We start from the raw sequence: 461,373 nt of genomic DNA, 5'->3' as shown, positions 1-461,373 counted from the left end.
CGCCGCATAATCGATCTGTTCCTTGGTAAGCTCGGCGGCCCCCCAGTCGGAACTTTGCTGCTGCTTGGAAATCTCGACCCCGACCAGTTCGCGCAAAAGGTCTTTCAGACCATGGCGGTCGGTATAGGTACGGATCAGTTTGGAGGCGATTTTGGTGCAATAGACCGGCGCGCACCGCACACCGAGATATTTGTCCATGACCGCAATGTCGAAACGCCCGAAATGAAACAGTTTCAGGACCGACGGATCGGCCAGCAGTTTTTTCAGGTTCGGGGCGCTGTAATCTTCTCCATCGAACTTGACCAGATGGGCATTGCCATCCCCGCTTGAAAGCTGCACGACACACAGACGGTCGCGGTGCGGGTTCAGGCCCATGGTTTCGCTGTCGATCGCCACCACCTTGCCAAGGTCAAGATCGTCCGGCAGATCTCCGAGATGGAGGAAATTGGTCATCGCGGTTCTCCAAATGTCAGAATTTGCCTGTTCTTAACACAGCGAACCGCGTGTGGCATCGCAAAAGTCATGCCATTTGTGGGGTTTTTCACGCATTTCCCCGCGTTTTCTGAGCCCGAACAGCGCAAATTCGGCCCAAAACGACAATACCCCAGCACATCAGAAATGTGCTGGGGTATGGTGCCCAGGAGAAGACTCGAACTTCCACGACCTAATGGCCACTGGCACCTGAAGCCAGCGCGTCTACCAATTCCGCCACCTGGGCATAGGGGCATCTGGTTTGTTCGGGCGGTGTCCGCCGGAACGGGGCGGAATATACGCGGTCAGCTTAAAGTGTCAACCAACTTTTTGATGGTTTGGTGAAACTAAATCGCGCAAAGCCGCGTTGGGCCGAAAACACACGGATTTTCCTTGGTTTTCGCGGATTTTCGCATCACGCCGAATGGTCGAACAAATAGCCCAGAACCCCATTCAGCCGGTTTCTGCCCTGCTGGGTAGCCCGAAGCCCCGCAGAATCACAGATCAGATCACCCGACGCGATCAGGGTTTCGAGCCGTTCCGAATCCAGCACATCACGTGGTGCCTTGCCAATGATCCGATCAAACCGCGATACCGGAATGGTTTCATTAAGCCGCAGGCCCATCATCACCATTTCAAGCAGGCGCTCATCCGCATCCAGCACGGTTTCTTCCTGCGTGCCATGGCCATGCTTTTCCACCCGATCCAGCCAGATTTCCGGCGCACGGTGGCGGCGCACCGCCATCGGGATGGTGCTGCCATCGGGTTGAATCACCGCTTCGCGGCCATGTGCACCCGGGCCAATGCCCAGATAATCGCCATAGCGCCAGTAAACGAGGTTATGGCGGCTTTCCTGACCGGGCTTGGCATGGTTGGAAACCTCATAACAGCGATAACCGGCCGCTTCGGTTTCTTCCTGGGTGATTTCGTAAAGTTCGGTGGCAAGGTCTTCGTCGGGCACCACCAGTTCGCCGCGCTGATGCAGGGTATAGAATTGCGTGCCGGGCTCGATGGTCAGCTGATAAAGCGAGATATGACCATTGGCGATATCAAGCCCTTCGCGCAGCTCCTGACGCCAGGCCTTGGGATCATGTTCCGGACGGGCATAGATCAGATCGAATGAAAAGCGATCAAACACCGTGGTTGCCACATCAAGGGCGCGCAGCGCCTCCTTGGCGGAATGCACACGCCCCAGGAATTTAAGGTCACGGTCATTGAGCGCCTGGATACCGATCGATACCCGGTTGATGCCATTCGCCGCAAAGGCCGAAAAACGGTCAATTTCGACCGTGCCCGGATTGGCTTCCAGCGTGATTTCAAGATCGTCCGTGACCTGCCAGAAGGTCTTGATATCGGCAATCAACGCGCCCGCGGTTTCCGGATCCATCAGCGACGGCGTACCACCGCCAAAGAAAACCGACCCGACAACGCGTCCCGGATGACGTGCGGCACCCGCAGCAAGCTCTGCGCGCAGCGCCTTGCGCCAACGGGCATGATCAACACTGTTCGCCACATGGCTGTTGAAATCGCAATAGGGGCATTTCGACAGACAGAACGGCCAGTGGATATAGATGCCAAACGGCACGGTTTCGACAAGGGGTGCGGACACGCGGAACTCTTTTAAATGCGGGAAGCAGGGCCATAAACTAACACGCACCGCCGATCATGACATCAGCGATGCGTGCATATGTTCAATGCAGGCTTTGGATCTTTGAAAGGCTTATTCGAAGCAGGCCTTGACCAGTTGGGCAAAGGCATCGGCACGGTGGCTCATTTCATGCTTTTTGGCCGGGTCCATTTCGCCAAAGGTTTCGTCATATCCCTTGGGCTGGAAGATCGGGTCATAGCCAAATCCGTGACGACCGCGCTTCGGCCAGACGATTTCGCCATCGATCTTGCCTTCGAAATTCTCGACATGCCCATCGGGCCAGGCCAATGACAACGCACAGATAAAGGACGCCCGGCGATCCGGATGGTTGCCGATCCCGTTCTGGACCTTTTCCATTGCCATGTCGAAATCCTTGTCCGGACCGGCCCAGCGCGCCGAATATATCCCCGGTGCACCATCAAGGGCGGAAACCGCAAGGCCGCTGTCATCGGCCAGTGCCGGAAGATTGGCCCCCTTTGCCGCGGCCATCGATTTCAGCTGCGCATTGCCGATAAAGGTCTTTTCGGTTTCTTCGGGCTCTGGCAAATCAAGTTCGCCGGCTGAAAATACCTCGATCCCGAACGGGGCCAGCAATTCGCCAATTTCCTTGATCTTGCCTTTGTTATGGCTGGCAATCACCAGTTTCTTTTCCGTAAAACGACGCGCCATTTTTCTGCCTGAGATACAATAAGGGTCAGATACGAAAAGCGGCAGGTGGGATGCCTGCCGCAAATTTCATTTTCAAATTAAAGGCCAAGGGCCTCGCGCTGTTTGGCAAACAGCTCTTTGCAGCCTTTTTCGGCCAGCGCGAACATCTTGTCATAAGACTCGCGATCAAACGGTACGTCTTCGGCAGTTGCCTGCACCTCGACGATGCCACCATTGCCCGCCAGCACAAAGTTGGCATCAGCACCCGCATTGCTGTCTTCAGCATAATCCAGATCAAGCACGGCCTCGCCTTCATAAATACCGCATGAAATGGCGGCAACCGGCTGGGTCAGCGGGATTTCCTTGATCAGGCCAAGGCGGCGCACGCCCTGAAATGCCAGATGGGCCGCGACATAGGCACCGGTGATCGATGCGGTACGGGTACCGCCATCTGCCTGGATGACATCACAATCCAGACGCATCTGCATTTCGCCCATGGCTTTCATATCGGCCACCGCACGGATCGAACGACCGATCAGGCGCTGAATTTCCTGGGTACGGCCCGATTGGCCGCCACGCGCAGCTTCACGCTGCATACGCGAATCGGTGGCACGCGGCAGCATGCCGTATTCTGCGGTTATCCAGCCTTTGCCGGAATTGCGCATCCAGCCAGGCACCTTGTCTTCGACCGTGGCGGTACAAATAACGTGGGTGTCGCCGAATTTGATCAGGCAGGACCCTTCGGCATATTTCGAAACACCGGTTTCAATGGTTACGTCACGAAGCTGATCGGGGGTACGGCCGGATGGGCGCATGAGTGGGAACCTCTTGTTTGTAAGGTCAGGCCCTTGTGACAAAGCAACAAAGGCGAACTGTCTGAAAATTTGGCCCAAAGTACGGCGCCACCCGCCAAAGGTCCAGCAGTTTCCCCGTCAAAATTGCGTCCGATTCGCACATCAATACCCCGGTCGGCAAACAACGTTTTCAAACCAAGGGCTTGAAGCAATGCAGCTTTCACCATGTGCGGCCCCGCGGTGTGATTGACGCCATCGCCTTGCCTGACTAAATTCTCAAAAGCATTGAGACAGCTTTGTCTGAACCGGTTGGCACAGAACAAATGGCGCATTTTGACGATACATTGCTGGGCGATATGAATGCGCGGTCACGTGAAGTGTTCCGCCAGATTGTCGATGCCTATGTCGAAACCGGCGAACCGATCGGGTCGCGGTCCATTGCCCGGCGCATGTCCGAAAATCTTTCGGCTGCAACCATTCGCAACGTCATGTCCGATCTTGAAGACATGGGTCTTCTGGTTGCACCGCATGTTTCAGCCGGCCGCCTTCCCAGTGAAAAGGGTTTGCGGCTGTTTGTGAATGCCCTGATGGAAGTCGGCGATCTTCCCAATGCCGAACGCGACCAGTTGACCAAGAATTGCGAACAGGCGGGCTATTCGCTTGATCAGATGCTGGGCGAGGCCACCACAATGCTTTCCGGCCTGTCGCGCTGCGCAGGCCTGGTGGTTGCACCGAAAACCGACGGCATCCGCCTTAAACAGATTGAATTTGTTGCGCTTTCACCCGGAAAAGTGCTTGCGGTTCTGGTGTCGCAGAACGGCACGGTTGAAAACCGAATCCTGGATGTACCGGTCGATTTGCCCGCCTCGGCATTGACAGAGGCGGCGAATTATCTAAATACCCGGTTGGCTGGAAAGACACTTGATGATGCAAGAGTACTGATCACAAAGGAACGTGATCAGCTCAAGCAGGAGCTTGATGATCTTTCAGCCAATCTGATTGATGCGGGCCTTGCGACATGGGCCGGCGGGGTCAAGGGATCGTCTCTGATCGTTAAGGGACAGTCCCAGCTGCTTGAAAATATCGATACGATAGAACAGCTTGAGACCGTTCGCCGCTTGTTTAACGTGCTTGAGGCCCGTGATCAGATGATTGAATTGCTCGATGTGACGACGGATGCCCAGGGCGTTCAGATTTTCATCGGGTCAGAAAATAAACTGTTTGGCGGATCGGGTCTGTCGATGGTGATTTCGCCCTATCAGAATGCAGAAGGCAGCATTGTGGGCGCAATCGGGGTTGTCGGACCGACCCGGATCAATTATGCCCGGATCATTCCGCTGGTCGATTATACCGCCAAGCTGGTCGGTCGACTGATTGGATAAATCGCGGCGCTGCGTGTCAGGCCGCACAACGTGAAAGTAGTAAGGTTAGCCATGTCGGAAACCGCAAAAAACAATCCGGAAGATCTGCAGGATGTGAATGCCGCAGAGGAAACCGCAGCTGAAGACGTCGCAGCAGAGGCGACCGAGGCAGAAAGCGAAGAAGTTGTTATCGAAGATCCGGTCGCAGCCCTCGAAGCCGAAGTCGCAGAACTGAAAGACCGTCTGTTGCGTCAGGCCGCCGAGGTGGAAAATACCCGCCGTCGTGCAAAAAAAGACGTCGAGGATGCCGGCAACTACGCCATCACGAAATTTGCCCGTGACCTTCTGGATGTGGGCGACAACCTGCGCCGTGCACTCGAAGCAGCCGGTGATACCTCTGATGCTGACCCGGCGATGAAAACGCTGGTTGACGGTGTCGAGATGACCGAAAAGGCGCTGCTCAAGGCGATGGAACAGAACGGCATCGAAAAGCTTGAACCACTTGGTGAAAAGCTTGATCCGAACAAACATCAGGCCGTGTTTGAAATGCCGAACCCGGAATATCCGGACGGTCATGTCGCACAGGTCATGCAGGCCGGTTACGTGCTTAAGGGCCGCTTGCTGCGCCCGGCAATGGTCGGTGTGACCAAAAATCCGGCCGGCGAAGCCCCGGCCAAGGAAGACGGCCCGGGCAGCAATGTCGATACTTCGGCCTGATCGCCACAATATTCAGATAAACCGGTTTTAGCGGATCGGGTTTAGCAACCACCCCTGCCAGACATACTTGGCGGGGGTGTTTTGTTTGCATTAGGCTGTCGGGCAAAAGTTCCCTGCCAATCAAGGATCACTAAGATGCCGCTCCGCCCCGATCTGATTGAAATCCTGCGTGACGAAGCCGCCCCGATTGTCATTCTGACCGGTGCGGGCATTTCCAAGGAAAGCGGCCTGCATACATTTCGCGATCCTGACGGTATCTGGGCGAAATACGACATTTCCGAAGTCGCAACACCCGAGGCCTTCGTTAACAACCCTGATCTGGTGCATTATTTCTATAATGACCGCCGATCCGGACTGCTTGATCCCGCGGTTCAACCCAATGCCGCCCACATTGCCCTTGCCCGGCTTGAGGCCGAGTGGCCGGGGCCTGTGCTGCTGGTGACGCAGAATATCGACGATCTTCATGACCGGGCCGGATCGAAAAACCTGATCCATATGCATGGCGAGCTTTTGAAAATCCGCTGCAACCATTGTGATCTTCTTGCCCACTGGTCTGATGATCTTGCCAAGGAAACCCCTTGCCCGTCCTGTGGCAAGGCTGGCGGGCTTCGTCCGCATGTCGTGTGGTTTGGCGAAATGCCCCTTGAGATGGAACGCATATACGCCGCCTTGGGCGAATGCGGGCTTTTTATCTCGATCGGGACATCGGGAAATGTCTATCCGGCTGCCGGATTTGTTCAAGTCGCCCATGAAGAAGCCGGGGCGGAAACGGTCGAGCTCAATCTTGAACCAAGTTCGGGCGCGACGCTGTTTGAACACAGTGCGTATGGGTCGGCGACCGATCTGGTGCCAGCCTTTGTCGCACGCTTGCTCGGCGATTAGAAATTCACAAGATCACGGAACTGGCGTTCGCCATCGCGTTCAAACTGCACAATGCGCGACTCCGCAACCCGCCTGGCCCAACCCAGCTCGTAAAATCGGTCCAACATTGCCGCCCCAAATGAACCGGCCAAATGCGATTGCCGTGCACTCCAATCCAGACATTCCCGGCAAAGCGGACGGCGTTTGCGACGCAAGGCTTCAAGATCAATGCCGAATTTGTCAGCAAATGCCACGCCGGCATCGGTCAGCCCCACGCCATTTACGGTATTTTCGATCAGCTTTCCTTTGATCAATCCGTCAAACAGGGCAACCCCCATGTCCCCCGCCAGATGGTCATAGCAAACGCGTGCCTTGCGCAGTTCCGGGTCCTTCGGCCCGGTCCGCACCCGGTTATGTCCAACCCGGTTCGCAATCCCCATCAGGACCTCAAGCGCTTCGACAATATCGGGACCCGACAACGTGAAATAACGATGTCGCCCCTGTTTGCGCGGTACAACAATCTGCCCGGCTTCTAGTTTCGCCAGATGGGAACTTGCGGTTTGCGGGGTAACACCGGCTTCCTGCGCCAGTTCGGCGGCCGTCAATGCCCGACCGCCCATAAGCGCGGTCAGCATATTTGCGCGCGCCGGATCACCAAGCAATGCGGCCACACGGGCAATATCGGGTCCTTCTTTCATCCTTCGATAGTAATCGAAATGTGATCACCAAACAACAACCAGCAAAGCGAAAGGCGGACAGATACCTGTCCGCCTTTGCCTTAATCACTGGAATTGGTTCTTGTCGCTGATCAGTGGGACAGGCCCGAACCACCCAACGCAACAATATTGAATGGCAGCCCGTCGACCGGGATTTCACCTTTGCTTGCAAAAGTCTCGGCATCAACGAGTCGGACAAGATGTTCGCGCGGGTCGGTCACGCTAATCACGTCACCGGCAACAGCAATGCGCGGACGCGGATCACGCCAGTGGCCATCCTTGCTATAGGGTTTGGTGATTTGGGCAGACCGGACAATCTTGCCATCCAGCAAATCCACCGCATGAAGATAGCCATCCTCGGTGAAGACATAGGCAATGGTCACGCGTGCCGGATCAAGGATGAAGTGCACGTATCGGACCGGCAAGTTAATCAGATGAAACGGGTTCTGTTCGGTGCGATCAATAAAGACCAGCTTGTCGGAACCGTAATCGCCAAGGAAGAACTGCATCGCCTTGCCACCGGTCAGATGCCCTACACGACCTTCCGACATGTCCTTGCCATAGGGCAGAATTTCAACTGCCGGCGCATCATCACCATTCTGATAGGCGATGATCACCCCTTCCTCGCAGCCAAAGGCCGTCACACCGGCAGACGATGCTTCGCCATGCAGGCCGGTGCAGGTATGAACAGGACCAATCTGTTTTCCATCCTGATCAAGAACCTTAAGGCCCAGCCGCGGCGGCAGACTGCCCGGCTTGGTTTCAACAGCAAGATTTGGCTCGGAGATCAGATGATAGTTCCACGTTGGCACAACAACACCGTGATGGGGCGCACTGCCTACAACTGTTTTATGCACGGATTTTCCGGCAATCAGATCTCCCTCATCAAAGACCTTTGCCGCACCCTCACCATCAAAGAATATATAGAATGCGCCATGATCGGGCACGGCGTGGACCGGGCGTTTGCCCGCAATGGTTATGGGCAGCAATGCCGGATCATGGATTTCAAGGTCGCTGTGATCCCCGTGCGAGGACAACTCAATACCGCTATCGATCATGTGGACGACATCATGATCCATCTGAACAGCGGCCAGGGTTCTGCCGCTTTGGCTTGGGACAAGATGCGTGACATAGCCCGTGGTGGCAAACCGGTCGATCACCGATTTCTGTTCCAGATCAAGGACCGTTACCCCGCCCTCTTGCTGGTCGGTAACAAAAAGACGCCATGCCTGTTTGGTTTCATCATCGGCCCGGGCAACAGAGATACCCAAGACCGGCATCAGAACCGCACCACTTATGATCGCGGCCTGAACCAAATGTTTGAACAACGAACGCTCCTATTAAATGTTATGTTATAACGTAACATTTAATAGCGTCCTTTTTCACACCTGTCCATGCCCCGTCACGTTCTTTGCTGTCGCTTCTTGTAATTGCCCATAGTTCGATCCGTATCGAAGCAACAGGACGATCATTTGCGCTATCTCCGACAAATACCGGGACCTTCACCGGTTTCGTCACCATTTACATAAGGAAGACCGCCATGATCACCTGCTTCATCCGCTATGAAATCGATCCCTATAAAAAGGATGCCTTCATCCAGTATGCCCGAAACTGGGGGCAGGCCATTCCGCGTTGCGGGGCCGATCTTGTCGGGTATTTCGCCCCGCATGAAGGATCGGTATCGACCGCCTATGGTATCTATCATTTGCCCGATCTGGCATCTTATGAAGCCTATCGCGCCCGGTTAAAGGACGATCCGCTGGGCCGGGAAAACTACGCGTTTTCCAAACGTGAAAAATTCATCCTGCGCGAAGAACGCCAGTTTCTCAAACTGGCGTCCACCCCGCATGCGGAGCTGATCAAACCATGATCGCGGTCATTTTCGAAGTCACACCTCACACGGCGCGCTATGACGATTATCTTGCCATTGCGGGGGATCTCAAACCGGTGCTTGAAACCATGGATGGCTTCATTTCGATCGAACGGTTTCAAAGTCTGAGCACACCGGGGAAAATCCTGTCACTATCATTCTGGCGTGACGAGGATGCCGTGAAAGCCTGGCGCAATCTGGCGGAACACCGTTCTGCGCAGACCCAAGGCCGAACCGGAATTTTTAAAGATTACCGTTTGCGGGTTGCCGGTGTTATACGGGATTATGGCATGTTTGAACGCCATCAGGCACCCGACGATTCCCGATCACGCCATGACCGCGACTAGATCGGCATGTGTGGATCAATCATGCTTCTGCCGGTTTCGGGGATGTTTCATCATCCCCGATCTCCTCGGTATCTGTTGCCTGCTGCGGCTTCGCACCACCTTTGTAATCCAGAAGCATCACCGCAAGAATAACAATTCCCGCCCCGATGAAAATGACCGGCACCGGCAACATATCAAAGAAAATCAGGTCCATCGCGACTGAAAATGGCAGGGCGGTATAGGCTGCTGGTGACACGACACTGGCATCTGCAACCCGTACGGCACGCAAAACCATATAGTTCGTCATCATGGCAAAGAACCCTGCCCCCGCCGAATAGGCCCAATCGGCAAATGACGCAGGCTGCCAGGAGATCAGGGCAATCGGCACCCAGATCACGACTGCAATGATTTGCGGCCAGAACAGCATGGAAAAATTGGTCTCGGTGCGCGTCATCACCTTGGCAAACAGGGTTTGCGCCGAAAAACAGAAGGCACCGATCAGGGCAGCAGCCACACCAAGCGGCACACCGAACCCGTCCATGCGTGGCGCACACATCACCCAAACCCCGATCAAACCCAGAACGGTTGCGATCATTTTGCGTGCTGTCAGCTTTTCACCAAGGATCACAACCGCCAGCAACACGGTCAGCAATGCCTCGATAAACAAATAGGCATTGACCTCGGCGATGCTCATCTGACGAAGCGCAAAGAACACGAAAAACAGCGACCCGTACCACAAAACACCACGCGCAATATGGGCCACCGGACGGCGAGTGCGGATTGAACGGGTACCGACAAACATCAGGATGATCAGGAACACCGCAACCGTCGTTATTGCCCGCATGGCAAGGATTTGAGCCGTCGGAACGTCATGGGATACCAGCTTGGCACAGACATCGACAAAAACGCCCGATGCCATTGCAGCCGTCATCCATAAAACGCCGCGGACATTTCCGCTTAGAGCACTCAACATCAAATCCAATCCATTTTGTTTGTCATTGGCGCGTTGTCTGGCAAGGAACGCTGCGCTGGGGCGATGCGGGGCATCGTTCACGTAATGTGACGCTGTGAAAAACGTCCGCACCCAACCCTTCGGGCCGGGCACCCGTTCTTTCCGCAACGTCAACGACCGTGCCCTTTGCGCCGCCAAACTCTGCGACCACCTTATTGCGGAACATCTGGTTGCTTTGGGCAAAACGGGTTGGACTTGATGCTCTTGCCGCATCAGCGTCCGGTCATGATCGTTTCCATGTTCTGAAGTTGTTTGGGGGTTTCCGGCAGTCAGGGAGACTGGCTTACGAGGTGGCGCAAGGAGACATCGGAAAATCTACGGCCGGAAACCCTTTATGCCGATGATATTGCCCGCTTGTTTGGAAAAATACGAATGAAGAGTTTTCAGCCATTGTTGAGTTTTTTTTGCCCCATTTTCCGATCACTCCTGATAGACAGGTATGACGAAGGAAACAGCTGGTATGGAAATACAAAATGCGCCGGAAACTGCCCCCTTTACGCGCACTTGTCGCCTTTGAAGCCACCGCCCGCCATCAGAGCGTCAAGGGTGCGGCCGAAGAACTGCATGTCACACAAAGTGCCATCAGCCATCAGTTGCGCCAGCTTGAGGAAAATCTTGGTGTTGTCCTGTTCACCCGCAAAGGCCGCGGACTAAGCCCGACCAAATCGGCCGAACTTTTGTTGCCGCGCCTGACCGAGGCCCTGGACGGCATTGCCGACATCACCGGCGAAGTCGGTCCCGACAAGGGCAAGGCGATCCGTATTGGTGCGCTTGCAACACCGGCTCTGACCGTGTTGCTTTATGAACTTGATAACCTGCGTGACCGGCTGCCGGGTGATATTCCTGTCCAGTTCCGCAAGATCGAATTTGATGACGGGCTTGATCCGCTTGAAATTGATCTTGCCCTGCAAATCGCCCCCAAGGACCTGCCCGGTCCGGAAGATTGGGTAACTGAACTTCTGACTCCCGAAGTCTATACCGCCTTTGCCGCCCCCGAATGGCTGGCAAAACGCGGCTTTGATGCCCGCAACATCAATGTTGCCGAGCTCGGCCCGCGGGATATCTTGCTGATCGACAGTGACAGTGAACAGTTTTCCCAGATCGAGCAATGGTTCAAGGCTGGCAAGTTCTCCCTCGCTGATTGCTGGACCTTCAGCCATCATATCTGGGCACTCGAAGCGGCACGTGCCGGTCAGGGGATCGTTGCCAGCACCGACGTTGTTGCCCGCAACTATGTCGAACGTGGTGAACTGGTACCGCTGAATTTCCCGGATTTCATTTCGCATTGGTGGTACCGCCTTCTGATCCGCCCGGCGCGTCAGAAGGACCCGGTCGTGATCGAAGCCGCCAACTGGATCCGCGAACTGATCAATCCGAAAACCGCATCACTCGCACGCAAGAAATTCATGTAAGCGAATTGTCAATTGCCCTTAAGGATTCGTAAGGGTAGGCTCGGTTAACAATAGCGGGCAATGCTGCGAAAAAGACGGGGTAATTTGGGGAAGATGACATCTTTGGTGTCGGTCGTTGTCACGACCTATAACTGGCCGGAAGCACTGTCACTGGTGCTCAACTCGCTCGCCGATCAGAAGGACCGCAATTTCGAAATCATCATTGCCGATGACGGATCTGCCGGTGCGACGACGCGTGTCATTGAAAATTTCGCAGCCACCTGCCCTGTTCCGGTGAAACATTACTGGCATGAAGATAGCGGCTTTCGGGTCGCAAAGGCACGAAACGGGGCAATTGCGATGGCCAAAGGCGATCTTGTTGTCTTCATTGACGGCGATTGCTGTGTCATGCCCGACTTCGTCAGCCGCCACCGCAAAGCGGCAGAAGGCGGATGTTTTGTGTCGGGCAAACGCGTATTCATCAAGGAACGCCTGACCAATATGCTTTTGAAGCGCAAATGGGCCTTCCACAAATGGCCCCGCGCAGCCCTGTTTGGCGTTTCGCTTTTTGGTTTCTGCAACCGCCCGTTCCAGTTTATCCGTCTGCCGCATAAGGGCCCCTGGCTTTGGGAACATGAAAACTGCTGGCGCAAGGCCCAGACATGCAATCTTGCCGTGTTCAAAGCGGATATCGACCGTATTCATGGCTTTGACGAAGCATATGAAGGTCACGGTTTCGAAGATTCAGACTTTGTGCTGCGACTGCTTCGGACGGGCCTGAAGCGAAAGAATGTTGAATATTGTTCGCCTGTTTTACACCTGTACCATCCTCGCTTGACCGGTTCTCCCAACCCACAAAGTGACGCGAACCACCAACGCTTCCTGCAACTACTCAATGAACAGCCAAATCGAACTTTGCCAAGCCAACGTCCCGAACAAATTGCGATAATACCTGTGTCGGCGTGATTTTCGACCAAGGATGCATGTGCACCCCCTTGGAAGCGGCGACAATTCGCGATAAAAGGGCGGCATCATTCTCCTTCGGGTGCGTTTTCGCATCTTCGAAGCCGATTACAGCCGTCCCGGCATGCCGGGGCATGCCTTTATAGAAGCGAAAGGGATTTTCCCAGATGGATCTCAGCAAGATTGCCGTCGGCAAAGATGTTCCGTGGGACGTAAATGTCGTCATCGAAATTCCGCAGGGCGGACCGATAAAGTACGAAGTAGACAAAGACTCCGGTGCTGTCTTTGTTGACCGTTTCCTGCATACCTCGATGTATTATCCGGTCAATTACGGCTTCATCCCCAACACGCTTGGCGAAGATGGTGATCCGGTTGATGCGATGGTCATGTTCCGTGAGCCGGTTGTTGCCGGTTCGGTTATCCGGGCACGTCCGATCGGCGTTCTGATGATGGAAGACGAAGCCGGCCAGGACGAAAAACTGATCTGCGTTCCCCATGACAAGATCGACCCGTACTACACCGACATCAAGTCGCATGAAGATCTGCCGCAGATCCTGCGTGACCAGATCCAGCACTTCTTCGAGCGCTACAAAGACCTCGAAAAAGGCAAATGGGTAAAGGTCACCGGCTGGGAAGGTGCTGAAAAAGCAGCAAGCCTGGTCGAAGAAGGTGTCGCACGTCTGGCCAAGTAACTGGCATAACGGACGAAATCAATTTTCAAGCAACGCTCTGCCCTTGGCAGGGCGTTGTTTTTTTTGACTTTTTTGCAAAAAACGCGACAATGGAACTGTCGGGGGCTCAGCACACATTTTGGGAGTGGATCTGTGCCCGTCAAAAAAGAAGATGATCAAAAAACCACCAGCGTCATAAAAATCATAGAAGGTGACATCACCGCGCTGGACACCGATGCCATTGTCAACGCTGCCAATACGGCCTTGCTGCCGGGCGGCGGGGTTTGTGGTGCCATCCATTCTGCGGCCGGGCCGGAACTGGCCGCCGCATGTCGGTCGCTTGCACCCTGCCCGACCGGCGAAGCCCGAATAACACCGGGATTTGAGCTTATGGCGCGCCACGTCATCCATACAGTCGGTCCTGTATGGCACGGTGGACAAAACGGCGAAGCAGCATTGCTTGCCGCCTGCTATCGCAATTCACTTGTTATTGCCGCGCAGCACAGTCTGCATTCGATCGCCTTTCCGGCCATTTCAACCGGAATATTTGGCTATCCGGAAGACCAGGCAGCCAAAATCGCCGTATCAACCATTTGTGAATGGGCTGGCGAAACCGCCGCGATGCCACAAATTTACCTTTGTTGTTTTTCACACTCCATGCGCGGGCATCTCGAACATGCCCTGCACCAGTTCCAAGAAGGCACCTGCTGAATGCAAAGCGACGCAACTGCACATTCCGTTCCCCAACCGCTTGAGATTACGGCCTCGGCAACGGGAAAATTGCGCGTCGGCGATCGGGAATTCCGGTGCGCATTCGGCGTCAATGGCATCACTGATGCCGACAGCAAAACCGAAGGTGATGGCAAGACACCCGCCGGAAGATGGAAACTGCGATATGTCATGTATCGCGCCGATCGCAGGTCGTGCCCGAAAACCAGACTGCCTGTAACGACCATTTCGTTTTCCGATGGCTGGTGTGACGATCCGGCACATCCGTCCTATAACTGTCCGGTCAGGCTGCCCTTCAAGGGCAGTCATGAAAAACTGTGGCGTGATGACGGGCTCTACAACATTGTTGTCGTACTTGGGCACAATGATAGCCCGCCCGTCCCGGGAAAAGGTTCGGCGATCTTCATGCATATCGCCAAACCGGACTATAGTGGCACCGAAGGATGCATTGCCTTGGCCGAACAGGATCTGGAAACCCTGCTGGGTCTGGCGCAATATGATACCTATATCTCTATCGAGCAGTGAAATCATGCACTTGCCGTTTGGGCACCGACGTCCTAGGTTCTATTGCCGGATCAATTCACAGGACAAGTCATGATTGAAGACGATTATCTGTACAAAAAAGGCGGAATTTCAGGTTTCGGATCGCGTCTGAAAGCCGTTTTCGGATCGCGGAAATTCTGGATTCGTGGTTTTGGCATAATCGTTCTGATTGCACTGATCTATTATCCGGCGGGCATGGCGCTGGTTCACCGTATTGACGACAATCCGGACTTTGTCGGCAATTATCAGGGTGGCAGTCACGCCGTAAGCACCGCAGCAGGGCTGATTGATCGCGAGGTCAATCAGAACCGCTGGACGGCAAATGATCCCTTCTTCCTGCCCGGGGCAGCGCTTGACAATATGCCGAACTTCCAGACCGGCATCATCTATGCCCTGTCGCGTTTTTCAATCGAGCTGTCCGACCAGATCGGCCGAACCCGCGGATCAAGCCAGGTCGACCCTGATCTTGACGATGCGGCCGGCCTTTTGAAATTCCGCGGCGACAAATGGGTGTTTGATCCAAGCGTTTCGTTGCTGCCCGGTGTGACGTCCGAACAGCAATATCGCCAGGCCATTCGTGCTCTTGAAAATTACAACACGCGCCTGACCACCGGGAATGCAGTGTTTGAACGCCGGGCCGACAACCTTCAGGAAACGCTCAACCGCTTTGCCAATGATCTTGGATCGGCATCCGCCCTGATTGATGACAAGGTCGATGATCCATCCCTGTTTGATCGCACCGCAGACGATGTGTTCTATGCCACCAAGGGGCGTCTTTATGCCTATAGCCTGATCCTGCGTGATCTTGGCACCGATTTCGAGCAGATCATCAATGAACGGCAAATTGCCCCGGCATGGGCCGAAATGATCGGGTCCCTGCAATCGGCAGCCGCACTGGACCCGCTGGTGGTGGTCAACGGATCGGCAGACGGGATCATTTTCCCCAACCATCTGGCCGGATTGGGCTTCTATCTTCTGCGTGCCCGCACCCAGATGCGCGAGATCAGCAGTATCCTGCAACGTTAATCGTGATTTCCGTCATATATACGCTTGGGCGGAATACCTGACTTGCGCGCTGCGACTTGATCTTTTCTGTTTTTTGCCCCATTTAGGGCCTAACCAAATGAAATGCGGATTGCCGAGCGGGCAGCATAAGCCCCGGCAATCAGAGTGAGAGGACAAGCCGACCATGTTCATTCAGACCGAACCAACCCCAAATCCGGCCACACTTAAATTCCTGCCGGGCGAGGAAGTCATGGGCCGTCTGGGCACTGCGAACTTCGTCAAGGGTGACGAAACCGTCAAATCGCCGCTGGCGCGCAAGCTGTTTGAAGTTGATGGCATCGCAGGTGTCTTTCTTGGTGGTGATTTCATCACCATCACCAAGGACGATTCCAAGGACTGGCAGACATTAAAGCCGCAGATTCTTGGCGGCATCATGGAACATTACACGTCCGGCCAGCCGGTTCTGGACCAGAATTCCGGTGCCGCAACCGGCGCCAGCACCGCCGCAGAAGGCGATGACGAACTGGTCAGCCAGATCAAGGAACTGCTTGATACCCGCGTTCGCCCGGCCGTGGCCCAGGATGGCGGCGATATCGTTTTTCACAAGTTTGAAGACGGTGTCGTCTATCTTGAGATGCATGGCGCATGTTCGGGTTGCCCGAGCAGCACCGCGACCCTGAAAATGGGGATCGAGAACATGCTGCGTTACTACGTGCCGGAAGTTCAGGCCGTCGAACCGGTCATGGCCGACTGATTTCCCGAGTCGTTAAGAAAATCTTTAGCCCGGCGCAAACTTTTGCCTGCGCCGGGCGTTATTATTTTGCGCAAACGAGAAGGTTTACGCGGCGTTTTCAACTTGTGGAAATATTGTCCGTTGCGATCCGCGGCGCTGACAGGCATAGATATCTTCCACTTGGGATGGACAGTGAATCAACAATGATACTGATCCTGGAGAGACAAGAATGACTAGCGCAAAGACAGGAAATTACCGGAAAATTGCGCTTGCTTCGGTCACCGGAGCAATCGGTTTATTGTATATCGGTATATTTGCCGGAGTTGATGTGTCACCAACCCCCGCCGGGTTTGGCACCGACATCCCTGCAATGACCCCGAAAGAGATCGCTGCGACAAAGAAAAAGCCGGTCTATCGGCGCGGCCCCGAAGTCGTCGCATTGAACCAGTATTTCAAAAGCATCGGTTACAGCTTTGGCAGCATGACCGAAGTTCCGCGCGTCTATATCAAGCGCGTTCCAAAGGGACTTGGCGAGCTGGCATCGGTCGAAGAGCGCAAGGAACTGTTCCTGCGCATCATGTTGCCGCTGGCCATGCGGGTGAACGAAGAAATCGGTGCACGTCGCGAACGTCTGATGGCCATTCAGGCCAAAGGTATTTCCGGCACCCCGGTCAGTGCAGCCGATCAGCAATGGGTTGATCAGCTGATGAAGCGTTACCGCGTTACCGATGGCGGTATTACTGCCCTGCTCGAACGTATCGACATCATCCCGCCGTCACTGATCCTGGCCCAGTCGGCCGAGGAAAGCGGATGGGGCACGTCGCGCTTTGTCCGGACGGGCAATGCCCTGTTCGGGCAGTGGGCCTGGGGCGATGACGAAGGCATCGTTCCGAAAGACCGCGAAGAAGGCAAAACCCACGTCATCAAATCATTTGGCAGCCTGATGGACAGCGTGCGTGCCTATGCGCGTAACATCAATTCCCATCCGGCCTATCAGACCCTGCGTGAACGCCGTTCGGTCCTGCGGGCCGAAGGTCATCTGATCAATGGCTGGGATCTTGCCGAAACCCTGACCAAATATTCCGAACGCGGTGAGGAATATGTCGACAGCCTGCATACGATCATGCGGGCCAACGGTCTGAACGAGCTTGATGGCCTGACATTCGCGGCCGGTGAAATTCCGCCGCCGCCCAAAGTTCTGGCATCCCTCGAAGACTAGGCATGAACATCGGGCATCTTTGCCCGGCACAAATATGCAAAAGGGACCCGATCGGGTCCCTTTTTTCATGATGTCGCAGCAGTAGCGCCCAAACGGTCAAAGCCGTTATCGGTCGCCGCGATAGATCCAGCCTTTTTCAGATTTCAGCAGGCGGATTTCATTTTCAACCGTGCGACGGTCACCAGCCTTGAACTCGCCTTCCTTCATGGCAAGCATCTTGGTTTTCACCAGATCAATCGCATCACTGACCGTATTGCCGACATCATCCATAGTGCCAGCAGCCTTGCCCTTTTCGGTTACGTCATCTGCGAAATCGGCGATTGAGCGATCAAACACCAGATCATAGCGCACCATGACAATGATCTCGTCATCGCCTTTGGGGATGCTGTTGGTCTTGGTGACATTTTCGACATGCCCGACCTTGGCATAGGGATCGGCACGGAAACGCTCGATGACTGCGGTGGTGATTTCATCGGCAGTCGGGCCGCTGATTTGTTCATCTTCACAGGCCGCAAGCATCGGGAAAAACATGAAAACAGCGAGAAATCGGGTCAACTGGCCCATCGAGAAGTTCCTATTTTTGTACAATTTCGCAGACATATCAGCCATATGCCCAAACCATGTGGCGAAAATCGGGTCGTGATCATCCCATGACATTTCATGACATCAAGCCTAACACATCAGCCATGCATCCATTACGCCGGAATGTCTGGTCGCAAACCTGATACTGCCGCTTGCCAACAGGGTGCTGCATGGCCTGAACACACCGACGACTATATTCTGGACATAAACGGATGTTTCATCGCTTATAAATCAATGCGCTACGAATAACCGCCCTGGAATGACACCGTGACTTTCGATCTGATCATTGCCCTGGCAACCGCATGTGTTGCCTTTGTTCTTTCAAAACGTTCTGTTGCGCATTTTCCATTGTGGCGGGCCGTTGTTACACCGCTTGCGTCGATCATTGGCAGTGGATTTTTGCTGCTGGGTCCGATTCTCAATATCGGATATGGCGGCTATGCACCGCTGATCATGATTGCACTGTGTTTTGTCGCCTTCCTGTTTGGCAGTGTGATCCGTTTCAATATGGCTGCCGGCGAACAGGCCATTCAGAACGGTGATTACGGGGCACTGGCAATCCGCATCGAAACGCTATCATCCTGGGCGCTGGCCTTTGCCTATATCATTTCGGTGTCCTATTACCTCAATCTTCTGGGTGCTTTCGCCCTTAGCCTGACGCCATTCAATTCCGATCTTGATGCCAAACTTCTGACCACCGGGGTCTTCATCATCATTGTGTTTGTCGGATGGTCGCGCGGGTTCAAAAGCCTTGAGAAAATGGAATATGTTTCCGTCAGTCTGAAACTGGCGATCATTGCCGGACTGCTGATCGGGCTGATGGCGCATTTCGGTCATCGGGCGATTGATGACGCCCTGATCTTCAATCCGCCGAAACTTGGCGGCTGGTCTGCACTTACCCTGGCATTCGGTCTTTTGATTACCGTGCAGGGGTTTGAGACATCGCGCTATCTCGGATCGGAATATGACGCGCAAACCCGCATCAAATCCATGCGTCTTGCCCAGTGGTTATCTGCCGCGATCTATCTGGTTTATATTCTTCTGATTTCCTATGTGTTTCGACCCGACCAGATGTCGTCATCAGAAACCGGCATCATCAACATGATGCAGATTGTCGCGCCTATTTTGCCCTTTTTGCTGGTCGCAGCAGCACTGGCATCGCAATTCAGTGCCGCGGTTGCCGATACCAGCGGATCAGGGGGACTGTTTGCCCAGCTGTCACGCGATCGCATCACCGAACGGCAGGCCTATCTTCTGTTGGCGGTAATCGGCGTTGCCCTGACCTGGTCGGCAAATATCTATGCCATTGTAAATTACGCGTCGCGCGGCTTTGCCATCTATTACGGATTGCAGGCCGCCCTTGGCGCGGTGATCGCGGCCCGGCAGAATACCGGGTGGCAACGGGTCGGGTTTTACGGGCTGTTGGCAACATTGGGTGCGGTGATTGCACTCTTTGGTCAGCCGGTCGAATAACCTCACATTGCTGGTCACCTGCAATGCTCGGCGACCACATCATGGCCAAATTAGAATTGGCGGAGACTGAATAATCAGCTCCGCCATTTTTTTTGATATTCAGCTCGAGACGGCGATTAGCCGTGCTCTGCCTCGTGCGCGGCAAGTGCCGCCAGGTTGACCAGATCGTTCACGGTCGAGCCCATCTGTGCGATCTGGGCCGGTTTTTCCAGACCGATCATCACCGGACCAACCACCGTGCCGCCGCCAAGCTTGTCAAGCAGCTTGGATGCGGTGGTTGCCGCATGAAGGGCCGGCATCACCAAAACGTTGGCCGGACCGGACAGACGGCAGAACGGATAAAGCTTCAGCAGTTCCGTATCGAGTGCGACATCAACCGCGATATCACCATCGAATTCGAAATCGACATCGCTGCGTTCAAGAATGCCAACTGCTTCGCGAATACGATCGGTATCGTCGCTATAGGGGTTCCCGAAGGTCGAATGCGAGACCATTGCAACGCGCGGCTCATGACCAAGCTGACGGGCTTTTTCAGCCGCCTGAATGGCGATTTCAGCCAGTTCTTCGGCATTGGGCAGGTTATGCACACGGGTATCGGCAATGAACACCGTACGGCCCTTGGCGATGGCAATCGACAGACCCATCGGAATTTCACCCGGTTTGGCATCAATCACACCGGCAACATCGGTGAAGCTGCGATTGAAGTTACGGGTAAGGCCGGTGATCAGGCCATCTGCATGTCCCTTGGCCACCATGACAGAGGCAAAGACGTTACGCTTCTGATTGACCATGCGCTGGCAATCACGCCACAGATATCCTTTGCGCTGCAGGCGCGCATACAGGAATTCCGCATATTCGGCATTGTGCTTTGAAAGTGCGGCATTGTTGATTTCAACACCTTCAAGGCTTTCGATACCAAGCTTTTTGGCACTTTCATGGATGCGGTCTTCGCGCCCGATCAGGATCGGCGTGCCATAGCCCGAATTGCGATAGGCAACAGCCGCGCGAATGACGGTTTCTTCTTCGCCCTCGGCAAAGGCGATGCGTTTGGGATGTGCGCGCACATAATCGGAAATCAGCTGCAAATGCGCTGCCGTCGGGTCCAGACGACCGCGCAGCTGATTTTCGTATTCTTCCATGTCAATGATCGGACGGCGGGCAACACCGCTGTCCATGGCGGCCTGTGCAACCGCCTTGGGCACAGCCATGATCAAACGCGGATCAAACGGGGCCGGGATGATGTATTCCGGACCATATTGCAGACGACGGCCAGAATAGGCAGCCGCCACTTCGTCCGGAACATCTTCACGGGCAAGCGATGCCACCGCATGGGCGGCCGCGATTTTCATGTCCTCGTTGATGGTTGATGCCTGGACATCAAGGGCACCACGGAAAATATAGGGGAAGCCAAGCACGTTGTTGATCTGGTTCGGATAATCCGAACGACCGGTCGCGCAAATTGCATCACTGCGGATTTCGGCCACTTCTTCCGGGCTGATTTCCGGATCCGGGTTGGCCATCGCAAAGATGATCGGCTGTTTGGCCATCGATTTGACCATCTTGGCGGTCACCGCACCTTTGACCGACAGGCCAAAGAATGCATCGGCACCATCCATGGCTTCTTCAAGGGTTCTGGCATCGGTATCGGCAGCATGGGCTGATTTCCACTGGTTCATGCCATCTTCGCGGCCCTTGTAGATGACCCCGCGCGAGTCACACATGATGACATTGTCAGGCGACACACCCATGCTTTTGACCAGTTCGGAGCAGGCAATTGCCGCAGCACCCGCACCATTGATCACAAGTTTGATGTCTTCGAGTTTGCGACCGGTCAGATCACAGGCATTGATCAGACCCGATGCCGCGATGATGGCGGTGCCGTGCTGGTCATCATGGAAGACCGGAATATCCATCACTTCGCGCAGACGCTGTTCAATGATGAAGCATTCCGGTGCCTTGATGTCTTCAAGGTTGATGCCGCCAAACGATGCGCCAAGGAAGCGCACGCAATTGACAAACTCGTCAACGTCTTCGGTCGATACTTCAAGATCGAACCCGTCAACATCGGCAAAGCGTTTGAACAGAACCGCCTTGCCTTCCATCACCGGCTTGGACGCCAGCGCACCAAGATTGCCAAGCCCCAGAACGGCAGTACCGTTGGAAATCACCGCAACGATGTTGCCCTTGGAGGTGTAATCATACGCGGTGGCAGGATTCTTGGCGATTTCAAGACAGGGCACCGCAACGCCCGGCGAATATGCCAGGGACAGATCGCGCTGTGTGGTCAGCGGCTTGGATGCGGTGATTTCGATTTTGCCCGGGCGGCCGCTGGAATGAAACAGCAGCGCTTCGCGGTCACGAACCTTGATTTCTTTATCTGACATTATGTTTTCACTGACGCTTGCGTGGTGGGTTGGAAAGCAAAGTGTGTAGTTTATCCTGTTCGACATAAAATCGGTGTGGGACCGTCATGTCGGACCGCCCAATAAATCAGGCTTCTTGCCCCGGGTCAAAGGCGACGTTAACGGCAACCGCAAAATTACGTAGCGTTTTCCGTATGTTGCGACGCAACAATGCACCTGCGGTTGCACCGTTCCAGCACCGGTTTTTCCATCCGGAAATGGGTCATTTTTTGCGATGATGAAGATTGAAAACAGGAATAGACGTGATTTTTCAGTAACGTAAATGCCGATCCGTCTGCCAGACCAGCCAACAGCAATCAGTTTGCAGCGCGCAAAAAACCATCGGATTTCGCATCAAAAGCACCTTTTCCACGATCCGAAAAAACCGAAAGTCCCCACAACAGCAGCACTTTTGACAGATCACCAAGCCCGATGCCGGTCTGATCCAGCCTGCCCAATCAGGCAGATGGCGGTCGCCGATCCAATCCGGCCACCGCCAGGTCATTGCTGCAAGCAACCAGATGCATTTGCACATCTAGCTTTTGCCGGACGGGTTGATTGACGACACCGTTCGGCGGTCGGCCCTATTTGCCAACATGCAGGTGAATGTTGGTCGCGCCGTTCTTTTCAAGGATCGCTTTTGCCTTGGCCTCTGCGCCGGCATTTGCCGGATCAATACGCACCCACAAAATAACCGAGCCGGCATCAACCGCACGGGCGAAATCCTCGGTATGGGGGGTGGATGTGACTTCGTCGATAAATTCACGCAGGGCCACAGCACCAACCCCGGCACCAATCGCAATTGCAGCCGGTGCCGTTGCCGCCCCGCCAAACAGGGCGATGGCACCCGATGCCACCAACGGCACTTCATATTTCACTTCACCCACCAATGCTGTCAGCACATCGGACCAGGACCGGCCGTCAGATCCGGCAACATCGATTGATTCATGTGAACTCAGCACCGAAAGGTCCGTCCGCGAAAAGCCGCTTTCCCGCAATTCACGCACAGCGGCATCGAAACTGTCTTTTGTGTCGAACAACCCGACCAGTTCGGGGGCCTGCGAGGTGGTCTGTTCTGCTGCCATTTTGCGCTCTCCTTGGGGGATGTTTTCCGGTACAAGATTCTGCGATGACCATCGCAGGTCCTGACCGGCCATATGGTTATATATTTTACGGAAATTCAGGCGTTGCAATGGCATAGGTCAAAAACTATGACTTCGCACTTTGCCACCTCTCGTCAATGCCTTCAGGGTTTGCTATCACAGTCGTCATGAACAAGATCGCTGATACATCCGACACCACACCGACCGCGCCTTCCTTTTCCAAAGAGGGCGCAACACCCATGATGATGCAGTTCCTTGAAATCAAGGAACAGTATCAGGACTGCTTGCTGTTTTACCGGATGGGCGATTTCTACGAGCTGTTCTTTGACGATGCCGTCAAAGCAGCCGAAGCCCTTGATATCGCCCTGACAAAACGCGGCAAGCATCAGGGTAACGAAATTCCCATGGCCGGTGTTCCCGTCCATAGTCACGAAACATATCTTCAGCGTCTTATTCGCAAGGGGTTCCGGGTCGCAGTCTGCGAACAGATGGAAGACCCGGCCGAGGCCAAGAAACGCGGTGCCAAATCCGTGGTCAAACGCGGCGTTGTCCGCCTGATCACGCCAGGCACTCTGACCGAAGACAGCCTTCTGGATGCACGGCGCCATAACTATCTGGCAGCCGTATCGGAAGTGCGCGGCAAGGTTGGCCTGGCCTGGCTTGATATGTCGACCGGCGACTTTTTTGTTCAGCCTTGTGATATGGCCGGCCTGCCTGCGGCCCTGGCCCGGCTTGATCCGGGTGAAATCCTGTTTTCGGAAAAGATGCTGAACCGTGCGGACGTGTTTGACATATATGCCGAATACAAAAACATCATCACCCCGCAGCCGACCGCACGTTTTGATCCCGAAAACGCGCAGCTGCGCCTGAAAAAGCTTTATCAGGTCGAAGCCCTTGATGCCTTTGGCGGGTTTGAGGTTGCCGAACTTTCCGCGGCCGGCGCACTGATTGATTATGTCGATCTGACCCAGAAAGGCCAGATGCCCCGCCTGTCGCCCCCGACCCGTGTGGCCGAAGGGGCCGCAATGGAAATCGATGCCGCCACCAGACGATCACTGGAACTGATCCAGACCCAGTCGGGTGAGCGCAAGGGATCGCTTCTTTCGGTTATTGATCGCACCAAGACCGGTGCCGGGGCACGATTGCTGGCCGCACGCCTGTCGGCCCCGCTGACCAATGCCGATGAAGTCAACAAACGCCTTGATCTGGTCGAATATTTCCATGATCGCGATGCGTTGCGATCCGATCTGCGCGCAGCCCTTGGCGAATGTCCCGATATTGAACGCGCGCTTTCGCGTTTGTCGGTCGGGCGTGGTGGTCCGCGTGATCTGGCGGCAATGCGTGACGGTTTGTCCTGTGCCTTTGCGATCGGCAATTTGTTGGCCAAACCCGATGGCGGCAATGATGGTCTGACCACACAGCCAGAAGCCCTCGGCGATCACTTGACGGCAATGGGGCATCATGGCGACCTGATTGACCTTTTGCGCCGGGCGCTTTCGGAAAATCTGCCGCTTCTGGCCCGTGACGGCGGCTTTATTGCCGGGGGATATCACCCGCCGCTTGATGAATTGCGCATGCTTTCAAGCGAAAGCAAAAAGCTGATCGCCAATCTTCAGGCCCGCTATACCGAACAGACCGGGATCAGCAATCTCAAGGTCAAGCACAACAACGTTCTGGGCTATTTCATCGAAGTATCGGCCAAATCCGCCGACAAGATGATGGAAGAAGACGAATTCATCCACCGTCAGACCATGGCAAATGCCGTGCGCTTTACGACCGTGGAATTGTCCGAACTTGAGAGCAAGGTTTCCAAGGCCGGTGATCAGGCGCTTGCCCTTGAACTTGAACTGTTCGATGATCTGGTAGCAGCCGTTCTTGCCAAGGCAGACGAGATTGCAAGATGCGCACAAGCCCTGGCGGGACTTGATGTATCAGCCGCCCTTTCGGAACTTGCCCGTGATCAGGGCTGTGTCCGCCCGACCATTGACAACAGCCTTGCCTTTGACATCCGTGGCGGCCGCCATCCGGTGGTTGAAGCGGCCCTGCGCGAAAATGGCGATGCACCATTTGTTGCCAATGACTGCCGCCTTGAAGATGCGCAAAGCCTGTGGCTGATTACCGGTCCGAATATGGCCGGTAAATCGACCTTCCTGCGCCAGAATGCCCTGATTGCGGTATTGGCCCAGATCGGTGCCTTTGTTCCGGCCGCCAAGGCCCATATCGGGGTGATTGACCGGCTGTTTTCGCGTGTGGGTGCGGCTGATGATCTGGCCCGTGGCCGATCGACCTTCATGGTCGAAATGGTTGAAACCGCATCGATCCTTAATCAGGCAACCGACCGGTCGCTGGTGATTCTTGATGAAATCGGACGTGGTACGGCAACCTTTGACGGGCTTTCCATTGCCTGGGCGGTTGTTGAAAACCTGCATGAAATCAACAAATGCCGCGGCCTGTTTGCCACCCACTATCATGAACTGACCGCCCTTGCCGCCAAGCTTGACCATTTGTCCTGCCACACCATGCTGATCAAGGAATGGCAGGGCGAGGTCGTGTTCCTTCACGAAGTCGGGGCCGGCAGTGCAGACCGGTCATACGGTATTCATGTTGCCCAGCTGGCTGGCCTGCCCAAACCGGTCATCAAGCGCGCCGAGCAGGTTCTCAAGACCCTTGAAAAAGGGGAACAAGGCGGGGCTGTTTCGAAACTTGCCGATGACTTGCCGCTATTTGCCGTTGCCATCGAACAGGCCGCCAAGGAAGAACGCGCAAGCACCCCTGCCCTGTCTGATGATCAGAAAGCGGTTCTGGACGCCGTAGCAGAACTTGATCCCGACAATATGACACCGCGCGAAGCACTGGACGCGTTGTATCGTCTGCGATCAATCAACAGCTGATCGAATATAAACGCATGAAAAACAGGCACCTTGCCCCTATATGAGGCAGGTGCCTGTTTTCATTTGGGCCTGATGGTGCGGATTTTTCGGCGTTTGGGCAAAACCTGCGTTCCGGCATGGCACATGCATATGATGCGGACGCAAAACTTTGTCGTTATTGTATTTGGATAACGGCCCCGAATACGGCACTCAGACCGCAGACCAGCGCCAAGGAAACCGACCAACGTGACCTACAAGATCAAGAAGCAGCGCGAAATCATTGACCGGAAAAAAGTCTTTGCCGAGCTTGAAGCCATCGCAAAGGACCCGGAGCTGAAAAGTTTCAAACAGCGCACCGCTGTCCTGAACAAGCTGAAATCGGTCATGGAAGACGGTCGCACTGTCATTCGCGCCCGTTTCGAAGCCAGCAATTCCGGCCAGGAAACGGTGTTTTCCAACAGCTTCCTGATGGATCAGGTCGTCCGATTGATCCATGATTTTGCCGTCAGCTTCGTCTATCCCCTGCATAACCCGACCAATGAACAGCGCATGTCGGTGGTTGCGGTTGGCGGATATGGTCGCGGCGATATGGCACCGCATTCGGATGTCGATATCCTGTTTCTGTTCCCCTACAAGCAAACCGCCCATGGCGAACAGGTCGTCGAATTCATTCTTTATATGTTGTGGGATCTTGGCCTTAAGGTCGGTCATGCCACCCGTTCGGTTGATGATTGCCTGCGTATGGGCAAACAGGACATCACCATCCGCACAAACCTGCTTGAAAGCCGGTTCGTCTGGGGGGATGAGGATACCTATAATGTTTTTCGCGCCCGGTTCATGGACGAACTGGTCAAGGGCAGCGGTCTTGAATTTATCGAAAAGAAACTGAACGAACGCGATGAACGCCATGTTCGCATGGGCGATTCACGCTATGTGGTCGAACCCAATGTAAAGGACGGCAAAGGCGGCCTGCGCGATCTTCATACCCTGTTCTGGATTGGCAAATATCTGTATCGCGTCAATTCCCCGATGGAACTGGTCGACCTTAAGGTTCTGACCCGCAAGGAAGCGCAAGGCTTCCTCAAGGCCCAGAACTTCCTGTGGGCGGTGCGTTGCTGGCTGCATTATCTTTCGGATCGCGAAGAAGACCGCCTGACCTTTGACATGCAGCGCGAAATCGCATCGCGCCTTGGCTATACCGATCATGCCGGGGCATCGGGTGTCGAACGCTTCATGAAGCATTACTACCTGATGGTCAAACATGTCGGGAACCTGACACGGATCTTCTGTGCCGCCCTGGAAGAACGCCATCAGCGCCGCCCGCTGATCCGGTTCCCGGGCAAGCTTTTCGGCACCAAGGAAATCGACGGGTTCGAGTTGCGCAATGATCGCCTGACGGTCGAAAACCTTAATGTCTTCAAAAAAGACCCGATCAAGATCTTGCGCCTGTTTCTGGTTGCGCATCAGAACGGTGTCGGCATTCATCCCGAAACCCTGCGCTGGGTGACGCAAAGCCTGAAATTCGTTGATCACAAACTGCAAAATGATCCGGTCGCCAACGAGGTCTTTCTTGAAATCCTGACCCAGCGCAACAGCCCGGATGTCGCGCTTCGCAAAATGAACGAAGCCGGTGTTCTTGGCCGGTTTATCCCCGATTTCGGGCGTGTGGTTGCCCAGATGCAATATGACATGTACCACACCTATACCGTGGACGAGCACACCATCCGCGCGATCGGCATTCTCAATCAGATCGAATGTGGCGAACTGGCCGAAGATGCACCGGTCGCGACCCGGATCATGGGCAAGGTGATTTCGCGCCGGGTACTTTATGTCGCCGTCCTGCTTCATGACATTGCCAAGGGACGTGGCGGCGACCATTCCGAACTCGGTGCCGAAGTCGCCGAAAAGCTCTGTCCGCGTCTGGGCCTGTCGCCCGCCGATACCGAAACTGTTGCCTGGCTGGTAAAGGCCCATCTCTGGATGAGCCTGACCGCATTCAAACGCGATCTTAATGACCCGACGACGATCAAGGCGTTCGGGGATCTGGTGCAATCACAGGAACGTTTGCGTCTTTTGCTCTGTCTGACCGTGGCCGATATTCGTGCGGTCGGGCCCAATGTCTGGAACGGTTGGAAAGCAACGCTTTTGCGTGAACTTTACTTTGCCACCGATGATTTGCTGTCGGGTGGCCTGAATGCCGACAGCCGCGATTCGCGCGTTGCCAATGCCCAGATGGCGCTCCGCGAAGCGCTGGTTGACTGGCCCACTGACGATATCGAAGATTTCATCGATCGCGGTTATCCGTCCTATTGGCTCAGTTTCGATACCGATGTTCATGTCCATCATGCCCATCTGACCCGCGAGGCCAAGAAAACCGGTGCTGAAATCACGGTCGATGTCCGCATCGATACCGAAATTGACGCCACCGAAATCACCGTTCACACCACCGACCATCCCGGCCTGTTTTCCCAGATTGCCGGTTCGATGGCGCTGTGCGGTGCCAACGTTGTCGATGCAAAGATCCTGACCCTTGCCGACGGCATGGCGCTTGACACCTTTTTTGTCCAAGACACCAATGGCGAGGCATTTAACGATACGGCCAAACTCGAAAAGCTGCGTGAAACTCTTGAACAGGTGATTTCCGGGCGTCTGCGCCCCAGCCATGAAATCGAACGTCGCCAGACCAAGGACAACAAACACCGCACTGCGGTGTTCAAGGTCGAACCGAACGTCATCATCGACAACAAGGCCAGCCGCACCCATACGGTGATTGAAATTACCGCGCGTGATCGGCTTGGTCTGCTTTATGACATTACCCGTGCCTTGCGTGACCTGTCCTTGCAGATCGCATCAGCCCGTATTTCCACCTTTGGCGAACGTGCGGTTGACGTATTTTACGTGAAGGACGTGTTTGGCCTTAAAATCGACAGCCGCACCAAATTTGTCCAGGTCAAGGAAACCCTGACCCAGGCCATCCAGAACAATTGACGGGCCGCCTCCGGGCGTTTTTTGGCGGGGCATTTGGGTTTGGCGCATAAAGACAAACCGGATCGATCCAATACCCATGTGGCATCATCAATACCACCACGGTACGGATCAATCCGGTAGTTCCAATCTCCGCGATCAGAACGGTATTTTTGTCTTTTTGGAAAATTGTGACGGACGAGGAAGGGTAAAAACCAAACCCGACATCGAGACCTGTTATTCGCGATGTCGTTGTCCTCGGAGTGCAGCAGGTTGAGGTGGATTCCCTTGTTTCCCCGCCCGTCCAATAATGAGGCTCGCGTCCCAACGAATCCTCAGCGAGATGGAATTTATGCCCGTTACAATCCATTTTCTGTGACGGCTGTCACAATCATCGAAAAAAATCACCTGATTCAACGACTTTCATATTTTTGTGATATAGCCCAGCCCGTTTTTAAGGTGTCATTACGACTTCTTCACCTTCAGCTGTCAGTTTTGTCGCTCCGGCCTGATCATTGCCGCAATTGGCGATCATCACACAAAGCCTGATGCCTCCTTGATACGGAACGCTATTGAATGTCGCTTGTTCGCTCCATCGCTACGGTTAGTGGTTTCACCTTGTTGTCCCGTCTGCTGGGATTTTGCCGCGACATTCTGATTGCCGGGATGCTGGGTGCCGGGGGCATGGCCGATGCATTCTTTGTCGCGTTCAAATTCCCCAACCTGTTTCGTCGACTGTTCGGCGAAGGCGCCTTTTCCGCGGCCTTCATTCCGCTTCTGGCTGGTGACATTGAAAAACGCGGTATGGATGCCGCCCGCGAATTTGCCGCGCGCGCCATGTCGATGCTGGTTCTGATCACCGGTTTTCTGGTGGCCATCATCGAAATCCTGATGCCCTGGGCGATGTATGTTTTTGCGCCGGGCTTTGCGGAAAATCCCGAAAAGTTCAATCTTGCGATCGAATTGTCGCGGATCACTTTCCCCTATCTTGCTTTCATTTCCGCCGTTGCGCTGATGTCGGGGGTTCTCAATACCCTTCACCGTTATGCCGCGGCGGCCGGGGTTCCCATCATCCTTAATATCTGTCTGATTGCCGCCCTGCTTGGCCTGACACCGATGACCGAAACCCCGGCCCATGCACTTGCATGGGGGGTTGCCGCAGCCGGGGTTGCGCAATTTGTCTGTCTGGTCATTGCCTGCAAACGCGCCGGTTTTGCCATCAAATGGCAACTGCCAAAGGTTGATGACCGGGTCAAACTTCTTGGCAAACGCATGATCCCGGGCATGATCGGGGCCGGTGTTTATCAGCTTAACCTGCTGATCGATACCATGCTGGCATCACTGGTATCCGATGGTGCGGTATCCTGGCTTTATTATGCCGACCGGGTGCAACAGCTGCCGCTTGGGGTAATCGGCATTGCGATTGGCACGGCTCTTTTGCCAACGCTTTCACGCCAGTTGCAGGGCGATGACCCGAAAACGGCGATGTATAGCCAGAATCGCGGCATTGAAATTGCCCTTTTGCTGACGCTTCCGGCTGCGGTTGCGCTGGGTGTCATGGGGCTTCCGGTGATCAATGTCCTGTTTGAACGCGGGGCGTTCGGGGCCGAAGAAACCCGCATGACCGGTCTTGCTCTGATCGTATTTGCCTTTGGCCTTCCGGCATCGGTTCTGGTCAAGGTGCTGGCACCGGGCTTCTTTGCACGTGAAGATACCAAAACCCCGATCCGGATCGGCATTTCGTGCATGATCCTTAATATCGCGCTGATTGTTGCGTTGATGCCGCTGTTCGGGCATCTCGGCATTGCAGCTGCGACATCGGTTTCCGTCTGGGTCAATGCCGGATCGCTTTGCTTCCTGCTCCATCGCAGGGGCGATCTTGTATTTGATGACCGGCTTGTCAAACGGTTACCGCGCATTCTGTTGGCGTCTGTTCTGATGGGGGCGGCTCTTTGGGTGGCGACCGATATTTTCTGGCAGAATGACGCCCTTTCAGTCACGCGAATAACCATCATGAGTTTCTGTGTCATTGGGGGATTGGCGGTCTATGGCATCGCTGCCCAACTGCTTGGGGCGACCAGCCTTTCCGAGCTCAAGGCCACTTTCAAACGCGGAAAAGCCGCCTAGCGGCAATAAATCCGGTCATATGCCGACAAGCTGCTTGACCTGACCTGTCAGGGCGGCTTAACTCCGCGCTGCTTGCTTGCATGCTCGTCCGCCGGCGGGTGTCCAAAACCTGGCGGAGTATGCAGGCTCTATTGATCATCATTTGAAATGGACGACACCAATGGAACGTGTGTTTTCGGGCGCCCAGCCCACCGGTAACCTTCATCTTGGCAATTATCTCGGCGCGATCCGCAACTGGGTCGAATTGCAGAAGCAATACGAATGCATCTTCTGTGTTGTTGATATGCATGCCATCACGGTCTGGCAGGACCCGCACGAACTGCGTTCCAACATTCGCGAACTTGCTGCCAGCATGATTGCATCGGGCATCGATCCGGAAAAACATGTTCTGTTCAATCAGAGCCAGGTTTCCGCCCATGCCGAACTGGCCTGGATTTTTAACTGTGTTGCGCGCATCGGCTGGATGAACCGCATGACCCAGTTCAAGGAAAAAGCCGGCAAGCATCGCGAAAACGCGTCCCTTGGCCTTTATGCCTATCCGAGCCTGATGGCGGCGGACATTCTGACCTATAAGGCGACCCATGTTCCGGTCGGCGAAGATCAGAAACAGCATCTTGAACTGGCACGTGATATTGCGTTGAAATTCAACAATGATTACGGCGTCGAAGACTTCTTCCCGCAGCCCGAGCCGCTTATTCTTGGCCCGGCAACGCGTGTGATGTCATTGCGTGACGGTGCGAAAAAGATGTCCAAGTCCGATGCGTCGGATATGGCGCGCATCAATATGACCGACGATGCCGATACGCTGTCGAAAAAAATCCGCAAGGCCAAAACCGATCCGGAACCGCTGCCAAGCGAAGCCGCCGGTCTTGAAGGCCGCCCGGAAGCCAAGAACCTGATCACCATCTATGCTGCGCTGACCGACAGCACAGTCGATGCGGTTCTTGCTGAACATGGCGGCACCCAGTTCTCGGGCTTCAAACAGGCGCTGACCGACGTGGTTGTTGATAAACTGGCACCGATCACCGAAGAAATGGCAAAGCTCAATGCCGATCACGCCTATATTGACAGCGTTCTGGCCAAAGGAGCCGAGCGGGCAAATGCCATTGCCCAGCCGATCCTGCGCGAGGTCAAGGAAATCGTCGGTTTCCTTAACAGCTGATCAGACCCGAAGTTAAAAACAAAAAGCCCGCCAGTGATAAACAGGCGGGCTTTTTTGATGAGTATCATGCTGTGATCAGATGGCATTGCCCGATGGCCGGGCCTGGTTTTGCTGTTGCATCGCCTGATACTTTTTCAAACCATCCATCATTGTCTGACTAAACCACGCCCCGACAGGTTCGTCCCCGCCAAGATGGCTTGACGCACGCTGCATCAAGGGATGGGATTCAGCGACAGAATTCGGTGCAACATCTCCTGCCGTGTTAGCGCTAACATCGCCGGAATTTCTGGCATTCTGACTGACAAATCGGTCCTGATCCGCAACGGCATTGGTACTGGCAACTGCGTCAGCGGCCATGGTCTGAGCCTTGTCACGGCCAAGGGCTGCGTTAAACCGCGCGGCCATTTCAGCAGCCGAAAGCGGTGTATTCCCATCATGGAATGCATTTTCCGATTTTGATGCCGATACGTTTTCTTTGGCTGCGTTCAGTTTTGCCGTGCGCGCTTCATGGGCCACCATTTCAGGTGAAATGGCAAAGCTTGATCCCTGACGGCTGACACGACCGCTGCTTTGCGCCCGGGCCCAAACCGTGTTCCCGCCGTCACTGGTCAATGTCGGCCGGCGCATGGTTTCATGTGATGCGGAGTTGGCCGCTACGGTCTGGGCAAGACCCGATGATGCCGGATTGCTGGTTTGGGCCGATGCCATGGCAACGGTCAGTTCCGCCGGATCGGTTGCCGGTGCTGCTGGTGTTCCTGTATCGCTTGTCCTGGCTTGGCCAGTCATGTTGGCAGTCATCTGGGCTTGCAACTGAGCGTTCATCGACTGCGCCGGTCTATTGCTTTGCGCCCACGGAACGTTCAGATCACTTGCCTTGATACCATCGCGAACCGGGTTCACGGTCGCGTTGGACGCCAGAACAGTTTGATCCACCGGTGCAACAGGCGCGTTTTGCACGATGGTTTCCTGCTCGGCCTGTGGTGCTGCCTGTCGTGAGGGTTGCGTGGACTGCGAACCGGTCATCCATGGCAGAACAAGATCACCCTGATAGCTGCTGTCCGCCGCAGCAAGGCTCATTTCGGAATCGGAACTATTTTTGGATGCATCGGCGATCGCAGTACCGTTCTCGTCACCACCGCCAAAGCTGTCTTCGACAAAGGCCATGACATGGGTGCCGGTATCTTCACCGGTCACGGCATCGACAACTGCATCGATTGCGGCCCCGGCCAGACCGAATACCCCGCCAAACAATCCGCCACCAACAACCCGGGCCCCGTTGCCGAGTTCGTCCCCGGTAAGTGACCGATAGATCATGCCAACGCCGGGTATGTGCTGCAAAGGATTGATAACATCAAGCACATCGGAGAACTCGAAGCCGTCCTGGCCGAACATATATTCGGAAAAACTGCGGCCTTCCGATGTTTCGGAAAGCTGGTCAGCCGCGTTCGACTGGGCAAACTTGCTTCCTGCCCCGTCTCCTGCGACGCCCGGCACGTTACCGGGCGAAATTTGCCGCCAATTTGCTCCAATCGACATATCTGTCCTCCTCTTGCCTGATAATTTGCAAAAGGAGTGCCAGTTTGGAGATCAAATAACCTATTGAGAAATAATGATATTATTCAGGAACGGTTTTGGGCAAAGCTGCCTGTCGGAATCTTCTGCCGGGTTATGGGATCCCATCCTGGCACAATCAGAACAGATGCCCTGCCCGATCTTTCTTGGTTTGCAGATAAAATTCGTTGTGACCGTTCGAAGGGAATTTGTGGGGAACGCGTTCGGACACCTGAATGCCCCAGCTTTCAAGTCCGGTCAGCTTTTCAGGGTTGTTGGTCAAAAGACGCACTGTCTCAAAACCCATCTGTCTGAGCATCTCGGCGGCTGGCCGGTAAACGCGTTCATCGGCGTCAAATCCAAGTTCTTCGTTGGCGTCAAGCGTATCAAAGCCGCGATCCTGAAGTGCATAAGCGCGCAATTTGTTGACCAGGCCGATCCCGCGCCCTTCCTGGCGCAAATATAGAACGATGCCACCCTCTCCGCTGCGCGAAATTTCGGAAATTGCGCCGCGCAATTGCGGGCCGCAATCACAACGCAACGATCCGATCAGATCACCGGTAAAGCATTCCGAATGCAAGCGGATCAGCACCGGTTTGTCCTTTGCCGGTTCGTCAATGACGATGGCCAGATGTTCCTGTCCACCGTCTTCGGGACGGAAGGCAATGACAGTCGCATTTTCGGCATCTTCAAGCGGCACACGGGCTTCACTCACCTGGCGCAGACTTGCGGCAGAGGCATTTTCATATCCATTGATGCTGTCTGATTGCAGCACCAGAAGATTTTGCGCCCGTGCCAGATTTTCCAGCTGATCGGCGCCAACCCGAACCGTCACAACGGCCGGCAACAGTCTTGCCAGTTTTGCCAGTCGAATGGCGGCACTTTCGGCCATTGAAACCGGGCGCCAGTCACCTGTTGGCAATTTTTCAAGATCAAGCAACGGGTTGGCGATCTCGGCCAGCCGATCTGCATTGATTGCGGTTCGGTCCGCGCTGACAAAGGCGATAAACGGATCATCCTTGCACGCCTGTCCCAGTGATTTGGCGCGCACACGCGGAATAACGATTGCCGGGGCTGCGTTGCCATTTGCGATATCACACAAACGATCAAAACCAAGTTGCGACAACGGTTCTGCGGCAATGACAGCCACATTGTGGGCTTCGCCGTCCTGATGGCCTTGCACTAGAACGATTTCGCCACGGCGCAAATCGGCCACAGCGCGTGATACAGTCACAAGATCAGTGGCCGGGATCAGATTGCTGTCATTTTGGGCCGGGGCAACAGAACTTTGGGTCATCGTTATCTTGTCTTTATGATCACAACATCGCGATCTGGTGGGTATGGGGCTGGATAAGGACCCGAATTACTTAATATAACCGCATTGGTCAGTCAGGTTTCATTCCAAGCGCTGCGCAAAATCGCAGGAAGATAGACATCTTTCAAGATTTTACAGCAATGCACACCGGATAAAACCGACCGGGTGACTGTATTAAGTAATCCGCATCCTGCACAGGATTAATGCGAAAACAGTTTGTTCTTGAAAATGCACTTTAAGGCGCTGATCCTAGATTGAGTACTTTATATATGGCGGGCCGGACCGGAAGTTCCAGAAAACAAGGTAACACCCGGTTCCTGATACGCCCCAATATATAGACCGGATCGCGCAAGCAGCAAGGGATGGTGAATGTCGACAGGTAAACAGGTTCTTGTGGTCGAAGATGATGCAGCTTTGAGCCAGTCGCTGACTGAACAGCTTCGCCTGCATGAAGAGTTTGAATGCGTGGTCGCGAAAAGCGGTGCAGATGCACTTGATGCTGCCAAGGAATCCTATTTTGATGTGATCCTGCTTGATGTCGGGCTTCCCGATATGGACGGACGTGACGTGTGCAAACTCATGCGTCGGGCGGGCGTCAAGTCACCGATCATCATGCTCACTGGTGCCAATAGTGATTCAGACACCATTCTTGGCCTTGAATCCGGTGCCAATGACTATGTTACCAAGCCCTTCCGGCTCAATGTCCTGCTGGCGCGCATTCGCGCCCATATCCGCCAGCATGAAAAAAGCGAGGATGCCGTTTTTGTCATTGGTCCATACAGCTTTCAGCCAAGTGCCAAGATATTGATTGAAACCGCGACCGAGAAAAAAGTCCGCCTGACAGAAAAGGAAACTTCGATTCTGAAGTTCCTGTTCCGTGCCGGCGACAAGCCGGTTACCCGGGAAACCCTGCTTGATGAGGTATGGGGCTATAATGCCGGGGTCACGACCCATACGCTTGAAACCCATGTTTACCGGTTGCGTCAGAAAATCGAAAAAGACCCGTCAAATGCCGCGATCCTGATCACCGAGCCCGGCGGATACAAACTGATTCCGTAGTCAGGTTTTCGGCACGAATAAAAAAAATCCCGCTTCTGGCGGGATTTTTTGTCACAAAGAACGGATGAAACCGTCATTGTCTTTCGGCTGGTTATCCACAAAAATGCGCCTTACCCGAAAATCCGTCCAAAACACATGATTTCGGCAAAAAAATCGGTGAAATGACAAAGATTACCCCTTAAATCGGCATTTTCTGGTAAAAAATCACCGTATTTTGGGAATCAATAGCCTCGTGACCCGAAAATAGCTGTCCCAACCCGCACATGAGTAGCCCCAATGGCGATTGCAGCCTCGTAATCACCACTCATTCCCATGCTTTTGATTTTCAGTCCATGTTTCTGCGCAATCTTGCCAAGCAGGGCAAAATGCGGGGCCGGTTCCTCATCAACAGGAGGAATGCACATCAGCCCCTTGATCGGCAGCTCAAGCTCCTCGCGACACATCCTGATGAATGCATCAGCATCCTTTGGCGCGATCCCGGCTTTTTGCTCTTCCTCGCCAGTATTGATCTGAATGAACAAATCAGGGCACTCACCGGTTTTATCACGGTGCTTTGCCAATGCATTTGCAAGTTTCGGACGGTCAACGGTTTCAATCACATCAAACAGTGCGACCGCATCTTTCAGCTTATTGGTTTGAAGCGGCCCGATAAGATGAAGTTCGATATCGGGAAACTCTTCACGCAGCCCCGGCCATTTCCCTGCTGCTTCCTGGACCCGGTTTTCACCAAAAACCCGCCTTCCTTCAAGCAGGGCCTTGCGCACATGATCGGCTTCGTGATTTTTGCTGACACAGACAAGGGTGACTTCAGCCGGATCACGCTTTGCGGCAATACAGGCCGCATTGATATTTCTCTGAATTTCGGCAAGGTTTTCAGCAACATCGCTCTTGTCGGATGACAGATCAGACTGGCTCATGGATGATAGGCCCTTAATCGGTGGCAGACGAAGATCAGGATCATAACAATGGATGACACCCTGTTAAAGCAGGCTCGCCAACTCAATTTGTGCAATAGCCGCCCGGGGTCTGTTTTTCCGCCGGTCTTACTTTTGACCGACGATCACCGTTTGCCCGATCCGCGGTCAGCGATCAAGCAATTGCCGCGTAACAGCATGGTGATTTTTCGTCATTACAACCATCCCGACCGACCAAAACTGGCAGCATCACTCCGACAGCTTTGCCGCCTGCACCAAATCCGGTTTCTGGTTGCGGATGACCTTGGGCTTGCGCTTGAAATTTCTGCTGACGGAATTCATCTTCCGGAATATCGCATTCTCCAAACGCCTGGAATTTATCATCAAATTCCGACAGGGATGATTACGACATCCGCCTGCCACGGGATCAAAACCCTGCGCCACATGGCACTCCTTCCATCACGCAATCGACCAAGCGGAGCGTTGATTTCACCGGTATTTTCCACCCAAAGTCACCCCGATACTCCAGGCCTTTCACTTCAGGAAGCGCAACAGATGGCAATGCTGTGTCACACGCTTGGCATCACGCCGGTCGGACTGGGTGGAATTAACCGGAAAACATGCAGAAACCTGCGGTCTTCCGCCCTTGCTTCTTTGGCCGGGATAGGGTTTTCTTCTGAGTGAACCGCACCTTTCGGTGATTGGAGAATAAGCCCCGCAATGCCCCGCCACCTGCATCCATCGCGCAAGACTTTTGCGCGTTTCGCCTCCAGACAACCCTTTCAGTTCGGCCTGCCCAATGTCAGCCCGGGACTTACTCAAGCATCTGACAACAGTCCTGTTTATTTCACGCGTACGAATTCGCTTTTGCGTCAACAGGTTCTTGGCAATGCCAAGGGAGTTGCCATCAAATCCGATGCCTTCCGGTTTCAGGTGCTGCCGCGTGATCGCTGGGGAAAAACCGACTTTTCCAAAAGTTCTGTTCTGTTTTTAATCCCCGACGACGCGCTTGGCGATTGTGTTGGCATGACTCTGTTTCTCAGGGCATTTCTTCAACGCTATCCGCATGCGAAAACAGCCGTTCTTAACAGTGCCGCGGCTTCTGATATCTTTGGCCTGATCCCCGATCTTGCGATTTTTCAGTTGTTCATTTCTGCGCGGAACCTCGCACAGTTTGAATATGTGATTGATCTGAGCGAGATGGAAGGATGGAAAGATATCGCCACCATGCCGGTCAACCCGGAAGAAGCCCTTTGCGAAGCCTTTGAATTGGCGCCGATTCCGCTTGAAAAACGCGATGTCAGTTTTAGACCCGGGATCAATATCGGCATTGTCCCGATGGCCTCTTCCCCTCTTCGGACATTACCACCGGATCTTGTCGGGAAAGTCAGCACACTTTTTGCCCGTCATGATGCCAATGTCACGATTGTTCTGAATGCCTATCAAGGGGTGATGAAGGCCTATAAAGCGGTACTTGGCGATCTGGGCGCGCCCAATATACGGGTCGTCGACGGATTTAAGACGATCGGCGATCTTGTGCAGTTTGTCTCAAGGCAGGATTACATGGTAGTCGCTGATAGCGGCCCGGCGCATATTACCAAGCTTTTTCAGACACCGGGGCTCGGGATCTACAGTTCGGCTTCTGCCAAAACACTTCAGGGACGCCATCAAAATTTGCGCAGCTGGCAAAGCGGCTTTGTCGGCCCCTATTGTCAGGCGCCATGCGGACTTGCGAAGTTACGTGCGACGCCCGATGGCAAAATCGGCTGTATGGGAAGCCTGAATGTTGCGGCCAGTGCGTTAAGCGAACTACCCCAGAAAAGCGATCCGGCCCTTGCCCGTGCTTTGGTAACCGAAAGCCCCGTGCCCTGCGTTGCCGAACTTGGCCAAAAAAGCGATGCGATTTTATCGCTGCTCAAAACGGAGCTATTGCTGGACAGCTGATGCTTCTCGGCATCTGAAAATCTCGGCAAGCTGTGCAAAAAAGAAAGGGTGGCATAAGCCACCCTTTCCACGTCTGTATCCAATTCCGAAGAATTAGAAGTTCAGAACCAGACCGGTAACAGCGCCGTAGCCGTCATTGTCAGCAGTCAGGTCGGTTACGCCAGTGTTGGTGCTGTCAGCTTTCTGGTCAAACCAGAAGATCGAGGATTTCCAGGTCACGCCAGCACCAAGGCTGTAAGCAAGACCAAGGTCAACTGCGCTGATATCACCTTCGCGGTCAACTTCTTCGTAACCATAGCTCAACGAGATGGTTGCAGCGTCCATCGCATAGGAAACACCGATGTCATATGCGTCGAGTTCACGACCATCAGCAAGGGCGTAGTCATCTTCGGTATGGCCGTAAGAACCACCGACGGTGAAGTTGCCGAAGCCTACGTTTGCACCAGCGCCGTACCAAGCGCCTTCGCCTGCATCTTCACCAGTTGCTGAGAGGCCGAGCGACCAGCCATTGAAATCGGCATTGTATTCAACGCCAGCAGAAACGATGTTATCGCCGCCACCATTTTTGTCGTTGTAGCTGCTTGCGCCGTTGCGCTGGCTATCGTCAGCGAAGGACGCGCCTGCACGGAAGCCACCAAGCGACGGAGTGTAGTAGGTTACACGGTTCTGGTCACCGCTCGAGCGAACGGTGTCAATCAGATATGCGTCAACCCAGTTGCTCATATCGCCATCGTTTACCCCAACCGGGCCAACAGACGGTGCGGTGATGCCCATTGCATCGGCAGCACTGTCGTTTTTGCCCATTTCAATGCGACCGAAGCCACCATTGATGTAAAGGTACTGTTCGTCGACCTGATCGCCGGAGGTTTCACCTTCGAGCTCAATCACTGCGCCAACTTCGATGCCGTTATCAAGGGTAGTGTTACCTTTGAAGTGAACTTCGGTATCGGACTGGAAAGCGTTGTAACGGCCACCGGAAGCGGTGTTATCTGCGTCAGACATACCGATCCACTGTTCCATGTAACCACCAACCTGGAGCTGGATTTTTTCAGAAGCCTGTGCGGAACCTGCAACAGCTACAGCGACGAGCGCGCTGGAAGCAAAAAGAATCTTTTTCATCTTTACCCTCAAAGAATGACGTTTCGGGAATGAAGGGGTTGAACCGAGCGGCCCTTCAATCTGTCGAGGGACATAAAAGCCAGTTAATGACCATTGGTCAACAAAGATAACCGACTATAGGTCATTTAAATATCGCAGTGTTGCATTTTAACCACACTTTTAAGCTTTATATTGCTGATAATTCGTACTAGTTAATTGATTAATAGTCATTTTTAGATAACTTACGTATCGTCTGAATATTAATTCACTAATAAATATCACATGGTCAGTTATTTCAGGAAATTAATGACGCAAAAATGATCAAATGACATGCAAGCCCATGATGACTCGTACCCGCTCGCCCCAATCCTAGGTTTAGATCAGAACATATCGGTTCAAAAATGATATTGATCTGGACGAGTCGGCTTATGGCTTCACGATAAAGCCGAACTGCAAATGTCTGACAGACACTGTCATTGCCAAATTTAAGCCGTCGATCGGAATTCTAAAGCGCAAGCCTCGACTCAAAGAATTAAGACTTCGGCATTCAGTAAGTCAGCCAAAAAAAGAAGGAGGCGGAAAATCCGCCTCCTTCAATTCTTCAGCTAATCCGGTATGGATTAGAAGGAGAGAGCAAGACCAGTAACAGCGCCGAAACCGTCGTTGTCGTTGGTGTTGTTGTCTGCATCGTCTTCGAACCAGAAGATCGAGGACTTCCAGGTCACGCCAGCACCGAGGGTGTAAGCAAGACCGAGGTCAGCAGCAGCAACTTCGCCGTTACCATAGTCAGAGAAAGCATAGGTTGCGGAAACGGTTGCTGCGTCCATTGCATAGGAAACACCAACATCGAAACCATCAACATCATAAGTACCGGTGGTGGTGCCGAACTCTTTGTCTTTCTCACCGTAAGAAGCGCCAACTACGAAGTTCGCGAAACCAACATTTGCACCAATGTTGTACCACTCACCTTCGTTTTTGCTTTCGCCGGTTGCAGCAACAGAAACAGAAACGGCATCGAAGTCACCGTTATATTCTACGCCACCGGAAACAACTTCACGACCGTTGGTGGTCTGGTCATTAGCTTCTGCATCAGCAGAGTCGGTGTAGGAAACACCAGCGCGGAAACCGCCAAATACCGGGGTGTAATAGGTGAGTTTGTTGTCGTCACCATCGTCCCAGCTGTTGTTCGGCATGTTCGAGGTGCTGATCCACTTGGTCAGGTCACCGTCATTTGCGCCAACCGGACCAACTGCCGGAGCAGAAATGGTCATGTCGCCAGCTGCGCCATCTTCGGCACCAAGCTTAACCTGACCGAAACCGCCATTGACATACAGGTACTGTTCGTCAGTTGCGTTGTCACCGCCTTCGATACCGAATTCGATTGCTACGCCAACTTCGATGCCGTTATCAAGGGTGGTTGCACCTTTGAAGTGAACTTCGGTATCGGACTGGAACTTGTTTTTGCCTTCAGCGTTGTTGTCTTCATCAGCAACACCGACCCACTGTTCCATGAAACCACCGAGCGACAGGCTGATTTTCTCAGAAGCCTGTGCCTGGCCTGCGAAAGCAACAGCGACGAGTGCGCTGGAAGCTACCAGAATCTTTTTCATCTTTTCCCTCAACGTCTTTGCAAATGCGCTTGAGCGCATAACAAAATTAGGTGAGCAGCTTTTTTGTTATTGCCGCTCGGTTCGACGTTATGGAGCCAGTATTTTTTGCTGTCGTCAACGATACTGTGATCAAAATGCGACATTTTTCACATCATGTTGCACAAAAACCACACATGTTTTTATTTGCCCGGCGCGCCATCCGCCTTATAGTGCGGGCAACTGCTGAACGACACTCGATATTAAGGGCTACACCGTGAACAGTTCTTTCGCCAAATTCGCGACTATTGCTGCACTTTCTGCCTTTTTGGCAAGCTGTGCTGGATCACAAGCTGACTATGACAGTTTTCCTGGGTCTGCTCCTGGAGATCAGAAAGTGAATGGCCGCAAAGCAACGCGCGCCGACCTGAAAGAACAAGGATCTCTGTTCGGTGGTGATGGCCTGAACATTTTCGGTGGCGAAGAGGCCAAGCCGGGCGCAGGTGGATCCGGCATCGGTGTCAACAGCTTCTTGTGGCGTGCCACACTTGATACGCTGTCATTCATGCCCCTTAATTCTGCCGACCCGTTTGGCGGTGTGATCATTACCGACTGGTATTCTCCGGCAGAGACCCCGAATGAACGCTTCAAACTGACCGCGTATATTCTCGGTACAGCATTGCGATCCGATGCCATCAAGGTTTCGGTATTCCGTCAGGTCAATGTCGGTCCGAATCAGTGGCAGGATGCGGTGGTCGAAGCGGGGACGGTTACCTCTCTTGAAGATGCGATCCTGACCCGTGCCCGCCAGCTGCGCATCGACAGTGCAAATGCCCAATAGGGTTAATGGCACAGGACGCCTTATATATATCGCCCGAATTCAACCCCCACTCGCTTGAACGCGACTGGGGGTTCGTCATGCGCAGCCAGTACCCAGCGCTGTACGCCGCCCTGTCAAAAGACCTTTCAGCGTTGCGTCGTGCAATGTTTGATCATGTCATCGCGCAAGCAACGGTCACCCAAAGCCAGGGTGACCAGATAAAGAAGCCCGTTTTGCAAAAAGATGCCAAGGTCACGACGGAGTCGGTGAGCCCCGATGCGCAGCAGCTATATCGCGAAGTTGGCCTCGATACCCTATCACTGGCTTTGCTGGCGGATGTTCCCATTCACCGTCCATTGCAAATAAGTCACAACAGTCTGGTTGGTCATTGGCGCTGGCTGCGTCAGGTTTGGCGAACATGTACGAATTTTTCCGAAAGAATGCCGCACGGCGGCATCAAAGAATCCTCAACCTCGGAAATCATCACAGCCATTGATGAAGGCCGAAACAATCTGGCAATTGCCCTGTTGCGTCAAAGCTTCCGCGACCTCGAGTCGGAGGATAATTCCACGTCGGCACGATCAAACCGGACGCACCATTCTTTTCTTGCCAATCTAACTCTGTTTTGCCCTTTTATCGGAACCGAACTATTGTGGCGGCAAGGCCTGATCGCTGGCCCGAAAGACAGAAGGCTTGATTGAATGAAAATGCGCGCGATTCTACCGGTTTTGGCACTTGTTGCCCTGACGACCCTGAGTGCCTGCGGCTTCCGGCCGCTTTACGCAACAGGGGGCGACAATTACAACACCGCTGCAAACATGGCACTTGTCAAAGTTGCCCTGATTAATGACCGTGTCGGTCAGGTCACGCGCAATGCCTTGGTCGAGACCCTGACCCCGCGGGGGCAAAGCAAGACCCCCTTGTATGACCTTAAAGTCACACTGAGCGAATCGACCAGTGAACAGGGCTTTACCAAAGACAACGAAGCGACAATCGCCGATTACCTGATCACGGCAACATATGAACTGACGCGCCGGCAGGATTCAAAGGTCCTGCGCAAGGGCAATGTCAGAACCCGTACCAGTTACAATATTGTCGATTCCGATTTCGCAACCATCGAAGCCGAAAGCGCCGCACAGGCCGATGCCGCACGGACTTTGGCCAATCAGCTTGCCAACCAGGTCGCAATCGGCCTGAGATCGCAATAAATCCCGTTCTGTAATTTCTGCACCCGATACCAGGATAACCAAGACGCTTCATGAAGCTCAAGGCAGCCCAAGTCGAAACCTTTTTACGCAGTCCCGATGCCAAGGCACAGCTGATCCTGATCTATGGCGAGGATGAAGGCCTTGTGCGCGAACGCGCCGTGCGCCTGGCTAAAACCGTTGTCGAGGATCTCAAGGATCCGTTTCGGGTGATCGAACTTGGCATCCCGCAGCTTAAGGAAGATGCCGGACGCCTTCGTGATGAGGCCGCCGCGATCAGCTTTGGCGGTGGACGGCGGGTGATCCGCATCCGCGACATTGGCGAAGCACAAGCCCCGATTATCGCAGACTTTCTGGCCGATCCGGCTGGCGACGCCCTGATTGTTATTGAAGCCGGCAGCCTTGCATCGAAATCCAAACTGCGTCAGGCGGTCGAAAAAGCCGGCAATGGCATGGCCCTGCCCTGTTATGCCGATAGCGGTCGTGACATCGAAACCCTGATCCAGTCGATCATGGAAGAACACAAGTTGCGGATCGATCGTGATGCCACGCGCTATCTGGTGGCAAATCTCGGATCCGACCGCATGATTTCACGAAGCGAGCTTGAAAAGCTTGCACTTTATGCGCTCAAAGACGGCCAGGTCACATTGGCCGACGCGATGGCCTGTGTCGGCGACAGTTCCGCCCGCCATTATGACGATGTCATTCAGGCCGTTTCACAGGGCAATGTCGTCAATCTTGATGCAGCACTGACCCGACTGGTGGAAGAAGGTCTCAACCCGGTCGGCGCATTGCGCATGATGATCAGCTATTTCCAGAAATTGCATCTGGTAAAGGGCCTGGTTGCCCAAGGTACCAATGCCGATCAGGCAATGAAGTCCCTGCGCCCACCCTTGTTTTTCAAGGCAGCTGACCAGTTTCGTGCCAATCTGAACAATTGGGCGGTAAATAACCTGCAACGTGCCCTGCAAATTCTGCTTGAGGCCGAAAAGGACTGTAAAAGCGGTCTGGCCATCCCGGAAACCATTGCCCATCGCGCCATGATCAAGGTTGCCGTCGCCCGCCAGAAACAGGCACGGCGGTAACTGCTTTCATTGAATATTTTATTGATACCAATTAAAAACGGGCCACCGATCGGATGGCCCGTTTTTTTGTGGCGAGATGATCTTTGTCGCCGAATAACCGACAACACCCGTCATGCCTTGTCGGTTATAATCAACTCATCAAGCTCGTCTTCATCGATCGCATCGGATTCGATTGGCGTGTCGCCTTCCGGTCCATCGACGACGGCATCAAGATCAATCCCGTCATCCTCGCCATCGCTTTCCGGCAAAGTAGCATCGGCGATGCTTTCAAGTTCCGCGGTCAGCTTCTCTTCCGGATCTTCGTCGTCTGCGGCCGGGTCATCGTCTTCGATAAACATCGAATCGAATTCATTCTCGTCCGAGTCGGATATTGATGAACTGTCTTCATCTCCGGTCAGATCATGGGCCTTCCCATGTGTAAGCCGTTGCAAAATGTCATCAAGCTGCTCAAGCGTTTCATAGCGAATAGAGATTTTTCCAGCCGCGCCATCAAAATCAATATTTACCGCCAACCCCAACATGTTGCTAAGGTCACGTTCAAGGGCCACAGTATCTGGGTCTTTGTGCGCAGAAGCCCCACCAGATGCTTTTTTGGGGCGGGATGCCTTGCCACCGTCGGTTTTCACCAACTTTTCTGTCTGGCGAACATTCAATCCCTTTTTGACAATCTGGGCTGCAAGCTCGACAGCATTTTCCGCCCCCAACAATGCCCGGGCATGGCCGGAGCTCAGAACCTTGTCAGACAGCATTTGCTTGATCGGCGCTGGCAGTCCCAGCAAGCGCAAGCTGTTGGCAATGTGACTACGGCTTTTGCCAAGCGCCTGACCCAGTGCTTCCTGGGTGTGCGAGAACTCGTTCATCAGGCGGTTATAGCCTTCGGCCTCTTCAAGCGGCGACAGATCCTGACGCTGAAGGTTCTCGATAAGGGCAATTTCGGCTGTTTCGCGATCATCGAAATCACGCACCAGCACAGGAACTTCATGTAATTGTGCCCGCTGTGCCGCGCGCCAGCGACGCTCACCCGCGATGATTTCATAGGTGGTTTCGCCCGTAGAAGACGCACGCACCAGAATCGGCTGAATGATCCCCTTTTCGCGGATCGAGGCAGCCAGATCATCAATGGCTTCGTCATCAAAATTGCTGCGCGGCTGGAATGGTGACGGCTTCAAATCCGTAATGGCAATCAGCTGTGTGGTGCCGCCCGGCCCCGGATGACCACCAGCCGATGCTTCACCGCCTGCGGCAACCGCAACGCCGACATCTTCGTCATCTTCACCCAGAAGTGCAGACAGTCCTCTCCCCAAGCCGCGTTTTTTTGCTTCGCTCATGCTTTAACCCCTTCGCGTTTCAGGACTTCGCTTGCCAGATTAAGATAGGCCCGTGATCCCGGGCATTTCATGTCGTAAACCAGAACCGGCGTCCCGTGACTGGGGGCCTCGGAGACACGAACATTGCGCGGAATGACAGTGCGATACACCACGTCACCGAAATAGTCGCGTACGTCATTGGCAACCTGTGCCGACAGGTTGTTGCGCTTGTCATACATGGTCAGAACAATGCCCTGGATTTCCAGATCCGGGTTAAATGCCTTTTTGACACGTTTGATGGTGCGAACCAGATGACTGACCCCTTCAAGGGCAAAGAATTCGCACTGCAACGGCACAAGAACCGCATCAGACGCCACCAGCGCATTCAAGGTCAAAAGGCCAAGCGACGGCGGGCAGTCGATCAGCACGTAATCAACATCCTGCGGCAACTTGCCCAGGGATTCTTTCAGCTGCATCTCGCGACGTTCAAAATCAACCAGTTCGATCTCGGCACCGGACAAGTCCATGCCGGACGGCACAATCGTCAAACGCGGGATCGCGGTTTCCTGACGCGCTTCTTCCACCGAATTGCCATTGATCAGGACGTCATAGGAACTGATCTGACGATCCGACGGACGCAACCCCAAACCGGTGCTGGCATTGCCCTGCGGATCAAGGTCAACAATCAGAACACGTTGATTAACCGCAGCAAGCGCCGTCGCCAGATTGATGGTGGTGGTTGTTTTACCAACGCCCCCCTTCTGGTTAGCAACCGCAATGATACGCGGACGATGCCCTGCCCCTTGTGACTGGGCGGAAAGCGGCAAGTCAATTACATCAGTCACCGGCCAACTCCTTTTAAGATCATCACGACTCCATCCGGATCCACCAGACTGGCATGCGTGGTTACATCAAACGACCAACCAGCGTTTCGTGCATCCGCCAGCTCATCCTCAAAGGCACGTCCCTTCAGCAGCACATAATGGCCACCGGCTTTCAAATGTCTTTGTCCCAATTCCAGCAATTTTGGCAGCGGTGCAAAGGCGCGCGCCGTAATCACATCGGCCGCGCGCGGTGCTGCGGCTTCGATCCGTTCGCGGGCAATTTCCGTCTGTGCCAAAACATTACAAACCCGGGCTGCTTCCATCAGGAACACCGTTTTTTTGGTATTGGATTCCATCATGGTGACGTTGCCCGCCCCAAGAATGGCCAAAACGATGCCCGGGAATCCGGCACCAGAGCCGAAATCAACGATTTTACCCTCTGCAGCAACATCCTGCAGATATGGCCAAAGCTGCGCAGAATCCTGTAAATGACGTCCCCAAACGTCTTCAGCCGTACTGGCGCCAACGATGTTAATACGTGGCTGCCATTTGACGACAAGGTCTGCGTATTGGTTCAAACGGTCCAATGTTTCACGTGAAACATTCAAATCGCGTTCGAACCACGTTTTTACGGGTGCGGAAATGGATTGCATAAATGATTTATACGTCCAGTTTGAAAGACACACCAGACTTGATTTTTGACGTTTTGCGTTTTTCATCGCGTCGCGACGCAAAAAATCGATAAAAGTCGGCTCGAATGTTTCACGTGAAACATCAATTATCAGAAATCGAGAAGCCAGATGGTCAAAAGATAGACTTGGTGTCGTAGCCATCGCCTGTCGCCGCGTCCGACAATAGTTCCCTGCCCAGCCATGGATTAGTAGATGCACCAAAGAATGTTCCACGTGAAACATTACTATACGCATGCCGCTTTCCAGCTTGTGCACCTACCCAAGCCAACGCAGTGTAAGCCAACAATATCCCGACATTCACGAGATCTGCCCTGATCACCGCAAGCGCCCTGCCCGCACTTTACCCCAAAGAACCACCCACAAAGTTGCCCGGCCCCGGTCGTGTATCGCTCCCATCTCACGGCACAGATACCTGCCAATCTGTTAGGTCAGCGGCGGCGGATTTTCGGTAAACCAACTGTCCCGCATGCACGCCCGGCCCGATAAGGAGGCGTTGCCAATTAAGCTGCTAATAAAATGTCCTGATGCGGCTCCCAAGAAAGAACCTGGTGCAGTTGTTCTGGCGGTCATTCAGAACGAAGAACGCAAAAAGGCCCGGATGATTGCTCAACCGGGCCCTTGCAGATGAATTTGATCAGGTGTTACTAGGCGCTTTTGGCCGCCTTGTCATCGCTGCCACGATGCTTGTGGCTTTTGATATGGCCAAGCAATGCTGTTACCGCTGCCGGTGTTACGCCCGGAATACGTGACGCGGCCCCAATCGTTTCAGGTTGAATTTCCTTGAGCTTCAACCGGATTTCAGCAGACAGACTTCCGACAGAATCAAAATCAAGGCCACGCGGCAAACGCAATTCTTCGTCTCGCCGGAACGCGGCGATGTCTGCGGCCTGCCGGTCAAGATATCCTTTATATTGCGCATCGATCGCCACCTGTTCCTTGATCGCCGGAGCAAGCTCGCCAAGCTGCGGCCACACGCGGGTCAAGGTATCAAAATCGATATCGGGATAGGCCAGAAGGTCATATGCAGATCGCCGCACACCGTCCTGATTGATCCTGATATCAAACTTGGCCAGACCATTGGGCGTTTCCGTCAGGGCCGAAACTTCATCCTTTGCGGATTGCAAGGCAGCTTTCTTTGCCCCCCACACCTGTTCGCGGGTTGACGCAATACAGCCAATATCAAGACCGCGATCCGTCAGACGCTGATCGGCGTTATCGGCGCGCAACATCAGTCGATATTCCGCACGCGATGTAAACATGCGATACGGTTCGCGGGTCCCCAAGGTCACCAGGTCATCGATCATCACACCAATATAGGCATCCGCCCGATCGAGCACGAATTCACGTTCGCCACCATCGGCGACCAGTGCCGCATTGACCCCGGCAATCAGGCCCTGTCCGGCTGCTTCTTCATAGCCGGTCGTGCCATTGATCTGTCCGGCAAAGAACAGACCGGCGACTTTTTTGGTTTCCAGCGTATGACGCAATTCGCGCGGATCAACGAAGTCATATTCGACAGCATAACCGGGGCGGAAAATCTCGACCTTTTCCAGACCCGGAATGGTGGCAAGCATGGCCAGCTGCACTTCTTCGGGGAGTGAGGTCGAAATGCCGTTCGGATAGACGGTCGGATCGTCGAGCCCTTCAGGTTCGAGGAAAATCTGATGCTGGTTCTTCTCGGCAAAGCGCACGACCTTGTCTTCGATCGACGGGCAATAACGCGGACCGCTGCTTTTGATCTGGCCGCTATACATCGGGGCGCGATGCAGGTTGGCACGAATGATTTCGTGGGTGGCCTCGGTCGTCCAGGTCATATGACACGGGATCTGGGGCACCGTAATTTCCTTGGTCAGGAAGGAAAACGGATCCGGCGGATTGTCGCCAAGCTGTTCCTGCAAACTTGCCCAATCGATGGTGCGGCCATCCAGACGTGCCGGCGTACCGGTCTTTAATCGGCCCAGTTTGAAATCATATTTTTCCAGCGTCTCGGAAAGACCCATTGCCGGGGCATCACCAATACGCCCGGCCGGCGTGGTCTTTTCGCCAATATGAATAAGACCGCGCAGGAAGGTACCCGTGGTCAGCACCACCGCACCGGCACGATATTCAATGCCGTCGCCGGTGATGACACCGGCCACGCGATTGTTCGCGTCAATGATCAGGTCTTCAACCCCGCCTTCAAGGATCGTGAGGTTTTCCTGATTGGCGAGGATATCCTGAACCGCTTCGCGATAAAGCTTGCGATCGGCCTGTGCGCGCGGACCCCGTACGGCCGGCCCCTTGGACCGGTTGAGCATACGGAACTGAATACCGGCACGGTCAATGGCGCGCCCCATCACACCGTCAAGCGCATCAACTTCGCGCACCATATGTCCCTTGCCCAAACCACCGATGGCCGGGTTGCAGGACATTTCACCGATGCGATCAGCGCGATGGGTCACCAGCGCCGTTGCTGCCCCCATGCGCGCAGCAGCAGCCGCAGCCTCACATCCGGCATGGCCACCGCCAACAACAATCACATCAAAACGGTTGTGCGACACATTCTGTGACATCGAATTCCTCACTCAATCCCCACACCGATATGTGGCGGGTTTGAACCTTTGCAGTTCGAATAGGCTTATCAGGTCCGGTCAATGGACCAATGTTTCACGTGAAACAATCGCAGGGCTCGATCTATAGCGACTCTTCCCTGATCTTATTTTCCGATACAGAAGTCCCCGAAGATAATATCGAGCAAGTCTTCCACATCGACACGTCCGGTAATCTTGCCGATCTCGCGTACTGCCAGGCGAACATCCTCGGCAGCAAGTTCTGCGATTTCGGTCTGCAATCCGCGATCAAGATGATCGCTGGCACTTTCAAGTGCACGCCGGTGTCGCAGCCTTGTCAAAGGCACGGGCCCGGCAAAATCGAGCCCCTCTTTTACGCGAGTTTCCAGCAGTTGCAAGAGGCTTTCGACCCCCTGCCCGGTCATGGCCGATATGGCCAAAACGGGAAGCTCCAGGCGATCCCCTTCAACCGAAGCACCCTGCCAGACGGACGGGATATCATCCGCATCGCTGCCATCAACCTTGTTGATCAGGATGATGGTCTTTGCATCAATCAGCCGGGCGGCTTCGGGATCGATATGGGGCCAGTCGGCACGATCGACAACAACGAGTCTGAGATCGGCATTCTCTGCCCGCTCGGTCGCACGACGCACCCCTTCGCTTTCGATCACATCACCGCTTTCGCGCAGGCCCGCAGTATCGACCATGGTCACCGGGAAACCGCCAAGATCAAGATGAACCTCGATCATGTCGCGCGTGGTCCCGGCAATCTCGGAAACAATTGCCGCATCGCGCTGTGCCAGACGGTTAAGAAGGCTCGATTTCCCGGCATTGGGCGCGCCAAGAATGACGATCTGGAACCCTTCGCGCAGGCGTTCGCCCCGGCGGTTATCAGCCAGATGGCGTTTGACCTCGTCATTCACCGCACGCAGATCGCCATGCACCACCGGTACAATCCCGTCGGGAAGATCTTCATCAGGGAAATCAATATCGGCCTCGATATGGGCCAATGCCTTCATCAGGCGTGCGCGCCAGCCTTCATAAAGCGTACCAAGCTCACCGGCCATCTGACGCACGGCCTGGCGACGCTGTGCCGCGGTTTCCGCATCAATCAGATCAGCGATCCCTTCGGCCGATGTCAGGTCCATCTTGCCGTTTTCAAAGGCCCGTCTGGTATATTCGCCCGGTTCGGCAATGCGCAGCCCGTCTTGACGCGACAGGCAATCAAGAACGCCTTCGATCACGGCACGTCCGCCATGAACATGCAGCTCAACCACATCTTCACCGGTAAAGCTTGCCGGGCCGGCAAAATAGATCGCCACCGCATCATCAAGACGCTCGCCCGATTGCGGATCACGGATCGGGGCGTAAACCGCATGGCGTGGCTTGGGCAGCGCATCACGTCCCAAAAGCGCACAAAGCGTCTGCCCGGATAACGGCCCCGAAAGGCGGATCACGGCCACACCGGCACGCCCGGCCCCGGATGACAGGGCAAAGATGGTTTCTCGGCTTGCAATCATGATGGATCGTTCAATCTTGTGGTTTCGGTTCGTGCTGTCGATATCGTTCAGTCGCGCGCAAAGGTCAACATAGCGCAGTCTTCACCAACAGGGTTTTAACAGTGCAAAAGAAAACGGCCCCGACAAAGGGACCGTTTGAATTCTTATTGATCCGGCGAAAGCTGCAATCTTTCGACCACCTGACCACCGACCAGGTGATCATCAAGAATGGCGTCAATATCTTCTATCGTCTCGTACCGATACCAGGTCCCTTCCGGATAAATCACCATCACCGGGCCCAGCTCGCACCGGTCCAGACATCCGGCCGTGTTGATCCGGGTCATCGGAATGCCGAGTTCCTTGGCGCGGACTTTCATGTAATTGCGAAGCTTGGTCGCGCCCTTGGAATTGCAACAGCCCCGCTCATGGCCAGCCGGGCGTTCGTTCTGGCACACAAAAACATGCGCCTGATAGTAGTGGTCAGTCACTTGGTTCAGTCCTTGTCACCGCTTCCGCCCGTTGATCCGTTGAACTGTCCCCAGAACGCTTTCTGAAGCTGTTCCCAATTCTGGATACCCTGCGGGAGCCAGGTATTAAGCATCGTTTCGGGATCCATTGCCGCCAAATTGGCCTTCATGCGGTCTTCGACCTCTTTCATCATGGCCTTCTGCATCGGCTGAACATCAGGAAGCCCAAAGAAGGTGCGGGCCTCTTCGGGGGTGCAATCAATGTTCACGGTTACTTTCATCGCCCTGATCTCCTTTTATTTTCTGATTTTTGTCCGCATCATTATGGCGCGCCTGCCTGCCATCTCAATCACAATAACCATATTGGCAGCATATTGGATCATTTCCCGGCAATATCACGAATTTGAGACAAAGATTACTGCCAATTGCCTTTATGAATGATGCCATAGGCCTTAGAGTCCCTCTTAACAGCATTGTCCGTCGTGATCTGTTCATCATTCGATCACCATCGGACACGCCACAACGATAATGCCGCCCCGCCAATATTGAGCCAACCGGTGGCACAGGACACGACATGGAACTTACACGGAACAATCTTGGGTCGGAAACCAGCCCCTATCTTCTGCAACACCGTGACAATCCGGTGCATTGGCAACCCTGGAGTGCCGAAGTTCTGGCCGCAGCCAAGGCAGCCAACAAGCCGATCCTGCTGTCGATCGGCTATGCCGCCTGTCACTGGTGCCATGTCATGGCCCATGAAAGTTTCGAAGATGATGACATGGCTGCCCTGATGAATGACCTGTTCATCAATATCAAGCTCGACCGGGAAGAACGCCCGGACCTTGATGCGATTTATCAGAATGCGCTGGCCCTTCTGGGCCAACAGGGCGGCTGGCCATTGACCATGTTCCTGACGCCCGATGGTGAACCGTTCTGGGGCGGGACCTATTTCCCGAAAGAAGCCCGCTATGGTCGACCCGGATTTGATGATGTGCTCAAGACAGTGTCAAAGATTTATACCGACAAGCCCGATGATGTGCGCCACAACGTCACCCAGATATCAAACGCCCTGATCAAAATGAACAGCGGTGCGACCGGATCTGTTCCCGGTCTTGAAATGATTGATCGCTGCGGGCGTGGCTGCTTGCAAATTATGGACGGGGAAAATGGCGGTACCGGCGGTGCGCCAAAATTCCCGCAGCCAAGCCTGTTGTCGCTGATCTGGCGAACCGGGGTCCGAACCGGCGACGCCGATCTTGGACGGATCGTCAAACACAGCCTTGATCGCATGTGCCAGGGCGGCATTTATGATCATCTGGGCGGCGGGTTTGCCCGCTATGCGGTTGATGATCAATGGCTGGTGCCGCATTTCGAAAAGATGCTTTATGACAACGCCCAGCTGATTGATCTGTTGTGCGATGTCTGGCGCGTCGATGGCAATCCGCTTTATGCCCGCCGCATCGAGGAAACCATCACTTGGATCTTGCGCGAAATGCGCATTCCCGGCGGGGCCTTTACTGCAAGCCTTGATGCCGACAGCGAAGGGGTCGAAGGCAAGTTCTATGTCTGGTCAGAGGCCGAGATCGATGACCTTCTTGGCGATGATGCCGCACTTTTCAAAAAATTCTATGATGTTTCTGCCCGTGGCAACTGGGAACATCACAATATCCTGAACCGCACCAAATCGGGGCTTTCGCTTGCCGATGACGCAACCGAGGCAAAGCTTGCGCAATTGCGTGAAAAGCTTCTTGCCGCACGGGCCTACCGCGTTCGTCCGGGCTGGGATGACAAGGCGCTGACCGACTGGAACGCCATGACAATTGCCGCCCTCGCCGAGGCGGCCATGACCTTCCACCGTGCCGACTGGCTTGATTACGCCAAGCTTGCCTTCAATTTCGTCACCAACAGCCTGATGAAGGATGGTCGCTTCCTGCACAGCTACCGCGAAGGCCGTGCCCAGCATGCCGGGATGCTCGAAGATTATGCCCATATGATCCGCGCAGCCCTGCGTCTGTTTGAATGCTTTGGCGAGGATGCCTATCTGCGCGATGCGATTGCCTGGTCGGAAACGGTCGAAGACCTGTTTGCCGATGCCAAGGGCGGCTATTTCCAGTCGGCCTCAGATGCCAGCGATCTGGTGGTCCGTCAAAAACCGTTCATGGATAATGCCGTGCCGTCGGGCAATGCGATCATGGCCCAAAACCTGGCGAAGCTATATGCGCTGACCGGCGACACCAAATACCGTGATCGTGCCGAAATCACCCTTTCGGCCTTTGGCGGGCGCATTGCCGAACAGTTCCCCAACATGCCCGGATTGCTTCTGGCCGCCGAAATGTTGCAAAACCCGGTTCAGATTGTGCTGATCGCCAAGGAACGCAGCCAAACATATCTTGATATGCGCCGGGCGATTTTTGGCCAATATCTGCCCAACCGGGCGATTACCATCCTTGGTAATGGTGATCCCCTGCCCGCCGGACATCCGGCCGAGGGAAAAACCGCGATCGGTGGCAGGGAAACCGCCTATGTCTGTCAGGGTCCGGTTTGTTCCGAACCTGTAACGAACGCAGAAGATCTTGCCAAACTGCTTGCCGGACTGCCTGCCAACCCGGCATAAGTCGCCATCATAATCACAGTCTGCACTTGGCGCCGCGCCAGTACGACCGATAAGTACGAGCAACAAGTGCCACCAATATCTGAAAGTATGTTCCATGCCCCAGATTTCGATGAACAGCCCGGTTGGCGCGATCACGATTTTCGAATTTGATGGTCAGATCGTCGCCCTTGACTGGGGATTTGTCGACGAGATGGAAACCAGTCCGGTCCTCGAAGAAGCCAAGAAGCAGCTCAATGCCTATTTTTCCGGGCAGCTGGATGCCTTTGACCTGCCTTTGGCACCCGATGGTACCGACTTCCAGAAGGCCGTCTGGGACGCCATGTGCAAGATCCCTAGGGGCAAAACCGCAACCTACAAGGACTTGGCGACCGCGGCCGGATCGCCCAAGGCCTTCCAGTCGGTCGGAACGGCATGCGGAATGAACCCGATCCCGATTATCATCCCCTGCCACCGTGTTCTTGCCAGCGGTGACAAGCCGGGTGGCTATTCCGGCCAGGGCGGATTGGAAACCAAACGTGATTTGCTCAAGATCGAAGGGGTCGAACTTGTCATCGGCGATGATCAGGGAAGCTTTGATCTTTAGACCGACCGATGGCTTTTGCAGGCGAATTTGACCCGGCAATTTCACCCAGCGAAATACATAACTCCCCTGCTGCAAATCCCGATTTTCTGACCTACACTCAACCCATTGATGAAACAGACGTTCAAAAGAACGGAACAATGGGAGGTCATCCATGACCAAAGCATTCCGCTTTTACGAAACAGGCGGCAGCGATGTGCTGCGCTTTGAAGATGTGGAAGTTGGCGCACCGGGTGCCGGTGAAGTACGCCTGGCACAAAAGGCTATCGGTCTGAACTATATCGATATCTATTTCCGTTCCGGTGTTTACCCGGCCCCCGCCATGCCATCAGGTCTTGGGCTTGAAGGGGCCGGCGTGATCGAGGCGGTTGGCGAAGGTGTCACCGATCTTGCGGTCGGCGACCGGGTTGCCTATGCCGCCCAGCCGCTTGGTGCCTATGCCGAATCCCGCGTGATGCCGGCCAAGGGACTGGTCAAAATCCCTGATGATGTCAGTTTTGAACTGGCTGCCGCTGCGATGCTTCAGGGCATGACCGCGCAATATCTTTTGCGCCGGACCTATAAGGTGCAAAAGGGCGATACCATCCTGATCCATGCAGCGGCCGGCGGTGTTGGCCAGATTGTCTGCCAGTGGGCAAAGCATCTTGGCGCAACCGTGATCGGGACGGTCGGATCAAAGGAAAAGGCCGAAATCGCCAAGGCCAAGGGCTGCGACTATCCGATCCTTTATCGTGACGAGGTGGTTTCCGAACGGGTGATGGAAATCACCAACGGTCAGGGCGTTGAAGTTGTTTATGATTCTGTCGGCAAAGACACGTTCGAAGATTCGCTCAAATGCCTGAAACGTCTGGGCATGATGGTCAGTTTCGGCCAGTCATCGGGCAAGGTTCCGCCGGTTACGCTGGCACAGCTTGCGCCGGGCGCCTATTTCCTGACCCGACCAAGCATCTTCACCTATAACGCCACCCGTGAAGAGCTTCTGGCATCGGCCGGTGAGCTGTTCGACGTCCTGAAATCGGGCATCGTCAAGATCGACATCACCGCGACCTATCCGCTTGCCGATGCCGCCAAGGCCCATGACGATCTTGAAGGCCGCAAAACCAACGGATCGATTGTCTTTACGGTCTGATTGATCGGATAAATCCGATTGTGGTTTGATATTAAATGATTTTCTGACAAAGGCAGGGTGCATTCCCTGCCTTTGTTCATTTCAGTCCGCCGATCAAACCGGGCGGGTTATTTGCCGACCAATTCCTGGCGATCCTGATGAAATGCGCGCACATCACGCGCAATGGCATCAAAGCGATCCGAAAGCCCGTAACTGACTTCGCGGCACGGGGCGACCACGGCCTCGGCCCAATCGACATAGGCCAGGATCTGCTCTTCGTCCCAGCCAATCGGGGTATCGGTCAGCATCGCCCCGACATTGGCGACCTTGTCAGCCAGACGCACCAGTTTGGCACCTTCTGTCAGGTTGGGCGCGTTTTCGACCTGTTTTGCCTTGCGCTCGTCACGCGGCAATGCCTTGTCATCGCTGACTTCCAGTACGATGTCAGCAATGGCGTCGTTAAAACAGGACGCAATTTCGTCGCGGGTTGCACCGCAATCCTCGATCACATCATGGAGCACTGCGGCACACAGAATGTCTTCGTCGGTATGCGGTTCACATTCGACAATCAGACGGGAAACCTCGATCGGGTGATTGATATAGGGTTCCTCGGCCGGGCCTTTGCGGCGCTGATCCCGATGGGCGCGGGCGGCAAAATCAACGGATTTGAGTAAAAGCTGCATCAAGCGCGATCTGGTAGTGAACGACGATCCCCAGATTCACACGGCTTTTGCATGGTTTCAAGCCTTCATCCCCTGTCGGGACCGAAAAACCGTCCCCACATAGAAATCAGCAATGAAATTGGCGCAGGAGGACACAGGATTTGTCACAGGACATGCAATTGAAACTGACCTTGCGAAATGAAAGCAGCCAAAATCCCCTTCATTTGACCAGTCTTGCCCCGCGCGATGGCTGGAAATCCGATCCACCCCATCATCTTGATGCCAATGAGGCCAGAACCTGCGAGATTGAAACAACAAGCGAACTGGCGATTACCATGCGTTATGGCACCCATCATATCGGCATTCATTTGGGCCATGGCACTTTCAGCGTCGAACCCGGCGATGCGGTGATCGAAAGTCAGAAACTTGACGGTGCGCTTGCTGAAATTACGCTTGTTTTGCACTGATGACGGCCCGGATCTCGTTTACGATGGTTCGGGCAAGGGCCGATAACGGCCATTCGGCGCGCGATATGACATAAAGGGTGTCGAAAACTTTCGGATCATGATCATACACCGTGATTTTCGACTGATCGCGAAACGCCTTGCGGGCAAAGGTCGGCAGAATGGTAAATCCAAGCCCGCGGGCAACCGGCTCAAGAATCAGGGTAATCTGGTTGGAAAATCCGTGGCACGGAATTGATTTTACACCGGAAAACTCGCGAAACACCTGACCAAGCAACCGGGTCGCCATTGATGGGCCATCGGGATGGTCAATGAACCCGATTTCAACAAGATCCTGGTATTCCCTGATCTTCACCCCGGCAGGTAAAATCAGTTCAAGCGGCTCAATCCCGATTTTCTCGGCGCGAAGCCTGGGATCATCGGGACGCTGGGTGACGACGCCAAGCTCCACCTTGTTATCAAGAACCGCATCAATGATATCATCTGTCGGGGCAAAGCGATGATGTATGGCGATGTCACGATGTCGGTCCTGCAGATCAAGAAGGGCTGCATAAATGCCAAGTCCGGAACTGCCCGGTGTGGCGATTTTGACTGCCCCGGCATGACTTTGATCCGGTGATACCCGACGGGCCAGCCGGTGGGCGGCCGCATCGATCTCGGCGGCATAGTGCAAAAGCGCCCTGCCCGCGGGCATCAGTTCGATTTTGCGCCCCTGACGCAGGAAAACCGGGCCGACAACATGTTCGATATGCTTGATATGCTGACTGACTGCGGCCTGGGTCAGGCCAAGGCGATCGGCGGCGCGGGTAAAGGACCCCGATTCACACACCGTGCAAAATGTTTTCAACCAGATTGGCGATATATTCATAACAATATTTTATTGAATAAATAAGTTCTCGTCTATTTTACTTATATCATAACCGATCAAAGCTGTGCCCAACCTTTCACATTTCAGGAGCACAGCAATGTCATCGCATTATCCGCGCACCTTTTCCCATATCGGCATCTCGGTCCCCGATCTTGAGGCTGCTGTAAAATTCTATGCCGAAGTTCTTGGCTGGTACGTCATCATGGAACCGACCACCATCACCGAAGATGACAGTGATATCGGTCAGATGTGCACCGATGTCTTTGGCGCAAACTGGAAATCGTTCCGCATTGCCCATCTGTCGACCGGTGATCGTGTTGGCATCGAACTGTTTGAATTTCCCGATAACCAACGTCCGGACAACAATCTGGAATACTGGAAAACCGGAACATTCCATTTCTGTGTCCAGGATCCCGATGTCGAAGGTCTGGTGGAAAAGATCAAGGCCCATGGCGGCAAACAACGCATGCCGATCCGCCACTATTATCCCGACGAAAAACCCTATCGCATGGTTTATGTCGAAGACCCGTTTGGCAATGTCTTTGAAATCTATAGCCACAGCTACGAGCTGACCTATTCAGCAGGCGCATATTGAACCGCTTGATCGCCAATCATCAGACAATAAAAAACGGGGCCAATCCGGCCCCGTTTAATCATCAGACAATTATCTGTATCCGGCCATTTGCGCCGGATTTCGATTATCCATTCATGGAATCGAAGAAATCGTCGTTGTTCTTGGTCGATTTGAGTTTGCCCAGAAGGAACTCCATCGCGTCCTGCGGCCCCATCGGGTTGAGGATACGGCGCAGCACCCACATCTTGGACAGAACGCCCTTGTCGACAAGCAGCTCTTCCTTACGGGTACCCGATTTAAGGATATCAATCGCCGGGAAGATACGTTTGTCGGACAGTTTGCGATCCAGAACCAGTTCGGAGTTACCGGTCCCTTTGAATTCTTCAAAGATGACCTCGTCCATGCGTGAACCGGTATCGATCAGGGCAGTTGCGATGATGGTCAGCGACCCGCCTTCTTCGATGTTACGGGCCGCACCAAAGAACCGTTTCGGACGTTGCAGGGCGTTGGCATCAACACCACCGGTCAGAACCTTGCCCGAGCTTGGCACGACCGTGTTATAGGCACGGGCCAGACGGGTAATGGAATCAAGCAGAATGACAACATCATGCTTGTGTTCGACCAGACGTTTGGCCTTTTCCAGAACCATTTCGGTGACCTGAACGTGACGCTGGGCCGGTTCGTCAAAGGTGGAGCTGATGACTTCACCCTTCACCGAACGGTCCATGTCGGTCACTTCTTCCGGGCGTTCGTCAATCAGAAGAACGATCAGATAGGCTTCCGGATGGTTTTCCTCGATCGCGTGCGCAATATTTTGCAGCATCACGGTCTTACCGGTACGCGGCGGTGCGACGATCAGGGCACGCTGACCTTTACCAAGCGGTGATACCAGTTCGATCACGCGGTTGGTGGTGTCCTTGTTGCCTTCCTGATCGGATTCACGTTCCATGCGCAACGGCTGATCAGGATAAAGCGGGGTCAGGTTGTCAAAGTTGATGCGATGACGGACTTTTTCCGGTGCATCAAAGTTGACCTTGTCGACCTTGAGCAACGCGAAATAGCGTTCCCCTTCCTTGGGCGAACGGATCTGGCCTTCGACCGTATCACCGGTCCGCAGACCAAAACGGCGAACCTGGCTTGGGCTGACATAAATGTCATCGGGCCCGGCAAGATAGTTTGCCTCGGGGCTACGCAAGAAGCCGAAACCATCGGGCAGCACTTCGAGAACCCCCTCGCCAAAAATGGCATGGTCGTTCTCGGCCAACTGTTTGAGAATGGCAAACATCAGCTCCTGTTTGCGGAGCGTGCTGGCATTTTCGATTTCGAGTTCCTCAGACAGGGCAAGCAGCTCGGTCGGAGATTTCTTTTTGAGTTCCTGAAGATGCATATGTGCGTTTAATGATCTGTGGTTGCCGGAAGGGCGAAGATTTTATGGGATAAGAAGAAGATATGCGGTTGACCGTCAGGCAAGGCACTCAGTCAAATGCTGGGGCGTGCGGACGGTTCCAAACCTTGTAGTTGCAAGAAAGGCAGGGCTTTTCATGTTTCTGGATCGAAACACCCCCGATTGATAACCTCGAAAACGGGAATAGTCAAACCGTGTTTCACGCAATGCAGCTATTTTGCCCGCAGCGTTGTGTAAAAAACACGATTCTGCCGCCAGACTTCGGATATATGGGCACAAAACCTGCAATTAACAGGTTCAACAACCGGTTTGACCCCGCAAATTTCCGATCCCAATATTAGAAATGACTGTATTTGACCCGTTTTTCGATCCCGGGCGGGTCTTATGGATGGCGTTCACGAAGAATTTCAAGCATCCGCCCAAGCTGATCATCACTCAGCCCGGCAATCCGTTCGGATAAAAGATTGGCAAGCTCGGTTGCTTCGGGCTCAAGCCCGGCGGTATCGACGGTGATTTTGGGATGCGACAGCTGGGCCAGACGTTTGATATCGTCAACTTCATCCCACACCAGATTGAAATAACCACAAATCTGCTGCACCAAACCGGGGCTTGGGCGACCGCGATGGCCATGTTCAAGTGCGGAAAGATAGGCCGGCGACAACTGCAACGCCGTTGCCATATCGGTCAGTGTCACATTATTGCGGGCCCGCAATTCCCTGATGCGATTGCCAAAAGGTGTCACGGGCGTCTCCGTTTCAACAAAACATAAAAGGCCCCTGCTCCACCGTGCTGGATCTGGGCCTGATTGATGGCAAGAATGCGATTGCGCAGGCGCGGCGCACTTAGCCATTGCGGGGTGCGGCTGCGCAGAAGGCCGGTGCGTCCATATTCGTCGGCGCGCGATCCTTTGCCGGTAATCACCAAAACGCAACGTTTCCCGGCCCGCCAGCTTTCTTCAATAAAGGCATTAAGCGCATTATGGGCGACATCCTGGGTCATGCCATGCAGGTCGATGCGCCCGTCGATTGTCATTTTGCCTTTCTGGAATTTGTTGGCGGTTGACCGGTCAATCCCGTCCGTCACACCCGGTTTCAAATCGGCAAGGCTCTGTTTTTTGACCTGAGGTCCGCGATCGGCATTGCGCGCCGAAGGCAAATTGCGCGCAGCACGGTTTTCTTCAGACCGTTCCAGACTTTCACCAAGCGTATCCGGCAGAGGAATGGCAGTGTCACTGGTGTGGATGTCGCCGTCAGGATCAAATACCACTTCATCGCCTTTGCGCTTTTTACTGCGCAAGGGTTTGACGTCACGGGTAAAAACCTCCCACAGGGTCTTTTCCTCGTCACTGACGGTACGGCGTCGTTTATTTGTTTTTTTCTGTGTCATTGGGAACTAGATCGACCAATTAAACGCGTTCTGCCGCACTCGATTAATATGTGGATAGGAGGATTTCCGCCAAAGCCCCCTGGGTTCCAGGGGAAAGGGAACACCCGCCACCGATTAATCGAACGCAGCCCGTTGGGTTTGCCATAAAACATCGCCCAAGACCCGGTATCAATTTCAAAAGGCATAAAGCCTTTCCTTTATCGATACCACGTCTGTTTAAACATTTTATTCAAACAGAATGCGATGAATTAGTCGATCCAATCCCCGCCCGGCATCCAAACATCGCCCAAGGCCTAATCGTCGCTTCCGGCAAGATCAATGCATCTGACCCCGTTATTGGAAAGATCAAGCATCGCCTTAAGGAAACTGCCATCAAGGTTGGTCGACAAGCCGTGCGTCTGGCGGTTTTTCACAAAAAATCCGTTACGTTTGAACGCGTCAAGCTGGGCCTGAAGACGTAAAATATCCTCATCCGGTACATCGCCACTGATCGCTATATAAAGATAGCAACTTCGATATGACACGGCCCCGTCGATTTTCGGAACGTTTGCGCCGGTTTCCTTTTGTTCGATCTCGTCAATATAGTGACGCAGCACATTGCCACCGATTGCAATCAGATCAATCCGGTCTGCCAGAAGCATCGGCAATAAAAGTTCTTCGCGCGGGACAATTACGATCTGTTTGGCACCGCGTTCGCGCAAATAGGCTTCGCGGGCCGATCCCATCAGGGTGCCTATACGCGCGCTTTCAAGAATGTCTTCAAAACCGGTATCCGACCAATTGCGGTCTTCAAACCCGTAAAGGTTCCAGATGGTGCGACTGACCGGCCCGACCCATTTGAATTTGTCTTCGCGGTCATCGGATCGGGTCGTTGGATAAATCACATGGCCAGCTTCGCGCTCGGCCAGTTCCATCTGCCGTTTCCAGGGCATTTGCGGCACGATTTCCGCATAAATGCCAGCCTGGGTGAACAGTTCGATGGCAAGACTGTCAAAATAGCCCGGTTCAGGCCGGTCTGACGACCGGACCCGCGGATTTTCCGAAAGATGGATGATATAGCGCCCGTCAAATTCCGCAGAAACCTCATCCGACTGTACCGTTCCCGCCACGTCATCGGCAAAAGACGCTGTGGGAAACAAAATCGGGATGCAAGGCAAAACAAAAAGCAGAAACAGCAAATAGAAGCGGGTCGCAAGGCGCCGGTGTGGCGAACGGAATTTCAGGCAATTCCGTTTTTTCATGTCACGCCTCTTGCTTCTTTAACCAGATGGCGTCTTTGACCTTGCTTTCGATATAGGCCTGATGGGCGGCCAGTTCTTCTTCGCTGATCACATGGGGGCGCGGTTCCAGCCTGTTGGATTTCGGCCCCAGAACCCGCCGGCCGACATTCCCGCCAGAGCTGTCTGCATCCTGGGCATTGGGATCAAGCGACAGACCATGCTGACGTCCACCGAGAAGTTCCAGGTAAACCTGCGCAAGAAGATCGGAGTCAAGCAGTGCCCCGTGCAGGGTACGGTTGGAGTTGTCGATCTTGAACCGACGACACAGCGCATCAAGGCTTACCGGCGATCCCGGAAACTTTTTGCGCGCCATCTGAACCGTATCAAGCGCACGTTCCATGGCAATACGCGGCTTGTTAAGCCATTCAAGTTCCGCATTCAGGAACTTCATATCAAAGGCGGCATTGTGAATGACCAGGACCGAATCATCACCGATAAATTCAAGGAAATCATCGGCAACTTCGGCAAAGACCGGCTGGTCTTTCAGGAAGTCATCACCCAAACCGTGAACGTCAAACGCCTCTTTGGGCATCGGGCGTTCCGGGTTGATATATTGGTGATATTGGCGACCGGTCGGCATGTGATTGACCAGTTCGATACACCCGATTTCTACCAGACGGTGGTCAGCATAGGGATCAAGGCCTGTGGTCTCGGTATCGAGGACGATTTCACGCATGTATTCTTGGATCCGGTGGTCAACTCAGATGATCAACAATGCCCTGAATATATTGAAAAGTTACAGCCCGACCCAACCCTGTTGGGATGACGTAATCGGCCCGTTTCCGTTTCTCCATATCCGGCATCTGTTTGGACAGAATGGCGGAAAATTTTTCATCCGTCATCCCCTGTCGCGCAAGAACACGCTGGCGTTGAATAAACCCTGGCGCTGAAACAACTGCAACGATATCGCAGCGCTTTTCACCGCCCGTTTCATATAAAAGCGGGATGTCGAGTACTACCAGTTTACGTCCGAGCATCCGCTGACTGCGCAAAAAGCGAATCTCTGCGGCGCGGATCAGTGGATGCAATATCGCCTCAAGCTTTTTAAGCGCGCGTCCATCGGCAAAAACAATCTTGCCCAGCATTTGCCGGTCAATCCGTCCATCGCGCAAAACTTCTGGAAAAGCTGAAATCACCTGATCAAAGGCCGGACCGCCAGGTGCCATCAAAAGATGGTTGGTGGCATCCGCATCATGGACCGGCACGCCAAGATATCGAAACATCGCCGCCGCGGTCGATTTGCCCATGCCGATCGAACCTGTTAACCCCAAAATCACCATGATAAGATCACCTTTGCATGCTTAATCAGGTGAAAGAACAAAATCGCGCAGTTCCTGGGTTACTTCGGGATCAATGCCAAACCAGCGATGAAAACCCGGGCGCGCCTGATGAAGCAACATGCCAAGCCCGTCAACAATCGGATTTCCACGGTCTTTTGCCTGCTGCAAAAGGCCCGTTATCAGCGGCGCATAAACAATGTCGGTAACCAGTGCCGATGTCGGCAAACCGTCCAGACCAATATCAAGCTTCGGCTGACCAACCATGCCAAGGCTTGTGGTATTTACCAAAAGGGAAACATCAGACAAGGCATCTGGCGATACCGGCCAATCAATTACCGTCAGGCGCGGATCATTGAATTCCCGCACAAGGTCTTCTGCCCGGGCACGGGTCCGGTTGGCGATACGGATTTCCGGGCTGCCTTCATCAAGCAAGGCAACCAAAATGGCCCGCGATGCGCCCCCGGCCCCAAGAACCACCGCCGGACCAGACGTAAAATCAATGTCCGGGGCTTCCTGACGCAGATTTTCAATAAAGCCGAACCCGTCGGTATTATCGCCAAGCAACCGGCCATCCTTGGCAAAGGTAACGGTATTGACTGCCCCGATACGGCGCGCACGATCTGAGAGCTCATCACATTCCGGCATGGCCATTTCCTTTTGCGGAATGGTGACATTGACCCCGGAAAAACCAAGATTGCGCAATGAAATCAAAGCCGCCTGAAAGTTTTCCGGTTCGACCGGAAGCGGCATATAGCTGCCATCGATCCCGTATTTGGCCAGCCAGTAGCCATGCAGACGCGGTGATTTGGAATGCGATACCGGCCACCCCATCACACCGGCCAGGCGCGAGGTTCCAGAAAGTGTCCGATAAGGTTTGCGGGCTGTCATTGTGCGGTGTTTCCTGCCTGACGGAGTTTTGTCTTTATACTTCTTTGATTTCAAATATCGCGCAAATAGCAAGTAGCATTACCCGGATGATGCATAACAAAAATCGGGTAATGTTGTCTTTCTATGCCTTCAGCACGCCATGATCACGCAAGAAACCGATCAACGGCAATAACGGCAAACCAAGAACCGTGAAATAGTCACCGCGCACTTCGGTAAACAGCTGCGCACCAATACCTTCAAGCTGATAACCGCCAACGCAATTGAAAATCTCGTCGCCGGCGGCATCAAGATACTCATCAAGCCATTCTTCGGTAAAGTTGCGCATGGTCAGATGGGCCGTATCAATGGTGCCCCAAATGCGCGATCCCTCTTTATATATAACAGCGGCCGAAACCAGCTGATGGGTCTTGCCGCGCAGGGCCATAAGCTGGGCCCTGGTATTGTCACGGTCGCGTGGCTTGTCAAACCAGATACCATTGCATTCAAGCATCTGATCAGCCGCAATCACAATCGCATCGGGTTGCTGACGATACATGCGCAATGCCTTCATTTCCGCCAAGGTTTCGGCGGCTTCGGCGGCACTGGCACCTTCAGCCTTCATCGATTGCTTATAGCCTTCCTCATCAATCATCGAGGCCACGGCTTCGCAATCGACACCGGCATTTTTCAACATGGTGTGACGGGCTTTGCTGCTGGATGCCAAAATAAGCCGATGGTTCATGCGTCTTTATATCCTGTTTGAAATTTCATCAGTGACCGCGGCGGTCATACATGGTTGCCAGGATCATGGCAGCGGTTTCTTCGATCGATCTGCGGGTAACATTGATAATCTTCCATCCGCGATCGGTAAAATAGCGTCTTGCCTGATGCACTTCATCACGCACAGCAACCGGATCGACATAATCCCCGCCCTCACCGCGTTCGATCTGGCGCAGACGGTTTTTGCGGATCGATACCAGCTGATCGACATCCTTGATCAATCCGACCACCAGCGGCTTTTTAAGTTTATCAAGCTCGGGCGGTAACGGGCATCCCGGGACAAAGGGAATATTGGCGGTCTTGATACCGCGATTGGCCAGATAGACCGAAGTCGGGGTTTTGGACGTGCGCGACACCCCGACAATCACCACATCGGCTTCTTCAAGATCCCAGCCAGATTGCCCGTCATCATGGGAAAGCGTGTAATCGATCGCTTCGATCCGGCTGAAATATTCCTCGTCCATTTTATGAAGCGCGCCGGTTCGGCCGCGCGACTGCTGGCCAAGGTAACCGGCCATCATGGTGACGGTATTATCAAGAACGTGGCTGTGGGGTACCTGAAGCCGGCGGCATCCTTCTTCGAGTTTGCGGCGAATGTCACTGTCAAACACGGTGTAAAGCACGATACCGGGATTGCGTTCGATATCGGCAAGCACGCGGGCAAGCTGGGCCTCGGTCCGGATCAGTGACCAGACATGTTCATGGGCACGGACATCAGGAAACTGGGCAATGCAGGCACGCGCGACACCGTCAACGGTTTCCCCCGTTGAGTCCGAAACCAGATGAAGATGAAAAATATTGTCTGTGTCGACCATCAGCGATCCGTGTTTCCGATCAAATTCCGGCGATGCAAGCCTGCTTTTTCCACTTTTTGCGCACCAAGCGATTTTTCAAACTTTTTAAAAACCCGGATTTTGGTGTTCAAAATTTCGATCACTACCCGGATGGATAAGGCCCATTCGCCCAACCCGGAGTTAGAGGGGTGGAGTCGGGCCTGTGGACAATTGTGGATAACGGGAGCGACTCCGGCCCGATTTTTTCCACAGGAATTATCCTCCCCCTCATACAAACTTTCTCAAACCAGATGTCCCGTGCGGGATAAGTGATCATTTTTTCCCGTAATAGCAGGGATAAGACGGCAAAAACCAGCCTTATTCACCTTATCCCCATTATTCAAAATCGGCTTTTCCCAAGCTCAGGTCTGGGAGTCGTTCGGAGTCGTACACAGTTTTCCCCAAACCGGTTTGAGATGAATCATTTTTCCCGAGTCGGAATGTGAATAAACTGTGCACTAAATTTAATCCCTGTTATCCACAGGGAACCACCTACAAACAACATCCTTTTTTATTAAATAAGGTTTTGTTAGGCAGAACGTGGAAAACGTCCTGGCACAGGTCTCAGGACAAAATTCACGTGAACGAAACTGGCCTCCAGGTCCTCGGGTCAAAGACCGGAACCAGATAAAAAAGCGATCGGGACAGACGAACAGGAAACCAGATGCCCAACATGACGAAGACTTTCTTGCGCGCCCTGAACGGTGAAACCCTTCCGGTGCCACCAATCTGGTTGATGCGCCAGGCAGGTCGATATCTTCCGGAATATCGTGCAACCCGCGGCGAAGCAGGGTCATTTCTTGATCTTTGCTATAATCCCGATCTTGCCTGCGAAGTCACTTTGCAGCCGCTCAGGCGCTATGATTTCGATGCGGCAATTCTGTTCTCCGATATCCTCGTTATACCGCAGGCACTTGGACAGCATTTGGCATTCAAGCAGGGTGAAGGCCCACAGCTTGAGGCCATCCGCGATGCTTCAGGCCTTGGCAAGCTTTCGGTCGATGGCATTCATAAGACGCTTGGACCGGTCTATGAGACGGTTTCAAAGCTGTCAGAAGCCATTCCGTCCCATACGGCCCTGATCGGCTTTGCTGGTGCACCATGGACTGTGGCGACCTATATGGTCGAAGGCAAAGGGTCCAAGGATTTTGCCAATATCCGTCGCTTTGCCTATGGCGATCCGGACGGCTTTGGCCAGCTGATCGACATTCTGGTCGAGGCAACCACGCAATATCTGCTCAAACAGGTTGAAGCCGGTGCAGAATGCATTCAGTTGTTTGAAACCTGGGGCGGGGTTTTGTCCGAAACCGGTTTCAAACGCTGGGTGATCGAGCCGACCAAACAGATCGTTGCCAATTTGCGTGCTGTTCATCCAGATTTGCCGATTATCGGCTTCCCGCGCGGTGCCGGATTGCATCTGATTGATTTCAAAAAACAGACCGGTGTGACCGGTGTTGGCCTTGATAGTGGTGTCCCACTTGATTGGGTTGCCCAAAATCTTCAGAAACTGGGGCCGGTGCAGGGCAATCTTGATCCGATGTATCTGATCACCGGTGGCGATGCCATGCTCGATGAAACCAAGCGCATTCTTGATACGCTGGGCAACGGGCCATTCATCTTTAACCTGGGCCACGGCATCACACCGGAAACGCCGCCGGAAAATGTCGAGAAGCTGGTAAATTTCATCCGCGGTTACAAAGGATAAATGTCGGCAATTGCTGCATTTTATTTTGTGATTTTTGAAATCAATCAAATCGATTGAAAAATTCAATGCGTATAGTGGGCTAAGTTTGTTGCGCTTCGGACCTGTTTGACCAAAATAGGCCCCGGAGCGCGATGGATTTATAAAATTTCCGGTTTGTCGGGAACCGGTTGAAACACGCTGTGCCATGAAGGATAGCCAAATGTCCGAAACGACGCGCAAGAAACGCGCCATTGTTCTTTTCAATCTTGGCGGACCGGACAGCCCCGAAGCTGTCGAACCGTTTCTGTTCAATCTGTTCAATGATCCGGCGATCATCAGTCTGCCCAATCCGTTCCGGTTTTTGCTGGCAAAACTGATTTCGCGCCGTCGTGCACCGATTGCCCGCGAGATCTATGATCATATCGGCGGCAAATCGCCGTTGCTGGAACTGACCCAGGAACAGTCAGATGCGCTTGAGGCGGCATTGAATGCCGAAGATGACGGCTATGAAAACCGCTGTTTCATCGCCATGCGCTATTGGAAACCGTTTGCCGATGATACTGCCCAGGCCGTCAAGGCATGGGGGGCGGATGAACAGATATTGCTGCCGCTTTATCCGCAATTCTCCACGACAACCAGCGGATCGTCGGTCAAGGACTGGAAACGCGCCTGCCACAAGGTCGGGCTGAGTGCGCCGATCAAGACGGCCTGCTGTTATCCGACCAATCCGGGCTTTGTTGATGCATCGGCCGAGATGATCCGTGAAGGATATGATCGTGCCCTGGCCAAAACGGTCGAGCTTGGCATTGACAAGCCGCGTATCCTGTTTTCTGCCCATGGTGTACCCAAGGCGGTGATCACCAAGCGCGGTGACCCCTATCAGTCGCAGATTGAAAAAACGTCGGCCGCGGTCGTCGAAAAGATGGCGATCGACGGCCTTGACTGGAATGTGTGTTATCAAAGCCGGGTCGGGCCGATGGAATGGATCGGGCCGTCAACCGAAGACGAAATTGAACGTGCCGGCAAAGAAAACAAGGCGATTGTCGTTGTTCCGATTGCCTTTGTGACCGAGCACTCGGAAACCCTGGTCGAGCTTGATATAGAATATGGTGAACTGGCGCATGAAAAACATGTCCCGGTTTACGAACGGGTCCGCACCGTTTGCTCGCATCCGAAATTCATCAATGGTCTTGTTTCGGTTGTGAAACAAACACAGGATGAACTCGATCAAAAAGGCCCGGATGATTACAAGGTCGAAAGCCGCGGCTGGTGGTGCCCGGATGAACATTCCTGTGCGACGGCCAAGCAACCCGGTCTCAAGCCGGCTGGCATCTAGGTTAAAAGATCAATGATTTCAGGCCGGTTTCCTTTCGAAACTGGCCTGATTGCTGTTATGGTTTGAAAAATTTTCCGGACGATCTAACGGCAAGGAATCCCGCAAACCCGAAGCTTTGCCGATCCGGATCCACCCGCCAAATCAGAGAAAAGAGAGAGATGGATACATACAGCATTATCAAGTCCCTGCATGTCATCAGCGTGATCGCCTGGATGGCGGGCCTTCTCTATTTGCCGCGGCTTTATGTTTATCACTGCGAAGTGGCACCGGGCTCGGAAGCCAGTGAAAAGTTCAAGATCATGGAGCGCCGCCTGTTGCGGGCAATCATGAACCCGGCAATGATCGCAACCTGGCTGTTTGGTGGATATCTGGTGCATGCAGCTGGTGTGATGTCGGACGGCTGGTTCCACGTAAAACTGTTATGCGTTGTTCTGATGACCGCATCACATATGATGATGGCGCGTTATCGCCGTGCGTTTGAAGCGGACGCCAACGAGAAATCGCAGAAATTTTTCCGTATTCTCAATGAAGTACCGACGATCCTGATGATCATTGTCGTCTTTATGGTGATCGTCCGCCCGTTCTGATTGACAGGCCGGCGGCCCGTTAGTTCAAAAACGTTTCGATTTTAAAATAAAAAGGCCGCCAAACCGGCGGCCTTTGTTTTGGTATCGAACCAAATAGATGTTTACAGGGTCAATCAGGCATTTCCAGCCGGCTGACCTTCCATCTGTTTGGCGAATTTCTTGCGGAAAAGATCAGCAAAATCAATCTGCTGCATCATCAGCGGCGGGAAGCCACCATCAGCAGTCAGGTCAGCGACGATTTTGCGAACATAGGGGAACAGCAGGCGCGGAACTTCGATCATCAGAACCGGCAGGCGATGTTCGTCAGACACATTCAGGGTGACGACACAGCCATACTGCAGTTCGGCAATGAAGGCGACCTTGTCACCAACGTCAGCTTTGACATTGATCTTGATGGTGACTTCATGAAGTTTCTGATCCTGGGTGGTGCGTGCCTCGACATCGACATCGATGTTGATTTTCGGCTGCTGCTGCAGGGCAACGCTTTCCGGTGCATTCGGATTTTCAAACGAAAGATCCTTGATGTACTGGGTATGGATCGTGATCGGATTTGCGGCCGGCTGCTGCTGTTGTGCGCCGCCTTCTGCACCGGTGGTATTCTCGGCCATTAAAGTCTAGCTCCCTTGAGTCTTGTAATCCTAGTCAGAAAAAAGCGTTCAGCCGGATCGCTTATGATGGCGCCCCGGTCAAATCCATGATGAATGTCGGGGCGCGAACCGGCCAAAATGCTTGTTTCTGACGCCGCCTAACTGCGGCAGATGAATTGGCCTAGCACGGATAACAGACATGGGCAAGCCAATCACAACCGGCCCAAAACCCATATTTCTGCGGGTTTGGATGATTGCCATGACAAAGCATTTTCAAATCCTCTGCCGAAATGTTGGTGTTATCCGTGCCTACAGACAAAAAGGTTGGCCCGATAACAAAGCCAACCTTTTGAAAATGTGATTTTCCCGTGAATTTCAGGCGGAGTTCAGATCAGTCGCGTGGCGGCAAATTGCGCGGGTTTTGGGGATCTGAGGTGCCGGTATCTGATCGATTTGCCGGATCATCCGCGCCATTGCCACTGACATCTTCGAAATCGCCATCAATGATCGGACCGCGACCACGGGGATGTTGGCCACCCATGCCAGCGGAACCGCCTGCCCCGGTCTGGCCACCCGGACGGCTTGAAAAGCCGCCACTGAAACTTGTGCGGATATTGCCCGACTGGACCAGCTTCATGATCACTTTTGCCCCGACCAGCTGACGCAGCGGTGGCACCAGAAGTAAAAAGCCCACGGTGTCGGTGACAAAGCCCGGCGTGAGCAACAGCACACCGGCAACAAGGATGCAGATCCCGTCAAACATTGCCCCAATGGGCATTTCACCCTGATCCATCTGGCTTTGGGCCTTGGCAAGGGTTTGTAATCCCTGTGCCCGCATCAGCGTCGTTCCAAGAATTGCCGTCAAAATGACAACGCCGATGGTGGGCCAAAGGCCAATCAGTTCGCCGGCCTGGATAAAGACCGCGATTTCAATGATCGGCATTGCGACGAATATCGCGAGGAAATAAAAACCCATTTTTACTCCGTTCCTTGGTCAGTCTGACCGCAGATTTCATCAATGATTGCGCTGCATTTTAACGTCATTCCTGACAATGTGCTTAAACATTTGCAGAAAACAACTTGGATTTCAGTGATTTCCCATTAATCTGCAACAGGTATTGGTCGGGAAACTAGTATCCCAAGACGACAAAAATGCGGCAGAATGCCTTCTTCGTCGCCATATGATGGTGAAGACGATCACATGAAGGAATGTGATCATTGGTTGCCCTTGCATTTGGTTGGGTTCATACCATCTCTCGACCACGGTTGTGATGCAAATCCTGCCTGTTTGAAACCATTAGGATCAAGAGATCGGTCTTGCAGTATTTCGATATCTTTCTATTCGCACTGATTGCTGTTTTTCTTGTGCTGCGTTTGCGCGGCGTACTTGGCCGTCGCACCGGCAACGAAAAACAGGGGCCATCCGACATCTTTGGCCGTCAGACCCATGACCAGGACGCCAATGGCGCCCAGAACGAGCCGGCATCAAAGACGGACAATGTCTATCGCCTGCCGGACTCTGCTAACGGTCAGGATGCGGCAAATGTTCCGTCGGGCACCTTTGCGACCCTGCAGAAGATTCAGAAATCCGATCCGAACTTTACCCAGCAGGATTTCCTGAATGGCGCCCGCATGGCGTTCGAGATGATCGTCGAATATTTCGCCAAGGGCGACAAGGACGGGCTCAATCCCCTGCTTTCGGCCGAAGTTTACAAAAACTTTGCTGCCGCCATTGATGCGCGCGCCGAAAAAGGCGAGCACGAGGAAACCACCCTGGTCGGGATCAAAAGTGCAACCATCCATGATGCCAGCCTCGAAGGTCGCACCGCCTATGTCACGGTGAAATTCGTATCCGAAGAAGTATCGGTAATCCGCAATGCGGATGGCGAAGTGGTTTCCGGCGATCCCAACAAGGTGATCGAGGCCGAAGACCTTTGGACCTTTGCGCGCAATATCGAAAGCCGCGACCCGAACTGGCAACTGGTCGCGACCGAGACCCCGGAAGAAGAAGAAGCACAGTAAGCCACCTTCGTCAGGCAATGATATCAACCGGTTCGGGCTTATTTCCGTGCCGGTTTCACATCAGGGAAGTTTCCGTCTATCGGAAGCTTCCCTTTGTTTTTGGGCTGTATTCTTTGGGCGTACATTCCGATTGCAATGTCAAGGTTGCTTGACATTCTGGTGCCAAGCTTCTTATGTAAAACATGTTTTACATTTGGGGTTTAGAAATGCGCAATCTTGTCTTGCTATGTGCCGGTTTGGCGGCCTATGTCGCGCTTTTGGTCTTTTCCCAAATCGTGTTGTCCAACGGGATTGAACGGACAATGATCGCGGCGATAATTTCGCTATTACCAATGCTGCCGGCGATTTTTATCTGTGCCGTGATTGTTCGGACCATTCGCCAGATGGATGAAATGCAGCGTAAATTGCAATTCGAAGCACTTGCGATGGCCTTTGCCGGAACGGCGTTGATCACATTTGGTTACGGCTTTCTGGAAGGGTCGGGATTGCCGAAAGTTTCGATGTTTGTTGTCTGGCCGATCATGGCGGCACTTTGGTTTATCGGGGTGATGATCGGACGGATACGGTTCAGATGAAAAACCGTATCCAGGAACTGCGTCGGGACAGGGACTGGTCACAGGCCGATCTTGCGGCCTTGCTGAAGGTATCGCGCCAGACGGTTAATGCGCTTGAACGCGGTCGATATGATCCCAGCCTTCCCTTGGCATTCAGCATTGCGCGTCTGTTTTCAGTATCAATCGAAGAGATTTTCCAACCTGACGGCGACTAGGACCCGCGACAAGGATCTGCGAGGCCAATTTGGCAATTGCCGCGATTGAATTATCGGCTTGTTAAGCATGTGGCGGGCAAAATCGCGATCTGGATTCTACGGGGCCCAAGTGGCCTTTTGCCTTGTCAAATAACGGGTTTTATCTTGAAACGACGTCTGGTTTTATCGCGTAGCCTTTCGATTATTTCCATTTTGGTTGGTGCCGGTGCTGCCTTGATCTGGATGTATTGGCCACAAATCACCGGTCAGATCGAAACACCGCCAGAAGCCGAAGACAAACTGACATTGCGACCGACGTCATTTTCCGAGCTTGATGGCTGGCAACAGGATGATATGCGCCCGGTGATTCGGGCCTTTGCCCGGTCATGTGCCGCGATGCTTCGACGCGATGATGACAAGCCCGTCGGTCTGGACCCGCGAATGGGCACGATTGGTCAATGGCGGGCTGTCTGCGAAAAGGCGGTATCAATCAATATCGATGCCCTGCGCAAGGAAGATGCGCGTGCCTTTTTCGAAAGCGGCTTCAAACCGTATCTCAGCGGCAACAGGGACAATCCCGAAGGCCTGTTTACCGGCTATTACGAGCCCGAACTGCGTGGCAGCCTGACCCGTGAAGGACCGTTCCAGACACCGATTTATCTGAAACCCGACGACATGATTTCGGTCGATCTTGGTGATTTCAGCGACGAATTCAAAGGCAAGAAGCTGGTTGGGCGTCTGACCGGAAGCAATCTTAAACCCTATTATGATCGTGCCGAGATTGAAAAAGGGGCGCTTGCGGGCCGTGATCTTGAAATGGTCTGGGTTGATGATGCGGTTGACGCGTTTTTCCTGCAAATCCAGGGGTCCGGGCGGGTTGTCCTGCCCGATGGTAGTGTGTTGCGGATCGGTTATGCCGCGACAAACGGCCATCCCTATTTTGCCATCGGGCGTGAACTGATTGATCGCGGGGTCCTGACGCGCGAAACCGTGTCGCTTCAGACCATTCGCAAATGGCTGCATGACAATCCCGATCAGGCCGATGAGGTGATGAACACCAACGCATCCTTTGTGTTTTTCCGCCCGCTTAAAACCGATCCGGATGATCCGACGGCTGGTCCGCTAGGATCCCAGGGGGTTGCACTTGAAACCGGTCGCTCGCTTGCGGTTGATCGTCGTTTCCATGCGATGGGGGTTCCGGTCTGGCTTGAAACAACGGACCCGATGAATGCCGATCGCCAGTTTCACCGGTTGATGATCGCCCAGGATACAGGTGGTGCCATTCGCGGTCCGGTTCGCGGCGACATCTTTTTTGGCCCCGGGGATGACGCGGCCCTGTTTGCAGGACATATGAATAGAAAGGGCCAGAAATACATTCTGTTGCCCGATGTGATAGACCCTGCAAATTGGGTGAAAGAAACCACGCCATGATACGCCATGTCGTATTGCTGCAGATTTCAGGATCTGTGGATCGGACGGAATGCCGCAATGTTCTTGATGCGATTGCAAAAATTGCGTCGAACACGCCTGGCATGTTGTCCTTTGCCGGCGGGGCGAACATGCCCGGAAGTGGCCTTAATCAGGGTTTTACCCACTGCTTTACGATTGATTTCGTCGATACAAAAGCCCGCGATGATTATCTTGATCGACTTGATCAGGATGAAACCTGCTGGCGGCTAACCGATATTACCGTTGGCGGATTGGGGGGAATTTTATCGATGAATCTTGATCTTGGAGATCAGAAACCCTGATCATCACGGACCTTTGTCAAAGGGGTCCGTACCCTGTCGGAATTGTGCCAATTTGATCTTGGCCGTCAAAAAGGAATAGCGCCTTCATGCTGCGTCATATTGTACTTTTGCAGGTTGCCGATCATGTCAATCCCGACCAGGTCGAAACACTGATTGATCAATTGGCAAAGGCGGCCATGTCTGTACCCGGTATGATCGCGTTCTGCGGTGGCAAAAAGAAGGCCGGAAGCGGACTGAGCCAAGGCTTCACCCATGGTTTCAACATCGATTTTGTCGATGAACAGGCCCGCGATGCCTATCTTGCGGAACTTGACGGCGACCGTGTGGGCAGCAGATTGTCGGAAATCACGGTTGGCGGACTGGGCGGTATTCTGGTGATGAATATCGATATCGACGATATCCGCACCCCGGATAAAAACCCCGACAAGAAGCCCCAGCTGCGCTGGGTTTAATATATAGGACTATCAAATAGTCCTTATTTTTATATTTTCCCGGCATCAGGGCGGGAAAATACGGACATAAGCTTCCCGCCAAACACATTAATCATCAGCCCGGTCATCACAAGGATTGCCGAGATGATTTTGATTGGTCCGAAATCCTCACCCAGAACAAGCGCAGATGTCGCCATTCCGACAATCGGAACAAGCAGCGTAAAGGGGGCGACCAGCCCGACCGGAAGGGTCGCGAGCAACCGACCCCAGATGGCAAAGCCCAGCAACGTCACCGGATAGGCCAGATACAGGATTGACCCGATACCGATCCAGCTGATCTGGTCGCCAAGGCTTGCCAGATTTGCCCGGTCTTCGGTCAGGAAGGACAGAATGGCAAGCGGGATTGGCGGAACAAGGCTGGCCCAGACCACAAAGGACAGCATCTGTACCGACCCTGCGCACTTCATGATGATATTGGCGACCCCCCAGGCCGCGGCGGCGGCAATCACAAGCGCCAGCCCGATGACGGTGATGGAGCCATCCGAAACAAACAGAAGCAACCCGACGCCGCAAAACGCCACCAGCATGGCGATGATACGATGCGGTCCGATCTTTTCGCCAAGCAAAAACACGCCTAAAATCAGTGTGAAGAAGGCCTGCAATTGCAGGACAAGCGATGAAATCCCCGCCGATAATCCAAGATCCATGCCCAGAAACAGCAGGGAAAACTTGATACAGCCAAGCACCACGCCAAAGCCGACCACATATTTCCAGGGACATTTGGGCCGCGGCAGGAAGAACACAGCCGGCAGGGCCGCAAAGGCAAACCGCAATGATGACAGCAGGATCGGTGGCATTTCACCCAAGCCCAGCTTGATCACGGTAAAATTCGCACCCCAGATGGTGACGACCAGCAAAATTGCGAAAAACTGACCAACAGACATGCGGCTTGTGACCTTGCGATAATTTCGTGGGGAAAAATCACGCTATGCCTGTCACAGCGGTTCGACAATCAAAACAATGTCATGGCGACAATTTTGCGCAAGAACATGAAAACATGCCGGAAATGACAACCACCGGACAGCTGGGCCATCCGGTGTTGTCAAAATCGTTTCGGGCTTGCCCAAATGGGCGGGACCGAAAAGTCAGGCAGGGTTACTTTGGATTACTGTGCCGCAACAACGCCTTCGTCACTGGCGCCGGCACCCGATTTGCCACAGCCCGAGACGCGCGATTTGCGCTGGCGCTGGCTTTCGGATTTGAGCTGACCACAGGCGGCCAGAATATCGCGGCCGCGCGGCCAACGGATCGGGGCTTCGTAGCCGCAATCAAGCAGGATCTGGGCAAATTTTTTGATGTCATTGGTCGGCGTGCATTCGTAATCCGAGCCCGGCCATTTATTGAACGGGATCAGGTTGAATTTGCAGTGAACACCTTTGACAAGCTTGGCCAATGCGCGCGCATGTTCGGGTTTGTCATTCACGCCCTTGAGCATCACATATTCCATGGTGATCGGACGGGAATTGGACATGCCCGGATAATGACGGCAGGCATCCATCAGTTCCTTGAGCGGGTATTTCTTGTTGATCGGCATGATTTCATTGCGCAGATCATCATCAGGCGCATGCAACGAAATCGCCAGACCCACACCGAGATCCTCGCCACAGCGGACGATTTCCGGCACGACACCGGATGTCGACAGTGTGACACGGCGGCGCGAGATCGAAATGCCTTCGCCATCCATGGCAATGCGCAGCGCATCGCGCACGTTTTCATAGTTAAACAGCGGTTCACCCATACCCATCATGACGATGTTTGACAGGCGACGGATGCCATTGGCCGGGGTCGGCCATTCGCCATAGCTGTCACGTGCAACCATGAACTGACTGACAATTTCACCCGGTGTCAGGTTGCGCACCAGAAGCTGGGTACCGGTATGGCAGAATTTGCAGGTCAGCGTGCAGCCAACCTGCGATGAAATGCAGACAGCACCACGGTCTTCGTTGCGATCCGGGATATAGACCGTCTCGGCTTCGTTGCCGTCATGGAACTTCATCAGCCATTTGTGGGTGTCGTCCGAGCTTTTCTGATCGGCGGTCAGAACCGGACGGCCGATATAGAAATCCTGGGACAGGCGATCACGCAGTTTTTTGGAAATGTTGGTCATATCCTCAATGTCGGTGACACCGCGGTTATAGATCCAGTTCCAAAGCTGTTTGACGCGGAACTTGCTTTCACCCATGCCAGCCATAAGCTCGGTCAGTTCTTCGCGGGTGATCCCGACCAGGTCGCGCCGACCGTCGGCAGCCTGCCCATTGGCGGCGCGCGTGACGAAATCGGACAGCGACGGCCCGTCCTGACGGACGGATGCGTTGGTCTGGGGTGCGTTTTCGGTCAGGACGTCGGTCATCCCGGGCTCTCTCTTTTTGGGTTCTGGTGGTATTGCCGATCGGTTCTGGCGCAATATGCGTTTCTGGTGACAGCGGGACTATACCAGAAAATGCGCCGGAATGCGTCGGGCACATAAAACTGTTGGCCCCGCATATAGCGGGGCCGGACAAAATTAGAAACGATAAATTTCACATTGCTGCTATCGCACCTATGCAATCAGGGTTGCAGATGGCGCAAACGCAGCATCACCTATCGGTTCGAAACAGCCGCGATCAGTTGACCGGCGTCGTGTTGCAAGCCTTTGAAATCGCGTTATAGGCGGCGGTAAAGCCCGACAGTGAATAGGTGTCGGTGGTTTTGGTGCCACGCGAAGAATAGCCAACAACAACCATGGTCGATCCGGACTTCATTGCACTGACCAGCTTGCGGTCGGTTTCGGCATCGACGGCCCACGCGGAATCCGCATGGGTAAACAGGCTGAACTTCTTGGAATCGATTCGAAGATCGACCGTGCTTTTGTCCTTATAGGTGTAACCGGTAATGAAGCTGACTTCATTGACCAGTTTCAGGCTCGGCCGATGGGTGACCATCACGTAAATTTTGCCGCGCTGGGTGTAATCGCCTTTGGCCGAAGTCGGCTGGCTGCCCATATAGCAGACTTTCTGGCCTTCTTCGGAATAGGTGTAAGCTTCCCATTTGCCATAGACGTCAATCAGCTTGGGCGCATTTTGCGCCTGTGCACTGGTGGCAGGAATGCTGATCGCAATCACATAGACAAATGCTGACAGAGCAGCGGCGATCGAAGTTCTGACGAGACGATGGGCGTGTTTTTTCATGAGGTCGCGTATCGTGTCTGAAGTTTCGGGACAGGCCCGTTGAGGGCCGGGAAAAGGTAATAAAGCCATCGGATATGGCAAATTTATGAGGTCGCTTATCGGAGCCTGCCAATAAAAGGTAAAGATTAAACCAAGGAAATCTGTCCGATCCGGCAAAAATTGCGTTTTTACCGTGCCTTCCGCGACTTTTCGGGCGGTTAAGCCCCCTTGTTCGGGGAAATTGGCGGGGCTTTGCCGCCGACAGGTCGCTGGTGGAATGTGATCGGGTTAACAGCGTCACGTGCCTGCCAGGGGATGGCGGGTTAATCGGGGGGCTGTGGTCCAGAGGCGAGGTTGCTGCGGTCGCTGCGATCGGTGCAGTTCTGGGGGCCGATGTCGGGAGCCAGGCATTAGCATCATGCTTCGGGTTCCGGGCTCCGGGCACTTGGGCCTTAGCCTTGGGCAAGCTTTTGTTTGACGACCTGATCAAGACAGTCCTGAACCGTGATTGCCGTATTGCCACGGCGCATCCGCGCAAGCATGTGGCGCAATTCACGCGCACCACCTTCGGCCTTGGGGACAAAGAACGCATCGAACGAACATTGTTCGGACCGGTATTGCCAGACGCGAATTTCGCCTTCGCCGCGGATCATTTCCGGGGCGCCAATCCGGGATTCGAAGGCTTCTTCCGACAGGCCCTTAAGGGTGTCTGTTGGAATTGGCTTGAACGGAATGGCGGCAACCTTGGGCGACTTTGCGCTTTCGGGTTTTTTGCGGGTGACCGGGCGGGTGGTCTTGATCGCACCGCTGTTGCTCAGTTCACCGTAATTGGCATTTGTGCTGCCCGGGGGAACGGCATTCCCGCCACAGGCACTCAGCCCCATGGCAATCATGGCCATAATGAACAACACCCCGAACAGACGGGTCGTGTCCGTTCGGGGTGTTTGTATGGTCAAACCGGGTGCGCGCACGGTAATCAGGAATCGTCTGATTTGCGCGGGATGGTGATTGCCGCGGTATTGCCGCCGCGCGCCAGTCCGTCGTCGCTGCCTTCGACATAATCAAGTTCACCCTTGATGCGCGCACCGTTTTCCACATGCAGCGCGCCATAGGTGATCTTGCCGCTGATTTCGGCCGAATGGATGACGGTCACGCGACGGGCATTCAGATCGCCCTCGAACTTGCCGCTGATTTCGGCTTCATCAACCTGTGCCGATCCGATGAAGGAACCGCCTTCGGAAACTTCAAGACGGGTGCATTCCTTGATCTGGGCTTCAACAACGCCCTCGACGACCAGAATATCGCAGGAACCGATTTCACCTTTCAGGGTGATATCACGGCCAACCGTCAGCTTTTTGCCCTCGGCATTGTTGCCGGCACTTGCAGGACGGCCCGAATTGCCACGGGTCGGAATTTCAAGCGGGCGTTTCGGGATTTCCGGGCGGAAGCTGGTGGAATGCGGTTTACTGGACATTTGCGGTTCATCCTTTGTGCGCGGCCGGGTGAAGAGCTGCGGCTCACTTCGTTTTTCTGTTTTTTCGGCAATGCCGGTGGCGTGATCAGCTGCAATCGCGGTGGCCTTGGTCGTGGTCCCGGAAAGTGTGCCTGATCCATCTTTGACAGATGTATCTGACGAAGCCGCACTGCTGTCGACTGTTTTATTGGCTTTTTTCTTTCCAAACATTGGATGACCAGATCCTTGTATTGCAGTTTCGGTTCAGGGGTCCGTTGTCCGTATGTCTTTAAACCGGTTTATGCGGTTTGCGGCACAAAGGTGCCAAGACGCACGGAGTAATGGACCATAAAGGCTGTGGCGATGATCGGCGCAACCAGATTGACCACCGGAATGGTCATCAGGAAGGTCAGGCCGATCCCGGCAACCCAAAGCTTTTTCTGGCGGCTTTTGCGAATGGATTCGACGGTACGCGCATCATAGCGGCGTGCAGCAACCAGTTCAAAATATTCACGCGAAAGAAGATACCCGTTCATCGTGTAGAAGGCGATGACATAAAGCGGCCCCGCCAGAAGCAGCGGCAAAATCAGAATGTTAAGCGCAAGCGCGGTCAGCGCGAATTTAAGACCGCTGATCAGGGCCTCGTGGATCGGTTGCGGGCGGGTATCGGGCAAGGTCGGGTAATGCTTGTCTTCGACCGCATCGGCAATCTGATCAAGCAGCAGGCTTGAAATCAGAACCGTGGCTGCGGGAAACAGCAAAATGACCAGAAGCGTCAGACCAATGCCAAGCACCCAGTCAACCGCACTTTCAAGCCAGCCGCCATCGGTGAAAAAGGTGATGGAATTCAGACCGAACCAGATCAATACCCAAAGCGCGACAATGGTGGCCAATGCACCGGCAACCCCGATCAGAACGACCTTGCGAAAACGCGGGTCGGAAAACTGTGCAATGGATTTCAAAAAGTCGTTGATCATCGAACGTGTCGATCCTGTCCTGTCAGTGGGTGATCCTGATCCATAAGGGAATCATGCCTGAGAGTCGTACGCAATTAAAATTAACAGCCCGTGAAATCATCAAACATGCAGGGCAGCTTTCATAAATCCGCCACGGGCGATACCGTGGATGATGCCATTGATGATGCCATGAGTGATGCCAAAGGTGACGTAGGTCTTAGCCGAGCGTTTGGGCAAAAAAAAGGCGTCCGGCCAGGGGGGAGAACCGGACGCCAGCGCTCCGATGATCTGGAGCGTGAGGAAAGGTAGGGGAGACCTTTTCCTCACACCGGGTTCCCATCATTTTAGGGAACCTTGTGACAGACTCTCATATAGGAAGCAGACGGGGTCTCCGCCATAGCATCCGGTCCGAAATTTCGGCCATTTCACGAAGGTTTGAGGGATTCCGAACAATGGGAATTTTCATTACGAAACCCCAATGTCGACAAGGGCTTGAATCACAAAATAATTAGTCGCAGGCGACCATCGCCATGCACTTTCACATCCGGTACGACGAATGAAAAAATTTTGTGATCAGTTGCCCTTTTGCGGCCAGATGCGGTCGAACTTGAACAGCTCGGGATCAAGGGTGACTCCTTCTTCGGTGTTGAAAAGGGTCACTGTGGTTTCAATTCCGGTCGGATCTGTGACGATCCACTGGCGCAACTGCATCGGCTTTTCACCAAAGACCAGCGTGACACTGCCCGCGCCCGGATCGGATTTGCGCACCATTTCAACGCGGATGGTTTCCGCCGTACGGCGATAATCGACGATTTTGACCTTGTCGGTCAGTGAAATGTCCTTGGCCAGGATGATGCCGGCCGGGGTTTCGTCAATATCGAAATAGGTCGGGGCGTTGATTTCCTTGTCATAATAGATGAAATCATGCCCGGTCGAGACCAGAAGGATCTGGGCCGGCGGGTTATATTCGAACCGCATCTTGCCCGGACGTTCCATGAAAAGTTCGCCCTCGGCTGCACCGCCATCCGATGAAATCTGCACAAAGTCGGCCTTGAGCGTGGTGATATTGGCAAGATAGTTTTCAATCTTGCTGATCATTTCCGGGCTGATCTGCGACGATGATGACTGGGCGTGGGCTGCTTGGGGCAGAAACGCCATGCTGCTTACCGCACCAAGACCGATGGCAGTGGCCAGAATGCCCGCGGCAATCGCCGAACGGGATTTCTTGCCAACTTGTTTCAAGGATGCCTTCGTATTTTTGCGGGTAAACGTCATGTGCTTGCCTGGTCGTCAAAACAAATAATTGATCGCGATTGCGGAAGTTGAATGGCGGATGATAAAAATCCTGCCAAATGTAATCGCAACATCTTACATATCGCATCATTTGGCCGGGAAGGCCAGCCGGGTCAAGCAATGCCCGCAAATGATCACAATTGGCCGTTTTGGGCCACAATTGTCGACTTGCAGGTCAGGGCAGACCGCCCCGGTGAACAGGAGAACGCGTTTAATGAGCCGTATCGTCGCCATCCAGATGGATCCGATTGAATCAATCGATATCAAGGGGGATTCCACCTTTGTCATGGGCCTCGAAGCCCAGGCGCGCGGATATGAACTTCTGCATTATCATCCGGACGACATGTTCTATGACCGCGGTCATATCAAGGCGGAAGTCCGCCCGATGACTCTGCGCTATGAACAGGGCAATCATTATGATCTGGGTGCACCCAAAATCATTGATCTGGCAAAGGAAACCGATGTGATCCTGATGCGTCAGGACCCGCCCTTTGACATGAATTACATCACGGCCACCCACCTTCTGGAAGCCGTCCATCCGGAAACATTTGTTGTCAATCATCCGGGCCATGTCCGCAATGCGCCCGAAAAGATCTTTGTCACCGAATTCCCCGATCTGATGCCCCCGACCCTGATCACCCGGTCGGCAGCCCGCATTCGCGATTTCCGCGAAGAATACAAGGACATCATCGTCAAGCCGCTGTTTGGCAATGGCGGGGCCGGTGTTTTCCATCTCAAGCCCGGGGATGAAAACATCAATTCCCTGCTTGAACTGTTTGCGGCCCAGTCGCGTGAACCATTGATGGTGCAGGCCTATTTGCCTGACGTGCGCAAAGGGGACAAACGCATCATTCTGGTCGATGGCAAACCGGTGGGCGCGATCAACCGCGTTCCGGCCGAAGGCGAAGCACGGTCGAACATGCATGTTGGCGGTGTTGCCGAAAAATCGATGCTGACCGAACGTGAACTGGAAATCTGTGAACGCATCGGGCCGGAGCTTAAAAAGCGCGATCTGATCTTTGTCGGAATCGATGTGATCGGCGATTATATGACCGAAATCAACGTCACCTCGCCCACCGGCCTTCAGGAAGTGAACCGTTTTGACGGATCGAAACTTGAAAGCCTGATCTGGGATGCGATTGAAACCCGGCTTTCCTGATCGGATCATCGTGTGATGATAAAATGACAAAAGGGCAAGTGATCAGGGTCGCTTGCCCTTTTTTGTGCCGATTGATTTGCTGAACTGCCGGTGCGGGGAACCAAAACCCGCACCAGACGTATCAAGGACATATCATTTCCACAGCAGGAACATCGCCCGTATGACCGATCGCAAGGCCAAGATAATCAAAGGCAACGACCTGTTCGGGCCGTTTTTGTTTGCCCGCGGCGGGGATGACCGGGTTTCAAAGTTGGCTGCGCTTGTGGTTGCGCCCGAGGGGATGGAAATTCCCGAATTGCGCCCGATGGGGACCGCGGCAGTATCACCGGTCGAACTTGCGACCCTGTTTGGTCGGACATATTGGCGGTTTGATTTTGACCTGCCGGCGAAACCCGATGCCTATTATCATTTCGATGGTGAAACATTCACGGTTTTTAGTGATTTCAGTTCGGACATACGGATCGGTTTTGTGTCCTGCAATGGTCAGGAAGAAGGCGATCTTGACCGGCCGCTTGAAGACCGCAACGCATTATGGACCGATCTTGGCCGTGAACATCAAAACCGGCCCTTTGCACTGTTGTTGCATGGCGGGGATCAGATTTACGCCGATGGTGTCTGGGAATGCCATCCCGACATCGTGCGATGGACCAAGGCGCGCCGCCGCACCAAACAGTCGAGCGCATTTTCCGAGGACATGCGCGATGCGGTTCTGAAATTCTATCTTGATCATTATCTGGCGATTTACGGACAGCCACAGATCAGCCACATGCTGGCGCGTGTGCCGTCACTTATGATGTGGGATGACCACGACATTTTTGATGGCTGGGGCAGTCACAAGAAATGGTTCCAGGGATCGGAAGTGGCGCGCGGCATGTTTGCCTGCGCGCGTGCGGCCTTCTGTTTGATGCAGCTTGCGGCAAGTCCCGATGGCAGTGACAAGACCCTGCCCGACATGGTTCTTGATCGTGCGGGTAAAAGTCTTGCCTGGAAGGTCGAATATCCCGGTATCAGTCTTGTCGCGCCGGATCTGCGATCCGAGCGCACCCCGAATGATATTATGGGTGACCATGGCTGGCGTGATCTTCCCGTGGCACTTGAAACGGTATCAAAGGGCAATCGCATTCTTTTGATGTCGAGCGTGCCGGTTATCGGTCCGCGCCTGTCACTGGTGGAGATGTTTTTGCATATGCTGCCGCGGGCGCAAAAATACGAAGATGACCTGCGCGACCAATGGCAAAGCCGCTGGCACCGCCGCGAATGGTGCCGGTTCCTTGAATTGCTTGAACGGATTGCCAACGACCATGATCACGATATCACGATCCTGTCTGGCGAAATTCATGTCGCCACGCGCGGCACCTTTGAAACACAGGGAAAAACCATCCATCAGCTGGTGGCATCGGGGATCTCGCATACCGCACCGCCGGTGGCCTTTGCCCGTTGTCTTGGGTTGCTGGCCTGGATTGGAGACAACCCGCTTCCGGATCGCCCGACCAAGCTAAAACCGCTGCCCGGGCGTATTGGGACCTATTGTGCGGCGCGAAATTACCTTACACTGGACCGCAAAGGACAAAACTGGGATGCGAACTGGCATCTTGAAGGGATCGGCTGGACAGCGGATTTGACGATATAGGGCGTTGCAGAGTGAAAAACGCCTGAAACCGGCAAGGGGCTTTGGACCATGATGCAACTTTACTATTCGCCAACATCACCTTTTTCACGCAAGGTGCGGGTCGTTTTGCGCGAACTCGGTCTGGAAAAGCAGGTCAGTGAAATCCTGATTGATCCCTGGACCGATGCAGCCTTGCGCGAACATAACCCGCTGGCAAAGGTCCCGACCCTGATCCTTGAAGACGGGATGGCGGTTTTTGAATCAGCTGTGATTTGTGACTATCTCGACCAGTTGGCCCGATCGACCGGACAATCGGACGGGGTTATTCCCCAGGACGGGATTGATCGCCTTAATGCCCTGAAATGGCAAGGTTTGGCCGATGGTATGATGACGGCAACCGGCCGACTGTTTGCCGATTCAAAGCGGGCAGAAACTGATCGTTCGGATTTCGTAATGAACCGGCAGGCAACCGCGGTCCAAAGTGCGATTGATGCCATCCTTGAAGGATTGCCGCAATTGCGGACCGAGGAACCCAATCTTGGGACCTGGTCGGTTCTGGTCGGGCTTTATTATATCGATTTCCGCTGGCCGGACCGGCGATTTGATATTCCGGTGCGGGTGCGCGACTGGATGGCGATCATGTCCGAACGTGAATCCCTGACCGAAACCGTCTTCCACCTGCCCCACGACAATGATCAAAAGTCGATTGCCTGATATCCGGGCATGGGGTAATGCCATCGCAAACTGCACGTGCTTGCCCGAAATTGCGCTATAGTGCGGTATTGTTGCATTTCTAGAAAAAAGAGTCCCGATGCCAGAACCGAAAATCACCAAAGCCATGCGCGAACGCGCCTGGGCCCGTGCCGCCAAGATTGATGGTGAAGATGCAAGTGTGGTGCGCAAACACGAAGCCAGCGGCATCACCATGAAAAAGGAAAGCTTTGGTAAGTTTCGCAATTTCGGCTGGACCGTGGTTGATGAAGAAGCCGTTCCGTGCCGCAAGGAATTCCTTCCGCCGCGCGAGGCAACCGGTACAAACGAAGATTGATTGACTGACTGACTGAACGCGGCCCGCAAGGTCGGACTTGGGCAGATGTGATCGGTTGTGATCTGCCTTGATTTGACAATTGATCGGCCAGACGGCGCAATGGGTGCGATACCTTTGCGCCTTTTTCTTTTTCGAGCTGGCAAAACAGAATGTCACATGATGCGATGCATCCGGCCAAAGGACCCGAGATCGATTTTGTCGATCTGCGCGATATCGATCCGGCCATGGTCATTGCGCATATGTCTGATTGGCGTCTGCGTGTGCATATGCCGTTACTGTCCGGCCCTTGGGACCGAGCGGCCTATGACCGGTTTATCATGGTCAAAACCCGATATTGGGCACGTGACGGGCTCGGCCATTGGGCAATTTTGTGTGATGGTGTCTATGTTGGTTGGGGCGGATTCCAGAAGGAAGGAAATGACTGGGATTACGGGCTGGTATTGAAGGCCGACTGTTTTGGCCTGGGTATGGCAATCACCCGAAAGGCACTGGAATTTGCGCGCGCGGATCCGCGCATTCCCCATGTTACCTTCCTGTTGCCGCCGACCCGGACCAGACTTGGCGCGTTAAAACGCATCGGGGCAGTGTTTGACGGCCCGGTTATGCATGACGGCGGCCAGTTTTTGCGATATCGGCTGGAAACCGGTGGAAATGATGCGCCTATTTTTCCGGATCCTGCGACAGGCTGATCAGATCGGCCAGAAGTTGTCGGGCATTGGAGTCGGCGACCAGACTTTCGAGCTGATTTTGTGTTTCCTTCCAGATCGGGAAGGCACGCGCCAGAAGCGCCATGCCATCCTTGGTCAGGCTGAGCAAACGGCCGCGCTTGTCCTTGGGATCCGGGGTGATTTCCACAAGCCCGCGCCGTTCCAGCGGTTTGAGATTGGCGGTAAGTGTGGTGCGATCCATCGCCAGAAGATCGGCGACATCCTTCATATGCGGTGGCGAAGGACGGTTGAGCGACATCAGCAATGAGTATTGCCCGCTGGTCAGATCAAGCGGACGAAATGCATCATCAAACCGCCGGGCAATTGTTCTGGCCGCCCGCCTGACATGCAGGCAAAGACACGAGTCCCGAACCATAAGGGTATTGGCAAACGGAACCGTCTGATCGTTATGGTTGAATTCTTTTTTTGACATGACTTAATTATGTTGATATCAACGTATTTGTCAAACGGGAAAAGCGTAAAACGCTGATCTGTTTCCCGGTTTTCGGCAACCAGTCGCGACCATTGAATATCAATGGTTTGTGTTGCAACCGATCGACCGAGCGAGCATCCGACCGTGTTTATGACCCTGCCCCGACGATAGGCCGGGGCACTGTGCATCATCAAAGGATCCGTCTGATGACCAATCCGCAATCTAACGACCAAAAGGCCATTCTGGATCTTCTTGACCGCTGGATCACATTTGCCAGCAACAAAGATGTTGATGCCGTGATGGCACTTTATAGCGACGATATCTGTTCCTTTGACGCGATCGGGCCGCTGCAAGTGCGTGGTCATGCGCAATATCGCGCCCATTGGCATCGCTGCATGCCCGAAAAGGGCACGGTCTTTTTCCAGCCGCTTGACCCTTCCATCCGGGTGTCGGGTGATCTTGCGGTGGTGCATTTCCTGATCCGGTGCGGGTTGCGCTACGATGATGGCAGTGAACAGGCCAGCTGGATGCGGGCGACAAAGCAACTTGAAGAACAGGGCGGGCACTGGCGCATCGTGCATGAACATTTCTCGGTACCGTTTGACTATGAAAATTGTGCTGCCCAGTTCGATCTGGCGCCATAAGCCAGGATATCTGCGTCATCCACCCCTTTGATTTGAGGATCACCGCGATGAAATTGATCACGTATCTGAACTTTGACGGCAATTGCCGTCCGGCATTCGAATTTTATCAGACTATTCTGGGCGGCGAACTGATCATGATGGCCTATGGCGATACGCCGATGGCCGGTGACATGCCCGAACATAACGACAAGATCGCCCATGCCTGCCTGATCGGTGATGGCTGGCAGGTGATGGGATCTGATTGTCCGCCCGACTATTTCAACAAAATGCAGGGCATGACAGCATCCCTTCACTTTGATACCGCCGCACAGGCAAAAGCCATCTTTGACCGCTTATCCGTTGATGGTGTGGTTACCATGCCGTTTGACAAAACCTTCTGGTCACCCGGCTATGGCATGTTTGTCGACAAGTTCGGAACACCGTGGATGATCAATACCGAAATGTCGTCGGACGACATGGCAAGCTGTGCGTGATGGCGGTCCTAATTCCCTGTTGATAAACGATTTGTTGCCCTGATCCCCATTTCCCGTCAAAGTATTGCAACTTGGGGTTATGGGGATCAGCCAACATGACAGCACGGGTCACGACAGTCGCCTTTGCCGGGATTGAAACCATCCCAGTTGACGTTCAGGTGCAAATGGCAAGTGGCCTTCCGGCTTTTACCGTGGTTGGCCTGCCTGACAAGGCGGTGTCCGAGGCCCGCGAACGGGTGCGTTCGGCACTTTCTGCCATGGGGCTTGCCCTGCCACCCAAACGGATCACGATTAATCTCGCGCCGGCCGATTTGCTTAAGGAAGGATCGCATTTCGATCTGCCGATCGCACTTGGTCTTTTGGCCGAAATGGATGTGATCGGGCATGAAGATATCGCGCAGTTTCTGGTACTTGGCGAACTTGGTCTTGATGGCGGGATCACCGCGGTTGGCGGGGTTCTGCCCGCAGCAATGGAGGCCGGGACACGTGATTGCGGGATCATTTGCCCGCATGACAACGGGGCCGAGGCCCTTTGGGCCGGTGATCTGGAAATTCTGGCGCCCAAAACACTGATTAGCCTGATCAACCATTTCAAGGGCACCCAGATCCTTGCCCGCCCGACCCGGCGTGATGACGGGGAAATCAATGAATTTCACGGTGACCTGCGCGATATCAAGGGGCAGGAAAGTGCCAAGCGCGCGCTTGAGATCGCCGCAGCCGGCGGCCATAACCTTTTGATGTCGGGGCCACCCGGATCGGGAAAGTCGATGCTGGCGGCCCGGTTGCCGGGTATCCTGCCCGATCTTGATGCCAGACAGGCGCTTGAAACCACGGTCATCCATTCGGTATCGGGGATGTTGCCGGCCGGCGGGCTTATCCGCAGCCGTCCCTACAGAACTCCGCACCATTCAGCATCGATGCCGGCCCTTGTGGGTGGCGGGCATCGTGTACGGCCGGGTGAAATTTCACTGGCCCATAACGGTGTGCTGTTTCTCGATGAATTGCCGGAATTTCAACGCAATGTGCTTGATGCGCTGCGTCAGCCGCTTGAAACCGGGCAGGTTTCGGTCGCACGGGCCAATGCACATGTGACCTATCCGGCACGGGTGCAGCTGGTGGCGGCGATGAACCCATGCCGTTGTGGCTATCTGGGGGATAATGATCTGGCCTGTAGCCGCGCACCAAGATGTGGCGAGGATTATCAGGCAAGACTGTCAGGACCGCTTCTTGACCGGTTTGATATTCAGATCGAAGTCCCGGCGGTCAAGCCCGAAGAACTTGATCTGCCAGCCAGCGGGGAAACAAGTGCGGTGATCCGTGACCGGGTGCTCAGGGCGCGCGAAGTACAAATGTTGCGATATAAAAACGAACCGATATCAACCAATGCACTGGCCGATGGCGACGTTTTGCAACAGGCGGCATCGCTTGATGAGGACGGGCGTGGTCTGCTTCAGGATGCCGCCCGTCAGATGAAGCTTTCGGCCCGCGGATATCACCGTATCCTGCGCGTTGCGCGCACGATTGCCGATCTTGCCGACAGCAAAGCCGTCAAACGCCCCCATATTGCCGAGGCCCTGAACTATCGGCAGATGGTTTATCGCCGTTAGTTCAGGGCCCTGGTCGGTATTCTGGTGGCAATGATCAAACCATCGCCATTCAATCATGTTCAGTAAGTCGCGCGGTTACGGCGCAGCTGATCAATGATTTCGGCTTTGTTCGGGTCGGCGTGAAAGGCATCGGCGACAATCATCACACCTTTGGTGCCGTCCTTGGCCTCGATCATGAAAATCGTCGCATCATCGCCGGGATCAGTACCGTGGTCGGTGCTGCTGGAATGTACCAGGCGCAGCTCATCCGCATTATACAAGTGACCCGTACCGTCACTGCGCACGCCACCGTCTTCACACATGAAGTGATGGGTGAAACCATGTTCTTTTGCATTTGCCTGAAGATCTGCGAGGGTCATTGGAATCTCCGTGATCGAAATTTTCCTGATATCGACAGAACGTCATACCCCACAGGAATGTTCCGGACCGGAATCACCGACCCTTTTTTCAGGCCCTTTTTTCAGGATTGATTGCGGCGCAAATGATCGACCAGATCTGCCTTGTCCGGATCGGTGTGGAAGCTGTCAGGCACAATCAGCATGCCGCGCAGGCCGTCCTTGGCCTCGATCATGTAAAGGGTGGCATCATCGCCCGGGTCGGTACCGTTATCGACACTTCGGAAATCGACAATGGTCAGATCATCGGCATGGTATCTGACTTCCTGGCCGTCGCAGATTACATGATTGTCACGGGCACTGAAAATGTGGGTAAAGCCGCGTTCGCGGGCCATATCCTGCAATTCGATCAAGTTCATGATATTGCTCCGATCAAGTGCTGACTGGAATAGAAATAGTCTAGCAGAGATCGTTGGCAATGTGATTGCGCAAGCTCAATTCAGCACATGAATTCCCGGGCCGGGGATCAATCCAGGGTCATTTTCATGCCTTCGTGGCTGGCGACAAAGCCAAGCCGTTCGTAGAAACGATGGGCATCCTTGCGGGTCTTGTCCGTGGTGAATTGCACAAGATGCGCGCCAAGTGATTTCGAAATCGAAATCGATTGTTCGATCAGCTTTTCACCGATCTTCTGTCCGCGCACCTTGCTTGATACCCGAACACCCTCGATCTGGGCACGCAACTGGCCGCGGCGCGACAGCCCGGCAATCAGGGTCAATTGCAAACAGCCGACAACATCATCGCCAGACATCGCCAAAAGATACTTGTTCGGAAGTGCCTCTGTTGACTGGGATTCCATGGCATCAAAGGCGGCGTAATAGGCATCGGGCAACGGATCGGTGAATTCTTCGCGGGTTTTGCCTTTTTCATCATCGGCCAAAAGGGCGACAATGGCGGGCAGATCCGCACGATTGGCATAGCGGAAAGTAATGTCTGATTGGGCGGTCATGGCATTCCCCGATGGTGACTGGCGATGTGATCCTGGCGGGACTTAAAGACCGAGCGTCCAGGTTTGTCCAATCAAATCATGGCCAAAGCTGTGATGGGGTTCTTCGGCAACCATGACAAATCCGGCCTTCTCATAGATCTTGCGCGCCGCATGCAGATTGCCATTGGTCCAAAGCGTGATCTGGGCGTAACCGGCCCGTCTGGCAAAGGAAATGCAGTGATCAACCAGATGTTTGCCGATGCCAAGACCACGTGCGTCGGGTTCGACAAACAGGACACGCAATTTGGCGACCGTATCGCTTTCGCCAACCAGCATGACGGCGCCAACCGGCCTGCCGTCATGTTCGGCAATCCAGCATCCTTCCTTGCGCGGGTCATGATGGGCCAGGAATTTGGCGGCGATTTCTGCTACCAGCCCTTCAAACGTGCTGTCCCATTGATATTCGGCGGTATAAAGCGCCCCGTGACGTTGCACGATCCAGCCAAGATCACCCGGGCGGTGGTCACGAATCAGAACCGGCTTGTTATGGTCCGCGGCCTTGAAGTCATCATCGGATCCCAAAAGAGACTGGATGGTTTTCATCGCAGCGATCAGCTGGTCACGCTGGCTGTCTGAAAGCGGCGTCATCAGTGATGCGATGTCATTGCGCGAGGCCGCCTGAAGCCCGGCATAGGTTTCCTGACCCTGCTTGGTCAATTCCGCGACCCGCACCCGACGATCCTTGCTGTCGGTCGAAAGCGTGATCACACCGGCCTTTTTAAAGCGTGTCAGTATCCGGCTGAGATAGGCCGGATCAAGCGCCAGTGTGGTGGCAAGCTTGCCCACCACCTGCGCACCACCGGCATGAAGTTCAAACAGCACCCTGGCCTCGGTCAGGGAAAAGGCGCTTTTATGCAGCCCTTTGCTTAGCAGTCCGATCTGTCGGGTATAGAACCGGTTGAATGCCCGTATCTCGTCAATCTGTCTGACATCCATATCCCGTGCTCCTGCCATCTGTGCTGATATTTGACTTTGTCCAATAAATAATAGACTGAGTCAAATATATTGATATGGAAACGGCGTGCGATGTTGCCATCGCACGCCGAAACTGGCAGCTGGATCAGTGACGGGATCACGATCAGGGGGAGACCCGGGGGACCAGAAAGCCGTCGGGTCAGGCCAAGCCGCCATTTGCGCGGATGGTTTGACCATCCACCCAGCCAGAGTCGGTCCCGGCCAGGAAGGACACCACACCGGCGATATCTTCGGGCTGACCCAAACGTTCAAGCGGCGGCATTTTGGCAAACTGGGCGATCTGTTCGTCGGTTTTGCCATTCAGGAACAGTTCGGTTGCAACCGGACCCGGTGCAACCGCATTGACGGTGATGTGACGGCCGCGCAGTTCCTTGGCATAAACCGCTGTCATGGCTTCGACCGCGGCCTTGGTGGCGTTATAGACCGCGTAACCCGGCAATTTCAGATGCAGGGCGGTGGTCGAAAAATTGATCACCCGACCATGATCGCGCAGATGCTTTGCCCCTTCGCGCAGCATGTTGAAGGTGCCGCGCACATTGATATCCATCATCGCGTCATAGGTGGCGTCATCCATTTCGGCAATCGGCTGGGTCGTCATGACACCGGCATTGTTGACGATGACATCCACCCCGCCAAATTCGGAAATGGTTTTGTCAAACAAGGCGGTGACCGCATCGGGCCGCGAAATATCGGCCCGGATCGCGATTGCCTTATGCCCGTCGGCCTTAAGGCTTTCGGCCAGTTCTTCGGCCGGTTGGGCCGAACTTGCATAATTGATGACAACGGCAAAACCGTCCTTAGCAAGCCGTTTGGCAAGGGCAACGCCGATCCCGCGCGACGCGCCGGTGATGATTGCGGTTCTGTTTTCAGTGGCAGACATCGAAAGTCTCCTTGGTTAACTGTGATGTCCGCACTATGCCTTGGATGACTTTTCGGATAATTGCGCTATATTCGAATTGACTGTTCGAAAATTATTAACAATTAGGGGTATGGATGGACCGGTTCGAAGACATGCGCAATTTTGTCCGCGTGGTGGAACGCAAAAGCTTTACCAAGGCAGCCGGTGATCTTTTGATTCCGCGCGCAACCATGTCCAATTCCATCCAGCGTCTTGAAGACCGGCTGGGCACCCGGTTGCTTGAACGTACCACGCGAACGGTCAAACCGACCCGCGATGGCGAAGCCTATTATCAGCGCTGTGTGCGGATTCTGGCCGATCTTGAAGATGCCGATACCAGCTTTACCAATCCCGATCCCAAGGGGCTTTTACGGGTCAATCTTCAGGGGACGCTGGCGCGTACCTTTGTCATTCCGGCCATTTCGGGCTTTCGGGAACGCTATCGGGGGATTGATCTGGTGATTGCCGATGGTGATCGGTATGTCGATCTGATCCACGAAGGATATGACTGCGTTTTGCGCAGTGGCGATCTGGCCAGTTCATCCATGATCGCGCGGCGACTGGCGCTTTTGCATGAAGTAACGATCGCAAGCCCCGATTATCTGGCGCGTTTCGGGACACCGCGTACCATCGATGATTTGCAAAGCCAGGGTCATGAAATGGTCAGTTTCCTGTCGGGTGCGGATGACAAACCGATCCCGCTTGATTTCGTGGTGGACGGCAAAGTGCGTGAAATCACCCTGCCCGCAAGCATTTCGGTCACCGGGGCGGACAGTTATGCGGCCTGTGCCAGTGCCGGGCTTGGCCTGATTCAGGTGCCGCGCTATCGGGTGGCGGATGATTTGCGGGCGGGTCGGCTGGTGGAAGTTTTGCCCGATTTCCCACCCGATCCGATGCCGGTTTCAGTACTTTATCCGCAAAACCGCCAGCTTTCGACACGTGTACGGGTTTTTGTCGACTGGCTGGCGGATTTGTTCGCCAAAACCGATCTTTGAAAGCGGCAATCAGGACGACGTGCCGGAAGACCCATAAATATTTTTGATCCGGTTTCGTAATGAAACCATATGGGCCTGCCAGTAATGGGTCATCATTGGTTTGAACCGGTTGTCATTGAGCCCGTTGCGGCCCGGATGCCCGGCCGAAAGGCGTTCAAGCCCAAGATGTTCAAGGGTAATGCGGCATTGCTGGCCAGCCGGGGCAAAACCGATATCGACAATCGTCACCGGCTCGTTTCTGTCGGCCATCGGCCAGCGCCATTCGAACCGTAACCGTCTGCCTGGCTCGAAACTGATGACTTTGCCTGCTTCAACCACGAAATCCGGGCGGCGCTTGTCCGCTTCCTGAAGGAAAATCGTCTCGTTCTTTTCGGCAAACTGCATGATGCCCGGCCGATTGCCAATCAGCCGGTTGCGTGGTCCCTGTTTCCACCAGTGATCAATATCTTTGGTAAAAACGTCAAAGGCCGTTTGGGGATCGCAGTCAACGCGAAGGGCGACAAAGGTCTTGGCCGACATTGAAATTCCTGTCTGAACGGGGGCCTTGCGGGCGGAAACCCTTCTTTTCAGAATTTGCGCCCGCCGACAAGAAAAACCGCCGATTGCGATGCGGTCAAAGGGGGTGAAGTGCCCGAAATGCTGCGATCATGCCGCGCAAAGGCGTGCGAGATACAGATCCCGTATAGCTGTTTGATGGGCTGCGCGTTCCTGCGCGGGGGCTTAGTAACCGGTTTCCCGGTTGACCAGGCCGCGCGGGGTTTCACCACGATTGATCCGATCGATATTTTCCGCGATTTGTTCGACAGATTCCTCAATCCGGGTTTCTGCGGCAATATGCGGGGTGATGCGGATTTTCGGATGGTCCCAGAACGGGTGGCTTTCGGGAAGCGGTTCGGTCACCGCCACATCAAGAAACGCCCCGCGCAGATGCCCGGTATCAAGTGCACGCAGCAGGTCGGCCTCATTGATCATGGCCCCGCGTGCGGCATTGATGATCGCAGCCCCCTTGGGCAAAAAGGACAGCGTCGTGCTGTTCAGGACATTTTCCGTTTCAGACGTGCGCGGCAGCAGACAAATCAGAATGTCGGACTGACCCAGAAATTCGCCCAGCGTTTCCTTGTCGGCAAAGGTGGTAATGCCGTCAATCGCCTTCATCGAGCGGCTCCAGCCCGATACGCCAAATCCAAGAGAGGAAAGCGCGGTGGCAACTGCTGCGCCCAGTGCGCCAAGACCCATCACCCCGATCCGGCATTTGGAAATGCGGGCAACCGGGTGCTGGGTCCAGTCGGCCTTGGCCTGCTGGTCGCTGTAAATGTCGAAATCACGCATGAAATGCAGGGCGGCATAAAGGTGATATTGCACCATCTGATCCGCCATACCGGCATCTTCAAGACGAATGACCGGCAGATCGGCCGGAAGACTTGGCGAAGACACCACATGGTCAACCCCGGCACCGAGCGAGAAAATGGCCTTGAGATTGGAAAGCGTCTTGATCAGTCCCTGTGGCTGTTTCCAGAACAGGGCATAGTCAATCGTTTCAGGATCGTAATTTTCGTCGCCGGTGACGATCTTGGCACCGGGAAGCCGCGCGACCATTGCCTCTTTCCAAGCGGCGTCTTCGCCGGCGGCGGAAATAAGGATATTGGGGGCATTATTGGCGGCTGACATGGTGTTCTCCTGATTTTCCGGTGCCCGATAGCTGGGGGACAAACGGGTCTGGTGGCGGGATACGCAAAGGTTTCTGTATGTAAAACGCGCCAGATCGCAAAGCGTTCCTTTGCAAAGTCTGACGCGTCTATTGATGGCAGCTATTGCCATCTCCGGTCAATCAATTGGCGTGTGAGTGACCGGGCATTTATTCGGGCATTTGCCGGTCGTCACCGGGTGCATTTCCGGTATCAGGGCATCTGACCCGTCTGTGTGCCGAACCCGGATGAACTGATTGGCAGGTGTTTGATCACCCGTTTCGGGATCGACCGGTCCGGTTTAGTGGGCGAAAATCATCGCCGGATCACGGAATGTCTTGAATTCAAGACCATTGCCAGCCGGATCTTCGACAAAGAACGTGCCCTGTTCACCCGGTTCGCCCTTAAAGCGGATTTTCGGTTCGAGAAGGAACGGCACATTGGCGGCTTTCAGGCGATCGGCAAGGTCATGCCAGATGTCCCATTCCAGAACCGCACCGAAATGCGGGATCGGAACCGCATCACCATCGACAGTGCCAGCACCCTTGTTCTGACCGGCTTCGGGGCGGACATGGGCAGACAGCTGATGACCAAAGAAATCAAAATCAATCCATGCCTCGGTCGAACGTCCTTCGGCACAGCCAAGAATGTCGATGTAAAAGGCACGGGTATCGGCAATCGATTTGATCGGGAAGGCCAGATGGAACGGGGGCAGCGACATGGGAATCTCCTAGATAATCTAATGCTTGGTTGTTAGAAACAGTTTAAATCAGCATAATATTGCGGTCAAAATCAGAAGTTCTGTCCTTATCATAAGGAAATCTATTGATATGGCGCTGCGCCCGACCACCCCGCCGCTTAATGCGCTTCGCGCGTTTGAGGCCGCCGCCCGTCTGGGCAGTTTTGCCCGTGCCGCAAACGAACTTTCGGTCACACCGGGCGCGATCAGCCAACAGGTCGCCAATCTGGAAGCCAGCCTTGGCATGGTGCTGTTTGATCGCAATGGCCCGAAACTGGCTTTGCGCGAAGCCGGACGGGCCTATTTACCCAGTTTGCGCCGTGCCCTGGACGAGATCGAGGCCGCCACCCTTGATCTGGTCACACACGGAGTTGGTGAACGCCGTCTGGTGATCGGGGCATTGCATACGCTGGCCAGCTCCTGGCTGATTCCAAGATTGAAACGATTTCAAAACGAACACCCTGATATCCGCCCGGTGATCGAGACATTGGCGCTTAATTTCGCAACCCCGGAACGCAGTCCCGATCTTGCAACACGCCAGATGGATGTCGGGCTTTATTTTGGCGACGGGACCTGGCAAGACGCGCGTGCCGATAAACTTTTTGATGAAATTCAGGTGGTTGTCGCCAAACCCGGAACCATCGCATCCGATCCCTCAGATGATCTGACGGCCCTGATTTCGGGGCAGACCCGCCTGATCCACACCACCCGGCCCAAGGCCTGGCATGATTGGGGACAGGCACATGGGGTGACCATATCGGGGGCCCCCGGACCGGGGTTCGAACATTTCTTCATGCTGATCGAGGCCGCAAAGGCCGGGATGGGTATTGCCCTTTTACCGCGTGTTCTGATCGAAGGGCCGCTTGCCGACGGGACGCTTGAGGTCGTCTGTGATGCAACCTTGCAAAATCCCGGCGCCTATTACCTGATCACACCGCACAACCGGATCGACGCCCCCGAAGTCGGTGCATTTCGCGACTGGCTGCTGCGCGAAGTCGCGGACAACAATGCGGCCTGATCTGGCGAAAATTCCCGGTTTCTGGGGATTTTTGACGGCTTACGCGCCTTGCCTGCGACGATAGATGCTGTGAAGCAGATGGTCTTTCTTGGGGCCGGTGATTTTTATTTTTGTTTCGAAATGATCATCATCCTGCCAGATCATGCAGTGATGATAAAAATCGTCGCCGCATGGATGAATGTCACGCGCACACAATCCATCCGTCGCATCCTCGCCAAAGTGCAGCATCACATAGCGATTGCCAAAACTTAAGGGATCCCGAAACAGAAGCTCGATCGCGGCCGGGTCTTCGTGCAACACAAAGTCGTATTCGCGATAACCGTCAAAGCGTTTGCCGTCGGTGCGCGTCAGAAAGCCTTCTTCGCGATAGCGCAGGACGTTTGGTTTATCGGGATCGGCGGCGTGAAATGTCACCTCGCCCGTAAACTGTCCGGCATCGCCCAGATCGCGCACCAGTGACCAGTTCCCGGCCAGGGCAGCAAAGATATCGGATGCATTGGGCGTGGCTGTATTCATCGGCATTTGGATTAATCTTGATCGGGATAAAAAAGGCAGGGTCGCGATACGGTCACCCTGCCTTTTATGTTGCGTGTCAGTATATTGCGTATCAGAGGGGCTTATGCCTTTGGCAACATCAGGCCAAGCTTGGTGCCGCCAATGATATGGACATGGAGATGCGGCACGTCCTGGCGACCATGGTCGCGGGTATTGGCGATCAGGCGATAGCCGTCTTCAAGCACACCGGCTTCCTTGGCGATTTTGCCGATCGCGCGGGTATAGGCAACGATTTCAGCATCCGACGCATTCAGGGCAAAGTCGTCATAGGATGTATAGGCGCCCTTGGGGATGACCAGAATATGGGTCGGGGCCTGTGGGGCGATATCGTTGAAGGCCAGCACATGGTCGTCTTCATAGACCTTGGTGCACGGGATTTCGCCGCGCAGGATTTTGGCAAAGATGTTTTCCGGATCGTAAGGCTGAACGGCCATCTTGGGGCTCCTGATCGATATAATCTGACGATGGCTGCCATATTGGACAGGCTTGGCGTCAGGTGCAATTTCGATTTTCGAATTTCTGCCGGTTTTGCATCTTTGTCATTCCGGGCCGAGATCGACAATCGAGCCCAGACCATAATGCCCGTCCGAACCTTCGCGGGTACAGGCCATGTTCGGGCGTGGCGGGGCGGAATGCGGGGATCAGGGCAATATGTTTTACGGCAAGGACAAAGGATTAATCAGCCTTGCGCGATGCCTTTTCTGCAATGCCTGAAATGCCCTGACGCTCGGCCAGAATTTGCCAGACATCTTCAGGTTTTACCCCCTGGTCGGCCCAAAGAACCGTCAGGTGATAAAGAAGATCGGCACTTTCCGATGCGACCTTATCGGGGGTTTCAGCCAGTGCTGCAATCACGGTTTCAACGCCTTCTTCGCCGACTTTCTGGGCGATTTTGGCTGTGCCCTTGGCAAACAGCTTGGCGGTATAGCTGGTGTCCGGATCGGCCCCCTTGCGGGCGGCGACGGTTGCGAAAAGTGCATCCAGAATGTGTTGGCTTTGTTGATCTGCCATGTAATTACTCCTCACGCACCGGAATGCCAGCGGCTTTCATGTGGTCTTTGACCTCGCGGATGCGATAGGTGCCGAAATGGAAGATCGACGCGGCCAGAACGGCTGATGCGTGACCCTCGGTCACGCCTTCGACCATATGGTCCAGCGTGCCCACCCCGCCTGATGCAATCACCGGAACATGGACGGAATCGGCGATCGTGCGGGTCAGCGGGATGTTAAAGCCCGACTTGGTGCCATCGCGATCCATCGAGGTGACAAGAAGTTCACCCGCACCATATTCGGTCATTTGTTTTGCAAACGAAACGGCATCGATTCCGGTCGGTTCGCGGCCACCATGGGTAAAGATTTCAAACTTGTCCGGGCCGGTCGATTTGGCGTCGATTGAAACCACGATGCATTGCGATCCGAACTTGCGCGCGGCTTCGCGCACGAAATCGGGGTTTTTGACCGCAGCAGTATTGATCGAAACCTTGTCGGCACCAGCCAGCAACAGCTTGCGGATATCTTCAAGCGATCGCACACCGCCGCCAACCGTAACCGGCATAAAGCAGGCCTCGGCCGTGCGGGCAACCACGTCAAAGATGGTGTCGCGGTTATCAGATGATGCGGTGATGTCCAAAAAGCACAGTTCGTCCGCGCCCTCGGCATCGTAAATCCGCGCCTGTTCGACCGGATCACCGGCATCAATCAGGTCAACGAAATTGACCCCTTTGACAACACGTCCGTCCTTGACGTCAAGACAGGGAATGACACGGGTTTTTAACATGGTCGGTTTCCTGTTTTGCTCGATTACGCAAGGGCTGCGATGGCTTCGGCCAGGTCAATACGCCCGTCATAAAGCGCACGGCCCGAAATCGCACCGTCAATGCCGGCACTTGTATGCTTTTTCACCGCAATCAGATCATCAAGCGACGATACCCCGCCCGACACGATCACCGGGGTCGAGATTTCAGATGCCAGTGCGACGGTGGACTCAATGTTCGGTCCACCCATCGCGCCATCGCGGTCGATATCGGTAAAGATGATGGCGGCAACCCCGCAATCCTCGAACTTTTTGGCCAGTTCAAGGGCGGTAACTTCCGACGTTTCTGCCCAGCCTTCAACCGCGACATAGCCGTCACGGGCATCAATGCCAACCGCAACCCGACCCGGCCATTTCGCACAGGCTTCCTTGACAAAATCCGGATTGCGAAGGGCAACGGTGCCAAGGATCACACGCGTGATGCCCTTGTTCAGCCAGTAATCAACGGTTTCCATGGTGCGGATGCCGCCACCAAGCTGGGTCTGGGCTTTGCCATCAACGGCTGCCAGGATCGAATCAACCGCCGCACCGTTAACCGGTTCGCCGGCAAAGGCCCCGTTCAGATCAACAATATGGACCCAGTGACAGCCCGCCTGAACAAATTCACCGGCCTGTGCGCCGGGGTCATTGTTGAATACCGTTGCCTTGTCCATGTCGCCGCGCAAAAGGCGCACACATGCGCCGTCTTTAAGGTCGATTGCGGGATAAAGATTCACTGATCAGAGTCCTGTAATTTCTTGGTGTAATAGTAACCTTCGACCATTTTGTCGTCGATCATCGCATAATAGGGATTGATGCCCCAACGGACATAGCCAAGCCCGTTATAAAGCGCGATGGCGGCCTTCTGGGTTTCGCGAAGGTCCAGTTTCAAAACGTTATAGCCCGCCTGACGGGCGAAATATTCAATCGAACGCACGATCGCCTTGCCATTGCCGCGCCCGCGCGCCCAGGGGGCCACGAAATGACCGGTGATCTGGGCGGAATGGCGCTGCGCTTCAAGGTTGGCCGGTGTTTCAATCAGCTGTGCCGCACCGGAAATCACGCCATCAACGCGCGATACAAACAAATGCCGCCCGGGCATAAGCAACACGCCACGCCAGTATTTTTCCATATCCGGGCGATCGGGCGGGGTCAGCCAGCCAAATCCACCACCCTCGACAATCGCCTGGGTGCAGGCATCGACGATGTCGGAAAGCTCGCCTGCTGACAGTTCGGTCACGCATTCGGCAACAACGCCGGGCTGAATGGTATCGGATGGTGCGATCATGGCTTCCATCCCAGGAAGTTACCAATGATGGTAAGCCCCGTTTTCTGGCTTTTTTCCGGGTGGAACTGGGTGCCGATCATGTTGTCACGCCCGATCATCGCCGTCAGTTCCCCGCCATAGGAGACCGATGCCAGTCGCTGATCCGGATTGGCTACATGCATGTGATAGCTGTGCACGAAATAGGCGTGATCCCCGTCCGAAATACCGCGAAGGACCGGATGGGATTTGCCAGCGGGATCCAGCACCAGCTCGTTCCAGCCCATATGCGGGATTTTCAGGGTCGGGTCGCTGGGTTCGATCGCAACCACCTCGCCCGCGATCCAGTCAAGGCCGGGGGTATCGGCAAATTCACGGCCAACCGATGACATCAGCTGCATGCCGACACAGATGCCAAAGAACGGCTTGCCGCCTTTGATCACCTGTTCGTTCAGAACATCGACCATGCCGGTCACGGCATCAAGTCCGGCCCGGCAATCGGCATAGGCACCAACACCCGGAAGCACGATATGGCTGGCGTTGCGGACCTTTTCCGGGTCATCGGTGACAATGATCGCATCGGAAAAGCCGGTTTCGCGGGCGGCACGCTCGAACGCCTTGGCAGCAGAGCGCAGATTGCCTGAACCGTAATCAATAATCGCAACACTCATGGGTAGGATGGGCTCCCGGTTGAGGGGGTTGATATGGTGGTTTGCTGCATCTGTGGGACGCGCAGTTTCGATATGGTCAAACGCTCAAAACAGCGATGTTCGGCATCGCTTTGGGTTTTACCAGCAACGATATCGGTCATTTTCCAGCCCTGTGCCGCCAGTTTGCGCCGACGCAGATCATTGGCAATCAGGCCAAAGCCGATCCCAGTAACAAGCGCCAGGGCGAAATCCATTTCCGGCCCGCCATCAAAGAACATGACCGCAAGACTGCACAGAATGGAAACAACGACCAGACCAAAGAATCCCAGCCAGAGGCGATGATACAACGCCCAAAGACCCGACAGCAGAAAGGCCCAGAAATTGAACCCTTCGCGGATCAGGATGGCGTTTTCCATCGGTTCGGCATCGCCGGGATGGATATGTACTGTGTAAACCTTCATCGAAAACCGATTTTCTGGTCCCGGTGTTCTCGCAACAGCACCGGTAAATTTTCGATCAGATCAAGCTGACCCGCTTAAAGCGAACCGCCAAGGGTCCCCTTGGTCGACGGAATGGCATCGGATTTGCGCGGATCGATTTCGATCGCATCGCGCAAGGACCGTGCAAGCGCCTTAAAGGCACTTTCGATGATATGGTGATTGTTCTCGCCATACAGGTTCTCGACATGCAGCGTGATGCCGGCCGCCTGGGCAAAGCCCTGGAACCATTCGCGGAACAATTCGGTATCCATATCGCCCAGCTTGTCGCGGGTAAAATTGACATTCCAGATCAGATAGGGACGGCTTGAAATATCAAGGGCGACACGGGTCAATGCTTCGTCCATCGGCAGCAGGCAGCTGCCATAACGCGTAATGCCCTTTTTATCGTCAAGCGCCTGTGCAAAGGCCTGGCCAATCGCGATGCCGCTATCTTCTGTCGTGTGATGGAAATCAATATGCAGGTCGCCCTTGGCTCGGACCTTAAGGTCCATCAGGCTGTGACGCGAAAGCTGTTCGAGCATGTGATCAAGGAAACCGACCCCGGTCTCGACATCATAGATGCCGGTTCCGTCAAGGTTCAGTTCAACCATGATCTGGGTTTCGTTTGTGTTACGCTCAACGCGGGCCTTGCGCATGCAAAGCTCCTTTCCTGCAGATATTGATGCATATGATGGACCGTATGTAGCAACAAACCCGTGGAAAAGCCAGTTTTAGGTGGCTACGTAATGGCCGCAAAATATGCGCCTAGTCCGGAACGGAGCTATCAATGAGCCGATAACTGGTGCTGCGGCCACCAGACGAGTTTTTTTGCAGGATGCCTGCATCAAGCAATGACTGGATATCACGCAGTGCGGTGTCATTTGAGCATTTGGCGATTTTTGCATATTTCGACGTGTTCATGTGCCCTTTGAACCCTTCGAGCATACGGTTAAGCACAAGGGTCTGTCGGGCATTCAGCCCGGCCTTGTTGGCGATATCCCATATGCGTGCTTTTTTCAGGACGGACTCAAGTGTTTCATCTGCCGCTTCAATCGCACGGCCAAGGCATGTGACGAACCAGCTGATCCATTCGGTTATATCGGGCGTGGCGCGTTGTTGACCTTCAAGTTGAGCGTAATAATCGCGCCGTTCTGCTTCGATCCGGGTCGACATGCTGTAAAAACGGGTAGAATTGTTATCGGCACGGGCCAGCGCCAGATCGGCAATCGCGCGTGCGATGCGCCCATTGCCATCATCAAAAGGATGAATTGTGACAAACCAGAAATGGGCAATAGCAGCGCGGATGACCGGGTCTATTGTTGACGGGCCTTCAAACCAGTCGATGAAAGCCGATATTTCGTCGTCAATCCGGGTGGCGCCCGGTGCTTCGAAATGAACAGTTTCACGACCGAAAGGGCCTGAAACAACCTGCATAGGGCCACCTTGATCATCTCGCCATATCCCGGTTCTGATTTTATGCATGCCACTTCGCCCGGTGGGGAACAGGGCAGCATGCCAGGCAAGAAGACGGTCTTTTGTCAGCGTTTCATGATAATTCTGAGTGGCGTCGAGCATCATTTCCACCACCCCGTCGACATGGCGATTGGTTGGAACCATTCCCGCCATATCCATGCCTAAACGTCGCGCAACCGAAGACCGAACTTCATCCCTGTCGAGCTGTTCGCCTTCGATGGCGGATGATTTGATGATGTCGTTTGTCAGGGTGTTCAGGCTTGCTTCGCGTTGTAAATCAAAGCCCAGAGCTGTCATTTTACCAATGAGTTTGCCTTGCCGAAAACGACAGTCAGCCAAGGCGACGATAAGGGCATTATCGTCCCAGAAGAAATTCGGCCAATCTGTGTGTTCATGAATCCAGGGCATAATCACCGCTCCGTTTGCGGTGATTATGCCGGGAATTTGCGGTGAATAGCAAGTTTATTTACCGCAAAATATGCGGTGAATATGGGGGTATTCACCGCATCCCCTAGACAAAGTCGAATTTATCGACATCAAACAGACCGCGATCGGTCATTTTAAGATGCGGAATGACCGGAAGTGCCAGGAAGGCGACCTGAAGAAACGGTTCGGGCAAAACGCATCCCAGATCCTTGGCGGCTGCGCGGAGTTTGATCAGGTCTTTTTCAACAATCTCGAACGGCTCAAGGCTCATCAATCCGGCGACCGGCAATGGCAGTTCGGCGGTCACCTTGCCGCCATCGGCAACGGCAAAGCCGCCGCCCATCTCGATCAGGCGATTGACGGCCGCGGCCATGTCGCCATCATTGGCCCCGACCACGGTGATATTGTGGCTGTCATGCCCGACGGATGATGCAATCGCCCCACGTTTCAGGCCAAAGCCACGCACGAAGCTGCGTCCGATATTGCCATTGATCCCGTGGCGTTCCACGACCGCGACCTTGATCACGTCATTGGCAAGATCGGGTTTCAGGCCATTGTCGCCAATCTCAAGGGTGGCTTCATCGCGGAAAGTCAGGATAAGCCCCGGCTTGACCTTGATCACCGGCGTCTGATTTTGACCCGGTTTCGGATCACAGGCGAATGCCTCGGCCGATACGGGTTTGGCCTTCATCGAGCTTAGTCCGACAGGCGCGATGGTTTTGCGCCCGGCAAACAGATCCTCACTGACCACGCGGCCACCGGCGATGACAGCGCTAACATCGCAGGTTTCAAGATCATCCAGAATGGCGATATCGGCCCGCCAGCCCGGCCCGATCAATCCGCGATCACGCAGGTCGAAAATACGGGCTGCGGAATGCGATGCCGCGCGATAGGCATGATGGATCGGACAATTGCGTGCCTTGAGATGCCCGATCAGGCGGCGCACGAGGCTATCAAGATGGCCTTCCTCGCCGATATCAAGCGGGTTGCGGTCATCGGTACAAAGGGCCACAAAGCTTGAACTGTTTTCATCGAGAATTTCGGCCAGGGCTTCGAGATCCTTGGAAACAGACCCTTCGCGGATCAGGATCGCCATGCCCTTGGCAAGTTTTTCGCGGGCTTCTTCGGCCGATGTGGCTTCGTGGTCGGTGCGGATGCCCGCCGCCATATAGCCATTCAGGTCCATGCCGCGCACCAGCGGCGCATGACCATCAATATGGCCATCCTGAAACGCTTCAAGTTTGGCCATGATGCCCGGATCAAGATTGAGCACACCGGGATAGTTCATCATTTCGGCAAGGCCGACGACCTTTTCATGATCGCGGAACGGCAACAGGTCTTCGATTTCAAGCCGCGCGCCGGCGGTCTCGAACGCGGTGGCCGGCACGCAGGATGACAGATTGACCCGTACATCCATGATTGTCTGTTCGGCGCAATCAAGGAAATATTTGATGCCCTCGGCCCCCAGCACATTGGCGATTTCATGCGGATCACACAAAACCGTGGTCACGCCATGCGGCAAGACACAGCGATCAAATTCAAGCGGGGTGACCAGCGAGCTTTCAATATGAAGGTGGGTATCGATAAAGCCGGGGACTGCGAATTTGCCAGTGCAATCGATATCGTCCCGGCCTTCATAGTTATCATGGGTGCCGACAATGCGGTCGCCGACAATGGCAATGTCGGTTTGTGTCACCGATCCTGTGATGACGTCCAATAACCCGATATTGCGCAAAACCAGATCGGCCTTGATCTTGCCCTGACCGGCAAGGATGCATTTGCCAAGATGGGTTTGGGAAAGATCGGTGCTGCTCATGATGTTTGGTCCTGTATTCTTGAAATTCTTTTCTGACGATCAAGCCTAAAGCATGTGGGGCCGGTGTGCTTTGAATTTTTATGCATATGGGCGTTGAAACTGTGTTTGCATCACAGCAAAGGTTCGATGCGGTCTGTCTGGTGGCTTCTGCCCTTGACCGGGGCGTCTGCCGTGCTAACTCTTGGGCGAAGCAATCGACGAGATTCAAGGATAATTCATGAGCGAACAACAAAGCTGGCATGGCACGACAATTCTGTCGGTGCGCAAGGGCAATGAAGTCGTGGTGGCGGGTGATGGTCAGGTATCGCTTGGCCCGACCGTGATCAAGGGCAATGCCCGCAAGGTCCGCCGGATCGGCCAGAAAGGCGAGATCATGGTCGGTTTCGCCGGTGCAACGGCGGATGCCTTTACCCTGCTTGAGCGGCTCGAAGCAAAGCTTGACCGCCATCCGGGGCAGACCATGCGTGCCTGTGTTGAACTTGCCAAGGATTGGCGTACTGACCGTTATCTGCGCAAGCTCGAAGCCATGATGGCGGTTGCCGACAAGGATGTGTCGCTGGTGCTGACCGGTCAGGGTGATGTTCTTGAACCCGAAGACGGCATCATTGCCATCGGATCGGGCGGGAACTATGCGCTGGCCGCGGCGCGTGCCCTGATTGACCAGGACCTCAGCGCCGAGGAAATCGCCCGCAAGGCCATGGCAATTGCCGGCGAGATTTGTGTCTATACCAACGGCAATGTCCTTTTGGAAAAGATTGAAATCGAGGATGCGAAATAAGCAGGGCGCCAATCCGGGCCCTGTCGCTGCATCTGTCGCAATAAGATACGGAATAAATCATGACCCAACATTTCAGCCCGCGCGAAATTGTTTCTGAACTCGATCGTCATATCATCGGGCAGAAAGACGCCAAGCGCGCGGTCGCCATTGCGTTGCGCAACCGGTGGCGCCGTCAGCAGCTTGACGACACCATGCGCAATGAAGTTCTGCCCAAAAATATCCTGATGATCGGCCCGACCGGTGTCGGTAAAACCGAAATTGCGCGCCGTCTGGCAAAGCTTGCCGATGCGCCGTTCATCAAGATTGAGGCAACCAAATTTACCGAAGTCGGCTATGTCGGGCGTGATGTCGAACAGATCGTGCGTGATCTTGTCGAAGTTTCGATTGATCTGACGCGCGAAAGCATGCGCAAAAAAGTCCGCGCCAAGGCCGAAATGCAGGCCGAAGAACGCATTCTTGACGGGCTTGTCGGTGAAAATGCGTCTTCTGACACCCGTCAGAAATTCCGCAAGATGCTGCGCGAAGGCGAACTTCAGCAAAAAGAAATCGAAATCAACGTTCAGGAAAGCAGCTCGGCCTCGATGCCGACCATCGATATCCCGGGCATGCCCGGTGCACAGATGGGGATGCTGAACCTGAATGACATGTTCGGCAAGGCATTTGGCGGCAATACCAAGCCAAAACGCATGACCGTCGAAGAAGCGTTCGAGCGCCTGATCGATGAAGAAGGCGACAAGCTTCTGGATATGGACAAGGTCACCGCCGAGGCGATCGAGAATGTCGAACAGAACGGTATTGTGTTCCTCGACGAGATCGACAAGATCACCGCACGGTCCGAGCGCGGTGGCGATGTATCGCGCGAAGGTGTTCAGCGTGATCTGTTGCCGCTGATTGAAGGAACCAGCGTTTCGACCAAGCATGGCACGGTCAAGACCGACCATATCCTGTTTATCTGTTCGGGCGCGTTCCATCTGGCCAAGCCATCGGATCTGCTGCCGGAATTGCAGGGCCGCTTGCCGATCCGGGTTGAATTGAAAGCCCTGACCGAAGGGGACTTCCGCCGTATCCTGATGGAACCGGAAGCCTCCCTGATCAAGCAGTATATCGCGCTGATGAAGACCGAGGATGTCACTCTGGACTTTACCGATGATGCGATTGATGAAATCGCCCGCATTTCGGCCAATGTGAACGAAACGGTCGAAAATATCGGGGCGCGTCGTCTGCATACGGTTCTTGAAAAGCTGCTTGATGATATCAGCTTTACCGCGACCGATCGTGGTGGCGAAACGTTCAAGGTCGACGCCAATTATGTCCGCGAACAGGTCGAAGATCTGTCAAAGGATGCCGATCTTTCGAAGTTTATTCTGTAAGCGAAACGTTCTAGCGAATCAGATTCAGATCAGAGACGCAAAAGGCCAGCACGATGTTGCTGGCCTTTTTGTTTGTCTAATGTAGAAAAAAGATCATACTTTCATGCGATTCAACCAACGGTGGTGTCTTGCATGTATCTTATGTACGTGGATGAAAGTGGTGATACTGGAATAGGTGCTTCTCAAACGTCGCACTTCATATTGTCAGGAATTGTCGTCCATGAGTCTCATTGGCGAGAATGGATCGGGCACCTAAAATCTTTGAGAAGTAATCTTCGTGATTTTTACGGTCTACCGGTTCGCAATGAGATACATGCTTCTGAGTACCTACGGAAACCGTTAGTAGGGATCCAAAAGCATCAGCGCTTAGCAATTTTGCGCAATGTCTTAGATGAGATTGCTCAGCGAGACTATTTGTCGGTGACAAATGTTGTAGTGGATAAGACGAATAAGCTCGCTAGCTATGATGTTTTCGAAAACGCTTGGAAAGTGCTTTTCCAGAGGTTTGAAAACACCTTGCAGTTTGGTAACTTTCCCGGGAAGCACCGTAATGATCACGGCTTAATTTTTACAGATGCTACGTCCGGCGAAAAACTGACGAGCTTGATGCGGAAAATGGCAGTGTATAATCATGTGCCATTTGGAGGTGGGAAAGGTAGTCGAAACCTCAAGGTAACTAAAATTATTGAAGATCCGCATGAAAAGGACTCCGCGCATTCTCTACCGATACAAATGTGCGATGTATGCGCTTACTTTTTGCAGCAATACTACTCGCCGAACGGTTATGTACGCAAAAAGAGAGCTCGTACTTACTTTGAGCGGCTAAAGCCAGTCTTGAACCTCAAGGCGAGCAACCAACATGTTTTGGGGATTGTAGAAATATAAAGGGCGGAGGTGTTACCCTCCGCCGGAAAGATCCTACTACACGACTATGGCCGCATTCAGATCTTGAATATAAGATATCAAAAAATACGATAAGAATCAACGATTTGTTTTTGACTCTTTATCAATGACTTACGAAGAAGTCACTGATTATGCCGAATGCAATTTTCGCACATTATCGCCGGTTTTGGCCGGCAGATAGACGGTAAAGACCGAACCGACGCCCTGTTCGCTTTCGATCTGCATGGTGCCGCGGTGGCGCTGGACAAGGTGTTTGACGATGGCAAGACCAAGACCGGTACCGCCAACTGCGCGCGATCGTGCGGTATCAACCCGATAGAACCGTTCGGTCAGACGCGGCAGATGTTCGCGCGCAATGCCGTCGGAATGATCACGGATGGCAACGGCCATGATCCGGTCATGGCGGAACCGCGCCAGCGCGCCGGGCGGGTTTTTGACCAGGCTGATCGAAACTTCGACATCGGTATTGGCATGGCCATATTTGATGGCGTTTTCGACCAGATTGACAAAGACCTGGGTCAGTTCCTTTTCCTCGCCGACCATTTCGGTGTTGTCGAGTGCGCTGGTCACACGGATGTTCATGCCCTTTGCCTGCGCCTTCATGGTCAGACTTTCGGCAACCTTGCCGATGATCTTGCCAACGTCGCATTCTTCGGATGGCGGGGTATGTTCATTCAGTTCGATCCGCGCCAGCGACAGCAAATCTTCGATCAGATGCTGCATGCGCTGGGCCTGATCGCGCATGACTGGCAGGAACTGGTTCAGCGCATCGGGGTCATCCTTGGCCGGGCCTTCAAGCGTTTCGATAAAGCCCAGCAACACCGACAGCGGGGTGCGCAGTTCATGACCGGCATCGGTGGCGAAATCGGCCCGCATCTGTTCCAGTTTGCGCAGCTCGGTCAGGTCCGAGAAACTCAGCACAAAGTTCCGGTCCCCGGTTGCGGCGGGCAGTCGTGCGGTGAGCACGTCGTAATGACGGTGCGCGTCGCTGGCCAGAACAAATTCGGCATGCTTCATGGTTTCGCGGGCATTGGCGACGTCATCAAATGCGTCCAGAAGGATCGGGTCACGGATAAACCGTGTCAGATCGCGCCCGGTTTCAAGATTGTGAAACAGCCCCTTGGCCGCCTGGTTGAAGCCGGTCACAACCCGGTGCCGGTTGACCATCACCACCGGGTTTGGCAGGTGATCAAGGATTTCGGCATCGGTGCTGGTTTGTGCTTCAAGAAGGGCGATACGATCGCGAAAGGCCGCAGCAATCTGGGTATAAAGCGATGAAAGTTCAGCCGCGGCACCAAACGAAATATGTTGCGGCGGGGTACCCTTGAACCGGTCGCGCAAATCCGTGGCATAGCGCGCCACCCGGCGCAGATCGCCGAAATAGATGCGCAGCATTGCGGTGATGCCAAGCCAGGACAGCGTGGCAGACAGGATCGCCGTGCCCCAGCCAAGCAGCTCCATCGCCGCAAGGACGACAAAGACAATGCCCGCCGGAAAGGCGATGGCCAAAGCTGTAAGTATCAATTGGCGGAAGCCCAATTAACGCTCCTGTTTACGGGGGTTACGGTGATCCGGTGCACGCGTTTGTAAAAGTGGACCTAAAATGGTTATGGGCCAGTAAAGATCAAATAAAAGTTTGATGACAGTTTTCAAGTTGCTCAGCCGATTGAAAAAATCCGTCGAAGCATGGCCCGGCCGTGCCTTATCAGAAAATCACAACCCTGAAATATAAAAAAGGCCCCCGACTGTCGGAGGCCTTCTGGAAGATCGAGGACGGGTTTTGCGAAATCAGATGATTTCAGCCCCCTGGTCAAAGGCAAGCCGCGGGCTGCGCGGTGGCAATTTGTCGCGATCGCCATAACCGATATTGATCAGAAGGTTGGTCTTAAGCGGTGTTCCGGCAAAAAATTCGCCATCCAGTCCCGCCGCATCAAATCCCGACATCGGACCGCAATCAAGCCCAAGACCACGCAAGGCAAGAATGAAATAACCGGCCTGAAGCGAACTGTTGCGAAAAGCGGTAGCTTTGATCGCGTCATCCTTGCCGGCAAACCATGACCGTGCATCGGTATGGGGAAACAGATCAGGAAGCTTTTCGTAAAATTCCATGTCCTGGGCCACGATCGCGGTCACCGGGGCGTTCATTGTCTTGTCGACATTGCCTTCGGAAAGGAACGGTTTGAGGCGCTTTTTGGCGGCATCGGATTTGACAAAGGTAATGCGCATCGGTTCGCAATTGGCGCTGGTCGGGCCCAGCACCGTCAGATCCCATGCCTGTTTGAGCAAACCGGTATCGACATCACGGTCCTGCCAGTTATTGAAGGTGCGCGCATTGTGGAACAGAAGACCAAAAGCATCAGAATCAAGCATGGGGCCTCATCAGTTTGGGTTATACGTCTGTTTCAAAGGTAACCCTGATGAACCAATTCGCAACCATCTATATGAAATATGGAAAAACAATTGGTTCGCTGGTATTTTTGCTTTTGCAAAACGATCCCGGCAAACGGGACGCTGCACCCGGACGACGGCGAAAACAGCATGTCCGGTGCACAGGGCCGACCCCCATATGTCGCCCTGTTTGGAGTGGTTGGTAGAAGACTGGAAACAATTATGAAATTCGAGACCAAAGGGCAAAGGTCATCATCGGTAACCGATCTGCTTTCCCCCGGCTCCATGCTGCGCGGTATGGTTTTCGGGATGTCGTTTGCTGTTGGGTTAACATTCGGTGTCGGTCAGGGCAGCGCCCAGTCGGTTGAAACCGAAACCACTGCACCGGCCACCATGCCGGTTGCCGAGCCGTCTGCGCAAAGCGACAGTGCGACTGGTCCCGATATGTCGGCACAATCAGCAGCACCCGGGGCGACAGCATCCGAAACAGCGGCTCCTGACGTGCCGCAACCCGAAGCAACGGCCGTTGATAAGGCTGTTGATCCGACCGTTGATCCCATTGTTGCCGAAAAGCCGGCAGCAGCACCGGCACCGGCGGGTGATGCCACCTCGGCGGTTGTTTTCATGTATCATCGGTTTGGCGAAGATGAATACCCGTCGACCAACATCAAGATCGACCAGTTCAAGGAACATATCGCCGAACTGACCAGTGGCGGATACACGGTTATGGGGCTGCCACAGATCGTCACGGCGATTGAAAATGGTGGCGGTTTGCCCGATCGTACCATCGGCATCACCATCGATGATGCCTATCGTTCTGTGTATGAACAGGCCTGGCCGATCTTCAAGGCCCACAATATGCCCTTTACGGTCTTTGTTTCGACCCAACAGATCGATGACGGCTTTTCCAATTACATGACCTGGGACATGGTGCGTGATCTGGTAAAGGCCGGGGTCACCATTGGGGGTCACAGCCAGCATCATTCCCACCTGCCTGATCTTGATATCGCCGCCGTCAAGGCCGAGCTGGATCATTCGGCCAAACGGTTCAAGGAAGAGCTTGGCTTTGTGCCTGATATCTTTGCCTATCCCTATGGCGAGGCAAATGCAGACGTCATCAGTGCGGTCAAGGAGGCCGGATACAAGGCCGCATTTGGTCAGCAAAGCGGTGCCATGAGCACGGAATCCGATTTCATGTATCTGCCGCGCTTTGCGCTGAACGAGCATTATGGCGCAATGGACCGCTTCAAATTGGCGGCAAATTCGTTGCCATTGCGGGTCAGCGACGTGACCCCGGGGGATTATACCCTGACACGCAATCCGCCTGCATTCGGCTTTACCCTTAAGGAGCCGACAGCCAATATTGCCTGTTATCCGTCCGATGGTGACGCAACCATGAGCCGCCTTGGCGATGAGCGCGTTGAAATTCGCCTTGATGGGCCGGTCGCATCGGGACGCTGGCGCATCAATTGCACGGCGATGGGCCCGGATTCCCGTTGGCAATGGTTCGGGATGCTTTACACCGTTCCGTGAAGCCTTTGATGCCGTTGCTTTTTGGGATTTCAAAGCACACAAAACACTACGCCGCGATCCTTTCCGGACCGCGGCGTTTGCCATTTCGGTTATGGGCGCTTGCGTCCCATAATGAGACAATGTAGGTTAACCACACTTTTAAACCGTAATTAATTGGTAATCACAGTGTCGGCAGGCAAGAATATCCTTCTGATCATTTCGGGCGGCATTGCGGCCTATAAGGTTCTTGAGGTGATCCGTCGGCTCAGAGACCGCGAAATCAATATCCGCGCCATCCTGACCAAGGGTGGCGAACAGTTCGTGACACCGTTGTCTGTGGCGGCATTGACGGAAAACAAGGTCTATCAGGATCTGTTTTCCCTGACCGACGAAGCCGAGATGGGCCATATCCGTCTGTCGCGTGAGGCCGACCTTGTTCTGGTCGCCCCGGCAAGTGCCGATATCCTTGCAAAAATGGCAACCGGACAGGCCGGTGATCTGGCGACAACCGCGCTGTTGGCAACCAACAAGCCGGTGATGATTGCGCCTGCCATGAATGTGGAAATGTGGAACCATCCGGCGACACAGGCCAATATCGCAACGCTTGAAAGCCGCGGTGTGATCCGGGTGGGGCCATCTGCCGGTGATCTTGCCTGTGGCGAAACCGGTTCGGGGCGTCTGGCCGAACCGGCCGAGATTATCGCAAGCGTGCTTGATTTCCTTGAAGACCAGTCTGCGCCCAAGCCGCTTGCCGGCAAAAAGGCGGTCGTGACCAGCGGCCCGACCCACGAGCCGATTGATCCGGTGCGCTACATCGCCAACCGGTCATCGGGCAAACAGGGCCATGCAATTGCCCAGGCACTTGCCAATGCCGGTGCGGATGTGACGCTGGTGTCCGGTCCTGTGACCCTGCCCGATCCGGTCGGGGTGACGGTTGTACGGGTTGAAACAGCGCGCGATATGCTTGCTGCGGTTCAAAATGCCCTGCCGGCGGATATTGCGGTTTGTGCCGCTGCTGTTGCTGACTGGCGTACTGCTGATGAAGCCGGTCAAAAGCTTAAAAAGGATGGCTCGGGGATTATTCCCGATCTTAAACTTGCGGAAAATCCCGACATCTTGGCAACCATCAGCCAGTCCGGGGCATCGCGCCCGGGGCTTGTGATCGGCTTTGCCGCAGAAACCGAAAAAGTCACCGAACATGCCCGTGCCAAGCGCGCGCGCAAGGGATGCGACTGGATTCTTGCCAATGATGTGGCGCCCGATACCGGGACCTTTGGCGGGGATCTGAACGAGGTCTTCCTGATTTCAGGGGATGATGCGGGCGCTGACGAACATTGGTCGCGCCAAAGCAAAACCGGCATCGCCGGGGCACTTTGTGCCCGGATCATCAAACATTTTTCCTGATGTGTCGCGGACACACGGATTGCAAGAACAAACCCGGTCTGATGACCGGGAAGAAGACAAGGATGGAATATGTCGGCTCTGAGTGTTGATTTGAAACAGCTTCCGCATGGGGCGGATTTGCCGTTGCCTGAATATGCCACTGCCCAGTCGGCGGCGGTCGATTTGCAGGCGGCAATTGACGGCAAGCTGGTTCTTGAACCTGGCAAGCGTGCGCTGGTTGAAACCGGTATTGCCATTGCCCTGCCCGCCGGGTTCGAAGCCCAGGTACGCCCGCGTTCGGGTTTGGCTGCCAAGAACGGTGTCACGGTTCTGAACAGCCCGGGCACGATCGATGCCGATTATCGCGGCGAGATCAAAGTTATCCTGATCAATCACGGCGACGTGGCGTTTGAAATTGAACGCGGCATGCGCATTGCCCAGCTTGTGGTTGCCCCGGTAACCCAGGTTTCCTGGCGTGCGGTGGATGATCTGGACGAGACTGCGCGCGGTGCGGGCGGGTTCGGATCGACCGGGACAGCAAGCCCGGTCAAATAAGTTTTTGCCATCAGATCGCAACGCGATCTGATGGTCACATGACGGTTATGGCGGGTGGTTGCCGTGACGGTCATGATTTTGGTTACGAGATTTGATTGCTCTGGCGAAACCAGGTTTGCATGCCGTCTGGGGGGATGGCCGAACCAAGAGGGGAGTAAGATGAAACGATGTTAAAGCTTTCAAAAAAGATGCTGTTTGCGATCGAGGCGGTCGTCGATATTGCCTATAACGCAGCAGGCGAACCGGTCCAAAGCCGCGATATCACCGCGCGTCAGGGAATCCCGAAGCGGTACCTTGAACAAACCCTTCAGCAGCTGGTGCGTGCCGATATTCTGGTTGGTGTGCGCGGCCCGCGGGGCGGGTATCGCCTGGCGCGTGAACGCCGTCGCATCACGCTTGCCGATATTGTTTCGGTCATCCGGTCGATGGAAACATCCGATGATCCGATCGAAGATCCGGCCGGATCGCCGCTGGGCAAGGAAGTCGTGCGTCCCCTTTGGCGGGAATTGCAGGACGAAATGATGAAACAGCTTGAAAAGATCACGGTCGAAGACCTGTGCAACCGGGCGCGCGATGCGGGCCTGCGCAGTGGCATCGAAGAGTCCCCGGATTTCATTATTTAGTCTTCTGGGCTGGTGGCGGAGTGATGTATCCTTATTCAACATGATTCCGCTGCAATTTGAATTAAACTACAGGCATCACGAATGCCGCAGGCACCATTGCTTGTAAAAATTTGCGCTATCCATTTGACCTTGTGGGATCGCAGGATAAATACAGGTAGATCATGTGCTTGATGGCAAAAATACAGAAACGTGCGAGGAAAACATGACTGAGTTTCGCGGCAAGATTTACGACAGCATCATCGACACCATTGGCGCAACGCCGCTGGTGCGCCTTTCGCGTCTGGCCGAAGCCGAAGGTGTCAAAGCCGACCTGATTGGCAAGCTTGAATTCTTCAACCCGCTGGCCTCGGTCAAGGACCGTATTGGTCTGGCGATGATTGAAACCGCCGAAAAAGCCGGCAAGATCAAGCCGGGCGCAACCCTGGTCGAGCCGACATCGGGCAATACCGGCATTGCGCTGGCCTTTGTTGCTGCTGCCAAGGGCTACAAGCTGATTTTGACCATGCCTGAAAGCATGTCGCTTGAACGTCGCAAGATGCTGATGCTTCTGGGCGCGCAGATCGACCTGACCCCGGCCGCCAAGGGCATGAAAGGCGCAGTTGCCCGCGCAGAGGAGCTGGTTGCCGAAATCGACGGCGCAATCATGCTTCAGCAGTTTGACAACCCGGCCAACCCGGAAGTTCACCGCAACACCACGGCTGAGGAAATCCTCAAGGATACCGCCGGTCAGGTTGATATCTTTGTTGCCGGCGTCGGTACGGGCGGGACGCTGACCGGTGTGGGTGAAGTGCTTAAAAAGCATAACCCCAACATCCAGATCGTTGCGGTCGAACCCGAAGACAGCCCGGTCATTTCCGGTGGCGCACCGGGCCCGCACAAAATTCAGGGTATCGGTGCCGGTTTCATTCCAGGCAACCTCAATACCGATGTGATTGATACCGTCATGACCATTGGCAACGAAACTGCGTTTGCGACTGCGCGCAAGCTTGCGGCCATCGAAGGCCTTCCGACCGGTATTTCGTCGGGTGCGGCGGTTGCCGCAGGTATCGAGCTTGGTCAGAAGCCGGAAAATGCCGGTAAACGCATCGTTGTGATCGTACCGAGCTTTGCGGAACGTTATCTGTCGACCGCGCTGTTCGAAGGCCTGCAATAAGCCTTGGTCAACAGTCCGGATATTCCGACGATCCGAGCAAAAGGTCCGGTGCATTGCGCCGGGCCTTTTTATGTGGCCCGATTTTATTGCGATATCGAAACTTATAAGGAGTGCGGCGGGCAAGATCAGCATTCCGATCGCATTTCGGTCCGGATTTCTCTTTGCCCGAACGGTGCATCACCCGGACAATTCGGTGGAAAATCAAATCTTTTCCTTGAGAGATCAGACCCGCAAGCTATATCCAGAAACCAGCACCCTTGTTCCGTTCTGACAGGAAACCCGCCCGCGTGAGTGATTTCGATTTCAGCGAAAATGAAGTACAGCGCTATGCCCGCCATATCGTCCTTAAGGATGTTGGCGGTACCGGCCAGATGAAGCTTAAGCGCGGGCGTGTCTTGATTGTCGGTGCCGGCGGGCTTGGCTCGCCACTTGCGATGTATCTGGCCGCCGCCGGGGTTGGGACCATCGGGATTGTTGATGCCGATACGGTGGAATTGTCCAATCTTCAACGCCAGATTGCGCATGGCATGAAGGATCTCGGAACCGCCAAGGTCGATAGTGCAAAATCGACCATGCTTGATATGAACCCGGAAATTACGGTTCATGCCCATAATGACCGCCTTGATGCATCCAATGTCATGGATCTGATTGCCGGTTATGACGTGATTGCCGACGGTTCGGACAATTTCGAGACGCGCTTTTTGCTTAACGATGCCTGCTATCTGGCGGGCAAGACGCTGGTATCGGGGGCGGCACTTCGTTTTGATGGTCAGGTATCGACCTTCAAGGCCCATCTGGGTGCGCCCAATCCGTGCTATCGCTGTATTTATCATGCCCCGCCGCCCGAAGATGCCATCCCGTCCTGTGCACAGGGGGGAGTTCTGGGATCGGTGGTTGGCATGATTGGCGGCATCCAGGCGACCGAGGTGCTCAAGGAATTGATGGGCATTGGTGACGGTCTTTCCGGGCAACTTTTAATCATCGATGCCCTGTCGGCATCGTTCCGCAAAATCCGGGTGCCGCGCGACCCCGGCTGCCCGACCTGTTCCGAAAATGCGACCATAAAGGATCTTTCAATCCATGAGTACTGAGACGGAAAGCCCGAAAAAACTGTCGCTGGTGATCTTTTCCGGCAGCTTTGAAAAGGTTCATTACGCACTCGTAATGGCGTCGGCGGCTTTGGCGACCGGGCGCGAAGTCACCCTGTTCTTTACCATGGATGCCAGTCGGGCGCTTTTGGCGCCATCGGGCTGGCGGCATTTGCGCACCGAGGCCGAAGGTGCGACGGCAACGTCGATCGATCTGAGCTTTTCCACCCGCGGTATTGGCAGTTTTGAAGAGCTTCTGTCGGCCTGTGCGTCGCTTGGCGCGAAATTCATGGTCTGCGAAATGGGGCTGCGCGCACTTGGTTTGGAAAACGAAGCCACCCGCGATGAGCTTTCCATCGAAACCGGCGGTGTTGTGACGTTCCTGAACGATGCCAAACAGAATGGCGAGATGCTGTTTATCTGATCTGCCATCCCGGTTGCCTGTTCGTTCCATTGCCGGGCCATGCAGCCCTAACTTGCCAGAAGTTTGATGCCAAGACCGGCAAGGCACAGCCCGACAGCCCGTTCGATCCAGGCCTTGATCGCGGCAATCCGGGCCTGCACGGCCGGAAGCGTAAGGGCAACCGCAACCAGCCCAAACCAGCCCATATGGCAGGCCGCAATATAGATGCCGTATCCGATTTCCTGAAGGATCGGGGTGCCAGGTGAAATCACCTGACTGAACAGCGATACGATAAACAGCATTGTTTTCGGATTAAGCGCATTGCAGGCAAAGCCGATCCAGAATGCATTGCGATCAGGGGCGTTCCTGTTTTGATCCGCGCCCGAAGCGGTGCTGACCATGTTAGCGCTAACACCCATTGCTTTCAGATGTTTACGCCGGGTCATCATGGCACGGATATCCGGCCACAGGGCCGACATGCCAAGCCAGATAAGATACGCCGCCCCAAGATAACGCAACGCTGTCAGCACCCAGACATTGCTGGCAAACAGCACGCCCAGACCGATCAGGGTATAGGTCAGGTGGACTGAAACTCCGCTTCCGATACCGATTGCACATAAAATGCCGGCCCGTCTGCCCCGTGACAGGGCGATGCGCGTGACCATGGCAAAGTCCGGCCCCGGGCTGATAACTGCCAGAATGGTGATGATGGCAACGGCAATGATTTCCATTGATGGCAGATGGGGGGAAATTTCCGGCATGGTCTGTGATCCTGAAAGCTGAAAGAAACCGATTGATCTGTGAGCTGATTGAGTATCAAACTGGACCCGTTGCCAGAAAATCGAAAAATTCCGGGAAATATTGTGAGTAATATTCACAAAAAACGCAGCCTGCCCCCATTGGCAGCCCTTCCGGCCTTTGAAGCCGCTGCCCGCCATCAAAGCTTTTCACGCGCAGCCGAAGAATTGCACCTGACCCACGGGGCCATCAGCCGGGCGGTGGCCCAGATCGAAGACCGCCTGGGCGTTGATCTGTTTGTGCGGCGTAACCGCCGGGTCTGGCTGACATCGGCGGGCGAGCGGTTGCTGAAGGCAACGACCGGGGCGCTGGACGGTCTTGATCAGGCGATCGAGGATATCCACCGCCACGCCGGAACGTCGCCGATCCTGACGGTGTCGTGCGAGCCAAGTCTTGCCATGCGCTGGCTGATGCCGCGTCTTGGTGATTTCCGGCAAGCCAATCCTGATTTGAATATCGATCTGCGCCTTGCCGGCGGGCCGGTTGATTTGCTTTCCGATGGCTGTGATGTGGCCATTCGCCGGGCCGATTACGGCATTTCCGAAGATTACGTCACCACCCGTCTTTGGGCCGAACTTGCGGGACCGGTATGTGATCCGGATTGCTGGGAAAACATCCTTGATCGCAATTTGTCAAAGGCACGCTGGCTGCATAGTCGCACCCGACCCGAGGCATGGGATGACTGGAAACGGGCCAGCGGGCTGGATGTGAGCCCGGCAAGCGAACAATATTTCGACCATTTCTTTTTTGCTCTTCAGGCAGCAGTCAACCGGCTGGGCACAGCGATTGGTCCGTTGCCGCTGGTTTGTGATGATCTGGCCGCCGGGCGGCTGATTGCCCCGCACGGGATGGCACCGACCGGATGCGATTATGTTCTGATCACGCTTGATCGGCCGGATCGTGACCCGCGCATTGCCCTGTTTTTTGACTGGCTGATGATGATGGCACAGGGGATGGAAAGCCATCTTGGTTCCGGGTCTGGGGTGCGAGAACCGGAACATTGATCGAATGTCGGGCGTTCTGGGAGTCCCTGAAACCTTAAAGGCGCCCAGCATGCTGACCGATCTGCCCTATTTCGCGACGGCCGAAAAATATTTCGATATCGGAATTATCGATATGGTGGCGCGTCTGTGTGCGGCCACGGTCATTGGCATGATGATCGGGCTTAACCGGGATGTGAATGGCAAGCCGACCGGGATGCGGACCCTGGCCCTTGTTGCATTGGGGGCGGCTGTGGTTTCAGTGGTGGCGGTTCATTTTCAGGACATGATTGATCATCCCGATGCCCTGTCACGTGTGGTTCAGGGCATTTTGCAGGGCGTCTTGACCGGGATCGGCTTTATCGGTGCCGGGGTAATCTTGCGTCAGCCCAAAAGCATGTCGGTTTCGGGCCTGACAACGGCGGCGACGGTCTGGATAACAGCCGCACTTGGTATTGCCTGCGCACTTGCGGCCTGGCATATCGTGGTGATTGCCACGGTGTTGACCTTTATCGTTCTGATCGTGCTTAAGCCGATCGAGGTGCTTCTGGTCCGGTTGATCGGGGCCGGGGATGCCGAAAACGGTGACAATCCCGAACATCGCAAGGCGCAGGGTTAAGGATCGGTGCCGGGCGTGATCGATCCCGGATTTGTATTGCAGGGGTTGTGGGTGGGCTAAAAGTCCTCACCCTCGCGGAAGGCAGCCAAATCATCAATCCGCCGATAGGGCAGCAAGGTTTGCAGCTGTTCGACGTCTGATCCGTTCATCAGATCGTGCAGATGGCGGGCAAGGACTTCGCCGACGTGACGCTGGGGCTGGTAATAATAGGCCAGCTTCTGTTTGGACAGCATGCGAAACGGCATCCCGCCAAACCCGACAACCCCGATGCCGTCGCGGATGGTATCCATACCAAGTTCCATCAAGGCTTCGAGTGCGCCGATCATGGTCATCTGACTGGCGCACACAATGGCGGTCGCATCATGCTGATCGCCAAAAAGCCGGTTGGTTGCGTCACGCGCAGCCCGCACCGAAACGTCCGAGGGCATCAGAACAAGGCTGTCGGGATCAAGCCCGGCATCGACCATGGCGCGGCGTGCGCCGCGTTTGCGATAACCAAAAAAGGTCAGGTTTTCGGGCGGATCGATCATGGCGATCTTGCGATGGCCGTCTTCGATCAGGCGCGTAATCGCATCATAAGCGGCCTGTTCATCATCGTGATCGACAAAGGCATGTGGCGTCAAAAGTTCTGTCCGGCCAAAACTGACGAATGGAAAATCATGCTGAAGGCAGTATTTGGCACGCTTGTCCTGAAGCGTGGTGCGTGAAAACACCACCGCATCGGCCATGCGCTGGGTATGGACCTTGCGCACTGGTTCAAGCGGATCTTCGGCACTGGTCTGGGCCAGCACCACTAGCGAATAATGATCGGCTTCAAGCCCCTGTGCCAGGCTTTCGACCTGGGCAAGGAAGCCCGGATCACCGTAATCGCCGACTTCGGGGGAATACAGGATCGAACAGACCTGCATGGTTTTGCCGGTGCGCAGCATGACGCCCCGTGCATCCGGGCGATAGCCGATTTCCGCTGCTGCTGCCTTGACCTTGGCGACCGTGTCGGGTTTGACCTCGGGTCCGTCTTTAAGGGCGCGCGACACAGTTGTAACCGACAGGCCAAGCCGGTCGGCAATCGTGCGCAAGTTGGGGCGAGAAGCAGGCATGTCAGGTCCGTTCTTATGTTCTTTCGGACAATGTAAGCGTCCGCAGCGTCCTATGGCAATGCGTTCTGTGCAATCACCTTGCGCATGAATTCATAGGATGCCTTCGGGGTGCGTTTTTGGGTGGTGTAATCGACATGGACAAGCCCGAACCGCTTTTCATAGCCATAAGCCCATTCGAAATTGTCCAGAAGCGACCAGGGCATGTATCCCTGCACATTGGCACCTTCGGAAACGGCACGCAAAAGCGCACCAAGATATTCGCGGTAATAGGAAATGCGATCCTGATCATCAATATAGCCGTTATGGCCCGGAATATCGGTAAAGGCACCCCCGTTTTCAGTGACGAAAACCGGCGGATTGCCGTAATTGTCCTGAAGGATTTTCATGGTGCGATAGAAGCAATCCCCGTCAATGGCCCAACCCATTTCCGTCCTGCGGAAATATTTTGGCGGTTCGGCATGCTGGAACGGCCATGCCTTGCCTTCGGCGGCCTGGATATAGCTTGGGAAATACTGGTTCAGCCCCTGAAAATCGACATCGGTTCGGATTGCTTCAAGGTCGCCTGCCCGGATATGGGGTTCCATCCGGTCCATGATCAGTTCCGGATAGTGCCCGTAATAAACCGGATCGAGAAACGCGCCATTCCACTTGGCTTCGAAAAGATCGATCAGATGGGCGTCCTGTTCGCGGCGATGGGGCAATGTGTATCCCTTGTGCATCGGCAAAACGAATCCGACCGGGGCCTTTGGATGGTGCTGTTTGATGATGCGGGTGGCGCGCGCATGACAAAGATTAAGATGATGGGTCACCCGCATGGCGGCACGCGGGTCGGTAATGCCCGGCGCATGGCGGCCTTCTTCGTGGCCGACCCAGGCCACCACATTGGGTTCATTGAATGTGACCCAGGCCTTGACCCGGTCACCCAGACGGCTGACCAGAAGGTCGGTATAGTCGCCAAACCAGTCGACAATATCGCGATTGGTCCAGCCGCCGCGATCCTGAAGCGCCTGCGGAAGGTCCCAGTGATACAGGCACAGCCACGGATCAATTCCGCGTTCAAGCATGCCATCAATCAGGCGGCTGTAAAAATCAATTCCGGCCTCGTTAACCCGGCCGGTACCATCGGGCAAAACCCGCGGCCACATGACAGAAAAGCGGTAATGTTGCGCGCCCAGCCCCTTGATCAGGTCAAGGTCTTCGGCCCAGCGATGATAATGGTCACAGGCAACACGACCATTGTCGCCATTGGCGACACGCCCCGGTGTGGCACAATAGGTGTCCCAGATGCTGTCGCCGCGTCCGTCATCATCTGCGCCGCCTTCGATCTGATAGCTTGAGGTGGAGACACCCCATCGAAACCCGTCGGGGAATGATTTCGTCATGTTTGCTTCCTTACCCTGATCGGATGTTCTTGTTGAATGCATCCAAAATCGTAACGTTTCGAAAATTTTGGCAAAAAAATATATTCGCCACCTGTTTTCCCTATTATCATTGGGTTTTGTTGATTGACAAGGGTGAATAAAGCGCTTATCAAAAAAATCGTAACGTTACGATTTTCCATTCAAGAAGAAGTCGGGCGTGAAGGTATCCATTAGGGAGGAACATCGGTTATGACGAAATTTTCCAAAGTCGCAGCCCTTGCGGCGTTTCTGAGCGCAGGTGTCTCTGCCGGTGCGCTTCATGCCCAGACCGCAGAGGTTCTGCATTGGTGGACATCGGGCAGCGAACAGGCCGCCCTTGCCGAGGTTCGCAAGGTGTTCGAGGCAAGCGGTGGCGAATGGGTTGATACCCCGATTGCCGGGGGTGGCAATGCCCGTGCGGCTGCGGTGAACCGGATGCTTGGTGGTGATCCGGCGGCTGTTTTCCAGTTCTCGATCGGTCAGCAATTGCGTGAATTGGCAGATCAGGGACTGCTTGCCAATGTCGATAAGGTCGCAAGCGAAGAAAACTGGGACCAAAAGCTGCCGCCGCTGATCGTCAAGGCAGCGAAATATGATGGTGACTACATCGCCGCCCCGATCAACATCCATGGCGAAAACTGGATGTTCTATAACAAGGCAGCCCTTGAAAAGGCCGGTGTGGACGTGCCTAAAAGCTGGGATGACTTTGTGGTCGCAGCCCAGAAGCTTAAAGATGCCGGTATTATTCCGATCGGTCTGGGCGGGCAACCCTGGCAGGAACGCATCATGTTCAACAGTGTGCTTCTGGGTGTTGCCGGTCGCGAGTTTTATGCCAAGCTTTACAGCACGCTTGATGATGATTTGCTGGATTCCGATACCATGCGCAAAGTGTTCGAAACCTTTGCCGCGCTTAAGCCCTTTGTCGATGAAGGAAGCCCGGGCCGCAACTGGAACGAGGCCACCAGCATGGTGATAAAGGGCGATGCTGCGTTCCAGTTCATGGGGGACTGGGCCAAGGGTGAAATCATTGCCGCCGGGATCGAGCCGGGAACCACGGTCGGATGCGCCTTCGCCCCGGCGATCGATACCGCCTATATCATGACCGTTGATGCCTTTGCCTTTTCGGCAATGGATGGCGAGGAAGCCACGCCTGCACAGGCCAAAATGGCGCATGTGATGCTTGAACCTGATGTGCAGATTGCCTTTAACAAGAAAAAGGGATCCATCCCGGCCCGTCTCGACGTGCCTGCCGACAGTTTTGACAGCTGTGCGCAGACTGCGATCAGGACCCTTCAGGACGAAAAGACCCACCTTGTCAGCACCGGACTTTTCGGTGTGCCAAGTGCGGTTTCGGGGGCAATTGATGACAGCATCTCGAATTTCTGGAACAGTACGGATATGAGCCCGGCAGAGGGCCAGGCGCAGTTCCATCAAGCGATCTCCAACGCCAAATAAGGCGATATTCCAGAGACTTTGCAGGGATGCGCCGCTGCGGGCCGCTTTGTGCGGTGGCAGCGGCGCCTTTACAAAGAAGCGAGTATGTTCATGCCCGATCCGGCACAAGACGTGTTGCATTATTCCGCGACACCGCAAGATGCGCATCAAAAAGGCAGGCGGCGCTGGCGTCCGCAATGGACCGCCAGAATGGCGCTGATCCCTGCCATGGCGATCACGATTTTCTGTTTTTACGGCTTTATCATCTGGACCTTTGTGATTTCGCTGACCCGGTCGCGATTGTTGCCGGTCTATAAATTCACCGGGTTTGATCAATATGGCCGGCTGTTTGCCAATGAACGCTGGTGGACAGCGATGCAGAATCTGGCGATTCACGGATTTCTGTTTATCGGCGGCTGTATCGTTTTTGGCTATTTGCTGGCGATTTTGATTGATCGCGGTGTGAAGGCAGAAGGCCTGTTTCGTACGGTTTTCATGCTGCCGCTTTCGATGTCATTCATTGTGACCGGTGTCATCTGGCAATGGGTGATGAATCCGGGGCTTGGTCTTCAGGAAGCGGTGCGTGCGCTGGGATGGGCCGGGTTTGAATTTAACTGGATCGTGCGCCCCGATCGGTCGATTTACACGCTTGCCATTGCCGGGATCTGGCAACAGGTCGGGTTGTGTATGGCGCTGTTTCTGGCCGGTCTGCGCAATATTGATCCCAATATCTGGAAGGCCGCGCGTGTCGACGGCATTCCGGTCTGGCGGGTCTATTTGCACATCATCACCCCGATGATGCGCACCGTGTTCTTCACGGTTTTCATCCTGATGAGTGCGATTGTCATGAAGGCTTTTGACCTTGTGGTCGCCCTGACCGGCGGTGGGCCGGGCTTTTCATCGGATCTTCCGGCCCGTTTCGTGGTCGACCATATCCTGAACCGGCAGGAATTGGGACTGGGGGCGGCGGGCGCATTTGTCCTGCTTTGCACGGTGATTGCCGTAATCGCGCCCTATATCTATTTCGAGCTGCAAAAAGAACGCAGCGGTCGGGGGCATTGAGGATGCGCTATAATCGTCTTGCCCTTTACGGATTGCTTTGCATCGCCGCAATCATGATCCTGTCGCCGGTTTTCATCATGATTTCGACATCGCTGAAATCGATGGATGAAATCCGCAATGGCAGCATCTTTACCCTGCCCGCCGATCCGGGTTTTGCCGCGTGGGGAAAGGCATGGTTTGGCGATTGTGCCAAGACGCTGGGGGACACTTGTGGTGGTCTGTCATTGTCATTCATGACGTCGGTCAAAATCGTTATTCCCGCGCTGTTTTTGTCAGTCGGGCTTGGGGCGATTACCGGTTATGCCCTTGCGGCCTGGAAGATGAAGGGTGCCAATGTGATGTTTGCGGCCCTTCTGGTCGGCATGTTCATTCCGCCACAGGTGACACTTTATCCCCTGATCATCATGATCCGGGAATTGGGGATATTTGGCACCATCCCGGGATTGATCCTTGTGCATGTGATCTGGGGTGTTGCCTTTACCACTATGATGTTTCGCAACTTTTTCAAAACCGTTCCCGAGGATTTGTTAAAGGCTGCCCGGATCGACGGGGCGGGATTCTGGCCGCTGTTCTGGCATGTGATGTTGCCCTTGTCGCTGCCGATCCTTGGTGTCGCGATGATTTTGCAATTTACCTATATCTGGAACGATTTCCTGCTGGGTCTGACATTTGGCGGGCGTGCGGGGCAGCCGATGACGGTTGCGCTTAACAACCTTGTCGGATCGCAATTCGGCGAGAAGGAATACAATGTTGATATGGCTGCAACCATGCTGACGGCTTTGCCGACACTTGCGGTTTATCTGCTTTCGGGGCGGATGTTTGTGCGCGGGATTGCTGCTGGTGCGGTGAAAGGGTAACGGGAATGAACGGCGTTGAACTTCGTAATGTAACCAAGGCCTATGCCGGTTTGACGGTGATGGAGAATATCAATCTTCAGATCGCCGACGGTGATTTCCTTGTTCTTCTGGGGCCGTCGGGATGTGGCAAATCGACCTTGCTGAACATGATTGCCGGGCTGGAGCCGACCACGGGTGGCAGCATTCATATCAATGGCCGGGATGTCACCGGGCTGGAACCTGATGAACGCGATATCGCGATGGTGTTTCAGTCCTATGCCCTGTATCCGACCATGTCGGTGCGCCGCAATATCGGCTTTGGATTGAAAATGCGGGGCATGGCCAAGGGCGAGATCGAAAAGCGGGTTGCCGAGGTTGGCGAGCTGTTGCAGATCACCCCGCTTCTGGATCGCAAGCCATCGCAGCTTTCCGGCGGGCAGCAACAGCGTGTGGCGATTGGGCGTGCGCTGGTGCGTGAGCCCTCTGTCTTCCTGTTTGACGAGCCGCTTTCAAACCTTGATGCCAAATTGCGTGCTGACATGCGGATTGAACTCAAACGTCTGCATGAACGGCTGGGCCGCACGATTGTTTATGTCACCCATGACCAGATCGAAGCCATGACACTGGCGACCAAGGTCGTGGTGCTTGATAAGGGCAGCATCCAGCAGGTTGATACCCCGGAAAACGTGTATCGGCGTCCGGCAAACCGCTTTGTCGCAAGTTTTGTCGGCGCGCCGACGATGAATTTCATTGATGGAAAGCTGACGCACGATGGCGATGATATCGTCTTTGACAGCGGTTCGGGGTGCCTGCCGCTGATCAATGTTCCGGCCGAAATTCGCGACCTGATCGGGCGCCCGATGACCCTGGGCGCGCGTCCCGAACATATGGTGTTTGATGATGCGGGTATTTCATCGCGCGTGCTTTTGGCCGAACCGACCGGGCCGGACCAATATGTCCGTCTTGCGGTTGCCGGGTCGGAACTGACAGCCCGCAGCGGGCCGGAACAGATTTTCAAATCGGGAAGTGATGCCCGAATTCTGGTCGACGGGGCGCGCATGACCCTGTTTGATCCGCAAAGCGGTCAGGCGCTTCTTGGGTCCTGACCGGGCCCGATGGGCCGGGGTTTTCCCGGAAATGCCACAGAATCCCTGGGCTGTTTCACGATTGCATCACGTGATGACAGCTTGCAGCGGCGGGGCAGAAATGCTCCGCCGTTTTGCATTGCCGGTTATAGTCATCAGCGGCGCATCATTGGCTGTGCCAGTGCGCTATCGGAAAATAGCGGGTATTTGCGCGCCGCATCGGGCAGCTGATAATGCCACCATTCATGATCGTAATATTCGAACCCGGCACTGACCATGATGCCCAGCAGCAGCAAACGGTTGGCTTCGGCTTGTTTGGAGATCAGTTCCGAGCCGTGATAGGAGCGGCTATGCATTTCGTCAAACCCTGCCCCCATATCCAGTTCCTTGCCGTTTTGATCAATCAGGGTTAGATCAATGGCCACACCACGACCATGTGGCGATCCGAAATCCGGATTGGCGACGAAATCGGGGTTTGGCGAATGGTTCCAAAGCGCGCGTTGGGCTTCCTGGGGCCGGAACGCATCAAGAATGCGCAGCTTTACCCCCTGACGTTTTGCCATGGCAGCGGCTTTTTTCAGGCAGGCGGCCGCATCCGCGTGAAGATAGCAGGCAGGTCGTGTATAGATTGGTGCCCCGGTGATATTCCGATCCGTGGCATAGACGATATCAATTTCGACATCATATTCTTGTGGCGTAATTTCGACCAGCGCCATCGCCGGAGGCTCCCTGTTCTTGTCGTTCACCGATTACATAAAGAAGATGCTGACTGGACAGTCGCGCTCATCAGATAGCGCAGAAAATGACGCATCGCAAACTTCCTCGCCAGATGCGCAAAAGTCCGGACCGACGATTCTGGCCATTGATACGGCCTCGACATCGCTTTCGACCGCGGTTCTGATCAATGGTGTGGTCAAGGGCGAGCTTTATGAAGATATGGAACGCGGTCAGGCCGAACATCTGATCGGATTCATTGGCGAAACCCTTGATAAGGCCGGTGTCACCTTTGACGATATTGATGGTATTGCGGTCACGGTCGGACCGGGTGCCTTTACCGGAATGCGGATCGGTCTTTCAACGGCACGCGCCCTTGGTCTGGCGCGCAAGATCCCGGTTGTTGGTGTCAGCTCGCTGGAAGCGGTGGCCTATGGCGTGTCCGAACGCGATCAGCAGGGGCGCAACATTCTGGTCGCCCTTGATAGCAAACGAAACGAGATTTTTGCCCAGGCATTTGATGGCAAGAAACGTCCATTGAGTTCACCGGAATGTGTCGCACCGCGCCAGGCGCTTATGATGGCGCCCCCGGGCGATACGCTTCTTGCCGGGGATGCGACCCCGCGTCTTCTGACGGCTGCGGCCCATGCGCCCGATGCGTTTTACGATTGTACCGCGCCCGGTTTGCCGCGCGCAGGCAATGTCGCCAGAATTGCTGCCGAACGATGGGAACGCGGTGAAAATCTGGCACCGGTTCCGATGTATCTGCGTGCGCCCGATGCGCGCCGCATCGAAGATCAGGGGCCGCGCAAAAAATAATGGCCCGGCAATCGTCCCATATCCCGGCAACGCAAATTGAGCTGGTCGCGCTGACGGCGGCCTTTGCGCCGGTTGCAGCAGCCCTGCATGCCGAAGGGTTCGAGGATTGCTGGGATGCCGATTCCATCATCCGGTTGCTTGATGTGCCCGGTGCCTTTGGCATTTTGGCCTATGCCCCCGGGGACGAGGCGGAAAACCGCGATGATGTGCCGCTGGGGTTTGTTCTGATCCAGTCAGTGCTTGATGAGGCCGAGATCAACACCATTGTTGTCGCCAAACAGGCCCGCAAATGCGGTGTCGCCCGTAAATTGCTGGCAGCGGTCAGCGACCGGTTGCGTCAAAACGGCATCGGGCGGCTGCTGCTTGAGGTCGCAGAAGACAATGCCCCGGCCATTGCCCTTTATCAGCAAACCGGATTTACCGAGATCGGTCGCCGCAAGAATTACTATCGCCGCAAATCGGGGCGGACATGTGATGCGCTGGTGATGGAACGCAGTCTTGGATATTGCGCGCTGGGCTGGGGCGAATAGACAAAATTGTTTTGGACGGCAAATCTATTTTGCCGTCATGCAGTTACGCAAGTTGGACGCATTTTAATCTGGTATATCCACATAAATAGTGTGGTTTTGCGCATCAACCTGTTGTAGTGTAAGCCTGCATTGGAACTGGCGGTTATGCTATGCCTTGCGGATGGTTAACCGGAAAGTACCAGGTGCATCGGCGATTTCGACCAGATCGATGACTTCGTCACCCATCTCGGTGACCGAGCGCGGAACGTTTTTAAGCGGTTCGCCCGCACCCAGGACGACTTCGAGAACCTGACCCGATGTCATGGTTTCAAGTTTCAGCCGGGTACGAACAAATGTCATCGGGCAGACATCGGATGTGATGTCGATTTTCTGGTCGGGGGTGCTGGTGGCCATGTCTGTCTCCGGGCTTGGTGCGCAAGTGTGAAGTAGCGCCCTTGTACGGTGGTGGCAAGTGGTCACGACCAGAAGCCGGTTTTTGGCGATTTCCGGTGCTTTGGCATTGAGGATCGCGGATTGACGAATTTATCGCGAATTGAACCTTGCGATATGTGGCGGATTTTTCAATATTTAGCCACAGAGAGTAGAGAGCCTAGGGGTAAGTCCTGGCTGGGGACAGGCGGAACCGGAAACGGAAACGAGATAAGACAATGCTTGCAGAATCAACCATCGAGCAGAAATGCGTCGACGCGGGCCTTAAAATGACGGGCCAACGCCGGGTTATCGCCCGTGTGCTGTCAGAGTCCGAAGATCACCCGGACGTAGAACTGGTCTATCGTCGGGCAACCGATATCGATCCCAAGATTTCGATCGCAACCGTGTATCGTACGGTTCGCCTTTTTGAAGAGGCGGATATTCTCGAGAAACATGATTTTGGCGACGGTCGCGCCCGTTACGAGGAGCTGACCGAGGAGCATCACGATCACCTGATCGATATGCGTTCAGGCAATGTGATCGAGTTTTCGAACGAGAAAATCGAAAAGCTTCAGGAAGAGATCGCCAAGGAACTCGGGTACAAACTGGTTGGTCATCGTCTTGAGCTTTATGGTGTTCCTTTGAAAGACGAAAAATAAGTCCGGTTTTCAACCGCACTGCTGATCGACGAAAATCAGGGCCACTTGCTCATTCGGGCAAGTGGCCTTCATATTTTTGTTACGCGTTCTTCACAAACCCTTCACTCGCCCTTCACGCAATTCACGCGCAAAATCCGGGCAGATGAACAAAAGGGTGTTGTCATGCGCGACGAAAGACAGCTTCAACGGCTTGAGGTCCGCCTTGCGGAAACCGAGGACGAGATTCTCGCCAGCCAGAAACTCCGCTACAAGGTATTTTACGAAGAACGCGGTGCGAAGCCGACCGCCGAAATGGCCGCGGCAAAACGCGACTTCGATCATTATGACCCGCTATGCGACCATCTTCTGGTGCTTGATCACAATCGCGGTGCCGGGGCGGATGCGGTTGTCGGGACCTATCGCCTGCTGCGCCAGTCGGTTGCCAACGAGCATGGCGGTTTTTACAGTGCCGATGAATATCATATCGAAAGCATGCTCAATGCGGTCAAGGAAACCGGTGAAATCATGGAACTTGGCCGTTCCTGCGTCGAAGCCGATTACCGCACGATGCCGACCCTTCAGCTTTTGTGGCAGGGTATTGCTGCCTATGTCTTCAAATACGACATCAAACTGATGTTTGGCTGCGCATCGTTCCATGGCACCGACCCGGATGCCTTCAAGGATGTTCTGACCTATCTGCATCACAACCACCTTGCCCCCGAAGACATGCGCCCGCGCGCGATCGAGGAACGTTACGAGCCGATGCTGCGTGCCGAGATCGACGGCATTGACCAGCGTCAGGCGCTGCGTGATCTTCCGCCACTGATCAAGGGATATCTGCGTCTTGGCGGTTTTGTCGGGGACGGGGCTGTGGTTGACCATCAGTTCAATACCACGGACATCTGCATTGTGTTACCGACGGAAAAGGTAACCGATCGCTATTACAAGCATTACGAACGGACCGCGAGGGTATCGTGAACTGCTATGTCTGCGCCGCAATCCGGCTGATTGCCTATGTGCTTCTGACTGTTGTGCTGCTGCCTGTTCAGGTGGTGGCGATTGCATGCCGGTTGCGTCTGGCAGATGAATTGCCGCGTTTCTATCACGCGCTTTGCCTGCGCATCCTTCATATCGAGGTTCGGGTATCGGGTGTTGATCTGATGGATGGGCCGGGCGTGATTGTGGCCAATCATGCGTCCTATCTTGATATTCCGGTTCTGGGTGCGCTGACCCATGGCAGTTTCATTGCCAAGACCGAAGTCGCCAGCTGGCCGGTTTTCGGCGTGCTGGCCAAGCTTTCACGCACGACATTTGTCGAACGTCGTGCGGTCCGCTCACGCGAACAGAACGAACAGCTGAGCGAACGTCTGCAAAACGGTGACAAGCTGATCCTGTTCCCGGAAGGCACAAGCAATGACGGCAACCGGGTGTTGCCGTTCAAGTCGACGCTTTTTGCATCGGCTGAACGGGCGATGCCCGATGGATCGCCGGTGAAATTCCAGCCGGTTTCAATTGCCGCGACCCGTCTTGATGGTGCCCCGATTGGCCGCGATTTGCGGGCATTCTATTCCTGGTACGGGGATATGGACTTGGCCCCGCATTTGTGGCAGTTTCTCGCGCTCGGCAAGGTGACGGTCGAGATCGTTGTCCATGCGCCGGTCACGCTGGCGGATGCAGCCGGATCGCGCAAGGAACTTGCCCGGATTTGCGAAGCCCGTGTTGCCGAAGGACATCAGGCAGCGTTGCGTGGCTTGCATCAGGGGGTTCCGGTCCAGTTGATCGACAGCGGTCTGTCCGGGGAACTGATCGGGCGGTCGCCTCTGGCAATCATTTCCGAGGATTTTCGACTGTTTGGTCCCGATCGACAGTTCGGCTCCTGATCGTTTTGCCGTATAATGCACCGGTTGATGTGAAATTGGGTTTCACCTGACCGGAAATTCAGATAACGAGATGTCCGAAAGTTCCGGTCTGGCGATTATGCGGAACTCAAGCGCGGTGTGACTTATTCACACCGCTTTTCGGCGTTTTGAGAGAGCGAAACGGATCTTACGTGACTGAACCGAAGAAACTTTTTGTAAAAACCTACGGCTGTCAGATGAATGTCTATGACAGCCAGCGCATGCAGGACGTCTTGGCGCCGCTGGGGTACCAGTCGGTCGACAGCGCCGAGGGCGCGGATATGGTGATCCTCAATACCTGTCATATTCGTGAAAAAGCCGCAGAAAAGGTGTTTTCCGATCTTGGACGCGTGCGCAAGCACAAGGAAGCCAAAGAAGCCAATGGCGGTGACAAGATGATTGTTGCTGTTGCCGGTTGCGTTGCCCAGGCCGAAGGGGCCGAGTTGATGCGGCGCGAACCGATGGTCGATATGGTGTTTGGCCCGCAGACCTATCATCGCTTGCCGGAAATGGTGGCACGTGCCAACCGTGCGATTGGCCGCAACCGGATCATTGATACCGATTTCCCGGCCGAGGAAAAATTCGACCACCTGCCCGCACAGGTTTCAAGTCAGGGATATTCGGCGTTTCTGGCCATTCAGGAAGGCTGTGACAAATTCTGTACGTTTTGTGTCGTGCCCTATACCCGCGGGGCGGAATATTCACGCCCGGCCATGGATGTGATCAACGAAGCCCGCCAGCTTGTTGCGCATGGCACGCGTGAACTGACTCTGCTTGGCCAGAATGTGAACGCCTATCACGGCGAAGCGCCGAATGGCGGTGAATGGACACTTGGACGTCTGTTGCGCGAGCTGGCCGAAATTGATGGGCTTGATCGCATTCGTTACACCACATCCCATCCGCGTGATGTGGATGATGATCTGATTTCGGCGCACCGGGACATCAAAAAGCTGATGCCGTTCCTGCATTTGCCGGTTCAGGCGGGCGGAGATCGCGTTTTGCAGGCTATGAACCGCAAACATACAAACGCCGATTACCGCGAAATTGCCAAACGGCTCAAGGATGCCTGCCCGGATCTGGCATTGTCATCGGACTTCATTGTCGGTTTCCCCGGTGAATCGGACAAGGATTTCGAAGACACGATGGATATCGTGCGCGATGTCACCTTCATTCAGGCTTTCAGCTTCAAATACAGCCCGCGCCCGGGTACCCCGGCATCGGCAATGGAATTGCAGGTGCCCGAAAAAGTCAAAACCGAACGGATCATGCGCCTTCAGGCGCTATTGGCCGAGCAACAGCTTGAGTTCAACCGCAATTCTGTCGGCAAGGAAATGGATGTGCTGCTTGAACGGCGTGGCAAATATGAAGGCCAGCTGGTCGGGAAAAGCCCCTATATGCAGCCGGTCCATGTTTCCGGCCTGCCGGAATCGGCACTTGGTCAGATCGTTCGGTTGAAAATCACGGAAGCGCTGCCTAATTCCCTGGGCGGCGAACTGGTCGATGCCACCACAAACGGCCAGAAATCGGAAAGGAACGTTGCGTGAGCGGCACCCCGACAAAGAACAAACCCACCACCAAAGTTAAACACGCCCCCAAGGATTCCGATAAGATCGAGTTTCAGGACAATGCGCTGGCCCAGCTTTTATACGGGCCGCAGGCAGAAAACCTGACGCGATTGTCCGAACGCACCGGCGTGCAGGTTTCAAGCCGCGGCCTTGTCGTGATGCTTAATGGTGAACCTGTCAAGGTTGCCCAGGCCAAAAAGGTGCTGTCGCAGCTTTATGCGCGTCTGCGTGACAAGGAAATAGAACATATCGATGTCGAAACAGTCGACGGTGCCATTCGTCTTTCCGAACCTGATGATGCCGATCCCTGGAATGGACAGACCAAGGATATGTTTGGCGGATCGCGCCTGACCATCCAGACCAAGAAGCGTCGTATTTCGCCGCGTTCCAAGCGCCAGAAGGATTATGTCGAGGCGATCCTTGATAACGAACTGATCTTTGGTATCGGGCCGGCCGGTACCGGCAAGACCTATTTGGCGGTGGCGATGGCGGTTCAGGCCTTCATCCTGGGTCAGGTTGATCGCATCATCCTGTCGCGTCCGGCGGTCGAGGCCGGCGAACGGCTTGGCTTCTTGCCCGGTGATCTGAAAGACAAGGTCGATCCGTATCTGCGCCCGCTTTATGACGCGTTGCATGACACGCTTCCGGGGGATGTCGTGATCAAGCGCATGGAAAGCGGCGAGATCGAAGTTGCCCCGCTGGCCTTCATGCGTGGCCGGACGCTTTCGCATGCTTTTGTCATTCTGGACGAAGCCCAGAACACCACCCCGATGCAGATGAAGATGTTCCTTACCCGTCTTGGGGAAGGATCACGCATGGTGGTGACCGGGGACATGACCCAGATCGACTTGCCCGATGGCACCAAATCGGGGCTGCGTGACGCGCTTGAGACCATTGGCGATGTCAAAGGGGTGGCGACGGTCAAATTTGATCAGCGCGATGTTGTCCGCCATCATCTGGTGACCAAGATCGTTCAGGCCTATGACGCGGCCGATGCGCTGCGCGATCGCCTGAAAAAGGGCTATCGCGGCGAAAAGGATAGCGCAAACAAGGAAACCGATCATGACGGCACCGCTTGATCTTGATCTTGAGGTCGAAGCAGGCGACTGGCAGCAAGAAGAAATCGCCGCGATCGAGGCTGCGATTATTGCGGCTCTTGATGGTGCGCTTGACGATGGTGCGCTTTGGGATGATGACGCACATCCGACCGACGGAACCCCTGATGAAGGGGACGGGGCGTCGCTTTTGTCTGTGGCCCCGGTGATCGAGGTCGGGGTGCGTTTGTCTGATGATGCGTCGGTGCGCATCCTTAATCGCGACTATCGTGACAAGGACAAACCGACCAATGTTCTGTCCTTTGCCGCCCTTGAAAGTGCCGATGATGCGGATGCTTTCATGATGGCACCGGATATGCCGCTGATGCTTGGTGATATTGTGATTGCACGGGAAACCTGTGCGCGCGAAGCGGTCGAGCAGAACAAGTCGCTGAAAAATCATCTTGTTCATCTTGCCGTTCATGGCACGCTGCATCTTGTCGGTTACGATCATATGGTTGATGATGAAGCCGAAGAGATGGAAGAACTTGAACGTCAAATTCTTGCCGGACTCGGGATTGATGATCCCTATGAACCGATTGAAGACGAGCCGGTTTAGCCGTAAGGCTTTTTTTGAATCAAAGGATGTCGAAACCGACCCATGAACGACATAAGTCAACGCGACGACGACCACGACAGTACGCGCCCTCGCAACGGCGAGGATGCAAATCAGGAGACCGAGAACGGCTCCTTATGGGATAATGTGGCCTCTGCCCTCGGGCTCCGGCGTGGCAAGCCGCGCAATGGCGAGGCTTCTCTCTCCGATACGCTTGAAGAACTGGCTGAGCGGACCGAAGAAGACGACGAACCGGTCTCGCTGCACGAACGTTCCTTGTTTGAAAATATCATTGCTCTGCGTGACATGACGGCAGAAGACGTCATGATTCCGCGTGCCGATATTGTGGCTGTTCCCAAAACTATCGAACTTGAAGCGCTGGTCGAGGTGATGGTCAAAAAGGCCCATTCGCGCCTTCCGGTCTATGGGGATACGCTCGACGATATTGCCGGCATGGTTCATATCAAGGATGTTCTGGGCTGTGTTGCAGCGGGTCGTGAATTCAGCCTTCAGGCGCTTTTGCGCCGGGTTCTGTTTGTGTCGCCCGCGATCCGCGTTCTTGATCTTTTGTCGGAAATGCGGTTGTCGCGCACGCATATGGCGCTGGTGGTTGATGAATTTGGCGGGATTGATGGCCTGATCACCATTGAGGATCTGGTTGAGGAAATCGTTGGCGAAATCGATGATGAACACGATATCGACCAGACGCCGAAACTGATCCGGCTTTCGGACGGTTGTTACATCGCCGATGCACGGTTTGAGGTCGAAGACCTGGAAGAAAAACTGTCTTTCAGTCTGCTGGACGAGGATGAAGACGAAGATATCGATACGCTTGGCGGGCTTGTCTTTTCGCTGGCCGGGCGGGTTCCCGCGCGTGGTGAGCTGATCGAACATCCAAGCGGCATTCAGTTCGAAGTCCTTGATGCAGACCCGCGCAGAATTCGCCGGTTGCGAATCCATATGGTGCGTCGGGAAGTTCAAGCCCCGGCCGAAGACACCAAAAATCAGGAAAAAACGGATGATTAAGACGATGGCGACGCGCCTGGCCGGACTTTCAGGCTGGCGCAGGCGTTTTGTCTGGTTGCTTTCCGGGGCGGTTGCGGTTTTGGCGCTGCCGCCCTTCTTTTTTATTCCGGTTTTGCCGGTCAGTTTTGCCATTCTGCTCTGGAGCCTGGAAGGGGTCCGTTGCAACAAAGGTGCGCTTTCGGCGGGCTGGTGGTTCGGGACCGGGCATTTTGCCGCCGGGTTTTATTGGGTCAGTCACGCGTTTCTGGTGCAGCCGGAAATTTACGGCTGGATGATCCCCTTTGCACTTGCGGGACTTGGTGGCGGACTGGCGATCTTTCCGATGGTTGCGGTCTGGGCTTCGTGGCGCCTGACAGACGGGCTGGTGCGTCGTGCGGTATTGCTTGCCGTGTTCTGGTCGGTGGCGGAGTATTTGCGCGGGCATCTTTTGACCGGATTTCCCTGGAATCTTCTGGGTCACATCTGGACAATTGATGCCGCGCCGATGCAATTTGCATCGGTTGTCGGGGTCTATGGCCTTTCGTTTGTGACGGCGCTATTTGCGACCCTGCCTGCCGCAGTGGTTGGCGGGCGCCTTAGCAAAATGGCCGCTTTTGGTGGTGTTTTGATTGCTGTTTTGCTGTGGGGCGGCGGTGCTGTGCGCCTGTCACTTGCGGGGCCGGACAGCTCGACCCTGCCATTGTCGGAATTGCCGTCAGACGTGCCGGTTGTTCAGATCGTGCAACCAAACATCCCGCAAAAAGACAAATGGCGTCCGGAATTGCAGCGTCAGCATTTCACCAAGCTGGTTGAAATGTCGCGCCGTCCCGCCGGTTTGGATCCGGCGCGCAAACGCATTGTGATCTGGCCGGAAACAGCGGCGACGTTTTTTGTCGAAACCCAGGATGTCGCGCGCATGCAGATGGCCGAGACACTTGGTCCTGATGATATCCTGATTACAGGTGCCCCGCGCACCTATCCGCGCGATACCGATGAATACAAGGTCTGGAATTCCATTCAGGTGATTGATGCATCGGCGCGCATCATTGCAAGTTTTGATAAATTCCATCTTGTGCCGTTTGGCGAATATGTCCCGTTCCGATCGATCCTGCCATTTTCCAAGCTGACAGCCGGGCGGACGGATTTTTCGGCCGGACCCGGTCCGCAGACCTTGTCCGTGCATGACCTGCCGGGATTTTCACCGCTGATTTGCTATGAGGTGATTTTCCCCGGTGCGGTGACCGATCCTGATAATCGTCCCGACTGGTTGTTGAATGTTACCAATGACGGTTGGTTTGGCAAAAGCGCGGGCCCATATCAGCATATGGCAGCCGCACGTTTTCGTGCGGTTGAAGAAGGGCTTCCTTTGGTGCGTGCGGCCTATACCGGAGTATCGGTTTTCTTCGACTCCTACGGGCGTAAACTGGCCGACCTGCCCTTAAGTGCAAGTAATATCATGGTTCACCCACTTTTGAGTGATAAAAACCATACTACAGTATATTATTTGTGGCGTGATATTCTATTTTACGGTATTGTTACCTTCTTTGCCGTTCTCGTTATGGGATATAATCGTCGATTAAAATCCCTCTAGGCGGCTGTTAAAGGCACCGAACCGTCCACAAATTGTCCCAGTTAATAAGGACGGGTAGGTCGGAGTGAGAGAAGGAAAAAACAATGTCGCCCAAGGATGATAGCGCGATGGTGAAAAACACCCGTGGTCGCGGTCGTGGCCGGACTGCAAGTGGTAAACCGAATCCTGTTGATATTCACGTTGGCGCACGCGTCCGTCTGCGTCGTACCCTGCTTGGCATGAGCCAGGAAAAGCTGGGTGAGGCAATCGGCCTTACATTCCAGCAGGTTCAGAAATATGAACGCGGTGCAAACCGTGTTGGCGCATCGCGCCTGTATGATTTGTCGCGTGTTCTTGAAGTACCGGTTTCGTTCTTCTTTGACGATATGCCTGATGAAATTTCATCGAAATCGGTCCATGAACGTCGCGAAATGTCCGAAAGCCCGGATCCGTTCGACAATGATCCGATGAACCGTCGCGAGACCCTTGAACTGGTTCGTGCCTATTACCGGATCACCGACCCCAACCAGCGCAAGAAAATCTTCGAGCTGGTCAAGTCGATGGGGGCCTTGCAGGCCGGCGATGCTGACCAGAAATAATCGCGCTTTGACAAGCCGTTAAAGAAGGCGCATTTCGTGGATGACGGGATGCGCCTTTTCTTTCTGCGCAATCGGGTGGCCAGACTATGCAATTTTCCGGTTACCATTTTGCGTCAATGATGCTTGACCTGTAAAAACCGATCAGGCAAAAGCGTCATGCAGCCGTCATAACGGCAGAGATATGTGGACGGATTTGGACCGCTTGCCACCACACAAAAAAAGGCTAAGTGGGCGCTATCGACACCAACCCGGTGTTGAGAGCCCTCCGGTCCAGTTTTGGAAACCCATTACCGGAGAAGGTCTTAATGTCTCTTTCCGAATATCTTTTTACCAGTGAATCCGTCTCGGAAGGTCATCCGGACAAGGTTTGTGACCGCATTTCCGATTCCATCGTTGATGCGTTCCTTGCTGCTGACGAAGATTCGCGCGTTGCCGTTGAAACGCTTGCGACCACCAACCGTGTGGTTCTTGCCGGTGAGGTTCGCGGTCCTGAAAGCGTGACCAAAGACGTCATGATCGAAAAAGCGCGCGAAGCCATCCGCGCGATCGGTTATGAGCAGGACGGTTTCCATTGGGAAACTGCCGAAATCGAATGCCACGTGCATGAACAGTCTGCAGACATCGCACAGGGTGTGGATTCCGCTGGTGAAAAGGACCTTGGCGCCGGTGACCAGGGCATCATGTTCGGTTACGCATGTAACGAAACCGATGAACTGATGCCGGCACCGATCCAGTTCTCGCACCGTATTCTGCGCGCAATGGCCGAAGATCGTCATTCCGGCAAAGCAGCCCAGTTCGGCCCGGATGCGAAAAGCCAGGTAACCCTGCGTTACGTCGATGGCAAACCGGTTGGCGCAACGTCGGTTGTGGTTTCGACCCAGCATGCCGAAGGCCTGTCGCAGGAAGATGTCCGCGGTCTGGTTCTGCCCTATATCGAAGCTGCCCTGCCGGAAGGCTGGATGCCGGCTGCTGATGAAATCTATATCAACCCGACGGGTCGTTTCGTCATTGGTGGTCCCGATGGGGATGCCGGCCTGACCGGACGTAAAATCATTGTCGACACCTATGGCGGTGCCGCACCGCATGGTGGTGGCGCGTTTTCGGGGAAAGACCCGACCAAGGTTGACCGTTCGGCAGCCTATGCTGCGCGTTACCTGGCCAAAAACGTGGTTGCTGCCGGTCTGGCAGAACGTTGCACCATTCAGCTTGCCTATGCGATTGGCGTGTCCAAGCCGCTGGCACTGTATGTCAACAACCACGATACCGGCAATGTTGACGAGCTTAAGCTTGGCGCGACCTTGCGTCAGCTGATGGATCTCAGCCCGCGCGGCATTCGTGAACATCTTTCGCTGTGCCGTCCGATTTACACCCCGTCCTCTGCTTATGGTCACTTTGGCCGTCAGCCGACCGCAGATGGTGGCTTCTCCTGGGAGCGTACCGATCTTGTGGGTGAACTGAAATCGGCATTCGGCGCCTGATCATCAGGCAGCAGCATTGCAAAAGTGCGATTTGCCAAATGCGCACGACATGATATGAGGCGGGCGACCCGGATGTTCGGGCCGCCCGTTTTGATTTACGTGATGTGTTTCGCCTTGCGGATCTGTCACTTTGACCGAGTTTGTCCCGACCCTGATCAACTGATACGACCATGCGCAACAAAGAACGCCCGATTCCGACACCTGATCGCCCGAATTTCTATGGCCGCCGCGGAAGCCGACCGCTCAAGGATTCCCGCAAGGCGCTGGTTGACACCATGCTGCCGAAAATCGGGATCAGCTATCCGGACGTCGCAGGGGTCGATCCCAAAAGCTATTTTGATGGTGATCCGGATCAGCTGTGGCTTGAAATCGGATTTGGCGGCGGGGAACATCTTGCCGGTCAGGCCGAAGCCAATCCGAATATCGGGATCATCGGGGCGGAACCCTTCATGGATGGGGTTGGCAGCCTGCTGCGCCATCTTGATGAGCGCGGCCTTGGAAATGTGCGTGTGGTGGCCGATGATTCGCGCCCGCTTCTTTATAAGCTGGTTGATGCCTGCTTTGATCGCGCGTTTCTGTTGTTCCCTGATCCCTGGCCAAAGAAACGTCACGCCGAACGTCGCTTTATCGGGCCGAAGAACCTGGCACTTTTGGCACGGTTGTTAAAAGACGGGGCAGAATTTCGGGTGGCCAGTGACGATATGCAATATATCTCCTGGACCTTGCAGCATATGCACAACCATCCCGACTTTGAATGGTTGGCCGAAGGCCCGGATGACTGGCGCAGCCCGCCCGTGGACTGGGTCAAAACCCGATACGAACAAAAAGCCCTTCGCCAGGGCAAGAAATGCAACTATCTGCGGTTCCGTCGCAAGCCGCGTCAGGCCTGAGACGTTGGTTTGCCTGCTGATCCGGTTCGGATTTGATCAATGCCCGGCGTTCGTAATCGATGCGTCGGGCATTTCCGTATCCAAAGGCCGGACGCCGATGATGATCGGAAAAGCGGCAATCTTAAATTGCAGTTTTGACTTATACTCACGTACAGAAATATAACAAAATATTGAGAATGATTGTCATGTGCGATAAAACAAGTGCGTTAATGACTTGAAGTCACAACAATGCCGCGCCAAACGCCCCACTTTTCCGGCGCATATACAGGCGAAAACAGCCAGAGGTCCAAGCCGTGACACACTGGGATGTCAATACATTGTTCAGAACCTATCGGCGCCGGTTGCTTCAATTTGTCCAGCGCCGAAAATTGTCGTGGCATCTTGCCGATGACATTGTTCAGGACACCTTTTTACGCGTCGTGGCAACGCCATCTTTGCCCGAACAGCGTTTTGCGCAGTCTTACCTGTATCGGACTGCGAACAATCTGGTAATCGATCATTTCCGCCGTGAACGGATCCTGTCATTTGTGTCGGATCCGGATATGGCGTTTGAACTGATTGCAGATGACGCCCCAAACCCGGAACAAATCGCCTGGTCAAGGCAGGAGCTCCGCCGGTTGCAGACCGCTCTTGATGCTTTGCCGCGCCATTTGCGTGACGTTTTCATACTGGCGCGTGTGGGCGGGGAAACCTATGTCGATATCGGCAAAAAACTCGGCATTCCAAGCCAGACAGCCTTCAGCCGCATGGTCAAGGCGCTTACCATCGTAAAGGAAGCGATGGAGCAGGACGAAAAAAACAGATCTGCAATCAGATAAATCCAAATCCCGTTCGTCCTATGATTGAGCCCGTCTGTTTGCCAAGGGATTCTGGACGGGATCATCCGCATTCATGTAATTGACAGACATGCTGATATGACCCGTTTTCCAAACCCGGACAGTGGCTTCCAGACGCCGACAGAACAGGCTGCGTACTGGTTTGCGTTGCTTCTTGACGGCAGTGAAACCGAAGAAGACCGCCGTGCATTTGCGTCCTGGATTGAAAAAGACCCACGCAACATGACGGCCTTTAACGAGGTGGAGCGGCTGTGGAGCGGCAGTTCAAGTCTGCATCTGGCGGCCAATAACAAGGTCGGACGGCGCGCCTTTTTGGGCGGCACTGTCGTGGCCGGTATTCTGGCGACCGGTTGGGGTGTGCAGCGTTATCACCCGACAGCCGATTTCCGAACGGCAACCGGTGAACGGCGGGAACTCACTTTGCCTGGCGGTATGAGGGCACTTTTGGCAAGCGGGACAACCATGTCGCTTGTATCGGGACAGGGTCTTGCAGGTGTTGAACTGCATGAAGGCGAAGTCTGGTTTGATCACAGCAAAGGCAATCGTGATTTCTTTGTTGCTGCGTCCGGTGCAAGAAGCTGGTCGCGTGGCGGCAGTTTTGATGTGGCCCGATACGATGATCAGACGACTGTCACGGTTGAACAAGGCAGCGTTGCGGTGAAACTCGCCGATCAGGCCCGACTGGTATCGGGGGGACAGGCGGTCACTTATCATGATGGAAAAATGGGCGCGGTTCATGATGTCAATATCGCCAATGCCCTTGCCTGGCGTGATGGCCGGCTTGTCTTTGTTGGCGACAAGCTGGGGGATGTGGCGCGCATTCTTGAACGCTGGCAATCAGGAAAGATCATCGTCATCGGAGACCACGTCGCCAGTCGCAAGGTAACCATGAGTGTTGATCTTGATCGCACCCGCGACGTGTTGCCAACCCTTGCAGGTGCCTTGTCGCTAAAGATTGACCAGTTTACCGATTATCTGACGGTTATTCGCGCCGCCTGACGTCGTGGTGTGTCTCTTTGCGTGCCTCTTGGCACAGGCTATTTAATGCGAATAAAAATTATTTTCATAAAAAACCATTTATTTTCAGATAAATGAATTTTCACTTCGTCTCAGAAAGTAACGAAAAACGAATGCGAGGCATTTGCATTTCGTGAAATCAGGAGAAGAATGAAATGCTGTCTAACGGGGGCGGTCGCACGATGTTCGCGGCCAACAAAAAACTGCCTGCTGCTACTTCCTTGGGGGGAGTACGTTTTGTCACTGCCACTGCAATCGGCAGTGCCATGATTGCGATGATGCCGGTCGGAGCAATGGCGCAAATGCAGGATAATGCGACAGTTGTGCAGACCGAGGAAGTCGCACAGGTCAAGCTGTCTTCCGAAATCTATGACTTCGATATTGCAGCCCAGCCGATTGGTGGGGCACTGGTTGCCTTTTCGCGTATTTCCGGGATTGATGTTGTTGTTGATGGCGTATTGCCCGAAAGCACAATCAGCCCGGCCGTAAAAGGCGCCATGTCGCCATCTGCTGCGCTTGATATCCTGACATCGCAGACCCCGTTTCAGTGGGTCGTGCTTAACGGTACAACCATCTCGGTAATTATCCCGGCATCGGACATATCGGGGGAAAATGGCGCGCAAACCTTGCCGGTGATCGTCACTGCCACAAATCGTGCATTGGGGCCAAACGGGGTTCCCGATGAAGTGTATTCCACCCCGGGTTCGGTATCGGTCATCACGCAGCAAAGCATGCGCAAGGCGCCGGTACGTGAAGCACGTGAGATTTTCAACAATGTTGCCGGTGTGGATGTTGCAAACGATGCGCAAGATCCTGGTCTGACGGTCAATGTGCGTGGTCAGCAGGAAATGGGCCGGGTAAACGTCAATATTGATGGTGCGCGTCAGAACTACAATCAGCTGACCCATGGCACGGCATCACGTGTTTATGTCGATCCGGCACTTCTGGCCCAGGTTGAGGTCGAGAAGTCTGATTTGGCCAAGAATGGTGGTGCGGGTACATCTGCCGGTATCGTTACCATGCGAACGCTCAATACGCAGGATATTGTCGATCCAGACGAGGAATGGGGCGGCAAAGTCAATCTTAGCCGCGGTACAAACCAGTATGACTTTGCAGGTGACGTTGCCGTTGGTGCACGTGTTTCGCCAAAGTTTGATCTATCTGCCGCAGTTAGCCGAAAAGTCGTCGGAGACTATCGCCCGGGGACGCATAACCCGGGCCTTTATCAGGAAATCGATAGCACACCAAAGTATGTCGATGTTTACAGTTCGCGTCCGGAATACAGTTATGTCCGGCAAACATCGGGTCTGGTGAAGGCGAACCTTTTTCTGACGGAAGATCAGGAGATAAATCTTGGTTACGTCGGAAGCAGCACTTCATACACAAAGTCGAGTGATTCGACGAACAACTATCAGGACCACAATAAAACTGACGTTCATACCCTAACCGCTAAGCATGTCTGGAACCCGGAATCAGACCTGATTGCCATGAATAGCGGCGTCTACTGGACAAGGACACAGAACCACCAGTTCCGACCGGCGCGATACAATGCCGGCGGCGCGGTGACGACGGACTCCTTTGATAACCAATATACGCTCGATACGTTGGGTGGTGAGGTGTCAAACAGCAGCAGCTTTGACTTTGACCTGAGCAGCGATGTCTCCAGTCATCTCGGTCTTGATTACGGTGTCGAGTATTTTCAGGACAAGGCCAAAACAAGTGCCGAGCTTGGCGGTCTTGGCGGCGCGGGTGCTGCATATGAAATTGAAGGTGGCACGCCAGCTGGCGAACGCGACGTTTCCGGGGGCTTTGTCGCCGCCACTTATGACTTTAACAACATGTTCGAGCTCCGGGGCGGCCTTCGCTATGACAGGTACTCACTGACCGGCGATTCCTATTGGTGTGAGGAACAGAACTCCGCCAACCTCTGTGAGGATGGTGGCACACCACTGAACATTGATCTCAGCGAAGATGCGTTTTCGCCATCGGTTGGCGCCAGTTTCAATGTGACTTCGGGAATTCAGCTATTTGCAAATTATCGCCGGAACATGCGTGCCCCAACCATCATGGAATCAATGATCAAGGGCGATCATATCGGTGACAATGCCGGGTTGCCGTTTTACTCCAACGCAAACCTGAAGCCCGAAGAAAGCGAGACGAAAGAAGTTGGTGTCAACTTCAGCTTTGACAATGTCCTTCGCCAAGGCGACGGGTTCAGGGCAAAGGTTGCTTACTATCGGACCGCAATTGATAACTACATCACATTGGCCAATGTCCCGCAGCCAACTCCAAAAAGGACGAACCTTGGGGTTATCACGAATACTTCTGTCGAGGCCGAGGCAATCGTCAATTTGACTGACCCGGTATATATCAATGGTACTGAAGCCGAGCTGTCTTACGATGCTGGAGAATTCTATCTCGGTGGTACGATTTCGATCTCCGATACCGATCTGTCAGGCAACCACAACCCATATGTTCTCGACACAGCATATGATCCCTTTGCTGCGGTAAACTATACGCAATTGGGTGCCACCTATCTTTCCTACAGCGATGTAAATTACGGGACAGCTGATCGGCTTTTCGGGATTTATGCAATTCCAAAGCGAAAATACACGGTTGATGGCGGGTTCAGACTGTTTGATCAGGACCTGGTTCTTGGAATGCGAGCTTCATTTGTTTATCCGCAGGATAACTTTGGCAGCAGCAACTCGTCCTCGATCGTCTCGAAGTATTTCAAGTACCGGGTGTTTGATTTCTACAGCTCATATGAAATCAACGAAAATCTCACACTGAGATTAGCGGTGAACAACATGCTTGATGAAGCCTATGTGCAGGGGACAGGCGGAACATTCGCCCCGGCACCAGGACGAACCGCCATACTGACTTTTAGCGGCAATTTCTAGCGTAACGCCGCATCGGCTAGATGTTGAACCCAACCAGGCATACGCCTGGTTGGGCTTTCGCGCTGTTCAAATTAACATATTGATAATAAACAATTTTTCCATTGACTCGTAAAGATAATAAGAGTCATTCTCATGATGTTACTCGCTAAATGGGTAGCTTAATGACAGGAGAAACTGACATGACTATTACGATTGATCTCAACGCGGCATCTTCGGGTGCTGGTGTGGACCTGCATGGTGTTATTGAAGACTTCAACAACAACTTTTCGCTTGGTTCGGGCAACCACGGTACTTTCTATGATGGCTTTGCACCGTCGAGCTATTACGGTGGTTCGCAGTTCCTGGCGACCGACCAGGATAGCAGCAGCAGCTACACCGGTTCTGTGCTTGCGACTGCGGGAAGCTCTGACTTTGCCTACGACATCAACACGCACACGATCACGGGCAATCTCGACAAACTGTCCTTTGGCACCACCCTTGGTGTTGCGGACAACGGAACTGAATTTGATTTCACCGATTCGCCTGTTGATATCTCGGGACTGAACCTGTCGAACAGTGACACCAATGGCGTCCTTGTTGACATCTATTCGGGCAGCACCAACACGCTGGAATCTGTCCTTGATTCCGGTGTCGAAATCAACGGCAGCGCCGGCGCTGACGTCATTGGCGGCTGGGCTGGTGATGATGTTCTTACCGGCAATGGCGGTGCTGATGTCTTTGAATTCGACAGCGCGTCGGACTTTGGCGATGACACTGTTACCGATTTCACCGATGGCACGGATCTGATTGATCTTGATTACAGCGAAGTGACCGTCTCTGACGACGGTGCAGGCAATGCTCTGATCACCCATGCCAATGGCACTGTGACGCTGACCGGTGTCGATTACGCCGACATTGACCAGAACGACTTCGTTTAACGAAGACGGCCCATCCCGCAAGGTGCGGAACGGGCACAAGGTCTTTGATCCAGGGTGCTGCGCAACAGCAGCACCCACCTCACCCTACCCGATTTTTCTGGAATATAAAAAGCGTGTTTGGACAGGCATCTTCGAAATCAGATATGCGAACCGGCAAATCCCGGCCGCTCTCTGAGGCAATTTCATCCTTGCGCCGTGCGTTTGTTGCAGTCGCAGCGCTTAGTGGTGTATCCAATATCCTGATGCTCACAGGCCCGCTTTTCATGCTTCAGGTTTATGACCGGGTCCTGGCCAGTCAGAATGTCCCCACACTGGTCGCATTGAGCGGGCTTGTGGTTTTTCTGTATCTGTTTCTGGGCAGTGTCGACGCCCTTCGTGCCCGCATGCTGATCCGGATTGGCTGGCGGGTTGATGAAAAAATAGGTCCGGATGCATTGATGCAGACCTTTGACCTTGGACTGCGCAATGCCCGCGCCAATAATCAGCCATTGCATGATCTTGATCAGATCCGGCAATTTCTGGGGGGGGCCGGCCCGGTGGCAATCTGCGATTTGCCGTGGATGCCGGTATTTCTGGCCATTGTTTTTGTTTTCCATCCCTGGCTTGGTGTTCTTGCACTTGTCGGCGGGGCGTTGCTGGTTGTCCTGACCCTGATCAGCGAAGTCGTAACCCGCAAAAAGGTCGCCACCATGAACAGTCAGACCGTCCAGCGCGATCGTCTGGTCGAAGCCGGTCGGCGCAACGCCGAAGCCTTGCGGGCCATGGGTATGGAAAAGGCCTTTTCCCAAAGCTGGGCAAAACTCAATAATCGCTATTTGCGCGACAACACTGCGGTTGGCGACGTCAATTCTACCTTTTCGGCCTATATCAAGGTCATCCGTCTGGCCTTGCAGTCCGGGGTGCTGGCGCTGGGGGCGTATCTGGCAATCCATCAGGAAGTCACACCGGGCACAATGATTGCGGCCTCGATCCTGACTGCACGTGCCTTGTCGCCGGTAGAACAGGCGATTGGCAACTGGCGCGGTTTTGTTGCCGCCCGACAGGCCCGGCGGCGTCTTGATGAAATGCTGGTCACACAAGGACAAAGCGAAGATACGCGTACCCGTCTTCCTGCGCCGTCGCGAAATCTGACGGTATCCAATCTTGTGGTCGGAACGCAGGACGGAAATGCACCGGGCCAAAGCAAGGTGTTGTTGCGGATCAATGCCCTGACGCTCAGTGCCGGGGACGGATTGGGTGTTATCGGGCCAAGCGGATCGGGGAAATCGACCCTGGGCCGTGCACTGGTCGGGATTGGCAAGATGCGTGGCGGCAAAATCCGTCTCGACGGGGCGGAATTGTCTCATTGGGGTCGCGACGAACTGGGCAAGCATATCGGCTATTTGCCACAGGATGTCGAACTGTTTGACGATACGGTGGCACGCAACATTGCGCGATTGCAGAACGGTGCATCGTCGAGTGACATCGTTCAGGCCGCAAAGTCGGCCGGTGTTCACGATATGATTCTGTCGCTGCCCAACGGGTATGACACGCGTATCGGGGTGGGTGGTGTTGTCTTGTCGGGCGGCCAACGCCAGCGGATCGGCCTGGCGCGGGCATTGTTCGGGAATCCTTTCCTGATCGTGCTTGATGAACCGAATGCCAGCCTTGATAGCGATGGCGAACAGGCATTGTTGCAGTCCGTTCAATCCGCACGTGCGCGCGGGGCGATTGTTGTGCTGATCGCCCACCGTCCCAGCGCCCTTGCCACGGTCAATCTGGCCACCGTGATTCAGGATGGCCATCAGGTTGCCTTTGGCAAACGTGACGACATTTTGCGCCGAACCGTTCGCCAGGTAGGAGAATCCGCATGACCAGCTTGCAACTCCTGTCGCGCGGGCGCATGGCACAATCCATCAGACCCGGTCGCAGTGCACGTTTATCCGCCGCACAGGCAACCTTGCGCCGCCATATCATCATTGGTTGCGGTGTGGTGGTGGCCCTGTTTGCCGGATTGATGCTTTGGCTGACATTTGCCGAGCTGTCCGGTGCAGTGGTCGCATCGGGCAAGCTGGTTGTCGAAAGCAACGTCAAGGATGTCCAGCATTCGGACGGCGGTATCGTCGGCGAAATCCATGTCCGTGACGGTGATCGGGTGTCGGCCGGTGATCTTTTGATCCGGCTTGATGACACCATGGCACGGGCCAGTCTTGGGATTGTCGAGACGCAATTGTCATCTTTGACAGCACGGCGCATGCGCCTGACCGGGGAAAGGGACAATCTGACGGAGCTTCGCATTCCGGATGCCTTTACGGATCGTCTTGATGATCCGGCGATTGCCGAACTGATTGCCGCGGAACGCAATTTGTTCAATGCGCGCCGCGAAAGTCTTGAAGGTGAAAAGCAGCAGCTTGTTCAGAAGCGCGCCCAGCTTTCAGAAACCATTACCGGCTTGACCGCCCAGAAAACAGCCAACGAAGAAGAACGTCGCCATATCGTAGATGAATTGACCGGGCTGGAAGGTTTGTTTGCCAAGCAACTGGTTCCGATTACCCGTGTGGCGGCCCTGCGCCGTGAACGGGCAAGCCTTGACGGGACGCATGGGGAACTGACGGCCGAGATTGCCGCGACCCGGATGCAAATGTCGGAAACAGAAATGCAGATATTGCAGCTTGATCGTGTGCGCCAAACCGAAGTTCTTGGCGAACTGACCGATATTGACCAGCAGATCGCCCAGTTGATGCAGCAACAGATTGCCCTGCGCGACCAGCTGCGTCGCATAGACATTCGCGCACCTTATGACGGAACGGTCTATCAGCTTGCCGTGCATACGGTCGGGGGTGTGATTGGTGCGGGCGATCGCATTATGGGCATTGTGCCTGATCAGGATGAGCTGGTGATCGAAGCCCATATCAATCCGCGCGACATCGAACAGGTCGTTCCCGGTCAGGAAGCGGTATTGCGATTCACCGCCTTCAATCAGCGAACCACCCCTGAGCTGTTCGGTCAGGTTTCATTCGTGGCGGCCGATCTTGAACGCGACGAGTTGACTGGTGATACATATTATATCGTGCGCATCAGAATCGGGTCTGGCGAAGTTGCCAAGCTTGATGGCCGCGACCTGGTGCCGGGAATGCCGGTGGAAACCTTCCTTGCGACCGGCGAGCGCACGGCGCTCAGTTACCTTCTTAAGCCGCTTTCCGATCAGTTTGCCCGTGCGTTTCGCGAAGATTGATCAAATTGAAATCCGGACATTTTCGGATATCGGGCGGTGTTGATCGTTTCAGACTTAATGAGTCGTGTCCGATATCGGCACGAACTGACCAGGAACGAGGTAGCAATGAACGCAATTCACGGGGCAGACACCGCCACTGTGACCCGGATGGAAGACCTCCGGCAATCTACACGCAGTGCGCATCAGTCGGTTGACGATATGGTCATGGAAATGGCGCCGTTCGATAACCGCGACAATTATATGCGCTTTTTGACCCTGCAATATGTCTTTCACGCCCGGATGAAACCGCTATATGACGCCCAGGATCTTAACCGTGTCATTCCGGGTCTGGCCGCGCGCAGCCGGTATAAGGCCGTTTGTGACGATCTTGCAGATCTGGAATGCGCACGCCCCGAAATCGGGAGTCGCTTCGAGATTTCCGCACAGGATGCCGAACGGATCGGCTGGCTTTATGTCTGCGAGGGGTCGTCGCTTGGCGCGGCATTCCTGTTGAAGGCTGCTGCCAATATCGGGCTTGGGGATGCATTCGGGGCCCGTCATCTGGCCGGTCATCCGGATGGCCGGGGCAAGCATTGGCGCGAATTTGTAGAACAGGTCAATGACTTGGAGCTGAGCGACGACAAAGAGATCGCTGTGCGCAATGGTGCGGTGGCGGCCTTTGCCTATTTCCGGAATCTGATGGGCAATCTGCCATTGCAGTAAGGTCTTTGTGAATCCTTGGGTTGAATGGCGCGGGAGCCCTGTATCCTCACTTGATTTCTGCGCAAACCGGCTGTATAAAGCCGCCAAGCTTTTTGTAAATTCTGACAAAGAGTGGGCCTCGCGCCCGCTCTTTTGTGCTTTTTGGGGTATGGCATCGCTTTATGGCTGAGCTGATTGGACAACAGTTGAAAGACCCGTTGATGGCGAAAATCACGGCAATTATCGAGCCGTCGATCAATGCGCTGGGGTTCGAGCTGGTCCGTGTTTCCATGACGGGACAGGACCACAATATCCTGCAGATCATGGCAGATCGCCCGGACGCGAAAGGCAGCATCAATGTTGAAGATTGCGCCGAAATCAGCCGTACGGTTTCTGCCCTTCTGGATGTCGAAGATCCGATTTCGGGTGCCTATCACCTTGAAGTCAGTTCTCCGGGGATCGACCGCCCGCTGACCCGTGCCACGCATTTTGAAGTGTGGAAAGGTTTCGAGGCAAAGGTCGAACTGGTGATGGCCATCAATGGTCGTCGCCGTTTCAGCGGTTTGCTGGATGGGATTGAAGATAATGCGGTCGCCCTGATTGTCGATGGCGAACGTGTCTTGTTGCCGTTGGCCGATATCGCAAAGTCGAAATTGGTTCTGACGGATGAATTGATCGCGCATGTCACCGGCAATCGCCGCTCTGACGACAACGCAGAATAGAGGTTGGATATGGAAGCAACTTCGGGAATGCCGCGGCCGGAACTCTTGCAGGTCGCTGATGCCGTTGCCCGTGAAAAGGGCATTGATCGTGACGAGGTTCTCGGCGCAATGGAACAGGCCATCCAGAAGGCTGGTCGTTCCAGATATGGCCATGAGCACGACATTCGTGCCCATATCGACCGCAAAACCGGCGAAATCAAACTTGCACGTTTCATCGAAGTAACCGATGAGATCGAGAACGATTTCACCCAGATGTCGCTCGAACAGGCGCGTATTCGTGATGAAAACATCAATCTGGGCGAATTCCTGATTGATCCGCTGCCGCCGATCGACTTTGGCCGTATTGCTGCACAGACCGCAAAACAGGTTATCGTTCAGAAGGTCCGCGACGCCGAGCGCGAACGTCAGTTCGAAGAATACAAAGACCGCACCGACGAAGTCATCAACGGCGTCGTCAAGCGTGTCGAATTTGGCAACGTTCTTGTTGATATCGGCCGTGCCGAAGCAATCTTGCGCCGTGAAGAGCTGATCCCGCGTGAAACCGTCCGCCAGGGCGATCGCGTTCGTGCGCTGATCCTTGATGTGCGTCGCGAACAGCGTGGTCCGCAGATCTTCCTGTCGCGTACCCATCCGACCTTCATGGCAAAACTGTTTGCCCAGGAAGTTCCGGAAATCTATGACGGCATCATCGAAATCAAATCGGTTGCCCGTGATCCGGGTTCGCGCGCCAAGATTTCGGTTCTGTCGTCAGACAGCTCGATCGATCCGGTCGGTGCCTGTGTCGGTATGCGCGGTTCGCGTGTTCAGGCCGTTGTTGCCGAACTGCAGGGCGAAAAAATCGACATCATCCAGTGGTCGGAAGACCCGGCAACCTTTGTTGTGAACGCACTGGCCCCGGCCGAAGTCACCAAGGTTGTTCTGGACGAAGAAACCAACCGTATCGAAGTCGTCGTTCCGGACGATCAGCTTAGCCTCGCCATCGGCCGTCGTGGTCAGAATGTGCGTCTGGCATCGCAGCTGACCGGTTGGGATATCGACATTCTGACCGAGGAAGACGAAAGCGAACGTCGTCAGGAAGAAGCACGCAAGCGTGCGGAAATGTTCATCAAGGCCCTTGATGTTGACGAAGTTATCGCCCATCTCCTGGTCGCCGAAGGCTTTACCTCGATCGAGGAAGTCGGTTACGTGCCGCTGGCAGAACTGGCCGAGATCGAAGGTTTCGAGGAAGAAATCGCCGAAGAACTGCGCAACCGCGCACGTACCTTCCTTTCCGAAGAAGCCGAACGTCTTCAGAAGCGTCGTGAAGAGCTCAAGGTTGCCGATGATCTGGTCGAATTCAATGGCCTGTCGCTGGCAGTTGTTGTTCGCCTTGGTGAAAACGACGTCAAAAACCTTGAAGATTTCGCCGATCTGGCAAGTGACGAGCTGATCGAATATATCGGTGATGCCGACAACATGACCATGGATCAGGCCAATGATCTGATCATGGAAGCGCGTCGCAAGCTGGGCTGGTTCGATGGTCTTGAAGAAGAGACCGAAGAAGCAGCCGAAGGCGAAGAGGCTTAAGGCCGATCGGAGGACACCATGTCGCATCGCAAAGGCGGCAAGGTAGCCGAGGTTCCGGAACGCCGGTGCATTGTCACCGGCGAGACCCGGAACAAGGAAGATCTTCTCAGGGTTGTGATCGGGCCGGATGGTTCGGTTGTACCCGATCTTGAGGAACGGCTACCGGGACGGGGATTATGGTTGTGCCCGTCGCGGGATGTGATAAATACCGCCTGTGCAAAAAACGCTTTTGCCAAGGCGGCGCGGCAAAAAGTCGTGGTCGACGCCGCGCTTGCAGACCGGATCGAACAGCTGCTGACGCAGAAATGTCTTGATCTGTTGTCGCTTGCGCGCCGTGCCGGTCAGGCGGTTGCCGGATTTGAAAAGGCCCGCGCCCAGATTGCCGAGGGTGCGGCTCTGATATTGGCAGCACGCGATGGTGCTGCGGACGGAAAATCCAAGATCGAGGCCAAGGCCCGGGATCTGCCGATTTATTCCGTTCTGGATGCTGCTGAAATCGGCGCGGCCTTTGGCCGTGAAAAAGCAGTACATGTGGCTGTTGCGCCAGGTGGTCTGGCCAAACGGCTGGGCCGTTCCCTGAAACGGCTGCAAGGATTTCGCGCAGTCTGACATCAGACAGGCGCCGGACGGACAGGACAGGGTCGGCATTGGAAGTCGATCCCGCAGGAAATGAGGAAGTTGGACGGATTATGAGTGATCGCGATCAGGAGAAGAAACCGCTGAGCCTCAACAGATCGAAGCTTGAATTGAGCAAGACGGTCGAGGCAGGGCAGGTTCGCCAAAACTTCTCGCATGGACGGTCCAAATCTGTGACCGTCGAAGTGCGTAAGAAGCGTACATTCGAAAAGAACGAATCCGGTCGCTTCCGTGAAGTGAAGAAGGATATCGTTGCTGAACAGGCACCGGCTGAAACGCCGGCACCGGAAGCCAAGAAGGAACCGGTCGAAGAGCCGAAATCGCGCCCGGCTGCCGAAGATCACGGCAACCTGACCGATAGCGAGCGTGCTGCCCGTATGGCTGCTTTGAAGGCTGCTGAAGAGCGCCGCAAGCAGGAAGAGGCCGACGCCGAAATCCGTGCGCGTGAAGAAGCTGCCCGCAAGGCCGCCGAGGAAGAAGCCCGCAAGGCCGAGGAAGCCAAGGCTGCAGAAGTAGCCAAAGCCGCAGAAGCAGAAGCCAAGGACAAGGACGAAGTTTCTGTTGAAGATGTTGAAAAACAGCTTGCTGCCTCGACTGCCAAAGGCAAGACCTCGAAGCCGAAACCGGCTGCTACGCCGAAAGCCAAGGAAGACGATGTGATCATGGGCGAACCGGCAGAACCGCTGGTTCCCGAAGAACGTCGTCGCGCTGCCCCTGCGACTGCCAAGCCGAAAAGCCGCAAGGAGCAGGACGAGGAAGATGCACGCAAGGCCGCGCGCAAGCGCGCCGAAGAAGAAGCCCAGGGCCGTGCAAACCGTGGCAAGGCTGATGATGGTCGCCGTCGTGGCAAGCTGTCGATTGCCAATGCAATGACCGGTGACGAAGGTGGCCGTCGTCGTTCCATGGCATCGATCAAGCGCCAGCAGGCCAAAGCCAAAGCCCGTGCCATGGGCCCGCAGAAACCGAAAGAGAAAATCGTGCGTGACGTGACCATCCCGGACGTTATCACCGTTCAGGAACTGGCCAACCGTATGGCTGAACGTGCAGCCGACGTGATCAAGACTCTGATGAGCATGGGCGTCATGGCGACCATCAACCAGAGCCTGGATCCCGATACTGCACAGCTCGTGGTCGAAGAATTCGGTCACAATGTAAAACGTGTTTCCGATGCAGACGTCGAGGAAGCGCTGGTCGTTGCAGATGACAGCGAAGAGCAGCTGGTCGGTCGCCCGCCGGTCGTGACCGTCATGGGCCACGTTGACCATGGTAAAACCTCGTTGCTTGATGCGCTGCGTTCAACCGACGTTGCCGGCGGCGAAGCCGGTGGCATTACCCAGCATATCGGTGCCTATCAGGTCACCATGGCAACGGGTTCGAAGATCACCTTCATCGATACCCCGGGCCACGCCGCATTTACCGAAATGCGTTCGCGCGGTGCGAAGGTTACCGATATCGTGGTTCTGGTTGTTGCTGCCGATGACTCCGTCATGCCGCAGACGATTGAGGCCATCAGCCATGCCAAGGCGGCTGGTGTTCCGATGATTGTCGCGATCAACAAAATCGACAAGCCGGGTGCCAACCCGTCCAAGGTCAAGACCGAACTGCTTCAGCACGAAGTCGTGGTCGAGGAAATGGGTGGTGACGTTCAGGCCGTTGAAGTTTCGGCCAAACAGCGCACCGGTCTGACCGAGCTGGAAGAAGCAATCCTTCTTCAGGCAGAGGTTCTTGACCTTAAGGCCAACCCGCAGCGTGTTGCCGACGGTGTTGTTGTCGAAGCCCGCATGGAAAAAGGCCGTGGTTCAGTCGCAACCGTTCTGGTTCAGCGCGGTACCCTGCGCACGGGTGACATCTTTGTCACCGGTCCGGAATGGGGTCGTGTCCGTGCGCTGGTTGACGATCACGGTACCCGTGTCCAGGAAGCAATTCCGGGCATGCCGGTCGAGGTAACCGGTCTGAACGGTGTTCCGTCTGCCGGTGATGACTTTGTGGTCGTTGAAAACGAAGCCAAGGCCCGCGAAGTTTCCGACTTCCGTCAGCGCCGTATTCGTGAAACCCAGGCTGCCGCGATGAAGAAATCCGCGCTCGAGAACATGTTCTCGCAGAGCGGTGACGTCAAAGAACTGCCGATCGTCATCAAGGGTGACGTGCAGGGTTCTGTCGAAGCCCTTATCGGGACGCTTCAGAAACTCGGTAACGAGGAAGTATCGGTTCGCGTCCTGCATAGCGGTGTTGGCGGTATCAACGAATCCGACGTGACGCTGGCCCGTGCATCCAATGCACTGATCATCGGCTTTAACGTTCGTGCAAACCAGCAGGCCCGTGAACAGGCCCGCCGCGACAACGTTGATATTCGTTACTATTCGATCATCTATGATGTTGCTGATGACATCAAAAAGATGCTGTCGGGCATGCTGTCTCCGGAAGTTCGCGAGAAGTTCCTGGGCTATGCGGAAATCCGCGACATCTTCACCATCTCTGGCAACAAGATCGCCGGTTGTATGGTCACCGAGGGTATTGTCAAACGCGGCGCGGGTGTCCGTCTGCTGCGCGACGATGTCGTTATTCACTCTGGCGAGCTGTCCACGCTCCGTCGCTTCAAGGACGAAGTCAAGGAAGTCCGCGAAGGCTATGAATGTGGCATGTCGTTCGCCAAATATAACGATCTCCAGGTTGGCGATATGATCGAGTGCTTCGAGAACGAGGAAATTGCCGTCGAACTGTAAGACGGTGAGGAACTGAAATGGCGAAGCAACCAGCCAAAGCACCAAGTCAGCGACAGCTCCGAGTGGCGGAAGAAATCCGTCAGGCGCTGTCGCAGGCGCTGGAGCGTGGAGATATTTACGATCCGGACCTGACCCGTCGCCCGGTAACCATTACCGGCGTCAATCTTTCACCGGATATGCGCAATGCTATGGTATCCTTTACCCCGCTTGGCGGCGGTGAGGCCGAAACGTCGCTTAAGGCGTTGACGCGTCAGAAAGGACACCTGCGCAACCATGTGGCCCATACGGTGCACATGAAATACGTGCCGGCATTGCGTTTTGTCGAAGACAAAAGTTTTGATGTCGCCGACCATATTGGCGCCCTGCTGCGTGATCCGCATGTCGCGCAGGATCTGGTGGATGGCCGGTCTGGTGACCAGGAAGATGAGGACGACTGATGGCGCGTCGCCGTCGCGGTAAAAGCATTAATGGCTGGCTGGCGGTCGACAAGCCCCTGGAGATCACCTCGTCAACGGTGGTCAATCAGGTGCGTCGCCTGCTGGATGCCAACAAGGCCGGACATGGCGGAACGCTTGATCCGCTGGCATCGGGCGTTCTGCCAATTGCCTTTGGCGAAGCAACCAAAACGGTTGCATATGTCATGGATGGCAGCAAAAGTTATCGTGTGACGCTGAAATTCGGCGAGGCACGCAGCACGGACGATGCAGAGGGCGAGGTTATCGAAACCTCCGACCACCGTCCGACTGAAGACGAAATCAAGGCTGTGCTGGGTGAATTTATCGGTGAAATCCAGCAGGTGCCGCCAAAGTTTTCGGCGATCAAGGTCAATGGCAAGCGTGCCTATGATCTTGCGCGTCGCGATGAAGACGTGGTGTTGAAGCCGCGTCCGATTCTGATCAAGGATCTTCGACTGGTCGAAATGCCGGATCGCGATCATGCCGTGTTCGATGTTGTATCGGGCAAAGGCGCATATATGCGATCACTGGCGCGCGATATTGCGCTGCGCCTTGGCACTGTCGGCTATATCGCCGCGCTTCGCCGGACATCGGCGGGGCCGTTTTCGGAGGAAAACGCCATCCCCCTGCAGGAATTGCTGGAGATGGACCCCGAAGAGGTGATGAAGAAAATGCTTCCGGTTGAGACCGCGCTGGACGACATCCCGGCGCTGGCCTTGACCGAAGTCGAGGCGCAACGCCTTTCGTCTGGCCAGCCTGTCGGGCTGTTGCCGGTCGCAAAGCGCAATGCTCTCGAAAACCCCGTCGTGCAGGACGAAATCGTCTGTGCCATGCTCCATGACCGCGCGGTTGCGTTGGCGGAGATCAATGGTGGCGAAATACGGCCTGTGCGTGTTTTTAATCTCTAAAGGCGAAAGGATGCCTGATGTCGATTACTGCTGAACGCAAAGCTGAGCTGATCAAAGAATACGCTCAGAAAGACGGTGACACCGGTTCCCCCGAAGTCCAGGTTGCAATCCTGAGCGAGCGGATCAAGAACCTCACCGAGCACATGAAAGAACATAACCACGACTTCCATAGCCGTCGTGGTCTTCTCATGATGGTTGGTCAGCGTCGCCGCCTGCTGAAGTATCTGCAGCGCAAAGACCAGTCGCGTTACGAGAGCGTTATCGAACGCCTCGGTATTCGCCGCTGATTTCAAACTGCGGCGGAGGGTGACCTCCGCCGTCGTTTTTTATTGTTCCGGTGGATCGGGACACGAGAAGCAGGGTCGGATGGGCCGACCCGATGCTTACGCCGGACCCATTAATTATGACGCTGTTATGAAAGCCTCATAATTAATGTGTTCGGAACTCGTGTAGTATTCCGGGTCCGCCAGAGGTTTGTAAGAGGAAGAGAAAATAATGTTTAATGTCGTCCGTAAGGAAATGCAGTGGGGCAATGCCAAACTGGTTCTCGAAACCGGTAAGATTGCCCGTCAGGCCGATGGTGCCGTCAAGGTAACCTATGGTGAAACCGTCGTTCTTTGTACTGCTGTTGGCGCCAAGCAGCCGCGCCCGGATGTCGACTTTTTCCCGCTGACCGTCAACTATCAGGAAAAAGCATTTGCCGCTGGCAAAATCCCGGGTGGTTTCTTCAAGCGTGAAGGCCGTCCGTCGGAAAAGGAAACCCTGGTTTCGCGTCTGATCGACCGTCCGATCCGTCCGCTGTTCCACCCGCAATATCGCAACGACACCCAGATCGTTTGTACCGTTCTGTCGCACGACATGGAAAACGATCCGGACGTGGTCGCCATGATCGGTACCTCGGCAGCGCTGACCATTTCCGGTCTGCCGTTCCTCGGCCCGATCGGTGCTGCGCGCGTTGGTTACAAGGATGGTGAATACCTTCTGAACCCGTCGACCGAAGCCATCAAGGAAAGCGACCTTGATCTTGTTGTTGCCGGTACCCGCGACGGCGTGATGATGGTTGAGTCCGAAGCATCCGAACTGTCCGAAGAAATCATGCTTGGCGCTGTCAAGTTTGGTCACGACCAGTTCCAGGGCGTTCTTGACCTGATCATCGAACTGGCAGAAGAAGCTGCCAAGGAACCGCGCGAAGTTGCAGAACTTCCGGACGGTTACGATGCGCTGGTCGAAAAAATCGCTGCCCTTGGCACTGAGAGCCTGACCGCTGCCTATGCCAATGTCGTCAAACAGGAACGCTCGGCCGCTGTTGCCGCTGCCAAGGCAGAAATCGTCGAGAAACTTGGCGATGAAGTTCCTGACGAACTCAAAGGCAAGGTTTCCTCGATCATCAAGGATCTGGAAAAAGACATCGTTCGCGGTGCGATCCTGAAAACCGGCAAACGTATTGATGGCCGTACCGGTGCTGACGTTCGTCCGATCATGGGCGAAGTTTCGGTTCTGCCGCGCTCGCACGGTTCGTCGATTTTCACCCGTGGTGAAACCCAGGCACTGGCTGTTGTTACCCTTGGTACCGGTCAGGACGAGCAGATCGTTGATGCGCTTGACGGTGAATATCGTGAAAGCTTCATGCTGCATTACAACTTCCCGCCCTACTCGGTCGGTGAAGCTGGTCGTATGGGTTCGCCTGGCCGTCGTGAAATCGGTCACGGTAAACTGGCATGGCGTGCCCTGCATCCGCTGATGCCGAGCAAGGATGTCTTCCCCTACACCACCCGTATCGTTTCCGAAGTCACCGAATCGAACGGTTCCTCGTCGATGGCAACCGTTTGCGCAAGCTCGCTTGCCATGATGGATGCCGGTGTTCCGCTGGCACGTCCGGTTGCCGGTATCGCCATGGGCCTGATCAAGGAAGCTGACGACTTTGCCGTTCTGTCCGACATCATGGGTGACGAAGATCACCTTGGCGACATGGACTTCAAGGTTGCCGGTACCGAAAACGGCATCACCTCGCTTCAGATGGACATCAAGATCACCTCGGTGACCGCAGACATCATGCAGATCGCGCTGAAACAGGCCCGTGACGGTCGTCTGCATATTCTTGGCGAAATGGCCAAGGCCCTTCCGGAAGCACGCGGTGAAGTTTCGGGCAATGCGCCGACCATCACCCAGTTCTCGATCCCGAAAGACAAAATTCGTGACGTCATCGGTTCGGGCGGCAAGGTCATTCGTGAAATCTGCGAAGAAACCGGTGCAAAAGTCGACATCGAAGACGATGGTTCGATCACTGTCGCACATACCGACGGTGCAAAAGGCAAGCAGGCTGTGGATTGGATCAAATCCATCGTTGCAGAACCTGAACTGAATCATATCTATGACGGTAAGGTCGTTAAGGCTGTTGATTTCGGTGCGTTCGTTAACTTCTTCGGCGCCCGCGACGGTCTTGTTCACATCTCCGAACTGGCACCTGAGCGTGTCAAACAGGTTTCGGATATCGTGAAAGAAGGCGACCAGGTTAAAGTCAAGGTCATCGGTTTCGATGATCGCGGCAAAATCAAGCTGTCGATGAAGCGTGTCGATCAGGAAACCGGTGCCGACCTCGAAGCAGGCGACGCCGAATAAGCTGAACGGTATGCCGGGCGACGATAAAAACAAGACGTCGCCCGGCACTCTGAGCGATACCGTGGTGTCGCTGGCAAATGCCGAATGGGAGAGACGAAGTTGAAAGCCCTTAATCCGCTCGTCATGTCGGGTAAAGAAGTCTTGCCGGTTATCGAAGGTGGCAAAGGCGTTGCTGTATCGACGGGTAAAAGTTCCGGCGCATGGGCTGCTGCCGGCGGTATCGGGACTTTTTCCGCTGTGAATGCCGACTCGTATGACGAGAACGGCAATCTGGTTCCGATCGAATATGCAGGAAAAACCCGCGGTGACCGCCATCAGGAACTGATTGCCTATGGTATCCGCGGCGGTATTGCCCAGGCCCAGATCGCACATGAAATGCGCAATGGCGAAGGCCGTTTGCATATGAACGTGCTGTGGGAAATGGGTGGTGCCGAACCGATCCTTCATGGTGTTCTTGAAGGTGCAAAAGGCCTGATTCACGGGGTAACCTGTGGGGCGGGCATGCCATACAAGATTGCCCAGATTTCGGCCCAGTATGGTGTCCATTACTATCCGATCGTGTCATCGGCCCGTGCCTTCCGTGCATTGTGGCTGCGGTCATACAAGAAGACCCCGGAATGGCTGGGCGGCGTGGTCTATGAAGATCCGTGGCGTGCCGGTGGCCATAACGGCCTGTCGAATTCCGAAGACCCGCTGGTGCCCGAAGATCCGTTCCCGCGTGTCGCGGCACTGCGTGAATTCATGAATTCTGTTGGTCTGAATGATGTTCCGATCATCATGGCCGGCGGGGTCTGGTTCCTGCGTGATTTCGAAGACTGGATCGACAATCCGGAAGTTGCCCCGGTGGCCTTCCAGTTCGGGACCCGTCCGCTTCTGACCCAGGAAAGCGAGATTTCCGACGAATGGAAACAGCGCCTGACCCGTCTTCAGAACGGTGATGTGTCGCTGCATAAATTCAGCCCGACGGGCTTCTACAGCTCGGCTGTGCGCAACGACTTCCTTGAAGATCTGCATCAGCGTTCCGATCGTCAGGTCCGCTATTCCCGTACGGCTGAGGCCGACCTGCATGTCGGTATTCCGCTGGGTCGTCGTGGTCGTCCGATTTATGTGCGCGAAGACGATGCGGATAAGGTCCGGGCATGGCTTGACGCCGGTTACACCGAAGGCATGCCGACCCCGGATGACACCATGGTCTTTGTCACGCCCGAAAGCGCATTGACGATTAAAAAAGACCAGATCGATTGCATGGGGTGCCTGTCACAGTGCCAGTTCTCCAACTGGGAACAGCATGAAGGCACGACCGGCAAGCGCGCTGATCCGCGGTCCTTCTGTATTCAGAAGACGCTTCAGAACATCGCCCATGGCGCAGCGGTTGAAAACGAACTGATGTTTGCAGGTCACAATGCCTACAAGTTCGGCGAAGACCCGTTCTATGCCAATGGTCACATCCCGACCGTCAAGGAACTGGTCGATCGGATCATGACAGGCGACTGATTTTCCTGACTGCAAAACAAACCAAAAAGGGGCCGGATTTCCGGCCCCTTTTTGCTATTTGTGCGAAAAATCACATGCCTGACTTGCAATCCTGGGTAATATGCAAACTGAAGCTGCATTAACCGGGGATATTGCAGCGTTCTGTTTGGGAGATATGTATGATTTGGCTCGTTCTTGGTCTGATTTTTCTGCTTGTAGCAGTCGTTATATTTGTTAAAGGGCTTCCGCCAAGCCGTCCGGTGATCGGTAAAGTGGCATCAGTGACGTTGCTTTTTATTGCTCTTATTTGTTTTGCATCGACGTCTTATGTGTATGTCGGGGGTAATCAGGTTGCCCATTTAAAACGCATTTATGGTGGCAGTTCCCTTCCAGCAGGCCGTTTGATTGCACTTTCGGGAGAAAACGGCTTTCAGTCCAGAATTCTGTCTCCGGGCTTCCATTTTGAGCCGCTCCTGACTGTTATCAACGATGTCAGTGTTCTTCCGATGGTTGAGGTTCCGCCGGGATTTTACGGGTTGATAGAAGCGCGCGACGGGAACCCGTTGCCGTCCGGTGCGGCCTTTGCTGAACCTTGGCCTGAAGATGAAGTCAAGGACATGCTTGATGCGTCATACTTTCTGCAAAATGGCGGGCAGAAAGGTCTCCAGACGACTGTCCTGAAACCGGGTGTTTATCCGCTTAATCTTTATCTTTTCAGGGTGAAAATAGGTGAAGGAAATGTCGAGGTTACTTATGATCTTGAAGGTCGTACCGATGCAGACGGGTCAACCGACACCCTGATTACTGAAATCCCTGCCGGGTTTGTTGGTGTGGTCAAATCAAACGTCCAGGAACGTCCCGGATCTGAATGCAAGGAGATCACAAATAGCGATGTAAGTGCTTTGAGCGTCGCGTTGGTACCTCGCGGATGCAAGGGAATCTGGGAGTCCGTTCTCAACCCTGATGCTTATTACATCAACCGCGAGGCCTATGACGTGACCCTCGTCGATACGAGGGTTCAGACATGGAAATATCGTGGCGGTTACGTCAAGCGTTCCATCAAGCTGAATGTCGATCAACAAGGCAAGATCGGTCAGACTGAAACTACAGACAAGGTTGTATTTAACCCAAACGATGACGCTGACCGTGCAATTGTGGTCAAGGTCGAAGGTTGGGAAATACCGCAGGAAGTTCGCGTGCTTGTTCAGGTAACACGTGAAAACGCGCCTTATGTTGTCGCGTCTGTTGGCAGCTTGCGCGAAATAGAAGATCGGGTCCTTACCCCGACAATTCGTTCGATTGTACGCGATGTTGCTGGTGGCTCGATCCAGTTGCCAAGGGTCGATGGCGGCAGCGGATATGCCGTTCGAAAAACACGAGTTCTTGATCTGATTGAAAATCGAGAGGCTTTGCAAAATACCATTGAGCGGAAGGTCCGTGTCGAAGGCGACAAGGCAGGCATCAACATCAAGGAAGTAAGGCTTGGCGAACCGGTTATCCCGCCCGAGCTTCTGGTCGCACGTCAGCGAGAGCAGCTGGCAAGCCAGCTTGCCGCTGCCTACCAGCAGGAAAAACTGTCGCAGGATGAACGGATCAAGACAGAAAAATCCCGTGCTACAGCCAATCAGCAGTCAGAGCTGGTCAAAGCAGAGATTGATGTTGAGATTTCAGAAAAGCGAAAGCTTGAGCGCAAAAACCTTGGCGAAGCAGAAAAAAGCTATCTGACGGCTTTGGCTGATGGGCAGATGGCCCAAGCACAGGTTTTGGGCGAGGATCGCGTGGTTATGTTGCAGGCTCTCGAGAAGTTCCTGGCGACACTGGAACGAAAACCTCAGCTAGTTGAGCTGGTATCAAAGCTTGTCCCCGAAGTGTACGTTTCGGGTGATGGCGCTGACGGTTTGGGTGGTGCAGCCGCGATTTTGCGGGGGACAGGTATGTTCAGCGGTTCTGAAAAATCTCCGAATTGATTTCGCGATAACATCTGAAAAGGGCCGGTTTTCCGGCCCTTTTTTTGTTTGGGAAGGGCTGATTTCTCGATCTTATTGGAGTTGATCAAAATCAAGGAATCGTGCGCCCGGGTTCTCTAGTCTGATCGTGGGAATTAACGGAACAGGTGTGGACCTGTTCCCGGGAAACTATAGGGGCAGACTATGAGAACCACATCGCGTCCATTCACCGACGCCCTGAACCGGCTTAAAGATGCCAATTTGCGTCCGACGCGTCAGCGTCTGGCACTTGCGCGGCTTTTGTTTGAAAACGGGCATCGCCATGTCACGGCCGAACAGCTGCATTCCGAAGCCATGAGCAACAGCATCAAGGTGTCGCTGGCAACCGTTTACAATACATTGCATCAATTTACCGATGCCGGATTGCTGACCGAAATCGTGATTGATCCGGGCCGGTCCTATTTCGATACCAATACCGCGCCGCATTACCATTTCTATTGCGAGGAAGACGGGCTTTTGTCCGACATCCCGGCGGAAACGGTGCAGATTGAAGGCATTCCGAACATGCCAAACGGCACCGAGCTGGCATCGGTTGATCTGGTTTTCCGGTTGCGGCGCAATTGTTCTGCACAGGATGCGGCATAGGCCGGCTGATACCGGATTCTGATCTGTTGGCAGGCACAATCCGGTGCGTAACAGACAGATGAAATCCGCATTCTGACCGGTGCAAATTGCCCCTGTAGCGGTTGACGATGTCGAATTTCAAGACACATAAGAAGGCGGCGGGATGCCATGTCCCGCCGCCTTATTTTTACGCCTTTCGCGTGGTTAGTTCACAACCGATCGCCAACAATAAAAAAGGACAGCGCACATGGCGCTCAAGGGTACACGGACCGAGAAAAATCTGCGTGCGGCCTTTGCCGCAGAAGCCCAGACAAACCGTCGTTATCTGTATTTCGCCCAGCAGGCCGATATCGAAGGCCAGAGCGACGCGGCAGAACTTTTCAGAACTGCGGCCGAGGCCGAAACAGGTCACGCTTTCGGCCATCTGGAATTTCTTGAAACCTGTGGGGACCCGCTGACAGGCAAGGAGCTCGGGACGACCAAACTCAATCTTGAGGCCGCCCTGATGCAGGAAAAGGACGAAGCCGAAAAACACTATCCCGAAATGGCCCGGATTGCCCGCGAGGAAGGGCTTGAAGACATTGCAGCCTGGTTTGAAAGTGTGGCACGTGGCGAGGCCGCCCATGCCGAACGCATTGAACGCATGCTCGAACGGATGTCGGGTTCGGGGACATGATCGTCTAGGTTTGCCGTGCCGGTCAGCTTATCCGTCGATCAACGCCGGATTGGATGAATTATCCTTAAGCGCCACACCGGAAAGGCCGAGTTTGCGGGCCTCAAGCATCAGATAGGCGATCTTTTCAGCGGCCTTTTTCGGGCCCAGTCCGGCCGGGCGAATATTGGACACACAATTGCGATCCGCGTTGGATTTACCACGCTTTGGGCCCCAGGTCAGATAGGCGCCAAGCGAATCCGCACTTGATAATCCCGGCCGTTCCCCGATCAGCATCACGGTCAGTCTGGCGCCCAGTGCCGCGCCGATTTCATCGCCCAGCCCGACCCGGGACTGGGTTGCCAGGGTTATCGGGGCAATCGACCAGCTGTCCCCCAATCGATCAAGGATCAGCGACAGGGTGTCGGCACCATGATCATGGGTTGCGCGTGCCGAAAGACCGTCTGCCAGAATGAAGGCAACATCATACGTACCCTTGTGGCCTGACAGGGTGTCGTGCGACGCATCATCAAGCAACCGGCCAAGGTCGGGGCGCTGCAAATAGGTTGCCCGATCCGGGGCCGCGGAATGGACATCAAGAACGGGAAGGGCCAGCGATCCAAGCTTACTGCGTACGCGGTCTGGCTCAAACGCCATGTGGACGGAATCACGGGCCCGCGCATGAGCCATCTGGAATTCAAGCAACCGGGCTGTTGGCAACCCATCACCGACCCGGCCAAGACCGATCCGGGCATCGGTATGAACCCGCAAGGCGTTCCAGGGGTCGAGGCCGCTTGGAATTTTTTTGTTGGCAAGCTTGCTCATCACGCGGCCCCCGACCATGCCAGAAGATTCTGGGCGGCCTGCCCGTCAAGCTGCGGGCGCGTACGGCCATTCTGATCAAGAATTTCCATCTTGCGCAGCCATGCGGCAAATTCCGGTGCCGGTTCCAGTCCAAGAACCGAACGCAGATACATCGCGTCATGGAAGCTGGTGCTTTGATAATTCAGCATGATGTCATCGGCCCCGGGAACCCCGATGACAAAATTGCACCCGGCAACGCCAAGCAAGGTCAGAAGGTTATCCATATCATCCTGATCGGCTTCGGCATGGTTGGTATAGCAAACATCGCACCCCATCGGCACGCCAAGCAATTTGCCACAGAAATGGTCCTCAAGACCGGCGCGCGTGATCTGTTTGCCATCAAACAGATATTCCGGCCCGATGAAACCGACGACGGTATTGACCAGAAGGGGGGAATATTTGCGCGCAACTGCATAAGCGCGGGTTTCCACGGTTTGCTGATCAACCCCTTCGTGGGCATCGGCGGACAAAGCCGCACCCTGCCCGGTTTCGAAATACATCACATTATTGCCCACCGTGCCGCGTTTCAGTCCCTTGGCGGCATCTTCGGCCTCGGTCAGCATGGATTGGGTAATGCCAAAACTTTCATTGGCTTTCTGGGTTCCGGCAATCGATTGAAACACCAGATCGACCGGGGCATTGCGGGCCATGACGTCAATGGCTGTCGTGACATGGGCCAGAACGCAGGACTGGGTGGGAATATCGATGCGTTCGCGGACTTCATCGATCAGTTTCAAAAGATCGATCATGGCTTCGGGGCTGTCCGTTGCCGGATTGATACCGATCACCGCATCGCCACTGCCATGCATCAGACCATCAAGGATCGATGCCGCCACACCGGCCGGATCATCGGTCGGGTGGTTGGGCTGCAAACGGACGGCCAGATGGCCGGGAAGCCCGATTGTATTGCGAAAGGCCGTCACCACATGGCATTTCCGGGCAACGGCGATCAGGTCCTGATTGCGCATCAGTTTGGAAACAGCCGCCACCATTTCGGGCGTCAGACCGGGCGCAAGGTTTTTGAGAACTTCGGGGGTTGCGTCATCGCCCAGAAGCCAGTCGCGAAATTCCCCGACTGTCAGGGATGCGACCGGCGCAAAAGCATCTGCATCATGATCATCGATGATCATGCGCGTGACATCATCATCCTCGTAGGGAACCAGTGCTTCTGACAGGAAGCGTTTTAACGGTACATCCGCCAGTGCAAAGCGCGCTGCAACCCGTTCTTCATCCGACCCGGCCGCAAGCCCGGCAAGCACATCGCCGGATCTAAGCGGGCTTGCCTTTGCCAACAGGGTCTTGAGATCGGGAAATGTAAAGCGTTCGAAACTGAATGGCGCGCCGGTCTGCAAGTTCTGTCTCCTGAAGCATCGATCGCATCACATGATATTTTTATGCTTGTTATCATGTGGTTACGGCATCATCCCAATGGATGCCGTAACGGGTGATCATGATGCTTCTATGGAAACAGAAAATTCCCCAAATGCAAAGTTTTTAATCACAAAGAAACAGCGCCCGTCTATTGGGCAGCAAGCGGTGTTTCATTTCCCGGACCGTGAAGGATTGCCGTGCTGTGGCGGCTTTGGGCTTGGTCACTGGGGCCACGTAAAACGATATGGCGATGGCCAAGCGAATTAAGCTCGACATGGCCGTCAACCTGATAGACATCACGCAGAAGATCACTGTCGATCACATCGGCACAGGGGCCATAGGCAACCATCCTGCCATCACAGATGGCCATGGCCTGATCGCAATATTGCAATGCGTGGTTCAGATCGTGAATGGCAATCAGAACAATGATGTTCTGCCCCTTGGCAACGTCGCGCATGAAAGACAGGACTTCCATCTGGCGATGAAGATCAAGGGCAGATGTCGGTTCATCCATCAACAGGATCTTGGGATCACGCACCAGTGTCTGGGCAATCGCGACCAGCTGACGCTGCCCGCCGCTGAGTTCCCCAAGGTTGCGACCCGCCAGATTGGAAATGCGCAAGGCTGCCAGAATTTCATCAATCCGTGCCAGTTCATCGGCCTTTACCCGCAGGCTGGAACCCTGCTTGGCGGCCAGAATGATGGACTCGTAAACCGACAGCACAGCTGTTGATCCGGTGTCTTGCGGCATATAGCAGATCGTGTTGCGTTCTTTGGCAATCGTGCCAAGATCAACCGATCCCGTCCCCTTTGCCAGACCGGCAATGCGTTTGAACAGGCTTGATTTGCCTGCCGCATTCGGGCCGATCACGGCGGTAACGGTTCCTGGCTGAATGACCGGCGTGGTGATCCCTGATACCACCTGCACCTTGCCATATCGGGTGCCGATGTCATTAAGGCGAAGCGTTACCATGATTTCCTCCGACTTGCGAAAATCAGCGAGAAGAAGAAGGGCACACCAACAAGGGCGGTAATCACCCCGATCGGCAGGATTGCACCCGGGATCAGAAGTTTTGACAAAACCGACGTCGCCGACAGAATCAGGGCCCCGCACAGAACCGATGCCGGCAGGAAGAAGCGTTGATCTTCGCCCACCAGCATGCGGGCAATATGCGGACCGACAAGGCCGATAAAGCCGATGGTGCCGACAAAGGAAACCGGAATTGCGGCCAGCATGCTGACAATCAGCATGGTGCGCAGACGAAGCCCCTGCACATTCACGCCAAAGCTTTCTGCCTTGGCATCACCAAGTCGAAGGGCGGTCAGGGCCCATGCCTGGCGCACGAATAGCGGCAGTGCAATCGCAACTGCAATCGCGGTGACCGCAACCTTGGTCCAGGTTGCCTTGACCAGACTGCCCATGGTCCAGAACACCACAGCAGCCAGTGCCTGTTCACTGGCAAGATATTGCAGCAATGCCAGAAGCGCGTTGAAGGTAAAGACCAGCGCAATACCCAAAAGCACGATGGTTTCAACCGTAACCCCGCGCAGGCGGCTGAAGAAATGAATGCTCAGTGCGGTTGCCATGGCCATGACAAAGGCATTGATCGGAATAATTAAATCAACAAATGCCGGCAGCAAAGCCACGCCAAGCACCAGCGCCAGGGCCGCACCAAATCCGGCAGCAGCCGAAATGCCCAGCGTAAACGGGCTGGCCAGCGGGTTGGCAAGAATGGTCTGCATCTGGGCACCGGCAGTGGAAAGGGCCGCCCCCACGGTCAAGGCCATCAGTGCGATCGGCATGCGGATATCCCAGATCACAACACGCAGCTGATCACTGGCCGACCATGGATCAATCAGGGTGGCAATCACATCCGATAACGGATAATTCGCGGGCCCGGTTGCCAGATCAATCGCAAAGGACAGAAACAGCGCGCAGCCCATGGCAACCAGGATCAAAAAACGACGCAAGGAGCGCGCTTTGTAATGCGCGCTCCCGGCTTCAATAGAAATCTGTTTGGTGGTCATCAGTTTGTCGCGGAATCCGTAACCGAGATGAAATAGCCCGGCTGGTAATCAAGCGGCAGGAAGCGGTCATGCAATTCCTTGAAGGTCGCTTCGGCATCAAGATCGGCAAACAGGTCCGGGTGGAACCATTTGGCCATCTTTTCGATGACAACGAACTGATACGGGCTGTTGTAGAACTGGTGCCAAACAGCGTGAATCTGACCGTTTTCAACAGCCTTGATGCCGGTGAATGCCGGACGTTCCATCAGGCCAACGAGTTTGCGGCGTGCTTCGACCATATCGGCATCCGGGCCAAGACCGACCCATGCACCGCCCGGGGAATAGGCTTCCCAGCTGGCACCGGTGCCAACGAACTGATCGGGATTGGATGCCACAACCTGTTCTGGGTTGATGGTGCCAAAGGTGCCCGGAATGATCGCGGCCGCGATATTTACGCCACCGGCCATTTCAACCATGGTGCCGAAATTCTCGTTGCCAAAGGACATGCAGCATTCTTCGGAATAGCCAGCCGCGCGTTCGATAAAGACCTGCGGCTTTTCCGGATTTGCCTTGGCAATGCGATCAAGCACATTCTGGATGTGATCGGCACGGAACTTGATGAATTCCGCAGCACGGTCTTCCTTGCCGGTCAGCTGACCAAGGATCTTCATGCTGGTTTCGGTGTTTTTCATCGGGGCTTCGCGGAAGTCGATATAGACCAGCGGAATACCGACAGCAGCCAGTTTGTCGTCATAGCCGCCATCTTCGGTCGCGCCCTTGGCTTCAAGGTTCATGATGACGACATCGGGTTTGAGCGCGATGGCCTGTTCGACATCAAACGTGCCGTCTTTCATGCCGCCAAAGGTCGGGATGTCATCAATGCGCGGATATTTCGCAGCATAGATGTCATAGGTTTGCGGGTCGGCTTTTTTCAGATCGTCTTTCCAGCCGACAACACGTGCAAAGGGATCTTCGCTATCAAGCGTTGCCAGACCATAAATCAGGCGACCTTCCCCCAGAATGACGCGTTCGACCGGCAGTTCGACGGTCACTTCACGGCCGGCAACATCCGTTACCTTGACCGAGTCTGCTGCCTGTGCGGTTCCCGCGACCATCATGGCCAAGGCAGCAATAGCACCATAAAATTTCATTCCCGTTCCCTCAAATTAGGATTGCCCGAAGCACGGATTATCAGTTATTGAGAATGCAAATCAATATTTTTCGCAAAAATAAAATCATTGATTTATCAGAAAGGTGTCATATTCACCTTTTAATTAGATAAAAACCGCAGAAAACTGCCATTCTTCGACAGAGAAGACCCAGAGAGAACCACAAATCATGAGCCAGGCCAGCAATTACAATTTGCGTGACGAGATCAAGGAATATTGGTCGATGCGGGCGGCAACATTTGATGAACAGCCCGGCCACGAAATCTTTTCCGATGCTGAACGCAGTGCCTGGCACGCGCTGTTTGAAAGGCATTTCGGGGTTGCCGATGGCCGCAAGGCACTTGATCTGGCAAGCGGTACCGGCGTGATCAGCCATCTGATGCATGATCTTGGCTTTGCCGTGACCGGTATGGACTGGTCCGAGGCGATGCTTGAAAAGGCGCGGGCGAAATCGCGGCTTCGGGGATCGAACATCCGGTTTTTATTGGGGGATGCGGAACATACCCTCGAAGAGGATGACAGTTACGATGTGATTGTCACCCGTCATCTCGTCTGGACGCTGGTTGATCCGGCGGCGGCCTTTGCGGAATGGTTCCGGGTTTTGAAGCCGGGTGGAAAGCTTCTTGTTGTCGATGGTGATTTTGTATCGCCGACATGGGCAACAAAACTGAACAAGGCGATGTCGGGTTTTCTCGAATCGATCGGGTTGCGCAAGCCGACCGAACCGGTGGCACATATGCAAACCCATCGCGACATTCTTGCCCGTGTGCATTTTTCCGAAGGTGCGCGCGCCAATGATGTTTCGGCCATGCTTGCCCGAACCGGTTTTGATCCGGTTGTTGTCGATTTCGATCTGCGCCAGATCCATGCTGCCCAGAAAAAACATATCAGTTTTGCCAAGGGGCTGGAACGCGGGGCGCAGCATCGCTATGCGATTTGCGCGCAAAAACCGGTTGCCGGTTAACGATCGCGCTTATGTGTGACGCACCGGTTCGGTGACGACATCTGTTATCACCGAATTTGCAATGAAACAGGCTTCATGGGCGCGGTGATGCAGATCGTCCTCGGTTCCGGTGTCGGGGCGCGGTCCGGCATAGGTCACGTCAGGGCGCAGAACGACCCTGGTGATCATGGTTTTGCCATCACGGGTTTCCATGATGCCGACAGCATCATCGGCATAACGATCAATTACCAGTCCGGCATCGGATGCGAAATGAAGGAAAAACAGCATGTGGCAACTTGAAAGGGTTGCGACAAAGGCTTCTTCCGGATCGACATTTTCCGCAACCGAATAGGGCAAAGGCACCACATGCGGTGATGAAGATGCCGGGATTTCAACCCCGCCATCAAACCGCCAGACATGGCCGCGTGAGTAGCGCCGGTCAGTGAATTTTTCGGTTTCTGCGCGTTGCCAGACAACATTTGCACCAAAGCTGCTCATGACGGGGTCCTGTCCGATGTCGGATGCGGATTTTGCCCCGATGTACCATCGATCGGGATCAATGTGCCGGCCGTAATTCCGATATGAGTTGAAAGAACGTCACAGGCAGCCGCGATATCATCGGCTGCGAGTGCGGAAAGTATGCGGTTGTGTTCTTCGTAAAAGACGCGGCGTGGCTGTGACCCGATCGGTTGCAGGGCATAGGCACGCCTTGCTTCGTTGCGAAGATCGGCAATCATTTTCAAAAGCCTTTCATTGCCGCATCCACCATACAGGGTTTGGTGGAAATCACGGTCCAGCTCGGCAAGGGTTTCGGGGTCTTCTTCTTCGAAAAGGTCTTCGTTCAGGCGGCGCGCCTTGCGCAGATTGCTTGCCGTCAGGTTCGGTGCCGACAGCATCAGCGCATTTTGTTCAAGCGCAATGCGGATCTGGCTGAGTTCACGGACGTCTTTCGCCCGAAGCCCGACCACGGCAAGGCTTCTGTCAGGGCGCTTTTCAAGCAGGCCGGATGTCCGCAACCGTTCAAGTGCATGGCGCACTGGCTGGCGGCTGACGCCAAATCGGGCGGCCAGTTCTTCCTGTTTCAGGATCGTTCCGGGGCCAAGGTGGCCGGACTGAATTTCGTTTTCCAGGGTCTGGGCGATAATGTTTGTATCCATGGATCCAAACTGTGTGGATTTTACTGCAAAGTCAAGCCACAACCGCGGTTGCGCCCTGAAAACGGGGTCGCCGTCGCAGGGGAAACGTGCGGCGCTTGTCGGATGTTTGTTCCGTTATCCGATTTATCCCTGATCCCGACGCGCCATGCGGGTGGGCTCTTGTCCGAATGCGGGGTTGGTACGATTTGATCAGGTCGCGTTTATTCTGCGGGGATGGCGCACGCTTCGTCATTGCGGATGGCGCAATGATCGGTGATGAAATCAATGATCCGGTTCTGGGTGTTGTCGATATCTTCGGTCACGATACCGTGGCGTCCGGATGTGACCATCTGAACATCGATTTCCGTTGCCTTGGCGGCAAGGCGACGGATCATGCTTGCGCTGGCCGGGTCGACGACCTGATCGCCATCGCCCTGAAGAACAAGCGTCGGGCATTCAAGGTCTGGCAAACGGCGCTGCATTTCAGCAACGGCTTGCCGCAACTGGTGCAGGCCGCCGATCGGAATGTTGCGGTAATTGATGTCGGGATGTTCGGAATCGTTCGGCCGGAAACTCAGCAATTCCTGTGCTGATGGCATCCATCCCATCAATTTGTTTGCCCCGTATAGCAACGGCACAAACATCAGATTGCGATTGCGGAATTTAAGCGGTGTTGCGGCCAGAACCAACCCGGCAAGCTTTTCGGGGTGGCTTGCTGCGTGAATGGCCGAAAGCGCCCCACCAGTTGAAAAACCGACAATGATCACCTGTTCGCAAAATGGTGACAGAATCTCGTATCCGCGTCGCACCGATGCCAGCCAATCCGACCAGGTGCGTTTTTGCAATTCATGGGGGGATGTTCCATGCCCGGACAGCCGTACCCCCATCACCGCATAGCCAAGGGCGGACAGTTTATCACCCAGTTCGCGCAGTTCAGCCGGGGATGCCAGGAACCCGTGGACAAGCAGCACCCCGCAGGCAAATCGTGTCTGCCCGTTGGGCAGAAGCAAATAGGGACGGCTGTCCGCTGTTGCGGTTTCCTGCTGATTGATTGCGTCGTATTTCGGATCCTTGAACTTGGCCCGATTCCAGGACCATGCCCGGACTTCATCATCAAAACGGCGATGGGCGATGTCGACCGGGCTTAGATGATCGACTTCGACCCGGGCGCGTTCCAGTGCCTGCCAGGCGGCATGAATCGGGGCCATTTCATTGGCATAGACCATGATCGGATTGTCCATGCGGATCTGGTCGAAATGGGCCTGTTCCTGCAATTTTGGCAGGAAACAGTATTTCTGATCACGGCGTTCGATCAGGCCAAGCTGGACAGCACTATCGATAAAGAACCGGATTTGCGGACAATTCAGTTCAAAGATACCGACATAATCAGCAGGGTTTTTCATGCCGCGATGCAGATGGACATTTTCGGCCTGCTGGATGTTCTTGATTGCCAGATACAGGGTTCTGTCAAAATGACCGATATCGATTTCGGTCACCCCGTCTTCAAGCCACATCATGATCAGGCGTGATGCCAGATGGCTGACATTGAGTGTCAGGTTGGAATACATCACCGCCATGCAATGATCGCGCAGCGGCTTGATGTGGCGGGTCAGGGCATATTGCGTCACCCGATCCGTCACCTTTTCAAGTGTCCGTGCCGGTTTGAACAGATCATCAATCGCGCCGGCCTGTGCCACCCGTCTTGCCAGCATGCGCCGGTCCAGCCAGTTAAAATGCATGCGCGGATCAACCGGATCGCCAAGGCGGATGTCCATATCGGTCTTCTTGAACATCAGATTGCCTTCAATAATCAGTTCTTCGGCCATCTTGGGGCTTAAGCCACCGGTAAACATGTCGGCTGCCCGTGCCAGAAGGTTCTGATCCACGCGAAGCGGATGAAACGTGATATTGGCCGGGAACATCAGTGTCGGTTTGGCAATGGTTGCGCGAAGATCATCTTCACTGCAGTCAAGAATGTCGGCCCAGCGCGACAATTCATCGCGCTTGCCCTTTTCAATCAGCGTCGACAGCCCGATTTTGAACCCGTCAGTACAAAGACCAAGCAACGCCGCCCCGGTATGATGGGCGCGTCTTGTATCGGCCGACCGGGAATAGACGCTGTAATCCGGGCGCTTTGGGTGCGGGCGTTCTTCCGAAAGGACACGCCGGTCCTTGACCATGCCGCCTTCGGGAAAGACAACCACCTTGCCACCGCGAAGGATTTCCTCGGCCAGAAACGGCAACAGGCGTTCATAGTCATTGGGAACACCGCCAAGTGCGCGCAAATAGCGCGAAAACGTATTGTCCTGCACGAAAAACTCGCCCGATGCGATCGACCGGCAATAGACCCCGGTTTCAAGCGCGATCAGAAATTGCGGGATAAAGGTTTCAAACCGGGCAAAATGGTTGAACATGAAAATGTCGCCTTGCGCGAGATGGTCGCGCGGGCCGTGCATCTTGATATTGATGTCGATATTGGCCCTAAGGGCGGTCATCGCACGAATGGTCCATTCGCACGTTTTGGCATTGATCGCGAACTTTTCACGTTCGATATCGCGGAAATCATGTGGCATGTGATGCGATACCCGGTTTGCCTAAGGCAATGGTTTCAAGGACGTTTTATCGGTTCTGTGCCGATTGTTTTGTCATTTTGATATGTGTCTTTGTGCGTGCCTTTGGAAGGTATGCTACAAGTAATTTGCGAAGAATTAATGTGCTGCGCGTAACTCTGTCGTGACGGTCGTGGCCTTGATGACTTTCGTCCGGCCACGCGCTTGCCAATGTCTGCCATCACGGCTTTCTGCCGTTCCAACCTGTATTTCCCGACAGGCCGATGGCCGGATTCCTGTTCTGACTCTCTGACTCATCGCCGGAGCTCCCGTGTCGACAACCGCCCCAGATCCGCAAATACCGAAACGGCCCGAAAATCCCGCACCATCGCAGGAAAAGGCGCGCTCGATCTTTTCGGATCGCAATTTCATCCTGTTTCTGGTCGGACAATGCATCACGACACAAGGCCTGTGGATTCAGAAAATCGCCATGTCCTGGCTGGCTTGGTCGTTAACGGGATCGGCATTCTGGACCGGTTTGATTGCCGCACTGAATTTTGCACCGGCCTTTTTTCTGGGGCCGATTTTCGGGGTCATGGCCGACCGGGTTGATTTGCGCCGGACGGCGATGTTGCTCAATCTTGGGCAAGCCACTGTGTCTTTTGTACTGATGGGTTTGTCCTATGCCGGGATGATGACTTTGCCCTGGATGATCATGCTTGCGGCGTCGATGGGGATATTGGGCAGTGCAATGACCCCGATCCGCTTGTCGCTGGTGCCGGTGATTGTCCCGCGTGAATTTATGAGTCGTGCGGTGGCCTATGCCGCGATGAATTTCAATATTTCGCGCCTTGTCGGTCCGGCGGTTGGCGGGGCGGTGATTGCGACCTGGGGGACAGGGATGGCCTTTATGCTGAATGCCATCAGCTATTTGCCGATGGTGTTTGTCATTTCGGTTGTGACCATTCATCAGGACCGCGCCCCCGATGCCAAAAGCCGGCGAATCCTGGCCGCCCTTGTTGATGGCGCCAGTTATGCGATCCATCACCCGATGATCCGTTCGGTGTTGGCGCTATCATGCTTTGTGTCACTGGTTGGTACGGGCATGATCGAACTGATGCCGGTTTTCGCCGAAGCAGTTTATGAACGCGGGGTGACCGGACTTGGCATGATGGCCTCGGCGGGCGGGATCGGGGCGGTGGCATCGACCTTTATGTTGTCGCGGGTCAAATCAAATGCTGCTGATTTTCAACGCATTACCATTGTCGGGGCCTTTGCAGCCGCGATTGGCATGTTCGGACTTGGATGGTCGCCCTGGTACGAGCTTGCGGTGGGGTTGATTGCGCTGACCGGGTTCGGGTTGACGGCGGTTGGTGTGGGGTCGCAAACCGCCTTGCAGCTTACGGTCGATAATAAATTGCGCGGCCGTGTGATGAGCTTCTGGAGTGCGACGAGTTTTGGTGGTATGGCGCTAGGAGGGACCATGCTTGGTGCCATATCCGAAGCCGGAAACATCCAGTACACCGCGCGCGGTTCGGGCATTCTGATCCTGTGTGCGGCTTGCGCCGGACTGTGGCGGCTTTACCGGATTGGTGCATCTGGTCGCCGGTCTGCGCCATCTTCGGATGCGGTGCAGTAAAGGATTATTAAGGCATGGCCCCCTATGGTGGGCGAACGCGAGTCATTTGGGGAAAATTTCAGATGCGGTTTCTGGGGATTGTAGGTCTATGTTTGGTGCTTTCCGCGTGTTTCAGCACGGGCAATTCCGCAACCCAGTCAACCGGCCCCATGCCAAGCGATACGGTCAAAGTGCTTGCCAGCGTCGATGTGCCAAGCTCGCGGCTTAATTCTTTTGCGCCGACCAACAAATTCCTGCAATGCGTACCCTATGCCCGCGAAGTTTCCGGGATCGAGATTTATGGTGATGCATGGACATGGTGGGCACAGGCCGGCAAACAGAATTTCCAGCGTGGCAATCGCCCGCAAGTCAGTGCTGTTCTGGCCCTGCGCAAGACGTCGCGTTTGAAGCTTGGCCATGTTGCGGTGGTTTCGGCAATTCTTGATAACCGCAAGATTCTGGTCAATCACGCCAACTGGGGCAGTGATTCGCGCACCCGCGGCAAGGTCCATTACCGTCAGCCGGTGGTCGATGTTTCGCCCAACAATGACTGGTCGGAAGTGCGCATGATGAATACGCTCGGTACATTCGGCAGTGTCTATCCCGCGCATGGCTTTATCTATCAGCCGCAAGAAACTGCGCAGGCGAATTAGCTCTCTTTCAGTGTTAGACCTCCGCCAATAAATGCCATAGCACATTCGTACTGCCAATTGGTTCTGGTTGCGGTGTGGTATCGCTGAAGAATGCAGTTCGGTACCCGTGGCGGTACTTTACTATTATAGAAGGCGATCCTCTTTCCTTGGTATGAGTGGGTGAGCGTAAGAAACATCGGCATATAATCCTTACCACCGAAAAATACGACTGGTTCATTTGACGTTGGTAATTGGCAAAGGTCACTCCAGTTGGTTTCATTACTCCGAAATTTATATGGTTGACCTTTACGTTTCACCGACAGACTGAAAGTGATGTCGTAATAAGGGGTAAGAAAGGCCGCATTAATCAGGCCCCATCCTGCAGAAAGGATAAAGACTTTATCAAGCCCGAACTTATCCACAAGTTGTTTGTAAATCGGGTTTTTATAAAGTTCGAACGCCCGAACGAGATTTAGAGGGTTATCTGGTGATTTGCTATAAGAGAGAAGAGTTTGACGCCACGTTAGTTTGCTATCAGCTTGATCATCTGGGTGTGCGTACAGGTAAGCGTCATCTTTCGGTGCCAATGCAGGGTCAGCGACAAAAAATATTTCTTTCCCATTTTCTGTCTTGAAAAATTGGCCGTTTTTTCTTCCGGCACATTGAATAACGATATTCATAGTTTAATTTCTCCAACAAGCTTCTCAAATACTTGAAGAAATTGAGGTTCATACTGTTCGGTGACGTGGTTTTGGTTCCAGAGGCCAGAAGTCTTTACTCTTTCCCTGTCGCATGAGTAACCCAGCCAGTTCTTTGATGGAGGGTTGATCGGTGTTCGTTGATGGTTACTCAAGAGTGCAATGCTGTTTCGTTCGATTAATCCGCGTAAGCTGTCCGGTCCTGGTTTGTCCTCAATCGGGAGCCAAAGAAATGGCATTTCGGCAATTACTGCGCTAACTTTCTTTTCATGCAGAAGCTCTGCCCTACGGATATCGTGATTTGAAGTTTGACCCTTTCCCCAGTTGTTTGGAGCACTTTCTTGCTCCTTATGGGCTAAGGCTATCCCTACAATTAGTCTAAAGATAGATGCCCGGTGATTGCCGCCGCCTGTTCGCGAGCTGCCCCGATGTTGGGATAATCTGTTCCAGAGAGTTGTTTTTGATCCTGCTTTGAGGGCGTGTGTGCCAACACGGACAACTCTAAGGTCTTGGTTGCTGGTGTCTGAACGATATTCGCCATCCTCGAAGAAAAAATATACACCACGTTGTGGCCAGCCTGTTCGGCCTGAGCACCTACTTAGCATGCGCTTGCCGCCAAGTGTGTTCTCAAGTTGACTCAGAATGGAGTAAAAACGGCTTATGTCTGACTCACGGCTCACGGTGTGCACCTAAGTGATTGGGTTTAAATTTATATTCTTTTTCAACTATAAGTATTTTTCAAGGTTGCAAAGAAAGAAAATGGCGAAGCTCCCGCAGATAGAGAGCTTCGCCAGTTGGAAGCGTGCGCCTGGCACGCTCTGAATCCGTGCGGGCGGCACGGATTCGGGGGTTGAACTTGTGTTTTGTCGCTCAGGCTGCGATGGGGCCAAGGGCGGCAAACAATGCGCTGTCGCTGTTTTCTTCCGGGTTTGGCGTGGTCAGAAGCTTTTCGCCGTAAAACACCGAATTGGCCCCGGCCATCAGACACATGATCTGGGCCTCGCGGTTCAGTTCCGTGCGTCCGGCCGACAGCCGCACCATTGATGTCGGCATGGTAATGCGGGCCGTTGCCACCATGCGCACCAGCTCCAGCGGATCAATCGGATCACGCCCGGCAAGCGGTGTTCCGGCCACCGGCACCAGCGCATTGATCGGCACGCTTTCCGGATGGGGATCAAATCCAGCCAGAACCGCAAGCATTGATGCCCGATCACGAATGGTTTCACCCATGCCAATGATCCCGCCACAGCAAAGATCAATACCGTGCGACCGCACCGCAGAAAGCGTATCAAGCCGATCCTGATAGGTCCGGGTGGTGATGATTTTTCCGTAAAATTCCGGGCTGGTATCAAGATTATGGTTATAGGCCGTCAGTCCGGCGTCCTTCAGTTGCTTGGCGTGATGGGGGTCAAGCATGCCAAGGGTAACGCAGGCCTCCAGCCCCAGTGCATCAACGCCGCGCACCATTTCAAGCACCGCGTCAAACGCCGCACCGTCGCGCACCCGACGCCATGCTGCCCCCATGCAGAACCGATCAGCCCCGGCATCCTTGGCGCGCTTGGCCATGTCAATGACCGATGCCGGATCAAGAAGCTGTTCCTTGCCCAGTTTGACCTCGCGATGGTGGGCCGATTGCGGGCAATAGGCGCAATCTTCGGGGCAACCACCGGTCTTGATTGAAAGCAGGCTGGCCTTTTGCACATGTGACGGATCGTGATGGGCGCGGTGCACGGCATTGGCCTGTCCGACCAGATCCAGAAGCGGACTGCGATAGATCGCCTCGATCTCCTCGACGGTCCAGTCATGACGAATGGTGCCCGTGGCGGGCGAAAGCATATCGGGTTGGGGCATGTCGGATTGCGCGACCGTCATCGGATCAGCCTGCCACATTGCGGTTTTTCAGGCGGCTTGCCGCCGCAAAGCCCAGTGCAACCAGCGCGATCTTGATCGTGTCACCCAAAATGAACGGGGTAAAACCAAGTGCCAGAACCTTTTCTGATGGAACAAAGGCCGAAAGTCCCGCCAGTCCCAGCAGGTAAACCGGCACCATGCCCCCCATCATGACAACAAAGCGCCCAAATGCCCCGCGGCCGCGCGCCAGCGCCCCGACCAACCCGGCCGCAACAAGGTAACCGGCCAGATATCCACCCGTCGGCCCCATCATATAGGCAATGCCGATGCCGCGTTCGGGTGTCCCGGCAAAAACCGGAAGCCCCACGGCCCCGGCGGCAAGATAGGTCAGCATGATGGCAACTGCCATGCGGGGGCCCGTGGCAAGGGCGATAGCCATGATCGCCATGGTTTGCAGCGTCATCGGGACCGGCCAGAACGGAACCGTGGTCTTGGCGCTTGCCGTGATCAGGGCCACACCGGCCAAAACCGCAACGCTGTTTTTGACGGCTTTGAAAACCGGATTGTCGATCGCAGCAGGGCTGTCGGGGGTAACAGGATGGACCATGATGACGGGTTCCTTCGGCGGTTGTTTTATAATTATCTATAAAATTGAATCTGATCTATTAATTACGACGTCATCCGGGATCAAAATCAATCCAAAAATCATCAAATCGCGGGATTTGAGCAAGAATTCGAATAAACTGTGATTAAGTATCTGTAATTGCTATCTAATAATTATCTATAAAAATCGGAATTATAGACGCGCAAACGCGACATCTGGGCGCAGCAGCACCCGATTGCCAATCATCAGACCAGAAATTTTGGATTTTTGATCAGATCGCCGACAATTTCCGGCTGTTTTTGCCGGGCTTGGTGCCGATCCATTTCACGTGCCGGGCAAGGGTCGCGGCCGCAACATCAAATTGATGTTCGCGCAGGGCCCGCAAGATGGCGCGGTGATCCTGATCGGTCGGGGCTTCCCATTCCATCCGGAAGCCCGAAAACAGGAATCGCGCACTGGCGGCATGAAGATCATCGATGCTGGCCATCAGGCGCGGCATGTTGCACGGCGCAAGAATGATGCGATGGAAAGCCTTGTTGGCGTCTTCCCACTCGCGGACGTCCCTGGCGTTTTCACCGGCCCGGTTGATGTCTTCGGCGGTATCCAGGATCGCACTGGTCAGGTTCGGGGCGGCATGGCGCAAGGCCAGAACTTCAAGTGACGCCCGCATTTCCGCGACTTCGCGAACCTCGGCAATATCAAAACTTGCCACCCGGACACCGCGCCTGGGTTCACTGACAACAAGACCCTGTGCCTCAAGCCTGCGGAATGCTTCGCGCACGGGGACGTGGCTTGCGCCAAATTCCTCGGCAAAGTGATCCTGCCGCAACTTTGTGCCCGGTGCAATTTCACCGGCAATGATGCGATCGGCCAAGGCGCGGGTGATCCGCCCGGTAACGGTGGTGTCGGTCTTTTGGGTCATGATTTTATAGATAATTTGACCGGCGGGATTTGTCACTGGAAAGTTCGTGGCCGGGCCAAACAATCCAAACCGCAAACACGGCAAACCCGGTCGCGAAAAAGCCGGGCCATAAACGTGGGCCCGGCTTCGGGTTTGGCGGTATAAGCGGACCGACTATTCGGCCACCAGGTCGCAATGCTCGTCTGGCATATCGGCAAAGGCATCGCGCAATGCATTCGACCATGCATCGGAAAGTGCACGAAATCCCTGATCATCGGCTTCGATCCGGCGCAGTTCGGAAAATGCACAGGTGTCATCGGGCAGGACGGCGAGATCAAGCGGCATGCCGACTGACAGGTTGGATCGCAACGTCGAATCCATCGACAGCAACACAGCCTTGACCCCGTCCTGAATCGGGGTTTCCGGGGTAATCACCCGATCAAGGATCGGCTTGCCGTATTTATGTTCGCCGATTTGCAAATAGGGCGTATCGGTGGTGGCTTCGATGAAGTTGCCCGCCGCATAGACCAGAAACAGACGCTGTTCCCCGCCCTTGCGCTGTCCGCCCACCATGATGGATGCGGCGCTGCTTTCGTGATGTTGCTCAAGCGTGTCGTGGTATTTGTTCTGAACCTTTTGCATTGCTTCGCCAAACAGTTCGGCAACACGGAACATGCTGGGCGCACTCAGGATGCAGTTTCCCGGTTCGGTATTCGGGTCGTCGATCGCCTCAAAAAGGGTGCTCATCACCGCTTGTGTGATCGCAAGGTTCCCGGCTGACAAGGCAACAATGGCGCGATCACCGGGCACTTCCCAGGTGAACATCTTGCGATAGCGCGAAATGTTATCAAGCCCCGCATTGGTCCGCGTATCGGAAAGGAAAACCATCCCTTCGTTCAGCATCAAACCGACACAATAGGTCATTTTCGTTTTGGCCCGGCTATTGTTGTGATTGCGCGATGATGACTGTTACATCCAAATTTTCGTTCGCGCCACCAGTATGTACACCCCGTATAGGTGTTGCCACCTGGCCATCAAGTCCAGCCCCGAGACGAATATAATAATCGGTCGGGCAGCACCGGTTTGCCGGGTCAAACCCGACCCATCCGAAGTCAGGAAGATACAATTCCGCCCAGGCATGGGATGCCTCGTGAGGGTTGCCATCCTGATCGGCAAACAGATATCCCGACACATAACGTGCGGGAATGCCCAGATGCCGGGCAGCCGAAATCAGAACATGGGCGTGGTCCTGACAAACCCCCTTGCCGTCGGCCAATGCATCGGCGGCGGTTGTATGCACATGGGTTGAGCCCGGTGCATATTCGATGGCATCCGATATTGCCCCGGCCAGGGCATGCGCGCGATCAAGAAGCGGCACATCCTTGGTCTTTTTGGCGACCTTGTCGGCCAGTTTGCGGATGGCCGCACTGGATTTGGTCATTGGTGTGGTGCGCAGGAATACCCCCGGAAAGGCACGCTCCTTGTGACCGCGCAAAACACCGGCGGTGTCGGTTGTTTCCACTTCGCCGCGAACCACAATCTCGATTGCATCGACCGGGCCGCCAGCGGTAAGCGTGCTGATGACATCGCCATTGCCATCGGTGAATTCCGATCCGATCACGCATCCCTCGGCGGTGATTGACCAGTTCAGGATCTTTTGCCCGTCAAACTGCGCCGGGGTGAGTTTCAGGCTTTGCACGACGTGACGTGCGGGCATTTCATAGCGGTAATTGGTTCTGTGTTCGACCGTCAGGCGCATCTTATTGCCCCCCGAAATAATAGGCGTCGGCAATGGCGTTGGACAGCGCACCATTGCGGGCCTGAAAATCATTGAGGAATTCATGCAGCCCGGTCGAAAAGATTTCGTCCATTTCGCTTTGGGTCAGAAGCGAATACATCTCGACAGCCTGCCCGTGCACCGGGTGGCGTTGGCCATAATGGCGCGCCAGCCGTTCCAGATGCTGGGTGATCTGTTCCGCACAATGGGCAAGGGACCGCGGACTGAACGGATTAAGGATCAAAAAATGCGCGATCCGGTGCGGTGAATAATCATCGCGATAAACCCAGTGGAACGCACGCAGCGACGATGCTGCCCGCAAAACGGTCGTCCATTGATAGTTATCCACACCATCGCCGACCATGCTGGTTTCGGGTAGAAGCACGTAATATTTCACGTCCAGAAGGCGGGCAGTGTTATCGGCGCGTTCGATGAAAGTGCCCAGACGGATAAAATCATAGCCGTCATTACGCAAAATGGTCGAATCCGTCGCCCCGCGAAACAGCGCGCCCTGCTTTTTGACCCAGTCGATGAATTCCGGCAGTTCATTCTTGGCCAGATTATGCATCGACGGACGGCGAAGCTCCATCAGCGCGTTGTTCAGTGCTTCCCACATTTCTGCGGTAATCGCGGTACGCATGGCGCGTGCATTGGCGCGCGCATATTCAAAACAATTGATGATTGACGACGGGTTATCCCGGTTGAAAATCAGGTAATTGGCGACTTCTTCCTGGCGCAACGGCGCATCGGGATCATATCCCGCCATGCAGCCGGACGCCGAAAGAACCGATTCCCATTCGGACCGGTTGCCATCGCCAACAGCAGGCATCAGCGCCATGCGATAGCCCATCTCCATCAGGCGGGCCATGTTTTCGGCCCGTTCAACATATCTCGACAGCCAGAAAAGGTTGTCTGCGGTACGGCTAAGCATCTTTCAACCCTTTCCCTTGTTAATCGCTCATGATCCAGGTGTCCTTGACCCCGCCACCCTGTGACGAGTTCACGACAAGCGACCCTTCGCGCAGCGCCACACGGGTCAAGCCGCCGGGTGTGAGGCGGATGTCATCACCGACAAGACAGAACGGTCGGAAATCGACATGGCGCGGCGCAATGCCGCTTTCAACAAAGGTCGGGCAGGCCGAAAGTGCCAATGTCGGCTGGGCGATGAAATCGCCCGGATCGGCCTTGATACGTTCGGCATAGGCGGCCTGTTCTGCCTTGGTCGATGCGGGTCCGACCAGCATGCCATATCCGCCCGAACCGTGGACTTCCTTGACCACCAGTTCGCCGAGATGCTCAAGCACATATTTCAGGTCATCGGATTTTCCGCATTTCCAGGTCGGAACGTTATTAAGGATCGGTTCCTGCCCCAGATAGAAACGGATCATGTCGGGCACATAGGTATAAACCGCCTTGTCATCGGCGACCCCTGCACCCGGTGCCGAGCAAATGGCAACCCCGCCTGAACGGTAAACATTCATCAGTCCCGGCACGCCAAGCACCGAGTCCGGTCGGAAGCACAGCGGATCGATATAGGCATCATCAATGCGGCGGTAAATCACATCCACCCGGGCCGGGCCACGGGTGGTGCGCATGTAAACGCGGTCTTCCGATACAAACAGATCCTGTCCTTCAACCAGCTCGACCCCCATCTGGTCGGCCAGGAAAGAATGTTCGTAATAGGCGCTGTTCATTGCGCCCGGTGTCAGGACAACAATATTGGGATCACGGTCGCATTTGGGCGGTGCGATGCTTTTCAGCGTTTTAAGCAACATGTCCGGATAGCTTTCAACCGGCTCGATACGCAGGTTTTTGAAAAGTTCCGGGAACATCCGCATCATGATTTCGCGGTTTTCAAGCATGTAGGACACGCCAGACGGGGTTCGGCAGTTATCCTCAAGCACATAGAAGTCTTCGGGTCCGGTGCGGACAATATCGACGCCGACGATGTGGCTATAGACCTTGCGCGGTGGATCGATCCCGATTACGGCCGGTTCAAAGGCGTCATTTTTAAACACCAGATCAGCGGGAATGATCCCGGCCTTGATGATTTCGGCATTGTGGTAAACGTCATAGAGAAACGTGTTGAGTGCCCGGGCGCGCTGTTTGACACCACGATCGAGCTTGCGCCATTCGCTTGATGTAAAAATGCGCGGGATCAGATCGAACGGGATTAACCGTTCCGGGTCACCGCCTTCGCCATAGACGGCAAAGGTAATGCCGATTTTGCGAAACAGCGTTTCAGCTTCAAGGCGCTTCTGTTCGAGGACCTCGGGGCCGTTTGCTTCCATCCAGTCAACCAGCGCGCGATAAGGTTCGCGAACCTGGTCGTCCATCGTCATCTCGTTGAACATGCATACTCCCCTTATTTACCTTTCGATTAAAGGCGTCCGGGGGTGGCATGGTCAAGGATGTTCAGGGTTGAAATGACAGATTTTTCGGCAAAAATCTGTTGTGCTGAAAAAATAAACTCGGCGCTTGGGGTGTTTGGTCAAAAAACGGGCGGACTTGGCGTCCGCCCGGTCGGTGTCATGCCTTGGCCGGGCGCAACACATGGGTATGGTCGGCGGCATAAAGCCGGGAATCGGTGAAATCCTTTCGCCCGAACACTTCACCGACCATGATCAGTGCCGTGCGGGTAATGCCGCTTCCTTTGACCTTGGCGCGGATATCACCAAGGGTGCCAAAGATATATTGCTGATCGGGCCAGGTGGCGCGATAGGCAATCACCACCGGGCATTCTTCCCCGTAATGCGGAGTCAGATCACGCACCACATTGGCCAGATTGTTGATCGACAGATGCACGGCAAGGGTGGCCCGTGCTTTGCCAAGTTCGGCAAGACTTTCGCCGTCGGGCATCGCCGATGACCGCATGGCGGTACGGGTCAGGATCACGGTTTGCGAAATATCGGGCAGGGTCAGTTCTGCACCGATTTCAGCCGCAACCGCAGCATAGGCCGAAACACCCGGGGTGATGTCATAGGGAATGCCAAGATCATCCAGGCGACGGATCTGTTCGGCAATTGCCCCGTAAATCGACGGATCACCGGAATGCACACGCGCCACGTCCTGACCCTTGGCGTGGGCTGTTTCAATCTCGGCGATGATTTCATCAAGATGCATCGAGGCGGTATCAATCACGCGTGCGCCTTCTGGTGCGCTTGTGACGATTTCTTCGGGCACCAACGATCCGGCATAAAGACAGACCGGGCATTTTTCAATCAGACGCAAACCGCGTACGGTGATCAGGTCCGGGGCACCGGGGCCGGCGCCAATAAAATGAACAGTCATTAATCTGCCTTGTCGTTTTTCGAGGTGCTGAGAACCGGCGCCTTGGCCGCATCCGGGCCCTTTTTGGCATAGCCACGCGGGGTATAAACCCATTCATTTTCACCGCGCGTGATGTGGCGGCTGTTGCTTGATCCGACCAGAACCGTGGTCAGCATATCCACCATGTCGACTTCAAGTTTCGAAAGCGGAACGACCGTGATTTCCTCGTCCGGGCGGCCCAGCTGACGGCCAAGAACCACCGGGGTATCAGCCGGTCGGTGTTTAAGCAGGATATCACGTGCAACGGCCAGCAAGTCGCGGCGGCGTTTGGATACCGGGTTATAGAAGGCAATGACAAAGTCGCCCTCGCCCGCGGCCTTAAGACGGCGCAGGATATCTTCACGCGGGGTCAAAAGATCCGAGAGCGAAATCGCACAGAAATCATGCCCCAGCGGCGCACCAATACGCGATGCCGCAGCCTGAAGGGCGGAAATGCCCGGGGAAACCTGAACCGCAACCCGGTTCCAGTCGGCGCGATCTTCGCGGTCCAGCAACTCGAACACCAGGGTGGCAAGCGCATAGATACCCGCATCCCCCGATCCGATCAGGGCAACATCCTTGCCGGTTGCAGCCAGTTCAAGGGCATGGCGCGCACGGGCCTCTTCGGCGCCAAGGTCGGAATGGTGGCAATCCTTGCCATCAATCAGCGATCCCAGCAAATCAAGATACATCTGATAACCAACGATATCGGTCGTGCGACCGATCAGGGCGGTGGCCTCCGGACTGCGCCAGCCGATCTGACCCGGGCCAATGCCGACAATCGACAATTTTCCCTGTGCCTTGCCAACCTGCTCGGGGATGATGTCATCCTGTGACAGGGCAATGGCACAGGTGGATTTCTTGGTTTTGTGCTTGGGCACGATCAGCTTGCCATTCGGGCCGACGGTGGCAAGGGCCGCACCCTCGGCAACGCCGTGACAGCCGGTTTCGGCAAAGACAACATCAGAAGGCGTTACAAGACGATTTGCCTCGGCTTCAAGGGTTTGGGCATCAAAGAACCGGGCCGGAACGCCAAGACGGCGGGCCAGTTCATGCACAGCCGCTTCGTCGGCCTTAAGGTCAATCGAACTGACACAGGCGATGGCCTTCGGGCTCAGGCACTGACCGGCCAGTGTTTCCATGACAAGGTCATAAAGATCGTCAACCGGGCAGCCGCGTTCACAACCAACCCCAAGGGCAAGAACCGGCGGGTGATAGGTGATTGCGGTTTCTGCGCCATCACTGATCGCATCGTCATCGGCGCCCTCGCGGGCGGTGGCAGTGATCAATACGCTGCCATCCTCAGATTGGGAAATGGCACTGTTGGTCAGCCAGGCGCTTGATCCTGCTTCGACCTCAATCCGTGCCGATGCGCCAGCCAAAAGGGCGGCGGTGGTCGGTTTGACAGTTTCGGGCGTACCCAGTTTCCAGCCCGCGGGCGGTTCATCAAGGGCAAGACCCAGCATCGCATCGCCCGGCGTGGTGATTGCAGCATTGCCGCCAAGCCGTTCGGCCAGATCACGGGCAAGGCGGTTGCCGCCATGATGCCCGCCCAAAAGCGGGATGAAAGTATCACCGGCTTCGTCAACGGCAATGACGGCCGCATCTTGCCACTTGCCTGCCAGAAGCGGCGCAAGGGCGCGGATCAGAATGCCGGCGGCACAGACGCCGATGATCACGTGATCAGATGAAAAAGTTTGTTGCAGATGCGCAATGGTATCGTCAAAGGCAATATCGACATCCTTGACCGATACGCGGGTGCGCAGGCCATGGACGCTGGCACCCTGAAGGTTGCTGGCGATTTTGCGCGCGGTCGGAAGGGCGCGCTGCGTCAGGCAAATCACCGCTATCGGGGCAATGGGGTTGGTCGGCAATGCCGGGCTGTTCGAGCTGTTATGGGCGGTCATCGCCATGCGTCTCCGCGACGGTGGATCAGGATCATGGAAAAATACGGTGCCTTGGCATCAGCCGGAAGATCGGCCAGCGGCACCATTTTCTGGGTTTCAAGGGTGGCGCGTTCGATGTAGCGCGCCCGATCTGTCAGGCCAAGCTCGTTGATGACTTCACGCACTTTGGCGAAATGACGGCCAAGCTTGATGATGGCAGCCGCATCGGTATTGGCAAGCTGGGTGCGCAGGCGATCTGCATCAAGCGGACCGGGGATGACTTGCAAAACATCGTTCTTGGCGGCAAGCGGCGCGCCAAGCTGGGCGGCACAGGCCATCATGGAACTGACGCCGGGCACGGTTTTGACCGGATATCCGGCCTCGGCCAGGCGGCCAAACAGATACATGAAGCTGCCATAAAAGAACGGATCGCCTTCGCACAGCACGGCAACGGTTTTGCCCGCCGCAAGATATTCGCCAATCTCGATGGCGGCGGTGTCATAGATCGGGTCGGCGGGTTTGCCCATTTCAATGCGGATGGCGATTTCAATCCGGCCTTCGGGAATGTGCGGATCGACGATCTGGCGGGCCAGACTGACACCGTCTTCAAGCGCGGGATAGGCAATCACATCGGCCTGTTGCAGGATGTTATAGGCCTTAAGCGTGATCAGATCGGGCTCCCCCGGTCCGATGCCAAGCCCATAGGCGGTTCCGGCAACCGGAAGGTCGTTTGATGCGGGAAGATCCGCACTGCTCATGCTTTTACTCCGAGGTAATGGGTGACGGGGGCAAGGTTGCTCCAGCCCCTGAAATTGCCGCGCGGAACCAATCGGGATACCGACAGGCGCGACAGCGTGCCACCGTTTTCATTATAAAATCGTAATAATTTTTCTTCGCCTTCCAGCGTGACCGTATTGGCCACCAGCCGTCCATGTGCAGGAAGCAGTTTCCAGCAGGCTTCAAGCAACCCGTCACTGGTGATCCCGCCGCCAATAAAAATGGCGTCAGGCCTTGGCAAGCGGTCAGCAAAGGCGATTGCATCTTCAATCGTGCTTTGTTCAATGACCAGTCCCGGTACGCCCAGACGAAGCGCATTCTTTTTGATCATTGCACAACGTTCAGCGTCACGTTCAATCGCAACCGCCTTGCCCCGCAATCGCATCCATTCAATGGAAATCGAACCGCATCCGGCCCCCAGATCCCACAAAACACCCCCGGCAAACGGCGCAAGGGAAGAAAGCGTTTGTGCACGGATTTCCGATTTGGTGATCATACCATCATGAATGAATGCATCATCGGGCAAACCCGGTCCCATGGGTAACGGATTGGCTTTGGGGCCGGCTTCAAGATCAATCATGATCAGATTAAGCGGATCGACCGATTTGACATCAGGCATCGAAGTGGCGGTTGATTGCCAGGTGCGCGCCGTCTGGGTGGTAATCCGTTCTTCGGGGCCACCAAGGCGTTCGCAAACCGACATGCGGCTTTGATCAAAACCGGCTTCGCACAGCATGACCGCGACCAGTGCCGGGGTTGACCCGTCGGCACTTAGTGCAATCAGTTTGCCATGCGGGCGCAAATGGGCGCGCAGGGTTTCGGGTTCCCGTCCGTGCAGGGTAATCACATCGCATTCAGCCAATGGCCAGCCAAGCCGCGATGCGGCCAGTGAAATGCTTGATGGGGACGGGATCGCATATATCGGTTCGGGTCCGAAATATTTAATCAGTGTATTGCCAACCCCGAAATACATCGGATCGCCACTGGCCAGAACCACAGGGTTCTGATCAAGGCAATCTTCGATCAGCGGCAGGTTGGCTTCAAATGGTGTGATCCATTTGTTTTGGGTTGCGGTGTTGGACCCGGGCAACATGGCGATATGGCGAGTACCGCCAAAAATGATGCGGGCATTTTCAATGATTTTGCGCGCCATCGGCGACAGGCCGTCATAGCCGTCTTCACCGATGCCGATCACTGTGATGCGCCCGTTAAGTGGGGATTGTTCATTCATGACAGGCCCGCCTTCTTGCGATCAAGGGTGCCATCGGGTGTCGTTTCGTCATCACGTGCAAGGCGCGCCAATGCATTGACTGTGGCGGCGGTCACCGCACTGCCGCCAAACCGGCCGCGTAAGGTGACAAAGGGAATATCCCCGGCATGTTCGATCAGGGCATCCTTGCTTTCAGCCGCTCCGACAAATCCGACCGGCATGCCGATGATTGCGGCGGGCTTTGGCAGTCGGCCGTTGTGAATGGCTTCGAGCACATGGAAAAGGGCGGTGGGCGCATTGCCGATCGCGATTATTGCGCCTTCGATATGATTAGCCCATGCCTCGACCGCGGCGGCAGACCGGGTGGTGCCAAGCTGGGCTGCAAGGCCGTGGGTATCACCATCATTCAACGTGCACAAAACCGGGTTTTCCGCGGGCAAAAGGCGGGAAATGATGCCATGGCGGACCATTTCCGCATCACAAAGGACGGGTTTGCCTGTTCGTAATGCCTGTGTGGCGGCTCCACAAAGATCACCGCCAAAGACGATCTGACCCGCCATTTCGACCATGCCACAGGCATGGATGATACGGATGGCAACAGGACGCTCGGTCTCTGAAAAGCGCGCAAGGTCTGCCTCGGCCTCGATCGTGGCAAAGCTTTTGGCATAGATTTCCTGCGGATCACGCAGATAGTCAAACATTGCCGCGCCTTTCAGAACTCGGGGATCGACCGGTCAGGAACCGGTCGATTTGTTCGCATCACCATGATCATGGGAATGGCTGTGCCCATGGTCGTGATTATGGCTGTGATCATGTGCGTGGTCATGACCGTGATCGTGGCTATGGCCGTGGTGGTGCCCGTGACTGTGTCCGTGACCATGATGGTGATGATGGCCGTGGCTATGACCATGGCTGTGCCCGTCGGTGCCGATCCCCATCACATGATGGTGGTGGCCGACCTGCGGGGTGCCAACATCACCTTCAAAGCCGATGATCTGCTCGCGATATTTGCACAGCTGGCAGTTCATATTGTTGTCGCCGGTGTCAATCTCGGCCAGGCGCTCGGCAAAGCTTTCAAGCACCATCGGGTGATCTTTAAGGTAACCGGCCTTGATGAATTCGACATCGCCGAACTCGGCTGCGACTTCGTCGGTGTGGGTATAGATACGGTCGATCAGGATACCCGCAAACAGGAAATAGGGGAAAACCACAACGCGTTTGTAGCCCAGTTTCATGGCTTCGCGCAGACCCGCATTCACGCGCGGATGGGCAACACCGGAATAGCTGATTTCGGTACGGCCAAATCCCATGCCTTCCTGAAGCATGCGGGCAACTTTATAAACGTTTGAATTGGCATCCGGGTCATTGGTGCCCCGCCCGACGACCATCAGAAGGGTTTCTTTGCGCGATACGCTGTCATCCGCATCGGCAAGGGCTTCTTCGATACGGTCTTTGGCCGCGATCAGAAGTTTGGGATCAATCGCCAGATCACGACCGAATTTGACATCGATATCGGGATTGTCATGGGCGAAATTGTTTACTTCGCTCGGCAGGTCATTTTTGACATGGCCGGCGGCAAACAGCATACCCGGAAGGGCATAGATCTTTTTGTGGCCCATGGCTTTGAGCTTTTCAAAGCCGTCACGCAGGATCGGGTGCGCAAATTCGAGAAAGCCGCTTTCGACATCGTAGTCGGCCAGATGGGTCTGTTTCATCGTTTCAACCATGGCGTTGAACTGTGAAACCGCGCGTTCATCACGCGAACCGTGACCGCAAATCATTACTGCGCCTTTGGGGGACATAAAAGGCTGCTCCTTTGTCTCTCTTTTGGTGTTCTTCGCGATGACTTTTGCCATCGCGGTACCCGATGCCACCCCCGTTTTCACCGATTGGCCTGCGGAATGCAAGCGGCAGGTAACAGAAGAAATATCGAAGGCGGGATCAGAGGCGAAAATACTACTTATGGTGGGCGGGCGGGTCGTTGATATCGAATATCTTGTGGGGCGGTGTGGTCTTAGGGGGATGCATGCTGTTGTGACGATCAATCGTATGATAAAAATAAAAATCGTATGAATTTCTTCTATCAAATCGGGTCAGGCTTGGCAAATGATGGTGTCGCAGCAGGGCCTTGGCCCGTGCCCGTGTCATTGGCATTGACGGTTTGCCGTGCAAGTCGCACATTGCGCCGATGGAACCCGATCTTGCAGATTTTCTTATTCCGGCTTCCGGCTTTTCCGGACCACTTTTCACAATACTGGTGCTGGCGCTGGTGTTGGACGCGATCTTTGGCGATTTCCCATGGTTGTTTTCACGCATTTCCCATCCGGTGGTCTGGATTGGCAATCTGATTTCGTGGTTCGAAAAGCGCCTTAATCGCAAGGGGCTTGGTAATGCGGACTTGATCCTGCGCGGCATGGTCACCAGTCTGGCGGTCATTTTCGTGGCAGCGGTGGCCGGTGGTGTCATCCAGATTCTGTCGGCCTTTGGCGGTGTCTTCTGGCTGTTCGAGATCCTTCTGGTGGCGATCCTGATCGCGCAAAAGGGCCTTTATCAACATGTCAAAGCGGTCTCGACAGCCCTTAAAACCGATGGACTTGCTGGCGGACGCAAGGCGGTTTCGATGATTGTTGGCCGTGACCCGGACAAGCTTGATGAAGCCGGTGTCAGTCGGGCGGCAATTGAAAGCTGTGCTGAAAACTTCTCGGACGGGGTGGTCGCGCCGCTTTTCTGGTATGTGGTCGCCGGACCGGTTGGTATTTGCGCCTATAAGGCGATCAACACCCTTGATTCGATGATTGGTCACCGCAACGAACGGTATTTGTATTTTGGTCGGTTCGCAGCGCGGCTTGATGATGTTGCCAATTTTATCCCGGCCCGGATTGCCGGGGGCGTGATTTGTCTGGCCGCCGTGCTTGGTGCCAAGACCAGCGGTAAAGCTGCCTGGCAGACGCTTTGGCGTGATGCCCGCAAACATAAATCCCCCAATGCCGGATGGCAGGAAGCAGCCTTTGCCGGCGCCCTTGATCTGGCTCTTGCCGGGCCACGTCAATATGGCGATGAAATCGTTGATGATCCCTATATCGGGTCGGGCCGGCGCGATGCCGGGGCAGCTGATATTGACCGGGCATTGTCGCTTTATATCGGGGCCTGTCTGATCAATGCGGCCTGGCCGGTTCTGATCAAGGCACTTTGGATCGGGTTATGAGCGCTGGTTGCGCGATTGATGCGTGCCCAAGGGGGGCGGAATTTCTAGTTGCCGTGCTCAAAAACCGTTTTAATGCCGAAATCCTTGACCGTACCGGATTGCTGGGCTTCACCGACTGGTGGCTTACGGCGGGGTGTCTGGCGCAGACCGTCTGGAACCTCAAAGCCGGAAAGGCGCCTGAAACCGGGATTGAGGATTATGATCTTTTTTATTTCGATCCCGACACAAGCTGGGATGCGGAGGATCATTCAATTTCCAGATGCGCTGATCTGTTTTCGGATCTTCCGATCCGGATCGAGCTTCGAAACCAGGCCCGGGTACCGATCTGGTATCGCCAAAAGTTCGGTCTGGAATATGGGGCGGTTCAATCGGCAAGCGATGGCATTGATCGCTTTGCCTATCAAACCACGGCGATCGGTCTTCGCAGGGAACTTGACGGCGATTACCGACTTTATGCGCCGTTCGGGGTAAAAGCCGCCCTTGACGGCCGCGTCATCCCGAACAAGGCGCTCCCCATCGCGTCGGTTTACGCCGCGAAAGTTGCCAGATGGAAAAACATCTGGCCGCATCTTGATGTCATGCCGTGGGCTGAGGGAAGTGATGTGGATATGGGCGACGTCTGAGCCATCAAAATGGACGTCAGCTATTGCCTTCATTCATCCGTGCAATGGTCGAGGTGGTCGAAAAACCGTCCTCAAGATTGGCCAGCACCACTTTGCCGCCATAGCTTTGCACAATATCGGCCCCAACCACCTTGTCGATGGTGTAATCGGCCCCTTTGACAAGGATATCAGGTTTGATCGCTTCGATCAGATTGATCGGGGTATCTTCACCGAAAATCACCACACCGCTAACAGTTTCAAGCGACCCGAGAACGGCTGCGCGGGCGGCTTCGGACTGGACCGGTCGGCTTTCGCCTTTAAGCCGTTTGACCGACGCATCGGAATTCAGGCCGACAATCAGACGGTCACAATTTGCCCGCGCCTGTTTGAGCAGGCTGAGATGGCCCGGATGCAAAAGGTCAAAACAACCATTGGTAAAGCCGACTTTATAGCCCTTGCGGCGCCAGCGTTCTGCGCGATCCACCATGCGGTCAAGCGGCATCAGTTTGGCTTCGCCAATCATCAGATCATGGTGATGCAGGGCCGATACCAGCTCGTCGGGATAAACAATGGCCGTACCGATTTTGCCAACCACAATGCCCGCCGCAACATTGGCAATGCGCGCGGCATCGGCAAGGCTTGATCCTGCCGCAACCGCAGACGCAAGGCAGGCGACCACGGTATCACCGGCCCCCGATACGTCAAAAACTTCGCGGGCCTCGGTCGGCAGGTGGATGGCTTCGCCATCTTTGGTAACAAGGGTCATGCCATCTTGGCTGCGCGTCAGCAGGACGTTATCAATGCCGCATTCGGTAATGATCTTGGTGGCGGCCGCAACCGCTTCTTCGTCACTATTGACGGCAATCCCGGTTGCTGCCTGTGCTTCGGCGCGGTTCGGGGTTACCACGGTTGCCCCGCGATAGATGCTGTAATCACTGCCCTTGGGGTCAACAATGACCGGTTTTCCGGCCTTGCGCGCGGCATTGATCGCCGCGGCAACCACATCGGCATGCAAGACGCCCTTGCCGTAATCAGACAGAATGATTGCCGCCACATCTGGTGCAAGTTGGCCTGCAAGGGTCGAAAGGTTGCTGATGGTGGTCGGGGTGATGTCCGATGTGGTTTCGTTGTCAGATCGCAACAATTGCTGGCCGCTTGCGATATAACGGGTTTTGATGGTGGTCGGCCGGTTGCGTTCGGTCTGGATATAGGGCTCGACACCCTTGTCATTGGCGACATATTCCATGACTTCGCGGCCGGGCAAATCATCTCCGACAAGTGTCAGGAACTGAACCGATGCGCCTAGGGCGGTGGCATTGCGCGCGACATTGCCCGCCCCGCCAAGCATTGCACTTTCGCGTTCGACCCGGATGACCGGGATCGGTGCTTCGGGCGAGATACGATTGACCGACCCATAGACAAAGCGATCAAGCATGACATCACCAATGCACAGGACCTTGGCGTTGGTCAGTTGTTCTACCTGTCGGGCCAGATGGCTGAGATCGGTCATTTGTTCGTATCTTTGTTCTGTAGTTCTGAATTGTGTTCTGGCAGCCTATGGGCCGATTATTTTTTGGTCAGGTCAAGGGTATGCTCAAGCGCGCCGACAAGCATCTGACCGAGCTGAATGTGCATTTCCTGGATCCGGGCGGTGGTGTTGCTGGGCACAATCATCAGCGGATCGCAAAGATCGACCATGTCGCCACCGGTCTTGCCGGTCCAGCCGGTTGCAATCAGGCCCATTTCCTTGGCCTTGGCCAGACCAAGATTGACGTTCTTGCTGTTGCCCGATGTCGAAATGCCGATTGCAACATCATCAGGATTGCCAAGGGCTTCGATCTGGCGCGAAAACAGGTAGTCAAACCCGAAATCATTGCCGATCGCAGTCAGGGCAGAACTGTCAGTGGTCAGGGCAATCGCCGGCAGTGCACGACGGTCGTGGATGTAGCGAACCGTGAATTCGGTGGCGATATGTTGCGCATCCGCAGCTGATCCGCCATTCCCGAAAAACAGAAGCTTGTTACCGTCATTAAGCGCATCGGTGCAAATTTCAACCAGCTCGACAAACGCATCGCGGGTGGCTTCGCGTGTTTTGTTTACCAGATCAAGATGCTCGTCAAACTCGGCATCGAAAAAAGCTTTGATATCCATTGCGCTCTGAAATCCCGCAGTAGGTCATGTATTGTGATCAGGCTGTTTAAACAGGGTCCCTTGTTTAAACAAGAATCTGGAATGGTTTTACATCATCGCTATGTGTTGATTGATGTTTTTACCTGACATGTCAAATCGGGCTGAAACTAGCAGCTTGGATGGCGGAAAGCTACGACTTATCTGTTTTACCGGATGTCTGAAATTGTCCGATTTTCACGTTTGGTTTCAATAGGTATGAATGATAAATACATAACCTGTTAATCGACAGGCTCTATTATGGAACAGGCTTGGTATCGGGGTTGGTTCCGGTAAAACAATAATCTGGTTATTGCATTAATGTCTGATAGCTCACTTCCATCGCCCGAAGCCTTTCTGGTCGACTATGTGCGACGCCTTGAGCGGCGCAAGGAAGGTGTGGGTGCTATCCATGTGCATTTCTCGAAATTGCAGGCATTTAACCGTCGCGACCACCATATTCGCACGGCGATTGTTGCCTTTGAAGAAATCGCGCCGGAAGTCACCGGGCGTATCTTTACCCTGTCCAATCAGGACCTGATTTTCATTTTTGATGCAGCCGAGATTGACGAGGTCAATGCCGTCATCTTTCGTCTGAAATTCCTGTTCAACGATGATCCGCTGATCAGTGACGGCAAGGATGAAAGCGGTGCGCCGGCAAGCTTCACCGACTTTTACGATGTCGGACAGCAATATAAGGACTTTCTGCATCTGACACAGATGCTGGTGCGTGCCAATGCCAACCGCCCCCGGGTGGTCAGCAAGGCGGCCGAGCGCCATAACGATCATCCCGATTACGGTGATGATCGCGCCCCGCTGACCCCGAAAATTCTGGGCCGGATTGATGAATCGCTGCGCCGTGCCGACTTGTCAAACCTGATGCGCCGCCAGGCGATCTGTGCGGTGGTCGGGGATGCCAACCCGACACCGGTTTTCCATGAATTGTTCATTTCAATCAAGGATTTGCAGGAAACACTTCTGCCCGATGTCAATGTTCTGTCGAACCGCTGGCTGTTTCAGCATCTGACGGAAATTCTTGATCGGCGGATGCTGTCACTTTTGACCCGGTCAAACGATGCGTCTGTGACCGGGTCGGTCAGTATCAATCTCAATGTGTCGACCTTGCTGTCACCCGATTTCCTGACCTTTGACAGCAATGTCAAAGCCGGTCAGCGGGGCACCATCGTTCTTGAACTGCAAAAGATTGATATCTTTGCTGATCTGGGTGCTTTCTTCTTTGCCCGCGATTTTTGCCGTGATCGTGGCTATCGCATTTGCATTGACGGTATCAGCCATCTTTCCCTGCCCTATATCAACCGCAACAAGCTGGGCGTTGATATGATCAAGATGATCTGGGATCCGGATATGGAAAGCATGGATGATGCCCATCGCGAAGCCATGCGCGCAGCAGTCGCGGAATCAGGTGATACACGTGTGATTCTGTGCCGTTGCGACGATGAACGCGCGATCAAATTCGGCCATTCGATCAACATCACCATGTTCCAGGGCCGCCACGTTGAACAATTGATGAGCGAACGGACAAAAAAATAGCGCCGGGCTTCCCGACGCTATGATGCCCGACACTATGATGGTTGTCTGAAAAGCTTCGATGAAAAGCAATTTGGCCGCTTAAGCCTGTTCCTTGCCGTCAATGCCGGCTTTTTCAAATGTCGCCATGCCGTTATGGCATTCAGCAGCCGAGCGCAGCAGCGGGATCGCCAATGCTGCACCCGACCCCTCGCCAAGGCGCATGCCAAAATCGATCAATGCCTTTTTGCCAAGCTTTTCAAGCAGGCGCATGTGGCCCGGCTCTGCTGAAACATGGCCGACAAGACAGTGATCAAGTGCATCTGGCCGCATGGCGGCCAGAACCGCCGCCGCCGCACAGGAAACATATCCGTCAAGCAATACCGGCACCCGTGAATAGCGCGCAGCAATAATCGCCCCGGCCATGGCGGCGATTTCGCGCCCACCAACACAGCGCAAGACATCAAGCCCGTCATGCATCTGGTTTTTATGCAAGATGATGGCATCGCCAACCACCCGGGTCTTGAGTGTCAGGGTCGCGTCATCAATGCCGGTTCCCCGCCCGGTCCAATCCCCGGCGTTGCCGCCATAAAGTGCATGGGCAATTGCCGCTGCGGCGGTGGTGTTGCCGATGCCCATTTCGCCCGGCACAAAAAGATCAAGGCCCTTTTCAATCGCGCTCATGCCAAAGGCCATGGCTTCTGCACAGCCCTCATCATCCATCGCCGGTTCCTGACTGAAATCGTTGGTCGGGATTTCAAGTGCGACTTCCATCACGCGGAGTTCCGCATCGACCGATTTGCAAATCTGGTTGATGGCAGCCCCGCCATTGATGAAGTTTTCCACCATCTGCTGATTTACGCTTGGCGGAAATGCAGACACGCCCTGTGCCACAACGCCATGACTGCCGGCAAAGACAGTGACACGCGGCCGAGACATCCGCGGGCGTGATGTTCCCTGCCAGCCTGCCAGCCAAAGGCTGAAATCTTCGAGACGGCCAAGTGAACCGGCCGGTTTGGTCAGGGTCGGCTCACGGTTGGCAACAGCAGCTTGTGCCTCTGCGTCAACGGCCGGCAAATCGGCGAGAAGACTGCGAATTTCATCAAGGCTTTGGGGCGGGTGCTTGGGATTGAACATTGTGGTCTCCGGCTGGCGGCAAATCGTCAAAAAGCGTGTTCCGCTTGGCTTCTGGAATGGTAAGGATTAGGGTCAGAAACCAATCAATTGGTGTGTTTCAGTATCGGCCAACGGTCTGCCGGTCCCGGATCCGGGATAGCTTCGGTTTCGCGGTAGACTGAAGAACCCCAATAAAATCGGCCCCAAACTAGGCCTATGCGCAACAGATTGCCAGTTCGAAAATCGGAATTTCATGGTGTCCGAAGATCATAACCAAAACGAAACAAACATGCAAAGCACAGATACACCGACAGGTGATCGGCGTGATGATGCGGATAAAACGTCTGTTGATGCATCGGTTTTATCCGATTTCTGGCGCGCCATGGCATTGCTCAGCCGGGTGCCGTTGCCCCCGGTTGGTGATTTCCGGGCGGCTCTGATCGCGCGATCTGTCTGGTGCTGGCCACTTGTCGGACTGGTCCTGGCGGGCCTGGCATTGCTGCCGGCGATGCTTGTCGATTTTCTGACGGGAAACCCCCTTGTCTATGCGATCTTTGCCATCGCAGCGATGGTGTTGCTGAGCGGCGCGATGCACGAAGACGGCATTGCCGACTGTGCGGACGGCTTTGGCGGCGGGATGGACCGCGACCGCAAACTTGAAATCATGCGTGACAGCACTGTCGGGACCTATGCGGTTGTCATGCTGATTTTGACGCTGGGTTTGCGGCTGGTTCTGATTACGGCTGCGGCGGATATCGGACAGGCCGGTATCCTGTTTCTGATCATGGCGGTTATTTCCCGTGCGGCAATGCCGGTTGTTATGCGCATATTGCCGCCAGCGCGGGATAACGGACTGGGCAAAGGGGCCGGGCGGCCCGGATGGCTTCCGGTTCTGATCGGGTTTGCCATTGCCAGCGCTATTGTTCTGGTATTGGGCGGTATCGGTGCGATGTTTGCGGTAATTGTCGGTGTGATGATCGCGATCCTGATCGTCGCAATGGTTGCCAGATCACAAATCGGTGGCCAGACCGGTGATGTGTTGGGGGCAACCCAAGTCTGTGCCGAACTGTTTGCCGGTATCGGATTCATTGCCGTAATGGCATAGCCATGAATTTTGCTGATTGCTCAAAACGACCATGATTGACTGCCAATGTCCGAACAAACCGGGGAAAGCATGACCAAAATCAAGACAACGCGCTGGTGGCTGGTGCGTCATGCGCCGGTGCAAAACCCGGAACGTCTGGTCTATGGCCGAAGTGACATGCAGGTTGATCTGTCTGATGAAAAAAAACTGCGTGCGGTGGCGCGGCACTTGCCCCGCGATGCGGTCTGGATGACCAGCCATCTGTCACGGACGCTTGATACCGCGCTCAAGCTTCAGGAACTGATCGACGAGGACATCACCCCGACCCGCGAAAGCGGCTTTGCCGAGCAACATTTCGGGGCCTGGGAGCTTCAGCGCTGGAACGACCTTCCGAAAGGCGAAACCACACAATTCTGGACGGATTTCGCCCGACAGCAGCCGCCAAATGGTGAAAGCTTTGCCGATATGGTCGAGCGGGTCGGTCCGGTTTTCACCCACGCCACCAGCTATTGGGCGGGCCGCGACATTGTTGCTGTGGTCCATGGCGGCACCATCCGCGCGATCATGGCCAATGCGCTGGGACTGTCACTTGAAGCGGCATTGTCATTTCATATCGATACGCTAAGTCTGACCAGACTGGAATATATCGACGGTGTGGATCAGCCCGGCTGGCGTGTCACCGCGGTCAATCAAAGCTTTGGATGATTTTGACAGAAAATAAAAACGGCATCGACCCGCTGTGGAACGATGCCGTCAGGATGTGGATGTCGTGACCATTCCCGTGCCGTAAACTGCCCTGTCCGCGGCAATCAGGCCGTTTGCAGTTCGGAATTCAAGGGAAGATCTTCAAGCGCATGTTCGGCAAGATAGCGATCAAGCATATCTGCGGTAATGTCGTGCTTTTCACAGATCGCAGTCACGTCTTTCAAATAGGCTTCGTAATAGGGCAGCGGGCGGCTGCGTGACTTGTTGCGCAATTTGGCGACATGCGGGAAATCTTCACAAAGAGCCGTATTCTCAATTGCCTGGATGACGTTGTCATCAATGATGGCTGCGGGCATCTTGCGATAGGTCTTTCCACAGGCTGACAGCATTTTGCTGGCGGTGGGGACCGATATCCCCGGCTGGGAAAGCAATTCGTTTAATTCTTCCTGGCCGAAATCCGAAATCGACATCAACGTGATGAGCGTCGGCAGATCACGCACAAGCAGCGACAGTGCATTGACGCGGATGCCGCGCGCATGGGACCAGATGATGGTGCCGATCACCCCTTTGGAAGCATCAAGTGCAAAGATGCTGCGCACATCGCGGCGCGACAATGTAATGTCCGCACCGGTCGCATATTCTTCCAGAAACGTCTGAAAGGCCCGATTGTCGGAATTCAGGCGTTCAAGCAGACCAAGCCACATATCCTTGCGCGAGGATGTGGTCCAGGTTGGTGTGTTCGGATTTCGGATTTTCGATAGTTGTGCAGAAACTGCCATCTGATTTTGCAAAATTCCAGTTAACCCCAAGAGTTTGGTGCCGCAATTATGCGGCCCACCGGTTTTGATGTTTTTTGTCCCGGTGATCTTGCTGGAAGGTGATTTGTTACCACTCTAATTCCAGCTTGATAATATTATGTTCCCTTAAAGGAGGGCCGGCCTCAAGCAGGCAATTCTTACAAATACTGACCTTCCGGTTAGCTGACCCGTCCGGACAGAGAATGCCCTTTGGGTTCAAGGGCAAACCTGTTAGGTTCGGCGCACCGTTCGGTGATGGGAAATCGGTGCGATGCCGATGCTGCCCCCGCAACTGTATCGGGTTGGGTGATCCGGGTGGATGTATTGCCATTCACCAGCCACCGGGAAACCGGGAAGGCGGATTGCTTTCATGCCCGCAGCCAGGAAACCAGCCGAATGGTGTCATCATCTTAAATGATGGCGACGCAATCGGGCCTCGGTGGGAGGCCATGGCGAGGAATAGAATATGACCCGGACTGACCCGCCTTGCGGGACACATCTGATTCTTGGCGGTGCGCGATCTGGCAAAAGCCGGTTCGCCGAAAACATCATCAATGCGGCTGGCGGCGGCATATATATCGCGACCGGTCGGGCATGGGATGATGAAATGGTCAACCGCATCGACCTTCATAAACAATCGCGTGGCGATCTTTGGCAAACGATCGAGGAACCGCTTGATCTTTGCGGTGCACTCGACACCTGCAATCAGCCGGACGGCAAACCGGTTCTGGTCGATTGCCTGACCTTGTGGCTGACCAACCTGATGCTCGAAGATCGCGATATTGATGCTGAAATCGACCGGCTTTGTGATCACTTGCCTGGGCTGGACATTCCGGTGTTGCTGGTATCAAACGAAGTCGGTTTCGGGATTGTCCCGGAAAATGCAATGGCGCGGGCTTTTCGCGATCATGCCGGACGTCTCCATCAACGTATTGCCGCATTGGTTGACCGGGTGACGCTTGTCGTTGCGGGCATTCCGATGCAGGTCAAATGACAATTTAAATGATTGAATTTCAAGGAATTTGAAAATGGCACAATTGGGTAAAATCCCGGCAACCGTCATTACCGGCTTTTTGGGGGCCGGCAAGACAACCATGATCCGCAACATGCTGGAAAATGCCAATGGCAAACGCATTGCCCTGATCATCAATGAATTTGGCGATCTGGGCGTTGATCGCGGCATCATCAACGGGTGCGGTATCGAAGGCTGTGCCGAGGATGATGTGGTTGAACTGGCAAACGGATGTATCTGCTGTACGGTTGCGGATGATTTTCTGCCAACCATTCGTGGCCTGATTGATCGCGATACGCCGCCTGATCATATCGTTATCGAAACATCAGGGCTGGCCCTGCCCAAGCCGTTAGTCAAGGCGTTCAACTGGCCCGAAGTACGGTCGCGCGTGACTGTCGACGGGGTTGTTGCGGTTCTTGATGGTGCGGCATTGCGCGACGGGTTGTTTGCCCATGACCATCATGCGGTTCAGGCCCAGCGCGAGGCCGATGAAAACCTTGATCATGAAAGCCCGCTTGAAGAACTGTTTGAAGAACAGCTTCATTGCGCCGATATGGTGGTTCTGAACAAGACCGACCTTCTGACCGACGAAGAACGCACCAAGGTCGAAGCCGATATCCGCGCCGAACTTAAAAAGCCGTCGGTCAAAATCATCGCGACCGAGCATTCCCGTGTTGAAAACGCCATTTTGCTGGGCCTTGGTGCTGCGGCCGAGGATGACCTTGATAGCCGCCCGAGCCATCATGATGATGGTCATGAACATGATCATGATGATTTCGAAAGTTTTGTTGTCTCACTTGATGCGGTCAATGATCCGGCGGCCCTTGAAAAACGCCTGATCGACATCGTGCGTCAATATGATGTTCTGCGCATCAAGGGTTTCCTTGATGTTCCGGGCAAACCGATGCGCCATGTGGTTCAGGGGGTCGGGGAACGTTTCCAGCGTTACTTTGACCGTCCCTGGGCCGACACCGAAAACCGCCGTTCCGAACTGGTGGTGATCGGCTTGCATGGTCTGGACCGTGCCGCGATCGAGGCCGCAATCAAGGCGGCCTAAGCCCATTGGGCACACATAAAACCATATGACCGATACCGGATGTTTTGCATCCGGTATCGGTGCTTTTGACGACAGAACAGACGGAATTTCAAATGCATCTTTTGGCAGCACAGCCAGGCATGGTCACCGATGGCAGCGAAGCGGTCGATCTTGGTCAGGAACCGGGCGATGTCGTCATCCTGTCTGCGGCCGAGTCCGAGCTTGCCTGCCTTGCCGGGGCACAGGCACGTCTGGCAGATGCGTTTGGTGAAGATGTTCCGTCTTTGCGTTTGGCCAGTCTTTTGCAGCTTGGTCACAATATGTCGGTCGATCTTTATGTCGATGATGTGCTTTGTGATGCCAAATTCATCATCGTGCGGATTTTGGGCGGGCGCGGTTATTGGGAATATGGTGTCGAGCAGCTGGTTGCTCTGGCGCGGTCGCGTGATATCCCGTTGGTGCTGTTGCCCGGTGATGATCAACCCGATGCCGAACTTCTGTCGCTATCCACCGTCAAGGGTGCTGAATATCAGAATATCTGGCGCTACCTGATCGAAGGTGGCCCGCAAAATGCCGAAAATTTGCTGCGTCTGATCTATGAAAAACTCAATGCAGATGTACTGTGGAACTGGTCGCCAGCCGCCCCGTTGGTCAAGGCTGGCGGATATTGGCCGGGCATGTCACAGGCCGGTCTTGATGATGTCAGATCAAACTGGAAAACCGATCAACCGGTCACCCCGATCATTTTTTATCGATCACTTGTCCAGGCGGGAAATCTTGACGTTATAGATGCGCTGGTTACTGCATTGTGCGACAACCATCTCAATCCGTTGCCGATTTTTGTCGCCAGCCTCAAGGACCCGGTGGCAAGTGCGCTGGTCAGTGACTGGCTTGCGGAAACGAATGCCAATCTGATTTTGAATACGACCGGGTTTGCGCTTTCCGTTCCGGGGTCAGAACGATATGACGGGCCGTTTGATGCCGTTGATGCGCCGGTCTTTCAGGTGGTCTTGTCCGGTGGCAGCGAAGATGCATGGCGCGATGGTGTGAACGGGCTTGCCGCCCGTGATATCGCGATGAATGTCGCCCTGCCCGAGGTCGATGGCCGTATTCTGGCCCGGGCCATTTCGTTCAAGGGATCGGCGGGTAAGGATGACCTGACCCAGATCGATCTCGTCAAATATATCCCGGTGCGCGATCGGGTCGATTTCACCGCAAAACTTGCCGCCAACTGGATCGGATTGCGCAAATCTGCCCCGTCAGATCGCAAGATCGCCATGGTCATGGCCAACTATCCCAATAAGGATGCCCGTCTGGGCAATGGTGTCGGGCTTGATACGCCGGCTGGCATGATCGAAACCCTGCGCGCCATGCTTGAAGACGGATACGCCATCACCGATTTGCCGGCAGACGGTGATGCCCTGATTGCCGCGATCAAGGCGGGGCCGACCAACGATTTCAAGTCCCTAGCGACGCGTGAAATACGGGTAACGCTGTCCCTGACGGAGTATCAAGCGGCCTTTGCCGCGCTGCCCAAATCGATCCGAAGCCAGGTGATCGAGGCCTGGGGTGATCCCCAAACCGATCCGTTTTATCTGCCCGATCAGGGAAGCTTTGCCCTGTCGATCCTGCCGATGGGCAATGTGGTTGTGGGCTTGCAGCCCGCACGCGGCTACAACATTGATCCGCTTGAAAGCTATCACTCGCCCGATCTGGTGCCGCCGCACAACTATTTCGCCTTTTACATCTGGTTGCGGCATGTGTTTGGCGTCGATGCGATCATTCATTTTGGCAAACATGGCAATATGGAATGGTTGCCGGGCAAGTCACTGGCACTTTCCGAGGATTGCTTCCCCGAAGCAGTCTTTGGCCCGACCCCGCATTTCTATCCCTTTATCGTCAATGACCCGGGCGAAGGCACACAGGCCAAACGCCGTGCCCAAGCGGTCATTCTTGACCATCTGACCCCGCCCCTGACGCGTGCGGAAAGTTACGGGGCGCTCAAAGATCTCGAAGCATTGGTCGATGAATATTATGACGCTGCTGCGGTCGATCCGCGCCGTTTGACGATCCTGAAACGCGACATTCTTGAACTGGCCATTCGCATTGGTCTTGATCGTGATTGCGGGATCGAGGCGGATGAGGACGAAGAAAGCGCGCTGGCCAAGCTTGATAACTATCTGTGCGAGCTTAAGGAACTTCAGATCCGCGATGGTCTTCATATCTTTGGCAAGGCGCCAGAAGGCGATCTTTTGACCGATCTTCTGGTCGCACTGGCCCGCTTGCCACGTGGTGCTGATCACGGGCCGAAGGCATCCCTGCATCGTGCGATTGCCAAGGATATCTTGGCCGACCCGGCATTTGATCCCCTTGATTGCGCCTTTGCCGAATTTTGGCCCGGTGCCAAGCCCGATATCCTTGCTGCCTATGGCACAAAGGATGACAGCGACATTGGCCCGTGGCGGACAACCGGCGATACGGTGGAGCGGATCGAACTTCTGGCGCGGGATCTGGTCAATGGCACGGTCACGGCTGATCCGTCATGGAGTGCAGTTAAGGATGTTATTTCCGATATCGAAACAAATATTCGCCCGGCCGTAACCGGTTGTGGTCCGGCCGAGATTTCCGGCATCCTGCGGGGACTTGCTGGCAAATTTGTCGAGCCCGGACCGTCGGGTGCACCCACCCGTGGGCGACCGGATGTGTTGCCGACCGGGCGCAATTTCTATTCGGTCGATACCCGTACCGTGCCGACGCCTGCGGCCTGGCAGTTGGGTTGGAAATCGGCCGAATTGTTGTTGGAACGCCATGTTCAGGATCATGGTGAATGGCCAAGTGCGCTGGGACTTTCGGTCTGGGGAACAAGCAACATGCGCACGGGCGGTGACGACATTGCCCAGGCGCTGGCGCTTATGGGGGTGCGTCCGACCTGGGACAGCGCATCGCGCCGGGTGACCGGGTTTGAAATCATGCCCGCATCGCTTCTGGGCCGTCCGCGGGTTGATGTGACCTTGCGCATTTCGGGTTTCTTCCGCGATGCCTTTCCGGGCCTGATTGACCTGTTTGACAGTGCGGTTCGTGCGGTGGCGGACCAGACCGACGAACCGGCCGATATCAACCCGATTGCTGTGCGGATTGCCAAGGAAACCGCGAAACTGTGCGATCAGGGGATGACCGCCGATCAGGCCCGCCAGCAGGCCGCATTCCGCGTGTTTGGGTCAAAACCTGGTGCCTATGGTGCGGGCTTGCAGGCGATGATTGACGAAAAGCTTTGGGAAAACGAAGCCGATCTTGCCGATGCTTATCTGGCATGGGGAAGCTACGCCTATGGCAACGGGGCCGAAGGCGTTGCTGCGCGCAAGCTGTTTGAAACCCGGTTATCCAATGTCGATGCGATTGTCCATAATCAGGATAACCGTGAACATGACCTGCTGGATTCTGATGACTATTATCAGTTCGAAGGCGGAATGACATCGGCGGTACGGAACCTGTCAGGCAAGCAGCCGACGGTTTACCACAGCGACCATTCCCGCCCCGAAAGTCCCAAAATCCGTACACTTGAAGAAGAAATCGCCCGTGTGGTCCGGGCGCGTGTGGTCAATCCCAAATGGATCAATGGGGTGATGCGCCATGGCTATAAGGGGGCGTTCGAGATGGCGGCAACGGTGGATTATCTGTTTGCCTTTGCCGCGACTGCACGCTGTGTGGCCGATCATCACTTTGACCTGGTCTATGATGCCTATCTTGATGATCCCAAGGTTCGTGATTTTATCGAATCCCATAACCCCGATGCGCTGCGTGATATTCGCGATCGCCTGCGCGAGGCAATTGAACGCGGGCTTTGGCAGCCGCGCCGCAACAGCGTTTCATCCGACCTTCTTGATCAGGCGTGACGCACTTCTTGCCCTGTCCTTTGATTCACAAGAATTTTACCACCGGAACAAGACGGGCAGTTGAAACGTTTCGTTTTCGCACCATATCTCAATTAACCAACTGTTAATAAGTTGTGAGGGACGGGGCACCCCTGTTGGATCACCTGCCGGGAAGCAGGGTGATCACAAGGATAGGAGGCCGCGATGGAGAACAAGACAAACGTTCGTTTGCCTGACTATTTGCAAACTCCCTTGCCTGCCCACAAAGGGCATGCAGATATTATCGACTTCCTGCTTGCTGATTGCGATATGCCCGACTGGCTGCGCGAAGATTTGCACGGTCAGGGCCGGTATCGTCCCGCCCGCGGGGCCATTCGCGCCGTGCTGGATGTCCGCGAACGCTTTAACGGGCAACATCGCCCTGTCAGCTTCGAAGAATTCCATGATGGCATGACCGAGCTTGCCCATCATTTGCCCGGTCCCGACCAGACCCGCTTTGAAATTGATGCCAAGGTTAAAATCTATTGGCGCTATTTGCAGGGCGTGGAACGTCAGGTCTGGCGCACCGCGATTTCAGTTGCCCATATCGCGCTTGACCATTTCCCGGTGGTCCGCGAATTCAAATCCCTGATCGAAGAAGTCGTCATCAGTCGCGACTGGCTTGAACGCCGTCTTGAAGTGGTTGAACACAGCTTCCAGGCCCCGGTTTCCCTGCAAAATGAAACCGTGCGCAAGGCACTGATGCGGCTAAAACGCATGTCCCCCGGTGATCGGCTTCAACTGTTTAACAAGGCCCGGATGCGCCGCCCGGAATTGCGCAATATCGATATGCGCGAACCCGACAAATGGGCCGATCTGGTGACTGGTGACCTTGGCCTGTCCCCCAATCAGGGCACCATGTGCTGACATTTCCGGGATTTCGCATTGCCCTGGATGGCAAAGCCGTCTCGTGGGTGGGGGAAGCTGCCAAAGGCAGCGGAAAAGTGCGGTCATCGGGCCGCACTTTTCTTGTATCGGGTCTTATGGTGGGGCATCAGATATTCTTCCAATGATCATCCTGTTCGATGTGCTGTGATGTTGTCATCCCGGCCATTGGCGGGCAAAGTGCGCCTGACACAACGGGGCACCGGATGACGCGCGCACATAAAATGTTGGGCCTGAAAATCTTTACCCTGGGCATTTGGCTTTCGGGATTGCTGGTGGCTGGTATCGGGCCGATGGCATCTGATGCGGTTGCCACCCAAAAGAACAGCTGGTCTGCTGTTCCGTTCGGGCCATTTCACTGGCAATTGCAGGGCGAAATTGCCGATGATGTCGCAGGTTCAAAAATCATCGGTGCTGATCTTTATGAAGTCACCACAGCACAAATACGCGATTGGCGGGAAGCCGGTCTTTTTCCGGTCTGTTATATCAATGTTGGTGCGCTTGAAGACTGGCGCGAAGATTACGTCGATTTTCCCAAACATGTGATCGGCAATGCTTATTGGGGATGGGACGGGGAATACTGGCTTGATATCGCCCGGTTTGAACATTTTGCCGATGTCATGACCGCACGATTTGATCTGTGCCGGGACAAGGGGTTTCTTGGTGTTGAACCCGATAATATTGACGGCTACGAGGCCGATCTTTCCAACAACACAACCGGGTTTGACCTGAAACGAACCGATCAGCTGCGCTATATCCAGTGGCTGATTGATCTTGCCCATCAGCGCGGTCTTGCCATCGGACAGAAAAATGCCCCTGAACTGGTCGGTGATCTGGTTGATCTGATGGATTTTGCCATCCTTGAATCAGCCTTTCGGTTGGGCTTCATGGATGCGTTTGATCCCTATATTGCGCATGGCAAACCGGTCTTTGCCGTGGAATATCGCGAAGAAGGTGCAAATGCCGCCCGCTTTTGTCCGGTTGCCCGCAATCATGGCTTTCAGGGTGTGATTGCAAGTCTTGAACTTGATCAAACCCCGCAAAACTGCCCTTGATCAAAGATGCGCTTTCGCCGCATTGTGGGGACGCATATCAAAGGGAAGAAACCATGACCGATAAAAGCCAGCCTGACGTCGATATCAACGCGCGCCACGATGAAAAAATGAAGAAAATCAAGGCCGCGCGCGACAAGATGATGGCCCAGAAGATCGACAAAAAAGGCCTGATCATTGTCCATACCGGCAAGGGCAAGGGGAAATCATCCTCGGCCTTTGGCATGGCGATGCGCTGTGTTGGTCACGATATGAAGGTCGGCGTGGTGCAGTTCATCAAAGGCGGCTGGGAAACCGGCGAGGCAAAGCTTTTGAAAAAATTCCCCGATCTTTGTGAATTCCATGCCATGGGGGCCGGCTTTACCTGGGAAACCCAGAACCGGGCACAGGATGTGGCACTGGCGCGTGAAGCTTGGAACAAGGCATTGGAAATGCTGCGCGATCCAAGCTTTGCGATGGTCATCCTTGACGAGATCAATATCGTCCTGCGCTATGACTTCCTGCCGCTTGATGATGTGCTTGATGCGCTGTCAAACAAGCTGCCCGATCAGCATATTGTCCTGACCGGGCGCAACGCACCAGATACCCTGATCGAAGCAGCCGATCTGGTAACTGAAATGACCATGATCAAACACCCGTTCCGCGAACAGGGGATCAAGGCGCAGATCGGTGTCGAATTCTGATCCGCATTGTGATGATCTGTCGTTTCAAACGGCAATGAAGAAAGTTTTGAAACCGGAATGAACGCGCAATCTGTTCCTGCTTTGATGCTTCAGGGGACCGGATCGGATGTCGGCAAATCAATGCTGGTGGCCGGATTGTGCCGTGCTTTTGCGCGTCGCGGGCTTCGTGTGCGTCCGTTCAAACCGCAAAACATGTCCAACAATGCGGCGGTCACCGACGATGGCGGGGAAATCGGCCGTGCGCAAGCACTTCAGGCCCGGGCCGCCGGTGTGCCGACCACGGTGCATATGAACCCGGTTTTGCTCAAACCACAAAGCGATATTGGTGCCCAGGTCGTGGTGCAGGGCAAAGTGCTGACCAGTGCCAAGGCGCGCGACTATTACCGCCTTAAACGCGATCTTCTGCCAAAGGTGATCGAAAGTTTCGAGATCATGGCAAATGATGCCGATCTTGTTCTGGTCGAAGGTGCCGGTTCCCCGGCCGAGGTCAATCTGCGGGCATCCGATATCGCCAATATGGGCTTTGCCGAGGCCGCCGGTGTGCCGGTTATTCTGGTTGGCGACATTGATCGCGGCGGGGTGATTGCATCGATCGTCGGGACCCACGCCCTGCTGTCTGATAGTGATCGCAAATGGCTGCGTGGCTATGTCATCAACAAGTTTCGCGGTGATGTGTCACTGTTTGCATCGGCAACCGACATCATTGAACAGACCTGCGGCTTAAAAAGTTACGGTATCGCAACGTACTGGCCCGGTGCCCATAAATTGCCCGCCGAAGATGGCGTCGCGCTTGAAAAGGCCGGGAAATATCAGCGCAAGCAGGATGGTGCGTCTGGTTCTGTGATCCGCATTGCCGTGCCGCATTTGCCGCGCATCGCAAATTTTGACGATCTTGATCCGCTTGCCGCCGAGGCAGATGTCGAACTTCTGGTGATCAAACCGGGTCAGGTGATCCCGGCTGATTGCGATCTGGTGCTGCTGCCCGGGTCAAAATCGACCATGGCCGATCTGCGTTTTTTAAAGGAACAGGGTTGGGATATCGACATTCTGGCCCACCACCGGCGCGGCGGGGCGGTTATCGGCATTTGCGGCGGCTATCAGATGCTGGGACGCATGGTTCATGACCCCAATGGTGTCGAAGGCGAACCGGGTAGTGAAACCGGCCTGGGATTGCTTGATGTTGAAACCGTCATGGCTGGTGACAAGACCTTGCGCAAGACTGACGGATTGACCGTCATGTCCCATGCCCCGTCATCCGGGGCGCTGTTTTCTGCCGATGTCGCAGTAAACGGCTATGAAATCCATATGGGCCGAACCGATGGCCCCGATCGGGCGCGGGGCTGGCTGGCGCTGGCCGGGATTTCCGAACCCGATGGCGCAATCAGCACGGACGGGCGCGTGATGGGATGCTATTTGCATGGCCTTTTTGGCAGTGACGCCTTTCGTCAGAACCTTCTGGCATCGCTTGGCGGGAAAGATCGTGTCGCCTTGCATGATTTCGAAGCCGGAGTCGATGCTGCTCTTGATGAATTGGCCGATCATCTCGAAGCCTGTCTTGACCTTGATGGCCTGCTTGAATTGGCCAGAAGCCGGACCAAATAGCCGTTTGTCGGACTTTCGATCCGTGCTGTTTGGCAAAAGGGTGAAAATCACACAACAATTGCGTGGAAGGCCTTTACTTCCGCCCTGTTGCGTGGTTTGACAGATTTCGCAATTCCGGTTCTGAAATGAACTTTATGAATTGCCGTATTGCCGATGCCCTCACAGTGCTGGCGGGTCTTTGCAAAACGTTCATCCTTGGTCGGGTATCTTCACGTCTATGCGTCAGTTATATCATTTTTGGCTCTCACCATTTTCGCGCAAAGTGCGCCTGGTCCTTGCCGAGAAAAAACTAGAATTCGAACTGAAAGCCGAACCGGTATGGGAACGGCGTGACGAATTCCTGTTGCTCAATCCGGCCGGCGAAGTACCCGTGCTTGAGGACGAAGACGGCACCGTTCTGTGTGACTCGACCGTGATTTGCGAATATCTCGACGAGATTTCTGACGAAGAACCCAGACTGTTTGGATCAAATCCCAAGGAACGTGCGGAGATCCGCCGCCTTGTTGCGTGGTTTGATGGCAAGTTCAATCGCGAGGTCACCGACCATCTGCTTGGTGAGAAGCTGCTTAAGCGGTTCTTTTCAACCGGCACCCCCGATACCAAGGTCCTGCGCGCCGGGCGCACCAATGCGGCCTATCATCTTGATTATATCGGCTGGTTGTTTGAACGCCGGAACTGGCTTGCCGGGGATCACCTGACCATGGCCGATCTGGCGGCCGCGGCACAGGTGTCGGTGATCGACTATATGGGCGATATCAACTGGTCCAAACATCCGCGTGCCAAGGACTGGTACATGCGGATCAAAAGCCGCCCGTCTATGCGCGACATTCTTGCCGACCGACAGGCAAGTTTCCCGCCATCCAGTCACTATGCCGAACTGGATTTTGAATGACGAATTCATCCAATTCAGATGAATTCTACCCTGCGGGAAGCCTGAATACGGCAAGTTACGATTTTCGTGCTGATCTTGATCGCAAGTTTTTTGAGGATCCCGTTCCATTCTATACCCGTCTTGCAAAAAGCCTTGCGACCGGGCATGGCGTTCTTGAACTGGGCTGTGGTACCGGGCGTATCAGTGCCGCGATTGCGCGTCTCGGGATTGCGGTAACCGGGCTTGATCTGTCGCCGGCGATGCTTGATCAGGCACGCGCAAACTATCCCGATATTGACTGGCATCTTGGCAATATGTGCGACTTTGATCTGGGCCGGGTTTTTGATCTTGTCATCATTCCGTTTCGCGGGCTTCAGGAAGTCACCGATATCACCGATCAAAGACGTGCCCTTGACCGTGCCTTTGCCCATCTCAAACCTGGCGGGGCTCTGGCCCTTGATCTGATGGATCCGGATTTGCGCTATTGCCTGCCCGAAGGCGATCCGGATTTTGTCGAACTGCCGGTCTTTCTGATGCCTGATGGTATTGGTAGGCCGGACAGCCGATTGCGGATCACTGCAATGGAACGCACCAATGATCCCCTGACCCAGCGGTTCAGCGAACATTGGCGGTTTGAGGAAATAGGCCCTGACGGTGATGTGCGTCGCCGCGAAGAGGCTTGGCATCATCTGCGCTGGATTACACGCAGCGAAATGCGACTGATGCTGGAAATTTCAGGTTTCGTTTCGATAACGGAATTTTCTGATTTCAACGGCAGTCCGCCGCGATATGCCAGCAATCAGGTCTGGATGGCAAAACGGCCGGACTGATGCCCGGCCGTTTTAAGGTGCTTGGATAAATTCGGCGCTTAGTGGGCCGCAAATTTCTTTGATGTGGCCAGGGTTTCCTGACGTTCTTCTTCGGTCAGCGGCACCAGACCGTTTTCAACCAGAAGCCCTTCCTCGCCAATGACGGCCTCGGACACATAGGTCGATACGAACGCCCCCAATGACCGCACAAGCTGTTCGTGGTCATCCTTGACGTAAAGATAAAGCGCGCGGGACCCCGGATAGCTGCCATCAAGGATGGTTTCGTAATCCGGCTCAATGCCGTTGATGGTAATGCCGCGAAGCTTTTCACGGTTACGCTCAAGATTGTTAAAGCCCATCACCCCATAGGATGTCGGATCCTTTTCAAGCTTGCTGATCACAAGGCGGTCATTTTCCCCGGCTTCGATATAGGCACCGTCTTCGCGGATGGTCCGGCACAACAAACGGAAGCTGTCGGGATCGGACGATTCAAGACTTGCGATATCGGCAAAGGTCGAACAGCCCTTATCAAGCAGAAGCTGCCCCATCAGGTCACGGGTGCCCGATGTCGGCGGCGGGCCATAAACCCGGATTTTCAGATCGGGAAGCGACGGATCGACATCGGACCATTTGACATTCGGGTTGGGAACGCTTGCGCCATTGACCGGAATGGTCCGTGCGAGTGCCAGATAAAGCTGGCGGGCGGTAAGCGACATGGTCGGGGCTTCACGCGATCCCAGCAAGACAATACCGTCATAACCGATCTTGATTTCACTGATCTTGCGGACCGAATTGGCTGCACAAATCGCGGTTTCGGACCCGGAAATCGGACGCGATGCATCAACGATATCGGGATATTGTTCGCCAACACCGCCACAGAACAGTTTGAAGCCGCCGCCTGATCCGGTGCTTTCGACCACCGGGGCCGGTGCGCCGGTTGTTCTGGCAAAATGTTCTGCGACCTTGGTGGTCAGCGGAAAAATTGTCGAAGACCCGACAATACGAACCTGATCACGTGCCTGTGCCGCTGAAACAACAGAAACAAGTGCAATAGATGCGGCCATGGCAGTCACGGCAAACGTGCGACGCATTTCGTCCCCCAAAATGGTGTCCGGTCAAATCCGGGATCACTGATCACCAGACATATACAAAGGATGCTGGTTTCGGCAAACCCGGAGCATGATGCATTTAATCTGAACCGGTACGAACATCCATCTTTTCTATATTCGCTTTTGCCGCATCTGCGACAGGGGTTCCGTTTGAATTTTCTATGACATTTAGCCAGTCGCGTCGCGCCAGGTCATTTTTCCCGGCGATCTGGTACAGTTTTCCGCGTTCAAACAAGGCCTGAACGTTGTTCGGTTCAATCACCAGCGCATTTTCAACATCGGTCATGGCAAGGTCATAGCTTTCAAGCATTCGCCATGCCGACGCCCGATAGATCAGGACATCTGCCTGATTGGGGTCAAGATCAAGCGACTTGTTCAGATCGTCGATCGCATCCCAATACTGCCCGGCAAGGCCAAGCGCCATCGCGCGGTCGACCCACAATTGCGGGTTATTGGGCACCAGTTCCAGTGCGCGGCTCTGATCACGCCAGGCAAATTCAAGATTGTTTGCCATCATCCAGGCCTGACCGGCCTGGGCCAGCATGCCGGCAACAACACCGGGGTCTGCGGTGCTGTCCTTGGCCAGTGCATCAAGCCGGGTTGCGGCTTCTTCATATTTGCCAAGTGATATCAGTGCCACGGCAACGCAATGGCGCGCCGGTTCTCCGCCACCCATGTCGCGCCAGGCAATAGCACTTTCAAATCCGTCTTCGGGTTTAAGCTGGGCCAGCTTGATGCAGTCCTGATATTGCTGCTTTTCCTCAAGCGACAATGTTCCGTTGGTATCTGATCCGCTGCCAGATTGTGCATACAGGTTCGGGGCCGCCCAGATGCTGACGAAACCCGCCAGGAAAAGCGTGCCGGTGGCGCGCGAAAGGGTCGAAAGGCCGCGAAAATGTGACATGGCGTCAAAAGCTCCGTTTCTGGCAGGATCGGGTCGATAGCAGCATAGGCACGATGGCAATGATCCACCATGCCCGAATGCCCATCTCGCCAACAAACATGATGAAAACGGCAAGATAATGATTGTCTTGTATATGGTTTGTGGCGCAAGGCCGCGAAACATCCCGGCAAAAGGTTTTGAACAGCAGGCCTGGCATCGCTACTGTGCGCACAGGGACGATCACCCATCAAATACAGGTGCCTTGATGACCAATAAGCTGTTTTGTTTCGGACTGGGTTTTTCCGCACGTCTTGTGGCGGATCAATTGCGCGAAGATGGCTGGAAAATTGCCGGAACCACGCGCAGTGCCGATAAGGCAAGATTGCTTGCAACCCAGGGGATCGAGCCATTTGTTTTTGGGGATGATCAGCCCGTTGACGATATCAGATCGGCACTGGACGGTGTTACGCATGTTCTGGTTTCGGCCCCGCCCGGCGGGGATGGTGACCCGGTGATCCGTCATCATGGCGCCGATCTTGCCGCCCTGCCCGAAGGCACATGGATCGGCTATTTGTCGACCACCGGCGTTTATGGCGATCGCAACGGCGGCGAAGTCACCGAAGAAGACGACCTTTTGCCAAGTGGCAAGCGCGGCCGCCGCCGGGTTGCTGCGGAAAAGGCATGGTTTGATCTGGGGCGTCGGCACGGTCTTTGTGTGCACAGCTTCCGGCTGGCGGGCATATACGGACCGGGGCGCAATGCACTTGAAACAGTGCGATCGGGCCGCGCACGCCGGATCGTCAAACCCGGTCAGGTCTTTTCACGCATCCATGTCGAAGACATCGCCCAGACAGTTCTGGCATCAATCAGAAAGCCCGATTGTGGCGCTGTTTACAATGTGTGCGATGACGATGCCGCCCCGCCACAGGATGTAATTGCCTATGCTTGCGGGTTGCTGGGTGTTGATCCCCCGGCCGAAGAAGACTTTGCCACCGCAAAGCTCAGCCCGATGGCTGCAAGCTTTTATGAAGATAACAAACGTGTCTCCAATGCACGGATCAAGGACGAATTGGGAGTTACGTTGCGCTATCCGGATTACCGGGCGGGTCTGATGGCTCTTTTGGACGGAATATTGGCCAAAATCGACGCCGAGCAGGAAATTGTTTAACAAAACCGCATTGTTGACGCGGATTAAGGGTCGTATATAACCCAAGTGCCTGCGGACAATCATATCGTCTTCGCGATGGGCACCATATGATTGTCCACAGGATCGTATTCGGATCGGACCGGTCTGCTGAACCGGTCGTCACGGCAGTTGGCACCCGCAAGTCCCTGAAAATCCCGGACCTGGTGTCACCGGCAAGGAGAGAGCAAGCATGGAACGTCGTATCGTAACCGTCTTTGGCGGCACCGGATTTGTTGGACGTCATATCGTCAAACGTCTGCTTGAACGTGACTTTATCGTTCGTGTTCCGACCAGAAGTTTCGAGCGGGTCAAAAAGCTCAAACCGATGGGCTATCTGGGGCAAGTCGTTCCTGTTCATTGCGATGTCCGCAACGAAGACAGCATCAAGGGCGCGATTGACGGATCAGAAGCCGTGATCAACCTTTTGGGCATTCTTTATGAACGCGGCAGCAGCAACTTCCTGAACATTCACGTCAAGGCGGCCAAGCGCATCGCCGAAGAAGCCAAGGCATGCGGCGTTAAAACCTTTGTGCATATGTCGGCCCTGGGCGTTGATAAGAACAGCTCGGCCAATTACGCGACCTCGAAGCTGGCCGGCGAAAATGCGGTGCGCGAAGTTTTCCCGACTGCCGTGATCTTACGTCCGTCGGTGATCTTTGGCCCGAATGACAATTTCCTGAACAAATTCGCGACCATGGCGCGGTTCTCGCCGGTTCTGCCGGTGATCGGTGCGCCGGGCCTGCCGAAGGTCGACCTTGGCGAAGGCAAGGTTGATATTCTTGGTGATGGTGGTCCGAAATTCCAGCCGGTTTACGTTGGCGATGTGGCGGATGCCTTTGTTGCTGCTGTCTGCGATGCAAGCCTTGCGGGCAAGACCTTTGAACTGGGCGGGCCGGAAACCTATTCCTTTATGGGTCTTCTGCGCGACATGTTGCGCATCACCCGTCAGCGCGCGATCCTGATGCCCGTGCCGTTCTGGCTGGCATCGATCAAGGCATTCTTCCTGCAATTCCTGCCAGTCCCGCCGATCACCCCTGATCAGGTACGGCTGCTCAAGGTCGATAATGTCGTCTCCGAAGGTGCGGCCGGATTTGCCGAATTGGGAATTACCCCCAACAGTCTTGAGGCCGTGGCACCGTCCTATCTGAAACGGTTCTGCCCGCCGCGCAAATCCGGCGAATTCCGTCGCTTCGTCTAGGACGCAGCGTCGACGCAGGATCCGGGATCAGCGATCCGGAACCGCATGACGATGACAGACCCGGATCAAAACCGGATCAATAATCGAAAACCCCGCCAGATTTCTGGCGGGGTTTTATTTGTTTCATCGGATCGAAACCCGGTATCGGGGCAGAACGGACTAGCCGGCGCGAACGCGGGCGACAAAGCCGTTTGCTTCGTCCTGAAGGCGCTGGGCCTTGGTCAGAAGCTCTTCGGCCGTGCTGCGTGCATTCCCCGACAGGTTCCGGACGGCTTCGGCCGAGCGCGATACTTCGGTCATGTTTTCGGAAACATCGCGCACGCCGCGTGCGGCTTCTTCGGAACCGTTGGCGATCTCGGCGGTGGCTGATCCCTGCTGGCGCATGGCAGCTGCGATCGAACTTGAAATCGCATCGACCTCGCCAATCGTGTCGGCAATGGCTGAAATCATCTCGACGGCGGATGCGCTAACCGTGCGCATTTCATCGATCTGACGGCTGATATCCTCGGTCGCACGCTGGGTCTGGGTCGCAAGGTTTTTGACCTCATTGGCGACAACAGCAAAGCCTTTGCCGGCATCACCGGCACGGGCGGCCTCAATCGTTGCGTTAAGGGCCAGAAGGTTGGTCTGGTCGGCGATGGTATTGATCAGGTCAATCACCTCGCCGATTTTTTCAGCCGTGTCCGAGAGCTGGCGCACGGTAACATCCGAACGACGGGCTTCTTCAACGGCAGAACGTGAAACTTCTTCGGCCTTGCTGACCTGACGTTCGATTTCGGCGATCGACGCAGACAGTTCCTCGGTCGCGGACGAGACCGAACTGACATTTGCCGACGCATTGTGTGATGCGCTGCTGACGTCCGTAGCCCGTGCAACGTTTTCACCGGCATTCGATGCCATATGGTCAACCGCGTTACGCATTTCAGTGATCTGGCTCAGCAGATCGGTGACAAGGCCATTGACCGAACTTTCAAACCCGTCGGCCATTTCCAGAAGTGCCGCGCGGCGTTTCTGTTCGGCGCGTTCTTCGTTGGCTTTGTTCTGGGCCCGCAGTTCTTCGGCCTCAAGCGCGTTTTCGCGGAAGGTTTCAACCGCGCGCGCCATGGCGGCAATTTCATCGCTGCCCTTGTCGGCAACCGGCGTGCGCAGATCGCCATTGGTCAGACGGTCCATCGCCCTGTTCAGACCGATCAGGCGGGCCAGAAGGTTGCGCTGCACATACAGCCAGACAATCAGGATCGAAATAATGATTGCCGCGGCGGCAACCGCCAGCATCACGGTTTCAGCAACCGTGATGGTTTTGCTGACATCGGCATTGGCGACATCGATCTTGGTGCGCATTTCAGCCAGAAGTTCGTCGGCTGTCTGTCCGATGCCATTGGCAATCGTTGTGGTTTCTGCCAGCAAATCGTTCAGGGCAACCTGTTGCTCAAGGGCCCGTTGGCGCAATGCAAACAGGTTGGTATCCCCATTGGGATCAAGACCGGCAGCCAGAATTTCAAAACTTTCTTCCGACTTGGTCTTAAGGTCCTCGACCGGAATTTCGGCGATGCTGGCTGACATCTGGGTGATGATCGGATTGGACCAGAACTTGACCCGGTCAAGCCCGTCAATATCGGTCGCCGAACTTGCAATACGCGCCAGATCCGGGATTTTGAGCGCCAATGCCCTTAATTCGGACATGCTTTGTGCGGTCAGGGCATCTTCGTCAATCAGCTGATCAAGCAGATCGAAAATTTCGCCTTCTTTGTCTTCCTTGCCAACCAGGCTGTAAAGTTCGCCGGCATTGTTGGTCAGGGCCATATTCGCATTGGTCGACAATTCACGCGAACTGACTTCAATGGCGTTTGCTGCACGGATGACTTCGTCGAGCAGCGCGTTCAATTCGTCGCGATTGGCAAATACCGATCCCATGGTTTCTTCAAGGCGACGGATATTGACGATCATATGCCCGGTCTGTTCGGAAAACTGCTGAAGGATCGTGCCATCAACGCCAAGTGCGGCCAGACCCGCAATGCGATCATTCATCTGGTTTTCAACTGCATCAAGTGTCGCGGTGGCAGCGGCGACCTCGTCAAGATTGGTTGCGCTGGCAACCGCGCGGGCAATCTGGATGATCGCGTCACTGCTGACATAAAGTTCCTGACCGCTGACAAGTGCGGGAATTGCCTGGGCTGTGACGATCCGCTGCTGGGATTCCGTCATTCGAAAAGAAAAAACCGCCAGTGCGGCGGCACAAACAGCAAGTAAGGCAATGGGGACAATCGCCGCCATTAACCTACCGCGCAAACCAACTTTGCCGGTCATGATATTCCCACTCTATGGATTGTTCTGGTTATACGAGGTCAGAACCCGTTTTAAGTCGGAATTCGGCCCCTGACGGCTTGTTGCCGTCTTTCGGGCATTATTGAATCAAAGTCACTAATGGTCCAGCGGTGTTTGCGTTGCAATATTGCGAAATTATTATTTATCGAGAAACTTTTGGACGCTCTCGAGTATAATTTCGCGACTTGTTGCTTGCGTTACCGGTTCGGCACCCGGTCGTTCAATCATGATGACCGGTAAACCGAGATTGCGGGCAGCCTCGATCTTGGCAAAGGTTGCGTCGCCGCCGCTGTTTTTGCAAACGATCACATCGATATCGTGACGTTCAAGAAGTTCGGTTTCGCTTTCAATACTGAACGGGCCACGGGCAAACAGCCATTCCCCATAGGCCAGATCAAACGGATCGCGCGGTGCATCAACGGTGCGCACCAAAAGCCACGTTTTTTCAAGTCCTTCGAACGCATGCAGGTTTTTGGCCCCACAGGCAATCAGCGCGCGTGTCCCGTGTTGGGGAAGAATACGTGCCGCTTCCTCGATCGAGCGGACCTCGATCCAGTTGTCGCGATCGGTTTTTTTCCAACCCGGCCGGTAATATTGAATGCAGGGCATGGCAACCGCCTGACAGGCTTGTGCGACATTGCCGGAAATTTCGATGGCATAGGGGTGGGTTGCATCGATCACCAGATCGATCTGTTCACTTCTGATATAGGAAATGATGCCTTCGGGCCCGCCAAATCCGCCAATCCGTACCGGTACACCGTCCGGAAGGCTTGGCGCGCTGGTGCGTCCGGCCAGCGAAAGCTGCAACCGGATATCACGCCCGAATTCATGCATCAGGTCTTCGGCAATGCGGTTGGCGTCCCCGGTGCCCCCAAAAATAAGGATATGTTTCGGGCGTTTGGCAGGGCGGGAAAGCGACATGGGCAAGTACCTTATTCTCTTTTGATCGGTCCATGGGATGGATCAATTGGTTATTTTGGGCCTGAACTGGTCAAAGTCACCAATGCCGTGACGGGCAATAATCATCCCGTCGCGATCGGTAACGACAATTTCGACCGCACCGGCGCCATCAAGGGTGGCGCGCGCGGACTCACAGGCCAGACGCGCAATGGTCCTGGCAATATTAACGTTTGCCGCCTGACAAAGTTCCAGCACCTGTTTGGCCGTATTGGCGGTTTTCACCTGTTCCTGAAGGTCACCGTCCCCCCCGGCAAGCCCGACCGTCTCTGCAAGTTTGGCAAAATCGACCTGGGATCGGCTGCTATGAAGGTCAAGATGGCCTTGCGCCAGTTTGACCAGCTTGGCAAAGCCGCCGGCAATGCTGATGAACGCGACCGGGTTCTTGCGCAGATATTTCAGCATCCCGCCGACAAAGTCGCCCATATCAAGAATGGCTTCTTCGGGAAGATCGTAAAATGTGCGAATGGCGGCCTCCGATGTTTTGCCGGTCGCCCCGGCAACATGGATGCGCCCGGTGGCACGGGCCACATCGATCCCGCGATGAATGGAATGAATCCACGCCGAACAACTGAACGGGATCACGATCCCCGTGGTGCCAAGAACCGATAAACCACCGACAATGCCCAACCGGCCATTCCAGGTTTTGATGGCAATTTCTTTGCCCCCCGGGATCGAAATTTCGATTTCCACATCACCGGTTGCCCCGAACGTTTCGCACAGTTCGGTGATCTGGCCGATCATCATTTCGCGCGGTTTGGGATTGATTGCAGCTTCGCCGGGCGGCAATGGCAAACCCGGTTTGGTAACGGTGCCAACCCCGTCACCGGCGTGAAATGTAATGCCGCTTCCCGGTGTGCCATGGCGGACGGTTGCGATGATTTCCGCGCCATGGGTCACGTCCGGATCATCGCCGGCATCCTTGATCACGCTGGCCCGCGCCCATCCCGTTCCGCGTTCGGCCTTGACCAGTGCAAAGGACGGCGTTTCCCCGCGCGGCAGGGTAATGGTCACCGGATCGGGAAAATCCCCGGACAGCAAAGCCTGCCATGCAGCACGGGTCGCAGCGGTGGCACAGGCCCCCGTTGTCCATCCCTTGCGCAGCGGTCCGTCCGGTTTTCTGGCCATACGTTGATTTTTCCTGTCAATCTCACTACTGATCCCGGTATGGATCGGTGCGGGCAATGCCGCAACGGGATATTCAATTAAACATTAATATTAATGTTGTTTAAAAATTAATACGACAAAATTACGGAAATAAGTTGGACGTATCGTTTGATTGCTGTTTAACATATTCTCTCAAAGTGGTCCTGCACAGATGGGCCAGATTCCAATGCACAGAAGTATGATATAATGACGGCTCTTGGTCTTGATTTTCCGGTATTTGAACCGGGTTGGGTATGGCTGGTTGGTGCGGGTCCGGGGGATCCGGGCTTGCTGACGCTTCATGCGGTTAACGCCATGCAACAGGCCGATGTCGTTGTGTATGATGCCCTGGTTGATGAACGGATTCTCAATCTTTTGCGGGCTGATGCCAAACGCATCTATGCCGGCAAGCGCGGCGGTCGTCCGTCCTCAAAACAGACCGATATTTCATTGCAACTGGTCGAACTGGCCAAACAGGGTTTGCGTGTTCTGCGTCTTAAGGGCGGCGATCCGTTCGTGTTTGGCCGTGGCGGCGAAGAAGGCATGACCCTTGTGGATCACAATGTGCCTTTCCGTGTGGTGCCTGGCATTACTGCCGGGATCGCCGGGGCGGCCTATGCCGGTATTCCGACCACCCATCGCGACTGCAATTCGTCGGTCACCTTTGTCACCGGCCACGGATCAAGCGGCGATGTGCCGGACAATATCAACTGGGCGGCCCTGGCCAAGGGTGCACCGGTCCTTGTGATGTATATGGCGATGAAACATCTGCGCCGGATTTCTGCCGAACTGATGACCAATGGCCGGTCGGGGGATGAACCGTTGGCCGTAATCAATCAGGCAACCACACCCGATCAGGGCATTTTGATCACCACCCTTGAAAAGGCCGCCGATGATGTCGAACGTGCCGGCGTTGAACCGCCGGCGGTCTGTATTCTTGGCAAGGTGGTCGGGTTGCGTGATCGTCTGAACTGGCTATCGCCCCAGGATGATGTCAAATCGGTGCGCAATGTCCCGTTTGAACAGGTGCTTGAACTGATCTCGACCCCGTCCGATCCGCTTAAGGATCAGGGGTAAGGCACAGATTAAATCCGTTCCAATGGATTGATATATATCGTTGTCCGTAAGCCCCGTGCTTGTCACAATCGCGCCAATCGATTTGACCCGGATGGATCATGGACGAACAACAGGTATTGATCCGCATCCTTGAAAGCGGCTGGGCACAATGTGCTGAAATCCTGCGCGATGATGGCGGGGTGATTTTGTCTGCCCTGATCGCAGGTTTGGTGGGTAGTGTTACCCATTGTGTCGGCATGTGCGGGCCGTTCGTGATTTCACAGGTCACCAGCCGGATGGAACAGCTGCCGGTCGACAAGATGACCGAATTGCACCGTCTGACCGGGGCGGCGTTATTGCCCTATCAGTTTGGGCGATTGACCACCTATTGCCTGTTGGGTGGCTTGGCCGGGTTCTTTGCCGATGGCATCACGGCATTGACCAGCATCTGGTGGATCGGTCCGGTCTTGCTGGTGCTGGCCGGGGTGTTTTTCCTGATTTTCGGGATCATGGGCCTTTTACCGCATCTGGGCGGGCTATTGCCGACGACGGGGGACAGCCGGTGGTGGAACCGGGTTTTTGGTGACCGTTTGCGTCCGCTTTTTGCCGCACCTTTCGGGTTTCGCGGATATGCCCTTGGCGTGATGCTGGGCTTCATTCCCTGCGGGCTGGTTTATGGTGCCCTTGTTCTGGCTGCGGCCACCGGTGTCGCATTGAACGGGGCGGTGGTGATGCTGGTCTTCGGGATGGGCACGGTGCCGATGCTGTTTGTGACCGGCTTTGTCGGGCAATATGCCGCGCGGCGTTTTCGCGGCCTGATGGTGCCGGTCGGGCGTGGCTTGATGATTATCAATGGATTGATCCTGTTTGCCCTGGCGGCACAGGCGGTGGTTTGACCATGCCTGCCCGATTTCCGGCCATCTGCGGTTGGGGCGAAATTCATCGGGTTTATATGGTTTTGCACCGGGGTGTGAGCTTTCCCACAGTCGCTGCCCTTGCAGGATTGAACAGGGCATTTATAGTGCCCGGACAGTTTGGAATGCTTAAAGATCGGCCAATCGGGATCGGTCGACGATAAAAGAGGTAGGGCGCGTGAGCAAAAAGACGCTTCTGGCAATTCTGGCGATTGCACTGGTTCTGGGGATCGGTCTGACCTATCGGCTGATGATGATGGGCACAGAAACCCAGTCATCGGGTGCCGCATCGATCGGCGGGTCGTTCGAACTTGTCAATCAGGACGGCAAGACGGTCACGGAAAAAGACTTCGCCGGAAAATATATGCTGATCTATTTCGGCTATACCTATTGCCCGGATGTCTGCCCGACCGAATTGCAGGTCATGGGCAATGCTCTTGATCTGATGCCGGACGATCTTGCGAACGAAGTCACACCGGTCTTCTTCACCGTTGACCCCGAACGTGACACGGTCGAGGCCATAAAGGCCTATGTCCCCAATTTCCATGAACGCATGGTCGGACTTACCGGCACCGTGGCGCAGACATCGGCGGCTGCCAAGACCTTCCGTGTCTATTACGCCAAAGCCATCCCCGAAGGCGAGCCGCAAGATACCGATGCCTATTTGATGGATCATTCCTCCTTTGTCTATCTGATGGACCGCAACGGGCAGTTCATTCGCCACTTCAATTACGGCACATCCCCCGAAGACATGGCCAAGGGCATTGCCGAAGCGGTTAAAAAGAACGGCTGATCTTTCCGGAAGGCTATGATTGCTGGGCGGGGTGGACTATTGTCGCCACCCTGTTACCCAATGATCACGGGGCCCAGACCGGCCCCGATCCGTGCCGGAGAACCACCAAATGCAAGACCCCGTTCCGGGCATCCTGATTGCCGCCCCGTCGTCAAACAGCGGCAAAACGGTTGTGACGCTGGCGATGTTGCGCGCGCTGACCCGCCGGGGACAATCTGTTGCGGCGGCAAAAACCGGTCCGGACTATATCGATCCGGCTTTTCAGGCTGCGGCTTGTGGCGATCGCTGTATCAATCTTGACCCCTGGGCGATGACCCCCGATCAGATCGCCTCCCTTGCCGCCGAGCATGCGGCAGGAAAATCATTTCTGATGTGCGAAGGGGTCATGGGCCTGTTTGACGGGGCGGCCAACGGCGATGGATCAACCGCCGATCTTGCAGCCCAGACCGGCTGGCCGGTGGTGCTGGTGGTTGATGTAAAGGGGCAGTCGGCCTCTGCGGCGGCGCTGATTTCGGGATTTGCCAATTTCCGCGAGGATATCACTGTTGCCGCCGTGATCCTTAATCGCGTCGGCAGTCCGCGCCATGCCAAAATGATCAGGGACGCCTGCGCCAAATATCTGCCGGACCTTCCGATCATCGGTGCGGTGCGCAGATCCGATGATCTGAGCTTGCCCGAACGCCATCTCGGACTGGTTCAGGCCGGTGAACATCCCGAACTTGACGCATTCCTTGACCGTGCTGCTGACATTATCGCAGAAGACATCGATCTTGATGCCCTTGCCGTATTGGCGGCAGGGAAACAGGATGGTGGTGAACATGGCGAGACTACGGTCCAGACCCCAACGCTGAGCCCGCCACTGACCCCACCACTGATCGCGCCGCTCGGCCAAAAAATTGCCGTCGCCCGTGACGCGGCATTTGCCTTTTGCTATGCGCATATTCTGGATGGATGGCGTGCAGCGGGGGCGGAAATCAGCTTTTTCTCCCCGCTTGCCAACGAGGCCCCGGACCCCGCATGTGATGCGATTTATCTGCCCGGCGGTTATCCGGAACTGTATGCGGCGACCCTTGCTGCGGCTGATCGGTTCAAATCGTCACTGCGCGATGCCGCGGCCCGTGATGTTGTGATCTATGGCGAATGCGGTGGCTATATGACGCTTGGCACCGAACTGATTGATGCCGGTGGCACACATCATGAAATGCTGGGTATTTTGCCACTGGCAACCAGCTTTGCCTCCCGACGTTTGCATCTTGGATATCGCGAAGCCAAGATCGGCATTCCGACCCCGTTCGGCCCGGCCGGAATGACGGTGCGCGGTCATGAATTTCACTATGCCACGACATTGTCGGAAGACGGGATTCCGTTTTGCCGTATGACCAATGCACTGGGGACCGATCTTGGTCCGGCCGGTCTTGTTTCCGGGCGGGTATTCGGATCGTTCTTCCATATGATCGCCAAGAGTTGAATATTTGCGCCGATATCGTGAGTTCGCGGAATGCAGCGGGCTGTATTACACTGTATTATCAATGGTCCCGCACATAACCGCACAAATAAGACCGCCCGCATGAGAGAACCCATGACCGACAACGATACCGGCACATTTCCGTCACAGCCCTATTGGGAAACCAAAAAACTTGCCGAAATGTCGCGCGAGGAATGGGAAGCCCTGTGCGATGGCTGTGGCAAATGCTGCTTGCACAAGTTGCAGGATGAAGACGACGATTTTGTCTATTACACGTCGGTTGCCTGTCGTCTGCTCGATTGCGAAACCTGCCAGTGCAAGGACTATCCCAACCGCACCGTGCATGTCCCTGATTGTGTCCAGCTTTCCAGGGAAAATGTCGATACCCTGAACTGGATGCCATCGACCTGTGCCTATCGTCTGCTGTCAGAAGGAAAAGGATTGCCTGACTGGCATCCTCTTGTAACCGGCAATCGGGAGTCTACATTTATGGCAGGCATGTCGGTACGCGGAATGGTGATTTCCGAAGATGACGCCCATCCGGATCTGACGCGCTATATCGTGAAATGGCCTGCCTGATCCGGGGCCTTGCGGGTCGGCCGGGAAACCATTTTACGAAAAAATTGTGTTGAGCTATCCTGTCGTATATATATGATTTCCTTGATCAATTATTCCCACAATGAATGGTTGTTCATTTTGATCTGATGGTAAAAACCGTGCGTATCAGACGCCAGAGAGTTTTTGACAGCGATATGGGGCATTATCTGCATACAAACGCGCAACAAACGTGCAACAAATCTTAGATAATCAAATACGTATGTGTGTGGTATCCAAGTTGTTCTCGTGGCACTTGTGACAGTCTGGCTAACTCCGTCGTTATGCATTTGCGTGCTGGGACAGGAAATTTTCCCGGATTTGGGCTAATTTCTATCAATTGAAATCCGGGTTTACGACAGCTCATTCAACGCCCTTCGGGCGCAGGCAAACTATACGAAGGTGGTGGCCTATGGAATTGCCCGTCTGAACGGACGGGCAAGAGGGGCCCAGGACATGCGCCTGGGCAGAGCGGAAGGACGTGTAAAGTGGGTTTCGGTATCTTCAAAGGTGACAACAAGCATGCATTGGCCGAGGAACAGGTCTCGGCAGCACTGAGTCGCTCGATGGCGCGCATTGAATTCGATGCAAAGGGAAACATCCTGTGGGCCAACGACAATTTCCAGAATGTGATGGGCTACTCGCTCGAAGAAATCGTTGGTCAGCATCACTCCATGTTCGTGCCCGAAGAAATCGTGCGCTCTGCCGAATATCAGGGGTTCTGGAAAAAACTTGGCGCGGGCGAATTTGCCAGCGGCGCCTTCCCGCGCAAACGCAAGGACGGTCAGCTTCTGTGGCTTGAATCGACCTATAACCCGATCTTTGATGATAAGGGCAAGGTCCTCAAGATCGTCAAATTTGCCAGCGACATTACCGAACGCCGTAACGAACGTGCGCTTTTGCAAAGCGTGTTCGAAGCCATCAGCGCATCCCAGGCCGTGATCGAGTTTGACCTTCAGGGGCATATTCTCAAGGCCAATGAAAACTTCCTGACGGTGATGGGCTACAGCATGGATGAAATCCGCGGCAAGCATCACTCCATGTTTGTTGAGGGCGACTATGGCAAATCGTCCGAATACAAGGCCTTCTGGCAGAACCTTAATCAGGGCAAATTCCAGGCCGGCCAGTTCAAGCGCGTCGGCAAGGGCGGTCGTGAAATCTGGATCGAGGCAAGCTACAACCCGGTTCTGGACGCGGTCGGAAAACCGATCAAGGTGATCAAGTTCGCCACCGACATCACCGAACAGACCAAACTTCTGCTTAACCTCAAACAGATGATCGATGGCAACTTTGCCGAGATTGAAACCAACATCGCCAACCTTAATCAGCGTACGGCAAACGGTGTTGATGTTTCTGCCAACACCCTGGAACTCACCAAAACGGTCGCCGCCAGTGCCGAACAGATGGCAGCATCGATTTCCGAAATTTCGCGCAGCATGTCGCAATCGCAGTCGGAAACCGAACGCGCCTTTGATCAGACCGAAACCGCCAATGAAATGACTCAGCGCATGACAGGTGTGGTCGATGAAATGGGCAGCATCGTCGAAGTCATTCGCAATATTGCCGGACAGATCAACCTGCTGGCATTGAACGCCACCATCGAAAGTGCGCGTGCCGGCGAAGCGGGCAAAGGCTTTGCCGTGGTCGCCAACGAGGTCAAAAACCTTGCCAATCAGGCCGCGCGCGCGACCGAGGATATCTCCCAGGAAATTACCGGCATCCAGTCAATTTCCGCCGAGGTTGCCCACGCGCTTGAAGTCATTCGCGGATCGGTCGAAACCGTGCGCAACGATGTGACAAACATTTCTTCCGCGGTGGCCGAACAGACCGCCGTTACCGATAATGTCAGCGTCAATATGCGGGATATGGCCCACACGGTCGAAGGTCTCAGCCGTGATCTCGAAGTGATCCGTGCCACCAGCGACGAAGTGGCTTCTTCGGTCTACAAAACCCGCGAAGCAGCCGAAGTTCTGGCGCGATAACTGAAATACGATTTGATATCAAATCCTTATCAAAGGCAGGGCCAATGTGCCCTGCCTTTGCAGTTCTGTGACAATTTGCCAGTGCCGATTGGGCTAAATCCGGAACAACTTGCTTTGCAGGGCGCAAAATCGCAAGAATAGCCGCCTGAAATTGGCAAGCTGTGTGGAAAAGACAGGCGGGGCGGTCACGGCAATGACAAGCGATTACATGCGCATTGATGTTCTGGGGGTGGGCGAAGCCTTTGACCCGAACTTCGCAAATTCATCGGTCGTGGTTACCGCCGCCGATTTCCGTTTGCTGATTGATTGTGGCGCAACGATCGCCGGGCATCTGATGGGCAAGTTTCCCGATCCTGATGCGATTGATGCCATCTATTTTACCCATATGCATCCCGATCACATTTTCGGACTGGTCCCGGTCATGCTGAACTGGCGCGATGACGGTCGTTCGAAACCGCTGCATATCCTGTGCAGTCCGCAATTGCGCACCCATCTTGAAAAACTGATGGAACTCGGATTTACCGGACTGGGATCGGCCTGGCCCTTTACGATTATCTGGCACTCGGTTCTTGATACCGACATGATTGGTCCGTTTGACTGTAAATTCGCCCGTTCCGATCATAGTGTCCAGAACCATGCCATTTTGCTGCGCTACGCCAATAAGGGGTTTGCCTATTCCGGAGATGGCAATGTCACGGCCGATACCGCGGCCCTGTTTACCGGTGCGGATCTTGTGTTTCAGGAAACCTATCTGACCCGCCACGATCCGCAACATGCCGCGCATTGTGATCTGGAAACCGTGCTGCAACTGGCATCGGACATGCCCGGTGCGCGGTTCTGGCTTTATCACATCAAACGCGATGTCCGCGCAGAAATGGCCAAGATCATTCAGGGCAATGAACAGGTCAGGATGGCTGTGCCGGGCGAAGTCATTGAAATCCGCTAGTCACAATCATCATCGCATCGCGCAAACCCCGCCTTCTCTTTGGGCTTCGGCTCAAACAAAATGATCGGCACCCGGGTGTCCGGGCGCCGATCAAATCGGAAAATGGGAATATATGCGTAGCCGGTCCTGATGGTCTGGGCTTAATGAACCGCGCGCGGTTCCATATCGTGCTGGCGAATGGCCGCATTGGCCACTGCGTGGCTTTCAAATGATGCGATATGGGTACCATCGGCGGTAAAGACGCCATAGACCAGCTCGTCACTGTCTTCTTCGGCATTGGGAACCTGCCGGACATAGGCAAAGTCGTGAATGCCAAGCATCGCAAAATCAACATTCGACAACAGGCCGGTATCCTGCGCGTCGCGCTGGCTGATTTCGGTATCGTGGTTTGCTGTGCGGTCTGTCATGTTAACCACTCCTTGGTTAGGCCTTGCCGTTATTATCGTCGGCAGTGCTGTCTTCGTCTTCGACATTCATGTCGATGGTACGCGATGGAACAGCTTTCTTTTTGCTTGATCCGATTGCGATCTCGCGCACGACCGGTTCTGGCAAGGGTCTGTTCAAATCAACATGAAGCAGGCCGTTATCCAGATGGGCTCCGACAACCTCGATTCCTTCGGCAAGAACGAAGGACCGCTGGAACTGTCGGGACGCGATACCACGATGGATATAGACACGCTCGCTGTCATCTTCGGAATGTTTGCCGCGAATGATCAGCTGGTTGTCTTCTGTGGTTACGGACAAATCTTCTTCGGCAAATCCGGCGACTGCGACCGTGATGCGCAGTTTGTTTTCACTGATCTGCTCGATGTTATAGGGCGGATAGCCTTCTGCCTTGGTTTTTGACACCTGATCAAGAACGCGTTCGATCTGATCAAACCCCAGAAGCAACGGGCTGTTAAACATAGAAATTCGTGACATTTGCAGCACCTCCTCAGTCAGAGCGAGTGTGATTAATCTTCAGACCCCACGCTTTTGGCGTTTCGGGCATCCATTTTGTTCGACCCGACGAGTTCGGCACCGAACGTATCCATCTATTCGAATAAATGTGATTTTATGCGCGATAGTCAAGACTTGCCTGCTGCATTGCATCCCCTGTCAACCCCGCCAAAACTTATACACAGGAAGCCCACAGGCTGCTTTGGCAGGAAAGAAAGGAGTCACCGCCTGACCTGTGAAAGATCGGGCATTGCATCAAGTGCATAATAGGCCACCGACTGATCCTTGCCGCGCAATGCCACTTCGTGCAAAACCGCATTTTCCGGCAAGGGAATCGGGCCATGATCAAACAGGGTCTTTGAAATCACCAGCGGTACACCGTGCCCCTTGGTCTGGGCTTCAAGCCGGGCGGTGGTATTGATGGTGTCCCCGATCGCGCTGATATTTTCGCGGCCCGGCGGGCCCATTTCCCCGACAATTGCCTTGCCCATATGGATGCCGATCCCGATGCGCAACTGATGGGGCAATTCCGACGCCAGATGAATGTTCAGCCCCTCGATCCGGCGCAGCATTTCGGCGGCACCTTCAAACGCCTGAAGGATGGTTTGTTCGGTATCCTCGCTTTCATGTCCATAAAGCGCCATCAATCCGTCACCGGTAAATTGCGCGTAATAGCCGCCCGTACTGCGCAGGGCCTCGGTCATTTCGGCAAAAAACTGGTTCAGGATAAACAACACGTCATAGGGCATCTTGCGTTCGCCAAGTTTGGTCGAATCACGCAAGTCGATAAAGATACAGACAACCTGTCTTTCACTGCCCGAAAGGCCGCCGGGGCGTCGCCCGTCGCGTGCGGTGGCATTGGGGGGCATCAATGGCGCAACCGCAAGATCGTTTTGCGGACGGATCTGACAGGCCAGCCGCATGCCGCGTGGTGCCTGGATGCTTTTAAGGGCGGCGGCCTCGATCTGGCCGGGTGCTGCCAGCTGATCCAGTCCCGAACCGCAATGCAGCCGACATGTGGTGCATCGCCCATGCCCGCCACAAACCGATGCCATCGGGATGCCCGCATCGCGAAGGGCCTCAAGGGCGGTGGCCCCCGGTGGCACGCGCACTGACCGTCCGTTGGGCAGGCTTAACATCGGTCCGCGCTTGACCCGGTCAATGGTCTGTCTGATCTGGCGCACCCCGAACGGCGCCAGTGCCAGCGCGATGGTCAGGATCGTGCAGGGTATCAGGGCATTTTCATAAAATGTAATGGCCGCCTGATTGACGTCGGCGGCTTCGAGTACGCCAAAAACATATTTGCGCCCGCCTTCTTCGACCCGGCGGATGATTTCGGCACTGGCCGCACCATAACCCGCAAGCGAAAGTGTGGGGATCAGAATGGCAAGTGTGCCAAGCGCGTTGCGCCATTTCGGATAGAACGGTTTGACCCGAAGCCAGAAATGAATACCGATACAGCCATGGGTCCAGACCACAATAACCGTGATCGCCTGAAGGATGCCCTGAAACGGAATGAAAACAGCAAGATCAAGCAACACCCGTTCATAGGGTGATCCGACATCAAAGCCCAGATCAATCACCCGGGTCGCAATAATGTGACGGAACAGCAAAAACGGAATGCACAGACCAAGGATCATCTGGGCCCATTCCGATTTGCGCAACCGCATTGACCGGCGACTGGTCAGGCGGCCGGTCGCCAGGATGAAATGGGTGATCAGCGACAGCAAAAGCAGGATTTCAAGCGGCGGGAATTGCCAGATCTCGGTCGAGAATTCATCAACCGTTTCCATGAATTCGGGCGATACAATCCCCGCGGCATGATTAAGCAAATGGGTCAGGACATAGGCGAACATTGTCAGCCCTGAATATAATCGCAAATTCTGGATCATTGTGTCCCGCCGGTTGCCCAAACTCTGGTTGCAAATGCTGTGTCGGTCTTTTGGTTTACGGTTTTAACCAAACAACCCTGACAGTATGAAGTCCAATCATAAACAAGTTATGTCTGTAATCCCGCCTGAAATAGTGACCCGGCCTGTCCGCGCCAAAGGCCCGGTAAAACCGCCCAAACAAAACGGGCCGCTGTATCAAACAGCGACCCGCGACTGAAGTTCAGTTGTCTGACCGGTTGGGATGTCAGGCGGCGTTGCGCACCCGTTGCCGGGTCATGAATTTGACAATCGATTTTGCGAAATCAGGACTGCTGATCGGGGTTTCAAGCGATTTCATTGCTGCCTTGTGCACATCTTCGGGAATCAGGTCATGGCGTGATTCCAGCAAGGCCTGCTCATAGGGGCGCATGAATTCAGGATGGGGCTGGATCGATGCGGCATTGGCGCCATATTGCAAACCGGCATAGGGGCAGAAATCCGAACTTGCCCAGACGGTTGCGCCTTCGGGAATTTCGACGACCTGGTCCTGATGAAACGCATTGATGCGAATGGTGGACGGGCTGTCAGCCAGCCAGTCTGCATTGCTGGCATCGACGTCATATGCATGGACGCCAACGCCCCAACCCTTGTCGGATTTGACAACCTTGCCGCCAAGCGCGGTCGCAAGGATCTGGTGGCCGAAACAGATACCAAATACCGGCTGACCGGCACCCACGGCTTCGCGCAGGAAGTCCTGCAGACGGATCATCCAGGGCGCGTTTTCGTAAACCCCGTGTTTGGATCCCATGACGACCCAGCCATCTGCATCGGCAATGGAATCGGGGAATTCATCTTCAAGAACGGTCCAGGTTTCAAACTCAAGGCCGGGGTCAACATCGCCAAGGAGTTTTTCCAACATCTTGGGATAGCTTTTAAACTCGTCGCGAAGTTCTTCCGGGGCGAACCCGGGTTCAAGAATGCCGATCTTCATGTGGAAACCTTACATAGACTTCAAAGTGGCGCCGGGGCCTGTTCTGCTTAGCTTGAACCACTTTGCCAAACATTGCCAAACACGACCAAAATCGCTTCAGGCTAAACAGAGCAGGCTCTAGGGTCAGTTATGGGATTTTAGCGCCAAAAACAAGTCTGGTGCTGCGAGAATTTAGGTGAATTTTCGCCGGAAATGCGAAACCGCCCGGCAAATTGCACGGGCGGTTGCACGGTCTGCGATCACGCCGCTGCGGGAGGGCCGCGTCATTCGCAGATCATCCCCGGGGAGCTAACACGGGGAGCTAACACGGGGATTTATTCATCAAACATCAGCTGTTCAGGCGCAATGCCCGGGCACCGGCCATGCCGGCAAGCATGGTGGCGACAAAGATGATGGTGTCCATCTGTCCAAAGGCCAGCGCGCTAAGGGCCGGACCGGGGCAATAACCTACCAGACCCCAGCCGGTTCCGAACATAAGCCCGCCGACAATCAGTTTGGTCGTGACATTCTTGTTGCTTGGAAGATCCATTCCGCCGCCACAAACCGCATCTGATCGCGATTTGGCAAACTGGAAAATCGGCACGGCAACCACAAGGCCACCACCCATGACAAAGGCAAGGCTCGGGTCCCAGCCACCATCGGCAATCGCCCAGATATCAAGGAAACCAAGAACCTTTTGCGGGTCGATCATGCCAGAAATATAAAGCCCGGCTCCAAACAGCGTGCCACAGATCAGCGATACGATAATGCGCATCATGCACCCCCGATCAGATGGCGGGTGACCAGCACCGTCACAAACCCGGCCGCCATAAACGAAAGGGTCGCGACCAGCGACCGCAACGAAAACCGCGACAGTCCGCAAATGCCGTGGCCACTGGTGCAGCCGCTGCCGATGGTGGTGCCGACACCCACCAGAAGACCGGCAATCACAATCACCGGAAGCGGGCTTGTGACAACGCTTTGTGCTTCGATCGGCGTACCGGTCATCAGAACCAGCGGCCCGGCAATCAGGCCAATGACAAAGGCCAGACGTTCAAATGCCGATGTGCTGCCCTTTGACGATGACAAAAGACCACCGACAATGCCGCTGATCCCGGCGATCCGGCCATTCAGCAAAAGATACAGCCCCGATGCCAAACCGATAAGTCCGCCACCCAGAAGGGCCGAGACAGGGGTAAAGTTTTCCATCAGACTTCCCGTTATAAAAAGACTTTACATTCAAATATGATAATAAATTGATTTTATCAATCAAAATCGACATTTATTCGCTGTAAAATAGGATTTTACCGATCAGCTCCCACGCCAGTACGCGTTACTTGACCATTACTCCAAGATTTCAAACAGGTGGGCTGTTTTACGAACCGGTGCCTCTTTGCCCCATCTTGCCGGGACTGATGATGGCCCGATCAGCGGTCAAATTCGGGCCAGTCCACAGCACGGATTCGCTGCCCGACGGCCGGAACGGATCATTTGTCCTGATACAAAAATGGTGATCCCGATTAATTCATTGAAATTAAATGAATTTATCTATCTTGCCAAAATCGCAATTCCGGAAGATATAGCAGCATCTTTGGTTGTGGTTCCGGCTGTTCCTGCCAACCCGTTTTTCGGATATTCAAAACTTAAATGAGCAAGGATCGTCTGTCGGCCAGTCGGCGACTTGATGTTGCGCTGGCGCTGGTAGCGCAGGGTGATTATGTCGCGGCAATTGATGTTGCGCGTGCGGCCCTTTCTGCCGATCCCGAATGGGACGAGGCCCATTTTACCCTGGGCGATATCTATGAACGGGCCGGTGAAAACGACAATGCCGTCGAAGCATTTCGTCAATATCTGGTTCTTGATCCGTCCGACCGTATGGGGGCCGAAGTGCGCCTGACGCTGCTTGGGGCAGCTGCAATGCGCGACCGGTTGCCGCCAGATTACGTGCGTGCGCTCTTTGATGATTATGCGCCGCGTTTTGAAATCAGCCTGCGCGATCGGCTGGCCTATCGCGGGCCGGAACTTCTGTCTGAGGCCGTTCGACCGTTTCTGCCAAGCCTGGATCGTCCGCTTGAAATTCTTGATCTTGGATGTGGCACCGGTCTGGTCGGTGAAGTTTTTGCCGGTCAATATGACGCGATTGACGGGATCGATCTATCGCCGCGCATGATCAACCGCGCCCGGGCCAAGGGCATCTATCGCACGCTGGTGGCGGGCGATATCACCGATATGCCTGACGATCTGGGATCCGGCTACGGGCTTGTGGTTGCCGCGGATGTTCTGAATTATCTTGGCGATCTTGCCCCGGCGCTGCGCGCGGCCCACGCCCGGATGAAGCCGGGCGGATTGATGGTCCTGACCCTCGAACATGGCAATGCCTTTCCGTTCGATCTCAGCCCGGGACAACGTTTCCGCCACCATCAGCGCGCAATTGCCGAATGGATGGAAGAATGCGGCTTTGAAATCGTCTCCGACGCGCTGGGCACCCTGCGACAGGAAAAAGGAACCCCGGTCGAAGGCCGCATCATGGTGGCCCGTGCCATCAGCGATTTCGCCTTTGTCACCAGCAATCTGGTGGCACCGGGCGACCCGGATCAGGCGTCGGGTCAGACTTTGCATTAAGATCGCTGTGCAAAAACTGACCCGGTCCTGTTGTCACCGGTTCTCTTTGTCGCCGGTTCTAGCCCTTCGGCATGTCACCACGGATGATATAGGCCAGTGCGGCAACCACCTGTTCGGGTTCGCGGGCAACGCCGTTGGCGGCACCGTCAACTTCTTTCAATGCGTGGTCATGTTCGGCGGGATGCAGGGTGATATAGGGAATGCCAAGTGCTGCGGCATAGCCGGCATCAAAGGCGGCATTCCACTGCTTGTATTTCTCGCCAAAGCGGATAACCGCAAGATCGGCCCCTGACAGCAGGGTTTTGGTTCGCATGGCGTTAAGTTGTGCGCCCTTGCGGTCATGCCAGAATTTGTTTTCCTCGGCTCCGAAAATGGCGACACCACAATCATCGGAATCTTCATGCATGGTGATCGGGGCCACCAGTTCGACCGGAAGGCCCGCTTCCTTGACCCCGGCGGCAATGCGTTCGCGCCAGTCGCTATGAATTTCACCCGACAAATAGACGGTCCAGACCTTACTCATGTTTCTATCCCTGTTTGATCATGATGATGGGTTCAATGGCCCATACGGATTGTTCGATTTTGCATGTTAGTGCAACAAGCTGGTCCACAAACACCAAAACCCGCCGCCTTTGGCAACGGGTTTTGTGGATCAGGATGGTGATCAACGTGGTTGGGCGCGAAGGGGATGCCATCAGCATCCGGATGTGATCACCGTTCTGATAGGGGCGGCCTTAGTGCGGGACCGCCCGGTTATTCTGGCGCGTGGCCATGAACCACGCCATCAGGATTGCCGAACCCATCAGCGCGATGCCGGCAACATCGATCCACAGATTGGCCGGAAAGACCAGAAGGGCTGCGGAAACGCCGAACAATATCCGGTTGGGCATCGAAAGACGCGGACCAATCGGTGCAATGCCCTGAATGGCGATGGCCATCATGATGGCCCCGGTCATGTAAAGCAGACTGCTGTAAACAATGTCCGGCCATTCCCCGATCAAAAGCAGTTCGGGTACATAGGCAAAGCTGAACGGCATGATAACGATGGTTGCCCCGTATTTAAGGGCCGAGAACCCCGTGCGCATGGGTGGGGCCTTGGCGATGGCCGCCCCGGCAAAGGCCGCCACGCAAACCGGTGGCGTGATATTTGACAGGCATGCCGCATAAAACACCGCCAGATGGGCGGCAACCGTCGGAACACCGAGCTGAATAAGGGCCGGCGCAGCCACAACCGACAGGATGATATAGGACCCGGTAGTCGAAGACCCCATACCGATAATGATCGATACCAGCGTCACCAGACACACCGCGATAAACAGGTTCCCACCCGAAAAATCGATGAGAACTGACGAGAATTTAAGACCAAGCCCGGCAAGAACGATCCCGCCAATGATGATGCCCAGCGTCCCGATCGCTGCCCCGGCCGAGCTGTTGCTTTGCGCCCCGCCAATAAGGCCCTGGATGATGGCTTTGGGCCCCATGCGGGTTTCGCGGTTCCGCCATGAAAGGACTGCGGCTGATACCGTTCCCCAAAATGCGCAGAATTCTGCGGAAAATCCGGCAAACAGAAGGCCGATGACAATCACAAGTGGCATAAAGAAATGCCAGCCCTTTGCCATGACATCGCGTACACGCGGCGTTTCTTCACGTGGAATGCCCCGAAGTCCAAGCCGCGCGGCTTCAAGATCGACCATCGATAGCAAAAAGATAAAGAACACCAACGCCGGAATGACATTCATCAGCGCAATGGTCAGATAGCTGGTCTCGGTCAGGGTCGCGAGGATAAATACACCTGCCCCCATGACCGGCGGCATGAACTGGCCCCCGGTCGAGGCAATGGCTTCGATCGCGCCGGCATCATGGGATTTGAACCCGGTGCGTTTCATCAGCGGAATGGTAAAGGACCCGGTCGTCACCACATTGGCGACCGAGGATCCCGAAATCGATCCGAAAAGTGCCGAGGTCATGACGGCAATCTTGGCCGGTCCCCCGCGCCAGCGCCCGGCAACCGCGGTGCCAAGATCCATAAAGAACTTGCCCGCACCACTGCGTTCCAGAAAGGCGCCAAAAATCATGAAGGGAAACACAAAGGTCGCAAAGGTCGCGGTCACCACCCCGAAAATCGCTTCCTGTGTTGAATAGGTGAATTCCAGAATGCGCTCGATCGACATGCCCGGATGCGACAGACGCCCCGGAAGATACTGCCCGTAAAAAAGCTGAAGCAAGAAGGCGATGGCAATCAGCGAAATCACCGGGCCAAGGGCACGGCGGCTGGTTTCAAGCAGGATCACGATCGCCAGCGACCCCATGATCAGATCGGTCTGGTTGGGCGATGAAACCCGGAACATTGCGTAACTGACATACTGGTCAATCCAGTAACCGAATACCGCAACCGTCAGAACCACAAACCCGATATCAAAAAGACTGAACCGGTCGGTCGGGGATTTGCGTGTGGCCGGAAACAGCATGAAAACCAGAACCGAGGTCAGCATCAGATAGATGCCCCGGTTGCTTTGGGTCGAAACAAGACCAAATCCGGATGTGTAAAGATAAAAGCCGGCAAAGCCAGCCGCAACAAGGTTGAAAACCAGCGCCTGAGAACCGTTCAGGGTGCGTTTCGCCCCCTCGACCCGCATAAGCCAGGATGTATCTGTCATTTGGTCCCGCAATCCACTTCAAGACAAAACAGATCTGCCCGGCACAATACCGGGCAGATTTCACGCCAAAAGGTTATTCAGCCCATTGGCCGGTTTCGCGGTAATAGGCCTCGGCACCCGGATGCATCGGTGCGCCAAGTCCAAGGAAGTTTTTGGTGTCGGGTTTCATCTGCGCCCAGGCTTTGTGACCTGCGGCCAGTGCATCCTGTTTTGCATAGGCAGCAGCCAGCATGCGCTTCATGACATCATCATTCACCCGTTCATGGGCCACCCAATACACGGTGGTATAGGGCATATCGGTTGCCGGAACGCCCTTATAGGTCGTGTCTGGCATGGTGCCGGTATGATAGAACGGATATTTGGTGTTGATCTTGCCCAGTTCCTCGTCGCTATAGGGCACGACGATAACATCATTGGTTTCGGCAAGCTCGGTCACGGCCGCTGCCGGAGCCGATGACTGGCAGAATGCGTCGATCTGACCATTGGCAAGCGCACGGCCGGCATCGCCAAATGTCATCATCTGGGGTTCGATTTCTTCAAGCAGACCAAGTGATCCCAGAATGTTCGAGCAGTTAAACACCGTGCCCGAACCGGGGGGACCCAGTGCAACCTTCTTGTCGGCAAGATCGGAAAGCGATTTGATGCCGTTGCCTTCAAGGGTCACGAAATAGGTCGGCCCTTCATAGGCCATCGCAACACCGCGCAGCATCGTGCCTTTGTCGTCATTGGCGAACGGGCCGGTTTGCTGAAGCGACATATAGACATGTGATCCGTAAACGATCCCCATATCAAGCTCGCCCTTGATCAGGCGTTTGGCATTCTCCGTCGAACCGCCAGTCGTGACCTGGGTAATGTTGACATCGGGCAAATCCTTGCCAAGTTCGGTGCCAGCAACACCGACCATGTAATACATCACACCACCGGGGTTTGACCCGCCCCAGGCAATGTCGGTTTTGTTCTGTGCAATTGCGGTTGTTGCAATCAAAGTGCCCAAAGTGGTCAGGGCCAGTGTATTTGCCAGTCTCTGAAACATATGTTCCTCCCGATTTATAAGAGTTTTGGGCTTATGTTGTTTTTGTCGTAGCCCGGTGCCGGTGCATGAAGCGCCGAACGGGACGGCCGTGGCCGTCCCGAAACTGTTGATCAGCCCCCGATTGCGCGGAAATTGTTGCGCAAGGTGCCAATGCCTTCGATCTCGATGCTGACATTGTCCCCGGGTTTGAGATAACGCGGTGGTTCAAAGCCGATCCCGACCCCTGCCGGGGTGCCGGTGGCAATCACATCGCCGGGCATCAGTGTGACACCGGCAGAAATGGTTGCGATAATGGTCGGGATATCGAAGATCAGAAGCGACGTGTTCGATTCCTGGCGCAATTCGTCATTCACGTGACAACGGATTGCGGTGTCGGAAATATCAAGCGAGTCCCGGGTCACGGCCCATGGCCCCATCGGACAGAACGTGTCTTGCGATTTGCCAATCAGCCATTGGCTGTATTTGCCCTGCAAGTCACGGGCGGTGACATCATTGACGATGGTGTAACCCCACACATGGTCATAGGCATCCTCGGGCGAAATCGCCCGGCCGCCCTTGCCGATAATCACGGCAAGCTCCGCCTCGTAATCGACAGCCTGGCTTGCCTTGCTATCGATCAGAACATCACTTTCATGTGCGACGACTGTTTCGGGCACTTTTGAAAAGATGATGGGGTTTTTCGGCACGGCCCCGGCTGCGGCACTTGAATCAAAGCCGCTTTTGGAAAATTCATGCGCATGTTCCATGTAGTTTTTGCCAACACAGAAAATGTTGCGTACCGGGCGCGGGACCGGTGCCAGCAAGGTCACATCCGAAAGAGATACAGGCTCTTTGCGGCCGGGCAATGTGTCCTGACCAATCAGGCTAAGCACACCGCGGGCGGCGTCCTGGGCGGGAATGTCGAACGGTACAACGACACCGCGATCTTCAAGAATCTCGCCAACGCCAACTGCACCATTTGTCCTGAACGTTGCAATCTTCAAGCCAAATCTCCAAAATTAATATACCAATTAAGCCAATTTCGTCGATTTTGATATACCAATAATCCAACCAAGTCAACCAATGTGGGGGTAAATGGGCTTTTATAGGGGGTAAATGGCTGAAAACGGGCAAATCGGGCTGGACCTGTGGCCTGTGATCTGTTAATTGGATCACAATTGGTTGGGAAGAAGGATCTCTTTATGACGGGCATCAGTGCCGATGACATTGCCAAAGAATTGCGCAAGCGGATCGTGGGCGGGCTGTGGCCCGATGGCACACGCATTCCGCCGGAACGGGATCTGGCAAAGGAATTCGACGTGGCACGCAATACCGTGCGTCGGGCCTGTGATATCCTGCAACAGGACAATCTTCTGGCGCGGTATGTCGGTCGCGGGACCTATGTAACGGCCCAGGCCAAATCGGGATCGCTTGCCGATATCGCTGCCCGGATGGAAGGCACAAGCCCGGCCGACATGATGGAAATCCGTCTGTTGCTCGAACCCGAAGCCGCTGCTTTTGCTGCAACCAATGCCACCTCGGCCGAGCTTGCCGATATCGAAGCCGCCCATCTCAAGGCATCGTCGGCGACCGATATGCCGACATTCGAACAATGGGATACGGAATTCCACAAGCTGGTCTTTGATTGTTCGCGCAACGAGCTGCTGCGCGAAATCAACAATATCCTGACCTTCCTGCGCAATCAGGGGCCATGGTTCGAAATGAAAAAACGGTCATTTTCCGACGAGCGTCGCCTGCACTATTGCGATGAACATGCCCGCATCGTCGATGCGCTTAATCAACGCCTTCCCGGCGAGGCCCGCGATGCCATGCATGCCCATCTGATCACGGTTCAAAAGAATATGCTGGGACGTTAGACCCGCACATATTGCCGTTTCCGGTGCCCCGCCCATGCGGGGCATTTGGTTTTTGGGGATCTTTTGTGTCCAGGCCCCGTTGCCCGGCTATTTTCAGGGAAAAACACCCTGAAACGACAAAACCCGTCGCCAAAGGCAACGGGTTTTGAATGGTGGAGCCGATCAGGATCGAACTGACGACCTCTACAATGCCATTGTAGCGCTCTCCCAACTGAGCTACGGCCCCACTTTAGTCCGCGTCGCAGATTTGCTGATGCTTTCTCTGCGGCGCGGCGCATATTTAGAAGGTTCGCCAAATGTTGGCAAGACCCTTTTTCAAAAATTCTTAGCGATCATCGTCGTCTGATTCGACATGCTCATAAACTTCGCCAAGATCATCATCATCTTCGCCAAGGTCAGAAGCATCTTCGAGGATATCGTCATCGATATCCGCATCGACATCATCGTCAAGATCGTTGACGTCATCGATATCTTCGTCTTCTTCCGGTGCCGGTTTGGCAACCGCGGCTTTCTTGACCTTTGTCACGCCATCAGGTGTAGCGCATTTCGGGCAAACAACCGGGGTACGGTTCAGATCATAATACTTGGTACCACAGGCGAGGCAGTGACGTTTCTTACCGCGTGCTGACATTACGGCAAATCCTCTTAATTACCGTTATCATCTAAGAAAAAGACTGTTCGTCGCAAAGTGCTGCGATGCAGCGCAAGGCGTAATGTCTGAAAGGCCCAATTGCCATCTTGTTGGCGGCTTGTCAAAAGGAAATTGATCCTTTTGCGATCTGAGCTGCCAATGATGTGAAACAGGCCCGCAATCGGTACAATCGCCACGTCAAAATTTGGGTTCGATACTGGTGCCTGACAATCGCTTGTGCTAGAGCAGGATGCATCGGCCCACCTGCATCATGAGCGCCCCAAACCCCGGCTGCACCATATGCAGGGTTCCACGCCGTAAAAACAGAAAACCAAATCGTTACGGACAGGTACGCTTCCATGAGTTCTTCGCAGACCAAACGCCCGCTTTCATCGGCCAAAACCGGGCCAATTTCGGGTGATATCCGGGTGCCGGGTGACAAATCGATTTCCCACCGTTCCCTGATGTTTGGCGGTCTGGCGATCGGCACGACCAAGGTCACCGGCCTGCTTGAAGGCGAAGACGTTCTGGCAACCGCGGATGCCATGCGCAAACTTGGTGCAACCGTCACCCGTGATGAGGATGGCACCTGGCATGTAACCGGGGTTGGTGTCGGCGCATTGCGCGAACCCGATAGCGTGATTGACATGGGCAATGCCGGAACCGGCATTCGTCTGATGGCCGGCATCGTTGCCACACATCCGATCACCACCTTCTTTACCGGCGATGCGTCGCTGTGCAAACGCCCGATGGGCCGTGTTGCCGATCCGCTTTCCAAATTCGGGGCACAATTCATCACCCGTGATCGGGGTCGCCCGCCAATGGCCGTGATCGGAACGGACGAAGCCAAACCGGTGACCTATACCCTTCCCATGGCATCGGCCCAGGTCAAATCGGCTGTGATGCTGGCCGGTCTCAATACGACCGGGACGACGACCGTGATCGAACCCAAACCGTCGCGCGATCATACCGAACGCATGCTGCGTCATTTCGGGGTCGATGTGGATGTGAAGGTCAATGACGATGGCGGTCGTACCGTCAGCCTCACCGGTCCGGTCGAAATGAAGGCCGCTGATATTGTGGTGCCGACCGATCCGAGCTCGGCTGCCTTCCCGATGGTTGCGGCCCTGATCAATCCGGACTCCCATGTCACCATTCGCGACGTTTGCCTGAACCCGTTGCGCACCGGGCTGATCACCACCCTGATTGAAATGGGCGGCGATATCACGATTACCAATGAACGCGAAGAAGCCGGCGAAACCATCGGCGATCTGGTGGTGACGGGCAAAAACCGCCTGAAAGGCATCGTTGTTCCGGCCGAACGCGCCCCTTCGATGATTGACGAATATCCGGTTCTTGCCGTGGCTGCGGCCTATGCCGAGGGCGAAACACGGATGTGCGATCTTGAAGAATTGCGCGTCAAGGAATCGGATCGTCTGGCTGCGGTCGCCGCCGGACTTGAAGCCAATGGCGTCATTCACCGTATCGAAGGCGATGATCTGATTGTGACCGGTGGTGTTGTTCCGGGCGGTGGCATGGTCGAAACCCATCTTGATCACCGCATTGCCATGTCATTCCTGGTGCTTGGTCTTGGCGCGGAAAAGCCGGTTGCGGTTGATGATGCCAATCCGATTGCCACCAGTTTCCCGAACTTTGAAAGGCTGATGGGCGAAATGGGCGCAAAATTCGCGCTGCATTCCTGATCGATCTGACCCAATATATATAGTCGCGATATAGACAGGGAGCGAAGCATATGATCATCGCCATTGATGGCCCGGCAGCGTCGGGCAAGGGGACGTTGGCGCGTCGAGTCGCAGACGCAATGGACTATGCCTACCTTGATACCGGACTTTTATATCGTGCCACCGGTGCGAAAGTTTTGGCTGCAAATGCCGACCCCGAAGACGAAGCAGCAGCCGTCAAGGCGGCGGAAAATCTTACGGCCAATGATCTGGACGGCGAAGAGCTCCGCAGCGAAGAAGTCGGAACCGCTGCCTCAAAAGTTGCAGCGATTCCAAAGGTTCGCGCCGTTTTGCTTGACTTCCAGCGCAGCCTTGCAACCAAGCCGCCTGGCGGAAAACGCGGTGCTGTTCTTGATGGCCGCGATATTGGAACGGTCGTTTGCCCCGAAGCCCCGATCAAGTTTTATCTGACGGCGTCGGTGGAAGAACGTGCAAACCGACGGTTCAAACAGTTGCAGGAAAAAAATCCCGCTGCTATATACGAGCGCGTTCTCAAAGAGCTTGAAGAACGGGATGCCCGAGACAGTGCTCGCGATGTCGCACCGCTCACCATGGCAAAAGACGCAATCCATATTGATACGGACCGTCTGAATGCCAATGCAGTGTTCGATGCCGTTATGGCACATATCCACACCCATATGGGCGCGGATGACTGATCAAAGGGCGTTTTAACCGTCAGGCGATGAACGATCCCGAGGTGCCGGTCATATGACCTGTCCCTAAGGTGAACGACTTGTGCGTTCACCTTTTCGTGTATGGAAGGCATGCCTTCCATGGATGTCGGGTTCGCCCAGTGACTGACATTTTTGCCGCGATTTTGCGGTTTAAGACCACCGGACACAACCGGTTGGCCAGAATATGATGACGATACTCGAAAGGAAGTCTGGTTTATGACCACCGCTGAAGAAGCACAATTCTCGACCGGCGAAGATTTTGCCGCCCTGTTGGCTGAAACCCTTGGTTCTGAAGACGAAGGTTTTGTCGGCCGCGTAATGACCGGTTCGGTCGTTAAGAAAACTGACGATGACGCAATCGTCGATGTCGGCCTGAAATCCGAAGGCCGCGTTCCGCTTAAAGAATTTGGCGCAGGCGAAGTAAACATTGGCGATACCGTTGATGTTTATGTCGACCGCTATGAAAACAAAGATGGCCTGATCGTTCTGTCGCGCGAAAAAGCGCGCCGCGAAGAAGCCTGGGTTGAGCTGGAAAAACAGTTCTCCGAAGGCAAACGCGTTGACGGCACCATCTTTGGTCGCGTTAAAGGCGGCTTCACCGTTGACCTGTCGGGTGCAGTTGCATTCCTTCCGGGTTCCCAGGTTGATATCCGTCCGGTCCGTGACGTTACCCCGCTGATGAACAACCCGCAGCCGTTCCAGATCCTGAAAATGGATCGTTCGCGCGGTAACATCGTGGTTTCGCGTCGTGCAGTTCTCGAAGAGACCCGTGCAGAACAGCGTGCTGAACTGATCCAGAACCTCCAGGAAGGTCAGGTTCTTGACGGCGTTGTCAAAAACATCACCGATTACGGCGCATTCGTCGATCTCGGCGGCGTTGACGGCCTGCTGCACGTTACCGACATCGCTTGGAAACGTATCAACCATCCGTCCGAAGCTCTTCAGATCGGCCAGACTGTTAAAGTTCAGGTCATCCGCTTCAACAGCGAAACCCAGCGTATCTCGCTTGGCATGAAGCAGCTTGAAGCTGATCCGTGGGAAGGCGTCGAAGCCAAATACCCGGTCGGTTCGAAGTTCGAAGGTCGTGTCACCAACATCACCGATTACGGCGCATTCGTCGAACTCGAAGCTGGTGTCGAAGGCCTGGTCCACGTTTCCGAAATGTCCTGGACCAAGAAAAACATCCACCCGGGCAAAATCGTTTCGACCTCGCAGGAAGTCGAAGTCATGGTGCTCGACGTCGATGCCCAGAAACGTCGTATCTCGCTTGGTCTCAAGCAGTGCACCTCGAACCCGTGGGATGCCTTCCTTGCAGCTCACCCGGTCGAGTCCGAGATCGAAGGCGAAGTCAAGAACATCACCGAATTCGGTCTGTTCATCGGCCTCATGGGCGGTATCGACGGTATGGCTCACCTTTCGGACCTGTCTTGGGACCGTGCTGGTGAAGAAGTCATCAAAGAATACAAAAAAGGCGACATCGTCAAAGCCAAGGTTCTTGACGTTGACGTTGAAAAAGAACGCATCTCGCTTGGCATCAAACAGCTTGCCGGCGATCCGTTCAAAGAAGCAGTTACCGGTATCAAGCGTGGCGAAACCGTCACCTGCGAGATCACCGAAGTCAATGACGGCGGCATCGAAGTTGCTGTTGGCGACACCGAACTGAAAGGCTTCATCCGTAAAGCTGAACTGGCGCGTGAGCGTTCGGAACAGCGTCCGGAACGCTTCGCAGTTGGTGAAAAAGTCGACGCACGCGTTACCGCAATCGACGCCAAAACCCGTAAAGTTTCCCTCTCGGTCAAAGCTCTTGAAGTTGCTGACGAGAAGAAAGCAATGGCGGATTACGGCTCTGCTGACAGCGGCGCATCGCTCGGCGATATCCTCGGCGAAGCTCTGCGCAAAAAGCAGGAAGGCGGCGAATAAGCCACCCTCCGACGAAATACGGTCTGATCTTTTTCGGACCGAACAGACGGGTCGCACATTGTGCGGCCCGTTTTGTTTTGGGCACTTTGGTGCGGATGACGCATGCCAACCGTCTCATATGGGTGGGTTGCCCGATACGATACGCGCCTCATGATCCGGGGGGCGTTTGATGATCTTTCTATCTTACTGACATGGCTGATCTGGTTGGGGCGGGGGTTGAGAAAACGGGTTGTTCAGGGCGCTCGTATCTGCTGGCAGCCCGGCCGGATTTGGCCTTTGGAATTGTATATCATCCGAGTTTTGACCCCGGATTGGTGCCCGGTGCTGCCCTGTTCGCCATTTTTCGCGAAAATTTTGATTTTAAACGCTTTTTGTCCTTGCCTTCTTGGCCGAGAAAAACCATTTGAAAAGGCAGGTTTTTGGGCGGACAGCCTTCTAAGTATTTGATTGAACAATTAGAACCGGGGCACCGTAAATGGCGCTTGATGCCGACATCCTGCTTGATCGACGTCGCTTGAAGAAATCAGTCTTCCGCTGGCGCGTTGTGGCCGTCATTGCTGTCATTGCCGTGATCATTATCGGTCTGGCCGGAACCGGCGTGCAGAACAGTGTTCTGGGCGGCATCGGTCCGAGAATCGTTGAAATCAATATCGAAGGTGTGATCACCGAAGATCCCTATTTGCTTGATGCGCTGGCTGCCATCGAAGAAGACAGCGACGTTGTCGGTGTGATTGTCCATATCAACAGCCCGGGCGGCACCATGGTCGGGGGCGAAACGCTGTATGAAGCGTTGCGCCGGATCGGGGAAACCCGCCCCATCGTTGCCGAAATGGGCACGGTTGCCGCATCGGGCGGCTATATGACCGCGATTGCCGCTGACCATATCATTGCGCGGCGCGGAACGATTACCGGATCGATCGGGGTTATTTTCCAGTCGATGAATTTCAACGGCACGCTTGAAAAGCTTGGCGTCGAGCCGCTTACCGTCAAAAGTGGACCGCTTAAAGCGGCACCGAATCCGTTTGAACCGGTTGATGATGCTGCAAAAACGGCCATGCAAGGTCTGATTTCCGACATGTTTGACGTGTTTGTCGGAATGGTTGCCGAACGGCGTGACATGCCGGTCGACACGGTGAAAACATTGGCAGATGGTCGCGTCTATACCGGACAGCAAGCACTTGCCAATGGCTTGATTGATGAAATTGGAGGCCGTCGTGAAGCCTTGCGCTGGCTTGAAAACGAAGCTGGTGTCACGCCGGAAGCGGACATCGTGCCGCTTGAAATTGAGTACCCGGAGGACGATTTGATGAGCGCACTCTTTGAAGGAAACCTTGGAAAAGTGCTGTCATCTGAGGGGCTTAAACTTGACGGTTTGCTAGCTGTCTGGCAACCTGAGTGATAGTTACCGAACAAATAATCTAATTCGCGGTTGAGTGAGACTGTCAGCACGAACAGGATGGGGCCTGGAAATGACAAAATCTGAATTGATTGCCCGGCTTGCTGAATTGAATCCGCATCTCTATCAGCGAGACGTCGAACGGATTGTTGCAACGATTTTTGACGAAATCACTGACGCGCTTGCCCGTGGCGACCGGGTCGAACTGCGCGGTTTTGGTGCATTTTCCGTCAAACAGCGTGATGCCCGCGTCGGGCGGAACCCGCGTACCGGTGACGCGGTCCCTGTTGGTGAGAAAAAGGTTCCCTATTTCAAAACCGGCAAGCAGCTCCGTGAACGTCTGAACTGATTTCCGTTTGATGGATGATTGATTGACGATCACATTGCCGGTCGTCACGCAAAACCGCCACGACACAGCATGCTGTGTCGCTGGTGGCTTGGCTTTTGCCTGCGCTTTGCGCCATACTGTTGCATCAATCCCCGAACGTGACCTGTTGCCTGAATTCGGGGGACGCCTGATCTGTCGGGTGTCTGCCGCCATCCTGTCAGGCACAAGGAGCCCAGAATGCGTATCCTTTACTGGATTATTTCCATACCGCTTGCGGTCCTGATTGCCGTTTTTGCCGTGTCCAACCGTGCGCTTGTGACGCTGTCGCTCTGGCCTTTGCCCTACGAGGTCGACCTGCCACTGTTTCTGCCGATCATGGTGGCCCTGCTTGTCGGTCTGGGCATCGGATTTGCCTATGAATGGCTGATCCATGGCAAACACCGCCGTGCCGCCCGGCGCATGGACAGTGAACTCAAACGCATCAAAAATGACGATGCGACCCCCAAGTCCGATCAAAAGGCACTTGGCCACAGCTGATCCCAAGGGCTCCTGTCGGAGCCCTTTTTTATGGTCCGTTTCCGGTGATCGAACCCGATGCATGGGGCCATGCAGTCATCTTGTACTATTTGACATTGGCCTTTGTGGATAAATCGGCTAAGCCATGTCCGGTCCGCGCAGCTGATTGTGGGCCATGACCCAATTGCCAGCAGCGGAGGACATCATGACCCGGACCCTTTCCCCAAAAGACCGCATTTTCTGTGCCATCGATACCACGGACCTTGATCATGCAATTGATCTGGCATCGCGGTTGTCGGGCGTGATTGGCGGGGCAAAGCTGGGCAAGGAATTCTTTGCTGCCCACGGTCCGCAGGGTGTCCGCGCGGTTGCCAAGACCGGCATGCCGATCTTCCTCGATGTCAAATATCACGATATCCCCAACACGGTTGCCGGTGCCATTCGTGCTGTCACTCCGATGGGGCTTAAAATCGTCAATGTTCATGCCGCTGGCGGCATCGAAATGATGAAGCGTGCCGGGGATGCCGCACGCGAAGCGGCCGACAAGGCCGGTGTCGAAGTGCCCTGGGTGATCGCCGTAACCATCCTGACCAGCATGGACCAGGCTGACCTTGATGATGTCGGGCTCAAAGGCCCGATCGAGGATCGCGTCGTCAAACTGTCCGAATTGACCAAAAAGGCCGGTCTGGACGGTGTCGTCTGCTCGGCACAGGAAATTACCCCGGTCCGCCGTGCCCTTGGCGATGATTTCAAACTGATCACACCGGGTATTCGTCCGGCCTGGGCATCAAGTGACGATCAGAAACGCATCGTTACCCCGGCCGATGCCGTTGCCATGGGCAGTGACGTTCTGGTTATCGGTCGTCCGATCACCAAGGCCGAAGACCCGATCGAAGCCGCCAAGCGCATCGTGGCCGAGCTTTCCTGATCACAGGACCGACTCCCGCGATCAAGGCCCGGCATTGTCCGGGCCTTTGTTTTTGGGGGACAGGCCATAAAGATCAGCTGTGAATGTCGTGCATGCTGCCATGCGGATTTCGCGATGGTTTTATCGCGCGCTTTATCTCAGAATTGAATCGTTTCAAAAATTGGTGCAATATGGCCATCTCGCAGTTGCACAAAATCCGGATCTGTCGAACCGGCCCGGGTTTATCTGGATATTTCTGACATGACTGATACCGCCACCCGCCCGGGATTTCTCGGGAACTTACCGATTCTTGCCCTGGCCCTTGCGTCTTTTGGCATCGGGACCACCGAATTTGTCATTATGGGATTGCTGCCCGATGTGGCGCTTGATCTTGGTGTCACCATTCCCGATGCCGGGTTGCTTGTCACCGGTTATGCGCTGGGTGTGACCTTCGGGGCGCCGTTCCTTGCGATTGCAACGGCGCGCATGGATCGCAGGCGCGCACTTTTGCTCCTGATTTCGATCTTCATCATCGGCAATTTCCTGTGTGCTGTGGCCCCGGATTACTGGCTTCTGATGGCGGCCCGCGTTGTGACGGCCTTCTGCCATGGGGCCTTCTTTGGTCTGGGGGCCGTGGTTGCGTCAAACCTGGTGGCGCCGCATAAACGGGTACAGGCCATTGCGCTGATGTTTTCGGGGCTGACACTGGCCAATGTTCTTGGTGTGCCGTTTGGTACTGCCCTTGGTCAGGAACTGGGGTGGCGATCGACCTTCTGGGCAGTTGTTGCCATTGGCATTGTTGCCGCCCTTGCACTTTATGTTGCCTTGCCGCGCAAGATCGCCGCATCAACCGGAAGCCTGTGGGCAGAAGCCAAGTCCCTGGGCAAGGTCCAGGTCATGTTTGCCATGCTGATTTCGGTTCTGGCTTCGGCCAGCATGTTCAGCGTCTTTACCTATATCACCCCGATGCTTCAGGAAATTACCGGCATCTCCCCGCGTCAGGTGACCTATGTGCTGCTGCTGTTCGGGGTTGGTCTGACTGTGGGCAACTATATCGGTGGCCGACTGGGGGACTGGCGATTGATGCCGGCCATCATTATCGCCTTTGTCCTGTTGATTGTCATTCTGGCCATGTTCACCGAAACCCTGACCGAAGTCATCCCGGCGGTGATCACGGTGATGCTGTGGGGAGTTGTGGCCTTTGCCCTGGTGTCCCCGCTTCAGATGCGTGTCGTCAACGAGGCGTCCGAGGCCCCCAATCTGGCATCGACCCTTAATCAGGGGGCGTTCAATCTTGGCAATGCCGGTGGGGCCTGGTTTGGTGGTCTTGCCATCACGCACGGTGTTTCCTATCAGCATATTCCATGGCTTGGGGCCGGGATTGCGGTGCTGGCGCTGCTGTTTACGGTCTGGAGCCACCTGCTTGATCGCGGCGATGAAGTCTTTGCCCAAAGTGGTGCGAACGCCTGATCATCCGGGCAGATCGTCCTTGCAAAACAAAACCCGTCAGCCTTGCGGTTGACGGGTTTTTGATATCTGTGTGCGGTCTTTTGAGCGGACCTAGCCGATCCAGTGGCGGATCTGATCATAGGTCTGGCTGATCACGGGGCCATATTGATCAATGATCAGCTTGATCGAAATCGCGATCGACGTAACCACCAGAAGCGGCCGTACAAGCCGCGCGCCGACCTTCATCACCAGATGCGATCCGATCTGCGCACCAAGCAGTGCACCAACCGCCATCACGCCGCCAACAACCCAGACAACCTCGCCCCCGGCAATGAACATCACAAGGGATGCAAAATTCGATGTGAAGTTCAAAACCTTGGTATGCGCGGTTGCCTTGGTCATGTTGAAACCAAGCAGCGCGACAAAGGCGATCGAGAAAAAGGACCCCGTACCCGGGCCAAAGAACCCGTCATAAAATCCGATGCCAAACCCGGCGGTAAAGGCAAAGGTCGCCTTGCTGATCAACTGATGCGCATCGATATCGCCCACGCGCGGCGAAAACAGGAAATAAAGCGCAATCAGGATCAAAAGACCGGGCAGGATCGTCATCAATATGCCGGGATCAAGCATCTGCACCAATACGGTGCCAAGTGCTGATCCGGCAAAGGTCAGAACAATCGCCAAAACCATATCGCGCGGATTGACATGCCCCTTGCGGATGAAGTTGAGCGACGCGGTAAAGCTGCCAAAACTGCCCTGCAACTTGTTGGTGGCAAGTGCTTGTGCCGGTGTCACGCCCGCCCAAAGCAGGGCCGGAATGGTAATCAGGCCGCCGCCGCCGGCAATCGCATCAACACAAGCCGCAAGCGCGGCAACGCCAAACAGGATCGCTAAAAGATCAAAACCAAATTCCATCGGGTGGCTTTCGTAAAACAGAAATGTCCGCAAAGGGTGGGGCAACGCGGAACCGGAAATCCCGGTGCATCCGGTGGAATGGGTCATCGGGATGCCGACGGGCGCCGCAATCATATGGTTTTGGCGGCCTGCGTCCAGATCGAAGATCGCATGGCCGGCCATCGCCCGCACACAGCATCGAAATTGATCCTTATTTTACGGTCGATTCTGGTCTAGAAAGTGGGTCGCCCTAACTTGCACGAGTTCCAGATATGCCTGAATTGCCAGAGGTCGAAACAGTTACCCGTGGTCTGACACCGGTCATGGAAGGCCGCATTGTCGATCACGTGGTGCAACGTCGCGCCAATCTGCGTTTTGCCTTTCCTGACGGCTTTGTCGATCGCATGGCCGGTCGCAAAATCAATCAGCTGACCCGGCGGGCGAAATACATTCTGGGATATCTTGATGATGGTCAGGTATTGCTGATCCATCTTGGCATGTCGGGTCGCATGACCATTCATAATGATCCGGCGGTCGCCGTTCCCGAACCGGGCAAGCATGATCACGTCGATTTCGTCATGCAGGATGGCGCTGTTGTGCGCTTTAACGATCCGCGCCGCTTCGGGGTGATCACCCTGATTGCCGCAGACGAAGTCGCCAGCCACAAGATGCTGGCCGGTATCGGTCCCGAACCGCTGGGCAATGCGTTCAATGCCGCAGTGCTGGCCGACGGGCTTGCGCGTCGCGGCAGTCCGATCAAGACCGCCTTGCTTGACCAGAAACTCGTGGCCGGTCTTGGCAATATATATGTCTGCGAAGCCTTGTTCCGGTCGGGCATTGCACCGGACCGTCTGGCAAGGGATCTCAAGCCCGGTGAAATTGACCGTCTGTATCGCGAAATCCGTTTGGTGCTGGAAGACGCCATTGCCGCGGGCGGTTCAAGCCTGAAGGATCATCGCCAGACCAATGGCGAACTTGGTTATTTCCAGCATAATTTCCGCGTCTATGGTCGCGAAGGCGAAACCTGTGTGGCGGACGGATGCGACAGCACGATCGGACGAATCGTTCAGGCCGGACGATCAACTTTCTTCTGCCCGACCTGTCAGAAATAAGCGCGCTCCATACGCAGGCATGGCAATGCGCGGCAGAGGACGGAACAGGCATATTCCGTCCTTCGACTCCGCTGCCTGATCGCCGCATCGGCTATTGGCCGCCCATATCCGGGCCATAAGCGACAAGTCTTAAACAATAAGCCATAAATCGCGAGCCGGACGGTCTGATCCCTGCCGTCTTTCATGATGCTTTCACGTGGTGCCGGTTGCGGGGCGGGATCAAAATCGGTAAAACAGTATCAAAATATGGTTTCAGACGAATCGGTCCCACACAAACCGGGCAGATCGCGGATATAAGGATTACAGGCATGTCATATGAAAACATCATCGCCGAGAAAAAAGGCAATGTCGGACTGATCACCCTTAACCGTCCCCAAGCACTCAATGCGCTGTGCGCTGCCCTGATCACGGATATCGGTGCGGCACTGGATGATTTCGAATCCGATGAAAACATTCGTGCCATCGTCATTACCGGGTCGGAACGCGCCTTTGCGGCTGGTGCCGACATCAAGGAAATGGCCGATTACGATTATATGGATGTCTATAAGAACGACTTCATCACCAAAGGCTGGACCCGTGTTGCCAGCTGCCGCAAGCCGACCATTGCTGCCGTTGCCGGATTCGCGCTGGGTGGTGGCTGTGAACTTGCCATGATGTGCGACATCATGATTGCCGCCGATACCGCCAAGTTCGGTCAGCCCGAAATCACCATCGGCACCATCCCCGGTGCTGGCGGGACGCAGCGCCTGACCCGTGCGATTGGCAAGGCCAAGGCAATGGAAATGTGCCTGACCGGGCGCATGATGGATGCCGAGGAAGCCGAACGTTCCGGTCTGGTGGCGCGAATCGTCCCGGCCGACTCGCTGCTGGAAGAAGCCCTTAAAACGGCGGAAAAGATCGCCTCCTTCTCGGGGCCGGTTTCGATGAAGGTCAAGGAATCGGTCAACAAGGCCTATGAAATGACCCTGACAGAAGGCCTGATGTTTGAACGTCGCGAATTCCATTCGACCTTCGCGCTCGAAGACCGTGCCGAAGGCATGAAGGCCTTCACAGAAAAGAGAAAAGCCGATTTCAAGCACCGTTGATTGCACGGTGCCCGGGGTAAGTTGACCCCTGATTCCGTCGCTGCATATCTGTGTTGCAGGCCAACAGAGTCCTAAACCGCAGAAATTAGGGCATCGACGCGGCATCGGGGGTTGACGAGGGTTTCGGACAGAGCTATAAGCCGCGCTCCGAATTACGTAACATTTGTTTGAAGAGACAGGTTCGCAATGGCTCACCATAAATCGGCCAAGAAGCGCATTCGCCGCAACGCCGCCCGTGCAGAAGTTAACGGCGCACGTATCGGTCGCATTCGTACCTTCGTTAAGAAGGTCGAAGCTGCGCTGAACGTTGGCGACAAAGATGCTGCTCAGGCTGCGATGAAAATCGCCGAGCCGGAAATGGCGCGCGGCGCGCAGCTCGGCGTTCTGCACAAGAACACCGTTGCTCGCAAGGTTTCGCGTCTGACCGCTCGTATCAAGGCGCTTTAATTTATCCCTTACGGGATGGCGAGTCGAAGGCCGCACCTCTGGTGCGGCCTTTTCGCTGCCCTGATTTCGGAGAATCACCTTTTGTTCCTTGATTCCGCGGGTGCAAGAAACCGCAGAAAATAAGGAACGTTTTGGTGCCGAAATCCTTTTAACGTTCTGTTAAAGATCGCCTTGCCTGATGTGGGTCGCATCAGTACAGTGTTTGGACTTCGCAGGCCGCGCAAAGTGGCCCGTGACGAAGAACCAAAAACAAAAGGCGCGAGTACGCTTCCAGGATTTTGCGGAAGACCAGCGTGTTGATCACTACTGTGATGAACGCGGCACAGTACTATTTTGTCTTTTGCAGTCTTGAATGTGTTGAAATTGGGATATCGGGGAAGGTTCAAACAGTGCAGCACGCCGTGAGGGGAACGCAATCGGCACTCGGGCAGACCAGCGGGGGGATGCAGGGTGACCAGCAGGCAGCACTTGATGATCATACAGTCGCAATCTGGCAGGTCGTTCGTGAAAAGCTGCGCGCCGAATTCGGTGCCACAGCCTATCGCTACTGGCTTGAGCCGGTTGTCCTGATTGGTGTCGAGGCAGGTGTGGCGCGTCTTGGTGCGCCGACCCGTGCCATGCGTGACTGGGTAACCCAGCACTATCTCGACCGGATCCAGGCCTTCTGGCATGCCGAAGATGCCAACGTGCATTTCGTCGAAATCAACATCATCTCCGTTTCCAATGGCAATGCGCCCGCCAATCAGGCTGAACCTGCCGCTTCCCCGGCATCGGGTTCTGCTGCGGGCGATGTTTCCGCGACCAAACCGGCCGCCAAGGCCAAGCCGGGCGCTGGAAAAATCTCCGTCGCCGAGGCCCCCTGTCAGCCGCAGGCTGCCGGCCGCACGGCGATTGCCAGCATGTCAGATGACGGCATTTCTGCTGCCCTTGATCCGCGTTACACCTTCGACAATTTCGTGATCGGCAAGCCGAACGAATTTGCCTATGCCGCGGCGCGCCGTCTGGCCGAAGCCGAATCGGTGCCGTTCAACCCGCTGTTCCTGTATGGCGGGGTTGGTCTTGGTAAAACCCACCTGATGCATGCGATTGCCTGGCATATCCGCCGCACGCAGCCGCACCGCACGGTGATCTACCTGTCGGCGGAAAAATTCATGTATCGCTTCATCCGGGCGCTGCGTGACAAAAACACGGTCGATTTCAAGGACCAGTTCCGTTCGGTGGACGTTCTGATGGTCGATGATGTCCAGTTCATCTCGGGCAAGGACTCGACCCAGGAAGAATTCTTCCACACCTTTAACGCGCTGGTCGATCAGGGCCGTCAGATCATTGTCTCGGCTGACAAGTCGCCCTCCGATCTCGAAGATATCGAAGAACGCCTGCGGTCGCGTCTGGGCTCCGGCCTTGTTGCAGATATTCACGCAACCACTTACGAGCTGCGTCTGGGCATTCTCGAATCCAAGGCCGAACGTCAGGGTGTCGAACTGCCCCAGCGTGTCATGGAATTCCTCGCCCACAAGATCACGGCCAATGTGCGTGAGCTCGAAGGTGCGCTTAACCGCGTGATTGCCCATTCCCAGCTGGTCGGTCGTGAAATCAGCCTGGAAATGGTTCAGGATGTCCTGCATGACGTTCTGCGCGCATCTGAACGCCGGGTCTCCATCGAGGAAATCCAGAAACGCGTGGCTGAACATTTCAACATCAAGGTGTCGGACATGCATTCTGCCCGCCGTGCTCGTGCGGTTGCCCGCCCGCGTCAGGTGGCAATGTATCTGTCCAAGCAACTGACCACCCATTCCCTGCCGGAAATCGGTCGGAAATTCGGCGGGCGTGACCACACCACGGTCATGCATGCAGTGCGCAAGATCGAAGAACTGCACAGTTCCGATCCGTCACTTTCCGAAGATATCGATCTGCTGCGCCGGATGCTCGAAGGCTGATTGTTTCGGTGCCTGACAATCTGGCATCGTGGATTTTCTCGATGCCTGTGCCATCGGATTTTGGTGCTGACGGGGCCGGACTCCGCATGGTTCGGTCGTCGGATTCCGGGCCGGAATGGCGGGTAAAATTCCCCTGAAATACATGAACAAAACTGCGAGTCGCGCAGTATGCGCCGCTTTGCGCGTTTCAGGCGTAAATTGGCGTGCCGACTCCTTTTATTTGCTTGGGTTTAAGCCGTAAAAATCCTTCGATTTCGTGTCATGCATGTTATAATGCGCCTTCCTTGCCCGAAAGGGTGGGGGTCAGGTGAGAAAACTGATTAAAAATCAATTTGTTAAACTAATACTGACAGACGGATAGGACGGGCATGAAGCTGACCATCGAACGCGCGGCTCTGTTGAAATCGCTGACCCATGTTCAAAGTGTTGTTGAACGACGCAACACCATCCCGATTCTGTCCAATATTTTGCTGCGGGCAGAGAATGATCGTCTTTCGCTGACGGCAACGGACATGGACCTTGAAGTGGTTGAAACCACCACGGCCGAGGTCTCCGAACCGGGCGCGACCACGACGCCTGCACATACCCTTTATGAAATCGTCCGCAAACTGCCCGAAGGTTCCCAGGTGCAGATCGCCCTTGAACCGGGTGCCGGTCGTCTGACCCTGGCTGCGGGCCGTTCGAAATTCAATCTGGCGGTTCTGCCGGTCGATGATTTCCCGGTCATGTCCGGTGGCGATCTTCCGGTCAGCTTCGGTCTTGCTGCTGCGGAACTGCGCGGCCTGATTGATCGCGCCGAGTTCGCGATCTCGACCGAAGAAACCCGTTACTATCTCAACGGCATCTATTTCCATGCCACCGACGCCGAAGGCACCAAGATCCTGCGTGCTGTTGCCACCGACGGTCACCGTCTGGCCCGGGTCGAGGCACCGCTGCCTGATGGTGCGGAAAACATGCCGGGCGTCATCGTGCCGCGCAAAACCGTTGGTGAATTGCGCAAACTGATCGAAGAAACCGGCGAAGCGGTCGATATCGCCCTGTCGGATACCAAAATCCGGTTCGGATTCGGCAATGCGATCCTGACCTCCAAGCTGATTGATGGCACCTTCCCCGATTACGAACGCGTCATTCCATCGGGCAATGACAAGACCCTTGATATCGAATGCAAGGCGTTTGCCGATGCGGTTGACCGTGTTTCGGCGATCTCGATTGAAAAATCGCGTGCGGTCAAGGTCGTGCTATCGGGGACGACCCTCACACTTTCGGCTTCAAGCCCCGAACACGGCACCGCGTCCGAGGAACTTGAAATCAACTACGATGCCGAGGACATCGAAATCGGCTTTAACTCGCGCTATCTGCTCGACATCGCCAAACAGGTCAAGGGCGATACCCTCAACCTTCTGATGTCGGATGGTTCAAGCCCGACGATCCTGCGTGATACCGACGACCTTTCGGCATTGTATGTTCTGATGCCGATGCGTGTGTGACGGTAAGCACGATTAAGCTGTGGCTGCTCTTGCCAATAACCTCATGCCAAAAGACGGTGCGTCCATGACAAACCGTCTTGCCGTTTCCCGCATCCAGCTCAGCGATTTTCGCTGTTACGAAAGCCTGCGTCTGGCCCTTAGTGGCGCGCCGGTTGTGCTGACGGGACCAAACGGGGCGGGCAAGACCAACCTGCTCGAAGCGGTATCCTTGCTGGCCCCGGGCGGCGGATTGCGCCGGGCCAAACTGGGCGATATCGCACGCAGCGTCCCGCCGGCGCCGAACGGGGCAACCCGGGCCTGGGCGGTTGCTGCGGAAATCGAGACCCCTGACGGGGTATTTCAGGTCGGATCGGGTCTTGATCCCGCTGCCCTTGAACAGGGGCGCGAACGCCGGGCTGTTCGTATTGATGGTCAGTCCCAGCGTGGGCAGGCCGCCCTGGGGCGGGTCTGTGCCGCGGTCTGGCTGACGCCACAGATGGATCGTCTGTTTCTGGATGGGCCATCGGCGCGTCGGCGCTTTCTGGATCGGCTGGTCTATGGCCTTGATCCCGATCACAGCAGCCGCGTTGCCGCCTATGAGCATTCCCTGCGCTCACGCGCCAAATTGCTCAAGGAAGGCAAGGGCGATGACAAATGGCTGGCCTCGATCGAAGATTCGATGGTCCGTCACGGCATTGCCGTTGCCGTGGCCCGGGCCGATCTTCTGGCCCGGTTAAGCCGGGCTGGCACCATGGCCATCGGGCCATTTCCCGCCGCACGTCTGGCGCTGGCGGGGGATCTCGAAGACTGGCTGGAAAAATATCCGGCGATCGAGGTCGAAGACAGAATGCGGGCTGCATTGCGCGACGGACGTGCGCGTGATGCGACCTATGGCGGGGCAGTTGTCGGCCCGCAACGCAGTGATCTGCTGGTCTGGCACGATGCCAAGGGCCAGTCGGCGGATCAATGTTCCACCGGGGAACAAAAGGCGTTGTTGCTGTCGATTATCATGGCCAATACCCGCCTGCAAACCAAGGCACGCGGGGCTGGCCCGCTGCTGTTGCTTGACGAGGTGGTTGCGCATCTGGATGCAGAACGGCGCAAGCACCTGTTTGATGAAATCGTGGCGCTCGGCGTCCAGGCCTGGATGACAGGCACGGACCGGGCGCTGTTTGAAGGTTTGGACGGTCGTGCGCAATTCTTCCGCGTGGAGGATGCCACCCTGTCCCTGGAAACCACTCCGTGAATGCCGAGGTTGTGACGCTATGACCAACGAAACAGAAACTCCGAACACTGCCGAACCGGCACAGCAGGAGTACGGTGCAGAATCGATCAAGGTTCTCAAGGGCCTTGAAGCGGTGCGCAAACGCCCGGGCATGTATATCGGTGACACCGATGACGGAACCGGTTTGCACCATATGATCTACGAAGTCGTCGATAACGCGATTGACGAAGCCCTTGCCGGGCATTGCGATACCGTCTGGGTGCAGCTCAATGGCGATGGTTCCGCGACCATCCGCGATAACGGGCGCGGCATTCCGACCGACATGCACAAGGAAGAAGGCGTATCCGCCGCCGAGGTCATCATGACCCAGCTCCATGCCGGCGGTAAGTTCGACCAGAACTCGTATAAGGTTTCCGGTGGTCTGCACGGCGTGGGTGTGTCGGTTGTGAACGCGCTGTCGACGCTTCTGAAACTGCGCATCTGGCGTAACGGCAAAGAACATTACATGGAATTTTCCGGTGGCGATGCGATCAAGCCGCTGGAAGTTGTCGGTGATGCCCCGCTGACCGAAGACGGAACGCCGCTTTCCGGTACCGAAGTCACCTTCTATCCGGATGGTGAAATCTTCACCCAGCTCGAATTCGATTTCGGAACCCTGGAACACCGCCTGCGCGAACTGGCCTTCCTGAACTCGGGCGTGATCCTGACTCTGCGTGATGAACGCCATGGCGATCCGGTCGAAACCAAACTGCATTACGAAGGCGGCATTCGTGCCTTTGTCGAATATCTCGACCGGAACAAGGCCCGTCAGATCGAAGAAGCCATCAGCATCGAAGGCGAAAAAGACGGCATCACCGTTGAAGTCGCCCTGCAATGGAATGACAGTTATCACGAACAGACGCTGTGCTTTACCAACAACATTCCCCAGCGTGATGGTGGAACGCACATGGCCGGTTTCCGTGCGGCCCTGACCCGTCAGATCAACAATTACGCCCAGGAAAGCGGCATCGCCAAAAAGGAAAAGGTTGCCCTGTCCGGTGATGATGCCCGCGAAGGTCTGTCTTGCGTGATTTCGGTCAAGGTTCCCGATCCGAAATTCTCCTCCCAGACCAAGGACAAGCTGGTTTCATCCGAAGTCCGTCCGGTTGTTGAAAACATCGTCAATGACAAGCTCCAGCAATGGCTGGAAGAACACCCGGCGGATGCCCGCAAGATCGTGACCAAGGTCGTCGAAGCTGCTTCTGCCCGCGAAGCCGCGCGCAAGGCCCGCGAACTGACGCGACGCAAAGGTGCGCTTGATATCTCGTCGCTTCCGGGCAAGCTTGCCGACTGTCAGGAACGCGATGCGTCCAAAGCCGAACTGTTCATCGTGGAGGGTGATTCCGCAGGCGGATCGGCCAAACAGGGCCGTGAACGTGGTTTCCAGGCGATCCTGCCGCTGCGTGGTAAGATCCTGAACGTTGAACGCGCACGTTTCGACAAAATGCTTTCAAGTCAGGAAATCGGCACCCTGATTACCGCCATGGGCACCGGGATTGGCCGCGATGACTTCAACATCGAAAAGGCCCGCTATCACAAAATCATCATCATGACCGATGCTGACGTCGATGGCGCGCATATCCGGACCCTGCTTCTGACCTTCTTCTATCGTCAGATGCCCGAACTGATCGAACGCGGCTATCTCTATATCGCACAGCCGCCGCTCTATCGCGCCAAGCGCGGTAACTCGGTCCAGTATCTCAAGGACGACCGCGAGATGGAACAATACCTGACCGCACAGGGCACCGAAGAAGCGGTTCTGACCCTTGACGGTGGTCAGCAACTTGCCGGGCCGGATCTGGTTCGGGTGGTTGAACTCTCGCGCAAGGCCAAAAGCCTCCTGGCGCCGCTGTCGATCAAACTGCCGATCTCGGTTCTCGAACAGGCAACCCTTGCCGGTGCGCTGAACCCGGCCCTGCTTGATGACGACAACAAACGTCTCGAAGCCGCCCAGATTCTCGCCAAACATCTCGACAGCCTCGAAGAAGATTTCGATCGTGGCTGGCAGGGTGAAGCACCGCTCGATGAAATTGTCATCTGGCGTATGTTGCGCGGTGTCGAACAGCGCCACGTGATTGACGGCAATATCCTGCGTTCGGCCGAAGCCCGCGCCATTGCCGGCATTCTGGGCGAATTGCGCGAACTGTTTGAAAAGGGCGCGGAATTCGTCGCCAAGGACAAGACCTGGAAAATCAACGGCCCGGTCGATCTGGTCAATGCGGTGATGGAATTCGGCCGTCGCGGCATCTCGGTCCAGCGCTATAAGGGTCTGGGTGAAATGAACCCCGATCAGCTGTGGGAAACCACGCTCGACCCGAATGTCCGCTCGCTCCTGCAGGTCAAGGTCGCGCACGCCGACGAGGCCGAAGAAGTCTTCTCGACCCTGATGGGCGACGTGGTCGAACCGCGCCGCGACTTTATCCAGTCCAACGCACTTAAGGTCGCAAACCTCGACGTATAAGTGCGGCGGAAGTGTGAATTGACTCATAAAATTAGAAACTTGACTCATAAATTTAGAATCTGTGACGCGTAAAGTTGGAACCATGGCTGTGAACTTTTGCAGCCATGGTTTTTTATGAGTGTGGATTGAAAGTTTGGTTCAAGGAATCACCCTTGAGTTCCGTTTCGTCAAAAAGGGTCGCCAAGAAGTGGCTTCCTGAATAGTATTTGTTCGTCAGACAGGGTATTACTCCGTCGGAAAATATAAAAACAAATACCAATTCGGGAGGCGCGGACAACAGGCTCAAAAGCCGTTGATCCGTGGAAAATAACGCAATGCGTTTGTGGCCAGCGATTTCGTTTCGCGCTGTGCTCCGACTGATTGCTGGTATCGCGATATTCGCGACATACGGCAAGGCGGGCGCGTGCGAACTGAGCATTCTGACGTCCTATCCGTCGTCATTCTACAAACCGTTTATCGACCTTTTTGTTCAGGAAACGGGTGCAGAGGACGTTTGTGTTCAGAATAAAAACACTATCGGCCTGATTTCCCATGTGCGCGAAAATCGTCGCCCGGTTCCTGATATCGTTTGGGCCAGTTCTCCAGTTGCGTTCGAACTTCTTTATCAACAAGATGCCTTGGCGAAGTTCCCGGACAAGGTATCAAAACCGATTGGCGATGGTGGTATTCAGCCAGATGCGCCTGACGGATCACGATTTGGGTTTGCGTTGTCGACAATCGGCGTGATGTCCGGGGCTGATCAACCATTTGGAAACGGGCCGATCGAAATCGCCGATCTTGCGTCGCCGGATTATTATGGCCTGCTGGGTATGAGTTCGCCATCACGCAGCGGCACCACCCATCTTTTTGTCGAAAGCCTGTTGCAACAATATGGCTGGCAGGATGGCTGGGCCTTGTTGTCGCAAATTGGCGGGAACCTTGCGACCGTCACCGCACGCAGTTTCGGTGTGCGCGACGGTGTTGCACGTAATCGGTTCCCATACGGGATCGGGATCGATTTTCTGGCCCAGTCTGAGCCGCAAACTGGTGATGCCCTGTTGTTTCAATCTTTCTCGCCTGGCTGGTATTTCCCGGCCAGCGTGGCTGTGACTGGATTGGGGGCGCAAAATGCGCGGTCTCTGGAGTTCGTTGATTTCCTGCGTGGCGATGCCGCCCAGCAGTTGCTATTGCAACCGGAAATCCGGCGTATTCCGATTGATCCGAAATTGTGGCCGCAGGCCGGGTTTTTACCGTCTGCAAACAATCCGGCACAGGGGCTTGATCTGAAACTGGCAGCCCGTCGCATGGCGGTGGTCAATGCGCTTTATGATGACATGATCACGCACCGGCTGCTTGAGCTTCGAAAGCTTTGGCAATCATTGCGCCGGTTGGAAGCGACACCGGTGATTACCCAGTCTGACGCGACCAAGCCTTTGCTGATTGCGGTGCGTGATGCGCTTGAATCTGTACCGGTTGCGGCTTTTATGGCGAATGAACACAGCTTTGAACGGGTGTTTTCCGATGTTATACCGTCTGAAAACACGGTTGTTGGCAGGCTGCGGGTGCAAGACAGCTGGTCAAACGATTTCAGTCAGCGTTTCAAATCAGCCCGTGAGTTGATCGCGCGCATGGACTCGTTTCAAAGTCACCTTGATACGGGTGCCGTGAAATGAAGTGGCGCCCAAACAGCCTTAAATCCAAGTTGACCTTGTCGATTTTTGTCATCGCCAGTGTTTCCGTGATGGCAACGGTGATTTCAAATCTGACCCTTGGCGGGGTCAGTCAGACGGTTGCCGATCTGGCATCGGAAAACCTTTCGGTGACGGCGACAAGTGCACGCTTTGCCGAAATCGGTCAGGAAATCAGGGTTGATACACCGCGATTGGGAAGTGCAACGACCCAGTATGGCCGACAAGAAGCCCTGAACAGTCTGGAAGGGCATTTCAGGGACCTGAAACAGCTGAGTGACGAACTTGCGATCTATGCGCCGGAACTTACTGAAAAGCTGACCGGTTTACTTGATGCCTTGATGGGCAATGTCGAAAAGCTTGATGCCAATGTCGCGGGCAAGTTCACCATGCGCGATGATCTTGGCCGACAGGTGGCAAGGATCAATCGTCTGCATAGTGACTTTTTGCTCGAAGTGGATCCGTTGCTGATTGATGCCAATTTCAATGTGACATCGGCAATTGATCGCAGTTTCGCGACACCGGGACAGGAAATTCAGGCTGATCCGGTAATCAACGAAGTCCGGTTCACCGAGGCGCTGGGGCGTTTGCACGCGGCTTGTAACCTGATTGTGGGATTGATGTTGCGTGCAGTTGGCGAAGATGATTTCGGGGCAATTGAACAACTTCGCCTGCGCCTGTTGGAAAGCATTTCGGAGGCCAATGAAAACCTGCCGGCGCTGCAGCAAAACAGCAGCTCAATCACCTTGGTTCAAATCTGGCGTGAAATTGCATCCTATGGCGATAGTCCGCGTGATTTGCTTGAGCTGAAGCTGCGTGAAACAGCCCTTCGTCGCCAAAATGCCCAGCTTCAAAATGAAAGTGCCATCTTGCTTGAGGCATTGGGCGGGCTTGTTGCCGATACTGTGCGCGAAAGTGGCCAGCGTACCGAGGGTGTATCCCTTCAGATCAAACAGGAAGTGCAAAACGGGCAATTGTTCGGGGTGTTGGCCGGTCTTGCCACTGTGGTGTTGTTGGTCCTGTTTTCGGTGTTCTTCATTCGCGGACAGTTGTTGCAGCGATTGATGCGCGTTTTATCTTCGATGCAGATTATCGCCGATGGCAACTTTGCACATCGGGTTCTGGTCGATGGCAGGGACGAGATCGGGCAGCTTGCCGATGCTGTGCGATTGTTCCGCCACAAGTCCCAGGAACTCGAAAGTCATGCCGAGGTCCTTCAGGAAACCAACAGCGAGTTGCGCCACGAGATTGCCCTGCGTCATCAGGCCGAACAGGACTTGCGTGAAACCCAGGCCGAACTTTTGCAGGCGGCCAAGCTTGCCGCATTGGGGCAACTATCCGCAAGCATTGCCCACGAGTTTAATCAGCCATTGGCAGCGCTTAGTTCCTATAACCACAATGCTGAGCTGTATCTTGAGCGCGGTGAAATCGAGAAATGCCGCGAAAAACTTGAAGATATCGACAGGCTGGTGAAACGTCTTTCCAAGACATCGAACCATCTGAAAAGCTTTGCCCGTCGACCGCAAGAAGCCGTAACACGCCATAGCGCGATCGAGGTTCTGGAAAACGCACTGTCGCTGTTCGAAGACCGCGTGACGCGGGGCAGTATCAAACTTGTCCGCGATTATCCCGACGGCCCAGTTCATGTCCTGACCGACCCGGCCAAGCTTGAACAGGTTTTGGTCAATCTGATCAGTAATGCGATTGATGCAGTCGAACATCAGGATGACCCGACCTTGCATCTGGTGATTAGTGAAACTGACCGTCGGGCAATCATTTCAGTCGTTGATAATGGCACCGGATTTGCACCGGAAGTCAGCGATAAACTATTCGAACCCTTCTTTACAACCAAGCCGCCGGGCAAGGGACTGGGGCTTGGACTGTCGATTTCATTCAATATCATTCGTGACCTTGGCGGCCGTTTGCAGGTCTTGCCGGGCACCGGTGAACAGGGTGGAACGACCGCAACTGTGGAGCTGTTTAAAACGTGACCGATAACAGTGTAAAACCACCAGTCCTGTTGATTGATGATGAAGCCGAAATTCGCCGTGCCTGGGAAGAAACCCTGCATCTGAATGATTTCGAACCACACCCGTTCGAAGACGGGGCTGCGGCCGTTGCGACCCTTGATGCTACCTGGCCCGGCGTGGTTTTGACCGATTTGCGGATGCCGGGACTGGACGGGTTTGGTGTCCTTGACGCAGTCAAGCGCGTTGATCCGAAAATCCCTGTCATTATCGTGACCGGGCATGGTGATATTCCGATGGCAACCAAGGCAGTCAAAGCCGGGGCCTATGATTTCATCGAAAAGCCTGCGGACCCGGATACATTGCTTGCCGTGATGGTGCGCGCGGCTGAACTGCGTCGGTTGGTTCTGGAAAACCGGCGACTAAGCAATAGCAGTTCGGACGGCTATAAAATCGAAAATCACATTATGGGCAACCATCCTAAAATCGAACGGTTACGAGCGCAAATCGCTGTCGTTGCCGGGGCGGATGTCAATACGGTGATCTATGGTGAAACCGGGACGGGCAAGGAGCTAGTTGCGCGTGCCTTGCATGAATTGGGACCGCGCAAGGACGGGCCATTTATTGCCATCAACTGTGGTGCACTGAACGAAAACCTGATTGCCAGCGAACTGTTCGGTCATGAAACAGGGGCCTTTACCGGTGCGGATCGTCGCCGTATCGGCAAGCTTGAACAGGCCAGTGGCGGGACGCTTTTCCTTGATGAAATCGAAAGCATGCCGCTTGGCCAGCAAACCCAGCTTTTGCGCGCCTTGCAGGGGCAGGTGATCGAACGGCTTGGCGGGAAATCCCAGATCAATATTGACGTGCGCGTGGTGGCGGCGGCCAAGGAAGATCTTGAACTTGCGTCCGAGGAAATGCGTTTCCGGGCCGATCTTTATTATCGGTTGGCGGTTGCGTCCCTGACCATTCCGTCCTTGCGCGAACGCGGGGAGGATATAGCGCTTCTTTTCGTGCATTACGTGACCAAGGCCTGTCGCAAGCATGGTTTGACCATCCCGGAAATCAGCGAAATCAATCTTGATGATCTGCGTGGAAAGTCATGGCCGGGCAATGTGCGTGAACTGGTTAATGCGGCTGAACGTTATGCATTGCAGCTTGAAAATGCCGGGATGGCATCTGATCCGAGGGATACCGGAATTATGTCATTGCCTGATCAGATTGATGCCTTTGAGAAAAAGGTCATTGTATCTGCCTTGCGCCGTTGTGGCGGGCGCGTTCAGGAAACCGCCGACTATTTGTCGATCCCGCGCAAGAAACTTTATCTGCGGATGCAGCACCACAATATCGACAAACGTGCCTTTGCTGGCACTGAATAACGGGTCGTTAGTGACACGTGGTTTTTGATTTATGTGTCAATTTTGACCCAATTTGGGTTTGGGTAAGTCGGGAAGAAGTTAAATTTCTCTTTGTTTTACAACTGGTTGTGTTGAATTTAGCAGGCTGAGTTTTCTGGCATAGGCGTTGCTCTTGTTTGGTTGCCGACAGTGTCGGTCAATGAACAACCAAATAGGGAGGAACCAGTGTCCAACGTGGTTCACAAGACTCTTCGCCACCTGGGGACAGGTGTTGCGATTGCCACAATGCTTGCGACTGCGACGGCCCATGCCGCCGATGACAAGCTTGTCATTGTAACGTCGTTTCCGTCTGATCTGACCGACGTTTTCAAAAATGCCTTCATGAAGGAAAATCCGTCGATTTCCGTCGAGGTCGTGAATAAAAGCACCTCGTCTGGCGTGAAATACCTGATTGAAACCGCACAGAACAACCAGTCCGACATCTTCTGGGCATCGGCACCCGATGCGTTTGAAGTGCTGAAAGAAAACAGCCTTCTTGCGAAATATGAATCTTCTGTCGGCGGTGTTGCAACTGAATTGAACGGTTATCCGATCAATGATCCGGATGGCTATTATTCCGGTTTTGCTCTGTCGGGTTATGGCTTCATGTGGAACGAACGTTACATGGATGCCTTCAAACTTCCCGAGCCGACCGAGTGGGAAGATCTGACAAAGCCGGTCTATAACGGCCATGTCGGTATTTCCGCACCGTCGCGTTCCGGCACCACGCACCTGACCATTGAAACCATCCTTCAGGGTGAAGGCTGGGAAAAAGGTTGGCAGACCATCCGTGACATGTCGGGCAACGCCAAAACCATTACCGAGCGCAGCTTTGGTGTTCCGGACGGGGTCAACAGCGGTTCATTTGGTATCGGTATCGTTATCGACTTCTTCGGTTTCTCGTCGATGGCATCGGGCTTCCCGGTTGATTTCCGTTATCCGAGCGTCACCGCACTTGTTCCGGCCAATATCGGTGTGATCAACAATGCACCCAACAATGGACCGGCACAGAAATTCATCGACTTTCTGATGTCTGAAACCGGTCAGGGCCTGTTGTTCGATCCGAAAATCATGCGTCTTCCGGTCAATAAAAGCGTTTATGCAAATGCACCGAAGGGCCTGCCGAACCCGTTTGACGGTTCTATCAAATCCGAAGTCAACTTTGATACCGCGGTTTCGCAAGGTCGTTATAACGTTGTGAACTCGTTGTTCGACGTGATGATTACCTATCGTCTGGAAGACCTGCGTGCAGCAGTTGTTGCCATCCAGGAAGCCGAAGTCGCACTGGCTGAAAGCGGTGCTACCAATGCGGAAGCAGCCAAACTGATCGCGGATGCCAAAGCACTTCTTCACACCTTGCCGATTGACGAAGCAAAGGCAAATGATCCTGAATTTGCCGCGATTTTCAAATCCAAACGCAAAAAGCAGACCGACAAGGTAGAAGGCCGTCAGGCCGAGATCGAACAGGAATGGGATAACCAGATCGTTCAGAACTACCAGAAAGCAGCCGAGCTCGCGAATACGGCCCGCTTCATGTTCTAAGTCGTACTGACCTCCCTGGTATCATGTAGATCGACCACGCAGCCGCTGGGGGTATGCGCGGGGACTGCATGATGCTCACCCTCCCTGCCAGAGAATTTCATCACATTGACCTCTCTGGCAGGGGCCTAATTTCCCGACATTGGAGAATACTCATGTCCTCCGCCGCTATTGCGCGACCGGTGCGTTTTTCTTCGCTTGGTCCATACATGGTCGCTGGGATTGTGGTCCTGTTCCTTGGGGCATTCCTTCTGGTGCCGGTCCTGAAGGTTATTCAGGTGGCGTTCCAGGACCCGTCCAGTGGTTCGTTCACGATGGTGAACTTCCAGGACTTCTTTAACAGTTCGCTTTTCCGCCAGTCCTTCTTCAACTCGGTCTATGTGTCGGGTATGTCTGTCGTGTTTGCGTCGGCATTTGCGCTGCCACTGGCCTATTTTACGACCCGTTTTAACTTCTCGGGTTCGGTTATTATCCAGACGCTTGCCTTTGTGCCGCTGATCATGCCGCCCTTTATCGGTGCGGTGGCCATGCAGTTGCTGTTTGGATCGAATGGCAGCGTAAACCTTTTGATGCGCGACTGGTTCGGGTTCGACATTCCCTTCATGGAAGGTTTGAATGGCGTCATCTTCGTTCAGTCCATTCACTATTTCCCGTTCATCCTGATCAATCTCAGTGCCAGCCTTCAGAACATTGACCGTTCGATGGAAGAAGCAGGCCAGATGCTGGGTTCAAGCGGTTTCCGTCTGTTCCGCCGTATTGTCTTCCCGCTGGCCATGCCGGGTTATATTGCCGGTGCGTCGCTTGTTTTCGTCAAGGTCTTTGACGATCTTGGAACGCCGCTTTTGCTGAACGTCAACACCATGCTGGCCCCGCAGGCTTACTTGCGTATTTCGTCGATCGGTATTTCCGATCCGATGGGATATGTGATTTCCTGTATCCTGATCGTCTTCTCGGTCTTTGCGATGTGGGTGGCGTTCCTTGGCATGCGCGGCAAGGATTATTCGACGACCCAAAAAGGTGGGGGCGGCCTGTCCAAGCGTGACCTGCGTTCGCATGAAGCCATTCTTTGCTATGTCGTCATTTTCTCGATCCTGGGGATCGTTCTGGCACCGCATCTGGGCTTGTTGTTGCTGTCCTTCGGATCTGTCTGGTCCTTTAGTGTTCTGCCTGACAGCTTCACCACAAGTCACTATGGCACGGCATTTACGTCTGCCTGGACCTTTATCAAAAACACGCTGATCTATGCCGGTCTTGCCGGGGTTATCGATATCGTCCTTGGTACCGCCATCGCCTATGTGGTGATGCGTACCAATGTGATTGGTCGTAAGTGGCTTGATTATCTTGCTGTGTCGGCCCTTGCAGTTCCGGGCGTTGTGCTTGGTATCGGTTATCTGCGTGTGTTCTATGGCGTGAATATGCCCTTCACCGACCAGCCGATGGCAACCTGGTGGGGGATTATCGTGATCGCCCTTGCTGTGCGTCGTTTGCCCTACGCACTTCGTTCCTGCACCGCTGCCTTGCAGCAGGTTTCCCCGTCGCTTGAAGAAGCATCGGAAAACCTTGGTGCGTCGAAGTTTCGTACGGTCCGACGCATTGTTGTGCCGCTGATGGCAAGTGGCCTTGTGGCCGGCTTTGTTACCAGCTTCTCGACCGCCGCGGTCGAGTTGTCAGCAACCATCATGCTTGTTTCGACTGAAAATGACGCACCGCTTGCCTATGGACTTTACCTATTCATGCAATCCGCGGCCGGACGTGGTCCGGGTGCGGCACTGGGTGTCATGGCTGTGATCATCGTTGGTCTGGCGACCTATCTGTCACACCGCATGGTTGACCGTGCGCGTCAGCAACGCAGCAGCATGGAACAAGCGACAGGGGACGTCGCATGACCGTAACAAGCAATCCTTCCAATAATCGTCGCGCGGAGGCCGACACCATGACCACGATGCAATCCTCACCGGTTCAGATCGACATCGAAAATCTTTCCCTGTCATTCGGCAATACCGAAGTTCTCAAAGGGGTCAATCTGGCCATTCGTCCGGGCGAATTCTTTGCCTTTCTCGGCCCGTCCGGTTCGGGTAAATCGACGCTTCTTCGTGCCATCGCCGGATTTGGTCCGACCCCGAAAGGTCAGATCAAGCTTGATGGGCAGGACATTGTCGGGTCGGTTCCCTGGCAGCGTAATGTCGGCATGGTGTTCCAAAGCTATGCACTTTGGCCGCATATGACGGTTGCCAAAAACGTTGCCTTTGGCCTTGAAGAACGCAAGGTTCCGGCATCAGAAATCGGGCCGAAAGTCCGTGCCGCACTGGAACTGGTTGGCATGGGGGACTATGCCGAACGTTTCCCGTCGCAGCTTTCAGGCGGACAGCAGCAGCGTGTTGCACTTGCACGTACCATCGTTGTGGAACCGCGTGTTCTTCTTCTTGATGAGCCGCTTTCAAACCTTGATGCGAATTTGCGTGTGCAAATGCGGCAGGACCTTCTCAAGTTGCAACGTCGTTTGGGCATTACCACGATCTTCGTCACCCACGACCAGGAAGAAGCCAATACGATCTGTGACCGAATTGCCGTTATGGCAGACGGGGTGGTGCAGCAAATTGGCCGCCCTGACGAGGTTTACGATAATCCAGCCAACAGCTTCGTTGCAAAATTCCTTGGGACTGCAAACATCCTTAAGGGTGAAGTTGTCATGTCTGCCAACGGTAGGAGCTTTGATTGCGGTGCCGGCCTTCGCATTCCGGTCAGCGCAGACGAAGTGCCCGGCAAGGCACGGTTGGTAGTGCGTCCGGAAAGTATCGAATTTGGCAGTGATGATACGAAAGACACCCTGTCGGGTTTGGTTGCATCTGCCGAGTTTCTCGGCGGTATGGTGCGATATGCCATCGATGTAAACGGTCAAGAACTGTTGGTCGATGAACGCCATACGCGTGGCAAGAAACGGATGGAGAAGGGCGAAAACGTTGCGCTTAAGCTCGATCCCGCCCAGGCCGTTCTGATCCGCGATTGATTTCAACCGATTGGGGCATTGAACGCCGTGGCAGTTCAGTGCCCCTGTTTTTGTGACAACCTTAGCGAAGGTTCGAAAATGTCTGAAACGAAACTCCCGACAATTCTGTTGATTCGCCACGGCGAAACCCAGTGGAACATGGAGGGACGCTTGCAAGGCTGGCAGGATGCTCCACTTACTGTGAACGGGTTCCGTCAGATTTGTGCCGTTGCTGAAAACATGCGTGATATCTGGACGAAGTTGTCTGCTGACAATGCAGTGAGTTATCTTTCCAGTCCGCTCGGCCGCGCCCGCCAGACAGCTTCTGTTCTAGCAGACTGTTGGGGAATCCGGTATTCGGATTTCCAGTTTGATGATGCCATTGCAGAACGCAAATATGGCGGATGGGAAGGCATGACCTTGCCAGAAATTTCTCGGCTCTGCCCTCTGGAGTTTGATGCACACCAACGTGATATTTGGGGTTATCAGGTCCCCGACGGAGAGAGCAAAAATCAGTTGAGGACAAGAATCAAGCATTGGCTTGCCAAGCTTTCCGTCGACAACCCACATGTGATCGTGACCCACAGCGGCTGCTTTCGTCTAATTCGTGGGCTGTATGTTGGTGCTTCAAAGATGGAAATGGATGCATACCGCGAACCGCAAACAACGTCTTATTTGCTTAGTGACGGTAAAGAGCTCGAATACACGATGCCGATAGAGTTGACCAAAAGGTTCGACTTGAACTCGCAAGCTCTGACAGTTCAGATTTGAAGCTGGTATCAGTTTGCGGGAATTTCAAAGTAGGCTGATACCCCGCGATTTGAATTGCAAGTTGATGGCTCGGTATTATATATTTTCTATAACAATACCCCCCCCACGCTTAGCCTTCAGTTCTTAGGAGCTCATTGATGCGCCTCTTGGGGGGGTGTTTTGCCAAAATCGCGAGTTGTTGTAGGTTTTTCCTCTTCCGTGAAATTTATTCACGTCATAATGTGAGCCGAATATGGTGATAATCGGCTCACGAGGGAATGTTGTGATGGGCAGATGGAACTGGCAGCTCAGCGACTGGCCCAACTTCACTTGGGATAGCCAGCAAATCCAAGCCTACTTACCTCCTGTTTATCATAAACAGGGATACGTGGCCGGATTGGTCAATTCCCTGAACGGCACCCAAGCCTTAATCACCAAAGCACTTACCGAGAACATTGTTGCTTCTTTTGCAATTGAGGGCGAGCACCTTGACGCAACTGTTATATCCGATGAAATCGAGCGCGGGTTTGGCCAACCTTCTGCGTGCGATGAGGCCAAGAGTGTCGGGTTACTGGAGGGAAACGCCGCCAATTTGATATCAAACGTTTTCGACAAACAGTCTGAAGACCTCACTCCCCATCGACTAGGGGCTTGGCAGCGCTGCATGTTCGAGAGGACATACTCGCCAGCTCAAATCGGGCAGCCGGCAACATGGCGAGCCGAAGATGTCAACGTGGTTTCAGGCGGAAGCGACGACCGGAGAATTCATTTTGAAGCCCCTAGCCCGTCACGCGTCGCAATTGAGATGGAAACATTCCTTAACTGGTTCGCTTCTAGCCGAGATGCCAAAGAAATAGATCCGATTTCGAGAGCTGCTTTGGCGCATCTGTGGTTCGTGACCGTGCATCCGTTCGAAGATGGCAATGGCAGGAGCGCACGCGCGGTTGCTGACCTGGCACTATTCCAGTCAGACAAAAATGCTGTCTTGTACCCAATGGCGCCTTACATTTTAGCCGACCGAGAGAACTATTACCGAGTGTTGGGGCGAACTCAGTCTTCCGGTTTGGACATAACGGAATGGATGATCTGGTTTTTCAAAACTTTGGAAAATGCACTCGACGGGGCGATTACAAGATTAAGCTGGAGTGTTGAAGCGAACAGCCTCGTGACAATGCAGCCAGAAAATCGACTTCTGACGCAACAAGTTAGAATTCTTGTAATGCTCCACGATGATGCGGATCAAAATGTCATAAGCGCATCACAATATGCTGCGATTAATAGCGTTAGTAAGGCGACAGCGACGCGCCACCTTACTGACTTGGTCGATAAGGGCTATCTGTGCGTTTGCGAAGGACGCGGTCGTTCCACGATTAAGTCCACGATTAAAATAGTGACCTGACATCACAAAGCCGGAGACGAAGGATACCCTTCATCTCCGGCTTTTGTGTTCCTGACAGGACCGAAATCGGTAACGGCCAAGATGCATCCCCGAAAGATCAGTCACATTCGCGGCCTCGCACTCGGCCCCATGTCGGCGGAGACCATGCGTTCAAGCAGGCTGGTTTGTTTGTCGAGGCACAGTTCAAGGTCAAAGTGATTGATAATCGTTTTGCGGGCCTGTCCACGCATTCGGCCCAGATCATTTTGTCGGGTCAGGCAGAAGGCCATCTTTTCGGCTAGTGTCTCGCTGTCCCAAAAATCGGTAAAAAATCCGTTTTGTCCATCGCGGATCACCTCCTGACAGGGGCCGGTGTCAGAGGCAATGACAGGGGCCCCGCATGCCATCGCTTCGAGCATCGACCAGGACAGCACAAACGGATATGTCAGATAAATATGGGCCGAGCTGACCTGATACATGCGGATCAGCTGGTCATGCGGGATCTGGCCAAGAAAATGAATGCGCGACCGATCGATCCCGGTTTCGTCTAACATGACATCACGCCATTTCCGGCCATCGGCGCGTGGCTGTCCGTAACTGATCCCGTCCCCGCCGGCGACGACAAAAACAGCATCGGGGTTTTCTTTCGCAAGCTTTGCAGCCGCCCGCATGAACGTGGGAAAGCCGCGATATGGTTCAAGGTCGCGCGCGACATAGGTAATGACCTGATCGCCAGTGCCAAGCACCCTTCCATCGGGAAGCGTTAGCTCGGCGTTCGGGTTCGGGCGGCATCGACGGGTATCGACACCCTCATGGCAGACACCGATCTTGTGGTGATAGGCCACAGGAAAAGCCGATTTCTGCCAGCGTGTCGGGCTGATCGCCGCATCAAGCTGGTCAAGGGTGGCCAACTGTGCGGCATTTCGCAGACGAAGCTGGGTCCGCTTGGCCAGTGTTATGTCTTCATCAGGCGCAAAACCGACGTCACGTCCTGTCGCGTGATAGTAATGTTCGCAATACCCGATCAGGGGTGTTTCGGGCAGGACATCACGGGCAAACATCATACTGCCCCAGCCAATGTGACCGTAAACGATGTCCGGTATGCCTTCCTCACGCACAAGGCTATCAAGCGTTTTGGCAGCCTTCAGGCCCACTTCCTGATGATATTGGGCAAAGGGCATGGCCGGTGGCGGTGGGGTGGTTGGTTGGCGCAGTGTCCGGATGCCGGGCAGTCGCACATTCATGGCTTCATACAGAAACGATACCTGCCATCCGGCATTGGCCAGATGACAGGCAAGATGTACAAACTGTCCAGGTCCATGACGATGAACGAGGACAATTTTCATCTTCTGTTTCGTGCCTCCTGAACAGCGACGGACCCGTTGACGGGAACACCCCCGTACCTGAGAGTCTGTGTCCAGAATTCTTCCAGCCTGCGCAAGGTACGCAACGCTGTTTCCATTTCCTGCTGGTCTTCAAGATTGCTGGTCAGGGCGTCGTGATATTCCTCGTGGAGTTCATGCAATGCCTGACAAAGTTCATGACCCTTTGCCGTCAGTTTCAGACGTGCAGATCGCCTGTCGCGTGCCATGACCTGTCGTTCGACATAGCCAGATTCAGCAAGCTGTTTGAGATTATAAGACGCGTTTGAACCCATATAGTGGCCGCGATCCAAAAGATCGCGCACCGAGAGTTCGTCTTCGCCAATGTTAAAAAGCAGCGCCACTTGCGCCGGGCTGATGTCATCCTTTCCGAGTCGGATAAGATCTACCCGTAACAAATCCGCAAACCGCCGATATATCCGCTCGACGGTATTTGCCAGTTCAAGATGCGTGACGGTCATAACTTTCGATCCGTTATCTGGTCCCAAGCGAGAGTTGATGCCAGGGAAGGTTTTCCCGGGCACAATTTTCGTGTTGGGGAAGATAACAAGACGTTGTTCTTGAACAATTTTCCAGAACGCCTTTTACTTCCCACAGTTTGCTCGTTGTTCAGAAGTAATTACAAAGTATTTTTATTTTTGAATTACTTCCGTTGTTAATGTTTTTACATTGTCCAATCGTCAACATGAGATCGACATATTTGATTTTATTGTAGATCATCATGCCATCGCAACTATGTGATTAGATTGCGGAAAAACTATGACTTTTGCTTAATTGGATGATTTTCGATGCAATTTGGCCGTAAAAAGCTGGCAAAACATGCCGCTTCCAAGGATGCACGACCAGAACTTGATGCAAGGTCCGTCATTCGTGAAGCCCGATTCACCTTTGTTCGCGGATTGGGCTGGGCCGGCGTAATGAGCGGCTTCATCAATATCCTTCAACTCACCGTGCCGCTTTTCATGCTGCAGGTCCATGATCGCGTGATCAACAGCCAAAGCACCGACACGTTGATCCTGTTATTGGTGATCGCGATCGGGGCCATCATCCTTTATGGCATTCTTGATTTCCTGCGCGCGCTTGTGTTTCAGGAAATGGCAAAGTCACTTCTGCGTCGCCTGAACCTGCCTGCGATTTCGGCGGCCATGCGGGTGGCTCTTGAAAAAGGATCCCTGCACGGAACCCAGGTGCTGCGGGACCTGTCCGATTTGCGCAACTTCATCACCGGTACCACCATCGCCGCCCCGCTTGAGGCCATCTGGTCGCCGATCTTCCTGTTCGTGATGTTTGCACTGCATCCCTATTACGGGATTGCCGGTCTGGTGGCGGTCTTGACCCTGATCGGGCTGAGCCTGTTGGGGGACCTGATGGTCCGTCAGGTCACCAAGGAAGGAACCGACGCCAATTTGCGCAATATCGGTGATATCGGATCGACCGTCTCGAATGCCGAGGTGATCGAAGCAATGGGCATGATGCCTGCCTTGGCCCTGCGCTGGCGGCAGGCCCAAATTCATGCGAGCGAGCTGCTTGATGTCGGCAATATGCGCAGCAAGGGGATGTATTCCGTTACGCGTTCAGCGCGCTTTGGAATGCAAATCATCGTGCTGGCCATGGGCGCCTATCTTGTCATTCTGGGCGAAACCACACCGGGTGCGATGATTGGCGGCACGGTGATTATGGGACGGCTGTTGTTGCCGTTCGATAATGTCACGCGTGATTGGCGGGCCTGGGTCGGGGCATTTTCATCCTGGAAACGCATCCGATCGATGCTCGAAGAAAGCCAGTCTGAACGTGAAATCAAACCCACCCCGCGCTCCGAAGGCCCGCTGATTGTTGATAATCTGGTTTATGCCGCACCGGGTTCAAATGTACCGGTTCTGCGCGGAATCAGCTTCGAGCTCGCACCGGGTGACATCCTTGGTGTTGTCGGGCCATCGGCGGCGGGCAAATCGACCCTGTCACGGTTGCTGGTTGGCGCGTCAAAACCTGCAAATGGCGGTGTCTATCTTGACGGGCATAATGCCTTTTTGTGGGAACGTGGATCTTTTGGCGACATGGTCGGCTATTTGCCGCAATCGGTGTCGCTTTTGAATGGCACCATCCGCGACAATATCAGTCGCATGCGTGACGCCAACCCCCGCAAGGTGATCGAGGCCGCCCGTGCGGCGGGTGTTCATGAAATGATCGGGCGGTTGCCGCTGGGCTATGACACGCCGATTGGTGCCGGGCGCCATACGTTATCGGGTGGGCAGCAACAGCGTATTGCATTGGCGCGCGCACTTTATGGCTGGCCGCGGCTTCTGGTTCTTGATGAACCCAATGCCAACCTTGATGCCGAAGGCGAAGCATCTCTGATCCGTGCTGTACGCCAGGCCGCCGATTCCGGTGCCATGGTGGTTCTGATCGCCCATCGTCAAAGCATCATGCAATACGCGACCAAGCTTTTGGTGATGCAGGACGGGCGGGTCAAGCAATTTGGCGAACGAACAGACGTGATCCGCAATCTTTCCAATGAAAATGACGATATCAAAAGCCTGCCTTCGGTCAAACGTAAGCAGGAAAACGGAGGTGCGGCATGAACCGTGTCATTAACCTTGATGAAGGCGGGGCAACGATCCCGGCCGAGGAGCCCCAGGTCGCCTGGCACCAGATTCTGTCCGAAGAACGCGAAGCATCACGCCAAAGCCTGCGCAAGCCGATCATGGCCGGTCTCGCCGTAATCATTCTGGGATTTGGCGGTTTCCTGACCTGGGGTTTTACCGCCGAGCTTGATAGTGCGGCTGTGGCGACCGGCTCGGTGATTGTCGATTCCAAAAAGAAGGTCGTTAATCACTATGAAGGCGGCATCCTGAAAAAGCTTCTGGTCGAAGAGGGCGAGAAAGTCAAAGCAGGTCAGGTATTGGCGCTTCTCGATGGCACGCGCAGCGAGGCCGAACTGGGTCAGTTGCGTGGTGAACGTTATGGCCTGATGGCAAAGCTTGCGCGATTGCGTGCCGAGCAGCGTGGTCTGCAAAACATCACTTTCCCGCAGGAACTGACGGCCAGTGAGGATGATTATGTCGACGACATCCTGCGTGACGAGGAACGCCTGTTTGCCAAACGTAACGAGGTCTATGCAGCCAAACGCGATGCCCAGGCCAAACAGATCGATCAATTCGAAGCCGAAGCCCAGGCGCTCGATTCGCAAATCAAAGCCCGCACCCGTCAGGAAAAGCTCGTCGCCGAGCAGCTGAAAGGGATCCGTGAACTGGCCGAGAAGGGCTTTGCCACCCGAACCCAACTGGTCGAGATTGAAAACAACTGGTCGGATCTGGTTGGCGATATGGGCGAATTCAAGGCCCAAAAAGCCGCCGCACAGCAGCAAAAGGCCGAAGCCGAGATCAATCTGGCTTCAATCGAAATGGAATGGCAAAGCGATATTGCGACCGAAATTCAGGAAGCCCAGCTTGCGCTGAATGATGTCACCCAACGCATGCGCGCCAGCATGGACGTCCTGAACCGGCTTGAGGTAAAAGCACCACAGGCAGGAACGGTCGCCAACATTCAGATCAGAACGCCGGGCGGTGTGATCAGTCCGGCTGAACCGATCATGGATATCATCCCCGAAGATGAACCATTGGTGATCGAAGCACGCATCAACCGACAGGACATCGACTCGGTTCAAGTCGGCTCAAAGGCGCAAATACGACTGACCGCCTATAGTCAGCGCCGATTAGCCCCCCTGAATGGCGAGGTACGCTATGTCGCGCCTGACCAAACCGTCGATGAACAGCGCGATGCGTCCTATTACATCGTGCGCGCGGCCATCAATCCGGCCGAACTTGCCCGGCATGAAGATATCAAACTGCGCCCGGGCATGCCTGCGAACATTCTGGTTTTGAAAACACCGCGCAAGGCAATCGATTATCTGGTCGACCCGATCGTTCAGAGCATGGACAAGGCCTTCCGCGAAGAGTGATTCCTCCCCGCGTGATGCGGAACTGGGGTCAATTCGGCAGAAAACCGGGATTGACCCTTTTCTTTACAAGTATAGATCAAATTTTGAATTAAATAATAAGTAAAATAAAAACAGTATTTGTCGAATATATGTAATCAATATCGAAGTAAGTCACAATGTTGACAAAATAAAATCACAACAATACCCTTCAGTAGATAAGTAAAAAAATGTAGGGTTTTCTGAGTGGCCGTTATCCGCGGGGCTCAGACCGCCCTGAGGGAACGGCCATCCTCTCGCGAGGGAAACATCCCCGCGATGTCATTAATGTTGGGACACGAAGGAGGATTACATGGCAACTCTCGAAGGCGGCGCCTTTGATGATGCGCTTCTCGGATCTCGTTTTAGTGACGTCATCTTTGGACGTGGCGGAGACGACACAATCTTCGGACAAGGTGATGACGACGTACTGTTCGGCGAAGAAGGCGATGATGCCTTGTTCGGCGGATCAGGCGACGATGTAGCCATTGGTGGCGAAGGTGATGATCTTCTGTTTGGTGGGTCGGGCGTCGATGCACTGATCGGAGGTGCCGGGAGCGACCTGCTGTCAGGTGGCTCTGGCGATGACGTTCTGTCAGGTGGATCGGGTGACGATATCATGCTTGGCGGATCAGGTGACGATGTGCTCGACGGCGGTTCTGGCGATGACGTCATGATCGGCGGCGGTGGCGACGACATCATGCTCGGCGGTGCCGGTGATGATGTCATGCTTGGCGGTTCTGGAAACGATGTTCTCCAGGGTGGTGAAGGTGACGACGTTCTCTTGGGCGGTGCCGGGGATGATGTCCTCGAAGGCGGTGCAGGGGACGATGTTCTGTCCGGCGGTTCCGGCGCAGACACCTTTGTCTTCTCCGGGGGTGGCGGCAACGATGTCGTGCTCGACTTCCAGGCTGGCGAGGACATGCTTTCCATTAGCAGCAATATCAACGACACCGGCATTGAAACCGCCGATGACGTTGCTGCACGTGCAACGCAAGTTGGCGCCAATACTGTCATCGACCTTGGGAATGGTGATTCCATTACCCTTAACAATGTCGATGCAGAAGACATCCAGGACGATCCGGACAGCTTCTTTAGCGTTCAGTAATCCAATATGGGCGTCCGCAGCTTCGGCTGCGGGCTACCCGTCCTGATCTTCAAGTAAGTGAAAGAATGTCATGCTTGAATTTGCCTCGTCCGATGCAGTGCGGACGACCGGCGAAGCGCCCGGTGTTTGCCTGCTGAACCCTGATACGTTGTTGTTGAGTTGGGATACACCCACCCGTTTGTGGGAAGTTCCCAAGCTTGAAACGATTGATGGTGCTGCGATTTCGCCGCAGGCTACTTTGCGTCTGCCGCTCGACGGGGGCGGCACCCGATTGCTGCGCGTCATCCGCCGTCCGGTGGATGAACCGGTCACAATTCTGGCCGAGGCCGGAACGTTGGGCCGCAAGGACGAGATCACAATTGACCCCGATGGCGATTTTGAATTTGCCAGTGCATCAACGCTTTTGAACGGTGTGACGCCCGCCGGTCGGCTTTCATTGGTGTCGACACTTTTGGGGATGTGGGCAAGCCTGTTCCGGTTGCGGTTGTCCAAAAGCTACAACAATTTCCTGCGTCAGCTCGTCGCGGCGATTGTCGACCGGCCAAAGCCGGCCAAAGCCGTCGCAAAACTGTCCGATGAAAAGATATTGCTGGCCACCGCGTTGCCTGATGCCTTTAACGATGTCGAGGCGGTATTCATTGTTGCCCCGTCGGGTTTCAGGCGTCTGACACAGCTTCCCCATATCAGCCGGACCGGACCGCGCGGTCAAAAGATTGCCTATATGATTGCGGATCGGGCAAGCACCGAAACAGGGGCTTATCTGGTTGTTACCGGTATGCGCACTCTTGCCGTGCGTCATCTGCCCGATGCATCAGGCCTGCCATCACTGGCCCGCTGGTGGCAAAAACAGGGCAAATCGGACGCCGATCTGCGCGAATATATCATTGGTACGCTCGCACGTGCTGACATGAAGTCCAGCAAGGCCGCGATTGAATTCCAGCTCCGCTGTCCGCTTTCAAGCCAGCGCGTTTCGGGTGGCGGGTCACTTCCAAGTGGCGAGGTTGATCTTGCGGTCACAACGGCACGCGGCACCCTGATTGGCGGCTGGTATCGCGATCCGGTCGATATGATTGCCAGCATAGATCTTCTCGACAGCAACGGTATCGCCCATCCGTTCGGGGATGGATTTTATCGATATCATGGCAACGTACAGGATGATGACCGGACAGTTCCGGCAACCGGCTTTGTCGGGTTCTATCAGGGTATCCAAAGTCCGGTCCCGATCCTTCAACCCAGAAGCCTGATGCGCCTGAAATCGGGTAATCGGCATCTGATGGTTCCGCCCGCCCAGCCGATCGACCCCGCCGAGGCGCGCGCGCGCATTCTGCGCGCTGTGCCCCCACAACACCTGACCGCAGACATTATCGAAAACTGCCTTGCACCTGTGATTGGGGATCTGCAGCAAAAACTGATGGGCTCGGTCAAGGTTGACCGGGTGATCGAAATCGGCACCCCGCACGACGACCCGGATGTGTCGATCATTGTGCCGCTCTATCGTGTTCTGGGCTTCTTGCGTGCGCAGGTCGGGGCGTTTGCCTGTGATGACTGGGTCGCCAGATATTGTGAATTGGTCTTCGTGCTTGATTCCCCGGAACAGGCCGAAGAATGCGAACATTTGCTGCGCGGTCTGCATATTCTGTATGGCATTCCGATGCGCCTGGTGGTGATGACGCGCAATGGCGGGTATGCCCGGGCTTGCAATGCCGGCGCAGAACAGGCGCACGGGCATTTTCTGGCCATGCTCAATTCTGATGTCATCCCCCATACGCCCGGCTGGGCGCAAGGCATGGCCGCCAAATTGGGCGGTGCTGATGAAGTCGCGGTCGTCGGTCCGAAACTCCTGTTTGAAGATGGCTCGATCCAGCATGCCGGGATGTATTTTGCCCGCAATGAAAGCGGCAAATGGCTGAACTACCACTATCACAAAGGCATGCCCGACCAGTTCAAGGATGCCAATATTGAACGCTCGGTCCCCGGTGTCACCGGTGCCTGCATGATGATCCATCGTGATGCCTTTGAAGCGGTCGGTGGTTTCACCGAGGATTATGTGATTGGCGACTACGAAGACAGCGATCTTTGCCTGAAAATTCGCAAGGCCGATTTCGACATCAAATACGTCCCCGATGTCAGCCTCTATCACTTCGAACGCAAATCCATTTCCACCCATGTTGATTACATGCGCGGCGTGGCTGCCGAATATAACGCCTGGCTGCATGCCGCGCGCTGGGGGGATGTGCTCGAAGACATTCACACCAACGGTGTGCCGCAATACCGATCGCAAAAAACCACTGACGGAGAAGCGGCATGAGCCAGGTTCTTGCATTGTCTGAACACCAATCCCCGCTGACATCCGATTTTGGCGAAACCCATCTTGCCTGGTTGTGCCAGCAAATCATTTCCAACCGTTTTCTCCCGGTTCCCCCCGAAGAAGACGTCTTTGTCGGCGATGGCGATTATCGGATTATCGGCGCGGAATTCCTTGATCATTTTATCCGCATGGGCGGGCTTAAAACCACTGACGATGTTCTTGATATCGGTTGCGGTATTGGCCGCATTGCCGTCCCGTTGACACAGTTCCTGAACCCCGAAAAGGCGATCTATCGTGGTCTGGATCCCGTGCGCAACGGCATTGAATGGTGCAAGCGCGCCATCACGCCAGCCTATCCGAATTTCCGGTTTGAATGTGCCGACATCAGGAACGCACTTTACAACCCGGAAGGCGAAATCAGCGGGCGCGGCATACGATTGCCTTTTCAGGACGGAACATTCGATTTCACCGCAATGATCTCGGTGGCAACCCACCTGCCGCCAGACGAAATCGAAGCCTATTGTTCCGAGGTCTTTCGTGTGCTGCGCCCGGGCGGGCGGCTGTTTCTGACCGCCTTTGTCATGTGCGCGGACGATGATCCGTTACATCCGGACCGTGATGCCCGCCTTAAGGCATTCGAAAAGGCCGACGGTCAGCCCTGCTGGCATCTGCGTGGCGAAAATCCGATGGCCGCCGTCGGGTTTGACGATGCCTTTCTTGATGATGCCCTGACGACTGCCGGCTTTGACATCCACACCAAAAGCTTTGGCGCATGGCGCGGCAAGGCAGCGGCCCATTATCAGGATTTCCTGATTGCCCGGAAACCACGGAGGAACGCATGAACCCGCGGATAATGGTGCTTGCCCACAATCACCCCGATCTGCATCCGGGGGGGACAGAAATTTTCGCCCATGACCTGTTTCATGCCTACAAACGTGCAGAATGCGAAGCGCTGTTCATCGGGGCGACCAACGATGTTCATCGCGAACGCCGCCCGGGCACAAGTTTTCAGGCCATCAATGATGCTGGTGATGAAATGCTGTTTTGGGCGGGGCATTTTGATCGCTTCAACATGTCCCAGACCGATCTTTATGCGGTGGCCCCGGATTTCACACGCCTTTTGAAAAGCTGGGCCCCGGATGTGGTGCATATCCATCATCTGGTGCTGTGGGGCATCGAATTGCCAATGCTGATCCGCCGTGTTCTGCCGAACTGTCGGATTGTCATGACCCTGCATGACTATTATCAGATCTGCCCGAATGATGGTCTGATGATCCATCGCGGGACCAGAAACCGCTATACCAAGGCCGACGCCACCGGGCGTTTGTCCGGGCTTGATGGGTTTACGCCCGATCAACATGCGATGCGCGCGGTCAATCTGCGCAACCATCTGCGCGTGGTGGATCATTTTGTCTCGCCCAGCGAATTCCTGCGCGATCGTTATATCGACTGGGGCATCGAGCCAGACAGAATCTCGGTGATCAATAATGGTCGCCCAACTGTCCCGGCCGCGCCCAAACGCGATATCGGTGCCGCCGGAATGCCCAATGTCTTCGGCTATTTCGGCAATCTCAACCCTTGGAAGGGGGCGGATGTTCTGCTTGAAGCCGGGCGGATTCTTTCGGAAAGCCAGGTCGATTTCAATCTGCGCATCCATGGTGCTGCTCTTTATCAGACCGACCAGTTTACCAATCGCATTACCGATCTGTTCGAACAAAGCGGCCCGCAGGTGAGCCATATCGGCGCCTATCAGCGCGAAGATATTCCCGATCTGATGGCGCGGGTCGACTGGGTCGTTGTGCCGTCGATCTGGTGGGAAAATGCGCCACTGGTCATTCAGGAAGCCTTCCAGCATGGCCGTCCGGTGATCACCAGTTCCATCGGCGGCATGGCCGAAATGGTTCGCGATGGCCATGACGGTATCCATGTGCGCCCCGATGACCCGGCCGAGCTGGCCCGCGTCATGAAAGACTGCGCAACCAATCCGAAACTCTGGAAAAAACTGTCGGGCCATGTCCGGGCGCCGGCCGGGATTGACGATGTCGCGCAGGAATATCTGGCGATGATCCGCCGCATGGTTCGCCCTGATTTTGTTGCCGCCTGACGTTCAACAAGGAGGCCGCTATGGCTGTTGCTGAAAAACAGACGATGGAAGAAACCCCGGCGCCGAGCGTCGCACAAGACGCCGAGCAACCTGCGCCGACCCTGGAAGGGCGGGTCGATGCCATTGACCGGAACCGGCTCTATGGCTGGGTCTGGTCGCCGCAAAACCCGGATGCCCGGATCGAGGTGGTCGTGCGCCTTCACGGCCATGCATTGCTGCGCGAGACGGCCGAAAATGAACGCGTCGATTTGCGCCGCAATGGTATCGGCGATGGAAAGCACGCATTCGAGGTGGAATTGCCCGATGCAGCTGTTGCCAGTGTCGACAGCCTTTCTGTTTGTGCCGTCATGCCCGGCACTAAGGACGAAATCACACTGCGTATTCCGACCCAAAGCGAACAGGAAGCCCACACTGCGCTGAATGCACCGCTTGGCAAGATTCTGGACCGGCTGGACCGGCTGCTTGCGGCACAGCACATCCTGCAAAACGGGCAACGCGAAGCCGCCAAACGTCTGGTCAGTGCATCGAAACGCATGGATGAACTTGCCTCGGCCGATGACGGTATCGAAGCAGGCGTGAAACTGGTCCGTACCGGTCAGGAAGAACTGTCAAGCCGGGTGGATGAACTCGAAGTCTTTCTGGTGCGCTTTGACAAATCGCTGGGCGGGTTTGACGAACGCCTTTCCGTCCTGACCGCACGCCACACCAATGATCTCAAAACCCCGTTGCTAATCCTGTCCTGCCTGATCGGTGTAACGGCCGGATTGGCAATCGGCGCCTTCGTCTGGTGATCACCATGGCACCGCACTCATCCGCTTTAAAGCATATGCGCAAATACAAGGAGGCCGGTTAATGACAGAACAGAATGGCATGCCACTTGATGGCAGAACTGTTGTCGCCGCCTTGGTCGATGACAGTCTGGCGCTGATGGTCGGGGTCGGGAATGCTCTGCCGGCAACGATTGATATCTACCTTAACAGTCAGTCCGACGCCAAAGTTCAGGCATCCATCATTTCATGGCGCCGCCACGATGCGGAACCCGAAAACGCCTATGGCTTTGTCGCGCTTTTACCGATGAAAAATGTTTCCGCGCGCCGTTTGAAAACCGCCCTGTTCAGCGGTGCTGGCAAACCGCGTGAATACCGGATTGATAGCCGCCAGCAACGTATCGAAGCAATCCTGTCGGCCGTCGCCGATCAGTCCGGCCCGGCTTTTGCGACCGTGATTGATGGTTTGATCGAGGCCCTGCTTGCCGGTGATCCGGATAAAAAACGCCTGAGCAAGGTGGCCGCACTTGTGCAAAGTGCGGCACGCAGTAACGGCTTTATCGAAGTCCTGGGCGGGCTCGAAGAAGGTGATGTTTATATCCAGGGCTGGTCAAGCGGCTTCCCCACCGGGCGCACCCGTGTCATCGCCATGGAAGAGTCCCCGGTGCTGGCAGAACTGACCAGCGCAGATTTCCAGCGCGATGATCTCGGTGACGAGGCATCGGGTGTCACCGGCCTGTTGCTCGGTAACAAGCCGATCAATCCGAAAAAACTCAAACGGGTTTATTTCCGCGGGCGCGAAACCTGGTACTCGATCGAAGTTTACCAGCACCGCGTTCTGGTAGCCCCACCCGACGTCCCGGCCCATATTCGTTCGGTTCTTGATCGTGTGCGTGCGCCGGAAAAAATCCTGCATACCCTTAAAATGGCCGCACATCGTTTTGATGGTCGCGACACAGTTTCGGAACTGGATCGCCCGGTTCGCATCGGGATTGATTTCTCCCTTCTGATCGAAGGCAGCGGGATATTGATTTCCGGCTGGATGCTGGATCCCGACCGTGCCGTCGAGAATGTGTCACTGCGTGTCGGTGGTGAAGTCGTGCGCATTGATGACCACTGGACGCGTCAGTCACGCGCTGATGTGACCGATGCCTTTGCCAATGATCCGATGTTTTCCGCGATGAACCCGGCCCGCAACAATCACGGCTTTCTGGTGTTTTGTCCGCTGGAAGCCACCCCGCCATCCGATCAGGCAACCTATCTTGAACTGGGCATCCGTGATGCTTTCCCGGCCTACTGTCCGCTGAACCCGACGCGGGCCTCGGCCCGTCAGGCGCTTTCACGGGTTTTGCCATCGCTTGATCCGCGCTCGGTGACGGCATCAAACAGTATCGAACGTCAGTTCGGCCCGATGTTGCAGTCCATGACAGCACAACGTCCCTACGCGGTCGATATTCACGATATCGGGGATTTTGACGAAAATGCGCCGGTGACCCTTGTGGTCGGGGTTGATGACACGATCAATGATATCGGGGTCACCATTGCCCTTTTGGGACTTGATAGCGCGACCCGGCATCTGCCGATTGTCATTGCCGGTCCGGTCGAAAGTTTCGATCAGGTCGGCAGTGAAATCCTGCGTCTTGCGGCCTTCTACAAACTTAACACCCGGATCGTGTTCGCCGAGGGCGTCGAAGATTATTGCGATGCGCTCGAAGTTGGTGTCGATGCCACCAGCTCCGAAACAGTCGGGCTGGTATCTGCGCATATTCTGCCGCGCGATGATGGCTGGTTTGATCAGTTGCTGGCCGCTTACAGCAAACGCGGCAGCAAGGTTCTCGTTTCGCCAACCATTCTGTTTGAAGACGATTCTGTCCGCTGGGCCGGGACCTGGATCAACAGCAACGCCAATGGCGGTCAGTATCTGTCGGACCGGTATGTCGGCTATCCATGCGCGGTGCTTGCTGACGCCGAACCCAGCGAAGTCAGCGCCGGAACCCTGGAATGCTGCATTCTGCCGCGCAAGGCCTTCAAGGACAGCAACGGCTTTACCCGTGGCTATATCGGGCCGGGGGAAAAAAGTCTCGATCTTGCGCTGAAACTGCGCATGGCGGGCACGCCATCCTACTGGATCCCCGATGTCGAAGTACTGGGCAGCGAACAATCCATAAGCACAGCCCCTGCCTGGGAGGAACTTTCCAATCGTCTTGACCGCTGGGCGTTCGATCGCCGCTGGTCATTGGTCGTTTCAAATTTGCGGAGCCACAACAATGCCGTCGACTGATTTACGTGTCCTCGTTATTTCGCACGGCCATCCCAGCATCTCGCTGGGCGGGGCCGAAGTGGCCTCCTATAACCTGCACAAAGGGCTGAACGCCCTTGACGGGGTCGAAAGCTTCTATCTGGCCCGCGTTGGCAACCCGGTCCCGCGTCACGGGGCCTCGGCCCTGATGAGCCTGCGTCAAAAGGAAAACGAAATCCTTTATCACGCGGAAAACTATGATCATTTCCTTCTGTCGAATGGCAGTACCGATGAAATCGACCGGGATTTCCTGCGCTTTGTGAAGGATTACGAACCTGATGTGGTGCATTTCCATCACTATCTCGGGCTTGGGCTGGAAACCATCTATGCCATTCGCGAAGCACTGCCGGAAACCGCGATTTTCTTTACCTTCCACGAGTTTTTGACGATCTGCCACAATCACGGGCAGATGATCAAAAGCGGCGGAACCAAGCTGTGCAACCGTGCAAGCCCGATTGATTGCAACGGCTGTTTCCCGAACATCTCGCCCGCATCATTTCTTCGGCGCGAACGCTTCATCAAGGCCATGCTGGAACTGGCTGATCACTATGTGTCGCCCAGTGAATTCCTTGCCAACCGTTTCATTGACTGGGGCATGAAGGCCGAAAAGATGTCGGTGATCGAAAATGGTCTCGACATCGATCAGCGTGCCAAAGACCGCCCGCTGTCCAAGACCCAGCCCCGCCGGTCGCGCTTTGCATTTTTCGGGCAGCTCACGATGTTCAAAGGGGCTGACATTCTTCTGGATGCGGTCGGGCGTGTGCCTGATGAAATCTGGGGCGATGATGCGCGGCTGATGATCTTTGGTGGCAACCTTGATCGCCAGCCCAAGGAATATCAGGACAAGGTCCATGACCTGATTGAAAAGGCCGGCGAGCGCGTGCGCTTTTACGGCGCCTATCAGAATACCGAAATGCCCAAGCTGATGGAGCTCGCCGACTGGACGATCATTCCATCTATCTGGTGGGAAAACTCGCCCGTCGTGATCCAGGAAGCCTTCTTCCACGGGCGGCCGATGATTTGCTCAAACATTGGCGGTATGGCCGAAAAAATCACCGATGGCGTGAATGGTCTGCATTTCCGGGTCGGAAGTGCCGAAGACCTTGCCGATCGGATGATCGAAGTCCTTAGCGACAACAAGATCTGGGATCGGATGCGCGAGGGAATACCAAGCGTGACGACCTATCAGGAATGCGCCGAGCAACATCTCGCGCAGTATCGGGAGGTTCTGGAAGTGCGCCGTATGTCTGCAAAGGCTGCGCGCCCGCAAACCGTGGCTAGCACGGCATGAATTCAGAACAAAAACGTGATCAACCAAGGAGAGACAACATGGCGCGCGTTCTCGTAATGATCCCTTCAGGCGAAGTCTACGACCACGACTGCGTCCGATGGTACAACTATCAGGATGTTCAAAAGAGCATCAATCACTACCACAATATCGGTGATGCCTTTGTCTTTGACTCATCGCTCAAGCTGATGAATTACGACAAACTTGGCGTTCTGCCGATTGCCGATCCCAAAATGGAAGACATCGATCGCCTTCGCGAGGAATATGATTATGTCTTCCTGCGCGGCTCGAACTACATCCATTCCGACATGGATTGGCGCAACACCATTGATGTCCTCAAACGGTTGAAATTACCGGTTCTGGGCTTTGGTATCGGTGCGCAGGCGCCGGTCAAAGGCAAGATCGAGCTGTCCGAACAGACCAAGACGGTTTTGCGCATGATGGCCGATTCCACCACATCCATCGGTGTGCGCGGGGCCTATACCGCACAGGTTCTTTGGGATCTTGGCATTACCAATGTGCGTATTGTCGGCTGCCCGACCGCGTTCCGGCAAAACAATCCCGACATGCGCATCAAACTGCCATCCCTTGATAGCGTGAAGAATGTCGGCATTACCCTGCGCCGCGAAGTCTCCCCGGCCTACGCGCAGGACATCAAGCGCTACCTGACCTTCCATCGTGATCTGGTCAAACATCTGGCTGGCCGGTTTGAAGACATCACCCTGATGGCGCAGGGCGAACCCGAAGAAAAGAAACTGGTCTTTGGCAGCAACATCCAGCGTGAAGAAGCCATGCAGGCGCTTAAAAACAACGACTGGGTCAAGAACTGGTATCTCGATGACACGATGGAACGTCTCTATCGCGAGAAGCTTTTCTATTCCGATGTTGTTTCCGATTACGAGGATCTGGTGCGCACCAAGGATTGCGTGCTGGGCTATCGTCTGCACGGCAATCTGATGGCGCTGTCAAACGGTGTTCCGTCGATTTACTTCACCTATGACAGCCGCACCGTCGAATTCGCCGAAACCTATCAGATCCCGTCCTATGACGTGTTCTCGAAAAAGGAATTCGTGCTTGAGGATTACTGGAATCAGGACCTGTTCGACAAGTTCAACCGCGCCTGGTTCCAGACCTATCGCGAAATGGCGCAGTTCCTGACCGAGAACAATATCGACCACAAGATGGTCGATGTCATGAAAGCTGACACGCAGCCGCAACGAAAGGTCGCGTGATCACATCCGGTACTGCCGTCTGGCTGTTCCGGATCGGAATGGTCAGACGCAGCTACTTCCAAAGATCAGCCTGATGAGCAACAGGCAACATCAATAAGGAGACACGGCAATGACTGTACTTGTAACAGGTGGCGCAGGATATATCGGTAGTCACGCAGCACTGGCCCTTCTCGATGGTGGGCGCGATGTGGTTGTGCTTGATAATCTAACACAGGGACATCGATGGGCAGTACCAGCCGGGGCAGCCTTTGTTGAAGGTGATTGCGGCGACGAAGATCTGGTGCGTCGCATTATCGATGAACATGACGTAACAGCGATCATGCATTTCGCCGGGTCGATCATTGTGCCGGACTCGGTCATCTATCCGCTGGAATATTACCGCAACAACACGGTCAATTCGCGCGCGCTTTTACAGGCGGCCGTCGATAGCGGCATCAGGCATTTCATCTTTTCCTCGACCGCGGGCGTTTACGGCGAACCAAATGCCACCCCGATTAACGAGGATTTCGCGCTCAAGCCGATCTCGCCTTATGGCACCTCAAAAATGATGACCGAAAAGATGTTGGCTGACGCGGCAATTGCCCATGATTTCAATTATGTCGCGCTGCGCTATTTCAATGTTGCCGGGGCCGACCCCAAAGGCCGTGCGGGCCAAACGTCGCGTAAGGCAACCCATCTGATCAAGATCGCCAGCCAGACCGCAACGGGTGTCCGCCCGCAAATGGCCATTTATGGCGAGGATTACCAAACCCCGGATGGCACCTGCATTCGCGATTACATCCATGTATCCGACCTCGCCAATGCCCATGTCCTTGCGCTTGAATATCTTGAGCGCGGTGGCGAAAGCGACGTGATGAATTGCGGCTATGGTCGCGGCTTCTCGGTACGTGAAGTGATCGGTGCGGTCAAAAAGGTTTCCGGTGTCGATTTCAGCGTTGATCTGGCGGAACGCCGCCCGGGTGATCCGCAATCCCTTGTCGCCGGTGCTGATCGTATTCGTGAAAAACTGGGCTGGGTCCCGGTTCATGATGATCTCGAAGTCATCGTCCGCCATGCCCTTGATTGGGAACAAAGCCTTAAAACCCGCGAAGTCAACGCGGCTTAGGCACATATCGCAAGACCTGCATTACCAAACACGAGCAACGGTTCGAACCAACGTCAAAAATGACACGAACCACCAGCAGGAGACATATGATGGAACCGAAACTCCCAACCGGGGGGCGCAAGCCGCGCATTGGCGTGCTGATGCCTGCGGGCCGCGTCGAAGGCAATCTGGGTGTTGTCACCCACACCTATAATGCGCCCGAAAAGGCAAAGACGCTGTTCACCAATATTGGTGACTGCTTTGTCTATGACTCGTCGCTGCGCATCCTTGATTATTCGGAACTATTCCCGATTTATGTGCCCGCAGACGGCAATCTGTCAGAAACCCAGATCGAAAAGATAAATCAGCTTGATTACATCTTTTTGCGCGGGTCGAACTATATCAACACCAACGGTCAATGGGACCCGATCACAACGGTTCTGGAAAAGACCAAGGTGCCGGTGATTGCCTTTGGGATTGGCGTTCAGGTACCCGACAATTCCGACCAATATGTCAATGACTCAACCAGACGGTTCTTGCAGCTTGTCGCAGACCGTTCGGCATCAATTGGCGTGAGGGGCAATCTGTCAAAGAAGGCACTGAATTCGATCGGCATCAGGAACGTTCGCATTTTTGGCTGCCCGACTGCATTCCGCCATTGCAAACCGGAACTGAAATTGCGCCGGGTGGATGCATCATCGATCAACAGGCTTGGCTTTACCCTGCGCCGCAAGACACACGGTTTCCAGACACAGCAACGTTATATGTTGCGCACCCTGGCCGAACGCTATGACACCGAAATCTTGTGCGCAGGCGAACTTGAAGAAAAGCAGATCTATTACGCGCGCTCCAAACAGGTCGAAAATGACGCATCTGTCATGGCCGATGCGATCAAAAAACTGACCGCGGAAAAATGGATTTACGGTCCAAGCGATCCGCTGGTCGAACTTTATAAATCATCGCTTTCGGTGTTTGAAAGTGTCGCGGATTTTGAACGTGCCGAACAAAATCTGGATGCGGTGACCGGATATCGCCTGCATGGCAATTTGCTGGCCCTGGCCAACGAAGTTCCGGCTCTTTATGTCACATATGACACGCGCACCCGCGAATTTGTCAGAACACTTGGCATTCCGTTCGTTGATGGTCGCTATATGGACAAATTCTCGTTCGAAGAAGCCTGGGACAAGGCCGATTTCGACTTGTTCGAAAAGACCTATCAGAAGCGCTTCGGTGATCTGAAAAACTTTCTTGAAGAAAACAGCATGGCGCACCGTCTGGGCAGTACCCCGGCCCCATATGTCGCAGAAGCGGCGTGACCTTGCTGTGTCTGGTGCGTGGCGGCCCCCAGTAACGCCACGCACCAAATTTCCTCATTCCACTACCAACCGTGACGGGTAAGACATTGCAAAAGCTGCTCTTATCAAAACGCATCACCGGACTGTCGGCATTCCTGATCGGTTTGTCGGTCGGGGGAATGTTTGGCTGGAACCCGGATTTACGGGCCGCCGAAGTAACCGTCTCGGGGCCGGAAACCGTCATTTTTGACAGCGATGTCACCGGGTGTGACAACCATCATCTGCCAGATTCCCCGGCCCGTGCCTTTCGCAATGATCAGGGCAAAATGGTACTGTTTGCGCCGAACTTTCAGAACCGCGCTTTTGTCGGATATGGCTTTAACAGCCTCAAGCCCGATTGCGACAGCCGGTTCAAGGCAGCGGGCAAGGCGGTGCCGGAACTTCTTGATGACCGCACCTGGCTTCAGGCGATCTACACGCGCGACGGGCGCAATGTCTATGCGTTGGGCAGTGCCAGTTTCATGCCCTATCGCCATGATATGCCCTGCAAGGGGGGCACCAAACGTACCGATTGCTGGATCAACGGTCTGGTCACGCTGAAATCCGGTGACGGGGGCAAGACCTTTGAATATCTGGGTAATCCGCCTCGTCACGCGCCGTTTCCGCCGCCACAAGCCTATCGCGATGATCGCACGCGCGCGCCAAGCTATGTCACGGTCACCAACATCATTTCCTGGCAGAACTACTATTACGCCATTGTCTGGCGTCGGGCGGATAACTGGGAAGAATCGCGCAACTGTCTGGTACGGGCGCCGATTGATGATCCCAAGCAATGGGATGTCTGGAACGGGTCGGATTTTGAACGGGCCGCAACCCTGACCGACCAGGGATGGTCGGTTCGCGAAACCGAATGTGCGCGCGTCGGGCCGGTTGGTGTGTCATCGATCCGCGGTTTGGTTCGCCATGAAGCCACCAACAGTTTCATCACGGTGTATCTTCACCGTATTCGCAAAAAGGGCGAACCTGACATCGCCGGGTTCTTCTATTCGACCTCGACGGATCTGAAAAACTGGTCCGAGCCCAGGCTGCTCTACCGCCAGCCGCTAAGGCGTGATGCTGGCGATGGCGACCCCTTTGCCGCCTATCCGTCCATCATTGATGAAGACAGCACAGACCGTTTGTTTGGCACGGTTGATGACAATGCATCCCTTGTTTTCGTCCGTCTTGTGCCCAAACCCTACAAGGACCGGTGGCGTGTCCCGCGCCAGTTGATCCGTGTTCCGATCTCGATCAAGGAGTAATGAACAATGACTGTGGAATTTGACGAATTTGATATCGAAGGTCCGGTTCTGTTTATCCCCACCCGGCATCGGGACAAGCGCGGTGTTTTTGCCGAAACCTTCCGTCATGATGATTTTCGCGAAGTTGTCGGGGATATCGATCTGGTACAGGAAAATCAGTCGATCAGCGTTCCGATCAACACCATTCGCGGTCTGCATTTCCAGACCAGCCCCTATGCCCAGGGCAAGCTGGTCCGCGTCACAAAAGGCGCAATTCTTGACGTTGCAGTCGACATCCGACCGCGATCGCCAACGTTTGGTCAGCATATCAAGATCGAACTCAGCGCGGAAAACTGGTACCAGCTCTGGATTCCGGATGGCTTTGCACACGGCTTCAAAACCCTGCAACCCGACACCCACGTCATGTACAAGGCGTCAAACTATTACAGTCCGGAACATGATCGCGGGATTGCCTGGAACGATCCGGATCTTGGCATCGACTGGCAATTGTATGGTCAGCAGGCGGTCATTTCCGACAAGGATCGCAAACATCCAAGACTGGCCGATGTCGGGCCGGCGACCCTTGGTCAAATACCACCAGGCCATGATTTCACAACCGTCAGTCTCAGCCGGGCAAAAGGCGCGGGCTTTGGTGCCGCGCCACAATGAACGGACTGACTGGATCGACTGGATTGGGTGCGCACGGTTTTACACATCATGTCTCCCTGGCCGATGCGTCCTCAGTCCGGAAACGGGTCCGATATCGGACCCGTTTCTTTGTCTGGCAGATGATGCAGGGGATCTTGCCAATCACCTCAAACGCCCGCCGACAGGAATGCCGGTAATGTCTTTGTTTCCATCTTCGTTGATGGGCAGATATCGCACCCACGCTATCCGATGGCCGTCAGAACGGTGTCAATATCCGCACGGCATTCAAGCCCGGCGTCACGGCCGCAACAGTGCCCCGGTACCCGTCACGCCAACGCTGTCCCCTTTGCCGACCAGCTTTGGCCGACTTGTCCCAGCGAATTAACCCTGTTTCCTGAGCAACGCGCCATGTGTCTGGATGACCTTGGCCGAAAGGGCCTGTCCATGGCGCACGGCATCGGCTGGTTCAGCGCCGCCAAATCGGGCGGCCAGAAATGCGGCGTTAAAGGAATCACCGGCACCTGTCGCATCCACCACATTTGAAACGCCCGGCGTATCAAGGCTTGTCGCCTGACCATCTTTCAGGAAATGGCATGGACCACTGCCATTTTTGACCACGACCTCGCCCACGCCAAGGTCGTGATATCGCGCCACTGTTTCCTGTGGTGATGCATCCCCGAACAGGGCCGCCTCGTCATCAAAGCTTGGCAGAATGATGTCTGAAAGGGCCGCGACCTCTGACAATACCGTTTTGCAAATATCGCGATCTTCCCAAAGGGCCGGGCGGATATTGGGGTCAAAGGCAATGCGGGTACGTGCCGGTTGCTGTTTGATGATCTCAATTAGCGCGGCCCGGCTGTCCGTATTGAGGATCGCCAACGAGATCCCGGAAAGATAAATCACATCCGCCCCCTCGCATCCGGTGCGAAGTGCGGCGATGTCATCGGCCATTTTGCGGGCGGCGGAATTTTCCCGCCAATACGTAAAGGCACGATCCCCTTTTTCCTGATCAATCAGGTAAAGACCCGGACGATTTCCGGCCAGACGCTGGATGGCGCTGGTATCAATCCCGGCATCGGCAATGAAATCGGCAATGCGTCGGGAATACCGGTCATCGCCAAGGGCCGTGACATAGCCGACCTGCCAGTCGCCCGGGTCGGTGGCATTGCGGAAATGCCAGGCGGTATTAAGGGTATCGCCGGCAATCCCCATTTTCCAGTTGCCGTCACCGCCGCCCGACATTTCGATCATGCATTCGCCAATGGCGACAAACCGTTTTGTACTCATTGGCCAAGCTCATGGCGGATGGCGGCGTCGGCACCATCGGTTAGCAACATCACAAGACGGCTGATCACCGCCTTGCGCCAGGACGCATCCTCACAAAGCTGTCGGGGCATCCATCCCGGAAGGCCTGCCAGCCGGTCATAAAGGTCTGCCGCATCCTGCGCACTGCCGATGCGATCGGCAATTTCGTCTGCCCGCGGATCGTCGGGCAGGCGGCTGTTTTCACCGGGGGTGGCCGGATTGATCTGGCTTTGCACAAAGGCAATCCAGGCTGCGAAACACAGCGCGAATGTACCGCGATGACGGCTGTCGGCGGCCAGATCACATACCGGGGCAAAGATGCGCTGCGGCAGTTTTTCGGTCCCGTCCATGGCGATCTGGCGGGTTTCATGGGCGATTTCGGGGTTGCGGAATCGCTCGGTCAGTTCCGCGCCATAGCGGGCAAAATCAATCCCGGCCAGCGGCGCCATGGTCGCAGCGGCATTTGCCATATGCCGTGCGACAAGATCGACGAAATTGTCATTGGCCATGGCATCGCGGACATAACGATACCCGCCTAGCTGCCCAAGATAGGCAATCAGCGAATGACTGCCATTAAGCATGCGAAGCTTCATGTCCTCGAACGGTTCGACATCGGCCACAACAATCGCACCGGCTTCTTCCCAGGCGGGACGACCATCGGGGAAATCATCCTCGATCACCCATTGCGAAAAAGGCTCGGTTTCGATCGCGGCCGGGTCGTCGACACCGGTCAGGGTCTTGGCATCGTCATATGTGGTCTTGGTTGATGCCGGGGTGATGCGGTCGACCATGGTGGACGGGAAGGACACATTTTGCGAAATCCAGTCGCCCAGTTCCGGGTCGATCCGGTTGGCAAAATCAATCACACCGGCACGCAGCAACTTGCCATTGGCCGGAAGATTGTCACAGGACAGAACCGTGAAGGGCCGCATGCCGGCATCCTTGCGGCTTTTCAGTCCGGCCACAAGAATCCCGACCAGTCCCGACGGCCTGTCGGGATGGTCCAGATCATGACGGATTGCCGGATGATCGTTCTGAATCCGGCCCGATTGCCGATCAATGCCATAGGCCTTTTCGGTCACCGTGATGGTCACAATCCGGATCGCCGGATCGGCAAGGGCGGCCAGAACCGGCATGACATCGCGCGCCGCCGCAATGGCGTGCGACATGCTGGCGATCCGGCGGGCTTTTGGTCCATCGGGATGACGTTCGATCACCGTGAATGCGCAATTCTGTGCATTCAGCGCATCGACAATGTCGGTGCTGCGCAAACTGACCCCGATAATGTGCCAGTCGCCACCCTTGGCCGCCATGGCGGCATCGGTGTAAACCGCCTGATGGGCCCGGTGGAACGCGCCGATACCGATATGAACGATGCCTGATTTGGCCAAGGCATCTTGTAACGCCATCTCCGACAAGCCGGACTGTGTCATCCCTTATCCCCCAAGCTTGTCAAAGCGTGCCGAAAGGGCGGTCATCACACCGCGCAATTCAGCCAGGCCTTTCAGGCGTCCGATCGCCGGATATCCCGGCTGTCCCTTGCGGTTAAGATCATCAAGGATGTCATGGCCATGATCGGGCCGCATCGGAATGTTCCAGTCCGCACGACCGGCTGCCTTGCGCGATGCCTCTTCACGCAGGATCTGCTCGATCAGGGCAACCATGTCGGTATCGCCATCCAGATGTTCGGCTTCATGGAAGCTGCAAGGCAGGCCTTCGGTTTCGCGCTTGGTATTGCGCAGATGGATGAAGTGCACGCGATCACCCCAGCGTTTCATCATGCCCGGCAAATCATTGCCCGGATGGACGCCAAGCGACCCGGAACACAGGGTAATGCCGTTTTCCGCAATATCGACGGCCTTCATGACAAAGGCGTAATCATCTTCGGTCGACATGATGCGCGGAAGACCCAGCAACGCAAAGGGCGGATCATCCGGATGGCAGCACATGCGAATGCCGACTTCACGTGCCACCGGTACGACTTCCTCAAGAAACGCCACCAGATTGGCACGCAGGGTATCGGCATCAATATCGGCATAGGTCGCAAGAAGCTCGCGCAGATCATCAAGCGACAGGTTCTCGACCGATCCGGGCAGGCCAAAGGCAACGGTCCGTTCCAGTTCGGCGCGTCGCGCGTCGCTCATGGCCTCAAAACGGGTCTTTGCCTCGGCAATGATGTCGGCACCATAATCATTTTGGGCACCGGCACGCGCCAGGATGAACAGATCAAACGCGACAAAATCAAACAGGTCAAAGCGCATGCAGGTCGCGCCATTTGACAGCCGCCAGTTCAGATGGGTGCGTGTCCAGTCAAGAACCGGCATGAAGTTGTAACAGACGATGCTGATGCCCGATGCCGCCAGATTGCGCAGGCTTTCCTTATAGGCCGCGATATGGTCGCGCCACGGGCCGACCTGGCGTTTGATCGATTCGGAAACCGGAAGACTTTCAACAACATCCCAGGTCAGACCGGACGGTGCGCCATCTTTCATGGTCGCGATTTCGCGATGGCGTTTGGCAATCTCGTCGGGTGTCCAGACCGCACCGCTGGCAATGTGGTGCAGGGCGGAAACCACGCCATGCGCCCCGGCCTGGCATATATCGTCAATGCTGACCAGATCGCGCGGTCCGAACCATCTCCAAGTTTGTTTCATCTGTTTCTCTCTGTATTGGCATGGTGTTATCAACACCGACTATAAAGAACGTGAAGCGTATCACGCTACAATTTTGTTGACTAGTATGGTAGTATGCATTAACGATCAGGAAGGCAAGGAGAGATTGATGGGTGATCCTGAACAAAAGGACTGGGAGATAACGCAAGATCAGGCGGTAGGCCCGCAGATCCATCGCATTATTCGCGAACGGATCGTGTGTACCGACCTGCTGCCCGGCGTGCGCCTTTCCGAAGCCGAACTCGCCAAACATTTCAATGTCAGCCGCCAGCCGGTGCGCGAAGCCTTCATCAAGCTTGCCGACGAAGGACTTCTGGAAGTTCGCCCGCAACGCGGAACCTATGTTCGCAAAATCTCGGTTGCGGCGGTTCTTGATGCCCGTTTCGTCCGCGAAGCCATCGAAGCCGACATTGCGCGTTTCGTCGCCAAAGAACCCGATGACGCCTTTCTGGCCCGGCTTGAACAGTTGATCGCCGACCAGCGCAAGGCCATGCAGGGCGATGCGCGCTCTTTTCTGACACTCGATCATGATTTCCATCGTTGCCTCGCCGAAGCGGCGGGCAAGACCTATGCCTGGAAGGTGGTCGAGGATGTGCGCGCCCAGCTCGATCGGGTGCGCTACCTCAGTTATTTCCAGTTTCCGATGAATGAAATCATCGAGCAGCACGTTCGAATTGTTTCGGCAATCCAGTCACGGGATTGCGAAGCCGCCAGTGCAGCCATGCGTGAACATCTTCGCGAAATTCTGCATACGCTGCCTGATATTGCCCGCTCCAGAACGGAGCTTTTTGACAACGCCAGTACCGCGTTGTCGCCCTAAGGCATCAACCGAACAGGGAGGAAACGATGCTTAAAAAAACGACCAAGAAACTGATGCTTGCCGGCGTTGCCGCCATGATGATGGGCAGTTCCGCAATGGCTGCGGAAATGACCCTCAAACTCGGTCATCTCGCCAACGAGCAAAATGCATGGCACAAGGCCGCCGTGAAGTTTGGTGAAGAACTGTCGTCTTTGACCGACGGTCGTATTGATGTGCAGGTTTTCCCCAACGAAACCCTTGGCAAGGAAATCGACCTGATCAACGGCATGCAGCTCGGATCGGTCGATATGACCATCACCGGTGAAAGCCTTCAGAACTGGGCACCGATGGCTGCCCTTCTTGCTGTGCCTTATGCCTATCCGACGCTCGAAGATATGGACGCCGTCGCCAGTGGCGAAATCGGTGACCAGATCGAACAGCAGATCATCGAAAAAGCCCGTATCCGCCCGATTGCCTATTTCGCCCGTGGTCCGCGTAACCTGACCTCGAACCGCGAAATCAAAAGCCCGGATGATCTGAACGGCCTGAAACTTCGCGTGCCGAACGTGCCGCTTTTCGTTGATGTCTGGAAATCGCTGGGCGCACAGCCGACCCCGATGGCATTCTCCGAAGTCTTCACCTCGCTTCAGGCCGGCACCATCGATGCCCAGGAAAACCCGTTGGCCCTGATCGATTCTGCAAGCTTCAACGAAGTTCAGAAGTTTGTTAACAAGACCGAACATGTGCGGTCCTGGATCTATCTGACCATTTCCGAAATCACCTGGAACAAGCTTTCGGATGCCGACAAGGACGCAGTCATGGAAGCCGCGAAACGCGCGCAGGCCTTTGAACGCGACCTGTTTACGGCCGATGAAGAACGCCTGACCAAGGAACTTCAGGCCAAGGGCATGACCTTTGTCGATGTCGACACCCAGGCCTTTGCCCAGAAGGCAAAAGACGCTGTTTTTGCGAATGTTTCCGACGAAATCCGCCCGATCGTCGAAAATCTTTTCGCGAACTGATTGCTGCCGGTCCGGTCGCCATAAAGCGACCGGACCTTTCTTCGACGGGGACGTAACGTGCTTTTTGCCAGACTATACGCATCCATCATTGCCCTGTGCCGGATCGGAACCGGGGCCGCTTTCGGCATTCTGATTTGCACGGTCCTGATACAGGTCTTTTCCCGGACCTTCCTGCCCAGTTCACCGGTCTGGACCGAAGAACTGACACGCCACACATTGCTGTTTCTGGCGGCCTTCGGGGTGGGGTTGTCGTTCCGTAACGGCGAACTGGTCAATGTCGACATTGTCTGTGAAATGCTGCCGCTTCGGGTTCAGCGTGCCCTGACATTCATATCGGCCGCGATCACCGCTGCCTTCTGTCTGATCTTGCTGTCCCCGGCATGGATGTTTGTGTCAATCGGGGTGCTTCAGACCTCGCCCGCCCTGGGTGTGCGCATGGATTTCATTCACGCCACCGTTTTCATTCTGCTTGTCGTGCTCGGTCTGTTTGCAGTGCTGCGGATGATACGGATCATTGCCGGTGTTTCTGACGGCAAGCCCGAAGATACGACAAAGGACTTCCCATGAGCCTCGCAATTCTATTTGGCGTTTTTGCCCTTGGTCTGATCATCGGTCTTCCGGTTGCTGTCACACTGGGCCTGTCATCGCTGTGCTATCTTCTGCTCGAAGGCATCCCGCTTGTCGTGATCCCGCAAAAACTGTTTGCCGGGATGGATGTGTTTGTTCTGCTGTGTATCCCGGGCTTTATTCTGGCCGGTAACCTGATGAATGGCGGCGGCATCACCCCGCGCATCGTGCGATTTGCCAATGCCATGGTCGGCTGGATGCGCGGCGGGCTTGGCCTGACCAACGTTACCGGGTCGATGCTGTTTGGCGGCATTTCCGGAACCGCGGTTGCCGATGCTGCCTCCATCGGCGGGATGATGATCCCGGGCATGGTGCGGGCGGGCTATACCCCGGCATTTTCGGCGGCCGTCACTGCCGCATCCTCGACCGTTGGTCCGATCATTCCGCCCAGCATGCCGATGATTATTGTCGGCGCGCTGTCGGGCATTTCGGTTGGCAAGATGTTCATTGCCGGTGCCATTCCGGGCATCCTGATGGGGCTTGCGATGATGGTGACCTGCTACATCATTGCCGTGCGCCGCAATTTCCCCCATCAACCCTGGCAAGGGTTCGGTGAACTGGCGCGGTCCTTTGCCGGTGCCTTCTGGGCGCTTGCCATGACGGCACTGATTGTTGGCGGCTTGCTCAGTGGTATTGTCACCCCGACCGAAACCGCGGTGATTGCCAGCCTCTATGCCCTGATTGTCGGCTGTTTCATCTATCGCGAATTGCCGCTGCGCAAGGTGCCCAAAATCATCATCGACAGTGCGGTGACGGCGGCAGCCATTCTTGCACTGGTCGGTCTTGCCAATGTGTTTGGCTGGATTCTGGTGTCTGAACGCATCCCGCAAATGATTTCCGATGCGGTCCTGTCTGTGACCGACAACAAATATGTCGTGATCCTGCTGATCAATCTGGTGTTGCTGATTGTCGGCATGTTCATGGAAACGATCGCGGCCCTGATCATTCTGTTTGTTCCGCTTCTGACGCTTGCGACCAATGTTGGCGTCGATCCGATCCACTTCGCGGTGTTTGCGGTTCTGAACCTGATGATCGGTCTGACGACGCCGCCGGTGGGTATTTGCATGTTCATCTGTGCCAATATTGCAAAGGCACCGGTCACCACCGTGATCCGGGCGCTGGCGCCGTTCCTGCTGACCAATATCGCGATCCTGTTTCTTGTTTCCTACATTCCGGCGCTGTCAACCTGGCTGCCGTCCCTGATGGAGTAACTCTTTATGCAAACCCGTGTTTGCCGCCTTTACGGTCAGGACGACCTGCGCATTGAAACCGAAGCAACGCCGGACCCGGTCGGGGATGAAGTTCTGGTCCGTGTCGGGGCTGGCGGTGTCTGTGGATCGGACATGCATTACTATTTCGAAGGCGGGATCGGTCAGATCCGCGTGCGCCAGCCGATCATCCTTGGCCACGAAGCCGCCGGGACGGTTGTTGCCTTGGGACCGGATGCAAGCGGCCTGACGGTCGGCCAGAAAGTGGCGATCAATCCAAGCCACCCGTGCGGCAGTTGCTCCTATTGCCAGAAGAATCTGCAACAGCATTGCCTGAACATGAAATTCTTCGGCTCGGCCATGCCGATGCCCCATATTCAGGGCGCATTCCGGGATCTGGTCAATGTGCGCCAGGACCAGTGCCTTGCCGTTGGGGATCACACCGATATCGGGGCTGCGGCCTGTGCCGAACCGCTTGCGGTCTGTCTGCATGCGGTTACCCGGGCGGGCGATCTTGCGGGCAAGAAAGTCCTGATCACCGGGGCGGGGCCGATCGGAACGCTTTGTGCGGCGGCGGCCAAGGCCGCGGGTGCCAGCGAAATCGTCGTCACCGACTTGCAGGATTTCGCCCTTGATGTGGCCCGTAAAATGGGGGCGACCCGCACGATCAACATCGCCAAGGCCACTGATGAACTGACCCCCTATGAACAGGACAAAGGCCAGTTTGACGTCTGCCTTGAATGCTCGGCCGCGCCAGCCGCCCTGCGCACCGCCATCAGCACCCTCCGCCCGCAAGGCATTCTGGTACAGGTCGGTGTGGCTGGTGAAATGCCCGTACCGTTCAACCCGCTGGTCGCCAAGGAAATCACCATCACCGGTACCTTCCGCTTCCATACGGAATTTGCCCAAGCCGTGGCAATGATCGACAGCGGCGCCATCGACGTCACCCCGATCATCACCCAGACCTTCGCGCTTGAAACCGCCAAAGAAGCCTTCGACATCGCCCGTGACCGCAGCAAATCGGTCAAGGTCCAGCTGTCTTTTGCCGGTTGACGACAGGGCACGGGCCCGGACATTGGCTGTGCATGACACTGTCCTAAATATAGTGTGATCGCGACTATCAAACAGGACGTCCTTCGGGGCGTCCTGTTTTGTTTGAACCGGCTTGTTTCGGGTGGGGTTATATTGCCGGTATTCGGGTGTTGTCGGGTACCACTGAAATTGTCTGCAAAACCAGCGGTTAAAGTATTTTCTTAACAGCTTGGCGTTTTACTGTCGGAGAACAATATAAAACACGGGCAAACAATCGGGATTTCGGCGTGGCAGAAGAAGACGACGAACAGCAAAGCGGCGGGCAATCAGCAGCCAAGATGGCGATGAAGCAGATCGCCGAACGCGAATTGCGGACCATCCGTCGGCGCATTCGGCGCCGCAGGATGCTTTTGATCGGGTTTTTCCTGTCGGTAACGATCTTTGCGGTGCTGGGCATCGGCTATTCGATCCAGTCCAATCTGGATCTGAGCCGCAACATGATCAGAAGCCCCGAAATCCGTATTCTCGGCTATGACGGGGCGCTGCTTGAAACCATCAAGGGCCATTACAGTCAGGATGTCTCGCTGACCACCCTGCCCGAACGGGTTCAGAACGTGTTTGTCGCCGCGGCCGACCCCGGTTTCTATGATCATTTCGGGGTGTCGGGATCGGATTTTGCCCGGATTTTCAGCGGCCGCGAAGGGGCCGGATCGACCATCACCATGAAGGTCGCGCGCAGCTTCTTCAAAACCAAGGCCAACAGTGCCGGGCGCCATTTCCAGGAAGTGCTGGTTGCCCTGTGGCTGGAATGGAGCTTCAGCAAAAAAACCATCCTGCGCAGCTATCTTGAACGCAGCTATGTCGGGCGCGGCATTTTTGGCATCACCGCGGCATCGCGCATATGGTATGGCAGCCCGTCCGAACGCATGTCCCTGCATCAGGCAGCCGTCCTTGCCGCGGCCATCAGTGATCCCGAAAAATTCAACCCGCTGTTCTATCCGCGTGAAACCGCGGCCGAAGCCAACGAAATCCTGGCCAAACTCGGCCAATACAAATTCATCGAAGCCGACCGCGTTTCCGCCCTGACCCTGGTCATGCCCAAGCTTGATGTCCAGATCGAGGAAAACGTCCTGTCGGGCTATGTCGTTGATATGGTGCTCGAAGAAGTCGCCGATCTGGTCGGCTATAGCAGCCGCGACATCGATGTGGTCACAAGCATCGATCTCAAGGTGCAAAACCTGGCCCGCGATATCGTTGCCGAGGTCTCCGAACTGCGACTAAAACCGCGCGGTGCCGATCAGGTCGGCCTGCTGTCGATAAGCCCCGAAGGCCGCATCCGTGCGATGATTGGCGGGGCGAACTACACCCCGTTCCAGCGCAACCGCGTGACCGAGGTCCGCCACCCGGCAGGACGCATGATCAAGATCGCCACCTATTATTATGCGCTCAATGAAAACAGCGACCCGGCGCAATGGGTGCGTGATAACCGCATGGCGGTCGGCGGCTGGCGGCCGATCAACCCCGATCACGAATATCAGGGGCAAATATCACTGCGCGAAGCTTTCGTGCGCGATGTCAACACGGTGCCGACCAATCTGGCCGATCATTACGGGCTGCTCAATGTGCGCGAATATGCCCGCAATATCGGCATCAAAAGCCCGCTTTCGACCGATATCCGAACCGTTGTCGGTCTTGATCCGGTCACCGTAAGCGACATTGCCGCCATTCATGCCCTGCCGCAGAATTCCGGCAAACCGCCCATGATCACCCTGATCAACAGTGTATCCTATACCGACGATCCGAAATCGATTCCGATCTATCAGCGCGTTGAAAACCCGGAAACGGAAAAACGCCTGACCGATGAGGCGATCCAGGGATCCTACGTGCTTTATGCCAGCGTCACCGACCCGCAAGTGCGCCTTGACCGGCCCTTTGCCGGATACGGCACCGTGGCGGGCGGGCGGACCGATGCCTGGTATGTCGGCTTCTCGTCCGATCTGATCACGGCGGTCTGGGCCGGCAATGACGCGCGGGAACGCATGGATGTACGCGGCGAGGTAGAACTTGCGTCTTTGTGGCGGTTATTTATGCTGGATGCCCATGACGGCTTGCCCATCCGTTCGATGATCCGTGCGTCTTCGCAACGGCGCCGGGACGGTGATGGTGTAACCGACCTGTGGAAACAGGATCTGAACGCAAAAAATGATAATTAATCAGGGCCACGGTTCTTTCATATTATTGTAAATGGTGATTGGTCTTCGGATCGATCAGTTTGCAATAATCGTGAACGGGCACGGCCCGGGTCGCAAAGCGGGGAGACGGGGGACTCCCTCCTCGGTTGGGACATATTGATACTAATACGCCGGATTGAACGGCGCATCCGCCTGACGGGCAAGTGACATCGTTTTTGACGTCACTTTGGCGCGCGCGGATGTGTTTGTCATGACTCCGGTCCAGACCGATAGGTGCATGTGTGGCCCAAAGAGAATTCAAACGGCGAACCAGCGTTCGCAAGGGATCAACCGGAACAAAGCGCAAGAAAAAGCGCGTCAGCAGTGCGGGCAAACGCAAGGGAAGCCTGTTTTCACGCCTTGGGGATATGATCCCGGGGCCAGAAGCCATTGCCAAATTCATTGTTCTGGGCTCGATCTGGGTCATGGTGCTGGGCGGGGGCGTGATCGCCTATTATGGCTATGGCCTTCCCGAAAAGGTCAGCTTCGATGTCGCCAGCGAACGCAAACCGTCAATCCGCGTCATCAGCATCGATGGTGCCACCCTTGCCTCCTATGGCAACCGCTATGGCACCCCGGTCGAAGTCCGCGATCTGCCCGATTATGTCGGTCAGGCCTTTGTCTCGATCGAAGACCGCCGGTTCTATGACCATTTCGGGGTTGATGTGGTCGGCATCCTGCGCGCGGCCTGGACCAATCTGACATCGGGCCGCATCGCCGAAGGCGGCAGCACCATTACCCAGCAGCTTGCCAAAAACCTGTTCCTGTCCCCCGAACGCAGCTTTGGCCGCAAGATCGAGGAAGTCCTTCTGGCGATCTGGCTGGAATTCAAATTCGACAAACAGCAAATCCTGTCGCTTTATCTCAACCGCATCTATTTCGGATCGGGCCTTTACGGGATTGATGCCGCTGCGCGCTATTATTTCGGCACCGACCCGCGGCGCCTGAACCTGTATGACGCGGCGGTTCTGGCCGGCCTGCCCAAGGCACCAAGCCGCTATAACCCGATGGTCGATCCGGTCAAGGCTGCCGAACGTGCCAATATCGTGCTGGCCGCCATGGCATCAACCGGTGCTCTGACCAATGCGCGGGCCGAACGCGCCAAACAGTTCCGTGTTCGCACCGCGCGCAAGGCCAATACCGGCCCGGGTGTGCGCTATTTCTCGGACTGGGTGCTGGATCGGGTGCGCGATTATGTCGGCTATATCGATCAGGATCTTCTGGTCCACACCACCCTTGATTCCCGCCTTCAGGAAATCGCCGAATTCAATCTTGAACGCGCACTTGAAAGCAACGGTGCTAAGGCCAAACACGTCACCCAGGGCGCCCTTCTGGCCATGACCCCGGACGGGGCGGTGCGCGCAATGGTCGGTGGACGCGACTATTTCGAAAGCCAGTATAACCGCGTGACCCAGGCCCGCCGGCAGCCGGGATCGGTGTTCAAACTGTTTGTCTATCTGGCCGGTCTGGACAAGGGCCTTGGCTCAAACGACTGGATGCGCGATGTCGGCATTACCATCAATGGCTGGGAACCGCGCAACTTTGACCGCAAACATCACGGCACCATGTCGATCCGCGATGCGGTCGCGACCTCGAACAACTCGATCGCTGTCCAGATGGCGATGGAAGTCGGTCTGGACAAGGTCATCCAGAAGGCCCGCGATATGGGCGTTTCATCGGAACTCAAAGCCGAACCAAGCCTTGCCCTGGGTACCAGCGAAGTCTCGATGCTGGAACTGACCGGGGCCTATGCCATCGTTGCCAATGGCGGTTTTTCGGTCTTCCCGCATGCGGTCAGCAAGATTGTCGGGCGCGGTGGCGAAGTTCTTTATGAACGCAGTGACGATTTCCCCGCCCGTCTTCTTAACCCGCTTCATGCCGGTGAAATGAACAACATGCTTTCGGCCGTGATTGCCAAAGGCACTGGACGCAATGCGATCATCGACCGCCCGACAGCCGGCAAAACCGGCACCACATCGGATTATCGCGATGCCTGGTTCATCGGTTACAGCTCCGATCTGGTGGCCGGTGTCTGGATGGGCAATGACGATGGCAGCCCGATGGACGAAGTCACCGGTGGCGGTTTGCCCGCGACGCTGTGGCATGACTTCATGCTTCATGCCCATCAAAACATCCCGGTCCGATCGCTTGGCAAGGCCGCCCTGGCCCGATCCAAAAAGGTCGGCGAAGATGAAAGCTGGCGTGATTTTACAAAAGGCTTCAGTGCGAGTAGCAAAAAAGAATAGCGCGCAAAGAAGCACATTCAAGACAGCGGATCATGGAAGCATGATCCGCTGATTTTGTTTGGAGCATTGATCGGAAATTTCAGCCAAAAAAAGACCGGCATCGATAAACGAGCCGGTCTTCAAGTTTGGTTTGCATGGTCACACCACATAGGGGGCAGTGTGACCAGGGAGTTTCTCACCTGTCGGTGTGCGACGCTCGGAGTCGGAGTGGACAACTCATCGCTTGCAGCGGCCGATTGGCGCTGAGGGTGACGCAGCGCCGCGGTGAGGGTCTCAGGCAGCGACTGCCTGATCAGTTAGCGCCTCAAGGAATTCCAGGCATTCCTCAAGTTGCGAAATCTCGATAAATTCGTTGGGCTTGTGGGCCTGCTTGATGCTGCCCGGGCCGCAAATGATTGACGGGATATTGCCCTGTTTTTCAAATACACCGCCTTCCGAACCGTATGACACCTTGCCCGAAATTTCCGGGATGATGTTGCGCACAAGCTCGAATGCCGGGGCATCGGTGCAATCGCCCATCCCCGGATAGGAAAAGATCTTTTCCCATTCAAATCCGGTTTCCGGGGCCTTTGCCTTCATTTCCGCATCCAGTGTCGCCATGACGGTATCGCGAATTTCGGCAATCACTGCTTCGGCGTCATGTTCGGGCAGATGGCGGATTTCAAAGGTGAATTCACAATAATCCGGTGTGACGTTGGTCGCCGTGCCGCCGCCGATCGTCGTGGTCAGCATGGTGCTGTGCGGGACGGTGAAATCTTCGTCAAACGGACCGTTTTCTTCAAAATCGCGGGCTTTCTCGGCAATCAGATTGATCGCACGTGACGCATATTCGATGGCATTGACATGGTTGGGCGCAAACGAGCTGTGCCCGGCCGTACCGGTAACGCCCACACGCATCGAATATTTGCCTTTCTGGCCATTGATGACCTTCATGTCGGTCGGCTCACCGATCACGGCCAGACGCGGCGGGGTGTCCATGGCGGCCAGATGATCGACCATCGAACCGACACCGATACAGCCAACTTCCTCGTCATAGGACAGGCACAGATGGAACGGCATGGTCAGGTCGCGTTTGACCAGATCGGGGATCAGCGCCAGCACACAGGCCGAAAAGCCCTTCATATCGGCCGCACCGCGGCCAAACAGTTTGCCGTCACGCTCGGTCAGTTCAAACGCCGGGCTGACCCAGGTGGTTTCAAGGGCGGGGACAACATCGGTATGGCCCGAAAGCGCAATGCCCGGAACCCCTTTGGGGCCGATGGTCGCAAGCAGGTTGGCTTTCTCGCCCGTTTCATCATGGAACAGGGTCGATTCAATGCCATATTCCGCCAGATAGTCGCGGACAAAATGGATCAGACCGAGATTCGAGTTTTTGCTCGTGGTGTCGAACGCAACCAGCTTGCCAAGCATATCGATGGCACTATGGAGGCGGGACATATTGGTTTTGGAGGACATTCTAACTTTCTCGTTTCTCGGATCAGGAAGCGGATGCGGTGGCCGCAGCACGCTTTTCGCGCCATTTCTTCCATTCACGGCGAATGGTCAAAGTGACGAACAAAACAGTCAGGACAAAGAAGCCCCAGGAAATCCACGATTGGAAGAAGACGCCAAGATCACCGCGCGAAATCGCCAGCGACCGGCGCATATTGTCTTCAAACATCGGGCCAAGGATAAAGGCGATCAGGAACGGGGCTGCCGGGATATTCAGCAGCATCATGATAAAGCCGACCACACCCATCACCAGCAGAACCGTGACGTCAAACGGGCTGGCCCCGATCGAATAGATGCCATAAACGCACAGGATCAGAATGCAGGGCAAAAGCAGCGTCTGCGGAATGCGCGAGATTTTGGTAAAGGCATTTGCCGTGACCTTGCCTGCGATAAACAGGAAGACCGAACTGAACAGAATGCCGATAAACAGCGCGTAGACCTCGCCGATATTGTTCTGGAACAGAAGCGGACCGGGGGTCAGGCCATGGATCATGAAGGCACCCAGCATCACACCGGTAATGACGTCACCGGGCACACCCAGCGCCATCAACGGGATCATGGTTGCACCACAGGCGCCGTTATTGGCTGATTCGGATGCTGCAACACCTTCAAGTTCGCCTTCGCCGAACTTGTCACCGTTTTTCGACGTCCGGCGGGCCTCGCTATAGGAAAAGAACGCGGCTGTTGACGGACCGATACCGGGAATGGCACCCAGAATAACCCCGATCAGTGACCCGCGGCAGATCGATTTGATCGATCCGCGGAATTCCGAAAGTGTCAGTCGGTTGTCACCAAGTTTAAGGGCTGCGTTGTTTTCTTCCGGACGGAACACAACCATCTTGATCAGTTCAGGAAGCGCAAACAGACCGATCAGAACCGGCACCATGCCAAGACCCGATTTCATGTCTTCGGACAGGGCAAAGCGGTAGGAGCCGTAAATATCTTCGCCAACAGTTGCCAGCAACAGGCCAAGACAGGCCGAAATGATGCCCAGAACAAGCGAACGGCCCGAAATACTCGCAACAATCGTCAACGAGAACGCCATCAGCATGAAGAATTCCGGCGGCCCAACACGCAGCGCAAACATCGCCAGCGGCATTGCCAGGAAGAACAGCGAAATATTCGAAATGAAATCGCCGATACAGCTTGAAACCAGCGCCATGTTCAGCGCCTTGCCACCCTTGCCGGCACGGGCCAGCGGATAGCCGTCAAGAACCGTACAGGCCGCTGATGCGGTGCCCGGCGTCTTGATCAGGATGGCTGAAATCGACCCGCCATAGGTCGACCCCTTATACAGCGCGACCAGAAGAAGAATACTGGTGACCGGCGGCAGATAGAAGGTAAAGGGCAGGGCAAGGGTCACGGCCATCGTACCGGTCATGCCCGGGATGGCACCAATGATCACGCCACCCCAGATCCCGGCAAACATCGCCAGAAAGTTCGGCAGGGTCGCGACCGCCTCAAAGGCATAAAGCAATTCATTCCACATAACGATGGGGACTTTCGATCAGATCAGGGTTACGAGGTCAGAAGAACAGCGTACCTTCGGGGAAGGGCGTATGGGTGACTTCGGTAAACAGCAAATAAAGCAGAACCGGGAAGATGACGGTCAGGCCGATCATCCAGAACTTGCGTTCGAAATTACCGGTCATGATGAACAGCACACCCAGCATCAGAATGGTTGCCGGCACAAATCCGACGATCGGCATTCCGATGACAAAGGCGGCAAACACAACCAGAACAGCGGCAAATCGAACGATCAGCGTCTTGTGACTCATGATCCGGGTGCCAAGGCTGGTGACCTGGTTGCGGCTGGCTTCGCGCATTTTGGGAAAGGCCAGAATGACGGCCAGAACCCCCATCACCAGCCCGATGATCGCGACCACGCGCGGCCACATGTCAGGCGGTGGCGCAAAGCCGGGAATGAAAGACGGAACCTTCACATAGATCGGGATCAGAACGAACAGGACGATGGCAAAAAATGCCGTGGCAAGCAGCCCTGCATAGAAATCGCGATTTTGGTTCATGGTTCCGTCTCGCATTAAAAGTCTGAATTAAACAACGTTCGAAAACGTCTTACTGGATGTAGCCGAACTTCTTGGCCATACCGTTGTAAAGCTCAAACTGGCTTTTAACGTAAGCGGACGGATCTTCGTCACCAATGACCGAGGTCGAACCGCGTTTCGCAGCAAGATCAAGCCACTGTTCGTCGGTCGCAACTTTGCCAAGGATTTCGGTCCATTTGGCAACGACGTCTTCCGGAAGACCTTTCGGAGCATAAAGACCGCTCCAGCCGCCAACCTGGCCTGCCTGTGCATAACCCAGTTCTTTGGCGGTCGGGACGTCCGGAAGGGCAGCCATACGCTTCGGCGAATAAACCATCAGCGGGCGCATTTTACCGGCTTCGATATGGGGCATCAGCGAACCGGCTGCAATCGCCAGGAAGTCAACGTGACCGCCAAGCAGGGCAGCAGCCAGGGCCGAACCGCCTTTATATGGCACGAGGGTGGACGCGGTCAGCGGATCCAGATCGACATCAGACAACAGGGCCTGAACCGAGAAACCGTCAATCGCGGTGGGGCCGGATGCGGCATAGGTGGTTGCACCGTTGCTGTCTTTGATTTTCTCGATCAGCTCATCAACGGTTTTGATGTCGGAATTGGCGTTAACAGCCAGGATCATCGGGGTGGATTCGAGAATACCCAGGAAGGTGTAATCGTCCCAGCCAACCGGGCTGTCAGCATAAACTGCCGGATACAGCGCCATGCCAACGCGCGACAGCAAAAGAGTATAGCCGTCCGGCTTCTGTTCGGTGACGAAACGCGCACCGTTCATGCCGCCATTACCGGTTTTGTTGACCACAACAACCGGCTGGCCGTCGGTGTAGCTGCGTGCGGTTTCTGCAAGCGCACGGCCGGCAAGATCCGATGCACCACCCGCACCATAAGGCACGACAAGGGTGATGGCTTTTTCAGGATAGGCATCAGCCTGGGCGGTTGAGATCATGGTGGTCGTCGCAAGGATGGCGGCCGCTAGGCCGGCTGCTTTTTTGAGCTGTCGAAACATTTTCATGTCTCCCTGTGTGGTGGTGGCAGGATTGCCGGAGCTCTGTCTTTTGTTTTTTTGTGGCTTCATCCATAGACAAACTATAACTGGTGACGCAAAAAATTAATTTCAGTATAACTAATTTACATACTGAGTGTGTCCATGGCACAAGACGCATGTCACAACCCATGCCGGAACACCCGATCAAAGGACAAAGCCTGACCCAAACCCGGCCCGTGCGGGGACCGGTCCGACAAGGCCAGCGGATCATGGCTGATCATGTTGGACCAAGTCGGGCAAGCTCGGACGAAACCGGGGCCAGTTGGGGCCAGTTGGGGCAAGCCGCGGCAAGTTGCGCTCCACCGGTACCAACCGGGAATGGCGTGACGCCATGCTGGGAGCCAAACCGGAGCCAGATCGGAACCCGACCGGCTCGGATCGAAGCAAGATTGGAGACAGTCCGGAGCCCGGTCGGAGCCAGACTGGGGCAAGGTCGGGGCAAGGCCGGGACAAGTTCGCCACTGTCCCGATCCGACCGCAGATCGGGATGGCACAGGCAACCCGCGCCTGCCACCTGCATCTGGTCGCCAAATCCGACGGCTCAATCGGGCGATTGGTCCGAAAAGCCTGATCGGGCACGTGCCGGGGCGCGCACCTGACTCGTCCGGGTGGGCAAGGGGGCAAGCTGCTCTGACGGATGGCTGGTTCAGACCGCCTGATGGCTTGAGCAGCCCGTTTGCCGCCGGCGTTCGGGTGTTATGGCGGGGAACGATGGTCGCGAAGTTTGACTGTTCAGTCAGATCAGGTAGCCAAACCGGGTAGTCAAACCGGGCAGCCAGACCCTGAAGCCGGACTGGAAAACGGGTCGGAAAGCGGGTCTTAGAACGGGTAGGAAAGCTGACCGGGGTGTCTGCTGCAAAGCCCGCCAGCGGGCGGGCGCGACATTGGATGGGGCAACCCGCCGCTGACCTGCCGGGCCACTCGCACTGTCCGGGCCGGGCCGTTCGCCCTGTCCGGGCCGGAGACGGGGTGCGGCCCTGATTTGTTGAGTGTTTGACCGGATGCCTTGGGCATTCAGACGGGCCGTTTTTGCGGTCGGACTTTTTGGACGGAACCTGAATTATGAACCTGCGCGAACTTGAAAGTTTCAATGCCTTTATGACCTATGGTTCGGTGACCAAGGCCGCCCAGGCGATGAATATCAGTCAGCCGATGGTCAGTCGCCTGCTCAACAATTTCGAAAAATCGGTCGGGTTCGAACTGTTCAGCCGCAAACGCAATCAGCTGACCGCAACGAGCGAGGCCCAGCAGTTTCACGCCACCGTCTTGCGGTCGCTCAATGCCTTTCGCGAAGTTGAAACCCAGGCCCGTGCGATTGCAAACGAGCAGCTCGGATCGATCCGCATTGCTGCCCAGCCGATCTATGTTGATACCTATCTGATTGATGTGGTTGCTAAATTCAAACAGGCCCATCCCAATGTCTCGATCAGCATCACCGATACCGGGCTTGAGGGCATGCTTGATATGATCTCGACCCGGCAATGCGATCTCGGGATCGGTATTACGCTTGATCTTCAGGACCCCAACGTTCTGGTCACTCCGCTTGCGCAATCGCGTGCGGTCTGTCTGATGCCGGTTGATCATCGGCTGGCCGGGTTTGAAACCATCGATATTGATCTTTTGCGCGGCGAAAACTTTGTCGAACTGTCGATCGGCTCACCGTTGCGCACCAAGATCGATTATATCTTCCAGATTGCTGGCTGGCCGCGCAAGATCGCGGTCGAAGGCCGCACCATCCGCACCGTGTCGCGACTGGTCGAACGCAATGTCGGCATTGCCGTCAGTGACCCGTTCGCAGCCCTTCTGGTCGATAACAGCAAGGTGGTGGCGCGCACCCTGACCCCGGCCATTGAATGGGACGTCGCGCTGTTCACCGCCTCGCGCGAACTCAGTGCCGTGGAAAAAAGCTTCCTGGCCTTCCTGCGCGCCGAACTGCCCCGTCTGCGCGAAAGCGGTTGCGTGATCTAAGACCGACGCGACCCCGTGCCGGCAACATACTGGCAACGCAATCGGGCAGGTGTAAACTTTTCTTTACAGCCGTGTCGGTGTTGCTGTGCTGCCGATCGCCGCGGAAAAGCTGATTGTTAGTCTTAAGCTAATAATTCGCGCGATTATTCGTTACCGCTTATCAAAAGCAAGCTTCGCAGCCAGCCCCAAAAACACGCAACCGGTAAAAATCTGGAAGCCGCGGGCGATCCGGGCGGAGCGGGCAAACAGCTGCCCAAGCTTCCCGGCAAAACTTCCGACCAGACAATTGATGATGGTTCCGCCGACATTCAAAATCAGCCCGAAAATCAGGAACTGCACCAATATTGATCCGCGCGATGCATCAACAAATTGCGGGATAAAGGCCAGAACAAAGACGATGATTTTCGGGTTCAAAAGGTTCACCACAATACCGTCTCGCCAGGCGGAAAAGGCGCTGGAACGCTTGGTTTCTGCCGGTGTCAGATCCTGCCCCTGTGATCGGAACGCCCCGATGGCCAACCACACCAGATAGGCAATACCGAGCCAGCGCAAAACTTCCAGTGCCACCGGATGGGCCGCAACCAGGGCTGCCAGTCCAAGACCGGCCAAAAGCGTATGGATCATCGCACCCGTTGCAATGCCAAGGCTTGCGGCATTTCCGGCCCGCGGGCCGGACTTGATGCCCTGACCAAGACAAAACAGCATGTCATTGCCCGGCGTCATGTTCAGCGCCAGTGCGGTGGGGATAAAAATCGCCAGTGTTTCAAGCGGGATCAGCATGGGTGGGCTCCAAAAACTGTGCTGTTACGGTGGTTTAAGCCATTCAGGGTGTTGCTGTTTCAGGCGTCGCAGTGATGATTTCTTGCAGGTTTGGTCAATGTCAAAGCCTACGGTCGTGTGCCTTTGTCACGGGGAAGCCGGTCTGGCGGGCTTGGCGCTGTTTGCAGCCTTTATCCGGACATCAATCCTGCTTTCCCGCGCAGCGCGATCTAGCCGCCCGCGCCATAGCGATGCAGGCCTGAACCGTGACGTTTGAGCCAGTGTTGCTGTTTTTTGGACGGGCCATAAAGGTCTTCGACCACGGCCCAGAACCGCGCGGAATGATTGAGTTCCTGAAGATGGGCAACTTCGTGGGCGACCACGTAATCAAGCACATCTTCAGGGGCAAGAACGAGTCGCCAGCTAAAGGACAGATTGCCGTTTGACGAACAACTGCCCCAGCGCGTGCGGGTGTCTTTAAGCGATATGCGACTGATTTTCTTGCCGATCCGATCGGCATAGGCATGGGCCCGCGGGGCGATTTCAAGCTTGGCCTGTTTTTTGAGCCAGTCTGTGACCCGCCGGTTGGTATATTCCGGCTGGCCCGATACCCAGATCACCCCGGCCTCGGCCCAGACCCCGCGTTTGGCATCGGGAACAGCGCGGATTGCGTGATCCTGACCCAGAAACGGGATCCACGCGCCCGGCGCAAATTGCACCCGTTCGGGAAGGCGCTGAATATGGGCGGTGACCCAGTCGCCATGCTGATGAAGCATCGAAATCGCGGTTTTGCGCGACACCCCGTTGGGCACCACAATTTCCACCCCGTCAAAGGCCGGATCGATACGCAATTTAAGTCGCGATGCGCGCGCACTGGGGCGCAAACGGACCGGCAGGGGTCCGATTTTGGGCAGATCGATCTCGGTTTCTTCGGTTGCTTTGAGCATTCGGAGCGGTTTTTTCCAAAAGCAGGGCGAAAATTTGCGGGTTTTTGTGCCTTTTTGACATCAACCCCATCTTGGGTCTTGCCCGCTGGTAGTGTTTTCCTATACTCCGCGCTCAAGGTCTAGGGCTCTTTGCGCAAGCTGCCCTGCATTTTGCGCAAAGAGCCGTCGAACTGTCCAATGGACCGTTCGGGGCCGATCGCAACAACAATGTTGCATAGCCAACAGGGATGAATGGCCAAATCAAGCCGCGCCCTGGATTTTATCGGAAGAAGAAAGGCGTCACTCCCATGAGCGATAAGGTCAAAAAGGTCGTCCTTGCCTATTCTGGCGGTCTGGATACCTCGATCATCCTGAAATGGCTTCGCGAACAGTATAACTGCGAAGTCGTAACCTTCACCGCCGATCTCGGCCAGGGTGAAGAGCTGGAGCCGGCCCGTAAAAAGGCGGAAATGTTCGGCGTGAAACAGATCTTTATCGAAGATCTGCGCGAAGAGTTCGTTCGCGATTACGTTTTCCCGATGTTCCGTGCCAACGCCCTTTATGAAGGTGTTTACCTGCTCGGTACCTCGATCGCCCGTCCGCTGATCGCCAAGCGCCAGATCGAAATCGCCGAAGAAGTCGGCGCAGACGCCGTTTCCCATGGCGCGACCGGCAAAGGCAACGACCAGGTCCGTTTCGAGCTGGGTTATTATGCCCTTAAGCCGAACGTAAAGGTTATCGCGCCGTGGCGTGAATGGAACCTCAATTCGCGTACCGCCCTTCTGAACTTCGCACGCGAACATCAGATCCCGATTTCGGCCGACAAGCTTGGTGGCGATGAGCCGCCCTATTCGACCGATGCCAACCTTCTGCACATTTCGTATGAAGGCAAGGCGCTGGAAGATCCGTGGGTCAAGCCGAACGAAGGCATGTTCGAGCGCACCGTGTCCCCGCAGAACGCCCCCGATGCGATCACCACGATTGAGGTTGAGTTCGAACAGGGCAACCCGGTTGCGATTAATGGCGAACGTATGAGCCCGGCCACTTTGCTGACCAAGCTCAACGAAGTTGCCGGCAAGAACGGCATCGGTCGTCTTGATCTGGTCGAAAACCGTTATGTCGGCATGAAGTCGCGCGGCGTTTACGAAACCCCGGGCGGCACCATTCTGTCGGTTGCGCATCGCGCGATGGAAAGCATCACCCTTGACCGTAACGCCGGTCACCTCAAGGACGAGCTGATGCCGCGTTATGCCGAGATGATCTATAACGGTTACTGGTGGTCGCCGGAACGTCAGGCCATCCAGCGCCTGATCGACGAAACCCAGAAAACCGTGAACGGTATTGTGCGCCTTGACCTTTATAAGGGCAACGTCACCGTCACCGGCCGCAAGTCGCCGAACTCGATCTACTCCGAAGAGCATGTCACGTTCGAAGCCGACACCGTCTATAACCAGCGCGATGCAGAAGGCTTCATCAAACTGAATGCCCTTCGTCTGCGTCTTGGTTTTGACCGCGACAGCGTGAAGTAAGTTTTCCGCACGTAATTGTGGAAAGACAAACGAGGGGCATGATTGCCCCTCGTTTTCGTTTGAAAGCCCGGCTATAAAGCCGGGAGATTGGCTTGTTCAGATAATTGTATCGGTGATGCAACGCTATAAATGTACCGTCGAATATGACGGCCGCCCTTACCACGGCTGGCAATACCAGGACGAAGTGATTTCGGTTCAGAAGGTTTTTGAGGCCGCGATCGAAAAATTCGCCGGTACATTCGTGCGCGTCTATGTTTCGGGCCGAACCGATGCCGGGGTGCATGCCCTTGGTCAGGTGGTGCATTTCGATCTGCCGAAATTTTATCCGGCAGAAGCCGTGATGAATGCGATCAACCATCACCTCAAACCCGATCCGGTCGCGATCAAGGAATGCGAGGAAGTCACAGAAGACTTCCATGCGCGTTTTTCATCAAAGAAGCGCTACTACATGTATCGCATCATCAATCGCCGTGCGCCACTGACCTTTGAGGCGGGACTGGCCTGGGGGATTTACAAGCCCCTTGATATCGATGCGATGAACGAAGCCGCACAGCATCTGATCGGCACCTTTGATTTCACGACGTTCCGGGCAACCGAATGTCAGGCCAAAAGCCCGATCAAGACGCTGGAAAAACTTGAAATCAAACGCAGTGCGGAAAACCCGCTTGAAATCCGGGTCTTTACCGAAAGCCGGTCCTTTTTGCATCATCAGGTGCGCAATATGGTCGGCACCCTTGTTCTGGTCGGCAAGGGCAGCTGGAAGCCGATTGACGTCAAATCAGCGCTTGAGGCCAAGGATCGCCGTGCGGGGGGGCCAACCGCCCCGGCAGACGGGCTGTATTTCGTCAAGGTCGATTACTAGGGCCCGGTCCTGAAACTGGCTCCGAAAACGGAGCCCAAGAACTTACCCCGAGATTTAACCCGGAAAGCCGACCCAAGAGCTGACGCAAAAGCTGTCTCCGGGGCATGCCCCAAGACCCGTTTGTGCGTCACGCCGGTCGATTTTTTCGTTTTGTATCGTTTCAATTTTGGTTTCGCCGCGCGCCTGCGCGGTGCGCCAGAAGCTGTTCAAGGCCGTCAAAAACGCAGTTTTCGGCGGGTTGAACAAGGTGCGGGACAATGCAAGGCAGTCGCAAATTGATGTGACTATTCAATGGTCTAATTAATTATACATAAATATTAATTGTGTTATTGTACATTTTATAAGGAATCTAATCCTGGCGCTAAGACCTTCGTGAAATGTGAACAGAAACCATTCACTGGCAGCCTCTTTTTTACCGGTGATGGTGAAGAGTGAGAGAGCATGTCCAAAAGTCTGGTTTTGAAAGTTGCGCTTGCCGCCGTTCTTATTTTGATGAGCGGGATAATCTTGCTGGGTATTCTGATCATGCAACGCGTCGATCAGAAAGTCGCAGCCGACAGCATCGCGTCGCAGAAGCTTAACCTGCGCATTGCCGCGATGTTGCTTCAGGATGCCAACCCTGATTTCAAAATGACGATCAGCAAGGATGGCGAGACATCCAACCTGATCATGAATGAAATCCCCGACCTGTCATCCCATGAACTGATTGATCGTATTGGTACCGCTACCGGCGAAACCGCGACAGTCTTTGCCTATGTACCGGCAGAACAGGACTTCGTGCGGGTATCGACCAATATCATCAAGCCTGATGGCAATCGTGCGGTTGGTACGATGCTTGGCAAAGGCAGTGCTGCCTATGAGCCGATCATGTCAGGCAAAACCTTCCGGGGTGAGGCGCTTATTCTCGGGACTGAATATATCACGCAATACAGCCCGATCATGAGCCCGGCCGGGGATGTGTTGGGCATCCTGTATGTCGGGATCAAAAAGGAAGACGTCGTTGCGGTTTCCGATGAAATCGCCATCCGTATCGCGGTGGTCGGCCTGATTGTGGCTGTGGCCTCGGCGGTTTTGCTGTTCCTGTTGCTGCGCTGGCAGCTTGGCCCGCTTCGGGTTCTGAGCCAGACGATTTCGCGCTTTGTTGATCGTGATTTCAGCCAGGAAGTTTCCTTTGTCGATCGCAAGGACGAAATCGGTTCGATTGCCAACGGTCTGGTGCGCTGGCGTGAAACGGCCGCGAAGATCGAAGAAGCCGAGGAAGCCCGTGCACAAGCCGAAAAACGGGCCGAGAAGGAGCGTATCGATCAGCGCAACCGTCTGGCCGTCGAACTTGAACAATCGATTGGCCAGATCGTGACATCGGTGCGTGAAGCAACCGGCGGCATGATGCAGTCGACCTCAAGAATGCGGGAATCGGCCAACCATTCGGTCAGTCAGAGCCAGAAGGTTTCTGATGCGGCCAATGATTCGGCACGGAACGTTCAGACCGTTGCTGCCGCGACCGAAGAATTGTCGGCATCGATCAGCGAGATTGGCGGACAGGTCCGTGAATCGACGACAATTGCCGAAACCGCTGTGGGTGAAGCATCGCGGGCCAATGAAATGGTCGGTGGTCTTGCCGAAGCCGCAGAACGCATCGGCGAGGTTGTCAGCCTGATCAACGACATCGCAGCCCAGACCAACCTTCTGGCGCTCAATGCGACGATCGAGGCGGCCCGTGCGGGTGAAGCAGGCAAAGGATTTGCTGTGGTTGCACAGGAAGTCAAAAACCTTGCCAACCAGACGGCCAAGGCCACCGATGACATCGCCCAGCAGGTCGGTGCCATTCAGGATGAAACCAAGGTAACAGTCGAGGCGATCGAGAAAGTCACACAGACGATCTCGTCGATCAGCGAAATTGCCAACGGTATTTCATCCGCGGTCAATGAACAGAACGCCGCAGTCAATGAAATCGCCAATAGCGCGACCAGTGCTTCTGCCGGATCGACAGAAGTGGTTGCCAATATTGACGAAATCCACGAAGCCGCGACCAATAGCGGTGCGGCTGCCGGTGAACTTGATACCAATGTGGCCGCCCTTGCAAAACAGATCGATACCTTGCAGGGCACCGTATCGGACTTCCTGTCGCAATTGCGGGCAGGCTGATTTGAAAATCCGGGCGGGATAGTCCCGCCCGGATTTGTTTTTATCCAAAGATCCAGTGCCACAGGAACGGGATGGTCAGGGCGGTGGCCATGGTATTGAGGCCCATCGCCAGACCGGAAAAGGCGCCGGCGGTTTCATTGACCTGAAACGCGCGGGCCGTGCCGATCCCGTGGGCGGCAACCCCCATGGCAAATCCGCGGGCGCGCCAATCCTTGAGGCGAGCCTTGTTCATGACCATCGGGCCAAGCGTCGCCCCGACAATGCCGGTCGCAATCACACAGACAGCCGTCAGGGCCGGAACACCGCCAATTTCATCGGCAATGCCCATGGCAACCGGGGTTGTGACCGATTTCGGGGCAAGTGATGCCAGCGTTTCCGGGCTTGCGCCCAATGCCCAGGCCAGAATGACCGTGCTGGCACTGGCGACCAGTGATCCGAACAGAACCCCGAACACAATGACCGGCAATGCACGTTTAAGGGTCGCGGTCTGACGGAACAGCGGCACGGCAAGTGCCACCGTTGCCGGACCCAGCAGAAAGTGGACGAACTGTGCTCCTTCGAAATAGGTGGCATAGGGGATGCCCGTGACATTGAGCAACAGGGCAATCAAGGCAATGGCGATCACCACCGGATTGCAGATCGGGTTGCGGTTGCTTTTCTGATAGAGCCAGAAGCCAACAGCATAGGCAACAAGGGTGATGGTCAGTCCGGTCAGCGGCTTGGCCGACAGATAGACCCAAAGCTGGGTGATATCGGCTTCGTTCATTGCGCGTCCTCCATCTTTTCAGCCGTATCCTGTTTCGGGAACAGCTTTGACATCAGAAGGGCGGTCAGAACCATGGTCAGAAGGGTCGAGATGGTCAGGGCCGCTGCAATCGGCAACCAGTCGCCCTTGAGCCGGTCAATCTGGGTGACGACGCCAACCCCGGCCGGCACAAACAGCAATGAAAAATGGATCAGAAGATTGTCGGCGGCATCTGTCAGAACCTTGGGCGGTTTTCGTTTGACCAGAAGCCCGATGAACAGAAGAACCATTCCGATGACCGGACCGGGCACCGGCAGGTCAAACAGTTCCGAGACCACTTCGCCAAACAGTTGGCAAACAAGGATCAGGGCAAATGCAGCAATCATCAACGACCTCCCCACAGGTGTTTTGATCTGACGTTATCTGCAAGACATAATGCCTGTGAGGGTATTGGACTTTTATTAATTACGAAAAACGCCCGTGCCGATGTGGCACAGGCGTTTGAAATTACGGAATTTTGCCGCGGTGCTGCGGTCTTACAGAATTTCCAGCACGCTTTCCGGCGGGCGGCCCAGTGCGGCCTTGTTGCCATTGACCACGATCGGACGTTCGATGGCGCGTGGATGGGCGCAAAGGGCTTCGATCAGCTCTTCCCCGTGCAGATCGGCGATGCCTTCTTCCTTTGCCTCTTTCTTGCGCAGGATGTCTTCGGGTTTCATGCCCAGCATATCAAGAATGCCGGCAAGTTCCTGTGGGGTTGGCGGGGTGTCGAGATAGGCAATCACATCTGGCGTGATGCCCTTTTCCTCGATCAGGGCAAGGGTCTGGCGCGATTTCGAACAGCGCGGATTGTGATAGATGCGGACCATCATTTGTGGGTTCTCCGTATCATGATGTTTTAGGAGGCGTTTGAGCCAGTCATAAACAGCTTTGCCAGTGCGATCAAATTTTGGAGCGATCAAATGCCGTCGATCATTGAAAGCAGATCATTAAGCTCATCAAGGTCGCTATTGATGATGCGGGTGGCGGTGTCATAGCCAAAACCCTGCCGGGCCAGGGCGGCCATGTCCTTTTCGCGCTTTTCCTCGCGGATATCGGGACGGCGCCAGGGGCCAAGGCGCCGACGTCTGGCATAGGCGGCGGCGGCGGCAATATTGGGGTCCGTGCCCCGCACTTCTTCATAGGCGGCCTGATCGGCCTCGGCGCGAAGATCGCGGATGGCATCATCAATCTGATCGGATGCAATGCCGCGTGCTGATAAATCAGCGGCAATGACGCGCATGGCCTTGCCCTTGCGCAGTAGCGATCTGGCACGACCGCGCGCATAGGCATCATCATTGATGAAACCGGCCTTTTCACAGGCAGCCAGAACCGAGTTCATCCATTGCACGGCTTCTTCGGGGTCGGTGCCATATTCGGCAACCGAAAGACGGATTTTACCACGCATCAGCTTTTCAAGCCGGGCGCGCGATGCGGCAAAGCGTTCTAGATACCAGGTGGCATAATTCATCAAATAGTCACGGGTGACCCGGCGTGGACGTTTGGGTTCGCGTCTTTTGTCTTTGGCATTTTTGCCATTATTTCCGGTAAAGCGCGCGTTTCCGCCAGACGGCGATGCGCCGTCAGAGGCCAGTGTTTCCGGGCTTTGATGCTGTTTATTGACCATATCAGACAAAATGAATGAATACGCACCCTTGCAAGGATGCCCCCACTCTCCCTATTTTACGCGCAATTGTCTGCATTTTTCCGAAGGAAACTTCATGAAAGAGTTAGCCCCACGTCAGATGGGCGCGGTCAACTGGCTTGGTCTTTGGACACTTTATGCCAAAGAAGTCCGCCGGTTCCTGAATGTTCATCTGCAAACTGTTGGTGCGCCGGTTATTACCAGTCTGCTGTTTTTGGCGGTCTTTCTGCTTGCACTTGGTCGTGCGGTCGAAACCGTCAATGGCATTCCGTTTGCCACCTTCCTTGCGCCGGGTCTAATCATGATGACCATGGCACAGAACGCATTTGCCAATACGTCGAGTTCGATCATGATCTCGAAGGTTCAGGGCAATATCGTTGATGTGCTGATGCCGCCGTTATCGGCCGGTGAAATGGTTGCCGGTTTCGCGTTTGGCGCGGTGACCCGCGGGATTGTGGTTGGTTTGGCAACCGCCATTGCCATGGCATTCTTTGTCGATGTCAGCATCCATAATCTTTGGGCGATCCTGTATTTCGGGATTTCCGCATCGCTGATGCTGTCGCTGCTGGGCATTGCCGGTGGTGTCTGGGCCGAGAAATTTGACCATATCGCGGTTGTGACCAACTTTGTCGTTACCCCGTTATCGTTCCTGTCAGGCACGTTTTACAGTGCCGAAAACCTGCCCGAAGCGGGCCAGATTCTGGTGCATTTCAACCCGTTCTTCTACATGATTGACGGGTTCCGCTATGGCTTTACGGGCATGTCGGATGGCACGATCATGACCGGTGTGATTGTCCTTGCGGCGGTCAATGCGGTGTTGTGGTTGTTGTGCTATCGCATGATCAAAAGCGGCTACAAGCTCAAGGCATAAAGATCTGCCAAACGCCGCGGAAACGCAAAATTTCTTCAAAGGGACAGCCTCCGGAAGCGGATGCTGTCCTTTTTCATTTCGCACCGCATTGGCAAACAAACGAACGGGCAAATGGATGGCCCCCGCTTCTAAGGGGTTTTGCGGCGTTGACAGGGTCAAGGAATCTCTTGATACTCCCCGGCTTCCCGGTATTCTGCCGGAGTTGACCAACTGGTCAACAAACCGATTTTTACCCTAATTGAGGAATAAAGAAGTGATTACTCCCGTCATGCCGACCTATGCGCGGGCCGATCTGGCCTTTGAGAAAGGTGAAGGACCTTATCTCTATGCGCAGGACGGCCGACGATTCCTTGATTTCGGGTCGGGTATTGCGGTCAATACCCTTGGCCATTCGCATCCGCATCTTGTTGCCAAGCTGACCGAGCAGATCGGCAAGGTCTGGCATACGTCGAACCTGTATCGTATTCCGGGGCAGGAAAAGCTGGCGGAACGTCTGGTGGCCAATACCTTTGCCGATACGGTGTTTTTCTGTAACTCCGGGGCCGAGGCCAACGAGGCAGGCATCAAGATGCTGCGCCGCTATCAGCATGTGTCGGGACATCCGGAAAAGAACCGTATTCTGGCTGCGACCAATGCGTTTCATGGCCGTACCCTTGGTACGCTGACGGCTGGTTACAGCGACAAGTACCGCGAAGGTTTCGGGCCGATGCCCGACGGCTTTGACCGGGTTGCCTATGGCAATCTTAATGAATTGCGCAACGCGATCACGCCCAATACCGGCGGGATCCTTCTGGAGCCGATCCAGGGCGAAGGCGGCATTTGCCGTGCGCCGGAAGGCTATCTTGAAGGTGTACGCAAGGCGGCTGACGAGTTCGGCATGCTGGTGATGTTTGACGAAGTTCAGACCGGCGTTGGCCGGACGGGCAAGCTTTTTGCCTATGAATGGTCGGACATGATCCCCGATATCATTTCCTCGGCCAAGGGCCTTGGCGGTGGTTTCCCGGTCGGGGCGTTGCTGGCGAGCGAAAAGGCGGCCGCGGCCCTTCCGGCCGGTATGCATGGCACGACCTTTGGCGGCAATCCGCTTGCCATGGCGGCGGCCAATGCCGTGCTGGACGAAGTTTTGAAACCCGGCTTCATGGACCATGTTCTGGACATGAGCCAATTGATCCGCGACGGCCTTGCGGCCATTTCCCGGAAACATCCGGGCTTTATCGCGGAAATCCGTGGCATGGGTCTGTTGTTGGGGATGAAAACGGTCCCGACCAATGTCGATGTTGTTGCCAAGCTGCGCGAGCTCAATGTTCTGACAGTTCCGGCCGGCGATAATGTGGTGCGTCTGTTGCCGCCACTCAACATCACCAAAACCCATGTTGACGAAGCGCTTGCTGCCATTGAAGCAGCGGCCGCAGCCCTGGCGAAATAAGGGCGCAGGAAGGAAGACTAACCATGACTGATATTCGTCATTTTCTTGATCTCGACAAACTGCCGTCGGGAACACTGAAAGATATTCTCGCCCTTGGCGATTCCGAAAAAGCCGGCAATGCCCCGTTTGGCGTCAAGCCGCTTGCGGGCAAGACGCTGGCGCTGATTTTTGAAAAACCGTCGACCCGGACCCGTGTTTCGTTTGAAGTCGGCATGCGCCAGCTTGGCGGTGATGTGGTGATCCTTGATGCCGAAAGCAGCCAGCTTGGCCGCGGGGAAACCATTGCCGATACCGCACGTGTTCTGTCGCGTTTTGTCGATGCGATCATGATCCGGACCACCGATGAGTCCAAGCTGCTTGAACTGGCGCAATATGCCACGGTTCCGGTGATCAATGGCCTGACCGATCAGAGCCACCCGTGTCAGATCATGGCAGACCTGATGACCATCAAGGAACACAAGGGCAAGCTTGAAGGCCTTAAATTTGCCTGGGTTGGCGATGGCAACAATGTATCGACATCGTTCATCCATGCCGCGCCGAAATTCGGCTTTGCGCTTGATATGGCCTGCCCGGTTGGCTATCGCCCCAATCAGGGCCTGATTGAAAATGCCAATGCGCAGGGCGGCCAGGTCCGTCTGACCGATATGGACAGTGCGCTTGAAGGGGCCGATGTGGTCGTGACCGATTGCTGGGTCTCGATGGGGGATGAAGATTACGATGCCCGCATGGCGGCCCTGGCGCCCTATCAGATCAATGCCAAAACCATGGCCCAGGCCAAGGATGATGCGATCTTCATGCATTGCCTGCCGGCACACCGCAACGAGGAAGTCACCGACGAGGTGATTGACGGGCCGCAATCGGTGGTGTTTGACGAGGCAGAGAACCGCCTGCATGCGCAAAAAGGGGTTCTGTTATACTGCTTTAACGGCTTGCCATCCTGATCCTTGCGCCTAAATAAGGCAGATCGAATTTGAAGGGCGGCTTTGGCCGCCCTTTGTTATGCTGTCAGAGGTCGGGTAAAGCGTTGTGTTAACGCGCCTCGACAATCGGGGGCTTGTCTTGTTATACGGCCCCAAACACCTAACCACGCGGAAGCCGAACATGCAGATCGCTGTCGATTTTTGCCAGCCATTCACGCTGGATCATTCCAATATTCGCGGCCGCTTTACGCGCCTTGGACCGACGGTGCAGACCATTATCGGTCAGCACAAATACCCGCCGCTTGCCAATCATCTGCTGGGCGAGATCATCGGGCTTGCGGTATTGCTGTCGTCGTCGCTGAAATATGAGGGGCTTTTTACCCTTCAGACCAGTTCGGACGGGCCGATCAGCATGATGGTGGTCGATGTTGACAGTGACGGCAATGTGCGTGCCTGTCTTCGGGTTGATGAAGAACGCCTTAAGGCGATGATTGCCGAGGAAGACGGCGGCGAGGAAGCCCTGCGCGGGCAGGTTCTTAAACTGATGGGACGCGGGCATATTGCCTTTACCGTCGATCAGGGCGATGAACATGAACGCTATCAGGGGATTGTATCGCTTGAGGGCGAGACCCTTGCCAAATGTGCAGAAGCCTATTTCCGCCAGTCCGAGCAGCTTGAAACCGCCTTCAAGCTTGAAGTGCATCGGGGTGAAACCGATGCCGACTGGTGGGTTGGGGGTCTGTTCTTGCAGAAAATGCCGGTCAGTGCATCGGGCGATGCCGCCACCCCGGAAGAGGCCGAAAAGGTATCTGAAGACTGGAACCGTTCGACCATCCTGATGGCGAGTGCGACCGAGAACGAGCTTGTGGATATTTCGCTGTCGGCCCATGACCTGATCTGGCGTCTGTTCCATGACGAGGAACCGCGCGTTTATGAGCAGTCCGATCTTCGGTTCAAATGCCGTTGTTCGCGCGAAAAGATCGAAGGGGCGCTGGTTACCTATCCGCTTGAGGAACTTCTGTCGATGCGCGAGGAAGATACCGGCGAGGTTGGTGTTTCTTGCCAGTTCTGCAATACGCGTTATGGCTTTGACGAGGATGACTTGCGCGCCCTTAAGGCCGACGATGCCACTGCAAGCGCCAAGGCAGAAGACAGCACGGCAGAAGACAGCCCGTCTGCCTGACGGATCAGATGCCCAACACATGCCATCATGTGAAATAACAGGTATCGGGCGCGTCATAGCCTTGCCTTAATCATCATGCAACGTCACCATGGCTATAAAGCTTGTGGTGGCGTTTTTTTATATGGCCGCCCAACAGGTTCATTTAGGCATCGAAGTCAGAGGCAAGGGAGTTTGAAGTCATGAAGCTATTGTCCATCAATGGTCTGCGTACCGTGGTTGCGGGTGCGGCACTTGCCCTGATGGCAGCCTGCACCAGCGCACCGGTGGCAAATTACCCCGATGTGACATGGCGCCATCTTACGCCGATCGTATTTGCCGCAGGCCCGATTGAAAAAGTTGCCGCCTGGAGCAATACCGAAGACGGATCGATTGCGTCGGATCTGCCATTCAGCCTTGGCAAAATGGCGATGAACTGGCCCGATGACCGTCTTCAGACCGCAGGCACCAGCGATATGCTGCGCTATTCGGTGACCGAAGCATCAATCACGTCAAATGCGCTCAAGACCACCAAAGGCATCAAAGGCGTGTTTACCGATGACCAGTCCGACAAGATCGAACTCAAGGTCGCAGCCAAGCTTGAGCTGATGGATGCCAATGGTGTGCAGAAAGGCGAAGTCCAGGCGATGGCATCGCGGTCACGCACGCTTTCGGAATCGATGTCGGTTGCCGAACGCGAACAGGCGATTTACGACGCGACAGCCGCCCTTTTGATGGATCTGGACCGCGAACTGGAACGCCAGATCAATTCCAATCTGGGGCGTTTCATCCTGCGCTAGGCCGGATATCGAAATGGTATGACAAAAGCCCGGCAGGAAATTGCCGGGCTTTTTATTTGTCTGATGATTGGGCCGTGCCGTGATTGAGGGCAGGAATTCCTGGCTTCTGGGTGGTTAGTACGTGCGACCCAGGAAGTCGATGATCAGCCTTGCGGTTTGGTGATGGATGATTTGGCGCGTGTCATCCGGGGTGCCATCCCCGTCGCGGCAAACCACCCCGTCACCGGGAACTTCGTCGTCGAGCAAGCGGGCCGCGCCCGGTTTGCACCGTGGCATGAAGCTGAAATGTGCGGCCTGTTCGATCAGATGAAACTCGGTCGAGGCGGCATTAAGATATGGCCGCAAATAGCCGGTTTCGATGGCATGGGGAATACCGGGGTTCGGGCTTCCTGCTGCGATCAGAAGAACCGGAATGTCTATTTTTGACAGGCTTTCGGGGGTAAAGCCGCGCGCCAGCCCGAGATCAAGGCTGACGACCCGCGAGACATTGGCAATACGAAGAGATTGTGCGAGGAGCTGTTGATCGGTTTTGCTGTGACCGATGGCGAAATCGGCAACCACATCACATGCGGCAAGATCGGCATGGTCACGGCAATCGGCCAGCATCCGACTGGCATCGGTGCGCGCACCGGCAATTGCAAGTGCCGTCCAGGCCCCCAGTGAATGCCCGATAACAGCAATATCATTTGTCCTGAGCAAGGCCGACCAGTCGGAATGACCGGTGAGATAGGTGATTAACTGCGCGATGTCCTGTGGGCGTTTCCAAAGCATCCGCCCGTCGAGGGCTTGCAGGTCCTTGCTGGTGGTGCCCGGGTGATTGAGGGCGGCGACAATTCGGCCGTTGCGCACAAGTTCGGTGGCCAGCCATGCCTGATTGCGCCAGTTGCCGCCAAAACCGTGAGACAGAACAACCAGTGGATAGGATCCGGGCAGCGGTGTTGCGCCCGGGCGTGCCTTCTCACCATGGAATACGATGTTTTCGGCGATTGTTTCTTCTGGCGTGTCATCGCGTGACGGATACCAGATCACGCCAGACAGGTCGCGTTGATCGGGTCCGTTGGCAACAAGGGAAAATTTGGCAAATCCGACATCGCTGGCAAATGCGGCAGACGATATTGCGATCAGCAGGGGAAGAATGAAAACGGTGCATAACGCAAAGCGCATGGTGGCAGACCTTTCATGTCGATGACTTGAAGGTCAGGAAAGCGCGCATTTGCAGGGTTTGGCGTCCTGAAACGCGATTTAGGACACCATGTTGATAAAATAAATGCCCCTGTCAGCAATCAGACAGGGGCATCAAGATTTTGGGTCGTGCGAGCGGTGACGCTTATCAGCGGAACATCATCACCGGCACCTGGCAGGAGCGCACCATTTCGGTGGTGGTGCTGCCAATGATCAGGTTGCGAATGCGTGAATGGCCATAGGCCCCCATGACCAAAAGATCGATCTTGTCGGTTTCGATCTTGTCCTTGATCACGTCTTCGGGCTCGCCTGATGCAAAACCGGCATCGACGCTATATCCCGCCTTGCGCAGGATGGCGGCGGCTTCATCAAGTTTTTCCTGCATGGTGTCGGTCGGTTTGCCAACCGAAAGCAAAACACAGGGAAGCCCGGTGAACAGCTTGCCACTTGCGATGTGACGCACGGCCTTCATGACACTTTCGCCGCCATCAAAGGCGATCAGGAATTTGTTGATCGGCTTGAAAGCGCGTGATGCGACCAGAACCGGCTTTTTGGCCGCACGGACAACCCGTTCAAGGTTCGATCCCAGATGCATTTTGGCAAAGTCGGCGGCTTCGCCGCGTTTGCCAACCACGATCAGATCGGCGTCATTTTCGAACTCGGCGATGCTTTCGATCAGATCCCCGTGGCGCAGTTTGGTGCCGACATTGGCAAGACCGGCATCTTCGAGACCGGTCTTGGCTTCTTCAAGCAGCAGGCGACCGCGTTTGAGTTCGAGCTTGTTTTTCTGCTCGTCAAGGTCAGCCAGTTCCTTGAGAAGTGCGGTGCGTGCACCGAGTTTCAAATTGCCGCTCAGATCGGCTGGTTCGGAGCCGACCGAACGACGGCCCAGAACATGCATCAGGTCAATGGATGCATCTGTGCGTTCCGCCACCCAGCGGGTAAGGTCACATACACTTTGCGAATAGCCTGAACCGTCAATCAGTGCGATCAGATGGGTCATTGATCGTTTCCTTTTCCCTTTTGCGGTGGCCTTAATGGCCCATCAGGCGTTCAAGTGCGCCGGGCTTGTCGTGGATGGCCAGTTTATCGACGATTGTCTCGCTGGCTTCATTGAGACCGATCAATTCGACTTCGGCCCCTTCACGACGGAATTTGAGCACGACCATATCAAGGGCTGCAACACTTGAAATGTCCCAGATATGCGCGTGGCTGACATCAATCGTCACCTTATCAAGGGCTTCGCGGAAATCGAATGCCTTGGTGAAATCTTCGACCGAGGCAAAGAAGATCTGACCGCGTACTTCATAGGTACGGTGCGTGTTGTCAGCCGAAAGGGTGCTGGTGACACGGAAAATCTGCGCGATCTTCCAGGCAAAGAAAATGCCCGACAGCAACACCCCGACCAGAACACCAATCGCCAGATTGTGTGATCCGACAACCGTGATCACGGTGGCCAGCATCACGATCGACGAGCTGCGCGGATGTTCGCGCAGGTTCTTGATCGACGACCAGCTGAATGTCCCGATCGACACCATGATCATGATGGCAACAAGGGCCGCCATCGGAATGATCGCCACCAGATCCCCCAGTACGACGATCAGGATCAAAAGGAAGATACCGGCAAGGAAGGTCGACAGACGGCAACGGCCGCCGGATTTCACGTTGATCACCGACTGGCCAATCATCGCACAACCGGCCATGCCACCGATAAAGCCGGTAAAGAAGTTGGCGATCCCCTGACCATAGCATTCACGGGTCCGGTTCGATGTGGTGTCGGTCAGATCATCAACGATCTGGGCGGTCATGAGACTTTCAAGCAGACCCACAGCCGCGACCGCCGCCGAATAGGGCAGGATGATCAGGAAGGTATCAAGGTTCAGCGGCACATCGGGCAGATAGATTGCCGGGAAGGCATCAGGAAGGGCACCCATATCGCCAACCGTGCGCAGATCGGCATCGATAAACAGCGAAATACCGGTCAGAACGATGATGCAAATCAGCGGGGACGGGATGATTTTGGTGATGCGCGGGAACAGATAGATGATGGCAAGACCACCGGCCACCATCACATAGGTCATGTTCGAAACCCCGATCAGTTCGGGCAACTGCGCCATAAAGATCAGGATCGCCAGCGCATTCACAAAGCCGGTCATCACGGATTTGGAGACAAAGCGCATCAGATTGCCGAGTTTGAGCGCGCCTGCCAGCATCTGGATCACGCCAGCCAGAATGGTGGCGGCCAGCAGATAATCCAGCCCGTGTTCACGAACCAGTGACCCCATCAGAACAGCCGTTGCGGCCGTTGCCGCCGAAATCATGCCCGGACGTCCGCCAAAGATCGCGGTGATTACGGCAATCGAGAAGGAGGCATAAAGCCCGACCTTGGGATCAACACCGGCAATGATCGAAAAGGCAATGGCTTCCGGGATGAGGGCGAGTGCCACCACAAGGCCCGAAAGCACATCACCGCGAATGTTGCCAAGCCACTCAGCCCGCAAACGCGGAAGAAAATCGCTATTCACAGAAAGTCTCCGTATCCGTATGCCCGGACGATCAAGGCTGTCCCCCGTCCTGGCAGGAAGTTATCAGGACGGTCATCTTTTCCCGTCAGCCGATCCGTGCGGCGACAGGGGTCCCCAAACCATCCTGTTCGTTGCTGCGTCGCAGCAGGCTGTACCTATACCAATTTAAGTTTTTGCACAACCACAGGGCACGCATCGGGCCATGCCGGTTTCGGGACACACGAAAAAACCCGCCGGTTACCCGGCGGGTTTGATGTCGTGATCAGCAAGATGCCAATCAAAGATAGTCGCAGGTGACGATTAACGGTTCTGACGGTTTTCGATCAGATCGTCGACCACGCCCGGATCGGCCAGGGTCGAGGTATCACCAAGCTGGTCATATTCGTTGGCGGCAATCTTGCGCAGGATACGGCGCATGATTTTGCCCGAACGGGTTTTCGGCAGACCCGGCGACCACTGGATGAAGTCGGGGCTGGCGATCGGGCCGATTTCCTTGCGGACCCATTTGACCAGTTCAAGACGAAGCTCCTCGGTCGGTTCTTCGCCGGCATTGAGCGTCACATAGGCATAGATGCCCTGACCCTTGATGTCGTGCGGAACGCCGACTACGGCGGCCTCGGCAACCTTGGCGTGGGCGACAAGTGCGCTTTCGACTTCGGCCGTGCCCATACGGTGACCCGATACGTTGATGACGTCATCAACGCGGCCCGTGATCCAGTAATAGCCATCATCGTCGCGACGGGCGCCGTCACCGGTGGTGTAGACCTTGTCAAAGGTGCTGAAATAGGTCTGGATAAAGCGTTCATGGTCGCCATAGACCGTGCGCATCTGACCCGGCCAGCTGTCCTTGATGACAAGGTTGCCATCGGTGGCACCGGTCAGTTCCTTGCCCTCGTTATCAAGAAGGGCGGGCTGAACACCAAAGAACGGAAGCGTTGCCGAACCCGGTTTCAAATCGGTTGCACCGGGAAGCGGGGTGATCAGGATGCCGCCGGTTTCGGTCTGCCACCAGGTATCGACAATCGGGCAATTCCGTTTGCCGACATGCTCGTGATACCATTCCCAGGCTTCGGGGTTGATCGGTTCACCCACCGAACCAAGGATGCGCAAGCTCGACAGATCGGCCTTGTTGACCCAGTCGACGCCTTCGCGCATCAGGGCACGGATCGCGGTCGGTGCGGTATAGAAGATATTGACCTTGTGCTTTTCACAGACCTGCCAGAAGCGCGAAGCATCCGGATAGCTTGGCACACCTTCGAACATCAGCGTGGTCGCGCCATTGGCCAGCGGCCCATAGACGATATAGCTGTGACCGGTGACCCAGCCCACATCGGCCGTACACCAGTAAATATCGCCTTCGTGATAATCAAAGACATACTGATGGGTCATCGATGCATAGACAAGGTAACCGCCCGAGGTGTGCAGAACGCCCTTCGGCTTGCCGGTCGAACCCGAGGTATACAGAACAAACAGCGGGTCTTCGGCATTGACTTCGGTCGGCGGGCAATCGGTCGAGGCCGCTGCGCAAACTTCGTGATACCAGACGTCGCGGGTGTCGTTCCATGCGACATCCTTGCCGGTGCGTTTGACGACGACCATTTTCTCGACCGATTTGACACCGGGATGTGAAAGGGCTTCGTCAGCATTGCGTTTAAGCGGAACCGCACGGCCACCACGCAGACCTTCGTCCGAGGTGATCACGACCTTGGCGCCGCAATCTTCGACGCGACCGGCCAGTGCTTCGGGCGAGAAACCGCCAAAGACGATGGAATGGATCGCACCGATTCGCGCACAAGCCAGCATGGAGACAGCGGCCTCGGGGATCATCGGCAGATAGATGACAACGCGATCACCCTTGCCAACACCCATCGATTTCAGCGCATTGGCAAAACGGCAGGTGCGTTCATACAGATCACGATAGGTGATGTGTTCGGAAACATTGGGATCATCGCCTTCGAAGATGATGGCGGTCTGATCACCGCGTTTTTCAAGATGGCGATCCAGGCAGTTGGCCGAGACGTTCAGGGTGCCGTCTTCGTACCATTTGATATAGAGGTCCTTGGCGTCATAGCTGACATTTTTGACTTTGGTGTATGGCTTGATCCAGTCAATGCGTTTGCCATGTTCGCCCCAGAAGCCATCCGGGTCCTCGACCGACTGTTTATACATGGCATCGTATTTTGCCTTGTCGATCAGGGCGTTCTTTGCGATGTCGCCGGGTACGGGATAAACGTTCGCAGACATATGTGGCCTCTTGTTCGTTTCCTGTGGTCTCTGATGCATCAGGTAGCAGCCATTGTTTTCCGGTGTGTCGGAAACGGCGTCCGTGCCGATGCGGTATTTCGGTGCGGTTCAGAGATTCTGTATTGCCGGGTCCGTTCGGTGCAGTGCGCAAAACGGACAAACAATATGATCCTGTCGCTTGCGCCCTATGCTAGTGCGCAGAAGATATTCAGGGAATACAACTTTAGGACTGCCCAAACTGGCGGATTGCCTGCTTAAATTCGGCTTTGATGAACCGGCAATCTGGTGCAGACCGGGGCTGTGAAGACAAACAGGTTTGGTGGGTGGCGTGATTGGTTTCTGAATATCTTGTTGATATATAGTCGAAATTCGGTTTCACGCCAGCAATGGCTTTGACAAAATTTGATCACGGACGGTCAAAACCGGTTTTGTTCGGTTCTGGATTTGATGGAACAAAACAGATACAAAGAATCCACACGATAATTGAATGGTGGGACAATGGATCCGATTTCTTTGGCCGCGGGCGCGTTTGGCGCGTCGGTTCTGGCACTGGTTTTTTGCGCGATGATGATCAAACGCATCAAGGATGCCGCAGATGCCGAGACAGAGTCGCGCACCGCATTGCTGTCATCCCAGCTTGAACAGACCGAAGCAACCCGGCGCGATCTTGCAGGCGAGTTGGCAATCACGCGCGACAAATTGGCCGAGGTATCGGAAAAACGTGCCATTGCCGAAACCACGGCCAACCGGGTGCCGATCCTTGAGGCCGAGATGAAGGAGCTGCGCACCGCCCTTGATCAGTGGCGCGAAAAGGGATCGGAGCTTGAAACCGCCCTTGAGAAAGAGCGCGAGGCGGCGGCCGAAAAGCTTGCGATGCTTGAAGATGCCAAGACCAAGCTGCTTGATAGTTTCAAGGCGCTGTCGTCAGATGCGCTCAAGATGAATAATGACGAGTTTCTCAAGCTGGCGCGTGAAAACTTTTCGCGCCTTCAGGAAGGTGCCAAGGGCGATCTTGAAAAACGCCAACAGGCAATTGATGGCCTTGTAAAGCCCATCAAAGAACGGCTTGAGGCTTTTGACAACAAGGTTAACGAGCTTGAAAAAAGCCGCAAGGAGGCCTATGGCGAGTTGCGCGAACAGGTCGGGACCCTTGTGCAATCGCAGACCAAGCTTTCAAAAGAGACCCAGACACTGAGTTCCGCCCTTCGGTCCAGTTCATCGGTATCGGGCAAGTGGGGCGAATTGCAGCTCAAGCGCATTGTCGAGCTTGCCGGGATGCTCAAACATTGTGACTTTGACGAGCAGGTTCATTTCAATACCGACGAAGGTATCCAGAAACCCGATATGGTCATTCACCTGCCGGGCGGGAAAAACATCGTGGTCGATGCCAAGGCCCCGACTTCGGCCTATTTGGAAGCAATTGACGAGAAATATGACGATGAACGCCGCGAGGCATTGCTTGCGACCTATGTCGGCAATGTGCGCAAGGTGATCACGGAGCTTTCGAAAAAATCTTATTGGAAGTCGGTGGACAGCCCCGAATTCGTGGTGCTGTTCCTTCCGGGTGAAAGCTTTTTCTCGGCCGCACTTGAACGTGACCCGCGCCTGATCGAGGACAGTTTCCGCGACGGGGTGATCCTGGCAACGCCGACGACGCTTCTTGGGTTGCTTAAGGCGGTGGCATATGGCTGGCGTCAGGAAGCATTGGCCGAAAGTGCGCGCGATATCAGCGAGATCGGCCAGCAATTGTTTGATCGTCTGGGCACACTGGCCAAGAATTTCAGTTCCATGGGCAAGTCGCTTGAAAGTACGGTCAAGAATTACAACAAGACGCTTGGCACGCTTGAGGGATCGGTTCTGGTATCGGCACGCAAGCTTAAGGAAAAGCATATCGTTGCCGATGACCGCATGATCGAGGAACCGGCACCGTCGGAAACCCATGTGCGTGACATCACGAAAATGGAACTTCTGGCCGGACCGGACGACAAACCCGATACCAAGCCAGAGGAAAAGTAAGACGTAATCATGCGGCCATGCGGCGCGAAGCATGGCTGTTACCCGGTCAATTTGGCGCAGCTTTCTTGACTTGGGGGACGGGAAACCTTATCTCGAAGCGCGAAATTCGCTATTATACAGACCAGAATCAAGTTCGAAACCGGATCAAAGACCCATGGCCTTGCGTGAAATTCTTATCGTTCCAGACCCGCGCCTCAAGAAGGAGTGCGAACCGGTCACCGAGGTGAATGATGAGATCAGAGACCTTCTTGATGACATGCTTGAAACCATGTACGCAGCCCCGGGCATCGGCCTTGCGGCGCCGCAGATCGGGGTGATGAAGCGCGTTGTCGTCATGGATGTTTCCGATGACAAGGACAAGCCCGAACCGATGAAACTGATCAACCCGGAAATCATCTGGGAATCGGAAGATACATCGGTTTATCAGGAAGGCTGTCTTTCGATCCCCGAACAATATGCCGATGTCGAACGCCCGGCCGAGGTCGGCGTGCGTTACCTTGACGAAAATGGCAAGGAACACGAGATCGAGGCGGATGGCCTGCTCGCGACCTGTATCCAGCATGAGATCGATCATCTTGATGGTGTTCTGTTCACCGACTATCTGAGCGCGCTTAAACGCAACATGATGATCAAAAAGGTCCAGAAGCTTCAGAAGACGAAAAAGTCTGCCTGAACGGATCGCGATATGCTGTGACAAGGGGCCGGTTTTCCGGCCCTTTTATTTTGGGCGGGTTATGGTTTTGGCCTTTTGATATCGGCCGGATCAAGACCCATGATCCAGCCTTCGCGTTCGCGAATGCTCGGCTCATCTGGCAGATATTCGGGGCGTTTGCCATCGGCAATTTGGATCAGTCCCAAAACACCGACCAGCGCGTCAAAGGCATCATCTTTGCCCTGATCCGGGCCAAAGCCCGATTGACAATCGGCCTTGACCGCCGGGGTGATTTCAACCGCGTTACGTGCCGCATGTTCGATCAGAAATTCAACGGCCTTTGCCCGGCTTTTCTGATTTGATTTAGTTAACTCACTAATGCCAAGCCAACCATAAACTTCAGCAGGATAGGTTTCCATCAGGGTGACGCCGGGATGCTGGCAACAGTTGGCAAGATCACCGTCAAACGGCCAGATATTGAAACCAAGATGCGCACCGGGAATGATCAGATGTTCAAGACCATGGAGCATCCCCTTGCCGACCTGATTGGCGCCAAGGGTCCAGAAGGACGGGCAGGCGGCAGCACGATCATTGGTGGCGCGTTCGCAGCGCCGATGCAGGTCATCAAATCGCGAAAGGCCAAGGGCGGTGACAAGATGGTCGCGTTTGACACTGCCCTTTGGCCCGGATGATCTGGGATAAAACGGGCGATGATAGGTGATTTGATCCGGGCGCTCGCAGACCGTTGAGAAATATTCAAGGGAGCCGGTCAATCCGTTTTTTAATATGGATTTGAAGTTTTGAATATTCGCGCCATCATACCAGTAATCGGCAAAGCCGACGGGCATATCAAGGCCAAGCCAAAGGGTATTGTTGTGCCCGTGATCGGCAAGGGTGCCGAGAAACTGGTTTAACATCCCGACCGGTTCGATCGCATATATCTGCCAGCCACCAGTGACCCGGCGGGCCTTGGCGACCCAGCGGGCTGTGGCCGAGATGCTCCAGTCAGCATGCCAGATATGATTGACCGGGTATTTGTGCGGTTCGGGTAAGGCTTGGCTTGTCATTTTGCCAAGATAGCGCCAAATTGCCGGCTTGGAAGTACAAAGACCAACGGTCTTGCCCCGATCTTGTGATGAATGCCTGATCCTTTGATGAATGGACGTGACGATATGACCAAGCTGCGCATTGCCTTTATGGGAACCCCGGACTTTGCCCTTGTGGCGCTTAAGGATCTGGTGGCGGCGGGGCATGATGTTGTTTGTGTCTATTCACAGCCGCCGCGCCCGGCCGGGCGCGGGCACAAGGAAACGCCAAGCCCGGTACATGCCTGGGCGGCGGATCAGGGTATTGAAGTCCGCCATCCCGTATCGCTGAAGTCGGACGCGGAAAAGCAGGCCTTTGCCGATCTTGATCTTGATGTGGCGGTGGTGGCGGCCTATGGGCTGATCCTGCCCAAGGCCATTCTGGATGCGCCGAAATACGGGTGCCTGAACATCCATGCGTCCCTGTTGCCGCGCTGGCGCGGAGCGGCCCCGATCCAGCGGGCTATTCTGGCGGGCGATGATGCCACCGGTGTCACCATCATGCAGATGGATGTCGGGCTTGATACTGGCGACATGTTGCTGATCCGCGATATCCCGATCACGCGCGAAACCTATGCCAATGCGCTGCATGATGATCTGGCCGCCCTTGGCGGGGAAATGATTGTCGAGGCGCTTGAAAAGCTTCCGAAAGGTGAGCTTGTTGCCACCAAACAGCCCGAAGAGGGCGTGACCTATGCCGCGAAACTCGAACGTGCCGAGGCCAAGCTTGATTTTGCCGATGATGCGGCAAGTCTGGAACGGAAAATCCGTGCCTTTACCCCGTGGCCGGGGGCTTATTTCGAACTGGGCAAGGAACGGATCAAGGTGCAGGCCGCCGAGGTGACGGACCAGTCCGGCCCGGTGGGTGAGATCCTTGATGATGCGCTTACCATCGGCTGTGGCAGCGGGGCCCTGCGCCCGACCCGTATTCAGCGCCCGGGCAAGGCGGCGATGGATACCGATGCGGTGCTGCGCGGTTATGACAAGCTGGCCAAGGGCGTGGTTCTGGGCTGATGGGGCGCGATGTCGCAAAGCCGCAAGGCGGACAATCAACCGCCAGCGATTTGACGATTCGCCCGGCCTTTAACAGTGACGGTGATGCGATTGGCGCCCTGATCGCTGGGGTGTTTGCGGAATATCCCGGCTGTGTCTATGACCGTGCGCGTGAATTCCCGGAACTTGATGCGATTGCCGATGATTTCAAAGCGTCGGACGGGCGTATCTGGGTTGCGGTTGATCCCGACAACCGGGTTTTTGGCTGTTTCGGGATCAAATATGACGCGCAGGCAAAAGAAGCCGAACTTCACAAGGTCTATCTGCATCGTGACACCCGTGGTCGGGGCATGGCGCAAAAACTGATGGCCAAGGCGCTGGCGTGGCTGGGGCAGAGCCATCCCGATTGCACGACCGTGATGCTATGGACCGATACACGGTTTGAAGCCGGGCATCGGTTCTATGAAAAATGCGGCTTTGCGCGCACAGGCGAAAGCCGCATTCTTGATGATCTGAGCGCATCTTCGGAATATCAGTTCCGGTTCGACTTTGGCACCTATCAGAAGGCGCTGTCGTTTTAGGGGGATATCCCCGACATGTGCATTGCGGTTACTGATCAGCGGATTCGGTCGGGCGGTTGTCGGCGGTGCTGTCTGAGGCATCCGGGCTGCGTCGCACCGAACGGGCATCGCGATAGCCAAGCTCCCACGGCGGGACCGGGGTGAATTTTTCAGCAAGGAAATCGACAAAGGCGCGGACCTTGGGCGACAGGTGACGTTTGTGCGGATACACCGCGGAAATCCATGCCTGATCATGCACATATTCGGTCAGAACCGGCGTCAGGCGACCGGCCCGGATATCTTCGTGAACCAGATATTCGGCCAGACGCGCCATGCCAAGCCCGGCAAGGACTGCTTCGTGGAGCACGTCACCGTCATTGGCCGAAAATGATCCCTGTGCGCGGAAGGCCACGTGACCGTCAGGGGTTTCGAAGTGCCAGTCATTGAAGCTTTCGCGCGATGACAGATGCAGACAGTTATGGTTTTCGAGATCCTGGGGTTTGCGCGGGATACCGTTCTTTTCGAGATATTCCGGGCTGGCAACAATCATGCGGCGGTTGACCGCATATTTGCGCGCAATCAGGGATGAATCTTCCAGCGCGGACAGGCGAATGGCCAGATCATAGCCATCGTTGACCAGATCGGTGAATTTGTCATCAAGGGTCAGCTCGATCCGCACATCGGGATAGCGGGCCAGAAATTCCGGGATCAGGGGGACCACCTGCATCTTGGTAAAGGCCACCGATGCGTTAATGCGAAGTGTGCCGCGCGGGGCGGCATAAAGCTGGGTAACGACTTCTTCGGCTTCTTCGATTTCATTAAGGATGGTGCGCGCCCGTTCATAAAAGGCCCGGCCTTCCTCGGTCAGGCTGAGCTGACGGGTGGTGCGCATCAACAGACGTGCGCCCAGCCGGTCTTCCAGACGGGAAATGTATTTCGACACGGCTGATGGTGACAGACGCATTGTCCTTGCTGCTGCTGAGAAGCTGCCTTCTTCAACTGCATGGACAAAAATTTCCATTTCCGCGGCACGATCCATATCTCGGACTTCCTATTTATGACGATCATTCACAAGTAATGTGCATATTGAGCTAATTCTCTTTCCCGGTAAAGAAAATTAGATTGAGTTCATCGAGAGCGACACGGCGTCGCAACGAACGAAATATTTAGGAGGTCAAGATGGCCACTTACGAAGAAATCACCACCCGTTACATCTCCACCACCGAAATCGAAGCAGGTGTACGTAAAGGTCAGCAGCTGCGCGCTGAGTTCGTAGGTTCCTTCTTCCGCAACCTGTTCAAAGGTTCGGACAAGGCATCCGACATCAAGCATCCGGCTGGTACCGTTGGCGGTGCTGCCTAATCTGACGAGATACAAACGGTCGAGCGCCGATTGAGTTTCCTCCCCAAGAGGTGCTCCCGTTTGTTGGACTACCGATTTCTATCTAGCGTCTTCCTCCCTATTTGACGCTGTTTTCCCGACTGGCCCGGTCACCTTTGTGATCCGGGCCATTTTTTTGGCCGAACGGCATCCGACCGATTTGTGCCCGACCGTGCGAAATGGCGATGATCAAACGATATTGCCCGATTTCGGGACCGGTTTTGGTCTGGTTGGCGTGGTCCGGGCCGTCAGCATCGGTCGTTTTATGGTGTCAGGGGCGCGGGATCAGGGGGTGCTGTAGCAGGATCTCGGTACCGGAGCCTCAGTATCGAAAGTTTTGGTATCAAAGTCTCGGGATCAAAGGCTCGGGATCACAGGCTCGGGATCACAGGCTCGGGATCACAGGTTTGGGATTGCGGGCCCGGGTATGAGAAGTCGCGGGATCAAGATCGCGATGCCGGTAAATGTGGGATCAGGCGTTGAGATCCTAGAATCGTGGTACCGGCAAGCGCAGTACGGGTAAACACGGTGCCAAAGCCGTGCTGGCAGCGCATGTGGCATCAGCAGCCGGGACATCTGGCTATGGGCGATCCTTGTGATGCCGACCGACCTGGTAGCCCGCCGCGTTCAACATGGCGTCAAATGCGGTGCTGAATGTGGCATCAAATACAATCCCGATTATGGTGCCGATTACGATGCCAAACGCACCGACCGTCACATCGGATTTTTTTCATCAATGCGAATCCTGTGGGCTGATGCCCGGCGGCACGTAGAAGCCCGGACGTTCGGACAGCCATGACAGCACACTGATCACGGCCATCGCTATCAGGGTGGCTGTCAGCATCACTTCGATTGAAATATCGGCGGCAAACATCCAGCCATAGATCGCCGGTCCCATGGCCGAGGCCAGAACCATCACGGCGGTAAGCGTGCTGCGCACAGCCCCGATTTCATCAAGCGGCACCAGTTCGGGAATGATGGCGGTGCGCAGGGTGGTGGCAAAGCCGACCGTGATGCCGACAAGCCCCATATAAATCAGAATGACAAAGGGCTGGTGACTGATTGCCAGAACAATGATGCCGGCCATCATCGGGATCAGATGCCATGGAAACAGACGGCGTGCGGAATGTTTGTCAATCAGCGGACCACTGCCAAAAGCGCCCAGCACCGATGTCACGGCAAAAACGGTAAAGCCCGCAGCAAACCAGCCAAGTTCAATGCCCTTGTGGGTGGAAATGGCACCCTGATGGAAAAACAGGGCGGTCATGATCAATGGCGGTGCGGCGAGCATCGGCATGCAGAACCAGACATAAAGCGATCTGAACAGCCGGGGATGTTCGGGGTCAGTTGGCGATGACTGGTCGGGCATGCTGTCGGTGGTGGTATCCGTCGGGCCGTTGGAGTCGGATGCCTGTTTTGCAGCAGTTTTAGGACTGCGGGTCGGAACCGCGCGGAATTTCTGATCGCGGCGGATCAGCAAAAAGGCGATGGGCACCAGAACAATGATGATAAATACCGCCGACCCGGCATAGGTATAGCGCCAGCCAAAAGCCGCAATCAGGGCAAGCAGAGTGGCAGGCAGGATGGCCTCGGCCAGGGGAAAGCCGAAACTGGCAACCGCAAGCGCCCGACCGCGATGTTTGGTGAAATATCGCGCGATGCCGGTCATGCTGACATGGGTCATCAAGCCCTGACCGGCGAGACGCAGGACAAACAGGGCGGCAATCAGCATCCAGACATTACCGGCAAGCGAGATCATCACACAGCCAAGTGCAAGCAGCGCCATGGTCGCAAGGCTGTAGGAAAGGATATCGACCTTGTCGATCCAGCGCCCGACAACCGGCAGACACAGTGCACTGCCAATCGTGATCCCGGCATAGATATTGGCAAATTCGGTTTCGTTCAGGCCAAGACTGGCCGAAATAAACGGAACGAAAAGGGCCACCAGAAAGGTCTGACCGAAAGATGAGCCGAAACTGTGCAATGCGCCAAAGGTAAGCTGCCTTGGGGCCTGGCGCAGCAGAAGGATGAACTGCATGGAAGGCGGGTGTCCGGAGTTACAGGGGCGTTCAGGAACCGATTTATTTGTATGAGTATTACTGTATCGATTCAATCTGCCCGGGTCTACTGCCCGGTCGGGTAGGGTGGATATGCCAAAAGAAAAGCCCGCAACAAGATGTTGCGGGCTTTTCTATAGTGTTTTGGATCAGGCCGGATCAGCTGGCCGCGACGCTTGGTGTCGGGCCGTTCTTTTTGCCTTTCCACCAGTTCAGGCCAAGGACGATCAGAAGCACGACGGTGCCGGCAATCTCGGCCTTGAGATCGGGATAGAAGACACCGACGGTGGCCGGAACGATCAGGATGCGTGAAATGACATCCATATGATCGAACAGGTATCCTTCAAGGGCCGCGGCAAAGGCCACCAGACACAGGATGGCGGTAAAGCCGGTCCACAGAACGATCTGGATCGAGCCGCCTTCGATGATTTCCGGATTGAAGACCATGAAGGCCGGGATCAGATAGAGACCCTTGGCGAATTTCCATGCCTGGATACTGGTTTCCATGGGATTGGCATTGGCAATCGCCGCCCCCGCAAACCCGGCCAGCGCAATGGGCGGTGTGACGTTACTGTCCTGCGAATACCAGAAGACCACGAGATGGGCGATCAGCAGCGGAATGCCGAACTCGTTCGAAAGTGCCGGGCCAACCAGAACGATCAGAACGATATAGGACGCCGTTACCGGCAGGCCCATGCCGAGGATCAGGCTGGCAATCAGAACCAGAACCAGTGCCAGAACGATGTTGCCGCCCGAAAACGCGATCATCATCGAGGAGAATTTCAGGCCAAGACCGGTCAGACCAACAACCCCGACAATGATGCCGGCAACCGCACAGGCCATCGAAACGGCGACGGCGTTTTTGGCGCCGAGTTCAAGAGCGGCAATGGTGATTGCGATGCCTTTTTTGATCGCCTGTTTCAGGCCATCGTGACTTGGCTTTACCCCGTTTTGCGGAGCGACAAAGAAGTACCACAGCACATAGCGCAGGGCGGCAACCGCCATGACCGACAGAATGGCCCAGAAGCCCACCCGCATCGGCGAGATATTGAGCACGAGCAGATAAATCAGGATGCCCAGCGGCAGAATGAACTGCCAGCCTTCCTTAAGGACCTGGCGCCAGTCAGGCAGTTCGGATGCCGGCATACCGCGCATGCCGTTTTTCAGGGCAACGATGTGCACGAACAGATAGACGGTGCCAAGATACAGGATCGCCGGGAAGATCGAGATCATGACGATATCGAGATAGGGCACCTGGGTATATTCGGAAATCAGGAACGCACCCGCACCCATCAGCGGCGGGGTAATCTGACCGCCTGTGGATGCCGCGGCTTCGACACCGCCGGCCTGTGCCGGGCGATAGCCAAGGCGCTTCATCAGCGGAATGGTAAAGGCACCGGTGGTGACCACGTTGGCAATTGCCGATCCGCTGATCGATCCCATGCCGGCCGATGCCAGAACAGCAGCCTTTGCCGGGCCACCGGCCTTTTTGCCGGTCGCGGCATAGGCCATATCGATAAAGAATTTGCCCGCACCGGTGACTTCAAGGAAGGCACCGAACAGAACGAACATGAAGATATAGGTCGCCGCAACCCCCATCGGCAGGCCATAGATGCCTTCCTGACCGAGATAGAGCTGACCGACAAGACGATCAATATCCGCACCGCGATGGGACAGGATGCCGGGCAGCCATTCGCCAAGCCACGGCAGCGCCCCGCGCGGACCCGACAGGGCATAGACGATGGCGACAATCCCGATGATCGTCATGCCAAGACCAACAGCGCGGCGGCTTGCTTCGAGGACCGTGATGGTGGCGATCACGCCAATGATCAGGTCCGAGCTGCTCCAGAAACCGGCGCGGTTGATGATTTCGTCGAGATAGAAGGAAAGATAGAAGCCTGTGGTGAAGGCACCGGCCAGAAAGGCAAGATCAATCGCCCATCCAAGTACGCCGCGCTTCTTGTTGCTGCCGAAAACCGGGAACATCAGGAAGGCCAGGAACATGACGAAGGCAAGATGGATGCTGCGTTGGTAGAACAAACCAAGCGGCTCGATCCCTGCGCCATACATCTGGAACAAGGAGAGTGCGACTGCAACAATCGAAATTGCCAGCACAACCAGTTTGGGCTGTGGCAGTTTGTCCGTCATGGACGGAAGCGGTGCCGGTTCAGACATTAAACTTATTCCCCGGAATCAAGGCGGATGGTGACACGTGTATGTTCAGCCATCTTTGAAAGATAGATTTCGTCACCATCGGTTGTGACGATACGATGGTTAACCGCAAGCGACCCGACGCGCAGCACATAGGCATTGCCAGGCACGGGTTCGTCAATATCTTCGATCCAGTATCCCCCGCCTTCGGCACTGGTCAGAATGCCGCGACCGGGAAAATGTCCCAGTCCCGCTGCGAAGTCGGGCTGATAGGCGCGATGAAGAACCATCTTGCCAAGATCGTCTACGTAACAGTCGATCACGCCATCACCGGTAACAGAATGGTTCCAGTACAGGCACCATCCGGTTTGACGGGCAATATCGGTCCGCGCAAGAACCGATCCGTCGGCACCGATGACTTCAAGATGGTCGACGGTTGTGCCGGGTTTGACTTCCTGATGGCTGGCGGGACCAGCACAGGCCGTGATCGAGAGAAGAAGGGCGGCCAGTAAAGGCCGCCCGAACTTTTTGGAAATCATGGATAGAGCTGCGGCGGAATCGGGTTGCCGGTCTCTTCGTAGTAACGCAGTGCGCCCGGATGCATCGGAATCGGAGTCGAGTTCAGAGCAAAGTCAACGGTGGTGTCGTTGGCGGCCGGGTGAATGGCGATCAGTTCGTCGACCTTTTCAAACAGGGTCTTGGTGATCTGATAAGCCAGTTCTTCATCCATGTCGGCATTCACGAACAGAACGTTCGGGGTCGAGATGGTGTTGACCGGTGCGGTGACGCCTTCGTAAACGCCGGTACGCAGGGCGTACGGTGCAAAGGTCGGTTCTGCGTCAAGAGCAGCGAGGATTTCCTCGTCGGTCAGTGCGATCAGCTTGATGTCGCGGGTGGTTGCGAGGTTCAGGATCGAGCTGGTGGGCGGGCCGACGCTCCAGAAACCGGCATCAATGTCGCCATCACGAAGGGCGTCAGCGGTTTCGTTGAAGTTCAGGCGCTGTTCTTCGATGTCATCATAGGTGATGCCATTGGCTTCGAGCAGGGTTTTGGCCGAAACTTCGGTACCCGAACCCGGTGCGCCAACAGAAACGCGTTTGCCTTTAAGATCGGCAAGACCGTTGATGCCACTGTCGGCCATGGTGACGATCTGAACCGCGTTCGGATAGATCGATGCCAGGGCACGAACGTTATCAAGGGTACGGCCTTCGAATTTGCCGGTGCCGGTGTAGCCCGCATAAACGGTGTCGGCCAGACCGATGGCGATATCACTGTCACCACGGGCAATCAGACCCATGTTTTCAACAGATGCGCCGGTAACTTCGGCAACAGCACTGGTGCCGTCGATGTATTTGGTGATCAGTTCTGCGAGACCACCGCCATACGGATAATAGGTGCCGCCGGTACCACCGGTTGCAATTGAAAGCTGCTGTGCTGAAGCAGGAATAGCGGTCAGCATCATGGCTGCGGCTGCTGCTGAAAGCAGAGTACGTAGCTTCATGGTAGTCCTCCCTAGGGTTAACACTCTTTACGTCCAATTAATCAAAGATCGCTTTAGAAATCGGTTCTTCACGTTCTTGACCGGCCAATTGTCATGGCCTGTTATTTTTGGATTTCGCGAACTGGCCGGACAAAAATCCGTCGGGCAGATTCCCGATCGGGTTCCGGTTTCCGTCAACGCCACCTGCGGGCAGGGCGTTTGATGCGGGCCGCTGAAATCGTCCAAGAGAGTTGATTTGAAAACAACCATTCCGTCACCCCGGACGGGGCTGGTTGTGTGGTCTCCTCCCTGTATTTCGATCATTTTATCATTTTGGTACTCGAATGTGCAATGAGTATGCCAAAACAGAAATAAAAAATACTATTTAAAATCAAATGCTTATTTTGCAGTTTTTTGACAAATCGGCATAATCTTGCCGATATGCCGGAATCAATCGGCGGATTCTTGCCGATGGGCCGGAAGCTCAGACCGGCTTTTCGCGGCGGATATTGAGCTTTTTCATCTTCTCGTTCAGGGTCCGGCGGGGGATGTCGAGTTCTTCCATCACCGACTTGATATTGCCGTCATGGCGATCAAGGGCATCGCGGATAACGCGTTCTTCGAAATCGCGCAGCTGATCGGCCAGGGCAAGGTCACCGGGCAATCGTGATGTTTTCTCAAATCCGGCCTTGAACAGGCGCTTGAACCTTTCCTCAGGGCTTCCGACCAGAAGGACATAGCGTTCGGCCATGTTTTTCAATTCGCGGACATTGCCCGACCAGTCATGGGATTTAAGTTGCCCGATCAGGACCGGCCCCAGACGTTCATAGGGGCGTTCAAACCGTTCGGCGGCGCGTTCGGCAAAAATATCAAACAGCAGGGCCACATCATCCTTGCGATCACGCAAGGGGGCGATGGCCAGTTCAAAAGTATTGATGCGAAACAGCAGATCTTCGCGGAATTTCCGTGCTGAGACGGCTTCGACCAGATCTTCGTTGGTGGCACAGATTAGCCGGAAATCGACCTTTACCGGGGCGTTTGAGCCAACGCGAACGACTTCGCGCTGTTCGATCACGCGCAGCAATTTGGCCTGAAGGGCAAGCGGCATGCTTGAAATCTCGTCAAGGAAAAGCGTGCCGCCGATTGCATGTTCGATCCAGCCTACCCGCTGACTGACCGCCCCGGTGAAGGCACCCTTTTCGTGGCCGAAAAGTTCGCTTTCAGCAGTGCTTTCGGGAATGGCGGCACAGTTGACTGCGACGAATTTTTCGTCGCGCCGGTCGCTCAGATCATGGATGGCGCGCGCGACCAGTTCCTTGCCGGTGCCGGTTTCGCCGGAAATCAGGACCGGGACTTCGGTCGGTGCGATATTGGCAATTTCATCCTTAAGGGCGCGCATCGGCAAAGAGTTGCCGATCAGGCGACTGTCCAGACTGCCGCGCTGGGCGATCTGTTGGCGCAGCTTGCGGTTTTCCAGAACCAGCCGACGCTTTTCGATGGCACGTTCGAGGCTTTCGACAATGTCTTTGGGTTCGAACGGTTTTTCAACAAAGTCATAGGCGCCGCTTTTCATGGCCTCGACTGCCATGGGGACATCGCCGTGCCCGGTCATCAGGATGACGGGAATATCGGAATCGGCTGACAGCACCGAGCGGGTAAAGGTGATGCCATCGAGTTTGGGCATCTTCACATCGGTCAGGATGACCCCGGCAAAATCCGGGCGGATATCGCGCAGGGCTTCGCGGGCGTCCTCATAGACGGTGACATCGAAATCAGACAGTTCCAGCCATTGCGACAGCGCCATGCGCATGGCGGCATCATCATCGACAATAATGATGTGCGGTTTTGCGAATTGATCCTGGGTCTGATCTGATGACGTCACGTTTTCTTGTCCCTGAGCAACGGCAATCGAACTTCGAAGCAGGCACCGCCGGTGGTGGTGTTATAGGCTTTGATGGTGCCGCCAAAGTCCCGCACAATGCCATAAGTTACCGAAAGTCCCAATCCCACACCTTGGCCCGGGTCCTTGGTGGTGAAGAACGGATCAAAAAGCAGCGACAGCGTTTCGTCATTCATGCCCGGTCCGGTATCGGTAATGCGCATGACGACATCGTTGCGGTTGCTACTCAGATCGATGCGGATGCGTTTGACCGAACTGTTTTCCATGGCATCGAGCGCATTGCGGATGATGTTGACGCAAATCTGTTCGATACGGACCAGATCGGCATGGACAAAAAGCGGTGTTTCGGGTTCGTGGCGTTCGAGCGTGCAGTTTTCAGAATCGAGTTGCGGACTGAGAAGTTGCAAGGCGTTGTTCAGCGCGATCTTGAGATCGACGGCCTCCAGCACACCGGTTGATTTGCGCGAGAATGTCTTGAGCTGTCCGGTGATCGCCCCCATGCGTTCGGTCAGTGATGAAATCTGGCCGATATTCTGATCAAGCTGGTCGGTTTTGCCGCGTTCGATCATCAGTTTGGCACTGGCGCAGAATGTCCGGATGGCGGCAATCGGCTGATTGATTTCATGGGCAATGGCCGCCGACATCTGACCCAGGGCGGCCAGTTTTCCGGCCTGAACCAGTTCATTCTGGGTGCCGCGCAGTTCTTCTTCGGTTCTGCGGCGTTCGTTGATTTCTTCTTCCAGCCGGGTGTTGAGCGCCTGAATGCGTTCGAATTCGCGGGCTTCGCGCTGGGATGCCAGTTTCAGTTCGCGTTCACGCAAGAACAGGATGACCAGCACAATCATCCCCCCTCCGATAATGGCAATCAGCATGACGGCGGCCTGACGGTCGGTGACCTGATCCATCGAGGTCAGATAATAGATGCGCCAGTCACTGCCGCGGATCGGTTTGCTGTCAAACAGGAAACGCTGGGAACTGATGGTGACGATGCCCGAACCCTTGGCCAGTTGCTGTCCGACGTTAAGGGATGTCAGATCACGGCCGGAATATTGACGATTGCGCACAATGCGCGCGCGATCGGCATCCGAAAGGGGCGACAGGGTCCGGTATTTCCAGTCGCCGCGACTGGTCAGGGTGATGACGCCATCGGCATCGGCAACGAAGACGGTTTCGCCGCCTTCCTGCCAGTTCATTTCAAGTTCATCGAGTTCGAGTTTGACGACAACAACCCCGATAACCGCGCCATTCTGGCGAATGGAATTGGAAATGAACAGGCCCGCCCGCCCGGTGGTGACCCCGATGCCAAAAAAGAATCCCTCGTTGCCGGCAATTGCCTGACTGAAATAGGGGCGGAATGAATAATCCTCGCCAACGAAGCTGTCGGGCGTGTTCCAGTTGCTTGAAGCCACGGTCATGCCGGTTTTGTCGAGAACATAAAGCGCCGCCGCCCCGGACCGGTCATTGACCCGTTCAAGATAGAAATTGGCAATCTGGGCTGATTGCGGATCGGAGATCGCATCGATCACCTGATGATGTCGGGCCACGACATAGGGCAGATAACGATACCGGTCGATTGCCGCGCGCAGGGAACTGTCATAAAGGGCAAGGCGCGCCTGTCCTGTGGTTTCAAGTTCGCGGATCGTCAGATTGCCGGTCGAACTGACGGCAAGCCACACCACCAGGGCCGAAATCACCGTGCCTGCGAAGGTCAGGCTTGCGCGGCTGAAATTGCGTAACCAGTAAAAAATTGCGGCCTCCGACAGCATCAGGGATCAATTATCCGTGTCGCGCGTTTCCGATGGATTGGCGAATTGACCCCGGGATGGTGATTGTTATTGGGCGGGTTGGCGTAAAGTCAACAAATACAGGTAAATCGCGCTGATTGCTGTGCGTGTATTCGATAGGCCTTAATTATGCCGCAAGCGGTTATTTTTTCGCCACATTGGAATGTAAATTGTATAGTCGCAAAACTGAATTGGGTTTCGGCCCGCTAATTGTATCTGTCCAGATGACGAGGTCCAGGTGAGTAAGATCGCACTTGTTGATGACGACCGTAATATCCTGACGTCTGTTTCCATGGCCCTGGAAGAAGAGGGTTATGAGGTTCTGACATATTCGGATGGTTCGGAGGCGCTACATGCCCTGACCAAGGAAGAACCGGATCTTGCCGTGCTTGATATCAAGATGCCGCGCATGGACGGATTGGAGCTTCTGACCCATCTGCGCAAGAAGACCGAAATGCCGGTCATTTTCCTGACATCGAAAGATGACGAGGTTGATGAGCTGACCGGTCTTCGCATGGGGGCAGACGATTATATCAAGAAGCCGTTTTCCCAGCGTCTGCTGATTGAACGTATCCGCACATTGTTGCGCCGTTCGGAAATCATGCGTGCAGGCGGTGTGCGCCCGAACGGATCGGATGATGTGTTACAGCGTGGGGATCTGGTTCTTGATCCGTCGCGTCACATGTGCAGCTGGAAAGGCCAGCATGTGAACCTGACCGTGACCGAGTTCCTGTTGATCCAGGCACTTGCGAAACATCCGGGCCATGTGAAAAACCGTGACCAGCTGATCGATGCGGCCTATGGCGAGCATATCTATGTTGATGACCGCACGATTGACAGCCACATCAAGCGCCTGCGCAAGAAGTTCCGCGAAACCGACAAGGAATTCAAGGAAATCGAAACGCTGTATGGCGTCGGGTACCGGTATCGCGACTCTGCCACTGTTGCAGGTTGATCAGACGAATTATGGTGCCGGGACAAATATGTTCCGGCATCTGTCATTTTTGCCGGCCCGACCATGACGGGCCAGTTACGCAGGTTTGAATGAGCGATCAAAGCGCTGGCGATCAGGACCAGACGACAAGCCAGTCCGAAACACGGACGGCACGCATAGAGGAACGCCACGGGCTGTTTTCCCCGTTGACCTGGCGCATTCTTGCCGTGAATGCGCTGGCGCTGTTTGTCTTGGTGGCGGGGATTTTATATCTCGGCCGCTACAAGCAGGAACTCATTCATTCCGAGCTTGAAGCGATGGCCGTACAGGCCGAAATGTATGCTGCTGCGCTTTCGACATCGGCCGTCAGTTCCGAAGATGATGCAACCAACCGTGTGAAACTTGAAGTCGCACGCGAAATGGTGCGCCGTCTGGTCGGGATTACCGGCGCGCGGACGCGGCTTTTTGCCACCAACGGCAAATTGATGGCCGATAGCCGCAATATCCAGTCCTTTGGCGCGGGCACCATCCAGGCCGAAGAATTGCCCGCACCGGGCGATGAAGATGCCTTTGCCGAAATCATGCGCAAACTGACAGACGGGCTTTTGACCCTGTTTGAAGGCGAGCAGCCCTTGCCGCTTTATGTTGATCCGCCGGTTGCCAGTGCGGCCGATTATCCGGAAGTGCGCGCAGCCCTTGCCGGCTATTCGCGCGGCGTGGTCCGGGTTGACAGCCAGGGGCGGCGTATTTTGTCCGTATCGGTGCCGGTGGCACGGTTCAAGCAGGTGCTGGCATCAGTGATGCTGACCAAAAGCGGCGAGCAGATCGAAAGTGCCCTGCATGCGGTGCGGCTTGATATCCTCAAAATCTTTGTGTTTGCCTTTGGCATCACGGTGTTGCTGTCGATTTATCTGGCCGGGGTGATTACCCGTCCGCTTAATCGTCTGGCGCGCGCCGCCGAACGGGTCCGGCGTAGCAAAAACCGCCAGTTCACCATCCCTGATCTTTCGGACCGGCGCGATGAGATTGGCGATCTTTCGACCACCCTTCGTGATATGACCGAAACGCTTTGGGATCGTATGGATGCGATTGAACGGTTTGCCGCCGATGTCGCGCATGAAATCAAAAACCCGTTGACGTCGCTGCGCAGTGCGGTGGAAACGGCCACCCGGCTTAAAGATCCGGAACGCCAGCGCCGTCTGATGGAAATCATTGCCGAAGACGTGCAGCGTCTTGACCGCCTTATCAGTGATATTTCCGACTATTCGCGCATGGATGCCGAATTGTCGCGTGCCGAAAGCGAAGAGGTCGATCTTCGGGTTCTGTTGCAGACGCTGGGCGAACTTTACAATGCCGATCCGAGCGGCCCGCGCATTCGGGTCTCTGTACCCGAAGACCTGAATGTGCCCGCCCTTGAAAGCCGGTTGACCCAGGTGTTCAGAAACCTGATTTCAAACGCCATCACCTTCAGCCCCGAAGGCGGCGAAGTCCGCGTGCGGGCATGGCGTGACAAGGATTGGGCGGTAATCACGATCGAAGATGACGGGCCGGGTATCCCGCCGGGCAAGGAAGAGGCGATCTTTGACCGCTTCTATACCGAGCGGCCATCGACCGAGAAATTCGGGCAGCATTCGGGGCTTGGTCTTTCGATTTCCAAGCGGATCATTTCCGCCCATAACGGCGAACTGAGCGCACAGAATCGGGTGGTTGATGACGCGGTCAAGGGCGCGATATTCACCATTCGCCTGCCGCTGGAATAAGATTCTTCAGGTCAGAAGCCGCCAAACGCTTATGCGGAAGGTCAGGTTGCGCCCGATCCGCTTGTTTGGTGTTTGACAACAAACGCCCGGCCCCGCATCGTTTTCCCATTATGTCCCAACTTCATGCAAACTGTGTCCAGATCGGTGCCCATGCGCTGTTATTGCGCGGGCCGTCCGGTTCGGGAAAATCGAGTATTTCCTTGCGCCTGATTGATGCGGGGGGCTGTCTGATTTCGGATGATCGGACGGACCTTGTTGCGCGTGACGGACGTTTGATCGCAACAGCGCCATCAACGATTGCCGGGTTGTGCGAAGTGCGCGGCATCGGCATTGTACGCGGATTGCCGATTGCCGCCGAAGGCGATGTCAGGGTTCTGATTGATCTGGTGGCGGACGCAACCCAGGTTGAAAGAATGCCGCACTGCACTGCCGAAGAGATTTGTGGCATAACTGTCCCGCGTTGGACATTATGTGCAACCGATCGGGCACTTGATGCCAAGATCAGGGTCGCGCTGGCTGTTGCGACCGGTGAAATGCGACTTGAAGCTTAAGGACTCTGTTTTGCAGAAAACGCCTGTCAAATCGTCTGATGACCTGCAAACCGCGCTTGGCAGTTTTGATGGCAAAAGCGGTCTTGTTCTTGTCACCGGTGTATCGGGGGCCGGTCGGACGACCACCCTTAAGATCCTTGAAGATTTCGGGTTTGATGCGGTGGATAACCTGCCGCTTCGGATGTTGTCGGCACTGGTGCCAAGCGATTGCCGCCCCGACCGTCCGATTGCCATCGGGCTGGATATCCGTACCCGTGATTTCGGCGTGGACCAGTTTGTCGACATTGTCGGACGTTTGCGCAAACAGACCGGCATGGAACCGTTGATGATCTATGTCGATGCCGAGACATCGGTATTGCAGCGCCGTTTCACCGAGACGCGGCGTCCCCATCCGTTAAGCCACGACCGTCCGCTGGTGGATGCGATCGAGCATGAAAAACGCCTGATGGCGCCGATTGCGGCGACGGCGGACATGCGGATCGACACATCCAGAATGAAATCGGCCGAACTTCGCAAGATCCTTCAGGACCAGTTCGACATTGGCGAAAACGAAGGCATGGCGATTTTTGTCAAAAGCTTTTCGTTCCGTCAGGGCGTGCCGGCAGAAGCCGATCTGGTTTTTGACGTTCGCTTTCTGCGCAACCCGCATTATGATCCCGAGCTTCGCCTTTTGACCGGGATGAATGACCGGGTGGGCAAATATATTGAAGAAGACCCGGACTTCGCAGGGTTCATCACCCGTTTGAAGGCAATGCTGGAGCCGATTTTGCCGCGCTATGCGCAAGAAGGGAAAAGCTATCTGACCATTGCGATCGGATGTACGGGTGGACAACATCGTTCGGTTTATATCGCGCGGATACTCAATGACTGGATTGCCGATCTGGGATATGACACACATCTCGGACATCGAGACAAGCCAGATGAACCGACATCGGGGGAGTGACTAAAATGGAGAAAACTGCATGATCGGGATGGTGCTGGTCACCCATGGCGATCTCGCGAAAGAGTTCGTATCTGCCTTGCAGCACGTCGTTGGCGAGCAGGAAAATGTCGAAGCGGTCTGTATCGGACCCGATGACGACATGGAACAACGCCGTTCGGACATTCTTGCCAGCGTCGAAAAGGTCGATAGCGGCAAGGGGGTTGTCCTTTTGACTGACATGTTTGGCGGGACGCCGTCCAATCTGGCGATTTCCATCATGGAACAGGCAAATGTCGAAGTTATCGCAGGGGTAAATTTACCTTTGTTGATCAAACTGGCATCTGTTCGCATCGACGGGACACTGGCCGAGACGGTAAATGCGGCCCAGGATGCCGGACGCAAATATATCAACGTCGCGTCGCGTCTGCTAAGCGGCGAGGAATAAGTCAGCAACAAAAATAAGAAGGCCGGATGTATCGCGATCACGCATCCGGCTGGCGGGGACATAGATGGCGCAAAAGGAAAAACGAATCCTTACGATCAGCAACCAGCGCGGATTGCACGCGCGGGCGGCGGCGAAATTTGTTAAACTGGCTGGTGAATTTGAATCCAGCATCATGGTCCGCAATCGCGGCACCGAAGTTTCCGGCGTATCGATCATGGGGCTTATGATGCTTGCGGCATCGATTGGCACCGAGATTGAAGTCGAAGCCACCGGACCGGACGCCACCAAGGCGATCGAGGCCCTGAACGAACTGGTCGATGCAAAGTTCGACGAAGAATAAGCCGACCGGCAATACCCAAGATTTCTGAAACCAAGACTTCTGACTTTCGGGAAAACAACAAGAACAGGTTCTGACCCCAGGTTTGCAAGTTCCGCCAAAAGACACAACCATCACCGACGATCACGCAACCGGCGCACGCCGCGTCATTACCGGGCTGGGCGCATCGGGCGGAATTGTGATTGGTCGGGCCTTTGTTCTGGACCGGCAATATATCCAGATCAGCCGCAAACCGGTTGCCGAAGACGCCATTCAGGCCGAATGCAAACGTCTGCATGACGGTGTTGGCGAAAGTATCGATCAGCTAAAACGGCTGAAATCCCAATCATCGACCGCCGACAGTGCCGCATCCGAGGAGCTTGGCTTCCTTCTGGATGCCTATATCCACATGCTGACCCAGTCGCGTCTGGTGCGCGGGGCAGAAGAACTGATTGTGTCGCGGCGCCTTAATGCGGTGCATGCGGTCAGCGAAGTGATCGACGCCATCGCCACCCAGTTTTCGGGCATGGATGATCGCTATATCGCCGCACGCGCCACCGATATCCGCGAGGTCGGCCTGCGTCTGATGCGCTGTCTGATGGGGGAAACCGATCGGGCGGTGGACAAGGCGCCCAAGGGGGCGATCCTGATTGCAGAAGATGTCAGTCCGGCCGACATGGCACGGTTTGAACCCGGACAAATGACCGCCTTTGTCACGGCCCTTGGCGGGGCCGAGGGGCATACCGCGATCATGGCGAGATCCCTTGGTATTCCGGCGGTTCTCGGGGCGGCTGATATTATTCGCGGGGTATCTGGCGGGGATCAGATCATTGTCGATGGCGGGCGCGGTGAAGTCATTCTGTCGCCGACGGACGCCGATATCGAACATTACAGTCAGCGCCGTGCCGACTGGCTGGCAGCACGTGACAAGCTTGCCGCCCTTCGGGATGTGCCATCGGCGACCCGCGACGGGGTGGATATTGATCTTCATGCCAATATCGAATTGCCGATCGAACTTTCGGCTGCCCTTGAAAACGGCGCGACGGGCATCGGGCTTTTGCGCAGTGAATTCATGTTCATGAACAAGGATTACCTGCCTGACGAGGATGAGCAATACGAAGAACTGGCCGATATCGTAAAGCGGATGGACGGCAAGCCGGTGACGATCCGCACCCTTGATATCGGGGGGGAAAAGCTGGCCGTCGCCTTGCAGTCGGAAATCGCATCGGGGCCAAACCCGGCCCTTGGTTTGCGCGGAATCCGGTTGTCGCTTCGGAAATCGGAACTTCTTGAAGTGCAGTTTGCCGCCATCTTGCGGGCGTCACTGCATGGATCGGTGCGGGTTCTGATCCCGATGGTGGTCGGGGTGCATGAAATGACCCGGGCGCGCCAGATATATGAATCCGTGGCCAAACGCCTGCGCAAGGAAGGGCATGCCATCCCCGAAGCCTTGCCACCACTGGGCGCAATGATCGAAATTCCGGCCGCGGCGATTGCCATTGATACCCTGTCGCGGGAATGCGATTTCTTTGCGATCGGGACCAATGACTTGACCCAATATACCCTGGCGATCGATCGAACCGATGATCAGGTCGCGGGCCTTTATGATCCGCTTAATCCGGCTGTGTTGCGCCTGATCCGGGATGTGATCCGGGTGGCAGGCGAACGCGACATTCCGGTCAGTGTTTGTGGGGAAATGGCCGGTGATCCGCGCTATGTGCCGCTTTTCATCGGGTTCGGGTTGCGCAATCTTTCGATGTCGCCGGTCAATCTGTTGCCGGTCAAACAGCGGCTGCGCCGGCTTGATACCCGTAATTCCCACCATCAGGCCAATCGGGTCATGGAACAATGGGATTCGGCACGGATCGCCATGATGCTTGACGATTTTAACGATCTGGCCTGATTGCACGGCCGGGCGGTCTTGCCCAAACAGACAATCATCCCGACATAGGGGACACCCAAGTCAATTTGCACGGCGATCCGGCGGATTTCGGCGGTGCGTTGCAGTTTGCGCGATGCATGTTGCGTATTTGGGCAAAAAAAGACTTGAAAACGATATAAAGAAATCTTTATATGTGACCCATCGCGGTCAGGGAAGTGATCGCAACAGAATTTCTCGGCGTATCGGCAAGACCAGAAGTCTATGGCGGATGCGCCATTCCTGTTTGATTGGAGACGACATGTCGAACTTTACCGATTACAAGGTCGCGGACATTTCGCTGGCCTCGTGGGGCCGCAAGGAAATCGCGATTGCCGAAACCGAAATGCCGGGCCTGATGGCGCTGCGCGAAGAGTATGGCAATGCAAAACCGCTTGCTGGCGCACGCATCGTCGGCTGCCTGCACATGACCATCCAGACCGCAGTTCTGATCGAGACGCTGACGGCACTTGGTGCTGAAGTTCGCTGGTCGTCGTGCAACATCTTCTCGACCCAGGATCAGGCTGCTGCGGCGATTGCGGCTGCTGAAATTCCGGTCTTCGCATGGAAAGGCGAAACCGAGGAAGAATTCTGGTGGTGCATCGAGCAGACCATTTCCGGTCCGAACGGCTGGAAGCCGAACCTTATTCTTGATGATGGCGGCGACGTTACCCAGCTGATCCACGACAAGTATCCGGAACTTCTCGAAGACATCAAAGGTCTGTCGGAAGAAACCACCACCGGTGTGCATCGCCTTTATGAAATGGCGAAAAAAGGCACGCTCAAGGTTCCGGCGATCAACGTCAATGACTCGGTCACCAAGTCGAAATTCGACAACCTTTATGGCTGCCGTGAGTCGCTTGTTGATGGCATCAAGCGCGCAACCGACGTGATGGTTGCGGGCAAGATCGCGGTTGTTGCCGGCTTTGGCGATGTGGGCAAAGGTTCTGCTGCTTCGATGCGCAGCCAGGGTGCCCGCGTTCTGGTAACCGAAATCGATCCGATCTGCGCGCTTCAGGCCGCGATGGAAGGTTACGAAGTCACCACCATGGAAGACGCAGCCCCGGTTGGCGATATCTTTGTCACCACCACCGGTAACATCGACATCATCACGCTTGACCACATGCGTGCGATGAAAGACCGCGCAATTGTTTGCAACATCGGTCACTTCGATTCCGAAATCCAGATCGGTTCGCTGCGCAATTACAAGTGGGACAACGTCAAGCCGCAGGTCGACGAAGTCGAATTCCCGGATGGCAAACGTCTGATCGTTCTGGCCGAAGGTCGTTTGGTCAACCTTGGTTGCGCAACCGGTCACCCGAGCTTTGTGATGTCGGCATCCTTCACCAACCAGGTGCTGGCACAGATCGAGCTGTGGAAAAACCACGCGAACTACGAAAACAAGGTTTATGTCCTGCCCAAACACCTTGATGAGAAAGTTGCAGCCCTGCATCTTGACCGTCTTGGCGTTAAACTGACCAAACTGTCCCAGGAACAGGCTGATTATATCGGCGTTCCGCAGGCTGGTCCGTTCAAGCCGGATCATTACCGCTACTAATCGGTTATCACCGATCTGCATCAAAGCCGGTCTGTTCGTTCAGACCGGCTTTTTTGTGTTTGATGCCCATGGGATCGACGCCTGATCGGGCAGAAACAAAATCGATGCACAGCAAATTGAAAAGGTTCTAGGATCGGGTGTGACTTATATGATTGTATGGGAAGCTGAATTGATGTGAGCCGGTTCTTTCCGGCTTTTCAGCGCCATTCCGCCACCACAGAGAAATCGATCCATGCCCCAGCTTGAAATCGAATATTCCGCCAAACTGCCGATTGCCGACGAGTTGTCCAAGCTTGCGGTTGATCTTCATTATGTTGTCGCGCGCGAAGCCGATGCGGATCTTGGGTCTTTCAAGACCCGGATTACACCGCTTGAAAATGTGGTGATTGCCGATGGCAGTGACCGTCATGCCATGGTTCATCTTGATATCCGGTTATTGTCGGGGCGCAGTGAACGGGCGAAATTTGCCACGGGCGAAGCGGCCCTTGCGGCCTTGCGCGACCGGCTGGAATGGCTGGTTGGGGATTATGCGGTGCAATTTACCGTCGAGGTCCATGATCTTGACCGGGCCAATTATCACAAACATGTCACCGGTGTTGCACAGGTGCCCGGCTGATTACATCAGAAGGGCTTCATGGATCGGGTGATCTGGCCCGTATCGGTCATTGAGAAGCTTGATCAGCTCACGCGAGAATTCCTTGCCGGCATCAAGCAACGACCGTAATTCCGCATCATTGCGATCATGCGGGCCGACCCCGTCCAGACGTGCCCGTACATCGGGATCGGACAATTCGCGCAGGAACCGGTCATAAAGTTCAAGCGCAGGCAGGCTTTTTTCACCAAACACGGTTTGCAGGCGCGTAATAGGTGGAAGCTGCAAAAGTTCCGACAGTTTTTCACGTTTCCCCGCATAATCACGACCCGCAGTTTCAGCAGCCGCAATAATGCCGCCGAAATAAAGCATTTTGCGTGAAAAGACGAGTTTCAGGCGCCGTGGTGCCCAGGCTTTGCTGGCGTCGCCTTCGCGGGTTTTGATTTCAAAATCGACACTGATGGTCCGGTAATAGCGGATCACATCATTGACCAGAAATCGCGCAATCGAGTCCCGGGTGACCGATGTGGTGACGTAATTGGCGATCAGATCGTCAAAGAATTTGCGTTTGCCGGCTTCGTTATAAAGCCATTCGCATTCCAGCAGGAACAGCAGCCGCCGGGTTGTGATCGAGTTGGTATCGCCATCCAGACCGATGCGATTTACCAGTTCCTCGGCGGTGACATAGGATGAAAACGGGCCGTTTACGGCCGGTTTGCGGGTCACCATTTTGCCAAGGATATCGGCGACATCCTGATGGGGGGCCTGATCACGTTCGGCTTCGCGGCCAATGATGAAATAATCAAGATCGGATTGATCGGATGCCTCGTGCCGGCCATAGGAACCGGTTACCACAACGCAAAAATTATCACCCGTCAGGCGGTTGCCCAACGCATCACGCATCTCTGCCAGACGACGGGCAGAGTAATCCTGATTGGTGGCGATGGTTGCGGGTAACAAGATCGGGACAGCCTCTTGGTGCGACTCGTTGATTACCAACTATCTGCGTAAAGGTTAAAGATTAATACCGCGTTTAACTTATATGGGGTGTGCGGGATTAAGATGATTGACGGTCCGGTTAAAAAGCCCAAACTTGGCGCCCGGGTTCCGGCACCGGAAACCGCGCCCCACAGATTTTTAGAAAAGATTCCCGCCATGGACATCGCCAATTTGCCATTCGGCACGACCGACTGGTCAAGTGTTGAAGCCACCAGACATCCCGGCGAGACCGGATTTGCCACCTGGCGCACCCGACAATTCGGTCCGATCCGGGTTCGAATGGTGCAATATTCACCGGGCTATCTTGCCGATCACTGGTGTTCGAAGGGGCATATCCTGCTGTGCCTTGAAGGCGAACTTGTGACCGAACTTGACGATGGTCGGACCTTCATTCTCAAACCCGGTATGAGCTACCAGGTGGCGGACAATGCCGAAGCCCACCGTTCATCAACCAAAAGCGGTGCGACCTTGTTTGTGGTCGATTGACATTGTGGCAGCCCGTTGCGGGGCGGTATCGACCAGCGCGTCAGGCAGCCCCGCATAACAGGAAGGATTGCCTTTCGAGGCATCGTATTTGACGGCCTGATCAAGTCAGCCCGGTTTCCGACATCCTTGATACTTGAACATCGTGCGTCAATTCGTGTCCGGGGTTCATGATCGCTACATCACAGCCCCGATTTGCCAGGGAACAAATTCCGCACTGCCAAAGCCAAGGGCTTCGCTTTTGCTTTTGGTGCCTGATGCAATTTCAAGAAACAGGTCGAATATTTCGCGGCCTTTTTCTTCGATTGTAACCGCACCATCGACAATGGTCCCGCAATTGACGTCCATGTCTTCGGTCATGTTTTCATACATCGTACTGTTGGTTGCCAGCTTGATGCACGGGCTTGGCACATAACCCGAAACCGATCCGCGACCGGTTGTAAAGGCAATCAGGGTAGCCCCGCTTGCGATTTGGCCGGTGACAGAGCACGGGTCGTAGCCGGGGCTGTCCATAAAGACAAAGCCCTTTTGGGTGATGATCTGACCAAATTCATAGACATCGGTCAGGGGGGCGGTGCCGCCCTTGGCAACGGCACCCAGTGACTTTTCCAGAATGGTGGTCAAGCCGCCCCGTTTGTTGCCCGGCGACGGGTTGTTGTTCATTTCGCCGCCACGCACCGATGTGTAGTTTTCCCACCACAAAATCCGGTCGACCAGTTTCTGGCCAACTGCGTCATTGATGGCGCGTCGGGTCAGAAGATGTTCGGCCCCATAGATTTCAGGGGTTTCCGAAAGGATGGTGGTGCCGCCGTGACGGACCAGCAAATCGGACGCATAGCCGAGTGCCGGATTGGCGGTAATGCCGGAATATCCATCCGATCCACCACATTGCAGACCAACAATCAGTTCGGATGCCGGTGCGCGGACCCGCTTGGCGTGATTGGCGCGAAGGGCCAGATCACGGACAATATCAACGCCGCGTTCGACAGTTTGGCGTGTGCCGCCGCTGTTCTGGATGGTCATGTAATGGAAATTGCCGTCATGACGCAGTTTTTCAGCACCGACAAGATCTTCGACCTGCATGGCTTCGCACCCCAGACCGACCAGCAGGATGCCGCCGAAATTCGGATGTTTGGCATAGCCCGCAAGGGTTCGAAACAGGGTGTCATAGCCCTCGTCATGGCGGCCCATGCCACAGCCACTGCCATGCACGATCGGCACGATGCCATCGACATTTTCAAGATCGGCAAACCAGCCGGTTTTTTCCGCCTGTTCGGCAATGAAACGCGCGACACTGCCCGAGCAATTCACAGATGTCAGAACACCGATATAGTTCCGGGTGCCAAAGCGTCCGTCACTGCGCGGATAACCCATGAAAAAGCGGGTATCCGAAGCGGGAGGCAAAGGTTTGGCATCTTTGCTGAAATCATGGTTCTGGCGATGGTCGCTCATGCCGAGATTGTGGGTATGAACATGATCGCCGGGTTTGATGTCGGTGGTGGCGACGCCAATGATCTGACCATAGCGCAGAACAGATTGGCCGGCGGCAATTGGACGTATTGCGACTTTGTGGCCACGTGCGACCGGGGCAGTCAGGGGAACAGAACTTTTGGAAAGTTCTGCCCCCGTTTTCAGGTCTGCCAGGGCAATTTCGACATTGTCGCCGGGATGCAGCAAGATGCTGATGGGTGGGGATTGGGTCATTTGCATCTATTTTCGTGCTTTATTGCCGATAAAGAAGTTCAGGCAAGAACAGGGTGATCGAAGGCACATAGGTCAAAAGCAACAACACAGCGATCAGCGGAACCAGGAACGGCATGGTGGCCTTGGCACAGCGTTCAAATGATATGGCCGACACCTTGGACAGCACATAAAGCACCATGCCGATGGGCGGTGTCAGAAGACCGATCATCAGGTTGAGAATGACGATGATGCCCAGATGGATCGGGTCGATGCCAAGCTGCAGCGAGACGGGCAGCAAGACCGGTACCAGAATGGAAATTGCCGCGATGGTTTCCATGAACAGCCCGATCACAAGCACGATCAGGGTAATGATCAGAAGGATCAGGGCCTTGTTCTGGGTCAGGCCAAGCAGGGTTTCAGAGAACACAACTGCGGCCTGATTGGCGGCAAGGATCCAGGCAAAGACACTAGCGGTCCCGACAATCAGCAAAATCGATGCAGTTGTTTCGATGGTTTCAATCGAAACCCGGATCAGTTTTTTCCAGCTTAGCGTCCGGTAAACCGCCATGCCCAGAAGGATGGCATAGCTTGCTGCGCAAACCGCGGCCTCGGTTGGGGTGAACATGCCAGATGCAATGCCACCGACAATGATGACCGGGGTCAGAAGTGGCAGAAAGGCGGTCTTGAAGGTTGAACCGACAAGCTTCGGGCTGAAGGCAACGTCACGCGGATAGTTGCGTTTGCGCGCCATCCACCAGACCATCACCATCAGGGATGCCGCCATCAGAAGACCCGGGATGATACCCGCGACAAACAGTTCCCCGATCGAGACCGAGGCCATGACACCAAAAATAACCAGCGGCAGCGAAGGCGGAATGATCGGGCCGATGGTCGAGGATGCGGCCGTGATGCCGACCGAAAAGTCGTCATCATATCCGGCGTCGCGCATAGCCTTGATTTCAATCGATCCAAGGCCACCGGCATCTGCGACGGCAGCACCGGACATACCGGCAAACACAATGCTGGCGCCGATATTCACATGGCCCAAACCACCATGGGCCCAGCCGACAAGGGCACGGGCAAAGGCAAAAATTCTGCTGGTGATACCGGCCGAATTCATCAATCCGCCAGCAAGGATAAAGAATGGAATTGCGAGAAGCGGAAAGCTGTTCATGCCGTTGATCATGTTATGAAGCAGAACGACAGGCGGCATGCCTTCAAGCAGGATATAAAGCAGCGAGGAAAGACCAAGTGCCACGGCAATCGGCAAGCGCAGGGCGATCAGGACGACCAGCGATACCAGAAGAAGAATGAAACTCATCAGCGCGGTCTCCGCAGCAAAAGAAAGATCTGGTAAAGATGGACGACCATCAGGACGCCAAGGGCAGCCAGGATCAATCCATAGAAGTAGTATTTGGGAAGCGGCAGAGAGACCATCTTCTGGTACGAGGTCTTGGTCATCAGCTCGTTCAGGGAATAGATGGCAAAGCCAAAGAAGCCTGATGACAGCAACAGCGCGACGAGTTTGAGCTTGGTCAGACCCCGCCCGGCAAGTTTGTCGATAAATTCAAGACGGATATGGCTGTCGACAAGCTGGCATTTGATCGCCCCGACAAAGGCCAGAAGAATAAGCAGGTAACGTGCGACTTCCTCGGTCCAGGCCAGTGAGTCATTCAGGACGTAGCGGGTGAAGAATTGCAGGAACACCGTGACGAACAAGGCACAAAACACCAGCAAAGCCGGAAAGTCGGCCCAGGTGATGTTCAGGCGGAAATTCGTTTCGGCTTCTTGTTGTTCCTGTTCCTTGAAAAGATCCCCGTTGATGTCAGACATTTTTGTCTCTCCGTTGGGAACGGGACATGACGTAACCGGGGGAAATGGTTTCCCCCGGCCGGATTTGGGATGGAAAGGTCAGGCGGGGTTAACCCTTGATCGCCTGAAGGCGTTCATAAATTTCCGGATCCCACGGCATGTCGTCGCTTTTCAGGCGCGGAGCAATAACGTCAATGAACGGACCACGATCAACCTTGTTGACCGTAACGCCCTGTGTGGTGAACCAGTCAGCCAGTTCTTTTTCGCTTTTGACGATTTCATCGGATGCGTGAATACCGGCTTCCTGAAGGGTATCAAGCAACAGTTTTCCGTCTTCTTCACCCAGTTTGGACATGGTTGAAGGTGAAACCAGCATGATCAGCGAGTTGATGATGTGTCCTGTCAGATTGATGTTTGACTGAACTTCATAGAACTTTTTGAACTTGATGGTCGGAAGCGGGTTTTCCTGTGCATCAACAACGCCTTGTTGCAAGGCAAGATAGACTTCGGAAAAGGCCATCGGTGTCGGGTTGGCACCGGTTTCCTTGGGGAACATCTGATAGGCCGGTGCATTGGGCGTGCGGATTTTCAGGCCCTTCATATCCGCCGGGGTCAGGACAGGTTTGTTGGAGGTGACATGACGCGCGCCATAGTAAACAAGCCCTGCAATCTGGTTGCCTGTGACGTCGGTATATTCCTTGGACAATTCGGCAAACAGATCGGATTTGACGTAATTTGACCAATGATCATAGCCGCGAAGCGCAAAGGGATAGTCCGAGATCGAGATCGGCGGATAAGTCTGCCCGAGATAGGCCACGCCGGTATAGATGATGTCAATGGAACCCAGCGTCAGGGCTTCGTTGATGGCGGCTTCCTTGCCAAGCTGGGAGGCCGGATACACCTTGATTTCATAGCGACCGTTTGTGCGTTCCGAAAACATCGATGCGGCTTCAAGTGCAGCGCGATGATACGGGGTATCGACTTCGTAAACATGGCCGAATTTCAAGACTTCTTGCGCCTTGGATGCGTTGGACATTCCTGCAAGGGTTGCAAAGGCCGTCAATCCCATCAGAAGCGTACGGGACAATTTCCGAGTGAACATTTAGTCCTCCTTGATTGTGGTTATTTTTATTTTTTGTTTTTTCCAATTGATCTTAGGGAACAGTTGCCAAGGACCTCAACTGTCTTTAATGCTTAAAAAACATCCATAAAGACAGGGGCTTTGGTGGCGCGTTCGGACCAGAAATTCAAAACCAGCTTCAATACCTGGCTTGACAGTGTTGCGGTCGGAAACTGCCCGGAATCCATATCGGGACTGGCAAGATTGCTGGGAGTGAGCCGGACGTTGGCGCGCAGTATCCTGCACCGTGCGCGCGAGATCGGCCTGATTGCCGAGGACAGCTTCCCGGTTGTGTTTTTGCGCAAGACGACCAAGTCCGATTACTTTTCGAACGCCGATATCAGAAGCCTTGAAGAGCAACTTGAAACCGATTTCATGATGTGGCTTCGCACCACACAGCCACCCCCGGGCAGTCGCCTGCGCGAAGCCGTTCTGGCCCGACAGTTCGGCGTTTCAAATACAACCATTCGGGAATTTCTGATCGGCCTAAGCCGGTTTGGCTTCATTCGCAAAGAACCACAGCGCAGCTGGATCCTTGAAGGGTTCACCGAACAATATGCCCTTGAGCTGCACGAGGTGCGCCAGATGTTCGAGACGCGTGCGATCAGCGCGATTTTTACAATCCCCAAGGAAGCTCCGTTCTGGGGAAAGATGCTGCGCATCCGGCAAGAACATATTCAATTGCGCAAAGAGATCGACACCAGATTTATCGAGTTTTCAGAACTTGATAGCCGCTTTCACCGCATCCTTAATGCCGCGACCGGGAACCGGTTCATGGATGGCTTCCAGGATTCGATATCACTGATTTTCCATTTCCATTATCGCTGGTCCAACAAGAATCAGGTTGAACGCATCATTCTTGCCATCCGCGAACATCTTGAAATTATTGATGCGATTCTGGACCGGGATCAGGTCGGAGCCGTGAAGGCGCTTGAACGTCATCTGGCAACGGCACACCAGACATTCGTGGCATCAATCCACCGTGACTAGGTGATGATGACCTTTGTGGTCAGTCAAACAGGCTTGCTGCTGCGGCCTGTTGGGCCGGGTCGGTCAGGCTGCCGACGCGTCTGAGGAAGGAATGTTTTTCCTCGTAATATCGTTTTGACAGATCGGCAAAGCAGCGGACTTCGACATCCTTGTTGATGTGAAACTCGCGGCGCGGGACTTTGGCCTCGTTCAGGTCAAAGGTGCTGGCCGATGCGCTGATCTGGTGGTCAACCGCGTCGGCGACGCCATCAAGCTCGATCCGGTTTTTCAGGCTGTGCAGGAATTTCTTGAAGGCCGGGTGGCTGTTCAGGAACGCCTTTTCGGTCAGAAGGAAGTCATCGGCGGCAAAGTCCGGCGCATTTTTAACGACAAATTCGCGGCACAGATGGTCGGTGGCAAAGCACATCGGACCAAAGATGAAATTGCGATAGATGTCTTCCTTGAGCTGCCAGAACTTGTCCAGGCGTTTGAGCGAGTCCGCATCAAGTTTGACGGCAGCTTCGAGCAGCAGGCGCGGGTGACAATGGACGTGATTGGGATGAACATAGGTTTTCGTGCGGCTGATCCCTTCGAGCGTGTCGATATTGACCGGGCCGGAAAACAGGCTGGCATGCGGGTGGTTTGATTTCTTGGACAGAAGCGCGATCACTTCATCAGGATCGACATTGTGTTTGACCAGCAGATGATTGACCGACAGATCAAGTTGGACTTCGCCGGTGATGATTTTTTCGGTCAGCTGATGGTGGTTCAGGTTGAACCGCCGGGCAAATTCCGGTTCCAGCGTATGGGAAAACGGGCCATGGCCGATATCATGCAAAAGTGCCGCAGCACCGAGCAAATCACAATCGGCATCCGATAACCCCATCAGGCGGCAATAGCGTTGCGACAGAAGGGCAACGCCGATGGTGTGGTCATAGCGCGAATGACGAATATTGGCCGGGCGTCCATTGGGATGGAACAGATAGTCGATCGCGCCCAAAAACGAGATTTCACGCAGCCGTTCAAAGGCGTGCGATGCGATGAGCTTTTTATGCAGCGGCCGGTCAAAGGCCGAGGCGATCTGGGCGCGTTTGAAATGGTAGTTATATTGTGGGACATCACGAAACAGCAGTTCCCATTCGGCAATGTCATCGGCGTTGAAATTGCTGTCAAACAGATCGCCGATTTCAGGGCCGGTATTTTGCGCGGCCTTCAGCGCGGCAGAGTCCTTTTGTGGTGCGGCCGGCTTGGCCGCCGCACGTGGAGCAAAAAGATCTAGCTGCGGTTTGGGACTCATCTGAGATTATAGATACACTTGATCTGTTACGAATGTCGGTCCCGCAGACATAAACGGATTCAGTGCCCATGTCATTGCGGTTTTTCCACAGGCGAACCCCGTGAAACACGGCTTTGCACAAGGCTGTTGCCGAGATGATGCGAAACGGTGGTAAAAGCACCCTGTTTTCACCATAATAATAGCTCATAAACACAAACGGTTAACAACACGTGACACGGAACGCATCCGAGCAAGCTTCCAAACTGAGCGGGGGAAGGAAACAGGTGAGGGCATTTTTGCGCAACTTGCCCAGATGTCGGCTGTCTGCCCTTCTTGGGGGCGGAACGGCGATCGCATCGATGCTGTTTCCTGCTGCAAGCCTTGTTGCCCAGGAAAAATTTCGCCTGAACGCGCCGGCGCAAACCGCCGCGCCCGAAGGAATCGGTGCGACAATTTTCGGAAGCCTTGCCGGACTAAGCGACCGTGACTGGCTGGTGGTTGCACTTGCCGCTGTTGGCGGGGCGGCGATTGCCGGCTGGATCGGCTGGCGGATGTCGCTTCGGATGCGCCGCCATCTTGAAGAAGTTGAAGATCACGAACATGAGCTGGCCGGTGAGAGCGAGCTTTTCACCCATCTTTTGTTTGCCGGGCCCGATCCGGTTTATTACTGGAGCCAGCAGGGCTTTGCCGAAGGCGCAAGCCCGTCTTTGCGCCGGGCGTTTCAGCTGGGCACGGATGGCCGGTTCCCCGATTTGCTTGATCTGTTGCGCGACGAGGATGCCAAGGCCCTGAAGGAGCGTGTGCGCAACCTTAAGGCCGGACATGACCGGTTTGAATTGTGGATCACGACCCTTGATGAGCGCAAATTCCACGTTACCGGCATGGCCGCACGCAAGGACCGGTCAAGCGAGGTTCTGGCCCACGGATTGTGGTTCCGTGATGAAACCCGCCATACGCGCGAACGTGAAAGCCAGTTCGGTGATTTTCAGGCCCTGAAGCACGAGGTATCGGGCCTTCGGGTGTTGCTGGACAGTTTGCCGTTCCCGGTATGGCGGCGCGATAGCGAATTGCGTCTGATTGATTGCAATGCGGCCTATGCCGATGCGGTCGAACAGCCAAGCATCGAGGATGCGCTGGCCAATCAGGCCGAAATCGGTGCGGGGATCATTCCGGATCACGGGCGGTCGCTTGCCGCATCGGTTCAGCGCAATGGCGAAAGCCTGACACGGGATTATCATGTGGTGATCAGGGGCGACCGCAAATTGCTGCGCATTACCGAATCCCCGTCCACCGATGCCAATGGATACGATGGGCTGATCGGATTTGCAATTGATTGCACCCCGGTCGAGGAATTGCAGTCCGATCTGTCGCGCCATATTCGCGCCCATGCCGAAGTTCTGGAAAATCTGGGAACGGCAATTGCGGTTTATGGCGGGGACAAGGGGCTTATTTTCTTTAACACCGCCTTTACCAAGCTTTGGGATCTGGATGACGAATGGCTGTGGTCGGAGCCGACCCATGACGATGTTTTGCGCCGCCTGCGCGATGAACGCAAATTGCCCGAAGTCACCGACTTTACCCAGTTCCGCAATGCCGAAAATCAGCGATTTACAGATCTTCTGAAGCCTGAAGAAGATTTGATGCATTTGCCAAATGGCATGACATTGCGCCGGTTCATATCGCCCCATCCGTTTGGCGGTCTGATGTTTGTCTATGAGGATGTGACAGACAAGCTGGTGCTTGAAAGTTCCTATAACACCCTGATTGCGGTTCAGCGCGAGACACTTGAAAGTCTGCATGAAGCGGTTGGCGTGATCAGTGGCGACGGGCGGTTGCGTCTGTATAACCATGGCTTTGCCGATCTGTGGGAACTTGATCCGGCCTTCCTTGATGCGGCGCCGCATCTGGCCGAGGTCGTTGAAAAATCCCGGGACTACTGGCGCGAACGCGAAGACTGGGAAAAGTTCAAAAGCCGGATGGTGGCACGTATCACCAATCACGAGCCGATGAATGGACGACTTGAACGGGCCGATAACACCATCATTGATTTTGCCATCGTGCCGCTGCCTGACGGGGCGGTGATGATGTCCTATATCGATGTGACCGATACCATCCGGGTCGAACGTGCGCTTCGTGAACGTAACGAAGCGCTGCGCACCGCCGATCAGATGAAGTCGGACTTCATTTCCACGGTGTCGCGCGAACTGACCAAGCCGCTTGATCATATCAATGGCGAATCTGATCGTTTGATCCCGCATCTGACCGGCAATGTGGCGCGTTCGGTCGAAACCATCCGGGCCGAAGCACAAAGCATGCTGGCCCTTGTTGATGATATGCGTGATCTGGCGACATTGGGATCGGGGCAGGTCGCACTTGAACTTGATACGGTTGATCCGCGTCGCCTGTTACGGTCTCTGGAGGCCCTGACGCGGGCCCGCCTGGCGGAACTCAATGTGTCGCTGCGTCTTTATTGTTCGCGCAATATCGGCTGGATGGTGGCCGATGAACGCCGCCTGAAACAGGCCTTGTTCATTCTGGTGACCAACGTGTTGCGCACCGCCCCCGAAGGCAGCGAGGTTTCCGTGGTGGCACGCCGCCGTGGCGAGGATATCGAAATTTCGATATCGCTTTCCGATGAAGCCCCGCAACCGATGCTGTTTGAAGGGTTGCGTGATGGGGAATCGCCGTCCGCCCGCCGTGCTCTTGGCATGGCGATGGTCCGTGCGGTGGTCGAAATCCATGGCGGTCGCGTCAAGATCAGCCGCGATGGCCGCGAGATTGCCTGTATCCTGCCTGCTGGCGAGGAAAGCGATCTGGGATAGCTGGCGATAGGGCCGCCAGACAGTAAACAGGTTCGGGAAATGAAAAAGGCGCTGTTACCAGCGCCTTTTCCTGTTTCGGGTTCGGGGATACGATCAGACTGAATAGGGGACTTCCTTGCCAGCGACAAAGGCGTCGATGTTATCAAGCGCACGGATGCCCATGGCGTTGCGGGTTTCAACCGTGGCCGATCCCAGATGCGGCAGAAGGAACGTGTTTTTAAGATCGCGATAGGCCGGTTCGATGTTTGGTTCACCTGCAAAGACATCAAGGCCGGCCGCAGTGAGTTTGCCCGATTTCAGGGCCGCAATCAGGTCACCATCATTGACCACATCACCACGTGCGGTATTCACGATGATCGCGCCATCGGGCAGCTTTGCGATGAAGTCGGAATTGACCATGCCGCGGGTTTCCGGGGTCGACGGGCAATGCAGCGACAGAAAGTCACAATGGGGCAGCAGGCCATCAATGCTGTCGTGATAGGTCGCACCGAGTTCCTGATCAGCGGGCAGGCGGCGGCGATTGTAATAGTGGATTTCCATATCAAAGCCGCGCGCGCGTTTGGCAACGGCCTGACCGATGCGGCCCATACCAACAATGCCAAGACGTTTGCCGGTGACCTGGGTGCCCATCAGATGGGTCGGACGCCAGCTTGACCAGGTGGCGTTGCGGACCTCGGCCTCGCCTTCGCTGGCACGGCGGGCTGCACCAAGGATCAGAAGCCACGCGATATCCGCCGTCGCATCGGTCAGAACGCCCGGTGTGTTGCCGATAATCACGCCCTTTTTCCGGGCTGCAGCCAGATCGATATGGTCGGTGCCGACCGAGAAGGTGGCGACAATTTTGACGCTGTCGGGCAGTTCTTCAAAAAAGGTCGCATCAATCGGATCGCCGACGGAAACAAGGGCCGCGTCTGCGCCGTGGCACAGGGCCAGGATTTCATTGCGCGACAGCGGGTCGTCCCCTTCCTGTGTGCGGATGTCATAGCTTTGGGCGGCGCGTTTGGCGACGGCTTCGGGCAATTGACGGGTGACGGCAAGGACGGGTTTCATTTTTGTGTTTCTCCCTGATGAAGGTGATTTTTCAAATCGTTATAAAGTCAGAATAACTGCCCGACGGCCAAACGGATACCGATTGATGTGATGACAATCGATAACAGGAAATCGGCAATGACAATGGCGCTGGCAGTGGGAATTGGTACGGACAGGGTCAGGCGGGTGATAAAGATGCTGTAAACCAGTGTCGCGATCACCGCAATCATGACAAATCCGCCGGTGCCAAGCATCGGAAACAGCACACCGAGTGCCAAAGCCAGCAGATAGACACCCATCTGAAGGACACTTGCCCAGTTATAGACGGTCATAAAGGCGACATAGCGTTCGGCGCGGCCCAGCATCGGGGTGATGTGAAACATCAAAAGCGGAAAGGCGACCCATTTGATGACATAGGCGATGACTTCGGTCGTCATATAGCGCAGGACCGGAAAGTCATCCGGGGCGGAAACAAGATCATGCCAGCGCAGAAACGCAAATGCTGGAAAGATGATCACAGCGGCCAGAAAGGACCGCCAGAATCCTTCGAGCGAGAAATTGAAAAACGCAAGTCCACCCGTATCACCACGGGCGATACGCCATGTGCCATACAAGGCACGCAGAGTTTCGGTTTGTAAGCTCATTGAAGACTGATTTCCGGGCAGTGGGGCAAGTTGAAATGCAATCAGGTCCCCAAGCCTATCAGGCTGCCCAGTACAGTGAAACAGCTTATCGCGGGTTATCCGCCCAAGAGGTGCGATCCTTCACAAAACACCTGTTCGAAACGTCTTTTTGAGGCGCGGTCATCGTGCAGTACGAGGGTTGAACAACAAACTGGCGGGATCAGGATGGGGGACAAATCGGACGAATATGCGTTGCGTTTGTCCTATCTTGAACAGGCAGATGCCAATTCGCTGGCGGTGGCGCGGTTATATCTGGAAATGGCAAGCGGCCAGCATTATCGCGACCGTGAATATGCCCTGAGCCTGTTTGACAAGGCTGATGCGATTTTCGCCAAACATCTTCCGACATCACGCGATGCGGCGATTGCGGGTCTTGCACTCAGCCTGAATAACCGGGCGGCGCTTGAACTGGAGGCCGAAGAATGGGACTGGGCGATTGATGCTGCCAGTCAGGCCGTGGCACTCAGACGCGACAGACTGCGCAATTGCGTCGGGCGCAAGGATGATACTGAGCGCCTTGATCTTGGTTATTCGCTGGCGGCGCTTGTTCTGGCCATGCGCGGCGCGGGGCATAACGATCATGCCTGTGATGCCGCGGCCGAGGCAATTCACGTATTGGGCAAGTTTGCCGGGATGCACAATCAGGAAGCGTTTGTTCTTCTGACCAAGCTGATCTGCATTTACGCCGATTTATGCAATGTGATCGGGCGTCTGCCCGATGCCGCATTGCTGTTGCCATTGGCCAAGGCGTTCTACAGCACACGAAAAGGCCGCACGTAACCGCCTGGCCAGACAGAAAAACGGCTGCAAAACCATGGGTCTTGCAGCCGTCGGGATGGGGGTGGAAAGGGGCCTAGCGGCTGCTTTCGACTGACCAGCTGACCTTGATTTCGGATTTTGCCGGGACCTTGACCGTCCAGGTGATCAGGCCGGGATCCGGGCGGTCATGTTTGTGGCTTTCCTTGGTGACCGTCCAGTCAGACGGTACATTTTCGCGAAGGGTGACGGTTTCTTCGCGGGTGCTGGTGTTACGGATGGTCCAGTTCAGATCTGCCTTGACCGCATCAGGCAGGTTCGGGCGCGCCGTGCGCGAGAAGGCGGTAACTTCCCGGGTGCCCGAAAGTTCACTGGCCTGACCGATCGGCAGGATCGCATCGCGTCCGACCGGGGTCAGCGACATGTAATTTTCCGCAAGGAATCCGGTGTCACCCGACGGGGCCTTGGCAAAGATGCGTGTGATGCCGGCAGGCCATGGACTGTTTTCATCCGCGCCGCCATCATTGGTCAGTTTCAGTTCAAGATCGGGACGGACAAAATCGGTCTGGCTGCTTTGGCCCATGCCATAAGGGTTGCTTGATGCCTGGAAAATGGCACGGCGTTCAACCGGCAAAATCTGGGCATCAATCAATGGCAGGATGACCGTGTCGCCGTTTTTCATCGAAAGATCGTTGAACGGACCATAGACATGCAGATTTTCAAATGTCTCGCGGTCCGGGGCACCGGCACCCGGTGCGGCACTGTCGGCCATGGCGGACATCATCATTTCGGTGCGTGCACCTTTGCCCATCGGTGATGCGCCGACCTGGTTCATGTCGCCGGCAACAAGGCGAAGCTGTGCGCCATCGATGGTGCTGCCCGAATTGTTGGTGACACGCGCAATGGCCGAGAGTTTGATCTGGTTTGTCTGACTGTCATAAACCGCAACATAGGATGTGTTCCAGCCAATCCCGCCCAGAAGATAGGCCATCGAGACATGGTCAAGCGGGGCTGTGGTAGCAATGTCGGCATCAATCGACGGACCGGTGGTGAAATCGTCCGGCAGGTCGTTGATGATGATCCGGTCCATTGGCACCTGTTCGATCCCGGCATCGGTCTGAACCAGTGCAAGATGGGTCAGGGCAACAAGTTTGCCTTCGATCAGGTCGTCATCGCCACGGCGAATGGTGACGGTTTTGCCGATCTGATCGTGCAGCAGGCTTTCAAACGCGTTGTAGCCATTGCCGCGATTGCGCAATGACGTCCAGACCAGATCACTGTCGGTCGCAGTACCGATCAGAAATGAATCATCAATCAGGGTGGTGGGAAGCCCGCTGATGCGCAGCGTGCTTTGGCCATCGGGAATGGTGGCTTTGCGCTGTTCGGCGATCAGCGACAGATTGCCCGGATAAACCGTCAGCTGCAACTTGGTGCGCGCATCCGTCGAAAGCGGGATGGCCGGGCCAAGATTGTTGCGTTCCTCGACCGTGCTTTGGGCACTGGCCGCTTCGATATCCTGTCCGAAAAATACCGCCGTGCCCAACATCGCAGCCAGCGCAAAACGGTTACGCAAAGTTCCAGCCATTTCCGGTCCCTTGATTGATTTTAAAGAAGTAATGACTGCTACCATCGCGTGAAAAGATGGCAGGATCAAGGAAAGGGCTGGACGATTTTAAGTGCTGCGTCAAAAGCGGCGGACAAGGCCAAGTCATTGCCGCAAAAATACGTCCTGTCTGACATGGTCGCGACACTAGCGACCATGTCAGACAGGTGCCGGTATCAAACGGCGTCTGAAATGCCGGGCGTCAGGGGACTTGCGTCAGTTCACGACGTGGCGGAACGAATAGCCACCCATTTCCGGCAGATGGTGCTGATAGGCCGACTGGCGTGCGGTATCGATGATGATCGGCGCACGCAGATTGACCGACATGCTGATATCGCCGTCTTCGGGTTTGTGCAGAGTCACGATCAGCAACACCGCGCCGTCATTTTTCTTGATGCCGTGAATATTAAAGGCTTGTTCAAGATGTTCGGGGCGGATGGTGTCGCTATCAAGATTGTAGGGGGCGACGATAAAGGCCAATTCCGGTTCGGTCAGGCATTGCATCAAGATAAAGGCATTGGACCCGTCGCCGGGGAAACTTGCCAGTGCAAAGACGTTATGATCGGGAAAGCCTTTGAGACCGGCCGGGAAATAGATTGCCTTGTCCCAGGCAAATTCCCGTTCACCAAACAGGGTAGTTAGCGTCACGGCAGTCGGAACGGCGTCCGCAGCCGGTGCATTCACGTCAGGCGTCTTGACCATCGTTTCCTCCTGCTGATCAGATCGCGTATCGAACCAATCCTAATGCAAAGCACGTTGGTCCGGTATCCCGGAATTTCAAGGGGTTGCCCGATGCGCCGGAATTTTCCGATCACCCGAGTTCGGCGGGCCGGAAAAGGACACCGACGGGTTCGCTGAAACCTTTGACCTGAATGGTTTCGGTCTGACTGTACGGGGCCAGAAGGACCGGCGCACAAACCGGGACTTCGTTGCGGAGTTTGTTGGCGAAATCGGCACTGATGACCATTTCGCTGCCAAGTTCGCGGGTGGCCTGTTCAAGGCGGGCGGCCAGATTGACACTGGCGCCGATCACGGCCGAAGTCATGGCTTCGCGCTGGCCGATATCACCCACAACGGCGGCTCCGAAATTCAGACCGACCCCGATCCTGAGCGGTTCGTCACCATCGGCGGGATCGGTGGCCTGCCATTCGGCGACCTGATTGATGATGGCCTGGGCCGCGCAAAAGGCGTTGGCGGCGGGACGTTCAAGATTGTCAAAGGCGGCGAAACTCGCCATTACGGCATCGCCGATATATTTTTCGACAATCCCGCCATATGCCCCGATCTGGCTGGTGGTGATTTGGTGAAACTGATTGAGAAACCGCATCACTTCCTGTGGGTCGCGTTTTTCGGCAAAGCGCGAAAAGCCCATGATGTCGGCAAACAGAATGACACATTCGCGCCGTTCGCCGACCCGGACCGGTTCATCGCGATCGGCAAGCTGATCGGCAAGGGCGGTGGGGAAATAGCGCGCCAGATTGCCATGGGCGCGTTCAGCCGCGGCAAACTGGTTGATCAAAACACGCAGGCGCGAAACCATCACCGCACAGGCCAGTGTAAAGACGATGACGATAATGACCTGTTCGGCCAGTGCCGAGATATCGACGAATTCCGGCAGGTTATAGGTATCGATCAGTTCCTGCTGGGTCGGGTTCCATTCATCGCCGAAATGCTGGGATACAATCACGCCCGGACGGGTGACAAGCCACCAGATCGCCCCGCACCAGGCAACAAACAGCCAGAACCCGAACCATAAAATCAAACGCGGCGAAAAGGTCATGATGACCAGTGCCATCATGATCATCGAAAAGACGACGCCACGGTCACGAACGACAAATCCGTAAAGCCATGCCGGGTGATCAATCAGCGGATTGAGCGGATCGGGCACGACCGAAACATAGACGATCAGGGCCGCATCAATCACCGCAAGCAGATAGATCATCCAGTATGTCTTGCCGCCACGAAAGGCGACAAACAGCTGGATAAACACGCCGGGAATGAACCAGCCAAGTACTTCGAGCAGGGTATAAAGTTTGCCGGTGGGGGAATCGGGTTTGCTGAACAGCAACAGGATAAAGGCCAGCATGCAGATGCGCAAAAACGCGACAAGGATCAGCCCGCGCTTTTCCTCGCGTGCGACAAGGCGGTCAAACAATGAATCCGAAGGTTCAGTTTTTGATGGCATCAGCAAGAAGTTGTTTCAGCCCGTCGCTGTCCTTGATGATCAGTCGGCCGTCACGGCGGGTGATCATCCCCTGTTTTTCAAGTTCACGGAGTTTCTTGTTTACGGCTTCGCGCGTCACGCCAAGCATCAGACCAAGTTCCTGTTGCGACAGCGGAAGTGCTATGCGGATGCCTTCGGGATCGGGTCCGCCATGACGTTCGGCCAGCCACAGAATGCGTTTGATCAGACGTGCGGTCAGATCAAGGAAATTGGCATCTTCAAGAAGATCGCTGACCCAGCGCAGGCGACGGCACAGAAGGGCCGTGATATGGCGCCGAAGCGGTGCTTCGCGGTCAAAGATTTCAAAGAAGTCATCACGTGAAATGAACAGAGTTCGGGTCGGGCCGACAGCCCGCGCGGTTGCCGTGCGCGGTTCGCCATCAAGAAGGGCGATCTCGCCAAAGACGGCACCGGGTGCCAGAACGTTCAGGACGATTTCCTTGCCGGTTTCCGAAACAGATGAAATGCGGACCTTGCCGGCCTCGACCGCATAAAGTCCGTCGGCCGGTGCGCCCTTTTCAAACAGCAACTGCCCGTCTTCCAGTCGGCGTACGGTTGCCTGACCGGAAAGTTGTTCGAGTAATTCAGGATCGAGATCCTCAAACAAAAAGCTGCCCGCCAAAATACGCGAAGCGATTTTTGCAAGCTGCGGTGATGTTGGGCCGTTGACACTGTTCACGGAATTCACTTTGGAAATAGCGTTACTTAAAGGGACGAATCGTCACGTTTCTAAGCCAAAGTAGCACAAATAACCCGATTTACAGCAAGCGTTTTCGATTTCTCCGTCCTTGGGGCAAACCGGGGATGATCGTTGGGAAACAGCGCGATGGCGGGGAATATCGGCATGCGCACATTGGCGATTTGCCCACAGCACCCAATGTCTATGTGAACTCGATGACGCGATCACGGGGCAACAAGGAACCCATGTGGTGGCAGAAATCAGGCGGGGCGGTTTTGATCACGGGGCCGAAAGGCCCGGTAAATGGCGGGTTTCGTCAAAATATAGAATGTTTGACAAAATCTCCTATGTTTTTTAAATTATCCTAATTCCGAATCAGACTGCGCAAGAACAAGATTGTCACAAGCAACCACGGTCTGCGGGATTTCGTTCAATTGGGAGGAAGTAATGAAGATGATTTCCAAGGGTGCCCTGTTTGGCGCCGTTTCCATGGTTGCCGCGTCATTCGGTTATTCCGCGCAGGCAGCTGATGTGACCTTGAACTTTGCCCATGTCGATCCGGCAGAGTGGACCACCTCGAAGAAGGGTGCGGCATCCCAGGTCTTTAAAAATATTGTCGAAGCAGAATCCGGCGGCCGTATTGAGGTCGCACTGTTCCCGGCCGGGGCGCTGGGCGGTGAAACCGATCTGTTGCAGAATACCCAGGACGGTACGCTGGCCATGTCGATGGTATCGGGTCCGTTCTCCAAGGTCTGCCCCGAGGCAGCCGTTCTTGATATTCCCTATATCTTCCCGAATGCCAACGTAGCCTGGAATGTTCTGGATGGTGGTTTTGGCAAGGAACTTGCCGAGCATTGCCTGGAAAAAACCGGTCTTCGGACGCTGGCATATGGTGAAACCGGGTTCCGTAACTTTACCAACTCCAAGCGTGCAGTCGCCGAACCGAAAGATATGGAAGGTTTGAAGATTCGCGTCATGACCGTTCCGTTGTTCGTGGAAATGGTCAAAGCACTTGGCGGTGATCCGACCCCGATTCCGTGGCCGGAAGTTCCGACTGCACTGACCACCGGGACGGTTGACGGTCAGGAAAACCCGATCAGCGTGATCTATGCCAACAAATTCTATGAGATGCAGAAATACCTGACGCTGGACCGTCACGTATATGGCACCGACTTCATCGTGATCAATGAAGCAACCTATCAGGGTCTGTCGGATGCGGATCAGGCGCTTCTGCGTCGTGCTGCGGGGATTGCCGCCAATGTTGGTCGCGCAATTCAGCAGTTCAATTCCGCCGAAGGTGTGGCGAAGCTGGCAGCAGAAGGCATGGAAGTCACCACGCCGACGGCAGAACAGCTTAAGGCATTCCGTGATGCAGCCCAGCCGGCTGTGATCAACTGGCTGTCGGGCCAGATTGACGCCGAGTGGATTGAAAAACTGCAGAAAGCCGTTTCCGAAGCAGAAGCTTCCATGTAATCGGCATTGGCAGACCGGGGGCTCCTCCTTGTTCCTGGTCTGCCCTTTTTCCCGCCATGGTGCCCCAGGGGCATTTGAATTTTCCGCGACGATCCGGGGGAACCCATGCAACGCGCAGAGAAAGCGTTCAAGCGTTTGCTCGCCGGACTTTCGGGGATCAGCATCCTCGTAGTGTTTGGTGTTGTTTTTGCTGGCAGTGTCAGCCGCTATTTATTTTCTTCCCCGCTGCAATGGAGCGAAGAGGTCGCGAAATACGCGATGATCTATGGCTGCATGTTTGGTGTGGCTTTGGCCTATCTCCAGGGTACCCAGATCACATTCAGCATCGTGATTGATACCGTGCCAGCCCGTTTGCGTCGCAAGCTTGCGATTGTGGTCGATGCCACAACGCTGGTGCTGGGCGGTGTTCTTGCCTATGCCGGATGGATTTTTGCAGCCAAGCGTGGCGGAATTGTCGCATCGGGCATCGGCATTCAAATGTATTGGGCGCAGATCGCAATTACCATTGGCGGGATTTGCCTTGTCATTGCGGCATTGCTGCGTCTGGCATCGATTTTTGACAAGAATTCGACCGGGGGTGAGGCATGATTACCGGCGTTACCCTTTTGGCCCTGCTGGCGATCGGCGCACCGGTTGCCTTTGCCATCGCACTTGGTCTTGTGGCCTATATCAGCACCGGAACGTTCGGGATTGATTTGCTGCCGCAGCGCATTTTTGCCGGCATGGACAGCTTTACCATTCTGGCAATTCCGCTTTTTGTTCTGGCCGGCGAATTGATGAATGCCAGCGGCATCACATCGCGCGTTATCAATCTGGCCAATGCGCTGGTCGGCCATGCCAAGGCCGGTCTGGCACAGGTCAATATATGGTCATCAGTGATTTTTGCCGGGCTTTCGGGATCGGCGGTGGCCGATACATCGGCAATCGGGCGCATCTTTATTCCGTCGATGGAAAAGGAAGGCTATCCGCGTGATTTTGCCGCGGCCCTCACCGCTGCATCGTCGGTGATCGGTCCGATCATTCCGCCAAGCATTCCGGTGATTATCTATGCGCTGATTACCACCAATGTGTCGGTTCCGGCCCTGTTCCTTGCCGGGATTGTGCCGGGCATTCTGCTGGCGATTGCGCTTTCGGTTTATGTGCGGTTCTTTGTCAAGAATTACGCCAAACCGCGCGAACGCATGAATATGGGTGAAAAGCTCAAAGCCGTGTGGAACGGGTTGATCCCGCTTTTCATGCCGGTATTCGTGATCGGTTCGATCCTGGCGGGGATCGTGACCCCGACCGAGGCGGCAAGCTTTGCGGTGTTTTATGCGCTGGTGGTTGGCTTGTTTGTGTTTCGCGAACTCAAACCATCGGATTTGCCGGGGATCTTTTCCGGGGCGATGCGTGATTCTTCAAGCATCCTGATCATTATGGCAACGGTTGCCGCGGCAAACTGGTTCATGACATTTGCCGGTATCCCGCAGTCGATCAGCAAGTTTGTTTTGGGCTATGTCGACAGTCCTGCGACCTTCCTGATTTTGATCAACCTGATGTTGCTGGCGGTTGGCCTTGTACTTGAAGGCATTGCAGCGATGCTGGTGCTGGTGCCGATCCTGCATCCGATTGCGATCAGCCTTGGCATCGATCCAACCCATTTTGGCATCATTGTCATCTTTAACCTGATGATCGGTCTGATCACACCGCCGATGGGGCTTTGCCTGTTTGTCGCTGATGCGATTGCCGGTGTCGGGATGGCCAGGATGATCCGCGCGATCATGCCGTTCTTTATTGTCGAACTTATGGTGCTGATTCTCATCACCTTTGTGCCTGACATCGTCACCTTCTTGCCTAACCTGTTTGGATTTTAGGATACCATTCCATGTTGAAGCTCGGTCTTATCGGTAAAGGCATTTCACGGAGCCAGTCAGCCCGACTGCACGTTTTGCTGGGCCGTATGTGCGGGATGGATGTTACATACGACTATCTTGATAGCGATCAGATCGCCGATTTCGATCTGATCAGACAGCTGACCAAATGTGCACAGACCGGTTATGCGGGGGTCAATGTGACCCATCCCTACAAAACCAGTGCACGCAAACTGATCACCCCGCGCAAGCGCCTTCCCGAAGCCCTGGGATCGGTCAATACCGTGGTGTTTCGTGAAGACGGATGGCGCGGGGACAACACCGATTTCGTCGGTTTCATGCGCGGTTATCGCCAGCAATTTGGCGATGCAAAGCCGGGCACGGTCTTGCAGCTCGGCGCGGGGGGCGTCGGGCTTGCAACCGCATTTGGGTTGCGCGGTCTGGGGGCGGACAAAATCCTGATCCATGACAAGGATGCCGCGCGTGGTGAAGAACTTGTGGCAACCCTTGTTGCCGCTGATACCGCGGCCGAATTTGTTGGCGAAGCCGATCTTGCCGATGCGGTGCGGTCTGCTGACGGGTTGATCAACTGTACCCCGGTCGGAATGAACCAATATCCCGGCTGTCCGTTTGATACGGCCCTGTTTGGCGGGCAGAAATGGGCGTTTGATGCGGTTTATACCCCGGTTCAGACGGCGTTTCTGACCTCGGCGGCGAAATCGGGGATTGAAGTCATGACTGGCTTTGAACTCTTCTTCTTTCAGGGTATTGAAGCATTCGAGGTTTTCAGCGGGGCAGAAATCGATGCCGATGCTGCAAGAACAGAATACTTCAATGCCTATCCCGAGGCATTGACAGGGTAGGGAGCAAGAAATGAGCAGCAGCACCGTTGCCGAGACAGTCTATAACGAAATTCGCGATGACATTCTGTATGGCGAATTGCAGCCCGGCGTGAAGCTTAAGCTTGAGGCGCTGCGCGAACGTTATAGCGTCGGGGTCAACACGCTGCGCGAAGTTCTTAACCGTCTTGTGGCATCGGGCTTTGTCTTTGTCGAAGGCCAGAAGGGGTTTCGTGTTGTCGAAACATCGCCGTCCAATTTCAAGGAATTGACGGCGATGCGGCTTCTGCTTGAACGCGACGGGCTGAGTGCATCGATGAAGGACGGCGATGTGGAATGGGAAGCCCGGGTTGCGGCGGCCCATCACAAGCTTGCTGCCATTGAAAAGAAGATGATGGTCGAAGACAGTCGCGAACTGACCGTTCGCTGGAGCCAGTATGACCGCGAATTTCATCAGGCCCTGATTTCGGCATGCGGTTCGGACCTTCATCTGCGTCTTCACCGCGAGATTTTCGATCAGTTCCGGCGCTATGTCGTGATCGAACTGAAAACCCACGGATTCCGTGGTCAGGAAATTATCGATGAGCATCGGGCTCTTTGCGAATTGGCACTTGCACGTGATGCAGATGCCGCGATCGCACGGCTGACCGATCATATTGAAACCTACCGGCATCGTTCGCAGGACTGACCTGTTTCGGGTGGCGCTTTTGGCTGGCCGCCCGACGCATTTGACCAGACCATTCTGGCAAGTCACAGCAGGTATCCCGACGGGGCCGGAACACTCTTTGCGTAGTCCGGAGGGATAAAATGCTGACCTCGATTGCCACAGTTTCACTGTCTGGCGACCTTCAGGAAAAACTTGATGCCATTGCCGCAGCCGGCTTTGACGGTGTCGAGATTTTTGAAAACGATCTTTTGTCCTTTGACGGATCACCGGCCGATGTCGGCAAGACGATCCGGGACCTTGGCCTTAAGCTTGTTACCTTTCAGCCGTTCCGCGATTTCGAGGGTATGCCAGAACCCCAGCGCACCCGCGCGTTTGAACGGGCAGAGCGCAAGTTCGACCTGATGGAGGAACTTGGCACCGATCTTTTGATGGTGTGTTCGAACGTTTCCCCGCAGTCGCTTGGCGGGCTTGACCGCGCGGCAAAGGATCTGGCGGAACTTGGCGATCGGGCGGCAAAGCGCGGCCTTCGCATCGCGTTCGAAGCCCTTTCGTGGGGCAAGCATATCAGCGATTATCGCGACAGCTGGGAAGTGGTGCGCCGTGCCAATCACCCCAATGTCGGTCTGGTGCTGGATACCTTCCACATCATGGCGCGCAAGGTGCCGCTTGATGCGATTTCATCGATCCCCGGTGACAAGATTTTCCTGGTCCAGGTGGCTGATGCCCCGATCCTTGAAATGGATGCTCTTTCCTGGAGCCGCCATTTCCGGTGTTTCCCCGGGCAGGGGGACTTCCCGCTTGATGAATTCATGCGCAATCTGGCGATGACCGGGTATGACGGTCCGCTGTCGCTTGAAATTTTCAATGACCAGTTCCGGTCCAGTTCGACCAAGAACGTGGCTAAGGACGGGTTGCGGTCGCTGATTTATCTTGGCGACGGGGTTGAGGGGGTAAAGGTCGGTGAAAAGGCCAAGACTCTGCCGCCCAAGGCGCATGCCCAGGAAGTCGGGTTTGTTGAATTTGCGGTCGAGGAAGAAACCGCAGACAAGCTTGAAACCCTGTTTGCCGGACTTGGCTTTGAAAAGCGCGGCAGCCACAAGACCAAGGCCGTGACATGGTGGAAACAGGGTGACATCAACCTTGTGATCAATTGCGACAAGGATGGCTTTGCCCATTCCTATAATATCGTGCATGGCCCGTCGGTCTGTGCGGTCGGCCTTAAGGTTGATGACGCCAAGGCGACCCTTGATCGTGCGCAGGCATTGCTTGCCGCCCCGTTCAGTCAGGCAGTCGGCGAAGGCGAGATCGAGATGCCGGCCATCCGTGGTGTTGGCGGAAGCCTTGTTTATTTCCTGGATGATCACAGTGAATTGTCACGGATCTGGGATGTTGAATTCGAGCCGGAAAATGCCGGTAATGCCGGGACGGGCACGGCAAAATTGCGTGCGGTCGATCATGTTTCATACTCGATGCAGTATGAGGAAATGCTGACCTGGCTTTTGTATTTCACATCGATCTTTGATCTCGGCAAGATGCCGACCCTTGATATCCCGGATCCCGGCGGGCTTGTGCAAAGTCAGGTGGTGCAAAGTGATGCGGTGCGGTTGATCCTCAATGGGTCGCAAAGCCCCCATACCCAGCATTCCCAGTTCCTGAACGAGTTTTTCGGAAGCGGCGTGCAGCATCTGGCATTTTCGAGCGACGATATTTTTGCATCTGTCGATTATTGCAAGCAGCACGGGGTGGAGATTCTGCCGATCCCGGAAAACTATTACGATGATATCGAAGCGCGGTTCGGATTGGAGCCGGAACTGCTTGATCGTTTGCGTGCGCGTAATATTCTCTATGATCGTGACGACGAAGGTGAATATTATCAGGCCTATACGCGGACCTTTGCCAATCGTTTCTTCTTTGAACTGGTGGAGCGACGCGCGTATCGTGGGTTTGGCGCAGCCAATGCACCGATCCGTCTGGCATCACAGACGCGCATGAACCGTCGCAGCGAAGCAGCGAAATAAACAGGCCCCGGGGAATTCCGCCAGAATACGGGGCATAAAGGTGGGAATATTGAAATGAGCGTGCAGGAAATTCTTGTCATTAATGGACCGAACCTGAACCTGCTGGGGCAGCGTCAGCCGGAAATCTATGGCTACGACACGCTGCAATCGATCGAGGCAAAATGTGCTGAACTGGCGGGTGAGTTGGGTGTTGCCGTTCGGTTCGGCCAGTCCAACCATGAAGGCGCGATCATTGATCTGATTCACGAGGCCCGCGAGAAATCGGCGGCCATCATTATCAATGCCGGGGCTTATACCCATACCTCGATTGCGATCTATGACGCGCTGAAGACTTTTGATGGCTATATCATCGAGTTGCACATTTCCAACCCGCATGCCCGCGAGGAATTCCGCCATAAAAGCTGGATCAGTCCGGTGGCCGATGCGGTGATGGCCGGGGCGGGTGCATATGGTTATGAACTGGCAACGCGCCTGGCCGCGGAAAAAATCAAGCCGGCATAAATTGCGATAAAGTAAGTCAGTCACATTTGACTTTTTGCCCAGTATTTCAATTCAAAAAAATTTGAAAAATTGCGACATGCGCAACGTTCACAGGGCAGCTTTGGCTGCCCTTTTGAATGTTTGATCGCTGTTCTTTGATGGGCAGGCGGACATTCCGGTGTCAGACGGAACTGCGTGATCGCAGAGCAGCGGCCAGGGTTCCGTCATCAAGATAATCAAGTTCGCCGCCGACCGGGACGCCGTGGGCGAGGCGGGTGACCTTGACCCCGGTTTCGATCAGCCGTTCGGTGATGTAATGCGCGGTGGTCTGGCCATCGACGGTGGCATTGGTGGCAAGGATGACTTCGGCGACATTGCCGTTGCGCACCCGGTTGACCAGCTGATCGATTTTAAGATCGTCGGGACCGACCCCATCAAGCGGTGACAGCGTGCCGCCCAGAACATGATACTGCCCCTTAAACGCTGCACCACGTTCAAGCGCCCAAAGATCCTGAACCTCCTCGACCACACAGATCATGTCCGTACCACGATTGGTGTCAGCACAGATATGGCAGGGATCGGTAACATCGATATTGCCGCAATTGGTGCAGGTGGTCATGGCCTCGGCCGTTTCATGCAGCGCATCGGCCAACGGGATCATCAGGGTTTCGGGTTTCTTGAGCATCTGCAACACTGCGCGTCGTGCAGAACGCGGACCAAGGCCCGGCAGGCGCGACAGCAATTTGATCAGATTTTCGATTTCCCGTCCGGTCATGGTGATCCCGTTTGTGGTGTTTCCTGATGGTCAGGGTCAGACCCCTAGCTTGTATCAAAAACAAAGGGCGGCGCAATGCCACCCTTTGTCTGGCACTTCGAAAGTGCAAATCAAATTGTCATCCGGTCCGGATCAGAACGGCAGTTTGAAACCTTCGGGAAGGTTCATGCCACCGGTGACGTCTTTCATCTTTTCCTGAACGGCGGCCTCGACCTTGACCTTGGCGTCGTTATAGGCGGCGACGATCAGGTCTTCGAGGACTTCGGTGTCGTTCGGGTCAACGATGCTTTTATCAAGCGAAAGACCACGCATTTCGCCTTTGCCATTGAGCATCACCTTGACCATGCCGGCACCGGACTGGCCTTCGATTTGGAGTTCCACCAGACTTTCCTGCATTTCCTGCATTTTGGTCTGCATTTGCTGGGCCTGTTTCAGCATCCCTGCAAGGTTCTTCATAGCTCGTCGTCTCCTTCGAGATAAAATGCGTCGTCATATACGGAACCGCTTTCGTCCTCTTCACCTTCGGACAGTTCCTGTCCGGGTGGCAGATGGACGGCCACGATTTTTGCGTTTGGCAAACCATCAAGGATGGCTTTGACCACCGGGTCCTGCGAAGCGTCAGCCTTGCGCTGTTCCAGTGCTTCGAGTTCCTGTTCTTTGAGGGTCGGTGCCCCTTCTTCGCGCTCTGACACACTGACCAGCCAGCGATGGCCGGTCAGGTTGTTAAGCGCCTTGATCAGTTGGGTCGACAGGTCCGAACGTGCACCGCGTGCCGGGCGAAATTCGATCCGCCCCGGTTCATACTTCACCAGATGCATATAGTTTTTGACCTGCATCGCGATACCGGTGGTTTCGCGTTCCTTGCCCAGAAGTTCGGCAACCTCGGCAAAGCTTTCGGGCATTTTGGCATAGGCGACCTGTTCGACCTGTTCGGGTTCGCCGAGCGGGTCGGGGCGGCGCTGTGCCACGGCAGCGGCACCACCGCCACCATTGACCACCTGCATCCGCGGTCCGGGGCCGCCATTGCCGCCACCACCACCTTGTGGTCCGGCACCGCTTGTCGCGTTGGCCATGTCCTGGCGCAGTTTTTTGATCAGATCGCCAGGCGGCGGCATTTCTGCTGCATAGGCCAGACGGATCAGGATCATTTCAGCGGCCTGAATGGGGGATGGCGCAATGCGCGTTTCTTCAAGCCCCTTAAGCAGCATCTGCCAGGCGCGGGTCAATTGCGGCATCGCCAGCTTGGCGGCAATTTCTTTGCCGCGTTCACGTTCGATTTGTGACACGCCGGGGTCATTGGCGGCATCGGGTGACAATTTCACACGGGTCAGCCAATGGGTCAGGTCCAGCATATCCTGCAACATCACGGCGGGATCGCCACCCAGTGCATATTGCGCAGACAAAAGTTCAAGCGCCTCGTTGATTTCGCCCTTCATGGTGAAATCAAACAGATCGAAAATGCGCGACCGGTCCGAAAGACCCAGCATGTCACGGACTTGCTGGGTGGTGACTTTGCCAGCACCATGGGAAATCGCCTGATCGAGCAAACTCATGCCGTCACGGACAGATCCGTCGGCGGCACGGGCGATCAGGGTGACGGCTTCTTCTTCGATTTCGGCATTTTCCAGCCCGGCGATGCGGGTGTAATGGGCAGCCAGTTCTTCGGTCTGAACGCGGCGAAGATCAAAGCGCTGACAACGCGACAGAACCGTGATCGGAATTTTGCGGATTTCGGTGGTCGCGAAGATGAATTTCACATGTTCCGGCGGCTCTTCAAGCGTTTTGAGAAGCGCGTTAAACGCACTTTTGGAAAGCATGTGCACTTCGTCGATGATGTAGATCTTGTAGCGGGCCGAGGTCGGGCGATAGCGCACGCCTTCGATCAGTTCGCGAATGTCATCCACACCGGTACGGGACGCGGCATCCATTTCCAGAACATCGACATGGCGGTCTTCGGCAATGGCGCGGCAATGTTCGCAGACGCCACATGGTTCAATGGTCGCCCCGCCTTTGCCATCCGCACCGATGCAGTTCAGCGCACGTGCAATGATACGGGCCGTTGTGGTTTTACCAATACCGCGCACCCCGGTCAGAACAAAGGCATGGGCCAGACGCCCGCTTTCAAGGGCGTTTGACAGGGTCTTGACCATCGGGCCATGACCAATCAGCTCTTCGAAGGTTTTCGGACGGTATTTTCGCGCAAGAACCTGATATTCGCTTTTGGGTGCGGTGTTGCTGTCTGCGGCGGCCGGTGCAGCGCTGCTTGATTGGGGAGCAGCGGCTTGTTCGGGCGCAGGTGCGTCACTTTCGGGCATATCTTGGCTGGCGGTCTCGATCTGATCGCTCATTCATCCGGTCCGGCATGTTGAAAGTCAGTTTGGTTTTAGCAGCTTCCATCGGGGATGGGAAAGGCCAAGTGGGAAATTTCCCATACAAAAAACCACATGCCAGAAGATGTAAGGCACATGACAAAAAACAAGGGGATGTTTGGGGAATGATAAGGGTGAGAGACTGAACAGCGACCCGGAAAAACTCGTTACGGCTGCTACCTTCCGGTCCTGACCGGGTTGGCGAGCGGTCCGTCCACTGCCAGCCTCTCGCCCCCTATATCGCCCAACAGCTGCCAAAACGCAAGGGTTGGCTTGGATTTTTTTGAAATGACGCAATCGTGGCTTTTGGCATGGGAATGTCCGCGTTAATGTCGTTGCCAATCCCCACGGAAAAACCGGGAACCTCAAGAAGTTGACTGCCCGTGATCCCGCAAGAAGCATTCAAGGAAACGCACCACCATGAACAGGCAGTTCTATGAATCCATTGATCTTGATCGCGATGCCGTATTGCGCAAAACCGCGGACTGGCAGCAGATTCTTCTGGCCGAGGAGTCGTTGCGGATTCTGATTTGTCATGCCGGTGATCCGCTTTTCGCCTGGCCCGAGGATATGGATGCTCATGAACTGGTGGTGCTTGGTGGTCCGGCGATCCCGCATCTGGATGTGGATTTGAATGGCGGGCACTGGATTTATATCGGTCGGGATCAAAACGGGCCGGTCATTGCCGTGGATATTGCCCCTGTGGTTGCCGACCGGGATGAAGCGGTACGGGCATTGGGGGGCGGGTTTGGTGATATGCGCACCCGCATGGCGGCACTTTCAAGTGACGAGGCGGCATTGGCCGCCCAGGCGCGTGCCATTTTCAACTGGCATCGGGGGCATCGTTTTTGCGGCAATTGCGGACATCCCAACCGGATAGAGGAAGCCGGTTATCGGTTGCAATGTACCAATCCCGATTGCGGCAAGGCCCATTTTCCAAGAACAGACCCGGCTGTGATCATGCTGATCCATCATCAGGATCATGTTTTGCTGGCAAGATCGCCGCAATTTCTGCCCGGGATGGTGTCGGTTCTGGCGGGGTTTGTGGAGCCGGGCGAAACGCTTGAACAGGCGGTGGCCCGCGAAGTTTATGAAGAAGTCGGCGTGCGGATCAAACGCCCGCAATATGTGGCGTCCCAGCCATGGCCGTTTCCCGGCTCATTGATGCTGGGTTTCATTGCCGAAGCAGAAACCACCGAACTTTTCCCCGATCAGGAAGAAATCGAATTCGCCATGTGGGTTCATCGCGATGACGTCCCGGGACTGCCGGAAAAGGGCATAAATCTTCCGCGTCCGATTTCTATTGCACGCTACCTTCTGGAAAACTGGTGCGCCCGACTCATATAAAAGGTGTCGTCGACGGCAAAACATGCCGCGACCGGCTTTGACACTTTTTGGTTTGGCAGCGATAGCGCGTTTTATCGGTGGCAATAAAAGTTCGGGAAAGAGATCGTGCGAAAGCGTTATTCACATCATCACGTGGTCCGGGCCGTTTTGGCGCTGGGTGCGTTTTTGTTGTGGGTCTGGGCAGTTCCGGCCAAGGCCGGCGACCCTGTTCCCGTCAAGGTCGGGGCGTATGAATATGGCGTGGTATATTATTTTGAGGACGGATCACCGCGCGGCATCGTCCCGATGCTGATTGATCGGCTCAACGGGTTGCAGGACACCTATCGGTTCGAGCTGGCCGAAACGTCATCACGACGACGATATCAGGCATTGATGAATGGGGAACTTGATCTGATTTTGCTTGAAAGTGCGAAATGGGACTGGCCGGCGTTTGACGTGCTTTATTCCGATCCGATTGTCCGGGAAAAGGACATCTATCTGACTTTGGCAAGCCAGAGCGACGCCAAAAGCATGTTTGCCGATGTTTCGGCCCATCCCATGCTTTGTGTTCTGGGCTTTCATTACGGTTTTGCCGATTTCAATGCCGATCCGGATCATTTACGCGAAAACTTCAATGTGGAGCTTCGTTATAACGAAAGCGAAGTTCTGAACGGGCTTCTGGCCGGTGAAGCGCCGATCGGCATCGTGTCGGCCGGATTTTTGGCCCGTCGTTTTGCAAGTGACCCCAGATTGCATGAACGCCTGATCATCGGGGACAAACCCGATGCGACCTATGATCTGGTGTCGGTACTGACCAGGGAATCCGCCATTCCGCTTGATGAATTCAACGCTTTGGTGGCCCGCCTGCTGGCCGGTGGCGACGTTGAAGAATTATGGCGTCAATTGCATGCCGGTGTATCTGGCTGACGCCCGGATATCGGTCAAATTATCCCGTTAATCGAGTGGCGGAATGCGCGCAATCACATTGCGCCGCAATGTTTCCGGACGTTCGCGCCAGGCAACAATACCCTTTTCACTGTCGGCATATCGGGTGGCAAGATCCCGCAGATCATCAAGCATGGTGTCGGGATCGACATTGCCATAAACATATCCCCACTTGCCCGCGCCATTCAGTGCGACTGAGCAGCCCGATTTGCAATTGGTCAGGCATTCCGCCGGATGCAGGTCAAATGGCAGGTCGTGGTCGGCACAAAGTGCAGCCATGCGATCAAACAATTGCTTACCGTCACGCGGATCGGACGGGGCATCGGCATTCGATGCGGTGCAGGTAATGCAAATATTCAGGCGTGGTTTGGACGTCATCGGATCAACTTTGGTTGGCGTTTTTGGTCAGGTCGTTTGTCGCGGGCGCGCATCCAATCAGTTTGCACCAGCCATGGTCAAGCTTTCTTGACGATCAGCCGGGGCATCATCAAGGTTTTGACTGACATAATCCTGAATCACACCAGCCAGTTTGCGGCTGACCAGCGGGTGGGAATCTTCTGCCAGCATAATGGCAACCCCGACAGCAGGCAGCGGCGGGAAACCATCGCGACTGTCCAGGATCTGGAATTCATCGGTGACACTAGCCGCAGCAAGGGCTGCAACACCCAACCCGTCGCGCACCAGATGCAAAAGCGATGCGGCCTGTCTAGTAGTGGCAAACAGGTTAAAGGGGCGGCCGGATTTCGAAATGGCATCGATTGCCCATGCATGGAATTTGCAGTCTTCGGCCGGAAGAACCAGCGGAAGCGGATCAATTTCATGTTGGCGATGGATCGGGGATGTTACCCAGACACCCGGTTCGTGACGCAAAAAATATCCTTCTTCACCCATGGCCGAACGGCTGACCAGCGAGATATCAAGTTCCCCCTGATCAAGCATGCGTTGCAAAAGAATGGTCGGGTTGATCGAGATGAAGAATGTCACATCGGGAAGGATGCTGCGGATCGCGCGCAGGACGACGGGCAGAATTTTCTGGGCATAGTCATCGGGGCAGCCGATCCGGATCGGGCGTGCCGCATCCTGATTGCGCAACTTGCCCATGGCTTCGTCCTGAAGGGACAGGATGCGCCGGGCATATCCGACAAAGGTGATGCCATCATTGGTTAAAAGCACATTGCGGCCGTCCCGTTCAAACAGCTTGTTATCGACCAGTTCCTCAAGTCGTTTCATCTGCATGGAAAAGGCCGATGGCGTGCGCCCGATCCGGTCGGCTGCGCGGTTGAAACTGCCACATTCGGCAAAGGCGACGAAACTGCGCAACAGGTCGGAATCCATGGGTCATCCTTTTGATCAGAATTTATGATCAATTAATTTGAACAATTGGGTCAAAACTATTCGATTGTGTGAAAATCATCCAGCGGCAAATATCGGAGCTGGCCGGCCAATGCTTTGACGCGAATGCTTTTAACGCATGTGCCACAGGGAATTTCACAATGATATTAAACGACTATCTGATGTCGGGTAACGGCTATAAAGTCCGTTTGCTGCTGTCCATGTTGGGGCAATCCTTTGAATATGTTGAACGCGACATCATGAAGGGGGAAACCCGCACGCCGGAATATCTTGAAAAGATCAATCCGAACGGCAAAATTCCGGCCCTTGTTCTTGATGACGGTCGGGTTCTGGCAGAAAGCAACGCCATTCTCGGCTATCTGGCAGAGGGTACCGACTTTATCCCCAAAGACCGCTTTGAACGGGCTGAGATGATGGGCTGGCTGTTCTTTGAGCAGTATGACCATGAACCGAACGTGGCGGTTCTGATTTCCTGGTACGAGATCAAGGGGCTTCCGGCCAATGCCGACATCCTTGAACCGATGAAGCAGGCCGGTGCCAAGCGTGCGCTTGATCTGATGGAAAAACGTCTGTCTGCGCATGACTGGCTGGTGGGTGAAACGGTAACGATTGCCGATATTTCGCTTTATGCCTATACGCATCGGGCCGAGCTTGGGAAAATCAGTCTTGCGCCCTATCCGGGGGTGCGTGCCTGGCTGGAACGGATTGAAATGCTTCGCGGCTATGTCCCGATTACCTGGACGCCCTGACCGGTTTAAAAAAAGAGACCACCACAGACAGGAAACCCGCCATTCCGGGGGAAGGGGGAGGAAGACGCCCCCGTCTGTGGTGGCCAAAGACCCCGACAGGATTAAGGGAACCATCGGGGCCGGGCAAACGCTGTTATCAGGCCGATTTCAGAATTTGTTCCGGCAGAAGCGGGTCGGTTTGGGCCGCAGAACCGCGGGCCTTGAACCGGTCGTAAGCGGCCCTGACATTGGGGGCATCCGCCAGCATTTCCGAACCGCCGGGCATTGCATTAAGGTAATGCAGCATCGGCATGATCATCATGTCGGGAAGCGTGAAGCGATCTTCGAACAACCAGCCGTCGCCATAGGCATCATCAAGAACGGCCAGATCGCGACGGATCACGTCGGCAAGCTGGTTCATGTGAGTGGCAAAGCCCGGATCGTGGCGCTTTTTATGATCGGCAAAGACCATCGGGATGACAAAGTTGCGGATGATGTTTTGATCAAGCCGTGTCATGGCAACACTGATCCACTGGTTCATGCGCGCCACTTTGTCGGCGCGGACCGGGCGCAATAGCGGACCGGCAAAATTATCATCGATATAGCGGCAAATTGCCGCAGTCTCAAAAAGCGTGAAGGTGCCGTGGATCAGAACCGGGACCGTGCCAAACGGATTGCGTTCCAACAAGGCATTGGTGGGCGGGCGGCCTGGTGTCTGAACATCGCGGCTGGTGAAATCAAAGCTGATTTCCTTTTCAAGGCAAACAATGCGAACACTGCGCGTCAGGTTGCTGCGCGGCATTCCGACGATAATGAGTTCTGACATGGCAGGTTCCTTTGCTGCATGACGTGCGGTTTTGCCAACCGATCGGGGATCGGCGATGCGGTGCCTTGCAGACAGGATTGCCTTCCACATAATATGTTCAAGAACATATTATTGTTATGTGTCATCGTGCGACTGGATGAAAATCAGGATCGCAAGACGGAGGTCGCCATGCCCTATAGCGCTGCGCACAAGCCAAAGACCCGTATTCGCATTTTGAATGCGGCAACAGCCCAGTTCAAAAAGCACGGGTTTGAAAATGTAACGATTGATCAGGTCATGGCAGCAGCCGGACTGACGCGGGGCGGGTTTTACGCCCATTTCAAAAACAAGGAAGACCTGTTTGTGGCCTGTGTGGAAAACGGCATGTCACTTTTGTCATCGCCGGTACTGGCCAAATTGCGCAAGGCGGAAATGAGGGGGCATGACTGGGTAACCGCATTTGCCGAACTTTATCTGTCGCGGCTTCATATTGAAAACCCCGATATGGGATGTGCCTTGCCGACCTTGTCGACCGAAGTTTCGCGATCTGGAGACAAGGCACGCGCCGCATTTTCAAAACTGATCAATCAGGCGACAGAGAAACTGGCCTGGAAGCTGGCAAAAGAAGACGACGTGCCGGGCATTGACCAGCACATCAATATCGATTCCGACAAACAGGTCCGTAACCTGCCTCCCGAATATCAGCAGGAATCGACCACCATGCTGGCGATGATGGTGGGGGCGGTGGTTTTAAGCCGCGCGGTTGATGATCAGACAGCCGATCGCATTCTGGCCGACACGCGCGACAGCATTCTGACATCGCGCGGCAAAATTCCGGCCGGGGAAACCAAACAGGCCGGATAATCAGTCGAAAAAGCCGCTGAGAACTTCGGCATAGATCGTGACAAGGTTTTCGATGTCATCGACCATGGCATGTTCATCGACCTTATGCATGGATTGGCCGACCAGACCGAATTCAGCGACTTCGGTGTATTTCTGAATGAAGCGGGCATCGGATGTGCCGCCCGTGGTGCTCATTTCCGGGCGTTTGCCGGTGACTTTTTCCGAAGCATCGGCAATCAGGGTGGCGAGCTTGCCGGGATTGGACAGGAATGCCTCGCCCGAGATTTTGACCTTAAGTTCGTGCGCGCCGGCATGTTCGGCACAGGTATCTTCGATCCATTTTTTAAGATCGGCACCGGTATGCTGATCATTAAAGCGGATATTGAATGCTGCACTGACCTTGGCCGGAACCACGTTGGTGGCGGCATTTCCCGCATCGACGGTGGTGATTTCAAGATTGCTGGGCTGGAAATGGTCCGTGCCCTGATCCAGTTCGCGGGAATTAAGGGCATCCAGTGTTCTGATCAAGCGCGGCACCGGGTTATCGGCCAGATGCGGATAGGCAACGTGGCCTTGTGCGCCAAATACGGTCAGCCAACCGGTCACAGAGCCGCGGCGACCGACTTTCATCATTTCGCCCAGATATTTCGGGTTGGTCGGTTCACCCACCAGACAGCAATCGAATTTTTCGCCCTGGCCATCGCACCATTCAACCAGTTTGACGGTGCCGTTGATGGCATCGGCCTCTTCGTCGCCGGTGATCAGGAATGAAATCGATTCATCAAAATCCGGACGGGCCGCCAGAAAGGCGTCAACAGCACCAACAAAGCAGGCAATACCGGTTTTCATATCAACAGCACCCCGCCCGAACAAGCGTCCGTCAATGACTTCGCCGCCAAACGGATCAACGGTCCAGGCGCTGGTGTCGCCTGCCGGCACGACATCGGTGTGCCCGGCAAAACAGAAATTGCGACCCTTGGTGCCCAGCCGGGCATAAAGATTGTCGATCGCATCGCTGTCATCGCCGTCAAAGACCTTGCGCGTGCAATCAAATCCGCGCGCCTCAAGCGCCTTTTGCAGGACATCAAGTGCCCCGGCATCAGCTGGTGTAACGGATGGGCAACGGATCAGGGACTGGGCAAGTTCAAGGGCGGCAGACATCGGGCAATCTCTTGTTGGTGTGATGCCGGTAGTTTGGTTGCCGGCATGCATGTGTGAGAAAGGGCAAAACGGACTGGCCGTTTTGCCCCTTATAAATCATCCATCCTGCGCGGGACAGAAATCAGTCGCGCAGCAATTCGTTGATCGAGGTTTTCGAACGGGTCTTTTCATCAACACGTTTGATGATGACCGCGCAATACAGGCTCGGCCCCGGGGTGCCATCGGCAAGCGGCTTGCCCGGAATGCTGCCCGGAACGACAACGGAATATGCCGGAACGCGACCGACAAAGGTTTCGCCGGTGGTGCGGTCAATGATCTTAGTCGATGCACCGATGAAGACACCCATGGAAATCACGGCACCTTCTTCGACAATCACGCCTTCGACGATTTCCGAACGCGCACCGATGAATGCGTTGTCTTCGATGATGACCGGACCGGCCTGAAGCGGTTCAAGAACGCCACCGATGCCCGCACCACCAGAAAGGTGAACGTTTTTACCGATCTGTGCGCAGGAACCGACAGTCGCCCAGGTATCAACCATAACGCCGGTATCAACATAGGCACCCAGGTTCACGAAGCTCGGCATCAGGACGGTGCCCGGTGCGACATAAGCCGAACGGCGCACGATGCTGCCCGGAACGGCACGGAAACCGGCTTCTTTGAATTCTGCTTCGCCCCAGCCTTCGAACTTGGACGGAACCTTGTCCCACCAGTTGGTGTTTTCGCCCGGGCCACCGGCAATCGTGGCCATGTCATTAAGACGGAAAGACAGCAGAACCGCCTTTTTGGCCCACTGATTGACAACCCACTTGCCATTGGTTTTTTCGGCAACGCGCAGTTCGCCGCGATCCATGGCATGAAGTGCCTGCTCAACAGCTTTGCGGATTTCACCCTGGGTGGCGGAGCTGATCTCGTCGCGGTTTTCCCAAGCGACGTTGATCACGCCTTCAAGTTCAGTTCTGTTCATTTTACGAAGGTCCTTGCGGTCAGCCTAAATCTGTCGGGCGGAGAATGGTCAATGCAGCCCATGAAGTCAACTCCGCCAGTTTGCGTAGAAGCGCCCTTTTTCGGGCAATTCTCCGTTCCTGATCCCTTTGGTCGATAGACATAGCGGATCACGCCGCGAAGCTCAATCTTAGAACCATGACAAATCGGCCGCCCGGCGATAAAACCGGGCACCGGTGGATGAACAGGGGGATGATAAGCAGGGCAGCAACAGGCGCGCGTGATCCGATCGGATCAGGAAGTGGTGGCAAGGTTGCGCAGGAAATCAACGATATCCGTGGTGTGATGATCAATGCGCGGATCGTCGCTGCCGTTCTGGGCCCACTCGATGTCGGTATTTACCCAGACCGTGGTCATGCCCATATCCTTGGCCGGCAAAAGGTTTTTGGCCATGTCTTCGAAATAGATCGCACGTGTCGGGTCAACACCATCGCGTGCCAGCAAACGGTCATAGGGTTGCTGCTGTGGCTTGGGGATATAGTCGGCATCGACGATATCGAAAATTGTTTCGAACCGGTCGGCAATCCCCAGACGGCCCATCACCCGTTCGGCGTGCCCGCGTGACGCATTGGTGAAAATCAGTTTGCGACCGGGCAGATCATCAAGTGCCTGTGCAAGATCGGGTGCCGGATCGACAACCGACAGATCAATGTCATGGACCTTGGCAAGGTAATCGGCCGGGTCAATGTCATGTTCGGTCATCAGGCCGCGCAGCGTGGTGCCATAGCGATGGAAATAGTCCTTTTGCACCCGATAGGCGGCATCCGGTTCGAGCTTAAGGGTGTCACGCACATACTGCCCGATCAGATCGGAGACCTGTGAAAACAGATCGCACGCGGCCGGATAAAGCGTGTTGTCGAGATCAAAAATCAGGACAGAGTCAGAAGTCAAACGCGGCAAACTGGCGGTGCGGGATGCTGGATTGGTCATTGTCAGGCGGCCTTGATGCGTGAATGGGGCATGTTCAGTAAATCTGCCCTTGTTGTATGGGGTTTCCGGCGGATTTCAAGTCACCGGGTATGGTTTCTGCGCATTTGATCGTAATTTCAATCGCATGCATAACAAGACAGGTGGTCAATCATACCCGTCAACTCGCGCGGGCAATCCGGCCAGGCCGGACTGCGTATGTGCGTATTTACCACAATAGCAAAAGTTGTGGTTGTAAAACCCTTGTTAAGCATAGGCGGTTGATCATGGCGGAAAGCCGGAATGGCAAAGGAGATGTTTTTCGAGTTCGGGGGAAGTGAAAAACATCGGGAGTGACGAGCAGCGTGAGAGGGCGCATTGGACAAACTTATAAAAGCTCGAACAACCGAATTACGGAAGGAACGCAACCGTTTTGCGGCTTTGGCCTTTGTGTGGGGCGATCTTCTTCTGGAACTGGATGGCGATTTTCGGATTGTATTTGCCTCCGGCGCGTCGGACGGCATTTTGGGGCGCCGTCCACAGGATCTTGCAGGTAAACTCTTTACGGGTTTGCTGGCCAAACAGTTCAGGCCGCTGGTTACGGAAATGCTGCATGTGGCTCGCAGACGCGGCCGAATGGACAATATTCAGGTCCGGTTTGCCCAGCGCAACGAATTGTTGAGCCCCCCTGTTTCCATGAGCGGATATTTCCTGCCAGATCTTGGGGATCATTTCTTTGTCGCGTTGCGTGTGGCGATCAATGCCCTGCCGCCCGAGGTGGTCGGATCCATTAAGCGCGATAATTCAACCGGGCTTCTTGATGAGGAAAGCCTGTCCAAGGTTGTGACCGAACGGCTGGTCGCCCAGCGCGAAACAGGAACGGAACATAAATTCACCCTGATGACACTGAATGCCTTTGATCCGTTGTGCAAGCGCATGGAACAGGTCGAACGCAACGAATTGATGGCAAGTGTCGGGGCATTTTTACGGGCGCATTCGGTTGCCGGTGACACGGCCGGGCGTCTTGGGGCCGAACAATTTGGCATGTTGCATCGCTCGGATGTACCGATTGGCGATCTGGAAAAACGGATCGAGGAATGTGTGCGCGATGCAGATCCCAAGGGGATTGGCGTTGAAGTCAGTTCGACCGTCACCGATTTTACCACCGACGTCATTCCGCCAGGGGATCTGGCGCGCGGCGTTTTATATTCGATCCGCCGTTTCTGTGACCATCAGGAGCATGGATTTACCTTTTCACGCCTGATGGGGCAGACAGGTAATCTGGTCAACAGTACCTTTTCGGCGATGCAGGATTTCGGCAAGCGGGTCGATCGACTGAAATTTGATGTTGTGTATCAACCGATCGTGCGGCTTCCGAACGGGGAAATTCACCATTTCGAAGCCTTGGTCAGGTTCCATGACGATGACGGAAAACTGATCCCGACACAGGAACTGATCGCCTTTGCCGAACAGGTCAACATGATCCATCGGCTTGATCTTGCGATGTTGCGCCGAAGCCTGAAATGGATCAAATCGCAACTTGAAACCGGAATAACTGTTCGGGTTGCCGTGAATATTTCCGGTCATTCATTAAGTAATCCGGACTTTTGCCGATCAGCTGTCGCGTTGTTCGAACGAAATCACGAAACATTGCAGCAATTGATGATCGAGATCACGGAAACCTCGGAAATCCGGGATATCGACAATGCGGCCAGATGGATTGCCCGGTTCCGGGAATTTGGCATTGAAATCTGTCTGGATGATTTCGGGACCGGGGCGTCGAACTTCCGGTATCTGAGTGCGATGGATGTTGATTATGTAAAGGTCGACGGGGAATCAATTCGGCAATCAATGAAGACCATCAAAGGGCAGGCTTTCATGCGCTCGCTTGTCGAACTGTGCCACGATATTGATGTCGAGGTGGTCGGCGAAATGATTGAAACCGATCAGATGCGCGATCTTATTACCAAGGCCGGTTTTGATTTTGCCCAAGGCTATCTGTTTGGCAAACCCGAGGCCGATATCAGTCTTTACTGGCGTGATCGGGCAGGACGGCGTTCGTAATCACCAAAGGCGGCCCGGTCGAGCCACACCAAGACGGCATGCCAAAGGGATCATAAAGTTGATGTTGAACAGGGCTGCTTTCGGGCGGCCCTGCTGCATTTTGGGGTGCTGGTATGCGTGCCCGAACCCGATGCACATCCAGTGATGAAACCGGATCATTTGGCGGTCGTTGGAAAAAAGACCAAAAAACTGCGCCAGTTTTCCATGTGGTGATGCGTGTGCACCTGTATCGGCCCTTATGCGGGCCTTTTGGCAGGTAGGCCAAACGACACATCCATATAGGAGAGTTAGAAATGGCAAGCATCAATACGAACATGTCGGCCACCCTTGCGGTGTCGAACCTCAACAAGACCACTGACGAGATGACATCGGTTCTGACCGCGATGTCGAGCGGCAAGGCGATCAACTCGGCATCCGATGATGCGGCGGGTCTTGCGGTTTACACTGCGATGTCGGTTGATTATGCCGCCTGGGAACAGGCCGGTGACAATGCCGAGGTCGCAACAGCAATTCTTGAAACCGCTGATGGTGGTTTGTCGGAAATTGCCGATATTCTGGAACGGATGTATGAACTTGCATCCCAGGCATCGTCCGGTTCGGTGACCGATACCGAACGTGCCTATCTGGATGACGAATATAGTGAATTGATGGAACAGATCGATTCCATCGTTGAATCAACGACCTATTTCGATACGTCGCTTCTTGACGGCAATTACGATGAAAGCTTCACCGTGTCCGCGGATGCGGGTGCAACACCGATTTCGGTGACGCTTGATACCAACTATGCCACCACCGAAGACGTTGTTTATGTTGTTGGCAGTGGCACAACCGCCACCACTGCGACTGCGGCGTTCAATACGTCTTCTGTCTCGTCGGCGGCAAACGCAACCACAGCGCTGGCGATGATTGAAGCACAGATCGAAACCGTTTCGGCCGGTCGTGCATCGGTTGGTGCGATGATGTCGCGGTTCGACTATGCCGCAGGCAATATCGAAACCGCCCAGACCAACCTTGAATCCGCAATGAGTGTCTATATGGATGCCGACATTGCGCAACTAAGTGCGGATCAGACCGAACTTGGTGTGAAAATGGACTCAGCCATTCAGGCGCTGTCTGTTTCCAACGAAAACCTTGAAAAGCTTTCCAAGCTTCTGAGCTAAGGCACGGGCCTGTTCCATTTTGATTGGGACGGGTCAGGATTAACAACACCCCCGACACACTCTGAAGGCAGCTTTTCATGGCTGCCTTTTTCTTTTTTGTACGCGGTTTCCCCAGGGTTCTGGCGGCTTGGCGGGTGTTTGAAAAATAAATCGAAAAAATTGTCATTTGGCGCGCCAGTTTTTTCGCGCCGTTGCGTGGACACCTATATCGGCCCGAAGTGGGTCGCGTTGGCAGGTAGGCCAAAACACATCCAAATAGGAGAAGCGCAATGGCGAGTATTAACACGAATATGTCGGCCACCCTTGCGGTGTCGAACCTGAACAAGACCACTGACGAGATGACTTCTGTTCTGACAGCAATGTCGAGCGGCAAGGCAATCAACTCGGCATCTGATGATGCAGCAGGTCTTGCTGTGTATACCGCAATGTCGGTTGACTATGCGGCCTGGGAACAGGCCGGTGACAATGCCGAAGTTGCAACAGCCATTCTTGAAACTGCAGATGGCGGCCTTTCTGAAATCGCCGACATCCTTGAACGTATGTATGAACTGGCATCGCAGGCATCGTCCGGTTCGGTGACCGATACCGAACGTGCATATCTGGATGATGAATTCCAGGAACTGATCAGCCAGGTTGATTCCATTGTTGAATCAACGACCTATTTTGATACCTCGCTGCTTGACGGGACGTATGACGAAAACTTCACGGTTTCCGCAGACGCGTCAGCAACGGCCATTTCGGTCACGATCGGCACCGATTATGACTCAACCGGTCTTGGTATTGCCGCGGCTGATGTCACGACTTCGACCACTGCTGCTGCTGCTTTGACCCTGATCGAGACGGCAATTGAAACCGTTTCGGCAGGCCGCGCATCCGTCGGTGCGATGATGTCGCGTTTCGATTATGCCGCGGGCAACATCGAAACCGCGAAAACCAACCTTGAATCAGCAATGAGCGTCTATATGGACGCCGATATTGCGCAGCTCAGTGCGGATCAGACCGAACTGGGCGTGAAGATGGATTCTGCCATTCAGGCCTTGTCAGTTTCCAATGAGAATCTCGAGAAGCTCTCGCGACTGCTGAGCTAACTCGTGACAGGGCCATCCGGTGTTTGAGAGCCCCCGGATGGCCCTGATTTTTTTAACGGATGAGAAAGGGAGGAGCACATGTCGACCATCAATTCTGCATCGTCGTCGAGTTATGCCTCTTCATCCTATGTTTCAGGCCTGACCGATCTTGATACTGCCGAGCTGGTTCAGGATGCCTATGACGCCAAGATGGAGGTCGCCGACAATGTCGAGGCCGAAATCGATGAAGTCGAACTTGAGATTGCCGCGTTTGAAGATCTTCAGACCTTGCTTGAGGCGCTTGAAGATGCTGCCGAGGATCTGACAGCGGCAACCGAACTTGACAGTTCGCGTGATGACGTCTGGGTCGGAAAGTCGGCCTATCTTTCATCGTCGGATGCCAATACCGATGCATCCGATGTTGTCGGTGTGCTGGTTGACGATACGGCTGAAACCGGCACCTACACACTTGAAATCACACAACTTGCCACTGCGCACAAGCTGGGCGGGGATACGACAACCGACAGTACGACGGCGATGTCGCTTACCGGGACAATCAGTCTTGTCGCCGGTGACGATTACGAGGCTGTCGATATCGAAATTACTGCCGATATGTCGCTTGATGAAATTGCCGATGCCATCAATGACCAGAAATCGACAACCGGTGTCAGTGCAAGCGTTCTGCAGATTTCCGATGATGAATTCATGCTGGTTCTGTCCGCAGTTGATACCGGACAGGAAATCACATTTGACAGCGATGGTGCCGATACAACCATCGCGCAGTCGCTTGGGCTTTTGGCGGCGGACGGGTCCTATGCCAACGAACTGGTGGAAGCCGATCAGGCGATCTTTTCGATCGATGGCGTTGAAGTCACACGCAGCAGCAACACGGTTGATGATGTGATTGATGGTGTGACGCTTTATCTCTATGCCGAGGAAGAAGGCACGGAAATCACGCTTGAAATCGAAGAAGACGCCAGTTCTGCCTATAGCGCCATCGAGGCCTTTGTCGATGCGTATAACGAGCTGCGCAGCTTTGTCATTACCAACCAGGCCTATGAGGCCGGCGAAGGTGCGGACGAGGATGCGGTCCTGTTTGGTGACAGTCTTCTGAGTTCGGTTTCCTCGACCGTTTATGATGCCCTGTCCTTTACCAGTGACAGCGATACATATGCGTCATTGGCGTCAATCGGCATCACGCTTGATGACAGCAACTATCTGGTCATTGATTCAGAAGTGCTTGAAGAAGCGCTGGTGTCGGACTTTGACGCGGTGGCCGATCTGTTTTCCTATTCCGGGTCAACCGATTCTGATGACCTTCTGGTGTCGGAAGCTGACGGATCATACACCGGGACCTTTACGGTCGCCATTGTTACCGACGCCGATGGCAATATCACGTCCGCCAGTGTGAATGGTGATGACAGCCTGTTTACCATCAATGGCAACAAACTGGTCGGGGTCGAAGGTGGTGCCTATGAGGGTGTCACGCTGTTCTTTGGCGGGGACAGTTCGCAAAGTGTCGAGGTGTCGATCACCAGCGGCCTTGCCTATGACCTGACCAATTCGCTCGACAAATATACCAACAGTTCCGATGGCCTGATTGCCAATCGACTGGAACGGCTTGAAGAGCAGGTGGATGATCTTGAAGAAGAAGTCGAAGACATCACCGCCGATGCCGAAGAATATGCCGCCAAATTGACAGAACGATATTCCGCAATCGAAGCAGAGCTTTACCAGTTGCAGCTTTTGCGTGAACAACTTGATGCCTTGTGGGGTGATGATGACTAATAACAGTGCAACAGCCGCGCAGCAGGCATACCGTTATGCCGGTGCAAGTGCCCAGTATAACAACGCGTTGCGCACGACGTCACCGGTGGCAATGATGGCGATTGCCATCACGCGCACCCGTCAGCATTTGCGTTTGGCCGCGCAATATCGCAGCGAAAAGAAGTTTGATCTTGAAGGCCGCGAAAAGGCGGTGGTGGTGACCCGGCTCAAGGCGCTTCAGGCGTGTATCGCGCCAAAAAGTGCACCGGAACTGTCACGAGATCTCTTTGCCTTTTATGCAAGAATGATTAAATTGCTCGCACGTAATCGCAGGGACGCTTCCATGGAGGAACGTTACGAGGTCGTTGACCGCAACCTGCAAGAGCTTGCGCGCGAATGGGAAAAATTCTCGAAAGTCGATCCAAGTAGGACTGTTCAGGCCCAATCAGGGCAGACGATGATCGGAACAGTGTTGTGAGGGACATTTGAGTGTAGGTCTTCGCGGAGCAGTGCCGACAAGCTCTGATACGTCAGACATTCCAGCTGTCAGTGAGGTTCTGTCCGAACTTGATGACAACAGTCTTGTTGCCCGTATGGTTCAGGGCGACAAGCGGGCCTATCGCGTGGTGGTCGAACGGTATTACCGCGGGATTGTAGGCATCGCGCGTCGCATGGGCCTGACCGGCGGAGACGCCGAAGATGTGGCACAGGATGTCTTTGTACGTGTCTGGCTGCATCGGGAAAAGTGGCGGGCCGATGGCGGGGCGACTTTCAAGACCTGGCTTTACCGGGTTGCAGTGAACCGGGTTATCGACATCAAGCGCAAACCCCAGTTTGTCGATGGTGCCGAACTTGACGAGGTGCCCGATGAAGCCATGTCGGCGGTTGACCGGCTTGCCCAGCATCAGGAATTCAAGCGTCTGCGACTTGCAATCAAGAAATTGTCCGACCAACAACAAATTGCCATTAACTTGTTTTACGACCGTGAATTATCCAATCAGGAAGCCGCGTCGATTATGGGGGTCTCGGTCAATGCTATGGAATCTCTGTTGAAACGGGCGCGCAAGCGTTTACGTGAAGAGTTGAAAACGATCTGATATACGATTAGTTTTACGTTCTGTTCGAACAGGTAAGTTCGTCCTATGAAAAAGCGGTGTGCTGTGAAAATCGAGCGTTTCGAAGAATTACTGGATCAGTACGGTTGGGATTTGGCGTCCTGGCCAGACGCGTTGCGTCGTGAAGCAAACGTTCTGATCGCACAGGATGCGCAAGCGGCAGAAATGCTGAAATCGCTGCGCTCTGTCGAAGATTTGCTGTCTGATGATCCGTTGCCGCTGGGCAAACACAAGGCCATTGACGATATTTTTGCCGCCATTGAGGCCCAAGAAGCCAAAAGTGGCGATGCCCGCGACAATTCGGAAAGCGATCCCGCCCAATCCTTTGCAACAATTGATGATCGCCCGCGTTCGCGCGCCCATCTGAGTGCGGCAAGTGCCGCGCCCACCGGAGAAAGCCCGGCGCGCAAAACCTATCCCGCCAAGTCCGCAACATCGCCGGTTAATCAGGCGATCACGGGTGACGGTGCGCATTATGGCGGCCGGGCCAAGGGTACGCTTTATCAATTGGGGCGTGGTGTGTTTTCGGGTGTCGGGATGGTTGTCTGTGTGCTGGCCGGATTTGCATTCGGGGTCGCGATGACCGTACAGGAAGGTCAACAGGTCACTGCACAGGCCGACGAGGTCGAGATGATCGATCTTCTGGAAAACCATCTTTATGTGATTGATCAGATGACCAACCCCGATGACCTTCAAAAGCCGGAAATGACAAAATCCGATCAAGCACAAGGAGTGCAGCCGCAATGAGCTTTGCATTCCGCCGCGTGTCATCCATGCGCAAAGTGATGTGGGCGTCACTGGCGATCAATCTGTTTTTGGCTGGTGCGCTTGCCGGAAACCTGGTTAGCGGGTTTTCGATGTTTCATTTCTTCATGCCACCACCGCCCCCGCCGGCCTTTGAAAATGAGCCGCCCGGTGTGCGTATGCTCAAGAATGTGCGCAGTCGGCTTAGCCCGGAAGGCAAGGTTATTTTCGATGCTGAATTTGATGGTGTGATCAACGGCATCAAAGGCCGGCCAAGCCCGTTCCTTTTGACGGTGGAACTGCGCGAGACGCTCGATCGTCCCGATGCCACCGAAGCCGAGATCAGGGAAGCCTATGCCGGGTTGCGCGAGGCGATTGGCGATGATTTGAGCGCGATCCTCGGTCATATGGCCAATGCGGCGATCAAGCTGTCGCCCAAAGATCGTCGGCAAATGATTTTGATGGGCCCTGGCGAATTGCCGCCGCCACCAAGACGGCAATAGAATACCGGTGAAAATCAAGGGATGCAGTCGCATCCCTTTTTTTATTTCGTCAAAACAGAAACTTTCTGCGCCAGTTTTCGCGCCACCCCCCGTGCAATGAACATAGACGCCTTAAACTGTTCTTGCCCGGAGTTGGTGATGAGTTTTCTCAGTGGCCTGACATATGACAGCCTGACTTCCTCGACGTCATCGTCGGGCAGCAGCACGTCCAGCACGACGACGAGCGATGACTCGACGTATGAAACCTATATGACCTTGCTGCTGACGACGCTGCAGAATCAGGATCCTACCGACCCGGAAGACGTGTCGGATATCACAGATCAGCTTGCGACATTCGAACAGCTTGAACTGGCTGAACAGAATAACGCGCTTCTTTCCAATCTTTCTGAATCGCTGACGGCACTTCAGGGGGTTGTCGATGACAGCGCGGCACAGGCTTATCTTGGAACCGATGTTGTTGCCATTGGCGATACCGCCCCGCTCGAAGATGGCGAAGCCGAATGGTACTACGTCCTTGAAGATGATGCCCAAAGTGTCACGGTCACCGTGACCGACGAAGACGGCAATGTTGTCTATGAAACGACCGAAACCGGATCTGAAGGCAGCAACAACTTCATCTGGGATGGCACCACCGATGATGGCGCAACGCTGACATCGGGGACCTACACCCTGTCGGTCAGTGCTGTTGATTCCAATGGCAATTCCGTTGATTCCGAAATCCTTATGACCGGTGTGGTGTCGGCACTCGACCTGACCGGTGACGAAGCCGTTCTGTATGTAAACGGGGTCGATGTTTCGATCTCGGATGTGCAGGGCACGCAAACAGTTTCCTGAAACAAAGGATCAAAACCATGAGCCTCAATAGCGCCCTGAATTCCGCCGTTTTAGGTCTGAATGCACAATCGACATCGCTTGGCATCATTTCTGGCAATATCTCAAACAGTGAAACTGTCGGGTACAAAGACAGCAGCGCGTCATTTTCATCGCTGGTGACGACACCGGGATCGACCACCCAGGGGTATTCCAACGGTGTAACGACCACGACCCTGACCAATGTTTCGTCGCAGGGCCTGATTGAATCGGATTCCACTGCAACCAGTCTTGCGATTTCGGGTGACGGCTTCTTTGTCGTGACCGATGGTAACGGGGATACCTATTACACCCGTGCCGGTGATTTTTCCGCGGACGCAAACGGCGATCTTGTGAATAGCTCGGGCTATTACCTGATGGGGTATGCGCTCAATTCCGATGGCGAGCCTGCATCGGGGACGGTACCGACCAGTACTTCTGCCCTGACCACCATCAATCTTGAAAATCTGACCGGCACGGCAGAGGCCACGACAGAAACATCAATTGTTGCCAACCTGCCTGCGGATGCGGAAGTCGGTGACAGTTTCTCGATCGATGTTGAGGTCTTTGACAGCCTGGGTACCAGCCACACCATTACCTATGAATATACAAAGACTGCCGCGAACGAGTGGGAACTTGATTATTCCGATCCGGTACTGACGTCAGACGGGACCACGGTTACGGGCACCACGTCTGGCGGGCCGCTGACCATTACGTTCAATTCCGATGGTGAACTGGAATCGATCGAAGATGGCGGTGGCAACGATGTGACCGACAGCGCCACACTGACCGTGACCGGCTGGACGACCGGTGCGTCTGACAGCACCATCGTTACCGACATGGGCACAGCCGGCAAAAATGACGGTTTGCAGCAATATGCGTCGGATGATGAAGACGGCGACATGACGCTTTATTCCGTCGATCAGAACGGATCGAACTATTCCGAGATTTCCGAAATCTCGATCTCTGACGATGGTGTGGTGTCGGTGACGTATGACAATGGTGTCAGCGAACCGGTCTATCAGATTGTGCTGGCCGACTTTGCCAATGCAGACGGTCTGACGGCTTATAGCGACACCGTTTACAAGGAAAGCAATACGTCGGGGACTTATGTTCTCAAGACGCCGGGTGATGGCGGTACCGGAACGATTGCGGACTATTCGCTGGAAAGTTCGACGGTTGATACGACATCCCAGTTTTCAAAGATGATTGTCGCACAGCAGGCCTATTCGGCCGCCGCCCAGGTCATTTCGACCACCAGCGACATGTATGACACCCTGATTTCTTCCGTGAACTAAGGCGAGGCCGAGATGACCGTACTTAACGCAAACCCGGCTGGCGATCTGTCGATGCCAAAGGATAATGACAAGATCACCAGTATTATGACCCGCCTTGGCGATCTTCTGGATGTGGAATGGCGGATCCTTGATCAGGCGCAATATAATCTTTTGCCTGATATCACGGCCGAAAAGACCCTTCTTGAAGAAGAATTGCACAGCGAACTTGCCAACCAGCGCACCGCCAAGGCAGGCCAGCCGCATGCCGGGGTGATCGTTGATTTTGAAATGGTCAAAGTCCTTCGCGAAAAGCTCAATCGCAATAACATCCGCCTTAAGGCAAAGCGCGAAGCGTGCCTGAAACGCATTCGTGCGGGCTGGGCGGCGACGGCCGGGGACGGGGCAACATCCTATGACCAGCAGGGGGACCTGCAGGGCAAGGCAACCCAGAAAATCTTCAGCATGAAAATGTAAGTCACCATTTTCGATCTTTTTATCAACCGATCAGACCCGATAGGTCACAGCCATGTCGATCCGTGCCGCACAATCAGCCGCGCTTAGTGCCCTGCAAACCAGTCAGGCCGGGATCAGTGTGTCTTCGGAAAATATCGCCAATGCGTCGGTCGAAGGATACACAGCCAAGTCACTCAGCCTTTCCAGCAGTGTGACGACCGGCGCATCGACGGGTGTCACAGTGACATCGGTCGGATCGACCGTGGACAGTTACCTTTTGAAATCGATCAGCGAAGCGGCATCTGAAAGCGGCTATGCATCGGTTTTTTCAGATCCGCTTAATATGGTGGCGAGCCAGTTCGGGGATGTCGGCGATGACGGGGCGATTTCGACCCTGATTGCCGATCTTGAAACCGCAATTGCGGCATTGGCCGTCAGTGCCGACAGCCAGTCCGAGAAATCAACCACGCTCAGCGAAGCCAATGCAATCGCAGACGAACTGAACAACCTTTCACAGTCCGTGCAGGATCAGCGTGCGAGTGCCGACCAGTCGATTGAAGACACTGTCGATCAGATCAATGATCTGTTGAATGAAATTCATGCCTATAACAATCAGCTCAGCGGAACCGACGGCACCACGCTGACCACCAGCGAACTCGAAGATGCCCGCGCGCAGGCCATCAACGAGTTATCGGAACTGGTCGATATCAGCTACTACACCGACTCATCAAACACGACCCAGATCTATATCGGCGGGACGCTCGTGGTTGGCAGTCAGGTTCAGGAGCTGTCCTATAACGCGGTCGGAACCGTGACCTCGGACACGACATTTGCCGACATCACGGTAAATGGCAATTCGATCACCGACAGCATTTCAGGCGGCAGTCTGGGCGGTCTGATCGAGTTGCGTGATGAAACGCTTCCTGACATCCAGGAAGAGCTTGATAATCTTGCGACCACATTGATGGACAGCATCAACGCGGTTACCAATCTTGGCACAGCATATCCCGCCCCAAGCGAACTGGTCGGATCAGAAGAGGTTGATCTGACCGATGCGTTTTCGGGAACCGGTACGGTACGCCTGGCGGCAACCGACGAGGACGGCAATGCCGTTGAAGTCATCGAAATTGATCTGAGCACAATTACAACGGTTCAGGATCTGGTCGATGCGATCAACAGTTCGACCTATCTGGATGCGTCGGTCGGCAGTGACGGGACCCTTGAGATCGCGGCATCGGATGATGATTATGGTGTTTCGATTATCAATATGGATGCCAGTGTCGGTGCCGAAGATCAGGGATTTTCGGATTATTTCGGACTGAACGACATGTTCACCGGAACCGATGCAGGCAATATTTCGGTCAATTCGGCCTGGCTTGACGATACCAGCAGGCTGCCGGTGGGGTCGGGATCGGACGATGCGACACTGGCAGTCGGTGAGAGTGTCATTTCATCGGGCAGTTCCGATGTTGCCGAAGCACTGGCCGATCTTTTTGACGAGAATGTCAGTTTCGACGCCGCAGGTAATCTTGGCTCGACCAAAACAACATTGTCAGATTATGCGGCTGAAATCCTGTCAGATGTAGCCCAACAGGCATCAAGTGCCGAGACTGAGGCCAGTGTTGCGACCAGTGCCTATGAGGAGCTGGTGGAAAGTTTTTCCAACCAGTACGGCGTCAACACCGATGAAGAGGCACTGACACTTAGCAATCTTCAAAGTGCATATGAGGCCGCCGCGGCGATTTTGGAAATTACCCAGTCGCTTATGGACACATTGCTTGAGGCGGTCAGTTAAGGGATCAGAAAATGCGCGTTTCCACAGCCGCAATGCAACAGAATATGCTAAGCCAGATCCGATCGGTACAGTCGCAACTGGCAGAGGCCACCGAACAATCCAGTTCGGGGGTCAAATCGGATTCCTATGCCGGGGTTGCGGATAATGCCTATGTTATTGCGACCCTGAGTGCGGAAATTTCCGAGGCCGCAGCCTATGCCGACATTGCCGAGGAAATCCAGACACGTGTTGAAGTCTATTATTCGACGTTAAATGACATGGTCGATCTTTTGACTGAAATGACGTCGGATTTGTCGGGTGCATTAAGTACCGGGACAGACAAAGCATACGGCATCAATGAGTCCGCCGGTGCCGCACTTGAGACATTTGCGTCGCTTTTGAACACCCAATATGAAGGTCGTTATATCTATGCCGGGTCGGCCTCCGATACGGCACCGGTTTCGGTTGATACCGCCGATTACGCGGTGATCACCAGCCCGTCGACCACAGATCTGAGCTATTATTCCGGTAACAGTGATATTGCATCGGCCAAGGTCGCGGACGGCACGACAATCGAATACGGGATTACCGCACAGGAAGATGCGTTCGAACAGGCATTGCGGGCCTTGAACCTTGCGGCAAATGCCAGCACCGATCCGGTGGATGAAGCCGCCCTGACCGAGGCGATGGAACTGATTGAATCGGCAGCAGCCGGTTTGTCAGAATTGCAAAATCAGGTGTCCTACACCCAGGATCAGCTTGAAGCGGTGGTCGATATGCATACCGATTTTCAACTGGCGGCCGAGGGAACGGTTTCCAATCTGGCCGATGTTGATCTGGCCGAAGCTGTGGTGACGCTTGAAACGCTTTCGATCCAGCTTGAAGCATCCTATTCGATCACAGCACAGATCACCGACATGTCGTTGTTCGAATATTTGCGTTAATTGGGGATTTCGGATTCTTGCACGGAATTCCGGATCAAATGTCGATTTTACTGCGATGCTTCGGACAATATCCCGTATTTCGCGAGGATTTTGTCATACAGGCCGTTTTTGCGGATGGTGGAAAGCCCGACATTAAGTTGGGCCAAAAGCAGACTGGCATGTTCGGTTGTACGCGAGATGCAGGAATAATACGGATCGTTTGACAGGATTTTGCTTTTGATTTTGTCGATATCCGTCGCACCACTTTTACCGACATTGAGCACATAATCCATTGGGGCCCGAAATGACAGGGCGGCGTCCAGTCGCTTGGACAGCAAAAGATTTACCAGTGTGGTTTCGCTGTTGGCCATGATGATATCAAGGCCGGCCTTGCGTGCCGCCGTTTCCAGGTTATAGCCGTTCACCACCCCGACGGTCATGTCGCGCGCATCGGCAAGGGTTTCAACAGACCCAAGAACCTCGTCACGGGTGGAATAGATGGCAACGCGTACATGGCCAAGGATATCGGAAAACAGAAAGTGCGCTTCGCGTTCCGGCAGGTAGCTACAGGAACACAGGCCGTCGACCTGCCCTGTTCTGGCAAGGAAATAGGCGCGTTTCCAGGGGTAAAATGGCGTCAGCAACGTGATGTTGCGTGTGGCAAACGCGGCCCGAAGAATTTCAACGTCATAGCCGGGTTCGGTTGCCTTGTCGGCGATTTTGGCCGGTGGGAACGGATTGCAGGCAAGGGTGATGGTTTCGTGGTTGCCTGCCGGGGGGATTAGCGTGTTTTGCGCAGATGCAATGGTGCTGATCGATATCAGGGTCACGGCAAAAAGTGCAGTGATCGCATTGATCCAATTTTTAAGCCGGTCCTTGCCGGTGGCACAATCAGTGATCCGGTGACGTAAATTCTTGGGAAAATATGCTGCTATGCGCATGTAGATTCCGGTTTCAAAGATCTGCCATTCTTAAACAAGTTCAAGATGATATCACGCATTGGGCGCAATGTATTATTTCTCTTGTCGGCAGGAATTGCGTTAGATCAGGCAGGTCAAATCAATCTGGAAATCAACATGGCAGATCGGCACGGAAATGAAAAAGGCCGGTGCAAAGACCGGCCTTTTTGCAATATGTCGACAGCGGATTATTCGGCTGCTTTGACTTCTGCGCTGCTGCGGATTGCGGCTTCGCGGACATCGTCGGTGACATGTTCTTCGAACTTCGCGAAGTTCTTTTCGAACAGACCGGTCAGGTTGGCAGCGGCCTTGTCGTAGGCTGCCTTGTCGCTCCAGCTTTCACGCGGGTTCAGAACTTCTGCCGGGATATCGCCACATGCGGTCGGATATGCCAGACCGAAATACGGATCGGTCGCAAATTCGGCATTTTCCAATTCGCCATTCAGGGCCGCATTCAGAAGGCCACGGGTGTAACCGATCTTCATGCGCGAACCAACGCCATAGCCGCCACCGGACCAGCCGGTATTGACCAGCCAGCAATTGGCTTCGTGTTTTTCCATCAGCTCACCAAGCAGCTTGGCGTAAACGGACGGATGACGCGGCATGAACGGTGCGCCAAAGCAGGCGGAAAACGCCGCGGTCGGTTCCTTGACACCTTTTTCGGTGCCGGCAACCTTGGCGGTGTAACCTGACAGGAAGTGATACATCGCCTGTGCCGAGCTCAGTTTTGCGATCGGCGGCAGAACGCCAAATGCATCACAGGTCAGCATGATGATGTTTTTCGGATGACCACCACGACCGGTTTCCGAGGCATTCGGAATGAATTCGATCGGGTAGGAAGAACGGGTATTTTCGGTGTGACGAGCATCGTCGAGGTCAAGCTCGCGCGATTGCTTGTTCATCACAACGTTTTCAAGAACGGTACCGAAACGCTCGGTGGTGGCAAAGATTTCCGGTTCCGCTTCACGCGAAAGCTTGATCACCTTTGCATAGCAACCGCCTTCGAAGTTGAAGACACCGTCTTCGCCCCAGCCATGTTCGTCATCACCGATCAGGGTGCGCGACGCATCCGCCGAAAGCGTGGTTTTGCCGGTGCCCGACAGGCCAAAGAAGATGGCGGTGTCGCCGTCTTTGCCCATGTTGGCCGAGCAATGCATCGGCATGACGCCTTTGGCCGGAAGGATGTGGTTGAGAACCGAGAAGATCGATTTCTTCATTTCGCCGGCATACCAAGTGCCGCCGATGATGACCATTTTGCGTTCGAAGCTGACCATCACGAAAACTTCGGAACGGGTGCCATCGACTTCCGGATCAGCCTGAAGGCCCGGAGCATGAAGGATGGTGAATTCCGGTGCGAAATCGCGAAGTTCTTCTTTCTGCGGCTGGATGAACATGTTGCGCGCAAAAAGGTTGTGCCACGCATTTTCGTTGATCACACGAACCGGAAGACGGAAACGCGGATCAGAACCGGCATAGCAATCCTGCACGAACAGTTCGGTGCCCTGGAAATATGCGCGCACTTTCTGATAGAGGCGCTCAAATACTTCCGGGCTGACCGGGCGGTTTACATCGCCCCAATCGATATCTGCCTTGGTGCTTTCTTCTTCGACAACGAAACGGTCCTGTGGGGAACGGCCGGTATGTTCGCCGGTCAGTGCGACAAATGCACCACCCTTGGCGATTTTGCCTTCATTGCGACGGATCGCATGTTCGTAAAGGCCGGCAGCGTCGAGGTTCCAGTGAACGGCGCCAAGGTTTTTGAGGCCATGAGTTTCAAGGCCTACACGGCTGACAACGGGTCCTGATTGCAGCACGAATCTCTCCTGGTGGGAATTAAAAGAGCTGGGGGTTAATATCCTAATTTACACAACAATTTGTGGGAAATCGTTGTGTTGAGACATATTGTTACAAAGGTGTCTTAAAAGCAACCGGTCCTTTTGCCTAATACCTAGGAAAACGTAGCGACTTTTGCGTTTGCGAAAATTCCATGTTCAGGGTCGAAGTAATAAATTTTCGGAATACAAATGGTCCGACTTATGCGCGCGATTTTTTGCACATTTCGACCAAAATATCGCGCGCTTCGCCCGGTGAATGGATGGTGCGTGCGAAGTCGATTCTGATCGGTGGCTGTTCGGGTTTGTGACAGTCCAGAACCATGCCGTCACAATCAATCGAATGCATTTTCCAGCCGGCTGCGGGATCGTGGGACGTGAAATGGGCAACAATGTCGGCAATGGCATCAAGATGGTCAGCATTCATGTGGCTGACAATGCCGTCATGACCGGTGACGAGCGGGTGACAATCGGGAACGATGAACTGATCGCCTTTGAGGCGACGCTGTTTGCCAAATCCCCCGATCCAATAAATTGCGTCGACCGTGATCCGGTAAAAGGCGAAATCGGCAAAGTCGGCATACTGACCGGCATCGGGCTGTTCGCGCAAATAGCGCGCACGGGTATGGGGGTCGGGATCAGCAACAGCTTTACCAAAAAGTGTCAGCCGCGCGCGGTCTGTCTGGATCGCGGCGGTCTGCTGGTGCTGCGATTGCGCAGGTGGGGCGGGCGAAAACAACAGTGAGACCCGGTTATCTGCGCGGATATGACGCGTGTGATCGGCAAGATCGGAAATCAGTAGCAATGGTGTTCCGTCAATATCAATGACCGGGACAACCATCGAGGTCACGGGCCAGCCGTCAGTGACCTGTTTATGATCGTGGGCAATTGTCGCCAATGTTGCCTGATCAGCAATACGGCAAAGCTGGCGCAATGCACTGGCCGATGGTGGTGGCGGTGGTGTGGTTTGGGACATGGAAATCTACCTTGTCACGGCGCATGAAACGGATGTGAAATTATCGCAGATTTCCGTCTTCGCGTACATGGCAGGGTCGCCCGTACGTCCAAGGACACATCAAAAACAGGTTTTGATTCTTATCAGGAGCCTGTCTGTTTTTGGCGGATGTTTTGATGTGACTTTTTCCGTGTCTTTGATTTGGCAAGGACACGTTTTTTTTCGCCGTCGCTCAGCCCCATCCATGCGCCGATCTCGTCACCGGTGCGATAGCAACCGGTGCAATAACCAGCCTTGGCATCAAGGACGCAAACACCGATACAGGGGGATTTGACGGGCATGAAATTCCTGGGTGGGATCGTTAATGATTAGTCCCATAGAAAACAGCTTCGCCCGCAAGGATCAAGCCTGAAGCGATCCATGCGGGCGAATAAATCTGTGTGGCGTAATACCGGTTTAAAGGCGCGAGAACCAGTTGCGGATCTGACGATCGGCTTCTTCACGTTCAATGCCATAGGCCTCCTGAATAAGGCCCACCAGTTTTTCACGCTGTCCATCAACGCGGTCGACATCATCTTCGGTCAGGCGGCCCCATTCGCGTTTGACGTGACCGCGTACCTGTTTCCAGCGACCAGCAATTTGATCCCAATTCATCGGGTTCTCCTGCTTTCGGGGTTGCTCGTAATAGTGGCAGTTGCCGTATGACTTTAAGAACGAAATTGTGGGCGTGTTGTTCCATAAAACCGCAAGGCGGGTGAAAACAGCGCGGTCGTCTGACGGGTTTATCGGGCGGTTTGCTTGCCTTATCGGGCGCATGGGGGTATAGCCCCGGTGGGGTATGGACCCCTTGTCTTGTCATGGAGTTGATTTCGCACCGGCCCGAATGCGGCGTGACGTGCGGCACGGAGGAAGATATGCGCGGCTATTTCGGGATTGGAATTGAAGGGGCAAGCAAGCCTTTGAATGTGGGCACCCTGTTTCGTTCCGCCCATGCCTTTGGCGCAAGCTTTGCGTTTACGGTTGATGCGGACTTCCGCGAGGAACGTTCAAACATCACCGATACATCAAAGTCGGGCGAACAGATGCCCTATTACCATTTCCCGGATCATGACAACCTGTTCCTGCCGCAAGGGTGCCGGATGGTCGGCATTGAACTGACCCCCGATGCGATCGAACTGCCAAGCTTCAAGCATCCGTCACAGGCGGCCTATATCCTGGGTCCGGAACGCGGCAACCTGTCCGATGAAATGCAGGAAAAATGCGATTTCATCATCAAGATCCCGATGAGCTTCTGTGTGAATGTCGCGATTGCGGCAAATATCGTGATGTATGACCGCCTGATCAGTCTGGGCCGGTTTGCGCCGCGTCCGGTGCGTGCCGGTGCGCCGACCGAACCGAAACCCGAAGCCCATTATGGTGGCTGGATTTCGCGGACCCGTGACAAGCGCAAAGGGGATCCGGAAAAATTCCGTCAGGCACCGCCGCCCGATTATTCGGTGATTGACGGCACACTTGATGATGATGACGCCTGATCCAAAGACAGGCAGACATACAGATAAAAAAGCAACGGCCGCGAGGGAGGAGCACGGCCGTTGCGCTTTGTGATCTGCGCGATTGTGTCTTAAGGGGGGATTTGACACAGCGCAGATCGGGTGCAGGTATCAAGCTGCCTTGATATCCGAAGTCATGGTGTCCGACGTTTCTTCTTCGCCGGGGCGGGTGCCATGCGGATTGCGCAACAGGTTGGCAATCATCCGCATTCCGACATCGCCCTGAAGGGTCAGAAGGCTTTCCGGATGGAATTGTACGGCACTGATCGGAAGGCTGCTGTGACGAATGCCCATGATCACGCCATCGTCACTTCGCGCCGTAACCTTCAGGTCCGCAGGTAGTTCAGCCGCCTTGGCAAACAGGGAATGATACCGGCCGACAACAATGTCTTCGGGCAATCCGTCAAACAGCGGATCGGTGGTATCGAGTTTCACCTTTGACGGTTTGCCATGCATCGGTGTGACAAGTTGACCAAGTGACCCGCCGAAAAATTCGACAATCCCCTGCAATCCAAGGCAAACACCAAAGACTGGCAAGCCGGCCGCAAGGGCGCGTTCGATGCTGTCGCGCAGATGGTAATCATCGGGACGGCCGGGGCCCGGTGACAGGAACACAAGATCGGGTTTGAAATCATCAAATGCCTCGTCCGGGAAACCGGGACGAAGTGTCAGTGTTTCGGCACCGGTTGCGCGGATATAGCTGGAAAGGTTTTGCACGAAGCTGTCTTCGTGATCGATCAAAAGAACGCGTTTGCCAATGCCCGAGCTTGCCGGGTCGATGGTGACTTCATCCTTGGCATCGCGGGTAACGGCATCAATCATTGCCGATGCCTTAAGGACGGTTTCGGCTTCTTCGGCGTCTGATTCACTATCATAGAGCAAGGTGGCACCGGCGCGAACTTCGGCGACACCCTGTTTCAGGCGTACCGTGCGCAAGGTCAATCCGGTATTGAGATCACCGTTACACAGAACCGCACCAATCGCCCCGCCATACCATGCGCGCGCACTGCGTTCGACGGCTTCGATATGCTGCATGGCTGCACGTTTGGGGGCACCGGTCACGGTAACGGCCCAGCAATGGGTCAGAAAGGCATCAAGCGCATCAAACCCGTCACGCAGGCGGCCTTCGACATGATCGACCGTGTGGATCAGGCGTGAATACATTTCGATCTGGCGACGACCAAGAATGCGGATGCTTCCGGGTTTGCAAACGCGGGCCTTGTCATTGCGATCAACATCGGTGCACATCGTCAGTTCCGACTCATCCTTGGTCGAATTAAGCAATGTGCGAATGTTTTCGGCATCCTCGATCGCGTCACGACCGCGCGCAATCGTGCCGGAAATCGGACAGGTTTCAATGCGCTGCCCTTTGACCCGGACATACATTTCGGGCGATGCGCCAATAAGATGTTCCCCGTCACCAAGATTGATCAGGAAGCCATAAGGGGCCGGATTGCGGCGTTTAAGACGGCGGAAAATTTCCGAAGGTGCGGTGGCACAAGGGGTTCTGAAAACGCGGCTGGGGACAACTTCGAACAGTTCGCCACGGGCAAAGCGGGGCTTGGTTTCATCGACGATGGCGGCATATTCGCCGGTTTTCATGTCATTTTCGACAACGGCATTGTTGCCGCGCGATGGTGGATGGGGCTGGGAATTGCGGGGCAGGCCGGCCGTGCTGTGCCCGTCAGGGGTGATGAATTCGTATTCGATCCGGGTGGCGATTTTTGACGCATGATCGACCGTGATCAAACGGTCGGGCAGGAACAGGTGGATGTCCTTGTGATCGGACGGGCGGTCCTGTGTCAGGTTGATCTGTTCGAAATGAAGCGCGATGTCATAGCCAAAGGCACCATAAAGACCAAGGCGCTCATCGCCCTTGTGGCCGAACAGATCGCGCAGCGCGCGGACGACCGAAAACAGACTTGGTTGCTGACTGCGTTCTTCCTCGGCAAACCAGGAAGCGGGCTTTTTGACCACGCCATAAAGGCCATCTTCACCATCGGTGATGCTGTCGACATGCGGATGGCTTCCCAGAATGTCGGAAATCACATCCAGCAGGACCCGACCGCGGTCATTCAACGCCCGCACCGCGAAGCCGCGTTCCCGCCCGACAATTTCAAGTGGCGGCGCATCAAACCCCATATCCCACCGTGAATAGCGACCCGGGAATTCATAGCTTGAAGACAGAAGCACGCCCTTGGTCTGATCAAGGGCATCAATCAGGCCTTCGGTGGCGTTCTCATAACCAATGGTGGTCATGCGACGAATGACCGAAACACCGCCATCAGTGGTATATCGGTATTCGGCCTGATCGTCGGAAATGCCGGTTTCCTGAATTGGGGTCGTCACGTTCAGATACTCCTTTTGGGGCCTTGTGCCGCAGGAGCCATGTGATGATCAGGAAAAAGGGAAGTCTGAAAACACAAAGCCGCCTGCAAGAATGAGGCGGCCGGTATGTTCAGGGCATGTGTATTGGCCGCCCGCTTAAGCGAGCCACCACCAACGATTGGAAATACGGATCGGGTTCATGCCATGTGTTTTCATGGCTCAAACCATGTGCGCAAAATTTCCCGGCGTCAAGGCTTTTGCGTCGAGCTGTTGCCTTCTGCCTCTTTGAGTTCCATGTGCAGGGGCTGATGGCAATGCGGACAGGTAAGAATCTCGTCACTTTCATTGCGGTGAACGTCGCGGATGTCATCAAGAACAGATTGGGCCTGTTCGTCACTGATCCCGAGTTCTTCCTGATGGGATTTCAGTTTGTGGCGAACCCGTTCGGTCAGACGTTTGCCCATCAGCTGACGGGTGGCCTGATGACGGTATTCATTTTCGCGACGTCGCAATTCCGCATTGAAAGCCGATGCCAGAATACCGGCCGGAACCGCAACAATCCCGATCCCGGTCAGGGAAATGACACTGGCCAGGAATTTGCCAAACGGTGTGATTGGCACAACGTCGCCATAGCCGACCGTGGCAAGGGTAATGACGCTCCAATACAGTGCCTTAAGCAGGTTGCCAAAGGCGTCCGGCTGGGCTTCGTGTTCGGCGACATAGATCGCACCGGCACTGAATACCAGCATACAGGCCAGTGCGGCGCTGGCGGCACCAAAAATGCCCAATTGCTGTCGAAACACCAGCAACATCAATTCCAGCCCGGTGGAATAGCGGGTGAATTTCAGCAAACGCAGCAACCGGATGATCCGCACAAATCGCAAATCGACGGATGTAAAGAACCACAGAAGGATCGGCAGGATCGCCAAAAGATCAATCAGCGCCATCGGCGTGAACATATAGCGCAGGCGTGCCCATGGGCGGCCGCTGAAACGTTCGTCATCGGGGGCGGACCAGACCCGCAATGCGTATTCGACGGTGAAGATCAGGGTGCAAACGATCTCGATGATGGCGAATTGCAGATAGTATCTTTCGGCCAGTTCCTGGACCGAGTCAAAAATCACCGACACGACATTGATGACAATCGCACTGGCCAGAATCAGGTGAACGAACAGGGAAAGGCGCGAATGGCGTTCAACACCATGGAGCAATTTATGTGTCTTTGAACGAAGAGTCGCTGTCATGTCGCGCAAGCCCGATCCGGCAATAGAGTATTGATTGCCAGGTGAGTTTTGCGCCAATCGCTTCAGAAATGGTTAAATTATCAGGGCCTTATTTTCCGGCCCTGATCAATTTGGTGATCAATAGCCTTTTGCCGCGCGAACAAAATCGGCGATTTTCCGGGCGTCTTTTACACCCTTGGATTTTTCGACACCTGATGAGACGTCTACCCATGGCGCACCGGATATCTCGACGGCTTCGGCGACATTATTGGGATCAAGACCACCGGCAAGCATCCAGTCACTTTTGAAGTTCTGACCGGTCAGCAACGTCCAGTCAAAAGACACGGCATTGCCACCGGGCAGAATGCTGTCTTTGGGCGGTTTGGCATCAAACAGCAGGAAATCGGCAACGCCGTCATAGTTGGACTTGGCATTTTCGATGTCATCGGCGGTACTTACCGAAATGGCTTTCATCACCTTGAGACCGAAACGTTCCTTGACCGCTGCGACGCGTTCGGGGCTCTCCTTGCCATGGAGCTGAATGACATCAAGGCTTCCGGCCTTGATCGCATTTTCAAGTGCCTCGTCACCGGCTTCGACGAACAGGCCGACTTTCAGGATGCTGTTGGGGACCCGTTCGGTCAGGGTTTTGGCACCCTTAAGCGATATGTGCCGCGGGCTTGGTGGAAAGAACACATAGCCCAATGCATCTGCCCCGGCACTCATGGCCGCGATAAGGGCATCTTCGCTGTTGATTCCACAGATTTTGACCATGCAGCTCATCGGGGTATCCTGTCTTGTCGTCACTCTAATTCGCACGGCAAACAATTGGTGCGTCAGAGTCACTTAGCAGAAACTGCATCATATCGACAGGATATTTGCGATTTCCGATGGCTTTCCACTGGCAGGATAATCATTGCTGCGCTATTTTCCCGACCATGAGCAAGCATACAGACCCTGCCGCGGGCGAAAACGGCGAAAACACAACCCACTTCGGGTTTCGGGATGTTCCTGAAAGCCAGAAGGCATCCATGGTGCGCGAGGTTTTCGACACTGTCGCGTCCAAATATGATTTGATGAACGATCTGATGAGCGGCGGTATCCACCGTCTGTGGAAAGACACGTTCATCAACGAGCTTAAGCCGCGCCCGAACATGAAGCTTCTGGACGTTGCAGGTGGCACGGGGGATATCGCATTCCGCTTTTTGAAAAATGGCGGTGGTTCGGTCACGGTATGCGACATCAACTATGAAATGCTGCATGTCGGACGCGACCGGGCGGCTGACCACGGGATTTTGAAGAACATCAACTGGACCGTTGGCGATGCGCAGAAACTGCCGCTGCCCGATCACTCGGTTGATGCCTATACCATTGCGTTTGGCATCCGCAACGTCACTCGCATCGAAGAAGCCCTTTCCGAGGCGTTCCGTGTTTTGCGGCCCGGCGGAAAGTTCCAGTGTCTTGAATTTTCCAAGGTCGTAGTGCCGGGCTTCGATAAGCTTTACGATACCTATTCGTTCAAGCTTTTGCCTGAAATTGGTCGCTTTATCGCGGGGAACCGCGAAGCGTATCAGTATCTGGCCGAAAGCATTCGCAAATTCCCGGATCAGGAAACCTTTGCGTCGATGATCCGTGCGGCCGGGTTCGAGCGGGTAAAATACCGCAACCTGTCGGGCGGGATTGCCGCCATTCATTCCGGTTGGCGGGTTTGAGGGTGCTTGGCGCATGATCCGGTTTGTCCGAAACAGCTTTCGCCTGCTTGCCATGGCGCGGACCCTGGCACGTCATGATGCCCTGTTTCCGCTGGCCCTTGTGCCGGGTGGAAAAATTCTGGCATTTTTTGCCCGTTTGACAGCCCCGTTTTCCGGGCGGTCCGGGTTACCGCCCGGGCGGCGTCTGGCGCGCGCACTCGAAGAGCTTGGACCGGCATTCATCAAGCTTGGGCAAACACTTGCGACGCGGTCCGATCTGATCGGTGATGATGTTGCTGCCGATCTGTCATCGCTTCAGGACCGCTTGCCGCCCTTTTCGGCCAAAATTGCAAAACGGATCATTACTGAACAGCTGGCCGAACCGTTTGATGTTCTGTTTGCCGAGTTCGATGAAACGCCAGTTGCCGCGGCATCAATCGCGCAGGTTCATTTTGCCACCACAACAGATGGCCGCGAAGTCGCGGTCAAGGTGCTGCGTCCGGATATCAAGGTGCGGTTTGCCCGTGATCTTGATCTGTTTTACTGGGTTGCCGAAATTGTCGAATTGACGCAGCCGCGCTTGCGCCGCCTGAAACCGGTTGAAACCGTCAAGGCGCTTGAAGACAGTGTCCATCTTGAAATGGATTTGCGTTTTGAGGCGGCCGCGGCATCGGAATTCCGCGATAATTTCGAAGATGATCCGACCTATTACATTCCCCAGATTGATTGGGAACGAACGGCCGAACATGTGATGACCATGGAACGTGTCAAAGGCGTGCGTATCGACAATGTCGAGGCCCTTGATCGCATGGGAATTGATCGTTCAGCCCTTTTGGCCAAGGCGGCGGGCGCGTTTTTCCAGCAGGTTTTCCGCGACGGGTTTTTCCATGCCGACATGCATCCGGGCAACCTGTTTGTCGATGAAACCGGTCGGGTCAGCATTGTTGATTTCGGTATCATGGGACGTGTCGATAAACAGACACGTCTGTATCTGGCGGAAATGCTTCTGGGCTTCCTGACGCGTGATTACCATCGCGTGGCCGAGGTTCATTTCGAAGCGGGCTATGTTCCGCGCAACCAGTCGCTTGAAACGTTCCAGCAGGCATGCCGGTCAATTGGCGAGCCGATCCTGGGCAAGGAACTGGCCGATATTTCGGTCGGGCGCTTGTTGGGGCAGTTGTTCCAGATTACCGAACAGTTCGGGATGGAAACCCAGCCACAGCTTCTGATGCTTCAGAAAACCATGATCGTTGCCGAGGGACTTTCACGTATCCTCAGCCCGAATGAAAATATGTGGGAACTGTCGCGTCCGCTGATCGAAGACTGGATGCGTGAAAACCTTGGTCCGGAAGCCAAGGTCAAGGAAGCAGCCCTTCAGGCCGGATCAATGTTGCGACGTTTGCCCCGCGTGCTTGAAGCTGCGGAAAAGGCATCCTCGGTTCTGACCGATCAGGGGTTGCGACTGCATCCTGAAACGGTGGCGGCCATGCGCGGAAAATCGGGTAATGGCCAAAACAAGTCGACGGGCATTTCGCGCCAAACGCTTGTTCTGTGGGTGGCGATCATTGCGCTGGGTGTTGCGGTCTATCTGAAATAGCCGCATCTGGCATTCCGGGAGCTTGTCTTATGACCGACGATACTGATCCAGCCGACATCAAAGTCGAAATCAGTACGGACCGCGCGCATTGATCTTGCCTATTGTTATGGCTTTATCGCGTCATCCTATTGGTCGGGTGGGCGGACACGTGGCGAATTTGACCGGTCCGTCGAAATGTCATTTCCGGTCGGGGCCTTTTGCGACGGCCGGCAAGTCGGCTTTGCGCGGGTGGTCAGTGATCAGATTGCCATTGCCTATGTCGCCGACGTGTTTGTTGATCCCGACTTTCGCAGACGCGGGATTGCTGCCCGGATGCTTGACGCCTTGCACACGCATCCCGATCTTCGCCGGGTGAAAAGATGGGTGCTTGCGACCGATGATATGCAACCGCTTTACCGACAGCATGGTTACGAGGATCTGGATGATCTGATGATGATGCGCGTTGATGAGAATGCCCAAAAGTGCGATCCGCTGCGCTGAAGAATTCCGGTAAAAGAAAACGCCGCCACGGATTGCCGGGCGGCGTTTTCTTGGTCAGTGGCAGATGGCTTAGCTTGCACGGACTTCGTCAAGGAAGTTGCCGACTTCACCGCGCAATGTGCCCGATTGGCTGTTAAGCTTGTCAGATGCGCCAAGTACCTGATGGGCGGCCTCGCCGGTCTGACGGGCGGCTTCACGCATTTCATGGATGTGATTGGTCACTTCCTGCGTACTTTGAACAGCCTGCTGGACCGAGTTGGAAATCTCGGTCGTGGCTTGGCCCTGTTCCTCGACCGCGGCTGCGACCTCGGTGGCGATTTCATTCAGATTGGCGATGATGCTGGTAATGCCTTCGATTGCACCGACAGCTTCCTGGGTTGATCCCTGAATACCGGAAATCTGGGCAGAGATATCTTCGGTCGCACGTGCGGTCTGATTGGCAAGATTTTTGACCTCGTTGGCGACCACGGCAAAGCCCTTGCCGGCGTCACCGGCACGGGCGGCCTCGATCGTGGCGTTCAGGGCCAGAAGGTTGGTTTGTTCGGCGATGGCCTGAATGATCTGAACCACTTCGCCGACCTTCTGGGCGGAAACATCAAGCCCCTGGACCATTTCGTTGACGCGAACGGCCTCGGTGCTGGCATTGGCGGTGATATTGGATGTTTCATTGACGCGCGCACTGATGTCGCGGATGGAAACGGCCAGTTCTTCGGCGGCACTGGCGACGGTTTCCACACTGTGATTGGCCTGTTCGACGGCCGCAACCACAGCCTGGGAACCAGCTTCGTTCTGCTGGACTGCGGCAACCATTGTCTGGGCGACCTGCTGCATTTCACCGGATGCACCCGATACACCATCAACCACGCCCATGACGGTTTGCTCAAAGCGTCCGGCAAGGCCAACCATGGCTTCGCGGCGTTTGGCTTCGGCGCGTTCGCGTTCCTGTTCGCGTTCGCGATCAAGCTGGGCAACGCGTTTGGCATTTTCCTTGAAGATTTCAACAGACGATGCCATTTCGCCGATTTCGTCATTGCGACCGACGCCCGGAACATCGACATCAAGATCGCCATCAACAAGTGATTGCATCGCACCATTGATCTTGACCATCGGGGTCAGGATTTGGTTGCGCAACACAATCCAGGTCGCGCCCAGAAGAACCACAAGGATCGCAGCAGCAAGGGCAACCTGAATGATGACCGCCTGTTTGACTTCGGCATTTACCCGATCAAGAGACCAGGCTGTCACCAGCATACCACGATACTGGTCTTCATCACGGCGTTTGGAATATTTGGTGATGGGGGCTGCGACAATGACCGCGTCTTCGGAAATGAAGCTGACGACTTCCTTGTTTTCGATCTGTTCAAGATAGGGCTCGACCAAGGCAGGAAGATCATGTTGGCGCAGGGTTTCTGACTGATAGGTGCCAATGGCGTCACCACCGGGATTGGCCGCGATCAGGCTGGCAAGCTGTGAACCTTCCTTGTCGGTGATTTTGCGAAATTCTTTTTCGACGGACGCACCATCCATCGCAATGAAACCTGGCTGGACTGCAGTCGACAGCATTTCGGTTTTTTCGACCGATTCATTATACATGATTTCGAGCATGGCTTCGTGCTGCGAAACAGTCTGAATGGTCATCATTGAGCCAAAGCCCACGACCAGAAGTGCGACGATAACGAAGATAACTTTTCGTCCGACAGAAGCACCGGATCTTTTTGGTTCAGCCATTTATGGTCTCCCACTCCTTCAAAGGCTTTAAGTCGCTTCCCTAGATATACTGTCGCGCAGTTCGCCATTGATCTGTTACGAAGCCTGACAGGTATTGGCAGACTGTTTTCCTGAATCTTAAGGAATCAGGATCATTCTGCGTTTTTATATTTTATCCACTTTACCGTGTGGGGACGTAGAAGTTGAGTAAAACCTTCTCTTCCTGCGATTGAGGCTACCCCATACAGTCACATTCCCGAAACAAGAAACGACGGGTTTGGCGAATATTCGGTTTCTGTGAATTGAAACGACAAATACTGCTATTGGTTAGGTAATTTTTGGTAAAATATACTAATGTGCTTATGTGAAGATGTGCCGCCGACTCGATAGGGCGATGGCGTGCAGTCAGATGTCCGTGTCATCGCGCACGGGTTTGCTCCGATCAGGAAACATGCGGGGCACAAGGGGATCAGGATGGCTAAATCTGCGACAACGGCGAAAAAGCGACAGGCCAAAAAAGGCACGAAATCGTCAGCAACCAAAAAGACAGTTAAGGCAGATCCGGCAGATGATTCTGCTGTTTCCCCGAAAAGTCAGGAAGCCCAAAGCAATACCGACACGCGCGATGCATCACCGAGCGGTGATACCCAATCCAAACCTGCCACCGGGACAACGGGAACCAATGGTGGGGCCGAAAACGCGGCCGCCATTCAGCGGCGCCGTGTGATCAATGATTTGTTCCAGCGTGGACTGGCGGCCCATCAGGCCGGCCAGATTGACGATGCGATCCGTCTTTACAGCGCAGCCTTGCGGCAAAACCCGCAACAGCCCGACGTGTGGAACAATCTTGGCGTTGCGTTACGGCGCAGCAAGAAATTCGAAGCGGCCCTTCTGGCGTATCGCCGGGCTGGGGAACTGCGTCCGGACAATGCCGGACTGTGGTCGAATATGGGAAACTGCCTGCGTGAAATGATGCGTTTTGACGAGGCCATTGTCGCGCATAAGAAGGCCATCGAACTTGATGACAGCATCAAGTCGCACACGTTCAATGCTGGTCTTGTCTACCGCGATCTCAACCGGTTTGAGCAGGCGCTGGAATATTTCGACCGCGCGCTTGCGATTGATCCCGATTATGTCGATGCCAACTGGGACAAGGCGTTGGCGCATCTGGCGTTGGGTAATTATGCGGATGGCTGGGCCGGGTATGAAACCCGGCGCAAGTTGGCGGACAATCCGATTCGCCCGCTTGATACTGCACCGGAATGGGATGGCAAATCCGATCTTCGGGGCAAACGGATTTTGCTGCGCGCCGAGCAGGGCTTTGGCGACATGATCCAGTTTGCCCGGTTTGTACCGCTGGTCGCCAAAAAGGCGGGGCACGTCATTCTTGAATGTCGCAAGGAACTGATGCCGATCATGCGTACTGTGGCCGGTGTCGGGACATTGATTGAAAAAGGCCGCCCGTTACCGGAATTCGATGTGCATGTCCCGCTTCTGAGCTTACCCCATGTGATGGGGATCGGGGCTGCGGAACTGCAAAAGATCTCGGCTGACCCTTATCTTTCGCCGCCGCCAGGCAAACAGGTCCGGCTGGCGCCGACCCCGGGTACGGTTCTTAAGGTCGGGTTGATCTGGGCCGGGAAACTCAATCCCCGTGACCGGTCTTGTCCGCTTGATATGCTGCTGCCGATCCTGTCGGGCAAAGGGGCCGCCTTTTACAGTTTCCAGATCGATGATCGTCGCGGCGACATCGAAAAGATCGGTCTTCAGGCCTTTGTGACCGACCTTGGCGACCATATTCATGATTTCGGGGACAGTGCGGCCCTGATGCAGGCAATGGATCTTGTGATCACCATTGACAGTTCGCCGGCCCATCTTGCCGGTGCGCTGGGCGTTCCGGTCTGGATGCTGCAACTGTTCACAACCGACTGGCGGTGGATGGTCGATCGCGCCGACAGTCCATGGTATCCGACCATGCGGATCTATCGGCAACAGGACCCCAACGACTGGACAGCACCGGTCAAAAAGCTGACAGGCGACTTTTTGACGCTGCTGCAGGCACGCCAAAGAAACGAAGCTGCAATTTAGAAGTGATAAGTTCGGCAAGGTAAGTTGATGTTTTTCGGGTTTATGTGAAATCCGAAAAACCTCTAACTATCTGATTGGATAGCACAAGTTCCCCTTCGAACAGTTACATCATCTTTTTCGAAGATGCATGATGCTTCACATGTACCGGTTGTGTCCGGGATACATGATTGGGGGACATCGGATGGCAACTCTAATTCGGTCTGGTTTTGTGGCCGCAGTTCTATGTGTGCTTGGTATTAGCAGTGCTTTTGCACAGAACGAAGAAATTCGAGAGGTCACTGTTACCCATCCCTCGTTCCCCGTTGTCATGTGTGATTCTGGTGGCGAATCCCGAAAATGCGAGCGAATGGTCCTGGGGGAAAATTTTCCCGCTCAGGTCGTTTTCTATTCGCACGACAGCAAGAATTTCGGGGCGTACCAGGTCCGTTTTCTCGATGAACAGAAAATCTACTGGATTCCTGACGACATGATTGTCGTACAGGGCAAAGAAGTCGCACGTAGCCCGGTCGTCTGCGGAGGAGACATCGGGACACTCGGCGGTAAGGGGACACGGGGCGCGGGTGCTGATTGCGTCTCGGCTAAGGGGAAATAAAAATGAAAAAGCTGGGTTTGATCCTGGTCGTTGGCGTGATGACGCTGACCGGTTGCGTCAAAGATATGCAATTTCTTTCGGATTCAATTCCGGAAAAAGGAAAGTTGATCGATACGGTTTCTATTCCGGAAGCCAAGAAATACACGATTGAGGAAATCCATTCGGCGAAAGCTATGGTCATGGCCCAGTCAATCGGCGAGGCCCCGATCAACGAGCTTCAGGACTATGCTCAAGGGGTACTGGACAAGATCATAGCCGTTGCGCCAGTCGGGGCACCGAAAGCCGAGGTCGTTTTGATCGGCAATTCCGGACCGGGCGCACATGCCGCACGTGAAGGTGTAGTGTTTCTTTATCATTCGGCATTCGAATATCTGCGCAGCGAGGATGAACTGGCCTTTTTGATTGGCCATGAATACAGCCACGTCTTGATGCAGCATACCCCGGAAAACCTGTTTTCCATGCTGCGTCCGTATCTTTTGACAGCTGCGGATATTGCGCTTGGGAATGAAAATAACCAAAGCGACCTGCTTCGCAAGGCCGGGCAGATGTATGGAAGTGATTTGATCTTGCGTGATCTTTTGTTGCCCAACTGGGATCGGAGCCAGGAGCGGGTTGCAGATTATCTTGGTCTGGATTTGATGGTGAAAGCCGGCTACCAGCCGAAAGGAGCATCTGGCTATTTTGAAGTAGCCAAAGAAGCAGAAGAAAAGTTCGGTGCAAATTACCAGGTCACCAGGAACCAGCTTGAACTGTTTCTTCAGATGCAATTCCAGCCGAAAGGCGAGGACAATGTTCTGCTGAATCAGTTCCTTTCCGAGCTCGGAAACGCGGTCAGCACAATTCAGCAAAATCTTGCAGCAAAGCATGATGACGCAGCAGAACGTGCCGAGGAAATATTTGCTTATGGTATGCGGGAATACATGCCGGAGCGTGCCAGCAGGATGGTTCACAAAGACGCGTTTGATTCTGTCGTGAAGCGCAACAAACGCACTTTGGTAAATTACCGGGTAGCAGCCGAAATCTTGCAGACCTTGGAAAGTGACGACGGTGAAATTGATCTGAGTGTTCTTGAAGCTGATGCCCGCAAGGCCGTAAGCGGACCGACGGCAAGTCATCCATACACACGCTGGGCCTTTGCCAAAGTTCGCGAACGTCAGGGGAACCTCAAGAAAGCAGCCCAGAATATTGACCTTATCGGCAATGGCGAGATTCTTGCCTTGCCGGTTGAAATGAAGCGGGCCGAGATTCTTAAATCGCTTGGGAATACCAAAACGGCGTTCAACCGGGTTGAAGAGGTTGCGACCTACTATGACTGGCCGCTTGAAACTTACCGGTTTTTGTATCCACTTGTAAAAGCAAGCGGCAACAAAGTGCGTGAAAACGAACTGCTGATCGGATGTGTGACCCGGTATCCGCAACAGCGTGCCATGTGCGCGGGAAATTCCCCCGCCGGACAAATGGCCGGTATGTAAATGGGGCAAGAAAGTTTTCGTAGCGACGGGCAACAAAAAGAATTCAAAGTTGCCCGTCTCAAGCCAGTGTGGTGGGGGGTAATCAACGTCGCCCTGGCCGCGATTATTTTGCTGATCGAGCCGGATTCCATTGGGGATGCGGTTGATGAATACAGCTATGCTGTCTTCAGCCAGACAGTTGGGGCACCGCTATATCCAGCCAGCCGGGTGGATGATATTGGCGTTATTCTTCTTGATGACGAATCCCTGGCGGGGCTGAAATCAAGCTGGCCCGCGGTATATGGATTGCATGCCAAGGTTTTGCGCAAGTTGTTGACGGCAAAGCCAAAGGCACTGTTCATCGATTTTACGTTCCGCGACCGGCGCGCGGCAGCACCGCAAGGTGTTCTTTCTGACGAATGGATGCCCGAGCTTTATGTCCATGACGACAGCCTGACGATGCTGGTCAGTACGTTGCAGATGTACCAGATGATGGATATTCCGGTATATTTGCAGGCCGGGGCGCTTAACTTTTATCAGCACCACGCTGTTCTGTCAGAGCTTGCACCATATGTAACTCTGGTGTCGGGCTGGGGTGATTTGCGAGGCCAGGCTGATATCAGGGCACTTTCATATCAATTGGCCCCTGAATTACGCAACGCCGGGCGCGTTGCAAATCTCCAGGATGATGATTTGCCGCTTTGTGATGATGCAGTCATGCGCCGGACGGGGAACGGCAACCTCCTTGGATGTGATGTTTCCGGAATTACCGCAGCAGCAACAACGATCTATCAGCATTTTTGTTCTGGCAAAGAGCGCGCAAAATCCATAAGGCGTGGCTGGAACTGTGACCAGGCATTGATTATGCCGCCCAAAGCAGACAAATCGGAATGGTTGGCATGGCGGGACGATTTGGTGGTCCGTCCGATGTGGCTGTCATGGCCGGACCGGCAAGCGGACTATTCGGCCTGGACAAAGGCATATGATCAATCCGGGAATGTCATTCCACCCTATGAATGCGGTCCGCAATATAGCGACCCGAATGTTGCCAAACGGATAACTGGCAATTTGGCGACACTGTTTGGGATCGGGGCGCGAGCCGACGTCAACTGTGCACCGTTTCACACAATTTCTGCAGAACAGGTTTATCGTGACACCCCTTCTGCCGGGCGATGGGTGGAGAATTTTAAAGATCGCATTGTGATGTATGGTCAGAACCTCCAGGGGTTTCAGGATGTGGTTCGACCACCAACGCTTGATACGGATATTCCGGGCGTCTTCCTGCATGCAATGGCGTTGGAAAACCTTCTGAGCAACGGGTCAGCATATCTTTCTGACAAGGCAACATACAGTTCCTGGCTGACAGCGGACCTGATTGAAATCATGACACTGGCGATCATTGTCTTTTTACGTTTTGGACTGGCCGGGCTTGCGCGGCGGTCGTTTCCTGCGTTGCCACACGCCAGCAATGCCCAAGACAGGGAGTGCAATCCTCTTGAATATTTCGGACTGATTTTGGCGAACAAACTTTCAATGTTTTTGTCGATGATGAGGTTTGTTCCGAAGATCCCGAAACTTCTTCGGGTCTGGTCAGGGAATCGCAATGCAGAACACCATTGGACGGAACAACTTGACCTGCGTGACCGCCAGCTCGCACGCAACTGGTTCATGGTTTTGATTTGTTTGCTCGATTTGGTTTTGAGTGTTGCGATCGTGACGTTTGGCGCAATTGTGCTGGAGCTGTCTGTGCTGTCTATTGCCCCGGTCAATTGGCTGGCGGTAATCGGTTTGGGCATGCTGAGTTACATACCGTTTGTGCGCTCGCTGTTTGCGCAGGACAATGAATTGGCAGAAGGTGCAGAACATGACCGCCATGAAAATTCAGCCGAAGCTATTGAAAAATCTGCAACTGTTTAATTTTGCGCTATTGTCCGAAGGTGGATTGGATGCGGCAAATGACGGCTGCCCTTGCCTTTGCTGCAAACAAGGCGTAGTTAAGCGCCTTAAATTTTTATGAGTTGCGGTCCTTGACGGTTTGGTATCGTTCACGATGTGAAGACCACCCGTTTTGGCGAACTGATCTGGCGCAGGAGAATTCTTGTGAGCGAAGCTCCGTATAACAAAGGTTTCCCGGTATCTTGGGAACAGATGCATCGCGACGCACGTGCATTGGCATGGCGTCTTTTGGAAAAAGGCCCGTATAAAGGCATTATCGCGATTACCCGCGGTGGGCTGGTTCCTGCGGCGATCATTGCACGTGAGCTTGATATTCGCCTGATTGATACGGTTTGTGTGCGCAGCTATTCCGACAAAAGCCGTGGCGAACTGGAATGGCTCAAAGGCATCGAAGGTGACGGCACCGATATGCTGATCATTGATGACCTGGTCGATACCGGTAAAACCGCAAAGGCCGTTCGTGAAAAGCTCCCGAATGCGCATTTCGCCACTGTATATGCCAAGCCGCTTGGCCGTGAAATCGTCGACAGTTTTGTCACCGAAGTGTCCCAGGACACGTGGATTTACTTCCCGTGGGATATGGAATTGTCAGTGAATGCACCGATTTCCGAACGCGCACGCTAAGTGACGATCCCACGTATCTGATTTTTGTCAGAATGACGGAATTATCGCCCGGACTTCCATCAGGGAACTGTTGATGTTTCCAGATGCAACTCCGGGCGATTTTTTTGTGCGAAGGTGCCCCGGCGTGAAGGGCCGATTTAAGGAAATAAATTGCCAAGCTGTCTTTTGATCTGCTTGCACACCTCGACAAAGCGGGCTATAAAACGCGCGCTTTGCGGGTGTAGTTCAATGGTAGAACGGCAGCTTCCCAAGCTGCATACGAGGGTTCGATTCCCTTCACCCGCTCCAATCTTCTCCCCTCCAAAGAACCTCAAGAACAGCGGCGTATTCATTCGCATTACATATATCTATAAAATATTTGCGAATGATTATCAAAATCGTGTAATACAGGTTTGTTGAAGCTGTTAGACAACTGAAACTTCCATCGGCAGCCTCAAGCGGGGAGGCATTGTGTCAGAAATAGCCGGGCAGGTTTCAACCAGCTTAGAACTGGTCGTCGAGAAATATTATGACGACCTGTTGCTTTTTATCGGAAAACGCTGCGGATCTGATGTCGTGGCCGAAGAGATCGTGCAGGAAACCTGGGTGCGGGCAAAAAGCGCAGCCGAGACTATTCCGGAAAACCCGCGCGCTTATGTCTTTCGAATTGCACGCAACCTTTTGGCGGATCATTATCGTCGCAGCCACAATTCTCCTGAAACTTATGGGCGACTGCCTCATCTGTCCGTTCGGTCATCACAAAAAGATGCCCCCGGGATTGTTGAAATTGACCAGGCACCGTCACAAGAAGACGTGGCCGCCGCCCAGCAGGAGTTGCGTATTATTTCTCGAGCTGTTGAAACCCTTCCGCCGAAGTGCCGCCAGGTTTTTTTGATGTATCGTGGTGAAGAACTTTCGATGCGCGAGATATCTGAAAGACTGGATGTATCTGTTAAGACAGTTGAAAATCACATTCGCAAGGCGATGTTGGAATGTCGTCGCAGTCTTCAAAAAGCACATGCGGATAACTGAAAGTGTATCTTCGAGTTTTGAAACCTGTGGTCTTTTACGGTGTAAACATGCGCAGCCCCGCTATATTACGCGGCAGTATGGCGATGGCCGAATATCATAAACCTTCAGGTGCGATTGAATGACGGATCGTCACAACATGCCCCTTGAGCCGGTTTCAGAGCAGTTATTTGACGAGGCTGTGATTTGGCACACGCGTTTGCGCGAAGCAAATGATGTTGCAAGTGCGGATGAGCAGGAAGAGCTGATTGCACAGTTTGAAAGATGGAAGACATTTTCTACAGATAACGAACGGGCTTACGCCGAGGTCGAGCAGCTTTGGGGCCGATTGGCACTTCCTGTAAAACGACAGGCGCGATCGTCAGGCGATACGCAAAGCCGCACACGCCAGATTGTGCGAGAAAAACGTGGCTATATACGGCCTGTTATGGCGGTAGCAATGGCGGCTTGTTTGTTGCTTTTCGTTGGGCTTGGGCAAAACTTTTATCCGAACGTCATGGCGATGTTTGACGAGAATTTTCTGCATGCGGAGCATTCTGTCCTGACCAAATCGCTGTCGGACGGCAGCGAGATCAAATTGAACGCAGAAACTACTGTGTCCGTTGACTTTGACGAGAATACCCGGCGCGTGAATTTGGTGTCGGGTGAAGCCTGGTTTGATGTTGCGCATGATGCGCAGCGTCCCTTCGTCGTACATACGAAATTCGGGAATGTGACCGCATTGGGCACGGCGTTTAATATTCGTTCGGATGCAGAACGGGTCAAAGTCAGTCTGGAGCAAGGAAAGGTTGCTGTGAACTGGTCTGCTGACGGGGCGGGCGAGAATACGGGCGACGACAACGCAACTGTGACATTGGTTGCGGGTGAGGCAACGACACTTTCATCGCGTGGTATCGGAGAAAGTACGCGGTTTGATCGCGTTGCGACAACAGCCTGGCGCAAAGGCAAAATGGTTTTCTATCAGGCCCCGCTTTCAGATGTGCTGGATGTCCTTAATACCTATCACGACGGGCGCATAGTGGCGGTAAACCCCGAACTTCACGATCTGTCCGTCAGCGGTGTGTTCCGCACAGATGATATTGAGCAGGTTCTTGATGCGATCGAGGGTACATTATCGGTACGTGTCGTAAGACTGACTAACTATATGATATTTATTATGTAATTTCAGAAAATGGCACTCGATTCCGTTGGGTCATTTCAATGATTTTAAAAAATGTTCCCTGACGTCTAGGGGACTTTCAGTTCTCTCGCGTCTTTATATGCACGATGTCAATGCGACCTATTCGCATTTTTGTGTTTGAAGACTTGGGGGACTGACGTGGTCAGCTTAATGAATATGAAGATCGGACGGCAACTGATGGTTGGGGCATCGTTGTTGGCCTTTCAATATGCGTTTGCACAAGGTGCTTTTGCGCAAGACGCCGATCAGCAGGAACAAAATCAGATACTGTTCCAATTCGATATATCGGCCCAACCCTTGCCACAGGCTTTGACGGCATTTTCCGACATCACCGGTATCCAGATCCTTTATACGGAACAGTCGATTTACCAACATGCTTCGTCAGCACTGGTTGGCGAATATACCGCAGATCAGGCTCTTGATATCCTGCTGAAAGACAGCAATGTCGAATTCAGTTACACATCAGCAAACTCGATCACGTTGCACCGGCTTGATGCAAATAGCGATGCCGACGAGATGACACTCGATACCATTCAGGTCATCGGTACGCGACAATCCCGGTATGACAGTCGGTATGCCGAGACGGGAACCATGATTCCCAAAGATGTAACCGAGATCCCCCGAACGGTAGAAATTATTCCGGAGCAATTGCTGCTTGATCAGCATGCACAGGAGCTTGAAGACGTATACCGTTTGTCACCGAACGTCGTGAATATGGATGGTTATGGCGGTAGTCGTGAAGACTTTCTTATTCGTGGTTTTCGTCGCCGCGACGATATTTATCGCAATGGGGTGCGGCTTAAAACCAATGGCCGCATCAACCCGTCAACCGTAGACAATGTGCAGATAATCAAAGGGCCGGTGGCAGAAATCGGTCAGATGACGCCAGGTGGACTGGTTAACGTCATTACCAAAAAGCCGTCTTATGAGCAGCAAGCCTATGCAGTTACGACTTTCAATGAGCATGGTCAGAAACAGGCCTTGGCTGATGTGACCGGACCGCTTGGGGAAAGTGACGCGTTTAGTTACCGTGTTACGGCCTCTGCCGAGGATAGCGAAAATTTCCGCGATGCCACGATCGAGCGGCAATTCTTGAACAGCGCGATGTCATGGATGACGGATGGCGGTTCAATGATTGATTTCAGTTATGAATATACCCATGACGAGCGACCTGTTGACCGTGGCGTTGTCACGGTCCCCGGAAGCGGTAGCAGCCGAGAGATCGCAAATGTGTCGCTTGATACCCGATTTGATCAGACCAACCTGAACAACCGTGATGTGACGACGCATATCTGGGAGCTTGATAACTCTGTTCCGGTCTTTGATGATGACTGGTTCCTCGAAAGCAAGCTTTTCTATGCCTATGAACAGGTTGACGAGCTGCGCAACGAGGTAACCAATGTTTCAAGCACAGGTGTTTTAACCCGACGTGTGCAGGGCAATGACGATCGCGAACTCAGCACTGCGTTCGGGCGTATGCAACTGCGTGGTGAAGCCGATCTTTGGCGACCGGTTGATTTGGTTTCCGGGGTCGAGCTGCGACATCAATATGAAACCTGGACCAACTTCTCTGGTCAGGATCAGGTTGGTGGCACCGTTTCAAATCCGTCTTCCTTCACGCTGGTTGACAATACGACGTCCAACCCGCGCTCTCGGCAATATACCGAGGTCGAGCAAATCTCGTATGGACCATACGCACAGGGTGACTTGCATCTTACCGATGACGTGACGCTGACACTCGGCGCACGGTATGAGATCTTTGACAATGAATACAGTGCTGAAAACAAGCTGACCGGTGCTCTGTCAGGGGTAGATCCGAAACGCGATGGCAAACTGACAAAATCGGCAGGACTTCTGTGGAAGCCGGTTGAACAGTTGTCACTTTATGCATCCTTCGCCGAGACGTTCCAGTCGCAGAATATTTATAGCGGTAATGGAACAACAGCAGTGTTTTCCCCGGAAGAAGGGCGCCAGTATGAAATCGGGGCAAAATGGTCTGGCTTGAAGGATCGTTTGCTTCTGACCGCATCACTGTTTGATATTGAGCAGGAAAACGTGGTCGAATCTGTTAATGGCACACCGCAATTGACTGGGGGGATCCGTTCGCGCGGCTTTGAAAGTTCTGTCACCGCGACACCGGTTAAAGGCTTGAACCTGCGCGGAAGTGTCGGCTTCCTTGGGTCGGAAATTGTCAGCGACAATGCCAATGATGGTAACCGTCCGGGAAATACGCCAGATATGACGGCAAGCCTTTGGGCAAGTTACGAATTCCAGGATGCCGCAAGTGAATTCAAGGGACTTGGTTTTGGTGGCGGCTTGACGCATGTCGGTGATCGCTATGGCGACAATGGTCATACGTTCGAACTGGGCAGCTATACCGTCTATGATCTTGGTGTCTGGTATTATCTGCCACTTAGAAATGAGTCGCGTATTCGCTTTGACCTTGGCGTCAAAAACGTAACGGATGAGGACTATTACGTGGCCTCGGGCGGGACATACCGTGTGAGTGTCGGTAATCCAAGAACCCTGTTTGGAAGTGTCAGAGTCGAATTTTGATGCTTCGAGACTGGAAATCATCAGCGAAATTGCCAGTCAAACCAAACTGGTTTGACTGGCATAGCTGGATCGGCGTGTATTTGGGGCTGATGTTGTTTTCCATATGTTGGAGTGGGGCTTTTGCCGCATTATCATCGGAAATCGATTGGCTTCTTATGCCTGAGTCCCGCACAGCCACAGCAGACGAAACGTTCGACTTTTCTACCGCTTTCTCGGTCGTGGAACGTGCTTATCCTGGTGCCAAAATCGAACTCGCCGAAGCCCCGGTAAACAAAGTTTCCGCCGCACGGTTCACAGTCAAGGAACCGAATGGCGCACGCTTGTTCGTGTATTTTAGTCCAGTGACATCCGAGGTTTCCGGAAGCCAGTCCATCTTTACAGTTCAAAGGTTCTTTCGCGAGTTTCACGAGGCGTTTTTCGGTCTTTATGGCGTTGGCAAGTTCCTTGTCTGTTTGTTTGCCATTCCGCTGTTCCTGTCGATGTTCTCAGCGTTGTATTTTTTTAAACGGTGGTGGCAGCGCTTCTTTCAACTGCGTCTAGGAAGAACAAAAATCAGCCTATGGAGCAGCCTGCACAAGTTTGCGGGGCTATGGAGCCTTTGGTTCGTTTTGTTGATGGCGTTTACCGGTGCCTGGTATCTGTTTGAAGAAGCGCGCTACAAACTTGGTGATGAAAAATTTGCCTTGGTCGATGCCTATCCGTTGGCAGTTCATCAGTTGCCAGGTCCCGGAAACAAGGGGCTGGAGAAGTTGGCTGTTGGAGAACTGATTGAAATCGCGCGGCAGGCGCGTCCTGATTTGCACATCACAACGATCCAGCCTGACCGTGCAGGATTTTTTTACGTTATCGGCCAATCCGATGATGTTTTGGTAAGAGACCGGGCAAACAAACTGTTCATCAATCCCGCCAGTGGCGAGATTGAATTCAATCAGTATGCCGAAGATCTAAACACCTATTGGCGCTGGTCTGAAACGGTCGATATTTTGCATTTTGGAACATTCGCAGGGATCGCCAGCAAGGTTGTCTGGTTTGTTTTCGGTCTTGTCCTGGCTGGATTGTCGCTTTCCGGGGGGTGGCTTTATGTGAAAAAGCAGCAAGGCAAAAGGTCGGTAAAATGGCCAAAGGCGAATTTTGCAGCCTGTGTTGCATTGATGGTCCCGATCTCGGTGTTGCCGATTGTTTGGGTTTACCTGCACCGTGTCGGCGGCAAAGTCGATGGTGAATATGTTATGGTCGAACTTCCAGGTGGCGTCACAGTCTTCATCGTCAGTTGGGCGATAGTAACTTTGCTGATCGAACTGCTTTGGGTGATTGGTATCTGTCGGCTGTCTCGTGCAAAGAACAGGAAGCTTCACTTGGCGTGATCACGGGGCATAAGAATAGCCCTTGGTGCGCGCTTCTTCGTCGCTGCATAGTTCGGTGTTTGTTGCCTGATTGATCTTAGTAAAGCGCGGATCAAGTGTGCCGATATAGTGGTGGTCTGCTGTCGCGACGAACAGGCATCGACCTGTTTCACCTTCAAGGCGCTTTCCGTCCCGCCAGTCGGCCGGGGCAATCATGTCACCGCCATGAATGCCGATTTCGGCGTTGTCGGCTTCTGCGGACAAACGATCATAGCGATGTGAATAGCCGCTTATCGGAAGTGCTTCGCCATCGCTGATCATTGCAGCGGCAACGTCACGTTCCCCAATTCCGCATTCCACGATGGGGAAATCACCCGGTTTGGACGAGCGTTCCTGATCCCCGGGCCAGCACTGTACCGGGAACGGTGCCATGGCAAAATATTTGCGAAGCTGCATCGCCGAAGACATGCCGCAATCCCAGAAACTGCCATTATGAAGGCATTGCTGGCCAAGTTCGGGGGCGTCAATGCCGGCGATATCGGCAACAACATTGTCGATGATGATGGTATCGCCATCAATGACGACAACATCACGTCCTTCGGCTTCCAGCCCGGCGAGCTTGTCCCTGTGCTGGGTTTTGTCTGCTGCATGTACCGGCCCGCCCTGCGCATAGACCGCCAGGACAAACAGAAGGGGAACTGCGAACAGAATGAGAAGGCGGACAAAACGCTGCAACGGGACCTCGATGGTTGGGCGACGGATCGGTCTTTGACGAATGACACATCGGATAGATCAAAAGAACAAGGGAAAAGAACGGCAAAATGATGACCGGCTTTGATTTTAAGGTCTGAAACCGCATGCAGCGTGGCAGGTGCCATGCGCAATAACAGGATGCATTGATCCGGATTTGGCGCTACAAGCGGGTTTGTCTTTTGCTGACAGGGAAGCTTCTTTGTTTCGTCTGCAACCCATCTTTTTCGTTGTCGGGGTTATGGTCATTATCATCGGGATTTCGATGATGGTGCCGGCTGCCGTGGATCTTTATTACGGTAATCCTGACTGGAAAATCTTTGCCCAGGCATCGATCACGACCATCGGACTTGGCGGCATGGCGTGCCTTGCCTGCCGATCGGATATCGGGCCGCGTGTTACTGCCCGTCAGGGATATGTCCTGACGGTTGTCTCCTGGATTGCTGTAAGTGTGACCGGGGCATTGCCACTTTGGTATTCGTCGCTGGATATCAGTTTTTGCGATGCCGTGTTCGAAACGGTTTCGGGTCTGACGACAACGGGTTCGACCATTCTGTCCGGGCTTGACCAGTTGCCACCGGGGTTGCTGTTGTGGCGGTCCATCATGCAATGGCTGGGCGGGATCGGGATCATTGTCACCGCGCTGGCATTGTTGCCGATGATGCGGGTTGGCGGGATGCAGCTTTTCCAGATGGAAAGTTCCGATCGATCAGAAAAGCTTAGTCCGCGCATGCGCGACATGTGTTTGCAGATCGTCCTGATCTATAGCAGCCTGACTTTCGTGTGCCTTGTTTTGTACCGCGTATTTGGCATGAACTGGTTTGACGCCATCAACTATGCGATGACGACATTGTCGACCGGTGGCTATGCCACGTCGGATTTGTCCTTTGCCAAGTTTGACAGCAGCCTGTCGCTGCACTGGATCGCCATTCTGTTCATGTTTGCCGGTGGATTGCCGTTTACCGCCTATGCCGTGGTGCTGCGCAAACGCAATTTCCAGGCCGTAATCGGCAATCAGCAGATCAAGCTGTTCTGTCTGATCATCGCGGGCTTTACCGTGTTGCTGACGTTCCGTTTGGCCCAGATTTCAGATGACAGCCTGTTCCGATCTTTGACCATGGCGGCATTTAACCTTGTGTCGGTCATAACGACCACCGGGTTTGCGTCGGGGGACTATCTTTTGTGGGGACCGGCAGCAGTAATGCTGTTTTTCTTTGCGACCTTCATTGGTGGATGTTCCGGGTCTACATCCGGCGGTTTCAAGATGTTCCGTCTTTATGTCGTGTTTACCGGGTTGCGTGCCCATTTCATGCGGCTGCGCAGTCCGTCAGCTGTCGTGGTCAGCCGTATTGACCGGCATGAAATCACGTCCGACATCTATAATGCCGTGACGGTTTATGTGTTCTTGCTGACTGTCAGCTATATCGCGGTGACCATCGCGCTTGGCATGACGGGGCTTGATCTGATCACGTCGATGAGTGCCGCGGCAACGTCACTTGCCAATGTGGGGCCGGGTCTTGGCAACATCATCGGGCCGGCGGGTAATTTCCAGTCCTTGCCGGATTCTGCAAAATGGATTCTGGATATCGCGATGGTTCTTGGGCGACTTGAATTCGAGACCCTTCTGGTGCTTTTGATGCCGTCATTCTGGCGGGATTAACCCCGTCACTCCTTGTTTCAGGAATTATCGAACGGCTGTGACGGACGCCACAGACGGCGCGCCGGGTTTAATACAGGTTTGTGCAATGTTGTGAAGGCAACAAACAAAACAAACGAACAAACTAACCTGGACACGGACATGAAGCTGCAAAACAAATTCACGCGCAAAATGGCCACCGTTTTTTCGGTGCTGATGATTGCCGGTGTGGTTTCGGCCTGTTCACCGGAAGTCGGTAGCGAGGAATGGTGTGCCGATCTTAAGGAAAAGCCCAAAGGCGACTGGACGGCCAATGAGGCCGCGGATTTCGCCAAACATTGTCTTTTCTGATCGTGTGAATGTCTGACCGGCACGGCCCGTGCTGGTCGATTCTTTGCTGATGTCTGGAAATGCCGTCTTCACGACGGTTAAATCCGCCCTTCGACACCTGCTTGGCGGTGGTACTGTCGAAGGGCGGATTTTTGCGTCTGGCCTATGAAAAACGACATGGAACAAACTGTTGTCAGGGGCGTTAAAGACAGAACATTTCCGCGCATAAGTGCGATGCAGTAAGGTACATTTGCGTTACCTTGATAAATCCCTATAATGCGCGGCCCGCGAATGATCGCGGTAGTCGAATACGACAACAATTTTTATACGAGGTTAGACAAGTATTATGAGTGCCGAAAATCTCCATGTCGGTGTGATCGGCGCAACCGGTGCGGTTGGCGTCGAGCTGATCAACGTTATGTTTGATCGTAACTTCCCTGTGGGTGAACTCACCCTGTTCGCATCCGAGCGTTCAGCAGGCAAGACCGTGGAGACTAAGTTTGGCACTAAGACCGTCGCGCTGTTCTCTGTCGAAGAAGCAAAGCAGTGCGACATTGTCTTCCTTGCTGTTTCGGGTGATTTCGCCAAGGAATATGCGCCGAAGATCGCCGAAGGTGCGCTGGTGATTGATAACTCGTCGGCATTCCGCCTGAATGACGATGTTCCGCTGATCGTGCCGGAAATCAATGGTGACCTTGCCAAGACCGCGAAACTGATCGCAAACCCGAACTGCACCACGGCGATTGCCGCGGTTGCACTTTGGCCGCTGCATCAGGCGTTTGGCCTTAAGAAAGTCATCGTGTCGACCTATCAGGCGGCATCGGGTGCGGGTCAGCCGGGCATGAACGAACTGCGCGAAGGTCTGGCTTCGGGTCTTGAAGGCAAGCCGGTTCCGGCAGAAGTCTTTGCCCATCCGCTGGCATTCAACGTTATCCCGCATATCGACAGCTTCCAGGACAATGGTTACACCCGCGAAGAGATGAAGGTGACCTGGGAAACGCGCAAGATCTTTGGCGCGCCGGATCTGCCGGTATCGTGCACCGCGGTTCGTATCCCGACCGAGCGTACCCATTCCGAAGCGATCGTCGTGGAAACCGAAAAGGCCGTTACCCCGGCGCAGGCCCGCGAAGTTCTGTCCAAGGCCAAGGGTGTCAAACTTGTCGATGATCCGGCAAACAACAAATATCCGATGCCGTTGACCGCGACCAAACAGTATGACGTCGAAGTCGGTCGTATCCGTTCTAACCTTATCTTTGGGGATCATGGTCTGGAACTGTTTGTTGCCGGTGACCAGCTTCTCAAAGGTGCGGCCCTTAACGCGGTCCAGATTGCAGAAGCATCGATCGCCGACTAAACCCGGCTTTGATCCTGTTATGAAAATGGCCCCGCCAGATCATCTGGCGGGGCCATTTGTTTTGACAGGGTTTTGTCGGCGCCGTGTCGGGCCGGTCAGGCCATTCACGCCAGTGAAATATGATCGCGTCCGGATGCCTTGGCGGTGTATAGCGCGTTATCAACGCGCGCCATCAGGGTTTCAAGGTCTTCGCCGTCGCGATACTCGGTCACACCGGCGCTGATCGTAATCAGGATCTGGTCACGGCCAAACCGCACAGGTGCTTCGCGGATATTATCGGCGAGTTCGCGGGCCTTGATCATGGCGTCCTGACGGCCGGTTTCGGGGAATATCACCACGAATTCGTCCCCGCCCCAACGGCAAATCAGATCAGATTCACGCACATTGGTGCGGATCGATGTCAGAACTTCGCGCAAAACCGCATCACCACCCGGATGGCCATAGGTGTCATTGATGCTTTTGAACCCGTCGAGATCAAAACACATGACAGACAATGGTGTCTTTTGACGACGGGCAGTTTTGGTTGTCTGGTCAAAGACCATGTCAAAGACCTGACGATTGAGGCTTCCGGTCAGCTTGTCCCGTGATGCCAGTTCTTCGAGCCGGTTCTGGTAATTGCGAACCGTCAGATAGGCAACAAGACCAACGATGACGGTGATCAGGAGCGAAATACCGATATTGGCAAACAGGGTGTTTTGCAGTCGGCCATTTGACGAATAATCGCTTTGTTCAACGATCAGAAGCCATCCGAATTCCGGTACAAGGCGGCTGTTGACGAAATATGTATGGCCATCTTCCTCATACGACATCGAGGCACCCGGCGATGTCAGGATCTGTGTGGCAAGATGGCGCATGCCTTGGCGTTCGTGCAAATTTTGCGCATCGCCAAAGCCGCTGCCGCGCAATGTCACATGACCCTGGGTATCGACAAAATAGATCGTCCGGCCATACCGGTTCTGATAGGTTTCAATCAGGTTGGTAACTGAACTGACCGACAATCCGACGCCTGTTATGCCAATGACATTCCCGTTATAGTCGAGCACCTGATAATTGACGAAGATCGACATGCGGGACCGATCGACCGTGTCATGGTCGATATTGATTTCATAAGGCTTTTTGGCATCGCGTGCCCGGAAGTACCATGCATCGGCGGGGTCATCTTCGCTGATCTGTTTGATCACGCCGCTTGGATGATAATAGTTCCGGGTTTTATCCGAGATGAAATAAGACGTGATGGTGTCGTAGCGTGACTGGATTTCGGTCAGATATTTGATGATGCGTTTTTCATCGGTCTCGCCGGACAAGGCCCAGTCGCGCACAAAGGTATCATGGGCCATCAGCGACGAAATAAAGATCGGCTGAAGCAGGTCACGCTGGATTTCGGAATAGATATTATCGCTGGTTAGCGGAAGTGTGGTTTCGGAAATCTGTTCTTCAAGCGAATCCCGTGCGACATAAAAGCTTACAAAACTTGTGGTCAGAAAACCAACCGCAAGAAGAACGCATAAAACGATAGCGAAATATAATTTCTTCCCGTGCACGGAAAGCTCCCCAAAGATAAAACCTTATATCGCTGGCTGTTTTATGCTCAGCACTTCCGGTTTGGTAATCTACGGGAAAGAACGGATCATTGCACGGGCCAAAATGGCACGGGGTGCCAAATGCAGTCGGCGATTAATTTGGTTTGAATCAAAAGAAACCGCCAATCAGGTGACTGGCGGTTTCGTGAAACTTTTGCGTGTGTATGCCCGGAACTAGCGGCGGAATACGATGGTTTTGTGATCGTTGCGGAACACGCGATGTTCGCAATGCATTTGAATGGCGCGGGAAAATACTACCGATTCAATATCACGACCGATTTCGATCATGTCATCAGCGGTCATGGTATGATCAACGCGTTCGACAGCCTGATGAATGATCGGACCTTCGTCGAGGTCTGCGGTCACGTAATGCGCCGTTGCGCCGATCAGTTTCACGCCGCGCGCATGGGCCTGGTGATAGGGTTTCGCACCCTTGAAGCTTGGCAGGAACGAGTGATGGATGTTGATGCAACGCCCTTCGAGTTCCTGGCAAAGGTCGGTTGAAAGCACCTGCATATAGCGGGCAAGACCAACCAGATCAGCCTTATATTCCCCGACCAGATCAAGGAGCTTCTGTTCCTGGGTTGCCTTGGTCTCTTTGCTGACCGGCAGGTGATAATAGGGGATGCCGTACCATTCGACGATGCCGCGCATGTCTTCATGGTTTGAAACGATGGCCGGAATTTCGATATGCAGGTTGTTGGATGCAACACGGTGCAGAATATCATTCAGGCAATGGCCGAATTTCGACACCATCAGCAACACTTTGGGTTTGCGATGGAAGTCGTGCAGTTTCCACTGCATCGAGAATTTTTCGGCAACCGGTGCAAATTTTTCTGCAAATTCGGAATCCGTGCGCAAGGCGCGACCAGCTTCAAATTTGACACGCATAAAGAAGCGTTTGCTAATGGGGTCACCAAACTGTTCAAGTTTGGTCACGAACGCGCCTTCGTCGGCAAGGAAGCTTGAAACGCTTGCGACAATCCCGAAGGTATCGGGGCATGTGATGGTCAGAATAAAGGTTTTGGCGAGTTCGGACATTTCCGCGGCTGCTTTCTTTCTTGAATTTGTTTACCCCGCCGATATAGCGGCGATCAAACGTCCTGCCAACCCGGAAATGGCGGATTTCCGCCTATGCCAAACCTGCCAGAACAAAAACGCATAGCCGATAAAGGACTGGACTTTATCAACGCTTGTGCCAAGAATTCCGCTGCTTGTCATGAATGGGGTACATGTTGTCCGCAATTTCGGTTATGCAGTGCCCTTTGGGGCTGCCCCTGAAACCAGAACAGCAAATGCATCATGCCGCAGCATCCGGGGGGAGATGCGGCACTATATGCCAAGAGGCGTTTCATTGATTGATTTCCGTCCTATTCTTTTCATTGTCGGCATTTTGTTGTGCACGCTTTCCATAGGCATGTTCGTGCCGGCACTGGTTGACCTTTATTACGGTCAGTCGGACTGGATCGTGTTTTCCGCGGCATCATTCGTTTCGCTGTTTGTCGGCGGTGCATTGATCATGATGAACCGGATGGACAATCTGAAGATCAATTCGCGACAGGCTTTCATCCTGACGACTTTGAGCTGGGTGGTTCTGACGGCGGCATCTGCGCTGCCCTTTGCCTTTTCCGATCTTGATATGTCCTATACCGACGCGTTTTTCGAAGCGATGTCGGGAATCTCGACCACCGGGTCGACAGTTATTGTCGGGCTTGATACGGCCCCGCCGGGAATTTTGCTGTGGCGCGCATTGTTGCAGTGGCTCGGCGGGATCGGGATCATTGTGATGGCGATTGCCGTCATGCCGATGCTGCGTGTTGGCGGGATGCAGCTTTTCCGGATGGAAAACTCCGACAAGTCGGACAAGGCATTCCCGCGCGCGACCCAAATCGCCATGGGCATCGCCATGCTGTATCTGAGTTTCACAGCATTGTGGGCGATCTTGTTGTGGTGGGCGGGAATGACGCCGTTTGATGCGATTGCCCATGCCATGACCACGATTGCCACAGGCGGTTTTTCGACCAAGGATGCATCGGTCGGGCATTTCGACAGTGCTGCAATTGACGTCATCATCACGCTTGGCATGGCGACGGGTGCATTGCCATTCATTCTGTATTTGCAGATGTTGCGCGGGCAGGGCAATGCGCTTTTCCGCGACAGTCAGGTCCGTTGGTTTTTGACCATTGCCGTTTCGATCATTGTCGGATTGGCGTTTTGGCATTCGGAAACCAATGGTGTGCCGTTCCTTCATGCGTTGCGCTATACGTCATTCAACATCGTGTCGGTGATGACCGGAACGGGTTATGCGACGACCGATTACGGCCTTTGGGGGCCATTCGCGGTTACGGTGTTCTTCTTTGTGATGTTTGTCGGGGGCTGTGCAGGGTCGACGACCTGCGGGGTCAAGATCTTCCGTCTTCAGGTGCTTTATGAGATCGCCAAAATTCAGTTGTCGCACATGTTGCGGCCGCACGGGGTTTTCATTGCCTATTACAATCGCAAACCGCTTTCCGAAGATGTTACAGAATCGGTTTTGAGCTTCTTCTTCCTGTTTGTGTTCTGCTTTGTTGTGCTGGCAGCGGCCCTTGGGGCGATGGGACTGGACTTCATTACGGCGGTTTCCAGTGCCGGCACGGCCATTGCCAATGTTGGGCCGGGCCTTGGCCCGATTGTCGGGCCATCGGGGAACTTTGCGACCCTGCCGGACGGGGCAAAATGGTTGATGTCGATCGGGATGCTGATCGGGCGCCTGGAAGTCTTTACGGTCTTGGTTCTGTTGTTCCCGGCCTTCTGGCGCGACTGATCGATCACCCTTTGTTCGATGATTTTAAACACCCGCAGGTATCGCGCCTGCGGGTGTTTCGATTCGGGCCTGTTGACGAATTAGGACAATTGACCTAATCTTCGAAATAGGACATATGTCCTAGTCGTTCAAAAGCAGGGAAAGTAATGTCAACGCGCGACCGGATCATCGAGACAGCAGATCGTCTTTTTTATCAGCAAGGGTTCGAAGCAACTTCCTTTGCCGATATCGCAAGTGCGGTTGGTATTTCACGGGGCAATTTTTACCATCACTTCAAAACCAAGGATGACATCCTTGATGCGGTGATCAATCAGCGCATGGCGAATACCGAACAGATGCTTGATCACTGGGAAGTCACGGGCAACGACCCGGCTGAGCGTATCCGAAGCTTTATCCATATCCTGATCGTCAATGGTGAGAAGATCCGAAAGTTCGGCTGCCCGGTTGGCACCCTGTCATCGGAGCTGGCAAAGCTTAACCATTCGGCGCAAAGCGATGCCGCCGGGTTATTTACCCTGTTTCGGACCTGGTTGGGCCGGCAGTTTTCGGCCCTTGGCTTTGGCGCCAAATCCGATGGATTGGCAATGCATATTCTTGGGCGCAGTCAAGGTGTCGCCACCCTTGCAAACGCCTTTGACGACAATGGGTTTCTTCAAAGTGAAGTGACGCTGATGTGTGACTGGCTTGATGGCCAGATCTCCGATCTCAACAGATCTGCTCAATCGTGAACAGGGAATGCAAAGATGTTTGTCGTATTGCTTAAATTTGCGGAAAACCGCAGCCGTGCCGGACAATTTATGGACGGTCATAAATCCTGGATCCAGAAGGGGTTGGCGGACGGCGTGTTTCTGGTTGTCGGAAATTTACAGCCCAATTTGGGTGGCGCGGTTCTTGCCCATGGCGTCACGCGTGAAGATCTTCAGGTCCGGGTCGATCAGGATCCGTTTGTGATTGAAGGCATCGTATCGGCAGAAATCATTGAAATTGCGCCCGGGCAGACCGATCCGCGGCTTGAATTTTTAAAGGCGTGAGCAATGGACAGGATTGTGATCGGGCCGGACGGGAAATGCCGGTGTTCATGGTGTGATGCAGCACCGGAATTCAACGCATATCATGACACCGAATGGGGATTTCCGGTTACGGATGACCGACGTCTTTTCGAAAAGATCTGTCTGGAGGGTTTCCAGTCGGGACTGAGTTGGCGCACCATTTTGTCAAAGCGCGAAAATTTCAGAGCCGCCTTTGCGGATTTTGATTTTCATCGTGTTGCGCAGTTTGATGAAACGGACATAGCGCGTCTTTTGCAAGATGCAGGGATCATTCGGCATCGCGGCAAGATCGAAGCTACCATCAATAACGCACAGCGTGCCTGTGAAATGGTCGAACGCGAAGGATCGCTTGCCGCCTATTTCTGGCGATTTGAATCGGACCCGACGGAAATCGCGACCCCGCAGACAATGTCGACATCTCCGACATCGGTGGCCTTGTCAAAAGACTTGAAAAAACGGGGTTGGAAATTTGTCGGACCGACAACCGTTTTTGCCTTCATGCAGGCAATGGGGTTGGTCAATGACCATGCGAAGGGCTGCTTTTTGAGACCGAAAATCGAAGACATCCGCAAGTCATTCGTGCGTCCGCTTTAGGATGGAACACTGATCAGGCAGGCCCAGAAATCTGTTCCGATAAAAAGACACCCCTTGCCCGGGGGGAGCAAGGGGTTGAGGGTCAGGGACCGTTTGAATGGTCCCTCGATGATAATCCGGCAAGGATTATTCAGCTGTCTGATCGTTTCTATCAACCGCAAGGCGCGTCTGTTTCCAAAATCAACGCTTTTGAGATCTTCTTGCAGGTGATTGACCGATCAGGGAAATCAATCAGGCGATACCGAGCCTTGGGTCAGGAGCGGATCGGGGATCGGGATTTCGGCCCGGCATCGCCTTGAAGACAAGGTGCCAAAGATCATTCCCAAGATAAAATTGAATATAAAAAATGTTTTGATAGATTTAAACTATCAATATGACGCATTGCGATAGGGCAATGCAGCAAAATCAGGTGATTATCGGCAGTTTTACACCGAAAACAGCGCCGTCCGGGCCTGTTGCAACGAGGCGAAGTTCGCCATTATGCGTGCTTATCAACTCCCGCGCGATGGCAAGCCCCAAGCCGGTGCCGCCTTTGCGACCACTTCCGGCAAAGGGAACGAACAGGTTTTTGATCGCCTTTTCGGGCAATCCGGGGCCATTATCCTTGATCAGAACTTCAATGAAACTGCGCGACTGATCCGATTCGTCGCTTGTTTTTCCGGCAATCGGATTTGACCATGTGACAGTGACGATGTCTGCCCCCGCTTCGAGCGGGTTGCGGATCAGGTTGCTGAAGGCGCGAAACAGCATGTCATAATCTGCCTCAAGCATAACATCGTCGGGCAAATCGATGTCGATGCGCGCGGTGCAGGGTTCGGCTTTATCGCCAAGATCACGACCAGCGGCCCCATCCATCAGGTCTTCCGACTTCTGCAACAGGATCTGATCGCGGATCTCCTCGATCAGTTCAATCAGCGTGAATTTCGCCAGATCACGAGGTGCCGGTGTTTCGCGGGCAAAGGACAATGTTTGTTCGCTGATATAAACCGCGCGCTCCATCGAAGACAGCAGTCGGGGCACGACTGCACGGACTTCGTCATCCTGACTTTTGGCGAGCTGTTCGGTCATCAGCATCGATGTTGCCAGTGCATTGCGCAAATCATGACTGATTTTGGTGGCCGCCGTTCCCAAAGCAGCCAGACGTCGGCGCTGATTGAGCATCGCCTGGATATCTTGCTGCATGATGGCCAGCTCCTGACGGGCGACACCGATTTCATCATCGCGCAGACCCGGTGTGATCAGCGATGATTTGTCCTGGGGGTTTTCGCGAAACCGGATCATGTCATGTGTCAGTGTGCGCATTGGACGCACCAGCAACCGATTGAGCGCAAAATAGACCAGACCAGCCGTAAAGAACGAAATCATCAGCGACAGGCCAAACACCCGCCAGCCAAAATTGCGCATTGCCTTGGTCAGTGCTTTTTCATGAACCAGAATTTCAATTTCGAAATCCGGTGCCATTGACGGCATGCCGATGACACGCAGCATGCGGTCTTCGGTTTGTGCCAAGGTTGCCAGGCCTTCCATTACCGCCATCGGAATGGAAAAGTTAGTCAGATTGACGTTCTTGTCGACCTTGGCGGGCATGTCATCGCGTTGCAAAAGAAGCTTGCGGTCTTCGCGGCGCAGAATGACGGCCTCAATCCCGGCATTTGACAGCAATTCCTTTTCAAGATCATCGGGGATCATCTGATCTGGGGTTGCTTCAAGCGCGAGTGCCGCGAGATAGCCGGAATCAAGATGTGCCTTGAGCCAGTCGACCCTGAACCGCGCAACGGACGGGGCAAAGACAAAGATCTCTGCAAGCATCACAAAACTGACCGTCAGCACCAGCAGGCGTGCGGAAAGCGATTTGGCCCATGGGGGCAATTTAAGATGCGGCCGTTCCATAAGGAGATGTTAGTCAGAGACCGTCAAAAAAGTACAGCGCTACAGAAGCTTGTTTGTCCTGAGGACATCGGGCCCTTAGCCAAGTTTGAGGAGGAAACGAACAATTTTTCGGGTTCTTTCGCTAAACAGGCTGGGAGTGTACCAGGCACCGGCAACCCGTTTGGACAATTCACCAAGGGTCGGATAAGGCGCGATCATGCCGGCAATCGCCCCGATTTTCATTTTCTGTGAAATCGCGAATGACCAGAGCCCGATCAGCTCGCCGGCCTGACGGCCAACGATCCCGGCACCCAGAATGCGGCCTTTTGCGGTTGTGACGACCTTGATGAAACCGGTTGTATCTGCCTCGGCCCGGGCGCGATCATTTTCGGCATAATCCCATCGGACAACCCGGATACTGTCACCATATTTTGCACGCGCTGCGGTTTCGGTCATGCCAGCCTGGGCAAGTTCGGGCTGGGTATAGGTCACCCAGGGAACCGCATTGTAATTGACCTTGGCCGGGAGTTTGAACAAGGCATTTCGAATGACAATTCCGGCGTCATATCCCGCCATATGGGTAAATTGCAGACCACCGGTTACGTCGCCAATCGCAAAAATCCTGCGGTTCGAGCTTCGCAGGCGTTCATCAACGATGATACCGGTTCGTTCATATTCAACACCTGCCTGCTGAAGGCCCAGATTTTCAACATTCGGCTTGCGTCCGGTGGCAAGCAGAAGGTGGCTGCCCTCAAGCGTGATTTCGATGCCGTCATGCTCAATGATGACACGAATGTTGTCACCGTTTGACTGGACTTCCCTGGTTTTGCTGCCTTCATAAAGGGTGATGCCGTTGGCTTTGATATTGTCGCGGACCACAGACACCATGTCTCCATCGTCTTTTGGCAGAATGGACATCATTTCAATGATGGTCACCTTGGCGCCAAGTTGCTGATGGGCCTGTGCCATTTCAAGTCCGATCGGACCGCCACCAATGACAATCAGATGTTCCGGGCAAACACGGTTTTCAAAAATGTTCTCGTTGGTGAAATAGGGAACGGCATCAAGACCCGGGATCGGGGGCACTGCTGCGCGCGATCCGGTTGCGATGACAAAACGCTTCGCCTTGATCGTGCTGTCACCGGCAACAAGGGTGTCGGGGCCTGTGAATTTGCCTTCTGCCTGTATGACGTCGCAACCCAGTTCTTCAAATCGTTCAACCGAATCATGGGGCGCAATGCCCGAAATTACCGAATGAACATGATCGATTGCCTGATCGAAATTGACGCTTACCGGGCCGGTTGAAATGCCAAACCGCGAAGCTTTACGTGCATTTTCGGCAGCATGACCCGCCGCCAGAAGGGCCTTTGAGGGCACGCAACCTGTATTCAGACAGTCACCGCCCATTTTGCCCTTTTCGACCAGGACAACCTTTGCCCCCATCTGAACGGCCCCGGCCGCAACCGAAAGACCGCCAGACCCGGCACCAATGACGCAGATGTCGGTTTTGATCAATTTACTCATCTGAGCTGGCCTCATTTTTGGATTTGCGAAGTTTCTTGTAGGCAACCGGCAGCATCGCCAGAACAGCCAGTCCAATAATCGGGGTCAGAATTCGGGGTTCGAAAATGACGCCAAGATCGGGTGTCTTGCCCTGATCAAACAGGGCACCAAGACCGTCGCCGATGGATGCGTAAACAAAGGTGCCCGGAATGATGCCAAGCAAGGTCCCCATGGCAAAGGAGCGCAATTTCACTCCGAGCAATGCCGGCACCAGATTGACCAGCCAGAACGGGAATATCGGGATCAGGCGCAAGACCATCAGATAGCTGAAGGCATTTTCGGAAAAGCCTTTTTCCATTTTCCGAATTGCACTGCCCGCCTTCTCATGCATGACATCGTAAAACGCGTATCGCGCGGCAAGATAAACGATGACAGCGCCAAGGGTCGCGGCAGTGACGACATATGTGGTCCCGAGTACGGCACCAAACAAAAAGCCCCCTGAAATGGTCAGAACAGATCCAAGCGGCAAGGACAGGGCAACCGCAATCACGTAAATCGCCATAAAGCCCAGAATGCTGAGCACAGGTTTGCTGGCAACGAGTTCCTGCAACTGGTCGCGATTGTCACGTAACGTGTCAAAGGACAGCAAATCCAGAAGGCCGCTGCTCCAGGCGGCAAGCAGGCCGCAAATCAGAACCAAAAGTGGCAGCAACCTGCGCCAAAGCGGTTTGCGCGCAGCCTGATTCTGATTTGTATGTTCTGTTTTGTGGTCGGACACTGTTGGCGCCGCTGAACTGGTTTTGGTCATATAATTCACGCTCTTGCATGGATCTGGTGACGGGGTGAAGAGCAAAACCCGATAAACAGGATTGCATTAATTTCGGCAAGATTAGAGCGAATTCTCCAAAGAAGCTTATGAACTGCTTTCACCATTGCGTGAGGAAATCGCGATCACCGACAAAGCATCAATCCAGACAAAGCTGCGCAGAAATCCTGATGGTCTGGTGCTTGACGTCGGGGAAATCTGGACGTATCGTCTGCCAATCGTGGGATTTGTCGACCGGCTTGCGGCCACGTAAAAAATCGCTAAAGAGGGGTAAAACGGCTTCGGCCCTGACCCATTCATGCCGGTCAGGGTTTTTTTGTGCCCGGAACGCACCAATATCTTCGGGCATATTAGGAGCAAGACGATGACGACCGAAAAAAAGGCTTCCGATAACTGGCGTGCCGCGACCCGTTCCGTTCGTGGTGGTACCGCGCGCACCGGTTTCTCCGAAACGTCCGAAGCCATCTTTATGAATTCCGGATATGTGTATGAAACCGCCGCCGAGGCCGAGGCCTCCTTTGATGGCAGTGGTCCGGAACGCTATGTCTATTCACGTTTTGCCAATCCGACCGTGAACATGTTCGAGGAACGCCTTGCGTTGCTCGAAGGCGCGAAATACTGCCGGGCGACCGCATCTGGCATGTCGGCGGTGTGGAATGCGCTTGCGGCCTGTACCAAGGCAGGCGGGCGTGTTGTGGGTTCGCGCGCATTGTTCGGGTCTTGTGAATTCATCCTGACCACGCTTTTGCCGCGCTTTGGTGTTGAAACCGAATTGGTCGACGGTACGGATCACGCAGCATGGGAAGCAGCCCTATCCAAGCCGGCCGATGCGGTCTTTCTTGAAACGCCGTCCAACCCGACCCTGGAAGTTCTTGATATCGCCTTTATCGCCGATCTGGCGCACAAGGCAGGTGCGAAAGTCGTGGTCGATAACGTTTTCGCGACCCCGATCCTGCAAAAGCCGATGGAACTGGGGGCTGATATTGTTGTCTATTCCGCGACCAAGCATATTGATGGTCAGGGGCGCTGTCTTGGCGGGGCCATCCTGTTTAACGACAAGGAATGGCATGACGAACACCTGACGACATTCCTGCGTCACACCGGGCCGAGCATGAGCCCGTTCAACGCCTGGGTGCTGCTCAAAGGTCTTGAAACACTTAGCCTGCGTGTGGACCAGCATATCCGCAACGCATCGGCATTGGCGGAATTCCTGTCGGAACAGCCGCAAGTGTCACGCGTTATCTATCCGGGACTGAAAAGTCACCCGCAGCATGAACTGGCAATGAAACAGATGTCTGGTCGGGGCGGTGGATTGATCGCGATTGAGCTTGCCGGTGGCAAGAAAGCAGCCTTTTCGTTGCTTGATAACCTCAATCTGATTGATATCTCCAACAATCTCGGCGATGCCAAAAGTCTGGCCACCCATCCCTGGACGACAACGCATCAGCGTGTCCCGGCCGAGGACAAGATCACGATGGGCATTACCGAGGGCATGCTGCGTTTGTCTGTTGGTCTGGAAGACATTGATGATCTGAAAGAAGATCTGCTGGCGGCCCTTTCCGTATAACGGATGGTGATACGGTAATCCTGATATCGGAACGGCCCGTACAATGTGCGGGCCGTTGCTTTTAGAAGGGTGTTCTGGCGGCCTGGCAGTAGCGGCGAAACTGTTTCGCAACTATTGTGACAGGCCACTGGTACTTCTTATGCAGACTGTCTACATATGGCTCATCAATTGTGATCTTGGCTGACAGAAGATGAATGGAACACATTTGGCCTGGAGACGTGCATGTATTCGACCGTAACCCACGACATCAAGGTTTCGGTGCAACCCGTATTCCTTGAGGATGAATCCGATCCTGATAGCCATCGCTATGTCTGGGCCTATCGGATCGAGATTGAAAACCTCGGATCCAAAACCGTCCAGTTGCTTAGTCGCTACTGGCGGATTACGGATTCACGCGGGGAAACCCAGGAGGTCAAAGGCCCGGGTGTTGTCGGCGAACAGCCCGTCCTCGCAGGTGGGGAACGTTTCAACTATACCAGTGGTGCGCCTTTGGCGACGCCAAGTGGCTTTATGGTTGGGACCTATGAGATGATGGACATGGACGGCAATCATTTTGATATTGCCATTCCTGCCTTTTCTCTGGACAGTCCCCATGGGCAACATACTGTGAACTGATATAAAAGCGGGTCAGGAGCCCCACCAAGCCGGGATTTATCCCGCACGGAAATGACAAAAGGATTTAGTATGTGCAGCGAACATAGCGCCGTGAAACGTCCAACACGCGAAGAAGCAGAAGATGCGGTGCGGACCCTTCTTCGCTGGGCGGGGGACGATCCCGACCGCGAAGGATTGCGTGGGACGCCCGATCGTGTGGTGCGTTCTTATGGCGAATTCTTTGCGGGCTACCAGCAGGACCCGGCCGAGATTCTGCGACGGACTTTTGAAGAAACCGACGGCTATGACGAAATGGTTGTCCTGCGTGACATCCGCGTTGAGTCATATTGCGAACACCACATGGTGCCGATCATCGGTGTCGCACATGTCGCCTATCTGCCGCGTAAGCGCGTTGTTGGCATTTCCAAACTCGCCCGTGTTGTCGAAGTCTATTCCAAACGGTTGCAGATTCAGGAAAAAATGACGGCACAGGTCGCCAACACCATTCAGGAAGAACTTGATCCGCTTGGTGTTGCTGTGGTGATTGATGCCAACCACCAGTGCATGAGTACCCGCGGCGTACACAAAACCGGCGTATCAATGGTCACCAGCCGGATGCTTGGTGCATTCCGCGATGATCCGATTACCCGTCGTGAATTTTTCGCGATGATCGGTCGCTAATCGCGCCGATAGCACATTGAATGACAAAGGCCGCAGCATTTCGGGTGCTGCGGCCTTTTTATTGGCAGTGTCTTGCGACAGGCCTGTTGCCTATTCTCGGAAACTGCTGTGGCAGGATTTGCAGGTCCGCAATACCGAACCCAGCGCGCCCTTGAAGGCATCTTCCGAACCGTTATTGGCTGCAACCGTTTTGAGTTCCGATGCACTGGTTTCAAGCTGAATGGCAAGGTCGTTGAATTTTGACCAGTCCGACCAGATATCGGCATGGGCTTCTGATGGCTTTCCGTCGCTGCCTTCCGGGAACAGGCTGGTGAAGTTTTCACCGGCGTGACGTTCAATGATTTCGGCTGATTGGGCGACCTTGGCCGGATCATAAGGCAATGTGCCTTTCATCATCGGTACCATGATCTTGACCTGCTGGCCGATGGCTTTCATGCCATCCATGCGTTCTTTGACAACGCCGCTCGCACCTTCATGGGCGATGGCGGCAATGCTGACCGTCATGGAAAGTGCCAGGGCGGCTCCTGCTAGAAATTTCAACTCTCTCGTCCCCTGTATTTCGACAATTGTTTTGGATAAAGGCGGTCTCTCTTAAACGCCAAATCGCTCAAGGATGTTTTCAACCGATCTGACATATGGCGCACCAAAAAGGCGCACATGCACCAGTAACGGATAAAGATTATACAAATCCCTGCGTTCTTCAAAGAACCCTGGGGCGATTGGCAAAATTTCATGATATTGCCCAAAAAAATCCGGTCCCAGATCGCCAAATAGCGTCCCGAAGGCCAGCTCGATTTCGCGGTCACCATGATAAATTGCCGGATCAATCAGGGCCGCAACCCGCCCATCCTGACACAGGATATTTCCACCCCAAAGATCCCCATGCAGAAGCGAACTTTGTGGTTTGTCATCAATGAAATGATCGAGCCGCTGGATAAGGTTATCAATCCGCACAGTCAGCGATGCGGGCAATTGCCCCTCGCGATGAGCTGCCTGCGCCATGTGTCGCAGGCGATTTTCCCCGAAAAAGGTTACCCAGCTTTGCTCGAACCTGTTGGGCTGGTGCAATCCCCCGATCAGGGTGTCAAACGCAAGACCGAATTTCGGAGCAGTAACCTGATGCTGTGCGGCAAGCTGGATGGCCAGATCACGCTGAACGCTTTGTGACATCCGGTTGTCATTTGCGACATAGGTCATCACCAGACAGTCTTGGTCAGCATGAATGACATCAGGACAGGCAATCGGGGAATGTTTCGCGAAATAGCGCAACATTTCTACCTCTGTCTCAAGGTCGCCTTTGCCGCTGTTTGCAATCTTTGCGACAACTGATCGGCCATCGCTCAGATCCAGCCGGATGACCTCGGCAAAGGAACCGCCAGACATGTGGGTAATCTGTTTGACCGGGCAGCCGGTCAAACGTTCAATCAGTGATGTTGCGGCATTTCTGTCCATCTTTGGTGGCAGTGTTACAAGCCGTGCTGTTTACGGATATGGGACAACAGATTGTTTGACGTTTCTTCGATCATGTCGAACACGCGGACAAACCCGTTGCTGCCACCATAATACGGATCAGGGACACTTTGCCCGGCCATTTCGGGGTGGTAATCCAGAAACAGCTCGATGCGATGTTGATGTTCCGACGGGGCCTGACGACGCATGTCGCGCAAATGGCCATCATCCATTGCCAGAATGTAGTCGAACTGTATATAGTCGCTTGGCTTGATTTTGCGGGACCGGATATCGCTCAGATCATAGCCGCGGCTTTCGGCCATTTCCCGTGATCGGGGATCTGGCAATTCTCCAACGTGATAGGCGGACAACCCGCAACTATCAATGCCGATTTGGTTGGAAAGTCCCGCCTGGTCAACAATTTTACGGAAAACCCCGTCTGCGGTGGGGGACCGACAAATGTTGCCGGTACAGACAAAAAGAACCTTGATCACGCCATATGTCCGTTAAATGTGAATTCGGAATGGCCCAGACTGACATGCACGGGCGGTTCGGGCAATATGTGGCGTTCCGCCATATGCTCATCCTGTATCCGTCATCTGTCCTTTGCTTGTCTGGCTGATTGGAAGTTCTGATGAAGATGCTGTTATGTAACAGCTTCGTGACATTTTGGATCGTGCGCTGACAGTGCAATCAATAGTTTGTATGATCGCGCCAAACTTGGAATTTTGGCGTGTTTAGATGCAGGAATTTGTTTCTTTCGGATTGCATGTTGCCCTGATCCGGCAATTGGCTTGGTTGCCGCGCGGGTATGATCTGGTCCCGGCGGGCACTGTTGTCACATCTGCCAAGCTGCGCAGCATCATGCTCGCGCTCGAAGAATCAAATGGTCCGGCGGTTCTGGTGCGCCTTGGTCGGCATCTCGCTGCCAAGGAACAGGAACCGATCCTGACAATGTTGCGTCATTCGGCAACACCGGCGGTCATTGCCGACCGTTGGCGCCGTCTGGAAGGTTATTCCCACGCCCGTGCACGCAGCGAATTTTCCATTACCGGAAAATCCATGAGCATCCATCGCGGTGTTGTGCGCGGACAGCCGCCTGCACGGGTTGAAAACCTTCTTCTTCAGGGATTTTTAATCGGCCTTCTCGAAGCTGTCGGTGCCGAAAATATCGACAGTACGATTTTGCCAAGCCACGGCCCCGCCATCCGTGTCATGCGCAAGGGCCGGATCAATAACAAGCTCGACTTTACCGGTCGCGGGCTTCGTTTCCGCATCAACTGGAACAGCTTTGAGCCGGTCTCTTCGTCCTATCCTTTCTTGGCCAATATGCCCGGAACCGCGCCGGCAATTGGTGCGCAACGACCAATTGTCAGGCAACTTTTTGCAATCCTTGAACAGGATATCGGACGCAGCTGGACAATCGACGAAGTCGCTGCGGCACTTGAAACATCCGGCCGCACGTTGCAGCGACGCCTGCAACAGGCCAGCAGTCGGTTTTCTGATATTTTGCGTTTGGTCCGCGTGCGCGAAGCATGCCGGCTTTTGTGTGGTACGACCCTGTCGGTTGGGGAAATCGGCTTTTGGTGCGGCTTTACAGACAATGCGCATTTTTCCCGGGATTTCAGACGTTTGATGGCAATGCCACCATCTGTTTATCGCGAAGCAAGCATCGGGCATGCCGGGCTCACACGGGCATAGGAACAGCACAAACTTGTCGATTGCAGGCATCTGGTTGCACCGCTATGGCGCGCGCATCTCATTGACCTGACTGATCGCGTTGGGTATCAGCACCAAACAGACGGCGCGAACCTTATCCCGCTTGTATTTACGAGGCTGCCATGACCGACGCACTGAGTTCTGCCAACCAATATGCCGGCTTTTTGCCGCCGCGTTTTCATGACCGGCCCGATGCCGATGACGTAACGGTCAAGACCTGGGTGGTTGGGGATGCATTGCCTGACCATCTGGTACCCGACATTCCATCCGCACTTTCTCTTTTCTTTGATTTGGTTGCGCCATCTGGCGAACGTGCAGGGGCATCGGGATTTGCCATGCTTTGGCTTGATCGCCACCCCCATGAACAACCGGGATGGCGGCTTTCGATCGGTCATGTTGGCGGTGTGGATGCACTGGAACAGGCGGTGGCAAAACCCTTGGCCCGTCTTGTCGGCATGATGCCGCTTGCCGAATTTGAAACGGAAAACTGGCATTTGACCCGCCCGCTTTGGCGCAAGCGTGCCGAACCGGTTCGGCTGGTTTTCTGGGGAAAGTTTGCCAAACATGCACGCACGGTTCTTGCCCATGGTGATGGTGCGGCTTTTTATCAGCCGCTCGGTGCCGGGCTTCGTGCCGATCACGTTGCAACAAGCCTGCCGCTCCTCGAAGACATGCTGGGGGATCCGTTACTTGTCGGGGGCATGGGGTTTGAAGACGCATTGCGTCTGGGTATTTGTCTTGGCCGCGCGCATTTGATCGAAAGCTGGATCGATGCTGGCGGGTCTGAAAAAGAGCCTTTCTTCAGACCGATGCGAATCTGGCATCAGGCGTGGCTTGCCAATGCCCTGATTGATCCGGCGGTGGCAAGTCTTGCCATGTCGGGGAAACCGCCGATGCCGGCTCTTGATTTTACCGCCGACAGCACACCGGAAAGCCGGCGTACGTCACTTGATGAATTGTCAGGCTGGCTGACGACGGTCTTTTTCACCGACGAATATCCGGCTTTGCGCAATGCTTTTATTGCCGGTGTGCAAAATGCGGTGTGGCTTGATAGTGATCTGCAACAATATCTTCAACCACAACAACGTGCCGAAATCCTTCAGGGATTGATGCCTTATTGTCGCTGGTTCCTGGCCATGGCGCTTTATAACCATCTTGGCAATCTTGCCTCGGGGACGGCCCGGGCCGACCAGATCGAATTTTACACGACCCTTGTTGATGCGCTGCCCGAATTGGCCCCGCTTGGTGAATTGGCGACACAGCGCGATATCGAACAACACATTATTCGCATAGATGCCGCACGGGCTGCATCGGCTTTTGATACGCTGGTCCTGCCATTTTGCGATCTGTTGATGCCACGGCGCAAGTTTGATGCGACGCGCTCCTAAGCATCAAAAACCCAAGTCTGCGCATAAATAACAAAGGCCCGCCTGAACACACAGGCGGGCCTTTTCATTGCAGGGATTTTCGTTTGAACAGATGGCGGATCAACCGCGCGCCACATAGTCCGGGATTGCGCGGCGCGAAACAATGGCAAACCGTATCGCCAGACCGCAAACCGCCACCAGACTTGCGATCACGATGCCCCAGAACAGGCCACGTACCCCCATATCGCGCTCGAATGTTAGGTAATATCCAGCCGGGATCATCACAAAGATATAAGACACCAGATGCAGGACGGTCGGCGCCCATTTGTCACCTGCACCACGTAATGCACTGATCGCGGCATTTTGCCCGCCATCGGTCGGGAAAATAATCGGCATCAGAACCAGAACCGAAACCGTGGTTGCAATGACATTGATATCTTGTGTGAACAGATGTGAAACCCCGCCCGGGAACAGATAAAGCGGGATGCTTAACCCGAACATGACAATCATTGTGGTCAACAATCCGATCCAGCCAGCCAGTGCCATATCCGGCCGGTCCCGACGGCCATAGGCTATCCCGACCCTGACAGATGTTGCAGACGCCAGTCCAAGTGCCACCATGAACATAAGTGCCAGCATGGTCATCGCGATGCCATAACTTGCGGCGGCGATAACGCCAAGGCGGCCGGCAAAAAGTTGCATCGCGGCAAAGGCACTTGTCTCCATGCCCTGGCTTGCGCCAGCGGCATAGCCAAGATGTCTGGCATCGCGCGATCCGCGCCACCATCCGGAAAATCCATTCCTGATGCCATACTGATCATGCCCCTTCATGACCAGAACATAACCAAGCAGGATCAGGGCCATGGTCCAGCGAATAACGCTTGATGTCCAGGCAGCACCCTCTGCCCCAAGTTCGGGCAAGCCGAATGCGCCATAGACCAATCCGTAATCAAGAACCAGATTGATAAGATTGGCGATGATCATGACGATCATGCCCGGCAGGGGGCGTTGCAACCCTTCAAGGAAAAAGGCGCAGGTCGTATAGATCAGGGCCGCCGGCATCCCGATTGACAGAATGATCGCAAGGTGACCGGCCTCGGTCGCAATATCATCGGGCTGGCCGGTTACCACAAAC

General features: G+C 54.8%; 428 protein-coding genes, 3 tRNA genes, 1 other RNA gene and 2 riboswitches (2 of these 434 only partly in view). Of the genes, 248 read left to right on the top strand and 184 right to left on the bottom strand.

Annotation, left to right across the window (positions count from 1 at the left end):
• The 5 genes from M9H61_RS14490 to rph form a co-directional block, all read right to left on the bottom strand.
• Nucleotides 1–453 carry the 5' portion of a ribonuclease D gene (locus M9H61_RS14490; protein WP_101246631.1) on the bottom strand. 159 nt of this gene lie to the left of the window's left edge, so only the first 453 of its 612 coding nucleotides appear in the window; it begins with the start codon at nt 451–453; its stop codon lies beyond the left edge, outside the window.
• Between the two features lie 178 nt (nt 454–631).
• Nucleotides 632–718, bottom strand: a tRNA-Leu gene (locus M9H61_RS14485).
• A 168-nt stretch (nt 719–886) separates the two neighbouring features.
• Entirely contained in the window at nt 887–2,080 is a 1,194-nt protein-coding gene (gene hemW / locus M9H61_RS14480) for a radical SAM family heme chaperone HemW (protein ID WP_206926495.1), read from the bottom strand.
• A 111-nt stretch (nt 2,081–2,191) separates the two neighbouring features.
• Complete coding sequence (rdgB, locus tag M9H61_RS14475; protein ID WP_101246633.1) at nt 2,192–2,788, bottom strand: RdgB/HAM1 family non-canonical purine NTP pyrophosphatase; 597 nt, start codon at nt 2,786–2,788, stop codon at nt 2,192–2,194.
• A 77-nt stretch (nt 2,789–2,865) separates the two neighbouring features.
• Nucleotides 2,866–3,582 carry a ribonuclease PH gene (rph, locus tag M9H61_RS14470; RefSeq protein ID WP_228194843.1) on the bottom strand — a complete coding sequence of 239 codons (717 nt, stop codon included), beginning with the start codon at nt 3,580–3,582 and terminating at the stop codon, nt 2,866–2,868.
• Between the two features lie 302 nt (nt 3,583–3,884).
• On the opposite strand from rph, the gene hrcA reads away from it, so the two are divergent.
• From hrcA to M9H61_RS14455, 3 genes are all read left to right on the top strand, one after another.
• On the top strand, nt 3,885–4,943 hold the full coding sequence (gene hrcA / locus M9H61_RS14465) for a heat-inducible transcriptional repressor HrcA (protein ID WP_101246635.1): 1,059 nt from the start codon (nt 3,885–3,887) through the stop codon (nt 4,941–4,943).
• 51 nt (nt 4,944–4,994) lie between these two features.
• On the top strand, nt 4,995–5,639 hold the full coding sequence (gene grpE / locus M9H61_RS14460; RefSeq protein ID WP_101246636.1) for a nucleotide exchange factor GrpE: 645 nt from the start codon (nt 4,995–4,997) through the stop codon (nt 5,637–5,639).
• 135 nt (nt 5,640–5,774) lie between these two features.
• A complete protein-coding gene (locus tag M9H61_RS14455) occupies nt 5,775–6,521 on the top strand; it encodes an NAD-dependent deacylase (protein WP_250281224.1) in 747 nt (248 codons plus the stop codon).
• Here the strand turns inward: M9H61_RS14455 and M9H61_RS14450 are convergent.
• Together M9H61_RS14450 and M9H61_RS14445 are read right to left on the bottom strand one after the other, a co-directional pair.
• Nucleotides 6,518–7,198 (bottom strand): helix-turn-helix transcriptional regulator, encoded by a 681-nt coding sequence (locus tag M9H61_RS14450; RefSeq protein ID WP_250281221.1) that lies wholly within the window; start codon nt 7,196–7,198, stop codon nt 6,518–6,520. The genes M9H61_RS14455 and M9H61_RS14450 overlap by 4 nt on opposite strands.
• Before the next feature lie 110 nt (nt 7,199–7,308).
• On the bottom strand, nt 7,309–8,544 hold the full coding sequence (locus M9H61_RS14445) for a hypothetical protein (protein ID WP_250281219.1): 1,236 nt from the start codon (nt 8,542–8,544) through the stop codon (nt 7,309–7,311).
• Between the two features lie 212 nt (nt 8,545–8,756).
• On the opposite strand from M9H61_RS14445, the gene M9H61_RS14440 reads away from it, so the two are divergent.
• Together M9H61_RS14440 and M9H61_RS14435 are read left to right on the top strand one after the other, a co-directional pair.
• Nucleotides 8,757–9,086 carry an NIPSNAP family protein gene (locus tag M9H61_RS14440; protein ID WP_250281217.1) on the top strand — a complete coding sequence of 110 codons (330 nt, stop codon included), beginning with the start codon at nt 8,757–8,759 and terminating at the stop codon, nt 9,084–9,086.
• On the top strand, nt 9,083–9,433 hold the full coding sequence (locus M9H61_RS14435) for an antibiotic biosynthesis monooxygenase (protein WP_250281215.1): 351 nt from the start codon (nt 9,083–9,085) through the stop codon (nt 9,431–9,433). Before M9H61_RS14440 ends, M9H61_RS14435 begins: the two co-directional genes overlap by 4 nt.
• A gap of 19 nt (nt 9,434–9,452) precedes the next feature.
• Here the strand turns inward: M9H61_RS14435 and M9H61_RS14430 are convergent, their stop codons facing one another.
• Nucleotides 9,453–10,385, bottom strand: coding sequence for a DMT family transporter (locus M9H61_RS14430; RefSeq protein ID WP_242512678.1), 933 nt, complete (start codon nt 10,383–10,385; stop codon nt 9,453–9,455).
• A 512-nt stretch (nt 10,386–10,897) separates the two neighbouring features.
• On the opposite strand from M9H61_RS14430, the gene M9H61_RS14425 reads away from it, so the two are divergent.
• From M9H61_RS14425 to M9H61_RS14390, 8 genes are all read left to right on the top strand, one after another.
• Nucleotides 10,898–11,836, top strand: coding sequence for a LysR family transcriptional regulator (locus M9H61_RS14425; protein WP_101246641.1), 939 nt, complete (start codon nt 10,898–10,900; stop codon nt 11,834–11,836).
• 93 nt (nt 11,837–11,929) lie between these two features.
• Nucleotides 11,930–12,781 carry a glycosyltransferase family 2 protein gene (locus M9H61_RS14420; protein ID WP_250281213.1) on the top strand — a complete coding sequence of 284 codons (852 nt, stop codon included), beginning with the start codon at nt 11,930–11,932 and terminating at the stop codon, nt 12,779–12,781.
• A 164-nt stretch (nt 12,782–12,945) separates the two neighbouring features.
• On the top strand, nt 12,946–13,470 hold the full coding sequence (gene ppa, locus M9H61_RS14415) for an inorganic diphosphatase (RefSeq protein ID WP_250281211.1): 525 nt from the start codon (nt 12,946–12,948) through the stop codon (nt 13,468–13,470).
• Nucleotides 13,471–13,524: 54 nt separating this feature from the next.
• A complete protein-coding gene (locus M9H61_RS14410) occupies nt 13,525–14,160 on the top strand; it encodes an O-acetyl-ADP-ribose deacetylase (RefSeq protein ID WP_250281209.1) in 636 nt (211 codons plus the stop codon).
• The gene (locus tag M9H61_RS14405; protein ID WP_114112094.1) at nt 14,161–14,703 is read left to right on the top strand and encodes a L,D-transpeptidase; all 543 of its coding nucleotides are present in this window, start codon (nt 14,161–14,163) and stop codon (nt 14,701–14,703) included.
• Nucleotides 14,704–14,772: 69 nt separating this feature from the next.
• Nucleotides 14,773–15,747, top strand: coding sequence for a DUF2333 family protein (locus M9H61_RS14400; protein ID WP_101246645.1), 975 nt, complete (start codon nt 14,773–14,775; stop codon nt 15,745–15,747).
• A 163-nt stretch (nt 15,748–15,910) separates the two neighbouring features.
• Complete coding sequence (locus M9H61_RS14395) at nt 15,911–16,480, top strand: NifU family protein (protein ID WP_101246646.1); 570 nt, start codon at nt 15,911–15,913, stop codon at nt 16,478–16,480.
• 307 nt (nt 16,481–16,787) lie between these two features.
• Nucleotides 16,788–17,678, top strand: coding sequence for a glucosaminidase domain-containing protein (locus M9H61_RS14390; protein ID WP_228194854.1), 891 nt, complete (start codon nt 16,788–16,790; stop codon nt 17,676–17,678).
• A 105-nt stretch (nt 17,679–17,783) separates the two neighbouring features.
• On the opposite strand, the gene M9H61_RS14385 is transcribed toward M9H61_RS14390, so the two are convergent.
• Entirely contained in the window at nt 17,784–18,242 is a 459-nt protein-coding gene (locus M9H61_RS14385) for a hypothetical protein (RefSeq protein ID WP_101246648.1), read from the bottom strand.
• Nucleotides 18,243–18,527: 285 nt separating this feature from the next.
• Between M9H61_RS14385 and M9H61_RS14380 the strand changes: the two genes are divergently transcribed.
• The gene (locus M9H61_RS14380; RefSeq protein WP_250281207.1) at nt 18,528–19,733 is read left to right on the top strand and encodes a hypothetical protein; all 1,206 of its coding nucleotides are present in this window, start codon (nt 18,528–18,530) and stop codon (nt 19,731–19,733) included.
• A gap of 116 nt (nt 19,734–19,849) precedes the next feature.
• On the opposite strand, the gene M9H61_RS14375 is transcribed toward M9H61_RS14380, so the two are convergent.
• Together M9H61_RS14375 and M9H61_RS14370 are read right to left on the bottom strand one after the other, a co-directional pair.
• Nucleotides 19,850–22,117, bottom strand: a complete 2,268-nt coding sequence (locus tag M9H61_RS14375) for an NADP-dependent malic enzyme (protein WP_250281204.1) — start codon at nt 22,115–22,117, stop codon at nt 19,850–19,852.
• Nucleotides 22,118–22,719: 602 nt separating this feature from the next.
• Nucleotides 22,720–23,220, bottom strand: coding sequence for a hypothetical protein (locus tag M9H61_RS14370; RefSeq protein WP_114112363.1), 501 nt, complete (start codon nt 23,218–23,220; stop codon nt 22,720–22,722).
• 185 nt (nt 23,221–23,405) lie between these two features.
• Between M9H61_RS14370 and mutS the strand changes: the two genes are divergently transcribed.
• From mutS to trpS, 4 genes are all read left to right on the top strand, one after another.
• Complete coding sequence (mutS, locus tag M9H61_RS14365; protein ID WP_250281202.1) at nt 23,406–26,129, top strand: DNA mismatch repair protein MutS; 2,724 nt, start codon at nt 23,406–23,408, stop codon at nt 26,127–26,129.
• Nucleotides 26,130–26,354: 225 nt separating this feature from the next.
• Nucleotides 26,355–29,096: a [protein-PII] uridylyltransferase gene (locus tag M9H61_RS14360; RefSeq protein WP_101246652.1), complete on the top strand. Its 2,742-nt coding sequence runs from the start codon at nt 26,355–26,357 to the stop codon at nt 29,094–29,096.
• Nucleotides 29,097–29,648: 552 nt separating this feature from the next.
• Nucleotides 29,649–31,199, top strand: a complete 1,551-nt coding sequence (gene murJ / locus M9H61_RS14355) for a murein biosynthesis integral membrane protein MurJ (RefSeq protein WP_250281199.1) — start codon at nt 29,649–29,651, stop codon at nt 31,197–31,199.
• Nucleotides 31,200–31,359: 160 nt separating this feature from the next.
• Nucleotides 31,360–32,361: a tryptophan--tRNA ligase gene (trpS, locus tag M9H61_RS14350; protein ID WP_101246654.1), complete on the top strand. Its 1,002-nt coding sequence runs from the start codon at nt 31,360–31,362 to the stop codon at nt 32,359–32,361.
• 75 nt (nt 32,362–32,436) lie between these two features.
• On the opposite strand, the gene M9H61_RS14345 is transcribed toward trpS, so the two are convergent.
• Entirely contained in the window at nt 32,437–33,897 is a 1,461-nt protein-coding gene (locus M9H61_RS14345) for a hypothetical protein (RefSeq protein WP_250281197.1), read from the bottom strand.
• A 154-nt stretch (nt 33,898–34,051) separates the two neighbouring features.
• A complete protein-coding gene (gene ribA / locus M9H61_RS14340) occupies nt 34,052–35,209 on the bottom strand; it encodes a GTP cyclohydrolase II (RefSeq protein WP_250281196.1) in 1,158 nt (385 codons plus the stop codon).
• Between the two features lie 387 nt (nt 35,210–35,596).
• On the opposite strand from ribA, the gene M9H61_RS14335 reads away from it, so the two are divergent.
• Nucleotides 35,597–36,286 (top strand): response regulator transcription factor, encoded by a 690-nt coding sequence (locus tag M9H61_RS14335; RefSeq protein ID WP_250281194.1) that lies wholly within the window; start codon nt 35,597–35,599, stop codon nt 36,284–36,286.
• A gap of 221 nt (nt 36,287–36,507) precedes the next feature.
• On the opposite strand, the gene M9H61_RS14330 is transcribed toward M9H61_RS14335, so the two are convergent.
• The gene (locus M9H61_RS14330; protein WP_250281192.1) at nt 36,508–37,203 is read right to left on the bottom strand and encodes a YggS family pyridoxal phosphate-dependent enzyme; all 696 of its coding nucleotides are present in this window, start codon (nt 37,201–37,203) and stop codon (nt 36,508–36,510) included.
• A 48-nt stretch (nt 37,204–37,251) separates the two neighbouring features.
• Here M9H61_RS14330 and M9H61_RS14325 point away from each other — a divergent pair, with 48 nt between their 5' ends.
• Together M9H61_RS14325 and M9H61_RS14320 are read left to right on the top strand one after the other, a co-directional pair.
• Nucleotides 37,252–37,884 (top strand): thiamine phosphate synthase, encoded by a 633-nt coding sequence (locus M9H61_RS14325; RefSeq protein ID WP_250281190.1) that lies wholly within the window; start codon nt 37,252–37,254, stop codon nt 37,882–37,884.
• Between the two features lie 36 nt (nt 37,885–37,920).
• Nucleotides 37,921–39,144: a lipopolysaccharide heptosyltransferase family protein gene (locus M9H61_RS14320; protein WP_250281189.1), complete on the top strand. Its 1,224-nt coding sequence runs from the start codon at nt 37,921–37,923 to the stop codon at nt 39,142–39,144.
• Between the two features lie 93 nt (nt 39,145–39,237).
• Here the strand turns inward: M9H61_RS14320 and M9H61_RS14315 are convergent, their stop codons facing one another.
• Both M9H61_RS14315 and M9H61_RS14310 read right to left on the bottom strand, forming a co-directional pair.
• Complete coding sequence (locus M9H61_RS14315; protein ID WP_250281187.1) at nt 39,238–40,263, bottom strand: porin; 1,026 nt, start codon at nt 40,261–40,263, stop codon at nt 39,238–39,240.
• Between the two features lie 599 nt (nt 40,264–40,862).
• Complete coding sequence (locus tag M9H61_RS14310; protein ID WP_250281183.1) at nt 40,863–41,852, bottom strand: porin; 990 nt, start codon at nt 41,850–41,852, stop codon at nt 40,863–40,865.
• Nucleotides 41,853–42,225: 373 nt separating this feature from the next.
• Between M9H61_RS14310 and M9H61_RS14305 the strand changes: the two genes are divergently transcribed.
• Genes M9H61_RS14305 through holA form a run of 4 tightly spaced genes read left to right on the top strand, consistent with a single transcriptional unit; the run spans nt 42,226 to nt 44,938 of the window.
• Entirely contained in the window at nt 42,226–42,669 is a 444-nt protein-coding gene (locus M9H61_RS14305) for a DUF3576 domain-containing protein (protein WP_371833734.1), read from the top strand.
• Between the two features lie 5 nt (nt 42,670–42,674).
• Nucleotides 42,675–43,349: a hypothetical protein gene (locus M9H61_RS14300; protein WP_250281181.1), complete on the top strand. Its 675-nt coding sequence runs from the start codon at nt 42,675–42,677 to the stop codon at nt 43,347–43,349.
• Nucleotides 43,350–43,856, top strand: coding sequence for an LPS assembly lipoprotein LptE (gene lptE / locus M9H61_RS14295; RefSeq protein ID WP_101246664.1), 507 nt, complete (start codon nt 43,350–43,352; stop codon nt 43,854–43,856).
• A gap of 50 nt (nt 43,857–43,906) precedes the next feature.
• Nucleotides 43,907–44,938 carry a DNA polymerase III subunit delta gene (gene holA, locus M9H61_RS14290; protein ID WP_101246665.1) on the top strand — a complete coding sequence of 344 codons (1,032 nt, stop codon included), beginning with the start codon at nt 43,907–43,909 and terminating at the stop codon, nt 44,936–44,938.
• A gap of 110 nt (nt 44,939–45,048) precedes the next feature.
• On the opposite strand, the gene M9H61_RS14285 is transcribed toward holA, so the two are convergent.
• The 7 genes from M9H61_RS14285 to M9H61_RS14255 all read right to left on the bottom strand — a co-directional run bounded on the left by M9H61_RS14285 (nt 45,049) and on the right by M9H61_RS14255 (nt 52,557).
• Nucleotides 45,049–46,266 (bottom strand): ParB/RepB/Spo0J family partition protein, encoded by a 1,218-nt coding sequence (locus tag M9H61_RS14285; protein WP_250281179.1) that lies wholly within the window; start codon nt 46,264–46,266, stop codon nt 45,049–45,051.
• Nucleotides 46,263–47,090, bottom strand: coding sequence for a ParA family protein (locus M9H61_RS14280; RefSeq protein WP_250281178.1), 828 nt, complete (start codon nt 47,088–47,090; stop codon nt 46,263–46,265). Before M9H61_RS14280 ends, M9H61_RS14285 begins: the two co-directional genes overlap by 4 nt.
• On the bottom strand, nt 47,087–47,902 hold the full coding sequence (gene rsmG, locus M9H61_RS14275; protein ID WP_250281176.1) for a 16S rRNA (guanine(527)-N(7))-methyltransferase RsmG: 816 nt from the start codon (nt 47,900–47,902) through the stop codon (nt 47,087–47,089). The genes M9H61_RS14280 and rsmG overlap by 4 nt, the downstream gene beginning before the upstream one ends.
• 503 nt (nt 47,903–48,405) lie before the next feature.
• Nucleotides 48,406–50,313, bottom strand: a complete 1,908-nt coding sequence (gene mnmG, locus M9H61_RS14270) for a tRNA uridine-5-carboxymethylaminomethyl(34) synthesis enzyme MnmG (protein WP_250281168.1) — start codon at nt 50,311–50,313, stop codon at nt 48,406–48,408.
• Between the two features lie 143 nt (nt 50,314–50,456).
• A complete protein-coding gene (mnmE, locus tag M9H61_RS14265) occupies nt 50,457–51,830 on the bottom strand; it encodes a tRNA uridine-5-carboxymethylaminomethyl(34) synthesis GTPase MnmE (protein ID WP_250281166.1) in 1,374 nt (457 codons plus the stop codon).
• Between the two features lie 143 nt (nt 51,831–51,973).
• Complete coding sequence (locus M9H61_RS14260; RefSeq protein WP_228194872.1) at nt 51,974–52,297, bottom strand: ferredoxin; 324 nt, start codon at nt 52,295–52,297, stop codon at nt 51,974–51,976.
• Between the two features lie 5 nt (nt 52,298–52,302).
• Complete coding sequence (locus tag M9H61_RS14255; protein WP_101246671.1) at nt 52,303–52,557, bottom strand: DUF6489 family protein; 255 nt, start codon at nt 52,555–52,557, stop codon at nt 52,303–52,305.
• Nucleotides 52,558–52,850: 293 nt separating this feature from the next.
• On the opposite strand from M9H61_RS14255, the gene M9H61_RS14250 reads away from it, so the two are divergent.
• The 3 genes from M9H61_RS14250 (at nt 52,851) to M9H61_RS14240 (ending at nt 56,599) form a co-directional block, all read left to right on the top strand.
• The gene (locus M9H61_RS14250; protein WP_250281164.1) at nt 52,851–54,890 is read left to right on the top strand and encodes a thioredoxin domain-containing protein; all 2,040 of its coding nucleotides are present in this window, start codon (nt 52,851–52,853) and stop codon (nt 54,888–54,890) included.
• Between the two features lie 94 nt (nt 54,891–54,984).
• Nucleotides 54,985–55,473: a methylated-DNA--[protein]-cysteine S-methyltransferase gene (locus M9H61_RS14245; protein ID WP_250281162.1), complete on the top strand. Its 489-nt coding sequence runs from the start codon at nt 54,985–54,987 to the stop codon at nt 55,471–55,473.
• 151 nt (nt 55,474–55,624) lie between these two features.
• Entirely contained in the window at nt 55,625–56,599 is a 975-nt protein-coding gene (locus M9H61_RS14240) for a quinone oxidoreductase (RefSeq protein ID WP_101246674.1), read from the top strand.
• Between the two features lie 107 nt (nt 56,600–56,706).
• Here M9H61_RS14240 and M9H61_RS14235 read toward each other — a convergent pair whose 3' ends face one another.
• Nucleotides 56,707–57,261, bottom strand: a complete 555-nt coding sequence (locus M9H61_RS14235) for an HD domain-containing protein (RefSeq protein ID WP_114112115.1) — start codon at nt 57,259–57,261, stop codon at nt 56,707–56,709.
• A 152-nt stretch (nt 57,262–57,413) separates the two neighbouring features.
• Between M9H61_RS14235 and M9H61_RS14230 the strand changes: the two genes are divergently transcribed.
• Nucleotides 57,414–57,707 carry a hypothetical protein gene (locus tag M9H61_RS14230; RefSeq protein WP_250281160.1) on the top strand — a complete coding sequence of 98 codons (294 nt, stop codon included), beginning with the start codon at nt 57,414–57,416 and terminating at the stop codon, nt 57,705–57,707.
• On the opposite strand, the gene M9H61_RS14225 is transcribed toward M9H61_RS14230, so the two are convergent.
• Nucleotides 57,688–58,572, bottom strand: a complete 885-nt coding sequence (locus M9H61_RS14225; RefSeq protein ID WP_250281158.1) for a LysR family transcriptional regulator — start codon at nt 58,570–58,572, stop codon at nt 57,688–57,690. The genes M9H61_RS14230 and M9H61_RS14225 overlap by 20 nt on opposite strands.
• 97 nt (nt 58,573–58,669) lie before the next feature.
• Between M9H61_RS14225 and M9H61_RS14220 the strand changes: the two genes are divergently transcribed.
• Nucleotides 58,670–59,167, top strand: a complete 498-nt coding sequence (locus M9H61_RS14220) for a lactoylglutathione lyase family protein (protein WP_250281156.1) — start codon at nt 58,670–58,672, stop codon at nt 59,165–59,167.
• Between the two features lie 103 nt (nt 59,168–59,270).
• Here M9H61_RS14220 and rho read toward each other — a convergent pair whose 3' ends face one another.
• The 9 genes from rho to M9H61_RS14175 form a co-directional block, all read right to left on the bottom strand.
• A complete protein-coding gene (gene rho / locus M9H61_RS14215; RefSeq protein ID WP_101246679.1) occupies nt 59,271–60,533 on the bottom strand; it encodes a transcription termination factor Rho in 1,263 nt (420 codons plus the stop codon).
• A 400-nt stretch (nt 60,534–60,933) separates the two neighbouring features.
• Complete coding sequence (locus tag M9H61_RS14210; RefSeq protein WP_101246680.1) at nt 60,934–61,293, bottom strand: helix-turn-helix domain-containing protein; 360 nt, start codon at nt 61,291–61,293, stop codon at nt 60,934–60,936.
• Nucleotides 61,290–61,937, bottom strand: coding sequence for a Smr/MutS family protein (locus M9H61_RS14205; RefSeq protein ID WP_250281154.1), 648 nt, complete (start codon nt 61,935–61,937; stop codon nt 61,290–61,292). The genes M9H61_RS14210 and M9H61_RS14205 overlap by 4 nt, the downstream gene beginning before the upstream one ends.
• 293 nt (nt 61,938–62,230) lie before the next feature.
• Complete coding sequence (locus M9H61_RS14200) at nt 62,231–63,178, bottom strand: ABC transporter substrate-binding protein (protein WP_250281152.1); 948 nt, start codon at nt 63,176–63,178, stop codon at nt 62,231–62,233.
• A gap of 1 nt (nt 63,179) precedes the next feature.
• A complete protein-coding gene (gene dnaQ / locus M9H61_RS14195) occupies nt 63,180–63,893 on the bottom strand; it encodes a DNA polymerase III subunit epsilon (protein WP_101246683.1) in 714 nt (237 codons plus the stop codon).
• A gap of 19 nt (nt 63,894–63,912) precedes the next feature.
• Nucleotides 63,913–64,440: a dephospho-CoA kinase gene (gene coaE, locus M9H61_RS14190; RefSeq protein WP_250285062.1), complete on the bottom strand. Its 528-nt coding sequence runs from the start codon at nt 64,438–64,440 to the stop codon at nt 63,913–63,915.
• A 78-nt stretch (nt 64,441–64,518) separates the two neighbouring features.
• Entirely contained in the window at nt 64,519–65,385 is an 867-nt protein-coding gene (locus M9H61_RS14185) for a shikimate dehydrogenase (protein WP_250281150.1), read from the bottom strand.
• Between the two features lie 121 nt (nt 65,386–65,506).
• Nucleotides 65,507–66,106 carry a nucleoside triphosphate pyrophosphatase gene (locus M9H61_RS14180; RefSeq protein WP_114112121.1) on the bottom strand — a complete coding sequence of 200 codons (600 nt, stop codon included), beginning with the start codon at nt 66,104–66,106 and terminating at the stop codon, nt 65,507–65,509.
• Between the two features lie 28 nt (nt 66,107–66,134).
• On the bottom strand, nt 66,135–66,959 hold the full coding sequence (locus M9H61_RS14175; protein ID WP_101246687.1) for a pyruvate, water dikinase regulatory protein: 825 nt from the start codon (nt 66,957–66,959) through the stop codon (nt 66,135–66,137).
• 682 nt (nt 66,960–67,641) lie between these two features.
• Between M9H61_RS14175 and hemE the strand changes: the two genes are divergently transcribed.
• The 3 genes from hemE to hemJ all read left to right on the top strand — a co-directional run bounded on the left by hemE (nt 67,642) and on the right by hemJ (nt 70,584).
• Entirely contained in the window at nt 67,642–68,682 is a 1,041-nt protein-coding gene (gene hemE / locus M9H61_RS14170; protein ID WP_250281148.1) for a uroporphyrinogen decarboxylase, read from the top strand.
• A gap of 199 nt (nt 68,683–68,881) precedes the next feature.
• On the top strand, nt 68,882–69,997 hold the full coding sequence (gene hemH / locus M9H61_RS14165; protein WP_250281146.1) for a ferrochelatase: 1,116 nt from the start codon (nt 68,882–68,884) through the stop codon (nt 69,995–69,997).
• A 158-nt stretch (nt 69,998–70,155) separates the two neighbouring features.
• Nucleotides 70,156–70,584 (top strand): protoporphyrinogen oxidase HemJ, encoded by a 429-nt coding sequence (gene hemJ, locus M9H61_RS14160; RefSeq protein ID WP_250281140.1) that lies wholly within the window; start codon nt 70,156–70,158, stop codon nt 70,582–70,584.
• A gap of 113 nt (nt 70,585–70,697) precedes the next feature.
• Here hemJ and secB read toward each other — a convergent pair whose 3' ends face one another.
• Nucleotides 70,698–71,192: a protein-export chaperone SecB gene (gene secB / locus M9H61_RS14155; RefSeq protein WP_101246690.1), complete on the bottom strand. Its 495-nt coding sequence runs from the start codon at nt 71,190–71,192 to the stop codon at nt 70,698–70,700.
• Between the two features lie 370 nt (nt 71,193–71,562).
• Complete coding sequence (locus M9H61_RS14150; protein ID WP_250281137.1) at nt 71,563–72,147, bottom strand: FxsA family protein; 585 nt, start codon at nt 72,145–72,147, stop codon at nt 71,563–71,565.
• Between the two features lie 341 nt (nt 72,148–72,488).
• Between M9H61_RS14150 and M9H61_RS14145 the strand changes: the two genes are divergently transcribed.
• The 6 genes from M9H61_RS14145 (at nt 72,489) to M9H61_RS14120 (ending at nt 76,144) form a co-directional block, all read left to right on the top strand.
• Entirely contained in the window at nt 72,489–73,193 is a 705-nt protein-coding gene (locus M9H61_RS14145) for a Tim44/TimA family putative adaptor protein (protein WP_101246692.1), read from the top strand.
• 206 nt (nt 73,194–73,399) lie between these two features.
• A complete protein-coding gene (locus tag M9H61_RS14140; RefSeq protein ID WP_250281136.1) occupies nt 73,400–73,768 on the top strand; it encodes a hypothetical protein in 369 nt (122 codons plus the stop codon).
• Nucleotides 73,765–73,962, top strand: a complete 198-nt coding sequence (locus M9H61_RS14135) for a helix-turn-helix transcriptional regulator (RefSeq protein WP_250281134.1) — start codon at nt 73,765–73,767, stop codon at nt 73,960–73,962. The genes M9H61_RS14140 and M9H61_RS14135 overlap by 4 nt, the downstream gene beginning before the upstream one ends.
• Before the next feature lie 144 nt (nt 73,963–74,106).
• Entirely contained in the window at nt 74,107–75,372 is a 1,266-nt protein-coding gene (locus tag M9H61_RS14130) for a murein transglycosylase A (RefSeq protein WP_250281132.1), read from the top strand.
• A complete protein-coding gene (locus M9H61_RS14125) occupies nt 75,369–75,692 on the top strand; it encodes a Dabb family protein (protein ID WP_250281124.1) in 324 nt (107 codons plus the stop codon). Before M9H61_RS14130 ends, M9H61_RS14125 begins: the two co-directional genes overlap by 4 nt.
• A gap of 86 nt (nt 75,693–75,778) precedes the next feature.
• Nucleotides 75,779–76,144, top strand: coding sequence for a Dabb family protein (locus M9H61_RS14120; protein WP_250281122.1), 366 nt, complete (start codon nt 75,779–75,781; stop codon nt 76,142–76,144).
• 29 nt (nt 76,145–76,173) lie between these two features.
• Here the strand turns inward: M9H61_RS14120 and M9H61_RS14115 are convergent, their stop codons facing one another.
• The 7 genes from M9H61_RS14115 to M9H61_RS14085 form a co-directional block, all read right to left on the bottom strand.
• Nucleotides 76,174–77,067, bottom strand: a complete 894-nt coding sequence (locus M9H61_RS14115) for an EamA family transporter (protein ID WP_250281120.1) — start codon at nt 77,065–77,067, stop codon at nt 76,174–76,176.
• Nucleotides 77,068–77,288: 221 nt separating this feature from the next.
• The gene (rlmN, locus tag M9H61_RS14110) at nt 77,289–78,533 is read right to left on the bottom strand and encodes a 23S rRNA (adenine(2503)-C(2))-methyltransferase RlmN (protein WP_114112130.1); all 1,245 of its coding nucleotides are present in this window, start codon (nt 78,531–78,533) and stop codon (nt 77,289–77,291) included.
• Nucleotides 78,534–78,786: 253 nt separating this feature from the next.
• Nucleotides 78,787–79,350 carry an invasion associated locus B family protein gene (locus M9H61_RS14105; RefSeq protein ID WP_101246700.1) on the bottom strand — a complete coding sequence of 188 codons (564 nt, stop codon included), beginning with the start codon at nt 79,348–79,350 and terminating at the stop codon, nt 78,787–78,789.
• A gap of 431 nt (nt 79,351–79,781) precedes the next feature.
• Nucleotides 79,782–80,228, bottom strand: a complete 447-nt coding sequence (locus M9H61_RS14100) for a hypothetical protein (RefSeq protein WP_114112131.1) — start codon at nt 80,226–80,228, stop codon at nt 79,782–79,784.
• 77 nt (nt 80,229–80,305) lie between these two features.
• Nucleotides 80,306–80,803 carry a polymer-forming cytoskeletal protein gene (locus M9H61_RS14095; RefSeq protein ID WP_233433062.1) on the bottom strand — a complete coding sequence of 166 codons (498 nt, stop codon included), beginning with the start codon at nt 80,801–80,803 and terminating at the stop codon, nt 80,306–80,308.
• 278 nt (nt 80,804–81,081) lie between these two features.
• Nucleotides 81,082–81,759: an EI24 domain-containing protein gene (locus tag M9H61_RS14090; RefSeq protein WP_114112132.1), complete on the bottom strand. Its 678-nt coding sequence runs from the start codon at nt 81,757–81,759 to the stop codon at nt 81,082–81,084.
• A 552-nt stretch (nt 81,760–82,311) separates the two neighbouring features.
• Nucleotides 82,312–82,980, bottom strand: a complete 669-nt coding sequence (locus M9H61_RS14085; protein WP_242512676.1) for an outer membrane lipoprotein carrier protein LolA — start codon at nt 82,978–82,980, stop codon at nt 82,312–82,314.
• Nucleotides 82,981–83,245: 265 nt separating this feature from the next.
• Between M9H61_RS14085 and gshB the strand changes: the two genes are divergently transcribed.
• The 5 genes from gshB (at nt 83,246) to M9H61_RS14060 (ending at nt 87,536) form a co-directional block, all read left to right on the top strand.
• Nucleotides 83,246–84,190 (top strand): glutathione synthase, encoded by a 945-nt coding sequence (gshB, locus tag M9H61_RS14080; protein WP_101246705.1) that lies wholly within the window; start codon nt 83,246–83,248, stop codon nt 84,188–84,190.
• Nucleotides 84,191–84,350: 160 nt separating this feature from the next.
• Nucleotides 84,351–85,820: an alkaline phosphatase D family protein gene (locus M9H61_RS14075; protein ID WP_250281118.1), complete on the top strand. Its 1,470-nt coding sequence runs from the start codon at nt 84,351–84,353 to the stop codon at nt 85,818–85,820.
• Nucleotides 85,821–85,868: 48 nt separating this feature from the next.
• The gene (locus M9H61_RS14070; RefSeq protein ID WP_250281117.1) at nt 85,869–86,513 is read left to right on the top strand and encodes a glutathione S-transferase; all 645 of its coding nucleotides are present in this window, start codon (nt 85,869–85,871) and stop codon (nt 86,511–86,513) included.
• A 97-nt stretch (nt 86,514–86,610) separates the two neighbouring features.
• Nucleotides 86,611–86,847 (top strand): hypothetical protein, encoded by a 237-nt coding sequence (locus M9H61_RS14065; RefSeq protein WP_250281115.1) that lies wholly within the window; start codon nt 86,611–86,613, stop codon nt 86,845–86,847.
• A gap of 149 nt (nt 86,848–86,996) precedes the next feature.
• A complete protein-coding gene (locus M9H61_RS14060) occupies nt 86,997–87,536 on the top strand; it encodes a GNAT family N-acetyltransferase (RefSeq protein WP_250281113.1) in 540 nt (179 codons plus the stop codon).
• Here M9H61_RS14060 and M9H61_RS14055 read toward each other — a convergent pair.
• Nucleotides 87,508–87,987, bottom strand: a complete 480-nt coding sequence (locus M9H61_RS14055; protein ID WP_250281109.1) for a MarR family winged helix-turn-helix transcriptional regulator — start codon at nt 87,985–87,987, stop codon at nt 87,508–87,510. The two genes, M9H61_RS14060 and M9H61_RS14055, sit on opposite strands and share 29 nt — an antisense overlap.
• Before the next feature lie 206 nt (nt 87,988–88,193).
• Here M9H61_RS14055 and M9H61_RS14050 point away from each other — a divergent pair, with 206 nt between their 5' ends.
• From M9H61_RS14050 to M9H61_RS14040, 3 genes are all read left to right on the top strand, one after another.
• Entirely contained in the window at nt 88,194–88,631 is a 438-nt protein-coding gene (locus M9H61_RS14050; RefSeq protein ID WP_250281107.1) for a nuclear transport factor 2 family protein, read from the top strand.
• 47 nt (nt 88,632–88,678) lie between these two features.
• On the top strand, nt 88,679–89,104 hold the full coding sequence (locus tag M9H61_RS14045) for a VOC family protein (RefSeq protein WP_101246711.1): 426 nt from the start codon (nt 88,679–88,681) through the stop codon (nt 89,102–89,104).
• 95 nt (nt 89,105–89,199) lie between these two features.
• Complete coding sequence (locus tag M9H61_RS14040; protein WP_250281106.1) at nt 89,200–90,711, top strand: YifB family Mg chelatase-like AAA ATPase; 1,512 nt, start codon at nt 89,200–89,202, stop codon at nt 90,709–90,711.
• 59 nt (nt 90,712–90,770) lie between these two features.
• On the opposite strand, the gene M9H61_RS14035 is transcribed toward M9H61_RS14040, so the two are convergent.
• From M9H61_RS14035 to M9H61_RS14015, 5 genes are all read right to left on the bottom strand, one after another.
• Nucleotides 90,771–91,070, bottom strand: a complete 300-nt coding sequence (locus M9H61_RS14035; protein ID WP_101246713.1) for a phosphoribosylpyrophosphate synthetase — start codon at nt 91,068–91,070, stop codon at nt 90,771–90,773.
• A 101-nt stretch (nt 91,071–91,171) separates the two neighbouring features.
• A complete protein-coding gene (locus tag M9H61_RS14030) occupies nt 91,172–91,465 on the bottom strand; it encodes a phosphoribosylpyrophosphate synthetase (protein WP_101246714.1) in 294 nt (97 codons plus the stop codon).
• A 107-nt stretch (nt 91,466–91,572) separates the two neighbouring features.
• Entirely contained in the window at nt 91,573–92,055 is a 483-nt protein-coding gene (locus M9H61_RS14025; protein WP_228194899.1) for a GNAT family N-acetyltransferase, read from the bottom strand.
• A gap of 42 nt (nt 92,056–92,097) precedes the next feature.
• Nucleotides 92,098–93,030 (bottom strand): helix-turn-helix domain-containing GNAT family N-acetyltransferase, encoded by a 933-nt coding sequence (locus M9H61_RS14020; protein ID WP_250281104.1) that lies wholly within the window; start codon nt 93,028–93,030, stop codon nt 92,098–92,100.
• 178 nt (nt 93,031–93,208) lie between these two features.
• Nucleotides 93,209–93,949, bottom strand: coding sequence for an SDR family oxidoreductase (locus tag M9H61_RS14015; protein ID WP_250281102.1), 741 nt, complete (start codon nt 93,947–93,949; stop codon nt 93,209–93,211).
• A 113-nt stretch (nt 93,950–94,062) separates the two neighbouring features.
• Between M9H61_RS14015 and M9H61_RS14010 the strand changes: the two genes are divergently transcribed.
• Nucleotides 94,063–94,962 carry a LysR family transcriptional regulator gene (locus M9H61_RS14010; protein ID WP_206926449.1) on the top strand — a complete coding sequence of 300 codons (900 nt, stop codon included), beginning with the start codon at nt 94,063–94,065 and terminating at the stop codon, nt 94,960–94,962.
• A gap of 9 nt (nt 94,963–94,971) precedes the next feature.
• Here M9H61_RS14010 and M9H61_RS14005 read toward each other — a convergent pair whose 3' ends face one another.
• The 3 genes from M9H61_RS14005 to M9H61_RS13995 form a co-directional block, all read right to left on the bottom strand.
• Nucleotides 94,972–95,481: an SRPBCC domain-containing protein gene (locus M9H61_RS14005; RefSeq protein ID WP_250281100.1), complete on the bottom strand. Its 510-nt coding sequence runs from the start codon at nt 95,479–95,481 to the stop codon at nt 94,972–94,974.
• A gap of 201 nt (nt 95,482–95,682) precedes the next feature.
• Nucleotides 95,683–96,630 (bottom strand): glyoxylate/hydroxypyruvate reductase A, encoded by a 948-nt coding sequence (locus M9H61_RS14000; protein ID WP_250281098.1) that lies wholly within the window; start codon nt 96,628–96,630, stop codon nt 95,683–95,685.
• Between the two features lie 318 nt (nt 96,631–96,948).
• The gene (locus M9H61_RS13995) at nt 96,949–97,368 is read right to left on the bottom strand and encodes a VOC family protein (protein ID WP_101246720.1); all 420 of its coding nucleotides are present in this window, start codon (nt 97,366–97,368) and stop codon (nt 96,949–96,951) included.
• Between the two features lie 109 nt (nt 97,369–97,477).
• On the opposite strand from M9H61_RS13995, the gene M9H61_RS13990 reads away from it, so the two are divergent.
• Nucleotides 97,478–98,404: a LysR substrate-binding domain-containing protein gene (locus tag M9H61_RS13990; protein ID WP_250281096.1), complete on the top strand. Its 927-nt coding sequence runs from the start codon at nt 97,478–97,480 to the stop codon at nt 98,402–98,404.
• 39 nt (nt 98,405–98,443) lie between these two features.
• On the opposite strand, the gene M9H61_RS13985 is transcribed toward M9H61_RS13990, so the two are convergent.
• The 11 genes from M9H61_RS13985 to ade form a co-directional block, all read right to left on the bottom strand.
• Nucleotides 98,444–98,926, bottom strand: a complete 483-nt coding sequence (locus M9H61_RS13985) for a DUF6314 family protein (RefSeq protein ID WP_250281095.1) — start codon at nt 98,924–98,926, stop codon at nt 98,444–98,446.
• 95 nt (nt 98,927–99,021) lie between these two features.
• Nucleotides 99,022–99,393: a histidine triad nucleotide-binding protein gene (locus M9H61_RS13980; protein ID WP_101246722.1), complete on the bottom strand. Its 372-nt coding sequence runs from the start codon at nt 99,391–99,393 to the stop codon at nt 99,022–99,024.
• 241 nt (nt 99,394–99,634) lie between these two features.
• The gene (locus M9H61_RS13975; RefSeq protein ID WP_250281092.1) at nt 99,635–99,970 is read right to left on the bottom strand and encodes a phosphoribosyl-ATP diphosphatase; all 336 of its coding nucleotides are present in this window, start codon (nt 99,968–99,970) and stop codon (nt 99,635–99,637) included.
• A gap of 4 nt (nt 99,971–99,974) precedes the next feature.
• Nucleotides 99,975–100,736, bottom strand: coding sequence for an imidazole glycerol phosphate synthase subunit HisF (gene hisF / locus M9H61_RS13970; RefSeq protein WP_250281091.1), 762 nt, complete (start codon nt 100,734–100,736; stop codon nt 99,975–99,977).
• 23 nt (nt 100,737–100,759) lie between these two features.
• Nucleotides 100,760–101,488, bottom strand: coding sequence for a 1-(5-phosphoribosyl)-5-[(5-phosphoribosylamino)methylideneamino]imidazole-4-carboxamide isomerase (gene hisA, locus M9H61_RS13965; protein ID WP_114112145.1), 729 nt, complete (start codon nt 101,486–101,488; stop codon nt 100,760–100,762).
• Nucleotides 101,485–102,039, bottom strand: coding sequence for a GNAT family N-acetyltransferase (locus M9H61_RS13960; RefSeq protein ID WP_250281089.1), 555 nt, complete (start codon nt 102,037–102,039; stop codon nt 101,485–101,487). The genes hisA and M9H61_RS13960 overlap by 4 nt, the downstream gene beginning before the upstream one ends.
• The gene (hisH, locus tag M9H61_RS13955) at nt 102,036–102,686 is read right to left on the bottom strand and encodes an imidazole glycerol phosphate synthase subunit HisH (protein WP_101246727.1); all 651 of its coding nucleotides are present in this window, start codon (nt 102,684–102,686) and stop codon (nt 102,036–102,038) included. Before hisH ends, M9H61_RS13960 begins: the two co-directional genes overlap by 4 nt.
• Nucleotides 102,683–103,126, bottom strand: coding sequence for a DUF2628 domain-containing protein (locus M9H61_RS13950; protein ID WP_101246728.1), 444 nt, complete (start codon nt 103,124–103,126; stop codon nt 102,683–102,685). Before M9H61_RS13950 ends, hisH begins: the two co-directional genes overlap by 4 nt.
• Nucleotides 103,127–103,200: 74 nt before the next feature.
• Nucleotides 103,201–103,800 (bottom strand): imidazoleglycerol-phosphate dehydratase HisB, encoded by a 600-nt coding sequence (gene hisB / locus M9H61_RS13945; protein ID WP_250281087.1) that lies wholly within the window; start codon nt 103,798–103,800, stop codon nt 103,201–103,203.
• Nucleotides 103,801–103,909: 109 nt separating this feature from the next.
• A complete protein-coding gene (locus M9H61_RS13940; RefSeq protein ID WP_371922189.1) occupies nt 103,910–105,025 on the bottom strand; it encodes a Fic family protein in 1,116 nt (371 codons plus the stop codon).
• Between the two features lie 103 nt (nt 105,026–105,128).
• The gene (gene ade / locus M9H61_RS13935; RefSeq protein ID WP_250281085.1) at nt 105,129–106,859 is read right to left on the bottom strand and encodes an adenine deaminase; all 1,731 of its coding nucleotides are present in this window, start codon (nt 106,857–106,859) and stop codon (nt 105,129–105,131) included.
• A 217-nt stretch (nt 106,860–107,076) separates the two neighbouring features.
• Here ade and hslV point away from each other — a divergent pair, with 217 nt between their 5' ends.
• The 3 genes from hslV to M9H61_RS13920 all read left to right on the top strand — a co-directional run bounded on the left by hslV (nt 107,077) and on the right by M9H61_RS13920 (nt 109,892).
• Nucleotides 107,077–107,637 (top strand): ATP-dependent protease subunit HslV, encoded by a 561-nt coding sequence (gene hslV / locus M9H61_RS13930; RefSeq protein WP_101246732.1) that lies wholly within the window; start codon nt 107,077–107,079, stop codon nt 107,635–107,637.
• A gap of 59 nt (nt 107,638–107,696) precedes the next feature.
• Nucleotides 107,697–109,007: an ATP-dependent protease ATPase subunit HslU gene (hslU, locus tag M9H61_RS13925; RefSeq protein WP_101246733.1), complete on the top strand. Its 1,311-nt coding sequence runs from the start codon at nt 107,697–107,699 to the stop codon at nt 109,005–109,007.
• Nucleotides 109,008–109,139: 132 nt separating this feature from the next.
• A complete protein-coding gene (locus tag M9H61_RS13920; RefSeq protein ID WP_250281083.1) occupies nt 109,140–109,892 on the top strand; it encodes a DUF3800 domain-containing protein in 753 nt (250 codons plus the stop codon).
• 147 nt (nt 109,893–110,039) lie between these two features.
• On the opposite strand, the gene M9H61_RS13915 is transcribed toward M9H61_RS13920, so the two are convergent.
• Complete coding sequence (locus M9H61_RS13915; protein WP_250281081.1) at nt 110,040–111,449, bottom strand: ATP-binding protein; 1,410 nt, start codon at nt 111,447–111,449, stop codon at nt 110,040–110,042.
• Nucleotides 111,450–111,698: 249 nt separating this feature from the next.
• A complete protein-coding gene (locus M9H61_RS13910) occupies nt 111,699–112,280 on the bottom strand; it encodes a malonic semialdehyde reductase (protein WP_114112152.1) in 582 nt (193 codons plus the stop codon).
• 240 nt (nt 112,281–112,520) lie between these two features.
• Here M9H61_RS13910 and M9H61_RS13905 point away from each other — a divergent pair, with 240 nt between their 5' ends.
• The 7 genes from M9H61_RS13905 (at nt 112,521) to M9H61_RS13875 (ending at nt 119,036) form a co-directional block, all read left to right on the top strand.
• On the top strand, nt 112,521–113,831 hold the full coding sequence (locus M9H61_RS13905) for a polysaccharide deacetylase family protein (protein ID WP_250281078.1): 1,311 nt from the start codon (nt 112,521–112,523) through the stop codon (nt 113,829–113,831).
• A 165-nt stretch (nt 113,832–113,996) separates the two neighbouring features.
• The gene (gene coaBC, locus M9H61_RS13900; RefSeq protein WP_250281076.1) at nt 113,997–115,214 is read left to right on the top strand and encodes a bifunctional phosphopantothenoylcysteine decarboxylase/phosphopantothenate--cysteine ligase CoaBC; all 1,218 of its coding nucleotides are present in this window, start codon (nt 113,997–113,999) and stop codon (nt 115,212–115,214) included.
• Nucleotides 115,215–115,283: 69 nt separating this feature from the next.
• Nucleotides 115,284–115,748 (top strand): dUTP diphosphatase, encoded by a 465-nt coding sequence (gene dut / locus M9H61_RS13895; protein ID WP_101246738.1) that lies wholly within the window; start codon nt 115,284–115,286, stop codon nt 115,746–115,748.
• Nucleotides 115,749–115,915: 167 nt separating this feature from the next.
• Nucleotides 115,916–116,371 (top strand): Rrf2 family transcriptional regulator, encoded by a 456-nt coding sequence (locus M9H61_RS13890; RefSeq protein ID WP_008888834.1) that lies wholly within the window; start codon nt 115,916–115,918, stop codon nt 116,369–116,371.
• 202 nt (nt 116,372–116,573) lie between these two features.
• The gene (gene cysK / locus M9H61_RS13885; RefSeq protein ID WP_250281075.1) at nt 116,574–117,524 is read left to right on the top strand and encodes a cysteine synthase A; all 951 of its coding nucleotides are present in this window, start codon (nt 116,574–116,576) and stop codon (nt 117,522–117,524) included.
• Between the two features lie 287 nt (nt 117,525–117,811).
• Nucleotides 117,812–118,615 carry a molybdopterin-synthase adenylyltransferase MoeB gene (locus tag M9H61_RS13880; RefSeq protein WP_250281072.1) on the top strand — a complete coding sequence of 268 codons (804 nt, stop codon included), beginning with the start codon at nt 117,812–117,814 and terminating at the stop codon, nt 118,613–118,615.
• Nucleotides 118,605–119,036, top strand: coding sequence for a DsrE/DsrF/DrsH-like family protein (locus tag M9H61_RS13875; RefSeq protein WP_206926438.1), 432 nt, complete (start codon nt 118,605–118,607; stop codon nt 119,034–119,036). Before M9H61_RS13880 ends, M9H61_RS13875 begins: the two co-directional genes overlap by 11 nt.
• Nucleotides 119,037–119,083: 47 nt before the next feature.
• Here M9H61_RS13875 and M9H61_RS13870 read toward each other — a convergent pair whose 3' ends face one another.
• Nucleotides 119,084–119,776 (bottom strand): LysE family translocator, encoded by a 693-nt coding sequence (locus tag M9H61_RS13870; protein ID WP_250281071.1) that lies wholly within the window; start codon nt 119,774–119,776, stop codon nt 119,084–119,086.
• Between the two features lie 102 nt (nt 119,777–119,878).
• Here M9H61_RS13870 and M9H61_RS13865 point away from each other — a divergent pair, with 102 nt between their 5' ends.
• Together M9H61_RS13865 and M9H61_RS13860 are read left to right on the top strand one after the other, a co-directional pair.
• The gene (locus M9H61_RS13865; protein ID WP_250281069.1) at nt 119,879–120,817 is read left to right on the top strand and encodes a LysR substrate-binding domain-containing protein; all 939 of its coding nucleotides are present in this window, start codon (nt 119,879–119,881) and stop codon (nt 120,815–120,817) included.
• 49 nt (nt 120,818–120,866) lie between these two features.
• Nucleotides 120,867–121,412: an MgtC/SapB family protein gene (locus M9H61_RS13860; RefSeq protein WP_101246743.1), complete on the top strand. Its 546-nt coding sequence runs from the start codon at nt 120,867–120,869 to the stop codon at nt 121,410–121,412.
• A gap of 56 nt (nt 121,413–121,468) precedes the next feature.
• On the opposite strand, the gene M9H61_RS13855 is transcribed toward M9H61_RS13860, so the two are convergent.
• Together M9H61_RS13855 and M9H61_RS13850 are read right to left on the bottom strand one after the other, a co-directional pair.
• Nucleotides 121,469–122,509 carry a LacI family DNA-binding transcriptional regulator gene (locus M9H61_RS13855; RefSeq protein WP_101246744.1) on the bottom strand — a complete coding sequence of 347 codons (1,041 nt, stop codon included), beginning with the start codon at nt 122,507–122,509 and terminating at the stop codon, nt 121,469–121,471.
• A gap of 50 nt (nt 122,510–122,559) precedes the next feature.
• Nucleotides 122,560–123,891: a GH1 family beta-glucosidase gene (locus tag M9H61_RS13850; protein WP_250281067.1), complete on the bottom strand. Its 1,332-nt coding sequence runs from the start codon at nt 123,889–123,891 to the stop codon at nt 122,560–122,562.
• A 228-nt stretch (nt 123,892–124,119) separates the two neighbouring features.
• On the opposite strand from M9H61_RS13850, the gene M9H61_RS13845 reads away from it, so the two are divergent.
• The 4 genes from M9H61_RS13845 (at nt 124,120) to M9H61_RS13830 (ending at nt 128,347) form a co-directional block, all read left to right on the top strand.
• Complete coding sequence (locus M9H61_RS13845) at nt 124,120–125,364, top strand: ABC transporter substrate-binding protein (protein WP_250281065.1); 1,245 nt, start codon at nt 124,120–124,122, stop codon at nt 125,362–125,364.
• A gap of 84 nt (nt 125,365–125,448) precedes the next feature.
• Nucleotides 125,449–126,405, top strand: a complete 957-nt coding sequence (locus tag M9H61_RS13840; RefSeq protein ID WP_228194920.1) for a carbohydrate ABC transporter permease — start codon at nt 125,449–125,451, stop codon at nt 126,403–126,405.
• Between the two features lie 2 nt (nt 126,406–126,407).
• Nucleotides 126,408–127,262, top strand: a complete 855-nt coding sequence (locus M9H61_RS13835) for a carbohydrate ABC transporter permease (protein ID WP_250281062.1) — start codon at nt 126,408–126,410, stop codon at nt 127,260–127,262.
• Nucleotides 127,263–127,267: 5 nt separating this feature from the next.
• Nucleotides 127,268–128,347, top strand: coding sequence for an ABC transporter ATP-binding protein (locus M9H61_RS13830; RefSeq protein ID WP_101246747.1), 1,080 nt, complete (start codon nt 127,268–127,270; stop codon nt 128,345–128,347).
• Nucleotides 128,348–128,481: 134 nt separating this feature from the next.
• On the opposite strand, the gene ddpX is transcribed toward M9H61_RS13830, so the two are convergent.
• Entirely contained in the window at nt 128,482–129,042 is a 561-nt protein-coding gene (gene ddpX, locus M9H61_RS13825; RefSeq protein WP_101246748.1) for a D-alanyl-D-alanine dipeptidase, read from the bottom strand.
• A gap of 46 nt (nt 129,043–129,088) precedes the next feature.
• Here ddpX and tsaB point away from each other — a divergent pair, with 46 nt between their 5' ends.
• Together tsaB and M9H61_RS13815 are read left to right on the top strand one after the other, a co-directional pair.
• Nucleotides 129,089–129,859 (top strand): tRNA (adenosine(37)-N6)-threonylcarbamoyltransferase complex dimerization subunit type 1 TsaB, encoded by a 771-nt coding sequence (gene tsaB / locus M9H61_RS13820; protein WP_242512670.1) that lies wholly within the window; start codon nt 129,089–129,091, stop codon nt 129,857–129,859.
• Nucleotides 129,859–130,389 carry a GNAT family N-acetyltransferase gene (locus M9H61_RS13815; RefSeq protein ID WP_250281060.1) on the top strand — a complete coding sequence of 177 codons (531 nt, stop codon included), beginning with the start codon at nt 129,859–129,861 and terminating at the stop codon, nt 130,387–130,389. Before tsaB ends, M9H61_RS13815 begins: the two co-directional genes overlap by 1 nt.
• Before the next feature lie 147 nt (nt 130,390–130,536).
• Here the strand turns inward: M9H61_RS13815 and M9H61_RS13810 are convergent, their stop codons facing one another.
• Nucleotides 130,537–130,782, bottom strand: coding sequence for a sulfurtransferase TusA family protein (locus M9H61_RS13810; protein ID WP_206926431.1), 246 nt, complete (start codon nt 130,780–130,782; stop codon nt 130,537–130,539).
• A gap of 254 nt (nt 130,783–131,036) precedes the next feature.
• On the opposite strand from M9H61_RS13810, the gene M9H61_RS13805 reads away from it, so the two are divergent.
• The 30 genes from M9H61_RS13805 to M9H61_RS13660 all read left to right on the top strand — a co-directional run bounded on the left by M9H61_RS13805 (nt 131,037) and on the right by M9H61_RS13660 (nt 166,009).
• Complete coding sequence (locus M9H61_RS13805; RefSeq protein WP_101246752.1) at nt 131,037–131,459, top strand: Fur family transcriptional regulator; 423 nt, start codon at nt 131,037–131,039, stop codon at nt 131,457–131,459.
• A gap of 162 nt (nt 131,460–131,621) precedes the next feature.
• Nucleotides 131,622–132,416: a GNAT family N-acetyltransferase gene (locus tag M9H61_RS13800; protein ID WP_101247028.1), complete on the top strand. Its 795-nt coding sequence runs from the start codon at nt 131,622–131,624 to the stop codon at nt 132,414–132,416.
• Complete coding sequence (locus M9H61_RS13795; RefSeq protein WP_101246753.1) at nt 132,413–133,318, top strand: 1-acyl-sn-glycerol-3-phosphate acyltransferase; 906 nt, start codon at nt 132,413–132,415, stop codon at nt 133,316–133,318. The genes M9H61_RS13800 and M9H61_RS13795 overlap by 4 nt, the downstream gene beginning before the upstream one ends.
• Before the next feature lie 170 nt (nt 133,319–133,488).
• Nucleotides 133,489–134,880, top strand: a complete 1,392-nt coding sequence (miaB, locus tag M9H61_RS13790) for a tRNA (N6-isopentenyl adenosine(37)-C2)-methylthiotransferase MiaB (protein ID WP_228194926.1) — start codon at nt 133,489–133,491, stop codon at nt 134,878–134,880.
• Nucleotides 134,877–135,980, top strand: coding sequence for a PhoH family protein (locus M9H61_RS13785; protein ID WP_250281058.1), 1,104 nt, complete (start codon nt 134,877–134,879; stop codon nt 135,978–135,980). Before miaB ends, M9H61_RS13785 begins: the two co-directional genes overlap by 4 nt.
• Entirely contained in the window at nt 135,964–136,554 is a 591-nt protein-coding gene (gene ybeY, locus M9H61_RS13780) for an rRNA maturation RNase YbeY (protein WP_101246756.1), read from the top strand. The genes M9H61_RS13785 and ybeY overlap by 17 nt, the downstream gene beginning before the upstream one ends.
• Nucleotides 136,555–136,596: 42 nt before the next feature.
• Complete coding sequence (locus M9H61_RS13775) at nt 136,597–137,577, top strand: hemolysin family protein (RefSeq protein ID WP_101246757.1); 981 nt, start codon at nt 136,597–136,599, stop codon at nt 137,575–137,577.
• Nucleotides 137,570–139,147 carry an apolipoprotein N-acyltransferase gene (gene lnt, locus M9H61_RS13770; RefSeq protein WP_250281056.1) on the top strand — a complete coding sequence of 526 codons (1,578 nt, stop codon included), beginning with the start codon at nt 137,570–137,572 and terminating at the stop codon, nt 139,145–139,147. Before M9H61_RS13775 ends, lnt begins: the two co-directional genes overlap by 8 nt.
• Before the next feature lie 83 nt (nt 139,148–139,230).
• The gene (locus M9H61_RS13765; protein ID WP_371833735.1) at nt 139,231–139,725 is read left to right on the top strand and encodes a helix-turn-helix domain-containing protein; all 495 of its coding nucleotides are present in this window, start codon (nt 139,231–139,233) and stop codon (nt 139,723–139,725) included.
• Between the two features lie 305 nt (nt 139,726–140,030).
• A complete protein-coding gene (gene metK, locus M9H61_RS13760) occupies nt 140,031–141,203 on the top strand; it encodes a methionine adenosyltransferase (protein WP_101246759.1) in 1,173 nt (390 codons plus the stop codon).
• A 170-nt stretch (nt 141,204–141,373) separates the two neighbouring features.
• Nucleotides 141,374–142,093: a tRNA (guanosine(46)-N(7))-methyltransferase TrmB gene (locus tag M9H61_RS13755; protein ID WP_250281055.1), complete on the top strand. Its 720-nt coding sequence runs from the start codon at nt 141,374–141,376 to the stop codon at nt 142,091–142,093.
• A gap of 293 nt (nt 142,094–142,386) precedes the next feature.
• Nucleotides 142,387–142,911, top strand: coding sequence for an RNA polymerase sigma factor (locus tag M9H61_RS13750; protein ID WP_233433069.1), 525 nt, complete (start codon nt 142,387–142,389; stop codon nt 142,909–142,911).
• A gap of 96 nt (nt 142,912–143,007) precedes the next feature.
• Complete coding sequence (locus tag M9H61_RS13745; protein WP_101246761.1) at nt 143,008–143,928, top strand: FecR domain-containing protein; 921 nt, start codon at nt 143,008–143,010, stop codon at nt 143,926–143,928.
• A 173-nt stretch (nt 143,929–144,101) separates the two neighbouring features.
• Nucleotides 144,102–146,849 (top strand): TonB-dependent receptor, encoded by a 2,748-nt coding sequence (locus M9H61_RS13740; RefSeq protein WP_250281053.1) that lies wholly within the window; start codon nt 144,102–144,104, stop codon nt 146,847–146,849.
• Between the two features lie 179 nt (nt 146,850–147,028).
• Nucleotides 147,029–147,766: a calcium-binding protein gene (locus M9H61_RS13735; protein ID WP_250281051.1), complete on the top strand. Its 738-nt coding sequence runs from the start codon at nt 147,029–147,031 to the stop codon at nt 147,764–147,766.
• A gap of 188 nt (nt 147,767–147,954) precedes the next feature.
• Nucleotides 147,955–149,619, top strand: a complete 1,665-nt coding sequence (locus M9H61_RS13730; RefSeq protein WP_250281049.1) for a type I secretion system permease/ATPase — start codon at nt 147,955–147,957, stop codon at nt 149,617–149,619.
• Nucleotides 149,616–150,980, top strand: a complete 1,365-nt coding sequence (locus M9H61_RS13725) for an HlyD family type I secretion periplasmic adaptor subunit (RefSeq protein WP_250281047.1) — start codon at nt 149,616–149,618, stop codon at nt 150,978–150,980. The genes M9H61_RS13730 and M9H61_RS13725 overlap by 4 nt, the downstream gene beginning before the upstream one ends.
• Nucleotides 150,981–151,085: 105 nt before the next feature.
• Nucleotides 151,086–151,682: a biliverdin-producing heme oxygenase gene (locus tag M9H61_RS13720; RefSeq protein WP_114112166.1), complete on the top strand. Its 597-nt coding sequence runs from the start codon at nt 151,086–151,088 to the stop codon at nt 151,680–151,682.
• 161 nt (nt 151,683–151,843) lie between these two features.
• Nucleotides 151,844–152,383 (top strand): ribosome maturation factor RimP, encoded by a 540-nt coding sequence (gene rimP, locus M9H61_RS13715; RefSeq protein ID WP_228194935.1) that lies wholly within the window; start codon nt 151,844–151,846, stop codon nt 152,381–152,383.
• A 9-nt stretch (nt 152,384–152,392) separates the two neighbouring features.
• Nucleotides 152,393–153,949 carry a transcription termination factor NusA gene (nusA, locus tag M9H61_RS13710; RefSeq protein ID WP_101246766.1) on the top strand — a complete coding sequence of 519 codons (1,557 nt, stop codon included), beginning with the start codon at nt 152,393–152,395 and terminating at the stop codon, nt 153,947–153,949.
• Nucleotides 153,950–153,967: 18 nt separating this feature from the next.
• Nucleotides 153,968–154,558 (top strand): RNA-binding protein, encoded by a 591-nt coding sequence (locus M9H61_RS13705; RefSeq protein ID WP_101246767.1) that lies wholly within the window; start codon nt 153,968–153,970, stop codon nt 154,556–154,558.
• Between the two features lie 80 nt (nt 154,559–154,638).
• A complete protein-coding gene (infB, locus tag M9H61_RS13700; RefSeq protein WP_250281044.1) occupies nt 154,639–157,308 on the top strand; it encodes a translation initiation factor IF-2 in 2,670 nt (889 codons plus the stop codon).
• A 17-nt stretch (nt 157,309–157,325) separates the two neighbouring features.
• On the top strand, nt 157,326–157,745 hold the full coding sequence (gene rbfA, locus M9H61_RS13695; protein WP_101246769.1) for a 30S ribosome-binding factor RbfA: 420 nt from the start codon (nt 157,326–157,328) through the stop codon (nt 157,743–157,745).
• Entirely contained in the window at nt 157,745–158,671 is a 927-nt protein-coding gene (truB, locus tag M9H61_RS13690; RefSeq protein ID WP_101246770.1) for a tRNA pseudouridine(55) synthase TruB, read from the top strand. The genes rbfA and truB overlap by 1 nt, the downstream gene beginning before the upstream one ends.
• Before the next feature lie 17 nt (nt 158,672–158,688).
• On the top strand, nt 158,689–158,958 hold the full coding sequence (gene rpsO / locus M9H61_RS13685; RefSeq protein WP_101246771.1) for a 30S ribosomal protein S15: 270 nt from the start codon (nt 158,689–158,691) through the stop codon (nt 158,956–158,958).
• 208 nt (nt 158,959–159,166) lie between these two features.
• The gene (pnp, locus tag M9H61_RS13680; RefSeq protein WP_250281043.1) at nt 159,167–161,290 is read left to right on the top strand and encodes a polyribonucleotide nucleotidyltransferase; all 2,124 of its coding nucleotides are present in this window, start codon (nt 159,167–159,169) and stop codon (nt 161,288–161,290) included.
• 99 nt (nt 161,291–161,389) lie between these two features.
• On the top strand, nt 161,390–162,784 hold the full coding sequence (locus tag M9H61_RS13675; protein WP_101246773.1) for a nitronate monooxygenase family protein: 1,395 nt from the start codon (nt 161,390–161,392) through the stop codon (nt 162,782–162,784).
• A 158-nt stretch (nt 162,785–162,942) separates the two neighbouring features.
• Entirely contained in the window at nt 162,943–164,730 is a 1,788-nt protein-coding gene (locus tag M9H61_RS13670) for an SPFH domain-containing protein (RefSeq protein ID WP_250281041.1), read from the top strand.
• Nucleotides 164,731–164,913: 183 nt separating this feature from the next.
• A complete protein-coding gene (irrA, locus tag M9H61_RS13665; protein ID WP_101246775.1) occupies nt 164,914–165,354 on the top strand; it encodes an iron response transcriptional regulator IrrA in 441 nt (146 codons plus the stop codon).
• 226 nt (nt 165,355–165,580) lie between these two features.
• Entirely contained in the window at nt 165,581–166,009 is a 429-nt protein-coding gene (locus M9H61_RS13660) for a rubrerythrin family protein (RefSeq protein WP_101246776.1), read from the top strand.
• Between the two features lie 27 nt (nt 166,010–166,036).
• Here M9H61_RS13660 and eutC read toward each other — a convergent pair whose 3' ends face one another.
• The 5 genes from eutC to M9H61_RS13635 all read right to left on the bottom strand — a co-directional run bounded on the left by eutC (nt 166,037) and on the right by M9H61_RS13635 (nt 171,378).
• Complete coding sequence (gene eutC, locus M9H61_RS13655; RefSeq protein ID WP_250281038.1) at nt 166,037–166,810, bottom strand: ethanolamine ammonia-lyase subunit EutC; 774 nt, start codon at nt 166,808–166,810, stop codon at nt 166,037–166,039.
• A complete protein-coding gene (locus M9H61_RS13650) occupies nt 166,810–168,201 on the bottom strand; it encodes an ethanolamine ammonia-lyase subunit EutB (RefSeq protein WP_250281036.1) in 1,392 nt (463 codons plus the stop codon). The genes eutC and M9H61_RS13650 overlap by 1 nt, the downstream gene beginning before the upstream one ends.
• 167 nt (nt 168,202–168,368) lie before the next feature.
• Nucleotides 168,369–169,193, bottom strand: coding sequence for an ABC transporter ATP-binding protein (locus M9H61_RS13645; protein ID WP_114112173.1), 825 nt, complete (start codon nt 169,191–169,193; stop codon nt 168,369–168,371).
• Nucleotides 169,187–170,248: an iron ABC transporter permease gene (locus M9H61_RS13640; RefSeq protein ID WP_250281035.1), complete on the bottom strand. Its 1,062-nt coding sequence runs from the start codon at nt 170,246–170,248 to the stop codon at nt 169,187–169,189. Before M9H61_RS13640 ends, M9H61_RS13645 begins: the two co-directional genes overlap by 7 nt.
• Nucleotides 170,248–171,378, bottom strand: a complete 1,131-nt coding sequence (locus M9H61_RS13635; protein ID WP_101246780.1) for an ABC transporter substrate-binding protein — start codon at nt 171,376–171,378, stop codon at nt 170,248–170,250. Before M9H61_RS13635 ends, M9H61_RS13640 begins: the two co-directional genes overlap by 1 nt.
• 187 nt (nt 171,379–171,565) lie before the next feature.
• On the opposite strand from M9H61_RS13635, the gene M9H61_RS13630 reads away from it, so the two are divergent.
• Entirely contained in the window at nt 171,566–172,360 is a 795-nt protein-coding gene (locus M9H61_RS13630) for a class I SAM-dependent methyltransferase (protein ID WP_250281033.1), read from the top strand.
• A 9-nt stretch (nt 172,361–172,369) separates the two neighbouring features.
• Here M9H61_RS13630 and M9H61_RS13625 read toward each other — a convergent pair whose 3' ends face one another.
• The 3 genes from M9H61_RS13625 to M9H61_RS13615 form a co-directional block, all read right to left on the bottom strand.
• Nucleotides 172,370–172,837, bottom strand: coding sequence for an OsmC family protein (locus tag M9H61_RS13625; RefSeq protein WP_250281031.1), 468 nt, complete (start codon nt 172,835–172,837; stop codon nt 172,370–172,372).
• Complete coding sequence (locus M9H61_RS13620) at nt 172,834–173,496, bottom strand: GntR family transcriptional regulator (protein WP_250281029.1); 663 nt, start codon at nt 173,494–173,496, stop codon at nt 172,834–172,836. Before M9H61_RS13620 ends, M9H61_RS13625 begins: the two co-directional genes overlap by 4 nt.
• A 200-nt stretch (nt 173,497–173,696) precedes the next feature.
• Nucleotides 173,697–176,048 carry an alpha/beta fold hydrolase gene (locus M9H61_RS13615; protein ID WP_250281027.1) on the bottom strand — a complete coding sequence of 784 codons (2,352 nt, stop codon included), beginning with the start codon at nt 176,046–176,048 and terminating at the stop codon, nt 173,697–173,699.
• 307 nt (nt 176,049–176,355) lie between these two features.
• Here M9H61_RS13615 and M9H61_RS13610 point away from each other — a divergent pair, with 307 nt between their 5' ends.
• Both M9H61_RS13610 and M9H61_RS13605 read left to right on the top strand, forming a co-directional pair.
• The gene (locus M9H61_RS13610; RefSeq protein WP_250281024.1) at nt 176,356–177,663 is read left to right on the top strand and encodes an MFS transporter; all 1,308 of its coding nucleotides are present in this window, start codon (nt 176,356–176,358) and stop codon (nt 177,661–177,663) included.
• 149 nt (nt 177,664–177,812) lie between these two features.
• Nucleotides 177,813–178,295: a CHAP domain-containing protein gene (locus tag M9H61_RS13605; RefSeq protein WP_250281023.1), complete on the top strand. Its 483-nt coding sequence runs from the start codon at nt 177,813–177,815 to the stop codon at nt 178,293–178,295.
• Here M9H61_RS13605 and M9H61_RS13600 read toward each other — a convergent pair.
• The 15 genes from M9H61_RS13600 to M9H61_RS13530 all read right to left on the bottom strand — a co-directional run bounded on the left by M9H61_RS13600 (nt 178,292) and on the right by M9H61_RS13530 (nt 193,089).
• The gene (locus tag M9H61_RS13600; protein WP_250281020.1) at nt 178,292–178,954 is read right to left on the bottom strand and encodes a hypothetical protein; all 663 of its coding nucleotides are present in this window, start codon (nt 178,952–178,954) and stop codon (nt 178,292–178,294) included. The two genes, M9H61_RS13605 and M9H61_RS13600, sit on opposite strands and share 4 nt — an antisense overlap.
• Nucleotides 178,951–179,652 carry a hypothetical protein gene (locus M9H61_RS13595; RefSeq protein WP_250281018.1) on the bottom strand — a complete coding sequence of 234 codons (702 nt, stop codon included), beginning with the start codon at nt 179,650–179,652 and terminating at the stop codon, nt 178,951–178,953. Before M9H61_RS13595 ends, M9H61_RS13600 begins: the two co-directional genes overlap by 4 nt.
• Before the next feature lie 190 nt (nt 179,653–179,842).
• The gene (gene bioB / locus M9H61_RS13590; protein WP_371922228.1) at nt 179,843–180,823 is read right to left on the bottom strand and encodes a biotin synthase BioB; all 981 of its coding nucleotides are present in this window, start codon (nt 180,821–180,823) and stop codon (nt 179,843–179,845) included.
• Between the two features lie 25 nt (nt 180,824–180,848).
• Nucleotides 180,849–181,430 (bottom strand): biotin transporter BioY, encoded by a 582-nt coding sequence (locus M9H61_RS13585; protein WP_250281016.1) that lies wholly within the window; start codon nt 181,428–181,430, stop codon nt 180,849–180,851.
• A 268-nt stretch (nt 181,431–181,698) separates the two neighbouring features.
• Complete coding sequence (locus M9H61_RS13580) at nt 181,699–182,349, bottom strand: GntR family transcriptional regulator (RefSeq protein WP_114112376.1); 651 nt, start codon at nt 182,347–182,349, stop codon at nt 181,699–181,701.
• 153 nt (nt 182,350–182,502) lie between these two features.
• Nucleotides 182,503–183,252 carry a proteasome-type protease gene (locus tag M9H61_RS13575; protein ID WP_101246788.1) on the bottom strand — a complete coding sequence of 250 codons (750 nt, stop codon included), beginning with the start codon at nt 183,250–183,252 and terminating at the stop codon, nt 182,503–182,505.
• A gap of 16 nt (nt 183,253–183,268) precedes the next feature.
• Nucleotides 183,269–184,087, bottom strand: coding sequence for a transglutaminase family protein (locus M9H61_RS13570; RefSeq protein WP_114112183.1), 819 nt, complete (start codon nt 184,085–184,087; stop codon nt 183,269–183,271).
• 1 nt (nt 184,088) lies between these two features.
• Nucleotides 184,089–185,036, bottom strand: coding sequence for an alpha-E domain-containing protein (locus tag M9H61_RS13565; RefSeq protein ID WP_101246790.1), 948 nt, complete (start codon nt 185,034–185,036; stop codon nt 184,089–184,091).
• A 19-nt stretch (nt 185,037–185,055) separates the two neighbouring features.
• Nucleotides 185,056–186,459, bottom strand: a complete 1,404-nt coding sequence (locus M9H61_RS13560; RefSeq protein WP_101246791.1) for a circularly permuted type 2 ATP-grasp protein — start codon at nt 186,457–186,459, stop codon at nt 185,056–185,058.
• A 175-nt stretch (nt 186,460–186,634) separates the two neighbouring features.
• Nucleotides 186,635–187,396, bottom strand: a complete 762-nt coding sequence (gene cobM, locus M9H61_RS13555; protein ID WP_101246792.1) for a precorrin-4 C(11)-methyltransferase — start codon at nt 187,394–187,396, stop codon at nt 186,635–186,637.
• Complete coding sequence (gene cobJ, locus M9H61_RS13550) at nt 187,396–189,321, bottom strand: precorrin-3B C(17)-methyltransferase (RefSeq protein ID WP_371922188.1); 1,926 nt, start codon at nt 189,319–189,321, stop codon at nt 187,396–187,398. Before cobJ ends, cobM begins: the two co-directional genes overlap by 1 nt.
• Nucleotides 189,318–190,058 (bottom strand): precorrin-2 C(20)-methyltransferase, encoded by a 741-nt coding sequence (cobI, locus tag M9H61_RS13545; RefSeq protein WP_250281012.1) that lies wholly within the window; start codon nt 190,056–190,058, stop codon nt 189,318–189,320. The genes cobJ and cobI overlap by 4 nt, the downstream gene beginning before the upstream one ends.
• A complete protein-coding gene (gene cbiE, locus M9H61_RS13540; protein WP_250281010.1) occupies nt 190,055–191,308 on the bottom strand; it encodes a precorrin-6y C5,15-methyltransferase (decarboxylating) subunit CbiE in 1,254 nt (417 codons plus the stop codon). Before cbiE ends, cobI begins: the two co-directional genes overlap by 4 nt.
• The gene (locus tag M9H61_RS13535) at nt 191,305–191,988 is read right to left on the bottom strand and encodes a precorrin-8X methylmutase (RefSeq protein ID WP_250281007.1); all 684 of its coding nucleotides are present in this window, start codon (nt 191,986–191,988) and stop codon (nt 191,305–191,307) included. The genes cbiE and M9H61_RS13535 overlap by 4 nt, the downstream gene beginning before the upstream one ends.
• Nucleotides 191,989–192,021: 33 nt before the next feature.
• Nucleotides 192,022–193,089, bottom strand: a complete 1,068-nt coding sequence (locus M9H61_RS13530; RefSeq protein ID WP_206926405.1) for a sirohydrochlorin chelatase — start codon at nt 193,087–193,089, stop codon at nt 192,022–192,024.
• A gap of 326 nt (nt 193,090–193,415) precedes the next feature.
• Between M9H61_RS13530 and cbiB the strand changes: the two genes are divergently transcribed.
• Both cbiB and M9H61_RS13520 read left to right on the top strand, forming a co-directional pair.
• Entirely contained in the window at nt 193,416–194,492 is a 1,077-nt protein-coding gene (gene cbiB / locus M9H61_RS13525) for an adenosylcobinamide-phosphate synthase CbiB (RefSeq protein ID WP_250281005.1), read from the top strand.
• Complete coding sequence (locus M9H61_RS13520; protein ID WP_250281002.1) at nt 194,489–195,115, top strand: nucleotidyltransferase family protein; 627 nt, start codon at nt 194,489–194,491, stop codon at nt 195,113–195,115. Before cbiB ends, M9H61_RS13520 begins: the two co-directional genes overlap by 4 nt.
• A gap of 16 nt (nt 195,116–195,131) precedes the next feature.
• Here M9H61_RS13520 and rfaE1 read toward each other — a convergent pair whose 3' ends face one another.
• Both rfaE1 and M9H61_RS13510 read right to left on the bottom strand, forming a co-directional pair.
• A complete protein-coding gene (rfaE1, locus tag M9H61_RS13515; protein ID WP_114112191.1) occupies nt 195,132–196,604 on the bottom strand; it encodes a D-glycero-beta-D-manno-heptose-7-phosphate kinase in 1,473 nt (490 codons plus the stop codon).
• A 56-nt stretch (nt 196,605–196,660) separates the two neighbouring features.
• Nucleotides 196,661–197,245 (bottom strand): D-sedoheptulose 7-phosphate isomerase, encoded by a 585-nt coding sequence (locus M9H61_RS13510; protein ID WP_250281000.1) that lies wholly within the window; start codon nt 197,243–197,245, stop codon nt 196,661–196,663.
• Between the two features lie 336 nt (nt 197,246–197,581).
• On the opposite strand from M9H61_RS13510, the gene M9H61_RS13505 reads away from it, so the two are divergent.
• Nucleotides 197,582–198,811 carry a hypothetical protein gene (locus tag M9H61_RS13505; RefSeq protein WP_101246801.1) on the top strand — a complete coding sequence of 410 codons (1,230 nt, stop codon included), beginning with the start codon at nt 197,582–197,584 and terminating at the stop codon, nt 198,809–198,811.
• Between the two features lie 78 nt (nt 198,812–198,889).
• Here the strand turns inward: M9H61_RS13505 and cobT are convergent, their stop codons facing one another.
• Nucleotides 198,890–199,924, bottom strand: coding sequence for a nicotinate-nucleotide--dimethylbenzimidazole phosphoribosyltransferase (cobT, locus tag M9H61_RS13500; protein WP_250280999.1), 1,035 nt, complete (start codon nt 199,922–199,924; stop codon nt 198,890–198,892).
• 268 nt (nt 199,925–200,192) lie between these two features.
• Between cobT and cobS the strand changes: the two genes are divergently transcribed.
• Together cobS and M9H61_RS13490 are read left to right on the top strand one after the other, a co-directional pair.
• Nucleotides 200,193–201,008, top strand: a complete 816-nt coding sequence (cobS, locus tag M9H61_RS13495) for an adenosylcobinamide-GDP ribazoletransferase (RefSeq protein ID WP_250280995.1) — start codon at nt 200,193–200,195, stop codon at nt 201,006–201,008.
• Between the two features lie 45 nt (nt 201,009–201,053).
• A complete protein-coding gene (locus M9H61_RS13490) occupies nt 201,054–201,692 on the top strand; it encodes a histidine phosphatase family protein (protein WP_250280993.1) in 639 nt (212 codons plus the stop codon).
• A gap of 104 nt (nt 201,693–201,796) precedes the next feature.
• On the opposite strand, the gene M9H61_RS13485 is transcribed toward M9H61_RS13490, so the two are convergent.
• Nucleotides 201,797–202,471 carry a hypothetical protein gene (locus M9H61_RS13485; RefSeq protein WP_101246804.1) on the bottom strand — a complete coding sequence of 225 codons (675 nt, stop codon included), beginning with the start codon at nt 202,469–202,471 and terminating at the stop codon, nt 201,797–201,799.
• A 239-nt stretch (nt 202,472–202,710) separates the two neighbouring features.
• Nucleotides 202,711–202,901, top strand: a riboswitch (cobalamin riboswitch).
• 54 nt (nt 202,902–202,955) lie between these two features.
• On the opposite strand from M9H61_RS13485, the gene cobU reads away from it, so the two are divergent.
• The 9 genes from cobU to M9H61_RS13440 all read left to right on the top strand — a co-directional run bounded on the left by cobU (nt 202,956) and on the right by M9H61_RS13440 (nt 214,371).
• Nucleotides 202,956–203,483: a bifunctional adenosylcobinamide kinase/adenosylcobinamide-phosphate guanylyltransferase gene (cobU, locus tag M9H61_RS13480; RefSeq protein WP_206926397.1), complete on the top strand. Its 528-nt coding sequence runs from the start codon at nt 202,956–202,958 to the stop codon at nt 203,481–203,483.
• Nucleotides 203,484–203,517: 34 nt separating this feature from the next.
• Nucleotides 203,518–204,558, top strand: a complete 1,041-nt coding sequence (gene cobW, locus M9H61_RS13475; protein ID WP_250280991.1) for a cobalamin biosynthesis protein CobW — start codon at nt 203,518–203,520, stop codon at nt 204,556–204,558.
• Between the two features lie 92 nt (nt 204,559–204,650).
• Complete coding sequence (gene cobN, locus M9H61_RS13470) at nt 204,651–208,430, top strand: cobaltochelatase subunit CobN (protein WP_250280985.1); 3,780 nt, start codon at nt 204,651–204,653, stop codon at nt 208,428–208,430.
• A gap of 183 nt (nt 208,431–208,613) precedes the next feature.
• Nucleotides 208,614–209,315: a hypothetical protein gene (locus tag M9H61_RS13465; RefSeq protein ID WP_114112198.1), complete on the top strand. Its 702-nt coding sequence runs from the start codon at nt 208,614–208,616 to the stop codon at nt 209,313–209,315.
• Nucleotides 209,316–209,539: 224 nt separating this feature from the next.
• Nucleotides 209,540–210,388, top strand: a complete 849-nt coding sequence (locus M9H61_RS13460) for an endo alpha-1,4 polygalactosaminidase (protein ID WP_250280983.1) — start codon at nt 209,540–209,542, stop codon at nt 210,386–210,388.
• Nucleotides 210,389–210,441: 53 nt separating this feature from the next.
• The gene (gene cobO, locus M9H61_RS13455; protein ID WP_228194966.1) at nt 210,442–211,068 is read left to right on the top strand and encodes a cob(I)yrinic acid a,c-diamide adenosyltransferase; all 627 of its coding nucleotides are present in this window, start codon (nt 210,442–210,444) and stop codon (nt 211,066–211,068) included.
• A 57-nt stretch (nt 211,069–211,125) separates the two neighbouring features.
• Entirely contained in the window at nt 211,126–212,670 is a 1,545-nt protein-coding gene (locus M9H61_RS13450; RefSeq protein WP_250280981.1) for a cobyric acid synthase, read from the top strand.
• Nucleotides 212,671–212,887: 217 nt separating this feature from the next.
• Entirely contained in the window at nt 212,888–213,562 is a 675-nt protein-coding gene (locus M9H61_RS13445) for a glutathione S-transferase family protein (RefSeq protein ID WP_101246809.1), read from the top strand.
• Complete coding sequence (locus M9H61_RS13440) at nt 213,559–214,371, top strand: trans-aconitate 2-methyltransferase (RefSeq protein ID WP_250280979.1); 813 nt, start codon at nt 213,559–213,561, stop codon at nt 214,369–214,371. The genes M9H61_RS13445 and M9H61_RS13440 overlap by 4 nt, the downstream gene beginning before the upstream one ends.
• Nucleotides 214,372–214,409: 38 nt before the next feature.
• Here M9H61_RS13440 and M9H61_RS13435 read toward each other — a convergent pair whose 3' ends face one another.
• On the bottom strand, nt 214,410–215,441 hold the full coding sequence (locus M9H61_RS13435; RefSeq protein ID WP_250280977.1) for a substrate-binding domain-containing protein: 1,032 nt from the start codon (nt 215,439–215,441) through the stop codon (nt 214,410–214,412).
• Nucleotides 215,442–215,538: 97 nt separating this feature from the next.
• On the bottom strand, nt 215,539–216,363 hold the full coding sequence (locus M9H61_RS13430; protein WP_250280975.1) for a tetratricopeptide repeat protein: 825 nt from the start codon (nt 216,361–216,363) through the stop codon (nt 215,539–215,541).
• A 244-nt stretch (nt 216,364–216,607) separates the two neighbouring features.
• On the opposite strand from M9H61_RS13430, the gene M9H61_RS13425 reads away from it, so the two are divergent.
• Nucleotides 216,608–217,510, top strand: coding sequence for an SDR family oxidoreductase (locus tag M9H61_RS13425; protein ID WP_250280974.1), 903 nt, complete (start codon nt 216,608–216,610; stop codon nt 217,508–217,510).
• A gap of 208 nt (nt 217,511–217,718) precedes the next feature.
• Nucleotides 217,719–218,726: a complex I NDUFA9 subunit family protein gene (locus tag M9H61_RS13420; RefSeq protein WP_250280971.1), complete on the top strand. Its 1,008-nt coding sequence runs from the start codon at nt 217,719–217,721 to the stop codon at nt 218,724–218,726.
• Between the two features lie 159 nt (nt 218,727–218,885).
• Here the strand turns inward: M9H61_RS13420 and M9H61_RS13415 are convergent, their stop codons facing one another.
• The 3 genes from M9H61_RS13415 to M9H61_RS13405 form a co-directional block, all read right to left on the bottom strand.
• Nucleotides 218,886–220,931, bottom strand: coding sequence for a methyl-accepting chemotaxis protein (locus M9H61_RS13415; protein WP_250280969.1), 2,046 nt, complete (start codon nt 220,929–220,931; stop codon nt 218,886–218,888).
• Nucleotides 220,932–221,189: 258 nt separating this feature from the next.
• Nucleotides 221,190–221,972, bottom strand: coding sequence for a cobalt-precorrin-6A reductase (locus M9H61_RS13410; protein WP_114112204.1), 783 nt, complete (start codon nt 221,970–221,972; stop codon nt 221,190–221,192).
• A 42-nt stretch (nt 221,973–222,014) separates the two neighbouring features.
• Nucleotides 222,015–223,136, bottom strand: a complete 1,122-nt coding sequence (locus M9H61_RS13405) for a cobalt-precorrin-5B (C(1))-methyltransferase (RefSeq protein ID WP_250280967.1) — start codon at nt 223,134–223,136, stop codon at nt 222,015–222,017.
• Between the two features lie 225 nt (nt 223,137–223,361).
• Between M9H61_RS13405 and cobA the strand changes: the two genes are divergently transcribed.
• The 7 genes from cobA to M9H61_RS13370 all read left to right on the top strand — a co-directional run bounded on the left by cobA (nt 223,362) and on the right by M9H61_RS13370 (nt 230,904).
• On the top strand, nt 223,362–224,231 hold the full coding sequence (gene cobA / locus M9H61_RS13400; protein ID WP_101246818.1) for a uroporphyrinogen-III C-methyltransferase: 870 nt from the start codon (nt 223,362–223,364) through the stop codon (nt 224,229–224,231).
• A 98-nt stretch (nt 224,232–224,329) separates the two neighbouring features.
• On the top strand, nt 224,330–225,106 hold the full coding sequence (locus tag M9H61_RS13395; protein ID WP_250280965.1) for a sulfite exporter TauE/SafE family protein: 777 nt from the start codon (nt 224,330–224,332) through the stop codon (nt 225,104–225,106).
• A gap of 196 nt (nt 225,107–225,302) precedes the next feature.
• The gene (locus tag M9H61_RS13390; protein WP_250280963.1) at nt 225,303–225,917 is read left to right on the top strand and encodes an SCO family protein; all 615 of its coding nucleotides are present in this window, start codon (nt 225,303–225,305) and stop codon (nt 225,915–225,917) included.
• 109 nt (nt 225,918–226,026) lie between these two features.
• Nucleotides 226,027–227,385 (top strand): cobyrinate a,c-diamide synthase, encoded by a 1,359-nt coding sequence (locus M9H61_RS13385; protein WP_250280961.1) that lies wholly within the window; start codon nt 226,027–226,029, stop codon nt 227,383–227,385.
• 111 nt (nt 227,386–227,496) lie between these two features.
• Nucleotides 227,497–227,961: a YcgN family cysteine cluster protein gene (locus tag M9H61_RS13380; RefSeq protein ID WP_250280959.1), complete on the top strand. Its 465-nt coding sequence runs from the start codon at nt 227,497–227,499 to the stop codon at nt 227,959–227,961.
• A 503-nt stretch (nt 227,962–228,464) separates the two neighbouring features.
• A complete protein-coding gene (locus tag M9H61_RS13375; protein ID WP_101246823.1) occupies nt 228,465–229,958 on the top strand; it encodes a PAS domain-containing methyl-accepting chemotaxis protein in 1,494 nt (497 codons plus the stop codon).
• A 193-nt stretch (nt 229,959–230,151) separates the two neighbouring features.
• A complete protein-coding gene (locus M9H61_RS13370; protein ID WP_250280957.1) occupies nt 230,152–230,904 on the top strand; it encodes an MBL fold metallo-hydrolase in 753 nt (250 codons plus the stop codon).
• A 140-nt stretch (nt 230,905–231,044) separates the two neighbouring features.
• Here the strand turns inward: M9H61_RS13370 and M9H61_RS13365 are convergent, their stop codons facing one another.
• From M9H61_RS13365 to M9H61_RS13340, 6 genes are all read right to left on the bottom strand, one after another.
• The gene (locus M9H61_RS13365) at nt 231,045–231,311 is read right to left on the bottom strand and encodes a DUF1150 family protein (RefSeq protein ID WP_101246824.1); all 267 of its coding nucleotides are present in this window, start codon (nt 231,309–231,311) and stop codon (nt 231,045–231,047) included.
• 16 nt (nt 231,312–231,327) lie between these two features.
• Nucleotides 231,328–231,825, bottom strand: a complete 498-nt coding sequence (locus tag M9H61_RS13360) for an Hsp20 family protein (RefSeq protein WP_250280955.1) — start codon at nt 231,823–231,825, stop codon at nt 231,328–231,330.
• 239 nt (nt 231,826–232,064) lie between these two features.
• Nucleotides 232,065–233,699, bottom strand: a complete 1,635-nt coding sequence (locus M9H61_RS13355) for an adenylate/guanylate cyclase domain-containing protein (protein WP_228194977.1) — start codon at nt 233,697–233,699, stop codon at nt 232,065–232,067.
• Nucleotides 233,700–233,979: 280 nt separating this feature from the next.
• Nucleotides 233,980–234,705 carry a gamma-glutamyl-gamma-aminobutyrate hydrolase family protein gene (locus M9H61_RS13350; RefSeq protein WP_114112213.1) on the bottom strand — a complete coding sequence of 242 codons (726 nt, stop codon included), beginning with the start codon at nt 234,703–234,705 and terminating at the stop codon, nt 233,980–233,982.
• Between the two features lie 328 nt (nt 234,706–235,033).
• The gene (locus M9H61_RS13345; RefSeq protein ID WP_228194979.1) at nt 235,034–235,462 is read right to left on the bottom strand and encodes a DUF6691 family protein; all 429 of its coding nucleotides are present in this window, start codon (nt 235,460–235,462) and stop codon (nt 235,034–235,036) included.
• Nucleotides 235,459–235,893 carry a YeeE/YedE family protein gene (locus M9H61_RS13340; RefSeq protein ID WP_250280952.1) on the bottom strand — a complete coding sequence of 145 codons (435 nt, stop codon included), beginning with the start codon at nt 235,891–235,893 and terminating at the stop codon, nt 235,459–235,461. Before M9H61_RS13340 ends, M9H61_RS13345 begins: the two co-directional genes overlap by 4 nt.
• Nucleotides 235,894–236,077: 184 nt before the next feature.
• On the opposite strand from M9H61_RS13340, the gene M9H61_RS13335 reads away from it, so the two are divergent.
• Both M9H61_RS13335 and M9H61_RS13330 read left to right on the top strand, forming a co-directional pair.
• Nucleotides 236,078–236,335 (top strand): hypothetical protein, encoded by a 258-nt coding sequence (locus tag M9H61_RS13335; protein ID WP_250280950.1) that lies wholly within the window; start codon nt 236,078–236,080, stop codon nt 236,333–236,335.
• Nucleotides 236,332–237,306 carry a class I SAM-dependent methyltransferase gene (locus tag M9H61_RS13330; RefSeq protein WP_250280949.1) on the top strand — a complete coding sequence of 325 codons (975 nt, stop codon included), beginning with the start codon at nt 236,332–236,334 and terminating at the stop codon, nt 237,304–237,306. Before M9H61_RS13335 ends, M9H61_RS13330 begins: the two co-directional genes overlap by 4 nt.
• Before the next feature lie 58 nt (nt 237,307–237,364).
• On the opposite strand, the gene M9H61_RS13325 is transcribed toward M9H61_RS13330, so the two are convergent.
• From M9H61_RS13325 to M9H61_RS13310, 4 genes are all read right to left on the bottom strand, one after another.
• Complete coding sequence (locus M9H61_RS13325; protein ID WP_206926380.1) at nt 237,365–237,829, bottom strand: YtoQ family protein; 465 nt, start codon at nt 237,827–237,829, stop codon at nt 237,365–237,367.
• A 211-nt stretch (nt 237,830–238,040) separates the two neighbouring features.
• Nucleotides 238,041–239,963 carry a TRAP transporter fused permease subunit gene (locus tag M9H61_RS13320; protein WP_250280947.1) on the bottom strand — a complete coding sequence of 641 codons (1,923 nt, stop codon included), beginning with the start codon at nt 239,961–239,963 and terminating at the stop codon, nt 238,041–238,043.
• A gap of 73 nt (nt 239,964–240,036) precedes the next feature.
• On the bottom strand, nt 240,037–240,996 hold the full coding sequence (locus tag M9H61_RS13315) for a TAXI family TRAP transporter solute-binding subunit (protein WP_101246833.1): 960 nt from the start codon (nt 240,994–240,996) through the stop codon (nt 240,037–240,039).
• Between the two features lie 110 nt (nt 240,997–241,106).
• Nucleotides 241,107–241,979 (bottom strand): fumarylacetoacetate hydrolase family protein, encoded by an 873-nt coding sequence (locus M9H61_RS13310; RefSeq protein ID WP_228194980.1) that lies wholly within the window; start codon nt 241,977–241,979, stop codon nt 241,107–241,109.
• Between the two features lie 198 nt (nt 241,980–242,177).
• Here M9H61_RS13310 and M9H61_RS13305 point away from each other — a divergent pair, with 198 nt between their 5' ends.
• Complete coding sequence (locus tag M9H61_RS13305; RefSeq protein WP_114112224.1) at nt 242,178–242,852, top strand: FadR/GntR family transcriptional regulator; 675 nt, start codon at nt 242,178–242,180, stop codon at nt 242,850–242,852.
• Between the two features lie 150 nt (nt 242,853–243,002).
• Here M9H61_RS13305 and M9H61_RS13300 read toward each other — a convergent pair.
• Nucleotides 243,003–243,078: transfer RNA gene (locus M9H61_RS13300), tRNA-Ala, on the bottom strand.
• 99 nt (nt 243,079–243,177) lie between these two features.
• Entirely contained in the window at nt 243,178–243,483 is a 306-nt protein-coding gene (locus M9H61_RS13295) for an FYDLN acid domain-containing protein (protein ID WP_101246836.1), read from the bottom strand.
• Between the two features lie 359 nt (nt 243,484–243,842).
• Between M9H61_RS13295 and aroA the strand changes: the two genes are divergently transcribed.
• The 9 genes from aroA (at nt 243,843) to M9H61_RS13250 (ending at nt 252,436) form a co-directional block, all read left to right on the top strand.
• Nucleotides 243,843–245,186: a 3-phosphoshikimate 1-carboxyvinyltransferase gene (gene aroA, locus M9H61_RS13290; protein WP_250280945.1), complete on the top strand. Its 1,344-nt coding sequence runs from the start codon at nt 243,843–243,845 to the stop codon at nt 245,184–245,186.
• 50 nt (nt 245,187–245,236) lie between these two features.
• Nucleotides 245,237–245,881, top strand: coding sequence for a (d)CMP kinase (gene cmk / locus M9H61_RS13285; RefSeq protein WP_101246838.1), 645 nt, complete (start codon nt 245,237–245,239; stop codon nt 245,879–245,881).
• 234 nt (nt 245,882–246,115) lie between these two features.
• A complete protein-coding gene (gene rpsA, locus M9H61_RS13280) occupies nt 246,116–247,819 on the top strand; it encodes a 30S ribosomal protein S1 (RefSeq protein WP_101246839.1) in 1,704 nt (567 codons plus the stop codon).
• A gap of 191 nt (nt 247,820–248,010) precedes the next feature.
• Nucleotides 248,011–248,226, top strand: a complete 216-nt coding sequence (locus M9H61_RS13275) for a hypothetical protein (RefSeq protein ID WP_250280943.1) — start codon at nt 248,011–248,013, stop codon at nt 248,224–248,226.
• Nucleotides 248,227–248,294: 68 nt separating this feature from the next.
• A complete protein-coding gene (gene sppA, locus M9H61_RS13270; RefSeq protein WP_101246841.1) occupies nt 248,295–249,218 on the top strand; it encodes a signal peptide peptidase SppA in 924 nt (307 codons plus the stop codon).
• Between the two features lie 70 nt (nt 249,219–249,288).
• Nucleotides 249,289–249,564, top strand: coding sequence for an integration host factor subunit beta (gene ihfB / locus M9H61_RS13265; protein ID WP_101246842.1), 276 nt, complete (start codon nt 249,289–249,291; stop codon nt 249,562–249,564).
• Between the two features lie 216 nt (nt 249,565–249,780).
• Nucleotides 249,781–250,080: a lipopolysaccharide assembly LapA domain-containing protein gene (locus M9H61_RS13260; protein WP_101246843.1), complete on the top strand. Its 300-nt coding sequence runs from the start codon at nt 249,781–249,783 to the stop codon at nt 250,078–250,080.
• Between the two features lie 184 nt (nt 250,081–250,264).
• Nucleotides 250,265–250,987, top strand: a complete 723-nt coding sequence (gene pyrF / locus M9H61_RS13255; protein ID WP_250280941.1) for an orotidine-5'-phosphate decarboxylase — start codon at nt 250,265–250,267, stop codon at nt 250,985–250,987.
• A gap of 240 nt (nt 250,988–251,227) precedes the next feature.
• Nucleotides 251,228–252,436 carry an MFS transporter gene (locus tag M9H61_RS13250; RefSeq protein ID WP_250280936.1) on the top strand — a complete coding sequence of 403 codons (1,209 nt, stop codon included), beginning with the start codon at nt 251,228–251,230 and terminating at the stop codon, nt 252,434–252,436.
• Between the two features lie 90 nt (nt 252,437–252,526).
• Here M9H61_RS13250 and M9H61_RS13245 read toward each other — a convergent pair whose 3' ends face one another.
• Nucleotides 252,527–253,417: a TSUP family transporter gene (locus M9H61_RS13245; RefSeq protein ID WP_250280934.1), complete on the bottom strand. Its 891-nt coding sequence runs from the start codon at nt 253,415–253,417 to the stop codon at nt 252,527–252,529.
• A gap of 164 nt (nt 253,418–253,581) precedes the next feature.
• Here M9H61_RS13245 and mutM point away from each other — a divergent pair, with 164 nt between their 5' ends.
• The 15 genes from mutM (at nt 253,582) to M9H61_RS13170 (ending at nt 274,786) form a co-directional block, all read left to right on the top strand.
• Nucleotides 253,582–254,421 carry a bifunctional DNA-formamidopyrimidine glycosylase/DNA-(apurinic or apyrimidinic site) lyase gene (gene mutM / locus M9H61_RS13240; protein WP_250280931.1) on the top strand — a complete coding sequence of 280 codons (840 nt, stop codon included), beginning with the start codon at nt 253,582–253,584 and terminating at the stop codon, nt 254,419–254,421.
• Nucleotides 254,422–254,729: 308 nt separating this feature from the next.
• Nucleotides 254,730–255,506: an enoyl-CoA hydratase gene (locus M9H61_RS13235; RefSeq protein ID WP_101246849.1), complete on the top strand. Its 777-nt coding sequence runs from the start codon at nt 254,730–254,732 to the stop codon at nt 255,504–255,506.
• Nucleotides 255,507–255,692: 186 nt separating this feature from the next.
• Entirely contained in the window at nt 255,693–255,953 is a 261-nt protein-coding gene (rpsT, locus tag M9H61_RS13230; RefSeq protein WP_101246850.1) for a 30S ribosomal protein S20, read from the top strand.
• Nucleotides 255,954–256,396: 443 nt separating this feature from the next.
• Nucleotides 256,397–257,890 (top strand): chromosomal replication initiator protein DnaA, encoded by a 1,494-nt coding sequence (gene dnaA, locus M9H61_RS13225; RefSeq protein WP_250285055.1) that lies wholly within the window; start codon nt 256,397–256,399, stop codon nt 257,888–257,890.
• A gap of 368 nt (nt 257,891–258,258) precedes the next feature.
• On the top strand, nt 258,259–259,377 hold the full coding sequence (dnaN, locus tag M9H61_RS13220) for a DNA polymerase III subunit beta (protein WP_101246851.1): 1,119 nt from the start codon (nt 258,259–258,261) through the stop codon (nt 259,375–259,377).
• Nucleotides 259,378–259,441: 64 nt separating this feature from the next.
• The gene (gene recF / locus M9H61_RS13215; RefSeq protein WP_101247044.1) at nt 259,442–260,602 is read left to right on the top strand and encodes a DNA replication/repair protein RecF; all 1,161 of its coding nucleotides are present in this window, start codon (nt 259,442–259,444) and stop codon (nt 260,600–260,602) included.
• Between the two features lie 19 nt (nt 260,603–260,621).
• Nucleotides 260,622–263,081 carry a DNA topoisomerase (ATP-hydrolyzing) subunit B gene (gene gyrB / locus M9H61_RS13210; RefSeq protein ID WP_101246852.1) on the top strand — a complete coding sequence of 820 codons (2,460 nt, stop codon included), beginning with the start codon at nt 260,622–260,624 and terminating at the stop codon, nt 263,079–263,081.
• Nucleotides 263,082–263,395: 314 nt separating this feature from the next.
• The gene (locus tag M9H61_RS13205) at nt 263,396–264,733 is read left to right on the top strand and encodes an ABC transporter substrate-binding protein (protein WP_250280929.1); all 1,338 of its coding nucleotides are present in this window, start codon (nt 263,396–263,398) and stop codon (nt 264,731–264,733) included.
• Nucleotides 264,730–266,739, top strand: coding sequence for an ATP-binding protein (locus M9H61_RS13200; protein ID WP_250280927.1), 2,010 nt, complete (start codon nt 264,730–264,732; stop codon nt 266,737–266,739). Before M9H61_RS13205 ends, M9H61_RS13200 begins: the two co-directional genes overlap by 4 nt.
• Nucleotides 266,736–268,094 (top strand): sigma-54 dependent transcriptional regulator, encoded by a 1,359-nt coding sequence (locus M9H61_RS13195; protein WP_250280925.1) that lies wholly within the window; start codon nt 266,736–266,738, stop codon nt 268,092–268,094. The genes M9H61_RS13200 and M9H61_RS13195 overlap by 4 nt, the downstream gene beginning before the upstream one ends.
• A 204-nt stretch (nt 268,095–268,298) precedes the next feature.
• A complete protein-coding gene (locus M9H61_RS13190) occupies nt 268,299–269,654 on the top strand; it encodes an extracellular solute-binding protein (RefSeq protein WP_250280923.1) in 1,356 nt (451 codons plus the stop codon).
• A 152-nt stretch (nt 269,655–269,806) separates the two neighbouring features.
• Nucleotides 269,807–271,537 (top strand): iron ABC transporter permease, encoded by a 1,731-nt coding sequence (locus tag M9H61_RS13185; RefSeq protein WP_114096204.1) that lies wholly within the window; start codon nt 269,807–269,809, stop codon nt 271,535–271,537.
• Nucleotides 271,534–272,658 (top strand): ABC transporter ATP-binding protein, encoded by a 1,125-nt coding sequence (locus M9H61_RS13180; protein ID WP_250280921.1) that lies wholly within the window; start codon nt 271,534–271,536, stop codon nt 272,656–272,658. The genes M9H61_RS13185 and M9H61_RS13180 overlap by 4 nt, the downstream gene beginning before the upstream one ends.
• 78 nt (nt 272,659–272,736) lie before the next feature.
• Complete coding sequence (locus tag M9H61_RS13175; RefSeq protein ID WP_250280919.1) at nt 272,737–273,408, top strand: histidine phosphatase family protein; 672 nt, start codon at nt 272,737–272,739, stop codon at nt 273,406–273,408.
• Nucleotides 273,409–273,673: 265 nt separating this feature from the next.
• Nucleotides 273,674–274,786, top strand: a complete 1,113-nt coding sequence (locus M9H61_RS13170; RefSeq protein ID WP_250280917.1) for a Fic family protein — start codon at nt 273,674–273,676, stop codon at nt 274,784–274,786.
• Nucleotides 274,787–274,887: 101 nt separating this feature from the next.
• Here the strand turns inward: M9H61_RS13170 and M9H61_RS13165 are convergent, their stop codons facing one another.
• Nucleotides 274,888–276,111, bottom strand: coding sequence for a glycosyltransferase (locus M9H61_RS13165; RefSeq protein WP_250280916.1), 1,224 nt, complete (start codon nt 276,109–276,111; stop codon nt 274,888–274,890).
• Entirely contained in the window at nt 276,108–276,608 is a 501-nt protein-coding gene (locus M9H61_RS13160) for a MarR family winged helix-turn-helix transcriptional regulator (RefSeq protein WP_114112240.1), read from the bottom strand. The genes M9H61_RS13165 and M9H61_RS13160 overlap by 4 nt, the downstream gene beginning before the upstream one ends.
• A gap of 327 nt (nt 276,609–276,935) precedes the next feature.
• On the opposite strand from M9H61_RS13160, the gene M9H61_RS13155 reads away from it, so the two are divergent.
• From M9H61_RS13155 to rfbC, 14 genes are all read left to right on the top strand, one after another.
• A complete protein-coding gene (locus M9H61_RS13155) occupies nt 276,936–278,726 on the top strand; it encodes a type I secretion system permease/ATPase (RefSeq protein ID WP_250280914.1) in 1,791 nt (596 codons plus the stop codon).
• The gene (locus M9H61_RS13150; RefSeq protein ID WP_250280913.1) at nt 278,723–280,105 is read left to right on the top strand and encodes an HlyD family type I secretion periplasmic adaptor subunit; all 1,383 of its coding nucleotides are present in this window, start codon (nt 278,723–278,725) and stop codon (nt 280,103–280,105) included. Before M9H61_RS13155 ends, M9H61_RS13150 begins: the two co-directional genes overlap by 4 nt.
• A gap of 328 nt (nt 280,106–280,433) precedes the next feature.
• Entirely contained in the window at nt 280,434–281,228 is a 795-nt protein-coding gene (locus M9H61_RS13145; RefSeq protein ID WP_101246857.1) for a calcium-binding protein, read from the top strand.
• A gap of 70 nt (nt 281,229–281,298) precedes the next feature.
• Nucleotides 281,299–283,536 (top strand): glycosyltransferase family 2 protein, encoded by a 2,238-nt coding sequence (locus tag M9H61_RS13140; RefSeq protein ID WP_250280911.1) that lies wholly within the window; start codon nt 281,299–281,301, stop codon nt 283,534–283,536.
• A complete protein-coding gene (locus tag M9H61_RS13135; protein WP_250280905.1) occupies nt 283,533–284,378 on the top strand; it encodes a class I SAM-dependent methyltransferase in 846 nt (281 codons plus the stop codon). The genes M9H61_RS13140 and M9H61_RS13135 overlap by 4 nt, the downstream gene beginning before the upstream one ends.
• Nucleotides 284,375–285,640 (top strand): glycosyltransferase family 4 protein, encoded by a 1,266-nt coding sequence (locus M9H61_RS13130; RefSeq protein WP_250280903.1) that lies wholly within the window; start codon nt 284,375–284,377, stop codon nt 285,638–285,640. Before M9H61_RS13135 ends, M9H61_RS13130 begins: the two co-directional genes overlap by 4 nt.
• 20 nt (nt 285,641–285,660) lie before the next feature.
• Nucleotides 285,661–286,431, top strand: a complete 771-nt coding sequence (locus tag M9H61_RS13125) for a hypothetical protein (RefSeq protein WP_250280900.1) — start codon at nt 285,661–285,663, stop codon at nt 286,429–286,431.
• A gap of 61 nt (nt 286,432–286,492) precedes the next feature.
• On the top strand, nt 286,493–288,688 hold the full coding sequence (locus M9H61_RS13120; RefSeq protein WP_101246862.1) for a glycosyltransferase family 2 protein: 2,196 nt from the start codon (nt 286,493–286,495) through the stop codon (nt 288,686–288,688).
• Entirely contained in the window at nt 288,675–289,997 is a 1,323-nt protein-coding gene (locus M9H61_RS13115) for a glycosyltransferase family 4 protein (RefSeq protein ID WP_114112247.1), read from the top strand. The genes M9H61_RS13120 and M9H61_RS13115 overlap by 14 nt, the downstream gene beginning before the upstream one ends.
• Nucleotides 289,998–290,035: 38 nt before the next feature.
• The gene (locus M9H61_RS13110) at nt 290,036–291,226 is read left to right on the top strand and encodes a polysaccharide pyruvyl transferase family protein (protein ID WP_250280899.1); all 1,191 of its coding nucleotides are present in this window, start codon (nt 290,036–290,038) and stop codon (nt 291,224–291,226) included.
• A gap of 109 nt (nt 291,227–291,335) precedes the next feature.
• Complete coding sequence (gene galE / locus M9H61_RS13105) at nt 291,336–292,331, top strand: UDP-glucose 4-epimerase GalE (RefSeq protein WP_101246865.1); 996 nt, start codon at nt 291,336–291,338, stop codon at nt 292,329–292,331.
• Nucleotides 292,332–292,420: 89 nt separating this feature from the next.
• A complete protein-coding gene (locus M9H61_RS13100) occupies nt 292,421–293,626 on the top strand; it encodes a polysaccharide pyruvyl transferase family protein (RefSeq protein WP_250280896.1) in 1,206 nt (401 codons plus the stop codon).
• Nucleotides 293,627–293,712: 86 nt separating this feature from the next.
• Nucleotides 293,713–294,906 carry a hypothetical protein gene (locus M9H61_RS13095; RefSeq protein WP_250280894.1) on the top strand — a complete coding sequence of 398 codons (1,194 nt, stop codon included), beginning with the start codon at nt 293,713–293,715 and terminating at the stop codon, nt 294,904–294,906.
• A 6-nt stretch (nt 294,907–294,912) separates the two neighbouring features.
• Complete coding sequence (gene rfbC, locus M9H61_RS13090) at nt 294,913–295,554, top strand: dTDP-4-dehydrorhamnose 3,5-epimerase (protein ID WP_250280892.1); 642 nt, start codon at nt 294,913–294,915, stop codon at nt 295,552–295,554.
• 360 nt (nt 295,555–295,914) lie between these two features.
• Here the strand turns inward: rfbC and M9H61_RS13085 are convergent, their stop codons facing one another.
• From M9H61_RS13085 to uxuA, 3 genes are read right to left on the bottom strand one after another with little or no spacing between them, the layout of a single operon-like run.
• Complete coding sequence (locus tag M9H61_RS13085; protein ID WP_250280890.1) at nt 295,915–296,820, bottom strand: sugar kinase; 906 nt, start codon at nt 296,818–296,820, stop codon at nt 295,915–295,917.
• Nucleotides 296,817–298,271 (bottom strand): mannitol dehydrogenase family protein, encoded by a 1,455-nt coding sequence (locus M9H61_RS13080; protein WP_250280889.1) that lies wholly within the window; start codon nt 298,269–298,271, stop codon nt 296,817–296,819. The genes M9H61_RS13085 and M9H61_RS13080 overlap by 4 nt, the downstream gene beginning before the upstream one ends.
• 3 nt (nt 298,272–298,274) lie before the next feature.
• The gene (gene uxuA, locus M9H61_RS13075; RefSeq protein ID WP_250280887.1) at nt 298,275–299,492 is read right to left on the bottom strand and encodes a mannonate dehydratase; all 1,218 of its coding nucleotides are present in this window, start codon (nt 299,490–299,492) and stop codon (nt 298,275–298,277) included.
• A gap of 127 nt (nt 299,493–299,619) precedes the next feature.
• Between uxuA and M9H61_RS13070 the strand changes: the two genes are divergently transcribed.
• The 7 genes from M9H61_RS13070 to M9H61_RS13040 all read left to right on the top strand — a co-directional run bounded on the left by M9H61_RS13070 (nt 299,620) and on the right by M9H61_RS13040 (nt 308,675).
• Nucleotides 299,620–300,330 (top strand): GntR family transcriptional regulator, encoded by a 711-nt coding sequence (locus M9H61_RS13070; protein WP_101246870.1) that lies wholly within the window; start codon nt 299,620–299,622, stop codon nt 300,328–300,330.
• A gap of 26 nt (nt 300,331–300,356) precedes the next feature.
• Nucleotides 300,357–301,331 (top strand): TRAP transporter substrate-binding protein, encoded by a 975-nt coding sequence (locus tag M9H61_RS13065; RefSeq protein ID WP_250280880.1) that lies wholly within the window; start codon nt 300,357–300,359, stop codon nt 301,329–301,331.
• Nucleotides 301,332–301,388: 57 nt separating this feature from the next.
• The gene (locus tag M9H61_RS13060; RefSeq protein ID WP_101246872.1) at nt 301,389–301,898 is read left to right on the top strand and encodes a TRAP transporter small permease; all 510 of its coding nucleotides are present in this window, start codon (nt 301,389–301,391) and stop codon (nt 301,896–301,898) included.
• On the top strand, nt 301,895–303,169 hold the full coding sequence (locus M9H61_RS13055) for a TRAP transporter large permease (RefSeq protein WP_101246873.1): 1,275 nt from the start codon (nt 301,895–301,897) through the stop codon (nt 303,167–303,169). Before M9H61_RS13060 ends, M9H61_RS13055 begins: the two co-directional genes overlap by 4 nt.
• A gap of 6 nt (nt 303,170–303,175) precedes the next feature.
• Nucleotides 303,176–304,219 (top strand): L-idonate 5-dehydrogenase, encoded by a 1,044-nt coding sequence (locus tag M9H61_RS13050; RefSeq protein WP_250280879.1) that lies wholly within the window; start codon nt 303,176–303,178, stop codon nt 304,217–304,219.
• Nucleotides 304,220–304,485: 266 nt separating this feature from the next.
• Nucleotides 304,486–306,411: a transglycosylase domain-containing protein gene (locus M9H61_RS13045; protein ID WP_101246880.1), complete on the top strand. Its 1,926-nt coding sequence runs from the start codon at nt 304,486–304,488 to the stop codon at nt 306,409–306,411.
• Between the two features lie 260 nt (nt 306,412–306,671).
• Nucleotides 306,672–308,675 (top strand): transglycosylase domain-containing protein, encoded by a 2,004-nt coding sequence (locus M9H61_RS13040; protein WP_101246881.1) that lies wholly within the window; start codon nt 306,672–306,674, stop codon nt 308,673–308,675.
• Nucleotides 308,676–308,948: 273 nt separating this feature from the next.
• On the opposite strand, the gene argE is transcribed toward M9H61_RS13040, so the two are convergent.
• The 4 genes from argE to M9H61_RS13020 are packed head-to-tail and all read right to left on the bottom strand — an operon-like array spanning nt 308,949 to nt 313,232.
• Entirely contained in the window at nt 308,949–310,130 is a 1,182-nt protein-coding gene (argE, locus tag M9H61_RS13035; protein ID WP_250280877.1) for an acetylornithine deacetylase, read from the bottom strand.
• Between the two features lie 22 nt (nt 310,131–310,152).
• Complete coding sequence (locus M9H61_RS13030) at nt 310,153–311,655, bottom strand: tripartite tricarboxylate transporter permease (RefSeq protein WP_101246883.1); 1,503 nt, start codon at nt 311,653–311,655, stop codon at nt 310,153–310,155.
• A 37-nt stretch (nt 311,656–311,692) separates the two neighbouring features.
• A complete protein-coding gene (locus tag M9H61_RS13025) occupies nt 311,693–312,193 on the bottom strand; it encodes a tripartite tricarboxylate transporter TctB family protein (RefSeq protein WP_114112261.1) in 501 nt (166 codons plus the stop codon).
• 49 nt (nt 312,194–312,242) lie between these two features.
• Nucleotides 312,243–313,232: a tripartite tricarboxylate transporter substrate binding protein gene (locus tag M9H61_RS13020; protein WP_101247048.1), complete on the bottom strand. Its 990-nt coding sequence runs from the start codon at nt 313,230–313,232 to the stop codon at nt 312,243–312,245.
• Between the two features lie 1,101 nt (nt 313,233–314,333).
• Between M9H61_RS13020 and M9H61_RS13015 the strand changes: the two genes are divergently transcribed.
• The gene (locus M9H61_RS13015) at nt 314,334–315,239 is read left to right on the top strand and encodes a LysR family transcriptional regulator (protein ID WP_101246886.1); all 906 of its coding nucleotides are present in this window, start codon (nt 314,334–314,336) and stop codon (nt 315,237–315,239) included.
• A 150-nt stretch (nt 315,240–315,389) separates the two neighbouring features.
• On the opposite strand, the gene M9H61_RS13010 is transcribed toward M9H61_RS13015, so the two are convergent.
• The gene (locus M9H61_RS13010) at nt 315,390–316,019 is read right to left on the bottom strand and encodes a LysE family translocator (protein WP_228195024.1); all 630 of its coding nucleotides are present in this window, start codon (nt 316,017–316,019) and stop codon (nt 315,390–315,392) included.
• 209 nt (nt 316,020–316,228) lie between these two features.
• A complete protein-coding gene (locus M9H61_RS13005) occupies nt 316,229–316,945 on the bottom strand; it encodes a M48 family metallopeptidase (protein ID WP_228195025.1) in 717 nt (238 codons plus the stop codon).
• Nucleotides 316,946–317,232: 287 nt separating this feature from the next.
• Here M9H61_RS13005 and M9H61_RS13000 point away from each other — a divergent pair, with 287 nt between their 5' ends.
• The 3 genes from M9H61_RS13000 (at nt 317,233) to M9H61_RS12990 (ending at nt 321,460) form a co-directional block, all read left to right on the top strand.
• Entirely contained in the window at nt 317,233–318,453 is a 1,221-nt protein-coding gene (locus M9H61_RS13000; RefSeq protein ID WP_250280875.1) for an argininosuccinate synthase, read from the top strand.
• Nucleotides 318,454–318,568: 115 nt separating this feature from the next.
• Nucleotides 318,569–319,315 (top strand): tRNA pseudouridine(38-40) synthase TruA, encoded by a 747-nt coding sequence (gene truA, locus M9H61_RS12995; protein ID WP_250280872.1) that lies wholly within the window; start codon nt 318,569–318,571, stop codon nt 319,313–319,315.
• A gap of 441 nt (nt 319,316–319,756) precedes the next feature.
• Nucleotides 319,757–321,460, top strand: a complete 1,704-nt coding sequence (locus tag M9H61_RS12990; RefSeq protein ID WP_101246891.1) for a methyl-accepting chemotaxis protein — start codon at nt 319,757–319,759, stop codon at nt 321,458–321,460.
• Between the two features lie 40 nt (nt 321,461–321,500).
• Here the strand turns inward: M9H61_RS12990 and M9H61_RS12985 are convergent, their stop codons facing one another.
• The 4 genes from M9H61_RS12985 to M9H61_RS12970 form a co-directional block, all read right to left on the bottom strand.
• Nucleotides 321,501–322,226, bottom strand: coding sequence for an LrgB family protein (locus tag M9H61_RS12985; RefSeq protein WP_250280864.1), 726 nt, complete (start codon nt 322,224–322,226; stop codon nt 321,501–321,503).
• Nucleotides 322,223–322,591, bottom strand: coding sequence for a CidA/LrgA family protein (locus M9H61_RS12980; RefSeq protein WP_101246894.1), 369 nt, complete (start codon nt 322,589–322,591; stop codon nt 322,223–322,225). Before M9H61_RS12980 ends, M9H61_RS12985 begins: the two co-directional genes overlap by 4 nt.
• A 150-nt stretch (nt 322,592–322,741) precedes the next feature.
• Nucleotides 322,742–323,077: an arsenate reductase (glutaredoxin) gene (gene arsC, locus M9H61_RS12975; protein ID WP_101247049.1), complete on the bottom strand. Its 336-nt coding sequence runs from the start codon at nt 323,075–323,077 to the stop codon at nt 322,742–322,744.
• An 86-nt stretch (nt 323,078–323,163) separates the two neighbouring features.
• Nucleotides 323,164–323,871, bottom strand: a complete 708-nt coding sequence (locus tag M9H61_RS12970; protein ID WP_250280862.1) for a regulatory protein RecX — start codon at nt 323,869–323,871, stop codon at nt 323,164–323,166.
• A gap of 94 nt (nt 323,872–323,965) precedes the next feature.
• Here M9H61_RS12970 and M9H61_RS12965 point away from each other — a divergent pair, with 94 nt between their 5' ends.
• The 5 genes from M9H61_RS12965 (at nt 323,966) to M9H61_RS12945 (ending at nt 329,065) form a co-directional block, all read left to right on the top strand.
• The gene (locus tag M9H61_RS12965; RefSeq protein ID WP_101246896.1) at nt 323,966–324,760 is read left to right on the top strand and encodes an ABC transporter permease; all 795 of its coding nucleotides are present in this window, start codon (nt 323,966–323,968) and stop codon (nt 324,758–324,760) included.
• A gap of 268 nt (nt 324,761–325,028) precedes the next feature.
• Nucleotides 325,029–326,186 carry an aspartate aminotransferase family protein gene (locus M9H61_RS12960; RefSeq protein ID WP_250285052.1) on the top strand — a complete coding sequence of 386 codons (1,158 nt, stop codon included), beginning with the start codon at nt 325,029–325,031 and terminating at the stop codon, nt 326,184–326,186.
• A 23-nt stretch (nt 326,187–326,209) separates the two neighbouring features.
• Nucleotides 326,210–327,127 carry an ornithine carbamoyltransferase gene (gene argF, locus M9H61_RS12955; RefSeq protein ID WP_101246898.1) on the top strand — a complete coding sequence of 306 codons (918 nt, stop codon included), beginning with the start codon at nt 326,210–326,212 and terminating at the stop codon, nt 327,125–327,127.
• Nucleotides 327,128–327,287: 160 nt separating this feature from the next.
• Entirely contained in the window at nt 327,288–328,289 is a 1,002-nt protein-coding gene (locus tag M9H61_RS12950; RefSeq protein ID WP_250280860.1) for an Hsp33 family molecular chaperone HslO, read from the top strand.
• 179 nt (nt 328,290–328,468) lie between these two features.
• Nucleotides 328,469–329,065 (top strand): hypothetical protein, encoded by a 597-nt coding sequence (locus M9H61_RS12945; protein WP_101246900.1) that lies wholly within the window; start codon nt 328,469–328,471, stop codon nt 329,063–329,065.
• A 114-nt stretch (nt 329,066–329,179) separates the two neighbouring features.
• Here the strand turns inward: M9H61_RS12945 and M9H61_RS12940 are convergent, their stop codons facing one another.
• The 4 genes from M9H61_RS12940 to acs form a co-directional block, all read right to left on the bottom strand.
• Nucleotides 329,180–330,229: an alpha/beta fold hydrolase gene (locus tag M9H61_RS12940; RefSeq protein WP_250280858.1), complete on the bottom strand. Its 1,050-nt coding sequence runs from the start codon at nt 330,227–330,229 to the stop codon at nt 329,180–329,182.
• A gap of 166 nt (nt 330,230–330,395) precedes the next feature.
• On the bottom strand, nt 330,396–331,250 hold the full coding sequence (locus M9H61_RS12935; RefSeq protein ID WP_101246902.1) for a universal stress protein: 855 nt from the start codon (nt 331,248–331,250) through the stop codon (nt 330,396–330,398).
• A gap of 31 nt (nt 331,251–331,281) precedes the next feature.
• Nucleotides 331,282–332,772, bottom strand: a complete 1,491-nt coding sequence (locus M9H61_RS12930) for a SulP family inorganic anion transporter (protein ID WP_170310196.1) — start codon at nt 332,770–332,772, stop codon at nt 331,282–331,284.
• A 300-nt stretch (nt 332,773–333,072) separates the two neighbouring features.
• Nucleotides 333,073–335,016, bottom strand: coding sequence for an acetate--CoA ligase (gene acs, locus M9H61_RS12925; protein ID WP_228195032.1), 1,944 nt, complete (start codon nt 335,014–335,016; stop codon nt 333,073–333,075).
• Between the two features lie 498 nt (nt 335,017–335,514).
• On the opposite strand from acs, the gene rmuC reads away from it, so the two are divergent.
• Nucleotides 335,515–337,032: a DNA recombination protein RmuC gene (gene rmuC / locus M9H61_RS12920; protein ID WP_250280856.1), complete on the top strand. Its 1,518-nt coding sequence runs from the start codon at nt 335,515–335,517 to the stop codon at nt 337,030–337,032.
• 154 nt (nt 337,033–337,186) lie between these two features.
• A complete protein-coding gene (def, locus tag M9H61_RS12915) occupies nt 337,187–337,705 on the top strand; it encodes a peptide deformylase (RefSeq protein WP_101246905.1) in 519 nt (172 codons plus the stop codon).
• A 59-nt stretch (nt 337,706–337,764) separates the two neighbouring features.
• Here def and M9H61_RS12910 read toward each other — a convergent pair whose 3' ends face one another.
• Entirely contained in the window at nt 337,765–338,751 is a 987-nt protein-coding gene (locus M9H61_RS12910) for a methyltransferase type 12 (protein WP_250280853.1), read from the bottom strand.
• Nucleotides 338,752–338,856: 105 nt separating this feature from the next.
• On the opposite strand from M9H61_RS12910, the gene fmt reads away from it, so the two are divergent.
• Both fmt and M9H61_RS12900 read left to right on the top strand, forming a co-directional pair.
• The gene (gene fmt / locus M9H61_RS12905) at nt 338,857–339,783 is read left to right on the top strand and encodes a methionyl-tRNA formyltransferase (RefSeq protein ID WP_250285050.1); all 927 of its coding nucleotides are present in this window, start codon (nt 338,857–338,859) and stop codon (nt 339,781–339,783) included.
• Nucleotides 339,783–340,343 (top strand): GNAT family N-acetyltransferase, encoded by a 561-nt coding sequence (locus M9H61_RS12900; RefSeq protein WP_250280851.1) that lies wholly within the window; start codon nt 339,783–339,785, stop codon nt 340,341–340,343. The genes fmt and M9H61_RS12900 overlap by 1 nt, the downstream gene beginning before the upstream one ends.
• 28 nt (nt 340,344–340,371) lie before the next feature.
• On the opposite strand, the gene M9H61_RS12895 is transcribed toward M9H61_RS12900, so the two are convergent.
• Nucleotides 340,372–341,361, bottom strand: coding sequence for a LysR family transcriptional regulator (locus M9H61_RS12895; RefSeq protein ID WP_114112277.1), 990 nt, complete (start codon nt 341,359–341,361; stop codon nt 340,372–340,374).
• A 140-nt stretch (nt 341,362–341,501) separates the two neighbouring features.
• Between M9H61_RS12895 and M9H61_RS12890 the strand changes: the two genes are divergently transcribed.
• Complete coding sequence (locus tag M9H61_RS12890) at nt 341,502–341,684, top strand: hypothetical protein (RefSeq protein ID WP_101246910.1); 183 nt, start codon at nt 341,502–341,504, stop codon at nt 341,682–341,684.
• Between the two features lie 751 nt (nt 341,685–342,435).
• Here the strand turns inward: M9H61_RS12890 and M9H61_RS12885 are convergent.
• The 6 genes from M9H61_RS12885 to M9H61_RS12860 form a co-directional block, all read right to left on the bottom strand.
• A complete protein-coding gene (locus tag M9H61_RS12885; RefSeq protein ID WP_250280849.1) occupies nt 342,436–343,740 on the bottom strand; it encodes an MFS transporter in 1,305 nt (434 codons plus the stop codon).
• 178 nt (nt 343,741–343,918) lie between these two features.
• Nucleotides 343,919–345,934 (bottom strand): TRAP transporter permease, encoded by a 2,016-nt coding sequence (locus tag M9H61_RS12880; RefSeq protein WP_101246913.1) that lies wholly within the window; start codon nt 345,932–345,934, stop codon nt 343,919–343,921.
• A gap of 5 nt (nt 345,935–345,939) precedes the next feature.
• Entirely contained in the window at nt 345,940–346,449 is a 510-nt protein-coding gene (locus M9H61_RS12875) for a DUF1850 domain-containing protein (protein WP_101246914.1), read from the bottom strand.
• Nucleotides 346,446–347,411, bottom strand: a complete 966-nt coding sequence (locus M9H61_RS12870; RefSeq protein WP_101246915.1) for a TAXI family TRAP transporter solute-binding subunit — start codon at nt 347,409–347,411, stop codon at nt 346,446–346,448. The genes M9H61_RS12875 and M9H61_RS12870 overlap by 4 nt, the downstream gene beginning before the upstream one ends.
• 463 nt (nt 347,412–347,874) lie before the next feature.
• Nucleotides 347,875–349,272 (bottom strand): sigma-54 dependent transcriptional regulator, encoded by a 1,398-nt coding sequence (locus M9H61_RS12865; RefSeq protein ID WP_114112281.1) that lies wholly within the window; start codon nt 349,270–349,272, stop codon nt 347,875–347,877.
• Nucleotides 349,269–351,056 carry an ATP-binding protein gene (locus M9H61_RS12860; protein ID WP_228195038.1) on the bottom strand — a complete coding sequence of 596 codons (1,788 nt, stop codon included), beginning with the start codon at nt 351,054–351,056 and terminating at the stop codon, nt 349,269–349,271. Before M9H61_RS12860 ends, M9H61_RS12865 begins: the two co-directional genes overlap by 4 nt.
• Before the next feature lie 310 nt (nt 351,057–351,366).
• Here M9H61_RS12860 and M9H61_RS12855 point away from each other — a divergent pair, with 310 nt between their 5' ends.
• The 9 genes from M9H61_RS12855 to M9H61_RS12815 all read left to right on the top strand — a co-directional run bounded on the left by M9H61_RS12855 (nt 351,367) and on the right by M9H61_RS12815 (nt 360,094).
• Complete coding sequence (locus M9H61_RS12855; RefSeq protein ID WP_242512737.1) at nt 351,367–352,029, top strand: response regulator transcription factor; 663 nt, start codon at nt 351,367–351,369, stop codon at nt 352,027–352,029.
• 89 nt (nt 352,030–352,118) lie between these two features.
• Nucleotides 352,119–353,768, top strand: coding sequence for a stimulus-sensing domain-containing protein (locus tag M9H61_RS12850; protein ID WP_228195039.1), 1,650 nt, complete (start codon nt 352,119–352,121; stop codon nt 353,766–353,768).
• A gap of 110 nt (nt 353,769–353,878) precedes the next feature.
• Nucleotides 353,879–354,319, top strand: a complete 441-nt coding sequence (locus M9H61_RS12845; protein ID WP_101247053.1) for an HPr kinase/phosphorylase — start codon at nt 353,879–353,881, stop codon at nt 354,317–354,319.
• Between the two features lie 10 nt (nt 354,320–354,329).
• Nucleotides 354,330–355,262 carry an RNase adapter RapZ gene (gene rapZ, locus M9H61_RS12840; protein WP_101246918.1) on the top strand — a complete coding sequence of 311 codons (933 nt, stop codon included), beginning with the start codon at nt 354,330–354,332 and terminating at the stop codon, nt 355,260–355,262.
• Between the two features lie 19 nt (nt 355,263–355,281).
• Nucleotides 355,282–355,686, top strand: coding sequence for a PTS sugar transporter subunit IIA (locus M9H61_RS12835; RefSeq protein WP_101246919.1), 405 nt, complete (start codon nt 355,282–355,284; stop codon nt 355,684–355,686).
• Between the two features lie 64 nt (nt 355,687–355,750).
• The gene (locus tag M9H61_RS12830; RefSeq protein ID WP_101246920.1) at nt 355,751–356,026 is read left to right on the top strand and encodes an HPr family phosphocarrier protein; all 276 of its coding nucleotides are present in this window, start codon (nt 355,751–355,753) and stop codon (nt 356,024–356,026) included.
• A gap of 82 nt (nt 356,027–356,108) precedes the next feature.
• Entirely contained in the window at nt 356,109–357,905 is a 1,797-nt protein-coding gene (gene ptsP, locus M9H61_RS12825) for a phosphoenolpyruvate--protein phosphotransferase (RefSeq protein ID WP_250280848.1), read from the top strand.
• Between the two features lie 277 nt (nt 357,906–358,182).
• Nucleotides 358,183–359,478: an adenosylhomocysteinase gene (gene ahcY, locus M9H61_RS12820; protein ID WP_101247055.1), complete on the top strand. Its 1,296-nt coding sequence runs from the start codon at nt 358,183–358,185 to the stop codon at nt 359,476–359,478.
• A 232-nt stretch (nt 359,479–359,710) separates the two neighbouring features.
• Nucleotides 359,711–360,094, top strand: a complete 384-nt coding sequence (locus tag M9H61_RS12815; RefSeq protein ID WP_101246921.1) for a 5-carboxymethyl-2-hydroxymuconate Delta-isomerase — start codon at nt 359,711–359,713, stop codon at nt 360,092–360,094.
• Here the strand turns inward: M9H61_RS12815 and M9H61_RS12810 are convergent, their stop codons facing one another.
• Nucleotides 360,095–361,030 carry a DUF294 nucleotidyltransferase-like domain-containing protein gene (locus tag M9H61_RS12810; protein WP_114112390.1) on the bottom strand — a complete coding sequence of 312 codons (936 nt, stop codon included), beginning with the start codon at nt 361,028–361,030 and terminating at the stop codon, nt 360,095–360,097.
• Nucleotides 361,031–361,225: 195 nt separating this feature from the next.
• On the opposite strand from M9H61_RS12810, the gene M9H61_RS12805 reads away from it, so the two are divergent.
• Nucleotides 361,226–361,555: a DHCW motif cupin fold protein gene (locus M9H61_RS12805; RefSeq protein WP_101247057.1), complete on the top strand. Its 330-nt coding sequence runs from the start codon at nt 361,226–361,228 to the stop codon at nt 361,553–361,555.
• Between the two features lie 174 nt (nt 361,556–361,729).
• On the opposite strand, the gene M9H61_RS12800 is transcribed toward M9H61_RS12805, so the two are convergent.
• The 4 genes from M9H61_RS12800 to M9H61_RS12785 all read right to left on the bottom strand — a co-directional run bounded on the left by M9H61_RS12800 (nt 361,730) and on the right by M9H61_RS12785 (nt 366,149).
• Nucleotides 361,730–363,256 carry a UxaA family hydrolase gene (locus tag M9H61_RS12800; protein ID WP_250280846.1) on the bottom strand — a complete coding sequence of 509 codons (1,527 nt, stop codon included), beginning with the start codon at nt 363,254–363,256 and terminating at the stop codon, nt 361,730–361,732.
• Between the two features lie 19 nt (nt 363,257–363,275).
• Nucleotides 363,276–364,556, bottom strand: coding sequence for a TRAP transporter large permease (locus M9H61_RS12795; protein WP_101246922.1), 1,281 nt, complete (start codon nt 364,554–364,556; stop codon nt 363,276–363,278).
• Complete coding sequence (locus tag M9H61_RS12790; RefSeq protein WP_250280844.1) at nt 364,556–365,068, bottom strand: TRAP transporter small permease; 513 nt, start codon at nt 365,066–365,068, stop codon at nt 364,556–364,558. The genes M9H61_RS12795 and M9H61_RS12790 overlap by 1 nt, the downstream gene beginning before the upstream one ends.
• 88 nt (nt 365,069–365,156) lie before the next feature.
• Nucleotides 365,157–366,149: a sialic acid TRAP transporter substrate-binding protein SiaP gene (locus M9H61_RS12785; protein ID WP_101246924.1), complete on the bottom strand. Its 993-nt coding sequence runs from the start codon at nt 366,147–366,149 to the stop codon at nt 365,157–365,159.
• Between the two features lie 123 nt (nt 366,150–366,272).
• Between M9H61_RS12785 and M9H61_RS12780 the strand changes: the two genes are divergently transcribed.
• On the top strand, nt 366,273–367,157 hold the full coding sequence (locus M9H61_RS12780) for a GntR family transcriptional regulator (protein WP_147250585.1): 885 nt from the start codon (nt 366,273–366,275) through the stop codon (nt 367,155–367,157).
• 19 nt (nt 367,158–367,176) lie between these two features.
• Here M9H61_RS12780 and M9H61_RS12775 read toward each other — a convergent pair whose 3' ends face one another.
• The gene (locus M9H61_RS12775) at nt 367,177–368,433 is read right to left on the bottom strand and encodes an HD domain-containing protein (protein WP_250280841.1); all 1,257 of its coding nucleotides are present in this window, start codon (nt 368,431–368,433) and stop codon (nt 367,177–367,179) included.
• A gap of 263 nt (nt 368,434–368,696) precedes the next feature.
• On the opposite strand from M9H61_RS12775, the gene M9H61_RS12770 reads away from it, so the two are divergent.
• Complete coding sequence (locus M9H61_RS12770; RefSeq protein WP_250280839.1) at nt 368,697–371,234, top strand: PAS domain-containing sensor histidine kinase; 2,538 nt, start codon at nt 368,697–368,699, stop codon at nt 371,232–371,234.
• A gap of 93 nt (nt 371,235–371,327) precedes the next feature.
• On the opposite strand, the gene M9H61_RS12765 is transcribed toward M9H61_RS12770, so the two are convergent.
• Both M9H61_RS12765 and M9H61_RS12760 read right to left on the bottom strand, forming a co-directional pair.
• On the bottom strand, nt 371,328–372,284 hold the full coding sequence (locus tag M9H61_RS12765) for a D-glycerate dehydrogenase (RefSeq protein ID WP_250280832.1): 957 nt from the start codon (nt 372,282–372,284) through the stop codon (nt 371,328–371,330).
• Nucleotides 372,285–372,331: 47 nt separating this feature from the next.
• The gene (locus M9H61_RS12760; RefSeq protein ID WP_114112289.1) at nt 372,332–372,907 is read right to left on the bottom strand and encodes a hypothetical protein; all 576 of its coding nucleotides are present in this window, start codon (nt 372,905–372,907) and stop codon (nt 372,332–372,334) included.
• Between the two features lie 204 nt (nt 372,908–373,111).
• Between M9H61_RS12760 and M9H61_RS12755 the strand changes: the two genes are divergently transcribed.
• The gene (locus M9H61_RS12755; RefSeq protein WP_114112290.1) at nt 373,112–373,726 is read left to right on the top strand and encodes a hypothetical protein; all 615 of its coding nucleotides are present in this window, start codon (nt 373,112–373,114) and stop codon (nt 373,724–373,726) included.
• A 73-nt stretch (nt 373,727–373,799) separates the two neighbouring features.
• Here M9H61_RS12755 and M9H61_RS12750 read toward each other — a convergent pair whose 3' ends face one another.
• From M9H61_RS12750 to M9H61_RS12735, 4 genes are all read right to left on the bottom strand, one after another.
• A complete protein-coding gene (locus tag M9H61_RS12750; protein WP_250280829.1) occupies nt 373,800–375,287 on the bottom strand; it encodes a DUF4139 domain-containing protein in 1,488 nt (495 codons plus the stop codon).
• A gap of 234 nt (nt 375,288–375,521) precedes the next feature.
• On the bottom strand, nt 375,522–376,007 hold the full coding sequence (gene fliW / locus M9H61_RS12745; protein ID WP_114112292.1) for a flagellar assembly protein FliW: 486 nt from the start codon (nt 376,005–376,007) through the stop codon (nt 375,522–375,524).
• A gap of 109 nt (nt 376,008–376,116) precedes the next feature.
• On the bottom strand, nt 376,117–377,460 hold the full coding sequence (locus tag M9H61_RS12740) for an adenylate/guanylate cyclase domain-containing protein (RefSeq protein ID WP_250280823.1): 1,344 nt from the start codon (nt 377,458–377,460) through the stop codon (nt 376,117–376,119).
• Between the two features lie 13 nt (nt 377,461–377,473).
• A complete protein-coding gene (locus M9H61_RS12735) occupies nt 377,474–378,208 on the bottom strand; it encodes a Crp/Fnr family transcriptional regulator (RefSeq protein WP_101246934.1) in 735 nt (244 codons plus the stop codon).
• A 447-nt stretch (nt 378,209–378,655) separates the two neighbouring features.
• Here M9H61_RS12735 and M9H61_RS12730 point away from each other — a divergent pair, with 447 nt between their 5' ends.
• The 7 genes from M9H61_RS12730 (at nt 378,656) to aroQ (ending at nt 385,556) form a co-directional block, all read left to right on the top strand.
• Nucleotides 378,656–379,681, top strand: coding sequence for a DctP family TRAP transporter solute-binding subunit (locus tag M9H61_RS12730; RefSeq protein ID WP_101246936.1), 1,026 nt, complete (start codon nt 378,656–378,658; stop codon nt 379,679–379,681).
• Nucleotides 379,682–379,786: 105 nt separating this feature from the next.
• Nucleotides 379,787–380,269 (top strand): TRAP transporter small permease, encoded by a 483-nt coding sequence (locus M9H61_RS12725; RefSeq protein WP_250280821.1) that lies wholly within the window; start codon nt 379,787–379,789, stop codon nt 380,267–380,269.
• Nucleotides 380,266–381,534 (top strand): TRAP transporter large permease, encoded by a 1,269-nt coding sequence (locus tag M9H61_RS12720; RefSeq protein WP_114112294.1) that lies wholly within the window; start codon nt 380,266–380,268, stop codon nt 381,532–381,534. The genes M9H61_RS12725 and M9H61_RS12720 overlap by 4 nt, the downstream gene beginning before the upstream one ends.
• Before the next feature lie 11 nt (nt 381,535–381,545).
• Nucleotides 381,546–382,394, top strand: a complete 849-nt coding sequence (locus M9H61_RS12715) for a shikimate dehydrogenase (protein ID WP_250280819.1) — start codon at nt 381,546–381,548, stop codon at nt 382,392–382,394.
• Nucleotides 382,395–382,404: 10 nt separating this feature from the next.
• Nucleotides 382,405–383,058 carry a GntR family transcriptional regulator gene (locus tag M9H61_RS12710; RefSeq protein ID WP_101246940.1) on the top strand — a complete coding sequence of 218 codons (654 nt, stop codon included), beginning with the start codon at nt 382,405–382,407 and terminating at the stop codon, nt 383,056–383,058.
• A 119-nt stretch (nt 383,059–383,177) separates the two neighbouring features.
• Entirely contained in the window at nt 383,178–385,055 is a 1,878-nt protein-coding gene (locus tag M9H61_RS12705; protein WP_250280818.1) for a bifunctional sugar phosphate isomerase/epimerase/4-hydroxyphenylpyruvate dioxygenase family protein, read from the top strand.
• A gap of 54 nt (nt 385,056–385,109) precedes the next feature.
• On the top strand, nt 385,110–385,556 hold the full coding sequence (aroQ, locus tag M9H61_RS12700) for a type II 3-dehydroquinate dehydratase (RefSeq protein WP_250280816.1): 447 nt from the start codon (nt 385,110–385,112) through the stop codon (nt 385,554–385,556).
• A gap of 160 nt (nt 385,557–385,716) precedes the next feature.
• Here aroQ and recR read toward each other — a convergent pair whose 3' ends face one another.
• The 4 genes from recR to ffs all read right to left on the bottom strand — a co-directional run bounded on the left by recR (nt 385,717) and on the right by ffs (nt 388,908).
• The gene (gene recR / locus M9H61_RS12695; protein WP_101246943.1) at nt 385,717–386,310 is read right to left on the bottom strand and encodes a recombination mediator RecR; all 594 of its coding nucleotides are present in this window, start codon (nt 386,308–386,310) and stop codon (nt 385,717–385,719) included.
• A 132-nt stretch (nt 386,311–386,442) separates the two neighbouring features.
• Nucleotides 386,443–386,766: a YbaB/EbfC family nucleoid-associated protein gene (locus tag M9H61_RS12690; RefSeq protein ID WP_101246944.1), complete on the bottom strand. Its 324-nt coding sequence runs from the start codon at nt 386,764–386,766 to the stop codon at nt 386,443–386,445.
• Entirely contained in the window at nt 386,763–388,658 is a 1,896-nt protein-coding gene (locus M9H61_RS12685; protein WP_250280814.1) for a DNA polymerase III subunit gamma/tau, read from the bottom strand. Before M9H61_RS12685 ends, M9H61_RS12690 begins: the two co-directional genes overlap by 4 nt.
• A 155-nt stretch (nt 388,659–388,813) precedes the next feature.
• An RNA gene (gene ffs / locus M9H61_RS12680) (signal recognition particle sRNA small type) lies at nt 388,814–388,908 on the bottom strand.
• Between the two features lie 191 nt (nt 388,909–389,099).
• Between ffs and nudC the strand changes: the two genes are divergently transcribed.
• Together nudC and M9H61_RS12670 are read left to right on the top strand one after the other, a co-directional pair.
• The gene (nudC, locus tag M9H61_RS12675; RefSeq protein WP_068517840.1) at nt 389,100–390,026 is read left to right on the top strand and encodes an NAD(+) diphosphatase; all 927 of its coding nucleotides are present in this window, start codon (nt 389,100–389,102) and stop codon (nt 390,024–390,026) included.
• 105 nt (nt 390,027–390,131) lie between these two features.
• Nucleotides 390,132–390,932, top strand: a complete 801-nt coding sequence (locus tag M9H61_RS12670) for a hypothetical protein (RefSeq protein WP_250280812.1) — start codon at nt 390,132–390,134, stop codon at nt 390,930–390,932.
• A gap of 27 nt (nt 390,933–390,959) precedes the next feature.
• Here the strand turns inward: M9H61_RS12670 and M9H61_RS12665 are convergent, their stop codons facing one another.
• Nucleotides 390,960–391,328, bottom strand: a complete 369-nt coding sequence (locus M9H61_RS12665) for a DUF1636 domain-containing protein (RefSeq protein WP_250280810.1) — start codon at nt 391,326–391,328, stop codon at nt 390,960–390,962.
• Between the two features lie 57 nt (nt 391,329–391,385).
• The gene (locus tag M9H61_RS12660) at nt 391,386–392,285 is read right to left on the bottom strand and encodes a LysR family transcriptional regulator (RefSeq protein ID WP_250280809.1); all 900 of its coding nucleotides are present in this window, start codon (nt 392,283–392,285) and stop codon (nt 391,386–391,388) included.
• 158 nt (nt 392,286–392,443) lie between these two features.
• On the opposite strand from M9H61_RS12660, the gene M9H61_RS12655 reads away from it, so the two are divergent.
• Nucleotides 392,444–393,052 (top strand): glutathione S-transferase family protein, encoded by a 609-nt coding sequence (locus M9H61_RS12655; RefSeq protein ID WP_101246948.1) that lies wholly within the window; start codon nt 392,444–392,446, stop codon nt 393,050–393,052.
• 136 nt (nt 393,053–393,188) lie between these two features.
• Here M9H61_RS12655 and M9H61_RS12650 read toward each other — a convergent pair whose 3' ends face one another.
• Nucleotides 393,189–393,857, bottom strand: coding sequence for a glutathione S-transferase family protein (locus M9H61_RS12650; protein WP_250280807.1), 669 nt, complete (start codon nt 393,855–393,857; stop codon nt 393,189–393,191).
• Nucleotides 393,858–394,025: 168 nt separating this feature from the next.
• Here M9H61_RS12650 and M9H61_RS12645 point away from each other — a divergent pair, with 168 nt between their 5' ends.
• Nucleotides 394,026–394,700: a TetR/AcrR family transcriptional regulator gene (locus tag M9H61_RS12645; protein WP_206926314.1), complete on the top strand. Its 675-nt coding sequence runs from the start codon at nt 394,026–394,028 to the stop codon at nt 394,698–394,700.
• Here the strand turns inward: M9H61_RS12645 and dapE are convergent, their stop codons facing one another.
• From dapE to M9H61_RS12625, 4 genes are all read right to left on the bottom strand, one after another.
• Complete coding sequence (dapE, locus tag M9H61_RS12640) at nt 394,701–395,840, bottom strand: succinyl-diaminopimelate desuccinylase (RefSeq protein ID WP_250280805.1); 1,140 nt, start codon at nt 395,838–395,840, stop codon at nt 394,701–394,703.
• 121 nt (nt 395,841–395,961) lie between these two features.
• Nucleotides 395,962–396,807 (bottom strand): 2,3,4,5-tetrahydropyridine-2,6-dicarboxylate N-succinyltransferase, encoded by an 846-nt coding sequence (gene dapD / locus M9H61_RS12635; RefSeq protein WP_101246949.1) that lies wholly within the window; start codon nt 396,805–396,807, stop codon nt 395,962–395,964.
• 272 nt (nt 396,808–397,079) lie between these two features.
• Entirely contained in the window at nt 397,080–397,775 is a 696-nt protein-coding gene (locus M9H61_RS12630; protein ID WP_250280803.1) for a pyrimidine 5'-nucleotidase, read from the bottom strand.
• A 387-nt stretch (nt 397,776–398,162) separates the two neighbouring features.
• A complete protein-coding gene (locus tag M9H61_RS12625) occupies nt 398,163–398,483 on the bottom strand; it encodes a hypothetical protein (protein ID WP_250280801.1) in 321 nt (106 codons plus the stop codon).
• On the opposite strand from M9H61_RS12625, the gene M9H61_RS12620 reads away from it, so the two are divergent.
• The 13 genes from M9H61_RS12620 to M9H61_RS12560 all read left to right on the top strand — a co-directional run bounded on the left by M9H61_RS12620 (nt 398,448) and on the right by M9H61_RS12560 (nt 411,468).
• The gene (locus M9H61_RS12620; protein ID WP_250280799.1) at nt 398,448–399,815 is read left to right on the top strand and encodes an EAL domain-containing protein; all 1,368 of its coding nucleotides are present in this window, start codon (nt 398,448–398,450) and stop codon (nt 399,813–399,815) included. The two genes, M9H61_RS12625 and M9H61_RS12620, sit on opposite strands and share 36 nt — an antisense overlap.
• A gap of 293 nt (nt 399,816–400,108) precedes the next feature.
• Nucleotides 400,109–400,975, top strand: coding sequence for a flagellin (locus M9H61_RS12615; RefSeq protein WP_250280797.1), 867 nt, complete (start codon nt 400,109–400,111; stop codon nt 400,973–400,975).
• A 269-nt stretch (nt 400,976–401,244) separates the two neighbouring features.
• Nucleotides 401,245–402,063 (top strand): flagellin, encoded by an 819-nt coding sequence (locus tag M9H61_RS12610; RefSeq protein ID WP_101246952.1) that lies wholly within the window; start codon nt 401,245–401,247, stop codon nt 402,061–402,063.
• A gap of 78 nt (nt 402,064–402,141) precedes the next feature.
• Nucleotides 402,142–403,830, top strand: coding sequence for a flagellar filament capping protein FliD (gene fliD / locus M9H61_RS12605; protein ID WP_250280795.1), 1,689 nt, complete (start codon nt 402,142–402,144; stop codon nt 403,828–403,830).
• Nucleotides 403,793–404,287, top strand: coding sequence for a flagellar protein FliS (locus M9H61_RS12600; RefSeq protein ID WP_156480827.1), 495 nt, complete (start codon nt 403,793–403,795; stop codon nt 404,285–404,287). The genes fliD and M9H61_RS12600 overlap by 38 nt, the downstream gene beginning before the upstream one ends.
• A gap of 7 nt (nt 404,288–404,294) precedes the next feature.
• The gene (locus M9H61_RS12595) at nt 404,295–404,906 is read left to right on the top strand and encodes a sigma-70 family RNA polymerase sigma factor (protein ID WP_170310199.1); all 612 of its coding nucleotides are present in this window, start codon (nt 404,295–404,297) and stop codon (nt 404,904–404,906) included.
• 63 nt (nt 404,907–404,969) lie between these two features.
• A complete protein-coding gene (locus tag M9H61_RS12590; protein WP_250280793.1) occupies nt 404,970–405,671 on the top strand; it encodes a hypothetical protein in 702 nt (233 codons plus the stop codon).
• Nucleotides 405,668–406,171, top strand: coding sequence for a hypothetical protein (locus M9H61_RS12585; RefSeq protein WP_250280790.1), 504 nt, complete (start codon nt 405,668–405,670; stop codon nt 406,169–406,171). The genes M9H61_RS12590 and M9H61_RS12585 overlap by 4 nt, the downstream gene beginning before the upstream one ends.
• Before the next feature lie 138 nt (nt 406,172–406,309).
• On the top strand, nt 406,310–407,005 hold the full coding sequence (locus M9H61_RS12580) for a flagellar hook assembly protein FlgD (RefSeq protein ID WP_206926308.1): 696 nt from the start codon (nt 406,310–406,312) through the stop codon (nt 407,003–407,005).
• A 17-nt stretch (nt 407,006–407,022) separates the two neighbouring features.
• On the top strand, nt 407,023–408,318 hold the full coding sequence (gene flgE / locus M9H61_RS12575; protein WP_250280785.1) for a flagellar hook protein FlgE: 1,296 nt from the start codon (nt 407,023–407,025) through the stop codon (nt 408,316–408,318).
• Between the two features lie 12 nt (nt 408,319–408,330).
• A complete protein-coding gene (locus M9H61_RS12570) occupies nt 408,331–408,771 on the top strand; it encodes a hypothetical protein (RefSeq protein ID WP_250280783.1) in 441 nt (146 codons plus the stop codon).
• 52 nt (nt 408,772–408,823) lie between these two features.
• The gene (gene flgK / locus M9H61_RS12565) at nt 408,824–410,545 is read left to right on the top strand and encodes a flagellar hook-associated protein FlgK (protein ID WP_250280781.1); all 1,722 of its coding nucleotides are present in this window, start codon (nt 408,824–408,826) and stop codon (nt 410,543–410,545) included.
• 11 nt (nt 410,546–410,556) lie between these two features.
• Nucleotides 410,557–411,468 carry a flagellin gene (locus M9H61_RS12560; protein WP_068517808.1) on the top strand — a complete coding sequence of 304 codons (912 nt, stop codon included), beginning with the start codon at nt 410,557–410,559 and terminating at the stop codon, nt 411,466–411,468.
• Between the two features lie 47 nt (nt 411,469–411,515).
• Here M9H61_RS12560 and M9H61_RS12555 read toward each other — a convergent pair whose 3' ends face one another.
• From M9H61_RS12555 to M9H61_RS12535, 5 genes are all read right to left on the bottom strand, one after another.
• Nucleotides 411,516–412,388: an ABC transporter substrate-binding protein gene (locus tag M9H61_RS12555; protein ID WP_250280779.1), complete on the bottom strand. Its 873-nt coding sequence runs from the start codon at nt 412,386–412,388 to the stop codon at nt 411,516–411,518.
• A 206-nt stretch (nt 412,389–412,594) separates the two neighbouring features.
• Nucleotides 412,595–414,220, bottom strand: a complete 1,626-nt coding sequence (locus M9H61_RS12550; RefSeq protein ID WP_250280778.1) for a phosphoenolpyruvate carboxykinase — start codon at nt 414,218–414,220, stop codon at nt 412,595–412,597.
• Between the two features lie 220 nt (nt 414,221–414,440).
• Complete coding sequence (locus tag M9H61_RS12545) at nt 414,441–415,214, bottom strand: HugZ family protein (protein ID WP_250280776.1); 774 nt, start codon at nt 415,212–415,214, stop codon at nt 414,441–414,443.
• A gap of 122 nt (nt 415,215–415,336) precedes the next feature.
• On the bottom strand, nt 415,337–415,534 hold the full coding sequence (locus M9H61_RS12540; protein ID WP_250280774.1) for a DUF1289 domain-containing protein: 198 nt from the start codon (nt 415,532–415,534) through the stop codon (nt 415,337–415,339).
• A gap of 115 nt (nt 415,535–415,649) precedes the next feature.
• Nucleotides 415,650–415,847, bottom strand: a complete 198-nt coding sequence (locus M9H61_RS12535; protein WP_101246965.1) for a CsbD family protein — start codon at nt 415,845–415,847, stop codon at nt 415,650–415,652.
• A 260-nt stretch (nt 415,848–416,107) separates the two neighbouring features.
• Between M9H61_RS12535 and M9H61_RS12530 the strand changes: the two genes are divergently transcribed.
• The gene (locus M9H61_RS12530; RefSeq protein WP_114112395.1) at nt 416,108–416,725 is read left to right on the top strand and encodes an RNA methyltransferase; all 618 of its coding nucleotides are present in this window, start codon (nt 416,108–416,110) and stop codon (nt 416,723–416,725) included.
• Nucleotides 416,726–416,854: 129 nt separating this feature from the next.
• Here M9H61_RS12530 and M9H61_RS12525 read toward each other — a convergent pair whose 3' ends face one another.
• The 3 genes from M9H61_RS12525 to M9H61_RS12515 all read right to left on the bottom strand — a co-directional run bounded on the left by M9H61_RS12525 (nt 416,855) and on the right by M9H61_RS12515 (nt 421,077).
• The gene (locus tag M9H61_RS12525) at nt 416,855–419,092 is read right to left on the bottom strand and encodes an anthranilate synthase component I (RefSeq protein WP_250280773.1); all 2,238 of its coding nucleotides are present in this window, start codon (nt 419,090–419,092) and stop codon (nt 416,855–416,857) included.
• Between the two features lie 227 nt (nt 419,093–419,319).
• Entirely contained in the window at nt 419,320–420,315 is a 996-nt protein-coding gene (locus M9H61_RS12520) for an ion transporter (RefSeq protein ID WP_250280771.1), read from the bottom strand.
• A 117-nt stretch (nt 420,316–420,432) separates the two neighbouring features.
• Complete coding sequence (locus M9H61_RS12515; RefSeq protein ID WP_250280769.1) at nt 420,433–421,077, bottom strand: phosphoribosylanthranilate isomerase; 645 nt, start codon at nt 421,075–421,077, stop codon at nt 420,433–420,435.
• Nucleotides 421,078–421,232: 155 nt separating this feature from the next.
• Between M9H61_RS12515 and ubiE the strand changes: the two genes are divergently transcribed.
• From ubiE to M9H61_RS12500, 3 genes are all read left to right on the top strand, one after another.
• Nucleotides 421,233–422,006 (top strand): bifunctional demethylmenaquinone methyltransferase/2-methoxy-6-polyprenyl-1,4-benzoquinol methylase UbiE, encoded by a 774-nt coding sequence (gene ubiE / locus M9H61_RS12510; RefSeq protein WP_068517793.1) that lies wholly within the window; start codon nt 421,233–421,235, stop codon nt 422,004–422,006.
• Between the two features lie 13 nt (nt 422,007–422,019).
• Entirely contained in the window at nt 422,020–423,582 is a 1,563-nt protein-coding gene (ubiB, locus tag M9H61_RS12505; protein ID WP_250280767.1) for a 2-polyprenylphenol 6-hydroxylase, read from the top strand.
• A gap of 174 nt (nt 423,583–423,756) precedes the next feature.
• Nucleotides 423,757–424,062 (top strand): GNAT family N-acetyltransferase, encoded by a 306-nt coding sequence (locus tag M9H61_RS12500; RefSeq protein ID WP_250280766.1) that lies wholly within the window; start codon nt 423,757–423,759, stop codon nt 424,060–424,062.
• A gap of 69 nt (nt 424,063–424,131) precedes the next feature.
• On the opposite strand, the gene M9H61_RS12495 is transcribed toward M9H61_RS12500, so the two are convergent.
• Nucleotides 424,132–425,790, bottom strand: a complete 1,659-nt coding sequence (locus tag M9H61_RS12495; RefSeq protein ID WP_250280764.1) for a methyl-accepting chemotaxis protein — start codon at nt 425,788–425,790, stop codon at nt 424,132–424,134.
• A gap of 453 nt (nt 425,791–426,243) precedes the next feature.
• Between M9H61_RS12495 and M9H61_RS12490 the strand changes: the two genes are divergently transcribed.
• From M9H61_RS12490 to M9H61_RS12445, 10 genes are all read left to right on the top strand, one after another.
• Nucleotides 426,244–427,857, top strand: a complete 1,614-nt coding sequence (locus tag M9H61_RS12490) for a tetratricopeptide repeat protein (protein WP_250280762.1) — start codon at nt 426,244–426,246, stop codon at nt 427,855–427,857.
• Nucleotides 427,858–428,038: 181 nt separating this feature from the next.
• A complete protein-coding gene (locus M9H61_RS12485; protein WP_250280760.1) occupies nt 428,039–428,449 on the top strand; it encodes a hypothetical protein in 411 nt (136 codons plus the stop codon).
• Nucleotides 428,450–428,451: 2 nt separating this feature from the next.
• A complete protein-coding gene (locus M9H61_RS12480) occupies nt 428,452–429,921 on the top strand; it encodes a M48 family metalloprotease (protein WP_250280758.1) in 1,470 nt (489 codons plus the stop codon).
• A complete protein-coding gene (locus tag M9H61_RS12475; protein WP_250280756.1) occupies nt 429,922–431,817 on the top strand; it encodes a CHASE2 domain-containing protein in 1,896 nt (631 codons plus the stop codon).
• Nucleotides 431,818–432,000: 183 nt separating this feature from the next.
• Entirely contained in the window at nt 432,001–432,480 is a 480-nt protein-coding gene (gene gpt, locus M9H61_RS12470) for a xanthine phosphoribosyltransferase (protein WP_068517785.1), read from the top strand.
• A 214-nt stretch (nt 432,481–432,694) separates the two neighbouring features.
• Nucleotides 432,695–432,768: transfer RNA gene (locus tag M9H61_RS12465), tRNA-Gly, on the top strand.
• Nucleotides 432,769–432,930: 162 nt separating this feature from the next.
• Nucleotides 432,931–433,491 (top strand): RNA polymerase sigma factor, encoded by a 561-nt coding sequence (locus tag M9H61_RS12460; RefSeq protein WP_250280755.1) that lies wholly within the window; start codon nt 432,931–432,933, stop codon nt 433,489–433,491.
• A gap of 118 nt (nt 433,492–433,609) precedes the next feature.
• Nucleotides 433,610–434,650 carry a FecR family protein gene (locus M9H61_RS12455; RefSeq protein WP_250280753.1) on the top strand — a complete coding sequence of 347 codons (1,041 nt, stop codon included), beginning with the start codon at nt 433,610–433,612 and terminating at the stop codon, nt 434,648–434,650.
• A gap of 168 nt (nt 434,651–434,818) precedes the next feature.
• On the top strand, nt 434,819–437,224 hold the full coding sequence (locus M9H61_RS12450) for a TonB-dependent receptor (RefSeq protein ID WP_250280751.1): 2,406 nt from the start codon (nt 434,819–434,821) through the stop codon (nt 437,222–437,224).
• Nucleotides 437,224–438,588 (top strand): PepSY domain-containing protein, encoded by a 1,365-nt coding sequence (locus M9H61_RS12445; RefSeq protein ID WP_250280749.1) that lies wholly within the window; start codon nt 437,224–437,226, stop codon nt 438,586–438,588. Before M9H61_RS12450 ends, M9H61_RS12445 begins: the two co-directional genes overlap by 1 nt.
• Here M9H61_RS12445 and M9H61_RS12440 read toward each other — a convergent pair whose 3' ends face one another.
• Nucleotides 438,589–439,302 carry a thermonuclease family protein gene (locus M9H61_RS12440; protein WP_250280747.1) on the bottom strand — a complete coding sequence of 238 codons (714 nt, stop codon included), beginning with the start codon at nt 439,300–439,302 and terminating at the stop codon, nt 438,589–438,591.
• A 217-nt stretch (nt 439,303–439,519) separates the two neighbouring features.
• Here M9H61_RS12440 and M9H61_RS12435 point away from each other — a divergent pair, with 217 nt between their 5' ends.
• The 3 genes from M9H61_RS12435 (at nt 439,520) to M9H61_RS12425 (ending at nt 442,637) form a co-directional block, all read left to right on the top strand.
• Entirely contained in the window at nt 439,520–440,977 is a 1,458-nt protein-coding gene (locus M9H61_RS12435; protein ID WP_250280745.1) for a TrkH family potassium uptake protein, read from the top strand.
• A 138-nt stretch (nt 440,978–441,115) separates the two neighbouring features.
• Nucleotides 441,116–441,304 carry a DUF3012 domain-containing protein gene (locus tag M9H61_RS12430; protein WP_250280743.1) on the top strand — a complete coding sequence of 63 codons (189 nt, stop codon included), beginning with the start codon at nt 441,116–441,118 and terminating at the stop codon, nt 441,302–441,304.
• A gap of 325 nt (nt 441,305–441,629) precedes the next feature.
• Nucleotides 441,630–442,637, top strand: coding sequence for an aspartate-semialdehyde dehydrogenase (locus M9H61_RS12425; RefSeq protein WP_114112322.1), 1,008 nt, complete (start codon nt 441,630–441,632; stop codon nt 442,635–442,637).
• Between the two features lie 104 nt (nt 442,638–442,741).
• Here the strand turns inward: M9H61_RS12425 and M9H61_RS12420 are convergent, their stop codons facing one another.
• Together M9H61_RS12420 and purU are read right to left on the bottom strand one after the other, a co-directional pair.
• Nucleotides 442,742–444,178, bottom strand: coding sequence for a diguanylate cyclase (locus M9H61_RS12420; RefSeq protein WP_068517780.1), 1,437 nt, complete (start codon nt 444,176–444,178; stop codon nt 442,742–442,744).
• Nucleotides 444,179–444,391: 213 nt separating this feature from the next.
• Nucleotides 444,392–445,258 carry a formyltetrahydrofolate deformylase gene (gene purU / locus M9H61_RS12415; protein ID WP_250280741.1) on the bottom strand — a complete coding sequence of 289 codons (867 nt, stop codon included), beginning with the start codon at nt 445,256–445,258 and terminating at the stop codon, nt 444,392–444,394.
• A gap of 295 nt (nt 445,259–445,553) precedes the next feature.
• Here purU and M9H61_RS12410 point away from each other — a divergent pair, with 295 nt between their 5' ends.
• From M9H61_RS12410 to M9H61_RS12395, 4 genes are all read left to right on the top strand, one after another.
• On the top strand, nt 445,554–447,020 hold the full coding sequence (locus M9H61_RS12410; protein WP_228195114.1) for a TrkH family potassium uptake protein: 1,467 nt from the start codon (nt 445,554–445,556) through the stop codon (nt 447,018–447,020).
• A gap of 146 nt (nt 447,021–447,166) precedes the next feature.
• Complete coding sequence (locus tag M9H61_RS12405) at nt 447,167–447,748, top strand: TetR/AcrR family transcriptional regulator (protein WP_250280739.1); 582 nt, start codon at nt 447,167–447,169, stop codon at nt 447,746–447,748.
• A gap of 15 nt (nt 447,749–447,763) precedes the next feature.
• A complete protein-coding gene (locus M9H61_RS12400; RefSeq protein ID WP_250280733.1) occupies nt 447,764–448,051 on the top strand; it encodes a YciI family protein in 288 nt (95 codons plus the stop codon).
• Nucleotides 448,052–448,054: 3 nt separating this feature from the next.
• Nucleotides 448,055–448,663, top strand: a complete 609-nt coding sequence (locus tag M9H61_RS12395; RefSeq protein WP_250280732.1) for a DNA-3-methyladenine glycosylase I — start codon at nt 448,055–448,057, stop codon at nt 448,661–448,663.
• A gap of 405 nt (nt 448,664–449,068) precedes the next feature.
• On the opposite strand, the gene M9H61_RS12390 is transcribed toward M9H61_RS12395, so the two are convergent.
• The 3 genes from M9H61_RS12390 to M9H61_RS12380 all read right to left on the bottom strand — a co-directional run bounded on the left by M9H61_RS12390 (nt 449,069) and on the right by M9H61_RS12380 (nt 452,813).
• Complete coding sequence (locus M9H61_RS12390; RefSeq protein WP_250280730.1) at nt 449,069–450,553, bottom strand: HAMP domain-containing sensor histidine kinase; 1,485 nt, start codon at nt 450,551–450,553, stop codon at nt 449,069–449,071.
• A 75-nt stretch (nt 450,554–450,628) separates the two neighbouring features.
• Nucleotides 450,629–452,056, bottom strand: coding sequence for an NAD(P)/FAD-dependent oxidoreductase (locus M9H61_RS12385; RefSeq protein ID WP_250280728.1), 1,428 nt, complete (start codon nt 452,054–452,056; stop codon nt 450,629–450,631).
• Entirely contained in the window at nt 452,049–452,813 is a 765-nt protein-coding gene (locus M9H61_RS12380) for a TVP38/TMEM64 family protein (RefSeq protein ID WP_250280722.1), read from the bottom strand. Before M9H61_RS12380 ends, M9H61_RS12385 begins: the two co-directional genes overlap by 8 nt.
• Nucleotides 452,814–453,071: 258 nt before the next feature.
• Nucleotides 453,072–453,146, top strand: a riboswitch (SAM riboswitch).
• Nucleotides 453,147–453,225: 79 nt separating this feature from the next.
• On the opposite strand from M9H61_RS12380, the gene metZ reads away from it, so the two are divergent.
• The 3 genes from metZ to folE all read left to right on the top strand — a co-directional run bounded on the left by metZ (nt 453,226) and on the right by folE (nt 455,703).
• Nucleotides 453,226–454,428, top strand: a complete 1,203-nt coding sequence (metZ, locus tag M9H61_RS12375) for an O-succinylhomoserine sulfhydrylase (protein WP_068517762.1) — start codon at nt 453,226–453,228, stop codon at nt 454,426–454,428.
• Nucleotides 454,429–454,650: 222 nt separating this feature from the next.
• Nucleotides 454,651–455,043 (top strand): Co2+/Mg2+ efflux protein ApaG, encoded by a 393-nt coding sequence (gene apaG / locus M9H61_RS12370; RefSeq protein WP_250280720.1) that lies wholly within the window; start codon nt 454,651–454,653, stop codon nt 455,041–455,043.
• A 69-nt stretch (nt 455,044–455,112) separates the two neighbouring features.
• A complete protein-coding gene (folE, locus tag M9H61_RS12365; RefSeq protein WP_068517759.1) occupies nt 455,113–455,703 on the top strand; it encodes a GTP cyclohydrolase I FolE in 591 nt (196 codons plus the stop codon).
• 90 nt (nt 455,704–455,793) lie between these two features.
• Here the strand turns inward: folE and M9H61_RS12360 are convergent, their stop codons facing one another.
• Genes M9H61_RS12360 through M9H61_RS12350 form a run of 3 tightly spaced genes read right to left on the bottom strand, consistent with a single transcriptional unit; the run spans nt 455,794 to nt 457,646 of the window.
• A complete protein-coding gene (locus tag M9H61_RS12360; protein WP_250280718.1) occupies nt 455,794–456,243 on the bottom strand; it encodes a cytochrome c in 450 nt (149 codons plus the stop codon).
• Nucleotides 456,244–456,294: 51 nt separating this feature from the next.
• The gene (locus M9H61_RS12355; RefSeq protein WP_250280716.1) at nt 456,295–457,155 is read right to left on the bottom strand and encodes a fructosamine kinase family protein; all 861 of its coding nucleotides are present in this window, start codon (nt 457,153–457,155) and stop codon (nt 456,295–456,297) included.
• 14 nt (nt 457,156–457,169) lie between these two features.
• Nucleotides 457,170–457,646, bottom strand: coding sequence for a low molecular weight protein-tyrosine-phosphatase (locus M9H61_RS12350; protein WP_250280715.1), 477 nt, complete (start codon nt 457,644–457,646; stop codon nt 457,170–457,172).
• 247 nt (nt 457,647–457,893) lie between these two features.
• Here M9H61_RS12350 and M9H61_RS12345 point away from each other — a divergent pair, with 247 nt between their 5' ends.
• Entirely contained in the window at nt 457,894–458,853 is a 960-nt protein-coding gene (locus tag M9H61_RS12345; RefSeq protein WP_068517844.1) for an AraC family transcriptional regulator, read from the top strand.
• Between the two features lie 140 nt (nt 458,854–458,993).
• Nucleotides 458,994–460,259, top strand: coding sequence for a hypothetical protein (locus M9H61_RS12340; RefSeq protein ID WP_250280712.1), 1,266 nt, complete (start codon nt 458,994–458,996; stop codon nt 460,257–460,259).
• A gap of 99 nt (nt 460,260–460,358) precedes the next feature.
• Here the strand turns inward: M9H61_RS12340 and M9H61_RS12335 are convergent, their stop codons facing one another.
• Nucleotides 460,359–461,373, bottom strand: partial view of an MATE family efflux transporter gene (locus M9H61_RS12335; RefSeq protein WP_250280710.1) — the 3' portion only. It continues 413 nt past the right edge of the window; 1,015 of the gene's 1,428 nt are visible here — the last part of the coding sequence; the start codon falls outside the window, past its right edge; the stop codon is at nt 460,359–460,361.

The sequence above is a fragment of the Thalassospira sp. GO-4 genome (genome assembly GCF_023588965.1).
Lineage (GTDB): Bacteria > Pseudomonadota > Alphaproteobacteria > Rhodospirillales > Thalassospiraceae > Thalassospira > Thalassospira povalilytica.
Note: the sequence above shows the minus strand (reverse complement) of the source record. Positions and strands in the feature narration are given on the sequence as shown.

Coding starts and splice junctions, on each gene's coding strand:
- rdgB (WP_101246633.1), bottom strand. CDS start 2,788: ATGGCGCGTCGTTTTACGGAAAAGAAACTGGTGATTGCCAGCCATAAC.
- rph (WP_228194843.1), bottom strand. CDS start 3,582: ATGCGCCCATCCGGCCGTACCCCCGATCAGCTTCGTGACGTAACCATT.
- hrcA (WP_101246635.1), top strand. CDS start 3,885: ATGGCGCATTTTGACGATACATTGCTGGGCGATATGAATGCGCGGTCA.
- grpE (WP_101246636.1), top strand. CDS start 4,995: ATGTCGGAAACCGCAAAAAACAATCCGGAAGATCTGCAGGATGTGAAT.
- M9H61_RS14455 (WP_250281224.1), top strand. CDS start 5,775: ATGCCGCTCCGCCCCGATCTGATTGAAATCCTGCGTGACGAAGCCGCC.
- M9H61_RS14450 (WP_250281221.1), bottom strand. CDS start 7,198: ATGAAAGAAGGACCCGATATTGCCCGTGTGGCCGCATTGCTTGGTGAT.
- M9H61_RS14440 (WP_250281217.1), top strand. CDS start 8,757: ATGATCACCTGCTTCATCCGCTATGAAATCGATCCCTATAAAAAGGAT.
- M9H61_RS14435 (WP_250281215.1), top strand. CDS start 9,083: ATGATCGCGGTCATTTTCGAAGTCACACCTCACACGGCGCGCTATGAC.
- M9H61_RS14430 (WP_242512678.1), bottom strand. CDS start 10,385: ATGTTGAGTGCTCTAAGCGGAAATGTCCGCGGCGTTTTATGGATGACG.
- M9H61_RS14425 (WP_101246641.1), top strand. CDS start 10,898: ATGCGCCGGAAACTGCCCCCTTTACGCGCACTTGTCGCCTTTGAAGCC.
- M9H61_RS14420 (WP_250281213.1), top strand. CDS start 11,930: ATGACATCTTTGGTGTCGGTCGTTGTCACGACCTATAACTGGCCGGAA.
- ppa (WP_250281211.1), top strand. CDS start 12,946: ATGGATCTCAGCAAGATTGCCGTCGGCAAAGATGTTCCGTGGGACGTA.
- M9H61_RS14405 (WP_114112094.1), top strand. CDS start 14,161: ATGCAAAGCGACGCAACTGCACATTCCGTTCCCCAACCGCTTGAGATT.
- M9H61_RS14400 (WP_101246645.1), top strand. CDS start 14,773: ATGATTGAAGACGATTATCTGTACAAAAAAGGCGGAATTTCAGGTTTC.
- M9H61_RS14395 (WP_101246646.1), top strand. CDS start 15,911: ATGTTCATTCAGACCGAACCAACCCCAAATCCGGCCACACTTAAATTC.
- M9H61_RS14385 (WP_101246648.1), bottom strand. CDS start 18,242: ATGGGCCAGTTGACCCGATTTCTCGCTGTTTTCATGTTTTTCCCGATG.
- M9H61_RS14375 (WP_250281204.1), bottom strand. CDS start 22,117: ATGTCAGATAAAGAAATCAAGGTTCGTGACCGCGAAGCGCTGCTGTTT.
- M9H61_RS14370 (WP_114112363.1), bottom strand. CDS start 23,220: ATGGCAGCAGAACAGACCACCTCGCAGGCCCCCGAACTGGTCGGGTTG.
- mutS (WP_250281202.1), top strand. CDS start 23,406: ATGAACAAGATCGCTGATACATCCGACACCACACCGACCGCGCCTTCC.
- murJ (WP_250281199.1), top strand. CDS start 29,649: ATGTCGCTTGTTCGCTCCATCGCTACGGTTAGTGGTTTCACCTTGTTG.
- trpS (WP_101246654.1), top strand. CDS start 31,360: ATGGAACGTGTGTTTTCGGGCGCCCAGCCCACCGGTAACCTTCATCTT.
- M9H61_RS14345 (WP_250281197.1), bottom strand. CDS start 33,897: ATGTCGATTGGAGCAAATTGGCGGCAAATTTCGCCCGGTAACGTGCCG.
- ribA (WP_250281196.1), bottom strand. CDS start 35,209: ATGACCCAAAGTTCTGTTGCCCCGGCCCAAAATGACAGCAATCTGATC.
- M9H61_RS14335 (WP_250281194.1), top strand. CDS start 35,597: ATGTCGACAGGTAAACAGGTTCTTGTGGTCGAAGATGATGCAGCTTTG.
- M9H61_RS14330 (WP_250281192.1), bottom strand. CDS start 37,203: ATGAGCCAGTCTGATCTGTCATCCGACAAGAGCGATGTTGCTGAAAAC.
- M9H61_RS14325 (WP_250281190.1), top strand. CDS start 37,252: ATGGATGACACCCTGTTAAAGCAGGCTCGCCAACTCAATTTGTGCAAT.
- M9H61_RS14320 (WP_250281189.1), top strand. CDS start 37,921: ATGCCCCGCCACCTGCATCCATCGCGCAAGACTTTTGCGCGTTTCGCC.
- M9H61_RS14315 (WP_250281187.1), bottom strand. CDS start 40,263: ATGAAAAAGATTCTTTTTGCTTCCAGCGCGCTCGTCGCTGTAGCTGTT.
- M9H61_RS14310 (WP_250281183.1), bottom strand. CDS start 41,852: ATGAAAAAGATTCTGGTAGCTTCCAGCGCACTCGTCGCTGTTGCTTTC.
- M9H61_RS14300 (WP_250281181.1), top strand. CDS start 42,675: ATGGCACAGGACGCCTTATATATATCGCCCGAATTCAACCCCCACTCG.
- lptE (WP_101246664.1), top strand. CDS start 43,350: ATGAAAATGCGCGCGATTCTACCGGTTTTGGCACTTGTTGCCCTGACG.
- holA (WP_101246665.1), top strand. CDS start 43,907: ATGAAGCTCAAGGCAGCCCAAGTCGAAACCTTTTTACGCAGTCCCGAT.
- M9H61_RS14285 (WP_250281179.1), bottom strand. CDS start 46,266: ATGAGCGAAGCAAAAAAACGCGGCTTGGGGAGAGGACTGTCTGCACTT.
- rsmG (WP_250281176.1), bottom strand. CDS start 47,902: ATGGCTACGACACCAAGTCTATCTTTTGACCATCTGGCTTCTCGATTT.
- mnmG (WP_250281168.1), bottom strand. CDS start 50,313: ATGTCACAGAATGTGTCGCACAACCGTTTTGATGTGATTGTTGTTGGC.
- mnmE (WP_250281166.1), bottom strand. CDS start 51,830: ATGATTGCAAGCCGAGAAACCATCTTTGCCCTGTCATCCGGGGCCGGG.
- M9H61_RS14255 (WP_101246671.1), bottom strand. CDS start 52,557: ATGAAAGTAACCGTGAACATTGATTGCACCCCCGAAGAGGCCCGCACC.
- M9H61_RS14250 (WP_250281164.1), top strand. CDS start 52,851: ATGGAACTTACACGGAACAATCTTGGGTCGGAAACCAGCCCCTATCTT.
- M9H61_RS14245 (WP_250281162.1), top strand. CDS start 54,985: ATGCCCCAGATTTCGATGAACAGCCCGGTTGGCGCGATCACGATTTTC.
- M9H61_RS14240 (WP_101246674.1), top strand. CDS start 55,625: ATGACCAAAGCATTCCGCTTTTACGAAACAGGCGGCAGCGATGTGCTG.
- M9H61_RS14235 (WP_114112115.1), bottom strand. CDS start 57,261: ATGCAGCTTTTACTCAAATCCGTTGATTTTGCCGCCCGCGCCCATCGG.
- M9H61_RS14230 (WP_250281160.1), top strand. CDS start 57,414: ATGCAATTGAAACTGACCTTGCGAAATGAAAGCAGCCAAAATCCCCTT.
- M9H61_RS14225 (WP_250281158.1), bottom strand. CDS start 58,572: ATGAATATATCGCCAATCTGGTTGAAAACATTTTGCACGGTGTGTGAA.
- M9H61_RS14220 (WP_250281156.1), top strand. CDS start 58,670: ATGTCATCGCATTATCCGCGCACCTTTTCCCATATCGGCATCTCGGTC.
- rho (WP_101246679.1), bottom strand. CDS start 60,533: ATGCATCTTCAGGAACTCAAAAAGAAATCTCCGACCGAGCTGCTTGCC.
- M9H61_RS14205 (WP_250281154.1), bottom strand. CDS start 61,937: ATGACACAGAAAAAAACAAATAAACGACGCCGTACCGTCAGTGACGAG.
- M9H61_RS14200 (WP_250281152.1), bottom strand. CDS start 63,178: ATGAAAAAACGGAATTGCCTGAAATTCCGTTCGCCACACCGGCGCCTT.
- dnaQ (WP_101246683.1), bottom strand. CDS start 63,893: ATGCGTGAAATCGTCCTCGATACCGAGACCACAGGCCTTGATCCCTAT.
- coaE (WP_250285062.1), bottom strand. CDS start 64,440: ATGTTTCGATATCTTGGCGTGCCGGTCCATGATGCGGATGCCACCAAC.
- M9H61_RS14185 (WP_250281150.1), bottom strand. CDS start 65,385: ATGACAGCCCGCAAACCTTATCGGACACTTTCTGGAACCTCGCGCCTG.
- M9H61_RS14180 (WP_114112121.1), bottom strand. CDS start 66,106: ATGAACCATCGGCTTATTTTGGCATCCAGCAGCAAAGCCCGTCACACC.
- M9H61_RS14175 (WP_101246687.1), bottom strand. CDS start 66,959: ATGGTCGACACAGACAATATTTTTCATCTTCATCTGGTTTCGGACTCA.
- hemE (WP_250281148.1), top strand. CDS start 67,642: ATGCCCAACATGACGAAGACTTTCTTGCGCGCCCTGAACGGTGAAACC.
- hemH (WP_250281146.1), top strand. CDS start 68,882: ATGTCCGAAACGACGCGCAAGAAACGCGCCATTGTTCTTTTCAATCTT.
- hemJ (WP_250281140.1), top strand. CDS start 70,156: ATGGATACATACAGCATTATCAAGTCCCTGCATGTCATCAGCGTGATC.
- secB (WP_101246690.1), bottom strand. CDS start 71,192: ATGGCCGAGAATACCACCGGTGCAGAAGGCGGCGCACAACAGCAGCAG.
- M9H61_RS14150 (WP_250281137.1), bottom strand. CDS start 72,147: ATGGGTTTTTATTTCCTCGCGATATTCGTCGCAATGCCGATCATTGAA.
- M9H61_RS14140 (WP_250281136.1), top strand. CDS start 73,400: ATGCGCAATCTTGTCTTGCTATGTGCCGGTTTGGCGGCCTATGTCGCG.
- M9H61_RS14135 (WP_250281134.1), top strand. CDS start 73,765: ATGAAAAACCGTATCCAGGAACTGCGTCGGGACAGGGACTGGTCACAG.
- M9H61_RS14125 (WP_250281124.1), top strand. CDS start 75,369: ATGATACGCCATGTCGTATTGCTGCAGATTTCAGGATCTGTGGATCGG.
- M9H61_RS14120 (WP_250281122.1), top strand. CDS start 75,779: ATGCTGCGTCATATTGTACTTTTGCAGGTTGCCGATCATGTCAATCCC.
- M9H61_RS14115 (WP_250281120.1), bottom strand. CDS start 77,067: ATGTCTGTTGGTCAGTTTTTCGCAATTTTGCTGGTCGTCACCATCTGG.
- rlmN (WP_114112130.1), bottom strand. CDS start 78,533: ATGACCGACGTCCTGACCGAAAACGCACCCCAGACCAACGCATCCGTC.
- M9H61_RS14105 (WP_101246700.1), bottom strand. CDS start 79,350: ATGAAAAAACACGCCCATCGTCTCGTCAGAACTTCGATCGCCGCTGCT.
- M9H61_RS14100 (WP_114112131.1), bottom strand. CDS start 80,228: ATGGCCATGATTGCCATGGGGCTGAGTGCCTGTGGCGGGAATGCCGTT.
- M9H61_RS14095 (WP_233433062.1), bottom strand. CDS start 80,803: ATGTCCAGTAAACCGCATTCCACCAGCTTCCGCCCGGAAATCCCGAAA.
- M9H61_RS14090 (WP_114112132.1), bottom strand. CDS start 81,759: ATGATCAACGACTTTTTGAAATCCATTGCACAGTTTTCCGACCCGCGT.
- gshB (WP_101246705.1), top strand. CDS start 83,246: ATGAGCCGTATCGTCGCCATCCAGATGGATCCGATTGAATCAATCGAT.
- M9H61_RS14075 (WP_250281118.1), top strand. CDS start 84,351: ATGACCGATCGCAAGGCCAAGATAATCAAAGGCAACGACCTGTTCGGG.
- M9H61_RS14070 (WP_250281117.1), top strand. CDS start 85,869: ATGATGCAACTTTACTATTCGCCAACATCACCTTTTTCACGCAAGGTG.
- M9H61_RS14065 (WP_250281115.1), top strand. CDS start 86,611: ATGCCAGAACCGAAAATCACCAAAGCCATGCGCGAACGCGCCTGGGCC.
- M9H61_RS14060 (WP_250281113.1), top strand. CDS start 86,997: ATGTCACATGATGCGATGCATCCGGCCAAAGGACCCGAGATCGATTTT.
- M9H61_RS14055 (WP_250281109.1), bottom strand. CDS start 87,987: ATGTCAAAAAAAGAATTCAACCATAACGATCAGACGGTTCCGTTTGCC.
- M9H61_RS14050 (WP_250281107.1), top strand. CDS start 88,194: ATGACCAATCCGCAATCTAACGACCAAAAGGCCATTCTGGATCTTCTT.
- M9H61_RS14045 (WP_101246711.1), top strand. CDS start 88,679: ATGAAATTGATCACGTATCTGAACTTTGACGGCAATTGCCGTCCGGCA.
- M9H61_RS14040 (WP_250281106.1), top strand. CDS start 89,200: ATGACAGCACGGGTCACGACAGTCGCCTTTGCCGGGATTGAAACCATC.
- M9H61_RS14035 (WP_101246713.1), bottom strand. CDS start 91,070: ATGACCCTCGCAGATCTTCAGGCAAATGCAAAAGAACATGGTTTCACC.
- M9H61_RS14030 (WP_101246714.1), bottom strand. CDS start 91,465: ATGAACTTGATCGAATTGCAGGATATGGCCCGCGAACGCGGCTTTACC.
- M9H61_RS14025 (WP_228194899.1), bottom strand. CDS start 92,055: ATGACCGCCCAATCAGACATTACTTTCCGCTATGCCAATCGTGCGGAT.
- M9H61_RS14020 (WP_250281104.1), bottom strand. CDS start 93,030: ATGGATGTCAGACAGATTGACGAGATACGGGCATTCAACCGGTTCTAT.
- M9H61_RS14015 (WP_250281102.1), bottom strand. CDS start 93,949: ATGTCTGCCACTGAAAACAGAACCGCAATCATCACCGGCGCGTCGCGC.
- M9H61_RS14010 (WP_206926449.1), top strand. CDS start 94,063: ATGGACCGGTTCGAAGACATGCGCAATTTTGTCCGCGTGGTGGAACGC.
- M9H61_RS14005 (WP_250281100.1), bottom strand. CDS start 95,481: ATGTCGGCCAAGACCTTTGTCGCCCTTCGCGTTGACTGCGATCCCCAA.
- M9H61_RS14000 (WP_250281098.1), bottom strand. CDS start 96,630: ATGTCAGCCGCCAATAATGCCCCCAATATCCTTATTTCCGCCGCCGGC.
- M9H61_RS13995 (WP_101246720.1), bottom strand. CDS start 97,368: ATGTCGCTGCCCCCGTTCCATCTGGCCTTCCCGATCAAATCGATTGCC.
- M9H61_RS13990 (WP_250281096.1), top strand. CDS start 97,478: ATGGCGCTGCGCCCGACCACCCCGCCGCTTAATGCGCTTCGCGCGTTT.
- M9H61_RS13985 (WP_250281095.1), bottom strand. CDS start 98,926: ATGCCGATGAATACAGCCACGCCCAATGCATCCGATATCTTTGCTGCC.
- M9H61_RS13980 (WP_101246722.1), bottom strand. CDS start 99,393: ATGGCCGTTCAGCCTTACGATCCGGAAAACATCTTTGCCAAAATCCTG.
- M9H61_RS13975 (WP_250281092.1), bottom strand. CDS start 99,970: ATGGCAGATCAACAAAGCCAACACATTCTGGATGCACTTTTCGCAACC.
- hisF (WP_250281091.1), bottom strand. CDS start 100,736: ATGTTAAAAACCCGTGTCATTCCCTGTCTTGACGTCAAGGACGGACGT.
- M9H61_RS13960 (WP_250281089.1), bottom strand. CDS start 102,039: ATGATCGCACCATCCGATACCATTCAGCCCGGCGTTGTTGCCGAATGC.
- hisH (WP_101246727.1), bottom strand. CDS start 102,686: ATGAGTGTTGCGATTATTGATTACGGTTCAGGCAATCTGCGCTCTGCT.
- M9H61_RS13950 (WP_101246728.1), bottom strand. CDS start 103,126: ATGAAGGTTTACACAGTACATATCCATCCCGGCGATGCCGAACCGATG.
- hisB (WP_250281087.1), bottom strand. CDS start 103,800: ATGCGCAAGGCCCGCGTTGAGCGTAACACAAACGAAACCCAGATCATG.
- M9H61_RS13940 (WP_371922189.1), bottom strand. CDS start 105,025: ATGCCCTGGATTCATGAACACACAGATTGGCCGAATTTCTTCTGGGAC.
- ade (WP_250281085.1), bottom strand. CDS start 106,859: ATGAGCAGCACCGATCTTTCCCAAACCCATCTTGGCAAATGCATCCTT.
- hslV (WP_101246732.1), top strand. CDS start 107,077: ATGAGCGAACAACAAAGCTGGCATGGCACGACAATTCTGTCGGTGCGC.
- hslU (WP_101246733.1), top strand. CDS start 107,697: ATGACCCAACATTTCAGCCCGCGCGAAATTGTTTCTGAACTCGATCGT.
- M9H61_RS13920 (WP_250281083.1), top strand. CDS start 109,140: ATGTATCTTATGTACGTGGATGAAAGTGGTGATACTGGAATAGGTGCT.
- M9H61_RS13910 (WP_114112152.1), bottom strand. CDS start 112,280: ATGCTTGATTCTGATGCTTTTGGTCTTCTGTTCCACAATGCGCGCACC.
- M9H61_RS13905 (WP_250281078.1), top strand. CDS start 112,521: ATGAAATTCGAGACCAAAGGGCAAAGGTCATCATCGGTAACCGATCTG.
- dut (WP_101246738.1), top strand. CDS start 115,284: ATGTCGGCTCTGAGTGTTGATTTGAAACAGCTTCCGCATGGGGCGGAT.
- M9H61_RS13890 (WP_008888834.1), top strand. CDS start 115,916: ATGTTAAAGCTTTCAAAAAAGATGCTGTTTGCGATCGAGGCGGTCGTC.
- cysK (WP_250281075.1), top strand. CDS start 116,574: ATGACTGAGTTTCGCGGCAAGATTTACGACAGCATCATCGACACCATT.
- M9H61_RS13875 (WP_206926438.1), top strand. CDS start 118,605: ATGAGTACTGAGACGGAAAGCCCGAAAAAACTGTCGCTGGTGATCTTT.
- M9H61_RS13870 (WP_250281071.1), bottom strand. CDS start 119,776: ATGCCGGAAATTTCCCCCCATCTGCCATCAATGGAAATCATTGCCGTT.
- M9H61_RS13860 (WP_101246743.1), top strand. CDS start 120,867: ATGCTGACCGATCTGCCCTATTTCGCGACGGCCGAAAAATATTTCGAT.
- M9H61_RS13855 (WP_101246744.1), bottom strand. CDS start 122,509: ATGCCTGCTTCTCGCCCCAACTTGCGCACGATTGCCGACCGGCTTGGC.
- M9H61_RS13850 (WP_250281067.1), bottom strand. CDS start 123,891: ATGACGAAATCATTCCCCGACGGGTTTCGATGGGGTGTCTCCACCTCA.
- M9H61_RS13845 (WP_250281065.1), top strand. CDS start 124,120: ATGACGAAATTTTCCAAAGTCGCAGCCCTTGCGGCGTTTCTGAGCGCA.
- M9H61_RS13840 (WP_228194920.1), top strand. CDS start 125,449: ATGTTCATGCCCGATCCGGCACAAGACGTGTTGCATTATTCCGCGACA.
- M9H61_RS13835 (WP_250281062.1), top strand. CDS start 126,408: ATGCGCTATAATCGTCTTGCCCTTTACGGATTGCTTTGCATCGCCGCA.
- M9H61_RS13830 (WP_101246747.1), top strand. CDS start 127,268: ATGAACGGCGTTGAACTTCGTAATGTAACCAAGGCCTATGCCGGTTTG.
- ddpX (WP_101246748.1), bottom strand. CDS start 129,042: ATGGCGCTGGTCGAAATTACGCCACAAGAATATGATGTCGAAATTGAT.
- tsaB (WP_242512670.1), top strand. CDS start 129,089: ATGCTGACTGGACAGTCGCGCTCATCAGATAGCGCAGAAAATGACGCA.
- M9H61_RS13815 (WP_250281060.1), top strand. CDS start 129,859: ATGGCCCGGCAATCGTCCCATATCCCGGCAACGCAAATTGAGCTGGTC.
- M9H61_RS13810 (WP_206926431.1), bottom strand. CDS start 130,782: ATGGCCACCAGCACCCCCGACCAGAAAATCGACATCACATCCGATGTC.
- M9H61_RS13805 (WP_101246752.1), top strand. CDS start 131,037: ATGCTTGCAGAATCAACCATCGAGCAGAAATGCGTCGACGCGGGCCTT.
- M9H61_RS13800 (WP_101247028.1), top strand. CDS start 131,622: ATGCGCGACGAAAGACAGCTTCAACGGCTTGAGGTCCGCCTTGCGGAA.
- ybeY (WP_101246756.1), top strand. CDS start 135,964: ATGACGGCACCGCTTGATCTTGATCTTGAGGTCGAAGCAGGCGACTGG.
- M9H61_RS13775 (WP_101246757.1), top strand. CDS start 136,597: ATGAACGACATAAGTCAACGCGACGACGACCACGACAGTACGCGCCCT.
- lnt (WP_250281056.1), top strand. CDS start 137,570: ATGATTAAGACGATGGCGACGCGCCTGGCCGGACTTTCAGGCTGGCGC.
- M9H61_RS13765 (WP_371833735.1), top strand. CDS start 139,231: ATGTCGCCCAAGGATGATAGCGCGATGGTGAAAAACACCCGTGGTCGC.
- metK (WP_101246759.1), top strand. CDS start 140,031: ATGTCTCTTTCCGAATATCTTTTTACCAGTGAATCCGTCTCGGAAGGT.
- M9H61_RS13755 (WP_250281055.1), top strand. CDS start 141,374: ATGCGCAACAAAGAACGCCCGATTCCGACACCTGATCGCCCGAATTTC.
- M9H61_RS13745 (WP_101246761.1), top strand. CDS start 143,008: ATGACCCGTTTTCCAAACCCGGACAGTGGCTTCCAGACGCCGACAGAA.
- M9H61_RS13740 (WP_250281053.1), top strand. CDS start 144,102: ATGCTGTCTAACGGGGGCGGTCGCACGATGTTCGCGGCCAACAAAAAA.
- M9H61_RS13735 (WP_250281051.1), top strand. CDS start 147,029: ATGACTATTACGATTGATCTCAACGCGGCATCTTCGGGTGCTGGTGTG.
- M9H61_RS13725 (WP_250281047.1), top strand. CDS start 149,616: ATGACCAGCTTGCAACTCCTGTCGCGCGGGCGCATGGCACAATCCATC.
- M9H61_RS13720 (WP_114112166.1), top strand. CDS start 151,086: ATGAACGCAATTCACGGGGCAGACACCGCCACTGTGACCCGGATGGAA.
- rimP (WP_228194935.1), top strand. CDS start 151,844: ATGGCTGAGCTGATTGGACAACAGTTGAAAGACCCGTTGATGGCGAAA.
- nusA (WP_101246766.1), top strand. CDS start 152,393: ATGGAAGCAACTTCGGGAATGCCGCGGCCGGAACTCTTGCAGGTCGCT.
- M9H61_RS13705 (WP_101246767.1), top strand. CDS start 153,968: ATGTCGCATCGCAAAGGCGGCAAGGTAGCCGAGGTTCCGGAACGCCGG.
- infB (WP_250281044.1), top strand. CDS start 154,639: ATGAGTGATCGCGATCAGGAGAAGAAACCGCTGAGCCTCAACAGATCG.
- rbfA (WP_101246769.1), top strand. CDS start 157,326: ATGGCGAAGCAACCAGCCAAAGCACCAAGTCAGCGACAGCTCCGAGTG.
- truB (WP_101246770.1), top strand. CDS start 157,745: ATGGCGCGTCGCCGTCGCGGTAAAAGCATTAATGGCTGGCTGGCGGTC.
- rpsO (WP_101246771.1), top strand. CDS start 158,689: ATGTCGATTACTGCTGAACGCAAAGCTGAGCTGATCAAAGAATACGCT.
- pnp (WP_250281043.1), top strand. CDS start 159,167: ATGTTTAATGTCGTCCGTAAGGAAATGCAGTGGGGCAATGCCAAACTG.
- M9H61_RS13670 (WP_250281041.1), top strand. CDS start 162,943: ATGATTTGGCTCGTTCTTGGTCTGATTTTTCTGCTTGTAGCAGTCGTT.
- irrA (WP_101246775.1), top strand. CDS start 164,914: ATGAGAACCACATCGCGTCCATTCACCGACGCCCTGAACCGGCTTAAA.
- M9H61_RS13660 (WP_101246776.1), top strand. CDS start 165,581: ATGGCGCTCAAGGGTACACGGACCGAGAAAAATCTGCGTGCGGCCTTT.
- eutC (WP_250281038.1), bottom strand. CDS start 166,810: ATGAGCAAGCTTGCCAACAAAAAAATTCCAAGCGGCCTCGACCCCTGG.
- M9H61_RS13645 (WP_114112173.1), bottom strand. CDS start 169,193: ATGGTAACGCTTCGCCTTAATGACATCGGCACCCGATATGGCAAGGTG.
- M9H61_RS13640 (WP_250281035.1), bottom strand. CDS start 170,248: ATGACCACCAAACAGATTTCTATTGAAGCCGGGAGCGCGCATTACAAA.
- M9H61_RS13635 (WP_101246780.1), bottom strand. CDS start 171,378: ATGAAATTTTATGGTGCTATTGCTGCCTTGGCCATGATGGTCGCGGGA.
- M9H61_RS13630 (WP_250281033.1), top strand. CDS start 171,566: ATGAGCCAGGCCAGCAATTACAATTTGCGTGACGAGATCAAGGAATAT.
- M9H61_RS13625 (WP_250281031.1), bottom strand. CDS start 172,837: ATGAGCAGCTTTGGTGCAAATGTTGTCTGGCAACGCGCAGAAACCGAA.
- M9H61_RS13620 (WP_250281029.1), bottom strand. CDS start 173,496: ATGGATACAAACATTATCGCCCAGACCCTGGAAAACGAAATTCAGTCC.
- M9H61_RS13615 (WP_250281027.1), bottom strand. CDS start 176,048: ATGCCACATGATTTCCGCGATATCGAACGTGAAAAGTTCGCGATCAAT.
- M9H61_RS13605 (WP_250281023.1), top strand. CDS start 177,813: ATGCCAAGCGATACGGTCAAAGTGCTTGCCAGCGTCGATGTGCCAAGC.
- M9H61_RS13600 (WP_250281020.1), bottom strand. CDS start 178,954: ATGAATATCGTTATTCAATGTGCCGGAAGAAAAAACGGCCAATTTTTC.
- bioB (WP_371922228.1), bottom strand. CDS start 180,823: ATGCCCCAACCCGATATGCTTTCGCCCGCCACGGGCACCATTCGTCAT.
- M9H61_RS13585 (WP_250281016.1), bottom strand. CDS start 181,430: ATGGTCCATCCTGTTACCCCCGACAGCCCTGCTGCGATCGACAATCCG.
- M9H61_RS13580 (WP_114112376.1), bottom strand. CDS start 182,349: ATGACCCAAAAGACCGACACCACCGTTACCGGGCGGATCACCCGCGCC.
- M9H61_RS13575 (WP_101246788.1), bottom strand. CDS start 183,252: ATGACCTATTGTGTCGGTTTGATGCTGAACGAAGGGATGGTTTTCCTT.
- M9H61_RS13570 (WP_114112183.1), bottom strand. CDS start 184,087: ATGCGCCTGACGGTCGAACACAGAACCAATTACCGCTATGAAATGCCC.
- M9H61_RS13565 (WP_101246790.1), bottom strand. CDS start 185,036: ATGCTTAGCCGTACCGCAGACAACCTTTTCTGGCTGTCGAGATATGTT.
- M9H61_RS13560 (WP_101246791.1), bottom strand. CDS start 186,459: ATGTTCAACGAGATGACGATGGACGACCAGGTTCGCGAACCTTATCGC.
- cobM (WP_101246792.1), bottom strand. CDS start 187,396: ATGACTGTTCATTTTATTGGCGCCGGCCCCGGTGCCCCGGACCTGATC.
- cobJ (WP_371922188.1), bottom strand. CDS start 189,321: ATGACCGCCCATAACAGCTCGAACAGCCCGGCATTGCCGACCAACCCC.
- cobI (WP_250281012.1), bottom strand. CDS start 190,058: ATGAGCAGTGCGGATCTTCCCGCATCAAACGACCTTCCGGTTGCCGGA.
- cbiE (WP_250281010.1), bottom strand. CDS start 191,308: ATGAATGAACAATCCCCACTTAACGGGCGCATCACAGTGATCGGCATC.
- M9H61_RS13535 (WP_250281007.1), bottom strand. CDS start 191,988: ATGTTTGACTATCTGCGTGATCCGCAGGAAATCTATGCCAAAAGCTTT.
- M9H61_RS13530 (WP_206926405.1), bottom strand. CDS start 193,089: ATGTCCCCCAAAGGCGCAGTAATGATTTGCGGTCACGGTTCGCGTGAT.
- M9H61_RS13520 (WP_250281002.1), top strand. CDS start 194,489: ATGAGCGCTGGTTGCGCGATTGATGCGTGCCCAAGGGGGGCGGAATTT.
- rfaE1 (WP_114112191.1), bottom strand. CDS start 196,604: ATGACCGATCTCAGCCATCTGGCCCGACAGGTAGAACAACTGACCAAC.
- M9H61_RS13510 (WP_250281000.1), bottom strand. CDS start 197,245: ATGGATATCAAAGCTTTTTTCGATGCCGAGTTTGACGAGCATCTTGAT.
- M9H61_RS13505 (WP_101246801.1), top strand. CDS start 197,582: ATGTCTGATAGCTCACTTCCATCGCCCGAAGCCTTTCTGGTCGACTAT.
- cobT (WP_250280999.1), bottom strand. CDS start 199,924: ATGTTCAATCCCAAGCACCCGCCCCAAAGCCTTGATGAAATTCGCAGT.
- cobS (WP_250280995.1), top strand. CDS start 200,193: ATGCAAAGCACAGATACACCGACAGGTGATCGGCGTGATGATGCGGAT.
- M9H61_RS13490 (WP_250280993.1), top strand. CDS start 201,054: ATGTCCGAACAAACCGGGGAAAGCATGACCAAAATCAAGACAACGCGC.
- M9H61_RS13485 (WP_101246804.1), bottom strand. CDS start 202,471: ATGGCAGTTTCTGCACAACTATCGAAAATCCGAAATCCGAACACACCA.
- cobU (WP_206926397.1), top strand. CDS start 202,956: ATGACCCGGACTGACCCGCCTTGCGGGACACATCTGATTCTTGGCGGT.
- cobW (WP_250280991.1), top strand. CDS start 203,518: ATGGCACAATTGGGTAAAATCCCGGCAACCGTCATTACCGGCTTTTTG.
- cobN (WP_250280985.1), top strand. CDS start 204,651: ATGCATCTTTTGGCAGCACAGCCAGGCATGGTCACCGATGGCAGCGAA.
- M9H61_RS13465 (WP_114112198.1), top strand. CDS start 208,614: ATGGAGAACAAGACAAACGTTCGTTTGCCTGACTATTTGCAAACTCCC.
- M9H61_RS13460 (WP_250280983.1), top strand. CDS start 209,540: ATGACGCGCGCACATAAAATGTTGGGCCTGAAAATCTTTACCCTGGGC.
- cobO (WP_228194966.1), top strand. CDS start 210,442: ATGACCGATAAAAGCCAGCCTGACGTCGATATCAACGCGCGCCACGAT.
- M9H61_RS13450 (WP_250280981.1), top strand. CDS start 211,126: ATGAACGCGCAATCTGTTCCTGCTTTGATGCTTCAGGGGACCGGATCG.
- M9H61_RS13445 (WP_101246809.1), top strand. CDS start 212,888: ATGCGTCAGTTATATCATTTTTGGCTCTCACCATTTTCGCGCAAAGTG.
- M9H61_RS13440 (WP_250280979.1), top strand. CDS start 213,559: ATGACGAATTCATCCAATTCAGATGAATTCTACCCTGCGGGAAGCCTG.
- M9H61_RS13435 (WP_250280977.1), bottom strand. CDS start 215,441: ATGCGTCGCACGTTTGCCGTGACTGCCATGGCCGCATCTATTGCACTT.
- M9H61_RS13430 (WP_250280975.1), bottom strand. CDS start 216,363: ATGTCACATTTTCGCGGCCTTTCGACCCTTTCGCGCGCCACCGGCACG.
- M9H61_RS13425 (WP_250280974.1), top strand. CDS start 216,608: ATGACCAATAAGCTGTTTTGTTTCGGACTGGGTTTTTCCGCACGTCTT.
- M9H61_RS13420 (WP_250280971.1), top strand. CDS start 217,719: ATGGAACGTCGTATCGTAACCGTCTTTGGCGGCACCGGATTTGTTGGA.
- M9H61_RS13415 (WP_250280969.1), bottom strand. CDS start 220,931: ATGACGGAATCCCAGCAGCGGATCGTCACAGCCCAGGCAATTCCCGCA.
- M9H61_RS13410 (WP_114112204.1), bottom strand. CDS start 221,972: ATGTCGCTTTCCCGCCCTGCCAAACGCCCGAAACATATCCTTATTTTT.
- M9H61_RS13405 (WP_250280967.1), bottom strand. CDS start 223,136: ATGGCCAGAAAACCGGACGGACCGCTGCGCAAGGGATGGACAACGGGG.
- cobA (WP_101246818.1), top strand. CDS start 223,362: ATGACGGCTCTTGGTCTTGATTTTCCGGTATTTGAACCGGGTTGGGTA.
- M9H61_RS13395 (WP_250280965.1), top strand. CDS start 224,330: ATGGACGAACAACAGGTATTGATCCGCATCCTTGAAAGCGGCTGGGCA.
- M9H61_RS13385 (WP_250280961.1), top strand. CDS start 226,027: ATGCAAGACCCCGTTCCGGGCATCCTGATTGCCGCCCCGTCGTCAAAC.
- M9H61_RS13380 (WP_250280959.1), top strand. CDS start 227,497: ATGACCGACAACGATACCGGCACATTTCCGTCACAGCCCTATTGGGAA.
- M9H61_RS13370 (WP_250280957.1), top strand. CDS start 230,152: ATGACAAGCGATTACATGCGCATTGATGTTCTGGGGGTGGGCGAAGCC.
- M9H61_RS13365 (WP_101246824.1), bottom strand. CDS start 231,311: ATGACAGACCGCACAGCAAACCACGATACCGAAATCAGCCAGCGCGAC.
- M9H61_RS13360 (WP_250280955.1), bottom strand. CDS start 231,825: ATGTCACGAATTTCTATGTTTAACAGCCCGTTGCTTCTGGGGTTTGAT.
- M9H61_RS13355 (WP_228194977.1), bottom strand. CDS start 233,699: ATGTTCGCCTATGTCCTGACCCATTTGCTTAATCATGCCGCGGGGATT.
- M9H61_RS13350 (WP_114112213.1), bottom strand. CDS start 234,705: ATGAAGATCGGCATTCTTGAACCCGGGTTCGCCCCGGAAGAACTTCGC.
- M9H61_RS13345 (WP_228194979.1), bottom strand. CDS start 235,462: ATGATGCGCATTATCGTATCGCTGATCTGTGGCACGCTGTTTGGAGCC.
- M9H61_RS13340 (WP_250280952.1), bottom strand. CDS start 235,893: ATGGAAAACTTTACCCCTGTCTCGGCCCTTCTGGGTGGCGGACTTATC.
- M9H61_RS13330 (WP_250280949.1), top strand. CDS start 236,332: ATGAGCAAGGATCGTCTGTCGGCCAGTCGGCGACTTGATGTTGCGCTG.
- M9H61_RS13325 (WP_206926380.1), bottom strand. CDS start 237,829: ATGAGTAAGGTCTGGACCGTCTATTTGTCGGGTGAAATTCATAGCGAC.
- M9H61_RS13320 (WP_250280947.1), bottom strand. CDS start 239,963: ATGACAGATACATCCTGGCTTATGCGGGTCGAGGGGGCGAAACGCACC.
- M9H61_RS13315 (WP_101246833.1), bottom strand. CDS start 240,996: ATGTTTCAGAGACTGGCAAATACACTGGCCCTGACCACTTTGGGCACT.
- M9H61_RS13305 (WP_114112224.1), top strand. CDS start 242,178: ATGACGGGCATCAGTGCCGATGACATTGCCAAAGAATTGCGCAAGCGG.
- M9H61_RS13295 (WP_101246836.1), bottom strand. CDS start 243,483: ATGTCAGCACGCGGTAAGAAACGTCACTGCCTCGCCTGTGGTACCAAG.
- aroA (WP_250280945.1), top strand. CDS start 243,843: ATGAGTTCTTCGCAGACCAAACGCCCGCTTTCATCGGCCAAAACCGGG.
- cmk (WP_101246838.1), top strand. CDS start 245,237: ATGATCATCGCCATTGATGGCCCGGCAGCGTCGGGCAAGGGGACGTTG.
- rpsA (WP_101246839.1), top strand. CDS start 246,116: ATGACCACCGCTGAAGAAGCACAATTCTCGACCGGCGAAGATTTTGCC.
- M9H61_RS13275 (WP_250280943.1), top strand. CDS start 248,011: ATGGCTGATCTGGTTGGGGCGGGGGTTGAGAAAACGGGTTGTTCAGGG.
- sppA (WP_101246841.1), top strand. CDS start 248,295: ATGGCGCTTGATGCCGACATCCTGCTTGATCGACGTCGCTTGAAGAAA.
- ihfB (WP_101246842.1), top strand. CDS start 249,289: ATGACAAAATCTGAATTGATTGCCCGGCTTGCTGAATTGAATCCGCAT.
- M9H61_RS13260 (WP_101246843.1), top strand. CDS start 249,781: ATGCGTATCCTTTACTGGATTATTTCCATACCGCTTGCGGTCCTGATT.
- pyrF (WP_250280941.1), top strand. CDS start 250,265: ATGACCCGGACCCTTTCCCCAAAAGACCGCATTTTCTGTGCCATCGAT.
- M9H61_RS13250 (WP_250280936.1), top strand. CDS start 251,228: ATGACTGATACCGCCACCCGCCCGGGATTTCTCGGGAACTTACCGATT.
- M9H61_RS13245 (WP_250280934.1), bottom strand. CDS start 253,417: ATGACCCATTCCACCGGATGCACCGGGATTTCCGGTTCCGCGTTGCCC.
- mutM (WP_250280931.1), top strand. CDS start 253,582: ATGCCTGAATTGCCAGAGGTCGAAACAGTTACCCGTGGTCTGACACCG.
- M9H61_RS13235 (WP_101246849.1), top strand. CDS start 254,730: ATGTCATATGAAAACATCATCGCCGAGAAAAAAGGCAATGTCGGACTG.
- rpsT (WP_101246850.1), top strand. CDS start 255,693: ATGGCTCACCATAAATCGGCCAAGAAGCGCATTCGCCGCAACGCCGCC.
- dnaA (WP_250285055.1), top strand. CDS start 256,397: ATGCAGGGTGACCAGCAGGCAGCACTTGATGATCATACAGTCGCAATC.
- dnaN (WP_101246851.1), top strand. CDS start 258,259: ATGAAGCTGACCATCGAACGCGCGGCTCTGTTGAAATCGCTGACCCAT.
- recF (WP_101247044.1), top strand. CDS start 259,442: ATGACAAACCGTCTTGCCGTTTCCCGCATCCAGCTCAGCGATTTTCGC.
- gyrB (WP_101246852.1), top strand. CDS start 260,622: ATGACCAACGAAACAGAAACTCCGAACACTGCCGAACCGGCACAGCAG.
- M9H61_RS13205 (WP_250280929.1), top strand. CDS start 263,396: ATGCGTTTGTGGCCAGCGATTTCGTTTCGCGCTGTGCTCCGACTGATT.
- M9H61_RS13200 (WP_250280927.1), top strand. CDS start 264,730: ATGAAGTGGCGCCCAAACAGCCTTAAATCCAAGTTGACCTTGTCGATT.
- M9H61_RS13185 (WP_114096204.1), top strand. CDS start 269,807: ATGTCCTCCGCCGCTATTGCGCGACCGGTGCGTTTTTCTTCGCTTGGT.
- M9H61_RS13180 (WP_250280921.1), top strand. CDS start 271,534: ATGACCGTAACAAGCAATCCTTCCAATAATCGTCGCGCGGAGGCCGAC.
- M9H61_RS13175 (WP_250280919.1), top strand. CDS start 272,737: ATGTCTGAAACGAAACTCCCGACAATTCTGTTGATTCGCCACGGCGAA.
- M9H61_RS13170 (WP_250280917.1), top strand. CDS start 273,674: ATGGGCAGATGGAACTGGCAGCTCAGCGACTGGCCCAACTTCACTTGG.
- M9H61_RS13165 (WP_250280916.1), bottom strand. CDS start 276,111: ATGAAAATTGTCCTCGTTCATCGTCATGGACCTGGACAGTTTGTACAT.
- M9H61_RS13160 (WP_114112240.1), bottom strand. CDS start 276,608: ATGACCGTCACGCATCTTGAACTGGCAAATACCGTCGAGCGGATATAT.
- M9H61_RS13155 (WP_250280914.1), top strand. CDS start 276,936: ATGCAATTTGGCCGTAAAAAGCTGGCAAAACATGCCGCTTCCAAGGAT.
- M9H61_RS13150 (WP_250280913.1), top strand. CDS start 278,723: ATGAACCGTGTCATTAACCTTGATGAAGGCGGGGCAACGATCCCGGCC.
- M9H61_RS13145 (WP_101246857.1), top strand. CDS start 280,434: ATGGCAACTCTCGAAGGCGGCGCCTTTGATGATGCGCTTCTCGGATCT.
- M9H61_RS13140 (WP_250280911.1), top strand. CDS start 281,299: ATGCTTGAATTTGCCTCGTCCGATGCAGTGCGGACGACCGGCGAAGCG.
- M9H61_RS13135 (WP_250280905.1), top strand. CDS start 283,533: ATGAGCCAGGTTCTTGCATTGTCTGAACACCAATCCCCGCTGACATCC.
- M9H61_RS13130 (WP_250280903.1), top strand. CDS start 284,375: ATGAACCCGCGGATAATGGTGCTTGCCCACAATCACCCCGATCTGCAT.
- M9H61_RS13125 (WP_250280900.1), top strand. CDS start 285,661: ATGGCTGTTGCTGAAAAACAGACGATGGAAGAAACCCCGGCGCCGAGC.
- M9H61_RS13120 (WP_101246862.1), top strand. CDS start 286,493: ATGACAGAACAGAATGGCATGCCACTTGATGGCAGAACTGTTGTCGCC.
- M9H61_RS13115 (WP_114112247.1), top strand. CDS start 288,675: ATGCCGTCGACTGATTTACGTGTCCTCGTTATTTCGCACGGCCATCCC.
- M9H61_RS13110 (WP_250280899.1), top strand. CDS start 290,036: ATGGCGCGCGTTCTCGTAATGATCCCTTCAGGCGAAGTCTACGACCAC.
- galE (WP_101246865.1), top strand. CDS start 291,336: ATGACTGTACTTGTAACAGGTGGCGCAGGATATATCGGTAGTCACGCA.
- M9H61_RS13100 (WP_250280896.1), top strand. CDS start 292,421: ATGGAACCGAAACTCCCAACCGGGGGGCGCAAGCCGCGCATTGGCGTG.
- rfbC (WP_250280892.1), top strand. CDS start 294,913: ATGACTGTGGAATTTGACGAATTTGATATCGAAGGTCCGGTTCTGTTT.
- M9H61_RS13085 (WP_250280890.1), bottom strand. CDS start 296,820: ATGAGTACAAAACGGTTTGTCGCCATTGGCGAATGCATGATCGAAATG.
- M9H61_RS13080 (WP_250280889.1), bottom strand. CDS start 298,271: ATGACACAGTCCGGCTTGTCGGAGATGGCGTTACAAGATGCCTTGGCC.
- uxuA (WP_250280887.1), bottom strand. CDS start 299,492: ATGAAACAAACTTGGAGATGGTTCGGACCGCGCGATCTGGTCAGCATT.
- M9H61_RS13070 (WP_101246870.1), top strand. CDS start 299,620: ATGGGTGATCCTGAACAAAAGGACTGGGAGATAACGCAAGATCAGGCG.
- M9H61_RS13065 (WP_250280880.1), top strand. CDS start 300,357: ATGCTTAAAAAAACGACCAAGAAACTGATGCTTGCCGGCGTTGCCGCC.
- M9H61_RS13055 (WP_101246873.1), top strand. CDS start 301,895: ATGAGCCTCGCAATTCTATTTGGCGTTTTTGCCCTTGGTCTGATCATC.
- M9H61_RS13050 (WP_250280879.1), top strand. CDS start 303,176: ATGCAAACCCGTGTTTGCCGCCTTTACGGTCAGGACGACCTGCGCATT.
- argE (WP_250280877.1), bottom strand. CDS start 310,130: ATGTCCTCCAAAACCAATATGTCCCGCCTCCATAGTGCCATCGATATG.
- M9H61_RS13030 (WP_101246883.1), bottom strand. CDS start 311,655: ATGTGGAATGAATTGCTTTATGCCTTTGAGGCGGTCGCGACCCTGCCG.
- M9H61_RS13025 (WP_114112261.1), bottom strand. CDS start 312,193: ATGAACCAAAATCGCGATTTCTATGCAGGGCTGCTTGCCACGGCATTT.
- M9H61_RS13020 (WP_101247048.1), bottom strand. CDS start 313,232: ATGTTTCGACAGCTCAAAAAAGCAGCCGGCCTAGCGGCCGCCATCCTT.
- M9H61_RS13015 (WP_101246886.1), top strand. CDS start 314,334: ATGAACCTGCGCGAACTTGAAAGTTTCAATGCCTTTATGACCTATGGT.
- M9H61_RS13010 (WP_228195024.1), bottom strand. CDS start 316,019: ATGCTGATCCCGCTTGAAACACTGGCGATTTTTATCCCCACCGCACTG.
- M9H61_RS13005 (WP_228195025.1), bottom strand. CDS start 316,945: ATGCTCAAAGCAACCGAAGAAACCGAGATCGATCTGCCCAAAATCGGA.
- M9H61_RS13000 (WP_250280875.1), top strand. CDS start 317,233: ATGAGCGATAAGGTCAAAAAGGTCGTCCTTGCCTATTCTGGCGGTCTG.
- truA (WP_250280872.1), top strand. CDS start 318,569: ATGCAACGCTATAAATGTACCGTCGAATATGACGGCCGCCCTTACCAC.
- M9H61_RS12990 (WP_101246891.1), top strand. CDS start 319,757: ATGTCCAAAAGTCTGGTTTTGAAAGTTGCGCTTGCCGCCGTTCTTATT.
- M9H61_RS12985 (WP_250280864.1), bottom strand. CDS start 322,226: ATGAACGAAGCCGATATCACCCAGCTTTGGGTCTATCTGTCGGCCAAG.
- M9H61_RS12980 (WP_101246894.1), bottom strand. CDS start 322,591: ATGATTGCTGCATTTGCCCTGATCCTTGTTTGCCAACTGTTTGGCGAA.
- arsC (WP_101247049.1), bottom strand. CDS start 323,077: ATGATGGTCCGCATCTATCACAATCCGCGCTGTTCGAAATCGCGCCAG.
- M9H61_RS12970 (WP_250280862.1), bottom strand. CDS start 323,871: ATGGTCAATAAACAGCATCAAAGCCCGGAAACACTGGCCTCTGACGGC.
- M9H61_RS12965 (WP_101246896.1), top strand. CDS start 323,966: ATGAAAGAGTTAGCCCCACGTCAGATGGGCGCGGTCAACTGGCTTGGT.
- M9H61_RS12960 (WP_250285052.1), top strand. CDS start 325,029: ATGCCGACCTATGCGCGGGCCGATCTGGCCTTTGAGAAAGGTGAAGGA.
- argF (WP_101246898.1), top strand. CDS start 326,210: ATGACTGATATTCGTCATTTTCTTGATCTCGACAAACTGCCGTCGGGA.
- M9H61_RS12950 (WP_250280860.1), top strand. CDS start 327,288: ATGCAGATCGCTGTCGATTTTTGCCAGCCATTCACGCTGGATCATTCC.
- M9H61_RS12945 (WP_101246900.1), top strand. CDS start 328,469: ATGAAGCTATTGTCCATCAATGGTCTGCGTACCGTGGTTGCGGGTGCG.
- M9H61_RS12940 (WP_250280858.1), bottom strand. CDS start 330,229: ATGCGCTTTGCGTTATGCACCGTTTTCATTCTTCCCCTGCTGATCGCA.
- M9H61_RS12935 (WP_101246902.1), bottom strand. CDS start 331,250: ATGACCCATCTGATCGCACTGATTGACGGTTCAGGCTATTCGCAAAGT.
- acs (WP_228195032.1), bottom strand. CDS start 335,016: ATGTCTGCGAACGTTTATCCCGTACCCGGCGACATCGCAAAGAACGCC.
- rmuC (WP_250280856.1), top strand. CDS start 335,515: ATGGATCCGATTTCTTTGGCCGCGGGCGCGTTTGGCGCGTCGGTTCTG.
- def (WP_101246905.1), top strand. CDS start 337,187: ATGGCCTTGCGTGAAATTCTTATCGTTCCAGACCCGCGCCTCAAGAAG.
- M9H61_RS12910 (WP_250280853.1), bottom strand. CDS start 338,751: ATGACAAGCCAAGCCTTACCCGAACCGCACAAATACCCGGTCAATCAT.
- fmt (WP_250285050.1), top strand. CDS start 338,857: ATGACCAAGCTGCGCATTGCCTTTATGGGAACCCCGGACTTTGCCCTT.
- M9H61_RS12900 (WP_250280851.1), top strand. CDS start 339,783: ATGGGGCGCGATGTCGCAAAGCCGCAAGGCGGACAATCAACCGCCAGC.
- M9H61_RS12895 (WP_114112277.1), bottom strand. CDS start 341,361: ATGGATCGTGCCGCGGAAATGGAAATTTTTGTCCATGCAGTTGAAGAA.
- M9H61_RS12890 (WP_101246910.1), top strand. CDS start 341,502: ATGGCCACTTACGAAGAAATCACCACCCGTTACATCTCCACCACCGAA.
- M9H61_RS12885 (WP_250280849.1), bottom strand. CDS start 343,740: ATGCAGTTCATCCTTCTGCTGCGCCAGGCCCCAAGGCAGCTTACCTTT.
- M9H61_RS12880 (WP_101246913.1), bottom strand. CDS start 345,934: ATGTCTGAACCGGCACCGCTTCCGTCCATGACGGACAAACTGCCACAG.
- M9H61_RS12875 (WP_101246914.1), bottom strand. CDS start 346,449: ATGATTTCCAAAAAGTTCGGGCGGCCTTTACTGGCCGCCCTTCTTCTC.
- M9H61_RS12870 (WP_101246915.1), bottom strand. CDS start 347,411: ATGAAGCTACGTACTCTGCTTTCAGCAGCAGCCGCAGCCATGATGCTG.
- M9H61_RS12860 (WP_228195038.1), bottom strand. CDS start 351,056: ATGCTGTCGGAGGCCGCAATTTTTTACTGGTTACGCAATTTCAGCCGC.
- M9H61_RS12855 (WP_242512737.1), top strand. CDS start 351,367: ATGGCCCTGGAAGAAGAGGGTTATGAGGTTCTGACATATTCGGATGGT.
- M9H61_RS12850 (WP_228195039.1), top strand. CDS start 352,119: ATGAGCGATCAAAGCGCTGGCGATCAGGACCAGACGACAAGCCAGTCC.
- M9H61_RS12845 (WP_101247053.1), top strand. CDS start 353,879: ATGTCCCAACTTCATGCAAACTGTGTCCAGATCGGTGCCCATGCGCTG.
- M9H61_RS12835 (WP_101246919.1), top strand. CDS start 355,282: ATGATCGGGATGGTGCTGGTCACCCATGGCGATCTCGCGAAAGAGTTC.
- M9H61_RS12830 (WP_101246920.1), top strand. CDS start 355,751: ATGGCGCAAAAGGAAAAACGAATCCTTACGATCAGCAACCAGCGCGGA.
- ahcY (WP_101247055.1), top strand. CDS start 358,183: ATGTCGAACTTTACCGATTACAAGGTCGCGGACATTTCGCTGGCCTCG.
- M9H61_RS12815 (WP_101246921.1), top strand. CDS start 359,711: ATGCCCCAGCTTGAAATCGAATATTCCGCCAAACTGCCGATTGCCGAC.
- M9H61_RS12805 (WP_101247057.1), top strand. CDS start 361,226: ATGGACATCGCCAATTTGCCATTCGGCACGACCGACTGGTCAAGTGTT.
- M9H61_RS12800 (WP_250280846.1), bottom strand. CDS start 363,256: ATGACCCAATCCCCACCCATCAGCATCTTGCTGCATCCCGGCGACAAT.
- M9H61_RS12795 (WP_101246922.1), bottom strand. CDS start 364,556: ATGAGTTTCATTCTTCTTCTGGTATCGCTGGTCGTCCTGATCGCCCTG.
- M9H61_RS12790 (WP_250280844.1), bottom strand. CDS start 365,068: ATGTCTGACATCAACGGGGATCTTTTCAAGGAACAGGAACAACAAGAA.
- M9H61_RS12785 (WP_101246924.1), bottom strand. CDS start 366,149: ATGTTCACTCGGAAATTGTCCCGTACGCTTCTGATGGGATTGACGGCC.
- M9H61_RS12775 (WP_250280841.1), bottom strand. CDS start 368,433: ATGAGTCCCAAACCGCAGCTAGATCTTTTTGCTCCACGTGCGGCGGCC.
- M9H61_RS12765 (WP_250280832.1), bottom strand. CDS start 372,284: ATGAAACCCGTCCTTGCCGTCACCCGTCAATTGCCCGAAGCCGTCGCC.
- M9H61_RS12760 (WP_114112289.1), bottom strand. CDS start 372,907: ATGAGCTTACAAACCGAAACTCTGCGTGCCTTGTATGGCACATGGCGT.
- M9H61_RS12755 (WP_114112290.1), top strand. CDS start 373,112: ATGGGGGACAAATCGGACGAATATGCGTTGCGTTTGTCCTATCTTGAA.
- M9H61_RS12750 (WP_250280829.1), bottom strand. CDS start 375,287: ATGGCTGGAACTTTGCGTAACCGTTTTGCGCTGGCTGCGATGTTGGGC.
- fliW (WP_114112292.1), bottom strand. CDS start 376,007: ATGGTCAAGACGCCTGACGTGAATGCACCGGCTGCGGACGCCGTTCCG.
- M9H61_RS12730 (WP_101246936.1), top strand. CDS start 378,656: ATGAAGATGATTTCCAAGGGTGCCCTGTTTGGCGCCGTTTCCATGGTT.
- M9H61_RS12725 (WP_250280821.1), top strand. CDS start 379,787: ATGCAACGCGCAGAGAAAGCGTTCAAGCGTTTGCTCGCCGGACTTTCG.
- M9H61_RS12720 (WP_114112294.1), top strand. CDS start 380,266: ATGATTACCGGCGTTACCCTTTTGGCCCTGCTGGCGATCGGCGCACCG.
- M9H61_RS12715 (WP_250280819.1), top strand. CDS start 381,546: ATGTTGAAGCTCGGTCTTATCGGTAAAGGCATTTCACGGAGCCAGTCA.
- M9H61_RS12710 (WP_101246940.1), top strand. CDS start 382,405: ATGAGCAGCAGCACCGTTGCCGAGACAGTCTATAACGAAATTCGCGAT.
- M9H61_RS12705 (WP_250280818.1), top strand. CDS start 383,178: ATGCTGACCTCGATTGCCACAGTTTCACTGTCTGGCGACCTTCAGGAA.
- aroQ (WP_250280816.1), top strand. CDS start 385,110: ATGAGCGTGCAGGAAATTCTTGTCATTAATGGACCGAACCTGAACCTG.
- recR (WP_101246943.1), bottom strand. CDS start 386,310: ATGACCGGACGGGAAATCGAAAATCTGATCAAATTGCTGTCGCGCCTG.
- M9H61_RS12690 (WP_101246944.1), bottom strand. CDS start 386,766: ATGAAGAACCTTGCAGGGATGCTGAAACAGGCCCAGCAAATGCAGACC.
- M9H61_RS12685 (WP_250280814.1), bottom strand. CDS start 388,658: ATGAGCGATCAGATCGAGACCGCCAGCCAAGATATGCCCGAAAGTGAC.
- nudC (WP_068517840.1), top strand. CDS start 389,100: ATGAACAGGCAGTTCTATGAATCCATTGATCTTGATCGCGATGCCGTA.
- M9H61_RS12665 (WP_250280810.1), bottom strand. CDS start 391,328: ATGACGTCCAAACCACGCCTGAATATTTGCATTACCTGCACCGCATCG.
- M9H61_RS12660 (WP_250280809.1), bottom strand. CDS start 392,285: ATGGATTCCGACCTGTTGCGCAGTTTCGTCGCCTTTGCCGAATGTGGC.
- M9H61_RS12655 (WP_101246948.1), top strand. CDS start 392,444: ATGATATTAAACGACTATCTGATGTCGGGTAACGGCTATAAAGTCCGT.
- M9H61_RS12650 (WP_250280807.1), bottom strand. CDS start 393,857: ATGTCAGAACTCATTATCGTCGGAATGCCGCGCAGCAACCTGACGCGC.
- M9H61_RS12645 (WP_206926314.1), top strand. CDS start 394,026: ATGCCCTATAGCGCTGCGCACAAGCCAAAGACCCGTATTCGCATTTTG.
- dapE (WP_250280805.1), bottom strand. CDS start 395,840: ATGTCTGCCGCCCTTGAACTTGCCCAGTCCCTGATCCGTTGCCCATCC.
- dapD (WP_101246949.1), bottom strand. CDS start 396,807: ATGAACAGAACTGAACTTGAAGGCGTGATCAACGTCGCTTGGGAAAAC.
- M9H61_RS12630 (WP_250280803.1), bottom strand. CDS start 397,775: ATGACCAATCCAGCATCCCGCACCGCCAGTTTGCCGCGTTTGACTTCT.
- M9H61_RS12620 (WP_250280799.1), top strand. CDS start 398,448: ATGAGCGGATATTTCCTGCCAGATCTTGGGGATCATTTCTTTGTCGCG.
- M9H61_RS12625 (WP_250280801.1), bottom strand. CDS start 398,483: ATGATCCCCAAGATCTGGCAGGAAATATCCGCTCATGGAAACAGGGGG.
- M9H61_RS12615 (WP_250280797.1), top strand. CDS start 400,109: ATGGCAAGCATCAATACGAACATGTCGGCCACCCTTGCGGTGTCGAAC.
- M9H61_RS12610 (WP_101246952.1), top strand. CDS start 401,245: ATGGCGAGTATTAACACGAATATGTCGGCCACCCTTGCGGTGTCGAAC.
- fliD (WP_250280795.1), top strand. CDS start 402,142: ATGTCGACCATCAATTCTGCATCGTCGTCGAGTTATGCCTCTTCATCC.
- M9H61_RS12585 (WP_250280790.1), top strand. CDS start 405,668: ATGAGCTTTGCATTCCGCCGCGTGTCATCCATGCGCAAAGTGATGTGG.
- M9H61_RS12580 (WP_206926308.1), top strand. CDS start 406,310: ATGAGTTTTCTCAGTGGCCTGACATATGACAGCCTGACTTCCTCGACG.
- flgE (WP_250280785.1), top strand. CDS start 407,023: ATGAGCCTCAATAGCGCCCTGAATTCCGCCGTTTTAGGTCTGAATGCA.
- M9H61_RS12570 (WP_250280783.1), top strand. CDS start 408,331: ATGACCGTACTTAACGCAAACCCGGCTGGCGATCTGTCGATGCCAAAG.
- flgK (WP_250280781.1), top strand. CDS start 408,824: ATGTCGATCCGTGCCGCACAATCAGCCGCGCTTAGTGCCCTGCAAACC.
- M9H61_RS12560 (WP_068517808.1), top strand. CDS start 410,557: ATGCGCGTTTCCACAGCCGCAATGCAACAGAATATGCTAAGCCAGATC.
- M9H61_RS12555 (WP_250280779.1), bottom strand. CDS start 412,388: ATGCGCATAGCAGCATATTTTCCCAAGAATTTACGTCACCGGATCACT.
- M9H61_RS12545 (WP_250280776.1), bottom strand. CDS start 415,214: ATGTCCCAAACCACACCACCGCCACCACCATCGGCCAGTGCATTGCGC.
- M9H61_RS12540 (WP_250280774.1), bottom strand. CDS start 415,534: ATGCCCGTCAAATCCCCCTGTATCGGTGTTTGCGTCCTTGATGCCAAG.
- M9H61_RS12535 (WP_101246965.1), bottom strand. CDS start 415,847: ATGAATTGGGATCAAATTGCTGGTCGCTGGAAACAGGTACGCGGTCAC.
- M9H61_RS12530 (WP_114112395.1), top strand. CDS start 416,108: ATGCGCGGCTATTTCGGGATTGGAATTGAAGGGGCAAGCAAGCCTTTG.
- M9H61_RS12520 (WP_250280771.1), bottom strand. CDS start 420,315: ATGACAGCGACTCTTCGTTCAAAGACACATAAATTGCTCCATGGTGTT.
- M9H61_RS12515 (WP_250280769.1), bottom strand. CDS start 421,077: ATGAGCTGCATGGTCAAAATCTGTGGAATCAACAGCGAAGATGCCCTT.
- ubiE (WP_068517793.1), top strand. CDS start 421,233: ATGAGCAAGCATACAGACCCTGCCGCGGGCGAAAACGGCGAAAACACA.
- ubiB (WP_250280767.1), top strand. CDS start 422,020: ATGATCCGGTTTGTCCGAAACAGCTTTCGCCTGCTTGCCATGGCGCGG.
- M9H61_RS12500 (WP_250280766.1), top strand. CDS start 423,757: ATGTCATTTCCGGTCGGGGCCTTTTGCGACGGCCGGCAAGTCGGCTTT.
- M9H61_RS12495 (WP_250280764.1), bottom strand. CDS start 425,790: ATGGCTGAACCAAAAAGATCCGGTGCTTCTGTCGGACGAAAAGTTATC.
- M9H61_RS12490 (WP_250280762.1), top strand. CDS start 426,244: ATGGCTAAATCTGCGACAACGGCGAAAAAGCGACAGGCCAAAAAAGGC.
- M9H61_RS12485 (WP_250280760.1), top strand. CDS start 428,039: ATGGCAACTCTAATTCGGTCTGGTTTTGTGGCCGCAGTTCTATGTGTG.
- M9H61_RS12480 (WP_250280758.1), top strand. CDS start 428,452: ATGAAAAAGCTGGGTTTGATCCTGGTCGTTGGCGTGATGACGCTGACC.
- M9H61_RS12475 (WP_250280756.1), top strand. CDS start 429,922: ATGGGGCAAGAAAGTTTTCGTAGCGACGGGCAACAAAAAGAATTCAAA.
- M9H61_RS12455 (WP_250280753.1), top strand. CDS start 433,610: ATGACGGATCGTCACAACATGCCCCTTGAGCCGGTTTCAGAGCAGTTA.
- M9H61_RS12450 (WP_250280751.1), top strand. CDS start 434,819: ATGAATATGAAGATCGGACGGCAACTGATGGTTGGGGCATCGTTGTTG.
- M9H61_RS12445 (WP_250280749.1), top strand. CDS start 437,224: ATGCTTCGAGACTGGAAATCATCAGCGAAATTGCCAGTCAAACCAAAC.
- M9H61_RS12430 (WP_250280743.1), top strand. CDS start 441,116: ATGAAGCTGCAAAACAAATTCACGCGCAAAATGGCCACCGTTTTTTCG.
- M9H61_RS12425 (WP_114112322.1), top strand. CDS start 441,630: ATGAGTGCCGAAAATCTCCATGTCGGTGTGATCGGCGCAACCGGTGCG.
- purU (WP_250280741.1), bottom strand. CDS start 445,258: ATGTCCGAACTCGCCAAAACCTTTATTCTGACCATCACATGCCCCGAT.
- M9H61_RS12410 (WP_228195114.1), top strand. CDS start 445,554: ATGCCAAGAGGCGTTTCATTGATTGATTTCCGTCCTATTCTTTTCATT.
- M9H61_RS12405 (WP_250280739.1), top strand. CDS start 447,167: ATGTCAACGCGCGACCGGATCATCGAGACAGCAGATCGTCTTTTTTAT.
- M9H61_RS12400 (WP_250280733.1), top strand. CDS start 447,764: ATGTTTGTCGTATTGCTTAAATTTGCGGAAAACCGCAGCCGTGCCGGA.
- M9H61_RS12395 (WP_250280732.1), top strand. CDS start 448,055: ATGGACAGGATTGTGATCGGGCCGGACGGGAAATGCCGGTGTTCATGG.
- M9H61_RS12390 (WP_250280730.1), bottom strand. CDS start 450,553: ATGGAACGGCCGCATCTTAAATTGCCCCCATGGGCCAAATCGCTTTCC.
- M9H61_RS12385 (WP_250280728.1), bottom strand. CDS start 452,056: ATGAGTAAATTGATCAAAACCGACATCTGCGTCATTGGTGCCGGGTCT.
- metZ (WP_068517762.1), top strand. CDS start 453,226: ATGACGACCGAAAAAAAGGCTTCCGATAACTGGCGTGCCGCGACCCGT.
- apaG (WP_250280720.1), top strand. CDS start 454,651: ATGTATTCGACCGTAACCCACGACATCAAGGTTTCGGTGCAACCCGTA.
- folE (WP_068517759.1), top strand. CDS start 455,113: ATGTGCAGCGAACATAGCGCCGTGAAACGTCCAACACGCGAAGAAGCA.
- M9H61_RS12355 (WP_250280716.1), bottom strand. CDS start 457,155: ATGGACAGAAATGCCGCAACATCACTGATTGAACGTTTGACCGGCTGC.
- M9H61_RS12345 (WP_068517844.1), top strand. CDS start 457,894: ATGCAGGAATTTGTTTCTTTCGGATTGCATGTTGCCCTGATCCGGCAA.
- M9H61_RS12340 (WP_250280712.1), top strand. CDS start 458,994: ATGACCGACGCACTGAGTTCTGCCAACCAATATGCCGGCTTTTTGCCG.